383 protein-coding genes, 1 other RNA gene, 2 pseudogenes and 1 riboswitch (1 of these 387 only partly in view) are annotated in these 413,690 nt (G+C 70.9%); of the genes and pseudogenes, 224 read left to right on the top strand and 162 right to left on the bottom strand.

Annotated features, from left to right (window positions below):
* Positions 1-1,423: ATPase (locus tag ABZS69_RS07670; RefSeq protein WP_355368166.1), on the bottom strand; the 1,423-nt coding region annotated here is incomplete at its 3' end.
* A gap of 690 nt (positions 1,424-2,113) precedes the next feature.
* Between ABZS69_RS07670 and ABZS69_RS07665 the strand changes: the two genes are divergently transcribed.
* From ABZS69_RS07665 to ABZS69_RS07615, 11 genes are all read left to right on the top strand, one after another.
* A complete protein-coding gene (locus tag ABZS69_RS07665; RefSeq protein WP_355368163.1) occupies positions 2,114-2,401 on the top strand; it encodes a DUF4190 domain-containing protein in 288 nt (95 codons plus the stop codon).
* Between the two features lie 140 nt (positions 2,402-2,541).
* Complete coding sequence (locus tag ABZS69_RS07660) at positions 2,542-2,793, top strand: hypothetical protein (protein WP_355368159.1); 252 nt, start codon at positions 2,542-2,544, stop codon at positions 2,791-2,793.
* Positions 2,759-3,259, top strand: a complete 501-nt coding sequence (locus ABZS69_RS07655) for a DUF6879 family protein (protein ID WP_355368156.1) — start codon at positions 2,759-2,761, stop codon at positions 3,257-3,259. Before ABZS69_RS07660 ends, ABZS69_RS07655 begins: the two co-directional genes overlap by 35 nt.
* Positions 3,260-3,292: 33 nt before the next feature.
* On the top strand, positions 3,293-4,153 hold the full coding sequence (locus ABZS69_RS07650; RefSeq protein ID WP_355368153.1) for a DUF5753 domain-containing protein: 861 nt from the start codon (positions 3,293-3,295) through the stop codon (positions 4,151-4,153).
* Between the two features lie 60 nt (positions 4,154-4,213).
* A complete protein-coding gene (locus ABZS69_RS07645; RefSeq protein WP_355368150.1) occupies positions 4,214-4,618 on the top strand; it encodes a hypothetical protein in 405 nt (134 codons plus the stop codon).
* The gene (locus tag ABZS69_RS07640) at positions 4,615-4,812 is read left to right on the top strand and encodes a hypothetical protein (RefSeq protein ID WP_355368147.1); all 198 of its coding nucleotides are present in this window, start codon (positions 4,615-4,617) and stop codon (positions 4,810-4,812) included. The genes ABZS69_RS07645 and ABZS69_RS07640 overlap by 4 nt, the downstream gene beginning before the upstream one ends.
* Entirely contained in the window at positions 4,809-5,111 is a 303-nt protein-coding gene (locus ABZS69_RS07635) for a hypothetical protein (protein WP_355368144.1), read from the top strand. Before ABZS69_RS07640 ends, ABZS69_RS07635 begins: the two co-directional genes overlap by 4 nt.
* 456 nt (positions 5,112-5,567) lie before the next feature.
* Positions 5,568-5,840: a putative ATP-grasp-modified RiPP gene (gene tgmA / locus ABZS69_RS07630; protein WP_355368141.1), complete on the top strand. Its 273-nt coding sequence runs from the start codon at positions 5,568-5,570 to the stop codon at positions 5,838-5,840.
* 3 nt (positions 5,841-5,843) lie between these two features.
* A complete protein-coding gene (gene tgmB, locus ABZS69_RS07625) occupies positions 5,844-6,827 on the top strand; it encodes an ATP-grasp ribosomal peptide maturase (protein WP_355368138.1) in 984 nt (327 codons plus the stop codon).
* Positions 6,824-7,954, top strand: a complete 1,131-nt coding sequence (tgmC, locus tag ABZS69_RS07620) for an ATP-grasp peptide maturase system methyltransferase (RefSeq protein WP_355368135.1) — start codon at positions 6,824-6,826, stop codon at positions 7,952-7,954. Before tgmB ends, tgmC begins: the two co-directional genes overlap by 4 nt.
* A 114-nt stretch (positions 7,955-8,068) precedes the next feature.
* Positions 8,069-9,181, top strand: a complete 1,113-nt coding sequence (locus ABZS69_RS07615) for a protein-L-isoaspartate(D-aspartate) O-methyltransferase (protein WP_355368133.1) — start codon at positions 8,069-8,071, stop codon at positions 9,179-9,181.
* Between the two features lie 194 nt (positions 9,182-9,375).
* Here the strand turns inward: ABZS69_RS07615 and ABZS69_RS07610 are convergent, their stop codons facing one another.
* The gene (locus ABZS69_RS07610) at positions 9,376-10,293 is read right to left on the bottom strand and encodes an NADP-dependent oxidoreductase (RefSeq protein ID WP_355368130.1); all 918 of its coding nucleotides are present in this window, start codon (positions 10,291-10,293) and stop codon (positions 9,376-9,378) included.
* Positions 10,294-10,452: 159 nt separating this feature from the next.
* On the opposite strand from ABZS69_RS07610, the gene ABZS69_RS07605 reads away from it, so the two are divergent.
* From ABZS69_RS07605 to glpK, 5 genes are all read left to right on the top strand, one after another.
* A complete protein-coding gene (locus ABZS69_RS07605; RefSeq protein WP_355368127.1) occupies positions 10,453-11,373 on the top strand; it encodes a helix-turn-helix transcriptional regulator in 921 nt (306 codons plus the stop codon).
* Positions 11,374-11,448: 75 nt separating this feature from the next.
* Positions 11,449-11,982 carry a chloramphenicol phosphotransferase CPT gene (gene cpt, locus ABZS69_RS07600; protein ID WP_355368124.1) on the top strand — a complete coding sequence of 178 codons (534 nt, stop codon included), beginning with the start codon at positions 11,449-11,451 and terminating at the stop codon, positions 11,980-11,982.
* Between the two features lie 96 nt (positions 11,983-12,078).
* Complete coding sequence (locus ABZS69_RS07595; RefSeq protein ID WP_355368121.1) at positions 12,079-12,528, top strand: GNAT family N-acetyltransferase; 450 nt, start codon at positions 12,079-12,081, stop codon at positions 12,526-12,528.
* Positions 12,529-12,618: 90 nt separating this feature from the next.
* On the top strand, positions 12,619-13,428 hold the full coding sequence (locus ABZS69_RS07590; RefSeq protein WP_355368118.1) for an MIP/aquaporin family protein: 810 nt from the start codon (positions 12,619-12,621) through the stop codon (positions 13,426-13,428).
* Between the two features lie 25 nt (positions 13,429-13,453).
* Positions 13,454-14,962 carry a glycerol kinase GlpK gene (glpK, locus tag ABZS69_RS07585; RefSeq protein ID WP_355368115.1) on the top strand — a complete coding sequence of 503 codons (1,509 nt, stop codon included), beginning with the start codon at positions 13,454-13,456 and terminating at the stop codon, positions 14,960-14,962.
* Here glpK and ABZS69_RS07580 read toward each other — a convergent pair.
* From ABZS69_RS07580 to ABZS69_RS07570, 3 genes are read right to left on the bottom strand one after another with little or no spacing between them, the layout of a single operon-like run.
* On the bottom strand, positions 14,959-15,810 hold the full coding sequence (locus ABZS69_RS07580) for an ABC transporter permease subunit (protein WP_355368112.1): 852 nt from the start codon (positions 15,808-15,810) through the stop codon (positions 14,959-14,961). The genes glpK and ABZS69_RS07580 overlap by 4 nt on opposite strands.
* On the bottom strand, positions 15,807-18,386 hold the full coding sequence (locus ABZS69_RS07575; RefSeq protein ID WP_355368109.1) for a CocE/NonD family hydrolase: 2,580 nt from the start codon (positions 18,384-18,386) through the stop codon (positions 15,807-15,809). The genes ABZS69_RS07580 and ABZS69_RS07575 overlap by 4 nt, the downstream gene beginning before the upstream one ends.
* A 60-nt stretch (positions 18,387-18,446) precedes the next feature.
* The gene (locus ABZS69_RS07570) at positions 18,447-18,854 is read right to left on the bottom strand and encodes a PaaI family thioesterase (protein ID WP_355368106.1); all 408 of its coding nucleotides are present in this window, start codon (positions 18,852-18,854) and stop codon (positions 18,447-18,449) included.
* A gap of 113 nt (positions 18,855-18,967) precedes the next feature.
* Between ABZS69_RS07570 and ABZS69_RS07565 the strand changes: the two genes are divergently transcribed.
* The 3 genes from ABZS69_RS07565 to ABZS69_RS07555 all read left to right on the top strand — a co-directional run bounded on the left by ABZS69_RS07565 (position 18,968) and on the right by ABZS69_RS07555 (position 22,366).
* Complete coding sequence (locus tag ABZS69_RS07565) at positions 18,968-20,251, top strand: cytochrome P450 (RefSeq protein ID WP_355368103.1); 1,284 nt, start codon at positions 18,968-18,970, stop codon at positions 20,249-20,251.
* A 70-nt stretch (positions 20,252-20,321) separates the two neighbouring features.
* Positions 20,322-21,110, top strand: coding sequence for a class I SAM-dependent methyltransferase (locus tag ABZS69_RS07560; RefSeq protein WP_355368099.1), 789 nt, complete (start codon positions 20,322-20,324; stop codon positions 21,108-21,110).
* A 74-nt stretch (positions 21,111-21,184) separates the two neighbouring features.
* Entirely contained in the window at positions 21,185-22,366 is a 1,182-nt protein-coding gene (locus tag ABZS69_RS07555; protein ID WP_355368096.1) for a hypothetical protein, read from the top strand.
* Here the strand turns inward: ABZS69_RS07555 and ABZS69_RS07550 are convergent.
* Entirely contained in the window at positions 22,324-23,355 is a 1,032-nt protein-coding gene (locus ABZS69_RS07550; RefSeq protein ID WP_355368093.1) for a CopD family protein, read from the bottom strand. The genes ABZS69_RS07555 and ABZS69_RS07550 overlap by 43 nt on opposite strands.
* Positions 23,352-24,023 carry a copper resistance CopC family protein gene (locus ABZS69_RS07545; RefSeq protein ID WP_355368090.1) on the bottom strand — a complete coding sequence of 224 codons (672 nt, stop codon included), beginning with the start codon at positions 24,021-24,023 and terminating at the stop codon, positions 23,352-23,354. Before ABZS69_RS07545 ends, ABZS69_RS07550 begins: the two co-directional genes overlap by 4 nt.
* A gap of 52 nt (positions 24,024-24,075) precedes the next feature.
* Between ABZS69_RS07545 and ABZS69_RS07540 the strand changes: the two genes are divergently transcribed.
* Entirely contained in the window at positions 24,076-24,591 is a 516-nt protein-coding gene (locus ABZS69_RS07540) for a class I SAM-dependent methyltransferase (RefSeq protein ID WP_355368087.1), read from the top strand.
* Here ABZS69_RS07540 and ABZS69_RS07535 read toward each other — a convergent pair.
* The 3 genes from ABZS69_RS07535 to ABZS69_RS07525 all read right to left on the bottom strand — a co-directional run bounded on the left by ABZS69_RS07535 (position 24,588) and on the right by ABZS69_RS07525 (position 27,630).
* Positions 24,588-25,547 carry a diiron oxygenase gene (locus ABZS69_RS07535; RefSeq protein ID WP_355368084.1) on the bottom strand — a complete coding sequence of 320 codons (960 nt, stop codon included), beginning with the start codon at positions 25,545-25,547 and terminating at the stop codon, positions 24,588-24,590. The two genes, ABZS69_RS07540 and ABZS69_RS07535, sit on opposite strands and share 4 nt — an antisense overlap.
* Before the next feature lie 63 nt (positions 25,548-25,610).
* Positions 25,611-26,210, bottom strand: coding sequence for a TetR/AcrR family transcriptional regulator (locus ABZS69_RS07530; RefSeq protein WP_355368081.1), 600 nt, complete (start codon positions 26,208-26,210; stop codon positions 25,611-25,613).
* Between the two features lie 82 nt (positions 26,211-26,292).
* The gene (locus ABZS69_RS07525; RefSeq protein ID WP_355368078.1) at positions 26,293-27,630 is read right to left on the bottom strand and encodes a HAMP domain-containing sensor histidine kinase; all 1,338 of its coding nucleotides are present in this window, start codon (positions 27,628-27,630) and stop codon (positions 26,293-26,295) included.
* Between the two features lie 159 nt (positions 27,631-27,789).
* Here ABZS69_RS07525 and ABZS69_RS07520 point away from each other — a divergent pair, with 159 nt between their 5' ends.
* From ABZS69_RS07520 to ABZS69_RS07510, 3 genes are read left to right on the top strand one after another with little or no spacing between them, the layout of a single operon-like run.
* Positions 27,790-28,956: an acyl-CoA dehydrogenase family protein gene (locus ABZS69_RS07520; protein WP_355368075.1), complete on the top strand. Its 1,167-nt coding sequence runs from the start codon at positions 27,790-27,792 to the stop codon at positions 28,954-28,956.
* The gene (locus tag ABZS69_RS07515) at positions 28,953-29,969 is read left to right on the top strand and encodes an acyl-CoA dehydrogenase family protein (RefSeq protein ID WP_355368072.1); all 1,017 of its coding nucleotides are present in this window, start codon (positions 28,953-28,955) and stop codon (positions 29,967-29,969) included. Before ABZS69_RS07520 ends, ABZS69_RS07515 begins: the two co-directional genes overlap by 4 nt.
* On the top strand, positions 29,970-31,457 hold the full coding sequence (locus tag ABZS69_RS07510; protein WP_355368069.1) for an AMP-binding protein: 1,488 nt from the start codon (positions 29,970-29,972) through the stop codon (positions 31,455-31,457).
* Here the strand turns inward: ABZS69_RS07510 and ABZS69_RS07505 are convergent.
* The 7 genes and pseudogenes from ABZS69_RS07505 to ABZS69_RS07475 form a co-directional block, all read right to left on the bottom strand.
* Positions 31,439-32,560 (bottom strand): C45 family peptidase, encoded by a 1,122-nt coding sequence (locus ABZS69_RS07505; RefSeq protein WP_355368066.1) that lies wholly within the window; start codon positions 32,558-32,560, stop codon positions 31,439-31,441. The genes ABZS69_RS07510 and ABZS69_RS07505 overlap by 19 nt on opposite strands.
* Before the next feature lie 34 nt (positions 32,561-32,594).
* Positions 32,595-33,575: a YafY family protein gene (locus tag ABZS69_RS07500; protein ID WP_355368064.1), complete on the bottom strand. Its 981-nt coding sequence runs from the start codon at positions 33,573-33,575 to the stop codon at positions 32,595-32,597.
* Positions 33,576-33,592: 17 nt separating this feature from the next.
* Positions 33,593-34,492, bottom strand: coding sequence for an NADP-dependent oxidoreductase (locus ABZS69_RS07495; RefSeq protein ID WP_355368328.1), 900 nt, complete (start codon positions 34,490-34,492; stop codon positions 33,593-33,595).
* A gap of 9 nt (positions 34,493-34,501) precedes the next feature.
* Positions 34,502-35,278 (bottom strand): annotated as a pseudogene (locus ABZS69_RS07490) (zinc-binding dehydrogenase); the annotation flags it as partial.
* Between the two features lie 173 nt (positions 35,279-35,451).
* On the bottom strand, positions 35,452-36,882 hold the full coding sequence (locus ABZS69_RS07485) for an Nramp family divalent metal transporter (RefSeq protein ID WP_355368061.1): 1,431 nt from the start codon (positions 36,880-36,882) through the stop codon (positions 35,452-35,454).
* Positions 36,883-36,948: 66 nt separating this feature from the next.
* Positions 36,949-37,695 (bottom strand): GNAT family N-acetyltransferase, encoded by a 747-nt coding sequence (locus ABZS69_RS07480; RefSeq protein WP_355368058.1) that lies wholly within the window; start codon positions 37,693-37,695, stop codon positions 36,949-36,951.
* 46 nt (positions 37,696-37,741) lie between these two features.
* Positions 37,742-39,190: an NAD(P)/FAD-dependent oxidoreductase gene (locus tag ABZS69_RS07475; protein ID WP_355368055.1), complete on the bottom strand. Its 1,449-nt coding sequence runs from the start codon at positions 39,188-39,190 to the stop codon at positions 37,742-37,744.
* Positions 39,191-39,284: 94 nt separating this feature from the next.
* Here ABZS69_RS07475 and ABZS69_RS07470 point away from each other — a divergent pair, with 94 nt between their 5' ends.
* The 4 genes from ABZS69_RS07470 (at position 39,285) to rnpB (ending at position 42,499) form a co-directional block, all read left to right on the top strand.
* On the top strand, positions 39,285-40,085 hold the full coding sequence (locus ABZS69_RS07470; RefSeq protein WP_355368052.1) for a Nif3-like dinuclear metal center hexameric protein: 801 nt from the start codon (positions 39,285-39,287) through the stop codon (positions 40,083-40,085).
* A gap of 2 nt (positions 40,086-40,087) precedes the next feature.
* A complete protein-coding gene (locus ABZS69_RS07465) occupies positions 40,088-40,828 on the top strand; it encodes a C4-type zinc ribbon domain-containing protein (protein ID WP_355368049.1) in 741 nt (246 codons plus the stop codon).
* Complete coding sequence (locus ABZS69_RS07460; protein WP_355368046.1) at positions 40,825-42,075, top strand: bifunctional RNase H/acid phosphatase; 1,251 nt, start codon at positions 40,825-40,827, stop codon at positions 42,073-42,075. Before ABZS69_RS07465 ends, ABZS69_RS07460 begins: the two co-directional genes overlap by 4 nt.
* A gap of 36 nt (positions 42,076-42,111) precedes the next feature.
* Positions 42,112-42,499, top strand: an RNA gene (gene rnpB, locus ABZS69_RS07455) — RNase P RNA component class A.
* 29 nt (positions 42,500-42,528) lie between these two features.
* Here rnpB and ABZS69_RS07450 read toward each other — a convergent pair.
* Positions 42,529-43,071: a site-specific integrase gene (locus ABZS69_RS07450; protein ID WP_355368043.1), complete on the bottom strand. Its 543-nt coding sequence runs from the start codon at positions 43,069-43,071 to the stop codon at positions 42,529-42,531.
* A 229-nt stretch (positions 43,072-43,300) separates the two neighbouring features.
* Between ABZS69_RS07450 and ABZS69_RS07445 the strand changes: the two are divergent.
* From ABZS69_RS07445 to ABZS69_RS07435, 3 genes and pseudogenes are all read left to right on the top strand, one after another.
* Positions 43,301-43,411, top strand: a pseudogene (locus tag ABZS69_RS07445) (proline/glycine betaine ABC transporter permease); the annotation flags it as partial.
* Between the two features lie 372 nt (positions 43,412-43,783).
* Positions 43,784-49,006, top strand: a complete 5,223-nt coding sequence (locus ABZS69_RS07440; protein WP_355368040.1) for an Ig-like domain-containing protein — start codon at positions 43,784-43,786, stop codon at positions 49,004-49,006.
* Positions 49,007-49,115: 109 nt separating this feature from the next.
* A complete protein-coding gene (locus ABZS69_RS07435; protein WP_355368037.1) occupies positions 49,116-50,087 on the top strand; it encodes an ankyrin repeat domain-containing protein in 972 nt (323 codons plus the stop codon).
* A gap of 49 nt (positions 50,088-50,136) precedes the next feature.
* Here the strand turns inward: ABZS69_RS07435 and ABZS69_RS07430 are convergent, their stop codons facing one another.
* Positions 50,137-50,295, bottom strand: coding sequence for a hypothetical protein (locus tag ABZS69_RS07430; protein WP_355368034.1), 159 nt, complete (start codon positions 50,293-50,295; stop codon positions 50,137-50,139).
* Positions 50,296-50,517: 222 nt separating this feature from the next.
* Here ABZS69_RS07430 and ABZS69_RS07425 point away from each other — a divergent pair, with 222 nt between their 5' ends.
* The 5 genes from ABZS69_RS07425 to ABZS69_RS07405 are packed head-to-tail and all read left to right on the top strand — an operon-like array spanning position 50,518 to position 55,098.
* Positions 50,518-51,096: a topology modulation protein gene (locus tag ABZS69_RS07425; RefSeq protein ID WP_355368031.1), complete on the top strand. Its 579-nt coding sequence runs from the start codon at positions 50,518-50,520 to the stop codon at positions 51,094-51,096.
* A 34-nt stretch (positions 51,097-51,130) separates the two neighbouring features.
* Positions 51,131-51,970, top strand: coding sequence for a methyltransferase domain-containing protein (locus tag ABZS69_RS07420; protein WP_355368028.1), 840 nt, complete (start codon positions 51,131-51,133; stop codon positions 51,968-51,970).
* Positions 51,967-52,572, top strand: coding sequence for a phosphotransferase (locus ABZS69_RS07415; RefSeq protein ID WP_355368025.1), 606 nt, complete (start codon positions 51,967-51,969; stop codon positions 52,570-52,572). Before ABZS69_RS07420 ends, ABZS69_RS07415 begins: the two co-directional genes overlap by 4 nt.
* Position 52,573: 1 nt before the next feature.
* Positions 52,574-53,221 carry a histidine phosphatase family protein gene (locus ABZS69_RS07410; protein WP_355368022.1) on the top strand — a complete coding sequence of 216 codons (648 nt, stop codon included), beginning with the start codon at positions 52,574-52,576 and terminating at the stop codon, positions 53,219-53,221.
* Positions 53,218-55,098, top strand: a complete 1,881-nt coding sequence (locus tag ABZS69_RS07405; RefSeq protein WP_355368019.1) for an NAD-dependent epimerase/dehydratase family protein — start codon at positions 53,218-53,220, stop codon at positions 55,096-55,098. The genes ABZS69_RS07410 and ABZS69_RS07405 overlap by 4 nt, the downstream gene beginning before the upstream one ends.
* A 103-nt stretch (positions 55,099-55,201) precedes the next feature.
* On the opposite strand, the gene ABZS69_RS07400 is transcribed toward ABZS69_RS07405, so the two are convergent.
* From ABZS69_RS07400 to ABZS69_RS07385, 4 genes are all read right to left on the bottom strand, one after another.
* A complete protein-coding gene (locus ABZS69_RS07400) occupies positions 55,202-56,008 on the bottom strand; it encodes a hypothetical protein (RefSeq protein ID WP_355368016.1) in 807 nt (268 codons plus the stop codon).
* A gap of 152 nt (positions 56,009-56,160) precedes the next feature.
* Entirely contained in the window at positions 56,161-58,332 is a 2,172-nt protein-coding gene (locus tag ABZS69_RS07395) for an FtsK/SpoIIIE domain-containing protein (RefSeq protein ID WP_355368013.1), read from the bottom strand.
* On the bottom strand, positions 58,329-58,628 hold the full coding sequence (locus ABZS69_RS07390; protein ID WP_355368010.1) for a hypothetical protein: 300 nt from the start codon (positions 58,626-58,628) through the stop codon (positions 58,329-58,331). The genes ABZS69_RS07395 and ABZS69_RS07390 overlap by 4 nt, the downstream gene beginning before the upstream one ends.
* Positions 58,628-59,515, bottom strand: a complete 888-nt coding sequence (locus ABZS69_RS07385) for a DUF2637 domain-containing protein (RefSeq protein ID WP_355368007.1) — start codon at positions 59,513-59,515, stop codon at positions 58,628-58,630. Before ABZS69_RS07385 ends, ABZS69_RS07390 begins: the two co-directional genes overlap by 1 nt.
* 499 nt (positions 59,516-60,014) lie before the next feature.
* On the opposite strand from ABZS69_RS07385, the gene ABZS69_RS07380 reads away from it, so the two are divergent.
* From ABZS69_RS07380 to ABZS69_RS07370, 3 genes are all read left to right on the top strand, one after another.
* Positions 60,015-60,809 carry a hypothetical protein gene (locus ABZS69_RS07380; protein ID WP_355368004.1) on the top strand — a complete coding sequence of 265 codons (795 nt, stop codon included), beginning with the start codon at positions 60,015-60,017 and terminating at the stop codon, positions 60,807-60,809.
* Between the two features lie 110 nt (positions 60,810-60,919).
* Positions 60,920-62,119, top strand: coding sequence for an FAD-dependent oxidoreductase (locus tag ABZS69_RS07375; protein WP_355368001.1), 1,200 nt, complete (start codon positions 60,920-60,922; stop codon positions 62,117-62,119).
* Complete coding sequence (locus ABZS69_RS07370; protein ID WP_355367998.1) at positions 62,116-63,030, top strand: RNA polymerase sigma-70 factor; 915 nt, start codon at positions 62,116-62,118, stop codon at positions 63,028-63,030. The genes ABZS69_RS07375 and ABZS69_RS07370 overlap by 4 nt, the downstream gene beginning before the upstream one ends.
* A gap of 33 nt (positions 63,031-63,063) precedes the next feature.
* Here ABZS69_RS07370 and ABZS69_RS07365 read toward each other — a convergent pair whose 3' ends face one another.
* Together ABZS69_RS07365 and ABZS69_RS07360 are read right to left on the bottom strand one after the other, a co-directional pair.
* Complete coding sequence (locus ABZS69_RS07365; protein ID WP_355367995.1) at positions 63,064-63,513, bottom strand: DUF2871 domain-containing protein; 450 nt, start codon at positions 63,511-63,513, stop codon at positions 63,064-63,066.
* Between the two features lie 95 nt (positions 63,514-63,608).
* Positions 63,609-64,541, bottom strand: a complete 933-nt coding sequence (locus ABZS69_RS07360) for an SDR family NAD(P)-dependent oxidoreductase (RefSeq protein ID WP_355367992.1) — start codon at positions 64,539-64,541, stop codon at positions 63,609-63,611.
* A gap of 93 nt (positions 64,542-64,634) precedes the next feature.
* On the opposite strand from ABZS69_RS07360, the gene ABZS69_RS07355 reads away from it, so the two are divergent.
* From ABZS69_RS07355 to ABZS69_RS07345, 3 genes are all read left to right on the top strand, one after another.
* Positions 64,635-65,252, top strand: coding sequence for a TetR/AcrR family transcriptional regulator (locus ABZS69_RS07355; RefSeq protein ID WP_355367989.1), 618 nt, complete (start codon positions 64,635-64,637; stop codon positions 65,250-65,252).
* Between the two features lie 214 nt (positions 65,253-65,466).
* Entirely contained in the window at positions 65,467-66,495 is a 1,029-nt protein-coding gene (locus tag ABZS69_RS07350) for a dipeptidase (protein ID WP_355367986.1), read from the top strand.
* A gap of 764 nt (positions 66,496-67,259) precedes the next feature.
* On the top strand, positions 67,260-68,324 hold the full coding sequence (locus tag ABZS69_RS07345) for a M20 family metallopeptidase (RefSeq protein WP_355367983.1): 1,065 nt from the start codon (positions 67,260-67,262) through the stop codon (positions 68,322-68,324).
* A gap of 338 nt (positions 68,325-68,662) precedes the next feature.
* On the opposite strand, the gene ABZS69_RS07340 is transcribed toward ABZS69_RS07345, so the two are convergent.
* The 3 genes from ABZS69_RS07340 to ABZS69_RS07330 all read right to left on the bottom strand — a co-directional run bounded on the left by ABZS69_RS07340 (position 68,663) and on the right by ABZS69_RS07330 (position 73,120).
* The gene (locus ABZS69_RS07340) at positions 68,663-70,891 is read right to left on the bottom strand and encodes a bifunctional SulP family inorganic anion transporter/carbonic anhydrase (protein ID WP_355367980.1); all 2,229 of its coding nucleotides are present in this window, start codon (positions 70,889-70,891) and stop codon (positions 68,663-68,665) included.
* Between the two features lie 81 nt (positions 70,892-70,972).
* A complete protein-coding gene (locus tag ABZS69_RS07335) occupies positions 70,973-72,394 on the bottom strand; it encodes a hypothetical protein (RefSeq protein ID WP_355367977.1) in 1,422 nt (473 codons plus the stop codon).
* A 183-nt stretch (positions 72,395-72,577) separates the two neighbouring features.
* On the bottom strand, positions 72,578-73,120 hold the full coding sequence (locus ABZS69_RS07330) for a YbhB/YbcL family Raf kinase inhibitor-like protein (protein WP_355367974.1): 543 nt from the start codon (positions 73,118-73,120) through the stop codon (positions 72,578-72,580).
* A gap of 658 nt (positions 73,121-73,778) precedes the next feature.
* On the opposite strand from ABZS69_RS07330, the gene ABZS69_RS07325 reads away from it, so the two are divergent.
* Positions 73,779-74,300 carry a PH domain-containing protein gene (locus ABZS69_RS07325; RefSeq protein ID WP_355367971.1) on the top strand — a complete coding sequence of 174 codons (522 nt, stop codon included), beginning with the start codon at positions 73,779-73,781 and terminating at the stop codon, positions 74,298-74,300.
* Positions 74,301-74,551: 251 nt separating this feature from the next.
* The gene (locus ABZS69_RS07320; protein ID WP_355367968.1) at positions 74,552-76,018 is read left to right on the top strand and encodes a PH domain-containing protein; all 1,467 of its coding nucleotides are present in this window, start codon (positions 74,552-74,554) and stop codon (positions 76,016-76,018) included.
* Positions 76,019-76,177: 159 nt separating this feature from the next.
* On the opposite strand, the gene sepH is transcribed toward ABZS69_RS07320, so the two are convergent.
* The 5 genes from sepH to ABZS69_RS07295 form a co-directional block, all read right to left on the bottom strand.
* Positions 76,178-79,315: a septation protein SepH gene (gene sepH, locus ABZS69_RS07315; RefSeq protein ID WP_355367965.1), complete on the bottom strand. Its 3,138-nt coding sequence runs from the start codon at positions 79,313-79,315 to the stop codon at positions 76,178-76,180.
* A 160-nt stretch (positions 79,316-79,475) separates the two neighbouring features.
* Positions 79,476-80,417: a S8 family serine peptidase gene (locus tag ABZS69_RS07310; RefSeq protein WP_355367962.1), complete on the bottom strand. Its 942-nt coding sequence runs from the start codon at positions 80,415-80,417 to the stop codon at positions 79,476-79,478.
* Positions 80,418-80,496: 79 nt separating this feature from the next.
* Positions 80,497-81,774, bottom strand: coding sequence for a D-arabinono-1,4-lactone oxidase (locus ABZS69_RS07305; RefSeq protein WP_355367959.1), 1,278 nt, complete (start codon positions 81,772-81,774; stop codon positions 80,497-80,499).
* Between the two features lie 44 nt (positions 81,775-81,818).
* Positions 81,819-82,541 carry a polysaccharide deacetylase family protein gene (locus ABZS69_RS07300; protein WP_355367956.1) on the bottom strand — a complete coding sequence of 241 codons (723 nt, stop codon included), beginning with the start codon at positions 82,539-82,541 and terminating at the stop codon, positions 81,819-81,821.
* 54 nt (positions 82,542-82,595) lie between these two features.
* On the bottom strand, positions 82,596-83,798 hold the full coding sequence (locus ABZS69_RS07295) for an MFS transporter (protein ID WP_355367953.1): 1,203 nt from the start codon (positions 83,796-83,798) through the stop codon (positions 82,596-82,598).
* Between the two features lie 93 nt (positions 83,799-83,891).
* Here ABZS69_RS07295 and ABZS69_RS07290 point away from each other — a divergent pair, with 93 nt between their 5' ends.
* Positions 83,892-85,061 carry a lytic murein transglycosylase gene (locus ABZS69_RS07290; protein WP_355367950.1) on the top strand — a complete coding sequence of 390 codons (1,170 nt, stop codon included), beginning with the start codon at positions 83,892-83,894 and terminating at the stop codon, positions 85,059-85,061.
* On the opposite strand, the gene ABZS69_RS07285 is transcribed toward ABZS69_RS07290, so the two are convergent.
* Positions 85,052-86,002: a ferrochelatase gene (locus ABZS69_RS07285; RefSeq protein WP_355367947.1), complete on the bottom strand. Its 951-nt coding sequence runs from the start codon at positions 86,000-86,002 to the stop codon at positions 85,052-85,054. The two genes, ABZS69_RS07290 and ABZS69_RS07285, sit on opposite strands and share 10 nt — an antisense overlap.
* Positions 86,003-86,058: 56 nt before the next feature.
* Between ABZS69_RS07285 and ABZS69_RS07280 the strand changes: the two genes are divergently transcribed.
* Positions 86,059-88,035: a S9 family peptidase gene (locus ABZS69_RS07280; RefSeq protein ID WP_355367944.1), complete on the top strand. Its 1,977-nt coding sequence runs from the start codon at positions 86,059-86,061 to the stop codon at positions 88,033-88,035.
* Complete coding sequence (locus ABZS69_RS07275; protein ID WP_355367941.1) at positions 88,035-88,823, top strand: inositol monophosphatase family protein; 789 nt, start codon at positions 88,035-88,037, stop codon at positions 88,821-88,823. Before ABZS69_RS07280 ends, ABZS69_RS07275 begins: the two co-directional genes overlap by 1 nt.
* Positions 88,824-88,904: 81 nt before the next feature.
* Here the strand turns inward: ABZS69_RS07275 and ABZS69_RS07270 are convergent, their stop codons facing one another.
* Positions 88,905-89,069 (bottom strand): hypothetical protein, encoded by a 165-nt coding sequence (locus ABZS69_RS07270; RefSeq protein ID WP_165959788.1) that lies wholly within the window; start codon positions 89,067-89,069, stop codon positions 88,905-88,907.
* 236 nt (positions 89,070-89,305) lie between these two features.
* Here ABZS69_RS07270 and ABZS69_RS07265 point away from each other — a divergent pair, with 236 nt between their 5' ends.
* The 4 genes from ABZS69_RS07265 to ABZS69_RS07250 all read left to right on the top strand — a co-directional run bounded on the left by ABZS69_RS07265 (position 89,306) and on the right by ABZS69_RS07250 (position 92,846).
* Positions 89,306-89,959, top strand: a complete 654-nt coding sequence (locus ABZS69_RS07265) for a response regulator transcription factor (RefSeq protein ID WP_125646423.1) — start codon at positions 89,306-89,308, stop codon at positions 89,957-89,959.
* Positions 89,960-90,089: 130 nt separating this feature from the next.
* Complete coding sequence (locus ABZS69_RS07260) at positions 90,090-91,322, top strand: ATP-binding protein (protein ID WP_355367937.1); 1,233 nt, start codon at positions 90,090-90,092, stop codon at positions 91,320-91,322.
* A 320-nt stretch (positions 91,323-91,642) separates the two neighbouring features.
* Positions 91,643-91,942 (top strand): DUF4193 domain-containing protein, encoded by a 300-nt coding sequence (locus ABZS69_RS07255; protein ID WP_020542847.1) that lies wholly within the window; start codon positions 91,643-91,645, stop codon positions 91,940-91,942.
* 79 nt (positions 91,943-92,021) lie between these two features.
* Positions 92,022-92,846, top strand: coding sequence for a hypothetical protein (locus tag ABZS69_RS07250; RefSeq protein WP_355367934.1), 825 nt, complete (start codon positions 92,022-92,024; stop codon positions 92,844-92,846).
* Here ABZS69_RS07250 and ABZS69_RS07245 read toward each other — a convergent pair.
* The 3 genes from ABZS69_RS07245 to paaI are packed head-to-tail and all read right to left on the bottom strand — an operon-like array spanning position 92,835 to position 95,110.
* Positions 92,835-93,431 (bottom strand): TetR/AcrR family transcriptional regulator, encoded by a 597-nt coding sequence (locus tag ABZS69_RS07245; protein WP_355367931.1) that lies wholly within the window; start codon positions 93,429-93,431, stop codon positions 92,835-92,837. The genes ABZS69_RS07250 and ABZS69_RS07245 overlap by 12 nt on opposite strands.
* 3 nt (positions 93,432-93,434) lie before the next feature.
* Positions 93,435-94,730, bottom strand: a complete 1,296-nt coding sequence (paaK, locus tag ABZS69_RS07240) for a phenylacetate--CoA ligase PaaK (RefSeq protein ID WP_355367929.1) — start codon at positions 94,728-94,730, stop codon at positions 93,435-93,437.
* Positions 94,730-95,110, bottom strand: a complete 381-nt coding sequence (paaI, locus tag ABZS69_RS07235) for a hydroxyphenylacetyl-CoA thioesterase PaaI (RefSeq protein WP_355368325.1) — start codon at positions 95,108-95,110, stop codon at positions 94,730-94,732. Before paaI ends, paaK begins: the two co-directional genes overlap by 1 nt.
* 98 nt (positions 95,111-95,208) lie before the next feature.
* On the opposite strand from paaI, the gene paaN reads away from it, so the two are divergent.
* The 4 genes from paaN (at position 95,209) to ABZS69_RS07215 (ending at position 100,884) form a co-directional block, all read left to right on the top strand.
* A complete protein-coding gene (gene paaN, locus ABZS69_RS07230; protein ID WP_355367926.1) occupies positions 95,209-96,855 on the top strand; it encodes a phenylacetic acid degradation protein PaaN in 1,647 nt (548 codons plus the stop codon).
* Positions 96,856-96,959: 104 nt separating this feature from the next.
* Positions 96,960-97,907: an MBL fold metallo-hydrolase gene (locus tag ABZS69_RS07225; RefSeq protein ID WP_355367923.1), complete on the top strand. Its 948-nt coding sequence runs from the start codon at positions 96,960-96,962 to the stop codon at positions 97,905-97,907.
* Positions 97,904-99,454: an FAD-dependent monooxygenase gene (locus ABZS69_RS07220; RefSeq protein ID WP_355367920.1), complete on the top strand. Its 1,551-nt coding sequence runs from the start codon at positions 97,904-97,906 to the stop codon at positions 99,452-99,454. The genes ABZS69_RS07225 and ABZS69_RS07220 overlap by 4 nt, the downstream gene beginning before the upstream one ends.
* Positions 99,451-100,884, top strand: a complete 1,434-nt coding sequence (locus ABZS69_RS07215) for a trehalose-6-phosphate synthase (RefSeq protein WP_355367917.1) — start codon at positions 99,451-99,453, stop codon at positions 100,882-100,884. Before ABZS69_RS07220 ends, ABZS69_RS07215 begins: the two co-directional genes overlap by 4 nt.
* Here the strand turns inward: ABZS69_RS07215 and ABZS69_RS07210 are convergent.
* Positions 100,817-101,101, bottom strand: coding sequence for a DUF4235 domain-containing protein (locus ABZS69_RS07210; protein WP_355367914.1), 285 nt, complete (start codon positions 101,099-101,101; stop codon positions 100,817-100,819). The two genes, ABZS69_RS07215 and ABZS69_RS07210, sit on opposite strands and share 68 nt — an antisense overlap.
* A 78-nt stretch (positions 101,102-101,179) precedes the next feature.
* Here ABZS69_RS07210 and valS point away from each other — a divergent pair, with 78 nt between their 5' ends.
* On the top strand, positions 101,180-103,687 hold the full coding sequence (gene valS / locus ABZS69_RS07205) for a valine--tRNA ligase (RefSeq protein ID WP_355367911.1): 2,508 nt from the start codon (positions 101,180-101,182) through the stop codon (positions 103,685-103,687).
* A gap of 57 nt (positions 103,688-103,744) precedes the next feature.
* Here valS and ABZS69_RS07200 read toward each other — a convergent pair whose 3' ends face one another.
* Positions 103,745-104,263 carry a winged helix-turn-helix domain-containing protein gene (locus ABZS69_RS07200; protein WP_355367908.1) on the bottom strand — a complete coding sequence of 173 codons (519 nt, stop codon included), beginning with the start codon at positions 104,261-104,263 and terminating at the stop codon, positions 103,745-103,747.
* Between the two features lie 57 nt (positions 104,264-104,320).
* Between ABZS69_RS07200 and ABZS69_RS07195 the strand changes: the two genes are divergently transcribed.
* The 7 genes from ABZS69_RS07195 (at position 104,321) to ABZS69_RS07165 (ending at position 109,756) form a co-directional block, all read left to right on the top strand.
* Positions 104,321-105,559 (top strand): MFS transporter, encoded by a 1,239-nt coding sequence (locus ABZS69_RS07195; protein ID WP_355367905.1) that lies wholly within the window; start codon positions 104,321-104,323, stop codon positions 105,557-105,559.
* Between the two features lie 123 nt (positions 105,560-105,682).
* Positions 105,683-106,942, top strand: a complete 1,260-nt coding sequence (locus ABZS69_RS07190; protein WP_355367902.1) for an AI-2E family transporter — start codon at positions 105,683-105,685, stop codon at positions 106,940-106,942.
* Positions 106,943-107,176: 234 nt separating this feature from the next.
* Complete coding sequence (gene dut / locus ABZS69_RS07185; RefSeq protein ID WP_355367899.1) at positions 107,177-107,617, top strand: dUTP diphosphatase; 441 nt, start codon at positions 107,177-107,179, stop codon at positions 107,615-107,617.
* A 46-nt stretch (positions 107,618-107,663) separates the two neighbouring features.
* Positions 107,664-108,302, top strand: coding sequence for a DUF3710 domain-containing protein (locus ABZS69_RS07180; protein ID WP_355367896.1), 639 nt, complete (start codon positions 107,664-107,666; stop codon positions 108,300-108,302).
* Positions 108,303-108,341: 39 nt separating this feature from the next.
* On the top strand, positions 108,342-108,728 hold the full coding sequence (locus ABZS69_RS07175; RefSeq protein WP_090929309.1) for an OB-fold nucleic acid binding domain-containing protein: 387 nt from the start codon (positions 108,342-108,344) through the stop codon (positions 108,726-108,728).
* Between the two features lie 3 nt (positions 108,729-108,731).
* Entirely contained in the window at positions 108,732-109,403 is a 672-nt protein-coding gene (locus ABZS69_RS07170; protein ID WP_355367893.1) for a DUF3159 domain-containing protein, read from the top strand.
* A 131-nt stretch (positions 109,404-109,534) separates the two neighbouring features.
* A complete protein-coding gene (locus ABZS69_RS07165) occupies positions 109,535-109,756 on the top strand; it encodes a hypothetical protein (protein WP_355367890.1) in 222 nt (73 codons plus the stop codon).
* Positions 109,757-109,825: 69 nt separating this feature from the next.
* On the opposite strand, the gene ABZS69_RS07160 is transcribed toward ABZS69_RS07165, so the two are convergent.
* The gene (locus tag ABZS69_RS07160; protein WP_355367887.1) at positions 109,826-110,347 is read right to left on the bottom strand and encodes an ATP-binding protein; all 522 of its coding nucleotides are present in this window, start codon (positions 110,345-110,347) and stop codon (positions 109,826-109,828) included.
* 204 nt (positions 110,348-110,551) lie between these two features.
* Here ABZS69_RS07160 and ABZS69_RS07155 point away from each other — a divergent pair, with 204 nt between their 5' ends.
* Positions 110,552-111,406: a helix-turn-helix transcriptional regulator gene (locus ABZS69_RS07155; RefSeq protein WP_355367884.1), complete on the top strand. Its 855-nt coding sequence runs from the start codon at positions 110,552-110,554 to the stop codon at positions 111,404-111,406.
* 21 nt (positions 111,407-111,427) lie between these two features.
* On the top strand, positions 111,428-111,682 hold the full coding sequence (locus tag ABZS69_RS07150; protein ID WP_355367881.1) for a DUF397 domain-containing protein: 255 nt from the start codon (positions 111,428-111,430) through the stop codon (positions 111,680-111,682).
* Between the two features lie 264 nt (positions 111,683-111,946).
* Here ABZS69_RS07150 and ABZS69_RS07145 read toward each other — a convergent pair whose 3' ends face one another.
* The 3 genes from ABZS69_RS07145 to ABZS69_RS07135 form a co-directional block, all read right to left on the bottom strand.
* Complete coding sequence (locus ABZS69_RS07145; protein WP_355367878.1) at positions 111,947-112,918, bottom strand: hypothetical protein; 972 nt, start codon at positions 112,916-112,918, stop codon at positions 111,947-111,949.
* A gap of 271 nt (positions 112,919-113,189) precedes the next feature.
* On the bottom strand, positions 113,190-113,849 hold the full coding sequence (locus ABZS69_RS07140) for a TrkA family potassium uptake protein (RefSeq protein ID WP_350722859.1): 660 nt from the start codon (positions 113,847-113,849) through the stop codon (positions 113,190-113,192).
* Positions 113,849-114,514: a TrkA family potassium uptake protein gene (locus ABZS69_RS07135; RefSeq protein WP_355367875.1), complete on the bottom strand. Its 666-nt coding sequence runs from the start codon at positions 114,512-114,514 to the stop codon at positions 113,849-113,851. The genes ABZS69_RS07140 and ABZS69_RS07135 overlap by 1 nt, the downstream gene beginning before the upstream one ends.
* Before the next feature lie 102 nt (positions 114,515-114,616).
* Here ABZS69_RS07135 and ABZS69_RS07130 point away from each other — a divergent pair, with 102 nt between their 5' ends.
* The 3 genes from ABZS69_RS07130 to ABZS69_RS07120 all read left to right on the top strand — a co-directional run bounded on the left by ABZS69_RS07130 (position 114,617) and on the right by ABZS69_RS07120 (position 118,683).
* Positions 114,617-116,659, top strand: a complete 2,043-nt coding sequence (locus tag ABZS69_RS07130; RefSeq protein WP_355367872.1) for an APC family permease — start codon at positions 114,617-114,619, stop codon at positions 116,657-116,659.
* Between the two features lie 30 nt (positions 116,660-116,689).
* Entirely contained in the window at positions 116,690-117,919 is a 1,230-nt protein-coding gene (locus ABZS69_RS07125) for a class I SAM-dependent RNA methyltransferase (protein WP_355368322.1), read from the top strand.
* 317 nt (positions 117,920-118,236) lie between these two features.
* Positions 118,237-118,683, top strand: coding sequence for a hypothetical protein (locus ABZS69_RS07120; RefSeq protein WP_355367869.1), 447 nt, complete (start codon positions 118,237-118,239; stop codon positions 118,681-118,683).
* 80 nt (positions 118,684-118,763) lie between these two features.
* Here the strand turns inward: ABZS69_RS07120 and ABZS69_RS07115 are convergent, their stop codons facing one another.
* Complete coding sequence (locus ABZS69_RS07115; protein WP_355367866.1) at positions 118,764-119,531, bottom strand: GntR family transcriptional regulator; 768 nt, start codon at positions 119,529-119,531, stop codon at positions 118,764-118,766.
* A 215-nt stretch (positions 119,532-119,746) separates the two neighbouring features.
* Between ABZS69_RS07115 and ABZS69_RS07110 the strand changes: the two genes are divergently transcribed.
* The 3 genes from ABZS69_RS07110 to ABZS69_RS07100 all read left to right on the top strand — a co-directional run bounded on the left by ABZS69_RS07110 (position 119,747) and on the right by ABZS69_RS07100 (position 122,003).
* On the top strand, positions 119,747-120,763 hold the full coding sequence (locus ABZS69_RS07110) for a radical SAM protein (protein WP_355367863.1): 1,017 nt from the start codon (positions 119,747-119,749) through the stop codon (positions 120,761-120,763).
* Complete coding sequence (locus tag ABZS69_RS07105) at positions 120,760-121,449, top strand: deoxynucleoside kinase (protein WP_355367860.1); 690 nt, start codon at positions 120,760-120,762, stop codon at positions 121,447-121,449. The genes ABZS69_RS07110 and ABZS69_RS07105 overlap by 4 nt, the downstream gene beginning before the upstream one ends.
* Positions 121,450-121,538: 89 nt before the next feature.
* Positions 121,539-122,003 (top strand): NUDIX domain-containing protein, encoded by a 465-nt coding sequence (locus tag ABZS69_RS07100; protein ID WP_355367857.1) that lies wholly within the window; start codon positions 121,539-121,541, stop codon positions 122,001-122,003.
* A gap of 240 nt (positions 122,004-122,243) precedes the next feature.
* Here the strand turns inward: ABZS69_RS07100 and ABZS69_RS07095 are convergent, their stop codons facing one another.
* The gene (locus ABZS69_RS07095; RefSeq protein WP_355367854.1) at positions 122,244-122,426 is read right to left on the bottom strand and encodes a hypothetical protein; all 183 of its coding nucleotides are present in this window, start codon (positions 122,424-122,426) and stop codon (positions 122,244-122,246) included.
* Between the two features lie 412 nt (positions 122,427-122,838).
* On the opposite strand from ABZS69_RS07095, the gene ABZS69_RS07090 reads away from it, so the two are divergent.
* Entirely contained in the window at positions 122,839-123,561 is a 723-nt protein-coding gene (locus ABZS69_RS07090; protein WP_355367851.1) for a CAP domain-containing protein, read from the top strand.
* On the opposite strand, the gene mug is transcribed toward ABZS69_RS07090, so the two are convergent.
* The 5 genes from mug to ABZS69_RS07065 are packed head-to-tail and all read right to left on the bottom strand — an operon-like array spanning position 123,531 to position 130,387.
* Positions 123,531-124,046 carry a G/U mismatch-specific DNA glycosylase gene (mug, locus tag ABZS69_RS07085; protein WP_355367848.1) on the bottom strand — a complete coding sequence of 172 codons (516 nt, stop codon included), beginning with the start codon at positions 124,044-124,046 and terminating at the stop codon, positions 123,531-123,533. The two genes, ABZS69_RS07090 and mug, sit on opposite strands and share 31 nt — an antisense overlap.
* 10 nt (positions 124,047-124,056) lie before the next feature.
* A complete protein-coding gene (locus ABZS69_RS07080) occupies positions 124,057-125,457 on the bottom strand; it encodes a sugar porter family MFS transporter (protein ID WP_355367845.1) in 1,401 nt (466 codons plus the stop codon).
* Positions 125,458-125,506: 49 nt separating this feature from the next.
* On the bottom strand, positions 125,507-127,969 hold the full coding sequence (locus ABZS69_RS07075; RefSeq protein WP_355367842.1) for a polynucleotide kinase-phosphatase: 2,463 nt from the start codon (positions 127,967-127,969) through the stop codon (positions 125,507-125,509).
* Positions 127,953-129,428, bottom strand: coding sequence for a 3' terminal RNA ribose 2'-O-methyltransferase Hen1 (locus tag ABZS69_RS07070; protein WP_355367839.1), 1,476 nt, complete (start codon positions 129,426-129,428; stop codon positions 127,953-127,955). The genes ABZS69_RS07075 and ABZS69_RS07070 overlap by 17 nt, the downstream gene beginning before the upstream one ends.
* 44 nt (positions 129,429-129,472) lie before the next feature.
* Positions 129,473-130,387, bottom strand: a complete 915-nt coding sequence (locus tag ABZS69_RS07065) for an LLM class F420-dependent oxidoreductase (protein ID WP_355367836.1) — start codon at positions 130,385-130,387, stop codon at positions 129,473-129,475.
* A gap of 118 nt (positions 130,388-130,505) precedes the next feature.
* Here ABZS69_RS07065 and ABZS69_RS07060 point away from each other — a divergent pair, with 118 nt between their 5' ends.
* The 4 genes from ABZS69_RS07060 to ABZS69_RS07045 are packed head-to-tail and all read left to right on the top strand — an operon-like array spanning position 130,506 to position 134,370.
* Entirely contained in the window at positions 130,506-131,516 is a 1,011-nt protein-coding gene (locus tag ABZS69_RS07060) for a hypothetical protein (protein ID WP_355367833.1), read from the top strand.
* 51 nt (positions 131,517-131,567) lie between these two features.
* Positions 131,568-132,686, top strand: a complete 1,119-nt coding sequence (locus ABZS69_RS07055; protein ID WP_355367830.1) for a histidine kinase — start codon at positions 131,568-131,570, stop codon at positions 132,684-132,686.
* On the top strand, positions 132,683-133,774 hold the full coding sequence (locus ABZS69_RS07050) for a histidine kinase (protein ID WP_355367827.1): 1,092 nt from the start codon (positions 132,683-132,685) through the stop codon (positions 133,772-133,774). Before ABZS69_RS07055 ends, ABZS69_RS07050 begins: the two co-directional genes overlap by 4 nt.
* Positions 133,771-134,370, top strand: a complete 600-nt coding sequence (locus tag ABZS69_RS07045) for a response regulator transcription factor (RefSeq protein WP_355367824.1) — start codon at positions 133,771-133,773, stop codon at positions 134,368-134,370. Before ABZS69_RS07050 ends, ABZS69_RS07045 begins: the two co-directional genes overlap by 4 nt.
* Positions 134,371-134,395: 25 nt before the next feature.
* Here the strand turns inward: ABZS69_RS07045 and ABZS69_RS07040 are convergent, their stop codons facing one another.
* Positions 134,396-135,301 carry an LLM class flavin-dependent oxidoreductase gene (locus ABZS69_RS07040; protein ID WP_355367822.1) on the bottom strand — a complete coding sequence of 302 codons (906 nt, stop codon included), beginning with the start codon at positions 135,299-135,301 and terminating at the stop codon, positions 134,396-134,398.
* Between the two features lie 355 nt (positions 135,302-135,656).
* On the opposite strand from ABZS69_RS07040, the gene ABZS69_RS07035 reads away from it, so the two are divergent.
* The 5 genes from ABZS69_RS07035 to ABZS69_RS07015 all read left to right on the top strand — a co-directional run bounded on the left by ABZS69_RS07035 (position 135,657) and on the right by ABZS69_RS07015 (position 141,167).
* A complete protein-coding gene (locus ABZS69_RS07035) occupies positions 135,657-137,414 on the top strand; it encodes an ABC transporter substrate-binding protein (protein WP_355367819.1) in 1,758 nt (585 codons plus the stop codon).
* 63 nt (positions 137,415-137,477) lie between these two features.
* A complete protein-coding gene (locus ABZS69_RS07030) occupies positions 137,478-138,473 on the top strand; it encodes an ABC transporter permease (RefSeq protein ID WP_355367816.1) in 996 nt (331 codons plus the stop codon).
* Entirely contained in the window at positions 138,470-139,354 is an 885-nt protein-coding gene (locus ABZS69_RS07025; protein WP_355367813.1) for an ABC transporter permease, read from the top strand. Before ABZS69_RS07030 ends, ABZS69_RS07025 begins: the two co-directional genes overlap by 4 nt.
* Positions 139,351-140,292: an ABC transporter ATP-binding protein gene (locus ABZS69_RS07020; protein ID WP_355367810.1), complete on the top strand. Its 942-nt coding sequence runs from the start codon at positions 139,351-139,353 to the stop codon at positions 140,290-140,292. Before ABZS69_RS07025 ends, ABZS69_RS07020 begins: the two co-directional genes overlap by 4 nt.
* The gene (locus ABZS69_RS07015) at positions 140,292-141,167 is read left to right on the top strand and encodes an ATP-binding cassette domain-containing protein (protein WP_355367807.1); all 876 of its coding nucleotides are present in this window, start codon (positions 140,292-140,294) and stop codon (positions 141,165-141,167) included. Before ABZS69_RS07020 ends, ABZS69_RS07015 begins: the two co-directional genes overlap by 1 nt.
* A gap of 5 nt (positions 141,168-141,172) precedes the next feature.
* Here the strand turns inward: ABZS69_RS07015 and ABZS69_RS07010 are convergent, their stop codons facing one another.
* The 3 genes from ABZS69_RS07010 to ABZS69_RS07000 form a co-directional block, all read right to left on the bottom strand.
* Complete coding sequence (locus ABZS69_RS07010) at positions 141,173-141,853, bottom strand: DUF6879 family protein (protein WP_355367804.1); 681 nt, start codon at positions 141,851-141,853, stop codon at positions 141,173-141,175.
* A gap of 87 nt (positions 141,854-141,940) precedes the next feature.
* Positions 141,941-142,486 carry a DUF1707 domain-containing protein gene (locus ABZS69_RS07005; RefSeq protein ID WP_355367801.1) on the bottom strand — a complete coding sequence of 182 codons (546 nt, stop codon included), beginning with the start codon at positions 142,484-142,486 and terminating at the stop codon, positions 141,941-141,943.
* Between the two features lie 124 nt (positions 142,487-142,610).
* Complete coding sequence (locus ABZS69_RS07000; protein WP_355367798.1) at positions 142,611-143,345, bottom strand: PadR family transcriptional regulator; 735 nt, start codon at positions 143,343-143,345, stop codon at positions 142,611-142,613.
* Positions 143,346-143,776: 431 nt separating this feature from the next.
* On the opposite strand from ABZS69_RS07000, the gene ABZS69_RS06995 reads away from it, so the two are divergent.
* Together ABZS69_RS06995 and acnA are read left to right on the top strand one after the other, a co-directional pair.
* Positions 143,777-144,505, top strand: a complete 729-nt coding sequence (locus tag ABZS69_RS06995) for a metal-dependent hydrolase (RefSeq protein WP_355367795.1) — start codon at positions 143,777-143,779, stop codon at positions 144,503-144,505.
* Between the two features lie 148 nt (positions 144,506-144,653).
* Entirely contained in the window at positions 144,654-147,404 is a 2,751-nt protein-coding gene (gene acnA / locus ABZS69_RS06990; RefSeq protein WP_355367792.1) for an aconitate hydratase AcnA, read from the top strand.
* Positions 147,405-147,562: 158 nt separating this feature from the next.
* Here acnA and ABZS69_RS06985 read toward each other — a convergent pair whose 3' ends face one another.
* Positions 147,563-148,363, bottom strand: coding sequence for an ABC transporter permease (locus ABZS69_RS06985; RefSeq protein ID WP_355367789.1), 801 nt, complete (start codon positions 148,361-148,363; stop codon positions 147,563-147,565).
* Between the two features lie 16 nt (positions 148,364-148,379).
* Positions 148,380-149,297 (bottom strand): ATP-binding cassette domain-containing protein, encoded by a 918-nt coding sequence (locus ABZS69_RS06980; protein WP_355367786.1) that lies wholly within the window; start codon positions 149,295-149,297, stop codon positions 148,380-148,382.
* 69 nt (positions 149,298-149,366) lie between these two features.
* Here ABZS69_RS06980 and ABZS69_RS06975 point away from each other — a divergent pair, with 69 nt between their 5' ends.
* Positions 149,367-150,047, top strand: coding sequence for a TetR/AcrR family transcriptional regulator C-terminal domain-containing protein (locus ABZS69_RS06975; protein ID WP_355367783.1), 681 nt, complete (start codon positions 149,367-149,369; stop codon positions 150,045-150,047).
* Here the strand turns inward: ABZS69_RS06975 and ABZS69_RS06970 are convergent.
* The gene (locus ABZS69_RS06970; RefSeq protein WP_355367780.1) at positions 149,984-150,748 is read right to left on the bottom strand and encodes a neutral zinc metallopeptidase; all 765 of its coding nucleotides are present in this window, start codon (positions 150,746-150,748) and stop codon (positions 149,984-149,986) included. The two genes, ABZS69_RS06975 and ABZS69_RS06970, sit on opposite strands and share 64 nt — an antisense overlap.
* Before the next feature lie 102 nt (positions 150,749-150,850).
* On the opposite strand from ABZS69_RS06970, the gene ABZS69_RS06965 reads away from it, so the two are divergent.
* The 5 genes from ABZS69_RS06965 (at position 150,851) to ABZS69_RS06945 (ending at position 156,174) form a co-directional block, all read left to right on the top strand.
* Complete coding sequence (locus ABZS69_RS06965; RefSeq protein WP_355367777.1) at positions 150,851-151,585, top strand: sulfite exporter TauE/SafE family protein; 735 nt, start codon at positions 150,851-150,853, stop codon at positions 151,583-151,585.
* Positions 151,586-151,738: 153 nt separating this feature from the next.
* On the top strand, positions 151,739-152,860 hold the full coding sequence (locus ABZS69_RS06960; protein WP_355367774.1) for a substrate-binding domain-containing protein: 1,122 nt from the start codon (positions 151,739-151,741) through the stop codon (positions 152,858-152,860).
* Positions 152,861-152,909: 49 nt separating this feature from the next.
* Positions 152,910-153,674, top strand: a complete 765-nt coding sequence (locus ABZS69_RS06955) for an ATP-binding cassette domain-containing protein (RefSeq protein ID WP_355367771.1) — start codon at positions 152,910-152,912, stop codon at positions 153,672-153,674.
* Positions 153,671-154,933, top strand: a complete 1,263-nt coding sequence (locus tag ABZS69_RS06950; RefSeq protein ID WP_355367768.1) for an ABC transporter permease — start codon at positions 153,671-153,673, stop codon at positions 154,931-154,933. The genes ABZS69_RS06955 and ABZS69_RS06950 overlap by 4 nt, the downstream gene beginning before the upstream one ends.
* A 35-nt stretch (positions 154,934-154,968) precedes the next feature.
* Positions 154,969-156,174, top strand: coding sequence for an ROK family transcriptional regulator (locus ABZS69_RS06945; RefSeq protein WP_355367765.1), 1,206 nt, complete (start codon positions 154,969-154,971; stop codon positions 156,172-156,174).
* 5 nt (positions 156,175-156,179) lie between these two features.
* Here ABZS69_RS06945 and ABZS69_RS06940 read toward each other — a convergent pair whose 3' ends face one another.
* From ABZS69_RS06940 to ABZS69_RS06930, 3 genes are read right to left on the bottom strand one after another with little or no spacing between them, the layout of a single operon-like run.
* The gene (locus tag ABZS69_RS06940; protein ID WP_355367762.1) at positions 156,180-156,947 is read right to left on the bottom strand and encodes a neutral zinc metallopeptidase; all 768 of its coding nucleotides are present in this window, start codon (positions 156,945-156,947) and stop codon (positions 156,180-156,182) included.
* 22 nt (positions 156,948-156,969) lie between these two features.
* On the bottom strand, positions 156,970-157,782 hold the full coding sequence (locus tag ABZS69_RS06935) for a neutral zinc metallopeptidase (RefSeq protein ID WP_355367759.1): 813 nt from the start codon (positions 157,780-157,782) through the stop codon (positions 156,970-156,972).
* 43 nt (positions 157,783-157,825) lie between these two features.
* A complete protein-coding gene (locus ABZS69_RS06930) occupies positions 157,826-158,686 on the bottom strand; it encodes a neutral zinc metallopeptidase (RefSeq protein WP_355367756.1) in 861 nt (286 codons plus the stop codon).
* Positions 158,687-158,846: 160 nt separating this feature from the next.
* On the opposite strand from ABZS69_RS06930, the gene dxs reads away from it, so the two are divergent.
* Both dxs and ABZS69_RS06920 read left to right on the top strand, forming a co-directional pair.
* Positions 158,847-160,727 (top strand): 1-deoxy-D-xylulose-5-phosphate synthase, encoded by a 1,881-nt coding sequence (gene dxs, locus ABZS69_RS06925; protein ID WP_355368319.1) that lies wholly within the window; start codon positions 158,847-158,849, stop codon positions 160,725-160,727.
* Between the two features lie 138 nt (positions 160,728-160,865).
* Entirely contained in the window at positions 160,866-162,338 is a 1,473-nt protein-coding gene (locus ABZS69_RS06920) for an amino acid permease (RefSeq protein ID WP_355367753.1), read from the top strand.
* Positions 162,339-162,382: 44 nt separating this feature from the next.
* Here ABZS69_RS06920 and ABZS69_RS06915 read toward each other — a convergent pair whose 3' ends face one another.
* The 4 genes from ABZS69_RS06915 to ABZS69_RS06900 all read right to left on the bottom strand — a co-directional run bounded on the left by ABZS69_RS06915 (position 162,383) and on the right by ABZS69_RS06900 (position 166,894).
* The gene (locus ABZS69_RS06915; RefSeq protein WP_355367750.1) at positions 162,383-162,766 is read right to left on the bottom strand and encodes an SSI family serine proteinase inhibitor; all 384 of its coding nucleotides are present in this window, start codon (positions 162,764-162,766) and stop codon (positions 162,383-162,385) included.
* 91 nt (positions 162,767-162,857) lie between these two features.
* Entirely contained in the window at positions 162,858-164,948 is a 2,091-nt protein-coding gene (locus ABZS69_RS06910; protein ID WP_355367747.1) for a 3-hydroxyacyl-CoA dehydrogenase NAD-binding domain-containing protein, read from the bottom strand.
* Complete coding sequence (locus ABZS69_RS06905) at positions 164,945-166,108, bottom strand: acetyl-CoA C-acyltransferase (RefSeq protein ID WP_355368316.1); 1,164 nt, start codon at positions 166,106-166,108, stop codon at positions 164,945-164,947. The genes ABZS69_RS06910 and ABZS69_RS06905 overlap by 4 nt, the downstream gene beginning before the upstream one ends.
* A gap of 57 nt (positions 166,109-166,165) precedes the next feature.
* Positions 166,166-166,894, bottom strand: coding sequence for a hypothetical protein (locus ABZS69_RS06900; RefSeq protein WP_355367744.1), 729 nt, complete (start codon positions 166,892-166,894; stop codon positions 166,166-166,168).
* Positions 166,895-167,105: 211 nt separating this feature from the next.
* Here ABZS69_RS06900 and ABZS69_RS06895 point away from each other — a divergent pair, with 211 nt between their 5' ends.
* The 7 genes from ABZS69_RS06895 to ABZS69_RS06865 all read left to right on the top strand — a co-directional run bounded on the left by ABZS69_RS06895 (position 167,106) and on the right by ABZS69_RS06865 (position 176,215).
* Positions 167,106-168,587 (top strand): LCP family protein, encoded by a 1,482-nt coding sequence (locus ABZS69_RS06895; RefSeq protein WP_355367741.1) that lies wholly within the window; start codon positions 167,106-167,108, stop codon positions 168,585-168,587.
* Positions 168,588-168,851: 264 nt separating this feature from the next.
* Positions 168,852-170,201 carry a hypothetical protein gene (locus ABZS69_RS06890; protein ID WP_355367738.1) on the top strand — a complete coding sequence of 450 codons (1,350 nt, stop codon included), beginning with the start codon at positions 168,852-168,854 and terminating at the stop codon, positions 170,199-170,201.
* A 66-nt stretch (positions 170,202-170,267) separates the two neighbouring features.
* Entirely contained in the window at positions 170,268-171,260 is a 993-nt protein-coding gene (locus ABZS69_RS06885) for a LacI family DNA-binding transcriptional regulator (RefSeq protein WP_355367735.1), read from the top strand.
* On the top strand, positions 171,257-172,030 hold the full coding sequence (locus ABZS69_RS06880) for a sugar phosphate isomerase/epimerase (RefSeq protein WP_355367732.1): 774 nt from the start codon (positions 171,257-171,259) through the stop codon (positions 172,028-172,030). The genes ABZS69_RS06885 and ABZS69_RS06880 overlap by 4 nt, the downstream gene beginning before the upstream one ends.
* 26 nt (positions 172,031-172,056) lie before the next feature.
* Complete coding sequence (locus ABZS69_RS06875; RefSeq protein WP_355367729.1) at positions 172,057-172,983, top strand: alkaline phosphatase family protein; 927 nt, start codon at positions 172,057-172,059, stop codon at positions 172,981-172,983.
* A gap of 60 nt (positions 172,984-173,043) precedes the next feature.
* Positions 173,044-175,617 carry a PEP/pyruvate-binding domain-containing protein gene (locus tag ABZS69_RS06870; RefSeq protein ID WP_355367726.1) on the top strand — a complete coding sequence of 858 codons (2,574 nt, stop codon included), beginning with the start codon at positions 173,044-173,046 and terminating at the stop codon, positions 175,615-175,617.
* 4 nt (positions 175,618-175,621) lie between these two features.
* Positions 175,622-176,215 (top strand): class I SAM-dependent methyltransferase, encoded by a 594-nt coding sequence (locus tag ABZS69_RS06865; protein WP_355367723.1) that lies wholly within the window; start codon positions 175,622-175,624, stop codon positions 176,213-176,215.
* 9 nt (positions 176,216-176,224) lie between these two features.
* Here the strand turns inward: ABZS69_RS06865 and ABZS69_RS06860 are convergent, their stop codons facing one another.
* The 5 genes from ABZS69_RS06860 to ABZS69_RS06840 all read right to left on the bottom strand — a co-directional run bounded on the left by ABZS69_RS06860 (position 176,225) and on the right by ABZS69_RS06840 (position 181,793).
* Positions 176,225-177,097: a sugar phosphate isomerase/epimerase gene (locus tag ABZS69_RS06860; RefSeq protein WP_355367720.1), complete on the bottom strand. Its 873-nt coding sequence runs from the start codon at positions 177,095-177,097 to the stop codon at positions 176,225-176,227.
* Between the two features lie 65 nt (positions 177,098-177,162).
* A complete protein-coding gene (locus tag ABZS69_RS06855) occupies positions 177,163-178,293 on the bottom strand; it encodes a dihydrodipicolinate synthase family protein (protein ID WP_355368313.1) in 1,131 nt (376 codons plus the stop codon).
* 35 nt (positions 178,294-178,328) lie between these two features.
* Positions 178,329-179,474 (bottom strand): Gfo/Idh/MocA family oxidoreductase, encoded by a 1,146-nt coding sequence (locus ABZS69_RS06850; RefSeq protein WP_355367717.1) that lies wholly within the window; start codon positions 179,472-179,474, stop codon positions 178,329-178,331.
* A 450-nt stretch (positions 179,475-179,924) separates the two neighbouring features.
* Positions 179,925-181,151 carry a ribonuclease D gene (locus tag ABZS69_RS06845; protein WP_355367714.1) on the bottom strand — a complete coding sequence of 409 codons (1,227 nt, stop codon included), beginning with the start codon at positions 181,149-181,151 and terminating at the stop codon, positions 179,925-179,927.
* A 45-nt stretch (positions 181,152-181,196) separates the two neighbouring features.
* Positions 181,197-181,793: a DUF3000 domain-containing protein gene (locus ABZS69_RS06840; RefSeq protein WP_355367711.1), complete on the bottom strand. Its 597-nt coding sequence runs from the start codon at positions 181,791-181,793 to the stop codon at positions 181,197-181,199.
* 589 nt (positions 181,794-182,382) lie between these two features.
* On the opposite strand from ABZS69_RS06840, the gene hemE reads away from it, so the two are divergent.
* From hemE to katG, 3 genes are all read left to right on the top strand, one after another.
* Positions 182,383-183,411: a uroporphyrinogen decarboxylase gene (hemE, locus tag ABZS69_RS06835; protein WP_355367708.1), complete on the top strand. Its 1,029-nt coding sequence runs from the start codon at positions 182,383-182,385 to the stop codon at positions 183,409-183,411.
* 135 nt (positions 183,412-183,546) lie between these two features.
* A complete protein-coding gene (locus ABZS69_RS06830; protein WP_355367705.1) occupies positions 183,547-183,969 on the top strand; it encodes a Fur family transcriptional regulator in 423 nt (140 codons plus the stop codon).
* A 29-nt stretch (positions 183,970-183,998) separates the two neighbouring features.
* Entirely contained in the window at positions 183,999-186,224 is a 2,226-nt protein-coding gene (gene katG, locus ABZS69_RS06825) for a catalase/peroxidase HPI (RefSeq protein ID WP_355367702.1), read from the top strand.
* 55 nt (positions 186,225-186,279) lie between these two features.
* On the opposite strand, the gene ABZS69_RS06820 is transcribed toward katG, so the two are convergent.
* Complete coding sequence (locus ABZS69_RS06820; protein WP_355367699.1) at positions 186,280-187,317, bottom strand: DUF4349 domain-containing protein; 1,038 nt, start codon at positions 187,315-187,317, stop codon at positions 186,280-186,282.
* A 132-nt stretch (positions 187,318-187,449) separates the two neighbouring features.
* On the opposite strand from ABZS69_RS06820, the gene hemG reads away from it, so the two are divergent.
* From hemG to ABZS69_RS06805, 3 genes are all read left to right on the top strand, one after another.
* Positions 187,450-188,853: a protoporphyrinogen oxidase gene (gene hemG, locus ABZS69_RS06815; RefSeq protein ID WP_355367696.1), complete on the top strand. Its 1,404-nt coding sequence runs from the start codon at positions 187,450-187,452 to the stop codon at positions 188,851-188,853.
* Between the two features lie 5 nt (positions 188,854-188,858).
* Positions 188,859-189,560: a hydrogen peroxide-dependent heme synthase gene (gene hemQ / locus ABZS69_RS06810; RefSeq protein WP_355367693.1), complete on the top strand. Its 702-nt coding sequence runs from the start codon at positions 188,859-188,861 to the stop codon at positions 189,558-189,560.
* Between the two features lie 237 nt (positions 189,561-189,797).
* Entirely contained in the window at positions 189,798-190,577 is a 780-nt protein-coding gene (locus ABZS69_RS06805) for a hypothetical protein (RefSeq protein WP_355367690.1), read from the top strand.
* Between the two features lie 154 nt (positions 190,578-190,731).
* Here the strand turns inward: ABZS69_RS06805 and msrB are convergent, their stop codons facing one another.
* Positions 190,732-191,133 carry a peptide-methionine (R)-S-oxide reductase MsrB gene (gene msrB / locus ABZS69_RS06800; protein ID WP_350722740.1) on the bottom strand — a complete coding sequence of 134 codons (402 nt, stop codon included), beginning with the start codon at positions 191,131-191,133 and terminating at the stop codon, positions 190,732-190,734.
* A 364-nt stretch (positions 191,134-191,497) separates the two neighbouring features.
* Between msrB and ligD the strand changes: the two genes are divergently transcribed.
* Positions 191,498-192,499, top strand: a complete 1,002-nt coding sequence (ligD, locus tag ABZS69_RS06795) for a non-homologous end-joining DNA ligase (protein ID WP_355367687.1) — start codon at positions 191,498-191,500, stop codon at positions 192,497-192,499.
* Positions 192,500-192,608: 109 nt separating this feature from the next.
* Here the strand turns inward: ligD and ABZS69_RS06790 are convergent, their stop codons facing one another.
* Together ABZS69_RS06790 and ABZS69_RS06785 are read right to left on the bottom strand one after the other, a co-directional pair.
* Entirely contained in the window at positions 192,609-193,418 is an 810-nt protein-coding gene (locus ABZS69_RS06790; protein WP_355367684.1) for an MBL fold metallo-hydrolase, read from the bottom strand.
* Positions 193,419-193,424: 6 nt separating this feature from the next.
* Complete coding sequence (locus ABZS69_RS06785; RefSeq protein WP_355367681.1) at positions 193,425-193,619, bottom strand: hypothetical protein; 195 nt, start codon at positions 193,617-193,619, stop codon at positions 193,425-193,427.
* A gap of 167 nt (positions 193,620-193,786) precedes the next feature.
* Between ABZS69_RS06785 and ABZS69_RS06780 the strand changes: the two genes are divergently transcribed.
* Positions 193,787-194,233 carry a hypothetical protein gene (locus ABZS69_RS06780; protein ID WP_355367678.1) on the top strand — a complete coding sequence of 149 codons (447 nt, stop codon included), beginning with the start codon at positions 193,787-193,789 and terminating at the stop codon, positions 194,231-194,233.
* A gap of 305 nt (positions 194,234-194,538) precedes the next feature.
* Entirely contained in the window at positions 194,539-195,240 is a 702-nt protein-coding gene (locus tag ABZS69_RS06775; RefSeq protein ID WP_355367675.1) for a class F sortase, read from the top strand.
* On the opposite strand, the gene ABZS69_RS06770 is transcribed toward ABZS69_RS06775, so the two are convergent.
* Positions 195,241-197,682 (bottom strand): acyl-CoA dehydrogenase family protein, encoded by a 2,442-nt coding sequence (locus ABZS69_RS06770; protein ID WP_355367672.1) that lies wholly within the window; start codon positions 197,680-197,682, stop codon positions 195,241-195,243.
* 330 nt (positions 197,683-198,012) lie between these two features.
* On the opposite strand from ABZS69_RS06770, the gene ABZS69_RS06765 reads away from it, so the two are divergent.
* Positions 198,013-198,351 carry an RNHCP domain-containing protein gene (locus ABZS69_RS06765; protein WP_355367669.1) on the top strand — a complete coding sequence of 113 codons (339 nt, stop codon included), beginning with the start codon at positions 198,013-198,015 and terminating at the stop codon, positions 198,349-198,351.
* A 1-nt stretch (position 198,352) separates the two neighbouring features.
* Positions 198,353-198,751, top strand: coding sequence for an RNHCP domain-containing protein (locus tag ABZS69_RS06760; RefSeq protein ID WP_355367666.1), 399 nt, complete (start codon positions 198,353-198,355; stop codon positions 198,749-198,751).
* Between the two features lie 46 nt (positions 198,752-198,797).
* Here the strand turns inward: ABZS69_RS06760 and ABZS69_RS06755 are convergent, their stop codons facing one another.
* Positions 198,798-199,190, bottom strand: coding sequence for an NUDIX domain-containing protein (locus ABZS69_RS06755; RefSeq protein WP_355367663.1), 393 nt, complete (start codon positions 199,188-199,190; stop codon positions 198,798-198,800).
* Between the two features lie 262 nt (positions 199,191-199,452).
* Here ABZS69_RS06755 and ABZS69_RS06750 point away from each other — a divergent pair, with 262 nt between their 5' ends.
* Positions 199,453-199,833 carry a hypothetical protein gene (locus ABZS69_RS06750; RefSeq protein WP_355367660.1) on the top strand — a complete coding sequence of 127 codons (381 nt, stop codon included), beginning with the start codon at positions 199,453-199,455 and terminating at the stop codon, positions 199,831-199,833.
* Positions 199,834-199,896: 63 nt separating this feature from the next.
* Here the strand turns inward: ABZS69_RS06750 and ABZS69_RS06745 are convergent, their stop codons facing one another.
* From ABZS69_RS06745 to ABZS69_RS06720, 6 genes are read right to left on the bottom strand one after another with little or no spacing between them, the layout of a single operon-like run.
* Complete coding sequence (locus tag ABZS69_RS06745; RefSeq protein WP_355367657.1) at positions 199,897-200,772, bottom strand: tetratricopeptide repeat protein; 876 nt, start codon at positions 200,770-200,772, stop codon at positions 199,897-199,899.
* A 19-nt stretch (positions 200,773-200,791) separates the two neighbouring features.
* Positions 200,792-202,231 (bottom strand): aldehyde dehydrogenase family protein, encoded by a 1,440-nt coding sequence (locus ABZS69_RS06740; RefSeq protein WP_355367654.1) that lies wholly within the window; start codon positions 202,229-202,231, stop codon positions 200,792-200,794.
* 40 nt (positions 202,232-202,271) lie between these two features.
* Positions 202,272-203,204, bottom strand: coding sequence for a hypothetical protein (locus tag ABZS69_RS06735; protein WP_355367651.1), 933 nt, complete (start codon positions 203,202-203,204; stop codon positions 202,272-202,274).
* On the bottom strand, positions 203,201-203,590 hold the full coding sequence (locus ABZS69_RS06730; protein ID WP_355367648.1) for a MaoC/PaaZ C-terminal domain-containing protein: 390 nt from the start codon (positions 203,588-203,590) through the stop codon (positions 203,201-203,203). The genes ABZS69_RS06735 and ABZS69_RS06730 overlap by 4 nt, the downstream gene beginning before the upstream one ends.
* Positions 203,587-203,976: a MaoC family dehydratase N-terminal domain-containing protein gene (locus ABZS69_RS06725; protein WP_355367645.1), complete on the bottom strand. Its 390-nt coding sequence runs from the start codon at positions 203,974-203,976 to the stop codon at positions 203,587-203,589. Before ABZS69_RS06725 ends, ABZS69_RS06730 begins: the two co-directional genes overlap by 4 nt.
* Entirely contained in the window at positions 203,973-204,686 is a 714-nt protein-coding gene (locus ABZS69_RS06720) for a GntR family transcriptional regulator (RefSeq protein WP_355367642.1), read from the bottom strand. The genes ABZS69_RS06725 and ABZS69_RS06720 overlap by 4 nt, the downstream gene beginning before the upstream one ends.
* 135 nt (positions 204,687-204,821) lie before the next feature.
* Here ABZS69_RS06720 and ABZS69_RS06715 point away from each other — a divergent pair, with 135 nt between their 5' ends.
* The 7 genes from ABZS69_RS06715 to pgeF are packed head-to-tail and all read left to right on the top strand — an operon-like array spanning position 204,822 to position 210,826.
* Positions 204,822-206,036: a CaiB/BaiF CoA-transferase family protein gene (locus tag ABZS69_RS06715; protein ID WP_355367639.1), complete on the top strand. Its 1,215-nt coding sequence runs from the start codon at positions 204,822-204,824 to the stop codon at positions 206,034-206,036.
* Positions 206,033-206,419 carry a hotdog domain-containing protein gene (locus ABZS69_RS06710; RefSeq protein WP_355367636.1) on the top strand — a complete coding sequence of 129 codons (387 nt, stop codon included), beginning with the start codon at positions 206,033-206,035 and terminating at the stop codon, positions 206,417-206,419. The genes ABZS69_RS06715 and ABZS69_RS06710 overlap by 4 nt, the downstream gene beginning before the upstream one ends.
* A complete protein-coding gene (locus ABZS69_RS06705) occupies positions 206,416-207,372 on the top strand; it encodes a tripartite tricarboxylate transporter substrate binding protein (RefSeq protein WP_355367633.1) in 957 nt (318 codons plus the stop codon). Before ABZS69_RS06710 ends, ABZS69_RS06705 begins: the two co-directional genes overlap by 4 nt.
* Positions 207,369-207,842 (top strand): tripartite tricarboxylate transporter TctB family protein, encoded by a 474-nt coding sequence (locus tag ABZS69_RS06700; protein ID WP_355367630.1) that lies wholly within the window; start codon positions 207,369-207,371, stop codon positions 207,840-207,842. The genes ABZS69_RS06705 and ABZS69_RS06700 overlap by 4 nt, the downstream gene beginning before the upstream one ends.
* Positions 207,842-209,329 carry a tripartite tricarboxylate transporter permease gene (locus ABZS69_RS06695; protein ID WP_355367627.1) on the top strand — a complete coding sequence of 496 codons (1,488 nt, stop codon included), beginning with the start codon at positions 207,842-207,844 and terminating at the stop codon, positions 209,327-209,329. The genes ABZS69_RS06700 and ABZS69_RS06695 overlap by 1 nt, the downstream gene beginning before the upstream one ends.
* On the top strand, positions 209,326-210,096 hold the full coding sequence (locus tag ABZS69_RS06690) for an enoyl-CoA hydratase/isomerase family protein (protein WP_355367624.1): 771 nt from the start codon (positions 209,326-209,328) through the stop codon (positions 210,094-210,096). Before ABZS69_RS06695 ends, ABZS69_RS06690 begins: the two co-directional genes overlap by 4 nt.
* 22 nt (positions 210,097-210,118) lie before the next feature.
* A complete protein-coding gene (gene pgeF, locus ABZS69_RS06685; RefSeq protein WP_355367621.1) occupies positions 210,119-210,826 on the top strand; it encodes a peptidoglycan editing factor PgeF in 708 nt (235 codons plus the stop codon).
* A gap of 244 nt (positions 210,827-211,070) precedes the next feature.
* Here pgeF and ABZS69_RS06680 read toward each other — a convergent pair whose 3' ends face one another.
* From ABZS69_RS06680 to ABZS69_RS06670, 3 genes are read right to left on the bottom strand one after another with little or no spacing between them, the layout of a single operon-like run.
* A complete protein-coding gene (locus ABZS69_RS06680) occupies positions 211,071-211,415 on the bottom strand; it encodes a hypothetical protein (RefSeq protein WP_355367618.1) in 345 nt (114 codons plus the stop codon).
* Positions 211,416-211,441: 26 nt separating this feature from the next.
* On the bottom strand, positions 211,442-212,590 hold the full coding sequence (locus tag ABZS69_RS06675; RefSeq protein ID WP_355367615.1) for an ATP-dependent DNA ligase: 1,149 nt from the start codon (positions 212,588-212,590) through the stop codon (positions 211,442-211,444).
* Complete coding sequence (locus ABZS69_RS06670) at positions 212,565-213,308, bottom strand: pyrimidine reductase family protein (protein ID WP_355367612.1); 744 nt, start codon at positions 213,306-213,308, stop codon at positions 212,565-212,567. Before ABZS69_RS06670 ends, ABZS69_RS06675 begins: the two co-directional genes overlap by 26 nt.
* A gap of 211 nt (positions 213,309-213,519) precedes the next feature.
* On the opposite strand from ABZS69_RS06670, the gene ABZS69_RS06665 reads away from it, so the two are divergent.
* Positions 213,520-213,933, top strand: coding sequence for a hypothetical protein (locus tag ABZS69_RS06665; RefSeq protein WP_355367609.1), 414 nt, complete (start codon positions 213,520-213,522; stop codon positions 213,931-213,933).
* On the opposite strand, the gene glgX is transcribed toward ABZS69_RS06665, so the two are convergent.
* Both glgX and ABZS69_RS06655 read right to left on the bottom strand, forming a co-directional pair.
* Entirely contained in the window at positions 213,887-216,007 is a 2,121-nt protein-coding gene (glgX, locus tag ABZS69_RS06660; protein WP_355367606.1) for a glycogen debranching protein GlgX, read from the bottom strand. The genes ABZS69_RS06665 and glgX overlap by 47 nt on opposite strands.
* 111 nt (positions 216,008-216,118) lie before the next feature.
* Positions 216,119-216,544 (bottom strand): OsmC family protein, encoded by a 426-nt coding sequence (locus ABZS69_RS06655; protein WP_355367603.1) that lies wholly within the window; start codon positions 216,542-216,544, stop codon positions 216,119-216,121.
* A gap of 152 nt (positions 216,545-216,696) precedes the next feature.
* Here ABZS69_RS06655 and ABZS69_RS06650 point away from each other — a divergent pair, with 152 nt between their 5' ends.
* The 4 genes from ABZS69_RS06650 to ABZS69_RS06635 all read left to right on the top strand — a co-directional run bounded on the left by ABZS69_RS06650 (position 216,697) and on the right by ABZS69_RS06635 (position 219,665).
* Positions 216,697-217,254 carry a sigma-70 family RNA polymerase sigma factor gene (locus tag ABZS69_RS06650; protein ID WP_355367600.1) on the top strand — a complete coding sequence of 186 codons (558 nt, stop codon included), beginning with the start codon at positions 216,697-216,699 and terminating at the stop codon, positions 217,252-217,254.
* Positions 217,254-218,144 carry a maleylpyruvate isomerase family mycothiol-dependent enzyme gene (locus ABZS69_RS06645; protein ID WP_355367597.1) on the top strand — a complete coding sequence of 297 codons (891 nt, stop codon included), beginning with the start codon at positions 217,254-217,256 and terminating at the stop codon, positions 218,142-218,144. Before ABZS69_RS06650 ends, ABZS69_RS06645 begins: the two co-directional genes overlap by 1 nt.
* Positions 218,145-218,388: 244 nt before the next feature.
* A complete protein-coding gene (locus ABZS69_RS06640; RefSeq protein WP_355367594.1) occupies positions 218,389-218,985 on the top strand; it encodes a hypothetical protein in 597 nt (198 codons plus the stop codon).
* 104 nt (positions 218,986-219,089) lie between these two features.
* A complete protein-coding gene (locus ABZS69_RS06635; RefSeq protein ID WP_355367591.1) occupies positions 219,090-219,665 on the top strand; it encodes an HD domain-containing protein in 576 nt (191 codons plus the stop codon).
* Positions 219,666-219,691: 26 nt separating this feature from the next.
* On the opposite strand, the gene ABZS69_RS06630 is transcribed toward ABZS69_RS06635, so the two are convergent.
* Positions 219,692-221,029 carry an ankyrin repeat domain-containing protein gene (locus tag ABZS69_RS06630; RefSeq protein ID WP_355367588.1) on the bottom strand — a complete coding sequence of 446 codons (1,338 nt, stop codon included), beginning with the start codon at positions 221,027-221,029 and terminating at the stop codon, positions 219,692-219,694.
* A gap of 168 nt (positions 221,030-221,197) precedes the next feature.
* Between ABZS69_RS06630 and ABZS69_RS06625 the strand changes: the two genes are divergently transcribed.
* Positions 221,198-221,923, top strand: coding sequence for a DUF1707 domain-containing protein (locus ABZS69_RS06625; protein ID WP_355367585.1), 726 nt, complete (start codon positions 221,198-221,200; stop codon positions 221,921-221,923).
* Positions 221,924-221,941: 18 nt separating this feature from the next.
* Here ABZS69_RS06625 and ABZS69_RS06620 read toward each other — a convergent pair whose 3' ends face one another.
* The 5 genes from ABZS69_RS06620 to ABZS69_RS06600 all read right to left on the bottom strand — a co-directional run bounded on the left by ABZS69_RS06620 (position 221,942) and on the right by ABZS69_RS06600 (position 225,466).
* The gene (locus tag ABZS69_RS06620; RefSeq protein WP_355367582.1) at positions 221,942-222,694 is read right to left on the bottom strand and encodes a sirohydrochlorin chelatase; all 753 of its coding nucleotides are present in this window, start codon (positions 222,692-222,694) and stop codon (positions 221,942-221,944) included.
* A 23-nt stretch (positions 222,695-222,717) separates the two neighbouring features.
* Positions 222,718-223,446 (bottom strand): phosphoadenylyl-sulfate reductase, encoded by a 729-nt coding sequence (locus ABZS69_RS06615; protein WP_355367579.1) that lies wholly within the window; start codon positions 223,444-223,446, stop codon positions 222,718-222,720.
* The gene (locus tag ABZS69_RS06610; RefSeq protein ID WP_185077756.1) at positions 223,443-223,586 is read right to left on the bottom strand and encodes an Insertion element protein; all 144 of its coding nucleotides are present in this window, start codon (positions 223,584-223,586) and stop codon (positions 223,443-223,445) included. The genes ABZS69_RS06615 and ABZS69_RS06610 overlap by 4 nt, the downstream gene beginning before the upstream one ends.
* Positions 223,583-225,271, bottom strand: a complete 1,689-nt coding sequence (locus ABZS69_RS06605; protein WP_355367576.1) for a nitrite/sulfite reductase — start codon at positions 225,269-225,271, stop codon at positions 223,583-223,585. Before ABZS69_RS06605 ends, ABZS69_RS06610 begins: the two co-directional genes overlap by 4 nt.
* Positions 225,272-225,379: 108 nt before the next feature.
* On the bottom strand, positions 225,380-225,466 hold the full coding sequence (locus ABZS69_RS06600) for a putative leader peptide (RefSeq protein WP_350723228.1): 87 nt from the start codon (positions 225,464-225,466) through the stop codon (positions 225,380-225,382).
* 251 nt (positions 225,467-225,717) lie between these two features.
* Between ABZS69_RS06600 and ABZS69_RS06595 the strand changes: the two genes are divergently transcribed.
* The 4 genes from ABZS69_RS06595 (at position 225,718) to glyA (ending at position 229,338) form a co-directional block, all read left to right on the top strand.
* Positions 225,718-226,482 carry a TIGR03084 family metal-binding protein gene (locus ABZS69_RS06595; RefSeq protein ID WP_355368310.1) on the top strand — a complete coding sequence of 255 codons (765 nt, stop codon included), beginning with the start codon at positions 225,718-225,720 and terminating at the stop codon, positions 226,480-226,482.
* A 54-nt stretch (positions 226,483-226,536) separates the two neighbouring features.
* Positions 226,537-226,911, top strand: a complete 375-nt coding sequence (locus ABZS69_RS06590; RefSeq protein WP_355367573.1) for a YccF domain-containing protein — start codon at positions 226,537-226,539, stop codon at positions 226,909-226,911.
* Positions 226,912-226,968: 57 nt separating this feature from the next.
* Complete coding sequence (locus ABZS69_RS06585) at positions 226,969-227,901, top strand: YihY/virulence factor BrkB family protein (protein WP_355367570.1); 933 nt, start codon at positions 226,969-226,971, stop codon at positions 227,899-227,901.
* 79 nt (positions 227,902-227,980) lie between these two features.
* Positions 227,981-228,063, top strand: a riboswitch (ZMP/ZTP riboswitch).
* A gap of 24 nt (positions 228,064-228,087) precedes the next feature.
* Positions 228,088-229,338 (top strand): serine hydroxymethyltransferase, encoded by a 1,251-nt coding sequence (glyA, locus tag ABZS69_RS06580; RefSeq protein WP_355367567.1) that lies wholly within the window; start codon positions 228,088-228,090, stop codon positions 229,336-229,338.
* 290 nt (positions 229,339-229,628) lie between these two features.
* Here glyA and ABZS69_RS06575 read toward each other — a convergent pair whose 3' ends face one another.
* From ABZS69_RS06575 to ABZS69_RS06565, 3 genes are all read right to left on the bottom strand, one after another.
* Positions 229,629-230,915 (bottom strand): CHRD domain-containing protein, encoded by a 1,287-nt coding sequence (locus ABZS69_RS06575; protein WP_355367564.1) that lies wholly within the window; start codon positions 230,913-230,915, stop codon positions 229,629-229,631.
* 163 nt (positions 230,916-231,078) lie between these two features.
* The gene (locus tag ABZS69_RS06570; protein ID WP_355367561.1) at positions 231,079-231,786 is read right to left on the bottom strand and encodes a zf-HC2 domain-containing protein; all 708 of its coding nucleotides are present in this window, start codon (positions 231,784-231,786) and stop codon (positions 231,079-231,081) included.
* The gene (locus ABZS69_RS06565; RefSeq protein WP_355367558.1) at positions 231,783-232,346 is read right to left on the bottom strand and encodes a sigma-70 family RNA polymerase sigma factor; all 564 of its coding nucleotides are present in this window, start codon (positions 232,344-232,346) and stop codon (positions 231,783-231,785) included. Before ABZS69_RS06565 ends, ABZS69_RS06570 begins: the two co-directional genes overlap by 4 nt.
* Positions 232,347-232,629: 283 nt before the next feature.
* Here ABZS69_RS06565 and rsgA point away from each other — a divergent pair, with 283 nt between their 5' ends.
* Positions 232,630-233,727: a ribosome small subunit-dependent GTPase A gene (rsgA, locus tag ABZS69_RS06560; RefSeq protein ID WP_355367555.1), complete on the top strand. Its 1,098-nt coding sequence runs from the start codon at positions 232,630-232,632 to the stop codon at positions 233,725-233,727.
* A 57-nt stretch (positions 233,728-233,784) separates the two neighbouring features.
* A complete protein-coding gene (locus ABZS69_RS06555; protein ID WP_355367552.1) occupies positions 233,785-234,417 on the top strand; it encodes a phosphoribosyltransferase in 633 nt (210 codons plus the stop codon).
* 61 nt (positions 234,418-234,478) lie between these two features.
* Here the strand turns inward: ABZS69_RS06555 and ABZS69_RS06550 are convergent, their stop codons facing one another.
* Positions 234,479-234,880 (bottom strand): ATP-binding protein, encoded by a 402-nt coding sequence (locus tag ABZS69_RS06550; protein WP_355367549.1) that lies wholly within the window; start codon positions 234,878-234,880, stop codon positions 234,479-234,481.
* A 201-nt stretch (positions 234,881-235,081) separates the two neighbouring features.
* Between ABZS69_RS06550 and ABZS69_RS06545 the strand changes: the two genes are divergently transcribed.
* Together ABZS69_RS06545 and ABZS69_RS06540 are read left to right on the top strand one after the other, a co-directional pair.
* Positions 235,082-235,963, top strand: a complete 882-nt coding sequence (locus tag ABZS69_RS06545; protein WP_355367546.1) for a helix-turn-helix transcriptional regulator — start codon at positions 235,082-235,084, stop codon at positions 235,961-235,963.
* 135 nt (positions 235,964-236,098) lie between these two features.
* Positions 236,099-236,332, top strand: coding sequence for a DUF397 domain-containing protein (locus ABZS69_RS06540; RefSeq protein WP_127935054.1), 234 nt, complete (start codon positions 236,099-236,101; stop codon positions 236,330-236,332).
* Between the two features lie 27 nt (positions 236,333-236,359).
* On the opposite strand, the gene ABZS69_RS06535 is transcribed toward ABZS69_RS06540, so the two are convergent.
* Complete coding sequence (locus ABZS69_RS06535) at positions 236,360-236,998, bottom strand: hypothetical protein (protein ID WP_355367542.1); 639 nt, start codon at positions 236,996-236,998, stop codon at positions 236,360-236,362.
* A gap of 150 nt (positions 236,999-237,148) precedes the next feature.
* Here ABZS69_RS06535 and ABZS69_RS06530 point away from each other — a divergent pair, with 150 nt between their 5' ends.
* Complete coding sequence (locus tag ABZS69_RS06530; RefSeq protein ID WP_355367539.1) at positions 237,149-237,556, top strand: NUDIX domain-containing protein; 408 nt, start codon at positions 237,149-237,151, stop codon at positions 237,554-237,556.
* Positions 237,557-237,666: 110 nt separating this feature from the next.
* Here the strand turns inward: ABZS69_RS06530 and ABZS69_RS06525 are convergent, their stop codons facing one another.
* The 4 genes from ABZS69_RS06525 to ABZS69_RS06510 form a co-directional block, all read right to left on the bottom strand.
* Entirely contained in the window at positions 237,667-237,978 is a 312-nt protein-coding gene (locus tag ABZS69_RS06525; RefSeq protein ID WP_101784355.1) for a WhiB family transcriptional regulator, read from the bottom strand.
* Positions 237,979-238,078: 100 nt separating this feature from the next.
* Positions 238,079-238,939, bottom strand: a complete 861-nt coding sequence (locus ABZS69_RS06520) for a sucrase ferredoxin (protein WP_355367535.1) — start codon at positions 238,937-238,939, stop codon at positions 238,079-238,081.
* 110 nt (positions 238,940-239,049) lie between these two features.
* Complete coding sequence (locus ABZS69_RS06515) at positions 239,050-240,564, bottom strand: glycerol-3-phosphate dehydrogenase/oxidase (protein ID WP_355368307.1); 1,515 nt, start codon at positions 240,562-240,564, stop codon at positions 239,050-239,052.
* A 13-nt stretch (positions 240,565-240,577) separates the two neighbouring features.
* Positions 240,578-241,087: a helix-turn-helix domain-containing protein gene (locus ABZS69_RS06510; RefSeq protein ID WP_355367532.1), complete on the bottom strand. Its 510-nt coding sequence runs from the start codon at positions 241,085-241,087 to the stop codon at positions 240,578-240,580.
* A 16-nt stretch (positions 241,088-241,103) separates the two neighbouring features.
* Between ABZS69_RS06510 and ABZS69_RS06505 the strand changes: the two genes are divergently transcribed.
* A complete protein-coding gene (locus ABZS69_RS06505) occupies positions 241,104-242,882 on the top strand; it encodes an FAD-binding oxidoreductase (RefSeq protein ID WP_355367529.1) in 1,779 nt (592 codons plus the stop codon).
* A 378-nt stretch (positions 242,883-243,260) separates the two neighbouring features.
* On the opposite strand, the gene ABZS69_RS06500 is transcribed toward ABZS69_RS06505, so the two are convergent.
* Positions 243,261-243,680 (bottom strand): hypothetical protein, encoded by a 420-nt coding sequence (locus ABZS69_RS06500; RefSeq protein WP_355367526.1) that lies wholly within the window; start codon positions 243,678-243,680, stop codon positions 243,261-243,263.
* A gap of 269 nt (positions 243,681-243,949) precedes the next feature.
* Between ABZS69_RS06500 and ABZS69_RS06495 the strand changes: the two genes are divergently transcribed.
* Together ABZS69_RS06495 and ABZS69_RS06490 are read left to right on the top strand one after the other, a co-directional pair.
* Positions 243,950-245,299, top strand: coding sequence for a metallophosphoesterase (locus ABZS69_RS06495; protein WP_355367523.1), 1,350 nt, complete (start codon positions 243,950-243,952; stop codon positions 245,297-245,299).
* Between the two features lie 21 nt (positions 245,300-245,320).
* Positions 245,321-246,889: a bifunctional 3'-5' exonuclease/DNA polymerase gene (locus tag ABZS69_RS06490; RefSeq protein ID WP_355367520.1), complete on the top strand. Its 1,569-nt coding sequence runs from the start codon at positions 245,321-245,323 to the stop codon at positions 246,887-246,889.
* 70 nt (positions 246,890-246,959) lie between these two features.
* On the opposite strand, the gene ABZS69_RS06485 is transcribed toward ABZS69_RS06490, so the two are convergent.
* The 8 genes from ABZS69_RS06485 to ABZS69_RS06450 all read right to left on the bottom strand — a co-directional run bounded on the left by ABZS69_RS06485 (position 246,960) and on the right by ABZS69_RS06450 (position 256,658).
* Positions 246,960-248,231 (bottom strand): MFS transporter, encoded by a 1,272-nt coding sequence (locus ABZS69_RS06485; RefSeq protein ID WP_355367517.1) that lies wholly within the window; start codon positions 248,229-248,231, stop codon positions 246,960-246,962.
* Positions 248,232-248,278: 47 nt separating this feature from the next.
* Complete coding sequence (locus ABZS69_RS06480) at positions 248,279-249,094, bottom strand: MOSC N-terminal beta barrel domain-containing protein (protein WP_355367514.1); 816 nt, start codon at positions 249,092-249,094, stop codon at positions 248,279-248,281.
* On the bottom strand, positions 249,091-250,275 hold the full coding sequence (locus tag ABZS69_RS06475) for a Cmx/CmrA family chloramphenicol efflux MFS transporter (RefSeq protein WP_355367511.1): 1,185 nt from the start codon (positions 250,273-250,275) through the stop codon (positions 249,091-249,093). Before ABZS69_RS06475 ends, ABZS69_RS06480 begins: the two co-directional genes overlap by 4 nt.
* 49 nt (positions 250,276-250,324) lie before the next feature.
* Complete coding sequence (locus tag ABZS69_RS06470) at positions 250,325-250,897, bottom strand: TetR/AcrR family transcriptional regulator (protein WP_355367508.1); 573 nt, start codon at positions 250,895-250,897, stop codon at positions 250,325-250,327.
* 41 nt (positions 250,898-250,938) lie between these two features.
* Positions 250,939-252,972 (bottom strand): serine/threonine-protein kinase, encoded by a 2,034-nt coding sequence (locus tag ABZS69_RS06465; RefSeq protein ID WP_355367505.1) that lies wholly within the window; start codon positions 252,970-252,972, stop codon positions 250,939-250,941.
* Positions 252,973-253,093: 121 nt separating this feature from the next.
* Positions 253,094-254,470, bottom strand: coding sequence for a DUF1116 domain-containing protein (locus tag ABZS69_RS06460; protein ID WP_355367502.1), 1,377 nt, complete (start codon positions 254,468-254,470; stop codon positions 253,094-253,096).
* Positions 254,467-255,807 carry an FdrA family protein gene (locus tag ABZS69_RS06455; RefSeq protein WP_355367499.1) on the bottom strand — a complete coding sequence of 447 codons (1,341 nt, stop codon included), beginning with the start codon at positions 255,805-255,807 and terminating at the stop codon, positions 254,467-254,469. Before ABZS69_RS06455 ends, ABZS69_RS06460 begins: the two co-directional genes overlap by 4 nt.
* The gene (locus ABZS69_RS06450) at positions 255,804-256,658 is read right to left on the bottom strand and encodes a DUF2877 domain-containing protein (protein WP_355367496.1); all 855 of its coding nucleotides are present in this window, start codon (positions 256,656-256,658) and stop codon (positions 255,804-255,806) included. Before ABZS69_RS06450 ends, ABZS69_RS06455 begins: the two co-directional genes overlap by 4 nt.
* 131 nt (positions 256,659-256,789) lie before the next feature.
* Between ABZS69_RS06450 and ABZS69_RS06445 the strand changes: the two genes are divergently transcribed.
* From ABZS69_RS06445 to ABZS69_RS06405, 9 genes are all read left to right on the top strand, one after another.
* Positions 256,790-258,391: a PucR family transcriptional regulator ligand-binding domain-containing protein gene (locus ABZS69_RS06445; RefSeq protein ID WP_355367493.1), complete on the top strand. Its 1,602-nt coding sequence runs from the start codon at positions 256,790-256,792 to the stop codon at positions 258,389-258,391.
* A 10-nt stretch (positions 258,392-258,401) separates the two neighbouring features.
* Positions 258,402-258,605 (top strand): RNA-binding S4 domain-containing protein, encoded by a 204-nt coding sequence (locus ABZS69_RS06440; protein ID WP_355367490.1) that lies wholly within the window; start codon positions 258,402-258,404, stop codon positions 258,603-258,605.
* 195 nt (positions 258,606-258,800) lie between these two features.
* Positions 258,801-260,213, top strand: coding sequence for a solute carrier family 23 protein (locus tag ABZS69_RS06435; RefSeq protein ID WP_355367487.1), 1,413 nt, complete (start codon positions 258,801-258,803; stop codon positions 260,211-260,213).
* Positions 260,210-261,040: an FAD binding domain-containing protein gene (locus ABZS69_RS06430; protein ID WP_355367484.1), complete on the top strand. Its 831-nt coding sequence runs from the start codon at positions 260,210-260,212 to the stop codon at positions 261,038-261,040. The genes ABZS69_RS06435 and ABZS69_RS06430 overlap by 4 nt, the downstream gene beginning before the upstream one ends.
* A complete protein-coding gene (locus ABZS69_RS06425; RefSeq protein ID WP_355367481.1) occupies positions 261,030-261,506 on the top strand; it encodes a (2Fe-2S)-binding protein in 477 nt (158 codons plus the stop codon). The genes ABZS69_RS06430 and ABZS69_RS06425 overlap by 11 nt, the downstream gene beginning before the upstream one ends.
* Complete coding sequence (cutA, locus tag ABZS69_RS06420) at positions 261,503-263,860, top strand: aerobic carbon-monoxide dehydrogenase large subunit (RefSeq protein ID WP_355367478.1); 2,358 nt, start codon at positions 261,503-261,505, stop codon at positions 263,858-263,860. Before ABZS69_RS06425 ends, cutA begins: the two co-directional genes overlap by 4 nt.
* Before the next feature lie 7 nt (positions 263,861-263,867).
* Positions 263,868-264,875 carry a leucine-rich repeat domain-containing protein gene (locus tag ABZS69_RS06415; protein ID WP_355367475.1) on the top strand — a complete coding sequence of 336 codons (1,008 nt, stop codon included), beginning with the start codon at positions 263,868-263,870 and terminating at the stop codon, positions 264,873-264,875.
* 67 nt (positions 264,876-264,942) lie between these two features.
* Positions 264,943-265,365, top strand: a complete 423-nt coding sequence (locus ABZS69_RS06410; RefSeq protein ID WP_355367472.1) for a hypothetical protein — start codon at positions 264,943-264,945, stop codon at positions 265,363-265,365.
* Positions 265,366-265,415: 50 nt separating this feature from the next.
* The gene (locus tag ABZS69_RS06405; RefSeq protein ID WP_355367469.1) at positions 265,416-265,835 is read left to right on the top strand and encodes a hypothetical protein; all 420 of its coding nucleotides are present in this window, start codon (positions 265,416-265,418) and stop codon (positions 265,833-265,835) included.
* Here ABZS69_RS06405 and ABZS69_RS06400 read toward each other — a convergent pair.
* The 3 genes from ABZS69_RS06400 to ABZS69_RS06390 all read right to left on the bottom strand — a co-directional run bounded on the left by ABZS69_RS06400 (position 265,832) and on the right by ABZS69_RS06390 (position 270,061).
* Positions 265,832-268,141 carry a PQQ-dependent sugar dehydrogenase gene (locus ABZS69_RS06400; protein ID WP_355367466.1) on the bottom strand — a complete coding sequence of 770 codons (2,310 nt, stop codon included), beginning with the start codon at positions 268,139-268,141 and terminating at the stop codon, positions 265,832-265,834. The two genes, ABZS69_RS06405 and ABZS69_RS06400, sit on opposite strands and share 4 nt — an antisense overlap.
* A gap of 50 nt (positions 268,142-268,191) precedes the next feature.
* Entirely contained in the window at positions 268,192-268,914 is a 723-nt protein-coding gene (locus tag ABZS69_RS06395) for a hypothetical protein (RefSeq protein ID WP_355367458.1), read from the bottom strand.
* A 115-nt stretch (positions 268,915-269,029) separates the two neighbouring features.
* Positions 269,030-270,061: a LacI family DNA-binding transcriptional regulator gene (locus ABZS69_RS06390; RefSeq protein WP_355367455.1), complete on the bottom strand. Its 1,032-nt coding sequence runs from the start codon at positions 270,059-270,061 to the stop codon at positions 269,030-269,032.
* A gap of 102 nt (positions 270,062-270,163) precedes the next feature.
* On the opposite strand from ABZS69_RS06390, the gene ABZS69_RS06385 reads away from it, so the two are divergent.
* The 5 genes from ABZS69_RS06385 to ABZS69_RS06365 are packed head-to-tail and all read left to right on the top strand — an operon-like array spanning position 270,164 to position 274,702.
* A complete protein-coding gene (locus ABZS69_RS06385; protein ID WP_355367452.1) occupies positions 270,164-271,390 on the top strand; it encodes an amino acid ABC transporter substrate-binding protein in 1,227 nt (408 codons plus the stop codon).
* Positions 271,384-272,265, top strand: a complete 882-nt coding sequence (locus tag ABZS69_RS06380; RefSeq protein ID WP_355367449.1) for a branched-chain amino acid ABC transporter permease — start codon at positions 271,384-271,386, stop codon at positions 272,263-272,265. The genes ABZS69_RS06385 and ABZS69_RS06380 overlap by 7 nt, the downstream gene beginning before the upstream one ends.
* Complete coding sequence (locus ABZS69_RS06375) at positions 272,249-273,238, top strand: branched-chain amino acid ABC transporter permease (protein ID WP_355367446.1); 990 nt, start codon at positions 272,249-272,251, stop codon at positions 273,236-273,238. The genes ABZS69_RS06380 and ABZS69_RS06375 overlap by 17 nt, the downstream gene beginning before the upstream one ends.
* Positions 273,235-273,978 carry an ABC transporter ATP-binding protein gene (locus tag ABZS69_RS06370; RefSeq protein ID WP_355367443.1) on the top strand — a complete coding sequence of 248 codons (744 nt, stop codon included), beginning with the start codon at positions 273,235-273,237 and terminating at the stop codon, positions 273,976-273,978. Before ABZS69_RS06375 ends, ABZS69_RS06370 begins: the two co-directional genes overlap by 4 nt.
* Complete coding sequence (locus ABZS69_RS06365; RefSeq protein WP_355367440.1) at positions 273,971-274,702, top strand: ABC transporter ATP-binding protein; 732 nt, start codon at positions 273,971-273,973, stop codon at positions 274,700-274,702. The genes ABZS69_RS06370 and ABZS69_RS06365 overlap by 8 nt, the downstream gene beginning before the upstream one ends.
* On the opposite strand, the gene cydB is transcribed toward ABZS69_RS06365, so the two are convergent.
* The 3 genes from cydB to ABZS69_RS06350 all read right to left on the bottom strand — a co-directional run bounded on the left by cydB (position 274,699) and on the right by ABZS69_RS06350 (position 277,999).
* Complete coding sequence (cydB, locus tag ABZS69_RS06360; protein ID WP_355367437.1) at positions 274,699-275,595, bottom strand: cytochrome d ubiquinol oxidase subunit II; 897 nt, start codon at positions 275,593-275,595, stop codon at positions 274,699-274,701. The genes ABZS69_RS06365 and cydB overlap by 4 nt on opposite strands.
* Before the next feature lie 11 nt (positions 275,596-275,606).
* Complete coding sequence (locus ABZS69_RS06355) at positions 275,607-276,953, bottom strand: cytochrome ubiquinol oxidase subunit I (protein ID WP_355367434.1); 1,347 nt, start codon at positions 276,951-276,953, stop codon at positions 275,607-275,609.
* Positions 276,954-277,132: 179 nt separating this feature from the next.
* A complete protein-coding gene (locus ABZS69_RS06350; RefSeq protein ID WP_355367431.1) occupies positions 277,133-277,999 on the bottom strand; it encodes a polysaccharide deacetylase family protein in 867 nt (288 codons plus the stop codon).
* Between the two features lie 117 nt (positions 278,000-278,116).
* Between ABZS69_RS06350 and ABZS69_RS06345 the strand changes: the two genes are divergently transcribed.
* The 3 genes from ABZS69_RS06345 to ABZS69_RS06335 are packed head-to-tail and all read left to right on the top strand — an operon-like array spanning position 278,117 to position 280,139.
* On the top strand, positions 278,117-278,746 hold the full coding sequence (locus ABZS69_RS06345) for a carbon monoxide dehydrogenase subunit G (RefSeq protein ID WP_355367428.1): 630 nt from the start codon (positions 278,117-278,119) through the stop codon (positions 278,744-278,746).
* Positions 278,747-278,804: 58 nt separating this feature from the next.
* Entirely contained in the window at positions 278,805-279,701 is an 897-nt protein-coding gene (locus tag ABZS69_RS06340; protein WP_355367425.1) for a hypothetical protein, read from the top strand.
* Positions 279,702-279,734: 33 nt separating this feature from the next.
* Positions 279,735-280,139 (top strand): MarR family transcriptional regulator, encoded by a 405-nt coding sequence (locus ABZS69_RS06335; RefSeq protein WP_355367422.1) that lies wholly within the window; start codon positions 279,735-279,737, stop codon positions 280,137-280,139.
* Here the strand turns inward: ABZS69_RS06335 and ABZS69_RS06330 are convergent.
* Positions 280,111-280,782: a thymidine kinase gene (locus ABZS69_RS06330; protein WP_355367419.1), complete on the bottom strand. Its 672-nt coding sequence runs from the start codon at positions 280,780-280,782 to the stop codon at positions 280,111-280,113. The genes ABZS69_RS06335 and ABZS69_RS06330 overlap by 29 nt on opposite strands.
* Positions 280,783-280,904: 122 nt before the next feature.
* Here ABZS69_RS06330 and ABZS69_RS06325 point away from each other — a divergent pair, with 122 nt between their 5' ends.
* The 5 genes from ABZS69_RS06325 to ABZS69_RS06305 all read left to right on the top strand — a co-directional run bounded on the left by ABZS69_RS06325 (position 280,905) and on the right by ABZS69_RS06305 (position 287,803).
* Positions 280,905-282,905 (top strand): hydantoinase/oxoprolinase family protein, encoded by a 2,001-nt coding sequence (locus ABZS69_RS06325; protein ID WP_355367416.1) that lies wholly within the window; start codon positions 280,905-280,907, stop codon positions 282,903-282,905.
* On the top strand, positions 282,898-284,706 hold the full coding sequence (locus tag ABZS69_RS06320) for a hydantoinase B/oxoprolinase family protein (protein WP_355367413.1): 1,809 nt from the start codon (positions 282,898-282,900) through the stop codon (positions 284,704-284,706). The genes ABZS69_RS06325 and ABZS69_RS06320 overlap by 8 nt, the downstream gene beginning before the upstream one ends.
* A gap of 12 nt (positions 284,707-284,718) precedes the next feature.
* Positions 284,719-285,603, top strand: a complete 885-nt coding sequence (locus ABZS69_RS06315) for a Gfo/Idh/MocA family oxidoreductase (RefSeq protein WP_355367410.1) — start codon at positions 284,719-284,721, stop codon at positions 285,601-285,603.
* Between the two features lie 83 nt (positions 285,604-285,686).
* Positions 285,687-286,694, top strand: a complete 1,008-nt coding sequence (locus tag ABZS69_RS06310) for an NAD-dependent epimerase/dehydratase family protein (protein WP_355367407.1) — start codon at positions 285,687-285,689, stop codon at positions 286,692-286,694.
* Between the two features lie 53 nt (positions 286,695-286,747).
* Positions 286,748-287,803, top strand: a complete 1,056-nt coding sequence (locus ABZS69_RS06305; RefSeq protein ID WP_355367404.1) for a dihydrodipicolinate synthase family protein — start codon at positions 286,748-286,750, stop codon at positions 287,801-287,803.
* A gap of 136 nt (positions 287,804-287,939) precedes the next feature.
* On the opposite strand, the gene ABZS69_RS06300 is transcribed toward ABZS69_RS06305, so the two are convergent.
* Entirely contained in the window at positions 287,940-289,145 is a 1,206-nt protein-coding gene (locus tag ABZS69_RS06300; RefSeq protein ID WP_355367401.1) for a hypothetical protein, read from the bottom strand.
* Positions 289,146-289,204: 59 nt separating this feature from the next.
* Here ABZS69_RS06300 and ABZS69_RS06295 point away from each other — a divergent pair, with 59 nt between their 5' ends.
* The 5 genes from ABZS69_RS06295 (at position 289,205) to ABZS69_RS06275 (ending at position 294,333) form a co-directional block, all read left to right on the top strand.
* Complete coding sequence (locus ABZS69_RS06295) at positions 289,205-290,356, top strand: DegT/DnrJ/EryC1/StrS family aminotransferase (protein WP_355367398.1); 1,152 nt, start codon at positions 289,205-289,207, stop codon at positions 290,354-290,356.
* 87 nt (positions 290,357-290,443) lie between these two features.
* Positions 290,444-291,685 (top strand): sugar ABC transporter substrate-binding protein, encoded by a 1,242-nt coding sequence (locus tag ABZS69_RS06290; protein WP_355367395.1) that lies wholly within the window; start codon positions 290,444-290,446, stop codon positions 291,683-291,685.
* Positions 291,686-291,717: 32 nt separating this feature from the next.
* Positions 291,718-292,584, top strand: coding sequence for a sugar ABC transporter permease (locus tag ABZS69_RS06285; protein WP_355367392.1), 867 nt, complete (start codon positions 291,718-291,720; stop codon positions 292,582-292,584).
* Positions 292,581-293,447, top strand: coding sequence for a carbohydrate ABC transporter permease (locus tag ABZS69_RS06280; RefSeq protein ID WP_355367389.1), 867 nt, complete (start codon positions 292,581-292,583; stop codon positions 293,445-293,447). Before ABZS69_RS06285 ends, ABZS69_RS06280 begins: the two co-directional genes overlap by 4 nt.
* Positions 293,448-293,457: 10 nt before the next feature.
* Positions 293,458-294,333, top strand: a complete 876-nt coding sequence (locus ABZS69_RS06275) for a dihydrodipicolinate synthase family protein (protein ID WP_355367386.1) — start codon at positions 293,458-293,460, stop codon at positions 294,331-294,333.
* A 36-nt stretch (positions 294,334-294,369) separates the two neighbouring features.
* Here ABZS69_RS06275 and ABZS69_RS06270 read toward each other — a convergent pair whose 3' ends face one another.
* Genes ABZS69_RS06270 through ABZS69_RS06260 form a run of 3 tightly spaced genes read right to left on the bottom strand, consistent with a single transcriptional unit; the run spans position 294,370 to position 297,862 of the window.
* Positions 294,370-296,319 (bottom strand): hypothetical protein, encoded by a 1,950-nt coding sequence (locus ABZS69_RS06270; protein ID WP_355367383.1) that lies wholly within the window; start codon positions 296,317-296,319, stop codon positions 294,370-294,372.
* Positions 296,320-296,363: 44 nt separating this feature from the next.
* A complete protein-coding gene (locus tag ABZS69_RS06265) occupies positions 296,364-297,092 on the bottom strand; it encodes an amidohydrolase family protein (RefSeq protein ID WP_355367380.1) in 729 nt (242 codons plus the stop codon).
* Positions 297,089-297,862, bottom strand: a complete 774-nt coding sequence (locus ABZS69_RS06260; RefSeq protein ID WP_355367377.1) for a hypothetical protein — start codon at positions 297,860-297,862, stop codon at positions 297,089-297,091. The genes ABZS69_RS06265 and ABZS69_RS06260 overlap by 4 nt, the downstream gene beginning before the upstream one ends.
* 85 nt (positions 297,863-297,947) lie before the next feature.
* On the opposite strand from ABZS69_RS06260, the gene ABZS69_RS06255 reads away from it, so the two are divergent.
* From ABZS69_RS06255 to ABZS69_RS06235, 5 genes are read left to right on the top strand one after another with little or no spacing between them, the layout of a single operon-like run.
* On the top strand, positions 297,948-299,918 hold the full coding sequence (locus tag ABZS69_RS06255) for a hypothetical protein (protein WP_355367374.1): 1,971 nt from the start codon (positions 297,948-297,950) through the stop codon (positions 299,916-299,918).
* 19 nt (positions 299,919-299,937) lie between these two features.
* Positions 299,938-300,627: an amidohydrolase family protein gene (locus ABZS69_RS06250; RefSeq protein WP_355367371.1), complete on the top strand. Its 690-nt coding sequence runs from the start codon at positions 299,938-299,940 to the stop codon at positions 300,625-300,627.
* Complete coding sequence (locus ABZS69_RS06245) at positions 300,624-301,337, top strand: amidohydrolase family protein (protein WP_355367368.1); 714 nt, start codon at positions 300,624-300,626, stop codon at positions 301,335-301,337. The genes ABZS69_RS06250 and ABZS69_RS06245 overlap by 4 nt, the downstream gene beginning before the upstream one ends.
* A 13-nt stretch (positions 301,338-301,350) precedes the next feature.
* The gene (locus ABZS69_RS06240; RefSeq protein WP_355367365.1) at positions 301,351-302,508 is read left to right on the top strand and encodes a DegT/DnrJ/EryC1/StrS family aminotransferase; all 1,158 of its coding nucleotides are present in this window, start codon (positions 301,351-301,353) and stop codon (positions 302,506-302,508) included.
* 57 nt (positions 302,509-302,565) lie between these two features.
* On the top strand, positions 302,566-304,584 hold the full coding sequence (locus tag ABZS69_RS06235) for a hypothetical protein (protein WP_355367362.1): 2,019 nt from the start codon (positions 302,566-302,568) through the stop codon (positions 304,582-304,584).
* On the opposite strand, the gene ABZS69_RS06230 is transcribed toward ABZS69_RS06235, so the two are convergent.
* Positions 304,569-306,527 carry a hypothetical protein gene (locus ABZS69_RS06230; RefSeq protein ID WP_355367359.1) on the bottom strand — a complete coding sequence of 653 codons (1,959 nt, stop codon included), beginning with the start codon at positions 306,525-306,527 and terminating at the stop codon, positions 304,569-304,571. The genes ABZS69_RS06235 and ABZS69_RS06230 overlap by 16 nt on opposite strands.
* Before the next feature lie 71 nt (positions 306,528-306,598).
* On the opposite strand from ABZS69_RS06230, the gene ABZS69_RS06225 reads away from it, so the two are divergent.
* Complete coding sequence (locus ABZS69_RS06225) at positions 306,599-307,258, top strand: histidine phosphatase family protein (protein WP_355367356.1); 660 nt, start codon at positions 306,599-306,601, stop codon at positions 307,256-307,258.
* 75 nt (positions 307,259-307,333) lie between these two features.
* Here the strand turns inward: ABZS69_RS06225 and ABZS69_RS06220 are convergent, their stop codons facing one another.
* Complete coding sequence (locus tag ABZS69_RS06220) at positions 307,334-307,867, bottom strand: hypothetical protein (RefSeq protein WP_355367353.1); 534 nt, start codon at positions 307,865-307,867, stop codon at positions 307,334-307,336.
* A 77-nt stretch (positions 307,868-307,944) separates the two neighbouring features.
* Here ABZS69_RS06220 and ABZS69_RS06215 point away from each other — a divergent pair, with 77 nt between their 5' ends.
* Together ABZS69_RS06215 and ABZS69_RS06210 are read left to right on the top strand one after the other, a co-directional pair.
* Positions 307,945-309,102, top strand: a complete 1,158-nt coding sequence (locus ABZS69_RS06215) for a CoA transferase (protein WP_355367350.1) — start codon at positions 307,945-307,947, stop codon at positions 309,100-309,102.
* Between the two features lie 74 nt (positions 309,103-309,176).
* On the top strand, positions 309,177-310,661 hold the full coding sequence (locus ABZS69_RS06210; RefSeq protein WP_355367347.1) for a carboxyl transferase domain-containing protein: 1,485 nt from the start codon (positions 309,177-309,179) through the stop codon (positions 310,659-310,661).
* Here ABZS69_RS06210 and ABZS69_RS06205 read toward each other — a convergent pair.
* The 7 genes from ABZS69_RS06205 to ABZS69_RS06175 form a co-directional block, all read right to left on the bottom strand.
* Positions 310,658-312,625 carry a hypothetical protein gene (locus ABZS69_RS06205; protein ID WP_355367344.1) on the bottom strand — a complete coding sequence of 656 codons (1,968 nt, stop codon included), beginning with the start codon at positions 312,623-312,625 and terminating at the stop codon, positions 310,658-310,660. The genes ABZS69_RS06210 and ABZS69_RS06205 overlap by 4 nt on opposite strands.
* A complete protein-coding gene (locus ABZS69_RS06200; RefSeq protein WP_355367341.1) occupies positions 312,622-313,119 on the bottom strand; it encodes a sigma-70 family RNA polymerase sigma factor in 498 nt (165 codons plus the stop codon). The genes ABZS69_RS06205 and ABZS69_RS06200 overlap by 4 nt, the downstream gene beginning before the upstream one ends.
* Before the next feature lie 33 nt (positions 313,120-313,152).
* Entirely contained in the window at positions 313,153-313,548 is a 396-nt protein-coding gene (locus ABZS69_RS06195; RefSeq protein ID WP_355367338.1) for a hypothetical protein, read from the bottom strand.
* 129 nt (positions 313,549-313,677) lie between these two features.
* The gene (locus tag ABZS69_RS06190; RefSeq protein ID WP_355367335.1) at positions 313,678-314,124 is read right to left on the bottom strand and encodes a hypothetical protein; all 447 of its coding nucleotides are present in this window, start codon (positions 314,122-314,124) and stop codon (positions 313,678-313,680) included.
* 26 nt (positions 314,125-314,150) lie between these two features.
* The gene (locus ABZS69_RS06185; protein ID WP_355367332.1) at positions 314,151-314,927 is read right to left on the bottom strand and encodes a carbon-nitrogen hydrolase family protein; all 777 of its coding nucleotides are present in this window, start codon (positions 314,925-314,927) and stop codon (positions 314,151-314,153) included.
* Positions 314,887-315,807 carry a DUF418 domain-containing protein gene (locus ABZS69_RS06180; RefSeq protein WP_355367329.1) on the bottom strand — a complete coding sequence of 307 codons (921 nt, stop codon included), beginning with the start codon at positions 315,805-315,807 and terminating at the stop codon, positions 314,887-314,889. Before ABZS69_RS06180 ends, ABZS69_RS06185 begins: the two co-directional genes overlap by 41 nt.
* Entirely contained in the window at positions 315,804-317,507 is a 1,704-nt protein-coding gene (locus ABZS69_RS06175; RefSeq protein WP_355367326.1) for an alpha/beta hydrolase, read from the bottom strand. The genes ABZS69_RS06180 and ABZS69_RS06175 overlap by 4 nt, the downstream gene beginning before the upstream one ends.
* Before the next feature lie 101 nt (positions 317,508-317,608).
* Between ABZS69_RS06175 and ABZS69_RS06170 the strand changes: the two genes are divergently transcribed.
* Positions 317,609-318,775 (top strand): pyridoxal phosphate-dependent aminotransferase, encoded by a 1,167-nt coding sequence (locus ABZS69_RS06170; protein WP_355367323.1) that lies wholly within the window; start codon positions 317,609-317,611, stop codon positions 318,773-318,775.
* 87 nt (positions 318,776-318,862) lie between these two features.
* On the opposite strand, the gene ABZS69_RS06165 is transcribed toward ABZS69_RS06170, so the two are convergent.
* A complete protein-coding gene (locus ABZS69_RS06165; RefSeq protein ID WP_355367320.1) occupies positions 318,863-319,420 on the bottom strand; it encodes a helix-turn-helix domain-containing protein in 558 nt (185 codons plus the stop codon).
* Between the two features lie 89 nt (positions 319,421-319,509).
* Between ABZS69_RS06165 and ABZS69_RS06160 the strand changes: the two genes are divergently transcribed.
* On the top strand, positions 319,510-320,526 hold the full coding sequence (locus tag ABZS69_RS06160) for an aldo/keto reductase (protein WP_355367317.1): 1,017 nt from the start codon (positions 319,510-319,512) through the stop codon (positions 320,524-320,526).
* 215 nt (positions 320,527-320,741) lie between these two features.
* Here ABZS69_RS06160 and ABZS69_RS06155 read toward each other — a convergent pair whose 3' ends face one another.
* The 3 genes from ABZS69_RS06155 to ABZS69_RS06145 all read right to left on the bottom strand — a co-directional run bounded on the left by ABZS69_RS06155 (position 320,742) and on the right by ABZS69_RS06145 (position 323,870).
* The gene (locus ABZS69_RS06155; protein WP_355367314.1) at positions 320,742-321,917 is read right to left on the bottom strand and encodes an FUSC family protein; all 1,176 of its coding nucleotides are present in this window, start codon (positions 321,915-321,917) and stop codon (positions 320,742-320,744) included.
* The gene (locus tag ABZS69_RS06150; protein ID WP_355367311.1) at positions 321,890-323,074 is read right to left on the bottom strand and encodes an FUSC family protein; all 1,185 of its coding nucleotides are present in this window, start codon (positions 323,072-323,074) and stop codon (positions 321,890-321,892) included. The genes ABZS69_RS06155 and ABZS69_RS06150 overlap by 28 nt, the downstream gene beginning before the upstream one ends.
* A 127-nt stretch (positions 323,075-323,201) precedes the next feature.
* Positions 323,202-323,870: an alpha/beta fold hydrolase gene (locus ABZS69_RS06145; protein WP_355367308.1), complete on the bottom strand. Its 669-nt coding sequence runs from the start codon at positions 323,868-323,870 to the stop codon at positions 323,202-323,204.
* A 187-nt stretch (positions 323,871-324,057) separates the two neighbouring features.
* Here ABZS69_RS06145 and ABZS69_RS06140 point away from each other — a divergent pair, with 187 nt between their 5' ends.
* The 9 genes from ABZS69_RS06140 (at position 324,058) to ABZS69_RS06100 (ending at position 330,788) form a co-directional block, all read left to right on the top strand.
* A complete protein-coding gene (locus ABZS69_RS06140) occupies positions 324,058-325,149 on the top strand; it encodes a ring-opening amidohydrolase (RefSeq protein ID WP_355367305.1) in 1,092 nt (363 codons plus the stop codon).
* A gap of 49 nt (positions 325,150-325,198) precedes the next feature.
* The gene (locus tag ABZS69_RS06135) at positions 325,199-325,513 is read left to right on the top strand and encodes a helix-turn-helix transcriptional regulator (protein ID WP_355367302.1); all 315 of its coding nucleotides are present in this window, start codon (positions 325,199-325,201) and stop codon (positions 325,511-325,513) included.
* 87 nt (positions 325,514-325,600) lie between these two features.
* Positions 325,601-326,134 (top strand): SseB family protein, encoded by a 534-nt coding sequence (locus ABZS69_RS06130; protein ID WP_355367299.1) that lies wholly within the window; start codon positions 325,601-325,603, stop codon positions 326,132-326,134.
* 70 nt (positions 326,135-326,204) lie between these two features.
* Positions 326,205-326,807 carry an A24 family peptidase gene (locus tag ABZS69_RS06125; RefSeq protein WP_355367296.1) on the top strand — a complete coding sequence of 201 codons (603 nt, stop codon included), beginning with the start codon at positions 326,205-326,207 and terminating at the stop codon, positions 326,805-326,807.
* A 43-nt stretch (positions 326,808-326,850) separates the two neighbouring features.
* A complete protein-coding gene (gene aroC, locus ABZS69_RS06120; RefSeq protein WP_355367293.1) occupies positions 326,851-328,032 on the top strand; it encodes a chorismate synthase in 1,182 nt (393 codons plus the stop codon).
* 8 nt (positions 328,033-328,040) lie between these two features.
* On the top strand, positions 328,041-328,541 hold the full coding sequence (locus ABZS69_RS06115) for a shikimate kinase (RefSeq protein WP_350722490.1): 501 nt from the start codon (positions 328,041-328,043) through the stop codon (positions 328,539-328,541).
* The gene (gene aroB, locus ABZS69_RS06110) at positions 328,538-329,608 is read left to right on the top strand and encodes a 3-dehydroquinate synthase (RefSeq protein WP_355367289.1); all 1,071 of its coding nucleotides are present in this window, start codon (positions 328,538-328,540) and stop codon (positions 329,606-329,608) included. Before ABZS69_RS06115 ends, aroB begins: the two co-directional genes overlap by 4 nt.
* Positions 329,605-330,039: a type II 3-dehydroquinate dehydratase gene (gene aroQ / locus ABZS69_RS06105; protein ID WP_355367286.1), complete on the top strand. Its 435-nt coding sequence runs from the start codon at positions 329,605-329,607 to the stop codon at positions 330,037-330,039. Before aroB ends, aroQ begins: the two co-directional genes overlap by 4 nt.
* A complete protein-coding gene (locus tag ABZS69_RS06100; protein WP_355367283.1) occupies positions 330,036-330,788 on the top strand; it encodes an SGNH/GDSL hydrolase family protein in 753 nt (250 codons plus the stop codon). Before aroQ ends, ABZS69_RS06100 begins: the two co-directional genes overlap by 4 nt.
* Before the next feature lie 177 nt (positions 330,789-330,965).
* On the opposite strand, the gene ABZS69_RS06095 is transcribed toward ABZS69_RS06100, so the two are convergent.
* Positions 330,966-332,906: an ATP-dependent DNA helicase gene (locus ABZS69_RS06095; RefSeq protein WP_355367280.1), complete on the bottom strand. Its 1,941-nt coding sequence runs from the start codon at positions 332,904-332,906 to the stop codon at positions 330,966-330,968.
* Between the two features lie 290 nt (positions 332,907-333,196).
* Between ABZS69_RS06095 and ABZS69_RS06090 the strand changes: the two genes are divergently transcribed.
* Together ABZS69_RS06090 and ABZS69_RS06085 are read left to right on the top strand one after the other, a co-directional pair.
* Positions 333,197-334,534 carry a hypothetical protein gene (locus tag ABZS69_RS06090; protein WP_355367277.1) on the top strand — a complete coding sequence of 446 codons (1,338 nt, stop codon included), beginning with the start codon at positions 333,197-333,199 and terminating at the stop codon, positions 334,532-334,534.
* A gap of 66 nt (positions 334,535-334,600) precedes the next feature.
* Positions 334,601-336,175: a Na+/H+ antiporter gene (locus ABZS69_RS06085; RefSeq protein WP_355367274.1), complete on the top strand. Its 1,575-nt coding sequence runs from the start codon at positions 334,601-334,603 to the stop codon at positions 336,173-336,175.
* A 19-nt stretch (positions 336,176-336,194) separates the two neighbouring features.
* On the opposite strand, the gene ABZS69_RS06080 is transcribed toward ABZS69_RS06085, so the two are convergent.
* Positions 336,195-336,452 (bottom strand): UBP-type zinc finger domain-containing protein, encoded by a 258-nt coding sequence (locus ABZS69_RS06080; protein WP_350722476.1) that lies wholly within the window; start codon positions 336,450-336,452, stop codon positions 336,195-336,197.
* Positions 336,453-336,578: 126 nt separating this feature from the next.
* Between ABZS69_RS06080 and ABZS69_RS06075 the strand changes: the two genes are divergently transcribed.
* Genes ABZS69_RS06075 through ABZS69_RS06050 form a run of 6 tightly spaced genes read left to right on the top strand, consistent with a single transcriptional unit; the run spans position 336,579 to position 343,262 of the window.
* On the top strand, positions 336,579-337,340 hold the full coding sequence (locus tag ABZS69_RS06075; protein WP_355367269.1) for an ABC transporter ATP-binding protein: 762 nt from the start codon (positions 336,579-336,581) through the stop codon (positions 337,338-337,340).
* Positions 337,328-338,092: an ABC transporter ATP-binding protein gene (locus ABZS69_RS06070; RefSeq protein ID WP_355367266.1), complete on the top strand. Its 765-nt coding sequence runs from the start codon at positions 337,328-337,330 to the stop codon at positions 338,090-338,092. The genes ABZS69_RS06075 and ABZS69_RS06070 overlap by 13 nt, the downstream gene beginning before the upstream one ends.
* Positions 338,089-339,912: an AMP-binding protein gene (locus ABZS69_RS06065; protein ID WP_355367263.1), complete on the top strand. Its 1,824-nt coding sequence runs from the start codon at positions 338,089-338,091 to the stop codon at positions 339,910-339,912. Before ABZS69_RS06070 ends, ABZS69_RS06065 begins: the two co-directional genes overlap by 4 nt.
* Positions 339,909-340,796 carry a branched-chain amino acid ABC transporter permease gene (locus ABZS69_RS06060; RefSeq protein ID WP_355367260.1) on the top strand — a complete coding sequence of 296 codons (888 nt, stop codon included), beginning with the start codon at positions 339,909-339,911 and terminating at the stop codon, positions 340,794-340,796. Before ABZS69_RS06065 ends, ABZS69_RS06060 begins: the two co-directional genes overlap by 4 nt.
* Positions 340,793-341,959 (top strand): branched-chain amino acid ABC transporter permease, encoded by a 1,167-nt coding sequence (locus tag ABZS69_RS06055; RefSeq protein ID WP_355367257.1) that lies wholly within the window; start codon positions 340,793-340,795, stop codon positions 341,957-341,959. Before ABZS69_RS06060 ends, ABZS69_RS06055 begins: the two co-directional genes overlap by 4 nt.
* A 13-nt stretch (positions 341,960-341,972) precedes the next feature.
* Complete coding sequence (locus ABZS69_RS06050; protein ID WP_355367254.1) at positions 341,973-343,262, top strand: ABC transporter substrate-binding protein; 1,290 nt, start codon at positions 341,973-341,975, stop codon at positions 343,260-343,262.
* An 87-nt stretch (positions 343,263-343,349) separates the two neighbouring features.
* Here ABZS69_RS06050 and ABZS69_RS06045 read toward each other — a convergent pair whose 3' ends face one another.
* The 3 genes from ABZS69_RS06045 to ABZS69_RS06035 all read right to left on the bottom strand — a co-directional run bounded on the left by ABZS69_RS06045 (position 343,350) and on the right by ABZS69_RS06035 (position 345,690).
* Entirely contained in the window at positions 343,350-343,754 is a 405-nt protein-coding gene (locus ABZS69_RS06045; protein WP_355367251.1) for a hypothetical protein, read from the bottom strand.
* Positions 343,755-343,988: 234 nt separating this feature from the next.
* A complete protein-coding gene (gene bla, locus ABZS69_RS06040; protein WP_355367248.1) occupies positions 343,989-344,906 on the bottom strand; it encodes a class A beta-lactamase in 918 nt (305 codons plus the stop codon).
* Between the two features lie 157 nt (positions 344,907-345,063).
* Positions 345,064-345,690: a helix-turn-helix domain-containing protein gene (locus ABZS69_RS06035; protein ID WP_355367245.1), complete on the bottom strand. Its 627-nt coding sequence runs from the start codon at positions 345,688-345,690 to the stop codon at positions 345,064-345,066.
* Positions 345,691-345,762: 72 nt separating this feature from the next.
* Between ABZS69_RS06035 and ABZS69_RS06030 the strand changes: the two genes are divergently transcribed.
* The 4 genes from ABZS69_RS06030 (at position 345,763) to ABZS69_RS06015 (ending at position 347,791) form a co-directional block, all read left to right on the top strand.
* Entirely contained in the window at positions 345,763-346,152 is a 390-nt protein-coding gene (locus ABZS69_RS06030) for a hypothetical protein (RefSeq protein ID WP_355367242.1), read from the top strand.
* A gap of 46 nt (positions 346,153-346,198) precedes the next feature.
* Entirely contained in the window at positions 346,199-346,525 is a 327-nt protein-coding gene (locus ABZS69_RS06025; RefSeq protein WP_355367239.1) for a DUF202 domain-containing protein, read from the top strand.
* A 17-nt stretch (positions 346,526-346,542) separates the two neighbouring features.
* Positions 346,543-346,878 (top strand): DUF202 domain-containing protein, encoded by a 336-nt coding sequence (locus tag ABZS69_RS06020; RefSeq protein WP_355367236.1) that lies wholly within the window; start codon positions 346,543-346,545, stop codon positions 346,876-346,878.
* A 487-nt stretch (positions 346,879-347,365) separates the two neighbouring features.
* Positions 347,366-347,791, top strand: a complete 426-nt coding sequence (locus tag ABZS69_RS06015; RefSeq protein ID WP_355367233.1) for a hypothetical protein — start codon at positions 347,366-347,368, stop codon at positions 347,789-347,791.
* Between the two features lie 4 nt (positions 347,792-347,795).
* Here ABZS69_RS06015 and ABZS69_RS06010 read toward each other — a convergent pair whose 3' ends face one another.
* On the bottom strand, positions 347,796-349,628 hold the full coding sequence (locus ABZS69_RS06010) for an ABC transporter ATP-binding protein (RefSeq protein WP_355367230.1): 1,833 nt from the start codon (positions 349,626-349,628) through the stop codon (positions 347,796-347,798).
* Positions 349,625-351,409, bottom strand: coding sequence for an ABC transporter ATP-binding protein (locus ABZS69_RS06005; RefSeq protein WP_355367227.1), 1,785 nt, complete (start codon positions 351,407-351,409; stop codon positions 349,625-349,627). Before ABZS69_RS06005 ends, ABZS69_RS06010 begins: the two co-directional genes overlap by 4 nt.
* Before the next feature lie 177 nt (positions 351,410-351,586).
* On the opposite strand from ABZS69_RS06005, the gene ABZS69_RS06000 reads away from it, so the two are divergent.
* Together ABZS69_RS06000 and ABZS69_RS05995 are read left to right on the top strand one after the other, a co-directional pair.
* Positions 351,587-352,060, top strand: a complete 474-nt coding sequence (locus ABZS69_RS06000) for a nucleoside deaminase (protein WP_355367224.1) — start codon at positions 351,587-351,589, stop codon at positions 352,058-352,060.
* Positions 352,061-352,112: 52 nt separating this feature from the next.
* Complete coding sequence (locus ABZS69_RS05995) at positions 352,113-353,459, top strand: HAMP domain-containing sensor histidine kinase (protein ID WP_355367221.1); 1,347 nt, start codon at positions 352,113-352,115, stop codon at positions 353,457-353,459.
* On the opposite strand, the gene ABZS69_RS05990 is transcribed toward ABZS69_RS05995, so the two are convergent.
* On the bottom strand, positions 353,456-354,571 hold the full coding sequence (locus tag ABZS69_RS05990) for a ferritin-like domain-containing protein (RefSeq protein WP_355367218.1): 1,116 nt from the start codon (positions 354,569-354,571) through the stop codon (positions 353,456-353,458). The two genes, ABZS69_RS05995 and ABZS69_RS05990, sit on opposite strands and share 4 nt — an antisense overlap.
* A gap of 89 nt (positions 354,572-354,660) precedes the next feature.
* Here ABZS69_RS05990 and ABZS69_RS05985 point away from each other — a divergent pair, with 89 nt between their 5' ends.
* Complete coding sequence (locus tag ABZS69_RS05985) at positions 354,661-355,308, top strand: TetR/AcrR family transcriptional regulator C-terminal domain-containing protein (protein ID WP_355367215.1); 648 nt, start codon at positions 354,661-354,663, stop codon at positions 355,306-355,308.
* Positions 355,309-355,335: 27 nt separating this feature from the next.
* On the opposite strand, the gene ABZS69_RS05980 is transcribed toward ABZS69_RS05985, so the two are convergent.
* Entirely contained in the window at positions 355,336-355,800 is a 465-nt protein-coding gene (locus tag ABZS69_RS05980; protein ID WP_355367212.1) for a transglycosylase SLT domain-containing protein, read from the bottom strand.
* A gap of 422 nt (positions 355,801-356,222) precedes the next feature.
* On the opposite strand from ABZS69_RS05980, the gene ABZS69_RS05975 reads away from it, so the two are divergent.
* The 3 genes from ABZS69_RS05975 (at position 356,223) to ABZS69_RS05965 (ending at position 358,777) form a co-directional block, all read left to right on the top strand.
* Positions 356,223-356,708, top strand: coding sequence for a glutathione peroxidase (locus tag ABZS69_RS05975; RefSeq protein WP_355367209.1), 486 nt, complete (start codon positions 356,223-356,225; stop codon positions 356,706-356,708).
* An 84-nt stretch (positions 356,709-356,792) separates the two neighbouring features.
* Positions 356,793-357,575, top strand: a complete 783-nt coding sequence (locus ABZS69_RS05970) for an SDR family oxidoreductase (RefSeq protein ID WP_355367206.1) — start codon at positions 356,793-356,795, stop codon at positions 357,573-357,575.
* 68 nt (positions 357,576-357,643) lie between these two features.
* Positions 357,644-358,777 (top strand): hypothetical protein, encoded by a 1,134-nt coding sequence (locus tag ABZS69_RS05965; protein WP_355367203.1) that lies wholly within the window; start codon positions 357,644-357,646, stop codon positions 358,775-358,777.
* Positions 358,778-358,827: 50 nt separating this feature from the next.
* On the opposite strand, the gene ABZS69_RS05960 is transcribed toward ABZS69_RS05965, so the two are convergent.
* On the bottom strand, positions 358,828-359,886 hold the full coding sequence (locus ABZS69_RS05960) for a LacI family DNA-binding transcriptional regulator (RefSeq protein ID WP_355367200.1): 1,059 nt from the start codon (positions 359,884-359,886) through the stop codon (positions 358,828-358,830).
* Positions 359,887-360,065: 179 nt separating this feature from the next.
* Between ABZS69_RS05960 and ugpC the strand changes: the two genes are divergently transcribed.
* Entirely contained in the window at positions 360,066-361,280 is a 1,215-nt protein-coding gene (gene ugpC, locus ABZS69_RS05955; protein WP_355367197.1) for a sn-glycerol-3-phosphate ABC transporter ATP-binding protein UgpC, read from the top strand.
* Positions 361,281-361,385: 105 nt separating this feature from the next.
* Here the strand turns inward: ugpC and ABZS69_RS05950 are convergent, their stop codons facing one another.
* Entirely contained in the window at positions 361,386-362,135 is a 750-nt protein-coding gene (locus tag ABZS69_RS05950; protein WP_355367194.1) for an SDR family oxidoreductase, read from the bottom strand.
* Positions 362,136-362,169: 34 nt separating this feature from the next.
* Between ABZS69_RS05950 and ABZS69_RS05945 the strand changes: the two genes are divergently transcribed.
* Complete coding sequence (locus ABZS69_RS05945) at positions 362,170-363,351, top strand: PQQ-dependent sugar dehydrogenase (RefSeq protein ID WP_355367191.1); 1,182 nt, start codon at positions 362,170-362,172, stop codon at positions 363,349-363,351.
* Here ABZS69_RS05945 and ABZS69_RS05940 read toward each other — a convergent pair.
* Positions 363,311-363,646, bottom strand: coding sequence for a carboxymuconolactone decarboxylase family protein (locus tag ABZS69_RS05940; protein ID WP_355367188.1), 336 nt, complete (start codon positions 363,644-363,646; stop codon positions 363,311-363,313). The two genes, ABZS69_RS05945 and ABZS69_RS05940, sit on opposite strands and share 41 nt — an antisense overlap.
* Before the next feature lie 280 nt (positions 363,647-363,926).
* Between ABZS69_RS05940 and ABZS69_RS05935 the strand changes: the two genes are divergently transcribed.
* From ABZS69_RS05935 to glnII, 3 genes are all read left to right on the top strand, one after another.
* Positions 363,927-364,607: a hypothetical protein gene (locus ABZS69_RS05935; RefSeq protein WP_355367185.1), complete on the top strand. Its 681-nt coding sequence runs from the start codon at positions 363,927-363,929 to the stop codon at positions 364,605-364,607.
* 10 nt (positions 364,608-364,617) lie between these two features.
* Entirely contained in the window at positions 364,618-367,569 is a 2,952-nt protein-coding gene (locus tag ABZS69_RS05930) for an AAA family ATPase (RefSeq protein ID WP_355367182.1), read from the top strand.
* A gap of 201 nt (positions 367,570-367,770) precedes the next feature.
* Positions 367,771-368,790: a glutamine synthetase gene (gene glnII / locus ABZS69_RS05925; protein WP_355367179.1), complete on the top strand. Its 1,020-nt coding sequence runs from the start codon at positions 367,771-367,773 to the stop codon at positions 368,788-368,790.
* A 77-nt stretch (positions 368,791-368,867) separates the two neighbouring features.
* Here glnII and ABZS69_RS05920 read toward each other — a convergent pair whose 3' ends face one another.
* The 4 genes from ABZS69_RS05920 to ABZS69_RS05905 all read right to left on the bottom strand — a co-directional run bounded on the left by ABZS69_RS05920 (position 368,868) and on the right by ABZS69_RS05905 (position 375,244).
* Positions 368,868-370,412 carry an aldehyde dehydrogenase family protein gene (locus ABZS69_RS05920; RefSeq protein WP_355367176.1) on the bottom strand — a complete coding sequence of 515 codons (1,545 nt, stop codon included), beginning with the start codon at positions 370,410-370,412 and terminating at the stop codon, positions 368,868-368,870.
* 61 nt (positions 370,413-370,473) lie between these two features.
* Positions 370,474-371,346 (bottom strand): UTP--glucose-1-phosphate uridylyltransferase, encoded by an 873-nt coding sequence (locus tag ABZS69_RS05915; protein WP_355367173.1) that lies wholly within the window; start codon positions 371,344-371,346, stop codon positions 370,474-370,476.
* An 85-nt stretch (positions 371,347-371,431) separates the two neighbouring features.
* A complete protein-coding gene (locus ABZS69_RS05910) occupies positions 371,432-374,677 on the bottom strand; it encodes an NACHT domain-containing protein (protein WP_355367170.1) in 3,246 nt (1,081 codons plus the stop codon).
* Positions 374,678-374,698: 21 nt separating this feature from the next.
* Positions 374,699-375,244, bottom strand: coding sequence for a cupin domain-containing protein (locus tag ABZS69_RS05905; RefSeq protein WP_355367167.1), 546 nt, complete (start codon positions 375,242-375,244; stop codon positions 374,699-374,701).
* A 112-nt stretch (positions 375,245-375,356) separates the two neighbouring features.
* Here ABZS69_RS05905 and ABZS69_RS05900 point away from each other — a divergent pair, with 112 nt between their 5' ends.
* From ABZS69_RS05900 to ABZS69_RS05875, 6 genes are all read left to right on the top strand, one after another.
* Positions 375,357-376,850: an SWIM zinc finger family protein gene (locus ABZS69_RS05900; RefSeq protein WP_355367164.1), complete on the top strand. Its 1,494-nt coding sequence runs from the start codon at positions 375,357-375,359 to the stop codon at positions 376,848-376,850.
* On the top strand, positions 376,847-378,259 hold the full coding sequence (locus tag ABZS69_RS05895) for a DUF5691 domain-containing protein (RefSeq protein ID WP_355367161.1): 1,413 nt from the start codon (positions 376,847-376,849) through the stop codon (positions 378,257-378,259). The genes ABZS69_RS05900 and ABZS69_RS05895 overlap by 4 nt, the downstream gene beginning before the upstream one ends.
* Positions 378,256-379,320, top strand: coding sequence for an AAA family ATPase (locus tag ABZS69_RS05890; RefSeq protein ID WP_355367158.1), 1,065 nt, complete (start codon positions 378,256-378,258; stop codon positions 379,318-379,320). Before ABZS69_RS05895 ends, ABZS69_RS05890 begins: the two co-directional genes overlap by 4 nt.
* Entirely contained in the window at positions 379,317-381,539 is a 2,223-nt protein-coding gene (locus tag ABZS69_RS05885; RefSeq protein WP_355367155.1) for a DUF5682 family protein, read from the top strand. Before ABZS69_RS05890 ends, ABZS69_RS05885 begins: the two co-directional genes overlap by 4 nt.
* The gene (locus ABZS69_RS05880; protein ID WP_355367152.1) at positions 381,536-382,678 is read left to right on the top strand and encodes a VWA domain-containing protein; all 1,143 of its coding nucleotides are present in this window, start codon (positions 381,536-381,538) and stop codon (positions 382,676-382,678) included. Before ABZS69_RS05885 ends, ABZS69_RS05880 begins: the two co-directional genes overlap by 4 nt.
* A 287-nt stretch (positions 382,679-382,965) precedes the next feature.
* Complete coding sequence (locus tag ABZS69_RS05875) at positions 382,966-384,201, top strand: MFS transporter (protein ID WP_355367149.1); 1,236 nt, start codon at positions 382,966-382,968, stop codon at positions 384,199-384,201.
* A gap of 84 nt (positions 384,202-384,285) precedes the next feature.
* On the opposite strand, the gene ABZS69_RS05870 is transcribed toward ABZS69_RS05875, so the two are convergent.
* Positions 384,286-385,731 carry an MFS transporter gene (locus tag ABZS69_RS05870; protein WP_355367146.1) on the bottom strand — a complete coding sequence of 482 codons (1,446 nt, stop codon included), beginning with the start codon at positions 385,729-385,731 and terminating at the stop codon, positions 384,286-384,288.
* 97 nt (positions 385,732-385,828) lie between these two features.
* Here ABZS69_RS05870 and ABZS69_RS05865 point away from each other — a divergent pair, with 97 nt between their 5' ends.
* The 4 genes from ABZS69_RS05865 (at position 385,829) to ABZS69_RS05850 (ending at position 391,039) form a co-directional block, all read left to right on the top strand.
* Positions 385,829-386,560 (top strand): TetR/AcrR family transcriptional regulator C-terminal domain-containing protein, encoded by a 732-nt coding sequence (locus tag ABZS69_RS05865; protein WP_355367143.1) that lies wholly within the window; start codon positions 385,829-385,831, stop codon positions 386,558-386,560.
* 73 nt (positions 386,561-386,633) lie between these two features.
* Positions 386,634-388,007 (top strand): MFS transporter, encoded by a 1,374-nt coding sequence (locus ABZS69_RS05860; protein WP_355367140.1) that lies wholly within the window; start codon positions 386,634-386,636, stop codon positions 388,005-388,007.
* An 11-nt stretch (positions 388,008-388,018) separates the two neighbouring features.
* Positions 388,019-389,023, top strand: a complete 1,005-nt coding sequence (locus ABZS69_RS05855; RefSeq protein ID WP_355367137.1) for an enolase C-terminal domain-like protein — start codon at positions 388,019-388,021, stop codon at positions 389,021-389,023.
* Positions 389,024-389,122: 99 nt separating this feature from the next.
* A complete protein-coding gene (locus ABZS69_RS05850; protein WP_355367134.1) occupies positions 389,123-391,039 on the top strand; it encodes a methyltransferase domain-containing protein in 1,917 nt (638 codons plus the stop codon).
* On the opposite strand, the gene ABZS69_RS05845 is transcribed toward ABZS69_RS05850, so the two are convergent.
* A complete protein-coding gene (locus ABZS69_RS05845; protein ID WP_355367131.1) occupies positions 391,040-391,237 on the bottom strand; it encodes a hypothetical protein in 198 nt (65 codons plus the stop codon). It lies immediately after the preceding gene.
* A gap of 124 nt (positions 391,238-391,361) precedes the next feature.
* Positions 391,362-392,729 (bottom strand): HAMP domain-containing sensor histidine kinase, encoded by a 1,368-nt coding sequence (locus ABZS69_RS05840; protein WP_355367128.1) that lies wholly within the window; start codon positions 392,727-392,729, stop codon positions 391,362-391,364.
* Between the two features lie 296 nt (positions 392,730-393,025).
* Here ABZS69_RS05840 and ABZS69_RS05835 point away from each other — a divergent pair, with 296 nt between their 5' ends.
* Entirely contained in the window at positions 393,026-393,745 is a 720-nt protein-coding gene (locus ABZS69_RS05835) for a helix-turn-helix transcriptional regulator (RefSeq protein ID WP_355367127.1), read from the top strand.
* A gap of 38 nt (positions 393,746-393,783) precedes the next feature.
* Here the strand turns inward: ABZS69_RS05835 and ABZS69_RS05830 are convergent, their stop codons facing one another.
* Complete coding sequence (locus ABZS69_RS05830; RefSeq protein WP_355367124.1) at positions 393,784-394,263, bottom strand: (2Fe-2S)-binding protein; 480 nt, start codon at positions 394,261-394,263, stop codon at positions 393,784-393,786.
* Positions 394,260-395,129, bottom strand: a complete 870-nt coding sequence (locus ABZS69_RS05825) for an FAD binding domain-containing protein (protein WP_355367121.1) — start codon at positions 395,127-395,129, stop codon at positions 394,260-394,262. Before ABZS69_RS05825 ends, ABZS69_RS05830 begins: the two co-directional genes overlap by 4 nt.
* A gap of 47 nt (positions 395,130-395,176) precedes the next feature.
* Between ABZS69_RS05825 and ABZS69_RS05820 the strand changes: the two genes are divergently transcribed.
* Positions 395,177-397,486, top strand: a complete 2,310-nt coding sequence (locus tag ABZS69_RS05820) for a xanthine dehydrogenase family protein molybdopterin-binding subunit (protein WP_355367118.1) — start codon at positions 395,177-395,179, stop codon at positions 397,484-397,486.
* Positions 397,487-397,555: 69 nt separating this feature from the next.
* Here the strand turns inward: ABZS69_RS05820 and ABZS69_RS05815 are convergent, their stop codons facing one another.
* Complete coding sequence (locus ABZS69_RS05815; protein WP_355367115.1) at positions 397,556-398,023, bottom strand: MarR family winged helix-turn-helix transcriptional regulator; 468 nt, start codon at positions 398,021-398,023, stop codon at positions 397,556-397,558.
* Between the two features lie 164 nt (positions 398,024-398,187).
* Here ABZS69_RS05815 and ABZS69_RS05810 point away from each other — a divergent pair, with 164 nt between their 5' ends.
* Positions 398,188-398,835 (top strand): nitroreductase family protein, encoded by a 648-nt coding sequence (locus tag ABZS69_RS05810; RefSeq protein WP_355367112.1) that lies wholly within the window; start codon positions 398,188-398,190, stop codon positions 398,833-398,835.
* A 23-nt stretch (positions 398,836-398,858) separates the two neighbouring features.
* Here the strand turns inward: ABZS69_RS05810 and ABZS69_RS05805 are convergent, their stop codons facing one another.
* The 3 genes from ABZS69_RS05805 to ABZS69_RS05795 form a co-directional block, all read right to left on the bottom strand.
* Positions 398,859-400,490 carry a substrate-binding domain-containing protein gene (locus ABZS69_RS05805; protein ID WP_355367109.1) on the bottom strand — a complete coding sequence of 544 codons (1,632 nt, stop codon included), beginning with the start codon at positions 400,488-400,490 and terminating at the stop codon, positions 398,859-398,861.
* Between the two features lie 138 nt (positions 400,491-400,628).
* Positions 400,629-401,531 carry an aminoglycoside phosphotransferase family protein gene (locus tag ABZS69_RS05800; protein WP_355367106.1) on the bottom strand — a complete coding sequence of 301 codons (903 nt, stop codon included), beginning with the start codon at positions 401,529-401,531 and terminating at the stop codon, positions 400,629-400,631.
* Between the two features lie 44 nt (positions 401,532-401,575).
* Entirely contained in the window at positions 401,576-402,715 is a 1,140-nt protein-coding gene (locus tag ABZS69_RS05795) for an ROK family transcriptional regulator (RefSeq protein ID WP_355367103.1), read from the bottom strand.
* A 106-nt stretch (positions 402,716-402,821) separates the two neighbouring features.
* On the opposite strand from ABZS69_RS05795, the gene ABZS69_RS05790 reads away from it, so the two are divergent.
* Genes ABZS69_RS05790 through ABZS69_RS05775 form a run of 4 tightly spaced genes read left to right on the top strand, consistent with a single transcriptional unit; the run spans position 402,822 to position 406,123 of the window.
* Positions 402,822-403,730: a glutamate ABC transporter substrate-binding protein gene (locus ABZS69_RS05790; protein WP_355367100.1), complete on the top strand. Its 909-nt coding sequence runs from the start codon at positions 402,822-402,824 to the stop codon at positions 403,728-403,730.
* The gene (locus ABZS69_RS05785; protein ID WP_355367097.1) at positions 403,730-404,374 is read left to right on the top strand and encodes an amino acid ABC transporter permease; all 645 of its coding nucleotides are present in this window, start codon (positions 403,730-403,732) and stop codon (positions 404,372-404,374) included. The genes ABZS69_RS05790 and ABZS69_RS05785 overlap by 1 nt, the downstream gene beginning before the upstream one ends.
* Positions 404,371-405,186, top strand: a complete 816-nt coding sequence (locus ABZS69_RS05780) for an amino acid ABC transporter permease (protein ID WP_355367094.1) — start codon at positions 404,371-404,373, stop codon at positions 405,184-405,186. Before ABZS69_RS05785 ends, ABZS69_RS05780 begins: the two co-directional genes overlap by 4 nt.
* Positions 405,179-406,123 (top strand): asparaginase, encoded by a 945-nt coding sequence (locus ABZS69_RS05775; RefSeq protein ID WP_355367091.1) that lies wholly within the window; start codon positions 405,179-405,181, stop codon positions 406,121-406,123. Before ABZS69_RS05780 ends, ABZS69_RS05775 begins: the two co-directional genes overlap by 8 nt.
* A gap of 8 nt (positions 406,124-406,131) precedes the next feature.
* On the opposite strand, the gene ABZS69_RS05770 is transcribed toward ABZS69_RS05775, so the two are convergent.
* A complete protein-coding gene (locus ABZS69_RS05770; protein WP_355367088.1) occupies positions 406,132-407,577 on the bottom strand; it encodes an LCP family protein in 1,446 nt (481 codons plus the stop codon).
* Between the two features lie 88 nt (positions 407,578-407,665).
* On the opposite strand from ABZS69_RS05770, the gene ABZS69_RS05765 reads away from it, so the two are divergent.
* Positions 407,666-408,559 (top strand): crotonase/enoyl-CoA hydratase family protein, encoded by an 894-nt coding sequence (locus ABZS69_RS05765; protein WP_355367085.1) that lies wholly within the window; start codon positions 407,666-407,668, stop codon positions 408,557-408,559.
* 1 nt (position 408,560) lies between these two features.
* On the top strand, positions 408,561-409,496 hold the full coding sequence (locus ABZS69_RS05760; RefSeq protein ID WP_355367082.1) for an alpha/beta hydrolase: 936 nt from the start codon (positions 408,561-408,563) through the stop codon (positions 409,494-409,496).
* Here the strand turns inward: ABZS69_RS05760 and ABZS69_RS05755 are convergent.
* Positions 409,469-410,941, bottom strand: a complete 1,473-nt coding sequence (locus tag ABZS69_RS05755; RefSeq protein ID WP_355367079.1) for a prolyl oligopeptidase family serine peptidase — start codon at positions 410,939-410,941, stop codon at positions 409,469-409,471. The two genes, ABZS69_RS05760 and ABZS69_RS05755, sit on opposite strands and share 28 nt — an antisense overlap.
* 128 nt (positions 410,942-411,069) lie before the next feature.
* Here ABZS69_RS05755 and ABZS69_RS05750 point away from each other — a divergent pair, with 128 nt between their 5' ends.
* Both ABZS69_RS05750 and ABZS69_RS05745 read left to right on the top strand, forming a co-directional pair.
* On the top strand, positions 411,070-412,197 hold the full coding sequence (locus tag ABZS69_RS05750) for an exonuclease SbcCD subunit D (protein WP_355367076.1): 1,128 nt from the start codon (positions 411,070-411,072) through the stop codon (positions 412,195-412,197).
* Positions 412,198-413,690, top strand: the 5' end (the start) of a protein-coding gene (locus ABZS69_RS05745; protein WP_355367073.1) for an SMC family ATPase. 2,077 nt of this gene lie beyond the right edge of the window; only the first 1,493 of its 3,570 coding nucleotides appear in the window; its start codon is at positions 412,198-412,200; its stop codon lies beyond the right edge, outside the window.

Genomic DNA, 413,690 nt, shown 5'->3' with positions numbered 1-413,690 from the left:
ACTGCTCGGCCGCCTTCAACGCGCCCGCGTTGTCGCCCTGGGCGCTGCGCACGTACGAGAGCACCCACAGGGCCTTGCACCGCTCCTTGCTCGCGGTGGGGTTGGCCTGGAGCGCCCGCTCCAGGTAGAGCCGTCCCTCGCGGACGAAACCGCAGCACACCCACATGAACCACAACGACGACAGCAGGGTCAGCGCCAGCACCGACTTGCCCGGCGACTTGAGCGCGTGGTCGAGCGCCACCCGGACGTTGTCGTGCTCCTGCCGCATGCGGACGAACCAGTAGATCTGCCGCGGCCCGGACCAGGCGTCCTCGCTGCGCTGGGCCAGGCTCAGGTAGTACTCCAGGTGCCGCTGCTGCATCTGCTCCTTCTGCCCGAGCTTGTCGAGCCACTCCTCACCGTATTCGGCGAGGGTGTCGATGAGCTTGTAGCGGACACCGGCGTGATTGCTCCTGATCAGCAGGATGGACTTCTCGACCAGCCCCGTGACCAGATCGGTGATGTCCTCGGACGGCAGCCGCCCGTCGGAGCACACGAACCTGGCCGCGTCCAGCTCGAAGTCCTTGGCGAACACCGACAACCGCGCCCACAGCAGCCGCTCCGCGGGCTCGCACAGCTCGTGACTCCACCCGATGGCCGCCCGCAGCGTCTGGTGGCGCGGCAGCGCCGTCCGGCTCGCGCCCGCCAGCAGGCTGAACCGGTCGGCCAGCAGCCCGAGGATCTGCTCCACCGACAACGCCCGCAGCCGCACGGCCGCCAGCTCGATCGCGAGCGGGATCCCGTCGAGCCTGCGGCACAGCTCGGCCACCGCGCCGATGTTGTCCTCGTCGAGCTCGAAGTCGGGCACGCTCGCCCCGGCGCGCGCGACGAACAGCTGCACGGACTCGTTCGTGAACAGGTTTTCGTCCGGGTCCTCGTACGGCACCTGCAACGGCGGCACGGGCACCACGTGCTCGTACGGCAGGTTCAGCGACTGGCGGCTCGTGGCCAGCACCTTCAGATTGGGCGCCGCCTCCAGCAACTCGTGCACGAGCTCGGCACACCCGTGCACCATATGTTCGCAGGTGTCGATGATGAGCAGCATGTCGCGCTCGCCCACCCACTCCGACAGCGACTCGGACTCGGCCCGCGAGGACTGGTCGGCGATGCCGAGCGCGGAGGCGATGGTGTGCTTGACCATGCCCGCGTCCTGCAACCGCCCGAGATCGGCGAACCACACGCCGTCCGGGTACTGCGACCGGACCTGGTGCGCGAGCCTCAGCACCGTGCGCGACTTGCCCACGCCCCCGATGCCTGTCACGGTCACCAGGCGGGACTCGCCGAGGTGCCGTTTGAGGTTGGCGAGGAGCCGGGTCCGGCCGATGAAGCTGGTGAGCTCCGCCGGTAGATTGCCGTCTCGCTGCCAGCCTGTCGGGGTTGCCATGCGCAGCCTCACGGGGGATAGGCGACACCTGCTCTCGCATCGTACCGCCGCCACCCCCGCCTGTCCCTGGACCTGCGGACACACCGGGCACTGGTTTGTCGGCCCGAGTAGCATGTCCGGCGTGAACGATTTTCTACCGGAGCAGACAGCTGACGACCGGGACGAGGGCTGGGGCGACTGGCCGGAGCCCGACCCGGACGCCTTCTACCTGGACAACAAGCCTCCACACTGGGCCTGAAAGCACGGCCTTCCACGACGGGGGCGCTTCGCGCTCGGGGCTCCAGACAGCGCCTCCCAAGGGGGCCCCGCCCCCTTTCGATCCCCCGAAACCCCCGCTCGCTCCGCTCGCGAGTCGCCCACCCGTTGACCGGTTACCCGGTGGGCCCGCTGGAGCCCACCCCGGGCCAAAAGGGCCTCGCTCCGCTCGGACTGCCCTTCCTAGGCGCGCCTGGCGGCGCACCCGCGCCTGGCGGCGCACCCGCGCCTGGCGGCGCACCCGCGCCTCCGGCGCCATCGAGCCCACCCGTTGACCAGCGAAGCGGTGGGCCAACCGATGCCCACCCCGGACCGCGCGCTTTCCGGCCCGCGACGGCCGATCGCGCATGGCGCGGTTGACGGCCGGTTACATGTCAAGAGCCCGTCATCCGATCTCGTATCGAGAAACACACCCGAGAAGGGGACGCCTCAATCTTGTCCTACCCTCTCGAGAGCGCGGGATCCCGCCAGCCAGCTTGGCTCAAGCTTGGCGCCGGATCGGCACACCATGCACCCTCAAGGAGGCGATCCGCGACCTTCGGAGGTGCTATCTCATGCAACGCCCCGGCACTGGCGGCGGCGTACGGCTGCCATATGGCGCGATCTGAGATCCGCGCCACCATCCGCCGCGGTGATGACCTGGCCGTAGCCGGCCTCGTTCTGGGCTATCTGGCTTTCTGCATGGCCGTTCTCTTCCTCATCTACAGCACCTTCAACCGTTAGGGGTGCTGAAGTCCGGCCGATGTCAGCTCCGGCCGTAGCCAACGTGCCATGTCGTCCGGGCTGCCCTTGACACCTTCGTGTGGGGCATTCAGGCTCACATGTGCGCAAGGAGTCGCAAGCCCCAAACGTAGGAGACCATCATGGCACTAGCGTTCTACGGCAAGGACCCCACCAACCCAGGCAACAACTGCCCGGCCGTCTTCAGGGACCCCGTCACGGGTGACTTCTTCTTCCAAGGCGCGACCGTAACGGACCCGGAGATACTCGCGTGGGTCAACGACAAGAGCCCGATCCTGGATAGCGAATCGGTTGTGCGCCTGCCGGCGCGCATGATCGAGATCATCATGGAGGCATGCCGTGGCAGACTTCAGCGAACTCCTGGCGACGTGTGAGCGCACTGCGTTCAAGCTGGAGATGCGCGACCAGTACATGACCGGTGACCCTGGTTATCTGGCCTGGGAGGCTGGCGATGTCGATGAGGCTGTTCGTCAATATTCGGACTGGACAGCCACGGCACGGTCCGCTGTCGCGCGGGGTGTAGCCATGCATCGGGTCCGCATCGTGTCGGAGCCTGTCAGCGCCTACATCGCCTTCGAGCACACGGTTACTCCCGGCGTCAATCTGTCCGCCGGGGAGGTGATCAGGTGGCTCCCGCGGCGGTTGGCGTCTGACCTGGCTCTGCCAGGAAACGATGTATGGATCTTCGATGACAGACTGGTTCAGTTCTGTCATTTTGCGGGGGATGGCGCGTGGATCTCCAACGACGAGACCGACGACGCCACCACGGTGAAGCTCTGTGCTGCCGCCTTTGCGGCGGCATGGGAACGGGCGACCGATCATTCGGAGTATCAGATCTGAGTGCCCTATTGATGACATCAGTCGCATAGATCCATGCACAGTTCGCACTCGCCCAGCTCCAGCGCCCAGGCGGCCAGGCAGGCGCTTGCATTGCGGCTACGCGATATCCGCCTCGATGCCGGCCTGAACGCCAGGGCGCTTGCGGCCCTTGCTGGTTGGCACGAGTCCAAGACCTCCCGGATCGAAAACGCCAAGAAGCAGCCATCTGAAAGCGACCTGGCCGCCTGGGTGCAGGCGTGTGGAGTGCCTGGCCTGCTGCCTGAGTTGGTTGCTGAGCTACGTGCGGTGGACTTGGCTTGGCTGGACTGGCGACGGGCGGAGAAGACCGGCCTCACCCATCTGAACGTCGCGGTGCGCGAGTTGTATGAACGTACCCGGCTATATCGCTCGTACTGCCAGGACGTCATTCCAGGTCTTCTTCAGACAGCCGGGTACACCACGGCAACGTTGGCGGCCATCCGTGACGGCAGGAAGGTGCCAGTGGATGATGTCGCCGATGCTGTCGCAGAGCGCATGGCCCGTCAGCACATCCTTTACGAGGGCAATCATCGCTTCGTCTTCATCTTGGAGGCAGCAGCGCTCACCTATCGGCGGGGCGGGCCTGAGGTGATGATCGGACAGCTCGGGTATCTGTTGGAGGCAATGGCGCTGCCATCGGTGTCCCTGGCTGTGATCCCGCCCGACGCGGAGCGTGCGGGCCGCTGGCCTGTCGAGAACTTCTACATCTTCGATGACGCGCAGGCCAACGTGGAGTTGGTGTCGGGCTTCCTTACGATCACCCAACCACGAGAGATCGAGATGTACGCCGAGACGTTCATGCGGTTCCACGAAATAGCCGTTTTGGGACGAGAAGCCCGAGCCCTTATCAAGCGAGCGATGGACTCCTTCGAATAGCGCCCGCAAGTATCCGCAAGTTTGTGGAGCCCTCGAAACGCCCCCTCCTACCGTCGAGGCATGGCCCGCACACACAGAACATCATCGGCTGACGACCTGCTATGCCAGCCGATACCGGAGGTGGAAGCGGCAGCGCAGAACGTGGCCCTTGATCGGGTCCTTGAGCATCTGACGGCCGCGGGGGTCCACGCCCAACTGATCAAGCGGATTGCCGACCGATGCGCGATCAAGCTTTACGCCACAGGCGAGACCCTTTGGCACCCTCCCAAGCTCATCATCTACGCGAACGCCGGATGGAGAATCGCCACGGTCACCATCGGCCCGCGGTCCGGTAGCTACATGGTCGAGCTGGCGCGCGTCGGACTCAAGAACGAGCCGTTGACCGACAGGGTAGAAGTCGTACCGGCGGCCATGTCGCACCGCGTCGGCCTGCTGATAGCGCAGAATGCGGGGGCACCCGTATGACCACCGTCGAGGAGCTGCGGAACAAGTACGGGACGACTTGGGAGATCTGCACCGAGCTGGCTTACGGTGCCGCTGCATGGCGGCGCACGTACCTCGCCCCGGCCGCGCTTGGACGCCACCGGGTCAACGTCATGTGCGCGGGCGGCCTTGACGGGCTGGCGGAGAGGCTGGCCACACAGGAGGCGACGCAATGAGCGCCAACACCTTTACAGCCCCCGATGCCCGGCATGTCGAGCTGGTTTGGGAGGCATCGCCCTTCGCAGCAGAAGGGCTACCTCTCCCCGGAATCTCATACGGTTATGCCGGGAACCTCAGGGCGTTCGCGCTGTCAGTCGACGGGCGCAAGGTCACCCTTCGCTCGTACTTGCCATTCAGCGATGGCAAGCCGCCCAAAGATCAGCCCTTTTTGAACGTCGGCGATGCGAAGGAGCGCGCCGAACAGCTCCTAGAACTGTTCGTCGGCCGTCTCTTCGCCGAATGCAACCCTCACTAGCGAGGCGCCGTAGACGCCTCCGGTTATGTGAGCGTGGCCGCCGCGTAGTCGGGGGCCACAGCCGCTGACCAGATCAAGGCAGGCGAACCCCAGCAATTGTTTCCTGTCTGAAGATCGCGCACACCCAGTCCCCGGGGGCCCGTACCCATGAGGAGGTCCCTGCATGTCCTCGGTGTCCATACCTGGCCATGTCGTCGGCAAAGAAGGATGAGCCGAAGAAGCCGGCGCAAGAGCCGACGAGGCAGGGCTATCCGCCGTGCAATCCGGTCGTTGTGTCGGTCGTCAACGGCGTCACAACCACGAGGTTGACCAAGTGCGGCAGGGCCGTGCAGGGGGCTAGGCAAAGGAATGCCCCAAAAATCTCCAAGACTTCCTTCAGAGCACAATTATCAATACCCCTCGGAGGCGCCAGAACAAGACGTCGTAGGAGATCAGAACACCGGCGTCACAAGAGACGTGTACCTGCACGTGGAGGCTGAAATGACCTTGGTAAAAGATCAACCCGTACAGCCCTGGGGTTTGGGACGAATGACCCCAACCTCGCCGGCTGTCTCAGAATTCCAAACAGTCGTGTTCGACCCCGAAACGCAACTCACTCACTTCTACGACGCCAATGGCGCGATCGTGGACATGGCGACGAGCACGGTAACTAAATCGAAGGGCGGCGGAGGCGACGGTTCAAGTGGCGCCACGGAAGTGACGGACGACACCAAGCCCGACGACGGCTGACGCATGCGGTCATCGCCACAGACCGTACTGGTCATCACGTCTCTAAGAGACGCCACAGCCAACATGGTCATCGAAGCCCTGATCGTGCGCCGCGTGCAGGTAGCCCGCATCGATCCCGCCGACATCGGTAGCGCGCTAACGTTCAGTGCTCACATCGGCGACGACCGCGCAGAGTGGGGCGGCTGGCTTCGGACTGCAAGCCGTGATGTCGCCCTGGAGGAGATTGGGGCGGCCTACTACCGCCGCCCCAGTTCTTGGCACAGCGACGCCTTCGACGACCAAGCGCAACGATTCGTGGTCACCGAGGCCCGCTACGGGCTCGGAGGACTGCTGAGGAGCTTGCCTAATTGTCGTTACGTCAACCATCCAGCCGCTGACGCAAGGGCAGATTTCAAAGTTACCCAGTTGCAGGCCGCCGCCAAGGTGGGTCTGAGGGCCCCCAAAACACTGATAACGAACGATCTCAACGCGGCCCAGGAATTCGCCCGCAAGCATGACCGAGTCATCTATAAGTCGTTTCGGGGTGCTCCACCCACTTCTGAAGGCCACGTCGGCGCGATATGGACCCAGCGAATCAGCTCAGATGATCTAGATGACTCGCTCTCGTTGACCGCCCACCTTTTTCAGGAGGAGATACAGAAGGCCGCAGATGTCCGGGTGACCGCAGTTGGCCAGAACGTGTTCGCGAGTAAGATCACCGCCCCAGGCGGCGCACTCGACTGGAGGTGCGGGGATTGGGGTGAACTGATCTACGAGGACATTGAGGTTCCCGAAGCAATCAGAAAGGCTATACACGCCTATCTCAACATGTTCGGCCTCGAATTCGGATGCTTTGACTTCGGTCTGGAGGGTGGCATCGATGATCAATCCACAGAAAGTTGGACATTCATTGAGTGCAACCCCAACGGTCAGTGGGGTTGGCTACCAAACTCGGACTCGATAGCGCGAGCTTTCGCTCACGTACTACTGGAAGGATGGTGGTCATGAGCGACATTTCCCGAACGCTCCGCCACGAGCTGGCGGACACAATAGGGTCCCTCGGCTGGCGCACCGCGATAGAAACGGTACCCCGCGAGCGGTTCCTGGGAGAGGCCGTCTTCCTGCGTGACAAGGACCGAGGCGACCTCTGGACGCCGGTTCAGCGCTCCGACATGAGTGCAGACGAGTGGCTGTCTCGGGCCTACGCTAACGAGACATGGGTGACCCAGGTGAACGGCGTCATGGCTGAAGAGGCGACGGGGACCGTGACAGGGCAGCCTAGTTCGTCGTCCACCTTCCCCGGCTTGGTGGTACTGATGCTGGAGGCGGCCCAAATCGGCGAGGGCGACAAGGTCCTGGAGATCGGCACGGGTACGGGCTACTCAACCTCGCTGATGTGTCAGCGACTAGGCAACGCTGCGGTCACATCGGTCGAGTACGACCCCACAGTTGCCATGCGCGCTCGCCAGGCGATCACTTCGGCAGGCTATGCACCCACCCTGATCGAAGGGGACGGGTTGTACGGACACGCAGAGGGCGCCCCATACGATCGGTTGATCGCAACCTGCTCAGTGCGCGTCATCCCCTGGGCATGGCCGCGCCAGGTCCGAGCAGGAGGAACCATCACTGCCCCCATGTGGGGCTGGATGGGTGGGACTGCCTTCGCGCACCTCACCGTGGCCGACGACGGCACCGCGAGCGGCCGTTTCCTGAAAGACGACCTGTACTTCATGACCGCACGATCCCATCTGCCTCCTCCGCGTCCCCCGATGGTCAAAGGCATCGGTGACGCGCGTGAGAGCAGAATCGACCCGTCCATTCTCCACAACGAGACAGCCCTGTGGGTCGCCCAACTCGCCGTTCCACAAGGGCAGTTCTCTTGGGAGACAGACACGATATTCCTCGTCGACGTTGGCACCGGCTCACGAGCTGATACACGGCCAGATCCCGAGCACGGGTGGACGGTTTACCAACATGGGCGGGTCAGCTTGTGGGACGAGGTGGAGAAGGCCATCTTGACGTGGCAGGAGGCTGGCCAACCTCATCAATCCGGCTTCGGCCTCACGGTGACATCAAAGAGCCAGCAGGTGTGGCTCGGCGACCCCGATGGGCCTAGCTGGGACCTACCGGCCTGACGCAGAAGGCCCCTAGCCGACGCCGGGGCCTTCATTAGTTCATTTGGCGAGTCGGAAGCCGACGATCAATCCAACGATGAACATCACCAGCGCCGGCAACGCTGGTGGCAAGAAGTGAGTGATCAGATCGAAGCAGTCTTCGAGCCCCTGGGCATCCGCTGGCTGGACGCCCTGCGGGCCAACCCCCGAGCGGGGTTCATCCCCGAGCAGGCGTGGGCTCACCCGGACGGAGACGACACGGGCCGCCTGATCGACAGGAGCATTGATCCGGCCGACTGGGAGAAAGTCGTCGGATCCGACGTCCCGATCATCACGCAGATCGACGACGGCCGGGCCCCGATCAGCGTCGGCGGCGGCGGATTCTACACCTCCTCGTGCTCGATGCCGTCCATCGTGGCCGCCGAGCTGGAGCTGCTGGGGTTGAAACGCGACGACGACGTGCTGGAGATCGGCACCGGCACCGGCTGGACGGCCGGGCTCATCTCCCACTACGTGAAGCACGGCAGAGTCGTCACCGTCGAGGTGGACCAGGAGATCCACAGCCAGGCGGTACGCAACCTGGCCCGCGCCAGGTCCAGCGTCCTGCCGGTCTTCGGCGATGGGATGCTCGGCTACCCCGACGGAGCACCGTATGACGCGGTGCATGTGACGGTCGGCTCGACCTGCGCGTCACCGGCATGGATCGCCCAGACGAGGCCTGGCGGAACGGTGGTCTTCCCGTGGATGCCCACATGGTCGTCTCACGGCGGGGCGTTCGTCGCGTTGCGCCCCCTCGGCGACGGAATCGCCGTGGGCCGCTTCGGCCCGGGCTGCGCGTTCATGATGATCCGCTCCCAGCGCGACAAGGAGCAGTTCATCCTCGGCGACGATCGGCGCGAGCGGCCCGCCCGCATCGACCCGCAGCGTCTTGCCGGCGAGTGGGCGGCCGTCATCGCGCTCGTGGCCACACTGCCTGGCGTCTCCTGCTCGGCCGGAGTGAACGGCGGCGGGTTCATCCTGCACGCCTACACGGATGCCGCTGCCGCACACGTGGCCTGGGACGAGGACGCGGGCGACTGGATCGTCCGGTATGGAGGCGACCGTGACCTGTACGCCGAAGCCGAAGAGGCGTTCACGCGCTGGCTGTCCCTCGGTAGTCCATCGGCCCACCGCTACGGGTACACGAGCACACCGGACGGCGACACGATCTGGCTGGACACCCCCGCCCACGTGGTCGGCTCGTTCTGACAGAACACAGAACGAGCCCAGGGCGGCAGATTCGGCCGGCGTCCAGCCCTGGGGGGCACAGCACCTGCGATAACGCCATGAAATGACCGTGACCTGGGCCAGGACGCTGGTGTTGAGCTGATGGTCCTGAGAGTTTTCGGGGGAGATCGCTGTGCAGGGATGTGCGGACCGCATCGCGGCGCATCCCTTGGGTCCTACGGACGGAGCACGATCTTGCCGTGGGCGTGCCCCCGCTCCAACTCGCGGAAGGCGTCCCGCACCCCCTCCAGCGGGTAGGTGCGGGCGATCGGCACCTCAAGCTCCCCGCGCCCGGCGAGCCGGGCCAGCTCGCCGAGCACGACCGCGCACGCCGCCGCGCCTTCTCCGTAGGTCCGCGCGCCGACCTTGGCCGCCGCCTGCCAGTCGCGGATCGTGTTGATCCGTTCGGGCCGCACGCCCAGCTCCACCGCCAGCTCCACGTAACCGTCGCCGAACGTGTCGATGAACGCGTCCACGGTCCCGCCGCCGGCCTGCCGGATCCGATCCGCCACGCCCTCCCCGTACTCGACCGGGATGACACCGCGATCCTTCAGCCAGGCGTGGTTCGGCTCGCTCGCCAGCCCGATCAGCGTGGCGCCGCGCCTCCTCGCGAGCTGCACGGCGAGGGAACCGACGCCGCCCGCCGCGCCGGACACCACGACCGTGTCGGCCGGTCCGGGGTCGACCGCGAACACGGTGGCGTACGCGGTCGTGCCGGCCACGTACAACGACCCGGCCACGTCCCAGGACAGGCCCTCCGGACGCGAGGTCAGGTCCACGTCGTCGACCACGACGAACTCCGCCTGGCTGGCCCTGCTATGGGTGTAGCCGAGTACCTCGTCACCCACCGCGAAACCGCGTACCTGCGGACCGGCCTCCACCACGACGCCGGCCAGGTCGCTGCCCTGTCCGGAGGGGAACGTCGCCGGCCAGCGCTCGTGCAGCTCGCCGGCGCGGATATGGGCCTCGCCCGGGTTGATCCCGGCCGCCCTGACCCGTACCAGCACCTGCCCGGGGCCGGGCGCCGGGCGCTCCACCTCCTCGACCCGCAGGACGTCGATGTCGCCGTACTCGTGGAACCGCACTGCCTTCATCGCGTGATCACCGCTCTCGTTCTCTCGTTCGGACGTGCCCTGGAGGGCCACGTCCCCACCATGCCTTCGCCTCCGGCGGCGCGGGAGCGGAGCGGTCTCCCTAGGATCGGCGGTCCCAGGATGCGTTTGGCGAACGGTGATATCACTACCGATATGGGGATGAACCGCGACGAACTCGCCGACTTCCTGCGCCGGTCCCGGGAACGGCTGGCTCCACGGGACGTCGGGCTGGTCGAGGGACCGAGGCGGCGCACGCCGGGACTGCGCCGCGAGGAGGTCGCAGCGCTCGCCGGGATGTCGCCCGACTACTACATGCGGCTCGAACAGGCCAGGAGCCCGCAGCCCTCGGTTCAGCTGCTGGCCGCGCTGACCCGCGCGCTCCGGCTGACCGCCGACGAGCGGGACCACCTGTACCTGCTCGCCGGGCACCGCCCGCCGGAAGGGGCGCGCGCCGGGGAGTACCTGCGGCCGAGCATGCTGTACGTCCTCGACCGGCTGGACAGCGTTCCGGTCCAGGTTCTGAGCGATCTGGGCGACCTGCTGGCGCAGAACGACATGGCGCAGGCGTTGTTCGGGTGCGTGTGCACGGTGGCCCGGGAGGACCGCAACATCGTGCTGCGCTGGTTCACCGAGCCGGACGTACGCGGCCACTTCGCGGTCGAGGAGCATGAGGAGCACGCCCGGCAGTTGGTCGCCGACCTGCGCGCCGCGGTGGCCCGCCGCGGGGACGACGCGGCATCCCGCACGCTCGTCACGCGGCTCCACGCGGTCAGCGCGGAGTTCACGGCGCTCTGGGACCGGCACGAGGTCGCGGTGCGCAGGTCACACCCGTACCGGCTCACGCATCCCGAGCTCGGCAGGATCGAGTTCGACTGCGAGGTGCTGGCGACGCCCGCGGCGGACCAGCGACTGCGGGTCTTCACCCCGCCGCCCGGCGGCACCGAGGCGCTGGACCTGCTGCGCGTGCTCGGCCCGCGGCATCGGCACGACACCGCCGCGACGCGGGCGACGACGAGGGCGGGCGCGGCGACGAGGGCGGGCGCGGCGACGGAAGGGGGCGGCGACCCGCGTACGCCGTGAGCACCGGCCGGGCGACCGGAACGCTGCCCGAAAAGCCTTTCCGGCCTGGTGGGGAGCGCCCCTATTGTGGGGCCGGTGACAACTCAAGTGATCGTGCTCAACGGCGGCTCCAGTTCGGGCAAGTCCGGGATCGTCCGGTGCCTGCAGGCGGTCCTGCCGCAGCCGTGGCTTGCCTTCGGGGTCGACTCCCTGCTTGAGGCGATGCCCGCGTCCATGCAGGGGTCGGAGGCGGGCATCGAGTTCGCTCCGGACGGCGGGGTGAGCGTCGGGCCGGAGTTCCGGATGCTGGACGCGGCGTGGGCCGAAGGGGTCGCCGCGATGGTCCGCGCGGGTGCCCGGGTCATCATCGACGACGTCTTCCTCGGGGGAGCGGCCTCCCAGGAGCGGTGGCAGAAGGCTCTGGCCGGGCTGAACGTGCTGTGGGTCGGCGTCAGGTGCGAGAGCGCGGTGGCCGCGGGCCGTGAGGTCGCCCGTGGGGATCGGGTGCGGGGGATGGCCGAGTTGCAGGCGGAGATCGTCCACCAGGGCGTGACGTACGACCTGGAGGTGGACACCACACACACCGAGTCGCTGGAGTGCGCGCGGGCCATCGCCGCGCGGGCCGGCTGACGGCCACCGACCCGATCGGACCCGACCCGGCCCGACCCGATCCGACCCGACCGGAGCAGGAGGAGCCGTGACCCCGTACGAGACGCAGGAGGAGCCGTGACCCCGTACGAGCTGCGCGCCGCCACCCCCGCCGACTACGACCCTATCGCCGCCGTCGTCGACGACTGGTGGGGGCGGCCGATCCTGCCCTCCCTGCCCAGGCTCTTCCTCGACCACTTCCACCGGACGAGCCTGATCGCGGAGGGCCCGGCGGGCCTGGCGGGATTCCTGATCGGGTTCATGTCCCCGTCCGAGCCCGACGAGGCGTACATCCACTTCGTCGGCGTCTGCCCGGAGGCCAGGACGGGCGGCCTCGCGCGCACCATGTACGAGCGCTTCTTCGACCTGGCGCGCGACCACGACCGCGGCGTCGTGAAGGCCATCACCTCGCCCGTCAACCGGACGTCCATCGCGTTCCACGGCCGCATGGGATTCGAGGTCAGCGAGCCCGTCCCCGGCTACAACGGCCCGGGGACCGCCCTGGTGACCTTCAGCCGCACCCTCTGACGTCACTTTGCGTGACATATAGCGCACGTATCGTATGCATTCCTCGAAATCGGGAATGCCACACGACGATCACGTGCGCAAGGAGGAGCGGTGGCCGGACGTCGCGACCGGATGGGGCTGGCCGGTGAGCTGATCGCCGAGTTCGCCGGGACGATGGTGCTCATTCTGTTCGGGGTCGGCGTGGTCGCCCAGGTGGTCGCGGGCAAGCTCGGCGACCACGACAGCATCGCCTGGGCATGGGGGATCGGCGTCACGCTCGGCGTCTACGTCGCCGGCCGGACCACGGGCGCGCACCTCAACCCGGCGGTCACGCTGGCGTTCGCGGTCTTCCGCGGCTTCCCCTGGGGCAAGGTCGTGCCGTACGCGCTGGCGCAGACGGCCGGGGCCTTCGTCGCGGCGCTCATCGTCCGGTGGAACTACACCGAGGTGCTGTCCATGGTGGACCCCGGGCACACGATCAAGACCCAGGGCGTCTTCTCGACCCTGCCCGGCAACGGGGTGCTGCCGGTGGACATGTGGGGCGGGTTCCGCGACCAGATCATCGGCACCGCCATCCTGCTCTTCGTCATCTTCGCCGTGTCCGACGTCGCCAACATGGCCCCCGGCGCGAACCTCGGCCCCGTGGTCATCGGCCTGCTCATCGTGGCGATCGGCATGTCCTTCGGCACCGACGCCGGCTACGCGATCAACCCGGCCCGCGACTTCGGGCCGCGCCTGGCGAGCTACTTCACCGGCTACTCCACCGCCTGGCGAGATCAGCACGGCGACCTGTACTTCTGGGTGCCGATCGTCGGCCCGCTGATCGGCGCTCTCGTCGGGGCCGGCCTTTACCAGGCGTGCATCGCCCGGTTCCTCCCGCCGAGCGAGGAGCGCGGCATCGTGCAGCCGGTGGAGATCTGACCGGAATCTTGCAGAGGAGAAAGACATGCCCGAGTTCGTGGGAGCCGTCGACCAGGGCACCACCAGCACCCGATTCATGGTCTTCGACCACGACGGCGCCGAGGTGGCCAAGTACCAGCTCGAACACGAGCAGATCCTGCCGAGGGCGGGCTGGGTCGAGCACAACCCGATCGAGATCTGGACGGTGACGGCGGCCGTGATCCAGACGACGATCCAGCGTGCCGGGCTGCAGGCCAAGGACCTGGCGGCCCTGGGCGTCACGAACCAGCGCGAGACCACGGTCGTCTGGAACCGGCGGACCGGCCGCCCGTACTACAACGCGATCGTGTGGCAGGACACCCGTACCGACCGCATCGCCGCCGCTCTGGAGCAGGACGGACGCGGGGAGGTCATCCGCGACAGGACGGGGCTGCGGCCGGAGGCGTACTTCTCCGGCGGCAAGATCCAGTGGATCCTGGAGAACGTGGACGGCGTCCGCCAGGACGCGGAGCGCGGCGAGGCCGTCTTCGGCAACACCGACACCTGGACCCTGTGGAACCTCACCGGCGGCGTCAAGGGCGGCGTGCACATCACCGACGTGACCAACGCCAGCCGCACCATGCTGATGGACCTGGAGACGCTCGACTGGGACGACGAGCTGCTGTCGTTCTTCGGGATCCCGCGCCGGATGCTGCCCGAGATCCGGCCGTCGGCCGACCCCGCCATGTACGGGACCACGCTCCCGTACGGGCCGGTCGGCGGGGAGGTGCCGATCGGTGCGATCCTGGGTGACCAGCAGGCGGCCACCGTCGGCCAGGTCTGCTTCGCGCCCGGCGAGGCCAAGAACACCTACGGCACCGGCAACTTCCTGCTGCTCAACACCGGCACCGACAGCGTGCGCTCACAGAGCGGGCTGCTCACCACGGTGGCCTACAAGTTCGGGGACCAGCCGGCCGTGTTCGCGCTGGAGGGGTCCATCGCGGTGACCGGCTCGGCGGTGCAGTGGCTGCGCGACCAACTGCACGTCATCACCTCCGCGGAGCAGACCGAGGCGCTCGCCCGGCAGGTGGACGACTCCGGGGGGATGTACTTCGTGCCGGCGTTCTCCGGCCTGTTCGCCCCGTACTGGCGGGCCGACGCCCGCGGCGTGATCGTCGGCCTGTCGCGCTACAACACCGACGCCCACCTCGCCAGGGCCACCCTGGAGGCGATCTGCTACCAGAGCCGCGACGTCGTGGAGGCGATGCAGCAGGACTCCGGCGTGGTCCTGGACGTGCTCAAGGTGGACGGCGGCGTCACCTCGAACGACCTGTGCATGCAGTTCCAGTCCGACATCCTCGGCGTCCCGGTCAGCCGCCCGGTGGTGTCGGAGACCACCGCCCTCGGGGCCGCGTACGCCGCCGGGCTCGCCTCCGGCTACTGGAGGGACGTCTCGGAGCTGCGGGCGCACTGGGCGGAGGACCGCCGCTGGGAGCCCAGGTGGAGCGAGGAGCGCCGGGAGGAGGCGTACGCGGGCTGGAAGAAGGCCGTGACCAGGTCGTTCGACTGGGCCTAGCTGACCACGTCTTTCCGCCGGAAGCGCCGGAACGCGAGGGCGATCAGGATGGCCGCGTACGTGACCGACACCGACGCGCCCTTCGCCATGCCGCTCCAGTCCAGCTCCGGCATCAGCGCGTCGAGCCAGGCGTTGTTCCAGAACGTGGGCAGGAACTCGCGCAGCGACCCCAGCGCCTCCACCGCCTGCAGGATGTTGCACACGATCCAGAGCCCGACCGCCCCGCCGACCGCGCCGAGCGGGGAGTCGGTCATGGTGGAGACGAGGAACGCGAGCGCGGCCACCACGAGCTGGCTGACCAGCGCGTACCCGATCACGATGCCGAAGCGCGGCAGCACGTCCAGGGCCGGGATCGTCTCGCCCGTGCCGGGCACCTGGATGTCGTTCCAGCCGAACGCCAGCGTGCCCGCGAGCAGCGCCATCAGCGGCAGGCAGATCACCGCCGCCGCCGAGTAGCCCAGCGCCACGATCAGCTTCTGCCGCAGCAGCCGGTCGCGGGGGACCGGCGCGGCCAGCAGGTAGCGCAGTGACGACCAGTTGGCCTCGCTGGCCACGGTGTCGCCGCAGAACAGCGCGACGGCCACCACCAGCAGGAAGCTGGCCGACACCGACAGGGCGAACGCGGCGAAGTTCAGGCCGCTCGCCGTCGCCAGGTCGGAGATGCGCAGCGACGACTGCCCCTGCCCGCTGGACTGCGGCCCGAACTGGAACGCGATCACCAGGATCCACGGCAGCGCCAGCAGCAGCCCGAACATGACCAGCGTCCGCCGCCGCTTGAACTGCCTGACGATCTCCACGCGCAGCGGCAACGTGCGACGGGGCGCGTAGCCCGGCGCGGCGACGGTCATGACTTGTCTCCGATGAGGTCGAGGAACACGTCTTCCAGGCGCGGCCCGTGCCCGTTGGTGGTGACGGCGGCCGAGGTGAGCAGCTGCGACACCGGCCCGGCCGAGACCAGGCGGCCCCGGTGCATGACCACCACGTGGCTGCAGGTCTGCTCGACCTCGGCCAGCATGTGGCTGGAGACGATCACGGTACGGCCGTCGCGCGCGTAGCGCTTGAGCACCTCGCGCATCTCCCGGATCTGGGGCGGGTCGAGACCGTTCGTGGGCTCGTCGAGCACCAGCAGGTCCGGCAGCCCGAGCATGGCCTGGGCGATGGCCAGCCGCTGGCGCATGCCCTGCGAGTACGTGCGCACGGCCCGATCCAGGGCCTTGCCCAGGCCGGCGATCTCCAGCGCCTCGTCGAAGTGCGCGTCGGCGGCGGGCCGTCCGGTGGCGGCCCAGTACAGCTCGATGTTGTCCCGCCCGGACAGGTGCGGCAGGAACCCCGGCCCCTCGACGAACGACCCGAGCCTGGACAGCACGGGCGCTCCCGGCGTGACGCGGTCGCCGAAGATCCGGATCTCGCCGCCGTCCGGCTGGATGAGGCCCATCATCATGCGCATCGTGGTCGTCTTGCCCGCGCCGTTCGGCCCGAGCAGGCCCAGGACCTGGCCCCGCTCGACGCGGAACGACAGCCCGTCCACGGCCAGCTCGCCGTTCCGGTACGCCTTGGTCAGCCCGCTGATCTCCAGCGGCACGTCCTTGTCGCCGGCCCCGCCGCTCTCCGGGGCGCCGGGCGCGGTCCGGCGGCGGGACGGGACGCGCCCCGTCACCAGCAGCACGGCGGCGACGACCACGGCGGCCAGCGGCATCGCCCACACCCACCACGCCACCCCGGTCGGGGGAGCGGCCAGCGTGCGGACCGTCGGCACCGCGAGCGCGGGGGAGGCCAGGGACACCTGGTACGCGGCGGGCGCGGCGGCGGTCGCGAAACCCATGTCCGTCGTGGTCAGGACCAGGCGGAGCCGGTGCCCCACGGCGAAGCGGTAGTCCACGGCGGGCAGGGTGACGGTGACCTCCGCGCTGCCCGCGCCCTCCGGGATCGTCACCCGGACCGGCGCCACCAGCCCGGCGGGCAGGGCGGGCGGCTGGGCGCCCTCGGCCACGTCGTACAACTTGGCGAACAGCGTCGCCTCGCCCTTGCCCGACACCCTGACCCGGACCGTGGAACTGCCGGTGAGCTGGAGCGGGGCGGTGAGCGGCCGGGACTCGAACGCGGCGCTCTGTCCCGGCATGTCGATGGACACGCTCGTGTTGCTCTGCCCGCCGGCCAGCAGGCCGCCGATGCCGGGCACCGTCGAGATGGAGGCGGGCGCGCCGCCGGGCGGGTTGACGATGTTCTGGGCGGGGCCGTTCAGCTGCACCGTGGTGGTGTCGGTGCCGGCCAGGCCGGGGTAGGAGGCGGCCTCGGGGTGGAGGCGGATGCGCTGGCGGGTGCCGGGGTCGCGGCCGCCGTCGCGCGTCACCGTGAACGCGCTCACCGCCGGGGCGGACTTGTCGCCCTTCAGGTAGCGGGCGAACCAGGCCGTGGACTGCTCGAACACCCAGTCCGCCTCGCCGTTGCCGCCGTCGTGCCCGCCGTCGAACCAGGCCAGGCTCACCGGGGTGCCGGCCGCGGCGATCGCCTTGGCGTTGGCGTCGGCGTGGCCGAGCGGGAAGAGCGAGTCGCGCTGGCCCTGGATGAGCAGGGTCGGCGCCTTGATCTGGCCGGCCACGGTGATCGGGCTCGACTTGCGCAGCAGGGCGACGGCCTCCGGCGTGGCCTTGCCGTCCTTGGCGACCTGCTGGTAGACGTCGCAGATCGCGGGCAGGAACCTGCCGCACCGCGCCTGCTCGGGGGTCAGCGGCCCGGCGGCCTGCCGCTCCCCGCGCGCCGCGAAGCTGTCCAGCGAGACGCCCTGGCCGAAGAAGATGCCCGCCCACATGCGCTTGAAGACCCCGTTGGCGGCGTCCTGGCCGATGGCGGCGGGGCCGGTGCCCTGCGCGGCGGCGTTGGGGAAGAGCGCGTCGGCCAGGTCGGCCCAGGTGATCTGGGGCACGATGGCGTCGACCCGCTGGTCGTAGGCGGCCGTCATCAGGGCGATGGCGCCGCCGTACGAGCCGCCCGCGATGCCCACGCGCGGGTCGTTCGCGGCGTCGAGCTGGACCTCCGGGCGCTTGGCCAGCCAGTCGATCAGCTGCTTGACGTCCTTGACCTCGTAGTCGGGCGAGTTGAGCGCGATCTCGCCGGTCGAGCGCCCGAACCCGCGCGCCGACCAGGTCAGCACGGCGTAGCCCTGCTGGGCGACGCGGATGGCCTGCTCCCGCGTGCTCTGCTTGCTGCCGCCGAAGCCGTGCCCGATCAGCACGGCCGGCGCCTTGCGGCCGTCGGGCGGCGGGAAGAACGTCGTGTCGAGCTCCACCCGTTGGTCGTCGGACGGCCCGTCGACGACGCTGATCATCTGGTCCTGGCCCCGCACCTTGGGAGCCGACGGCCACACGAGCCACGTCGTCACCCCGATGAGGGCGAGCGCCGCTACCAGCGCGGCCACACGCTTCATGACCGTGAGCCTACTTTCCGCACCTGAGAGATCCCTGAGATCAAGTCCTGACCTGCGGGATCAGGCCAGGATGGCGTAGACGGTCGTCGCGTGGGCGGCGGTCTCGGAGCTGCCCGCGGCCGTGAGGGTGACCTCGGAGAAGGCCAGGGTGCGGCCCAGCTTCGTGATGCGGACGTCGATCAGGACGTCCTTGCCCATCACCGGCCGCTGGAACGTCGTCGACTGCTGCACCGTCGTCATCGGCACGAACGTGCCGCGCGCCGAGGAGATGGCGATGACCGTGGCGGTGTCGGCGGCGGCCATCATCGCCTGGCCGCACAGCCCGCCGCCCTCGCGGGCCAGGTCGTCGGACCACGGGAGCCGCACGACGGCGTGGCGCTCGCCCACCTCCTCCACGCGCAGCCCGAGCCGCTGGATCCAGGGGGCGAAGTATTCCTGGAGGATCGCCTCTGCGTCTGCTGGAGTCACGCGCTCATGATGCCCGCAGGACCGCCCCGCCGCTCCTGGCGCGGTCGCTTGCTTCCTGTCCGGGTGCCGGTATAGGGCGGAAGTACGACGTACGAGTGCGGGGGGTGGGCGGCATGCCGGGTGTGACCGGGCGGTCGGCGGTCGAGGTGTTCCTGCCGGCGACCTACGAATCTGCCGTCCCGTACGACCTGTTCGCCGAGCTGCGGGCGGACTCCCCGGTCTGCTGGATCCCCGAGCCCGCCGTCGGCCCCTGGCGGGAGGGCCCCGGCTACTGGGGGGTGTTCAGGCACGCCGACGTCAAACACGTGCTGCGCAGCCCCGAGGACTTCTCCTCGCACCTCGGCGCCACCCAGATCCGCGATCCCGACACGCCGGGCGACCTGGCGTTCGTGCAGGTCCAGATGTTGAACATGGACCCGCCCGGCCACTCCAGGCTGCGCAGGATCGTGGCGGCGGCCTTCACCCCGCGTGCCGTGCGCGCCCTGGAGCGCACGATCGCCGGGCGGGCCGCGGCGCTGTTCGCGGCGGGCGAGTGCGATTTCGTGGAGGTGGCCGCCGACCTGCCCGTGTGGACGCTGGCCCACGTCATGGGCGTTCCGGCGCGGGACAAGCGGTTGCTGTACGACTGGGCGTCGCGGGTGATCGGCTACCAGGACGCCGACTACGCGGGCCTGTCCACGGCCGACGTCGAGTCGCTCACCCCCATGGGCCGCCTGGCCGTCGCGGCCAGGCCGGAGCTCGCGCCGGGGGTGAACCCGCGGTCGAAGGCCGCGCTGACCGACATGTTCGCCTACGCGCACGCCCTGGCCGAGACCCCGGCGGACGGCGAATCCGTCATGTCAGCCATGCTGAAGGGCGGCCTGACGGAGGCGGAGTTCGAGAACATGTTCTTCCTCTTCGCCGTCGCCGGCAACGAGACCCTGCGCAACGGCATCCCCGGAGGGCTGCTCACGCTCCTCCGGCACCCCGCCGAGCTGGCCCGCCTGCGCGCGGACCCGTCGCTGCTCGGCTCCGCGGTTGAGGAGATGCTCCGCTTCTGGCCGCCTGTCATGCACTTCCGGCGCACGGCCACGCGCGATTTCACCCTGGGCGACCGGCTCATCCGCGCCGGGGACAAGGTGGTCGTCTACCACGCCTCCGCCAACCGCGACCCGTCCGTCTTCCCCGACCCCGACCGCTTCGACGTCGCCCGCACCCCGAACGACCACGTCAGCTTCGGCTTCGGCCCTCACTTCTGCCTCGGCGCCCACCTGGCCCGCGCGCAGTTCCGCTCGGTGTTCACGGAGCTGCTGCGCGACTGGGACGTCGAGCCGGCGGGCACCCCGCGCCGGCTGACCTCCAACTTCCAGAACGGGCTCAAGCACCTCCCGGTACGCCTGACGAGAAGGCGCCCCTGACCGGACCCGCCCCGCCGCCGGGGGGAAAACCGGAGGCGGCGGGACAGGGGGCTCGCCTACGCTCCCACCCATGGACTACTTGGGCGTCAACAGGGCCAACTGGAACGGGCGGGTCCCCATCCACGTCGCCAGCGACTTCTACGACGTCGAAGGCTTCAAGGCGGGCCGGATCTCCTTGAAGGGGTTCGAGCGGGACGAGGTCGGCGACGTGACCGGCCGCCGCCTGCTACACCTCCAGTGCCACTTCGGCCTCGACACGCTGTCCTGGGCCAGGCTCGGCGCCGAGGTGACCGGCCTCGACTTCTCCGACGCCGCCATCGAGCAGGCCAGGGCCATCGCCGCCGAGTGCGGCATCCCGGCTCAGTTCGTCACCGCCGACGTCTACGACGCGGTCGAGGCGCTCGGCGGGGCCACGTACGACATCGTCTACACCGGCCTCGGCGCGCTGGTGTGGCTGGCCGACCTCACGAGCTGGGCGCGGACGGTCGCCGCGCTGCTGAAGCCGGGCGGATTCCTTTACCTCGCGGAGTTCCACCCGTTCGCCGACATCCTGGACGACGAGACGGGCACCACCGTCACCCACGACTACTTCGACCGAGGGCCCCACGTCTATGAGTACCCGCACACCTACACCGGCAGCGAAATCCTGGAGCACCAGACCTCCGTGCAGTTCCAGCACGGCCTCGGCGAGGTCGTCAGCGCGGTGACGGCGGCGGGGCTGCGGGTCGAGTTCCTGCGTGAGCGCGACCGCACGTTCTTCCGCCGCTTCGCCACCCTGGTCGGCGACCGGGGGGACTACCGCGTCCCGGAGGGCGCACCGAGGATCCCGCTCCTGTACTCCCTGCGGGCCTCGGCGTAGCTCGGACCTGCGATTACATTGCCTGGCATTACCCCAGCAACACCGCAACGTGCGGAACCGTAAGATTCAGTCCCGTGAAGTCTCCAGCATCTCTCAAGAGGGCCGCAGCGTGGGCCCTGCCGTACTGGACCAGGGGCCAGGCGGGGCGTGAGACGCCGCAGGATCTGTTCAGGGTGCTCTATTTCGGCTGGCTGGCGGCGTTCACGCTCAAGCTGCTCGGCTCGGCGTGGGACGTTTCATGGCACTTCAAGTGGTTGCGGGATGACCTCGCCCCGCCCCACCTGCTCAACTCCGCCGGCACGGCCATCGCCGTCGCGCTGACCGTCATCCACGGCTACACCGGCTACGGCGTGGACAAGGCGGCGCTCCGGCTGATCCAGTGGGGCACCGGGATCTTCCTGGTCGCGGTCCCCCTCGACCTGATCAACCACCGCGTCAACGGGCTCGACATCACCTCGTGGAGCCCGTCGCACATCATGCTCTACCTTGGAACGTTTTTCATGATCGCGGGCGTGATCCGCGGCTGGTTCATGGGGGCGCCGCCGGGGCGGGAGCGGACCGTCGTGCTGGGCGCGTTCCTCGCGTTCTTCCTGGAGAACGTGCACTTCCCCGAGCAGCACCAGGAGTACGGCATCCTGTCGATCGGCGCCTGGGACAACCACGCGACCTACGCCGAGCCGATCCTGCTCCAGTTCGCGGCCGACCAGATGAAGCGGCCGGTCGACCGGGCGATGATGGAGGCGTTCTCGCTGCCCGTCCCCGACTTCCTCTACCCCGTCTACGCGGTGGTCGTCGGGGTGTCGGTGCTGGTCGCGGCCAGGGCGCTGATCGGCAGGTTCGGGGCGGCCACGCTGGTGGCGGCGGCCTACGTGGGGGTCCGCACAGTGCTCTGGCCGCTGCTGACGTTCACCGCGTTCCCGCCGTCGGCGGTGCCGTTCTTCCTGGTCGTTGCGGGGCTGGTGGTGGACCTCGCGTTCCTGGTGCGCCTGCCGTACGTGCGGGCCGTGCTCGGCGCCGCCGGTGCCACGGCCGCCGCCTACGGCGCGCTGGTGGCGCAGAACGCGGTCATGGGCGGCGTCTACAGCGCGATCAAGGACCAGAAGGGGCTGCTCGGAGCGCCCCCGCTCGCCACGTCGTCGGCGCTCTGGGCGGGGCTCGGCCTGCTGGTCGTCTGGCTGGCGGTCGAATGGCTGGCCGGCAGGCGGCGCGCGGCTCAGCCGATCGAGGCCCGGGTGATCGCCACCGCCACGCCGTAGGCCAGCCCCATCACGCCCACCTCGGCCGCCGCCCAGCCCACCAGGGCGGTGGCCCGGCCTTCGCGCACGGCGGGCATCAGGCGGAAGCGGATGTGGGCGGCCAGCGGCACCAGCGCGGCCACCAGGACCGTCTTGGTCACCACCAGCAAGCCGTAGTGGCTGGTCAGCAGCGCGTCGGGCAGCGTCACGCCGGGGGTGAGCGCCATCGTGCCGAGCCCGTTGACCAGCCCAGACAGCCCGACCAGGAGCAGGCACACCGTGGCGATCCTGGAGAACCTGGGCAGCACCACGGCCAGCAGCTCCCGATGCGGCGCCAGGAACACGGCCGTGGCCACCAGCCCGCCCGTCCACGCCGCCGCGCCCATCACGTGGATCTCCATCGAGACCATGATGGGGTCGTGCCAGATCGAGTTCACCGCGTGCCCGGTGACGGGGATGGGCAGCAGCCCGAACAGCGCCACGATCACCCGCAGCTCGGCGGGCACCTTCTCGCCGAAGCGCACCGCCATGAGCCCGATGCCCGCCGCCGCCAGCGCGCACGCCGCGCTGAACAGCAGCCCCTGGCCGGTGCCGACGGTTTCGACGTAGGCGGCGATCATCCCGAACGTCGGCACGCTGCCGGGATTGAGCTCGGCCGTCTGGAACACGATGGTGAGCAGCGCGCAGATCGCCCACGCCCAGGCGGCGAGCACGGCCAGCGGCCGCACCCGGAGCATGACGGGCTCGGTCCGCTCGGGCGCGTCGAACCCGAGCAGCTTGGGCAGCAGGCTCAGCCCGACCACGGCGACGGCGGCCAGGTCGAGCAGCACGCGCACGACCGGCAGCCCGACGGAGACCAGCGGGCCGGGCATGGGGATGCCGGGGACGGACTCCTGCGCGGTGAACGTGCTGGCCGCGACGGCGGCGACGACCGCGCAGACGCCGAACGCCCCGACGACCAGCCTCCCGCCGACGCGCCGGCGGGGGAGGGGCGGCGCGGCGACGCTCATGCCCGTGCCCCTTCGCCGGAGGCGCCGGACCGATCCCCCTCGGCGGGGGCCTCTCCGGCCGCGCTGGGGGCGGGGGCGGCCTCAGCCGGGGCCTCTCCGGCCGCGCCCGGGGCGGGCGTCTCCGCGGCCGGGCGGGGGCGGCGCAGGGCCACCGCCGTGCCGGCGGCGAGCAGGAGCAGGGCGCCCACGATCCACACCACCGCCATGCCCGCGCCGCCGTTGGCCGCGGCCTCGGCGGCCTCCGCGCTCGCGTCGCGCGCCGCCGGCCCGGTGGCCCCGTCAGCCGGGACGCCGGCGCCGGTGGCGCCAGAGGAGAGGGTGAAGGTGATCTTCCCGGTGACCGGGTGACCGTCGGCCGACAGGATCCGGTAGCCCACCGTGTACGCGCCCCCGGCCGGCAGCGGCTTGACCCCTACGGACACCCGCTCGGCGGCCACCTCCGCGGACCCGTCCGCCCACGAGGACCCGTCCGGGCCCGTCACGCCCACCTGCGCGTACCCCTGCCGCACCGCCTGGTCGAACACCAGCGTGACCCGCGCGGGCGCGGCCGTCAGCGTGGCCCCGTCCTTGGGGTCGCTGGAGACCAGCACGTTGTGCGCCTGCGCCGCGGGAACAGCGATCCCAGCGGCGGTGAAGGCGAGCAGCAGGACCGTGAGTAGCCGCCTCAAAGATCCGAACCTTCCAGCAACGACGACATCGAACCCGTATATGGTCCCATCCATGGCAGACCTGTTCGGCGGCGCGGCCCCCTACTACGCCAAGTACCGTCCGGGCCACGGGGATTCGGCCATCGAGCGGCTGGCGAAGACGTTCGGCGCGGACGGCACCGTGCTCGACCTCGGCTGCGGCCCGGGCACGGTGGCGATCCCGCTGGCCCGCGGCGTGCGCGAGGTCCTGGCCGTCGATCCCGACGAGGAGATGCTGGAGACGGGCCGGCGGCTGGCGGCGCGGGCCCGCAACATCCGGTGGTTGCGCGGCGACTCGACGACGCTGCGCGAGCTCCCGGCGTTCGGCGACGTGGACGCCACCACGTACGAGCACCGCCTGACATACGACCTGGACGCCGTGATCGGCCTGCAGCTCTCCTACTCCTACAGCGCCCCGGCCCGCCTCGGCGACCGGCTGGAGCCGTTCAAGGAGGCGGCCAGGAAGGCGCTGCTCGCGCTCAACCCCGCGGGCAGGTGGGAGTACACCGAGGTCACCGAGGTGCTGATCGCCCGCCGGCCGAACGGCTAGATGCCCATCGCCCGCCAGATCCGCCGGGTGAACCGGTTGATCAGGCCGATCTCCTCGCACAGCTCGCGCGTCCTGCCCACCGAGTCGTGGATCTCCCGCTTGGCGGCGGGATTGCGCAGATAGACCTCGGCCACCACGTGGGGCGGGATGCGGAAGCGCCGGATCATCGGCCCCGGGGGCGCCAGCATGATCCGGGCCATCACGCCGAGGATGACGGGCGAGATGACCCCCAGCAGGAGCCGCCGGTAGGCGGGCATCCGGGGCACCCGGTTACGCAGGTAGTGGCGGGCGAAGGAGATGTGCCTGGCCTCCTCCGCGATGTGGATCCGTATGATCGTCTCCTCCAGCGGGTGATGCGCCCGCTCGTCCTTCAGCACCTTGCGCTGCACGTGGTCGATCGGGTCCTCGCCGCCGAGCACGAACACGAAGAACAGCTCCGTCGAGATCAGCGGGATCCACGGCGCCACCTGCGCGATCACCGACAGCGGGCCGGGCATCCCGCGGATCGGTAAGCCGGTACGGTTCACGAACTCCTGGAACATCATCCCGTGATGCCCCTCTTCGATGGTCTCGTGATACACGTACCGGAACTCCGGCGACCCGTTCGGCAGCCGGTAGGCGTAGTTGAGCAGCCCGCGCTTGAGCAGGTTCTCGAACTGCAGCCCGACCTTCATCGCGGTGGCCACCCGCCACAGCCCGATCGCCGCCCGCACCTCGGGCGGGCGGCTGCGGTACCACGGGTGGCCGCCCAGCTTGTCGACCTCCGGCAGCTCCCAGCGCGGATCAGCCGGGTCCACGGCGAACTCGGGGTCGTCCCACGGGATGTCCCGGTACGGCTCCCAGTGCTTGTCGACCGACGCCTTCGAGAGGCGTTCGATGACCGCTCGGTAGGCGCTCCTGCCGGCGACCGGCTCGTCGCGCTCGCGGGCGGTGGCAGAGCTCGGTGCGGATGCCATCACGTGCTCCTCTCCTCGCCGCTAATTGTACGGAGCATCCAATAGCGTCGGAAGAGGGGAGGGTCACAGGTTTTCCGGGGAGAGCCCGAGCTCGGCCGCGGCGGTCGTGCGGATCAGCGTGTTCACCTTGCGCCTGGTCAGCGCCCTGGGATGCACGTGTGTCTGGATCGCGAGCCCGTCCACGAGCGCGAGGATCCGCCACGTGGATCCGTCGGGGTCCTCACACTTGAACTCGCCGCACGCCACGCCCGCCTCGATGATCGCGCGTAGCACCAGCCGGCCCCGGGAGTCGATGCGGCGCGAGATCTCCTCCAGCTCGGAGTTGCGCATCGCCTCGGACCACGCGTCGATCCACAGCCGCCATCCCTCGGTGGGGATCGCCGGGGAGGAGAGCCTGAGCATGGTGCGCAGCCGTTCGAGCGGCGGGCCCTTGGCCTCGTCGATGTCTTCGAGCGAGTGGAGGTGCTGGCGGGCGGCGTAGGTGAAGGCCTGGGCGAACAGCCGATCCTTGGTCTCGAAGTGGTAGAACAGCAGCGCCTGGCTCACTCCGGCGGCCCTGGCGATGTCAATGGTCCGGGTGTGCCCGAACCCACGTTCCGCGATGACCTCGCAGGCCGTCTTCAGTAAATCCTCACGCCGTAATCGGCTGAACCCTGAAGTCACAGCGAGTAACTCACCTCCCATGTCCGGTAATCGTGCGCGCCCATGAGTCCATCAAGGGGCGGAAAATTTCTCATACCCACAATCACTCCTTTCGTATCGGCAATCGCAGCACGAAGCGCGCGCCGGTGTCGGAGTCCTCGATCTTGAGGGTGCCGTGGTGGGCCTGCGCGATCTCGCGGGCGATGGGCAGGCCCAGCCCGGTGCCGCCGGCGTCGCGGCTGCGCGAGGCGTCCAGCCGGGTGAAGCGCCTGAAGACCACCTCGCGCTGGTCAGGCGCGATGCCCGCGCCGTCGTCGAGCACCTCCAGCACGGCCTCCTCGTTCCTGCGCAGGGTCACGATGATCGTGCTCTCGGCGTGCCGCTCGGCGTTGTCCAGCAGGTTCGTCAGGAGGCGGGCCAGCTTGAGCCGGTCGCCCGTGACGACCACGCCGGGCTGCAGCGCGGTGACGATCTTCTTCGACCGCGGCCGGGTGGTCTCGGCGGCGACCAGCTCCGCAAGGTCGACGGATTCGAGCCGCGAGGGGGCGCCCGCTTCGAGCCTGGCGAGTGTCAGCAGGTCGGCGACGATGTTCTGGAGGCGGTCGAGGCTGGCCATCAGCTTGCCGCCGGTCTCGCGCCAGTCGGTCTCGTCGGGGGCGAGCATGGCCGACTCCAGCTCGGCGCGCATGGCGGTGATCGGGCTGCGCAGGTCGTGCGAGGCGTCGGAGGCGAACCGGCGCTGCTGGTCCATCGCGGCCTCCAGCCTCGCGAGCGTGCGGTTGGCGGCCTCCGCGAGCGCCTTGATCTCCTCGGCCTTCTCGGGCACGGCCACCCGCATGATCTCGTCGCGGTAGCTGATGTCGGTCAGCTGCCTGGTGATCTGGTTCACCGGCGCGAGCGTCCTGGCCACCACCTTGGACACGCCGAACCAGGTGATCGCGACCAGCGCCGCGCTCACCAGGGCCAGCACGGCGATCACGTACGGGTGGATGTACCAGGGCACAGTGGCGTCGTAGGCGTAGACGAACCAGTCGCCGCTCTCGTCGAAGACCCGGACGGAGGCCGTGATGTGGCAGTCGTCGTCGAGCTGGGGCAACCGGCACAGCACATCGGTGCGGCTGGGGCTGCTGGGGTCGGGCACCACGGTGGTCAGGCGCGGCACGCCCTCCAGGTTCGGCGTCGAGGCGACCACCCGGCCGGTCGAGTCGACGACCTGGAGGCCATTCAGATCGAAGCCCGTCAGGGGGTGCATATGGTTGCGCTGGATGTCGTGGCCGACGTGCAGCGCGGCGCTGGTCACCTCTTTCGTGCGGATGTCGACGGCCGTCCTGTGTCCCACCCACAGGGAAAGCGCGCCTGCCGCCAGGCACAGCAGTGCCATGGCGACGCTGGCGAACAGCGCCAGGCGCGCGCGAATGGATCGGCCCAGCCGTTCGATCACACCCAATCCCCCCGTGATCAGATGATCACAGTACGTGGCTCCGCATCCAATTAACGGAGATTCACGGACAAATCACGCTAAAAGTGCTGCGGAGAGGTGCTCTATGCGGCATCCGGTCGCCTGACTAGAGTAAGTGGGCACTGATGCCAAGGAGTCGATGTGAACCTTGCTGAGTATCGGCGGTCCGCCAGGGCCTGGCTGCAGGAGAACGTCCCGGCCGACGACCGGCCCGGGGCGGACGCGGTCGCCCGGGCCAAGGAATTCATGGCCAAGCTCCACGACGCCGGCTACTCCGGCATCACGTGGCCGGAGCGGTGGGGCGGCCAGGGGCTGACGCAGGCGGAGGAGCGCGCGTTCGCGGCCGAGGCCCGCGACTTCACGCTCCCCACGTACGTCTTCTCGATCGGTCTCGGCATGACCGGGCCCACGCTGGTCGACCGGGGCACCGACGCCCAGCGCGAGCGGTTCGTCCGGCCGCTGCTGCGCGGCGAGGAGATCTGGTGCCAGCTCTTCTCCGAGCCGGGCGCGGGCAGCGACGTGGCCAGCCTGCAGACGAAGGCCGAGCGCGACGGAGACCACTGGATCGTCAACGGCCAGAAGGTGTGGACCTCGGTCGCCCACCACGCCGACTGGGGCCTGCTGCTGGCCCGCACCGACGTGGAGGTGCCCAAGCACAAGGGGCTGACCATGTTCGTGGTGGACATGCGCCACCCCGGGGTCACGGTCAGGCCGCTGAAGGACATGACCGGCAGGTCCAACTTCAACGAGATTTTCTTCGACGACGTCCCCATCCCCGACGAGCACCGCGTGGGCGAGGTCAACGACGGCTGGAGCGTGGCCGTCACGACCCTGCTGCACGAGCGGCTGTCGATCTCCGCGGGCGTGGGCATGAGCGGCCAGAAGGAGGACCCGGCCTCGCTGGAGGCGCTGCGCCGGGTGGTCGACACCGACGACCCGCTGGTCCGCGACGAGCTGGTCGAGCTGCACATCCGCGGCCGCGCCCTGGCGCTGTTCAACCAGCGTCTGGCCCAGGAGACCGAGGCGGGGATCTTCCCCGGCGCCCGGGGCAGCGCGGCCAAGCTGCTGCTGGCCGAGCTGACCATGTTCCGGGCCGATCTGGCCACCCGGCTCGTGGGCCCGGAGGCCGTCCTGGGCGACTCCCCGCTCGCGCACGCGATCTCGCTGGCCCCGGCCATGGCGCTGGGCGGCGGCACCAACGAGATCATGCGCAACATCGTGGGCGACCGCGTGCTCAACCTGCCGCCGGAGCCCCGGGTGGACAAGACCGTGCCGTTCAAGGACCTGAAGGTGGGGACGCAGGGGTGAAGCTCGTACTCGATGAGGAGCAGCGGCAGCTTCGCGAGGCCGTGCGCGCCTTCCTGCGCGTCGCCTCGCCGCTGCCCAAGGTGCGGCAGGGCTACGACCCGCAGGTGTACGCCAGGCTCAACGGCGAGCTGGGCCTGTCGGGCCTGATCGTTCCTGAGGAGTACGGCGGCGCGGGCGCGGGCCTGGCCGAGCTGGCGGTCGCCCTGGAGGAGACCGGCGCGGCCCTGCTGCCCGGCCCGTTCCTGGCCACCGCGTTCGCCGCGATCGCCTTGACCCGCGCGCCCGACAAGGAGCTGCTGGCCGCCGTCGCGGAGGGCCGCACCACGGCCACGCTCGCCCAGGCCCCGCTCGACCTCGACGGCCCGGTCGCGAGCGGCACTCTGGCGCAGGTGCTCAGCGGCATGGAGGCGGACGTGCTGGTGGCGCCCGCGCGCAGTGGCGACGCCGAGCTCCTGGTCGCCGTCGAGCTGGCCGGGCCAGGCGTCACCAGGACCCCGCTGGAGACGCTCGACCCGACCCGCGGCCAGGCGCGGGTGGTCCTGGCCGGCGCGCCCGCCCGCGTGCTGGGCCCGGCCCCCGAGGTAGGCGACCGGCTCTGCGTGGCGCTGGCGGCCGAGCAACTGGGCGTGATGCGCGCGGCGCTGGACGCCATCGTGGCCTACGCCAAGATCCGCGTCACCTTCGGCCGCTTCATCGGCTCCTACCAGGGCGTCAAGCACAAGCTGGCCGACATGCACTGCAAGCTCGAGCAGGCCGAGTCCATCGTCAGGTACGCCGCCTGGGCCGCCGACGAGTCGCCGGACGAGCTGCCCGGCGCCGCCGCCCTCGCCCAGGCGTACGTCGGCCGCGCCTGCTTCGAGGTGGCCCGCGACCACCTGCTGCTGCACGGCGGCATCGGTTTCACCTGGGAGCACGACGCGCATCTGTTCTACAAGCGGGCCAAGGCGGACGAGGTGCTGCTCGGCCCGCCCCGCATCCATCGCACCCGGCTAGCAGAGTTGCTGGAGCTCTAAATGGACGTCAGCCAGATGCCCGGCTTCTACGCCATCGGCGCCGCCGACCCCGACCGCCTCGCGGTGATCGACGCCGACGGCACGAGGACCTCCTACGGGGAGCTGCTCGCCCGGGCCAACCAGGTGTCCCACGGCCTGCGGGCCCGCGGGCTCCGCACCGGCGACGTGGTGGCGGGCGTGCTGCCCAACGGCATCGACGCGATCGTCATGATCCTGGCGACCGCGCAGATCGGGCTCTACTACGTGCCGATCAACTGGCACCTGACGGCCTCCGAGGTGGCGTACATCCTGGCCGACTGCGACGCCAAGGTCGTGGTCACCGGCCCCGACTTCGCCGTGCCCGGCGGGGAGATCGGCACGGCGGGGCTGGCCGAGGGGCAGCCCGCCGACGCGCCCGGCGAGCGGACGTCCGGGGCGGTCATGTGGTACACCTCCGGCACCACCGGCTTCCCCAAGGGCGTGCAGCGGCCGCTGCCGGGCGTCGAGCCCGAGCAGATGGTGCCCGCCTACCACTGGTTCCTCGGCGAGGTGGTCGACCTCAGGCCGGGCGACGACGTCCACCTGGTGACCTCGCCGATGTACCACTCGGCGCCGTGCGCGCACACCCAGTTCGCGCTGCACTTCGGGCACACCGTGGTCGTCGCGCCCAAGTTCGAGCCGGTGACCATCCTGGAGCTCATCGAGCGTTACCGGGTCAACAACGCGATGATGGTGCCGACCATGTTCCACCGCATGCTGCAGCTGCCGGAGGACATCAGGGGCAAGTACGACGTGTCGAGCCTGCGCCAGGTCATCCACACCGCCGCCGCCTGCCCCGTCGCGGTCAAGCAGCAGATCATGGACTGGTGGGGGCCGGTGCTCTACGAGTACTACGGCTCCACCGAGTCGACGATCGCGTTCGCGGTCAAGCCGCACGACTGGCTGGCCAGGCCGGGCACGGTGGGGCGGCCGGCGCCCTCGTTCGAGGCCAAGATCGTGGACGAGGACGGCGCGGAGCTGCCGGTCGGCGAGCCCGGCCTGATCTACGTTAAGTCGGGCATGGGCACGTTCGAGTACCGCAAGGACCCGGAGAAGACGGCCGCCAGCATGCTGGGGGAGTGGTACTCGCCGGGCGACATCGGATACCTCGACGAGGACGGCTACCTGTACCTGTGCGACCGGCGCACCGACCTGATCGTCTCCGGCGGGGTGAACATCTACCCCGCCGAGATCGAGGCCGCCCTGCTCGAACACCCGGCGGTGGCGGACGTGGCCGTCATCGGAGTGCCGGACGAGGAGTGGGGCCACAACGTGGTCGCCCTCGTCCAGCCCGCCGAAGGGGTCACGCCCGGCCCCGAACTCACCGCCGAGCTGCTGGAGCACTGCGGGCCGCGCATCGCCAGGTTCAAGCATCCGAAGGCGATCGAATACCGCTCCCCGCTGCCGCGCACGCCCACGGGCAAGCTGTCGCGCTCCAGAGTGCGCGAGGACTACCTGTCCGAGGCGTGAAACACCAGCTCGTCGCTGTAGCCGCGGCCGTCGCCCAGGTAGAAGCGGACCGACAGGGTGCGGTCGGCGGTGTCGAAGACGGTCGTCCACAACGTGCGGAACGGCAGGGCCGGGTCCTCGGCCTGCCGGACCGCGCGCAGGGTGTCGCGCAGCTGCGGCGGTGACACGGCGGCGCCCTTGCTGCGCTCGTACAGCGTGCGCAGCCGCTCGTAGGTCCTGAAGCTGCCCGGGGTGTCCTCGGGCAGGTTCATCGGGTCGGGGTGGCGGTGCAGCAGGTGGTTGGTGACGCAGAGCGGGCCGTCGCCGAGCTCGACGATGTGCTCGCCGCCGTCCCTGCCGCGCTCCCACACGAACGCCTGCCCGCTCGCGTCGGCCACCAGGTAGTGCAGGGACGTGCCGTGGTCGTACTGCTTGGCGCCCAGGAGCGCCTGCTTGGCCTGCTCGACGTTCTCGCAGGTGTCGACCAGGAACCTGGGCAGCTGCACGCTCCCCACCCCGACCTGCGGCGAGACGTCCACCGGCGGTGCGGCGGTCTCGAAGTCGGCCACCAGCAGCGTGACCGCCAGGCCGGCCGAGTTGACGCCGTCCATGCAGCCGTCGAGGTCCGACATGGTGATCACGGTGGAGGCGAGCCCGTCGTCGGGCACCGTCGTGATCACGTAGGGGCGCGAGGCCATCGGCAGCTCGTCCGGGCCGGGCGCGGTGCCCATCACCTCGCTGGTGGTCAGGGGGAAGAAATCGTAGTTCCGGCCGATCCGGCCGTGGCCGTCCGTGGCGGCCGACGGCGGGATCCACAGGGCCGAGCAGCCGGAGCCCTCGGGGACGTAGTTCAGCCCGTCGAGGGCCAGCTCGTCCTGGTCGGGGTCGAGGCCCAGGGCCGCCGCCGCGCCGTCCATGCGGGCGTGGTGCTGCGGCCAGTGCCGCTCGAACCACGTCCTGCGGGCCCGGTTCACCGCCGGGTGGGCCGGCGTGGGGGCCCAGCCCAGCCGGCGGGCCTCTTCGGTGAGCGCCCTGCCGATCTCGTACTGGCTGCCCTTGAGGGTGAGGTGGTGCACGAGCTGGAAGTCGTCCTTGCCGCCCGCGACCCGCGTCATGTTCTTCATGTCCCGAGCCTGGGGCCGACCGCTGACCAAGGCCCTACCGTTCGCTGACCGTCCGCCGACAGGCTCGCCGACTGGCCCGCCGGTAGCGCTCGGCGAGTCTCTCCACGGCCTCGGCCAGCTCGGGCGGGTCGAGCACCTCGAAGTCCGCGCCCATGAACCCGATCCACGCGGCCATGCCGTCCAGGTCGTCGCCGCCCAGCCTGACCAGGCTGGTGGTCTCGTCCACCGGCTCCACCTCCAGCCCCAGCGGGTGGCGGGCCAGCTCGCCGGCCGGGGCGTGCACCCGCACCGTGGCCCGGTAGCGCCACATCGCCGTGTTGACGCCCTTCTCCACGTACGCCGCCACGTCGCCGTCCTCCGGCGGCTCGCGCGGGGTGAAGCGCGGCCCGGCCGGCGTGCGCGGGCGCACCCGGTCAACCCGGAACGTGCGCCAGCCCTGCCGTTCGACGTCGTATCCCACCAGGTACCAGCGGCCGCGCCGGTGCGCCAGGCGGTGCGGCTCCACGTTGCGCACGGTCGTCCCGCCGTCGTGGCCGGTGTAGTCGAAGCGCAGCCGCTCGTGGTCGCGGGCCGCGTTCGCGATCGTGGTCAGCACCTCGGGCGGCACGGCGGGGGCGTTGCCCGGGATCTGGACGGTGTAGGAGTTGAGCGCGTTCACCCGGCGGCGCAGCCGGGACGGGAGCACCTGCTCCAGCTTGGCCAGGGCCCGCACGGAGGTCTCCTCGATGCCCTCGACGCCGCCGCCCGCCGCCCGGCCGAGCCCGACCGCCACCGCGACGGCCTCCTCGTCGTCGAGCAGCAGCGGCGGCAGCGCCGCCCCCGCGCCCAGCCGGTAGCCGCCCGCGACCCCGGGCGTGGCGTGCACGGGGTAGCCGAGCGTGCGCAGGCGTTCGATGTCGTTGCGGATGGTCCTCGTGGAGACCCCGAGCCGGGACGACAGCTCGGGGCCCGTCCACTCCCGGTGTGCTTGGAGCAGGGACAGAAGCTTCAGGAGGCGGGCCGAGGTGTCCAGCATGGAGACCAGTGTGCCCGCTATCGCGGCAAGGTTCCTTCCGTGTTCACCACGATCTTGCCCAGGAAGTGGCCGTCCTCGCTGAGCCGGTGCGCGTCGGCGATCCGCTCCAGGGGGAACGACTCGGCGATGGGGATCCGCACGTTCTGGTGCCGTACCGGCCCCTTCGCGCCGCCGCCGGACGAGAACCGCACCCCGAGCCTGGCCGCGCCGGCCCGGTCGGCGATGGTGATCACGTTGGCGGGGTCGCCGGCCAGCTTCACCGACAGCTCCAGCTCGCCCCGGCCCGAGGCGTCCAGCACCCGGTCGACGGGGCCGGGGAGGCGCTCCTCCAGGCCCTCGCCGTAGGTGACCGGGTGGACGCCGAGGCCGCGGAGGAAGTCGTGGTGGCGCTCGCCGGCCGTCCCGACGACCCGGGCGCCCCCGGCGAGGGCGAGCTGCGCGGCGGCCAGCCCGACGCCGCCCGCGACCGCGTGGATCAGCAGCGTGTGGCCCTCCTCCAGGCCCAGCCCGTCCAGCGCGCGCCGGGCCGTCTCGACGGCGACGGGCAGCGCGGCGGCCTCCTCGTACGTCAGATCGTCCGGCTTGGCGGCCAGCGCGCCCGCCTCCGCGATCGCGTGCGTGGCCGCGGCCCCCGCCTGGACCTGCCCGAACACCGGGTCCCCGAGCCGCCACCCGGTCACCCCGGGGCCGAGGGCGTCGATCGTCCCGGCCAGTTCGAGCCCGGTGCCCTGGGGCTCGTCGGGGGGCGCGCCCATGAAGCCGCGGCGGAGCTTCCAGTCGATGGGGTTCACCCCGGCCGCCCTGACCGCGATCCGCACCTGCCCAGGGCCGGGCTGGGGGAGCGGGATCTCCTCCAGACCCAGCACCTCCGGGCCGCCGTGGGCGCGGTAGCGGGCGGCCTGGGCGGTGACGAGCAGGACCGCCTTGCCGACCAGCTCGCGGTTGCGGAGGGCGTCGTGGGTCTCGCGCGCCCGTTCCAGCGGCACCGCCAGCCCCACCACGGTCGCGAGCCGGTCGTCCTCCAGCGCCTGCCGGGCCAGCCGCCGGAACTCGTCCGGGGCGAACTGGACCTGCTCCATGCCCACCACCCGCGCCGCCCCGGGCTCGATCCGGGCGGTCGACCCGCTGGGCACCCCGTAGGCGAAGAACGTGCCGCCGGGCTCCACCAGCCGGTACGCGGCGCCGCCGACCTCCCCGCCCACCCCGTCGAACACCACGTCGAAGGGCCCGCCGAGCTCGTCGTAGCCGACGGCCCGCGCCGCGCCCATGCCGAGGGCCGCCGCCCGCTTCGCCGCGCCCTGGGCGGCGGCCGTCACCTCGGCCCCCGCCGCACCGGCCAGTCCCACGATCGGCAGCCCCAGCGCCCCGCCGGCCCCCGTGACCAGCACCCGCGTCCCGGGCTTCAGCTCCGCCGCCGCCACCAGGCTCAGGGCCGCGGGCCCGACCTGGAGCAGCGCGGCCGCCCGCCACAGGGGCACCTCGCCGGGCACCTCGACCACCGTCTCGACGTCGGCGACGACCCGCTCGGCGTACGCGCCGCCGCCGGGCAGGAACGCGGCCACCCGCCGCCCCGCCCACGCGCCGTCCACCCCGTCGCCCACGGACAGCACCCGCCCGGCCACGCCGGTGCCGGGCACGAACGGCGGCTCGCCGGGGAACCACTCCCGCCCCCACCCGGCCCGCAGCTGCGCGTCGAGCGACATCACGTCCACCACCGACACGCCGATGAGCACCTGCCCCGGGCCGGCCTCCGGCTCCGGCGCCCGCCGGAGCTCCAGCACCTCGGGACCGCCGAACCTCGTCACCTCGATAACGTTCATGCGGCCGAGTCTGTAACCTCAAGTCAGGTTGAGGTCAACTCGGGGCAGGTCGCCGATCAGCCGAACAGCTTCTGCGCCTGCTGGATGACGACCAGCACGGTCAGCGTCCCGAAGAAGGCCACCGACCAGATCAGCGCGCCCAGCCGGTACGAGCGCACCTTGATGGGCTCGGGCAGCGACCGCCGGTTGAGGATGATCAGCAGGATCGAGTAGACGAACATCATCACGGCCGCGAAGCACGCCGAGAACACCAGCAGGATGAGCGGCTGGTCGAAGCCCGCCAGCAAGACCGCGATCCCGATCAGCGCCATCGCCCAGACCGTGTAGAAGTAGACCCGGTTCACCGAGACCGGCCTGTCACGCAGGTAGACCGTCTTGATCGTGTCGGAGGCCAGCCGCGAGGTGTAGTCGACGATGCCCATGGCGGAGGCGAACAGCGCCAGCGCCCCGATCACCCAGAACAGCACCCCGAACCACGGGCCGACGACCTCCTGCAGCACCTTGCCCTCGACCTGCAGGAACTGGATGCCGTTGGCCAGCCCCTGCCGGCCGAACACGGTGGAGTAGGCCAGCATCGACATGAACGCGATCGTCACGAACGACACCACGGCGAACGTCCAGGCCTGCTCGATGTTCGCGAAGCGCCACCACTGCCGCCACCGCGCCAGGTTCTCCTTGGTGGGCGCGAACTGGAAGCCGGTCGAGGCGGCCGCCTCCTCCTGGCCGGTCACCGGGCTGACCAGGCGCGGCACGTACTGGCCCATGCCGAAGCCCTTGTCGCGGATCCAGTTGCTCTGGCAGAGGTTCTGGCCGCCGCCCGCGCCGGCGTAGGCGATGGCGCCCATCAGCACCGAGAACTCCAGCGCCGGCACCGGCAGCCGGGCCCCGACGGTCAGGCCCTTGCCCAGCTCGACCCAGCTCTCGGCGTTGATCGCGAACAGCGCCGCGACCACGATCAGCGTGATCACCAGGATGATCTTCACGAAGATGACCCGTTCGAGCGCGGTGTAGATCACCGGCGCCAGCGTCAGGCCGAGCGCGATCACGACGAGCATGCCGATGGCGATCCACCGCACGCTGTCCGCGCCCGACCCCGTCAGGTACGTCACCATCGTCGCGGACGTGGTGACCCAGCCGGGCCAGAGGTTCGAGCAGAGCGTCATCACCACGAAGACCAGGCCCCAGTGTTTCCACATCCGGCTGAACCCGGTGAGCGCCGTCTCGCCGGTGGCCAGCGTGTAGCGCTCGATCTCCATGTTCAGGAACCACTGCGTGATGATGCCGATCGCGGCTCCCCAGATGAAGACGAGCCCGACTTGGGAGGCGATGTACGGCCAGAGAATGAACTCGCCCGACGCCAGCCCCACACCCGCGCCGACCAGCCCCGGGCCGATGATGCGCCAGGTCGATCGGGGCGGGTCGGGCAGATCGCGGACGGCGACGGACGGTAGGACTCGCGCAGGAACGGTCGGGGTGAACTCCGCCATGCGGATCTCCTTGCTAAGCGTTGCCTGACCGCCACATTACAGAGACCCGAAACTTTTGTGGAATACCTAGTTAACCTGCGACAGCACGTATTCTCCCCGGTCCGTGAAACCCGCGACCCGCCAGCCCGTTCTCATGAGCCTGCCGAGCGAACCGCGCACCGCCAGCCGCCACGCCGCGGCCGCCGCCGGGTCCTCGCCGCGCAGCCGTTCGACGTCCGCGGGCGTCCCCACGAGCACCGTGCCGCCCCGCGCCTCCTTGGCCACGGGCCGGCCGCCCTCGTCCGCCAGGAGCACGTCGGCGGGTGGCGGTTCGTCGTGTTTCGCCGGCTCCGTGATGCGCCACACCGCCAGCAGCCGGTCGGACGCGTCCCCCTCGTTGATCGCGTCGGCCATCTTCCCGTAGAAGTCCTCCAGGTACGCCTCCGGCATGGCGCCCAGCTTGACCAGGTTGAAGCGCGCGTTCCTGCGGACGAGGGGGTCGAACGTCCAGGTGATCCGCTCCAGCCCCTGCTCCAGGCACCAATCGCGCTGGTGCGACTTGAGCGCGTGGCCGATGCCCCTGCCGATGACGGCGCCGGTCACGTGCGAGTGCAGCGTCCGGTCCGCCGCCCTGAACCCGACCGAGGCGCCCACGAGCCTGCCGCCCTCGTACGCCCCCGCCACGTAGTTGCCCGTGTGCGCGAACCCGATCATCAGCTCCACGGTCACGGGCGGGTTGTGCGGCGCCGGGTGCCAGATGTCGTCGAAGAGCCGGTAGACCTCCTCGAACTCGTCGATCTCCCGCAACTCCCTGATCTTCACACCACCGTTCACCCCTCCATTTACGCACGCCGGCGGGGCCGTACCCGGTGGGGACGCCTCATACGGGCGTCCGCAGGCCGACGGGCCGGTAGGCGGGGGCCGGGGGTCTGGCGGCGAGCCGGCGGTAGAGGGTGGTGGGGCCCGGCCAGTTGTTCGTCACGCGGCCCTCGGCCGTCTTGTACCAGCTCTGGCAGCCGCCGCCCCACACCATCCGCGCCATCGCCGCGTCGAGCTGGCCGCGCCAGGCCGCCATCACCTCGGGCCGCACCTCGATCGGCCCGTTGGCGGACAGGTACGGCAGGCAGGACATGATGTGCTCCACCTGGCACTCGATCATGAAGACGATGGAGTTGTGGCCGAGGTTGGTGTTGGGGCCATAGAGAAGGAACAGGTTGGGGAAGCCCGGCACGGAGATGCCCAGGTACGCCTCGGGGCCGCCCTCCCACTGCTCCGCCAGCGTGCGGCCGTCGCGCCCGGTGATCTCCATGGGCGCCAGGAACTCGGTGGTCCTGAAGCCGGTGGCGTAGACGATCGTGTCCACCTCGTGCAGGCCCTCGGTGGTCTCGATGCCCGTGGGCGTGATCCGTACGACCTTGTCCGTCACCACGTCGACGTTGGGCCTGGTCAGCGCGGGATAGAAGGCGCTGTCGATGACGACCCGCTTGCAGCCCGGCGGGTAGTCGGGGGTGAGCTTGGCCCGCAGCGCCGGATCGGGCACCTGGTCGTGCAGGTGCCGCAGGGCGCGCTTCCTGAGCAGGTCCGCGCTCCAGCCCTGGGCGAGCGCGGGGTAGAGGGCGGCCTCGGCGTAGCGGTAGAGCCACTCGCGGTAGGCGCGCTGGAGGCCGGGGACGAAGTGGAAGGCGAGCTTGGCCAGCGGTCCGAAGGCGGCGTCCGGCTTGGGGATGACCCAGTTGGGGGTGCGCTGGAAGACGTGCAGGCGCTCGGCCCGCTCCGCGACGCGCGGGATGAGCTGGGCCGCCGACGAGCCGTTCCCGATCACCGCGACGCGGCGGCCGGTGAGATCGTGGTCGTGGTTCCAGCGGGCGGAGTGGAAGGAGACACCCCCGAAGTCCGACATTCCCGGAATCTCGGGGAGGCGGGGGCGGTTGAGCTGGCCCATTCCCGCGACGACCACGTCGAACGGCTCGGTCCGGTCGCCGGTCGTCACCTGCCACCTGGTGCCGTCGAAGTCAGCACGCCGAACTTCTACCCCGAACCGGATTTTTCGCCTGACGTCGTATTTATTGGCGCAATGCTCAAGATATCCAAGAATTTCGGGCTGTTCTGGGTAGCGGCGGGTCCAGCTCGCGTACTTCTCGAATGAATACGAGTAAAGATGCGAGGGAATGTCGCACCCCGCCCCGGGATAACTGTTGTCGCGCCACGTGCCCCCGAGGTCGTCCGCCTTCTCGAAGACGGTGTAGGAGTGGATCCCGGCCCGTTCGAGCTGGATCGCCATGCACAGTCCGCCGAACCCCGCTCCGATGATCGCGACGCTTGGTGACATGCCGTCCTCCGCAGGTCAGGATTCACTTACAGTACGCCGAACGCCGTTCCAGCGACACCCTCTCCCATGCCGATAGTCTGCGCAGGTGGCTGCTGTGTCGTTGACGAACGTGATCGAGGTGCTCGAGGCGGCCTACCCGCCCGCCCGGGCCGAGTCGTGGGACGCCGTGGGGCTGGTCTGCGGAGATCCGGCCCAGGAGGTGCGCCGGGTGCTGTTCGCGGTCGACCCGGTGGCGGCCGTGGCCGAGGAGGCCCTGGAGTGGGGGGCCGACCTGATCGTCACCCACCATCCCCTCTACCTGCGCGGCACCACCAGCGTGGCCGCGACCACGCCCAAGGGCCGCCTGATCCACACCCTGATAAAGAACGACATCGCCCTCTTCACCGCCCACACCAACGCCGACGTGGCCAACCCCGGCGTGTCCGACGCCCTGGCCGCGGCCGTGGGCCTGACCGGCGACCTGGTGCCGCTCCAGCCGTTCCCGGACGACCCGTGGCGGGGTCTGGGCCGCATCGGCGAGCTGCCCTCGGAGATGACGCTGGGCGAGTTCGCGGCGCAGGCGGCCAAGGGCCTGCCCCACACGTCCGGGGGCATCCGCGTGGCGGGCGATCTCACCCGCCCCGTCACCCGCGTCGCGGTCAGCGGCGGCGCCGGCGACTCCCTACTCGGCGCGGCCAAGACCGCCGGGGTCGACGTGTTCCTGACGGCGGATCTGCGGCATCATCCGGCGAGCGAGTTCGTGGAGTCGGGCGGGCCCGCGCTGATCGACGCCGCGCACTGGGCGACCGAGTGGCCCTGGCTCGACAGCGCGGCGTCCATCCTGCACTCGAGTGGCGTTACCGTTGAAACGCGCGTCTCCGCCACGGTCACCGATGCTTGGACAAAAGGATATTGATCATGAAAGCAGCCCCTGAGGCTCAGAAGAGACTGCTCGACCTGGCAGAGCTCGACTCGGTGATTGATCGGCTGGCCCACCGTCGCCGCACCCTGCCCGAGCTGGCCGAGATCGACGAGCGGTCGAAGTTGTTCGCCAAGGTCGCCACGCAGGTGATCGAGGCCGAGACCGAGGCCGGCGACCTGGCCCGCGAGCAGACCAAGGCGGAGAGCGACGTCGACGCCGTGCGCACGCGTGCCGACCGTGACCAGAAGCGCCTCGACTCCGGCGCCGTGACCTCCCCGCGCGACCTGGCCGGCCTGCAGTCCGAGATCACCTCGCTGCAGCGGCGCCAGGGCGACCTGGAGGAGGTCGTCCTGGAGATCATGGAGCGCAAGGAGGCCGCCGATACCAAGGTCACCGACCTGGTGACGCAACGTGACGAGCTCGCCACCGCCCTTTCCGCCGCCGAGGCCCGCCGCGACGAGGGGCTCAAGGAGATCGACAAGGAGGCGGGGGAGGTCCAGGGCCGCCGTTCCGGCGTCTCCGGCGAGATCCCCGCCGACCTGCTCGCGCTCTACCAGAAGCTCAAGGACCAGTACGGCGTGGGCGCCGCGATGCTGCGCGGCGGCCGGTGCCAGGGGTGCAAGGTGGCCCTGTCCATCGCCGAGATGAACCGCATCAAGGCCGCGCCCCACGACGAGGTGCTCCGTTGTGAGGAGTGCCGGCGCATCCTCGTACGTACGGCAGAGTCAGGCCTGTGACCTCTTACGTCATCGAGGCGGACGGCGGCTCGCGCGGCAACCCGGGCCCCGCCGGCTACGGCGCGGTGGTCATGGACGCCTCCGACGGCCAGGTGCTGGCGGAGGCGGCCGAGGCCATCGGCGTCACGACCAACAACGTCGCCGAATACCGCGGCCTGATCGCCGGCCTGCAGGCCGTGCTCAGGCTGGGCGGCGAGGGCTCGGCGGTGGCCGTGCGGATGGACTCCAAGCTGGTCGTCGAGCAGATGGCGGGCCGCTGGAAGATCAAGAACGAGGGCCTGCGGCCGCTCGCGCTGGAGGCCGGGGCGCTGGTCAGGCGGCTGCGGGTGACGGAGTGGACCTGGATCCCCCGCGAGCGCAACAAGCACGCCGACCGCCTGGCCAACGAGGCCATGGACGCCGCCGCCAAGGGCCTGGCCTGGAAGGCCGGCGGCACCACCCGCCCGGACGCGCGGGAAGCGCCGGCACCCGGAGACCAGGTCGCACCCGCACCCACCGCGCGCCAGACAGACCTCCTCGACATCGGCACGATCACCGAGGTCTCGGCCCCCACCGCCTCCATCGCCACGGCCCAGCAACGTACCGCCACGGGCGGCGCCAAGGGCACCGGCTGGGCCCCGCCCACCCGCGTGGCCACGTCCCTGCTCCTGCTCAGGCACGGCGAGACCGCGCTGTCCGTGGAACGCCGGTTCTCGGGCAGGGGCGACGCCGAGCTCACGCCCAACGGCCTGGCCCAGGCCGCGGCGGCCGCCGAACGGCTGTCGCGCGAGCCGTACCGGCTGGATGTGATCGTCAGCTCGCCGTTCAAGCGCGCCAGGCAGACCGCGGAGGCGGTCGCCCGGCGGACCGGGCTCGACGTCGAGGTGGACGAAGACCTCAGGGAGCTCGACTTCGGCGACTGGGAGGGCCACACGTTCACCGAGGTCCAGCGCCGCTGGCCCGCCGAGCTCTCCGCCTGGCTCGCCGACCCGGAGACCGCGCCGCCGGGCGGCGAGAGCTTCGCCACCGTCGCACGCCGCGTCCAGGCGGCGGGGGAGCGGCTGGTGGAGCGCTACGAGGGCAAGACCGTCCTCGCGATCTCCCACGTGACGCCCATCAAGATGCTGCTGAGGCAGGCCATGCTGGCCCCTCTGGAGTCCCTCTACCGCATGCACCTCGACGTGGCATGCCTGTCGCTGATCGAGTACTACGCGGACGGCCCGGCCGTGGTGAAATCGTTCAACGACACCTCGCATCTGCGCCGTTGACGGGGAATGCCGCGGAGCTTGGTACAGTTCTGCAGACGAGTCGGCCGGGCGACCGCGTCGGGCCATCCGGCCCGCCGAGGAAGGTCCGGGCTCCACAGGGCAGGGTGGTCGGTAACGCCGACCCGGGGTGACCCGCGGGACAGTGCCACAGAAAGCAGACCGCCTCCCGGTTGACGGGGGGTAAGGGTGAAAGGGTGGTGTAAGAGACCACCAGCGCCCACGGTGACGTGGGCGGCTAGGTAAACCCCACCCGGAGCAAGGTCAAGAAGGGACGCTCCCCGGAGCGTTCCGCGCGCGACGTTCGAGGGCTGCCCGCCCGAGCCGCGCGGGTAGACCGCTCGAGGCCGCCGGCAACGGCGGCCCTAGATGGATGGTCGCCCCTTCTCACGAAGGACAGAACCCGGCCTACAGGCCGACTCGTCACTTCCACCCCTCTGACCAGGGGGTTGGGGTTCATGCTTCCTTCTTGTTCCGGCTCTGTTCCGCCAGGTCTTTCTCGATCTTAGCGTCGATCGCGCCGCGCCCGAGGTCCTCGTCGTCGGGGAACAGATGCCCGTAGGTGTCGAACGTCTCGCTGATGGTCGCGTGGCCGAGGCGGCGCTGGATGCTCTTGGGGTTGAGGTTCGCCGCGATCAGGGTCGAGGCGTAGTAGTGACGGAGGTCGTGGAACCGTGTCCCCTTGGGGAGGCCGGCCTTCTCGACGGCTTCGCGCCAGCAGTCCCCGAACGAGGAGCGCCGGGGGATCTTGCGAATGCGGTTGGTGATGAGCACCCCCTCAGGCCCGGGGGAGTAGCGCTGCATGTGCCCCGTGATCTCCGCCAGGACGCCGTCATCGTGACGTCGCGGATGAACCGCACCGGATGCAGCGTCGACCGGATACGCAAGGACCGCATCCTCCACGAAGCTCTCGCCGGAGGGGCGGACCCGCTTCACCTGTCGCTGGTCTTCGGGATCTCCCACAGCACCGCCGCCAGATACTCCGCCGTCGCCGAGCATCTACTCGCCGACGAGCTCGATCAGACACCCCAACCGTGATCCCTTGGGTCATGCCGCCGGCGTCAACGACGAACTCCCCGCCTTTTCAGATATCACCCAGCGAACTCGCGTGTGTTCCCGATGAATGTCCTTCAGTCTGGCTGAACTCACGGCGGACGTGTCGGTAAGAAACGTGTCATGGGCCACAAACGAGCGGCTCGGCTCAGATCACGATCCCCACCCTCATGGCGTCGTCTTCGCGATCCCGCCCGCAGTACGGCTCACCGAGCTCGGCATCCGCCAGGTCGACGGCGAGGTCATCGAGGCCGCGCACGCCGTCGGATCGCGGCCCCGGCAAATCCGTGGACGCAACCCCGTCTTCGACACTGCCCATGGGGGCTATCACGAAAGGCAGCTTGATCAAAGACTGGATTTGCGTTGATCTTGATGATACCTCTGTGCCTAGAACATCCGTTCGAGTGGCCATGGCGACATGGCCACTCTGCTGTGTGCAGAGGAGTGTTACGTGACACTGCTGGTGCGAAACGGGGAGACAGCACCGCACTTACCCGGTCCCAGGCATCGGAGCAGACGCCTGGCGAGGGCCGCCGCCGCTGCCGTGGCTGCGACGATGGCCCTGAGCTTGGCCTCAGCTCCGTCCTGGGCGGAGCAGCACACTGAGCCGGCACCCGCGCCGAGTTCGGCGCCTTCGAAGCCGCAGGGCGGCAGTCCCGTGGTGGACGAGAAGGTGGTGGCGGCCAAGGCGAAAGCCGTCAAGACCGGCAAACGGGTCGCCTTACCCTCGCACTACACCGAGACCATGAAGGTGTGGGCCAACACCGACGGCAAGACGCTGCACGCTGAGCTGAGCACCGAACCGGTGCAGCTCAAAGTGTCCAGCAAGGACGGCAAGAAGTCCTGGCAGCCGGTCGACACCTCGATCGTGACCAAGTCCGACGGCGCGCTGGCGGCCAAGCTGGTCAAGACTCCGCTGACCTTCGGCGGCGAGGGTGACAAGACCCTGGTTACCGCCAAGGACAAGGACGGAACCGTCGCCATCGGCTGGAACAACAAGCTGCCCAAGCCGACCGTGGACGGAAACAAGATCACTTATCGGGATGTGGTGGCAGAGGGCGCCGACCTGGTGCTCACCGCCCTCCCGAAGGGGTTCGCTCAGGACGTCGTGCTGCGTACGCGTCCGAAGAGCCTGATAAAGATCCCCCTGTCCGTCACCCTGCCCGAGGGCAAGACGTACGGCACCCGTGACGGCAAGCCCCAGCTCATGTCGGCGCAGGGCGCGGCGGAGAGCAGGCCACTGGCGGCGCAGGCGGTTGACGCCAGGGCAGCCGAGGCGCCCGACCAGGGCAAGGTCGGCAAGGTGGACACTTCGGTGACCACCGATGCCTCCGGCAAGCCATCGCTGGTGCTGACCCCTGACCCGGCCTTCCTGGCGGATCCCTCAGTGACCTACCCGGTGATCGTGCCAATGAGCGGTGATTGGATCGGCGCGGGAGACTCCTCCGACACCTTCGTCTCCAGCGTGCAGTACCCCAACTCGGCGACCCTGTCCACCTGGCTCCGGGCAGGAAAGTCGGCTGACGGGGAGCTGTGGCGCACCTACCTGCGTTACGTGATCAATGGCACCCACCTGGACTTCGCCACCATCCACGACGCCGACCTGCGGTTGTGGAACTACCACGCCAACGGGTGCGGCACCAGTGTAGGCGTCGGGATCGTCGCGCGCCAGCTCACCGAGGCGTATGACTACTCCACCTTGACGTGGGCCAACCAGCCCCGCAGCACCGGCACCAACGCGGTGGTCAACACCGGCGGCTACAGCGCCACGCTGGCAGGCTGCTCGGGTAGCGGCGAGCTGTACTACTCGATCGAGGATATCGTGCAGCAGTGGGCGGACGGGGCGTCTGACTATGGGCTGATGATCCGCGCCGCCACCGAGGGTGCCGCCGGGGCCAACTGGCGCCAGTACCGCTCCGACCAGTACACCGGCGCGGACGGACGCGGCCCGGTGCTGTTCATCGACTACACGCCCGCGGACCGCGTCAGGGTGGTGTTCAACTCCAGCGGGGATCTGACGTCCTTCCCCACCTACGGCGAGGCTCTGGCGATGGAGGAGGTCCTGCTCGCCACCCCCGACACCAGCGTCCTCAGCACCGAACAGATCAGGGCGATCGAGACCCAGCGTTACGCGGAGACCGACAGCACCATCCCCGAGCTGCAGCCGCTGGAGGGGGAGAGTGACGAGTCTCCCACCAATCCTGACGTCGGTGACTCGGCTCCGCCGTCCGTCATTGAAACGACGCCGGCCGATGGCGCGAGCAACGTACCGACCGACACCGGCGTCAGCGTCACCTTCAGTGAGGACGTGCGCGGCGCCGACCTCGTCCTGAAGGACACCGACGGCGGCCTCGTGGCCACCACGACGGGCGAAACCGGTGAGTACGGCAACGCCACCGTCACCTTCACACCCGGTCAGCCGCTGAAGTCCGGCACCGTTTACACCGCGACCGTCAGCGGCGCGACGGACCTGTGGGACAACGTCATGTCTCCGCATTCCTGGTCCTTCACCACGACGGGACCTGATACGACCGCGCCGACGGTGAGCGGGACCGACCCGGCCAAGGACGCCACCGACGTACCGGTCGCCACACCAGTGCGGGCCACCTTCAGCGAGCCGGTGTCCGAAGCGGAGATCATCCTCAAGGACGCGCAGGGCACCGCCATCACCGGCACCGCGGCGATGGACAGCACCAACAAGATCTTGACCTTCACCCCACAACAACCCCTGGCCCACAGCGCCGCCTACACCGCCGAAGCGAGCAAAGCCAAAGACACCGCGGGCAACATCATGGCCACCCCGCATGTCTGGTCCTTCACCACGGCGGCGCCTGATACGACCGCGCCGACGGTGAGCGGGACCGACCCGGCCAAGGACGCCACCGACGTACCGGTCGCCACACCAGTGCGGGCCACCTTCAGCGAGCCGGTGTCCGAAGCGGAGATCATCCTCAAGGACGCGCAGGGCACCGCCATCACCGGCACCGCGGCGATGGACAGCACCAACAAGATCTTGACCTTCACCCCACAACAACCTCTGGCCCACAGCGCCGCCTACACCGCCGAAGCGAGCAAAGCCAAAGACACCGCGGGCAACATCATGGCCACCCCGCAAGTCTGGTCCTTCACGACGGTACAGGCACCATCGGCTCCGAAGACGATCACGTTGCCGGTGCAGACCGACACCTGGCTCGATAACCAAGGGACGGTCGGCCCTAATGGCCCCACTGTGTGGGCGGGCGCGTACGGCAGTAGCGCTCCGAGGGCCATCGAGCGGACCTACCTGAAGTTCGACACCTCGGCGCTGGCGGGTAAGGCGATCACCGAGGCCAAGCTGGAGCTGTGGAATTCGGCTTCCTTCGGTTGTGGCGCCGCCGACTCGGGTCTCAAGGCGCAGCAGGTCACCGGGGCGTGGAGTGCCGAAACCCTGAGTTGGCGCAATCAGCCGCAGACCACCACCAACGGCGAGGCGCTCGCCAAGGACCCCGGCGGATGCATCGGCGATTCGCCGCCGAGCGATGTCGTGTGGACCTGGCCGGTAACCGACATCGTGCGGCGCTGGGCATCCGGCCAGGACAACCATGGCCTGATGGTGCGCGGGGTTGACGAATCCACCAGCGCCCCCCAGTACGACCGCGGCTTCCACGCGTCGGAAACCGAGGAGGCCGAGGCCCATCCGCCGACGTTGAAGGTGACCTACACCGACAACGCCGGTCCCAGCCCGACTCCCACGACACCTCCCCCCGGTTCGGACACGACACCGCCGACGATCCTCGCGGTGGAACCGGCCGACGGAGCCGAGAACGTGCCGGCCGACGCCACGGTGAAGGTCACCTTCAGCGAGCCGGTGACCAACGTGAACTTCGTCCTGACCGACATCTTCACTGAGGAGGAGGTGCCCGGCAGCGTCACGATGAACGCCCGTAACACGGTGTTGACGTTCACGCCGGACGAACCTCTGGACTTCTACTACTGGGCTGAGATCACCGCGGCCTCGGACACCGCGGGCAACGCCATCGAGGAGCCCTACGGGTGGGCTTTCCTGGCCGGCTCGGCGGAACCGCGGCAACTACGTGCTACGGCCAAGGCCCCGTTGTCCATCGACAGGTTGTGGACCCGCTCCTCGAAGGCTGAGGAGGCCGTCGTACCGACCACGGCTCCGGAGCTCATGGTCAAGGTGTCCGGCCGGTTGACGCGGCACTCCACCGTGGAAGTCGAGGTCGAGCACGACCCCGGCGTCCGGTCGCAGGGCAAGGGCAGAATCTGGTCCGGAAGCGCAGAGATCGCCGCTGGATCTGTGGGAATCGCTCGGGTGCCCGACGGGAAGCTGAAGGACGGGTGGCAGGTGCGATGGCGTGCCCGCGCCACATCGGCCGCCGCGGTGTCCTCGTGGACGGAATGGCAGTCGGTCAAGATCGATCTCGGTGACTCCGGCCAGGCAAGCACTCCGAAGAAAGCGGAGGCCACCGCCGTACAGAACGCCGATTTCGACTATGAGCACATGAGCCTTGAAATGTGCTCGGAGGGCCGCCGGAACGCGCCGCAGCCGAATGCCAGCTTCGGCTGGCAGAAGTCCTCCCGCTACAACGCCTGCTGGAGCAAGCTCATCGGCGTCGGCGACTACATCAAGAAGGGAGAGTACGTCCGGCCGCAAGTGGAGGACGGCTATCTCGTGGAGGCCACGACCGTCTACCACACCTACCTGGGGACCGCCGACGGCGCGGGGGTGATCGGCGGAACGGGCCTGACCCCGCAGACGATCTCGATGTGGACCCGGCTGGGCAACATCGTGGCGTACCTCGACGGCAAGGAAATCCCGGCCGACAAACTCGACGAGTACCGGATCGGCCTGGTGATCAGCTCGAAGGGCGAAAGCGGCTCCACGTGTAACCTCACTCCCGCTGTCCTCAGCCAGATGAAGGCCAAGGGCTGGCAGGAGTACGGGGACGGCATCTACACGTTCCGGGACAGCATCGCCAAGTTCAAGGCCAGCGGTGACACCTTCTTCCGCTTCTACTCCGACCCCGACAGCGACCGTGTCAGCACCTGCACGCTTCGTCCCCGGCTGTACAACACACTGGACGAGTGGGACGACGACGGCGAGGTCGACACAACCTGGGACAAGGCGGCGATCCCGCTGTGGAACACCGGCTGCTTTGACGACAAGGGCTTGGACGTGGGCAAGGTCATCGGAACCACACGCGTCTGCGGTGGCCCCAGCCACGCCTACGCCCCGACCACCCGTTGTGACGAACTCACCCTCGGACAGGAGGACGAGGACTCCCCGAGCACGGCGAGAGCGGCGGCGAACAACACCTATGGCGTGCACACCGGCGCCTGCATCTTCACCATCACTCCCGTCTTCACGATGTCGAAAAGCGCGGCGACAGCGGCCGGGAAACCCATGGACGCGGTCATCGACCATATCGCCGACGCCCTGAAGACACCGGACAACAAGAACACCTGGCCCTACAAACTGGTGAACAACGTGCGCCAGGAAAAGACCATCCCGGGCAACGCCGACGTCACGGGGTCGAAACCACTGACCCGTCTCCTGGGCAAGAAGAACGCGGATGAGAATCGGAAGAAGTTCAACTGGGAAAGGCAGGTGAACGGCCATCTGACGAAGGGCGAATGCGACCTGTACTACTGGGAGCTGAACCCGAGCCTGAAGTGGGTACAGCACTACACCCAGGCCGGTCTGCAGTGCGATGAGTTCCCCTTCGCTAGCACGTACCAGGGAAAAGTGGGGAACGACTACTCCGTCAGACCCATCAACGGCCTGCAGAACAGGAACCATGGATGGACCTGGCTCAGAACCTTCTACTCGAGAAATAGACTCGCCGACAGGGACCCCTTCTTGGTGAGAACCAGAAGCTGAACCCGACCTCGGCCCTCTGTCACTCGGCAGAGGGCCGAGGCGGTTCGGCCGCCCGTTCTGATACGGAATAATCGTCCCCGTCCATGACATGCCAATCCGAGGGAGCGTCATGACCGAGCCTCTACCGGCGGGATGGTCCGGAATCGATGGGCATGGATGGGCTGACCTCGTGGCGATCCGCGCCAGGCTGGAAGCGGGCGCCGACCCCAACTCGGGCGTCTACGCCTTCGGCGGTTACGAGGGAAGGCCCCTGCACTTCGCGGCCGAATGGGGAACTCCTGAGACGGTGGCCGAGCTGGCCCGTCGCGTCGACGACGTCGATGCCGAGTTCGACGACCGGACCGCCCTGTGGACGGCGGTGTTCGCCCATCGCCTCGACAACGCCCGCACCCTGGTCGCCGCTGGTGCGGACCCCTGGCGGCCCATGATGGCCGGATGGTCTCCTGGACGGCTCGCCCTCGCCGGTCCGACCCCGGACCTGTTCCTGGTCCCCGCCGGGCACCCCGGCCTGACCCCCGACGAGGCCGCGATGGCCGCGGAGGCGCACCGGCTGATCGCCAGGCTGGCCGACATCGACGACTACATGGGTGTGGCCTGCGTGGCGGGTCTCACCACGACTGAGGCTGCGCGGCGTCTGGAAGCCCGGCAGGTGGACGACACCACTATGGAGCCGGTCCTGGAAGATCCTTGGGCCGATCCCGACACCCATCTGGGAATCGTCGGAATCACCGACGTCCCCGGTGGATGCGTCGTCACCCAACCCTGGGGGTACATCCCCTCCACTCCCGAAGTGGCCTTGCCGTTGTCCGAGGGAACGGTCTGCTACAGCCTGTTCGCCAACCCCAAGAGCGGCGACCAAGGACTTGTCAGCCGCGATGGAGTGATCGAGGACTCCGACACACTTCCCGGCGGCGGCGACGCGGGCGGACACCTGACGGCCGACGAGATTCTGGCCGAATACCTCTACCAGGGCGAGGCCGTGGCATATGTGTGCGCCAAGGCAGGGCTGCGACTGCCCGACGCCCGGGCCATCATCGGCCCGCCGGATCTGTGGGTGCGCCTGCCGGAGCGAGACCGCTGAAGCCGGCCTGGCGATCACCGGGACTGAGCCGGGAGGCGATCCGCACCGACTAGGCGACCTCCGCGTTGTGCAGAGCCGAGGCCACGATCCGGGAGATCCGCCCAGGCGTCGGCGGCTCGATCCGCTCCTCGCGCAGATGCTTGAGCAGTTCCTCCCGTACCCGGTCAGGGCGCCGCTCGGCGTGCGCGACCTTCTCGGCCAGCCACACCGCCAGCTTCGTCGCGTCCGCCGGCCGTCGTGCACGTGCGAAAGCCCAGGTGCGTGCGGATCTGATGGCGGTGGTACTCGATCGTGGAGCCAGACCACTCATAGAAGCCCGAGCGTGTCTGGCCAAGCTCGACATGTTCCGGCTCAGCCACCAACTCCGGATGGTGGAGGACATCTTGGCCGCCTTCGACGTCCTCCACCCTCACACTGCCTGGAGGTGTCGATGAACGCGGCCCGCCATCTCGCCATTGCCGCTCTGACCAGGCCCGTTTCTACTATCGTGGAGCACCATGCAGATGAACCGGGTGGCCGTCGTCGGTTCCGGCGGAAGCGGCAAATCCCACGTGGCCCGCGAACTCGGCCGTCTGCTCGACGCGCCATCACACACCTCGACGCGGTCTACTACGACGACGAGTGGAACCCGCTGCCGCCAGAGAAGTTCGAGGCGGCCCAGCGAGAGCTGGTCGCGGCGCCGCGCTGGGTGATCGACGGCAACTACAACTCCTCGCTGCACGTCCGGCTGGAAGCCTGCGACACCGTGGTGATGATGGACATGCCCACCTGGGCCGCCCTGCGGGGGATCGTCTCCCGCCAGCTCCGGCACGGTGCCGGCCAGCACACCTCCGGCGTCTACAACCGCATCCACTGGGGCGTGATCACCTACGTGGCCACCTACCGGCGGCGCATGCGACCCAAGGTGCTGGCGAAGATCCGCCACCTCGCCGCGGGCAAGCAGGTGGTGTTCCTGACCAGCCGCGCCAAGACGCGCCGCTGGCTGGAACAGGTGGCCGCCGGCCGCTGACCCGCCGTGGCGGCGGCGTGGACGGGTGGCGCCCATGACGTCGCCCGAAAACGCCTTCACGCATCCGGCTACCGCATCGCGCCTGTACCAGGAGGAGTCACGCCTGGCGGCCCGTACCTCGGCCTTGCACCAGGCGGAGATCCAGGGAAGGGCAGTCGCCGAGGTCATCGCCGACCTGGCCACCGATCACCTGGCCGAGCCCCGGCAGGCGATCGTCGCGGACCTAGGCTGTGGCCGCGGCACCAGTAGCCGAATCCTGGCCGAGCGCCTCCGGCCGCGCCACCTGCTGGCCATCGACACCTCGCAGGCGATGCTCACCGCCGCGCGCGCCCGGGTCGAGGGCGCTCCGACGAGGGTCACCTGCCTCCGCGCTGACTTCCACCGCCTACCCCTCGGGGACATCACCTGCGCGGTGGTGGTGGCCGCGTTCTGCCTCTACCACGCCCCCGACCCGCGCCTCGTCATCGCCGAGATCGCCCGCGTTCTCGTCGCGGGCGGGATTGCCATCATGGTCACCAAGTCGGCCGACAGCTACCGGACCCTCGATCTCCTGGTGGCCGCCGCAGGCATAGACGCCGGGGCGACCCGTAGGCCGAGCCTGTACGGGACCGCCCACAGCGGCAACCTGGAGGCGCTCACAGCGCCGATCCTCTCGATAGTGCACGTGGAACACGAGGAACACCGGTTCGCCTTCACGGGGCTGGACCATGTCGCTGCCTACCTTGCCACCACGCCCAAGTACGAGCTGCCGTCCGCCATGGCCACCGACCCGGACACGATCGCCACGGCACTGCGCTCCCGCGTGATCGACGCCCCGGTCGTGGCCGCCTCCACCGTCACTTACCTGATCGCCAAGCGGGGGGACGCACCATGACCTTCAGCAAGCCGTACGCCACCCGGGAAGCCCTCGAACAGACCATCGCCCACCACGCATGGCTCAACGAACATGCAGGCTCGCTCCGGCTCCCCGCCATCAGGACCGTTCGCGCGGACGGCATCGACTTCGCCTCGATCGAAGGCCGCCATGCCCGCTTCACCGACGCCCCAGCCGTGGCCACCGTCCTCGGCCGTGCCCACGCCGCCGCATGGAAGGGCGATCTGCACCGTGCGCTCCTCGCAGCCAGCCCGGCCACCCCGGTCGCCTTCTACAAGGACACCAACTTGCGCAATGTCCTCATCACCGCTGATGGGCCCGTCATGGTGGATCTCGACGACCTCACCCTGGCGCCGTTCGGCTACGACCTCGCCAAGCTGCTGGTCACCTTGGCCATGACGTACGGGCCTCTCCCACCCGCGACCTTCACGACGTCCCTGGCCTGCTACAACCAGCCGCTCATCGACGCGGGCCTACCCCCAGTCCCCATCGGCCGGTTCCTCGGTCACGCCGAGCTGCACCACCTGCTCACCCTGCCCTATCTCGGCAAGAGCGGTTACCGGCATCCGTGGCCGACCGTCCGCCCCGACCGGAGGACCTGACGTGATCTCCACCGAACTCATCTTCACCCGCCACGGCGAGGCGCAATGCAATGTGGACGGCGTTGTCGGCGGCCCGCGTACCTGCACCGGGCTGACCGACCTCGGCCGACGGCAGATGACCCTGACCGCTGCCCGCCTCCTCATCCAACATGACGCCGAACCATTCACCCAGGTGTACGCCGGACCTCGCCTGCGGCTCCGCGAAAGCGGTCGTATCGTGGCCGACGCTCTCGACCTGCCGCTGCTCATCAGCAACCCCCTGGACGGTCCCGTCCACGGCGAGGCCGACGGCAAGCCTTGGCACGAGGTCAAGACCGCCTTCCGCGGCGGCCCGCACACTCATCCCGATCAGCCCTGGGCACCGGGCTCCGACACCTGGAACGGCTACCTCAAGCTCGCCGGCGCAGTCCTCGCCGACCTCATCCGTCACCACGAAGGCGACCGCGTCCTGTTCGTAGCACACGGCGAAACCGTGCTCGCCGCACACACCCTCCTGCTCGACCTTCGCCCCGACCTGATGACCAGCTTCACCCTCGACCACGCCTCGATCACCCACTGGCAACTCCACCGCAACCGGTTCGGCGACGAGCGGTGGATGCTGCTGCGCCACAACGACACCGCCCACCTGACCACGCTGGCCACCTCGTGAGCGGCACCGACCCCGAGCTGTTGGCCGTAGCCCGCCAGCACCTGGGACCCGTCACACCGCTTCCGCGTCTCGACCTGCCCTCACACCTCCAGGTCCTCACCACGAAGGACGGGCAGCGCTACATCCTCAAGCACCACCAGGCGCCCGACCGGTTCCATGCCGAAGTCCGCGCCTACTCCACCTGGGTCCCAGCCCTGAAGGAACACGCTCCAGCCCTCATCCACGCCGACCCCGACACCCTCTCCCTGCTACTGACCGCCATCCCCGGGCAACGCGCCACGCAGCTCCCCGAGGACTCCCTCGCCGAACGTCAGGCACACCGCGACGCGGGCCACGTCCTGCGTCTCCTCCACCAAGCATCGCCCGGCACGCACACCGCGACCGACGTACCTGCCTACCTCGCTGAGCGCATGCGCTGGTGGGCCGCCCGCGCGCACCTGGCGGCCCTCATCACCTCCTCCGACCTTCGCCTCCTGCACTCCTGGGCGGACGAGATGGCCGCAGAGACACTCGAGACCACGGTGTGCCACCTGGACTACCAGCCACGCAACTGGATCGTCAGAGACACGGGACGGGTCGGCGTCGTCGATTTCGAGCACACCCGCCTCGACGCCCGCATCCGCGATTTCGCCCGCCTCGAACACCGCTACTGGCGTCGGGCGCAGCACCTCCGCACGGCCTTCTTCGACGGCTACGGCCGCCCACCCGATTCCAGCGAACACCAGCTCCTGAAACGCTTCCGCCTCTTGGAGGCGGTGACCGCACTGGTACGAGGCAACGAAGCGAACAACGCGGAACTCCTGACCCACGGCCGCACACTCATCGCCAGCATCCACCAACCACCTCAGAGGACCCCTATGCCCACGCCAGCCGCCGCCCATGGACCCCGCGAGTCACTTCCCCGGCGAGCCGTCGTCACCGGTGCGGCCGGTTTCATCGGCTCCCACCTGTGCCAGGCATTGCTCGCGCGAGGCGTGACCGTGATCGGTGTGGACCGCCGCGATCCCAGCAAGCACCTCAGCGCCGCCCACAACCTGGCCGACATCCGTACTCACCCAGGCTTCGTTTTCGCCACCGGCGACCTGCGCACCTGTGCCATCGAACCCCTGCTGCTCGACGCCGACGTCGTCTTCCACCTGGCCGGCGTCCCAGGCGTCCAGCCCTCATGGGGAGCCGACTTCGACGACTACGTCGCCTCCAACATCTCGGCCACCCAGCGGCTCATGCACGCGGTGACAAGGCTGCGCATCCCGCGCCTCGTCGTTGCGTCCTCCTCCAGCATCTACGGCGCCCCCGACGGCGACCGCCCCAGCGCCGAAACCGATCACCCGCGCCCCGCCTCCCCGTACGCGGTGACCAAGCTCGCGGAGGAACAGCTCTGCCTCGCCCACGCGGCCCGATCGGACTGCGACACCACCGTGGTGGCCTTGCGGTACTTCACCGTCTACGGCCCTCGCCAGCGGGAGGACATGTTCGTCCAGCGCCTCCTCACCGCTGCCTCAACCGGTCTGACCCTCCAGATCTACGGGGACGGCAAGCAGCGCCGCGACTTCACCTACATCGACGACGCCATCAACGCGACCATCGCGGCAGGCACCGTCTACCTGCCCAACAGCGTGATCAACATCGGGGCCGGCCGCACCAGCAGTCTCAACGACGTCGTAGAACGAGCCCACCAGCTCACCGGCCAGCCCATCAACGTCCGATCCACCAGCGCACGGAGCGGGGATGTCTCTGTCACCTGCGCCGACGCGACCTCAGCGCGTCGGCTGCTCGGCTGGGCCCCGACCACCGACTTGGTCACCGGCATGGCCGCTCAGCTCGACTGGATGGCCTCCAGCCGAAGCCCTTCCCCCATCGCGGCGGAGGCCGTCTGACGGCACCAGAAGCCACGGCGCGGGCAGACCGGCCCACGATCACACTCAGGCTGCCCGCGCCGTCCACAGGCAGAGGACCGCCGATATCCAGAGTGATCAGCGGTCAGGACACATCGGGTAGCCAGGGCGGGAGCTGCGGAGCTGGTTCGCTCTGAGACTGGTCCTGGTGGTACTTGCACGGGCCACCGCCAGTGGCCACGGTGCACGCGCTGCCCTTTCTCGTCAGGCGACCGCATTGCATGGCGGGATCATGGACATGGCACAGTCCTGACGGCCGAGCGTCGATGGGGCAGGGCTCGCCCTTCTTGGTGGTGGCCCGGCATCGCAGCCTCGTCGGCGCATGCTGTGGAGGCTGCTCGGTGGCCGGGGCGGGCGGTGCGCTTGGTTGCAGATGCTGGTCAGCGGTGCGTGAGTACAGCCGCCGTCGGGTGGGACCTACAGCGCGGCAGGTGGTCACGAAGACGACTAAGGCCACCGGTTCCGGCACGGTCCCGGACTGCGGTTCTCCCCAGCGCACCCACACAGGGACCACGCCGGAGTCGGCCTCGACCAGAAGCTTGCGGGCGGACCACGGTTTCTCGGTCTGATCGATCTCGATGGCGATCGGCGGGCCGTCGAGCCGTTCGCACACCACGTCCAGATAACCAGACCGATCCGGATGCGCTCCGGGAAGTTCGGCCAGACTGGGCATCTCTCGCCGGACCCGCCAGCCGTGGGCAACGCCCCAGGCGACCACCGCGCGAGTGAGTTCGGTCGTCACCCGAGCTGCCGACCAATCAGTGAACGTCAGCGGCGCCAGCCAGCGGGCCAGAGACTGACCCGCGCGCTGCGCACGAAGCTCCAACTTCACGCTGCTGTGTTTCCCTGCCACCCGCGTTCGGACGCCTGCGGTCAGGTAGTTGTCGCCCACCGGAGGCGACGTTCCTAGCGGGTGCAGCCGCGAGGTCTAGCGGCTTGGCTAGCGGTGCAACCTCGTCCTGAGCTGGGTTCTAGCGTTCTAGCGGCCCCATGCGAACGCCCCTGGAAGCGGCTCCAGGGGCGTTCGGCGAGGTGATCTGAGTGCTAGGGCTGGGTTTTTCGTCTTCCGTACGCCTCGGTGATGTCGGACCGGTTGAAGCCCTTGCGGTTGCGGCCCTTACCGGTGCCGTCGCGGCCCCACGTGTCCTCGGTTCGGACGCCGTACTCCTTCAGGCGGGCGGTCAGTGTGGCGGTCTTGGTGTCGTCCTCCAAGTCTGCCCACTGGCCGTAGGCGTCCGGCCGGAAGTCGGCCAGCCGGTCCACGACGGTGCTGTTCCAGATCTTGTCCTCCTTGGCCGTGGTCACGGTCAGGATGTCGGCCAGCAGGTTGTAGGAGACCCGCTGCGGCCCCTTTTGGCCGATCGCCTGGCCGGACAGCGTCCCGGCCTCCTGGCGGAGGTGGAGGGCGCGCTCGGCGATCAGCTCGGAGGTGGGGCCGTCCAGGTAGGCGGAGCGGACGATGAGCGGGTCCTCGGCGATGCCGACGGCCCAGGAGATGCCCTTGTCGTTGAGGGTGAACATGGTGGCCTTGACGCCGGCCTGGTGCATGCCGGTGCCGAGGATCATGTCGTTCTCCTGCCAGCCCATCACCCGCAGGCAGATTCGGATGCCCGCGTTCCCCGAGATGGCCTTGGGCAGGCTGTCCTTGTCCGGGCGCTGGGTCGCCAGGATGAGGATGATCCCGAGGGCCGGGCCGCGCTTGATGATCGCGGTGGCGTACTTGGCGGCCTCCTCGCCGTACTCGTCGTCAGCGAACAGCTCCTGGCATTCGTCGATCGCGACCACCACCGGGTGGAGACCGAGGTCGCGCCGCGCGGCCAGTTCGGGGGTGACCTTGAACTCGGGCGCCTGGTGGCGCGGCAGGCCGTCGATGACCTCGGCGCGCCGGTCCAGCTCGGCGTACACCTCGGCCAGCGACGCGACGCACGCCGCCTTGGCGGAGTCGGTGGCGCCCTTGGCGTAGTGGTGGGCCACCTTCTCCAGCGCCGACAGGTCCCCGGTGCCCTTCAGCTCGAACAACCGCAGCTCGGCCAGCGGGTCCAGCGCGCAGGCCAACAGCAGCACCCGCAGCGCGAACGTCTTGCCGTAGCGCGGCATCGACCCGATGAGCACGTTGGCGAACATGAGCAGGATCGAGATCGGCCGGCCGCGCTGATCGTTGCCGTACGGGACCGGCTCGAACAGGCTGACCTGCCCCGACTTGGCCAGCGGCCAGGCGGGCTGCCGGGCCTTACGCATCTCCTGATCGCCCACCCACAGCACCAGCCGGCCGGGGTGCTCCTCCGACACCGGCTCGGGCCACACGCACCCGAGGGCGCGGCGCAGACCGGAGGCGAGCTTGTCGCGCTTCTCCAGCACCTCCGCCACCGTCACGCCGAGCGGGAGATCGACCTCGGCCCGCCAGCCCGGCCCATCGCGCATGATCGGGGCCGGGAAGGTGATGCCGCGCCCGTTCTTGCCGAGCGCCTGGTTGATCGCGGAGATGCCGAGCGAGCCGAGCGCGTCCAGCACCTGGTCACTGGTCAGCTTGCGCACCCGGTTGGGGACGACCGCCCGGTCCAGCAGCGGCTGGTCGGCGGGCGTTCCGAGCACTCCCGCCCCGGCGATGAGCACGCCGAGGATCGCCCAGTGAACCGAGGTGGGCGCGGCTACGGCGACGAAGATGCCGACCAGGACCGCCGTGATCGCGCCGATCAGGAGAGTCCACAGCCGCGCCTTGACCCGGTCGTCGCGCTGCCGCGACAGCGCGAGGTACTCCGCGGCCTCCTCCTTCGTGGCCGCTGCCCGCCGTACCGGGCGGCCTTCCAGGTCGAACAGCCACCGCACCAGCGCCACCAGCACCCGCCAGGCGCCCGCCGGGGAACGCCCCGCGAGCCTGGCGGCGTACTTCGGAGCGCGCAGCGCGTGGTAGGCCAGCACGTAGCCGGTGTGCTCGGCCTGCCACTTGAGCACCTGCAAGGCGTCGGCCCGCGACCGCAGCCACAGCGGAACCAGCGGCTGCCGCTCCCGGCGGCGCGCGGCCAGTTCGGCGAGCAGGTCCGTCGGTTCGGGCCGGTGCGGCTGATCGACAAGGACCACGGTGCCCTCTATGACGCCGTCGCCCCCATCCGGAGCCTCCTGAACGGCCTTCTCCAGGCCGGTGTCGGTGGCGAGGTGCATGTCCTCGTCCTGGAGGGCGATCACCATGCCGTCGCGCATCTCTTCGGTGGCCGTCATGCCCGCACCTCCGTCCGCGTGACCAGCGAGCCGAGGATCTCGGCGTGCACGGCGAGCGCCTCGACGACGACCCGCGTCTCGGCGACCGCGTGCCCGGCCAGACGGCACAGATCGGCCAGGATGAGCAGCACGACCACCACGAAGACGCGCACCGCCGTGAAGGCCGTGCGGCCCCATCCGGCGCGCCGCATGGCCGCCCACATCTGCCCGGCACTTCGGGCGTCCGCGCCCGCCTCTCGGGTGGCGCACAGCAGGAACACGAACACGCCCATGGCAGGAATCAGGAAGCTCGTCATCACGCCGCCTCCGCCTGGCTCGTGCCGGTCGGCTGCACGCCGCTCAGCGGTGGCGGAGTGTCCTTGGAGCCGGGTGCCTCGGCCGCCTTGGCTTCGGCGGCCTGCGCCTGCTCCTTGTCCACCTCGGCGATGATGTCCTCGGCCTCGCGCTGCTCCAGTCCCCACCGGTTCATCAGGGGGCGGCGGCCGATGCGCTGCCTGCCCTCGCTGAGGCTGTCGAGGTAGGCCAGTCGCGCAGCCTCGTACCGGTCGGTGGGCAGGACCGGCACCTCGCGCTCCACCTCGACGAGGGTCTCGCTCGGCTGGCACACGTGCTCCTCCGCCGAGTCCTCGACCGACGGCCGGCGGGTGTTGCGGACGATCCACATCAGCAGCTCGTACGCACCCGCGAACGCCAGCGGCGCCAGGGCGCTGACCAGGCGCGACCCGAGTCCGCCGGACCAGCCGTGCGCCACGTTCGCCGCCAGGGTGACCGCCCCTCCCAGGGCGAGCGCGACCCACGCCAGGACCGGCACACCGATCCGGCGGCGCGAGCAGTAGACCATCACCAGCGACGCCATGACGATCACACCGTCGGACATCGCCGGGTACAGGACGGCCATGTCGTGCCGCTCACCGAGGGCGATGGCCAGACCGTAGAAGTGGTGGTACGAGACGTAGGCCGCCGCAGCGGCGACGGCCAGCAGCACGGCCACCGCGAAGCCGAGGATGACCCGGTCTCCAAGGCGGCCCGCACCAGTGTCCACGGGGCGCTCAGTGACCGGCACAGCACGCCAGCGGCGGTGACGGAACGGGTTGGGGAAGAAGCGGCCGACGCGCTTCGGCAGGACCTCGTCGGCGGGATTCACACGCTCGACGATCGTGGGTGTGGAAGGGTGGGGGCTCATGGCCTGGCTCCTGGTGTAGTCAGGTTGCTGGGTCACAGGCCGGGGTTCGGTGTTGGAGTCACCGGGCCCCGGCCGCTTGCTACTTACTTGCGGAAGGGACCGCGGAAACTCGATTGAGGCGCGCGGTTGAGTGTTATCGGACTATCTGGACATGGCCCTGCCTCCAGCGCGGCGACCGGCTGGATGGGGGAGCGGCCTCCAGGAGGGACTCCAGGCTTCCCGCGTTCCTGTTCCGTCTCTGTTCCGCCGGAGCACCAGAAAGGCGGCAGAACGACGCGAAACGACGAAAGGCAAAAAGCCAGCGTAAATGGGGTGCGAGGGAGAAGTGCAAGGTCACAGAGGGGCGACGTCTGAGCCCGGCCTACAGGCCGACTCGTCACCCCCTTTCCGGCGCATCCAGCGCGAGCTTGAATGTCCTGTCGAGCGCGTGCATCGGTACGCCGGTTCGGGCTCGCTAGGGTGAGGCGTTCCGTCCTCCTTCTCCTCCGGGAAGTGTCACGTGCTCCGTCGTCACCGTTTAGGTGTTCCCGCCCTCATAGTCACAGGCGTCTACCTCTCCGCGCTGGCCGTCGCCGTCGTGGTCGCACTGGCCGCCGGCGACCTCGGCGCGTTGTGGTGGATGACGTTGTTCGAGGCGCCGGACGCGAGCATCCAGGCGACGTGGCCGAACGTGCTCCTGCTGACCCTGGCGGGGCTGGTGGTGGCCTGGGTGTTGTGGGAGAGTCTGCGCGGGCCGTTGACCGGGCCGCCGGCGGAGCAGGACCCGAACATACGACGCCTGCGCGTGGCGCTGTACGTCGCGGCGGCGTCAAGCCTGGTCAGTCCGTTCCTGGCGGTCTGGTCCCCGTGGGGAACGGTGGTGACGCTCATACCGATGTTCGGAGTCGCGTTTCTGCTCTCTCCGGTCGTGGGACGCACCCGGAGGCATGGCCTCATCCTGCAGATCTGCGGCATCCTGGGATTCGGGGGCACTGCCGTCGGCTTGGGGCTGATGTTGTCCGGGTACGAAGCCGGAGCTCTCATGTGGTTCATCGCCTCCGCGTCCTTGATCTGGACCGTGCTGATCCTGAGGGCCCAGTGGGACGACGGCCGCTGGCGGCGGGCCACCGTCAAGTACGGCATCCTCGCGCTGGTGCTGCCCGTCGTGCTCACGATGGCGGGCGGGCTGAGCGGAGTCCCATGGGAGGTCTACGACGACGCCGTGGCGGTCGCCGGTGTGCTGGCCGTGGTCTGGCTGGCCCGCTCCGCCCACGACCTCGACGCGCCCCCGGCCGTGCCGGTCCCCTCCGTGTGACGCATGCTCGTGGCCGAGTTGACTGTGTCGTACGTCACATCAGGCTCATGTCACGGACGGGCGGGCTGCTTGCATCACGTGGTCGTCAGCGCGAGGAGAAAGGCGCAAAAGTGAACGACAACCGTGAAGCAAGCGCGACGGCCACACATCGGATTCTGGTTCTGGGGGCCGGGTACGCGGGCATGGCCGCGGCCGTCCAGCTCGCGGCCCGGGTCGGGCGGCGAGCGGACGTGCGGGTGACCCTGGTGAACCCGCAGGAGCGGTTCATCGAGCGGTTGCGGCTGCACATGTCGGCGACCGGGCAGCAGGTCGCCGAGCTGAACATCCCGGAGCTGCTGGAGGGCACCGGGGCGCGGTTCGTGCGCGGCTGGGTGACGGCGGTGGACGTGACCGCGAAGACCGTACGGATCGACGACGACCGGGTGCTGAACTACGACACGCTGGTGTACGGGCTGGGCGGCGTGGCCGACACGGCGGCGGTGCCGGGTGTGGAGGATCACGCGTACACCCTCAACAGCCCCCAGGACGCGGAGGTGCTGGCCGGTCGGCTGGCTCGGCTGGGCCATGGCACGGTCGTGGTCGGCGGCAGCGGGCTGACCGGCATCGAGTCGGCCGCGGAGATCGCCGAGCGCTACCCGGAGCTGAACGTCGTGCTGCTGGGCCGGCAGGAGCCCGGCGCGGCCATGCGCCCCAGGCCGAAGGCGTATCTGCAGGCCGCGCTCGCCCGCCTGGGCGTCCAGGTGCGCAGCGGGGTCGAGGTGACGAAGGTGCTGCCGGACTCGGTGGAGCTGGCGGGCGGGGAGAGCGTCCCCGCCGACGTCGTGCTCTGGACGAGCGGTACGCGGGTGTCGCCGCTGGCGGCCGCCGCCGGTCTGACCGTGGACGAGCGTGGCCGGGTCGTCACCGACGCCACGTTGCGGTCGGTGTCGCACCCGGAGGCGTACGCCGTGGGCGACGCCGCGGCGATCCGCCAGGGATACGGCGTCATGCACGGCACCTGCCAGGGAGGCATGCCGACCGGCGTGCACGCCGCGGTGTCGATCGTACGCACGCTGGACGGCAAGCGGCCCAAGCCGTTCCGCTTCGGTTACTACCACACGCCGGTGAGCCTGGGACGGAACGACGCGGTCGTGCAGTTCACCCACCCCGACGACAGCCCGCGACGGGTGCATCTGACCGGCCGGATGGCGGCCCGGTATAAGGAGACGGTGACCGCTTCGCCCTGGCCGACCTACGGCCGTATGAAGAAGATGCCCGCCTCGGGCGCGTTCTGGCCGCGCGGCGGCCGTTTCACCAGGGGTGTGCGGTGACCCACTCGTCCCCCGACCAGCAGGTTTTCGGCCGGCATCGCAATCTGCTGTTCTCCGTGGCCTACCGCATCCTCGGCACTGTGGCGGACGCCGAGGACGCGGTCCAGGACGCCTGGATCAAGTGGTCGGCCGCCGACCGTTCGCAGGTGGCCGACCCCAAGGCGTACCTGGCGCGGATCGTGTCGAATCTGGCGCTGCAACGGCTGCGCTCCACGCGGTATCAGCGTGAGACCTACGTGGGGCCGTGGCTTCCCGAGCCCATCCTCACCGCCGGCGACACCGCCGACGACGTCGCGAACGCCGAGTCGGTCTCGACGGCGATGCTGGTGGTGCTGGAAACCCTGAGCCCGCTTGAGCGCGCGGTGTTCGTGCTGAAGGAGGTCTTCGACTTCAGCCATGCCGAGATCGCGGAGGCGGTGGAGCGTTCCGAGAGCGCGGTGCGCCAGGCCGCGCACCGCGCTCGCGAGCACGTACGGGCCCGGCGGCCCCGGTTCGCCGCGAACCGGACGCGCCAGCGCGACGTCACGGAACGGTTCCTCGCCGCCGCGACCGGAGGCGACATCAACACCCTCATGGAGCTGCTGTCCCCGGACGTCACCCTGTGGACCGACGGCGGCGGCAAGGTGCGCCAGGCCCTGCGTCCGGTCGTGGGCGCGCAGACGGTGGCCGGCTGGTTCGGCGCCATCGGCAAGGTCGCCTACCAGGGAGTCGAGCCCGCCGACATGAACGCTGCGCTGGCCGAGATCAACGGCGGCCCTGGCGTGGTGTTCAGCGGTCTGGGGCGCGTGATCGCCACCGTCACGTTCGATTTCGACGCTGACGGGCGGATCACCACGATCCATAACATCGCGAACCCGGACAAACTCCAGGCCATCGCCGACGGGGTCACCCGCGACGTCGGCACCCCCTGAGGGCTCCTTGCCACGTGCCCCCGGGTGGCGCGTTCAGAGGGCCGACGGCTGGGCCTCGGCCGGGTCGCTCGCCGGCGCGGACTTGGCGGGGATGCGCTTGCCCAGGGTGACGAACAGCAGGATCAGGCCCACCGTCAGGAGGATGTGCCCCAGTCCGGAGACGATCGCGATGAGTTCGCCGCTGGGCCGGCCGAGGACGGTCAGGGTCCCGTGGAGGGTCATCATGGCGACGGTCACCGCAAGGCCGGCGTTGTAGATCCAGAAGAACCAGCCGAAGAGCCGGACGGACGTCAACTCGAACAGCTTCTCCAGGGCGAGGACGACGAGGAAGAACAGCATCCCGAGCGCGAGCAGGTGCGTGTGGACGACGCCCAGCTGCGTGTCGCCGGTGAAGCCGGTCAGCTTGGTGATCTCGCGGTAGTACAGGCCGCTGACCAGTCCGAGGATCATGTAGACGTGGGCGACGTTGAGGATCTTCCTCATGGTGCTGACCTTCACTCTCGCGGAGGGGGGTTGTGCCGGGAGGACATTATCGGACTGCGGTCCGATTCTGCAACGGGATTCGCGTCCGGCCGGTTTCACCCGAGGTGCGAGCTTGGATCCAGCCCGGTCAGGGCAGAGCTGGCTGCCCATACGCGTGCCGCGAGCTCGGCGTCGGCCAGGTGGCCTCGTACGGGCTCGAGGGCGGGCAGGCCGCGGATCCCGAGGACCCGGGGTCCCCATAGCTGGCCGCCGCGTACGGACGGGTCGAGGACGGCCCGGACGGCGGGCCAGGCGGCGGCCTCCTTGCCCTGGAGGAGGAGGCCGGCGGGCAGGCCGCGCAGCCGTTCGCCGGTGGTCGGAAGGTGGACCGGCGGGCGTGCGGGCGTGAGGGAGTCGAGCGCGCCGCCGGGGTGGGTCACCACGCTCAGCGTCGTGCTCCCGGCGGCGCGCAGGCGGCGGTCGAGCTCGAAGCCGAACAGCATCTGCGCGAGCTTGGACCGCGCGTAGGCGCGCTTGGGCCGGTAGTCGCGCGCGCTCTGGAGATCGTCGAGGTCCAGGCTCTCGGACTTCGCGGTGAAGCTGCCGGTGGTGACGACGCGGCTCGCGGGGGTGGCCGTCAGCAGGGGCGCGAGCCAGTGGATCAGCGCGAAGTGCCCCAGATGGTTGGTCGCGAACATCAGCTCCGCGAGGTCCTCGGTGACGCGCCGTCGCGGCTGGTCGAGCAGCACTCCGGCGTTGCAGACGACCGCGTCCAGTCTTTCCCGGCCCAGGGCGTCCGCCGCGGCCTTGATCGAGGAGGGGTCGGCGAGGTCCAGGCGGATGTGGCGGACGCGCGCGCCGGGGACGCGGGCGCCGATCGCGGCCCGCGCGGCCTCGGCCTTGGCGGCGTCGCGGCTGCCGAGGACGACGGTTGCGCCGGTGCCGGCGAGTTGCTCGGCGACGAAGTATCCGATGCCCGCGTTGCCGCCGGTGACGAGGAAGCGCCTGCCCTCGGCGCGCGGCAGGCGTCGTACGTCCCAGCTGGCCATGTCCGGCTCCTTGTCTCGATAATCCTGAACTGACTCTGAAACTATAGTCATTATAGTTTCAGAGGGATTCGAGGTTTCGAATACGATGGGGACATGGCGATGGGGCGCCGCGAGCGCAAGAAGGCACAGACCCGCCGGGCGCTGTCGGAGGCCGCGTTGCGGCTGTTCTCCGAGCGCGGGTACGACGGCGTCACCGTCGCGCAGATCGCCGACGAGGCGGACGTCTCCATCGCCACGCTGTTCGCGCACGTGCCGGACGGCAAGGAAGCGCTGATCTTCGACGACGGCGTCGAGCGACACGTGTGGCTGGTCGCCGCGGTTCGCGAGCGGCCCTCCGGTCAGTCCGTACTGGAAGCCCTGCGCCGCTGCCTGGCGGGCCGGGGGCCTTTCGCCGACGATCTCCCGCCCGAGCTGCGGGCCAAGCGCGACCTGATCGTCGGCACGCCGGCGCTGCGCGAATACTCGCGCAAGCTCTGGACGGCAGGGGAGGGGGCCCTGGCCGAGGCGATCGCCGCCGAGAGCGGCCGCGACCCCGCCGACATGACCGTACGCGCGCTCGCCCGCTACGTCCTGGAGATCCCCGAGCTCGCGGGCGCGGAACCGGACCCTTCGGGCGCGATGAACGCCATCTTCGACCTGCTCGAATCCGGCTGGCCCGAGCCGCACGCACCGGTCACGTCAACAGCCAGGCCGGTCGCGCCTTCGGGGTGAAGCCGGCCACGCCTTCGGGGTGAAATCGGCCGCGTCAACGGCACGGTCGGCGCCTCCCTGGACCGGGCCCGCAGAGCGGTGACGCCCTCGGTCGCCGGGCCGCCCCACTCCCAGGCGGCCCAGGCGAACCTCAACCCACAGTCGTACAAGTGATCCAAAAAATCGGACCCTGGGCGCATTGGAGCAGGTCCGGCCCTCGCGATAACGTCCACCCATGACGCTTCCGCTCCATCAGCGCGCAGTCGTGGCCGACACCCACAACGATCTGCTCATGGCCGTCTCCGCGCGTCCGCCCAAGCAGTGGGCCTCGTTCTTCCGGGAGAGATGGCTGCCCCAGCTCGTCGAGGGCGGGGTCGATCTGCAGGTCCTGCCGGTCTTCATCGACGACCAGTACCGCCCGGAGGGGGCGCTGAGGCAGACGTTGCGCATGATCGAATGTGCGCACGTGCTCGCCGAGGGCAATCCCGACCACGTTCGGATATGTCTGAACGCGGCCGACATCGACCGCACACTCGACGAGGGCAAGATCGCTCTGGTGATCGCGCTGGAGAGCATGCCGGGCATCGACGCCGACGTCGAGTTGATCTCGACCGTTCACCGCCTCGGCGTGCGGGTGGCGTCCATCGCGCACTTCGGGCGCACACCGCTGGCCGACGGCAGCGGTGAGGACGCCACGGGCAGCGGCCTGACCTCCCACGGCATCGCGGCGCTGGCGGAGATGGAGCGGCTCGGGATCGTCTTCGACGTCTCCCACCTGGGCGCCTCCGGTGTGGCGCACGTCCTGGAGCTGGCCACCAGGCCGGTCCTGGCCACCCACTCCTCCGCCAGGGCGCTGCGCGACCACCACCGCAACCTCACCGACGATCAGCTTCGCGCCGTGGCCGCCACGGGCGGCGTGATCTGCGTCAACTTCTTCGCCCCCTTCCTCGCCGACCGCGAGGAGGACATGACCCTCGACCGCCTGCTCGACCACATCGAGCACATGGTGTCCGTCGCCGGGATCGACCACGTCGGGCTGGGCCCCGACTTCATCCGCGAGGTCATGGACGACCTGACGCCGCCGTGCTGCGAGGGCCTCAACACGAGGGGCGTCGACCCGAAATCGGCGATCCCAGGGCTGGAGGGGCCTTCGGGCCTGCCCATGGTCACGGAGGGCCTGCTCGCCCGCGGCCTCCCGGAGAAGGACGTCATCAAGATCATCGGCGGCAACGTGCACCGCTTCCTGGGCGAACAACTGGCGTGATCGGCGGCACCGGCGCCGTTCCCGGGCAAGGAGCTGGTCCGGCCGATGGAAATATGCGCCGCTTTCCGGGTAAGTAGCAGGTGGAGTTGGCGGCGGCCTGTGCCGCCTCCTGGGTGAGCGACTGATGGCGTTGGCGACAAGGTGGGCTGGTCCCCGGGCGGGGAACTGGTTGTGGCGGCGGCAGCGTGGGCGCTGTCTGGACGAGTAGTCGGTGGAGTTGGCGGCGGTGGCGTGCGCCGTCTCCTGGGTGAACGACTGATGGTGTCGGCGGCAGCGTGTGCTGGTTTCTAGGCGAGTAGTGGGTCGAGGTTGGCGGCGGCGTGCGTTGGCTCCCGGGAGGGGGCCGGTTCCGGTTGGTGGCGGCGTGCGACGGTTCCCGGGAGGGGAGCCGGTTGCGGTTGGCGGCGACCTGCGGTGGTTCCCAGGAGGGGGCCGGTTCGGGTCAGCGGGTTCGTTCGCTGCTTCCCGGAAGGGGGGCCGGTTGCGGCGTGCGCTGGTTTCCGAGAGAGGGGCCGGTTCGGTCAGTGGCGACGTGCGCCGGTTCCTAGGTGGGGGTCGGCTCGGGTCAGCGGTGGTGTGCCCAGGCTCTTGGGCGGTGAGTCGGTTCCGGCGGCGGCAACGTGCATCGCTTGCTGCGGCGAGCAGGTGGTGAGGGTGTCAGCGTGCGCATCGCCTCCTTCCTCTTCGGAGGGGGACCGGGCCGATGTGCGAGGGCGGCGGCGGAGAGGAAACGGAATGAAGCGTGAGCTCTACGGAGGGGCGGCATGATCGAGGATCTCGAAGAGCTGGTGTTGTGCGAGTCGTTCACCCACGATCTGGAAGCCGTGGCCCGCAGCGCGAAGGTCGTGGCGGCGATGGGAGCCCGCTATCTGGGCGCGCAGCCCGAGTTCCTCGTGATCGACGGCGTCACGCATCTGCGCTGGACGTTCGGCACGCCCAAGGTGTTCCTGCTGTGCCACCACGACACCGTGTGGCCGATCGGCACTCTCGCCACCCACCCTTGGTCCGTGGTGGACGGCGTGGCGCGGGGGCCGGGGGTGTTCGACATGAAGGCGGGGCTGGTGCAGACGTTCCACGCGCTGGCCGGGCTCGGCTCACTCGACGGCATCACCCTGCTGATCAACGGTGACGAGGAGTGTGGCTCGCGTACCTCGTCCGGGCTGATCAAGGAGACTGCCCGCGGGCTGGTCGCCGCGTTCGTCATGGAGGCAAGTGCCGACGGCGGTGCGCTGAAGACGTCCCGCAAGGGCACCGCCCTCTACACCGTCAACGTCCGGGGCCGGGCCGCGCACGCCGGGCTCGAGCCGGAGAAGGGGGTGAACGCCGGGATCGAGCTGGCACACCAGATCCTGGCCATCGCGGCCATGGGCTCAGGGGCCACCACTGTCACGCCGACGGTCTTGTCGGGCGGCACGTCACGCAACACCGTCCCCGCCGCGGCCTCGATCGAGGTGGACGTGCGGGTGGCCGAGATGTCGGAGCAGGCTCGGGTGGACGCCGCCTTCCACGGGCTCCGGCCGGTCCTGCCCGGCACCCGCCTGGAGGTCCTCGGCGGTCCCAACCGGCCGCCGCTCGAGAGCGCGATGTCGGCTTCGCTGTACGCGCTGGCGCAGGAGCTGGCGTCGGACCTGGGAGTGGGGCCGCTGACCTCGGCTTCGGTGGGCGGCGCCTCGGACGGCAACTTCACGGCGGGAGTCGGCTGCCCGACCCTCGACGGGCTGGGCGCGGTCGGCGGCGGGGCGCACGCGGACGACGAGCACGTCATCCTCGCCGAGATGCCACGGCGCACCGCCCTCCTACGGGCCCTGATCGAAGCCGTTCGCGCGTAATCGGTAGGCTGCGCGCCCGCTGAGCTGTGCGCCCGGTCAGCCGCGCGTTCGCTGAGCTGCGCGTTCGCTGAGCCGCGCGTTCGGTCGGCTGCGGGAGATGCTCGGGGGAGGTGGTGAGGGGGGAGGCGGTGAGGGGGAGGTGGTGAGGGGCGGAGGCGGTGGTCCGTTGTCTTGCTACCGTCAGCGGCCCCTTTCGGGACGTAGCTTGGCAGCGGGCGCCTCCGCCCCTCCGGCCCCTGGGAGTCAGGACCGGCGTGGCGAGGGACGCCATGGGCACGTGGAGAACCTCGCCGGCCCACGCGACACTAATCCGCCCCCACCGCCCCGTCTGCGCACGATTACTCAGAAGCGGCGCTCACCCGCCCGCTCCCCACCTGCGCACGGCCGCCCGGCAGCGGCGGGACCATGTGCACCCGGGCCGAGCCGATGTCGAAGTAGAGCCCCACCAGCTCCAGCTTCCCGGCGCGCACCTGCTCGTCGACCTTCCGGTACGTGCGCAGGTTCTCCAGCTGCTGCTGCACGTTGACCCGGCACAACACGTCCAGAGCACCGCTGTGCAGCCGGTCGCCCTCGGTCTCGATGAACGTGGCCAGGCTGTGGTTCCCGTGCCGCAGCCACCTCCTCAGCCCCGGCAGGCTGCCCGCCTGCACCCCGCCGCTCAGCACCCCCGCCATGGCGCCGCAGCCCGAGTGCCCGCACACCGTGATCGTGTGTACGCCGAGGACCTGCGTGGCGTACTCGACCGCCGCCACCATCGAGTCGTCGTGCGGTTCGGAGCCCCTGCGCGGCACCAGGTTGCCGATGTTGCGCACGGTGAACAGGTCGCCCGGGCCGCTCGCGGTGATGAGGCTCGGCACGATCCGGGAGTCGGCGCACGTGATGAACAGGTGCGACGGCTGCTGCTTGCGGGCCAGCTCGGTGAAGATGGGCCGGACCAGCGGCGCCGTACGCCGGTGGTACTCGCGCGCCCCCGCCGTCAGCAGGCATTCGGCCTCGGTGGAGTCGGGAGCCGAGGGACGGACGGGACGACGGCGGTGCGACCACGGCAGCCACCAGCGATCCGGCACCTTGGGCGGCGACTTCACGGGGAACATGCGCGCGCCGCTGGCCGCCAGCGTGTACCACTCGTCGTGCAGCTCGTCGATGTCGACCATGCCGCCCATGCGCTCGTGGTCCAGCCGCCAGGAGTGGATGGCCTCGAAGGCGGCGTTGTCCATGAAGTCGATGTTCAGGTCGAGGTCCACGGCGGTGCCCGCGGCGATCGTCCGCAGCTCGTGCGTGAGCCTGGGCACCCCCAGGAACGTCAGCGAGCCGGAGACCGTCACGTGCAGCCGGCCGTCGACGCCCTCGCGCTTCAGGACCGTGACCCAGGTCAGGCGGCGCAGCGCGAGCAGCGCGGCCAGGATCAGCCCCACCACCACGCCCTCGGCCAGCCCGAGCACGATGACGGTGACCATCGTCACGACGTAGACGGGCACCTCGCCATGGCCGTGCACCTTCTTGATGTGACCGAGGTTCACCATCTGCACGCCGATGAACACCAGCAACGCCGCCAGCGCCTCCAGCGGGATCAGCTTGATCGACCAGCCGAACCCGATCGCGAACACCAGCACCCACACCCCGTGCAGGATCGCCGACCAGCGCGAACGCCCGCCCGCCTGCACGTTCGCGGTGCTGCGCACGATCACCCCGGCCACCGGCAGGCCGCCGAGGGCGCCGGTGACCATGTTCGCGACGCCCTGGCCGGTCAGCTCCTGGTCGAGGTCGGCGCGGCGACTGCCGTGCATCCCGTCCACCGCCACGCAGCACAGCAGCGACTCGCACCCGGCCAGCAGCGCCACCAGCAGCACCGCCCCCACGATCAGGTGCCAGTCGCCGTGCGGCAGGACGGGGAAGGCCCACTCGGTGACGCTGTGGGACAGGTCCACGCGCGTGACGTCCCAGCCGAACGCCCACGCCGTCCCCGCCGCCACGAGCAGCGCCACCAGCGGCGCGGGCACGACCTTGACCCGCTTGGGCAGCCGCGTCCACAGCGCCAGCACCGAGATCGTGAGCAGCCCGACGGCGACCTTGTGGCCGTGCAGGTCGGCGATCTGGCCGGGCAGCTCGATCAGGTTGGCCACGGCCGAACGCTGCGAGCTGCCGCCCAGCACCACGTGGAGCTGGGCGAGGGCGATGATCACGCCGACGGCCGCCAGCATGCCGTGGATGACCGCCGGCGACACCGCGAGTGCCGCCCTGGCCGCCTTGAACACGCCCAGCAGGAGCTGCACGGCCCCCGCCAGCAGCGTGATCATGCAGGTGGCGCGCCATCCGTACGTCTGCACGAGATCCACGACCACCAGCGACAGCCCGGCGGCGGGCCCGCTGACCTGTACGGCGGATCCGCCGAGCGCGCCGGCCACGATCCCGCCCACCACGGCGGCGATCAACCCGGCGGCCAGCGGCGCGCCGGAGGCCATCGCGATGCCCAGAGAGAGGGGCACCGCGACGAGGAAAACCACGAGCGAGGCTGGCACGTCATGCCGGAGGGTGCTCAGCCAGCTACTCTTCGTGTCGGGGATCATGGAGCAAACCCTATTGCTCCATCGACCCTGCTTTAAGACCGTCTCACGCTGGTTTTACGCATTAATAATGGGCGCGTGGGCTCACCGGTAGTAGTCGTGCGGGTGCTCCTGCTCGGAGGAGCGGCGGTGGTTGCCGTTGCCGCCGTTGTTGCCGTTCTGGGAGCCGTACGTCGGCCATGAGGTCGCGCTCGACGGCGGCTCCGGCCAGGCGGCGGCCGGGGCGGTGGTGATGTCGCCCGTCTCGTACGCGAACGGGGCCCCCGGCGGCGTCGGGGGGACCGGAGTCGAGGTCGACGACAGCACGTCGTCGTAGGCCGAGACCGTCCTGCCGGGCACGGTCGGGGTGCTGGAGGCGGGGGTGGGGCCGGTGAGCGGCTCGGAGTCGTCGGCCACCGCCCAGCCGGAGCGCACCTCGTACGAGGCGGGATAGGACGAGCGCGCGGCGGGCTGCTCGAACGCCGGCCAGGAGCTGCCGTAGCCGGCGGCGGGGGTGGGGTCGTCGAGGATGTCGGGCTGCGCGGGCCAGGAGCCGGACGAGGAGGGCGTCGCGGGCGGGTTGGTCCAGGTGGTCTCCGCCGCGTTGGTGTAGGCGGGGAACGGGTCGCTGGTGGGCGCGCCGTGGATGGGGGCCGGCTGGGCGGGGAAGGAGCCGCTCGTGGCGGGGGTGGCGGGGTAGGCGCCGCTCCCGTTGGGCTGGCTCACGGGGTTGGCCGGGAAGGCGCCGCCGGCTGCCGGGGCCGCAGGGAAGGAGCCGGTGCCGCTCCTCGGCGAGTTGTTGGACGACAGGGAGTCGGGGCGCGGGGAGGGGACCGGCTGGGCGCCCGGGCCCAGGATGCTCATCACGTCGGCCGTCGGGGCCGCGAACGTCACCGTGCGCTGGTCCACCGGCTCCGGCTTGGACGGGGCGGGACGCTTGGCGGGCTCCACCAGGTCAGCGAGGTTGGCCGCGGCGGGGGCCGGCTGGCGCTGCGGGAGGGGGGCCTGGACGGTGGTCGCGTCGGGGTCGACGGCGGCGGAGGCGGCGACGGGCCGCGGCTTGGCGGCGCGTTCCTGGCGCTTGGGGGCGGCGGGGCGCTCCGCTGCGGGCTTTTCGCGCTCGACCGGACGGGAGGCGCCCTTCCTGGCCGCCACGGTGCCGCCCGCGCCGAAGCCGCCTTCTTCCGCGTCGCTGCGGATGTTGGCCCAGAACTCCTCGTCGTCGTCATCGGTGGACGGGTTGCCCCACTCGTCGACGCCGCGCCTGCCACGCTGACCGGTGCGCACCGGTTTGGGCTCGCGCTCGCCGATGGGGCTGAAATCCGGGCTGAAATTGGCCATGCGAGGCTCGTGCGAGGCGAACTCGTCAGTGGACCGCGTCTGGGTCCTCTCCTCCTTCTCGGCCATCTCCTTCAGCCGTTCCGGAGGGAGGGAACTCTCCCGGCGACTCATCGAACGCATGCCCAGTGCCACGACGACGAGCACGAGGAGCACGACGGCGACCAAGCTCACTACGACCGCGATCATTGCACCACCCTCAAAGCCATGGCCTCCCTTCGGCGCCGGTGAGATCGCGCGGCCATCGACGCGACCTGCCCCCTTTGATCACCAGTGCCTAACGATTGGATCTGATTGTGTCGGACCACTATGAGCGTTGTCACACCCTACGTGAAGAATTGGTACACCCGACTACCTGCTGTGTTCGCTCTCTCACTGGATGTCGACTGCTGTGAGCCGACCCCGGGCGATGGTCTTGTCCGCGATCTCTTTCAGGATGTCGGGGAGCTCGGCACCCTGCTGGACGACGACCTTGCCGTTCAACGTGTAGACGGTGAATCGATAGCTGCCCGGGCTTTTGCAAGGGGGCTCGTAGCCCTCCTTGCCGCCGGTCACCTTCGCCTGGCTGGACCCGTCAGGAGGGCTCGCCGCGGCGTTGGGCCCCAGCTCGGTCGTGGTCGCCGGGATGTTGTAGAGCACCCAGTTCACGGCCGACTCGGATGATGTATGGGAGTCGACCACGATCGCGATCGACTTCGCCTCGGACAGTGGCGGGCTCGACCAGCGCAGCGGGGGACTGCCCTCGCCGCCCCGGCAGGAGTATTCGGCGGGGAGCGGCTTGCCCTCCCCCAACTCCGGGCTGGAGACGTTGATCTCCGCGATGTCCTTGGCCTGAGATCTGCCGATGAAGCCGCCGCAACCGGCCAACGCGAACGCCACGGTCACCGCCGTCACACTGACGGCGATGCGTCGCATACGTGCTGCCGCGTTACACAGCCCCATGCCGGACGATGCTACGCGGCTCTCGGCGGTGCGCAGACCGTTTCTCGATGGTCGGTGCTCGGTAAAGGATCCGAAACAGGGGAGAATCGCGGGATCCGCGTAGTGACGTTGGCCACAGGAGTGGCCCGCGTGTCTCCTGGGAGAGCACAATCGGGCCGGGCCTCGGGACCCATCCTGGCCTGCTGGTTCGACGCGGGGGGAGAGCGGGCCGGGTCTTGCGCGGGATCCGACAAAACAGACACCGATTTCGGTCACGGCGGCGTCGCAAAAACCAGGTGCGCCAGATCCATCCCTGGATGTAGGCATCGGCGGTGATTCGCGGGGTTTCTCACGGTCCGGCCCTCACGCTCGGCGGGCCGCCGGTTTCGAGGGGTGACCGTCAGCGCGGGGTGGACGGCGGCTGCCACGTTGCGTGAGGCGCTCGCGCGGTGGTGCGGTCATGCGCTGGCCGAGCCTGGTTGGCACGTACGTGGCGCCGCCGACGTGGCCAAGCTCGACAGCCTGCGGCCGGCCGCCACCGAGCATGGCACCGGGGCGAAGGCGCGCGGCGGCAGACACGCCGGGGATCCCGGTCGATCTTTACGGGCTCGCGGGCCGATCGCCTTCCCGCCGCGCGCCCTAAGCTGGGCATGTGACGTCAACTGGCCCCCTGCGCGATCCGGCGAACCGAGTCTCGCCGAAGGCCGTCCGGCTGTGGCTGCTCGAATCGCTGGTCGCGTTCGTGTTCTTCCTCGGCGGCTCGCTGCTGGTGGCGCGGTGGGTCGGCGGGAGCGGCTGGTCGTGGGTGCCCGGCTGGTTCGCCGACAACTCCTGGCTGCTGCCCGCCGCGGTCGTGCTGCTGACGGGGCCGTTCCTGGTGGCCGAGCCGTTCGTACGGTACGCCGTGCATCGCTGGGAGCTCTCAGGGGACGTCGTCTACGCGCGGTCGGGGTTCTTGACCAGGGAGTGGGTGTTCGTGCCCGTGAGCCGCATCCAGACGGTGGACAAGGGGCAAGGGTGGCTGGAGCGGCTGCTCGGGCTGGCCACGCTCGAGATCCGTACCGCGTCCCACGCCGGGTCCTCGACGATCAAGGGCCTTGACTACGGGGTGGCGGCCGGGCTGGCCGAGCAGCTCGCGCACCGGGCCGAGGCGCTCAGGGACGACGCGACATGACCGACCCCCGCCATCCGCAGGGCGACCCGCACCCTCATCCTGGCCTTCCCCCTCAGCCCGATCCTCCCTCTCAGCCTCAGTCCGGTCTGTCCGCGCAGGGGGATCCGGCACCTCGGCTCGGCCCTCGCCCTCCGGGCGAACCGCAGCCCTGGCACGGGGCGCCGTTCTCGCCCGGGGGTGTGCCGCCGGGCGGTGACGGGAGCGGGCAGGCGCCCGGGCCGTGGAGCGGTCCTCCGGGTCCTCCGGTCCGGGTGCCGCTGCGGCTGAGCCCCAAGGTGCTGCTCATCGACCCTGTACGCATGCTGCCCTCCCTCCTCCTGCCGCTGGTCGGCGTGCTGTTCGTGGGCGGGTTCTCGGCCCACTCCTACGGCTGGGCGGCCATGGGCGTGGGGGGCACCGTGGTGTTCGCGATCATCAGGTGGGCCACCTTCTCGTACGAGATCTTCGGCGACCGGCTGGAGACCAAGCGGTCGCTGATCAGCCGGTCCATCCGCACCATCCCGCTGGAGCGGATCCGCGGCGTCGACGTGTCCACGCCGCCCCTGCACCGCCTGCTCGGCCTGGCCGTGCTCAAGATCGACACCGGGGCCAGCGGCGACGACGAGGAGGCCGGGCTCGACGGGGTCACGCTGGAGGAGGCCGAACGGCTCAAGTCGGTGCTGCTGCGCCGCGCGCCCCGGCCCGAGGCGCAGGTGTCCGACGTGGCGGCGCCCCGGGAGCGGCTGATCATCGGGGTGCCGCGGAGGTGGCTGCTGTACGGGCCGCTGTCGGGCGCGTACCTGCTGACCCCCTTCGCCCTCGCCGGCGGCGCCGTGGGCCTGGCGTTCCAGTGGGGCGACGAACTCGGCTTCGACCAGGACACCGCCTGGAGCGCGGGGCAGTGGATCTGGGACCACCCCTACCTGCTGGTGGCCGTGGCGCTGCTGCTCGTGGTGGCGATGCCGTTCGTGGGCGGGCTGATGTACGCGGTCTTCAACTGGGACTTCAAGCTCAAGCACCGCGACGGCTACCTGGTGGCGGAGCGGGGGCTGATCAACCGGCGCAGCGTGTCGCTGGAGTCCGCCCGGGTGCGCGGCTACGAGATAGTGGACGGGCTCGCCGAACGCTGGGCCGGAGTCGTACGCGCCTGGGCCATCGTCACGGGGCTGGGCGACTCCGAGACGCGCGGGCAACTGCTGCCCGACGTGCCCCGGGGCGTGGCGTACCAGGTGACCGCGGAGGCCATCGGCCCCTACCGTGCCGAACTCCGCCGGCACCCGCCCGTGGCGCGCAACCGCCGCCTGTTCCGCGCCGTCTTCCCGTGGGCCGTGCTGGCGGTGGCGGGCGCCGTGGGTATCTGGGCGACGGGGATGATCCTTTGGTGGATCCTGCTGGTGCCGGCGCTGCTGCTGGCCGGGGCCGGGATCCCGCTGGGGCTCGACCGGTACGCGTCACTGGGGCACGGCTACGACGGGGTGCGGGTGGCGGTGCGGTCGGGGTCGCTGCGGCGCTCCCAGGCCGTGATCGAACGCCGGGCCGTGGTGGGGTGGCGGCTGCGGCAGACGTGGTTCCAGCGGCGGGCCGGGGTGCTCACGCTGATCGTCGGGGTCGGGGCGGGCAAGGGGGGCTACTCGGCGATCGACGTGTCGGTGGCCCAGGGGGCGGCGTTCCCCGCCGAGGTGACGCCGGAGTGGCTCGCGCCTTTCCTCGACGAGCCCCGCACACCTCCCGCAGCCTGACCACCGGCGCCGGGTTGTCGTGGCCTTCGGTACCGCTCCGGGCCGGACTCTCGGCGGTTGGTTGTCGTGTGCCTTTGGCGCCGCCCCAGGCCGATCTCTCGGCGAGGGGCGGTCGTGGTTCTTCGCGCCGCCCAAGGTCGGTCTCCCGGCCTGGGCGGGTCAATCCTGGCGGCGGGCGCCGAACATGATCTCGTCCCAGGTCGGGACGGAGGCCCGGCGGCCCCGCGAACCCTTGCGCGCCTGGCGGGCCGCCGGAGCGGGCGGCGGAGACGGCACCGGGACGGGCGGCTCCTCCTTGGACGCGTCCTTGCCGGAACGCGCCGCCGGGACCGCAGGAGCGGTCTTGGGATCCGTGGGCTTGGGCTTGGGAGCGGGCGCCGGCGGCTTGGCCTCCTGAGCCGGCTGCTCAGGCTGCTCGGTCGCGGTCGGCTCGGGCTCCGGCGCCGCGGACTGGGCGTCCTTGGGTTCCGGTGCTGCGGGCTGCGCGGCCTTGGGTTCCAGTGTCGCGGGCTTGGCGGTGCCCTTGGACTCGGGAGCCGCGGGCCGGGCGCTGCTCGCCGGGCTGGGCGCCGCGGGCACGGACGCCCTCTGGGGCTTCGACGCCATGACAGCAGGCGTCGGTGCGGTGGCGCTCGCGGCCTTCTCCGGCGCGGCGACCTCAGGAGCGTCTTCGGACTGCGGCTTGGCGTCCGGTACGGCCTGGGCTGCCTTCTCCTCGGGCACGGTCACCGTCGGATCGGGCACGGTCGCTGTCGGCTCGGACGCGGTCGCCGTCGGCTCGGTGGTGGGCGCGTCGGCCGTGGCGTCCGCTGCCTTGGCTGGCGTCTCGGCCTTGGCGGCGTCGGTGGCCTGGGCGTCCGTGGGAGCGGCTGGCGTGGTGTCCGCGTCGGCGGGCGCGTCGCTGGGCGCGTCGGCAGGTGCGGAGGCGGCCTCAGAGACCGGCGCGGTGACCGGCGCAGTCGCGGGTGCGGGCGAGGACGCGGGCTCAGCGTCGGTGACCGGGGTCGCGACCGCCTCGGTGGCTGGCGTCGACTCGGTGACCGTGGCCGGTTCCGAGGCGGACGCCGGCTCGGCGACCGCAGTCGGTTCCGCAGATGCGGTCGGCTGCGTAGACGCCGACTCCGCGACCGCCGTCGGCTCCGCAGATGCCGTCGGCTGCGTGGACGCCACCGGCTGAGTGGATGTCGTCGCCTCCGTGGATGTCGTCGGCTCTGCGGAGGCTACGGGCTCCGCGGGCGCCGTCGACTCGGTGACCGGCGTCGGCTCGGTGACCGTGGTCGGCTTCGAGGTGGGCGCCGGCTCGGCGACCGCAGCCGGCTCCGCAGGGGCCGCTGGCTGGGTGGCCGCCGACTCGGAAGCCGCTGCGGGCTCGGTGACGGCGGCCGACTGCGTGGTCGCCGTCGGCTCGGTGGCTGTGACCGGCTCCGTGACCGGCGTTTGCTCGGGCGCCGCGACCGGCTCCGGGGCCGCCACGGGCTCGGTGGCCGTGGTCGGCGCGGAGGCCGAGATCGGGTCCGCGCCGCTTGGCCGACTGGCCGCTTCGGTGTGGGCAGGGGTGCCCTGAGCGGGCTCCGCGGACGCCTCCGGTGCGGCAGGCGGCTGCGGCGCGACGGGCGTCGCGGGCTCGGGCTGCGCGGGCTCGGGCAGCGCGGGCGACTCCACGGCGGCGGTCGCCGGGGCCTGGTCGACACGCGGGGCCTCGGCGGACAGCTGGTCCTGGGCAGCGGGCCGGTCGTGGGCGGCAGGCTGGTCCTGGACGGGAGGCCGCTCGTGGGCGACGGGCCGGCCTTGGGCAGCCGGCTGGTCGTAGGCGACGGCCTGGTCGTGAGCGACGGGCTGACCCTGAACAGCGGGTCGGTCGTGGGTGACGGGCCCGTCCTGGGTGGCGGGGCGGCCCTGGGCGACCGGCTGGCCCTGGGTAATCGGCTGGGCCTGGGTGACCGGCTGGCCTTGGGAGGCCGGCTGGTGGTCCTGGTAGGCGGGCCGATCCGGGGCCGCGAGCTGCTCCCCGGGAACGGGCTGGCCAGAGGCAGCGGGCTGGCCCTGGGTGAGGGGCTGACCCTGGACAGCGGGCCGGTCCTGGGTGGCGGGCTGGGCCGGGGTGGTGAAGTGGTCTCGGGCGGCCGGCTGGGGCTCCGCGATGGGCCGGGGCTGGGCGGAGGGCGTCGCGGCCGGGGCCGTCTGGAACGGGGCCGGCTGAGAAGGGGCAGGGGTCTGCTCGCGGAAGGCCGCAGGGCGCTCCTGGATGGGCGGTTCCTCGACGGCGGGCGGCGGAGAGGTGCGGGAGTCCACCGGGGCGGCAGGGGCGTAGATGGAGTCCGCGTCGCGCCCGGCGGGACGGCCCGAGCCGAAGTCGGGCAGCCACGGCGAAGACCCGCCGCGGCGGGACGAGGTGTCGCCGGGGCGGGCATAGCCGGTCTCGCGAGCGGGCGGCTCCGAGTGGTAGCGCTCGCCGTGGTCGGGCGTGTCGAAGGACGCCTCTCTGGCGGCGTCAGGCTCACGTGGAGGCGCGCCGCGCTCGAACGGGGGCGCCGCTTCCGGGGCGCGGCCGTACGCCGTCTCCGACGACCTGGGAGGCGGGTTGTAGCCCACGGCGGGCTCCTCGGGCTCGCGCCGCACCACCGAAGGGACGGGGGCCAGCGGCGGCACCGGCTGCAGCTTGGCCACCCGCGGCGTGAACGGGGTCACCGTCGTGTCCTCGACCACGACGGGATCCGGGTCGAAGTCGGCGGACGACAGCCGCATGGCCTCGTCGTCGTGGGGCGTCACGTGCCGCTTGCGCGGGTCGAACAGCCACTCGGCGTGGCGCGTGTGACCGTTCCACACGTAGCCGAGTTTGACGCGCCACAGCCCGTCGTCGCGCTTGGCGGAGTCCCAGTCGATCTCGTCGGTGGGCACGCCGCGCCTGGTCAGCCGCTCGGCGACGAGGTCGCCGAGGGTGGGCCCGGGCGCCGACTCACCGGGCATGCGGACCGCCACCCGTTGCGCCTGCTGCGCGACGTACTCCCGCTCCTGCAGCACCGGACCCTCGAACCAGCGGACACGCTCGACCGGGATCCCGGCGGTCGCCGCGATCTCCTCCGCCGTCTCTCCGGCGCGGATGCGTGCCTGGATCTCCTTGGGGCGCAACGGACTCTCCACTTCGATCTCGTACTGGCCGAGACGGGAGAAGTTGCCGCGGACGGCAGCACGGAGCCGGTCGTCCACGGGAAGTGTGAAGCGCGTACCTCGCCCGGCAGTAGCCAGCACGAGATAGGTGCCGTCCTCACTCACCGCGACGAGTCGGAGCTCCTGCATGCGAGTCCCTTCGTCAGCGTCGCCATTCTTCCCCCGGACCCTTGAGTCTCTCGCGTGTGCCGGTTGCCTGCCAGCACCGTACCCGGCATGTCCGAACATCGCCTTCCTGGGATACTCCCGGGACGGTGTGACGCCGGTCACATTCGTCGAATCCATCCCTCTAGAGCCCGCCGTTGTGCACGTGGAGGTTAGAGGCCCCTGACGGATTCTGGCGAATCGCGCCCCGTGGTGTCGTGCACTTCAGCCAAGAGGCCAGAACAGAAGGCGCGGCGCCAGGATGGCGCTCCAGGTACCGGGCGGCGACCCCGGCCAGATACGGGGCGTGATCGGAGAACGCCTGACCGCCGGGCGTGGTCCGGCACGCGCCGGTGGAGGCCGCCCCGACCACGAAGACGCCCGACCGCACCAATGAGCGCGTCGCGATGTCGAGCGCGGGGGAGTCGGACCCGTCGACGGCCAGGTTCGCGACGGAGGGGCCGTGGGCGTGCCTGCCGACCCAGTCCAGCCCGGCGAGCAGGTCGGTCAGGGTGCCCGAGCCGCAGCCGAGCACCCGTACCGAGGCGATGCTGGCCTTGGGCGCCACGGTGTGGACGCGCCGGGCGACCTCGGTGCCGTGGCCGGCGCAGTCGTGCCCGGTGCCGCCGGTGGCGTCGAAGGCGCGCCAGGCCCGGTCGCCGAACTCGGCCCGGCCCGTGTCCAGGCCGCTGTCCACGACGTACACGGTGGCGCCCGCGCCGGTGGCCCAGCGGGAGAGCGGGCGGGGTTTCCCGAGGACCATGGGGCGGATCTCGCGGTCGGGCTCGATCGCGAGCACCCGCGGGTCGGACCGGAGCTCGGCCAGCTCGGCGGCGGTGAGGAAGGTGGCGAACCCGGGCAGGGCGGCGGTGTAGTAGCGCCGCACCCGCCAGCGCACCTCGCCGACGAGATCGCGCGCGGCGCCGCGGCTGCGTGCGGTGACGATGAAGGGCCGGGTGGGTTCGGTGGGGGCGGGGCGCAGGGCGAACCCGGAGGCGGGCGTCATGGCGAGAGGAACGGCGGTCGTGGCGGCGGTGGCCACGGCCGCGGCGAGGTAAACGGAGGGCAGGCCGAGTCGTCGGGGCACGAGTTACGAGAATGCCCAACACACGGCCCTCACGGATCCCGGGACACGTTTTCGAGCAAGCTCTTTACCTAACGATGCGTTAGCCGAGCACTAGATCCAGGTACTCATTGCCGAATAGGCGGCCTGGGTCGAGCCGGTCGCGCAGGGCCGTGAAGTCCGCGAAGCGGGGATAGACCTTGTTCAGGTAGAAGGCGTCCCTGGTGTGCAGCTTGCCCCAGTGCGGCCGCCCGTCCAGCCGCGTCATGATCTCCTCCACGCCCTCGAAGTACGCGGGGTTGGGCGTCGGCCGGTAGATGTGGCAGGCGATGTACGCCGACGACCGCCCGTACGCGGTGGACAGCCACGCGTCGCTGGGCGGCGTGACCCGCACCTCCACCGGGAACGTGATCTTCCAGTCCATCCGCTCGATCAGGTCCCTGGTCTCGCGCAGCGCCTGGCCGAGGCGTTCGCGCGGCACTGCGTACTCCATCTCGAGGAAGCGCACGTCCCGCCGCGCCGTGAAGATCTTGTACGACGTGTCCACCGACTCCGAGTCGCCGAGCGCCGCCGCGCTGACGGTGTTGATCCGTGGGATCAGCTCGGGGAAGCGGCCCCCGAGCGCGCAGGCCGCGCCGAAGACGGTGTTCTCCAGGAAGACGTTGTCCAGCCAGTGCCGGAACGCGCTCGGCGGCCGGGCCGGGCCCGCGCTGCGGTTGTTGGTCTTGACCAGGCAGGCGTCGGTGTGCGGCAGCCAGAAGAAGTCGAGGTGCTCGTTCGCCGAGGTCAGCTCGTCCAGCGAGTCGAGCATCTCGCTGAGCGGCAGCTTGCGCCGCCGGTTGTGCAGCAGGAACGCGGGCTCCACCCGGAATGTCACGGCCGTCAGCACCCCGAGCGCCCCCAGCCCGACCCTGGCCGCGTCGAACAGGTCCTCGCCGGGCCCGGCGGTCGTCACCGAGCCGTCGGCCAGCACCAGCTCCAGCTCGGCGACCTGGTCGGCGAGGCCGCCGCTGTCGCGGCCGGTGCCGTGCGTGCCGGTCTGGATCGCGCCGGCGACGGTCTGCTCGGTGATGTCGCCCATGTTCGCCAGGGCCAGGCCGCGCTCGTCGAGCAGCTCGTTCAGCACGCGCAGCGGGGTGCCGGCCAGCACGGTCACGCGGTCGTCGCGCCATGACCTGACCCCGGTGAGCGCGCCGGGGCGCAGCATGACGCCGTCGGTGAGGGCCACCCCGGTGAAGGAGTGGCCCGTGCCGACCATGCGGACCCGCCGCCCCGAGGCGGCGGCGTCCAGCACGGCGCGTACGACGTCATCGACCGAGGCCGGCGTGCGGACCTCGGCGGGGGTGCCGGACTGGTTACGCGCCCAGTTCGCGAACGCCATGAGCACCCCCTCCAGAGCATCGTTCGGTTAGACGCGAACGATACTCACTTCTCCCAGCCGGCGGGAACCGGGAAGATGTCGCCGGGCTGCAGGTCCTGCCCCTTGACGATGTCGGACACCGTCACGAGGTGGTAGCCCTTCTTCTGGAGCGACTTGACGAGGGCCGGCATCGCGTCCACGGTCTGCTTCACCCAGTCGTGCATCAGGATGATGCCGTTGGGCTGCGCGACCTCCATGGTCTTCTTCTTGATGGCGTCGACGTTCTTGCTGGACCAGTCCTCGGAGCCGGCGGTCCACAGGATCATCGGCATGCCGAACTCGGTGGCGACGTCCGCGACCTGCAGGTCGGCCAGCCCGTACGGCGGGCGCAGCAGCTTGGGCTCGACGCCCGCCGCCTTCTTGACCGCGTCCTGCGTCTTCTTGATCTCGTTCCTGATGGTGCCGGCCTCGGCCTTGGTGAAGTCGGGGTGGCTGTAGCTGTGGTTGCCGACCTCGTGGCCCTCGGCGACCATGCGCTTGACGAAGGCCGGGCGGCTCTTGACGTACTGGCCCTCGAGGAAGAACGTCGCCTTCGCGTCGTACTTCTTCAGCGTGTCGAGCAGCGTTCCCGCGTACTGGCCCGGCCCGTCGTCGAAGGTCAGCGCGATGCACTTGACCTGCTCGCAGTCGACGGGTGCCTTCTTCGGCGCCTGGGCGAAGGCGGGCGCCGGGGCCAGAGTGACGCAAACAGCCGCGATAGCTAGAAGTGAACTGATTTGTCGGGACATAGGTAATGCTTCCAATGAGAGGGGTGTTGCGAGGGATCTCCCGACCGTAGCGGATCAACTCTTGGCGGGTGAAGGCGCCTCGGGAAGTCTCAGCAAACCCGAACCTCCGATGCCGACGACCGCGGCGAGGATCGCCGAACCCCAGGAGAAGACGTACGCGTTGGACGCGCCGAACATCTCGGTGAGCCGCCCGCCGGCCCACGCGCCGACCGCCACGCCGAACCCGATCGAGGTCGAGATCCACGCCATGCCCTCGGTGAGCAGCGACGGCGGCACCAGCCGCTCGGTGAGCGAGAAGCCCGTGATGAGCGTCGGCGAGATGGCGAACCCGGCCAGGAACAGCGCCGCCGCCATGATCCGCGCGTCACCGATGAACATGATCGGGATGAGCCCCACCACGAACAGCCCGAGTGTCCGCACGAACCGCCCGCGCAGCGTGATCTTCCAGTTCTTCGACCCGAACCAGAGCCCCGACACCATCGACCCGCCCGCGAACGACGCCAGCAGGAACCCGGCGGCGCCCTTCACGCCGTGCTCCTCGGCGAAGGCCACCGTGATCAGGTCGACGGAGCCGAACACGGCGCCCAGCGCCAGGTAGACGCAGGCCAGCAGGGCGATGCCGGGGATCAGGATGGGCGTGCCCGTCGCCGACCTGACCGGCTGCACGGGCGGCTGGGTGCGCCGCTGGGCCGCCAGCGCGAGGGCGCCGAGGAGCATGCAGACCAGGGCCACGATCAGCCCCGCGTACGGGTTCACGGCGGTGGCCAGCACCGTGACCAGCGCGGGCCCGGTGACGAAGATGACCTCGTCCACCACCGACTCGAAGGCGAACGCGGTGTGCAGCTTGGCCGACCCGCCGTGGATGACCGACCAGCGGGCCCGCACCATCGAGCCCAGTGACAGCGAGGTGCCTCCCACGAGCAGGCCCGAGGCGTACAGCGTCCAGTCGGGCAGGCCGAACCCGGCGCACAGCATCAGCGAGACCAGCGCGAGCGCGTTGACGACGGTGAACGGCGGGATCACCCGGCTCTGCCCGAACCTGTCCACGAGGCGGCCCGACATGGGGGCGGCCACGGCGAAGGCCAGGTTGGTCATGGCGGCGACGCCGCCCGCGGTGGCGTACGAGGAGGTGAGCGCGGAGACCAGCAGCACGACCCCGATGCCGAGCATGGACATCGGCATCCGCCCGACGAATCCGGCCAGGACGAACCACTTGACGCCGGGCCCGTCGAACAATCCCCGGTAAGGCCCGACCACGCCGTTTCCCCCTTACTTAAGCCAGCTAACCATGACGCACCGTATGTCCGGATGGCAAGTGATTTAGCGGGCGAGTGGGTTAACGTGTCCCGAGTGTCCGGTCTTCCCTCGTTCCGTGCGGTCATACTCATGGTCGCCGCCGTCCTCGTGGTCACGGCCATGGCCGGCGGCGTCGTCGTGATCCTGGGCGATGACCTGGTCAAAACGGCGAATGAGCCCGTGCGCAGGAAGCCCACGCAGCGGCCGCAGCAGCCCTCGCCGCGGCTCGACCGGCTCGTGCCCACGGCCGAACCGGTCAAGGACTTCGGCCAGGGCGGCCCCGGGGTCACCGCGACGCCGCCGCGCGTGCTGGCCATCGCCGCGGGGTCGGTGCCGAAGAAGGCGAGGTTCGCGCTCAGCGGGCTGAAGCACGTGCAGAAGGTGACCGTGGTGGACGCGGGCGCGGTCAAGGTGGCCGGCACCGCCCTGAACCTGCTGGCCGTCGACCCGGCCGGCTTCCGCTCCTGGACGCCGCAGCCCGTCGCCGACCAGCCCGCCGTGTGGAGCGCGCTGGCCAGGGGCGAGCTGGTGGCCGACGCGGGCTCGATGCGCAAGTTCGGGATGATCCTGGGCGGCATGTACCAGGTGGACGGCGGTCCCAGGCTGCGCGTGGCGGCCTCGGCCACGCTCGGGCTCATGGGCGTGGACGGGCTGGTGAGCGCGGACCTGGGCAGGTCGCTGGGGTTCGCGCCGGGGGTCGCGGTGCTGCTGCACGGCAAGGCCGGCAAGATCAGCGAGGCCGGGGTGCGCAAGGTGCTCGGCAAGGGCTCGCAGGTCGTCATGCTGGACGCGGCGCACCGTACGCCGAAGCAGCAGAAGCCGCAGACGACGGTGAACGTGGGCCGCCCCGGCAGCTACCTGGACCTGTACAAGGCCGCGGCCACCCGCTGCCCGGGGCTGTCATGGACGGTGCTGGCGGCGATCGGGCAGGTGGAGAGCAGCCACGGGCGCAACAACGGCCCGTCCAGCGCGGGCGCGCTCGGGCCGATGCAGTTCATGCCCGCCACCTGGAAGCACTACGGCGTGGACGGCGACGGGGACGGCAAGTCCGACATCTGGAGCCCGTACGACGCGGTGCCCGGCGCCGCCAACTACCTGTGTGCCAACGGCGCGGGCCGGGGCGGCGAGAAGCTGCGCAAGGCGATCTGGTTCTACAACCACTCGTGGGACTACGTGAACAAGGTCATGGGGATCGCCGCGGCCTACGCCCGCACTTACGCCTGAGGACGCCTGCGGGGAGCGGGGCAGCAGGTGAGCGCGCACGGGACGGGCTCGGGCTCGTCCATCAGCTCGCGCACCATCTGGACGAAGCGCGGGTGCGTGCCGGCGGTCGCCGCCCGCTCCAAGGGCAGCCCCAGCTCGGCGGCCACCTGCCTGGCCTCGGTGTCGAGGTCGTAGACGACCTCCATGTGGTCGGAGACGAACCCGATCGGCACCAGCACGACCGAGCGGGCGTCCGTCTTGCGCAGATGGTCGCAGACGTCCGGCTCCAGCCACGGGACCTGCGGCGGGCCGCTGCGCGACTGCCACACCAGGTCCCACGGCCCGGTGCGGCCGAGCGCCTGGTTGACCAGCTCGGCGCTCCTGCGGAGCTGCGCCTCGTACAGGCCGCCCGAGGGGCCCGCGGTCTCGGCCATGGAGACCGGGATGCTGTGGGCGGTGAACACCAGCCTGGCGTCGTCGCGGCCGAGCCGTTCGAGCGCGGCCCGCGTGTGGTCGGCCATCGCGGCCACGAACCCCGGGTGGTCGCCGAAGTGGCGCATCTTGACCAGCTCGGGGCCGTCCTCGACGGAGATCCTGGAGATGTCCTCGTAGTACTGGCGGCAGCTGGAGTAGCCCGCGAACGCCGAGGTCGCGAACACGGCCGCCTTCCTGACCCCGTCGGCCTTCATCTGCCGGACGGTGTCCTCGCCGAACGGGTGCCAGTTGCGGTTGCCCCAGTAGACGGGCGCGCCGGCGATCGGGCGCAGCGCCTCGACCAGGTCGCGGTTCTGCCGGTTGATCGGGCTGACCCCGCCGAAGCCCTGGTAGTGCTCGGCCACCTCCAGCAGCCGCTCGCGCGGCACGCCCCGGCCGCGCACGACGTTCTCCAGGAACGGCAGCACGTCGTCGGGCCCCTCAGGACCGCCGAACGACAGAACCAGCAAAGCGTCGTAAGTTCCCACGTGACCACAGTATTCAGGAGTGCGGGCGGTCTCTGCCGCGAGGTAGGTTCGATTGAGTGAGCGCATTCAATGACATACGCGACTACGTGGCCATCCCCCGGGTTCTCTCGCTGAAGCTCTCGCCAGACGGCTCCAGGTTGATCTCCACGGTCCAGTCACTCAACCCCGACGGCAAGTCCTACGGCACCGCGCTCTGGGCGATCCCGGTCGACGGCGAGCCCTACCGGCTGACCCGCTCCGCCAAGGGCGAGTCGGCCGCGGTCTTCACCGCCGCCGGCGACGTGCTGTTCACCTCCGCCCGCCCCGACCCCACCGTCAAGGACTCCTCCGACGAGGTGCCCGCGCTCTGGTCGCTGCCCCGCGCGGGAGGTGAGGCCCGCCAGGTGGCCACCCGCCCCGGCGGCATCGGCGGGATGCGTACGGCCGCCGACGTCGTGGTGTTCTCCGCCGACGTGCTCGACGGAGAGGAGGCCGCCGAGGAGGGCAAACGCAAGGCCCGCAAGGACGCCGGGATCAGCGCCATCCTGCACGAGGGCTACCCGATCCGCTTCTGGGACCACGACCTGGGCCCCGGCCGCACCAGGCTGTTCGCCGCCAGGCTCGGCGACGACCGCCTGGAGGACGTGCGCGACCTGACCCCCGACGCGGGCGAGGCGCTGCGTGACGCCTCGTTCGAGCTGAGCCCGGACGGCGCCACGGTGATCACGACCTGGCGCACGTACCTGCCGAAGGGCGAGAGCCGCACCGACCTGGTGGCCGTCGACGTGGCCTCGGGCGAGCGGCGCACCGTGCTCACCGAGGACGGCTTCGACTTCACGGGACCCCTCGCGATCTCGCCCGACGGCTCCAAGGTGGCCTGCGCCCGCGAGCGGTTCACGGGGCTGGAGGTCTCGGCGCGCAGCGAGCTGTGGATCGCCGACCTGGCCACCGGCGAGGGCCGCGCGTACGCGCCCGACCTGTTCCCCGCGGACGCCGAGTGGGCGCCGGACTCCTCGGCCGTCTACATCGTGGCCGACCACCAGGGCCGCCGCCCGGTCTTCCGCGTCCCGCTGGACGGGGAGAGCGGCAGGCTCACCCAGGACGACGCCGCGTACGTCGGGCTCAACGCCTCCTCCGACGGCCGCTTCGTCTACGCGCTGCGCAGCGGCATCGGCCTGGCCCCCGGCCCGGCCAGGATCGACGTGGCCACCGGCGAGATCACCGACCTGCCCTCGCCCGGGCCGCGCCCCGAGGCGCCCGGCACGCTGACCGAGATCTCCGCCACCGCCGACGACGGTGCCACGGTCCGCGGCTGGCTCGCGCTGCCCGAAGGCGCCTCCGCCGACCAGCCGGCGCCGTTCGTGCTGTGGATCCACGGCGGCCCGGTCGCCTCGTGGAACGACTGGCAGTGGCGCTGGCAGGTGTGGCTCATGACCCAGCGCGGCTACGCCGTGCTCATGCCGGACCCGTGCCTGTCCACCGGTTACGGGCAGGAGATGATCGACCGCGGCTGGGGCAACTGGGGCCCGCGCACCCAGGCCGACCTCGACGCGATCGTCGACGTGGCCCTGGCCAGGGACGACATCGACGGCGAGCGCGTCGGCGCGATGGGCGGCTCGTACGGCGGCTACATGGCCAACTGGCTCGCCGGCCACAGCGACCGCTACAAGGCCATCGTCACCCACGCGTCACTGTGGAACCTCGACCAGTTCGCCGGCACCACCGACGCCTCCATGTACTGGCAGCGCGAGTTCGGCGAGCCCGGCTCCGAGCGCTACCAGCTCCTGTCGCCGCACAACTCCCTCGACAAGATCACCACGCCGCTGCTCGTCATCCACGGCGACAAGGACTACCGCGTGCCGATCGGCGAGGGCCTGCGGCTCTGGTGGGACCTGCGGCGCAGCGAGGTCGACTCGAAGTTCCTGTACTTCCCCGACGAGAACCACTGGATCCTCAAGCCGGGCAACATCGTCGCCTGGTACGAGACCGTGTTCGCGTTCCTCGCCCAGCACGTGCTCGGCGAGGAGTGGAAGCGTCCGGACTCGGTGGCCTGATGACCGACTTCCTGAGGCTGGCCGAGGACATCGCGCGCGAGGCGGGCGACATGCTGCTCGCCAAGCGGCCCACGATGTCCGAGGAGGTCGAGACCAAGTCCAGCCCCACCGACGTGGTCACCGCGCTGGACAAGGCGTCGGAGGAGCTCATCCGCGAGCGCATCCTCGCCGCCAGGCCCGGCGACAGGATCCTCGGCGAGGAGGGCGGGGAGAAGCCCGGCGAGTCGGACGTGCGCTGGGTCGTCGACCCGATCGACGGCACCGTCAACTTCCTGTACGGCCTGCCGGACTGGGCGGTGTCGATCGCCGTCGAGGTGAACGGGCAGGTCGTGGCCGGGGTCGTCAACCTGCCGGCCCGCGGCGAGCTCTACACCGCCGCGCTCGGCGAGGGCGCCTGGCTCGGCGCGGAGCGGCTGCGCTGCAACACGGGCGTGCCGCTCGCGCAGGCGCTGGTGGCGACCGGGTTCGGCTACGCGGTGGCCAGGCGCGCGGTCCAGGGCCGGGTGGTCGCGGAGGTGCTGCCCCGGGTGCGGGACATCAGGCGCGGCGGCTCGTGCGCGATCGACCTGTGCTCGCTGGCGGCGGGCCGCGTGGACGCCTACTACGAGCGCGGCATCAATCCGTGGGACTACGGCGCGGCCGGCCTGGTCGCGACCGAGGCGGGGGCCCGGCTCGAAGGGCTGCACGGCAAGCCGGTGAGCCCGGAGTTCGCGCTCTGCGCGGCGCCGGGGCTCTTCGAGGAACTGCACGACCTGCTCGCCGCGCTGGACCCCGAGCGGGACGCCTGAGGCGAGCGGGACGCCTGACAAGAACGGGACGCACGACGCGAACGGCCGGAGCCCCCGCGGGCTCCGGCCGTTCGCGCGTGGTCAGCGGGGCAGCGGGATGCCGTGATCGTCGGCCAGCCTGCGCAGGTCTTCGATCTCGGCGGTGAGCGTGTCAGCGAGGTATTCGTCGCCGACGCTACGGGCCTCCCGAAGGCCCTTATAAGCCTGGTCGAGGCGGTGTTCGATCGTGGTCGTGAACTCGCCCATCTCACCTACTCTCTGGGGTCCGATCCATGCTCTTGGGGCGAAGTACGGCCATTGCCGGGTGATGTCCGGGCAATGGGTGTCCCGCAGGCATACCCCGGCTGCTCACACCCCGAAACATGAATTTTGTGCACCTGCCCCTGACCGGGGGGTCACCCACCCCTGAACATGCCTTACCGTGCGCTTATCGAGGCTGTGGCCAGAATGAGTGACCAGAATCGGAGAGAGGTGCATCAGGCGTGCGGGTGCTGGTGGTTGAGGATGAGCGGGTGCTCGCCGACGCGATCGCGACCGGGCTGCGGCGCGAGGCCATGGCGGTCGACGTCGCCTACGACGGGGGCGGTGCCCTCGAGCGGACCTCCTACATCGACTACGACGTGATCGTGCTGGACCGCGACCTGCCGGTCGTCCACGGCGACGAGGTGTGCCGGCGGCTGGTGGAGCAGCGCAGCGCCTCGCGGATCCTGATGCTGACCGCGTCGGGCGACGTGGACGACAAGGTGGAGGGTCTCGGCCTGGGGGCCGACGACTACCTGGCCAAGCCGTTCGTGTTCATCGAGCTGGTGGCCAGGGTGCGCGCGCTCGGCCGCCGCTCCGCGCCGGCCCTGCCGCCCGTCCTGGAGCGCGCCGGCATCCGGCTGGACCCGGGCAAGCGGCTGGTGGAGCGCGACGGCAAGGAGGTCGTGCTGACCAAGAAGGAGTTCGCGGTCCTGGAGGAGCTGATGCGCGCGGAGGGCGCCGTGGTCAGCCAGGAGGACCTGCTGGACAAGGCCTGGGACGAGAACATCGATCCCTTCACGAACGTGGTCCGCGTGACCATGATGACGCTGCGGAAGAAGCTGGGTGAGCCTCAGGTGATCGAGACTGTGCCCGGGGTTGGGTACAAATTGTGACTGAACGGCGAGTCATCGAACGCCGCACGTCCGTCGCGGGGGTGGCCCCGTGACGGAGAGGTCGGAGGAGCTACAGTCGGGGCCGACGCATCCGATGATCAGCCCGCATTCGGCGAGGAAGGCGACGCGTGTGCAGCAGGCGCCACCGCCCAGCGGGCCGCCCGCCTGGGACGGCCCACCGCCGCCCGCGCAGCCGCAGGTCCAGCGCACACCGATGGCGCGGATGAGGGAGCTGCCCGCCAAGGTCAGCATCCGGTGGCGGCTGACGCTCACCTATGGCGCGTTCGTCTTCGCCGCGGGCGCCGTCCTGCTGGCGTCGGTCTACGTGATCGTCGGGACGGCGCTCAGCGCGGCGTGGCCCAACGTCGACCTGGTGGGGCAGCCTCCCACCGTGAACGAGCAGTTCCAGCTCCTCTGGGACAAGCTGCGCAAGCAGGCGATCCAGGACGCGCGGGACGCGCTGTTCAGCAACTCCCTCCTCGCGCTGATGGGCGTCGCCATCCTGGCGCTGATGATCGGCTACTTCGTGGCCGACCGGGCGCTGCGGCCGGTGGCCCAGATGACGGCGACGGCGCGCAAGCTGTCCGAGAGCACCCTGGCCCACCAGCGCATCGACCTGAAGGGCCCCAACGACGAGCTGAGGGAGCTGGCCGACACGTTCGACGCCATGCTCACCCGGCTCAACGTCGCCTTCGACACCCAGCGAAGATTCGTGGCCAACGCCTCCCACGAATTGCGCACCCCGCTCACGATTAACCGGACCGTCCTGGAGATCGCCCTGTCCGATCCCGAGGCGTCCGAGGATCTCAAAGCGCTCGGCCGTACCCTCCTCGAAGTCAACGCGCGTAACGAGAAGCTCATCGAGGGGCTGCTGTTGCTGGCGAGGAGCGAGCGCGAACTCGCCGTACGCAAACCCCTCGATGTCCAGGAAGTCGCCCGGACGGCCGTGGAACAGGTGACGGCCTTCGCCGAGGAGCACGGGGTAACCGTGACGGCCGAACTGGTCAGCGCGCCTACCACAGGCGATCCGGTGCTCCTGGAGCGGTCGATCAGCAACCTCCTGGAGAACGCGGTCAAGTACAACATTCCCGAAAACGGAAAAGTCTGGATCCAGACGGGAATGGCGGGTGGTGGCTTGGTTGTTCAGGTGGCCAACACAGGGCAGCATGTCCCGGCGTACGAGGTGAACAGCCTGTTCGAGCCCTTCAGGAGACTCAACGCGGACCGCGTGGATTCGGCGAAGGGATCGGGGCTCGGGCTGTCCATCGTTCGTGCGGTGGTTCAGGCGCACGGTGGAAATGTGGCAGCGGTGCCACGCGATGGTGGAGGGCTGGTCGTGACCATTCGGCTTCCGGGACGCTGAGATCGTGTCGCTCCGGCACGTTCATCCGCGTGTTGGTGCCCGTGTTGAGGCGTGGGGGGCGTCTCATTCACGCCGCACATGTGGTTGGATGTGCCGTCGAACACGGTGGTGCATGGCGCCAAGGCTGTGGGTTTCGCCATATTTGGCTAACCATTGCCGACGGCAGCAGGCCCTGACGTGTTGGGAGGTTCGTTGTCCGTTCCCGCGGGGTACCGATGGGAAATCTCCCCGGCGGAACGGGCACAAGATGGGCTTCCTGGACGTTAGAAGACGCGCGATGAGCGCGAGGACATATAGATGAGGGGGATGGAGTAAGCACAATGGCTACCGACTACGACAGCCCACGCAAGACAGACGACGACCTGGGGGAGGACAGCCTCCAGGAGCTGCAGGCGCGGCGTACCGACAAGTCGTCTGGCAGCATCGACATCGACGAGACCGACCTGGCCGAGTCGCTGGAGCTGCCCGGTGCGGACCTGTCGAACGAAGAGCTCTCCCTGCGGGTGATCCCCCGCCAGGCCGACGAGTTCACCTGCTCGCGCTGCTTCCTGGTGCACCACCGCAGCCAGCTGGCCTCCGAGAAGAACGGCCAGCAGGTCTGCCGGGAGTGCGCCGCCTAATCGACTGGAGCGACAAGCTCGGGGTAGGGGAGACCAACCCGGCCTTGGGCGATCGCGACCATGAGGACGGAGGCAACGCGTGGCCGTACCTGAGCAGGACAAGCAACCAGACAACGAGGTCGCCGGCCCCGAAAACGAGGTCGGCGAGCTCGTAGGCAAGCTCACCGCGCCCGGCGAGCTGGAGCCGGCCGAGCGGCGCAGGCTGCTCGGCCGACTAGCCCGGGCACTGTCCGACGGAGCGAAGAGGGCACGCGTCAAAGGCGCGGGCCGGGGCCGCTGGCTGGCGGACGTCTTTCTCAACATCGCGCCTCGCATCCCGATCAGGGATCTGCACACCCTTTCCGAGCACCATCACGGCCTGACCGGCGAGCAACTCGCCGACGACCTGGTGCGCACCGCCCAGAAGGCCACGATGACGGTCGGCGCCATCGGCGGAGCGCTCGCCGCGGCGGAGTTCGCCGCGCCACCCCTTCTGCTCTCCGCCCCCGCGCAGCTCGTGGCCGAGACCATCGTCGTCGCCGCCATCGAGGTCAAGCTCCTGGCCGAGCTGCACGAGGTCTACGGCGTACGCGTCGAGGGCTCGGGCACCCAGCGCGCGGTCGCGTTCACGGCCGCGTGGGCCAAGCAACGCGGCATCGACCCGCTCGCGCCCACGTCCGTCTCGCTGGCGCTCGGCGCGGCCACCAAGACCGCCCTGCGCAACCGCCTCCTCCGGACGCTCGGCCGCCATCTGACCACGCTCGGCCCGTTCCTCACGGGGGCCATCGCGGGCGGCGCGCTCAACCGCATCGCCACGAAGAAGCTCGGCGAGGCCGTACGCAACGACCTGCGCGTCAAGCTGCCCCAAGGGTCCGAGGAGACGCCCCAGGTCGAGCCCCAGCGGCGGGAGTCGTTAGACCCGTAGGCCGCTGAAGGTCATCTTGAGCAGCGCGTCGGCCAGGTCGTCCGCCGAGGCCCCGCGCGCCGGTTTGTACCACTCGGTGATCGAGTTCACCGTCCCGAACAGCAGCCGCGTCACCAGCGCCGGATCCACGTCCGGCCGGATGCTGCCCTCCGCCGCCGCCTCCTTGACCAGGTGGCTGATGAACCCGTCGAACTCCCGCCGCCGCTCCAGCGCCGCCTGCTCGGTCCGGCTGTTGCCGCGCACCCGCAGCAGCAGCGTCACGTACGGCAGTCGGTCCACGAGGATGCGCACGCTCTCCCGTACGGCCCACTCCAGCCGCTCGATCGCGGGGCCCGAGGCGGCCCGCTCGTCGGTCACCACCGCGAACAGCCCGTCGAGCGCCCGATCCAGCGCCCGCCCCAGCAGCTGCTCCTTGCCCGGCACGTGATAGTAGATGGCCGACTTGGTCACGCCGAGCGCCCTGGCCAGATCCTCCATGCTCGTCCCGTCGTAGCCGCGCTCGTTGAAGACGCCGACGGCGATGGACAGCACGGACTCCGGGTCGTGTCCGCGCTTGCGCTGGCGGGTGGGAGTTGGAGGGGCCATGTCTCAATTATCCCGCTTGTCGATGACTCGTCGGAGCTTGCCGACCGAACGCTCCAGCGTCTCCGGGTCCACCACCTCGACCTCCACGCTCACGCCGACGGTGTCCTTGACGGCCTGGCACAGCATCTCTCCGGCCTCGGCGCGGCGGGCGAAGCCGGGACGGGCCTCGACCCTGACCGTCATCACGTCGAGCCGCCGGGGCCTGGTCAGGAGGAGCTGGAAGTGGGGCGACAGACCCTCCGTACGCAGCACCAGCTCCTCGATCTGGGTCGGGAACACGTTCACGCCGCGCAGGACGATCATGTCGTCGGTGCGGCCGGTCACCTTCTCCATGCGCCGGAACGCGGGCCTGGCGGTGCCCGGCAGCAGCCTGGTCAGGTCGCCGGTGCGGTAGCGGACGACCGGCATGGCCTCCTTGGTGAGGCTGGTGAAGACCAGCTCGCCGGCCTGCGCGGGCTCACTCGTGAAGGGGTCGACGGTCTCCGGGTAGAAGTGGTCCTCCCAGACGTGCAGGCCGTCCTTGGTCTCGACGCACTCGTTCGCGACGCCGGGGCCGATCACCTCCGACAGGCCGTAGATGTCCACGGCGTGCAGGTCGAAGCGGTCCTCGAGCTCCGTGCGCATCCGCTCGGTCCAGGGCTCGGCGCCGAAGATCCCGATCCGGGGCGAGGACGCGCGGGGGTCCAGGCCCTGCCGCTCGAACTCGTCCAGCAGGGCCAGCATGTACGACGGCGTGACCATGACGATGTCGGGCCGGAAGTCGGTGATCAGCCGGACCTGCCGGGGCGTCATGCCGCCGGAGACCGGCACCACCGTGCAGCCCAGCCGCTCGGCCCCGTAGTGGGCGCCCAGGCCGCCGGTGAACAGGCCGTACCCGTAGGCCACGTGCACGATGTCGCCGGGCCGGCCGCCGGAGGCGCGGATGGAGCGGGCCATGACGTCCGCCCAGACGTCCAGGTCGCGCCTGGTGTAGCCGACCACGGTGGGCCTGCCCGTGGTGCCGCTGGAGGCGTGGATCCTGGCCACCTGCTCGCGCGGGACGGCGAACATGCCGAACGGGTAGTGCTCGCGCAGGTCCTGCTTGGTGGTGAAGGGGAATTTCGCCAGGTCACCGAGCTCCTTGCAGTCGCCCGGATGCACCCCCGCCTCATCAAATTTATGCCGATAAATCGGCACATTTTGGTATGCGTGGGTGAGTGTCCATTGGAGGCGTTCCAGCTGGATCGCCATGAGCTCGTCGCGTGACACCCGCTCGATGGGGTCGAGGTCGTCCGGCGCGGGGGGATCGCCGAGTCTCATCAGCCCTCCACCTGTCTCAGCTCTCTGCTGCGGCCGCGGAACTCCGCGACCACCCGGCCGTCGGCTCCGCGCACCGTGATGTCGTAGATGCCGCTGCGGCCGTAGCGGGTGCGCTCGGCGGCCTCGGCCACCAGCACGTCGCCCGCGCGGGCCGGGGAGACGAACGTGATCTCCGCGCCCGCCGCCACCGTCACCGGGCCGTGGCTGTTGCAGGCGCAGGCGAACGCCGTGTCGGCCAGCAGGAACACGTAGCCGCCGTGGCACAGGTCGTGCCCGTTGATCATCTGGCCGGTCACGGTCATCCGGCACACCGCCCGGCCCGCGCCCAGCTCCGTCAGCTCGATGCCCAGGGCGGCGGAGGCGGTGTCGGCGTCCATCATGCGACGCGCGCTCTCCAACGCAAGTCTCCCTTGTCAACTGACCGAATGTTCGGTAAACACTTCACCGTCCGGACCATCCTGTCAAGAGGGTGAACACCATGTTCGAGCAGCACCGCGAGACTCTGGAGAAGGCGCTTTCCGCCATCGCCGAGCGGGGATACTGGAGTGCCTACCCCGAGTCGCCGAGCCCGCGCGTCTACGGCGAGGGGGCGGCCGAGCGGGGCAAGGAGGCGTTCGAGTCCTACCTCGGCAAGCCGTTCCCCCTCGACCAGCCGGGCACCGGGTCCTGGATCGGCGCCGAGCGGTCCCCGTACGGCATCGACCTCGGCGTCACCTACCCGCAGCCGCTCGTGGACGACCTGATCGCCGCGGCGAAGGCGGCGCTGCCCGCCTGGCGCGACGCCGGGCCCGAGGCCCGCGCGCTGGCCTGCGTCGAGATCGTCGACCGGATCAACCGGCGCAGCTTCGAGCTGGCCAACGCGGTGCAGCACACGACCGGGCAGGCGTTCGTGATGGCCTTCCAGGCGGGCGGGCCGCACGCGCAGGACCGCGCCCTGGAGGCCATCGCGTACGGCTACGCCGCCATGACCTCCTCGGCCGCGAGCGCCCGCTGGGAAAAGCCGGCCAAGGGCGAGCCGCTGGTCATGGACAAGCGCTTCACGGTCGTGCCCCGGGGCGTCGCGCTGGTGATCGGCTGCAACACGTTCCCGACCTGGAACGCCTACCCGGGGCTGTTCGCCTCGCTCGTCACCGGCAACCCGGTGATCGTCAAGCCCCATCCGCGGGCGGTGCTGCCGCTGGCCATCACCGTGCAGATCGCCCGCGAGGTGCTGGCCGAGGCGGGCTTCGACCCCGGGCTGGTCTCGCTCGCGGTGGAGGAGGGGCAGGGGCTGGCCAAGACGCTCGCCACCCACCCCGACATCCGCATCGTCGACTTCACCGGCTCCACGGAGTTCGGCGACTGGCTGGAGCAGAACGCGCGGCAGGCGCTCGTGCACACCGAGAAGGCGGGGGTCAACGCGATCGTCGTCGACTCGACCGACTCCTGGCGCGGCATGCTGGGCAACCTGGCGTTCTCGCTGTCGCTCTACAGCGGGCAGATGTGCACGGCGCCCCAGAACATCCTCGTGCCGGCCGACGGGATCGAGACCGACGAGGGGCACAAGAGCTTCGAGGAGGTCTGCGCCGGGCTGGCGGGCGCCGTCGGCAAGCTGCTCGGCGACGACGCCCGCGCGGTGGAGCTGACCGGGGCCATCGTCAACCCCGACGTGCTGGCCCGGGTGGAGGCCGCGCCGTCGCTGGGCGAGGTCGTGCTGGAGTCGCGGGCCGTCAAGCACCCGGGCTTCCCGGACGCGGTGGTGCGGACGCCGGTGATCGTGAAGGTCTCGCCGGACGACTCCGGCGTCTACGGGCGGGAGCATTTCGGGCCGATCGCGTTCGTCATCCCGACCGGGTCGACGCAGGAGAGCCTCGACGTGCTGCGCCGCACGATCAAGGCGCGCGGGGCGCTCACGGCCGCCGCCTACTCGACCTCCGCCGAGGTGCTCGACCAGGCCGAACGCGCCGCCGTCGACGCGGGGGTCAACCTGTCGTGCAACCTGACGGGCGGCGTCTTCGTCAACCAGTCGGCGGCCTTCAGCGACTACCACGGCACGGGCGCCAACCCGGCCGCCACGGCCTCCCTCACGGACCCGGGCTATGTGGCGGGCCGCTTCCACGTCGTCCAAACCCGCCGCCCCGCCTGACCTGGCCCTCCTGCCCACCGCCCGCGCCCTGGCGGGCGGTGGGCAGGGCCGGGTGAGCGGGAAGGGGTTCTGTTGGTGCTGACCGCGCTGCGGGAGGAGTGGTGATGGCCAAACCGTTCGCCTCGTCGGCCGATCTCGGCGAGAAGAAGCAGTCCATGGAGGTGCTGGCCGAGGGCGTCTACGCGCTCACGGCAGAAGGCGATCCGAATGTCGGCGCCATCGAGGCCGAGGACTTCCTCGTCTGCTTCGAGGCGCTCGCCACGCCCGTGGCCGCCCGCGAGTGGCTGGCCAGGCTGCGGGAGCACACCGACAAACCGATCAGATACCTGGTGCTGTCGCACTACCACGCCGTCCGGGTGCTGGGCGCGTCGGCGTTCGGCGCGGACGTGATCGTGACGCACGACAAGACCCGCGAGCTGATCGCCGAGCGCGGCGAGCAGGACTGGGCCAGCGAGTACGCCAGGATGCCCCGCCTGTTCAAGGAGCCCGGGTCGATCCCGGGGCTGACGTGGCCGACGGCGACATTCAGCGACACGTTCACCATCGACCTGGGCGGCGACCGGGGCGACCTGGTGCTGGCCTACTGCGGGCGCGGCCACACCGAGGGCGACCTGGTGGCCTGGCTGCCGAAGCGGCGGATCATGTTCGCGGGCGACCTCGTCGAGTCCCAGGCCGCCCTCTACACCGGCGACGCCTTCCACCTCGACTGGTCCGCCGCGACGCTCGACAAGGTCGCGTCGTTCGGGGCGGAGACGCTGGTCGGCGGCCGGGGCGCGGTGGCGCGCGGCAGGCAGGGCGTCGAGGCGGCCATCGCGCAGACGCGCGACTTCCTCACCGTGATGCTGCGCGAGGTCGGCGCGGCGGGCTCGGTCAGGGAGGCGTTCGAGCGCACGCACCGGGAGCTGGAGCCACGGTACGGGTCCTGGCCGATCTTCGAGCACTGCCTGCCGTTCAACGTCTCCAGGCTCTGGGACGAACTGCACGGCGTCGAACGCCCGCGCATCTGGACCGCCGAGCGCGACCGCGAAGTCTGGGACCAGCTCCAGCGATGAACGCCCCGGCTGGCGCGCAGGTCATCGTGGTCGGGGCGGGGCCGGTCGGGCAGAGCGCCGCGCTGCTGCTGGCCCGATGGGGCATCCAGGTGCTGGTGCTCGACCGGCGGCGGGGGCGCGACTCCACCGGGTCGAAGTCCATCTGCCAGCAGCGCGACGTGCTCGACATCTGGGCCGCCGCCGGAGCGGGCAAGATCGCCGAGGAGGGCCTGGCCTGGACCACCGCCCGCACGTACTACCGCGACCGCGAGCTGTTCTCCTGGTCGTTCGAGCGCGAGGGCCCGCTGCCGGCCTGCGTGAACATCTCCCAGACGCGCACCGAGCAGCTCCTGGACGAGGCGATCGCGGCGCAGCCGCTGATCGAGGTGCGCTGGGACCACGAGGTCACCGGCCTCGACCAGGACCCCTCGGGCGTGACGGTCCGCTGCGGGCAGCGGTCGCTGCGCGCGCCTTACGCGCTGGTGTGCGCGGGCGCCCGGGCCCAGCACGTACGGCAGACGCTCGGCGTCTCGTTCGACGGGGAGACGTTCGACGACCAGTTCCTCATCTGCGACATCAAGGCGGAGCTGCCCGGCTGGGAGAACGAGCGCCGCTTCTACTTCGACCCGCCCTGGAACCCGGGCCGCCAGGTCCTGATCCACCCCTGCCCGGGTGGCGCGTTCCGGATCGACTGGCAGATCGCGCCCGACTTCATCCCAACAAAAGCCGATATTTCGCGGAAAATTAGGCAAATCATCGGTGACCGGCCCTATGACCTGCTCTGGCAGACCACGTACCGCTTCCACTCCCGCATCGCCTCCCGCATGCGCGTCGGCCGGGTCCTGCTGGCCGGCGACAGCGCCCACCTGGTGGCCCCGTTCGGCGCCAGGGGGCTCAACTCCGGCGTGCCCGACGCCGAGAACGCGGCCTGGAAGCTGGCCTTCGTGCTCAACGGCTGGGCGGGGGAGGGGCTGCTGGAGTCGTACCACGCCGAGCGGCACGCGGCGGCGCGGGAGAACCTCGAGATCACCGCGGCCACGATGCGCTTCCTGGTCCCCAGGACCGTGGAGGAGCGCGTGCGCAGGCGGGCCGTGCTGGAGGGCGGGCTGGTGGCGGAGGTGGACTCGGGCCGGTTCGCGGAGCCGTTCTGGTACGTGGACTCGCCGCTGACCACCCCCGAGCCGACGCGGCCGTTCGGAGGCAGGCCGCCCAAGGGCGCGCTGTGCGCTCCGGCGCCCGGCGTGATCCTCCCGGACGCGCGACTTCCGGGCGGGAGATTGCGGGAGTTTTGTCGTGACGGTTTTCTCGTGTTGTTGGGTGATATGTGCGATTCGCGTTTGTTTGCGCAGGTCTTGGGCAAGGTCATTACGGCGCCACTTGCCGTGCGCGGGTTCGCGGAGATGGACGGGACCGGTTCACTCGCAGAAAGGCTCGGCGCCGGACCGGATGAGGCATGGCTCATCAGGCCCGACTCCCACATCGCAGCGATCATCCCCCATGCGGGCCCGGACGCGGTGGCGGGCGCCGTCCGCCGCGTGCTCGGAAGACAACAGGAGGAAACTGCGTGACTGGCCGTAGCTCGTTTCTGATCGTCGCGAACCGGTTGCCGGTGGATCGGACGATCGAGCCTGACGGAACGGCCGCGTGGCGCAGGAGCCCTGGCGGGCTCGTGACCGCGATCGCACCGGTGATGAAGCGCCGGCACGGAGCCTGGCTCGGCTGGCACGGCGCCCCCGACGAGAAGCTGGAGCCGTTCGAGCAGGACGGCATGAACCTCATCCCGATCCCCCTGTCGGCCGGTGAGGTGGAGCTGTACTACGAGGGCTTCTCCAACGCCACGCTCTGGCCGCTCTACCACGACGTGGTGGCGCCGCCGGTGTTCGACCGGGCGATGTGGGACACCTACCGCGCCGTCAACGAGCGCTTCGCCAACGCCGCCGCCGACGCCGCCGAGAAGGGCGCGGTGGTCTGGGTGCAGGACTACCAGCTCCAGCTCGTCCCCGCCATGCTGCGCAGGCTCAGGCCGGACCTGCGGATCGGGTTCTTCCTGCACATCCCGTTCCCGCCGACCGAGCTGTTCTGGCGGCTGCCGTGGCGCAAGGACCTCGTCGAAGGGCTGCTCGGGGCCGACCTGGTGGGCTTCCAGCTGCCCGGCGGGGCCTCGAACTTCCGCCGGCTGTGCCGGAGGCTGCTCGGGCTGCCGTACAAGGGGAACGAGATCTTCCTCGACGACCGGGTGGTGACGACGCAGGCGTTCCCCATCTCGGTGGATTTCGGGCAGCTCGACTCGCTGGTGCGCGACCCGCAGATCATGGCGCGGGCCAAGGAGGTCAGGGCGGAGCTGGGCGATCCCGAGCACGTGCTGCTCGGCGTCGACCGGCTCGACTACACCAAGGGCATCGGGCAGCGGCTGGAGGCGTTCGGCGAGCTGCTCAAGGACGGGAAGCTGAAGGCCAACGAGGCCGTGTTCGTGCAGATCGCCACGCCCAGCAGGGAACGGGTGGAGGAGTACAAGCGGCTGCGCGACGACATCGAGCTGCAGGTCGGGCGGATCAACGGCGAGCACGCGCAGCTCGGCTACCAGCCGGTCCAGTATTTCCACCAGTCGTACGACCACGCGGAGCTGGCCGCCCTCTACCTCGCCGCCGACGTCATGGTCGTGACCCCGCTGCGCGACGGGATGAACCTGGTCGCCAAGGAGTACATCTCGTGCCACCACGACCTGCACGGCGCGCTGGTGCTCAGCGAGTTCGCCGGGGCGGCCGACGAGCTGCGCCAGGCCTACCTGGTCAACCCGTACGACGTGGAGGACGTCAAGCGGCAGATGCTGGCCGCGATGCGGGCCACGCCGCACGAGCTGGCCCGGCGGATGCGCACGATGCGCCGCCGGGTCGCCACCTACGACGTGGACCGCTGGGCCAACGAGTTTCTCACTGCTCTGGAGTCACCTGCTTCACAGACTTCCACGCGTCGTAGCGCTTCTTGGCGGTCCGGTTGACCACGATCTGCGCCACGGACATGCCGACGCCCATGAGCACGGCGTAGCCGATGGCCTCACCCAGGCTGACCTCGGGCGAGTCCGTGTCGACCGGCGGCTCTTTCCCGGTCGCCTTCACCCAGACGAACCCGAGGATCTTCCTCGCCGCCCAGGCGGTCGCCAGACCCACCAGGCCCCCGATGACGCGCCAGGCGATATCGGGCTTGTCCTCCGCCATGCCGATCTCCCTTCCCCTCTGTAACGAACACTAGTCTGTACCGCTTGCCGCGCCTGCGAAGCCGTACCATATGGAGGCATGACTCAACAGCGACTACGCCATGCCGCCATGCCGGAAAAGCCGACCCTCGACGGCTTGGAGCAGGTATGGGTAGCTCGCTGGGAAGCCGAGGGCACCTACCGGTTCGACCGGTCCGCCTCGCGCGAGCAGGTCTACTCCATCGACACGCCGCCGCCGACCGTGTCCGGGTCGCTGCACGTGGGTCATGTCTTCTCCTTCACCCACACCGACGTCATGGCCCGCTACCAGCGGATGATCGGCAAGTCGGTGTTCTACCCGATCGGCTGGGACGACAACGGCCTGCCCACCGAGCGCCGGGTGCAGAACGTCTACGGCGTGCGCTGCGACCCGTCGCTGCCCTACGACCCCGGCTTCGAGCCGCCGGACAAGCCCGGCAAGCGTGAGATCTCCATCTCGCGGCGCAACTTCGTGGAGCTGTGCCACAAGCTGACCGCCCTCGACGAGCAGGCGTTCGAGGAGGTCTGGCGGCGGGTCGGCCTGTCGGTCGACTGGTCGCTGCTCTACACCACGATCAGCGACGAGGCGCAGGCGGTCTCGCAGCGGGCGTTCCTGCGCAACTTGCTGCGCGGGGAGGCATACCTCAGCGAGGCGCCGACGCTGTGGGACGTCACCTTCCGCACCGCCGTCGCCCAGGCCGAGCTGGAGGACCGCGAGTGGCCGGGCGCGTTCCACAAGATCTCGTTCTACGGCGAGAAGGGCCCGGTCTTCATCGAGACGACCAGGCCCGAGCTGATCCCGGCGTGCGTGGCGCTGGTCGCCCACCCCGACGACGAGCGCTACCAGCCGCTGTTCGGCACGTCGGTGCTGACGCCGCTGTTCGGGGTGGAGGTGCCGGTGCTGGCCCACCGGCTGGCCGAGCCCGACAAGGGCACCGGCATCGCGATGATCTGCACGTTCGGCGACATCACCGACGTCACCTGGTGGCGTGAGCTGCACCTGCCGACCCGGCCGGTCATCGGCTGGGACGGGCGGCTGCTGCCCGAGCCGCCGGAGGGCGTGGAGGCGGAGCCGTACAAGGAGCTGGCCGGCAAGACCGTCCACAGCGCCCGCGAGCGGATCGTGGAGCTGCTGCGCGAGTCCGGCGACCTGGAGGGCGAGCCGAGGCCCGTCTCGCGCACGGTCAAGTTCTACGAGAAGGGCGACCGGCCGCTCGAGATCGTCACCACCCGCCAGTGGTACATCCGCAACGGCGGGCGTGACGAGGAGCTGCGCGCACGGCTCCTGGCGCGCGGCGGCGAGCTGGCCTGGCACCCGCCGCACATGCGCGTGCGCTACGACAACTGGGTCGAGGGGCTCACCAGCGACTGGCTGATCTCCCGCCAGCGGTTCTTCGGCGTGCCGTTCCCGGTGTGGTATCCGATCGACGAGTCGGGGCAGCTCGTCCACGACGCGCCGATCGTGCCCCCGGAGGACATGCTGCCGGTCGACCCGTCCTCCGACGTGCCGCCCGGCTACACCGAGGACCAGCGCGGCGTGCCCGGCGGGTTCGTGGCCGACCCCGACGTGATGGACACCTGGGCCACCTCGTCGCTGACGCCGCAGATCGCGGGCCGCTGGCAGACCGACGACGACCTGTTCGGGCGGGTCTTCCCGGCCGATCTGCGGCCGCAGGCCCACGAGATCATCCGCACCTGGCTGTTCTCGACCGTGGTCAGGTCGCACTACGAGTTCGGCCGGTTGCCGTGGAGCGACGTCGCGATCTCGGGCTGGATCCTCGACCCCGACCGCAAGAAGATGTCCAAGTCCAAGGGCAACGTGGTCACCCCGCTCGACCTGCTGAAGCAGCACGGCTCCGACGCGGTGCGCTACTGGGCGGCCAACGGCCGCTACGGCGTGGACACCGCGTTCGACGCCGGACAGCTCAAGATCGGGCGACGGCTCGCGATCAAGATCCTCAACGCGTCCAAGTTCGTCCTCGGCCTGGCCGGGAACGACGGAGAGATCACCGAGCCGCTCGACCTGTCGATGCTCGCGGCCCTGTCCGACGTCGTGCGCGAGGCCGGTCAGGCGTTCGACGCCTACGACCACACCAGGGCGCTGGAGGTCGTGGAGCGCTTCTTCTGGGCGTTCTGCGACGACTACCTGGAGCTGGTCAAGGCCAGGGCCTACGAGTCCGGCCCGGCCGCCGCCTCGGCCCACGCGGCGCTGCGGCAGGCGCTCGACGTGCTGCTGCGGCTGTTCGCGCCGTTCCTGCCCTTCGTGACAGAAGAGGTGTGGTCGTGGTGGCAGGAGGGGTCGGTGCACCGGGCGCCGTGGCCCGTGCTTTCGCACGGGACCGGCGACCCGGCCGTGCTGGCCGTGGCCTCCGAGGTGCTCGGTCAGGTGCGCAAGGCCAAGTCCGGGGCCAAGCTGTCGATGCGGGCCGAGGTCTCCAGGTTGACCGTTTGGGCGCCCGAAGTCGGGCTTGTCCGCCAGGCTCAGGACGACCTTTGCGCCGCAGGCACTGTGGAGGAGTTCGTCTTGGAGTATGGTGACGAGCTGAAAGTCGAGGTCCACCTGGGCTGACGTCCGGATGGCAGGACGCCGGGCCGCCCCTTCGCGGGGCGCCCGGCGTCCGCGCGTTCAGGGGTCTCGGGTGACGTCGCGGTGCAGGGCCAGGAAGATCGAGTACGCCTCCCCGTCCGGCGGCGGCTGCCGCTCGAGGAACTCCTCGAACAGCTCCTCCAGCCGCCGGCGCAGCTCCGCGTGCCCCTCCGGGGAGAGCCTGAGCCCCAGCCTGACGAGGTCGGCCTCCTCGATGTCGATGAGCCTGCTCTCCGCCAGGAACGCGTCGAGCATCGCGGCGCTGCCCCCCGTCACGCCGCTCTCGCGGACGTCCATCTCCCATGACTTGCCGGTGGCCCGGTAGGGGATCTCCGTGGAGCCGCGCGGCCCCGGACGGCTGGGCCCGGCGGCCAGGAAGCCGGTCTCCACGAGCTTGCGCACGTGGTGGAGCGTGGTGGCCGGGTTCGCGTCGAGGCGGCCGGCGATCTCCTTGTTGGTGAGCGCCTGGTCGAGACAGAGCCGCAGGATGCGCAGCCGTACGGCCGAGGCCAGCGCGCGGGCCTCGGCCTCGGTGGCGGGGCGGCGTTGGGTGCCCATGGACGATGACTCTATAACCGGTTGATTTTTCTCAATCGGTCAGGGATCCTCTGACGGGTGAGCCTGTTACGCGAGCGCGATTTCCGCCGGTTGTTCCTCGCCGACACCGCCAGCCAGGCGGGCAGCCAGCTCCTGGTGCTGGCCCTGCCGCTGGTGGCCGTGTCGGCGCTGCGGGCCTCGGAGTTCGAGGTGGGCCTGCTGGGCGCGTGCCAGACGCTGGCGTTCGTGGCGATCGGGCTCCCCGCCGGCGCCCTCGTCGACCGGCTGCGCAAGCGCGCGGTCATGGTGGTCAGTGATTGGGCGAGGGCGCTGGCGCTCGGCTCCGTGCCGGTGGCGTGGTGGCTGGACGTGCTGACGATCTACCAGTTGTACGCGGTGGCGCTCGTGCTGGGCGTGTTCACCGTGTTCTTCGACGTCGCGTACCAGAGCTACCTGCCCCATCTGGTCCGGCGCGAGCGGCTCGTCGAGGCCAACTCCACGCTGGAGGTCGTGCGTACGGTGGCGCAGGTCGGCGGGCCGAGCGCGGGCGGCTACCTGATCCAGCTCCTGACCGCGCCGTTCGCGCTGGCCGCCACTGTGGCGGGGTTCGCCTGGTCGGCGCTGTGCCTGGCGGCGATCCGCAGGCGCGAGCCCCGCCAGGAAGCCCCGCGGGCCCACCTGGGCAAGGAGATCGCCGAAGGCGTGCGCTTCGTGCTCGGGCAGCGGCTGCTGCGCCGCATCGCGGCCTGCACCGCCACCGCGAACCTCTTCGCCGCTGTGGCCCAGCCGATGGTCCTGCTGCTCCTGGCCAGGGAGCTCGGCCTGGGCGCGGGCGCCATCGGGCTGCTCATGGCCTCCGGCGGCCTCGGCGGGGTCGTCGGCGCGCTGGTCAACGCCCGGGTCGTCAGGTGGCTCGGGCAGGGGCCGGCGATGTGGCTGGGCATCGCCGTGCCCGCGCCGCTGACGTTCGTGCTGCCGTGGATGGAGGCCGACTGGCGGCTGGGGCTGTTCGTGGCCTGCGAGTTCTGCGTCGGGGCGGGGGTGGTGGTCTACAACGTCACGCAGGTCAGCTTCCGCCAGGCCATCACGCCCGAGCCGATGCTCGGGCGGATGAACGCCACCATGCGCTTCCTCGTCTGGGGGACGCTGCCGCTGGGCGGGCTGATCGGCGGCGTGCTGGGCGCGGCGATCGGCGTCAGGAACACGCTCCTGGTGGCCGCGGCCGGGGCCTGCCTGGCGTTCCTGCCGCTGGTCACCTCGCCCCTGCGCTCGATGCGGGAACTGTCCGCGGCCGGTCACCCGGACGCGCGTCCGTGAGGGCTGGACGAGGGCCGACGGCGACCCGCCCGCGTCCCTCGTACCGGCCCGATCCGCGGCTCATACGCCGCACCGGCGGTTATCCGCGCGCATTCACGGCCCGGACATGCCAGTCTTGAACACGTGTTGCCCGACCGCCCAACCAAGCTCGTGCCGCCCGTGCTGGCCAAGATGGCCGCGTGGTGCGCGTGCCTGATCCTCGTCGGCGTGGTCGTCTACTTCTTCGCCCTCGTCATCGCCCGGCTCACGTTCGTGGCGCTGCCCGTCGCGATCGCGCTGCTGCTGACCGCGCTGCTGTTCCCGCTGACCAACAGCCTCCGCCAGACGGGCATGCGGCCCATCTACGCCACGTGGATCACCATGCTGGTGGCCTTGGCGGTGCTGACCGGCACCGGATGGCTGGTGGGGGCGCGGGCCAGCGACGAGTTCCCCAACCTCGTCCAGCAGGTGCAGGCGACGGCGAGATCGGTGCAGGACTGGCTGATCACCGGCCCGCTGCATCTCAAAGAGGCGCAGATCACGAGCTACGTCGACGAGATCGCCACCATGGTCAACCAGCAGCGCACGGCCATCACCGGCACCGTGCTGACGGCCGGGGCGGTCGCCTTCGAGGTGCTTGCGTCCATCGTGCTGCTGCTGTTCGTGACGTTCTTCCTGCTCAAGGACGGCGACCGGATCTGGGCATGGGTCCTGCGGGGGTTCGGCACCGTCGCGCCGCGCGTGGACCGGGCCGGGCGGGCCGCCTGGGCCACGCTCTCCCACTACGTGCAGGGCACCGTGGCCGTGGCCGCCGTGCACGGGCTGATCATGGGCATCGTGCTGGCGGGGATGGGTGTGCCGCTGTGGGCGCCGCTGGCCGTGCTGATCTTCTTCGCCAGTTTCATCCCGATCGTGGGCATCTTCTTCGCCGGCACGGTCGCCACCCTCGTCACGCTGGGCGCCAAGGGGCTCGTCTACGCGCTGATCTTCCTCGGGATCCTCGTCATCGAGCAGCAGCTGGAAAACCACGTGCTCCAGCCGCTGATCGTGGGCCGGGCACTGAACTTCCACCCGCTGGCGATCATCCTGGTGCTGGCCATCGGCGGCATCCTGGCCGGCATCGCGGGGGCGGCCGTCGCCGTGCCGGTGGCCGCGGTGATCTACCGGGCGCTGCCCGAGCTCCGGCTGCAACGGCCGGCCCTGCCACCGCCCAGCCACGGTCCCGGCGAGCGCGAGGGCCCCGGAGGGGACTCCGGGGGAGGGCCCGGCGAGGTTCCCCGTCCCCGCGGCGAGGGCGCCGGTCATCGCGACGACGAGCCCGGACCGCGGGCCGAGGGCTCCGGCGGCGCAGAGCCGGGCCCCGGAGGCAAGGGCGAGAGCGGCCGGCGGGTCGACACCGAGTAACCTCGTCAGCCGTGACTCCTGTCTCCTCCTCGTTCCCACGGGCACGACACTCCACTTGCGTGCCGGGTGCGACCGCATCGCGGGTGAGAAGGCGTACCTTGAGGCTGAGGGGCGAAAACGGCGCCCCGGACGGTCCGGTCGCCGTCCGCGCGGCAGCGCTGTTCGCCGAGGTGGGCATGGGACACTTCGCCAAGCACGCCACCGTACAGAACACCGGGACTACGAGGTGAACCCTTGAGCAACGTAGAGGTCCTCATCCAGCGGCTCGACGCCGGGCTGCCGATGCCGTCCTACGCCCATGCGGGGGACGCGGGCGCCGACCTCTACGCGGCCGAGGACGTCGAGTTGCTGCCCGGCGAGCGGGCCGTCGTCGGGACGGGCGTCGCGATCGCCCTGCCCGACGGCTACGCCGCGTTCGTCCACCCGCGGTCCGGGCTGGCGGCCAAGCACGGCGTCACGCTGGTCAACGCGCCGGGCACGGTCGACGCCGGCTACCGCGGCGAGATCAGGGTGACGCTGATCAACACCGACACCAAGGAGCCGTTCCGCCTCCAGCGGGGCGACCGGGTGGCCCAGCTCGTGGTCCAGCAGGTCGAACGCGCTGCCTTCTACGAGGTGGAGCGCCTGCCCGGCTCGGTGCGCGGCGCCAACGGATTCGGATCGACAGGACGATGATCAATGGGCCGCGCTGACGGCCCCGCGAGCGAGGAGAGTGAGGAACGTGTTCCGACGTCGTCGTCGTGAGCAGCCGGAACAGGTGGCCGAGCAGGAGTCTGCCGCGCCCACGCGAGATTCCGGACCGTGGGACGCCGACGAGCCCCACCCGGAGACCGACAGGATCGACCTGGGCGGCCTGCGGCTGCCGCACAATCCTGACTTCGACGTGCGGCTGGCCTCCGTCGGAGACCAGCACGTCGGTGTCGTGGTGCTCCACGAGGAGAGCTCGCTGCAGCTTCAGGCCCTGGCCGCACCGCGGAGCTCGGGCCTGTGGGACGAGGTCAAGACCAAGATCCTGGCTCAGACGAAGCAGCTGGAGGAGCGGGAGGGCCCGTTCGGCAGCGAGCTGCGGGGCGAGATGAAGGTCGACGACAGCTCCCGCCCCGCCCGATATCTCGGCATCGACGGGCCCCGCTGGTTCCTGCTCGCGGTGATCTCCGGCAAGGCGGCGCTCGACGAGAGCGTCGCGGCGGCGTACATCGACTTCGTCAAGGACGTCGTGGTGGTGCGCGGCAGCGAGCCGATGGCCCGTGAGGAGCCCATCCCGCTGCGCCGTCCCAACGAACAGGCGGGCGAGAAGGTGGAGGAGCGGCCCGGGCTCAACCCGTTCAAACGAGGACCGGAAATAAGCGAGATTCGCTGAGGGCTGACATCGGGCCGACATCACATAGGCTGATTCATCATGAGTACGGCAGAGCCTCCGAAACGCGGGGGATTGCGCGGGTTCTTCAGTCGGCTGGCCTCACCCCAGTCCGAGATCGAGGCCCAGGAACTGCGAGAAGACGCCGATGAGGTTGGCGCGACCCCCATCGTCTCGTGTGGCGGCCGCCGACGCTTCTGCGTGGCGGGTACGCTACGTACGGTGACACTGCGTCCGAGGGGCGGTGCTCCCGCCCTTGAGGCCGAGCTCTACGACGGGTCCGACGTGATCGACCTGGTCTGGCTCGGCCGCCGCAAGATCGCGGGCATCGAGCCCGGCCGCACGGTCAAGGCCGAGGGCCTGGTCAGCATGCAGGACGGGCGCAAGGTGATGTTCAATCCGCGTTACGAGCTGCGCCCAGGGAGTTGACACGTGAGTGCTGAGGCGGACGAGGTTGCCCACGACACCGTTGAAGCGGCAGTGCGAGCCCAGCTCGCCAAGGCCTTCGGCGGGGTCCGCGGCATCATCGAGGCGGCGATCCCGACGATCGCGTTCACGCTGTGCTGGGTCACCACCGAGGAGCTGAAGCTTTCGCTCATCGTCAGCGTCTCCATCGCGGTGGTGCTCCTGCTGGTCAGGATCGTGCAGCGGTCCACGCCGCAGTTCGTGATCAACAGCTTGATCGGCATCGCGATCGGCGCGTTCTTCGCCAGCCGCAGCGGTGACGCGAAGGACTACTTCCTGCCAGGCATCCTGTGGAACGCCGGCTACATGGTGGCGATGCTGCTGTCGATCGTCACCCGGTGGCCGGTGGTGGGCTTCCTGATCGGCTCTGTCACGGGCGACCCGACCGCCTGGCACAAGGACCCGGGCGTCGTGCGGCTGTGCACGCGGCTGACCTGGCTGCTCCTGCTGCCGTGCGCGGTCCGGGTGGCCGTGCAGGCGCCGGTCTACTGGTTCGGGGGCGGCAACGAGGCGGTCGCCGCCCTCGGCTTCGCCAAGATCGTCATGGGCTGGCCGCTGCAGGTGGCCGCGCTCGGCGCCATGCTCTGGGTCCTCGGCCGCGGCCGTACCCCGATCAAGCCTCCGGTGGCGCCGGCCTGACCTCGACAGGCCCGGCCGCCATCCGGCCGGGCCTGGTAAAGAGCTCCGGATCATTTCCTTGAAGAGATGATCCACGAGCGCGGGTACGAAGGCTGGCGAACGATCACTTCGTGCCGTATCGGGGGCCCATCATGTACCCACGCGCCATCACCGCCCTGGCCACGACCGCTGCCGCCTTGTTCCTGGCGTCCGGGCCGGCGGTCGCCGACGACGACTGGAGCGGTCCGGAGGACCCGCTGTGCCAACGGCACATCGAGAGCCTGGAGTTCGGCTTCATCGTGCCGCCCTTCAAGATCACGGCGCGCTGTATCGACATGGACGGCCAGCGTGGCACCCGGGTGACCGTCGACTGAGCGCCCGCTCCTGGAAAGGCCTCTCGCCCGCTGGCGAGGGGTCTTTCGCCGTTCTCCGGCATCGGCCCGTCACTCGATGATCGCCCGTGAGCCCCAGAAACCGGAACCCCACCAGTTCGTACCGGTGAAGCGGTGGCAACAGGCGTCGGCCTCGCACGGCGCGGCGTTCACGACGGCGATCGGGCCGTCCTCCGCGGTGAACACCTCCGCCCACACCGCCCTGCCGCCGAGGGCGTCGTCGTGAACGCCCCAGCGGATCGCCGTCGCTCCGACTATCTGCAGGCCCCGCCCCGAGCAGCTCGTATCGCCTGCCGTACGCAGCTGGGGAGCGGTGGACGCGCCCTGGTCGATCACGTCGATGCGCGCGATGGCGTCGCCCATCTCGCGGACGGCGACGGTGATCAACCCGCCTGCCTGTCCGGAGACGGTGTGCAGGACGGCGTTTCCGACCAGTTCGCTGACGACGAGCAGCGCTCCGTCGACGCACCGGTGGCCCGCTGCCTGCAGAACGTTCCCGACGCAGTGGCGGGCCATGGACACCGACCGTCGCTTTCCGGGAAACACCAGTTCGGCCAGGAACTCTTTGTCCATCGCGTCCCTCCCGCCAGACCTGCGGTGTAGATCAGCGCCGCCACTCCCGAAGCATCACTCTTCGTATCTGAAGAGTGACGCAAGATAGCGACTGCTGCAACTGAAACTGCAAATTTGCATCGGGTCTCTCTCTGGTTACTCCTGGTGCAGATGCGGACGAGTTGCGTAACACTGGAAAGTCATGCACTGAAGGGGGGTTCGACTATGGCCGGTGGGCGCGGTCCCACACTCCGCCGCCGCAGGCTCGCGGGGGAGCTTCGCATTCTGCGCGAGCGCTCCGGACTCACCGGGGAGCAGGCGGGAGAGCGGCTCGGCTGGTCCATCAGCAAGGTCAGCCGCATCGAGACGGCGCAGGTCGGGGTGCGGGCCGGCGACCTCGCGGCGCTCTGTGACCTCTACGGGGTGGCGGGCGCCAGACGTGAGTCCCTTCACGAGCTCGCGCGCACCGCCACGCGGCGTGGCTGGTGGGAGACGTACGACTCGATCTCGACCGACTACGCGAACTACATCAGCCTCGAATCCGAGGCCGCGAGCATCAGGTGCTTCTCGCAGACCCTGATCCACGGCCTGCTGCAAACAGAGGACTACGCGCGTGCGGTCATCCGGGCGGCGCTCATGCCGTTCACGCCCGCTTCCGAGATCGATCGCCGGGTGGAGATCCGCATGACCCGACAGAAGATCCTTTATCGCGATAAATCGCTCAATATCTGGATGATTCTGGATGAAGCGTCGCTCAATCGTCTGATTGGCGGCACTGCGGTGATGAAGGCCCAATATGAGTCCTTGCTTCGGCTGTCGGAGTTGCCCAATGTCACGATCCAGGTCCTCGCCTGTTCCGTCGGAGCCCATCCCGGGGCCAACACCCCGTTCTCGATCCTTTCGTTCCGCGAGGTGTACGACCCTGACGTGGTCTACATCGAGACCATGACGAGTAATCTGTGGATCGAGGACGACAGTGAGGTCCACTCCTATAGCCTCGCCTTTGACCAAGTGCGCGCGATGGCGCACAGCCCAGACGACTCGGCGGCGTTGATCTCGGTATTGGTTGGACGGCTATAGATGGGAGAGGACCAGCAAGCGATGCACACGAGTCTGATCGACCCCTCCACCCTCACCTGGCGGAAGAGCCGGCGCAGCGACGGAGGCAACGGCTGCGTGGAGGTGGCGGTCGCCGACACCGCACCGACCGACAGCCCCCACAAGGCCAACCGAGGACGCCTGGTGCTCTTTCGTGACAGCGAGAGCCCGACGGGGCCTGTTCTGGCTTTCACCCGCCCCGAGCTCGAAGCGTTCTTCGGAGGGATCAAGGACGGGGAGTTCGACGATCTGATCTAGCCGCTGTGATGATCTCTCGGATCGGGCTCGCGAACACGTGGTCTGGGCGCTGCCGCATCGGGATCTGACCAGGCGAAACCCGGGTGACGGGAGCCGTCAGCCGGGGTTGCGGGATGTGGCGATCGCTACCGGCTCGGGAAGCGGAACGGCCGGCCCTGCCCAGGAACACGACCGGCGCTCGCCGGGACGCTGGGCAGGGCCGGCCGCCGTTCGTCGCCGACAGGGCGTTCCGTCAGAGCAACACCATGCAGATGTGGCGTTCCGTCACAGCAACACCATGCAGACGTACTCGCACGCGATGGCGCTCGCCCCGCAGTTCGCCTCGGCCGGGACGTCGAGCTGCCCGTAGAAGTCGTACGCCCACGTGACGATCTTGCCACTTGCGGTCAGCGCCATGCCGGCCAAGATCCCGGCGGAGATCGCGACGACGTCGGCCTGCGCCTCGTACGGGACTTCCAACTGCCCGTACTTGTTGTCGCCCCATGCGAGCACGGCACCGTTTTTGAGGGCGAGGCTGAAACCGGCGCCCGCGGAGACGGCGGTGACACCGGACTGTGCTTCGGCGGGCACCGTCAGGTTCGCGGGAAGGTCGGGCCCCCACGTGATGACGCGGCCGTCCTCCCGCAGCGCAAGAGCATGCCGCCGTGCGGAGACCGCGACGATGCCCTCCTTCGCCTCGTCGGGGACGGCGACATATCCATGCCATTGGATGACGCCGCCGTCCTTGAGAAAGAGGCCGTACGAGTTTCCGCCGTTCGCGCCGGTGATCGCGGTGACACCGGACTTCGCCTCCTCGGGGAGGGCCAGCTGGCTGTCGTGGGTGCCGCCCCAGACGATCACGCCACCGTCTCTGAGCGCGAAGGAATACGCGCCGGCCGTCGCGACCGCCGTGACGTCTCTGGTCGCCGCGACAGGCACTCGGACCAACCTCTGCTGGTTGGTGTCATTGAGGTTGAAGTTTCCCCAGGTGGTGACCCGCCCGTCCTTGAGCATCAGGTTGTACAGGTTCGCGCATGACCCGATGGAGACGGCGCTCACTCCCGACAACCCGGCCGTCGGCACTGCCGGGGCACTGGCCGGACCCCATTGGACGAGCTTGCCGCTGCCCGGGGCGCACTCGCCCTCGGCTGTGATCGATTGCGCTTGCGCAGGGGACATTTGCGAAACCGTCCCGCCCAGCACGGCGGCCGGCAGGCCGACCGCGGCCGTACGCATGAGCTGGCGTCTACTGATCACAAAGCCTCCATGAGGTGGTCCGACCCCTTACCGGGATGCCTGATCCGCACGGCATGTCCAGGCACAACGCGCGGCGCTGCTCCTGCCTGGTCGTGGCCGGCGACTGAGGATGCTAGGAGACCGATCTTCCGTTTTTCTTCCGTCGATATGCGGTGAAAACGGCCCGGAGGTGTGGAGGCAAGCCCTCCGTACGACGCGGAGTGCGTTGCGGGGGTGGAGGCCCTGGGAGGCGGGACGCGAGTGCTGAAGCGCCTCCCAGGAGAGGACCTGCCTAGTGCTGGGAGAGGAGGTGGGCGAGCTCCTGCTCCACCTCCTGGTTCGCGACGAACAGCAGTTCGTCGCCCGCCTCCAGCGGATCGTCGGCCGTCGGCACCAGGACCCGGCCCTCCCTGAGGATCGCCACCAGCGCCGAGTCCACCGGCCACGGCACCGAGCCGGCCCGCTGGCCCACGACCGGGGCGTCCTCGGCCAGCGTGAGCTCCACCAGGTTGGCCTGGCCCTGGCGGAAGGTCATCAGGCGGACGAGGTCGCCGACGCTGACCGCCTCCTCCACCAGCGCGCTCAGCAGGCGCGGGGTCGAGACGGCCACGTCGACGCCCCAGGACTCGTTGAAGAGCCACTCGTTGTTGGGGTGGTTGATGCGGGCCACCACGCGCGGCACGCCGTACTCGGTCTTGGCCAGCAGCGACACCACCAGGTTGACCTTGTCGTCGCCGGAGGAGGCGACCACGACGTGGCAGTTGTTGAGCCCGGCCTCGTCGAGGGAGGCGATCTCGCAGGCGTCGGCGAGGAGCCATTCGGCGCGCGGCACGCTGTCGATCTTGATGGCTCGGGGGTCCACGTCGATCAGCAGGACCTCGTGGCCGTTCTCCAGGAGCTCGGCCGCGATGGAGCGGCCCACGGCGCCCGCTCCGGCGATGGCGACGCGCATCACTCGTCCTCTTCCGGTGCCGCGGCGAGCACCTTGTTGATCCGATCCATGTCGTTCTCCGCGGCGATGACGTGGAGCACGTCGCCTTCCTGCACCACGGTGTCCTCCGTGATGGTCAGGGCCTCGCCCATGCGGTTGATGAAGGCCACGCGCGTCTTGACGCTGTGCTCCAGGTCGACGACGCGGCTGCCGATCCACTCGGGGTTGGCGGTGACCTCGGCCAGGATGACCGTGCCCGTGGGGTCGCGCCAGAGCGGCTCGGCGCCCTCGGGGAGGATGCGGCGCAGGATCTGGTCGGCCGTCCACCGTACGGTCGCCACCGTGGGGATGCCGAGCCGCTGGTAGACCTCGGCGCGGCGGGGGTCGTAGATGCGGGCCACCACGTTGTCCACGCCGAACGTCTCGCGGGCCACCCGGGCGGAGATGATGTTGGAGTTGTCGCCGCTGGAGACCGCGACGTACGCGGCGGCGGACTCGATGCCGGCCTCGGTGAGCACGTCGCGATCGAAGCCCACGCCCGTCACCCGCCGCCCTCGGAACCCGGCGCGAAGCCGCCGGAACGCCTGCGGATCGCGGTCGATGATGGCGACGGAATGGCCGCTGTCTTCGAGGATATGAGCGAGAGTCGAACCGACCCGGCCGCACCCCATGATCACTATATGCATTTCCCCCCGCACTTTCGCGGTCGGCCCATTGCTGGACACCAGTATGGCCCGAAGGGGGAGCGCCTCGTTTAAGCCCTCGGCATGGGGCTAGCATCTCGTTACGTGGCGAAGGTAACGGATCTTGTCAAACGCTTGCTCGTGGGGCGCGCCCTGCGTAGCGGGCAGCTTCACGAGCAACTCCTCCCAAAACGGATAGCACTGCCGGTTTTCGCGAGTGACGCGCTCTCTTCTGTGGCGTATGCGCCCCAGGAGATTCTGGTCATCCTGTCGTTGGCCGGCGTCTCCTTCTACACCTACAGTCCCTGGGTCGCGATCGCCGTCGTGGTCGTGATGCTCACCGTCGTGGCGTCGTACCGGCAGAACGTGCACGCCTATCCAAGCGGCGGCGGGGACTACGAGGTCGCGACCACGAACCTCGGCAAGAACGCCGGGCTCACCGTCGCCAGCGCGCTCATGGTCGACTACGTGCTGACCGTGGCGGTATCCGTCGCCAACGGCGTCGATTACGTAGGCGCCACAATCCCGTTCGTGGGCCAGCACAAGCCCGCCATCGCCATCGCCATCGTGATCCTCCTCACGGTGATCAACCTGCGCGGCATCCGCGAGTCCGGCGCCGCCTTCGCCGTCCCCACGTACGCGTTCATGATCGCCGTCCTGGCCCTGATCGCCTGGGGCGGGTTCCGGCTGCTGATACTGGGTGAGCCGCTCCAGGCGCCGAGCGCCCACTTCACCATCGAGGCCGAGCAGACCAACCTGACCACCTTCGCCGCCGCGTTCCTGATCCTGCGCGCGTTCTCCTCCGGCTGCGCCGCCCTGACGGGCGTCGAGGCCATCAGCAACGGCGTGCCCGCGTTCAGAAAGCCCAAGAGCAAGAACGCCGCCACCACGCTGCTGATGATGGGCCTGGTCGCGATCACCATGTTCGGCGGCATCATCGCGCTCGGCCTGGCATCCGGGGTGAAGATCGCCGAGCCGTCCGTGGTCGCCACCGACCTGCACCTGCCCAACGGCCAGCCCGTCGGCCCCGGCTACTACCAGCAGCCGATCATCTCCCAGGTGGCCGACGCGGTGTTCGGCGGCGGGTCGCTGCCGTTCGTGGTGATCTCGGCGGTGACCGCCCTGATCCTCTTCCTGGCCGCCAACACGGCCTTCAACGGCTTCCCGGTGCTCGGCTCCATCCTGGCGCAGGACCGCTACCTGCCCCGCCAGCTGCACACCCGCGGCGACCGGCTGGCCTTCTCCAACGGCATCATCATCCTCGCGCTCGGCGCGTGCCTGCTGCTGTGGGGGTTCCAGGCCGACGTCAGCCGCCTGCTGAACCTCTACATCGTCGGCGTCTTCGTCTCGTTCACGCTCAGCCAGACCGGCATGGTCATCCACTGGACCCGCCATCTGAAGACCGAGACCGACCCCAAGGTGCGCCACCAGATGCACCGCTCCCGCGTGATCAACTTCTTCGGCGGGATCATGACGGGGCTCGTGCTGGTGGTCGTGCTGCTGACGAAGTTCCTGGTCGGGGCGTGGATCGTGTGCATCGCGATGCCGATCCTGTTCCTCATGATGAAGGGCATCAGGCGCCACTACGACAAGGTGGCCGCCGAGCTGGAGATCAGCGAGGACTACGAGCCGGCCATGCTGCCCGCGCGCAACCACGCGATCGTGCTCGTCTCCAAGCTGCACAAGCCGACCATGCGCGCGCTGGCCTACGCCCGCGCCACCAGGCCGTCCACGCTGGAGGCGATCACGGTGGGCGTCGAGGGCGAGGACGCGCGCAGGCTGCAGGAGGAGTGGGAGCGGCGGGGCATCCCCGTGCCGCTCAAGATGCTGGACTCGCCGTACCGCGAGATCACGCAGCCCATCCTCGACTACGTCAAGACCCTGCGGCGGCGCTCGCCCCGCGACGTGGTGACCGTGTTCATCCCCGAGTACGTGGTCGGCCACTGGTGGGAGCACGCGCTGCACAACCAGAGCGCGCTCAGGCTGAAGGCGCGGCTGCTGTTCAAGCCGGGGGTCATGGTGACGAGCGTGCCCTGGCAGCTGCACTCCTCCGACCGGCTCAAGGGCAGGCCGGAGCCGTTCGCGCCGGGCGCGGTGCGCCGTCCCTGGGACCAGTCCGTCAAGGATGGGGAGCAGACTCGGGCATAGGGTGTCCCTGTGGAACAGGCATCTCTCGAGCTGACGGTAGGTCCGGTCGCCCATGGCGGCTGGTGTGTGGCGCGCCATGAAGGGCGCGTGGTGTTCGTACGGCATGCCTTGCCAGGGGAGCGGGTCATCGCCGACGTCACCGAGGAGACCGCCCGGTTCCTGCGGGCCGACGCCGTGGAGATCCTGGAGCCCTCGCCGGACCGCGTCGTCCCGCCCTGCCCGTACGCGGGCCCCGGGCGGTGCGGCGGGTGCGACTGGCAGCACGCGACCCTGGAGGCGCAGCGGCGGCTCAAGGCGCAGGTCGTGGCCGAGCAGCTGAAGCGGCTCGCGGGCCTGTCGCGCGAGGTCGTGGTGGAGGAGGTGCCCGGGGCCAAGGACGGGCTCGGCTGGCGCACCCGCGTCCAGTTCGCCGCCGGGCCCAGCGGTGAGCTGGGCTTCCGCCGGCACCGTTCGCACGACATCGAGGTCGTGGACGCCTGCCTGATCGCCCACCCGGAGGTGGAGGCGGTCGGGGCCGAGCAGCGCTCCTGGCCGGGCGCGGCCGGTGTCGAGGTCATCGCGTCCTCGTCCGGCGACAGGGCCGTGGTCGTCTCGCCGAGGCCGCGCCGCAGCGTCACCGTGCCCGAGCTCGACGCGCCCGCCTCGGTCCTCCTCGACCAGGGCAAGGGCCGTACGGTGCCGCGCCGCGGCTCCGGGGTGCTGCACGAGCAGGTCGGCGACCGGGGCTTCCGGGTGGCGGGCAGCGGCTTCTGGCAGGTGCACCCGGGCGCCGCGGAGACGCTGCTGGACGCGGTGCTGGCCTACGCGGCGCCGGAGCCGGGGGAGTGGGCGCTCGACCTCTACTGCGGGGTGGGGCTGTTCGCGGCCGGGCTGGCGGAGGCCGTGGGGCCCGAGGGGGCGGTGTTCGGGCTGGAGTCGGAGGCGGCCGCCGTCCGTGACGCCCGCGCCAACCTCCGCGACCTGCCGCAGGCCCGGGTGGAGCGGGGGCGGGTCGAGGAGGCGCTGGACCGCTTCCAGATCGAACGCACGGACCTCGTGGTGGTCGACCCGCCCCGTTCCGGGCTGGGGCGCGAGGTGGTGGAGCGGATCGCCTCCCTGGAGGCTCAGCGGATCGTGTACGTCTCCTGCGACCCGGCCACGCTGGCGCGGGACCTGGCCTGGCTGGCGGAGCTCGGTTACCCGCTCTCCGACCTGCGCGCCTTCGACGCCTTCCCGATGACCCACCACGTGGAGTGCGTGGCACTGCTGGTCAAGCAGTAGCTCGTGGCTCTGACCAGCAGAGGGACAACTAAATGAGTCTCAGGGCGTCTCCCGGATTCTCAAGATCATGACGCACGATCACGGAACGCCCCGTCACCGAAACGGTGATGGGGCGTGGTCGTCGTCGTCCGGCTCCGGGCCCACGAACGAGCCGAGATCGGGCCGGGTGTAGATCTTCCCCTCGTCTCGGAGGCCCTTGACGACCTTCCGGGCGGTGATCTCGGGCTCGGTCAGCGATCTGTACGGTGTGACGTGAACGAGTATTTGGGCTACCGGGCCCGTCAGCTCGTGGCGGCATGGGGAGCGTTGGCGTCGGTATGACGGGGCAGACAGCAAAGATCGAATCGCGTTGTGATGGTTGCGGGGGCACCCTGGTCCGCCAGGTGAATCAGTTCATCGACTGCGGGCAGCTGTGGTGGGATGCCGAGGCCTCCTGCGCGTCCTGCGGTGTTGGCTGGTGCGAGTACCCGGAGTCAGGCAAGCCGCCGGAAGCTGTCCGCAGTGCCCTGCTGACGGCGCATGGCCCAAGCCGACTGCGCGTGGTCGGTCCGGTGCCGAACCTGGTCTCGGTCCTAAAGGTTCTGCGGGAGGTCGGGGAGGTGCCACTTCCCCAGGCTCGTGAACTCGCCGACGAACTCACTCAGGCCGGCTTGGTCGGGACGCTGGCGGAGATGGAGTTTCTGCACGCCCGGCTGCGGAGCCGTGGCGTTGCAGCCGAGGTGAGGCCCGATGTCGGCCCGGAGGGTGGATGGACTCCCTCGTAGCCAGTCTTTGATCAATTCGCCAACAGTGTCTCCGCTTGGGGGAGACGGGGGCCGTTCTGCGTCCAGGACGGGGCCGCGGGTTACGAAGGGTCCACGGGGTAGCGGTAGCGCAGATTCCACTGGTACGTCGGCATGACGTAGGTGGTGACCTTGACGGCCTGGTCGCTCGCGGTCCACCCGATATGGAAGATCTCGTACACCCACTGATCTGGGATCATGCGAAGGAAGCGAGCTTCGTCAGGAGTGGGCGGCCGGATACTGATGTTCTCCTCGAGCTCGACCTGCGTGTACCCGAGTTCAGCCAGGCGGCTGCTGATCCCGCCGACTCCCGGGTCGAGTTCGGCTATCGGTGTCCCATCGGCGATGGAGCGTGGGATGTAGCTGATGGCGATCTGGATGGGGACGTCTTCGGCCTTCATCCGTCGCGCGCGGATGATGACACTGTCGGTGTCGGCGTCGACGCCCAGGACGTCGGCCACATCCGGTGGAGGGTGGCCGGGGCCGACCGTGTTGGCGGAGTTCAACTCGTAGCCGAACTGGGCGAGTTCGCTGGCCAGGGAGCCTCGAACGCCCCCGCGTTCGCGGTGGGCGCGGCTGTGCCGTACGGCGGCGTCGCGCAGCAGGGGCGGCAGCTTGTGGACGTAGGTCCCCACGCCCATGTGCACGTAGACCAGTCCTTCACCTTTCAAGATTCGCAAGGCTTTGTTCACGGTGGCCCTGTTCACGTGGAGCTCTTCGGCAAGCTGATCTTCGTTGGGGAGCAAAGAGCCGCGGGGGTAGACGCCCTCATGGATGGCCTGGCGGATGGTGTCCGCTACATCGCGATAGCCGCTTCCTGATGTGATCACGATCTCACCTTAGCGGAAGTATGTACTACACACTCATTGACCTCGCCTCGCTCGAGATCTATGAAGTACGTAGTACATATTTACCTGACCAGCAAGAACGACCGGCAGTCGGGCCTGCTGGAAGCCGATGGCTCGAAGGTGCGAGCCGCCACCGCCGCCCCAGCCCGGGCGGCCCTCAACCCCTGTCGGAGGACGACGTGCCTACCGATCTACCCATGCCACGATTCGCCGGAGGCGGCGCCGACTTCGCTCGCCGCGGCGGCCAGCTGCGCGTCTCGCTCACCCCGCGCTGCCAGTTGGGCTGCTGGTTTTGCCACAACGAAGGCGAAATCCCACCCAGAATCACCCACCACGACCGCACCATTCGGCCCCGTCGCCGGGCACTGGGCACCGACGATTTCCTGTCCGCGATCAACACGATGACCGCCGCCGGGATCAGCCGCGTCTTCTTCACCGGCGGTGAACCGCTGCTGTCCCCGCTCGCCCGCCCGATCCTTCAGGGCCTGGCCCAGCACCAGATGAGCGACTACACCACCACGCTGATCACCAACGGGCTCACGCTCACCAAGGACCTCGACTGGCTGGCGGCCACCGCACTGGACCGGATCAAGGTCTCGCTGCACTACTTCTCCGACACCTCCATCGCCACCATCGCCGAGGGCGAACCCGGCGACATCGCCAAGATCAAGGCCGGGATCGAGGCCGCCGTCGACGACATCCCGATCGTCGAGTTGAACCTGCTGCTGCAGGAGCAGAATGCCCACGAGGTGATGGACATCATCGCCTACGCCCGCGAACTCGGAACGGGCCTGCAGATCATCGAACTGGTCGACACCGACCACAACGCCGACCTTGGCGGCGTCAAGGTGGCTTCCGGTGACATCAGCGCCTACCTGCGCTCCATCGCCACCGCCGAGAAGGTGGTCACCTCCGGCACCGGGCAGGGCCGCCGCGTCTTCATCATCCCCGGTCGGCGCGGGGAGATGACCATCGAGGTCATCGACGCCTCCCTCGGCCGCCACCACGTCGGCCAGTGTGCCACCTGCCCCAAGACTGCGCAGTGCATCGAGGGGTTCTGGGCGCTGCGCCTGGACTCGGCCGGCGAGCTCAGCCCGTGCCTGCTCCGCCCCGATCTCCGCTTGGACGTCACCCCGTCCGCGCAGGACCCGGCCGGCCTGCTGGCGGCCGTCTCCGCCCACCTGGACGCCTTCACCGAAGGGACGCTGCAATGACCATCGCCGCCCCCCGCCCCAGCATCGGCAACCAGCTGCCCGCCGCCTACCAGCCAGCCGAGACGCCACGATCGGGCGTCTTCGTAGTCCTGGAAGGGATCAGCGGATCGGGCAAGTCCACACTCGCCCGGAACCTCGCCGAGCGCTTGGACTGCCGCTTCTTCCACACGGTGCCCGCCCCGGTGTCGGACCTACAGCCGTACATCAACGCCCGCGCCCAGGCGCTGCCGCAGCTGGCTTTCTACCTCGCCGGGGCGTTGCACGCCTCGGACCTGGCCCGGCAGGCGCTGGAGACAGGGCATGCGGTCGCCGACCGCTACGTCAACTCCGTCATTGCCAACCACTCCGCCGTGCACGGCCTGGACAACGCCACCGTCGAGGCGACCATCGCACCCTTCGTGGGCTACCTGGCCCAGCCGGACCTGACGGTCTACCTGCACACCGACCTGGACGAGCTGACCGCCCGGATGACCGTCAAGCCCGACCAGACTGCTTCCGACCGCGACCTGATCGCCGACCGCGCCCTGCTGCGACGGCTGCAGGAGCACTACGACCAGATCGCCGACAGCGACCCCACCGCGTACCACCTGCACACCGACGGCCGCACCCCGGAGCAGCTCGCCATCCACCTCGCCGACATGGTCCACGTGATGGCCGGCGTCCAGCAGCCTCGCACCGACACCTAGAAAGTCGTCCTGGCAGACAGACCCGTACTCCCTGTGTGGCCGCGTAGCGTGACACCCACGACGCATCGCCCACTGCGGGGAGCACGGCCATGGCCACACCATCCGAACCGTTCCGGCCCCACGTCGGCGTCCATCTGATCCTCATCGCGGCAGGCAAGGTCCTGCTGTTGCTGCGAGCCAACACCGGCTTCGCCGACGGTTCCTGGTCGGTACCCGGCGGCTGCCTCGACGCCGGCGAAACCCTGCCTGAGGGTGCGGCGCGTGAGGCCCGCGAAGAGCTCGGCATCGTCATCGACCCCGCAGATCTCACATTCGCGGGCCTGTGCCATCACGCCGACCCTGACGGCCAGGCCCGCATCGGCGTGTTCTTCGCGGCCACCCGCTGGGCAGGCGAGCCCACCAACGCCGAACCCGCCAAGTGCGACAAGATCGACTGGTTCGCGCTCGACGACCTTCCCGACGACGTCGTCACCTACATCCGTACCGGCATCGACGCGTACCGTCATGACCAGGCATTCAGCCTCGACGGCTGGCAGGCACAGCACATAGCTTGACGCCCCGCGGCGTCCGCGCTGGAGCACCTCAGGAGGCGTGGACACGACGAAACAGCCCCCGCCCTTCCGAGGAGAGCGGGGGCCGTCGTGCGATGCTCGACGTGCCCCTGGATCACCAGCGGACGACCGTAGTCGTCCCGCGGGTCAGCCGGCCGGGGTCACCTGCCGCTGGGACGTGAACCACGCCCGCGCGGACACGCCCGCGTCGAAGATCGGCTCCACGCCGTTCTGGGTCAACTCTCACTCGGGCGGGACCCGCACCACGTGGAGTGCGTGGCGCTGCTGGTCAAGCAGTGATTCGTCACCCCGGCCCGTCTCGCGGATGAGCCGGGGTCCCTCCTCCGCCCGCTGCACCGTCCGCCCGATGAGCCCCGTCCGCCCGATGAGCACCCGATGAGCCCCACCCGCCCCAATGGACGCCATCCGCCCGATGGGCCCCGTCTGCCCTTTGAACCCCCAAGCGATCCCCCGCGTATCTCCAGGTGGCTTCCACGGGAGCCATGGGCGCGCAAAGCCCGGCGAGGCCGGGGTTTCGGGTCCGCGCCGGCGGGGGCACTGACGCCTCAGGTGGCACTCTGGTTTACCCGAGTTGCGAGAATTATGTCGCAATTTAGTGACAAGTCGGTCTCGTTCCCGACAGAATGCCTTGCCATCCAGCGTCTATGGCAACTGGAGGGAATCCCCTATGCGTAGACCCATTGGGGTACTTGCCGGCCTTCTCGGCCTGGCGACGCTTTGCGCGCCGATCAGTGCGGCCGAGGCCGCTGCGCAGAGCTCGGCTGTGGCGGCGGCTTCGTGCCGCGTGAAAGTGGCCAAGCCCAGCCTCACCAACGCATTGAAGATCAAGTCATTCGCCACCCGTCGCAACTGCGACGACACCGCACTCCTGCGTATCCGCATCAAGCGCGCCGTCCCCGGCCCGGACCCCGTCGTCAAGAGCGGGGCCTCCAAGAACGGCCGCATCACCCTGACACTCGCCTGCAAACCGGGCACCTACTACGCGGTCGCCACCGACTACCGCGGCAGCACCTCCAAGTCCCGGGCCGTCCGGCTGACCTGCGACCCCGCCAGCACGCCGACGCCCTCTCCCAGCCCCACCGGCACGTCGACCCCGACCCCGACTCCGACCCTCACCGCGCCGCCTCCGGCGTCCGGCGGCGGGACGGTCGGCACGGCCGAGGAGAACGAGGTCCTCAGGCTGACCAACGCCGAGCGGGCCAAGGGCGGCTGCCAGCCGCTCAAGCACGACCCGCAGCTCCGCGCCGCCGCGTTCGGCCACTCCGACGACATGGCGAAACAGGGCTTCTTCGACCACACCTCCAAGGACGGCCGCAGCTTCATGGACCGCATCCGGGGGGCCGGCTTCAGCGGAGGCAACGCCTTCGCCGAGAACATCGCCTTCGGCCAGCCCTCCCCGGCCTCCGTGGTCGACGGCTGGATGAAGAGCGAGGGCCACCGGGCCAACATCATGAACTGCCGGTACAACCTGATCGGCGTCGGCGTGGCCAAGAACTCCCAGGGCCGGATCTACTGGACCCAGGACTTCGCGGCCAGGTAGGCGCGCAGTCGTCCCATCTCGTCGGCGATGGTGGCCAGGGTCCAGTGGGCGTTCAACCCGCTCGGGTTGGGCAGCACCCAGACCCTGGCCCCACCGACGAGCTCCTCCTGGGGGCCGATGCGGGCCTTGGACCGGGCGAAGGCCGTGCGGTACGCCGAGATCCCCAGCACCGCCAGGACCGCCGGCGCCGCGGCCGCCACCTTCGCGGCCAGGGCCAGGCCGCCCTCGGCCAGCTCCTCCTTGGTCAGCTCCGACGCCTTGGCGCTCGGGCGGGCGACGATGTTCGTGATGCCGAGCCCGTACGAGGGGAGCAGGTGCTGTTCGGCGGGGGCCAGCTGGCGCGGGGTGAAGCCGGACAGGTGCAGCGCGGGCCAGAAGCGGTTGCCGGGGCGGGCGAAGTGGTGGCCGGTGGCCTCGGACATGAGGCCGGGATTGATGCCGCAGAACAGCACGTCGAGCGAGGGGGCCAGGACATCGTCGATCACGTGCCGGAGACTAGCCCATCTCCTCGAGTCTGCGGCCCTTGGTCTCGCGTATCCGCCTGGCGACGAACAGGAACGACAGCACCGCGAAGAACGCGTAGACCGAGTAGGTGGCCGGCAGGTTCCAGGCCGCCATCGCCGGGAACGTCACCGTGACCGCCCAGTTCGCCAGCCACTGCGCCCCGGCGGAGACGCCCAGGGCGGCGGCGCGGATGCGGTTCGGGAACATCTCCCCCAGCAGCACCCAGACCACCACGCCCCAGGACAGGGCGAAGAACAGCACGAACACGTTGGCCGCCACGAGCGCGATCAGCCCCTGCGGGTCGGGCAGCGTGACCGTCTGCCCTGCCGGCCTGGCCGCGCTGAACGCCCACGCCGCCGTGGCCAGCGAGACCGCCATGCCCGCGGAGCCGATCAGGAGCAGCGGCCGGCGCCCGATCCTGTCCACCAGCGAGATCGCGATGAACGTGCCCACGATGTTGATGATCGAGCTGGAGAAGCTGATCAGCAGCGAGGCGCTCTGGTTGATGCCGACCGACTGCCACAGCACGGACGAGTAGTAGAAGATCACGTTGATGCCGACGAACTGCTGGAAGACCGACAGCCCGATCCCGATCCAGACGATCGGCAGCAGCCCGAGCGCGGGCCCGCGCAGGTCCTTCAGGCCCGGCACGCGCTGGGTGCGCAGCACGTGCTGGATCTCCGCGATGTGGGCCTCGATGTCCACGTCCTCGGGCTCGATCTCGGCCAGCACCTGGCGGGCCTTCCTGGTGCGCCCCGACATGATCAGGTAGCGCGGCGACTCGGGGATGATCAGCGCGAACATCAGGTAGAGCACGGCCGGCACGACGCAGGCGCCCAGCATCCACTGCCACGCCTGCAGGCCCCAGAGGGGGTTGTTCACGTTGCCGCCGGCCGCCTCGGCGATCAGGTAGTTGACGAGCTGCGAGACCGCGATGCCGAGCACGATCGCCAGCTGCTGGAACGAGCCCAGCCGGCCCCGGTAGGCGGGCGGGGCCACCTCGGCGATGTACGCGGGCCCGATCACCGACGCCATGCCGATCGCGAACCCCGCGATCACGCGCCAGAACGCGAGGTCCCAGATGGCGAACGGCAGCATCTGCCCGATCGAGCTGACCGCGAACAGCAGCGCCGCCACCTGCATCGTCCGCGTACGCCCCAGCCGGTCGGCCAGCCCGCCGCCCGCCCACGCCCCCACGGCCGACCCGAGCAGCGCGATGGCCACCACGAACCCGATCTCGACCGGCCCCACGTGGAAGTACTTCCGGATGCCGACGACGGCGCCGTTGATGACGGCGCTGTCGTAGCCGAACAGGAACCCGCCGATCGCGGCGGCCGCCGCGATGAAGACGACGTGGCCGAGGTGCTCATGGTGGGCGTGCTTGGTAGCCATGCAGGTCCTTCCCCGTGGTGGGGGACATACCCGCAGGTCATACCGTTAGTCAGAGCCGCGGGTCCACGGGCTCCGACTCCAGGGCGAGCACCGCGAAGACCGGCTCGTGCACGCGCCAGGCCGCCTCGCCGTCCGCCAGCCGCGACAGCGCCTCCAGCCCCAGCGCGTACTCGCGCAGCGCCATCGAACGCTTCTTGCCCAGAAAGCGCCGGCGCAGCACGTCGAGCGACTCGGTGTAGTCGGGGCCGTAGATGATGCGCAGGTATTCGCGCCCGCGCACCTTCACCCCCGGCTGCACCCGGCCGGGCGCGTACGCGGCGGGCTTGACCACCATGCCCTCGCCGCCCGCCGCCGTCAGCGACTCCCACCACTCGGTCGCCGAAGCCCTCGACTCAGGCGAGTCGAGCGTGACGGAGACGTGCCGGGTGCGGGTGATCAGCGGCGAGTCGAGCAGCGCCAGCGTGGACAGGTGCCAGGCGTGCGGCTCCAGCGCCGTGGCCCGCCCCTTGCAGGCCAGGATCTGGAACGGCGCCAGCCGGATGCCGTCGAGACCGTCGACCGGCCAGCAGTAGCGGGCATAGGCGTCGCGGAACAGGGCAGCGTTGCCGGAGCGGCGCCGGGTGCGGGTCAGCAGTCCGCCCACATCCAGTCCCCGCCCGGCCGCCGCTTCCAGGGCCGCGACCGCCTCGGGCAGCGCGGCGCGGGCGGCCGCGCCGACGGAGGCGTACTGCGACCTGATCAGCCCGCCCGCCTTCGCCGACCAGGGCAGCAGCTCGCAGTCGAGCACCACCCAGTCGGAGTCCAGCTCCGCCCAGAGCGGCTCGCACGCCTCGCGCAACCGCGTCACCAGCGGCGCCGTGTCGTCGAAGAACGGCCGCCCGGTGCGCGTGTAGACGGCGCCCGTGCCGCCGTCCGTCACGCCGAACCTCTCCGCCGCCGCCTCGGGCGTCCTGGCCAGCACGGCCACGGCCCGCGAGCCCATGTGCTTCTCCTCGCACACGACCTCGCGCACCCCGGCGGCGGCGAACTCCTCGAATGCCTCGTGCGGGTGCTCAAGGTAGCCGTCGAGCCTGGACGTCTCCGGCGGCGCCATGGTGGGTGGCAGGTAGACCAGCCAGCGCGGGTCCACCGCGAACCGGCTCATGACCTCCAGGGCCGCGGCCGCGTTCTCCTCCAGGACCTTGACCCTGGTGCCGAACCTGGTCTCGACGTGCCGGGTGCCGGTCACGTCGTTGATGTCCAGCATGCCGGGGTCGCGGGCCGAGCCGGTGCCGAGGGGCTTGGCCGGCTCGTACCACACCTTCTCCGCCGGGACCTGGACGATCTGCCGCTCCGGGTAGCGCAGCGCGGTCAGGTGGCCGCCGAAGACGCAGCCGGTGTCGAGGCAGATCGTGTTGTTCACCCACTCGGGGCGGACCGTGGGGGTGTGGCCGTAGACGACCATCGCCCGGCCCCGGTATTCGTCGGCCCACGGGTAGCGGACGGGCAGGCCGTACTCGTCGGTCTCGCCGGTCGTGTCGCCGTACAGGGCGAACGCGCGCACCCGGCCCGAGGCGCGGCCGTGGTAGGCCTCCTTCAGGCCCGCGTGCGCGACCACGAGCCGGCCGCCGTCGAGCCGGTAGTGGCTGAGCAGGCCGTCCATGAACGTCCTGGCCCGCTCCACGAACTCCGGCTCCTGCTCCGCGAGCTGGTCGAGCGACTCCCGCAGGCCGTGCGCGACCGTGACCTTGCGGCCGTTGAGCGCGCGCACCAGCTTCTGCTCGTGGTTGCCGGCCACGCAGACGGCGGTGCCGGCCTCGACCATGTCCATCACCAGGCGCAGCACGCCGGGGGTGTCGGGCCCGCGGTCGACCAGGTCGCCGACGAACACCGCCGTGCGCCCCTCCGGGTGCGTGAGCCCCTCCCAGCCGAGCCGGCGCAGCAGCGTCTCCAGCTCCGAGCGGCAGCCGTGGACGTCGCCGATGATGTCGAACGGTCCGGTCAGCTCGGTCCTGTCGGACCAGGCCTTCTCGTACGTGACCACCGCGCCGTCGACCTCGTCGAGGCCGCGCAGCACGTGGACCCGCCTGAACCCGTCGTTGGAGATCCTGCTCAGCGAGCGCCGCAGCTCCTTGCGCTGGCGGATCACCACGCCGGGGCCGAAGTCGCGGTCGGGCCGGGTGGCGTTGCGCTCGATGGCCACCTCCTCGGGCACGTCGAGCACGATCGCGTCGCACAGCACGTCGTGCTTCCTGGCCAGGTCGATGAGGGCCTTGCGGGCCGCGTACTGGACGTTGGTGGCGTCGACCACGGTGAGCAGGCCCCTGGCCAGCCGCACGCCGACGATGTGGTGCAGCAGGTCGAACGCCGCGGGCGTGGCCGACTGGTCGTTCTCGTCGTCGGAGACCAGGCCCCGGCAGAAGTCGGAGGAGATGACCTGCGTGGGCTTGAAGTGCTTCCCGGCGAACGTCGACTTGCCGCTGCCCGAGACGCCGACGAGCACCACCAGCGAGAGCTCAGGAACGCTGATCACGGGTGAACACTCCCATCTGGGTCGGCGGACCCACCTCGGGGTCGTCGTCGCCGACCGGTTCGAAGGCGACCTGGTAGCCGTACTCGCCGGCGACCCTGGTGGCCCAGGCGGCGAACTCGGCGCGGGTCCACTCGAAGCGGTGGTCGGGGTGGCGCAGGCCGGTCAGGAACTCGTAGCGGACGTTGTGCTCGATGTTGGGGGTGGTGACGAGCACGTGGCCGGGCCTGGCGCGGCCGAACACGACGCGTTCGAGCGCGGTCAGGCGCGGCGGGTCGACGTGCTCGATCACCTCCATGAGCACCGCGGCGTCGTAGCCGGACAGCCGCTTGTCGGTGTAGGTGAGCGCGCCCTGGAACAGGGTGAGCCTGGCGCGCTTGCTGTCGGGCATGCGGTCCAGGCGCAGCTTGCGGGCGGCGATGGTGAGCGCCATCGGCGAGACGTCCATGCCGCCGACCTTGGCGAACCTGGGCGTGGCCAGCAGCGCGCCGACCAGCTCGCCCTGGCCGCAGCCCAGGTCGATCACGCTGACCGCGCCGAGCTCCGCCAGCTTGGCCAGCACCGCCTCGCGCCGCCGGAGGTTGAGCGGCTTGGCCTTGGGCGCCGCCTCCTCCTGGGGAGCGTCGCCCTGGGCCTCGGCCTCGGCGGCGGCCGCCTCGTCGGCCGCGGTCTCCCCGGCGGGCGCGTCCTCCTCGACCGCGGGCTCCAGCTCCTCCTCGGTCTCGTCGCCCAGCTCGGCCAGGCGCGCGAGCGCCGTACGGGCCAGCGCCCAGCGCCGCCCCAGGTAACGCCGGGTGATCAGGCCGCGTTCCGGGTGCCCGTGCAGCCAGCCCTCGCCCGCTCTGATCAGCTTGTCGACCTCGTCGGGCGCGATCCAGTAGTGCTTGCCGTCGTCGAGCACCGGCAGCAGCACGTACAGGTGGTTGAGCGCGTCGGCCAGGCGCGCCGTGCCGCGCAGGGTGAGCCGGACATAGCGCGAATCGCCCCACTCGGGGAAGCCCTCGTCGAGCGGCACCGCCCGCGCGTCCACCTCCCACCCGAGCGGCTCGAACAGCCGGGCGGCCAGCTCGGGGCCGCCCCGGCAGGGCAGCGCGGGCAGCCGCAGCTCCAGCGGCAGCGGCGTGCCCGGCAGCTCGGGCCTGGCCGCGCAGCGGCCCGCCCGCGCGGTGCGGAACACGTCGGCCAGCGCCACGGCCAGCAGCGAGGAGGCCGCGTAGGGGCGGTCGTTGACGTACTGCGAGAGGCTGAAGTCGGGCGAGCTCTTGCCGCGCGACCTGACCAGCGCGATCGGATCCACCTCGAGCAGGAGCGCCGCCGTGCAGCGCTCCTCGTCCGCCTCGGGATAGAACACCGTCGCCGTGCCGAACGACCGGCTGAACTCCTGCACGCGCTCGGGATGCTTGTGCAGGAGGAAGCCCAGGTCAGTGGCGGGTCTCGCGGTGGTCGTGATCGTCAGCAGCACGCCCCAAGTCTGCCGTACCGTCGCGAAGCACCGCCAATGATTACTTATACGTGCGGGAGCACCTCCGCGGCGATCAGCTCCAGGTGCTCGAGGTCGTTCAGGTCCATGATCTGGAGGTAGACCGTCTCGGCGCCCAGCTCGGCGAACTTGCCGATCTTCTCCACGATCTCGGCCGGGGTGCCGCACAGGCCGCCCACGGGCAGGGTGTCGGGGTTCTCGCCGATGGCGGCCACGCGCCGCTCGACCTCCGCCCGATCCGCCCCCACGACCGTGGTCTGCGCCACCGAGTAGGTCAGGCTGCGGCCCGTGGTCTCGCAGGCCGCGCGCACCCGCGCGAACGCCTTCTCCGTGTCGTCCAGGGTGTGGAACGGGAGGTTGTACTCGTCGGCGTACGTGGCCGCCAGCCGCGGCGTGCGCTTGGCGCCGAACCCGCCGATGATGATCGGCGGCCTGGGCTGCTGCACCGGCTTGGGCAGCGCGGGGGAGTCGGCCACCCGGTAGTAGCTGCCCTCGAACGAGAAGCCCTTCTCGGCGGTCCACAGGCCCGTGAGAATCTCGAGCTGCTCCTCGAACCGCCCGAACCGCTCGTTCTGCGGCGGGAACGGGATGCCGTACGCCGCGTGCTCCGTGTCGAACCAGCCGGTGCCGAAGCCCAGCTCGACCCGGCCGCCGCTCATCTGGTCGACCTGCGCGATGCTGATCGCCAGCGGCCCGGGCAGCCGGAACGTGGCCGGCGACACCAGCGTGCCCAGCCGGATCCGCGAGGTCTCCCTGGCCAGGCCGGCCAGCGTGATCCACGCGTCGGTCGAGCCGACGCCCGGATCGCCGGGCCCGATGCGCATGTAGTGATCGGAACGGAAGAAAGCGTCGAAACCCAGCCGTTCGGCGGCCTGGGCGACGGTGAGCAGGTCGTCATATGTCGCGCCCTGCTGGGGCTCGGTGAAGATCCGCAGCTTCATGACGACATTATCCGCACAGAACGGACGCGTGCCGGAAAAGGCCCGCACAGCGGCTGACACGCTTGCTACCGTTCGTTTCAGCGCCGGTACGTAGCCGAATGACCACATGGGGTGGCCTATGCCGCGGCACAAGAGGGAGCCGGGCACGCTTCCGCGCCCGCTCGCGATCCTCGGGGCCCTCGTGCTCGCCGGCGCCACCGGAACGATCGTGCGCCTGCTGCCCGCGGGCGCCACGCTCGCGCCGAAGCCGCCGGTGGCGGGGCATACCCCTGCCGCCTCGCCACCGGCGGCGGTGGAGGCGCAGGCGGCGTTCGTGGAGTTCGTCGACACCGCTCGCGAGCCCGAGTTCGACCTGCCCAAGGAGTCCAAGCGCACCGGAGTCCGCCGGTACGCGCTCGGCCACCTCGTCGCGGGCGACGACGGCTGCGCGCCCAAGTGGAACGGTCCCTCCCACGCCGACCCGCTCGATCCAGGCAAGAACCCCGTGGCCAACCGGATCGGCCGCCTCAGGGCGCTCGGAGGCGACGCCGCGCCGGTGTTCGGCGGCCCGGAGGGGGAGGAACTGGCCGACACCTGCACCAGGCCGGGCGGGCTCGCGGCCGCCTACCGCAGGGTGGTCGGCGCGTTCGACGCCGACGCCATCGACTTCGAGGTCAGCGACAGCAAGGACGGGGCCGCCGTGCTGCGCCGGGCGCGCGCCATCTACGCCATGCAGCGCGAGCGGCGGCTCCAGGTCAGCTTCACGCTGCCGCTGAAGTCGGACGGGCTGGGCTCCGGCGACGTGGAGATGCTGCGGGCCACCCGCCGGGAGGGCGCCGAGATCGGCACCGTCAACCTGCTGGCCGAGATCGAGCCGCGCGACGCCCCGGACGGCCGCCTGCGCCGGGTGGCGGAGGCCGTGCTGGTGGCCAGGGACCAGATCGCGCGGGCCCAGGGCCTGGCCGACCCCGACGAGGCGTGGCCGCACATCGCGCTCACCCCGGTGCTGGCGGGCGAGGGCGACCTGAACGAGGTCGACGCCCGGACACTGGCCGCCTACGCCGCCCGCCACGGCCTGGCCTGGCTGTCGCTGCGCGGAGTCGCCCCGAAGCCGGACGTGTCGCGAATTCTTTGGCAGACCTCTCCCTGACTATAGGATTTTCGCGACCGGCGAGGTTTCCAGGGGCAGGGGGAAGGCGTGATGGCGGCCCGTCCGGAGACGGCGCGGAAGATCCTGCTCTACTGGATGGACGCCGCGATCATGCTCCTGGGCGTCATGTTCGTCGTGCTCACCGTCATGTATCTGTGGGGCGGCCGGATCTCCCCGCTCAACGCCGCGGTCGTCCTCGTCTGCCTGCTGGGGTGCTTCGGCCTCTTCCCCTTCCTGCTCAGGGACGCCTACGACGCCAAGCCGCGGCCCACGCCGAAGCTGGTGGCCGCGGGGCTGATGGCTGCGGTCGCGGTGCTGCTGGTGCCGCGTCAGCAGCTGGAGGGCGTGCCCACCTGGCTGGAGATCGGCGTCCTGTGGTTGTCGATGGCCGCCCTGTACCTTCCGCTGCCCGCGACGCTCTGCCTCGGCGTGGCCGTGGTCGGCCTGGCCAGTGGCTACGTCATGGCCGTGACGGGCGCGCCCTGGTTCGAGGTGTTCGTGCCCGAGACGCTCAGCGCCGTCGCGCTGACGGTGGCCATGCTGCTCTGGCGCTGGATCTGGTGGACGATCAGGGACGCCCACGACGGCAAGGAGGCCAAGGCCAGGCTGGCGGTGTCGGAGGAGCGGCTGCGCTTCGCCCGCGACCTGCACGACCTGCTCGGGCACAGCCTGTCGGTGATCACGCTGAAGAGCGAGCTGGCCGCCAAGCTGGCGACCAAGGACACCGGGCGGGCCGCGTCCGAGATGGCCCAGGTGCACCGGCTCGCCGGCGAGTCGCTGGCCGAGGTGCAGCAGGCGGTGCACGGCTACCAGACGCTCGACCTCGACGACGAGCTGGCCGGCGCGCGCGTGGCGTTGGAGGCGGCCGGCGCGCGCTGCCTGATCGACGCCAGGGCCGACGGGCTGTCGCCGGCCGCCAGGACGCTGCTGGCGTGGGCGGTCCGCGAGGGCACCACCAACGTCCTCAAGCACAGCGCGGCCACCCGCTGCGCGATCACGATCGACGGCGGCGTGCTCGAGATGCTCAACGACGGTGTGGACGGGCGCCCCTCCGCCCCTGGCAGCGGCCTGCGGGGCCTGTCGGAGCGGCTGGTCACGGCGGGCGGCTCCTTCTCCGCCCAGCCGACCCCGACAGGCGAGTTCCTGCTGCGAGCGGCGGTGCCCGCGTGAGACGCCGTGCGACGAAGCTGGACAAGATCCGCTGGGTGATCGCCTACTCGACCGACCTCGTCAATCTGCTCTCCCTGTTCGGCTACTACGACCTCTTTGTCCGCTGGCAGCTCGGAGTGCCGTGGCCCGTGGTCCTCACCGGCGTAATTCTGCTGCTGGTCTTCAACGTGCTGGCGACCCGGCCGCACCGGGTGGCCATGCGGGGCGGCCGGCGGCCCACCGCGATCCTGGCGGTGAGCGGCGTGATCATCCTGATCATGTTCGCCACCACGTTCATGTGGGCCATCCCGGCATGGCTGGGCATGCTGGGGCCCTTCGTCCGCAGGCGCACCATCGTGGTCGTGTCGGTCCTGTCGATCGTGCTCTTCAACCTCTATGTGGCGCTGCTGGGCGCGCCCATCTGGGGCACGCTCCTGGTGCAGTCGGTGTTCACCGGCATGGGCGTGGGCGGCGTGCTGACGAACCTGTGGCTCTGGCGGGTGGCCAAGGAGGCGTACGAGGGGCAGGAGGCGCAGGCCAGGCTGGCGGTCTCGGAGGAGCGGCTGCGCTTCGCCCGCGACCTGAACGCCCTGCTCGGGCAGAGCCTCACCGACATCGCGGCCCGCGCCGAGGGCGCGTCGCGCACGCTGCCCGCCGACCCGGCCGCGGCGGCCGGGGAGATGTTCGCGGTGCGCGACCTGGCCAGGCGGTCGCTGCGCGAGGTGCGCTCCGTCGTGCAGAGCTACCGGGCCGTCGACCTGGACGAGATGCTCGCCAGCGTACGGGCCGTGCTGGAGGCGGCGGACGTACGATGCACCGTGCGCGCCGAGACGGGCTCGCTGTCGCCGGAGACCCGCACGCTGCTGGCCACGGTGGTGCGCGAGGGCGCCACCAACGTGCTCAAGCACAGCACGGCCGAACGCTGCACGATCACGATCGAGGATGGGGTGCTGGAGATGTCCAACGACGGGGTGAGCGGGCCGGCGGGCGAGCACGCGCCGAACGGCCTGGCGGGGCTGGCCCAGCGCGTACGCGCGGTCGGCGGCACCCTGGAGGCCGCGCCGACGCGCGAGGGCCGCTACCTGCTGCGGGCGGCGGTGCCGGCATGACGACCCGGGTGTTGCTGGCCGACGACGAGCACCTGATCCGCGGCGCCATCGCGGCCCTGCTGGACCTCGAGGAGGGCATCGAGGTCGTCGCCCAGGTGGGCAGGGGCGACGAGGTCGTGGCCGCCGTGGCCGAGCACCGGCCCGACGTGGCCGTGCTCGACATCGAGATGCCCGGCATGGACGGCCTCAGCGCGGCCGAGCAGATCAGCTCCCAATGCAAGATCGTCATCCTGACGAGCCTGGGCCGCCCCGGCTACCTGCGCAGGGCCATGGCGGCCGGGGTGAGCGGCTTCCTCGGCAAGGACGCCTCGGCGGAGGAGCTGGCCATGGCGATCAGGAAGGTCCAGGCGGGCGGCCGCTACCTCGACGCCGAGCTGGCCGCCGCCGCGATGGCCGCCGGCGACAGCCCGCTGACCGAGCGCGAGCGCGACGCGCTGCGGCTGGCCGGCGACGGGGCCACGATCTCGCGGATCGCGGCCGAGCTGCACCTGACCGAGGGCACCGTGCGCAACTACCTGTCGAGCGCGATGACCAAGCTCAACGCCCAGAACCGGCTGGAGGCCATCCGCACGGCCCAGCGCATGGGCTGGCTCTGAGCGCAAGGCCGCACCGACGCGGGAGTCACCGCAGCAGGGCGCGTACCTCCGCCAGCAGGTCCACCTGGGTGCGCCAGTCGCCGCCGGCCACGCCGACGACCGCGTGGGCGGCCCCGGCGTCACGGTAGGCGGCGAGCCGCTCGGCGGCCTGCTCGGGCCGGCCGGTGAGCGGGATCGGCAGGACCTCCTCCAGCGGGCGGCCGTAGGCGGCGGCGATCCCCGACGCGGTCTCCTCCCGCGACGGGACGCCGTCGCCGGACCCCAGGGCAGCCGTACCGCCGATCGCGATGACCGGTGCGGGACGGCCCCGTCCCGTGGCCAGCTCCGCGAGCCGGGACCGGCCCTCGGCCACCTCCCGGGGCGGGATCAGGGACGGGAACCACCCGTCGCCGAGCAGCGCCGCCCGCCGGATCGCCGCGTCGGACGCGTTGCCGACCCACACCGGCGGCATCGTGGCGGCGGGCGCCAGCCGCACGGGCGGCTCGCCGGGTTCGTCCCGCAACCGCGTCTCCTCGCCCGCCAGCAGCCGGGGCAGCAGTTCGAGGGCCGTGTCGGTACGCCGGCCGCGCGAGCGGTAGGGCGCCCCGGCGGCGGCCCACTGCTCGGGCCCGCCGCCCGAGCCCACGCCCAGGACGAGGCGGTCGCCGGTGACGTACTGCAGGGTCGCGATCTGCTTGGCGGCCCACGCGAGGGGCCGGATGGCGGGGACGAACACGCTCAGGCCGACCTTGATCCTCCGGGTGCCCGCCGCCGCCGCGGCCAGGGCGATGGGCCCGTCCAGCGTCGGCCCGCCGACGGCCAGGTGGTCGCCGTGCCACACGCCGTCCAGCCCGGCGTCCTCGGCGTGCCGCGCGGCGGCCGGCAGGTCGATGCCGTCGCGTCGCTGTACGGCGATCCCCGGCAGGACGACGCCGATCGTGAAGCTCTCCATGCGCTCCACCGTGCAACCTCAAGTGCGATCGAGGTCAACTTCGGAGGTGTTCCCGGGCTCCGGGTTGAACCGGTTAGTTGAACGTCCACGGCCCGTGAGAGCGTTTGCGGGGCACGTCTCGAAAACGTCACGGCTATTGACGGCGCGGACATCGTGAACTTACGTTCGCGGTACTTATCCGGTTCAGCAGGTCTCGTGGCCTGTGACTACTCCAAAGTGATCGCTCACCGGTCTCCAGGGCGGGAGCGCGTTCCGCATCCTTCCTGGGAGCGCTCCCAGAGAGCAAGCCGGCCCATCGGGGGTCGATGGAAGACGTGCGAACCTTCGCGCCCCGCGCGGAGGAAGGAGAGAAGCGATGCGAAACCGGGCTCGGATCATGATTCCGCTCGTGGCGGCGGGCCTGCTCGCCGCGGCCTGCAGCGGCGGCGGAGCCACGCCGACCCCACCGGCCTCCCAGCCGCAGAGCCAGGGCGCGGTGGCCGACGCCAACCCCGACTCGCTGCCGCGCAACGAGACGCTCTACACGACCGGCACCCAGTGGGGGCCGCCCGCCAACTTCAACCCCATCAGGGAATGGGACCACGCCACGGGCACCAAGGGCCTGGTGTACGAGACGCTGTTCCACTATGACGCGACCGCCGGCAAGCTGACCCCCTGGCTGGCCGAGAGCGGCTCGTGGACCGACGACAAGACGTACCAGGTCAAACTCCGCCAGGGCGTCAAGTGGTCCGACGGACAGCCGCTGACGGCCAAGGACGTGGTGTTCTCCTTCGAGCTCGGCAAGATGGAGACGATCCCGTACCACAACCTGTGGACCTGGCTGAAGAGCGTCGAGGCCGTCGACGACCAGACGGTGAAGTTCGGCTTCACCACGGCCAACTACCAGCAGTGGGACTTCAACCTGTTCAACCGGTCGATCGTCCCCGAGCACATCTGGAAGGGCCGCTCGGAGAAGGAGGTGCTCGACGGGGTCAACGAGAACCCGGTGGGCACGGGCGCCTACAAGTTCACGGCCAAGGACCAGGACCGCGTGGTGCTGCAGCGGCGCGACGACTGGTGGGGCAAGAGCGCGCTGAACATGGAGCCCAAGCCGCGCTACATCGTCGACATCGCCACCCCGAGCAACGAGGTCGCGATGGGCCTGCTGCTGCAGAAGGGCATGGACCTGAGCAACAACTTCCTGCCCGGCGTGGCCAACCTCGTGAAGGGCAACTTCGGCCTGACGACCTACTACAGCGAGCCCCCGTACATGCTGTCGGCCAACACCGCGTGGCTGGTGCCCAACACCACCAAGAAGCCCATGGACGACCCCGCCTTCCGCAAGGCGCTCGCCTCCTCGATCGACGTCAAGAAGATCGTCGAAGGCGTGTACGGCAACCTCGTCAAGGCCGCCAGCCCGACCGGCCTGCTGCCGCAGTGGGAGCAGTACGTCGACCAGAACGTGGTGGCCAAGTCCGGATTCTCCTTCGACGCGGCCAAGGCGAAGAAGATGCTGGCCGACGCCGGCTACAAGGACACCGACGGCGACGGTTACGTCGAGAACAAGGACGGCTCCAAGATCGGCCTGAGCATCATCGTCCCGTCCGGCTGGACGGACTGGATGGAGTCGGCCAGGTCCATCGCCGCCAGCGCCAAGACCGCCGGGATCCAGATCACCCCGGACTTCCCCGACTTCAACGCCCTGGTGGAGAAGCGCGCCAAGGGCGACTTCGACCTGCTGATCAACAACGAGCGGCAGCTGTCGAACTCGCCGTACACCTACTACGAGTACCTCTTCCAGCTCCCGATCCAGAAGCAGCAGAACACCGTCAACTTCGCCCGCTACGAGAACAAGCGGGCCTGGGACCTGACCAAGCAGCTCGACCAGATCAAGACCGACGACATCGAGGGCATGAAGAAGATCACCTCCCAGCTCCAGCAGATCCATCTGGACGACCTGCCGGTGATCCCGCTCTGGTACAACGGCCTCTGGGCGCAGTCGAGCAACCAGGTCTGGAAGAACTGGCCGGCCGCGGCGGGCAGCACGCCCAAGACCCCGGCCGTGATGTGGCACAACTGGCTCGAACTGGGTGGTTTCGAGACCCTCACGCAGCTCCAGCCCTCCGGCTCCTGACCCATCGTCCCCCGCTCCCGTAGGAGCGGGGGACTTTCACGGCTCTCACGGAGAAAGCATCACGTGCGTCGATATTTCGGCAGAAAACTGCTCATTTACGGGCTGACCTTCTTCGTCGCTGTCACCGTCAACTGGATGATCCCGCGTTTCATGCCCGGCGACCCGGTGGCGAGCATGGTGGCCAGGGCCAACGTCACCCAGCCGGCCGCCGCCGAGGCGATGCGGGCCTACTACAGCAACCTCTTCGGCTTCGACCAGCCGCTGGTCACGCAGTACCTCAACTTCTGGGCCGCGCTGTTCAAGGGGGACTTCGGGATCAGCATCTGGCTGTTCCCGACCCCGGTCAGCTCCGTGATCACGGCCGCGGTGCCGTACACGCTGGGGCTGATCATCCCGTCGGTGCTGCTGAGCTGGGTGGTGGGCAACCGGTTCGGCGCGTACGCGGCCCGGCGCAAGCTGCTCGACAACACCGTGCTCCCGGTCGGGTACGTCCTGACCGCGATGCCGTACATGTGGCTGGCCGTGCTCCTGGCCTGGGCGTTCGGCGTGATCGCGGGCCTGTTCCCGGTGGCCGGCGGCTACAGCTTCTCGATGCGGCCCAACTGGTCGTGGGCGTTCCTGCTCGACCTGCTGCACCACTGGACGCTGCCGTTCCTGTCGCTGTTCCTGGTGGCGCTGGGCGGCTGGGCCATCGGCATGCGCAACATGATCATCTATGAGCTGGAGTCCGACTACTCCAACTACCTGGCCGCGCTCGGCGCGCCGGCCCGGCTCATCCGCAGGTACGCCTTCCGCAACGCCGTCCTGCCCCAGATCACCGGCCTGGCCCTGCAGCTCGGTGTGATCGTGGCCGGAGCCCTGGTCACCGAGATCGTCTTCGCCTACCCGGGCCTGGGCAGCCTGATACTCAACGCCATCAAGAACAAGGACTTCTTCCTGCTCCAGGGCACGTTCCTGTTCATCGTGCTCGGCGTGCTGATCGCCAACTTCATCATCGACATCGTCTACGTCGTGGTCGATCCGCGTACCAGGGCGGGAATGGCGGGTGCGCAGGCATGACGGCACTCCAGGAAGTCGCCCCGCGCGGGCGGGCCGGGGTCCGGCGCGAGGCGCTCTACTTCGCGGTGCGCAACGGCAAGCTGATGTTCGGCTTCGGCCTCGTGCTGGTGCTGCTCCTGCTCGGCCTGATCGGGCCGGTGCTGACCGGCGGCACGCCCAACGAGTACGGCCCCCAGGCCATGAGCCCGCCCTCGGCGCGGCACTGGTTCGGCACCACCACGTTCGGCCAGGACATCTTCCTGCAGTTCGTGCACGGCCTGCGCAGCACCTTCGCCGTGGGCGTGGTCGGCGGCGGCATCGCGGCGGCCATCGGCATGCTCGTCGGCTTCGTGGCCGGCTACCGCGGCGGCATCGTCGACGAGGTGCTCAACATGCTGACCAACGTCATCCTCGTGATCCCGACCCTGGCCGTCCTGCTGATCATCAACGCCTATCTGGGGATCAGGAGCGTGGCCGTGCAGGGCCTGTTCATCGGCCTGACGCAGTGGCCGTGGGCGGCGCGGGCGATCAGGGCGCAGACGTTCTCGCTGCGTACGCGCGAGTTCGTGGACCTGGCCAGGATGAGCGGCTCGGGCACCTGGAAGATCATCACCAGGGAGATCGCGCCGAACATGAGCTCCTACCTGTTCATGACGTTCATCCTGCTGTTCGGCGGCTCGATCCTCATCGCCTCCTCGCTCGACTTCATCGGCCTCGGCCCGACCGAGGGCGTCTCGCTCGGCCTGATGCTGCAGAACGCGAACCAGTGGAGCGCGCTCCAGCTCGGCATGTGGTGGTGGTTCGTGCCGCCGGGCGCGGCCATCACCGCCATCGTGGGCGCCCTGTACGTGGCCAACGTCGGCCTCGACGAGGTCTTCAACCCGAAACTGAGGGAGACATGAGCCTGCAGGTCAGCGAGCTGAGGGTGTACTACCGCACGCTGAGGGGCGAGGTCCGCGCCCTCGACGGCATGTCGTTCGGGCTGTCGGACGGCGAGATCCTCGGCCTGGTCGGCGAGTCCGGCTGCGGCAAGAGCACGCTCGGCAAGAGCCTCATCCGCATGGACGGCCGCATGCGCCACGTCGGGGGCCGGGTCGTGCTCGACGGCCGGGAGCTGCCCATCGCCGACGACCGCGGGATGAACGAGTTCCGTTTCAAGGAGGTCTCCCTCATCCCGCAGTACGCCATGAGCGCGCTCAACCCCACCCGCAAGATCCGCAGGATGGTCGGCGAGCTGCTCAGGTCCAGGGGCGCGCAACCGGACGCCGCCGAGCTGGAACGCCGGATGGACCAGGTCGGCCTGCCCCGCGAGGTGCTCGACCGCTACCCGATCGAGCTGTCCGGCGGCATGAAGCAGCGCATGGTGATGGTCATCTCCACGCTGCTCGACCCGTCCCTGCTGATCGCCGACGAGGTCACCTCCGCGCTCGACGTCTCCACCCAGAAGGCCGTGGCCCGCGCCCTGCTCGGCTTCCGCGAGAGCGGCTACGTCAAGAGCATGATCTTCGTCACCCACGATCTCGCGCTCACCCACCACATCGCCGACACGATCATGGTCATGTACGCCGGCCGGCTCGCCGAGAAGGCGCCCGCCGACGTGATCGTCAAGGCGCCCCGCCACCCGTACACGAAGCTGCTCCTCGACTCCCTGCCCGAGGTCGGCGTCCGCTACGCCGACCGCAGGCTGGAAGGCATCGCCGGCAGCCCGCCGTCGCTGCTGGACCCGCCCGCCGGCTGCCGCTTCCGCGACCGCTGCCCGATCGCGGGAGACGAGTGCGCCGAGGACCCGCCCGTGGTCGAGCTCGCCGCCGACCACCACGTCGCCTGCTGGAAGGCCTGATGCTGAAACTCGACGACGTCACCAAGGAGTTCCGGATCGGCGCGTTCGGCGGCAAGAGCGTCGCGGCCGTACGGAACGTGAGCTTCGAGGTCGTGCCCGGCGAGGTCGTCTCCCTCATCGGGGAGAGCGGCAGCGGCAAGAGCACGATCGGTCGCATGATCCTGGGCCTGAACCCGGTCACCACCGGCACGATCACCTTCGACGGGCGGCCCGTCCGGGGCGGCAAGGAGTACTACCGCCACATCCAGGGCATCTTCCAGGACCCGTTCAGCTCGTTCAACCCGGTGTTCAAGGCCGACCGGGTGTTCGAGCTGGTCAAGGAGGCGTACCACCCCTCCGTGCCGGCGGCCGAGTGGGCCGGACGGGTCGCGGCGTGCCTGCGCGACGTGCGGCTCAACCCCGACCAGGTGCTCGGCAAGTACCCGCACCAGCTCAGCGGCGGCCAGCTCCAGCGCCTGCTCATCGCCCGCGCGCTGCTGCTGGACATCAAGCTGCTGGTGGCGGACGAGATCACCAGCATGCTGGACGCCTCCACCCGCATCGACGTGCTCAACCTGCTGGCCGAGCTGAAGACCAGGGGGCTCGGCGTGCTCTACATCACGCACGACCTGTCCCTCGGCAACTACCTCGCCGAGCGGACGGTGGTGCTGCGCCAGGGGAGCGTGGTCGAGATGGGCCTGACGGACAAGGTCTTCGGCGATCCGCTGCACCCGTACACGCGCGAGCTCGTGTCGGCCGTGCCGCGCCTGCACCAGGCCTGGGACGACGCCACGCCCGTGGACGGCTGCCGCTACCACGAGCGCGGGGGCACGGGGACGCTGCTGGAGGCCGAACCCGGACATTTCGTGGCGTGCGCCCGCCTCGCGACCTGCTGAGGCGTTCAGACCCTGAACTCCTCGGTACGGTGCGCGTAGGCGGGCAGCGCGGCCCGCATCTCGTCGGTGACCAGCGGCGGCGGCAGCGGCACGATCTCCCGCTCGTGGAAGTCGAGCACGTCCTCCCCCTCGGCGAACAGCTCCCGCACCGTCCGCAGGCACGGCTCCACGACCGCGGGATCGGTGATCCGCCGGCCGCCCCTGCCCCCGCCGTACCGGTCGTACAGCACTTCGTACATCAGGGACGGAGAGAAGATCACCAGCTCCGGCATCGGGTCGAGGTGCGCCATCCGCTCGCCCCGCACCACCCGGCACGGGGAGCCGGCCCTGGCGCGCAGCGCCAGCACGTGCATCTCCCACTGCAGGTACGGGGTGATCGGGAACTCGACGACCCGCACCCGCCGGACCGGGACGCGATGTCGGAAATAGTCGGCCACGGTCGCCGCCATGCGCTCGGTAAAGGCCAGGGAGCCTTCCCAGTCGCCGTCCATCATGGCCCGCCAGCTCGCCACGTCGGGCTCGTAGAAGCTCTGGGCCCGTTCCAGCTTCCACATCGGCTCGGGGCAGATCGCGTGGTCGCGGTCGAAACCGGTTTGGTACCCCGGCGCGTCGAGGACGAGAGCGTCGGCTCGGGCGACGGTGGCGAACGGGTTCGTGCGGCGGGCCGGTGCGCCCTGCTGGGTCATTCGGCGTCCCTTCGACTCTGAAGATCCGCCCCGATCATGAAATGAGCCCTTGACAGGGTCAAGGCCCAAAACGATCTGGGCGGACCGTCAGCGCCGGTGGTTGAAGCGCCGGTGGATCAGGCCGAACAACATGGCCCCCAGCCACACCACCAGGAGCACCTTGAAGATCCCGAACCCGCCGAACACCAGCCCCAGCACCATGAACACGAACAGCACGCCCAGGAACGGGTGCGGCCCCCGGTGGTGGCGCCGCCACGGGTGGTTGCCGCGCTGATCGCGCCACTGCCGGCGCATCTCGCGGTGCGCCTGGTGCATGTCGCGCTGGGCCTGGTGCATCGACTGCACCTGGTGCCGGTGCGCGGCCATCGCGTCCTTCCAGTCGCCCATGCCGTACTGGGGAAGGGGATCGCGGTAGCCGGGCGCCTGCTGGTGCGCCCCCGGCAGGTCGGCCGTCACCTTGGCCAGGTCGCGGGCCGTCTTCGAGGCCAGTGTCTGGTCGAGGCGCTCGTCGAGCTCCTCATGGGTCAGGCGGCCCTGCGCGAAGTGCTCGCGCAGGACGGCCATCGTCTGCTCACGCTCGGCGTCGCCGATGCGAAGGTCGTGCGAGTCCATTCCCGGATCCACCTCATTCATGGCCTCCACTTCGTGGAGGCGGCTCGGTCGCTACGGAGCCGTCGCCTTCCCTTGTCGCTCTGGTCGCTACGCTCCCGGCGCTCCTCAGTCCAGGCGACGGCGCTCCCTCGCAGCCGCTGCTCGCTCACTCCTCGCCCGGTTCGTCGTCCGCCAGGATCTGGTAGAGCTTGCGCCGGGTCTCTATAAGAGTCTTACGCGCTTCTCGGATTTGTGCGTCGTTCCCGGTCTGCAAAACCTGCATCATGGCGAAGGCCGACTGCCGGGCGATGTGCCAGAGATCGGCGGTGTTGTCGTCGATGTCGGGGCGCATCTCGTCCCACGGGGCACGGATCTCGTCCGCGTGTGACTCGATGTAGTTACGCCCTGCCTCGGTGAGGCGGAAGGTCTTGCGGCCCTCGCTCTCCTCCGAGACCACCAGGCCCTCGTCGGTGAGCTGCTGCAACGCCGGGTAGACGGCGCCCGGGCTGGGCTTCCAGCCGCCCTCGCTGCGCTCGGCGATCTCCTGGATGATCTGGTAGCCGTTGCGCGGCTCCTCCTGGAGCAGGGCCAGGATCGCGGCGCGCACGTCGCCCCGCTTGGCCTTGCGGCCCCGGCCGCCCCAGCCCCGCGGGCCGCCGCCCCACGGCCCGCCGGGGCCGCCCCAGGGGCCGCGCCCCCAGTCGAACGGGAACGGTCCGGGACCGCCCCGCCCTCGGCCGCGCTGGCGGTGCTCGTGATGGTGGCGGTGGCCACCCATCTCGTCGAAGGCCTCGGAAACGGCCCTGAACGCCTCGCGTGCTGCCTGCTTGGCCTCACGCGCGGCCTGCCGGTACTCGTGCGCGCCGGGCCAGTGCCCGCCTGCTGCTTGTGCGGAAGTCATTTTTCCCCCTATATCGTGATCTGTTCTCGATGCGTCAACGATATATCGATAGTATGTCGTTCGCAAGGCGGGGTGAGAGTGAGCCAGATCACGAAAAAGTTGCGGAATCCGGGAACAGGATTGAGGAAGGGCTCGTTATCTAGAGCAGACGAGGTCGTTCCGCGTCGGCAGGGCTGGGGGGTGCTGTCGCCGCGGAGACGGCCTCGTCTGCGTTTTCCCGAAGGTTCCGGGGCTCTTCACCCGGATCTCCCGTGGCGGTCGCGGCGCTGCCCCTCTCCGTCGCGACTCGGTGTCCTGGCGGCGGGGGCGGTGCACCGCGTGTCCAATATTTACGCCAAGTCACCCGCCGCGGATCGGGCTCGGGCCATCGTGAAGCCCCAGCCAGGCGGGTCTCGGCGCGTAAAGGGCTTCTTTGCCGTACAGTCCGGATCATGATGGGGCACACGCATGCGATGACCGGGGCCATCGCCTGGCTGGGGCTGGCGCCGCCCCTCGCCGCACTGCCGTTGCTGACCGAGTCGTCCCGGTTCGTCGAGACGGGAATCATGGCCACCGCGCTCAGCCCGGCGGAGTTGATCGCCGGCGCCATCATCTGCGCGGGCGCCGCGATGCTGCCCGACCTCGACCATCCGAGCGCGACGATCGCTCAGACGTTCGGGCCGGTCACGTGGGTGATCAGCAAGGCCGTGTCCTGGGTCAGCGGTGGCCACCGCGGGGCGACCCACTCGCTGGTGTTCGCGGTGGCGCTCGGGTTCGGGGCCCACTGGCTGGCCAACACCTATCCCATCGGGCGCGACATCATGGTCGTGCTGCTCATCGGCCTGGCCCTGCGGGCGATCGGCGTCGGGATCCCCGGCAACAAAATGGGCTCCGCGATGGTCAACATCGGGATGACCGCCGGGCTGTACGCCGTCTTCCTCTCGCTCGACGTCGGATACGCCTGGCTGGGGCTGGCGGTGGGGATCGGGTGCTTCATCCATGTCTTCGGCGACTGCATGACCGAGCGGGGATGTCCGGTGTTGTGGCCGTTGGGGGCCAAGTTCATGCTGCCGTGGAAGATCGGCATCAAGACCGGCCAGAAGTTCGAGCAGAAGATCCTCGCGCCGATCCTGTCGGTGGCCATCGTGGGGCTGCTGTTCTGGCGGTTGGCACCCGGTTAACTTGATGTCGAGATATCCTAGGAGATATCTTGACGTCGAGACATCCGCCGCCGGGCTCGGCTGGTTAGGGTCACCTAACGTGCTGGTCGTGCGAAGAGTGCGGCAGGATTTGGTCTGAGCAAATGTCTGATGGAGGAGGCGAATCACCGTGTCCGCGAACAGCTTCGGCAGCCGTGACACGCTACGCGTCGGCGACGCGTCATACGAGATTTTCCGGCTGGATGCTGTCGAGGGCGCCGCACGCCTCCCGTACAGCCTGAAGATCCTGCTGGAAAACCTCCTCCGCACCGAGGACGGCGCGAACATCACCGCCGACCACATCCGGGCGCTGGGTGGCTGGGACCCGAAGGCGGCGCCGAGCGTGGAGATCCAGTTCACGCCAGCGCGCGTCATCATGCAGGACTTCACCGGCGTCCCCTGCGTGGTCGACCTGGCCACCATGCGCGAGGCCGTGCGTGACCTCGGTGGCGACGCGGCCCGCATCAACCCGCTCGCGCCGGCCGAGATGGTCATCGACCACTCGGTCATCGTCGACTACTTCGGTCACCCCGACGCCTTCCAGCGCAACGTCGAGCGCGAGTACGAGCGCAACCGCGAGCGCTACCAGTTCCTGCGCTGGGGCCAGACGGCCTTCGACGAGTTCAAGGTCGTCCCGCCCGGCACCGGCATCGTCCACCAGGTCAACATCGAGCACCTGGCGCGCGTGGTGATGATCCGCGACGGGAAGGCGTACCCCGACACCTGCGTCGGCACCGACTCCCACACCACCATGGAGAACGGCATCGGCGTCCTCGGCTGGGGCGTCGGCGGCATCGAGGCCGAGGCCGCGATGCTCGGCCAGCCGATCTCCATGCTCATCCCGCGCGTGGTCGGCTTCAAGCTCAACGGCAAGCTGCCCGCCGGGGCCACCGCCACCGACCTGGTGCTCACGATCACCGAGATCCTGCGCAAGCACGGCGTCGTCGGCAAGTTCGTGGAGTTCTACGGCGAGGGCGTCTCGTCCGTGCCGCTGGCCGACCGGGCCACGATCGGCAACATGAGCCCCGAGTTCGGCTCCACCTGCGCGATCTTCCCGATCGACGGCCAGACCGTCGACTACCTGCGCCTGACCGGCCGCTCCGAGGAGCAGATCGCGCTCGTCGAGGCGTACGCCAAGACCCAGGGCCTCTGGCTCGACCCGTCCGCGCCCGAGCCCGTGTTCTCCGAGTACATCGAGCTCGACCTGGCCACCGTCGTCCCGTCGATCGCCGGCCCCAAGCGCCCGCAGGACCGCATCGCGCTGTCGGCCGCCAAGACCACGTGGCGTCACGACGTGCAGAACTACGTCGAGAACAGCGTCGACGAGGCGGTCGAGGAGAGCTTCCCGGCCTCCGACGCGCCCGCCTCCAACGCCGCCGCCAACGGCGGCCGGCCGCGCAAGCCGGTCCCCGTCACGCTGGCCGACGGCACCTCGTTCGAGATCGACCACGGCATCGTCTCGATCGCCGCGATCACCTCGTGCACCAACACCTCCAACCCGTACGTCATGCTCGGCGCGGCGCTGCTGGCCCGCAACGCCGTGGAGAAGGGCCTGACCCGCAAGCCGTGGGTCAAGACCTCGCTGGCCCCCGGCTCGCAGGTCGTCACCGGCTACTTCGAGCGCTCGGGGCTCCAGCCGTACCTCGACAAGATCGGCTTCAACCTCGTCGGCTACGGCTGCACCACCTGCATCGGCAACTCGGGCCCGCTGCCCCCGGAGATCTCCGAGGCGGTGCAGGCCAACGACCTCGCGGTCACGGCCGTGCTGTCGGGCAACCGGAACTTCGAGGGCCGCATCAACCCCGACGTCAAGATGAACTACCTGGCCTCGCCGCCGCTCGTGGTGGCCTACGCGCTGGCCGGGACCATGGATGTCGACCTCGACACCGAGCCCCTGGGCCTCGGCGCCGACGGGAAGCCGGTCTACCTGAGGGACATCTGGCCGTCGCCGGAGGAGATCTCCGCGGTGGTCAACTCCTCGATCGGCCGTGACATGTTCGAGCGCGACTACGCCGACGTGTTCAAGGGTGACGACCACTGGCGCTCGCTGCCGATCCCGACCGGCGACACGTTCGAGTGGGACCCGTCCTCGACGTACGTGCGCAAGGCCCCTTACTTCGACGGCATGCCGTCGAAGCCGGAGCCCGTCACCGACATCGCCGGCGCCCGCGTGCTGGTCAAGGTCGGCGACTCGGTCACCACCGACCACATCTCGCCGGCCGGCTCCATCAAGACCGGCACCCCGGCCGCCCAATACCTGCAGGCCAACGGGGTCGAGGTCAAGGACTTCAACTCCTACGGCTCGCGGCGCGGCAACCACGAGGTGATGATCCGGGGCACGTTCGCCAACATCCGCCTGCGCAACCAGATCGCGCCGGGCACCGAGGGCGGCTACACCCGCGACTTCACCCAGCCCGACGGGCCGGTGTCGTTCATCTACGACGCCTCGGTCAACTACGCCGCGGCCGAGACGCCGCTGGTGGTGCTGGCGGGCAAGGAATACGGCTCCGGCTCCTCGCGCGACTGGGCGGCCAAGGGCACGGCGCTGCTGGGCGTGCGCGCGGTCATCGCCGAGTCGTACGAGCGCATCCACCGCTCCAACCTGATCGGCATGGGCGTGCTCCCGCTGCAGTTCCCCGAGGGCGCCACGGCGGAGTCGCTCGGGCTGACCGGCGAGGAGACCTTCGACATCACGGGTGTCGAGGAGCTCAACTCCGGCGGCATCCCGAGCACCGTGCACGTCAAGGCCACGTCGTCGTCCGCGCACGGAGCTGGGGTCGAGTTCGACGCGGTGGTGCGCATCGACACGCCGGGCGAGGCCGACTACTACCGGCACGGCGGCATCATGCAGTACGTTCTTCGCTCGTTGCTCGCGAAGTGACTTCCCGGGCTCGCGCGCGGTCATGAGCCGCGCGGAGGCCGGGAACCCTTGGCTTCATGCCGGGGGTGGGGTGCGATCCTCACGCGCCCGTATCGGGGGAACCACCCGACACAAAGAAGAGCCGCCCGGCGGGACAACCCCCGCCGGGCGGCTCTTCGTCATCGGGACATCGTCCGGTAACGGTGGACGGCCAGCGGCAGGAACACCGCGAGGATCGCCGTCGACCAGATCAGGCTGGCGGCCACCGGATGCTGCAGCGGCCAGGCCGTGGAGACCGACGTGGGGTTGCCGAAGAGGCCGCGGGTGGCGGCCACGACGGCGCTCATGGGGTTCCAGTCGGCGACGGGCTTGAGCCAGGCCGGCAGACCCTCGGTGGGGACGAACGTGTTGGCCAGGAACGTCATCGGGAACAGCCACCCGAAGGTGGCCGCGTCCGCCTGCGCCCCGCTCTGGATCCACAGGCCGATGTACGTGCCCACCCAGATCATCGCGAACCCGAAGAGCGCCAGCAGCCCGAACGCCGCCGCCGTCGCGCCCAGGCTCCCGTGCGCCCGCCACCCGGTCAGCAGCACTCCGGCCAGCACCATGGCGGACAGCGACAGCAGGTGCATCGACAGGTCGGCCACGCTGCGCCCGACCAGCACGGCGCTGCGGGCGATCGGCTGGGCGCGGAACCTGTCGATGATCCCGCGGGCCATGTCCTCGCCCACGGTGGTGGCGGCCGAGGTCGCCGTCATGGCCATGACCTGCATGAAAATGCCGGGCATGAGGTAGTCGCGGTAGTCGCCGCCGCCCGGCAGGGTGATCGCGCTGCCGAAGACGTAGCCGAACAGCACGGTCATGATCACGGGGAACACCAGGAACCCGGCGATCTCGGCCGGCTGGGCCTTCAGCCGCGAGTAGGTGCGGCCCGCGATGGTGAGGGAGTCGCTCAGGGTCCAGCGCAGCGTCTCGTACATCTCTCCGGCTCCCTTCTCAGGCCGTCAGGTGGAGGAAGACCTCGTCGAGGGTGGGCCGTCGCAGCGCCAGGTCCTCCACGGGGATGCCGGCCGCGTCCAGCGCGCCGGCGATGCGGACGAGTGACTGCGCGCCGTCGGCGGCGGGGACGGTCACCCGCCGCTCGTCGGCGCTCTCGATCTCCTGGGATCCGGCGCTCCTGAGCAGCCGGAGCCCCGCGGGCACGTCCCCCGGCTCCCGGAAGACGACCTGCACGCGGTCGCCGCCGACCTGCCGCTTCAGCTCGGCCGGCGACCCCGCCGCGGCCACCACGCCCTCCCTCAGGACCACGATCTGGTCCGCGAGCCGGTCGGCCTCCTCCAGGTACTGCGTGGTCAGCAGCAGCGTCGTGCCCTCCTTCACGAGGTCGAGCAGCAGCTCCCAGAGCTGCATCCGGCTGCGCGGGTCGAGCCCGGTGGTCGGCTCGTCCATGAACAGCACCGGCGGCGACACGATCAGGCTCGCCGCCAGGTCGAGCCGGCGCCGCATGCCCCCCGAGTACTCCTTGACCGGCCGCCGTCCCGCCTCGGCCAGCCCGAACCGCTCCAGCAGCTCGACCGCCCTGCGCCGCGCCTCGGCCCTGCTCAGGTGGTAGAGCCGCCCGAACAGCTCCAGGTTGCGCCGCCCGGTCAGCAGCTCGTCCACCGCCGCGTGCTGCCCGGCCAGGCCGATGCGGAAGCGCAGCCGGGCCGCGTCGCGGACGACGTCCAGCCCGGCGACCTCGGCTCGGCCCGCGTCGGGGCGCAGGAGTGTGGCGAGGATGCGTACGGCGGTCGTCTTGCCCGCCCCGTTCGGCCCCAGCAGCCCGCAGACGGTGCCCGCCGGGACGTCGAGGTCGATGCCCTTGAGCGCCTCTGTGGCCGCGTACCGCTTGCGTAACCCCTCCGCGTGGATCATCGCAGGCCCCCTTAACAGTGTTAAATCTAACAGCGTTAAGGATGCATTGAACGTTGTTAAGCTGTCAATGTGGCACTCGAGAAAAGCATCATCGTCGCGACCGCGCTACGGCTCCTGGACGAGGTCGGGCTCGACGGGCTGACGCTGCGCCGGCTCGCGGGCGAGCTGGGCGTGCAGGCCCCCGCCCTCTACTGGCACTTCAAGAACAAGCAGGAGCTGCTGGACGCGATGGCGGCGGCGATGATGTCCGGGCACCAGTCCCGCCCGGCGCTGGAGGAGCCCGGCAAATGGCGTGAGTGGCTCGCCGGCTACGCGCACGCCGACCGCGCGATCCTCAACTCCTGTCGCGACGGGGCCAAGCTGGTGGCGGGCACGCGGCCGTCGACCGAGCTGTTCGCCGCGGTGGAGCGGGCGATGGCGGGGCTGGAGTCGGCGGGGTTCGGCGCCGGGGACGCGGCGCGGGGGCTGTTCACGGTGAGCGGGTACGTGGCCGGCTTCGTGCTGGAGGAGCAGGCCGACCGGACGCGGTCGGACGAGGAGCGCGGCATGCCGGACCTGGAGGAGTTCAGGAGGACCTATCCGCGGCTGATGGCGGGCCTGACCGAGGTCGGCGACCCGCAGGGCGACGCGTCGTTCGAGGGCGGGCTGCAGCTGATCCTCGACGGCATGGAGCTCCGCCTGAAGGCTCAGGCCACCTTGGCGGCGGGCGCGGACCAGGTGTCGCAGGCGGAGGGGGAGACCGCCCGGTAGCCGCGCTGCAGCCAGTAGACGCGGGTGGCGCCCTTGCCGTGGCTGCGGTAGCCGTCCTCGTCGCCGCTGGCCCGGGTGGCGTCGAGCAGCGCCGCCCAGTCGTCCCCGGTGCGCCGCAGCGAGCCCCACACGCTGCCGAGGAACACTCCCGACAGGCAGTCGGCCTGCAGCTCGAAGCGCCGCTTCAGCTCGCCCTGGCGGTCGGTCCGGATCTTCGCCTTGTACGAGCGCCAGACGCCGAGCAGGCTCTGCAGGTGGTGCCCGTACTCGTGGGCGGCCACCTTGAACGGGTACAGATCGGTCCTGTCCTCGATCCACCGGCCGGTGAGCGGGAACACCAGGGTGCCGCGCTCGGTGCAGTAGAAGGCGGCCGCCTGCTCGGGCCACGCCACCCCGCACACGGTGCTCGCGGGCTCCTCGTAGTACCGCACGACGGGCTTGCTGAACGCCCATCCGGCCCGCCCGAAGTACGCACCCCACGACTGATCCAGACATTTCATGACAGCGTCGAGGTACTGCCGTGCCCGTGGGATCCCCCCGTACGTGATCGCCGTCTCGGGACAGGCGGTGGCGCGCAGCTTCCCGGCCTTCTTGGAGAACGGGCTGGCGACGGGGGCGGCGTGGGCGATCTGAGCGGGCACGCAGGCGGTCGCGAGGATCGCGACGAGGGCAATAATGCGCTTGAGGGGGAGGGGCTGCACAGGGGGCAGCTTAACGATCAGCGGCGATGCGGCACGACTGCGGCGTCGATCACTCCCGCAGCGGTGACGGCAACGGAGAGTAAAGGTGATTGACTCTCGCCCATGACAGATGCGGCATTGGTGCTGATTGTTGGCGGTTTGGCGGTTTTTGTTGGGGCGATCGTCCAAGGTGGTGTGGGTTTCGGCCTCGGACTGGTCGCCGCTCCCGTGCTCACCATGCTCGACCCCGACCTCATGCCGGGCGCCATCCAGGTCGTCAACGTGACGCTCCCGCTGTTCACGCTGGCCGCCGAATGGCGCACGGTGGACTGGCGCGGGCTCGGGTTCGCGGTGCTGGGGAGGCTGCCCGGGAGCGTCATCGGCGCATTCATCGTCGTCTACGTTTCCGCATACACCCGAGGCGTCTTCGTCGCCGTCATGGTGCTCATCGCGGTGGCCCTGACGGCCAGGGCGCTGAGCGTGCCGCGCAACGGGCTGACCGTCGCCTCCGCCGGGTTCGTCTCCGGGATCACCGGGACGGCGACCGGCATCGGCGGGCCGCCCATGGGGCTGGTGTACCAGCACGCCAAGGGGCCGCAGATCAGGGCGACGCTGGCGATGTTCTTCTTCCTGAGCGCCGCCCAGTCGCTGGTCATCCTCGCAGTGGTGGACGAGCTCCCGGCCCGGGCGCTGACGACGGGGGCGCTGCTGATCGTGCCGATGGTGCTCGGGTTCCTGGTGTCGGGGCCGCTGCGGCGGTATCTGGACGGCGGCAAGGTGCGGACGGCCGTGCTCGTGGTGGCCGCCGGCTCCGCCGTGGCGCTGCTCGCGCAGAACGTGATCGCACAGTTCGCCTGAGGCCGAAGCGCGGAAGATTGAGCTGACGTTTCTGGATTGTTACCCGAAACAACAAACTCCCGACCTACAGGGTCTTCCAAAGCAGGCCATCCCGGAATACGTTGCCGCAAACAACATTCATCCGGGCCCCTCCGGAAGAAAGGACCCTGCACCATGCGCAAGGGGATCCTCAGCCTGACCGCCGCGGCAGCCACGCTCGCCCTCGGTCTCACCGCCTGCGGGGGCGACAGCGGTCAGACCACGGCGACGTCGTCCTCGTCGGCCTCAGCCTCAGCCCCGGCTGCGAAGGCCGGGAAGGTCGGCGTCATCCTGCCGGACAGCAAGTCCTCGGCCCGGTGGGAGACGGCGGACCGCAAGTACCTGGAAGAGGCGTTCAAGGCCGCCGGCGTCCAGTACGACATCCAGAACGCCCAGAACGACAAGACGGCGTTCCAGACCATCGCCGACCAGATGATCACCAACGGCGCGACCGTCCTGATGATCGTGAACCTGGACAGCGGCAGCGGCAAGGCGGTCATCGACAAGGCCAAGTCCCAGGGCGTGGCCACGATCGACTACGACCGCCTGACGCTCGGCGGCGGCGCGGCCTACTACGTCAGCTTCGACAACACCAAGGTCGGCACGCTGCAGGGCGAGGGCCTGAGCAAGTGCCTGACCGACAAGAAGGCCGGCAAGCCGATCGTGGCCTACCTGAACGGCTCGCCGACCGACAACAACGCCACCCTGTTCAAGCAGGGGTACGACGGGGTGCTCAAGCCCAAGTTCGACTCCGGCGAGTACGTCAAGGGCCCCGACCAGGCCGTACCCGACTGGGACAACACCCAGGCCGGCACGATCTTCGAGCAGATGCTCACCCAGCAGCCGAAGATCGCGGGCGTGCTGGCCGCCAACGACGGCCTCGGCAACGCCGCCATCACCGTGCTGAAGAAGCAGAACCTCAACGGCAAGGTGCCGGTCACCGGTCAGGACGCCACCGTCCAGGGCCTGCAGAACATCCTCTCCGGCGACCAGTGCATGACCGTCTACAAGGCCGTCAAGAAGGAGGCCGACGCCGGGGCCAAGCTCGCGGTGGCGCTGGCCAAGGGCGAGAAGCCCACGGCGAGCGGCAGCGTCAAGGACCCCGAGAGCGGTCAGGACGTCCCCTCCGAGCTCCTTGAGCCGCAGGCCATCTACCTCGACAACGTCAAGGACGTGGTGGCCGACGGTTACGTGACCAAGGAGGAACTGTGCACGGGTGACTTCGCCAAGAAGTGCACCGAGGCAGGCATTCAATAAGACCAAAGGGGGCGCGGCCCGACCGGTCGTGCCCCCCTTAGGGAGCACCATGACCCCCCTCCTTGAAGTGCGCGGGATCGACAAGAGCTTCGGCCCGGTGAAGGTCCTGCACAAGGTCGAGTTCGCGGCGTACGCCGGCGAGGTGACGGCCCTGGTCGGAGACAACGGCGCGGGCAAGTCGACGCTGGTCAAGTGCATCGGCGGCATCTACCCCATCGACGCCGGCGAGATCCTGTTCGACGGCAGGCAGGTGAGCGTCCACAGCCCACGCGACGCCGGCGAGCTCGGGATCGAGATCGTGTACCAGGACCTGGCCCTGTGCGACAACCTCGACATCGTCCAGAACATGTTCCTCGGCAGGGAGCGCAAGAGCGGGCTCCTGCTCGACGAGGACAGCATGGAGGAGCTGGCCGAGAAGACCCTCAGCAGCCTGTCCGTGCGCACGGTGAAGTCCATCAGGCAGCAGGTCTCCAGCCTGTCCGGCGGGCAGCGGCAGACCGTGGCCATCGCCAAGGCCGTGCTGTGGAACAGCAAGGTCGTCATCCTCGACGAGCCGACCGCGGCGCTGGGCGTGGCCCAGACCGCGCAGGTGCTGGAGCTGGTGCGCAGGCTGGCCGACACCGGCCTGGCAGTCGTGCTCATCTCGCACAACATGAACGACGTCTTCGCCGTCTCCGACCGGATCGCGGCGCTCTACCTCGGCAGGATGGCCGCCCAGGTCAAGACCGCCGACTTGACGCACGCCCAGGTCGTCGAACTGATCACCTCAGGCCGCAGCGGGGAACTCGGCCTCAAGAACGGGGTCACCCCATGAGCAAGGTCAAAGAACTCCCCGGCGAGGCCATCGCCACGGCGACGCAGTCCCCGTCGATCGGCAACAGCTTCCTCGCCTACATCGAGCGGGTACGCGGCGGCGACATGGGCGCGCTGCCCGCCGTGCTGGGGCTGATCGTGCTGTGCACGGTCTTCGCCGTCGCGCGCCCCGCCTTCGTCACCTCGATCAACTTCGCCAACCTGTTCACCCAGGGCGCCGCGATCACGCTGATCGCGATGGGCCTGGTGTTCGTGCTGCTCCTCGGCGAGATCGACCTGTCCGCCGGCTTCGCCAGCGGCGTGTGCGCGGCGGTGCTCGCCGTCACGCTGACCAGCCTGGGCCTGCCCTGGTACGTGTGCGTGCTGGCCGCCATCGTCACCGGCGTGATCATCGGCACGGTGCTCGGCACGCTCGTCGCCAAGGTAGGGATCCCGTCGTTCGTGGTCACGCTGGCCGCGTTCCTCGCCTTCCAGGGCCTGGTCCTGGTGCTGGTGCAGGAGGGCACGAACATCTCCATCAGGGACAGCGTGATCGTCGCCATCGCCAACAAGAACCTGCCGCCCGCGCTGGGCTGGGCGCTCTACGCGGTCTGCGTGGCGGTCTTCGCCGCCGTGCAGCTCCTGCGGGCCAGGAAGCGCACCAAGCGCGGGCTGGTGGCCGACCCGATGTCGCTGATCGCCGCCCGCGTGGGCGCGCTGGCGGTGCTGGCCGGGCTCTCGGTCTACGTGCTCAACCTGGAGCGCAGCCGCAACCCGGCGCTGGTCTCGCTGACCGGCGTGCCGATCGTGGTGCCGATCATCCTGGTGCTGCTGGTCGCGTGGACGCTGGTGCTGCGCCGTACCGCGTTCGGACGCCACATCTACGCGGTCGGCGGCAACACCGAGGCCGCCCGCCGGGCCGGCATCCCGGTCGACCGGATCAGGATCAGCGCGTTCGTGATCTGCTCCTCGATGGCCGCGATCGGCGGGATCGTGGCCGCGTCCAGGGCCAGCTCGGTCGACCCGAACACGGGCGGCAGCTCCGTCCTGCTGTACGCGGTCGGCGCGGCGGTCATCGGCGGCACGAGCCTGTTCGGCGGCAAGGGCAGGGTGCTGGACGCCGTGCTCGGCGGCGCCGTGGTGGCGGTCATCGAGAACGGAATGGGTCTGATGGGGTATGGGGCCAGTGTGAAGTACCTGGTCACGGGGTCCGTCCTGCTGCTCGCCGCGGGCGTCGACGCCCTGGCACGCAAACGGGCGTCGGCCGCTGGTCTAAGGTGATCAGCGACTCTCAGCCCCCGAAGGAAAACCAGACGATGCGTGCCGGCCCTTCCCAAGAGGACATCAGGCGCCACAATCTCGGCGCGCTGCTTCGCCATGTCCATCTGGGCGGGCCGATCTCGCGCGCCGAGCTGACCTCGCGGATGGGGCTCAACCGCAGCACGATCATGGCGCTGACCTCGGACCTCACCGCCGCGGGGCTGGTACGCGAGGAGCTGCCGCGCGAGACGGGCCGCGCGGGGCGTCCCTCGCTCGTGGTGCGGCCCGAGTCGGCCCGGGTCTACGTGTTCGCGTTCGACGTGGGCCCCGACCGGCTCGCGGTGGCCCGCGTGGGGCTGGGCGGGGTGATACTCGACCAGCGCGAGACGACCCGCGAGCGAGCCAAGTTCGAGCTCGACGAGCTGACCGGGGTGCTGTCCGGCTTCGCCCGGCAGATGCGGCGCAAGACCAGGGACGACACCGTCTGCGTGGGCGCGGCGGCGGCCGTGTCCGGTGGCGTGCGCAAGGCCGACGGCGTGGTGCGGTTCTCGCCCAACCTGCTGGCCGAGGAGATCCCGTTCGGCGAGGAGCTGGGCCGCCGGCTCGGCCTCGGGCTGCCGGTCAGCGTGGGCAACGACGCCAACCTGGCCGCCCTCGCCGAGCACAGCCGGGGCGTCGGAGCCCTCGTCAGGGACCTCATCTACCTGCACGGCGACGTGGGCATCGGCGGCGGCATCATCGCGGGCGGCCATCTGCTCGGCGGTCACGACGGCTACGGCGGCGAGGTCGGCCACATGGTCGTCAACCCCGGCGGGCGCGCCTGCGGCTGCGGGTCACACGGGTGCCTGGAGGCGGAGGTGGGGGAGCGGGCCCTGCTGGAGGCCGCCGGCCGCATCGGCCCCGGGCAGCACGGGCGCGACGCGGTGCGCGCCGTGGTGGAGGCCGCCGACCGGGGCGACATCGAGGCGCAGGACGCGCTCAAGAAGGTCGGTGCCTGGCTCGGCCTCGGGGTGGCGAACCTGGTCAACATCTTCAACCCCGAAATGGTCGTCTTCGGGGGCATCCTCCGGGAGATCTACCTGGGGTCAGCGGCGCAGGTGCGCACCCAGCTCGCCCTGCACGCGATGGCGCCGCAGCGGGAGAGGCTGCGGCTGCGCACGGCGTCGCTCGGGGACGCCGCCCCGCTGGTGGGCGCGGCCGAGCTGGCCTTCGCCAACGTCCTCGCCGACCCCCTGGAGGTCCTCGCCCGCGCCAACGCCTGACCCGGTCAGCCGACTTTCGACCTGGTGGCCGTCCAGGTGTTGCAGAAGCCCGTGGCCCCGCCGCGGTAGCCGCGTTCCTGCCAGAAGGCGAGGTTGCGGGGCTTGCCGTGGATCTCGCTCTCGTCGGCCCTGCGCACCGCGTCGATCCAGTCCTCCCACTCGATCCCCGGCTTGATCGACTCGAGGGCGGCGCTGTAGAAGACGCCGGCGAAGCACTCGGCCTGCATCTCCAGCCGGTGGCTCAGCAGGGCCTGCGCGCCGTCCGACGCCTGCTGGTACAGCGCGTTCTGCGCGTCCAGCACCCCGATGAGCTGCTGGACGTGGTGCCCCCACTCGTGGGCGACGGAGTGCGCGATGTTCATCCTGAACGGGTCGCGCAGGTCGTGTTTCATGATCCGGATGGCGATCGTGCGCTGCTCGGGGCAGTACTGCGCGCCGTTGCTGGTGATCTCCCCGCAGACAGAGCCGCTGCCCGTCGTGATCGTGACCTCGGGCGGGGTGTACGGCAGCCCGGCCGCCGCGAACCGCCCGGCCCAGAAGCGGTCGGCGCACCCGGCCATCGCCCGGTGGAACGCCTTGAGCGAGGCGGCGCTCCCCACGCGGATCTGCGGGACCTGGCAGGTCTGGGCGACCACGTCCCCGCCCATCGCCGCCAGCAGGCCGGCCTGCCCGATACGCGACGCCGCCTGGGCGGGCCCGGAGAAAAGCCCGGAGAAAGTCCCGGAGAAGAAGAGCAGACCCGCGACCATGCCCGCTAAGAGGGATATGCGCACGATCGCGGATCTTAGAGGACTTCTAGGACACTTGGGACTTCGGAGCCTTCCAGGTGTTGCAGCCGCCGGCCGACTCGGTGTCGAAGCCGCGCTTGAGCCAGGCGCCGGTGTTCTTGGCGTTGCCGTGCGTCTTCTCGCCCCAGTTCTCGGCCTTCACGCCGATGGCGGACAGGTCGAGGCCGGTGCCGCCGTTCTTGACCCAGTAGTCGAACTCGGTTTGCTGGCGGCCGAGCGAGTGCCAGACGCTGCCGGTGAACACGCCGGACAGGCACTCGGCCTGCAACTCCATACGGCGCGACTCGTCGAGCACCCGGGCCTCGTTCTTGCCGGTGTACCGCGTCTGGGCGTTGAACATGCCCGTGAGCTGCTGGATGTGGTGGCCGTACTCGTGGGCCAGGACCAGCATCAGCATGAGGTCGGTCGGCTCTTCGACGAGGTTGGCGCTGGCGAAAAAGGTGATCTTCTTGTTGGTCGAGCAGTACAGGGCCTGCACGCCGCCCTCGGGGAATTTGCCGCACCCGGTCTGTGCGCCGGGCTTGGCGATCACCTGCATGGTGGGCTTGGTGAACTTGAAGCCCGCCTTCTTCACCTTGGGCTCCCAAGCGGCGTTGAGGCAGTCGAGCACGACGTCCAGGTAGCCCTTGACCTCCTCCAGGCTGCCGGACCGCACCTTCGGCTCCTCGCACGTGTCGAAGCCGAGCTTGCCCGTCTTGTAGATCGGGCTTTTCGCCAACACGGGCTTGAACGCCGGCGCCGCGGTGGCCGCGTGGGCCGTACCGGCGAAGAGCAGGCTCGCCAGGGCGCCTGCTATGAGCGCCAATCGGGTGATACGCATGAGAAGGCACCCTATTGAATAGGGAGTTCCAGGTAAAGGAATATTAAAGCGTGTTGCGGGCCGTGGCGGACCAGGTGTTGCACGCGCCCGGAGTGCCGCGGTTGAATCCCCGCGTCATCCAGGCCGCCTGCGTCGGGCCCTTGCCGTGGTCGTTCTGGGGCCAGCCCTTGGCGCCGTTCTTCCTGAACCAGTCGACGGTGTACGCCCAGTCGGCGTCGGTGACGAGTTCCGTGCCCTTCATCGTGCTCATGAACACCGAGGAGAAGCACTCCGCCTGCAGTTCCGAATTGCGCGAGAGTTGCAGCCGTTTCGCCTTGCCCGCGACACTCCTGGCGGTCCAGTAGTAGTTCCAGATGCCGGAGACCTGCTGGACGTGGTGCCCGTACTCGTGGGCGATCAGGCGGGTGATGCCCAGCGGGAACGGGTTCCGCAGCTGGTCCTTGCTGATCATCAGGTACATCGTGCGGTCGGTGGAGCAGTAGACGCCGTCGGCGCCGGTGTTCCACGTGCCGCAGGGCGTCCTGACCTTGGCGGTGATGATGCGCAGCCGCGGCTTGGTGAAGGGCAGCCTGGCCTTGCGGAACTGGGCTCCCCACGCCTTGTTGAGGCAGTTGGTCACGCGGGTCAGGAAGCGCCGGTACGCGGTCATGCTCCCGGCCGGCAGGTCGCCGGGCGCGCAGTTGACGTCGGCCAGGCGCCCGGTCCGGTAGAGCGGGTTCGCTGTGGCCAGCGTCCTGCCGAGCGAGGGCCCCTTCTTCGACTCGCTGGCGCCCTTGGCGGGTGGGGAGCCGGCCTGCTGGGCCCCGTTCTGCGGCTCGGCGGAGGTGGTGGCCACGTCGGCCAGCACCAGCACCAAACCGGCCGCTGCCAGGGCAAGCGCCACCATGGCGGCCGCCAGCGCCACGAGTTTACCTTTGGGGGCAGAGTTCATATGTTCCGAAAAACTATCCCAAGATCAGACATATGTGGGTGGATTTGACTCGATGGAGTCAGTGAGGCGCGAGCGAACTAGACTCGTGGTCGTCGGCGCACAAGAGCAGAGGGGAGTCGGATCCGTGAGCGGGTTGCTGGGCTCGATAGAGGGACCGCACGACGTCAAACGGCTCACTGTCGAGGAGCTGACTCGGCTCGCGGGGGAGATCCGCGACCTGCTGGTCGACTCGTGCGCCAGGTTCGGCGGCCACCTCGGCCCCAACCTGGGCGTGGTCGAGCTCACCATCGCCCTGCACCGGGTCTTCGACTCCCCGAACGACCCCATCGTCTGGGACACCGGCCACCAGTCGTACGTGCACAAGGTCCTCACCGGCCGGGCCTCCGGCTTCGAGGCGCTCAAGCAGGAGGGCGGCCTGTCGGGCTATCCGAGCCAGGCCGAGTCGGAGCACGACTTCGTGGAAAACTCCCACGCCTCGACCGCGCTCTCCTACGCCGACGGCCTGGCCAAGGCGTTCAAGCTGCGCGGCGAGCAGGACCGCACGGTCGTGGCGGTGATCGGCGACGGCGCGCTGACCGGTGGCATGGCCTGGGAGGCGCTCAACAACATCGCCGCCGCCAAGGACCTCCGGCTCGTGATCGTCGTCAACGACAACGGCCGCTCCTACTCGCCCACGATCGGCGGCCTGGCCTCCCACCTGTCCAACCTGCGGGTCAACCGCAGGTATGAGGACTTCCTCGACTACGTCAAGGACAAGTTGGGGAACGTTCCCGTGCTCTACGACGCCCTGCACGGCTTCAAGAAGGGCGTCAAGGACGTCCTGGCCCCGCAGGTCATGTTCGAGGACCTCGGGCTCAAATACGTCGGCCCCATCGACGGCCACGACGAGCAGGCCATGGAGGCGGCGCTGCGCAAGGCGCGCGACTTCCGCGGCCCCGTCATCGTCCACGCCCTCACCCAGAAGGGCCGCGGCTACACGCCGGCGGAAAACCACGACGAGGACCAGTTCCACTCGCCCGGCGCCTTCGACCGCGCCACCGGCGCGGAGAAGCCCAAGCCGCGCATCTGGACCAACGTGTTCAGCGAGGAGCTCGTCCGGCTCGGCAAGGAGCGCGAGGACCTCGTCGCGATCACCGCGGCCATGCTCCACCCGACGGGCCTCAACGCGTTCGCCGATGCCTACCCCGAGCGCATCTACGACGTCGGCATCGCCGAGCAGCACGCGCTGACCAGCGCCGCCGGCCTCGCCCTCGGCGGCATGCACCCGGTCGTGGCCGTCTACGCCACCTTCCTCAATCGCGCCTTCGACCAGCTCCTCATGGACGTCGCGCTGCACCGCCTGCCCGTCACGGTGGTGCTCGACCGGGCGGGCGTCACGGGCGACGACGGCCCCAGCCACAACGGCATGTGGGACCTGTCGATCCTCCAGGTCGTGCCGGGGCTGAGGGTCGCGGTGCCGCGCGACGGCGACCGGCTGACCGAGCTGCTGCGCGAGGCGGTGGAGGTCACCGACGGCCCGACCGTGCTGCGCTTCCCCAAGGGCCCGGTGGCCGAGGCGGTCGAGGCGGTCGGCAAGCTGGGCGAGATGGACCTGCTGCGCGCCCCCACGGGCGAGCCCGACGTGCTGCTGGTCGGCGTGGGCCCGATGGCGCAGCTCTGCATGGAGGCCGCGGTCCTGCTCGACGCCCAGGGCATCGCGGCCACCGTGGTCGACCCCCGGTGGGTCAAGCCGCTCGACGAGGCGCTGGTGCTGGCCGCGAGCGCCCACAAGATGGTGGCCGTCGTCGAGGACAACGGCCGGGTGGGCGCCGTGGGCGACGCCGTGGCCCGCCTGCTGCGCGACGCCGACGTCGACGTGCCGGTGCGCACGTTCGGCATCCCCCAGGAGTTCCTCGACCACGCCAAGCGGGCCGTGATCCTCGGCAGGGCCGGCCTGACCGGGCAGGACCTCGCCCGGCAGATCACCGAGGCGGTCGCCAAGCGCACCTCCCACGAGATGCCCGCCCGCCACTGAGCCCCCGGAGCGCCGCGGCGGTGATCATCGGTACGACGATCACCGCCGCGTCCCGGGCTCCTATCCCCGCGGTGAGACTTCGGCGGGGCGATTCCCGGCCACGCATGATCACTCAGGGCGTGGGAAGGATCACCGGGCGTGGACATCTTTCGCACGAAGAGCGTCGAGCAGTCGATCCGTGACACCGAGGATCCGGAGCACCAGCTGCGCAAACGCCTGACGGCCACCGATCTGACCGTTTTCGGCATCGGGGTGATCGTCGGCACCGGGATCTTCGTGCTCACGGGACAGGTCGCCAGGGAGGTGGCCGGCCCGGCGGTGGCGCTCTCGTTCGTCGTCGCGGGCGTCGTCTGCGGGCTGGCGGCCCTGTGCTACGCCGAGTTCGCCTCCACGATCCCGGTCGCCGGCTCGGCCTACACCTTCGCCTTCGCCACCCTGGGCGAGTTCCCCGCCTGGGTGATCGGCTGGGACCTGACCCTGGAGCTGGCGCTGGCCGCGGCCGTGGTGGCGGTCGGCTGGTCGGGCTACTTCGCCGCGATGCTGGCGTCCGCCGGCGTCCATCTCCCCAGCTCGATCGCGGGCGACAACCCCGTGGTGAACGTGCCGGCCGTCCTCATCGTCCTCATCCTCACCACGATCCTGGTGATCGGGATCAAGGTCTCCTCGCGGGTCAACCTCATCCTGGTGGTCACGAAGATCGCGGTCGTGCTGCTGGTGATCGTGGCCGGGCTGTTCTTCGTCAAGGCCGCCAACTACACGCCGTTCATCCCCGAGGCGGTGTCCTCGGCGCGCGTGGAAGGGCTGAAGGCGCCGCTGATCCAGGTGCTGTTCGGCGTCTCGCCGGTCGCGTTCGGGGTGATGGGCATCTTCTCCGCCGCGGCGATCGTGTTCTTCGCGTTCATCGGCTTCGACATCGTGGCCACCGCCGCCGAGGAGACCATCCACCCGCAGCGCGACGTGCCGCGGGGCATCCTCGGCTCGCTGGCCATCTGCACGGGCCTGTACGTGGCCGTCTCGCTCGTCGTGGTCGGCATGCAGCGCTACGACCGGCTCAGCACCTCCGCGCCGCTGTCCGACGCGTTCACCGCGGTCGGCTACGGCTGGCTGGCCGCGATCATCAGCGTCGGCGCCATCGCCGGTCTGACGACCGTGGTGCTCGTGCTGCTGCTCGGCCAGGCCCGGGTGCTGTTCGCGATGTGCCGCGACGGGCTGCTGCCGCGCCCGCTGGCCAAGGTCCACCCGAGCTTCGGCACGCCGGCCCGGCTCACGGTCATCATCGGCCTGGTGACGATGGCGCTGGCCGGGTTCGTGTCGTTCGGCGAGCTGGCCGAGCTGGTGAACATCGGCACGCTCTTCGCGTTCGTGGTGGTCTCGATCGGCGTGATCATCCTCCGGCGCACCCGGCCCGACCTGCCGAGGGCGTTCCGCGCGCCGCTCGTGCCGGTGCTGCCGATCGTGTCGGTGCTGGCCTGCCTCTACCTCATGCTCAACCTGCCGGTGCAGACGTGGCTGAGGTTCCTGGTCTGGATGATCGTCGGCGTCGTCATCTACTTCGTCTACGGCTACCGCCACAGCAGGGCGGCGCAGCTCAGGGTCAAGGTCGACGGCTGAGGGGCGGCGCGCCCCGAGCGGTACGCGCCCCACCCCCCAGCGGATCAGAGCGAGAGGAGCGATCCCACCGCGGCCTTCATCATGCAGCCGTTGCTGAACACCTTGGCCCAGTTCACCGTCCTGCCGTGCCAGCGGCCGGCCACCACGACGGCGTGCGGCCGCAGCTCCTTCGTGCAGACGGCGTCCGGCGTGACGTTGAGCTGCCCGGGGTGCCCGTTGACCTTCTGCAGCAGTTGGCAGGCCGCGCGCGGCCTCGGGTGGCTGCCTCCCACGGGCCCGCAGTGGAGCCAGGCCGTCTTCGTCTCCCCGCCCTTGATCGCGTCGACGATTTTGAGCTGCACCCTCGGGTGCGGGGTGGCCGAGGCGGGCGACGACGCGCCCAGCAGGAAGGCTCCGCAGAGGGCGAGGCCGCCGAGTGCTCTCATCATGATTACTCTCCGTCCGTTGAACGGTACTCAACGCTACGACGGAGCCCGGTGAGGGTTTGGGAGGCCCGCCGCGCGGGCCTCCCAAAAGGATTCAGGCGGGCACCGAGGCCACGCCGGGCGGCAGGAAGCGCGGCTGGGCGATGCCGGTCCTGTCCAGGTACGGGGTGATCCCGCCCAGGTGGAACGGCCAGCCGGCCCCGAGGATCATGCACAGGTCGATGTCCTGCGGCGCGGCGACCACGCCCTCGTCCAGCATGATGCGGATCTCCCCGGCCAGCGCCTTCAGGACGCGCTCGCGTACCTGCTCGGCGGTGGAGGGTGAGGCGCCGCCGGAGAAGAGGGCCACCGCCTCCGGGTCGAGCGTGAAGTCGGGCGCGTAGACGCCCGGCTTGCCGGTGGCGACCAGCTTGGCCATGTTCTCCGAGACGCCGAAGCGGTCGGGGAAGGCCCCGTGCAGCGTCTCGGCGACGTGCAGGCCGACGGCCGGGCCGACGAGCTGCAGCAGCGCGAACGGCAACATCGGCAGCCCGAGCCCGTCCAGCGCGTGCTCGGCCACCTCCAGGGGCGTGCCCTCGTCCACGGCCGCCACGACCTCGCCCATGAAGCAGGTCAGCAGCCGGTTGACCACGAACGCGGGGGCGTCCTTGACCAGCACCGACGACTTCTTCAGCGACTTGCCCACCGCGAACGCCGTGGCCAGCGTCGCGTCGTCCGTCGCGGCGCCGCGGATGATCTCCAGCAGCGGCATGACGGCGACCGGGTTGAAGAAGTGGAACCCGACCAGCCGCTCGGGGTGCGCCAGCCCGGCGCCCATCTCGGTCAGGGAGAGCGAGGAGGTGTTCGTGGCCAGCACGCACCCGGCCGAGACCACGGCCTCCACCTCGGCGAACACCTGCTTCTTGACCGCCATGTCCTCGAACACGGCCTCGATCACGAAGTCGGCGTCGGCGAAGGCGTCCTTCGTCAGCGACCCGGTCACCAGGCCCTTGAGGCGGTTGGCCTGGTCGGCCGAGACGCGGCCCTTGCGGAGGAGCTTGTCGACCTCGGCGTGCACGTAGCCGACGCCCTTGTCGAGCCGGGCCTGGTCGAGGTCGGTCAGCACGACCGGCACCTCCAGGCGGCGCGCGAACAGCAGCGCCATCTGCGAGGCCATCAGCCCCGCGCCCACCACGCCGACCTTGGTGACCTTGCGGGCCAGCGACCGGTCCGGCGCGCCCGCGGGCCGCTTGGCGCGGTGCTGCACCAGGTCGAACGAGTAGAGCCCGGCCCGCAGCTCGTCGCCCGTCAGCAGGTCGGCCAGCGCCTCGTCCTCGGCGGCGAAGCCCTCGTCGCGGGAGGCCGTGCGGGCCTGGGCGATCAGGTCGAGCGCGCGGTAGGGGGCGGGCGAGGCGCCGCGCAGCTTCATGTCCACCAGGAAGCGCGCGTCGGCGACCGCCTTCTCCCAGTCCTCGTCGTGAGCCGGCCGCTCCACGGCCAGCTCGCCCTTGACCACGCGGGCGGCCCAGCGCAGCGACTCCTCCAGGAAGTCGGCGGGCTCGAACATCGCGTCCGCGACGCCCAGCTCGTACGCCTCCTTGCCCTTGATCATGCGGTTCTGCGAGAGCGGGTTCTCGATGACGAGCTTGATCGCCTTCGCCGGGCCGATCAGGCGGGGCAGGAGCTGCGTGCCGCCCCAGCCCGGCACCAGGCCGAGGAAGCACTCCGGCAGCGCCACCGCGGGCACGCCCGAGGAGATGGTCCGGTACGTGCAGTGCAGCGCCACCTCCAGCCCGCCGCCCATCGCGGCGCCGTTCACGAACGCGAACGACGGGATCGGCAGCTCGCCCAGCCTGCGGAAGACGTGGTGGCCCAGCGCGCCGATGGCCAGCGCCTCCTCGCGCGTGGACAGGGCGGCCGCGCCCTTGAGGTCGGCGCCGACGGCGAAGATGAACGGCTTGCCCGTCACGCCCACCGCGGCCAGGTCGGTGCGCTCGGCGATCTCCGACAGCGCGCCGTTGAGCGCGAACAGGCCGAGCGGGCCGAACGTGTTGGGCTTGGTGTGGTCGAAGCCGTTGTCCAGCGTGATCAGCGCCATCGTGCCCGCGCCGCCGGGGAGCTGGACGTCGCGCACGAGCGCCTTGGTGACGACTTCGTCGGGGTCGCGCTCGCCAAGCAGCGACCGCCAGGTGTCGATGTTGCTCATGCGAGGTTCTCCCAGATCACAGTGCCGCCCATGCCCATGCCGACGCACATGGTGGTGATGCCGTACCGCACGTCGGGACGCTCGCTGAACTGCCGCGCGAGCTGCGTCATCAGCCGCACGCCCGAGGAGGCGAGCGGGTGTCCGTAGGCGATCGCGCCGCCGTACTGGTTCACGCGGGGATCGTCGTCGGCGATCCCGAAGTGGTCGAGGAACGCCAGCACCTGGACGGCGAACGCCTCGTTGATCTCGAACAGCCCGATCTCCGAAATATCCAGACCCGCGAGCCGGAGCGCCCGCTCCGTGGACGGGATCGGCCCCACGCCCATCACCTCGGGGTCCACGCCCGCGAACGCGTAGGAGACCAGCCGCATCTTCGCGCCCAGCCCGAGCTCGTCCGCGACCTCCTTGGCGGCCACGACGCACCCGGTGGCGCCGTCGTTGATGCCGGAGGAGTTGCCCGCCGTGACGTTGCCGTGCGGCCGGAACGGCGTCTTGAGCGTGCTCAGCCCCTCCATCGTGGTGCCGGGCCGCGGCGCCTCGTCCTCGACCGCCAGGCCCCAGCCCTTCTCGGCCGTCCTGATCGCGGTCGGCACCAGGTCGGGCTGGATCCTGCCGTCGGCGTACGCCTTGGCCGCCCGCTCCTGCGACAGCACCGCGTACGCGTCCGCGCGCCGCTTGTCGATGCCCGGGTAGCGGTCGTGCAGGTTCTCCGCCGTCATGCCCATGACCAGCGCGCTCGGGTCGACGAGCTTCTCCGACAGGAAGCGCGGGTTCGGGTCGACGCCCTCGCCCATCGGGTGGCGGCCCATGTGCTCGACGCCGCCGGCGATGGCCACGTCGTACGCGCCGAACGCGATGCCGCCCGCGACCGTGGTGACCGCGGTCATCGCGCCCGCGCACATGCGGTCGATCGCGTAACCGGGCACGCTCTTGGGCAGCCCGGCCAGCACCGCCGCCGCCCGGCCGATGGTCAGGCCCTGGTCGCCGATCTGCGTGGTCGCGGCGATGGCGACCTCGTCCACTCGCTCGGGGGGCAGGTTGGGATTGCGCCGGACGAGCTCGCGGATGACGCGGACGACCAGGTCGTCCGCGCGGGTCTCCGCGTACAGCCCTTTCGGCCCCGACTTGCCGAAAGGCGTGCGCACGCCGTCGACGAACACGACGTCACGAGAGGAAGGCACGGATTCGCTCCTCGTTGATAGGGTTCCGTGCCTATGCTACTCGTCAGTAACTACTCCGCAGACGAGGGCTGCGGTCAGCAAGGCGTAGACGACTGTGGTGGCCGGCTCCCAGAGATGGGCGCGGGCTCCGACCAGGGCCGCGACCGCCACGGCCGCGACCGTCCAGAGCGCCGCGCCCTCTCTCCGGCGCCCGCCGTGGCCGGGGTCCCACGGATCGCCAGGTGACCCACCCGACCGCAGGGCGCGCGCCAGTGTCCCCAGCGCGTCACGTGCCCACCACAGGACGAACAACACCCCGGTCGCCAGACTCATCAGCGCCAGCGCCTCGGTGGCCCAGCCCAGGGAGTCGGCGAAGCCGTACAGGGCGGCCTCGCGGAAGAAGCGCGGCGCCGTCCAGCCGAGCAGCAGCGTCACCGCCCAGCCGCAGGCCACCACCAGCCTGCTGAGGGGGCGCACGCGTCCCGTGCGGGGGGCGGCGTACAGCTCGCGCTCTTTGTGGCGGACGTGCCGGGCGTGGGTGCCCCAGACGTACTGGGTGATCGCCTGCGCGGGCACCGCGGCCGCGAAGACCACCAGCGACAGCACGGCCAGCGGCAGCGTCTGCTCCCTCGTCTGCGCCCGGTCGGCGAGCAACTGGGCGGTGGCCAGCAGCGCGATCGAGGCGGAGAGGGCGACGAAGGCCCGGCGGCGGGCGGTCCTGGCCCTGGCCCGCAGCCCGGCCAGCTCCTGGGCGCCTGGAGGGGGTGCCATCTCGGTCAACAGCATGAACGTCATCATGGCGTCACTCTGCGTGGCGACGCCCTGGGTTTGCGTGCTTTGGATGGAGCCCTCGCCGGCACGCAACAGTGGCAGCCCCGAGCATTGCCACTTTTATCTGCAAGGAGCGACAGTCCTGGAATCATCGATAGCTCGGTGAGCTACGCGTAGCCGGCTGGCGCGACGCGTTTCTCTTTTTGGGGTGGGTGAAGGGGGGCGCGTGAGGCAGAGTTCGGAACACGTGGTGGATGCTCCGCCGCGGCGCAGGAGGCGTGAGCGTGGCCCGCGACGGCGGGTCTCCACGCTGGGGTGGGTCGGCATCGGGCTGACGCTGGTGCTGGTGGCCGGCTCGATCGGGGCGTACGCGTACTACCGGCGCATCGAGGGCGAGATCCCCCGCGAGCCCATCGTCGTCGGCAGCCGTCCGCCGGACACCGGCGCGCTCAACGTGCTGCTCGTCGGCTCCGACTCCCGGGCGGGCGAGAACAAGAAGTACGGCCCCAACCTCAAGGAGATCGGCGAGCGCACCGACACGATCATGTTGCTGCACATCTCCCCGAACCGGGACAAGGCCACCATGATCAGTTTCCCGCGCGACTCCATGGTCATGATCCCGGAGTGCAAGAGCCGGGCCGGCGCCGTGATCCCCGGCGGCCTGCGCCAGATCAACGCCGCCTTCAACGAGGGTGGCATCAACTGCACGATCAAGACCCTGGAGTCGCTCACCAACATCAGGATCGACCACTTCGTGAAGGTCGACTTCACCGGCTTCAAGGGCATCATCGACGCCATCGGCGGCATCGAGATCTGCCTGCCCAAGGCCGTCAACGACCCCAAGGCGAAGCTGGTGCTCGGCGCCGGCCGGCACGTGGTCAACGGCGAGCAGGCGCTGGGTTACGTACGCACCCGGTACGCGCTGGGCGACGGCAGCGACCTGAGCCGGATCCAGCGGCAGCAGGTCTTCCTCACCAAGGTGCTGGAGGCGGTCACCGACGGCGGCCTGCTGACCAACCCGGCCAAGCTGAACGCGTTCCTGCTGGCCGGCGCCAAGGCCGTCACCCTGGACGACCAGCTCACGCTCGACCGCATGCTGGACATCGCCTACAGCGTCAAGGGCCTGACGACCAAGGAGCTCAAGGGCATCACCGTGCCCACCGAGCCCTATCCGGCCGACAAGAACCGGGTGCAGTTCAGCCAGCCGGCCGCGAGCGACTTCTTCGAGAGCGTGCGCAACGACGTCGAGGTCACCGCCGCTCCCACGCTCGGCAAGTCCGCCGCGCCCAAGATCGACAACGGCCAGGTGCGCGTACAGGTGCTCAACGGCACGGGGGAGCAGGGCAAGGCGCTCAGGGTGGCCGACGAGCTGGCCGCGCAGGGGTTCGTGGTCACGGAGGTCGGCAACGTCGCCGCGACCCCGAAGACCGCCCTCAGGTACGCGAAGAAGGACACCGCCGACGGGCCCGCCTACGGGGACGCGGTGGCGGCGCGGCTGTCGAAGGAGAAGCGGACGCCCGTGGCCGGCAAGGTCCGGCCGATCACCACGCAGCCGTACAAGGTCAGGGCCGCCGCCGCGGCGGCCCCCGGCGGGCCGGTCATCCAGCTCGTCATCGGCGCGGACTGGCCCGGCGTGCGCGTCGTGTCGGCGATCCCCGACTCGCTCAAGGACAAGGTCGTCGACTCCAGCACCAACCCCTGTCTCTGACTCCTGACAGGCCGCCCGGACGCGGTCCGGGCGGCCTGTGGTCCGCCGCGCCGCGCGACGCCGGAGCGTGCCCGCGCGGGTGAATTCCGTGGTCAAACCCCCTGCCAGGGGGCTTGTCGGCTCACCAACAGCGCGCTGTTCATCGCCTAGAGTGACGAATGTTACGGAGAGTGGTTTTAGGGAAACATGTGAAATTTCCGGACAAGTGATGGTTGGGTCTGCTAGGAAAGGGCGCGGTCCGAATTCGTACTAGAGAGGTTCATCGTGGCGCGCGACGAGAACGACAGGCCTTATGAGGAAGGGCAGGGGAGGTCGTTAAACCCCGACCTGACGGGCGACGTGCTGTCCCCGCGGTGGAGCACCGATGACACCGACGAGCAGCCCGCCATCCAGGTCGTCGGCAACGAGACCTACATCCTTCCGCTCGACAAGAGCGAGCCGCAGCTCATCGGCGGTCGTGACCTGCTCGACGACGGCCCGCACGACGTCCTCGGCGGACAGAGCGACCCCCTCGACCGCCCGGGTCAGCGCGACCTCTACGGCGACCCGCTCGACTCCGGGCAGCGCGACCTGTACGGCGACCCGCTCGACGTGGGGCCCTCGCGTGACGTCTACGTGGCTGGCGACCCGCTTGACGGGAGCAAGCGCGACGTCTACGCGGCCGGCGACCCGCTCGACGGGAGCCACCGCGACGTGTACGGCGGGCCCAGCGGCGCGCACGACGTGTACGGCGGGCCCAGCGGCGCCCATGACGTGTACGGCGGCGCCAGCGGTCCCCACGACGTCCTGGGCGCCAACGACCTGGGCGGCCCAAGCGGCCCGCATGACACGCTCGGCGGGGCCAGCGGCCCCCACCGCATCGACGACGACAACCCGTACCTGCCGCTGGACCGGAGCTACGACTCCGGGTTCGACGACGACCGCGACGACGACCGGCCCAAGCGCGGCTTCCTCGGCTCGGGCTGGACGGACGACGCGGACGAGAAGCGCCCGCAGGGGCGCTCGGGCAGCCGCTCCGGCGGCGGCGGTGGTCGCGACGGCGAGGACGGCGAGGTGCGCCGCCGGACCAGGAAGCTGCTGGTGGTCGCGGCCGCGGTCGTGCTGGTCGGCGTGGGCGCCGGCTTCATGCTCACGGGCAACTCCTCCGACGACCCCTGCAAGGGCGGTCAGTGCGCCAGCGCGGGAGAGGTGACGCGCCCGTCCGAGTCGGCGGCCCCCGAGGACACGCCCTCGGAAGAGGAGGAGTCTCCCGGGACCGAGGATACGGACACCCCGGAGCCGACCGATACTGAGTCCGATACCCCGGCCACGACCCCGCCCACGCGGGCGGCCCGGCACACGCGCGAGCCCTCGGCCCGCCCGACGAACACGCGTATCGGCGAGCCGACGGCGAAGGCCAGCACCAGGCCCACCCGCAGGCCGCAGAACGAGTCGCCCGCCAGCGGCGACAACGACACGGACACGACGGACAGCACGGTGTCGACCAAGGCGCCGGAGTCGAAGTCCACCCAGGCGCCGGCGCCACAGACCCAGGCGCCGCAGACCCAGGCGCCCGCGCCCACGCCCACCAAGGAGAGCAAGGGAATTCTGGACATCCTGTTCCCCTGGGCCTGAGACGTGCGAGGATGCGGATCCAGGTGCTGATCTGGCAGACTGGAAACCGCTTTCCGGGGAGGTCTCGTGGTCACGCTTGAGGACGTCGCCAAGCAGGCGGGCGTCTCGCTGGCGACCGCCTCGCGGGTGCTCAACGGCAGCACCCGCCAGGTGGGCGCCACCTTGCGGGCGCGCGTCGAGCAGGCCGCGGACGAGCTGGGCTACCGTGCCAACATCGCCGCCCAGACGCTGGCCCGCGGGGCCAGCAACGTCATCGGCATCGTGGTCCACGACCTGACCGATCCCTACTTCGCGGCCCTGGCCGACGGGGCGATGCGCGCGGCCGCGACCGAGGGCCTGCTGGTCATGGTGGGCACCACGCATCGCGACCCCGAGCAGGAGATCGCCTACGTGGCCACGCTGCACGCCCAGCGCGTGCGGGCGGTGCTGCTGGTCGGCTCGCGCGTCGCCGACCCCGCCGTCACCGGCCGCCTGCGCGACGAGCTGGCCCGCTACCAGTCGGGCGGCGGGCGCGCGGCCTGCGTGGGCCAGGACCTCCTCGGCGTCGACACCGTCGCGCCCGCCAACCGCCAGGGCGCCGCCGAGCTGGCCCGCGCGCTGGCCGGGCTCGGGCACACCCGGTTCGCGGTGCTGGCCGGGCCGCCGCACCTGGTGACGGCGGCCGACCGGTGCGCCGGGTTCGCCGGGGCGCTGGAGGAGCTGGGGCTGCCCGCGCCGCACGTGATCCACGGGCCGTTCGACCGCGACGGCGGCTACGCGGCGGCCCAGCAGGTCAAGGACGCGACCTGCGTGTTCGCGGTCAACGACGTGATGGCGGTCGGGGCGCTCGCGGCCTACAGGGAGCGCGGGGTCCGGGTGCCGGAGGACGTCTCGGTGGCCGGGTTCGACGACATCGTCACCTTGCGGGACCACGTGCCCGCGCTGACGACCGTGCGGCTGCCCTTGACGAACATGGGGGCGCGGGCGCTGGAGCTCGCGCTGGGTGAGACGGACACGGTCGTGGTCGAGCAGGTCGCGGGCGAGGTCGTGCTGCGAGAGAGCGTACGGAGGATGGCGTGAAGCTGGCCGTCAGCACGCTGGGCATGCCCGGCGAGGGGCTGGACAGGGCGATCGGGATCGCGGCCGGCGGCGGCTGCCAGGGTCTTGAGCTGCGCCTGCACCCCGACACCGGGGTCCACGGCGGCCTCGACGCCGCGCAACGGCGCTCGGTGCGTGAGCGGGTCGGGCGGGCGGGCCTGGAGATCGCCGCGCTCGCCGGATATGTCAAGGTCTGTGAGCCCGGACCGGACGAGCCGGTCGTCGAAGCGCTCCTCGCCGATCTCCGGCTCGCCGCCGACCTGGGCGCTCCCGCGGTGCGCGTGTTCCCCGGCGGCGACGATCCCGCCGTCGGCTCCCGCCGGCTCAAGGCCGCCTCCGGTACGGCCGCCGCCCTCGGCGTCCGCGTCCTCGTCGAGACGCACGACCACATGGCCACCGGCGCCGCCGTGGCCGGGCTGCTGGCCGAGGCGGGCTGCCCCGAGACCACCGGCGCGATCTGGGACCTGCTGCACCCGTGGCGCCACGGCGAGCCTCCGGTCGAGACGCTGGCCGCGCTGGGCCCGTACCTCTCCTACGTCCAGGTCAAGGACGCGGTCTCGGCCACCGACACCACGCCCGTGCCCATGTGGACGGGCTCGGTGCCGCTGGAGGAGTCGGGCGAGCTGCTGCGTTCGGCCGGTTACGACGGATGGGTGTCGCTGGAGTGGGAGCGCACCTGGTATCCGCAGGTCGCCCCGGTCGAGGAGATCCTCCCGGGGGCGGCTGACTGGGTGCGGCGTTTCGCCCCTTAGGTGCCTTTCGCCGCTTAGATAGGGGGATGTCCCTAACTAAGCGGAACAAGGTGCTCGTCGTCGGGATGGACGGCCTGCGGTTCGACCGGCTCCAGGCCCTGGGCGCGCCCGTGCTGGGCTCGCTCATGTCCTCCGGCGCGTACGGCACCAGCAAGCTCCCCTACGGCGAGGCGGGAACGCCGCGTACGGAGTCGCCCGGCCAGGTCGTCCCCAAGGCCCCCGAGCCGGGCGGGCGCGTCATCGCGTCGCGTACGGACTCGGGCCCCGGCTGGTCGTCGATCGCGACCGGCGTCTGGCCGGACAAACACGGCGTGGTGGACAACGGCTTCGCCAGCCCCCGTTTCACGAAATTTCCGGACTTCTTGACTCGTGCGAAGCATGCCCGGCCGGAGCTGAGCACCGCCGCGTTCTTCTCCTGGGCGGCGCTGGACGAGCACGGCGCGTTCAGCCCGGTCATCGACCACCGGTTCGTCCTGGACGGTTACGGCTTCGGCTCCTGGGCCGAGGCCGACAGGCAGATCGCCGAGGCCGCCGAGCGTCACCTGGCGGCGGCCGACCCCGACGCCGTCTTCGTGTACCTGGGCGACACCGACGAGGTGGCCCACGACCTCGGCCCGCATTGCACCGAGTACTTCGACGCGCTCCAGACCCAGGACGCCTACCTGGGCCGGCTGCTCGACGCGGTCCGGGGGCGGTCCTCGTACCCCGGCGAGCGATGGACGGTGCTGGTCACGACCGACCACGGGCACGTGGACGAGGGCGGGCACGGCGGGACGTCGGACGAGGAGCGCACGGTGTTCGTGATCGCGAACCGGCTGGAGGAGGACCTGGGCGGCCGCCCGCTCGGCGAGCCGCGGCTGGTCGACGTGGGACCGACGGCGCTGGCCGTCCTGGGCGTCGGGGTCGAGCCCGCCTGGGATCTGGATGGCGCGGATCTTTTCATCAACTGTTGAATTCCTGTCGGGGACGCGCCAGACTGAGTGTCAGGACGCTGAACGGCAGGGGAGCAGAAGATGAAGACGGCACTGGACTTCTCGGACATCGACGCCGGGATGCTCGCCGAGGTGGGCGGCAAGGCCGCGAACCTCGGCGAGCTGACCAGGGCCGGTCTTCCCGTCCCGCCGGGATGGGCGCTGACCACGGAGGCGTACCGGCGGGTCGCCGAGGGCCTGGAGATCGAGAGCGGCGACGGGCTCGCCGAGAAGGCCAGGCGGCACCTGCTGGAGGCGCCGGTGCCGGACGACGTGCGCGAGGCGATCGTGACGTCCTACGCCGCCCTCGGCGACGACGTGGCGGTGGCGGTGCGTTCGTCCGCCACCGCCGAGGACCTGCCGTTCGCCAGCTTCGCCGGGCAGCAGGACACGTACCTCAACGTCGTCGGCGCCGAGGCGGTCGTGGACGCCGTGCGCCGCTGCTGGGCCTCGCTCTGGACCGACCGCGCGGTCGCCTACCGCGAGTCCAACGGCATCGACCACGCCGCCGTCCGGCTGGCGGTGGTCGTGCAGGTGATGGTGGACGCGCGGGTGGCCGGCGTGATGTTCACCGCCAACCCGGTGACCGGGCGGCGGCGCGAGACCGTCATCGACGCCAACCCCGGGCTCGGCGAGGCCGTCGTCTCCGGCGCCGTGAACCCCGACCGGTTCATCGTGTACGGCGGCGAGATCCTCGAACGCCACGCCGGCGACAAGCGCCTGACCATCCGCCCGTTGCCCGGCGGCGGCACGGAGCGCGTCGAGACCGCACACGACGGCCTCTGCCTGACCGACGGCCAGGTGCGCGCGCTGGCCGAGCTGGGCGGCCGTGTGGAGGACCACTACGGCGCGCCCCAGGACACCGAGTGGGCCATCGACGAGGACGGCCGGCTCTGGCTCACCCAGGCGAGACCGATCACCACCCTCTACCCGCTGCCCGAGCCGACCAGGCCGGGCCTGCGCGTGTACTTCTCGGTCAACGTCGTCCAGGGCGTCATGGGGCCGCTCACCCCGATGGGGCTGTCGGCGTTCCGCTTCGTCAGCTCCGGCGCGGCGGGCGTGCCCGGCTACGGCCCGGCCGACCCGGCCGACGGCGCCCCGTTCATGGCCGTGTCGGGCCAGCGCATGTGGCTGGACCTGACCACGGCCGTGCGCAGCCGCTTCGGCCGCGCGGTGCTGCCGCGCATGCTCGCGCTGGGCGAGGCGCGCACCGTGCCCGTCTTCGAGCGACTGGCGGAGGACCCGAGGCTCTCGGTGGTGCACACGTCCCCCCGCCCGGTCCTGCGCGGCCTGAGCAGGTTCGCCCGCCGCCTCCACGCCCCCTCCCGGGTCCTGCTCGCCCTGACGAGGCCGAAGAAGGGCCTGGCGTACGCCGCCCGCCTCGGCGAGCAACTGGACCGGCGCCTGCGGCTGCCTGAGCCGGTCACGCCCGCCCAGCGCCTGGACCACGCCGAACGCATCCTCACCGCCACCTTCCCGGCGATCCTCTCGATCATGCCCATGGTGGTCACCGGCTACGGCCTGTTCGCGCTGGCCTCCAAGCTCTCCGGCGTGCCGATCGCCGACATGCAGGACGTCCTGCGCAGCGTCCCGCACAACCCGACCACGGAGATGGACCTGGAGCTGTGGCACCTGGCCACGCGCATCGAGCCGGAGCCGTTCAGGAAGGAGCCGGTGGCCGAGCTGGTCCGCCTCTTCGAGGCCGGGAAGCTCCCGCCGGTCGCCCAGCGCGAGATCACCGCGTTCCTGGCCGAGTACGGTCACCGCGGCGTCGCGGAGATCGACCTGGGCGTGCCCCGCTGGTCGGAGGAGCCCGCGCACATCCTCGGCGTCCTGGCCAACTACCTGCGCATGGACGGCGGCGCCGACCTCGCGCCCGCCGCGCTGTTCGCCAAGGGGGCCGAGGCGGCGCGCTCGGCCATCGCCCACGTGGTGTCCGAGGCCCGCCGCAAGGGCCGCTGGCGGGGCGCGGTGGTCGGCTTCGGGCTCCGGCGGACCCGGGAGTTCGCGGGGCTGCGCGAGCTGCCCAAATTCTACCTGGTCAAGACCCTCGCCGGGGTGCGGCGGAGCATGTTCGTGGTGGGGGAGCACCTGGTGGGCCGCGGTGTCCTGGACTCGGCGCAGGACGTGTTCTTCCTCGGCTTCGACGAGGCCAGGGCCGCCCTGGACGGGGGCGACCTGCGCGCGCTCGTGGCCGAGCGGCGGGAGACGCACGAGCGGGAGTCGCGCCGCAGGCACGTGCCGAGGATCCTGCTGTCCGACGGCACCGAGCCCGAGGCGCTCGCGACAGTCCCCATAGACGGCGCGCTGATGGGCACCGCCGCCTCGGCCGGCACCGTCAAGGGCGTGGCCCGAGTGGTCCTCGACCCCATCGGCGCGCACCTGGAGCCGGGCGAGATCCTGGTCTGCCCCTCGACCGATCCCGGCTGGACGCCGCTGTTCCTGACGGCGGGTGGGCTGGTGATGGAGATGGGCGGCGCGATGTCGCACGGCGCCGTGGTGGCCAGGGAGTACGGCATCCCGGCCGTCGTCGGCGTCCCCGACGCCACCCACCGCATCGAGACGGGGCAGGAGATCGAAGTGAACGGCGCGGCGGGGACCGTGACGATATCGTGATCAAATGCCCGAGACCTACTGGAATCACAACGTTCATTACCAGCGGCTCGTCCTGAAGCTCGTCCCCGGGGACAGCGCGCACGCGCTCGACGTGGGGTGCGGTGACGGACTGCTGGCGGGCAAGCTGGCCGCCCGCGTCCCGTACGTGACCGGCGTGGACCGCTCCGCCGCGGCGATCGCCATGGCCCGGGAGCGCCGCCCGGAGAACGTGTCGTTCGTCGAGGGCGACTACCTCGACGGCGAGCTCCCCGAAGGCAAGTACGACCTCGTCACCGCCGTCGCGGTCGTCCACCACGCGGACTTCCGCGAGGCCATGGACGCGCTGGTGCGGCTGCTGGCACCGGGCGGCCGGCTGGTGATCGTCGGCCACGCCAGGGACCGCACGCTCCTGGACGGGATCGTCCGGCTCTCGGGCCAGGCGGTCTCGCACGTGCTCAGGCTGTTCCACGGCGGCAAGCGCGGCCCCGGCGTGCCGGTCATGGACCCCGTCATGTCGTGGGGCGAGGTGGGGCGGGCGGCCCGCCGGCTGCTGCCCGGCTGCCGGTTCCGCCGCCTCCTCCTGCGGCGCTACCTCCTGGTCTGGGACAAGCCGAGGTAGCGCCGGACGTCACCGTACGGGGAGCACCACGTCCTCGTAGCGGGCCTTCATCGTGGCCACGACCTCGTCGGGGTCGGCCGCCCAGATGTCGGCGTTGAAGATCTCCACCTCGACGTCGCCCGCGTAGCCGGCGTCCAGGACGGCCCGCGTGATCGGCCGGAAGTCGATCACGCCGTCGCCCATCATGCCCCGGCCGAGCAGGATGTCCTGCGGCAGCGGGTGCAGGTAGTCGCACACCTGGTAGGAGGCGATCCTGCGGCCGGCGCGCGCGACGTCCTCGAACACCCTCGGGTCCCACCACACGTGGAACGTGTCGACCACCACGCCGACCTGCTCCTCCGGGTGGGCCAGGCTCAGGTCGAGCGCCTGGCCCAGCGTGGACAGCACGGCGCGGTCGGGGCAGTAGATCGGGTGCAGCGGCTCCAGAGCCAGCTTGACCCCCCGCTCCCCGGCGTACGGCGCCAGCTCGGACAGCGCCTCCGCCACCCGCTCGCGCGCCCCGGCCACGTCCCGGGAGAACCCGCTCGTGGGCAGGGCCTCGCCCGGCTTCACCCCGGGCAGGCCGCCGACCACCATCACCAGGCAGGCCGCCGACAGCTCGGCCGCCTCGTCGATGGCCCGCCGGTTGTCGTCCAGCGCCTGCGCGAAGGCCCGCCGCCCCTCCTCGCCGGGCAGCCCGCCCGCCGTGAGGAAGCCGCCCCGGCACAGCGACGACACCCGCAGGCCGGCCTCGCGCACCAGCTTCACGCTCTCCGCGAGGCCCTGCTCGGCGACCTTCTCACGCCACAGCCCGACCGCCTCCAGGCCGTGCCGCACGCACCCGTCCACGGCCTCGGCCACGGACCAGCGCCTGGTCGTCCACTGATTCAGCGACAGACTCATGGGCCCGACTACGTCGGTCCCATGAGTCTGACTTCCGTATCCATTGGTTCCCTCGCTTCGCTCACTCACAGTCCATTCACCGCCAGCAGCGCCTTCATCCGGCCCACGGCCAGCTCCTGGTCGGACAGGAGCCCGGCCTGGTCGGCCAGGCGGAAGACCTCCGCCAGATGCCGCAGCGACCGGGCCGACTGGGCGCCGTTCACCATGGCGAACGCGTCCTGGTGGCCGTTCAGCCAGGCCAGGAAGACGATGCCGGTCTTGTAGTTGTACGTCGGCGTCTCGAAGATCTTCCTGGACAGGGGCACGGTCGGCGCGAAGATCTCGTCGTAGCGGGCGAGGTTCCTGGCGGCCTCGTCGTCGTCCTCCGCCGACTCGGCCGCGTCCAGGGCCTGGAGCGCCGCCGTCGCCGCCGGGGCGATGGCGTCGAAGATGCCCAGCAGCGCGTGCGAGCCCGACTTGATCAGCGACGGGTAGTTGAAGTCGTCCCCGGTGTACAGCCGGACGCCCTCGGGGAGTGCGGCGCGCAGCCCTACCTCGTGCTCCTCGTCCAGCAGCGACACCTTGACGCCGTCCACCATCGCGGCGTGCGCGTGGATCAGCTCCAGGAACGACTCGGTGGCCGCCGCCACGTCGCCCGAACCCCAGTAGCCGGCCAGCTGCGGGTCGAACATCTCGCCCAGCCAGTGCAGGATCACCGGCCGCTCCGCCAGGCCGAACAGCTTGCCGTACACCTGGTGGTAGTCCTGCGGGCCCGCCGCCACCCTGGCGAGCTGGCGGGAGGCCATGACGATCACCCCGGCGCCGGCCGACTGGACGGTCTCGATCTGCTCGGCGTACGCGGCCGTGATCGTGTTGAGGTCGGCGGCCTGGGGCGCGTGGTCGGTGCCCGCGCCGCAGGCGACCAGCGTCGCCGGGTCGCCGTACGAGCGGGCCTCGGCGGCGCTGCGCCGGATGAGCTCCTTGGTCGCCGCCCAGTCCAGGCCCATGTTGCGCTGGGCGGTGTCCATGGCGTCCGCCACGCGCAGGCCGTGGGACCACAGGTGGCGGCGGAAGCGCAGGGTCGCGTCCCAGTCCACGGCGGCGGGGGAGCCGGGCGTGTTGTCGCCGAGCGGGTCGGCCACCACGTGCGCGGCCGCGTACACGACGCGGCCGGCGGGCGGCTTGCCGGGCGCCTCCCATGTGACGGGCTCGCGCAGGGTGTAGGCGCCGATCCCGGGCAGGTCGATGGTCGTCACTGCTGCGGCACCTCGATCCTGCGGCCCTCGGCGGACGAACGCAGCCCCAGCTCGGCGAGCTGCACGCCGCGGGCGCCGGAGGCGAAGTCGTTCGGGAAGGGCGCGTCCTCCAGCACGTGCCTGATGAACGCCTCCCACTGCACCTTGAACCCGTTGTCGAACTCGGCGTTGTCCGGCACCTCCTGCCAGCCGTCGCGGAAGCGGGCGGTGGCGGGCAGGTCGGGGTTCCAGACGGGCTTGGGGGTGGCGGAGCGGTGCTGCACGCGGCAGTTGCGCAGGCCCGCGACCGCGCTGCCGTGCGTGCCGTCCACCTGGAACTCGACCAGCTCGTCGCGGTTCACGCGAACGGTCCAGGACGAGTTGATCTGGGCGACGATGCCGCCTTCGAGCTCGAAGATCCCGTACGCGGCGTCGTCCGCGGTGGCCTGGTAGGTGTTGCCCTGCTCGTCCACCCGGGCGGGGACGTGCGTCACGGCGCGGGCGTAGACGGACTGGACGCGGCCGAACAGGTTCTCCATCACGTAGTGCCAGTGCGGGAACATGTCGAGCACGATGCCGCCGCCGTCCTCGGCCCGGTAGTTCCAGGACGGGCGCTGCGCCTCCTGCCAGTCGCCCTCGAACACCCAGTAGCCGAACTCCCCGCGCACCGACAGGATCCGGCCGAAGAAGCCGCCGTCGATCAGCCGCTTCAGCTTGAGCAGGCCGGGCAGGAAGAGCTTGTCCTGCACGACGCCGTTCTTGACGCCCTTGGCCGTGGCGGCCTCGGCCAGCGCCACCGCCTCCTGCGTCGACTCGGCGGTGGGCTTCTCGGCGTAGATGTGCTTGCCTGCTTCGATGGCCTTCAAGACGGCCTTGACGCGGGCGCTGGTGACCTGGGCGTCGAAGTAGATCAGGTTGTCGTCGTCGGCGAGGGCGGAGTCGAGTTCCGTAGTGAAATCCGAAATCCCATGCTTCGCCGCGATATCTGCCAATTTATCGGCATTTCTGCCGACAAGTACTGGCTTGATCTTCACCCTGCCGCCGTCCGAGAGCGTGACCCCGCCCTGCTCGTTGATGGCCAGGACGGAACGGACCAGGTGCTGACGGTAGCCCATCCGCCCGGTGACGCCGTTCATCACGACGCCGATGGTGCGCACGCTCATTGAGGATCCCTTCAGGACAAACATGGGGAAAGCGCTTTCCCGAACCGTACGGCCGCCCTACCAACCCCGTCAAGTAGCCCCAACCCCCACACACCTGGAAACCCACCCCCCACCCCACCCCAGCCCCCCCGGTCGAACACTCCCTCCGTAACACTGCGTATCCCCCCATAGCCGCCCCGTAGCCTCCGCGCAGTGAGATCGCCCTTGGCTCCGCGTCGGCGGGATGGCGTGTGGCGGGGCCCGGCGCAACGTGCACGGCGCTTGGCCGCGAGATGGGCACCGGCCGCGAGATGGGTGCCGACCGGGGGAGGGGCGCGGGCCGAGTGAGGGGTGTCAGTCGTGCGTGGGGGAGCGATCGTGCGAGGGGTGGCGGCTGGGTGGGAAACGGACGGCGCCCCGCTCGTCCCGGGGGTCGGGAGGGCGGGGCGCCGGGTGGTCGGGCCGGGGCGGTTAGAGGTCGCCGCGGGTTTCCAGGCGGGCCAGGGCCTTGGTGATGGGGTGGGCCGTCAGGGAGAGCTGCCACTCGCGGGCCCCGAGCTCGCGCAGCCGGGCGGTCACCGTCTCCTCGGTGAGCTCCTCCGGCGGCTCCCAGGTGAGCCGCCGCACCGCGTCCGGCTGCAGCAGGTTCTCGGTCGGCATGTGATGCTGCTCGGCCAGCCCCGCCACCACCGCCCGCGCGGCGGCGAGGCGTTTGGCGGCGGCCGGGTCGCGGTCGGCCCAGCGGTTGGGCGGTGGCGGCCCGTCGCCTGGGGTGCTCGGCTGCGGGAGCTGGTTGTCCGGCAGGCCGCGGGCCCGGGTGACGGCGGCGAGCCAGTCGCCCATGTGGCGGCGCGCGCTACGTCCGGTGAATGCTGATATTTCGGTCAGAGCCTTCTTGGTGCGGGGTCCCTCCAGCGCCGCGGTGACGATGGCCGCGTCGGGCAGCACCCGCCCGGGCGCCAGGTCGGACTCCCTGGCGATCGTGTCGCGCATGGTCCACAACTCCCGCACGATCGCCAGGGCGCGTACGTTCCGGACCTTGTGGATGCCCGACGTACGCCGCCAGGGATCGGACCGCGGCACCGGCGGCGGCGTGTTGAGCACGGCGGCGAACTCCTCGCGCGCCCACTCCAGCTTCCCGCTGTCGGCCAGCTCATGATGGAGCACGTCGCGGAGCTCGACCAGCACCTCCACGTCGAGCGCCGCGTAGCGCAGCCAGTCTTCCGGCAGCGGCCTGGTGGACCAGTCGGCGGCCGAGTGGCCCTTCTCCAGCCGCAGCCCGAGCACGGTCTCGACCATGGTGCCGAGCCCCACCCGTTCGTAGCCGAGCAGCCGGCCCGCCAGCTCGGTGTCGAACATCTCCCGCGGCCTGAACCCCACCTCGAGAAGGCACGGCAGGTCCTGGGAGGCGGCGTGCAGCACGATCTCCGCGTCGGCCACGGCCGCGTCGAGCGCGGACAGGTCGGGACAGCCGATCGGGTCGATCAACGCGGTCCCCGCTCCGGCCCGGCGCAGTTGTACGAGGTAGGCGCGGTTGCCGTAGCGGTAGCCGGAGGCGCGTTCGGCGTCGACCGCGACCGGGCCCTTGCCCGCCGCGAAACGCGAAACGATTTCAGTCAGCGCGTCGGCGTCCGCGATGACCGGTGGAATGCCCTCGCGCGGCTCCAGGAGCGGCACGACGGTGTGTTCTTCTGTCACGAGTTCACCGACCTCATGACGCTGATGCTGTCTTGACTGGTGCCCTCACTTCGTACGGTCACTCTCCGGATCATCACGGCGGCGGGGAAGTGCGGCCACGTCGGGCGGGAGCGGCGGGATCCCCGCCGCCAGGCACATGAGGTCGCACCAGGCGGCGACGTGGCCGGAGAGATCCTCCTGCGCGGGTGACCAGGACGCCCGCAGCTCGAGCTCGGTCGTGACCGGGTCTTCGGCTTTGTTGCCGAACCCCTCTGACACGGCTCTTGTCACGGTACCGCCAGCGGCGGAGTAGTCGGCTTGGTGGGCGTCCAATGCCTCGGTCAGCCAGCTCCAGGCGACCGGCCCGAGCAGCGGGTCGGAGGTGATCTCCGGCTCCATGTCGGCCCTGACATAGGCCACCAGCCGGAACGGGCCCTCCCACCCGCGCTGGCCGTCGGGGTCGTAGAGCAGGATCAGCCTGCCCACCGCCAGCTCGTCGTCGTCGCGGTAGACCGACGCGCCGATGGCCGACGAGTAGGGGGCCAGCCGCTGCGGCGCGGGCAGGTCCTCCAGCTCGATCTCCGGCCTGACCTCGGCCAGCCGCATGCTCTCCGCCGCGCGGGTGAACGCCGCGGGGGGAGGAGGCTGGTCACTGAGTGTCATAGCGGAAGCGTAGGTCGAAGACGGACGGAAGGGGACCACAGGGGTGCTCATCCTTCGTGATCAAGCCGCTGCCATAACCAGCCGGCGAACCTGTCGGACGGACTCGGCGGTGCCGATGATGATCGCGTGACCGCACTCGACACAGGCCCACTCGGGGCAGTGGCCGGGCTCGTGGCCGTCGAGGCACGGCGGCTGCTCGAACAGCCGCTCGTCGGCACAGGAAAGGCAGCGCTCACTGCGGCGCTCTGGGGAAGTCCTCAACGCACGAGTCATCGAACCGTGGCCTTTCTTCGGGTCGTGGCTCCGACGTTGGCACGAGCCGCTGACAATTCCCCGCAACGCGCTCGGCGTGTCCCGAAAGTGGTCTCTGAATCGATGCCGCGCGGTGGGTTGGTGAACATTTGACCCAGTCGAGACCGGCTCTCTGGCCGGGCATGGGGTGTGTTCGACCCTCGTGCGGTGCCGATGCCGAGCAGACCGGTAAAACTTCATCTGGCTATCTGATCATGACTTGGGGTGTTCGATCGATGTTTTTCCGACACCTCGCGTCAGTGTCGGGACCGCCGCCCGGACGTGGCACCCTTGTGGGGTGAACCTCGCCGACTCAGCGTTCCTGCGTGCCTGCCGCCGCCAGCCCGTCCCCCACACTCCGGTCTGGTTCATGCGCCAGGCCGGGCGGGCGCTGCCGGAATACCACAAGGTCCGCGCGGGCGTGCCGATGCTCACCGCGTGCGAGACGCCCGACCTGATCGTCGAGATCACCATGCAGCCCGTGCGCCGGTACGGCGTCGACGCGGCCGTCTTCTTCAGCGACATCGTGGTGCCGCTCCGGGCGATCGGCATCGACCTCGACATCAAGCCGGGCGTCGGCCCCGTCGTGGCCGACCCGATCCGCGACGCCAAGGGCGTCGACACGCTGCGCCCGCTGGAGCCCGACGACGTGCCGTACGTGAGCGAGGCCATCCGGGCGCTGACCGGCGAGCTGGGCGGCACGCCGCTGATCGGCTTCGCCGGGGCGCCGTTCACGCTCGGCTCCTACCTGATCGAGGGCGGCCCGTCCAAGAACCACGACCACACCAAGGCCATGATGTACGGCGAGCCGAAGCTGTGGCACGCGCTCATGGAGCGGCTGTCCACGATCGTCCTGGAGCACCTGCGCATCCAGATCGCGGCCGGGGCCTCGGCCGTGCAGCTCTTCGACTCCTGGGTGGGGGCGGTGGCGCCGGCCGACTACCGCGAGTTCATCCTGCCGTACACCCGGCGGATCTTCGAGGGCGTGGCGGGCGTGCCGCGCATCCACTTCGGCGTCGGCACGGGCGAGCTGCTCGGCGTGCTCGGCGAGGCCGGGGCCGACGTGGTGGGCGTGGACTGGCGGGTGCCGCTCGACGAGGCGGCCCGCCGGGTCGGCCCGGGCAAGGCGCTGCAGGGCAACCTCGACCCGGCCGTGCTCCTGGCGCCGTGGGAGGTCGTCGAGCGCAAGGCGCGCGAGGTGCTGCGCCAGGGCCGGGCGGCCGAGGGGCACGTGTTCAACCTGGGGCACGGCGTGCTGCCCTCGACCGACCCCGACCAGCTCAAGCGCCTCACCGATCTGGTCCACGAGGCGGGCATCCCCGGCTGACCTCTGGCCGCTTCAGATTCGAGGCCTGTCCCGCCGCGCGCGGGGCAGGCTTTTTCGCGTCTTCGCATGTCCACGCAATGTTTTACGGCGAGCCACTAGACTTGGATCGTTCGTTATCTTGTATAGTTCGTGTTTATGAAGACCACCGCCGAGGAGCTGCGCGGTGTAGGCCTGAGAGTGACGGCCGCCCGTGTCGCGCTGCTCGAGACCGTCCGTGAGGGCGACCACCTCGACGTCGAGGCGATCGCCTCCGGGGTGCGCGACCGTGTCGGCCATGTCTCGCTTCAAGCCGTGTACGAGGCCCTCCACGCGCTCACCGCGGCGGGGCTCGTGCGTCGCATCGAGCCGGCCGGCAGCCCGGCCCGGTTCGAGGGGCGCATCGGCGACAACCATCACCACGTCGTGTGCCGCTCGTGCGGTGTCGTCGCCGACGTCGACTGTGCGGTGGGCGAGGTGCCTTGCCTGACCGCATCCGACGCCCGCGGCTTCATGATCGACGAGGCCGAGGTCATCTACTGGGGCCTGTGCCCCGACTGTTCCACCGCCCGCGGTTCCTGAGCACCGTGATCAAGTCCGGAAGGATTCCCATGTCTGAGAACCATGATGCAATCGTCACAGACGCGAAGGCGGAAGGTGGCTGCCCGGTCGCGCACCAGCGCGCCCCGCACCCGACTCAGGGCGGCGGCAACCGCCAGTGGTGGCCGGACCGGCTCAACCTGAAGATCCTCGCCAAGAACCCCGCCGAGACCAACCCTCTCGGCGAGGCGTTCGACTATGCCGAGGCGTTCAAGAGCCTCGACCTCCCGGCCGTCAAGCAGGACATCGCGGAGGTGCTGACGACCTCGCAGGACTGGTGGCCGGCCGACTTCGGCCACTACGGCCCGTTCATCATCCGGATGGCCTGGCACAGCGCGGGCACGTACCGGATCAGCGACGGCCGCGGCGGCGCCGGGGCCGGCCAGCAGCGCTTCGCGCCGCTCAACAGCTGGCCCGACAACGGAAACCTTGACAAGGCCCGCCGCCTGCTCTGGCCGGTCAAGAAGAAGTACGGCCAGAAGCTCTCGTGGGCCGACCTCATGATCCTCGCCGGCAACGTCGCCCTGGAGTCGATGGGCTTCGAGACCTTCGGGTTCGCCGGCGGCCGCGCGGACGTGTGGGAGCCCGACGAGGACGTCTACTGGGGCCCGGAGACCACCTGGCTGGGCGACGAGCGCTACACCGGTGACCGCGAGCTGGAAAACCCGCTGGGCGCCGTCCAGATGGGCCTCATCTACGTCAACCCGGAGGGCCCGAACGGCAACCCGGACCCGCTGGCCGCGGCCCGCGACATCCGTGAGACGTTCCGCCGGATGGCGATGAACGACGAGGAGACGGTCGCCCTGATCGCGGGCGGTCACACCTTCGGCAAGACCCACGGCGCCGGCCCGGCCGACAACGTCGGCGCCGACCCCGAGGCCGCCCCGATCGAGGAGCAGGGCCTGGGCTGGAAGAACAGCTTCGGCACCGGCAAGGGCGGCGACACGATCACCAGCGGTCTCGAGGGCATCTGGACGAACACCCCGATCACCTGGGACAACAGCTTCTTCGAGATCCTGTTCGGCTACGAGTGGGAGCTGTTCCAGAGCCCCGCAGGCGCCAACCAGTGGCGGCCGAAGGACGGCGCGGGCTCGGACTCCGTCCCCGACGCCCACGACTCGTCGAAGAGCCACGCTCCGACGATGCTGACCACGGACCTCTCGCTCCGGTTCGACCCGGTCTACGAGCAGATCTCGCGGCGCTTCCTGGACAACCCCGCCGAGTTCGCGGACGCCTTCGCCCGCGCGTGGTTCAAGCTGACCCACCGCGACATGGGCCCGGTCGTGCGCTACCTCGGCCCGGAGGTCCCGGCCGAGACGCTGCTGTGGCAGGACCCGCTGCCCGCGGTGACGCACGAGCTCGTCGACGCCGCGGACGTCGCCGCACTCAAGGGCCAGGTTCTGGCCTCGGGACTGTCGGTGTCCCAGCTCGTCTCCACGGCGTGGGCGTCGGCCTCGTCCTTCCGCGGCAGCGACAAGCGCGGCGGCGCCAACGGCGCGCGCGTACGCCTGCAGCCGCAGAGCAGGTGGGAGGTCAACGACCCCGACCAGCTCGCGACGGTGCTCGGCACCCTTGAGGGGATCCAGAAGGCCTTCAACGGCGCTCAGACCGGCGGCAAGCAGGTCTCGCTGGCCGACGTGATCGTGCTCGCCGGTGCCGCCGCCGTCGAGAAGGCCGCCAAGGACGCCGGCTTCGACGTCCAGGTGCCCTTCACGCCGGGTCGCGCGGACGCCGCGCAGGACCAGACCGACGTGGAGTCGTTCTCCGCGCTGGAGCCGGCCGCCGACGGGTTCCGCAACTACCTCGGGAAGGGCAACCGGCTGCCGGCCGAGTACCTGCTCATCGACCGGGCCAACCTGCTGACCCTGAGCGCTCCCGAGCTGACCGTCCTCGTCGGCGGCCTGCGCGTCCTGGGCGCGAACCACCAGCAGTCGCAGCTCGGCGTCCTCACCGCGACCCCCGGGGCGCTGACCAACGACTTCTTCGTCAACCTGCTCGACCTGGGCACGACGTGGAAGGCGACATCCGAGGACGCGAACACGTTCGAGGGCCGCGACGGCGCCACGGGCGAGGTCAAATGGACCGGCACCCGGGCCGACCTCGTCTTCGGGTCGAACTCCGAGCTGCGCGCGCTCGCGGAGGTCTACGCGAGCGACGACGCGAAGGAGAAGTTCGTCACGGACTTCGTCGCGGCGTGGGACAAGGTGATGAACCTCGACCGGTTCGACCTGGTCTGATCGCTGACGTCCGGGCCCGGCGCGGGCCGGCCCGGACGTTCACGCCTGGCGCGGGTCAGGCCGTCCCGGGGCCGGGCCCGGCCCCGGGGCCGTCGGGCCGGGGGCCGGGGCCGTCGGGCCGGGGGCCGGGGCCGTCGGGCCGGGGGCCCGACGGGCGCATGGCCGTCTCGGGGCGCCTGACGCGATTGCGCCGCGACAGGTAGATCACCAGCACGATCAGGGGCAGCGACACGGCCAGCCACGGCAGCAGCGCGCCGAGCACCGTGAGCGCCACCTTCGTGAACGACACCAGCGCGTTCCAGCCCGCCTTGAGCCCGCCCAGGAAGCCCGCGGGCTCCTCCTCGGGATCCTTGACCTCGGTGACCGGCCCGACCAGCCGGAGCGTCAGCGTGGCCATGGCGACCTGCGTGGTCAGCTCCTTCTGCTGCGCCTGCAGCGACTCCAGGTCCGCCTCGCGGGAGGAGATCTCCCGCTCCACCTCCAGCACCTGCCCGATCGTGTCGGCCTTCTTCAGCAGCGTGCGCAGCGAGTCGAGCGACTGCTGCGCCGACTTGAGCCGGCTGTTGACGTCGGCCACCTGCAGGGTGACGTCCTGGGTGCCCTGGTTCATGGACAGTTGCTGGCCCAGGTCCTTGCCGAGCCGGGCGAGCACGTCGGCGTACTTGTCCGGCGGGACCTTGAACTCCAGCATGGCCGTGTCCTCGGTGTCGCTGGCCGAGTTCGTCTCCTCCTTGGCCAGGTAGCCGCCCGCCGACGTCACGATCTGCTTGGCCTGCAGCACGGCGGCGGTGACCTGCTTGGCCCGTACGGTCATGCTGCCGGTGTAGATGACCTGGCGGTCCTGCTGCGTGACCTTGACGTTCGAGACCAGCCCGTCCTTGGCCTGCGGCTGCGGTCTGCGCGCCTTGGCGGCGTCCTGGTCCATGGCCTCGGCCTGACCCTGGGCCTGTGCCGTGGAGGCCACGGCCGGTGCGGCCACCCCACCGCCCGTGTCGCTGGTGAGGGTATGCGTATCGCCGCCGCCGCCGCACCCGGCCAGGAGCAGGGCCGAGCAGGTGGCTGCGAGTGCGATTCCATACCGGATTCTCCTCATGCCCATAAGACGGGCGCCGGATAACCCCGGTTTGAGAAAGGGAATCACGTTAAGGTCACTGTGCCACGGCGCTCCCTCGCCGCGCGGCCCCGAGGGGGTGGGCAGGGCGTTCAGGCGGTAGCGTCTGGAGGCGTGGAAGGGAATCTGGCCCACGTGGTCGTCATCGGCGGGGGGATCTCCGGTCTCGCCGCCGCGTGGTATCTCCGCCAGAGCGGGGGCAAGCGGGTCAGGGTGACCGTGCTGGACGGCACCTCGCGCATCGGCGGCAAGCTGTACGCCTCGGAGGTCGCCGGGGTGAGCGTGGACGCGGGCGCGGAGGCCATGCTGGCCAGGCGGCCCGAGGGCAAGGAGCTGGCCAGGGCCGTGGGGCTCGGCGACGACCTGGTCTTCCCCGGCGGCGCCGGCTCGGCCGTCTACAGCCGGGGCGTGCTGCGGCCGATGCCGAAGGGCCAGGTCATGGGCGTGCCCGCCGACCTGACCGAGCTGGCCAAGTCCGGCATCGTCTCGCCCGGCGGCCTGCTGCGCGTGCCGCTCGACCAGATCCTGCCGGCGACGCTCGTGCGCACCGACGTGTCCGTGGCCGCGTACATCCGGGCCAGGATGGGTGCCGAGGTCGTGGAGCGGCTGGTCGAGCCGCTGCTCGGCGGCGTCTACGCGGGCCGTTCCGACATGTTGTCGCTGGAGGCCACGATGCCGCGCGTGGCGGCGGTGGCGCGTTCCGAGCGCTCGCTGCTGACCGGCGCCAGGCAGCTCGTCGAGGAGGCGCCGAAGGACGCGGGCCCGGTGTTCACCACGCTCAGGAACGGCGTCGGCAGCCTGCCGGAGGCGATCGCCAAGGCGTCGGGCGCGGACATCAGGACCGGCGTCACCGTACGCGAGCTGCGCAGGACCGGCGACGGCTGGCAGCTCGTCACCGGCCCGGTGCCGAGGCCCGAGGTCATCGAGGCGGACGCGGTGATCGTGGCCACGCCGGGGCCCGCGGCCGCCAGGCTGCTCAAGGCCGAGGTGCCCAAGGCGGCCGGCGAGCTGTCCAGGATTGAGTACGCCAGCATGGCCATCGTCACGCTCGCGTACCCGATCGACGCCTTCCCCGAGCCGCCCGCCTCCAGCGGCTACCTGGTGCCGCCCGTGGAGGGGCGGCCGGTCAAGGCGGTGACGTTCAGCTCGGTCAAGTGGCCGCACCTGACGAAGGACATGGTGATCCTGCGCTGCTCGATCGGCAGGATCGGCGAGGAGCACCTGCTCCAGCGGGATGACACCGAGCTGGTCTCGCTGGCCAGCGCCGAGATGGCCGACGTGATGGGCACGAGCGGGCTGCCGCTCGACACCAGGGTCACGCGCTGGGGCGGCGCGCTGCCGCAGTACAACGTGGGTCACCTCGACCGGGTGGCCCGGGTGCGCGCGGCGGTGGCCGTGCAGCCAGGGCTGGCCGTCTGCGGCGCCGCCTACGACGGCATCGGCATCCCGGCCTGCGTCGGCACGGCGCGTACGGCCGCCGCCCGGATTCTGGACCACCTGTCCCGGAGAGGACAATAGACGACATGACAGAGGCAGCCGCGCGGCCCAAGGCCCGCGATCTCAACCAGGTGATCCGTTACACGATGTGGTCGGTCTTCCAGGTGACCGAGCCGTGTCCCGTCGAGCGCGACGGCCTGGCGAGCGAGGTCGAGGAGCTGCTGGACCAGGCCGCCGGCAAGGGCGTCGTGACCAGAGGGGTCTACGACGTGGCCGGGCTGCGGGCCGACGCCGACTTCATGTTCTGGTGGCACGCGGCCACCCCCGAGGACCTGCAGGACGTCTACTCCCGGTTCCGGCGCACCGAGCTGGGCCGCCACAGCCGGCCCGTCTGGTCGGCCATGGCGCTGCACCGGCCGGCCGAGTTCAACAAGTCGCACATTCCGGCCTTCCTCGCGGAGGAGGAGCCGCGGGCCTACGTGAGCGTCTACCCGTTCGTGCGGTCGTTGGAGTGGTACCTGCTCGACGACTCCGAGCGCCGGGCCATGCTGGCCGAGCACGGCAGGATGGCGCGCGACTATCCCGACGTGCGGGCCAACACGGTGGCGTGCTTCTCGCTCAACGACTACGAGTGGATGCTGGCCTTCGAGGCCGACGAGCTGCACCGGATCGTCGACCTGATGCGTACGCTGCGGGGCGCCCAGGCCCGCCGCCACACGCGCGTGGAGATCCCGTTCTACACGGGCGCCCGCAAGCCGGTGCGGGACCTGGTGGCGTCCCTGCCCTAGCCGCCCCCGACGGCCAGGAGAACGTAGGCGCAGGCGGCTCGCCCCCGGGGCGGGCCGCCTGCTTTCGCATGCCCAAGTTGGCGATCTGGGCGCATTGATCTATCCGGTTTGTCACAATCAGGGAAATCCTCTGTTCGTACGGGCGGCTTGCGGTGGCACGTTCCAAGGCGGCAGGAGGGCGGGGTGATGGACGGATCGGGAAGACGGGGGAGCCGGCGGCGCGGGGCGGGCCGGCATGTGGCGACACGCTCGCGGCACGCGCGGCGGCGCGGCCTGGGCCGGCGGTGGGCGGCGGGGGCGGTCGGGGCCGTGGCGCTGGCCGGCGGCGTGGTCGCGGTGCTCGGCGCGAACGGGACCTTCGGCGGGGCGATGACCGCCGTCTCGTCCCAGCAGGCGCGCGTGGCGTCCGGGCCGCGGGCGCGGGCCGAGCCGGAGAACGGCTCCGTGGCGCTGCCCGGCAAGGCCGGGGGCACGACTGCCGCGAAGGCGAGCGCCGAGGCCAGCGCGGAGGCCAGGGTACGGGAGCGGCCGAAGTCCGAGCCGCCGCCTCAGGTTGTTCCGAGCACGGCCACGGCGGGGGCGCCCTCTCCCGGTACTGTCGAGCAGGGGTTGGTGCCGGGCATCACCGACGCGGAGGACCTGCTGGCGGGCGGTCCCGACCCCGGCGAGGCGGAGGGGTTCAAGGCGAACGGCCCGTCCCGGCACACCGATCAGCAGGCGGCCGAGTTTTTCCGTACGCACTGGGGTCCGGACGACAAGGCGCTGAAACGCCTCAAGGACATCCGCACGGTCGGCGGCTATCTGCGCATCTATACGGATTTACCGGAATCGGCGGGGAACTCGTCCCAAGCGATCACGTTGTGCGAGCGCGGTCTCGCGTACCTGCGCGCTCGGGGAGTGGTCAACCCGGTGGTGTTCGTACAGGCCGAGTTCGGCGAGAACGGGAATCCCGTCCTCGCCAACATCCTCGGTCCGTCGGACACCAGCTGCCGCGTCACCCACCCAGAACCCGGCTAACGCACCCGAACCCGCGTCTTGGCGCACACGTGACACTGTTGCGTCACGACCCGCCCGATGGTCTCAATCGTCACCCAGCGGTGGCGAAGATGGACAAAGCGCACACAAAACTCCTACCCGAGGCAGGCGATCGGTACGCGCTGTCGCTATACGATCACCCCTTGGGTTCAAGCCTAAGGGAGATGGAGTTGATGCAGTAACGATCGTCGGTCGGAGTGGGATATCCCTCGCCGTGGAACACGTGTCCCAGATGTGAGTCGCACCGCGCGCACCGCACCTCCGTGCGCACCATGCCGTGGCTGTGATCCTCGATCAGCCGGACCGCGTCGGAGTCGCCCGGCGCGAAGAAGCTCGGCCACCCGCAGTGCGACTCGAACTTGGTGTCCGACCTGAACAGCTCCGCCCCGCAGGCGCGGCACGAGTAGACGCCCTCGGCCTTGGTGTCGACGTATTCGCCCGTGAACGGGCGCTCGGTCCCGGCCTCCCTGAGGACGTGGAACTCCTCAGGCGAGAGCTGGACCCGCCACTCGGCCTCGCTCTTGACCACCTTCTCCATGCGTCCAGCGTACGAGATCGGAAGGGATGAGAGATCAGGCAAAAAGAGATCTTCGCAGGCTGAAGCATCCGTTCTGGGGTGAATTCGCGTCTTTGTAGGCAAGGGGGTGTCATCGCCTCCTGCCAGGGGTGAGATCATCCGCAGATCCCGCCAAGCGGCACAGCCCACGCCCGTGCTGGAGCCGTTCGGGATCGTCACGGCCGGCCGGGTGGCGCGCCAGCGCCCGGAACGGCGGCGGGTGATCTAGTGGCCCGTCCTGTCGAGCCCTCGGTCCCGCCACCGAGGAGGCTCCGGGACGGGCCCGCCTCGCCACGGGCTCCAGGCCGACCGGGCCGCCGTCGCAGGGACGGAGTAGGTTCGGTGCATGGCATCGCCGTACATCGAGCTGCAGGTGGGGGAGCGGACCGTCAAGGTCACCAACCCCGACAAGATCTACTTCCCTGAGATCGGCGCCACCAAGCGGGAGCTGGTCGAGTACTACGTGAGCGTCGGCGAGGGCGCGCTGCGCGCGCTCAAGGACCGGCCCACCAACCTCAAGCGCCACCCCGACGGCGTGCAGACCGAGGCGATCTACCAGAAGCGGATGCCGCCCAAGCATCCCGACTGGCTCCAGTCGGTGACGGTGCGGTTCCCGAGCGGCCGCACGGCGCAGTCGTTGCGGGTCACCGAGGTGGCCGCCATCGCCTACGGCGCGAACCTCGGCACCATCGACTTCCACCCCTGGCAGGTGCGCGCCGCCGACGTCGAGCACCCCGACGAGCTGCGCGTCGACCTGGACCCGCAGCCGGGCCTGGAGTTCGACGCGGCCCGCAAGGCCGCCCTGCTCACCAGGGAGGTGCTGGAGGAGCTGGGGATGGCCGGGTTCGTGAAGACGTCGGGCAACCGTGGCGTGCACATCGCCGTGCGCATCGAGCCGCGCTGGGACTTCATCCAGGTACGCCACGCCGGCATCGCCCTGGCCAGGGCCGTCGAGGCGCGGGACCCGGGGCTGGTGACCACGGCGTGGTGGAAGGAGGAGCGCGGGGAGCGGGTGTTCATCGACTTCAACCAGAACGCCCGGGACCGTACGATCGCCAGCGCCTACTCCGTCAGGGCCCAGCCGCACGCCCCCGTCTCGGCCCCGCTGACCTGGGACGAGCTGGTGGACGCCGACCCGCGCGACTTCGACATCCGTACGGTGCCGGCCAGGTTCGCGGAGGTGGGCGACGTGCATGCGGCCATCGACGACGTGGCGTACTCGATCGAGCCGCTGCTGGAGCTCTACGCCAAGGACGACCGGGGCGACCTGCCGTACCCGCCCAACTACCCGAAGATGCCGGGCGAGCCCATGCGCGTCCAGCCCAGCCGGGCGCGCAACACCGACTGACGGGCGTCGGCTGACGGGCGTCGGCTGACGGGCGCCGGCTGACGGGCGCCGGCTGACGGGCGCTGGCCGCTGGGCTTCGGCTGCTGGGCTTCGGCTGCTGGGCTTCGGCTCAGCGGACGAGGTGGTGCGGGGCGAGCTCGCGGGTCTCGCCCCGCTGCAGATAGACCACCCGGTCGGCCAGGCCGTTCTGCTCGATGTGGTGGCGGAAGTCCGCCAGCGGTGAGCTGAAGGCGGCGTAGTCGTCGTAATGCACCGGTACGACCGCGTGCGGGTTGATCAGGTCGCACCACGACGCGCCCTGCTCGCCGTCCATGGTGATGAGCATGAGGCCGAGCAGCCGGGTGCCGCCCAGGTGCATGATGGCCAGGTCGATGTCGGGGAAGCGGCGCGGGATCGCGTCCAGGCGGCGGTCGAGCAGCGTGTCGCCGCTGATGTGCACGGTCAGCTCCACCCGTTCGGCCTGGTTGCAGAACTCCAGCATCGTCCCGATCACGGGCGGCAGCAGCGCTTCGGCGGGGCCGGGCGCGTGTTTGGCGGGCAGCGCGGTGATCCTGACCGTTCCGCGCGGGCCGTGCAGCTCGTGCGTGTGCCATTCCTCCAGCCCCACGCTGCGGCGGAAACCCTGGAGGCGCAGTCTGCGGGCCGCCGTGGTCGTCGTGACGACGACCGTGTCCTTGTCCAGGTGTCTGCGGGCGACCCGGTCCCAGTGGTCACCGTACAGGTGCGACAGCACCACCCCGTCGAGCGGCGGCAGGTCCTCGATCTCCACGGCCGGGTCGGTGAGGCGGCGCGTGGACAGGCCGTAGCCCAGGTACGCCCGCTGGCCCCGGTGCAGGAAGTTGGGATCGGTCAGCAGCGTGAGGCCGTTGTAGCGGATCAGCGTGGTCGCGTTGCCGATGAACTGCAGGCTGCCTTTCACCTCGGCTCACCCCGGGTACGGCGAGCGCTGGTCGGGAGGAACGCCGCCGCCCTTGCCGCCCCCTTTGTTGCCCTTGTCCGTCGCGTGCGGGTGGGCGGCGCGCCTGACGCCGCGCTGCTTCTCGGGAACGAGGTGGGCGGACTTGAACTCGGTGGGTGATTTGCCCGATCTGCGAATCTCGGGCTGCTGTGGATTGCTCATGTCATTTGTCCCCCTTTCTGGGGATATTTCCTGCCACATTGGGACGCGCCTAAACCCTCCGTGTCTGCCTGATTTCACTTCGGTCACATTACTTGACTCGCTATCTAATAATTCGCAAGGCTTTCTTGTGTATCGGGGGGCGACAACCGATTCTGGAGCCTTCTCTCATGGCAAAAGCGCGACATCTCGCGGCGCTGGTGGCTGCCTTCGTGGTCGGAGGAGTGACCCTGGCGGCGGGCCCGTCCTACGCCTCCGCCCGGACCGGTCCCGATCTGCCGGTCGACCTGCCGGTCGATCTGCCCACCTGCCTGCTCCCGCTGCCGTTGCTCTGCGACGAGCAGCCCGAACCCTCGCCCGAGGAGTCCTGGTCGAGTCCGCCGCCCTCCGCCGAGCCCGGCCCCGGCGACTCCTGGCCGGGACCGGAGGAGTCCGCACGGCCGTGGCGGCCCGCGGGCGAGGAGGAGCACCGGGTGCCGAGGGGGCACCCGGAGACCGGCGGCGGCGGGCTCGCCCCGGACTCCCCGACGTGGCCGTTCGCCGTGGGCGGCGTGGCGCTCCTGACCGGCGCGGGACTGGCCGGCGCCGCAGTCCGGCGCCGCAGGGGTGTCGCCTAGCTTGGCCGGCCCACCAACCCTGGCTACGAACCCGGCCAAGCGCCAGGACTCGACCGAGGGCCGGGATTCCTCCGAGGGCCGGGTCTCGGCTGAGCGCCAGGATTCCTCCGAACGCCGGGACTCGGCTGAGCGCCAGGACTCCTCCGAGGGCCGGGTCTCGGTCGCGGGCGGGGTGCCGCTCACGGATGAGGCGCCGGTCGCAGCCCGGGTAACGCTCCGAGGCGGGGAGTCGGTCGTGGACCGGGTGCCGCTCATGGGTGGGGCGCCGGTCGTGGGGCGAGGGGCGGGAGTCGCTTGGGGGTCTGGTGTCTGCTGAGGGGCGCGAATCGAGCGGTGGCCGGGGGTCCGGGCAGCGGGTGATGTTGCTCGTGGCGGGTGCCGTGTCGTTGGGCGGGGCGCTGCTGATCGGGCTCGGGCTGAGCGGCATCGTCGGCGGCGAGCCCGCGCCGCCGCCCGTCGCCGCCGCCCGGAGCGGCCCCGTCGACGGCGCGGCCCCGGTCACCGGGCTGCCGCTCGGCAAGGTGGCCGCGCCCATGAAGGCCGCCAAGCCGACCGCCGTCTACATCCCATCCATCGGCGTGGCAGCCTCGCTCATGGAGCTGGGCCTCGACGCGGAGGGCGCCATCGAGAACCCGCCGTTCGACCCCCCGGACCTGGCCGGCTGGTACCGCTACGGCCCCGTGCCCGGCCAGCGCGGCGCCGCCGTGATCACCGGCCACCTGGACACGAGATCCGGCCCCGCCGTCTTCGCCAACCTCAAGAACGTCAAGCGCGGCGACCAGGTGCAGGTGCTGCGTGCCGACCGATCGGTGGCCGTGTTCGTCGTGGACAAGGTCGAGCACACGCCGAAGCGAAGCTTCCCGGTCAAGAAGGTCTACGCCAAGCTCACCTATCCGGGGCTGCGGCTGGTGACCTGCGGCGGGACGTTCGACCGGCAGGCGCACAGCTACCGGGACAACACGATCGTGTACGCGCACCTGGCGGCGCCGTACTATCCGAAGAGCTGATCACGGGTCGCGCGGCAGGCCCAGGGCGCGCTCGGCGATGATGTTGAGCTGCACCTCCGTGGTGCCGCCGCCGATCGTGAACGCCCGCGTCGCGAGGATCATACGGTTCCAGCGCCGACTGGTGGGGGCCAGCGACCAGCAGAACTCCGCGATCGCCTGGGCATGCCGCATACCGAGCAGCTTCCGCACGCTGGAGGCGGTCGCGGAGTCGCCGCCGGGCCTTCGCGGAGTGCCCGGACCGGGCCGCCCGGAGCCGCCCAAGCCCGAGCCGCCCAAGCCCGAGCCACCCCAGACGGAGCCGCCCGAGCCGGAGGTGCCCGAACCGGAGCTACCGGAGCCGCCCAAGCCCGAGCCGCCTCGGGCGGAGCCGCCGCCGGGCGGTTGGGAGGCGGACAGCTGGGAGAGTGTCACGCGCAGGCCGAGCGCCGAGATGGCCTGGCCCTCGGCCCACAGGCGGCCGGCCTGCTCGCGTTGCGACTGCCGGAGCGGGGGCAGCGTCGCGATCAGCTCGGCCATGTCGGTGTGCTGCGAGCCCGGACCCCAGGAGTCGCCGAGCGCGACACGTTCGTGGGAGAGCGTGTCGCGGGCCACCCGCCAGCCCTCGTCCACCGCGCCGACGACCAGGTCGTCCGGTACGAAGACGTCGTCGAGGAAGACCTCGTTGAACACCTCGTCCCCGTTGATCTCCTTGAGCGGCCTGACGGTGACTCCGGGGGAGGACATGTCCACCAGGAAGTACGTGATCCCGTTGTGTTTCGCTTTTTCGGGAGAAGTACGCGCGAGACAGATGCCCCAGTGGGCGTACTGCGCGAGAGACGTCCAGATCTTCTGACCCGTCAGCGACCAGCCGCCCTCCACCCTCGTGGCCTTCGTCGCCAGCCCGGCCAGGTCGGACCCGGCGCCGGGCTCGCTGAACAGCTGGCACCACACGATCTCCCCGGCGAACGTCTTCGGCAGAAAACGCTCCTGCTGCTCCCGCGTGCCGTACCGGACGATGGAGGGAACCGCCCAGGCCGCGATGCCCAGGTTCGGCCGTTTGAGGCCCCGGAACTCCTGATGGATGATCACCTGCTCCAGCGGCGAGGCGTCCCTGCCCCAGGGCCTGGGCAGGTATGGCATGATCCACCCCTCCCGCGCGAACCTGCCCAGCCTGGCCAGCGGCTCCTCGGCCCGCAGCGACTCGGCCTCCGCCCTGATGGCGTCCCGGACGGCGGTCGCCTCCTCTGGCAGGTCCGGCTCCATCGCTCGCCGTACCCCTGCCACCGCCAGCCCGGCCACCTCCTCGGCCCACGGTCCCGGATCTCCGGCGAGCAGGCGGTCGGACAACGCCCTGCGGTAGTAGCGGTGCGCGTCGTGCTCGAAGGTGTAGCCGATGCCGCCGAGCACCTGGATCGCATCGGCCGCGCACCGTACGGCCGCCTCGGTCCCCAGCACCCCGGCCACCGCCACCGCCAGCCTGACCTCGCCCCCGAGCCCATCCCCGGCGATGCCGCCCACCGCCGCGGCCCTCCCCGTGTCCCCGTCCGCGGCCTCGCCGCGGTCGGCGCTGTCGGCCTGGTGCGTGGTGGGGGTGGTGTCGAGGGCTCTGGCGGCGTCCCATACGGCGGCGCGCGCTTGTTCGAGTGTCACCAGCGCGGCTGCCACCCGGTGCTTGACCCCTTGGAACTGCCCGATCGGCCGCCCGAACTGCTCGCGCACCTTGGCGTACTCGGCCGCCGTCGTCACGGCCCACGCCGCCACGCCGCACGCGTCCGCCCCGAGCAGCACGGCGGCGATCTCCCGTACCGGCACCTCGCCGAGCACCCGGTCGGCGGGCACGGTACGGGCGGTGACTGAGCAGAGCGCCCGGTCGAGATCGACGCTGTCGGCGGGCTCGGCGATGACGTCGGCACGGTCGAGCGCCGCCCACCCGCGGCCGTCCACGGGCAGGAGGAAGAGATCGGCCTCCGGCGAGCCCAGCGCGAGGAGAGGCGCCGCATCGTCACCCGCGCCGTCACCCGCGCCGTCACCCGCGCCCTCACCCGGGCCGCCGCTCGGGCCGGTGGGTAGTGCGACGGCGGCGGTGATGGAGCCGTTGGCGAGACCGGTGATCAGCGGCGCGACGGCCGCGGACGGACGGCGGTCCGGTCCCGTCCGGGGGACGGCGTCCGGGTGGTCCGGCACGGGCCCGGCGTGCGCGGCCGGACGGCGCGTGCCCGGCCAGGTGAGCGCGGCTGCGGCCAGGACGGACGGGAGGTACGGCCCCGGGACCCGCCGCTCGCCCAGCGCCTCCAGCGCGACGCACAGCTCCAGCAGCCCGTACCCCTGCCCACCGCACTCCTCGGGCAGATGCAGCCCCAGAATCCCCTGCCCCGCCAGCGCCGCGTGGTCGGTCGTGCGCGTGGCGAGCCCCCGCACGGAGGCGGCCAGCTCCTGGTGTTCCTCGGTGGTCCCAATGCCCATACGTCCGAACCTAGAAGGTCATTCGGTCGATGGCCAGGAAAACCGTTGGCGGCCTCCGGGCCCGCCCCGCTACCCTCCCTGGTGTCCTGTCGATGGAGCCGATGTTCGGGGAGGGGTGGATTAATGCCTGGCACCGCGCCTTGCGCGCCTCGCCGTGCCGTGGGCGGATCCTGCCTCTGAAACATCACGTCTGACAGGCCGGACCGCCTGCCGTGCCAGCATGCCCGCATACGTCGCGAGGCTCGTTCGGCGCTCCCTTGCTGCCTTTCATCGAAGTCATTCCGGCAAGGAGTACCCAGGTTGTCCACCAATGGCAAGCCACGTTCCATCGTGAACACCGAAACCTTCCAGTGCGTGCGCTGCGGCCTGACCGTGACCGCGACCGCACCGGACGGCACCCGCCGCAACCACTGCCCGAGCTGCCTGCACTCGCAGCACGTGCTTGATCGCGGGGAGGGCGGCCCGTCGGACTGCGGGTCGCGGATGATCCCGATCTCGATCGCGGTCCTGCGTACCGGCGACTGGATGATCATCCATCGCTGCACCCGGTGCGGTGAGCTGACGTCCAACCCCATCTGCGGGGACGACAACCAGCTCATCCTCATGCGCATGGCCGTACGGCCGCTGGCGCAGCCGCCGTTCCCGCTCGAGGCGTTCGGCGGTCTGTGACATGCCGAGGAGGAACCCGGCCCGGGAGCGGCCGCAACAACGCAAGAAGGCGCCGCACCGGGAGCACGGGGAGGCGTTCCGCTGCGTCTCCTGCAGGCTGGACGTCCCGATGATCGCGCCGGGCACCGCCCACCGCAACCACTGCCCGCACTGCCTGACGAGCCTCCACGTCGACCGCCGCGTCCCGGGAGACCGCCGCGCGGTCTGCCGGGGCCGGATGGCGGCGCTGAGCATCACCGTCCGGCCGGACGGTGAGTGGCTGATCATCCACCTCTGCCAGTCCTGCGGCGAGCTCAGCGCCAACCGCATCGCGGGCGACGACAACGCGCTGGCCCTGCTCCGCATCGCCATGCGCCCCCTGTCCGCGCCCCGCCTGCCCCTGCCCGCCTGGGCGGGGTAGGCGACCCCGATGCCCGTCCGGGCGACCCTCGGACGGGCATCGGGGGTCACTGGAGCCGGCCGTCCCGGTGGAGGTCGTCGAAGATGATCTGATCCACCGGCGCCACGCGGTCGCGGTCGGCGTAGGTCAGCCAGACGACCTCCTCGATCTCGCTGCTGGGCGTCGGCGTTCCCCGGTGGTCGGCGGTGTAGCAGGTCAGCTGGACGATGACGCCGTCGGGGTGGCTGTCGGCCTGAGCCTGGTACGTGCCGAGATGGGCGGCGGTGGCGGGGACGATGGCGACGGACAGCTCCTCGTCGATCTCGCGGACGAGGGTGTCGACGTCGCTCTCGCCGGGTTCGCGCTTGCCGCCGGGGAGGTAGTAGACGCTCTTGCCCCGAGATCGGGTGCTGAGGATCTTGCCGTCCACCAGGTGGATCCATGCGATCTTGTCAATCATGTCGCCCATCATGCACGCATCCATCCGCATTTCCTCCCCTTGGAGAATGATCGGATGGTTGGTCATTTCCTGCGCCGGCGCGGCTGACAGACGTCATCCCCACAGAGATCTCTGGCACACCTGAGACAGAGAAAACCATACCCAGAGCGTTCTCGACGATCTTCGCGGTCTCGCGCTACCTGCGACGATGTCCTAGAGGAAGCGGAGATCCGCGTCATCGGGGCACGGACTTCCTTCCGAGTACACGCAAAGGCAGGAGTACGTGGACATAGAGGCGGAGATCCGCGCATTGAAGCTCCGCATCGACGCGTTCGAAGCGATCATGCGTACTGGTGACGCAGATTCTGACGACTACAGACATGCCCGCGTCCGCACGGGGAGACGTACGCGCGTGAAAGGCTCGAAGATCACCTCAGCGGAGATCGCCGTGGCCGAGATGCGCGCCGAGATCGCGGGTGCTCAGCTGGAGATCTCCCAGGACTTCGCGGCCCTGGGCGACGAACTGACCGGCCTTCGACGGCAGACCAACGATCAATTCATCTCCGCCCGCGCGGAGATCCTCGGAGTATTCGACTCCCTGCGGAGCGACATGGTCGACCTCGGCCGCAGGCTCGACCAGTTGCTGGAGACCCGCAACGCATAGGGGGCACCATCCACGGGGGCGCGGCCAGGTCCGGCACCTGGCCGCCACTCCCGTCCGTCGGGGTCAGTCTCCGAACTCCAGGTGGAGGGCCCGGGTGAAGTCGGCGACCGCCTCCTCGTGACGGTCCATCTCCTGCAGGATCTCCCCGCGTACCCGGAACGCCCAGATGTACTCGGGGTCCAGCTCGATCGCCCTGTTCAGGTCGCTCAGGGCGGCCTCGTTGTCGCCCAGCTCGCTCAGCACCGCGCCCCGGCTGCCGTAGGCCCGGTCGTTCTCCGGGTCCAGCTCCAGCGCGCGGGTCAGGTCCGCCAGCGCATCCTCGTACCGGTCGATCATGCGGTACGCCTCGCCCCGCCGGCTCAGCGCGCGCACGTACTCCGGGTTCGCCGCCAGCGCCTTCGTGTAGTCCTCGATGGCCTCGGCGTAGAGGTGCATGCGCTGGTACAGGTCGCCGCGGGCGGCCCAGGAGTAGGGGAGTTCCTCGTTCAGGGCGATGATCTTGGCGTGCTCCTCCAGGGCCTCGTCCAGGCGGTCCAGGTCCACCAGCACGTCGGCCTTCGCCTCCAGGATCCACAGGGAGTCGGGGGAGAGGGTGAGGGCGTGGTCGAAGTCGGTCATGGCGTCGTCGAGCCGGCCCATCGCGGCGTACGTCTGGCCCCGGGAGCCCAGCGCGTACGCGCTGTCCGGCTCCAGCTTGAGCGCCTCGTCGAAGTCCTCCAGCGCGGCCTCGTAGCGTTCGATGACGCGGTGGCTCTCGCCGCGCAGCCGCCAGGCGCGGGCGTTGTCCGGAACTAACGCGATCGACTCCGTCAGATCCGCAATCGCCGCGTCATACCTCGACAGGGCGATGTACGATTCGGCGCGGCTACGCAACACGGACGCACGTGACTGCGCGGCAGCGTCAGGCAGCCCGGATTCGTCCTTGATCCCCTCGCTCATGAGGCGTAAATCTATCCGACTAAATCTGGATTATGGCCGCCTTTTCGCGGGTGTACTCGAGGACCGAATCGTGTCCGTACCCGCTGTCCTTGACGCCCCCGAACGGCAGCCCGGGCGGCATCTGCCGGAACGTGTTCACCCACACCGTCCCGCTCTGCAGATCGCGCACGAAACGGTGGGCCCGCCCCAGGTCACGCGTCCAGACGCCGGCCGCCAGGCCGTAGCGGGAGTCGTTCGCGATCGCCAGGGCCTCCTCGTCCGAGGAGAACGGCATGGCCACCGCCACCGGGCCGAAGATCTCCTCCTGGCAGAGCCGGAGCGAGTTGTCCGTGGCCGTGTAGAGGGTGGGGGAGACCCAGTAACCGCCCGGGAGGCCGGGTACCACCTCCGCCCCCGTCCGCCCGCCGAAGACCAGGCTCGCGCCCTCCTTCTCGGCCAGCTCCAAGTACGACCGCACGTGCTCGTACTGGGCAGAGGAGACGATCGGTCCCATGGTCGTGCGCAGGTCGAGCGGGTCGTCCAGGACCAGGCCGGCGCAGACGCGCTCGATGCGGCCCAGCATCTCCTCCCAGATCGAGCGGTGGATGAGGATGCGGGAGCCGGCCACGCAGACCTGCCCGGCGTTGCCGGTGTAGACGGAGTTCACGGTGATGCCCTGGGCGGCCGCGTCCAGGTCGGCGTCGGGGAAGACGATGTTCGGGGACTTGCCCCCGAGCTCGAACGTCAGCGGCTTCAGCGCGTCCGCCGACGCCCGGGTGATGGCCTGCCCGGTGGCCGTCGAGCCGGTGAGGCTGATCTTGGCGACGTCGCGGTGCCGCACCAGCGCGTCCCCCACCTCCTCGCCCAGGCCGCTGACGATGTTCAGCACCCCGGGCGGGAACACCTCGGCCAGCAGCTCGCCCAGCCGCAGCACCGACGCGCTCGCCTGCTCGGCCGGTTTGACGATCACCGTGTTGCCGGCCGCCAGCGCGTACGCCGCCTTGGCCGAGAACGTCGAGATGGGCGAGTTCCACGGGATGATGCAGACCGCCACCCCGTACGGCTCGCGCCGGGTCAGCCCCAGCGTGTCCGGGCCGAGGATGACGGTGTCGCCCTTGGCCGCGTCGAGGCACTGCCCGGCGGCCAGCTGCCACAGGTACGCCATCCCGGGCAGGTCCTTCTTCAGCGTGTCGCGCAGGATCCTGCCGTTGTCGCGCGTCTCCAGCCTGGCCAGCTCCTCGGCGTTGCGGGCGAACACCTCCGACACCTTGCGCAGGTAGCCCGCCCGGGCCAGGGCGGGCAGCGCCGACCAGGCGGGGAAGGCGCGGCGGGCCGCCGCCACGGCCGCCTCGGCGTCGGGCGCCCCGCCGGCCGGGATCCGCGCCCACACCTCCCCGGTGGCCGGATTGACCGAGTCGAGGGTTCTGCCGTCGCTTGCGGGGACCAGCTCGCCGCCGATGAGATTGCGATAGTCAGGCACGTACCAAGCATATGCTTGCTTGACTCCGTGCACCAAGCCGCTAGACCTCCGGGACGCCCAGGTCCGGCGCGGGTCCGGCGCCCACCTGCTTGGCCAGCGCGGGGTCGAGCTGCTCGATCAGCCGCTGCACCAGCGCCGCCCGCCGCACCCGCTCCCGTCCCAGCTCCCGCGGCACCGCTCCCAGGTGCCCGCCCGACGGGTAGATGTTGGGCGCGTTGCGCAGCCCCATCTTGAGATAGACGGGCGCGGTGGCGCGGACGATCTCCACCGCCTCGTAGAACCGTACGAACCCGCCCTGGTCGTCCGGCACCTCCAGGTAGAGGTCGATCGGCAGCCGGGTCGCGGCCCGGATCTCGGCCAGGTGCGGCACGGTCAGGTCGGTGCCCACGTTCACCGTGGTAGCGCCCAGGCGCTCCAGGATCGCGGCGGTGGGTCCGTTCGTGAGCGGCATCAGCACCGACGTCTTCAGCACCAGGCCGGCGGGCAGCGTGCCGTCCTCCTTGAGGGAGCGCAGCACCTCCAGCGTGCCGAGGTCCCCGACGAGCAGGCTGCGGATGCCCAGCGAGCAGGCCCGCAGCGCGTCCGCCACGCACGCCGCCACCATCGCGTTCCCCCGCGCGGCGGCTCCCACGGCCTGCGTCAGCTTGGCCTGGCCGCCGACGTCCCAGGCGGCCCGGGGCCCGAGGAACAGGTTGACCTCGATCCCCCGCTCGGCCCCGATCCCGGCCATCTCGGAGATCTCGGCGTCCGTCAGCATCATCACGCCGCTGCCCTGCGAGGTCCGCGCGAGCGGCACGCCGAGCCGGTCGGCCTCCTCGACCACCGCCTTCAGCACCTCGGGCCCCTCGACGCTGGGGATCTCGAACCGGTACGGGGCGCCGTCCGCGAAGCCGGACTCTACTGGGGAGGCGGTCCGGAGCACGGGGTGCCCGATCCGGGCCATCAGGGCGTGCAGGTCGGCAAGGCTGGTCATCGGGGAGTCTCCTCGTCGTAGATCACTTCCGCGCGGCCGAGCGTGGTACGGCGGCCCGTGTCGTCCTCGCCCCACAGCTCCAGCTCTGCCCGGTTCCCATCGGTGGACACCACCCTGCCCCGGCAGGTGTGGACGCGGTCACGGAAGTCCATGCCGCGGTAGCCGGCCTCCAGCACGGTCAGCCGTCCCCGCCCACCGAGCCAGCCGGTGACGAGCCGCCCCAGGTAGGCGGCCTTGAGCAGCCCGTGCACGGCCAGCTCGGGGTGGCCGAGCGAGCGGGCGAAGCCGAGGTCGTAGTGCATCTCGTAGAAGTCGCCCGACGCTCCGGCGTACTCGACGAGCCTGCGCAAGGTGGTGGTCTCGGTCAGTGGGGGAATCTCGGTCATTTCCTGATCCTGCTCCCGATGTGCCTGACCACCAGCTCGCCGTCCGGCCGGCGGAACTCCGTCTCGAACGTCAGCAGCGCGAACGGCCCCGCCGACCCGTTCTTCTCGACGACCCCGGTGAACCGCGGCCGCGACACGATCACGTCGCCCACGCGCAGCGGCGCGTGGTACTCGAACCGGTCGCCGCCGTTCAGCCAGCCGGACCCGTACGACGCGGCGGCCGGCAGCGACGGCGGCTCGTCGAGGAAGCACGCCGTGAAGGTCGGCGGCACCTCGTCGCCCGACGCCCCGATGGCGCGCAGGTAGAAGGCCAGGTGCCGCCGCTCGACGACGTCCTCGCGCGGCGGCCCCGTCCAGCCCACCGCCTCCTGGAGAGCCTCGATCATGTGTCTCCTTCCCTGACCCGCTTCAGCCAGGCCAGCGACTCGGGGGAGTGGCCGCCGACCCGGTCCTCGATGCCGTCGAGGAACGCCATGTCCCCGTGCCCGGCCAGCTCCCGGTGCACGGCCTCGGGTGAGCCGGCCTCGATCACCTCCAGCAGCCGCCGATGCCGCTCCCAGTCGTCGACGAGCGACTCGCCCGACGCCCTGACCTGCCGGTTCATGCCCATGCAGAGCAGCATCTGGAGCTGGATCGACCGGTAGGCCTCCTCCAGCCGCCGGTGCCCGGACAGCCCGATGACCGAGCTGTGGAACTCGACGGCCCGCTCCAGCACGCCCAGCCAGTCGCCGGAGCGCGCGGCGGCCTCGTGCCGGTCGAGCGCGGCGTGGCAGCGCCGGAGCCGGGCGGGCTCGCGTACCGGGACGCCCAGGTCCACGGCCATCCGCTCCAGCTCCCGCCGCAACGTGAGGATCTCGTAGATGTCGTGCAGCGTGAGCTGCGTGACGAACGCGCCCCGCCGCGGCTGCTGGGTGATCAGCCCCTGCTGCTCCAGCACGCGCATGGCCTCGCGCAGCGGCGGCCTGCTGACGCCCAGCTCCTGGGTGAGCTGGTTCTCCACGACCCGGTCGCCCGGCTGCAGCCTGCCGCTGAGCAGCATGCGCATCAGTGCCTCGGTGGCGAGCTGAACCATGCTGGGGGGTGCCTCGATGCGCATCGTGGTCTCTCTCGTCGTCGGCGATCATTGTCTGCCGCCATAGTGCCGAAGAAGTTCCGGCAGAACCCTTGTCTAGCTCAGTTGTCTTCTGTAGACAATAGACCAATCCGGCCCGAAGTGAGGTTTTCGTAACACATGACCACTCCACTGTCCGGTATCAGGGTCGTCGAGGTCGGCGCGTTCATGGCGGCCCCCTTCGCGGCCATGCAGCTCGCCGACCTCGGCGCCACCGTCATCAAGGTCGAGAACCCGGACGGAGGCGACGGAGTGCGTGCCGTCGGTCCGTTCACGGCCGGGCACAGCTCCCCCTTCGCCCGGCTCAACAGGAACAAACGATCGGTCGCGCTGGACCTGAAGTCCGAGCTCGGCGCGGCGGCCTTCCGCCGCCTCGTCGAGGACGCCGACGTGCTGGTGGAGAACCTCCGCCCCGGCGCCATGCGCCGGCTCGGGCTCGGCTACGCCGACCTCAACGAGCTCAACCCCGGCCTCGTGTACGTCTCCGCTTCCGGCTGGGGACAGGACGGCCCGCTCGCCGACCGGCCGGGTCTGGACATCATGGCCCAGGCCAGGGGCGGTCTGATGAGCGTCACCGGCATGCCGGGCGGCGACCCGGTCAAGGTCGGCGTGCCCATCGCGGACCTGGTCTGCGGGCTCTACGGCGCCCTCGGGGCGATCTCCGCGCTGCACGCCCGCACGCTGACCGGCCGGGGCCAGCACGTGGACGTGTCACTGCTGGAGTCGGCCGTGTCGTTCGCCATCTGGGAGGCAGGCAAGTATTTCGCCACCGGCGAGGTGGGCGGGCCGCTCGGGTCCGCGCACCAGAGCACGGCGCCGTACCAGGCCGTCCGCACCTCCGACGGCTGGTGCACGGTCGGCGCCGTCACCCCCAAGACCTGGCGCGGCTTCTGCGTCGCGCTCGGCCTGACCGCCCTGCTCGACGACGACCGGTACGCCGACGCGCACGACCGGCACGGCCTGCGCCACGAACTGATCCCGGCCATCGAGGCGGCCACCACCCTGCGCACCACGGCCGAGGTCGTGGCCGCGCTCGACGAGCACGGCGTGCCGTGCGCCCCCATTTCCGACTACGCCCAGGTGTTCAACGACGAGCACCTGAACCGGCGCGGGTTCTTCTGGGATGCCGAGCATCCCGAGATGGGCCCCGTACGCCAGCTCGGCTCGGCCATGCGCTTCTCGGACACGCCGACGAGACGCGGCCCCGCCGGACCGGCGCTCGGCGCGGACACCGTCGAGGTGCTGCGCGAGTTCGGTCTGACCGAGCAGGAGATCGACCGGCTGCTCGCCGAAGGCGCGGCGGCCCAATCCCCCACCCCCTTGGAGAGTTCATGAGCGACCAGCTGACCCCGGGTGTGAGCGCCGGCCTCACCTGGGTCGTGACGGAGCGGCACTGCACCCGCCGCGGCGACCACGACATCTTCTCCACCCCCAACCTGGTCCACCTGATCGAGGACGCCGCCATCGAGGCGCTGGCCCCGTACCTGGCCGACGGCGAGGGCAGCGTCGGCAGCAAGGTCGAGATCGCGCACGTGGCGCCCACGCTCAAAGGCGGCGAGGTGACCGCCACCGCCACCGTGACCGAGGTGGACCGGCGGCGCGTCGTGTTCGCGGTGGTCGCCGCGGACGCCAACGGGAAGATCGGCGAGGGCACTCACGAACGCTTCATCATCAACCTGGACAAGTTCGCCGCCAAGCTCAAGGAGCTGGCGTCATGAGGGCGGCCATCGCGGCGCTCGCCCTGCTCCTGGTGAGCGCCTGCGGCGGCACCGCCGACGCGGGGGGCGGCGCGTGGAAGCCGCGCGGCGATGTACGCATGATCGTGCCGTTCTCCGCGGGCGGCGGCAGCGACCTCGCGGGCCGCGCCATCGCCGGCGCGCTGGAGAAGGCGGAGCCGGGGCTGAAGGTCACCGTGGAGAACCGCGAGGGCGGCTCGGGCGCGGTCGGCTACTCGGCCCTGCTCGGCAAGAAGGGCGACGGCAACTACCTGCTCGCCACCGAGAACGCCCTCCTGTCCCTGCCGCTCAGCGGCCAGGTGTCGTTCACCCGCGCGGACTTCACGCCGATCGCCAAGCTGGCCGAGGACGGCGGCATCCTCGTCGTCAAGAAGGACTCCGCGTTCAGGACCTGCACGGACGTGGTCAACGCGGCCAGGAGCGGCCGGGTCGGCGTGGGCATGTCGGGCGCGTACGGCGTGGACAACGTGATCTTCACGATGATCGAGCAGAAGACCGGCGTGAAGTTCCGGCGCGTGCCGTTCGAGTCGGGCGGCGAGCTGGTGCCGGCGGTGCTCGGCGGCCAGATCCAGGTCGCGCTGCTGAACCCCGGCGAGGTGATCGGCCAGATCAGGTCCGGCGACCTCAGGGGCCTGTGCGTCACCACCGAGAAGCGCTACACCTACCCCGAGTTCGCCGGGCTGCCCACGGCCAGGGAAGAGCGGATCGACGTCGCGTACGTGCAGTTCAGGGGCTTCATCGGGCCGGGCGGGCTGGACGGGCGCGAGAAGGCGTACTGGGAGCGGGCGGCCAAGGGCGTGACCGGGACCGCCGAGTTCCAGAAGTGGCTCAAGGACAACTACCTGCAGCAGTCCGAGCTGTACGGCGCCGACTTCGGCAAGTATCTCGACCAGCTCGACGCGGCGCTCGCGCCCGTGCTGAAGAAGTCGTCATGAGGCAGCTGCTCCGCGGCGAGGCCGTCGTCTGGGCGGTGCTCGTCTGCCTGGCGACGGCCATGGCCGCCGCCGCCTTCGGCTACGGCGTCACCAAGGACGGCGGCGAGGTCGGGCCCGGGTTCCTGCCGCTGGTCAGCGGCGTGGCGCTGGCCGTGCTCTCGGCCGCCTGCCTCCTGCGGTCAGTACGCCGGGCCGCGCCCGAGCCGGAGGCGGACGACCCCCGGCGCGTCAGGACGTTGTGGACCGTGTTCGCCATGCTGCTGGTCGCGCTGCTGCTGGTGCCGCTGACCGGGTTCCTGGTGGCGTTCGGGCTGCTGGTCTTCGCCGTGTCGGCGTTCGTGGAGAAGCAGCGGGTCGTATCGGCGGCGGGCGTGGCCGTGGCCGCCACGCTGGTGATCTACGCGGTGTTCGTGCTGTTCCTGGCCGTGCCGCTGCCCGGCGGGCTGCTGGGCGTCGGAGGTGACGGCTGATGCTGGACAACCTGGTCATGGGCTTCGGCGCGGCCCTCACGCCCGCGAACCTGCTGTGGTGCTTCGTCGGCGTGCTCGCCGGGACCGTCATCGGCCTGCTGCCGGGGCTGGGCTCGACGACCGGCGTGGCCGTGCTGCTGCCGCTGACGCTGTCGTTCGAGCCGCTGACCGCGCTCATCATGCTCGCCGGGATCTACTACGGCGCCCAGTACGGCGGCACGATCACCTCCGTGCTGATCTCCACGCCCGGCGAGGCGGCCAGCGTGGTGACCGCGATCGACGGCTACCAGCTGGCCCGCAAGGGACGGGCCGGCGCGGCGCTGGCGATCGCGGCCATCGGGTCGTTCGCCGCCGCGATCGTCTCGCTGCTGCTCCTGGTGGCGATGGCGCCGCCGTTCGCCAAGCTGGCGCTCGGCTTCGGGCCGCCCGAGAACCTCGCCGTCATGGTCCTCGGCCTGACCACCATCGTGAGCTTCTCCGGCGGGGCGCGGCCGCGCGGCCTGGCCATGGCCGTGCTCGGCGTCCTGCTCGCGACCGTCGGCGTGGACGCGGCCACCGGGCTGCCCCGCTACACCTTCGGCGACGTGGACCTGCTGTCCGGGCTGCCGTTCGTGCAGGTGATGATCGGGCTGTTCGCGGTGGGGGAGGTGCTCTACCAGATCAGGCAGGGCGCGGCCGAGCCCATCCGGGCCCGCTTCAGGGACCTGGTGATCACCCGGGAGGAGCTGTCCCGCTCCAAGGGGGCGATCGCCCGGGGGAGCGTGATCGGCTACCTGCTCGGGTGCCTGCCCGGCGCCGGGTCCACGCTGGCGTCCTTCCTCGCGTACGGGGTGGAGAAGCGGGTCTCGCGGCACCGGGACGAGTTCGGGCAGGGCGCGATCGAGGGCGTCGCCGCGCCGGAGAGCGCCAACAACGCCGCCGCGAACGCCAACTTCGTCCCCACCCTCGCGCTCGGCATCCCGGGCGGCGCGACCACGGCCGTGCTGCTGGGGGCGTTCACGATGTACGGGATCCAGCCGGGGCCGCTGCTCTTCGACGAGCAGCCGGAGCTGGTGTGGGGGCTGCTGGCCTCGTTCTTCATCGGGAACGTGCTGCTGCTGGTGCTGAACCTGCCGCTGGCGCCGCTGTTCGCGCAGCTGCTGCGGATCCCGTACGGGTACCTGTATCCGCTGATCCTGGTCACCAGCTTTGTCGGGGCTTATTCGATCGACAACAACATGTTCAGCGTCTGGATCGTGTTCGCCTCCGGACTGGTCGGATATTTCATGAAAAAGTTTGATCTGCCGATGGCGCCGCTCGTGCTCGGGCTGGTGATCGGGGCGCTGTTCGAGAAGGCGCTCGTGCAGACGTCCGCGATGGGGGACGGCGACCTGAGCATCGTCCTGACCCGGCCGATCGCACTGGCGGTGCTCGTGCTGGCCGTCCTGCTGGCGGCCGGGCCCGCGCTGCTGAAGCTCATCCCGCGCAGAGTCAAGGAGACAGTGTGACCGAGCTTGATGTCGTCGCCGACGGGCCCGTGCTGCGGGTCACCTTCAACCGGCCCGAGCAGCGCAACGCCCTCACCTGGGCCATGTGGGACGGCCTGTACGACGCCTGCGAGCGGGCCGACGCGGATCCCGCGATCAAGCTGCTCGTGCTGTCGGGGGCCGGTGGGCGGGCATTCATCGCAGGTACCGATATTTCGCAGTTTTCCACCTTTGTCGATGGGGACGACGGGATCGCGTACGAGCGCAAGATCCAGCGGATCATTGACCGGCTCGAACGCGTCAAGGTGCCCACCGTGGCCGTCGTCCAGGGCTACTGCGTGGGCGGGGGCCTGGTCGTGGCCGCCGCCTGCGACCTGCGGCTGGCCGTGCCCGGTGCCCGGTTCGGGGCGCCCATCGCCAGGACGCTGGGCAACTGCCTGTCCATGAACACGTACTCGCTGCTCGTCCACCACCTCGGCCCGGCCCGCACCCTGGACATGCTGCTGCGGGCCCGCATGTACACCGCCGAGGAGGCGCACGCCGCCGGGTTCGTGGCCGAGCTGTGCGCGCTCGACGACCTGCCCGCCCGGCAGGCGGAGGTGGAGGAGCGGCTGCTCTCCCACGCGCCCCTGTCGATGTGGGCGGCGAAGGAGGCGGTCAGGCGGCTGCGCGTGGCCAACCTGCCGGACGGGGACGACATCGTGGCCACGGTCTTCGGCAGCGCCGACTTCCACGCCGCCGTCCCCGCCTTCCTCGCCAAGGAGAAGGTCGCCTGGAAGGGACGCTGACTCGCGCTCTAAGATCGGGGGCATGGAGCTGGCCCCTGGAGTGCGTGTCGCCGTCACCGATCGCCACGGAGGGATCAGCGCCCCGCCGTACGGGTCGCGCAACCTCGGCGGGCTGGTCGGCGACGACCCGGAGGCCGTGCGGGCCAACCGGGCGGGCGTCGCGGCCGAGCTGGGCGTGCGGGGCGTCGTGTTCATGCGCCAGGTCCACAGCGCCGACGTCGCCTACGTGAGCGAGCCCTTCGGGGACGACCCGCCGGCGCTCGACGGGGTGTTCACCACCGAGCCGGGGCTGGCGCTGGCCTCGCTCGGGGCCGACTGCCCGGCGGTGCTGGTGGCCGACCCGGTGGCGCGCATGGTGGGCGCCGCCCACTCCGGCCGCCCCGGCACCGAGGCGGGCATCGCGACCGCCCTGGTCGCGGCCATGGTGGCCAAGGGTGCGGCGCCGGGCCGGATGGCCGCGCTGGTCGGGCCCGGCGCGTGCGGCCGCTGCTACGAGGTGCCCGCCGAGCTGCGCGAGCGGGTGGCCGCCCGCGTCCCCGAGACGTGGTCCACGACGTCGTGGCAGACGCCCGCGCTCGACCTGCGGGCCGGGATCGAGGCCCAGCTCCGCGCGGCCGGGGTCCAGGACGTGCGCCACGACGCGCGCTGCACGATCGAGTCGGCGGAGCTGTACTCGCACCGCAGGGAGCAGCCGGGCGGTCGCTTCGCCGGGCTCATCTGGCTCGCGTAGGGCCCGGCAACCGCCATCGAGGTCGTCACGCCGCCGGCCGAGCGCGAGGATCTCCCCGCGCCACAAGCAGCCGACCGGCTTCGAACCCGCCACACCGAACGCCCGCCGCAGCCGGTCGGCAGCCCCCAAGACGGCCACCGACACCCCCTCACCGCGAACGCTGGTCCGGCCTGGCCACAGGCGCTTTCGCACCCTGAGCGGCGAGCCCGGCCCCGGGACGGGTGGCGCGCCGTGTCGGTGAGCTCTACTTGCCCCCCTGCCGTCCCGAGCTGAAGATCGCGTTGATGATGATGATCCCGCCCCAGATCGGCACCAGGTAGATCGACTTGCTGTCCCCGAACAGGACCAGCGCGAGGGTGGAGAGGGTGCCGAGGCAGAGCGAGACGATCGCCAGCGCGAGCCGCTGCCCGTCGGGCGCCCGGTCGTGAGCCGGCGCCTTCGGCGCCCGCTGGGCGATGCGCTCGTCCACCCGCCGATCGACCTCCTGCCCCATCTTGTCGAGGAAGGACTCGACCAAGGCGTCCTCGAACTCCGGCCCGAGGTCGCGACGGGCGGACACCGCCGCCTTTAACTCATCCCCTGTACTCATATGTCGAGATATAACGGGACACCCCGCTACCGGGCAAGGATGTCGTCCAGGTTGTAACTCACCGGACGTTCGAGCTGCTCGTACGTGCACGACTCCGGCGTGCGGTCGGGCCGCCACCGCCGCCACTGCGCCGTGTGCCGGAACCGGTCGCCCTCCATCTGGTCATAGGCCACCTCGATCACCAGCTCCGGCCTGAGCGGGATGAACGACAGGTCCTTCTTGGCGTTCCACCGCGACACCGCGCCCGGCACCCGCTGCCCGCCCGTCGCGGGCCCGGCGGCGGGCTGGCCGAGGTTGGCCGTCGCCTGCTCGGCCCAGTGGCCCCAGGGGTGCTCGCTCAGCTCCGCGATGTACGGCTTGATCTCCTCGACCAGCTCGGCCCGGCGCGCCATCGGGAACGAGGCCGCCACGCCCACGTGGTGCAGCCGCCCGTCGTCGCCATAGAGGCCGAGCAGCAGCGACCCGACGATCGGGCCCGACTTGTGCTCGCGGTAGCCGCAGATCACCACGTCGGCCGTGCGCTCGTGCTTGACCTTGAACATCGTGCGCTTGTCGGGCACGTACGGCTGGTCGCCCGGCTTGACGATGATGCCGTCGAGCCCCGCGCCCTCGAACGTCTCGAACCACTCGGCCGCCCGCTCGTCGCTGGTCGTGACCGGGGTCAGCCGAATAGATCCACCTTTTTCCGGAAATATCCCCTCAAGCCGCGCGCGGCGCTCCGAGAACGGCGCCTCCATCAGCGACTCGTCGCCCAGCGCCAGCAGATCGAACGCGACGAACTGGGCCGGCGTCCGCTCCGACAGCAGCTTCACCCGCGAGGCGGCCGGATGGATGCGCTGCTGCAGCGCGTCGAAGTCGAGCTGCGACCCCATCGGCAGCACGATCTCGCCGTCCACCACGCACCTGTCCGGCAGCTCGGCCCGGACCGCCTCGACCAGCTCCGGGAAGTAGCGCGTGAACGGCCGCTCGTTGCGGCTGCCCAGATAGACCTCGTCGCCGTCGCGGAACACGATGCACCGGAAACCGTCCCACTTCGGCTCGTAGAACAGCGAGCCGTTCTGCTTGGGCATGGCCTTGACCGGCTTGGCCAGCATCGGCGGCACCGGCGGGCGCACCGGCAGATTGGGCACCGGCTGCTCTTCGGCGGGCTCAGTGGGCTGAGACGGCTCGGTCATGGCTCTGCTCCCTCGTGTATTTGCAGAAGAGGACCCCCTCCTCCTCCAGCACCTGGCTGAGGCCCAGTGTGACGTGCGCGGGCTCGCCGTTGAGAACGCGGGCCGCGCCGCCGCCGACCAGCAGCGGGCTGATCGACAGGCACATCTCGTCGACCAGGTCGTGCGCCGCGAGCTGGGCGTTGACCCTGGGGCCGCCCTCGCACAGGATCCTGGTCAGCCCGCGCGCGTGCAGCTCCGTGACGGCCAGCGGCAGGTCGACGCTCTCGCCCCCGGCCACGATGACGTCGCAGTGCCCGGCCGCCGCCTTGCGCCGCTCGTGCGGGGCGGCCTCGCAGGTGATCACGATCGTCCGGCTGGGGGCCTCGGTGAACAGCTCGTCGTCGAGGTCGAAGTCCATGCTGCGGGTGATGACCGCGATGGGCGGCACCTCCGGCCTGCCGACCCGGAGCTCGGCCCACGAGTCACGCGGAGGGACGGGGCCGTACCCCTCCTTGCGCACGGTCGCGGCGCCCGCGAGGACGACGTCGGCCAGGCCGCGCAGGACCTGGAAGATCCGCCTGTCGCCGGCGCTCGACAGCCCGCCCGAGCGGTCGTTCAGCCACGCCGCGCCGTCGGCGCTGGCCACCATGTTGAGCCGCAGCCACGGCCGGCCCTCGGGGTAGGCGTACGCCTGCACGATATCCGGGTTGTCCTGTATGTCGGGATGGATGCGCCGCACCCCTCTACCTTGGCACACCCCACCGACAACCCACCGAACGGGAGAGCCCGCAGCGCCGTCCGGCGGTCCGCCTGACGCCTGTCCTGCGGCCCGGGTGGCCGTCCGGGTAGGTATTTCGGGAAATGGGGCGTATAGCGCTTTTGTGTATCCAAGGACGCGCGGGCGTTCGCGTGCTTACCGTGACGGCAGGGGATCGGGGAGGGGAGGCCCTGTGGGTCTGGTCACCGCTGTCGCGTGGACGATCGCCGCCCTCGTGGGGGTGTACCTGCTCTATTACTGGCTCTCCGGAGACGGGCTGCGCCGGGCCAAGGTCACCCGGTTCCCCGTCGCGCTGGTGTTCGCCCACCCCACGGTGGCCGTGTCGGCGCTGGTGTGCTGGGTGGGCGGGCTGGTCACCGGCAACAGAGCGCTGGCGTGGGCCTCGTTCGGGGGGCTGGCGGTGGCGGCGCTGCTGGGGTTCGTGATGTTCACGCGCTGGCTCGGGGCCGGGCGGCACAAGATGGGCGGGCGCCGGTTCCCGGTGCTGGCGGTGACGCTGCACGGCCTGGCGGGGGTGGCGACGTTCGCGCTGGTGCTGCTCACCGCGAGCGTGGCTGGCGCAGGACCTGGAGGGAGCGGGCCGTGACGGCCACGAGGTCGCCGGCCTGCCAGCCCTCGTCGAGGAACGGCTCCTCCATCGTGTCGTGGCTGGTGTCGAGCATGGGCACCCATCCGGTGCCGCACTCCTCGCCCGGCAGCGTGAACGGCATGTTCTCGTGGTGGGCGTTGATGAGCAGCAGGAACGAGTCGTCCACGATCCGCTCGCCCCGCGGCCCAGGCTCGGTGATGGCCTCGCCGTTGAGATAGACCATGAGCGACTTGGCGTAGCCGATGTGCCAGTCGCCCGAGGTCATCTCCGTGCCGCCCGGGGTGAGCCAGACCAGGTCGCGCTTGCCGTCGTCGGGGTGGCGGCCGTGGAAGAAGCGGCGGCGCTGGAAGACCGGGTGCTCGCGGCGCAGCTTCGACAGCGCCCTGACGAACTCCAGTAGCTCCGGCTCCGTGTGGACCATCGACCAGTCGACCCAGGCCAGCTCGTTGTCCTGGCAGTAGGCGTTGTTGTTGCCGCGCTGGGTGCGGCCGAGCTCGTCGCCGTGGGAGAGCATGGGCACGCCCTGCGACAGGAACAGGGTGGCCAGGAAGTTGCGGCGCTGGCGGCGGCGGAGCTGGACGATGGCGGGGTCCTCGACGGGGCCCTCGGCGCCGCAGTTCCAGGAGCGGTTGTCGTTGGTGCCGTCGCGGTTGTCCTCGCCGTTGGCCTCGTTGTGCTTGTGGTCGTACGAGACCAGGTCGGCGAGGGTGAAGCCGTCGTGGCAGGTCACGAAGTTGATCGAGGCGACCGGGCGGCGGCCGGAGGACTCGTAGAGGTCGGCGGAGCCGGTCAGGCGGGAGGCGAACTCGGGGAGCGCCGAATGCGTGCCCCTCCAGAAATCTCGCACGATATCCCGGTATTTGCCGTTCCACTCCGTCCACAAAGGCGGGAAATTCCCGACCTGGTAGCCGCCAGGCCCCACGTCCCACGGCTCGGCGATCAGCTTGACCTGCGAGATCACCGGGTCCTGCTGGATCAGGTCGAAGAACGCGCTCAGCCGGTCGACGTCGTGCAGCTCCCGGGCCAGCGCCGACGCCAGATCGAAGCGGAACCCGTCGACGTGCATGTCGAGCACCCAGTAACGCAGCGAGTCCATGATCAGCTGCAGGGCGTGCGGCGAGCGTACGTTGAGGGAGTTTCCGCACCCGGTGTAGTCGAGGTAGTAGCGCCGGTCGCCGTCGTGCAGGCGGTAGTAGGCGGCGTTGTCGATCCCCCGGAACCCCAGCGTGGGCCCCATGTGGTCGCCCTCGGCCGTGTGGTTGTAGACGACGTCGAGGATGACCTCGATGCCCGCCTCGTGCAGCGCCCGCACCATCGCCTTGAACTCCAGCACCTGCTGCCCCCGCGTCCCCGCGCTGGAGTAGCCGCCGTGGGGCGCCAGGTAGGCCATGGTGTTGTAGCCCCAGTAGTTGGTCAGCCCGCGGGCGACCAGGAAGTGCTCGGGGATGTAGTGGTGGACCGGCATCAGCTCGACCGCCGTCACGCCCAGCGACAGCAGGTGATCGATGATCGCCGGATGCCCCACCCCCGCGTACGTGCCGCGCAGGTCGGGCGGCACGTCGGGGTGGCGCATGGTGAGCCCGCGCACGTGGGCCTCGTAGATCACGGTCTGGTGGTACGGGATGCGCGGCGGCCGGTCGTTGCCCCACTCGAAGAACGGGTTGATGACCACGTTCTTCGGCATGTAGGGGGCGCTGTCCTCGGTGTTGCGCCGGGTCGGATCGGTGAAGTAGTAGGGGAACAGCGCCTGGTTCCAGGTCAGCTCGCCGTCGATGGCCTTGGCGTAGGGGTCGAGCAGCAGCTTGGCGGGGTTGCACCGGTGGCCCTGGGCCGGGTCGTGCGGCCCGTGGACGCGGAAGCCGTAGCGCTGACCCGGCTGGATGCCCGGCAGGTAGCCGTGCCAGACGAACCCGTCGACCTCGGGCAGGTCGACGCGCTCCTCGGTGCCGTCGTCATGAAAAAGGCACAGCTCGACTCGCTCGGCGACCTCGGAGAACACCGCAAAGCTGGTGCCAACGCCATCCCAGGTGCCGCCGAGTGGATAGGGCTCGCCCGGCCAGACCTCGCGCATGTGGCCCAATTGTCGCACGCGAACACGCTCTTGGTCTCTCAATGCGCCGATCGCCCTCCGTACCGGGGCCTCCGCGTGCCCGGCCGGGTGCCGGGCAGGTCGCGGAGACCGTCAGAGCAGCTCGGCGTGGAGCGTGATCATGGTGCCCGCCAGGGCCTTGCTGACCGGGCAGTTGGCCTTCGCCGTCTCGGCGGCCTCCTCGAACTGCTCGGCCGAGATGCCGGGAACGTGGCCCTTCACCGTGAGCACGATGCCCGTGATGCCCTCACCCGGCTGGAACGTCACGTCGGCGCTGGTCTGCAGGGACTCCGGCGGCGTGCCGGCACCGGCCAGCCCGTGCGAGAGCGCCATCGAGAAGCAGGAGGAGTGGGCGGCCGCGATGAGCTCCTCCGGGGACGTCTTGCCGTTGGCCGCCTCGGCCCTGGACGGCCAGGAGACCTCGAACGTGCCGACGCCCGAGGTGTCGAGCGATACGGTGCCCGAACCGTCGAGCAGGGCGCCCTTCCACTGGGTGGTGGCGGTGCGAGTGGTGGCCATGGCGTGTGCTCCCTCCGTACTGGTCCTCCGACCTTATCGCGAGCCCACAAAGAGCGGTCCCGTCGGTCATCCAGCTCTACTTTTCCGGCGAATAATGACATGCTCGGGTCGCGGCGCACCCGCCGCCTTGGTCCGGATTACACGGGAGTGTGGTGCCAGTGGAGGCACCGTACGACGACCGCCTGCTGCACCAGCGGGTGGTCGGCGGCGATGAGTCCGCGCTGGGCGAGGTCTACGATCGGCTCTCCCCGCTGATCTTCGGGCTCGCGCTGCGGGTCACCAGGGACCGGGTGATCGCCGAGGACATCACTCAGGAGGTGTTCCTGGTCTTCTGGGAGCGCCCCCTGTCCTACGACCCGGAACGCGGCACCTTACGCGCCTGGCTGGCGACGATCGCGCACCGCCGCGCCGTCGACCACGTGCGCGCCGAGGAGCGGCGCCGGGTGTCGGCGCTCGGGCCCAGACTGTTCGAGCGCGAACCTGACAGACTGGAGGACACGGTCCTGGCCTCGGACGAGGCCAAACGGGTACGGCAGGCGGTGACCTCGCTGCCCGACGGCCTGCGGGAGGCGGTCGAGCTCGCCTACTTCGGCGGCCGGACCTACCGGCAGGTGAGCGAGGAGCTGGGCGTGCCCGAGGGCACGGCCAAATCGCGCATCCGGCTGGCGCTGAGACGCCTGGCGGACGCGCTTGCGGAGGAAGAGGTGTAATGGACCCCGTCGAGCGCCTCTATCTGGACGCGATGATGGAGGACCCCGAGGTGCCGGCCCGCTCGCTGCGGCCCCAGCTCCTGGCCGGGGCCAGGGCCCGGCGCAGGCCCGCGGCCCCCACCGCGGTCTGGGCGGAGCCGTACGCGGGGCGGGTGGCGGCGATGGACGCGCTGCTGGCCGCGGCCGTGGACGACGACTGGTCGCGCGTGATCGTCGAGGGCTGGACCCTCCAGGAGCTCGTGGCCCACCTGGCCGCCAAGGACGGCCTCTTGGCCGCCTCCGTCGGCGCCCCCGTGCTGGGGCCGCCCATGGGCGCGACCGACTCGCTGGGACGTACGAACGACGTGCAGGCGTACGAGCGCACCCGCAGCCCCGAGCAGACGAGAAGGGACTGGCGGGCCCAGGCCGACGCCCTCTGCCGTCACCTGGCCGACCTGCCGCCCACGACCCCGGCCACCCTGGACGGCATGGAGGTCCCGGTGCTCGACCATCTCCTGGCGCGCTGCCTGGAGACCTGGATCCACACGGCCGACGCCGCCGAGACCGCCCAGGTGCGCCTCCCCGACCCGGTCGCCGACCACATCCGCCCGACCGCGGACCTGTGCGCCCGCCTGCTGCCCTGGACGATGCTCCTGTCGGGCATGGACGGCTCCGGCCGCACCCTCCACCTCACGCTGACGGGCGCGGGCGGGGGCGAGTGGCAGGTGCCGCTGGGCGTGGAGGACGCCGGGCCCGGCGAGCCGGATGCCCACATCACGGCGGACGTGGTCACGTTCTGCTTCCTGCTGGGCGGCAGGGGGGAGCCCGCCGCGTTCCCGGCCGAACTGGCCGGCGACCTGTCGCTGGCCAGGGACGTCCTGGCCTCGGCCCCGGCGCTCTCCGGCCCGTGACCGCCGGCCGTGCTGTCCATTGTGGGGGAATTAGGCGGGAAATGCGGTGTAATGCGGCTTGAGGGCGCCAGGTGACCGCAAAATCATTGTTTAATTACCCCTCTTGGCTTTGACAGGTTATTTGGGTTTACGGAGTTAGCCGAGAATCTTCCCATGGGTACGTCTGCCCCTGTCTGAGCGCCTGCGGTTAGACAGTGGGCGTTGGATTTCGGGCCGATCTACCCATGAACGGAAACGAATGCACGTGAACACTGAAAGTCGGCAATCGCGGACGCCACGCCATGGGCGGGCCGCGACACTAACTCTGGCCGGCGCGATCGTCGGCTCCCTGCTCCTGCCCACGGGTCTGGCGGCCGCGGCGAGCGCAGTGCCCAGCAGCGTCGCCGTCCAGACGGACGTCGGGGTCTTCTCGGGGGAGAAGCCGCCGCTCTGTGGCAAGCACTGCGGCCGCGGCCGTGGATGGGGAGGATGCTGGCGCCCCTGGTGTGGCCCGTGGGGCTGGGGCGGCCGTCGCCACCACCGCGACGACGACGAGGAGATCATCCGCATCCGCCGTCCGCGTCTCCACCACCACCACCGTCCGGAGCACCGCCCGCCGACGGTCCAGGCGCCTCCCGTCAAGGAGGAGCCGGTCAAGGAGGAGCCGGTCAAGGAGGAGCCGGTCAAGGACGACGACGACTGGGACTGGGGCGACCAGGACTGGGGCCGGGATGACCAGGGCGCCCGGGGCGACCAGGACGACAAGGCCGACAAGGACGAGAAGGACGAGAAGGACGACAAGGGCCGCAGCGACAGCTGGTGGCCCGACGGCAACGACTGGCGGGATTTCTTCCGCGATTAGACGGTGAGCGGAAACAGCTCCCGTTTTCGGAGAAACGGTCGATGACAAATGCCGTGGCCAGGAAACGGCCACGGCATTTGCCGTATGACGAGAGAGGGGTCCTCATGATGGACGACGTGACGGGATTGGCGGGACTTCTGTACGAGTTCGGTCTGCTCAAGCGCTACAAGCGGACCGGGTGGCTGGTGGCGGGCGTACGGGACCCGGAGAGCATCGCCGAGCACTCGTTCCGCGCGGCCGTCATCGCCAGTGTGATCGCCAGGCTCGAAGGCGCGAATCCTGAGCGGGCCGCGTTCATGAGCCTCTTCCACGACACCCAGGAAACCCGCATCACCGACATCCCGTACATCGGCAAGCGCTACCTCAAGGCCGCCTCCAACGAGGACGTCACCGCCGACCAGATGCGCGGCCTGCCCGCGGAGGTGGCCGACATGGTCGGCGACGCGGTGGGGGAGTACGAGGAGAAGGCCAGCCTGGAGGCGGTCTGCGCCCGGGACGCGGACAAGCTCGAATGCCTCATCCAGGCCATCGAATACCGGGAGCAGGGACACCAGAACGTCCAGGGCTGGATCGACAGCTCCCTGGACGCCCTGACGACCCCGACGGGCAAACGGCTGGCCGAGGAGGCCCTGCGCACCGGCACCCTGGAATGGGTGGCGCGCGTGCTCAACGGCGACTGAGGGCTCCCAGGCCCGGCGGGCGCGGGTCAGCCGGCGGCGGGCTGGGTGACGAGGTCGCGTTCGTACTCGTCCTCGCTTTCGGCCAGCACCCGCTCCACGCCCTGCGCGGCCCGCTCGTCGCCCCGCGTCAGCAGCCCGCGCGTGGCCTCGGCCACCGTGCGGAGGTCGGCGTCGGCGAGGCGGGCGGCCAGGGCCTCACGGATGAGGGGCGTGTCCTCGGACAGCCCGGCGAGCCCGGCGGTGGCCCAGTCGCGGACCTCCGCGTCGTCGTCCCGCGTCATCTCGATCAGCAGCGCCAGCCCCTCCTCGTGGTCCGGCGGCAGCACGTCGGCCAGCGCGATCGCGTCCGTCATCGTGCGCTTGTGCCCAGGACGCCCGATGACGTCCAGCACGTGCGGCAGCGCCCGGGCATCCCCCTGGTGTCCGAGCGCGGCCAGAACGGACCGTAGCACCTGCGGGTTGCCCTCCGTGGTGACCATCTTCTGCAGCAGCGGCAGCGTCGTCTCCAGGTACGGCTTCGCCCCCTCCGCGAACCCGAACTGGGCGATCGCGTCGACCCCGAACTCCCGCTCCCTGGCGTCCTCGCTCCCGCACAGCCGGACCAGCGCCTCGTACGTCTCGTCGTCCGCCCGCTTGCCCAGCGAGTCGGCCACGATCCACCAGGTCTCGGCGTCCTCGTCGATGTCGCGGTGCGCGACGGCCCGCGCCACGAGCTGCTCCACCGGCGTGTACGTGCCCGCCGCGTCCTCCAGCAGCGTCGCGACGGCGGCGTGGCCGCGCTGCGCCTGCACCTGCTCGCTCTCCGAGCCGTCGGCCGAGCGCCCGGCCACCGTGACCAGCTCGGTGCCGTCCTTGGCGAACTGGCGGGCCACGACGTACTCCCAGTCCTCCTTCTCGATCTGGTCGAGCAGCGCGCTCTCCAGATGCACGCCCACCCAGGAGGCGGCGATGTCGACCGGCATGTCGCCGTCGCCGTCGTACTTCTCGGGATCGGCGCCCGCCTCGAGCAGCACCTGCACCACGCCCAGCGCGCCGCGCCTGGCGGCCAGCGTGAGCGGGGTGTCGCCGGACTCGTTGGCCGCGTCGACCTCCGCGCCCGCCTCGATCAGCGCCCTTGCGGCGGCGGCGTGGCCGTTGGAGGCCGCCCAGAGCAGCGCCGTCCAGCCGCCCTCCTCCCGGCCGTTCACGTCGGCGCCGGCCGTCAGGAGCGCGCCGATCACCTCCACCCGGTCCCAGGAGGCGGCCGCGCACAGCGGCAGCCCCTCCTCACCTGGGCTGTTGGGATCGGCACCGCCGGCGAGCAGCTTGCCCACCGTCTCGGGCTCGCCGTTCAACGCCGCGCGGTAGAGCTGTTCCTCATGCATGACAGGGACCCTAGCCTGGTCCGGCCGCGCCCCGGGCCAAGCCAGAGCCCCGTGTCATCGCTTGGTACGCGCCAAAGCGGCTTCTAGGTTCAAACACCTACAAGGGATGACATGTTTTCCTTCTCGGGTAGGAGTCACAACCCCGGCAAGACGCGATATGTTGCGAGTATGACTGATCCCGGTGAGCTCCGCGCGTCGGACGCCGAGCGCGAGGCCGTCGTCGAGCAGCTCCGTGTCGCGTCCGTCGAGGGCAGGCTGACGCTCGCCGAGCTGACCGACCGTACGGAGGCCGCCTACACCGCGACCACGCACGCCGAGCTGGCCCTGCTCACCCAGGACCTGCCGGCGGGAGCGACGCCCCCGCGGGCGCCCGCCCCCGTGCCCGAGGGCCGGAAGCGGCGGTGGTTCGTGGGCGTCATGGGCGACTCCAAACGGCGCGGGACCTGGCAGATCGACCAGGAGCTCGGCGCCGTCGCCGTGATGGGCGACGTGCTGCTCGACCTGCGCGAGGCCGAGGTGCGCACGGACGTGGTGGACATCATGGCCGTCTCCGTGATGGGCGACGTGAAGATCATCGTGCCCGACGGCGTGAACGTGGACCTCGACGGCATGGCCGTCATGGGTGACAAGAAGGTGGACGTCCTCCAGGCGGCCCCCGGCATGAACGTCCCGGTGGTGCGCGTGCGCGCGTACGCGGTGATGGGCGACGTCAAGGTGATCGGCGACTCGCAGGCGCAGCCGGTGCAGCGCAGGTTCGCGGCCTGGCGGGAGCACTGGCGGCGGCTGCACGGCGAGGACTGGCGGGCGCTGGGCCGCCAGATGCGGTACGAGGCCCGCGAGCTGGGCAGGCAGATGCGCGAGGACGACCGCCGCGACCGGCGGGGCTACTACTAGGCGGGCTCAGCCGGTTGCTCAGCCCACCAGGGACGCGGCCGGCTGCCGCTGGGCCGCCTCGTAACGTTCCAGGAGCACGTCCACCAGCTCCGGCGCCGGGCCGAGCACGTCCGACACGACCGCGGCCCCCGCCTCCAGGCTCGTCAGCCGTACCTTGTCGGCGAAGTGACCGGGCGCCAGCAGGTACGGCGCGACGGCCACCCGCGGCGCGCCCGCGCGCCTGAGCGCGGCCACCGCCTCGGCGGGCGACGGCTCGGCGGCGGAGGCGTACGCGGGGGACACCGTCCACCAGCCGGAACGCCGCCACTCCCGCGCCTGTTTTGCGATCACCGCGTTGGCACGGGCGTCGCTCGAACCCGCCGACACCAGCACCACCGCCGTCTCCGGGTCGCCCGCGCGCACGCCCGCCTCGGCCAGGCGCCGCTCCAGCGCCGTCAGCAGCAGTGGGTGCGGCCCCAGCGTGGTGCCGTAGTGGACGCGCAGCCGCGGCTCGCGCGCCCGGACCTCGTTCAGCGCCGCCGGCAGGTCCACCCGGCTGTGGTAGGCCTCGGTGAGCAGCAGCGGCAGCACAACGGCCTCCTGGAGGCCGCTCAGCGCCTGCCCCAGGCTCGGGGTGCAGTGGTCGAGGTAGGCCACCCGTACGGGCACCTCAGGGCGCGCCAGGCGCACCTGGTCGAGCAGCGCGGCCACGGTGGCGGCGGCACGCGGATCTCGCGACCCGTGGGCCACCGCCACCAGTGGCACGCGGCCGGGGGCCGCCCCGCCTGCCAACGGGGCGGATCCCCTGCTGGGGATCACAGGTGAATGCCGCATTCGACCTTCCCCAGGCCCGCCCAGCGTCCGCTGCGCGGATCCTCTCCCTCCGCGACCTGCCGCGTGCACGGCGCGCAGCCGATCGAGGGGTAGTTGTCGTAGTGCAACGGGTTGATCAGCACCCCGTTGTCGGCGATGTAGTTGTCGACGTCGTCCTGGGTCCAGGCCGCGATCGGGTTGACCTTGACCATCTGCCGCTTGGCGTCCCACTCGACGACCTTGGTGCCGGTGCGGCTGGAGGACTCGTCGCGGCGGATGCCGGAGATCCACGCGAGGTACGGCTCCAGCGCCCGGTTGAGCGGCTCGACCTTGCGCAGGTAGCAGCACAGGTCGGGGTTGCGGCCGAACAGGCGCGGGCCGAGGTCGCGGTCCTGCTCCTCGACCGTCCGCGACGGCTTGATGTCGATCACGTTGACGTCATAGACCTGCCGCACCGCGTCCCGCGTGCCGACCGTCTCGGCGAAGTGGTAGCCGGTGTCGATGAACAGCACGTCGACGCCGGGCTTGACCCTGCTCACCAGGTCGATCAGGAGGGCGTCGCTCATCGAGGAGGTCAGGCACAGCCGGTCGCCGAACGTCGCCGCCGCCCAGCGGATGATCTCGCGGGCGGGGGCGCCCTCGAGGAACGTCGCGGCGGACTCGACGATGTCCTGCAGGTCAAGGGTCCCGCGCTGCTGTTTCAGGCCGACCTCGATGTCCACCAGCGTCATATCTTCACTCCGATCCCGAGAAACTTCAGCTTGAAGGCACGAGCGCAGGCGCGGCAGTACCAGCCGCCGTCCCCCTCGTAGGGTTCGAGGTCCTCGTCGCCGCAGTAGGGGCAGTGGAACGGGACCGCTCGCTCGCTCATTTGAGATCCGCCTCGTCGGCCCGCTGCACCCAGTCGGCGAACGACTCGCCTTCCTTCTTCTGGGCGTCGTAGTGCTTGACCACGCGCTCCACGTAGTCGGGCAGCGCCTTGGCGGTGGTCTTGAGACCGCGGACCTTGCGCCCGAACCCGGCGTTGACGCCGAGGGAGCCGCCCAGGTGGATCTGGAAGCCCTCGACCTGGTCGCCGTTCTCGTCCACCACGAGCTGGCCCTTGAGGCCGATGTCGGCGACCTGGATGCGGGCGCAGGAGTTGGGGCAGCCGTTGACGTTGATCGTCAGCGGCTCGTCGAACGTCGGCAGCCGCCGCTCCAGCTCGTCGATCAGGTCGGCGGCCGTGGCCTTGGTCTCGACGATGGCCAGCTTGCAGTACTCGATGCCGGTGCAGGCCATCGTCTGGCGGCGGAAGGTGGACGGCCGGACGCGCAGGTCGTTCGCCTCCAGCTCGGCCACGATCGAGTCGACCTGGTCGGGGGTGACGTCGAGGATGACCATCTTCTGCTCGACGGTCGTGCGGACCCGGCCGGAGCCGTGCCGCTCGGCGATGTCGGCGACCAGGTGCAGCCTGTCGCCGTCGAGCCGGCCCACCTTGGGCGCGAAGCCGACGTAGAAGTTGCCGTCCTTCTGCGGGAAGACGCCCACGTGGTCGCGGCGGCTGCCGCGCGGCTGCCCGGGGGCGGGGCCGTCGGGCAGCGCCTCCTTGAGGTATTCGGTCTCGAGGATCTCCCGGAACTTCTCCGTCCCCCAGTCGTTGACGAGGAACTTGATGCGGGCGCGGTGCCGCAGCCGCCGGTAGCCGTAGTCGCGGAAGACCCCGGCCACGCCCTCGTAGACGTCGGCCACCTGGTCCGGCCGGACGAACACGCCGAGCCGCTTGCCCAGCATCGGGTTGGTCGACAGGCCGCCGCCGACCCACAGGTCGTAACCCGTCTCACCCTGCTCGTTGACCACGCCCACGAACGCCACGTCGTTGATCTCGTGCACCGTGCAGTGTGCCGGGCAGCCGCTCACCGCCGACTTGAACTTGCGGGGCAGGTTGGAGTACGCCGGGTTGCCCACGATCCGGTCCTGCACCTCGTGGATCTGCCCGGTCGCGTCGAGCACCTCGTCGGCGTCGATCCCGGCCAGCGGGCAGCCCAGGATCACGCGCGGGGTGTCGCCGCACGCCTCGGTGGTGGACAGGCCCACGGCCTCCAGGCGCTCCCAGATGTCCGGCACCGACTCGATCTCGATCCAGTGGAGCTGGATGTTCTGGCGGTCGGTCAGGTCGGCGGTGCCGCGGCCGTACTCGTTGGAGATGTCCGCGATCGTGCGCAGCTGGGCCAGGTCGAGCTGGCCGCCGTCGATGCGCACCCGCAGCATGAAGTAGCGGTCGTCGAGCTCCTCCGGCTCCAGGATGGCGGTCTTGCCGCCGTCGATGCCGGGCTTGCGCTGGGTGTAGAGGCCGTACCAGCGCATGCGGCCACGCAGGTCGGCCGGGTCGATCGAGTCGAAGCCCCGCTTGGAGTAGATGTCGATGATGCGCTGGCGGACGTTGAGGCCGTCGTCGTTCTTCTTGTTCTCTTCGTTCTTGTTGAGCGGCTCCCGGTAACCGAGAGCCCACTGGCCTTCGCCGCGCGGGCGTTTGTGATGCCGGCTGGCAGGTGTGCGGCTGGCAGGGGTGCTCATTGCGCGTCCTTCGGATCATGGGCGCGCGCAGGGTTCCTCCTGCCTCGTCGTCGAGGGCAGGGGTGGAGAGGAGGATTGCGACGCGCTCAGCGGCAGAACAGGATGGGGTTACAGGCGGGCGTCGCAACAGATGGCACTGCGGACACGCTGAAGATCGACGTGGCGTCGACCGACGAGCATGGGGTCCGCTGGCATATCTAGAAGATACTCTGGCCGTCCCGTATGTCCAAGACATGGTCCAGAGTGTGGGACTGTCCAGCTCGGTCAACCCTGTCGTTTCCAGCTCAGATCGGGCTCGTGCGGCTTGTCCTGGACCTGGTGCTGGCAGTCGCACCAGGAGCCGCCGCGGCAGTCCTCGTGGCGTTTGTCCTTGCAGCTGTCGCAGATCACACTGGCGATTATTCTCCTAGAACGTTGTTCGGGTTAGGCTGGCGGGCGTGGATCTCATGGGCGAGTTGCTCGACGACCTGCGTGCCGAGACCGCGTCCCTCGAAGCCCTGCTCCAGCCGCTGGGGGACGACGACTGGGAGCGGCCCACGCCCGCCGCGGGCTGGGCGGTCCGCGACCAGGTGAGCCATCTGGCCTGGTTCGACGACGCCGCCGTGCGGGCCGCCACCGACCCCGAGGGCTATCGGGCCTCGCTGGCGGGCTTCACCTCCGTGGACGACCTCGCCGTGGAGGCGCGCGGGATGCCGCCGGCCGAGCTGTGCGCGTGGTTCCGCGCGGCCCGCGCCCGCAGCCTGGAGGTGTTCGCGACGCTGGACGCGCGCGAGCGGGTGCCGTGGTTCGGCCCCGCCATGTCGGCCGCCTCTTTCGTGACCGCGCGGCTGATGGAGACGTGGGCGCACGGCCAGGACGTGGCCGACGCGCTCGGCGTCGTCAGGGAGCCGACGGCCCGGCTGCGCCACGTGGCCATGATGGGCTTCCGCGCCCGGCCCTACAGCTTCGCCGTACGCGGCCTGCCGGTGCCCGAGGAGACCGTACGCGCCGAGCTGGCCATGCCGGACGGCACCATGTGGACGGCGGGGCCCGAGGGCGCGGACGGCCTGGTCCGCGGCACCGTCCTCGACTTCTGCCTGGCCGTCACCCAGCGCGTGCACCTGTCGGACACCGCGCTGGAGCTGACCGGCGAGCCCGCGCGGGCCTGGATGGAGATCGCGCAGGCGTTCGCCGGGCCTCCTGGCAAGGGGCGGGCCCCCAGGTCAGGGTGAAGTCAGGGTCTTGCCGGATGACGAGGTCGGCGCGGTCGATGACATCCTGTGAATATGCGCACGATTCTGAACGTCATCTGGCTGATCTTCGCGGGACTCTGGCTGGCCGCCGGCTACGCGCTGGCCGGGATCATCTGCTGCATCCTGATCATCACGATCCCGTTCGGCATCGCGTCCTTCCGGATCGCGGCGTACGCGCTGTGGCCCTTCGGCAGGACCGTGGTCCGCGATCCCGACGCGGGCGCGTTCTCCTTGGTCGGCAACGTCATCTGGTGCGTGGTCGCCGGCATCTGGCTCGCCATCGGCCACGTCGTGACCTCGATCCCGCTCTTCCTGTCGATCATCGGCATCCCGATGGGCATCGCGAACCTCAAACTCGTCCCCGTTTCTTTGCTTCCTCTGGGCGCGCGCATCGTTGACAACGACTAGGGCAGTGCCTGGGACGTAAGCTGTCCCGAAGAGTCACTGCGAATACCGTTGGGTGCCATGACGTCCACCGATGCGCCTCCCCGGCCGAAGAGAGGGCTCGTCTCCCACGCCAGGGCCAGGCTGAGCTGGGTGCTCGACACGAAATCGTGGGCGATCGTCCGCGCGGCCACCAACGCCGGCGTCACCTACCGGGTCACCGGCCTGGCGGGCGAGGCGGCGTTCTTCGCGCTGCTGTCGCTGCCGCCTTTCGTGCTGGGCCTGATCGGCGTGCTGGCCAAACTCGGCACCTGGCTGGGCTCCAGCGTGGTCGCCCAGGTCAAGGCGTGGGTGATCGACCAGGCCGGCGTCCTGTTCACCGAAGAGGCCGTCACCAAGGTGATCAACCCGCTCCTCACCGACGTGCTCAGCGACGACGCGAGCAAGGTGTCGATCATCTCGGTCGGCTTCCTGCTGTCGCTCTGGTCCGGCTCCAGGGCCCTGTACGTGTACGTCGACCTCATCTCCGTCGCCTACGGGCTCGGCGAGGAGCGCGGCATCATCCGCACCAGGCTGATGTCGTTCGGCCTCTACGTCATCGGCCTGATCATCGGCATCATCGTCATGCCGATCCTGGTCATCGGCCCGACCCTGCTCAGGGACGCCCTGCCCGGCCAGTACGGCGTCCTCATCGACATCCTCTACTGGCCGGTCGTGATCATCGGCTCGGTCCTGTTCCTGACCGTGCTCTACCACGTCAGCGTGCCGGTGCGGACCAAGTGGTACCGGGAGCTGCCCGGCGCGATTCTGGCGCTGTTCCTGTGGATCGTGTGCGCGGCGGTGCTGCGGGCCGTGCTGGCCGCCTGGTTCTCGCCCGTGTCGGTCTACGGGTCGCTGGCCGCGCCCATCGCCGTGCTCCTCTGGCTCTACATCACCGCCCTGGCCGTGCTCATCGGGGCCATCCTGAACGCCGAGGTGGACCGGCTCTGGCCGGGCGTCAGCCGTACCAAATAGGGCTCTCCCGGCACGGAGGCGCCGGTCGCCGGGCCGTGGTGACGCGCGGGATGGGGCCCGGTGACATCCGCTATCGTCTACCAGGAGACGCGACTGGCGCATTTGGTGGGATCGACCACCGGGGAGCGAAAGGAGCGGAGGCCGTGCGCCTGGGTCTTCGCAATTGTCAACGATGACAGGAGAATCATGAGTTCTCTCGCGAGCGTCGACCCGCAGATCGCCGAGCTCATCAAGGCGGAAGAGCGGCGCCAGGCCGACACCGTCAAGCTCATCGCGTCCGAAAACTACGTGTCCAAGGCCGTGCTCGAGGCCACCGGCACCGTCCTCACCAACAAATACTCCGAGGGCTACGCGGGCAAGCGCTACTACGAGGGCCAGCAGGTCATCGACCAGATCGAGACCGTGGCCATCGAGCGGGCCAAGTCGGTGTTCGGCGTCAACCACGCCAACGTCCAGCCCTACTCCGGCTCGCCGGCCAACCTCGCCATCTACATGGCGTTCCTGCAGCCGGGCGACACCGTCATGGGCATGGGCCTGCCGTTCGGCGGCCACCTCACCCACGGCTGGTCCGTCTCCGCCACCGGCAAGTGGTTCAACCCGGTCCGCTACGGCGTACGCAAGGACACCGGCCGCATCGACCTCGACGAGGTGCGTCAGCTCGCCCTCGAGCACCGGCCGAAGCTGATCTTCTGCGGCGGCACCGCGATCCCGCGCACGATCGACTTCGAGGGCTTCGCCTCGATCGCCCGCGAGGTCGGGGCCGTGCTGGCCGCCGACATCGCCCACATCGCCGGCCTGGTGGCGGGCGGCGCGCACCCGTCCCCGGTGGGCCACGCGGACGTGATCTCCACGACCACGCACAAGACGCTGCGCGGCCCGCGCGGCGCCATGCTGATGGCCACGAGCGACGAGCACGCCACGGCGCTCAACAAGGCCGTCTTCCCCGGCCTGCAGGGCGGCCCCCACAACCACACCACCGCCGCCATCGCCGTCGCGCTCCACGAGGCCGCCCAGCCGTCGTTCCGCGATTACGCCCACCAGGTCGTCGCCAACGCCAAGACCCTGGCCGACGAGCTCGCCTCCCGCGGGTTCGACCTGGTCTCCGGCGGCACCGACAACCACCTGATCCTGCTCGACCTCACGCCCAAGGGCATCGGCGGCAAGCCCGCCGCCCAGGCGCTCGACCGGGCGGGGCTGGAGACCAACTACAACACGGTCCCGTTCGACACCCGCAAGCCGTTCGACCCGTCCGGCATCCGCATCGGCACCCCGTCCGTCACCTCCCGTGGCATGGGCGAGGCCGAGATGCGCCAGATCGGCGCCTGGATGGACGAGGTCGTCACGGCCCTGGCCAAGGGGGACGCCGAGGACGTCATCGCGCGCGTGCACCACGAGGTCAGCGAGCTCACGGCGCAGTTCCCCGCCCCGGGCCTGTAACCGACTCCCGCCACGGCGGAGCACAACAAAAGGGACAGCCGGCATCCGGCTGTCCCTTTTCCCACTGTGCCGCCGGGCTGTGCTGTGTCGCTGGGTCGCCCGTGCTCCGGCCGTAGAAGAAGCGAACGCCCCGCCGCACGGGCTCCCGGAGTGCGGCGGGGCGTTCGGTGCGAGCGGGGCGGGCCGGAGTGCCCCGCTCGCGGTGGCCGACCGGCGGCCCGGGGGACCTGGGCCGGATCGACCGGGGAAGGCGTTCCGGGGGACGGGACCGAATCGTCCCCTGGAAGGCCTCAGCCGAGGAAGAGGTAGTCGGCCCCGTACGGGACGCGGACCTCGGAGCCCGGCGTGCAGGCGCCGGCCGGGGCGACGCCGCCCGTGGTGTTCAGGCGCAGGATCTGCGTGGCGTGCGCGAGCAGCCCGCTGTCCTTGCCCGCCTGGGTGGCGTCCAGCACCAGCTCGGGGATGTTGCCGTCGCCGTTGGGCGTCTTGGTGACGACCGAGCCGCGCACCGCGCTGCCGTCTGGGGCGATCCACTGCGGCGGGCCGGCGGCGGGCGTGACGAACGAGTGGTCGATCCCGCGCCGCAGCCTGGCCGAGACGCCGAGCTGGGTGAAGGCGTACCCGCCGCTCGGCTGCGCCGTGCAGGAGTAGATCTGCGCGCCGCGCAGCACGTCGGCGGTGAGGGCGCGCGGGTGGGTGAACGGCCGGTCGGAGAGCTGGCCGCGCACGGCGCCGCCGTCGAAGTCGGACGTGTGCAGGTTCGCGTAGTAGCGGCCGGGGTGGGCCGCGACGCGCTTGGCGACGGCGGCGGCGACCGGGGCCTCGCCCGCGACGCCGGTCAGGTTCTCCGGCAGGGCGCCCGCGAACAGGTCCGCGATCACTGGACCGTTCCCACCTGCGGAACCCTTGTGCAGGTGGCCGTCGGTGACCGCGCCGAGCCCCGACCAGAAGGCCGTGTACGCGATGGACGAGCCGCCGGGACGCAGCCACCACGCGGCCTGGCCGTCCTGGTCGCCGCGCTTCTTGCCGTCGTTCTCCCGCACCTCCTGCGCCCCGTCGGCGCGCGCGGAGAGCATGGCCTGGTCGCTGCCCTGCAGCACGCCGTTGAGGTCGATCGGCTTGTTCAGCCGGTGGAACTGGCCGCGGACCGCGCCCTTGGGGTGCTTGGCGTCGTGCAGGTTGGCGTAGAAGCCGCCGGGGTTGTCGATGAGCGCCTTGACCAGCTCGTTGTCGGCCTTGACGGTGCCGGTGACGCCGAGCACGCCGGCGGGGAGCGGCTTGGTGAAGAACTCGAGCCTGACGTCCCCGTCGGCGCCCTTCGCGCCCAGGTGGACATGGCCGGCGGTGGGCGTGTCGATCTTGTTCCAGCGGGCCGCGAACGTGACCTCGTTCCCACTGATCCTGATCACGACCGTCGAACGGCCGTCGGCGTCGCCCTTGGCGCCCACCTCGTTGGCGCCCCGCAGGCCGGCGGCGAGGTAGACGTCGTCACCCGAGGCGTTCGCCGGCGCGGCGGGGAAGGCGAGCAGGGCGGCGGCCAGCAGCGTGCCAGGAATGGTGATCTTTCGGATGAACATGGCTAAACCTCTTAAAGGGTTTGATATTCCGGTTGGTACGGCAGGCAGTACGCGCCCGGCACCGGGGGAGGTTCAACCCGCGAATCCGTAATTTTGCACATTCGCCCGGAGGCACGAAAAAGCCCTCCCACCAGCGGCGGGAGGGCTTCGAGCGCCTGATGGGTCAGGCGTTGATGGTGAGCAGCTTCTTGCCTGCCGAGGTCACCACCTCGAAATGGTCGATGTCCTTCAGCGGCGTCGCGCTGCCGCCGTGCATGTAGAGCGGATCGGGCGAACCCGGCACTCCGTACCCGGCTGGAGGTACGGACCACCCGGTCATCACCCGGCGCTCGCCCGACTTGCCGACCGAGACCAGCTCGCATTCGAGCGGCCCCTTCACCCCGGCCAGCTTGAGCGCGGCGTGCGTGCCCCAGGCCTTCGACTCGATCACCAGCCCGCCGGTGACCCCGTCGACGCCCGTCCCCTCGATGGGCTTGCCGTCGGCGTAGAACTGCTCGGCCGGGCCCAGGTGGGAGTGCTCCTGGGCGATCGGGGGGACGTCGCCGACGGACAGCTGCGTGCCGACCGTCACCCCGCCGGCCACGAGCGTGACCGCCGCCGCCATCCCGATCACGAACGTCCCCCTGCGGGTCTTCCTGTCGGCGGACCTCTTGCGCTGGAGCATGTCGATCACCGGCTCGGGGGAGGGCGCCCCGTAGTCCTCCACCGGGCCGATCTCGCTCAGCACGCTGGCCATGCCGGAAAGATCGGAAAGTTCGGAGCGGCAGGGGGCGCAACCCAGGAGATGCGCCTCGAAGGCCATCCTGTCGTCCTCCTCCAGCAGACCGAGCGCGTACGCGCCCACGTCTGTGTGCTCGACTCTCGAAGTCACGCCGTCACCCCCCTCTCCTCAAGTGCGATCCGCAACGCGCGAACGGCGTAGTAAACCCGGGACTTCACGGTTCCGACCGGGATGCCCAGCGCCTCGGCGGCGTCGTTGACCGACCGGTCTCGCAAGATCGTCTCGTTGAGGATCTCGCGATGTGCCGGCGACAACGCCTTCAGCGCCTCTGACACGACCACCTGGTGCAGCAGGCCCTCCATCTCGTCAGGCACGGGCATCGTCTCCAGCGGCCCGTCACCCGACTCCTGAGGGCGGGCGTCCCGGCGCCGCCGGTCATCGATCACGATACGTCTGGCGACCGTCGCGAGCCAGGGCATCAGTGAGGCCGACTCGGGATCGAGCCGCTCCGCACTGCGCCAGGCCCGGATCATGGTCTCCTGCACCACGTCTTCCGCCCACTGCCGATCGCCCGCCGTCAACCTGATCACGAAAGCCAGCAACGGCCTGTGATACTCCTGGTAGAGCGCGGACACTGCCGCCTCGTCATTTGGCACCCCGTCATCCGGCCGCACGCGGCGGATCCAGTGTCGAAAACGCGGCTTCCCCATGGGGGCGGCTCCCTCGGCCGAGGGCGGGGGATAAGTGCTGGTGTGCATCATTCCCCTTTCTCGGGTCCGTCGGCAGGTGGTACGGCCAGCCGCCCTGACAGGGTTCAACAGATCGCCATACTTAATGCGATTGCGTCCTTACCGGAGGAGTGCGTAGAGTCTGCGTCAACTGATCGAGGAGGTGAGGACTATGCGGGTCGTCTCGTTCCGTGTGCCCTTCGTCCACCTCCCCGGGCTCCGCTGAGCTGCCGGGTTTCCCTTCTCGATCAAAGGTTTCACTGCGTTGTCTCACGATCTTTCCCTGCTCGGCTGGACCGGCTTCCGCGCCGCCGAGCTGCCCGCTGACACCGTCCCCGCCCGCGTGGCCCGCGTCGACCGCGGCGCCGCCGAGGTGATCGCGGCGGAGGGTCAGCTTCATGTCAAGTACGGCGCCCGCGTCCGCAGGGCGTCGGCGGCCGACCCGGTCGCGCTGCCGTGCGTGGGCGACTGGGTCGCGCTCAGGCTGCTCCCGGAGGGCCGCCACGAGCTCGACGAGGTCCTGCCGCGGACGACCGCGTTCATCAGGGGCGGCGTGAGCCGCGACTCGGTGGGCGGCCTGTCCGGCGACGGCCAGGGCCAGGTGCTCGCCGCGAACGTCGACGTCGTCTTCGTGGCCGAGCCGTCCATGCACTCCACGGACTTCGCCGACCTCGGCCGCATCGAGCGCCTCGTCGCGCTGGCCTGGGAGTCCGGCGCCACGCCCGTGGTGCTCATCACCAAGTCCGACCTGTTCGAGGCCGGCCTCGACGAGCTGCTCGCCGACGTCCGGGTGGCCGCGCCCGGCGTGGACGTGCACGCGGTCTCGTCCCTGCGCGGGGACGGGGTCTCGCTGGTCGCGAGCTACCTGGAGGGATCCCGTACGGCCGTGATCCTCGGCCCGTCGGGAGCCGGCAAGTCCACCCTGGTCAACACGCTGGCCGGGGATACCCTCATGGAGACCCAGCAGGTGCGCGCCGCCGACGGGCGGGGCCGGCACACCACCGTGCACCGGGAGCTCATCCCGCTGTCCGGGGGCGGGCTGGTCATCGACACGCCCGGGATCCGGCGGATCGGCCTCTACGACATCGCCGACGGCGTCGACCTGGTCTTCTCCGACATCGAGGCGCTGGCCGAGCGGTGCCGGTTCGGCGACTGCGGGCACTCGGAAGAGCCGGGTTGCGCGGTGCTGGTCGCGCTGGAGAGCGGCGAGTTGCCGGAGCGGCGGCTGGAGAGCTGGCGCAAGCTGCGGCGGGAGGCGGCCTGGATGGCCACCAGGACCGACGCCCGCCTGCGCAAGGAGCAGCAGAACAAGTGGAAGCTCATCACCAAGGAGATGCGCCGCTCGGGCCGGAGCCGGCCCTAGAGGAGGCCCCGCCGCCGGGGAGGCGAGGAGCGCGTTCGAACGGGTAGGGCACTGGTCATGGAGCTCTTCGCAGACCGGGCCCAGGCCGGAGAGCTGCTCGCGGAGCGGTTGGAGGACGTGCGCGACCCCGTCGTGCTCGCCCTGCCCCGCGGCGGCGTGGCGGTGGCCCTGCCGATCGCACGCCGGCTCGGCGCCCCCCTCGACGTCCTCGTGACGCGCAAGATCGGCTATCCGCCCGCCCCCGAGCTGGGGGTGGGCGCGATAGCCGAGGGCGGCGAGCCCGTGTTCGACCACACGCTGCTGCGCCGCCTGGGCATGACGCCCGAGTCGGTGGCGGACGTGGTCGAGAAGGAGCGGCGCGAGCTGGCGCGCAGGGTGCACGCCTACCGCGGCGACCGCCCGCTGCCCGCGCTGGAGGCGCGTGAGGTGATCGTGGTGGACGACGGCCTGGCCACCGGCGGCACCGCGCGTGCCGCGCTCAGGGCCGTCCGCACGGCCAAGCCCGCCGAGGTGACCCTGGCCGTGCCGGTCGGGGCCCGCGAGACCGTCGCCTCGCTGCGGGAGGAGGCCGACGAGGTGGTCGTCCTGCGCATGCCGATCGACTTCAGGGCGGTCGGCCAGTGGTACGAGCACTTCGACCAGCTCACCGACGCCGACGTGCTCGAACTGCTCGACCGGGCGCGGCGATGAGGACAGGCCGAAACGCGCCCCGGCCGGGGGATCGGGCTCAGGGGCTTAGGGGCTTAGGGGGTCAGGCGGCGAGCACGGCCCAGACGAGCTTGCGGGCGCCGCCGGGGGACAGCCAGCCCCAGGCGGTGCAGAGGGCGTCGATCAGCCGCAGCCCCCGCCCGAACTCGGAGAACACGTCGGGTGCGGCCGCCACGGGAACGGTCCGGCTGTGGTCGGTCACCACGCACGCCAGCTCCGGCCCGTGCGACAGCAGCCGCAGCTGCGCGGCTCCGCCACCGTGCCGCATCGCGTTGGTCACCAGCTCCGACACCACCAGCTGGGCGTCGAAGGCCACCCCCAGCACCCCCCAGGTGGTGAGCGTCTGATCGACGAACCGCCGGGCCGTCGCCACGCAGGCGGGCTCGAGCGCGACCCGTTGATGAAAGGGGAACACCGCGTCGCACTCCCAGGTTTGCCCCTCCACGAGAATGGAAGAAAGCCATCCTGGTGGCCGGGAACCGATGGCGGCTTGCGGCCGAGCGTCGAAAGTCGTCATTCTGGCCCCCGAAGCGCGGTCTGGTGATCCAATGCCCATCTTTACGGGGAGTGCTTACCGATGCAAGACTTTTCATCGTTTACGGATGCGAATCGCATCTGCACGTGCAGATGATCTAGGAGCGGCAGGGTGAGCGCAGAGAGCGCGGAAGGGAAGCTTCTCAACCATTCGCCGGGGAGCCCGACGGTGCTGCGGATCCTGCTCGGCACTCAACTGCGCAGGCTCCGCACGGAGAAGGGTATCTCGCGCGAGGACGCCGGGTACTCGATTCGCGCATCTCACGCCAAGATCAGTCGGCTGGAGCTCGGCCAGGTCAGCTTCAAGCAGCGGGACGTGGCCGACCTGCTCACCCTGTACGGCGTCACCGACCCCGCCGAGCGCGAACCGCTCCTCGCCCTGGCCAAGCAGGCCAACGCCCCCGGCTGGTGGCACAAATACGGCGATGTGCTCCCGAACTGGTTCGAGGTCTACATCGGGCTCGAAGGCGCGGCCTCCAGCATCCGTACGTACGAGAACCAGTTCATGCCCGGCCTCCTGCAGACCCCCGACTACGCCAGGGCCGTGATCGAGCTGGCCCACGAGACCGCCCCGAGGGCGGAGCTCGACCGCCGAGTGGCGGTGCGCACCACGCGGCAGGACCGGCTGGGGAGCGGGCTGACGGTCTGGGCGGTGATCGACGAGGCCGTGGTGCGCCGCACGCTCGGCAGCCCCGAGATCATGCGCGCCCAGCTCGCCCACCTGCTCGACCTCACGGCCGAGCGCAACGTGACCGTGCAGCTCATGCCGTTCGACCGCGGCGGCCACGCGGCGGCCGGGGGCCCGTTCAGCATCCTGCGCTTCCCCGAGCCCGAGCTGCCCGACGTCGTCTACATGGAGCAGCTCACCAGCGCCCTCTACCTGGACAAGCCGGCCGACTCCGACAACTACATGGAAGTCATGGACCGGCTCAGCATCCAGGCCGAGGAGCCCAAGGAGTCCAGGCGCTTTCTGGAGCGCCTGCTTTCCCGATGAGCTGCTGATATCCCTGTGACTCACCCCATATTGGGTTTTTTGGTCGTCCGCTATATGGAGACCGACGCGTTACCGTATTGTCTCCTCGCAAACGCGGATGCACGTGCATCCGTAAGATCGCTAGGAGCTGCCCCCATGCATGAGTTCCGGAACGGAACGCCCGCCGGCCGCCTTCCTGTCGTCTGGCGCAAGAGCAAGCGGAGCAACCCCAACGGCAACTGCGTCGAAGTCGCGAACCTGCCCACGGGGGAGATAGCCATGCGTAACTCTCGTTTTCCCGAAGGTCCCGCGCTGGTCTACACCCAGGCGGAGATCACGGCGTTCGTCCTCGGGGCCAAGGACGGCGAGTTCGACGATCTGATCGTCTGAGGTCTGACGTTTAGCGGAGCGCGCCGGTCAGGGCCGCGGCGCGCTGTACCAGCGCCACTTCACCGGGCGCTCGTGGCCGGGGAGGTCGGCGCGCCCGGTGGACCACAGCAGGGTGGTCCACGGATCCGTGTCGCGCGGGGCGTCGGGGAACAGCCGCGCCAGCACCCGGGCGCACATCCCGGCCGGCGGCGCCCACGCCAGCCCGAGCCCTTCGGCCAGGTCGTGGGTGTGGACGAGGGTCTCCACGATGCCCATCGCGGCGGAGCCCTCCGGATCGGCCGCGCCGAAGCCGTGGTGGGCGTGGACCTCCGGCGGCGTGGTCCGCACCATGGAGGACAGCAGCGCGCCGCACGACTCCAGCACCTGCAGCAGCCCGACGGGGCCCGCCTCGCGGTCGGCGTGGATGGTGTTGGCGGGGCCTTCCGGCCTGCGGCGCTCCAGGGCGAACGGGACGTAGGTGTCCAGCGGCGGCATCCTGAGCCCGAGCTGGGCGGCATAGGCGAACAGGTCGTCGGCCAGGTGCTCGACCGTCTCCCAGCACGACCACTCCAGCGAGCCGGCCCTGCCGTCCCACACGCCCTCGGGCGCCTGGCGGAGGGTGGCGACGGCCAGCCGGACGGCCTCGTCGAGGTCGTCGGCGGTCACGGGGGACTCTGCTTCTGCCATGCCGGGCACCTTATCGCCCGGGAGTGACAGTTTTCGGCGGTCCGGATCGACCGCCATGGGGTGACAGTTTCCGGCGGCCCGGATCGATCGCCCAGGGGTGACAGTTTTCGGCGGTCCGGATTGTCGGTGCCGGGTGGCATGCTGTCGGGCATGGATGTGTTGCGCGTGGTCGCCGCGGCGGTCGTGGACCGGGGGCGGCTGCTCGTTGTGAGCAAGCACGCCGCTCCCGACGTCTTCTACCTGCCGGGGGGCAAGCCCGAGGCGGGCGAGGAGCCGGAGGAGACGCTCGCGCGTGAGCTGGCCGAGGAGCTCGGGGTGACCCCGTTCGACCTGGCCCTGCTCGACCACGTGGAGGACGTGGCGGCGCTGGAGGGCGTGCCCATGCGCATGACGGTCTTCACCGCCAGGGTTTCTGGGGATCCGAGGCCGGCCGCGGAGCTGGCCGCGCTGGGCTGGACGGACGGGCGGGACGCTTACGTGCCGCGTCTGGCGCCTGCCGTGCGCAACCACGTGCTGCCGTTGCTCGTGCGGGCCGGTTCGCTCGGAGGTGCTGCCTGATCAGGCAGTTGTCCCGACCGGGTTCGCCGGAGCCTGTGCGTGGAGGGCCAGGCTCCGGTTCATCGGGACAACTGCTTGATCACGCGTTGCTGGTGACGCTGCCGGGTTTGTCAGGCGGCGGAGATGCCGGCGCTGGCCGCGCGGCGCATGCGACGACGACGCTCGGAGGCGCGCTCGTCTTCGTTGAGACCGCCCCACGTGCCGTACTTCTCCGGACGGGACAGCGCGTAGTCAAGGCACTCGGTGCGGACGGGGCACTGGGCGCAGATCGCCTTGGCCTTCCGCTCACGTACGTCACGCTCGGGCTGCCGCTCCCCGTCGGGGCCGAAGAAGAGCACGAGGTCCTCACCCCGGCACGCGGCATCATCCTGCCAACCCCAGCTGGGGCGCGGGCGGGCGAGCTGCCGACGTACCTGAGACATGAGAAAACCACCTTCGTGAGAGGTATTTCGGTAATTGAGCCGCATTGGACGCTTATGGCGTCACTGTTCCAACGCAACGTTGGGCCGCGATGTTCCCTGTTCAGGCGAGAGCGGGCGTGGCGTACCGCACAGGCGTGAGCCTGTCCAGCGAAACCAGCCGGTAGGTGGTGATCGTCTCGGCGCAAGCCGTACCACACGGCGCTGTGAACGCCGATGGCTCAACCACAACCTGGAGCCGGACGTCACCGCAGCGCACGATGGCTTCGGTGACGTCGCCGTCCGACCTGGAGGATTCCACGGCCACCGCGCCGACGGAGCACTCTCCCGTATGGGCTCGGGCGAAGTGCTCCACGGCTTGCAATGGCTCAGGGATGCCTGCGCGTCCCCGGTAGCGGTCGAGAATGATCTCGCCCGACCGGTACGCGTTAGCCGCTGCCAGTGCAGCAGCCTGAGACATGCTGCCGTAGAAAATTCCGTGTGGCAAGCACACCAGGTTGGCGGCGTAGCGATCGCCGCCAACGTGTGACGTTTCCCATACTCTGTCCGGCAAAGAATCCGCCAGCGTACGAGCGAGGGGTAGTCCAATGCGGGCGCAGCACGCATTGCGCTTGGCGTGCGTGCAGACCAGAAATACCGGCTCGACTTCAAGTATGCAGGACTCCGGGACCACTCCCGCCACGAGCGCGTCGAGGTCAAGATCGTCGGGACCTGCGACGACACCGCTCGCGAGCCAGGGCCGGTCTCCTACCGCGTACGCGAGTAGCACACGGATCCCCTGCTCCTTCGGGCGGGTCCGCTTGCCCGGGCGGCGGATCAGCTGGGGCCTAATACCGCGTTCGAGCGCCCGGCGGACGAGTTCGGAGATTTTTTCGGGAAGTTCGAGGTTTTCCAGGCGCGAGGGCCAGGCTCCGGTGTATTCGATGAGCAGCCACAGCCTGGCTCCCACGGTGGCGCTGGCCAACGTCGGAACCTCTCCGGTGTGGCACCCGATCGGATGCTCGCAGCCCCTCGCCAACGCCTGTTCCCTCCCCGATCCGAATTAGGTAAGACTAACCTAACGGATTGGTTGGGCTAATCGCGGGTCGTTCTGCCCAATGCGTCCCGTGTCACGGGCAGCGCGCGGTCCCTGTCCTGCTTGACCAGGCCGATCCTGGTCCTCCTGTCCAGCAGGTCGGCCTCGTCGAGCGCGCCCTCGTGCCTGAGCGACCAGACCAGCTCGCCCTCGGCGATGCCGAGCCCGGCCTCCTCCGGGTACGCCTTGACGAGCTCGTGCACGGCCCCGGCCTCGCTGCCGTACCGCTCGGCCAGCCTGGGCGGCACTCCGGACGGCCGCGGGCCCGCCCCGACGAGCGGGATCTTCCGGGTACGACTCCGGCGCGCGCGGAGTTTCGCGGACGAGACCGCTTCATCCACCGCGTCCTCGGCCATCCGCCGATATGTCGTGAGCTTTCCGCCGACGACCGTGACGATCCCGTCATGCGAGAGGACGGCGTGCTTGCGCGAGATGTCCGCCGTATTGCCGTCGGCCGCCAGAAGGGGCCTGAGGCCCGCGTACGCGCCCGCGACCGCCTCCCGGGTCACCTGAGTCTCAAGAACCCCGTTCAGCACCTCCAGGAGCGTTCTGACGTCTTCCTCGGGCACTTCAGGAACGTCGGGGACCGGACCGTCCACCGGTTCGTCGGTCAGCCCGACGTATACGCGGCCGTCGCGCTGCGGCAGAACCAGCGCGAATCGGTTGGTCTCTCCGGGAATGGGCACGTGCATGCCGGCGATCAACCCGGGGAGCGTTCCCTGGGCCAGCACGAGGTGGGTGCCGCGCGAGGGGCGCAGCTTCACCTCGGGATCCAGCCCGCCCGCCCACACTCCGGCCGCGTTGATCACCACTCTGGCGCGGACGTCGAACTCCTCGCCCGTCAGCTCGTCGCGTACCAGCGCGCCCCGGCCGGTGGGCCCGTCCGTGAGCCGCAGCGCGCGGCAGCGGGTCAGCACGCGGGCGCCGTGCGCGGCGGCGGTCCTGGCGATCGCCACGACCAGGCGGGCGTCGTCCAGCAGCCGGCCGTCCCACGACAGGAGCGCGCCGCGCAGGCCGTCGCCGTCGAGAACCGGCGCCAGCGTGCGCGTGCGGGCCGCGCTCAGCCGCGTCGGGCCGGGCAGCAGCCGGCGCGGCGTGCGCGCGGCGGCCCGCAGGCCGTCGCCGAGCCGGTAGCCGCTCATCACGAGCGCGGCCTGCCGCCGCGAGACCGCCTTCGTCAGCGGCAGCAGGTACGGGTGGGCCGCGACCAGATGCGGGGCCGTCGTGCGGAGCAGGATGCCGCGCTCGACCGCGCTCTCGTAGGCGACGTCCACCTGCCCCTTGGCCAGGTAGCGCAGGCCGCCGTGGATCATCTTGGAGCTCCACCTGGACGTCCCGAAAGCCAGGTCGTGCGCGTCGATCGCCGCTACGCTGAGCCCACGGGACGCGGCGTCCAGCGCGGCGCCGGCGCCGGTCGCGCCGAGCCCGACCACCAGCACGTCGAGCCGTTCCTCCGCGACCCGGCGGAGCTCACGGGATCTTCTGCGGGCGTTCAGCGAGCTGTCGTCCAAGATGCCTCCATGCGAGCTATCCAAGATAGGCCTCCAGCAGGGCGGTGAGCTCGGCGTCGAGCTCGTCCATGGTCACGGGGTCGAGCATCGTGGGCGCCGACAGCAGGAACGACTGCGCCACCAGCAGCACCGCCCGCGCCTTGCCCGGGTGCCCGACGGCGTGCTCCAGGACCTCGAGGATGGCCTCGTGGCTGGCGCCGCGCCGGTCGAGCAGGTACGGCAGCAGCAGCTCCGGATCCGCCTCCACGATCTTCCGCCACAGCGGATGGGCGCGCAGCCCCCTGACCCCCTCGACCACCGCGCGTACGGGGTCCGACAGGTCGAGCGCCTGGACCACCCGCACCCATTCCCTGGTCATCAGGTCCGCGACCAGCGTGCGCACGTCGGGCCAGCGGCGGTAGATCGTCATCCGCGACACCCCCGCCCTGCGTGCCACGTCCGTGAGAGTCGTCCTGCGCACCCCGTACGCCAGCACGCAGTCGTGGGCCGCGTCCAGCACTCCATCGTTGTGACGAATCGACGTCATGTGTCACAGTGTAAGCATGCCTGGAGAACCGATGCTGTGGTCCGGCTGGGGCGACCCGGCTCTCGCCCGCGAGCTGCCCGAGCAGGTCCGCGCGCTCCTGCGCGACTTCCTCGGCGTGCGCGCCCCGGACGTCCCCGCCGTCGGCCTCGAATCGGTGCGGCTGCCGACGGTCGCCCTGCCTGAGCCGCTGCTCGGCGCGCTGGCCGAGACGGTCGGTTCCGCGTACGTGCTGACCTCGCACGAGGTCCGCGTGCGCCACACGCGCGGCAAGTCCACCCCCGACCTGCTGCGCATGCGCGCGGGCGACGGTTCCGCCGCGCCCGACGCCGTGGTGCTGCCCGGCTCGCACGAGGAAGTGGCCGAGCTGCTGCGGCTGTGCTCCGCCGAACGCGTCGCCGTGGTGCCCTTCGGCGGCGGCACCTCCGTGGTGGGCGGCCTCACCGCCTCCGGCTCCGGCTTCGCCGGTGTGATCGCGCTCGACCTGGGGCGGCTCGACCGGCTGCGCTCCGTGGACCTGGAGTCCCACGTGGCCACCTTCGAGCCCGGGGTGCGCGCGCCCGAGGCCGAGCGCCTGCTCGCCCCGTACGGCCTGACACTGGGGCACTTCCCCCAGTCCTTCGAGTACGCCACGCTCGGCGGCTTCGCGGCGGCCCGCTCCAGCGGCCAGGCCTCCGCGGGGTACGGGCGCTTCGACGACATGGTCGTCGGCCTCACGGTGGCCACGCCCACCGGCACCCTGGACCTCGGCCGCGCCCCCAAGTCGGCGGCCGGGCCCGATCTGCGGCAGCTCATGCTGGGCTCCGAGGGCGCCTTCGGGGTCATCACGTCCTTGCGGCTGAGGGTGCGGCGGGCGCCGGGGGAGCGGCGGTTCGAGGGGTGGCGGTTCGGGACGTTCGCGGAGGGGACGGCGGCGGTGCGCGCCCTCGCCCAGGAGGGGCCCCTCCCGGCGGTGCTCCGGCTCTCGGACGAGACCGAGACCATGATCGGCCTGGCCAAGCCGGACACCATCGGATCGGGCTCCTCCGGCTGCCTCCTGATCGCCGGCTACGAGAGCCCGCCGTCCTCGACAACGGAGCCCCCGTCCTCCGCACCGGCCCTCCCGGCCTCCGCCTCCGCTTCCACGGAGGGCGCCTCGCCGCTCACCCCGGACCAGGCGCCGACGGCCACCTCGGCCAGAGCATTGCTCTCAGACGGGACATCCGCTTTGGACGGGGTGTCGTCGGTGGGCGGGCAGGCCGGTTCCGGATGGGGGTCGGTGGCGGCCCGGCGGTCCGGCGCCGCGGCGGTCCTGGCGCGGATGGGGGGCGAGCCGCTGGGGACGGAGCCGGGGGAGGCGTGGGAGCGCGGCCGCTTCTCCGCCCCGTACCTCCGCGACTCGCTGCTCGCGGCCGGGGCCACCGTCGAGACCCTGGAGACGGCCGGGTTCTGGGCGAACCTGCCGCGGCTCTACGACGCGGTCCGGCTGGCCCTCATCGGCGCGCTCGGCTCGCCGCTCGTCATGTGCCACATCTCCCACGTGTACGAGACCGGCGCCTCGCTGTACTTCACGGTCGTCACCGCGCAGGAGGGCGACCCGGTGGGGCAGTGGGAGCGCGCCAAGGAGGCGGTGAACGCGGCCATCGTCGAGGCCGGCGGCACGATCACCCACCATCACGGGGTCGGACGCGACCACCGGGACGCCTACGCGGCCGAGCTTGGGCCGGTGGGGGTGAGCATCCTGCAGGCGGTCAAGGCCCGGCTCGACCCGACCGGAATCCTCAACCCCGGCGCCCTGATCCCACCCCCAACCGCCTAGCTCATCCCAACCGCCCACCCCGGCCTCGAACGCTCAGCCCGACTTCGGATGCCCGGCTCGGCCCACCGCCGGGCTTGGCCCACCGCCGGGCCGGCCTCGGAGGCCCGGCTCGGTTTACCGCCTAGCTCGGTCCACCGCCCGACTTGGGCCACCGCCCGGCTTGGCTTCGGGGTTCTGGCCTCCGCTCCGGACGTCTGGCCGACTCCGGGTGGCTGGCTCCGGACGCTTGGTCGGCACTTGCGCATGGATCGGCCCCTACGTCCGGCCCGGCGTGGGGTGCCGCCGCCTCGGCCGTCGCGGCGGTGGCGCCGCTCGTCGTCCCGTGGTTGTCGGCCGCCGGTCGCGGGCGCCGAGTTCCGCCGTTCCGCCGGCCCGGTGTCAGGGTTCGTCCGGGGGGAGGATCTGGTCGGCTTCGGCGAGGGCGGCGGCGGCTTCGCTGTAGCGGTGGAGGGACTCGAACGTGGTGGCCAGGCAGCTCAGCGCCACCACCAGCGGGGCGCCGCCCGTCGGGCGGGTGAGCGTCACCGCCTCCTGCGCCAGAGGTAATGCCTCCGCCGCCCGTTCCCGCCTGAGCAGGAGTTTCGCCTTGGCGAGCAGGCTGCGGGCCAGCAGGGTCGTGTGCGCGCCGGGAGCGCGTGCGTCGAGGGCGCGGCTGCGCGCGACCGCCTCGCTGACCCTTTTGAGCGCCGCCCCGCTCCAGCGGGACGAGCGGGTCTGCGCATATGCCAGCAGACCCTCGATGACCTCCACGTCGGAAGTGCCGCTTCGGGTCGCGTCGTCCGGGCCGTTACGGGTCATGGCGCACTCCCCTCGACGGTCCCTACCGCTTGCTTGGGGGGTTGAGGGTACACCATTGAGAACCTTCTGTGTTCTTCGCTATACGGAGCGTTCCGGGTGCACGAATGGGAGATCGCGGTAAGTATGTGGTCATGGTGGAAGTCGCGGCCGAGCGGGGAAAGCAGATTTCTTCGAGGGTGTCAGAGGAGGGGGCAGGGTGGGCCTGCACGCAGACAGGGACGTTCGCGCAGCTCAGACCCGACAATCACGGGTTCACGTGGCTGAATTTGGTGACGTTGTGGCGATCGCGTAACGACATCCTCGCGGGGTTGTTCGGGGATCCGTCAGGGGAGGTTCGGGCGCGGTGGGTGGCGGCCCAGGAAGCGCGCGGGATTGATCCGGAATTTCGTATCAAACCCCCTGTCGGGGGGAATTTCAGTTTCCTGTTGCTGGGTGATACGGGAGAGGGAGACGCGTCCCAGTACGCCGTTGTTCCGGGGATGTTGAAAGTGGGGGAAGAGACGTCGTTCGCCGTCATAGCGAGTGATGTGATCTATCCGACGGGATCGGGCAACGAGTACGGGGACAAGTTCTTCCGTCCGTACAAGGACTACGACGCCCCGATCTACGCCATCCCCGGCAACCACGACTGGTACGACGGGCTCGGCGGGTTCATGCGGATCTTCTGCGACGCGCTGCCGCTCAAGCCGCGGCCGGACCGCTGGTTGCGCGGGCTGTTGTGGCGCAAGCCGGAGCCCATCGACGAGGCGCGGCTGGCCGAGGCGCGCGAGCTCCGGGGCAAGCCGTCCCAGCAGGCGGAGCAGCCGGGGCCGTACTGGGTGATCGAGAGCGACAGCCTGCTGATCGTCGGCGTCGACACCGGCATCAAGAACGTCATCGACAAGGGCCAGACCGCGTGGCTGCGGCGCGTCTCGCGCGATCCGCGGCCGAAGATCCTCGTGACGGGCAAGCCCATCTACACCGGGAACGTCTACAAGCCCTCACCGCTGGAGGAGGGCGGCACGATTGACGACATCGTGCGCGACCCGGCGAACCGGTACGTCGCGGCCATCGGCGGAGACGTGCATAACTACCAGCGCTATCCGGTCAAAGTGGGCGACCGGGTGATCCAGTACATCGTGTCCGGCGGCGGCGGCGCGTTCATGCACGCCACGCACATCATCCAGCGGGTCGACGTCAAGGGCGTGCACGAGGACGACTTCAGGTGCTACCCGCTGCGCGGCGACTCCCTGTCCTTCTACAGCCAGCTGTACGCGCGCCGCCTGCGGATGAACTGGATGTACCTGACGCCCTCCGAGGCCCTGTGCGTCATGTCGGACCAGATCAAGAACGAGCCGGTCAGGAGCCCGGAAGGCCCGGTCACGATCACCCGCAGGATGCGGTGGGCGGCGCGGCTGCTCGGGGCGTGGCCGTGGCCGCTCAGGCTGCCGGTCGACAGGGTGTTCCACCGCTACCTGTCGGAGCTGTCCGACTGGGACACGCCGCCGTTCTTCAAGCAGTTCCTGCACCTGTCGGTGACGCGCGAGGAGCTGACCGTACGGTGCTTCGCCGCCACCGGGTGCCGGGCCCAGGAGGTGGATCCGCCGCTCGAGGACGAGGTGCGCATCGCTTTGTCGTAGCCGTTTGGCACCCTTGACCACGTGCATGTAGTGGTCGCAGGAGAGACGCTGCTGCCCGTGGGCGGCTCGGCGCGGCGTCCCGCCGATCTGGCGGGCGCCGTACGCGAGCTGGAGGAGGCCGAGCGCCCGCGGTGGGTGTGGGCCGACACGCGGGAGGTCTATCCCGACCTGCTGAGCGCGGGCGTGCGGGTCTCGCGCTGCCACGACCTCGCGCTCACCGAGGGGCTGCTGCTCGCGTACGAGGGCCGCTACGGCGAGAACCGTTCGGCCAGGGCCGCCCACGCCCGGCTGCACGGGCTGCCGGTGCCGGAGGAGCAGCCGAGCGCGCCCGGCACGCTGTTCGCGCCCGAGCCGCTCGCGGCCGGGGCCGTGGCGGAGGTGCTGGCCGACCAGCTGCGCCGGATCGAGGCGCTGCCCGAGCCGGGGCGGTTCCGGCTGCTGGTGGCGGCCGAGTCGGCGGGGGCGCTCATCGCGGCCGAGATGTCCCACGACGGCATGCCGTGGCGGCGCGACGTGCACGACGCGCTGCTGACGGAGACGCTCGGGCCGCGGCCCGTCCACGGCATGCGCCCGGCCAAGCTGCAGGCGCTGGCCGACGAGGTGACCGCGGCCCTCGGCCAGCCGGTCAACCCCGACTCGGTGCAGCAGCTCGTCAAGGCGTTCAAGGCGGCCGGGGTGACGTTGAAGACCACCCGGTCGGAGGAGCTCAAGAAGATCGACCATCCCGCCGTGGCGCCGCTGCTGTCCTACAAGGAGCTGGCCCGGCTCTACAGCTTCCACGGGTGGGTGTGGGCCGACCAGTGGGTGCGCGGCGGGCGCTTCCGGCCCGAGTACGTGGTGGGCGGCGTGGTGTCCGGACGCTGGGCCACCAGCGGGGGCGGGGCGCTGCAGATCCCCAAGATGATGCGGCGGGTGGTGGTGGCCGACGAGGGGTGGGTGCTGGTCGTCGCCGACGCCGCGCAGCTGGAGCCGCGGGTGCTGGCCGCGATGGCCGGCGACGTGGGGCTGGCCAGGGCCGCCGGGGAGATCGACCTGTACTCGGCGCTGGCGCAGTCGTTCGGCGGCGAGCGTGAGAACGCCAAGATCGCGATGCTGTCCGCGATGTACGGCGGCACCAGCGGTGACGCGCCCAAGCTGCTGGCGGTGATGCGGCAGCGCTTCCCCAAGGCGTACCAGTTCGTGGAGGACGCGGCCAAGGCGGGGGAGGAGGGGCGGCTCGTGCGCTCCTGGCTCGGGCGCACCAGCCCGCCGCCCTCGCCGCGGTGGAAGGAGCTGGTGTCGGGGCCCGAAGGTGCGCGGGCGGCCCGGGACCGCGGGCGGTTCACGCGCAACTTCGTGGTGCAGGGCACGGCGGCCGAGTGGGCGCTGGCGCTGATGGCGGTGCTGCGCGGGCTGCTGCCGGAGCCGGCGCGGCTGGTGTTCTTCCAGCACGACGAGGTGATGGTGCACTGCCCGGCCGGGCAGGCGGAGGAGGTGGTCGCCGCCGTCTCGTCGGCCGCGGCCGAGGCCACCCGGCTGCTGTTCGGGGCGACGCCGGTGCGCTTTCCCATGGAGGCGGTGGCGGTCTCGGCCTACGCCGACGCCAAGTGACGCCAAGTGACGCCAAGTGACGCCACGATGCCCGGTGATGCCGACTACGGTCCCGCCGTATGGCTGTGGGTCAGGGGCGGTCGGTGCGCCAGGTGAAGGTCAGCCAGGCGCCCGCGAGCGCGACCATGACCCCCACCACCAAGCCCAGCACGCCGTACCCCAGCGTCCCCACGATGGCGCCCGCGACGATCGTGCCCGTGGCGCCGCAGACGTTCATCAGCAGGTCCGAGAGCCCCTGGACGGCGGGGCGGCGGTCGAGCGGGACGGACTCCGTGACCAGGGCGGAGCCCGCCACGAGGCCGCACGACCAGCCGAGGCCGAGCAGCACCAGCGCGGCCGTCACCTGCCAGATCCGGTGGTCGCCCGCCGTGCCCGCGAGGGTGGCGGCGCACAGCAGCAGGGCCATGCCGAGCACCAGCACCGGCACCTTGCCCGCCTTGTCGGCCAGCCAGCCCACCACCGGCGACAGCACGTACATGCCCGCGATGTGCAGGCTGATCACGAGGCCGATGACGTCCAGGTTCGAGCCGTCGTGGTGCAGTTTGACCGGGGTCATCGACATGACGGACACCATCGCCGTGTGACTCACCGCGATCATGACGAGGGCGCGGCCGGCCATCGGGGTGGTGCGGAGGGTCTGCCAGGCGGTGCGGATCGTCCCCTTGGGGCCGCGGCCGGTGTCCGGGCCGGCGTTCTGGGAGCGGGCCAGCGTGAGCGGGTCGGGGCGCAGCAGGCAGAAGATGAGCGCCAGCGCCACCGCGAACGCCAGCGCCGCGAACACGAACGGCCCCGCCTTCTCCACCAGCCCCAGCCGCATGCCGATCTGGTCGGTGGGCTTGGCCAGGTTCGGGCCGGCCACGGAGCCGATCGTGGAGGCCCAGACGACCAGTGACAGGTGCCTGGCCGAACGGCCCTTGGGCGACAGGTCCGTGGCCGAGTAGCGCGCGGCCAGGCTGCCCGCGCTCCCGCCGCCCACGAGCACCAGGCCCGCCAGCAGCAGCGGCCACGTACGCAGGCTGATCGCGAGCGCCGAGATCAGGCAGCCGGCCAGCGCCGCCGCGTACGCCAGCGACAGGCCCGCCCGGCGGCCGCCGCTGCCCGACGCCTTGGCCGTCGGCAGCGCCAGCAGCGCCGCGCCGAGCACGGTGGCCGTGCCCGCGAAGCCGCTGATCACCGTGGACCCCGACAGCTCGTCCACGACCACCGAGCTCAGCGCGAGCCCGACGGCGACCCCCACCCCGCTCACGATCTGCGTCGCGGACAGGACCGCCAGGGTGCGGCGCTGTACGGTGCGAATTCGGTCAGAGGACGAGACAGCGGGCGTTGTGGGGGCACTGGTCACTTGTGAAGTCTCGCATAGCCCCTGACATCACCCCAAAGGGCGATATTTCAGAGAATGGTGACTGAATCCCCCTGGGCGATGCGCCCGGGCATGTCCGGGATCAGGTTGACGCCGAACCACACCTTGCCGTCCCGCCTGCGATGCCGAGAAAGCGTCCTGATGGGCTCCTTGCCCTTCGTGTACGTGGCCGGGTCGACCGTCGTCAGCACGCACCGGTCGCAGAGCTTGCTCACCCGGAAGTCGACCGCGCCGATGCGTACCCGCTTCCACTCGTCCTCGGCGAACGGCGTGCCGACGCCGTCGATCACCACGTTCGGCCGGAACCGGCGCATGGGCAGCGGCTCCGGCGCCTCCTCGCCGCGCTCCAGCGCGGTCTCCACGATCCAGTCGTTGAGCTGGGCGAGCGAGGCGCTGGACGTGAGCAGCAGCGGGTAGCCGTCGGCCAGGCTCACCCGGTCGCCGGGCCGCCCGTACTCAGGGTTGACCGGCCGCCGGGTCGGGTCGTCGAGCCACTTGAGTCTGACGGTCCGGCCCACCAGCCCGGACAGCCAGTGCGCCGCGTCGTCGCCGCAGTCGGTGAGCTCCACGGGAGTGCGCCCGACGGTGACCGTGGACCTGGCGGCGCCCGGCGTGACCCGCAGCGGGGCGGCGTGCGGGCCGGTCAGCGTGAGCGAGCCGCCGTCGAGCCGGGCCACGCAGGCCAGCAGTAGGGGGTCCTGGCGGGCCGTCACGACGGCGCCGTGCTCGTCGGTGACGAGGTAGCGGCGGTCGCCCGCCAGCCCCCACGGCTCCACCTCGGCCTCGGGGACCTCGTGCCCGGCGGTGGACTTGACGGGGTAGAAACGGATGCTCGCCAGCCTCATACGGCCGAAGGTACCCCACTGCTCTCCGGAGCTGGCGAGCGGTGCAGCGCGCCCGACAGGACCACGGTGGCCAGGGCGAGCACGCCGATCGCGGCTCCGACCCAGGCGACGGACGGGTAGCCGAGGCCCGCGTCGATGGCCAGCCCGCCGAGCCAGGGGCCGACGGTGATGCCGACGTTGAAGGAGGAGACGTTCACCGCGGCCGCCAGTGTGGGGGCGTCCTTGGCCAGGGAGAAGACGCGGGTGTTCAGGGCGGGGTTCATGCCGAAGCCGAAGGCGCCGAGCAGGAAGATCAGCGCGATGGCCGCCACGGGGACGGACGCGGTCAGGGCCAGCGCGACCGAGCAGACGATCAGGCCCGCGACGCCGATGCGGAGGGACGTGAACGGCCGCGCGTCGGCGGTCCGGCCACCGAGGGTGATCCCGATCAGCGAGCCGACGCCGTACAGCGCCAGGACCGCGGGCACCCAGGCGGGCGCCAGCCCCGTGGTGTCGACCAGCAGCACGCTCAGGTAGCTGAAGGAGGCCAGCAGGGCCCCCGTGGTCAGCGCGGTCGTGCCGTACGCGAGCCAGAGCCTGGGGCCGGCCATGGAGCGCAGCTCGACGGACACGCGCGAGGTCGCGCCGCTCTCCGGGCGGCCGCCCGGGATGGTGGTGAGCACGCCCACGGCGGCCAGCGCCGACAGCGCCGCCACCGCCCAGAACGACGCCCGCCAGCCGAGGTGCTGGCCGATGACCGTGCCCAGGGACAGCCCGACGATGGTGGCGACCGTCAGGCCGCCGGCGAGCACGCTCATGGCCTTGCCGCGGGCGTTCGCGGGCACCAGGCCGACCGCCGTGCTCGCCGCCACGGCCCAGAAGCCCGCGTACACGAACGCCCCCACGACGCGCGTGGCGAACACCGCGGCGTAGCTCGACGTCAGCGCGCCCACGACGTGCGACAGGGCGAAGACCGCGATGAACGTCAGCAGCGCCGTGCGCCGGGGCCAGCGCAGGGTGGCGACGGCCAGCACCGGCGCGCCCACCAGCATCCCCATGGCGAACGCCGAGATCAGCAGCCCCGCCTCGGGCACGGACACGCCCAGGTCGGCGGCCATCTCCGGGAGCAGCCCGGCCAGCATGAGCTCCGAAGTGCCCTGAGCGAAGATCGAAAGCCCCAGGATGTAGATGGCCAAAGGCATGGGGGTCCTCCTTTTGGATCGATCGGTTCAAAATGGGAGCGTGAGAAAGTCAGAAGACGCCCAGCGCGGTTTCCGCGATCGACTCGAGCGCGTCCCGGTCCGTCCCGCCCCGCGCGGCCACGCGCAGGCCGCCGACGGCGGCGAACACGAAGTGCGCCAGGGCGAGCGCGTCTCTGTCCGGGCCGATCTCGCCCCGCGAGCGGCCGGTCTCGATGGCGGCCCGCACCATCTCGCGCCGCCTCTCGTTGTCGCGCCGCAGCAGCTCGGCGATCTCGGGGTCGTGTGGGGCGAGCTCGGTCATCGAGTTGATCACCAGGCAGCCGGGCGGCTCGCCGGGGTCGGGGTCGACGGCCCACCACAGGACGGTCCTGATCTTCTCCTTGAGCGGCAGGTCGGCGTCCAGCGTCTCGGCGAGCGTGGCGTTGCGCTGGTCCATGTAGAGCCGCAGCGCCTTCGCGAACAGATCGTGCTTGCTGGCGAAGGTGTTGTAGATGCTGCTGCGCCCGAGCCCGGTGGCCGCGCACAGGTCCTGCGTCGAGGTCGCCTCGTAGCCCGCGGTCCAGAACGCGCGCATGGCGGCCTCGACGGCGCGTTCCTCCTCGAACTTCCTCGGACGGCCCATGCCGGGCACATTACCCGTTTTGGAATGAATGGTGCAATACGTCAGCCATCCCGCCGGAACGTGTCCAGGAACACCTTGCGGGTGTCAGCCTGCTCGTCCCACTTGAGCTCGGGCAGGTCGAACGTGATCTTGAACGCGGTGATGTCGTCGATCGAGACGTACCGGGTGAGCGCGTGCATGGGGACGCCGCTGCCCGTGGTGTAGGTGTACTCCCAGTCGGCGGCCTGCCAGCCGCGGTAGTCGACGGCCTGGAGCTGCACCTGGATGTAGCCCTCCACGCCGCCCTTGGCCTCCTGGCGGCCCAGCTCGGACAGCCCTCCGTCGGTCTGCGGGCTCACCTTCTGCACCATGATCCGCATGCCGGAGTCCTTCGGCCCGCTGAACGTGGTCACCCCGCCCGACGCCGTCGGCTTCCAGCCCGCGGGCACGGCGGCGGCGAACCCGGCCGTGCCGTGCTCGGTGTAGCCCGAGGGGATCGCCGAGGGCTCGGCGTTCTGGGGGTCGGCGGGCGCGGACGTCGCGGCCTGCGTGGCGGCGGTCACCTGGGACGGCGACCCGCCCGGCATGAGCACCATCACGAGGCCCACGACGGCGGCCACCGCCACGAGCGCGCTGATGATCGTGAGCGGCGTCGGCCGCCCGCGGCGCACCCACGTCCCGTCGTCCTCGTCGGGCCTGCGCCGGCTCTTGCCGGTGCGCGGAGCCGTGCTGGGCAGCGTGGCCAGGCGGTTGTGGCCGAGGTCGCGGGACAGGTCACGCGACTGCTCGCGCAGGTCCTCGGCCGAGGCCAGCGGCCACGGGGTGGCGGCGGACGTACGGCTGTCCGTGGTCAGCGGCAGGATCGGCGCCGGCTGCGGGCCGGAGTCGTCGCCGAGGCCCCCGGCGACCCGGTGCGGGCCCGTGGGCGCGCCGAAGGGGCGCCGGCCCCCCGGAGGACCGCCGAACTCGGGTGGCGGCGGCACGATCTGGTCGGTCCGGTGGTTGCCCGAGGGGCTCGTCAGGCCGTCGTACGGCATCTGGTGGCCGCCGGACGGGCTGGTCAGCGGGTCGTACGGCACGCGGATCGGACCCGAGGGCGTCTCCACGATCCGCGAGGGCATCGGCCCCGACGGGGACTCCAGCAGCCCGGAGGCCGGCGAGTCGTCCGGGGTGGGCCCGGGGGCGGGCAGCGGCGCGACCGGGCGCGGCCGGACGGAGCCGTGCGCGCGCAGCACCGCCTCCATCATCTCGATGACCTGGTCGGAGGTCAGCCGCTGGGCCGGGTCCTTGCGCAGCAGGCCCTCGATCACCGGCGCCAGCGAGCCGGCCCGCTGGGGCGTGATCGGCTCCTGCGTGAGCACCGAGCCGAGCACCGCCACCGGATCGGGCCCCTCGTACGGAGGCCGCCCCTCGACGGCGGCGTACAGCGTCGCGCCGAACGACCACAGGTCCGCCGCCTGCGTGATCGGCTGCCCGGACAGGCGCTCCGGCGGGATGTACGCGGGCGACCCCATGAGCAGGCCGGTCTGCGTGATCGTCACGTCGCCCTCGATGGCCGCGATGCCGAAGTCGGTCAGCACCACCCGGTCCTGGGTCAGCAGCACGTTGCCCGGCTTGATGTCGCGGTGCAGGATGCCGGCGGCGTGCGCGTGCCTGACCGCGTCCAGCACCCGGATGCCGATCTCGGCCGCCTGTAACACCGGCAGCGGCCCGCTCTGGCGTACGGCCTGCTCCAGGGACCACGCGCGGACCAGCTCCATCACGATCCACGGGCGGCCGTCCTCTTCGACGACGTCGTGCACGGTGACGATGCCGGGATGCGTCAGCCGCGCGGCCGACCTGGCCTCGCGCAGCACCCGCCGGTGGGCCCCCTGCCTGCCCGCATTGTCGAGTCCGTAGGGGAGGATCAGCTCCTTGACCGCCACGTCCCGGTCGAGCAGGACGTCGTGGGCGTGCCACACCATCCCCATGCCGCCCCTGCCGACAGGCGACATGAGCCGGTAACGCCGGCCGATCAGACGGCCCTGGCTCTGCGGGGCGCCGCCCGGGGCGCCTCCTTCCGCGCCGGGGCCGCTGAGCAAGCGGTCGGCTGCCATGTTCCCGCCCCCATCCCGCGCTACGAGCAATTTAAAGTGGTTCGTTACGATATCGGCGGGGCATGCGCAAGGGAAGCTGAAGCCTCCTTACAAAGGTTTTGACCTGCGGATATGTCGCTATTCAGATAGCTTGTTCCGCCAATGCGATCAATGCAGTGGTGAATGCCTCTACAGGGGGTTTGACCAGCCCTGCTCCTACTTGACCGGTTCCTGCGACACGGCCCGCGATGCCGGTGTTGACCACGGGCAGCAGGCCCGTTCTCGCCACGAGAGTCACGTCGATGCCGACCGGCGTGCCGCGGAAGCCGAGCCCGGGAATCTGGTAGGCGGGGTGCTCGGCGAGCGTGATCTCGTACATGGAACGGGTGGCCCGCACCGCGTCTGACACCTCGCCGCCCACGAACCGCACGATGGCCGGCGACGCCGCCATCGCGAACCCGCCCAGCCCCGACGTCTCCGTGATCGTGGAGTCGCCGATGTCCGGGTTAGCGTCGTCCGGCCCGTACGTGCCCAGGTAGAGCCCGTCGGGCACCCCGGCCGGTCCCGTGAACCAGCGCCCGCCCAGCCCCGAGACCTGGACGCCGAAGTCGGTGCCGTTCCTGGCCATGGCGACGACCATGGACGAACCGGGCACGTCGCGGGCGGCGTCGGTGCCGACCTTGGCGGCGGCCATGGCAGCGTTCAGGAAGAAGTGGTCGTTGCCGTTGATGAAGCGCAGCACCTCCGCGGCGACGCCCGGGGCGGCCTCGACCACCGCCGGGGCCAGCTCGCGCAGCAGGAGCGAGGTGGCGGCGCGGTTGCGGTTGTGCAGCTCGTCGCCCATCTGCAGGGCCTGCGCCATCAGCGAGCGCAGGTCGAGCGGCCCCGTGCGCTCCAAGGTCGCCGCCAGGGCGGGGCCGAGCACCTCGTCCATCCAGCGCAGCCGCTCCAGCACCTCGGGCCCGTAGGCGCCGTACCGCAGCACCTTGCCCAGGCCCTCGTTCAGCGAGCAGTACGCGGTGCCGCCGTGCTCGTCGTCGCGCACCTCGAACAGCCACATGGACGGGCTCACCACGCCCGCCATCGGGCCCACGGCGGCGTGCTCGTGGCACGGCCGCAGCGCGACCTCGCCCGCCGCCAGCCGGCGCGCGGCCTCGTGCTCGTCGCCCGCCAGGCCCTCCAGCAGCATCGCGCCGATCAGCGCGCCGCGCATCGGGCCTGACGCGCGCTCCCACGTGATGGGCGGGCCCGCGTGCAGGAACGTGCCCGCCGCCAGCACCTCCGAGGCCCGCCGCACCCCCACCAGGTGCGGGCGGGCGGAGGTCAGCCTGCTCACGGCCAGCTCGTTGGCGGCCTTCCTGCGCGGGTCGGCGAGCACCGCGTCCAGGGCCTCGGCGGTGCCGGGCAGCGGCGGGCGCCAGGACACCGGCGTCGTCTCGACGGCCTGCGCCCTGAGCGCCTCGTCGAGCAGGTCGGCGCCCACCGTGATGACGCGGGACGGGACGGAGAGCAGGCTCAAAGGAGGCTCCTGGCGTGCCGGGCGGCCTGGGCGTTGGAGGTGAACACGGCCGCGCCCGCCTCGCGGAAGGCGGCGGCCTGGCGGTGCAGGTCCTGGGGGTCGCCCTCGGTGCCGACGAGCGCGATCACGACGGTGGCGGGCGTGCGGGCGACGGCGTGCGCGAGCGAGGCGGCCGGGTCGGGGTCGGCACCGTGGCCCAGCACGACGTCCATGAGCACCAGGTCCGTCTCGTGGGCGCGGGCCAGCGCCTCGACGCGCAGGGTCGGGTCGATCATGGGATGCGCCCTGCCCCTGGTGTAGGCGTCGTCCCCGTAGTCGACGAAGTCGCCCGTCCCGGCCACCAGCGCGGCCTCGGCGCTGAGCGTCCCGCCGGAGTAGACGCCCTTGATCGTCTTGGCCCGGCTCTGCTTGCCCGACCACGCGGGCCAGGACGGCCACTCGGGCACGGGCCGGCCGAGCGCGCGCAGGACCCGCTCGGTCGCCTCCGTCAGGTCGGGCTCGGGGAGCAGCGCGGGCACCACCGGCGTGCGCAGCCGCTCAACGGCGTCCTGCACGGTCCGCGCCACCTCGGGGGAGGGCGGCTTGGAGACGAGCACGATCAGCTCGGTGGCCGGGTCCTCGTCCAGCATGCGCAGGGCCCGCAACGTGGACAGGCCGCCCACCTCGGCCGACAGGTCCCTGCCGCCCACGCCGAGCACGTGGCTGACGCCGGTGCCGGCCCAGTCGAGCAGGGACGTCACCTGCTGGGCCCCGGTGCCGGACGCGGCCACCACGCCGACGGGGCCGGGGCTGAGGACATTCGCGAAGCCCAGGCCGACGCCGCCGAGCACGGCGGTGCCGCAGTCGGGGCCCATCACGAGGACGTCCGCGGCCTCCGCGAGCTCCTTGAGCCGCCGTTCCTGGGCCACGGGGACGCCGTCACTGAAGATCATGACGGGGAGCCCGGCCTGGACGGCGTCCAGCGCCTCGGCGAAGGCGTGCTCGCCCGGGGTGGAGATCAGCACCAGGTCGGCCGGGGCTCTGGCGGCCGAGCGGGTGGTCAGCGGGGGCTGGTCGGCCGGGGTCCCCTCGGGGCGGCGGAAGCTCGCGAGCTGCCGGTCGGCCTCCTCGACGGCCGCGGCGGCGTCGCGGGCGCGTACGGCGATCAGGAGGTCGCCCGGACCGGCCGGCGGGACGGTGAAGCCCAGGTCGCGCAGGATGCCGAGGTTCAGCTCGGTGGCCATCGCGACCATGGCGGCCTCTATGCCCGACATTTCGGTCAGCGCCCGACTTATGCGCATCAGGGAGATGGAGTCGACGTACGCGCCCTTCCGTACCAGCACCTTGTCGGCGGTCATCGGCACCTGCTCAGGGCGAGGACGGCGGTCAAGCCGATGGCGACGCCCTGGGCCAGGTCGGAGCCCGAGGTGTGGCCGAGTCGGTGGAGGCGGCGCAGGGCCGGTTCGAGGGCCTGCGCGCCCGTGATGCCGCGCAGCACGGCGGTCACCTCGGGGCTGGCCTCGCCCCTGGCCGCGCAGTGCAGGAGCGTGGCCGAAATGGGCGTCGTACGCGTCCTCGCGTCGAACGTCACCGTCGCCGCCAGCCAGTCGGCCAGCCAGATCGCGCGCTCCGCCCCGGCCGCCGCGCCCAGGTGCCGCAGCGTCACCAGCAGGCCCGCGAGAACGTCGTCGCCGCTCGGCGTGAGGCCGGGCCCCAGGCCCACGAGCTGCTCGGCCGCCGTCACGGCGCCCAGCAGCCAGCCCTTCGCGCAGCTGTCCGCCAGCAGCTCGACGGCGCCGTTGCCGATCAGCCCCGGTTGGGGCGGGTCGCCGAATCGGGCGGCCGTTTGCGCGAGCCGGGCCCGATCGATCCGGCCGAGCGGCGGGGCGGGGTCCCACCAGCGGCGCACGCTGAGGCTCAGCGGCCCCAGCTCGATGTTTCGGTCGCCCACCGAGGCGTCATCACCCACCGTGAGGCTCGGCAGCGGGCCGGCCAGCAGCACGGAGTTGGGCAGACGCGTGGCCGGGCCATTGATGACGGCGATCACCGAAGGCTCCAGCTCGGTCCTGACCTCGAGATAGACGCCCGCCGGGAACGCGGCGAGCACCCGGGCGGGGCGGCGCGGCGACTCCAGGACGGGGCGTACCGCCGTGCTGGCCGCGCCCGTGACGTGGATACGGGCACGCCTCGCATGAGTACTGACGGTCACCGAACCTCCCATCCGACCTTGGACCTGACCGTAAAACCATCCGCGAACCCTCCGTACGGAGAAATTTGCCAACAGTCAGCGGGAAGGTTGGCTCTTCCTGACAGACGGCTTCTCGGGTCACAATCGACCACATGGAGCCCCCCGTCCGTCTCGCCAGCACCGGGACGATCATTCACGGTGTTTCCGTCGGAGAGGTGCTCGGCGTCTCCACCCTCGCCGAGGCCCGGCTGATCGCGGGGGAGAGCGGGCTGGGCCGCATCGTGCAGCGGCTGAACGTGATGGAAGTGCCCGACATCCTGGCCTGGGTCAAGCCGCACGAGCTGCTGCTGACCACCGGCTACCCGCTGCGCAACACCCCGCAGTCGCTCGGCCGGCTGGTCGCCGACCTGGACGAGCGCGGCCTGTCGGCGCTGGCGATCAAGCTCGGCCGGTACGTGGACGAGCTGCCCGACGAGATGGTCGAGCAGGCCGACCGGCTCGGCTTCCCGCTCATCCTGCTGCCGAACGACGTCGGGTTCGACGACATCCTCAACCAGGTGCTGACCGACATCCTCAACCGCCAGGCCGCCGTGCTCGCCCGCGCCGAGGAGGCGCACCGGGCGCTGGTGCAGGTGGTGCTGGCCGGCGGCGGGCTCAACGAGGTGGCCGCCGAGGTGGCCCAGCTGCTCGACGTGTCGGTGGCGGCCGTGGACGGCTCGGGCCGCACGCTGGCCACCGCCGGGCCCGCCGAGCACGTGGCCGTCCTGCGCGAGTCGATCTCCCAGGAGGGGCCGCCCCGTACGCCCGCCCCGGGGCGGGCCCGCTCGTTCGCCTCGGTGCCCGTGCTGGCCGGGGGCCACCACCACGGGAGGATCGTCGCCTACAGCCCGTCCGGGGCGATCCGCGACAGCGACGTCGGCATCCTCGAACGCGCCGCCACCGTGGCCGCGCTGGTCGTCACCCGGCAGGAGGCGGTCAACGCCGTCGAGAGCAAGTACCGCGCCGACTTCCTGCGCGATGTCCTCACCGGCCGGGCGGGCACGGCGGAGCGCGTGACGTCCAGGGCGCGGGCGTTCGGGTGGGACCTGGCGCGCCCGGTGACCGTGCTGGTGGCCGAGCTGGACCCGGACGGCGACGAGCGCAGCGCGCAGGACCGGCTGGTGGCGTGCTGGACGGCGGCGATGCGCCGGCACGACCCGCGCGGGGCGGTGGCGGGGTTCTCGCACGAGGTGGTGGCCGTGGTGGACGCCTCGATCGACGCGACCCGGGTCGCCAAGGACGCGGCCTCGGCCTTCGCCGACGTGCCGCCCGCGACGTTCTCGACCGGCACGTCCCGGCCCAGCCCGGGGGCGGAGACGCTGCCGGAGGCGTACTCGCAGGCGCTGAAGGCGGCCCGGGTCGGCCGCCAGCTCCACGGGCCCGGCGCGGTCGCCCACTTCGACCAGCTCGGCGTCTATCGGCTGCTGTCCCTGGTCAACGACACCGACGAGCTGCACGCCTTCGTCCGCGAGACGCTCGGCCCGCTGGCCTCCGACGCCGACGTCGAGAACGCCGACCTCCGCCGCACCCTGCAGGTGCTCCTGGAGACCAACCTGAACGTGGCCGAGACGGCGCGGCGCCTGCACTTCCACTACAACACGCTGCGCTACCGGATCGGGAAGCTGGAGCGCCTGCTGGGCAGCTTCACCGACGACCCGCACCTGCGCCTCAACCTGACCCTGGCCCTGCACGTGCTGCGGATGCGCGGCATCTAGGGTTGGGGTTGTGGACTTCGAACTGCGCTCCGAGTACATCCCGCTTTGCGACCTGCTGAAATACTGCGGGATCACGGAGACGGGCGGCATGGCCAAGCATCTGGTCGCCGAGGGCATGGTGCTGGTGGACGGCGAGGTGGAGCTGCGCAAGCGCGCCAAGATCCGCTCGGGGCAGGTGGTCAGCGGCGAGGGGTTCTCCATCCGGGTGGAGTAACCGCCTGTCGTGCGGGACCTGCCTAACAGCGAGACAGATCTCTTGTGCGCGAGCTTTTCACTGGCCCTCGGCGTAGATTTGGCAGATCATGCCCGTGTAGGAGCGTCCCGGCGGGCCTAATGTGCCCGCAACGGAACGTGTCGCCGGCCCAGGCTCCGAGCGCAGCTCGGCTGCGCCAGCACAAGAGGGGCTCTCATGGTTTTGGGATGGACCAAACACGGTGACGGCAAGCACCTGGCTCCCGGAGAGGTGGTCAGGCCCGACGAGCGGCTGAGCTGGCCCAGGATGGTGGGCTTCGGGGCCCAGCACGTGATCGCGATGTTCGGCGCGACGTTCGTCTTCCCCCTGGTGATGGGGCTGGACCCGAACGTCGCCGTGATGATGTCGGGCGTCGCGACGATCCTGTTCCTGCTGATCGTGAAGGGGCGGGTGCCCAGCTATCTCGGCACCAGCGCGTCCTTCGTCGGCGGGGTGCTGGCCATCAGGGCCGCCTGGGGCGGTGACACGGCGGGCGCGGACGCGATCGTGACCGGCGCGATCCTGGTCGCCGGGTTCGTGCTGGCGCTGGCCGGGCTGGCCATCCACTTCCTCGGGGTGCAGATCATCCACCGCGTCTTCCCGCCGGTGGTCACCGGCGCGGTCGTCATGCTGATCGGGTTCGGGCTGGCGTACGTGGTGGCGGACGTCTACTGGCCGCAGGACCACTGGGTCGCGCTCGTCACGATGCTGGTCACGTTCCTGGTGATCGTGCTCTTCAAGGGGTTCGTCGGCCGGATCGGGGTGCTGGTCGGGCTGATCACGGGGTTCGTGCTGTCGTGGGTGCTGGACAAGGTCGCGGGGCCCGTCACGTCCGCGCTGCCCGGCGCCAACCTGCGGGACGCAGCCGGGGCCAGTTGCCCGGCCGAGGGGACGTACTGCGTGGCCACCGCCTTCCCGCACGACCGGGTGAGCTTCGACTCCGTGGCGTCGGCCCCCTGGTTCGGCGTGCCGGACTTCCACGCCCCCGACTTCAAGACCTCCGCCGTGCTGCTGGTGCTGCCCGCCGTCATCGCGCTCATCGCCGAGAACATCGGCCACGTCAAGGCCGTCGGCGAGATGACCGGGGCGGACGTGGACCCGTACGTGGGCCGGGCGGTGACGGCCGACGGCGTGGGCACCATGGTCGCCAGCGCGGTCGGCGGCTCGCCCACCACCACCTACGCCGAGAACATCGGCGTCATGGCGGCCACCAAGGTCTACTCGACCGCCGCCTACTACATCGCTGCGATCATCGCCATCCTGTTCGGGCTCTGTCCCAAGTTCGGCGCGCTGGTCGCCGCGACCCCGGGCGGCGTGCTGGGCGGAGTCACCGTCATCTTGTACGGGATGATCGGCCTCCTCGGCGCCAAGATCTGGATCGAGAACCGCGTCGACTTCTCCGATCCCGTCAACATGGTTCCGATCGGCGCGGGCATCATCCTGGCCATCGGACCTGTGAGCCACTTCATCGGCGGCGACTTCTCCCTTGAGGGGATCGCGCTCGGCACCATCGTGGTGCTGGGCGGATACCACCTGCTGCGGGCCATCGCCGGACGGCCCGCCCGCCCGGCCGGGAGCGAGTCCGGGTGAAACCGCCGCCGTTCGAGTACCACGTGCCCCGCGACCTCGGCGAGGCGCTCAGGACCCTCGCGGAGGTGCCGGGCAAGGTGCTGGCCGGAGGGCAGAGCCTGATCCCCATGCTCAACATGCGGCTGGCCGCCCCCGAGCACCTCGTCGACATCAATCGCGTCCAGGGGCTGGACGCCATGGAGACGGCGCACGACGGTGTCCGGGTCGGGGCGACGGTCCGGCACGCGCGGGCGGAGCGGGCCGGAGCGCATCCGCTGCTGAGCCGGGCGCTGCGGCTGGTCGCCCATCCGGTGATCAGGAACCGGGGGACGGTGGTGGGCAGCCTCGTGCACGCAGACCCGGCCGCCGAGCTGCCCGCCGTGCTGGCCGTCCTGGGCGGCTCCGTCCAGGTGGCCCGCTGGCAGGGGCTGGTACGCGACGTGCGCGCCGAGGAGTTCTTCGTCGGGCCCATGGAGTCGGCCGTCCAGCCGGGCGAGTTGGCCGTGTCGGCATATTTCCCGGCATTGGGTCCGCGCACCGGGACGGCCTTCGAAGAGGTGGCCCGGCGCCACGGCGACTACGCCCTGGCCGGGGTCTGCGCGGTCGTCACGCTCGACGAGGACGGCCGCGTCGAGGCCGCCAGGGTCGCCTGCATCGGCGTCGGCCCCGTGCCGGTCGTCGTGGACGTGACGGAGAGCCCGGCGGACGCGGCGCGGATCGTGCGGGACCGGGTCGAACCCGAGGGCGACATCCACGCCTCGGCCGCCTACCGCCGCCACCTCGTGGGCGTGCTGGCCGAGCGGGCCGTACGGAACGCGACCAGGGAGGCAGGCGCCCGTGGAACATGAGATCACGCTCGTCGTGAACGGCACCGCCAGGCGGGTCGGCGTGCCCGCCCGCCGCCTGCTGTCCGACTGCCTGCGCCACGACCTCGGCCTGACCGGCACCCACGTCGGCTGCGAGCACGGCGTCTGCGGCTGCTGCACCGTGCTGCTCGACGGGGAGCCGATCCGGTCGTGCCTGACGTTCGCGGTCAGCGTGGACGGCGCCGAGATCACCACCGTCGAGGGGCTGGGCACCCCGGACGAGATGTCGGCCGTGCAGCGGGCGTTCGCCGAGTGCCACGGGCTGCAGTGCGGGTTCTGCACGCCGGGGTTCCTGTGCACGGTGACCGCCCTGCTGCGGGACAACCCGGCCCCCACGGACGACGAGGTGCTGGAGGGCATCTCGGGCAACCTGTGCCGGTGCACCGGCTACCAGAACATCGTCAAGGCCGTCCACCGGGCCGCCGAGCTGCTGGCGGAGGAAGCATGACGACGAGGTTGTTCGGGGAGCCCGTGCAGCGGCGGGAGGACCCCAGGCTGCTCACCGGCCGGGGCCGCTACCTCGACGACCTCGGGCGCGAGGCGCTGGCCGTGGCGTTCGTGCGCTCGCCGCACGCGCACGCCCGCATCCGCGACATCGACGTGGACCCCGCGCTCGACGTCGAAGGGCTCGTCGCCGTCTACACCTGGGAGGACCTGCCCGGACGGGTCGGCCGGCCGCTGCCGCTGCTGATCCCGCACCCGGCGCTGACGCACGGGCGCACCGCGTACCCACTGGCCAGGGAGATCGTCAGGCACGTCGGCGAGCCGGTGGTCATGGTCGTGGCCGAGGACAGGTACGCCGCCGAGGACGCCTGCGCGCTCATCGAGGTCGACTACGAGCTGCTCAAGCCGGTCGTCGGCCTGGAGGAGGCCGTGCAGAGCGCCCAGCTCGTGCACGAGGACGTGCCGGGGAACGTCGGCGCGCACCTCGTCCAGGAGGTCGCGGGCACGGACGGGCGCGGCGCCCGGGAGGCGATCGAGGCCGCGCCGCACACGCTGGCCTTCCGGCTCGACATCGAGCGCAGCGCCAGCATGCCCCTGGAGGGGCGCGGCGTCTACGCCCGGTGGGACGGCCGTGACCTGCGCGTCTACTCCAGCACCCAGACCTCCACCAGCGTCCGCATGGCCGTCGCCGCCGCGCTCGAACTGCCGCTCCCGCAGGTCGAGGTGATCGCGCCCGACGTGGGCGGCGGCTTCGGGGTGAAGATCGTGCACCCGTGGCCCGAGGAGGTGCTGGTGCCGTGGGCGGCCATGACGCTCGGGCGCGAGATCAAGTGGACGGAGGACCGCAGGGAGCACTTCATCTCCTCGGCCCACGAGCGCGGGCAGGTGCAGTACGTACGGGTCGGCTTCGACGACGACGGCCGCGTGCTCGGCCTGGACGTGACGATCCTGCACGACCACGGCGCCTACACGCCCTACGGGATCATCGTGCCGATCGTCACCTCCACGCAGCTCCTGGGGCCGTACAAGATCGGGGCGTACCGGGTCGAGTTCTCCGCCGTCTACACCAACACCGTGCAGGTCACGCCCTACCGGGGGGCCGGCAGGCCGCAGGGCGTGTTCTGCATGGAGCGGACCATGGACAAGATCGCCCGCTACCTGGGCAAGGACCGCACCGACGTGCGCGAGGTCAACTTCATCGGGCCCGACGAGTTCCCGTACGACCAGGGGATGACGTTCCAGGACGGCCGGCCGCTGATCTACGACAGCGGGAACTACCCCGAGATGCTCCGCATGATCAAGGAGCTGATCGGCTGGGACTCCTTCGAGGCGCGGCCCGGCAGGGGCATCGGCGTCGGGTGCTACGTCGAGGGCACCGGCGTGGGGCCGTACGAGGGCGGCCACGTGCAGGTGACCTCCGACGGGCGGGTGCACGTGTCCACCGGGCTCACCTCGCAGGGGCAGGGGCACGAGACGGTGTTCGCGCAGATCGCCGCCACCGAGCTGGGCGTGCCCATCGAGCGAGTGAGCGTGGTCACCGGCGACACCCGCAGGTTCGGCTACGCCGTGGGCACGTTCGCCTCGCGGGCGGCCGTCGTCAGCGGTAACGCCATCGCGCTGGCCTGCAGGAAAGTACGCGAGAAGGCGCTGCGCATCGCCGCCGACGCGCTGGAGGCCGACCCGGCCGACCTGGAGATCACCGACGGGATGGTGCACGTGGCCGGCACGCCGACCGCGTCCGTCCCGCTGTCCACGGTGGCGGTGCTGGCCAACCCGCTGCGCTACGCCTTCGACGACGAGACGGCCAAGGCCACGCAGTTCTCCGGCACCGCGTCCCCGGACCGGCCGCCGGTCGCCGAGGGCGACGAGCCGGGGCTGGAGGGGCGCGACTACTACTCGCCGATCAGGTCCACGTTCGCGTCGGGCATGCACGCGGCGATCGTCGAGACCGACCCGGACACGGCCGAGATCAAGGTGGTGCGCTACGCGGTCGTGCACGACTGCGGCCGGCTGATCAACCCCATGATCGTGGAGGGCCAGATCCACGGGGGAGTGGCGCAGGGCATCGGCGGGGCCCTCTACGAGCGCATGGTGTACGACTCGCACGGCCAGCTCGTCAACGCCTCCTTCATGGACTTCCTCATGCCGTACGCCACCGAGATCCCCCGCGTCGAGACCGCCCACCTGGAGACGCCCTCGCCGCTCAACCCGCTCGGCGTCAAGGGCGCGGGCGAGGCCGGCGTGATCCCCGTCTCCGCGGTCATCGCCGCGGCCGTCGAGGACGCCGAGGGCATCGAGATCGACCGCATGCCCATCTCCCCGTCCGAGCTCTTCGACCTGCGCGCGGCCGTGCGATGATCCTCGGATGCGCGCCCCCGGCTCCGGCCTGACCTCCTTCCCCGCCGTCCCCGGCGACGTCCGGCTGATCGACCTGGCCTGGAACGACCTCACCGAGGTCCCCGCCTGGGTGGCGGGGCTCTCCGCGCTGGAGGAGCTCAGGCTCGACGGCAACCGGCTGCGCTCGCTGCCCGACCTGTCGGGGCTCACCGCGCTGCGCGCGCTGCACCTGGACGGCAACGAGCTGACGTCCTTCCCGGGCTGCCCGCCGCACCTGGAGGTGCTCTTCCTGTACGGCAACCGCGTCGGCGCGATCCCCGACCGGCTGAGCCCCGCCCTGCGGCACCTCGCGGCCGGCGGCAACGGGCTGACCGGCGTGCCCGGCTCGCTCTGGAAGCTGACCGGCCTCGAATCCCTCAACCTCGCCGAGAACGCGCTCACCGAGGTCCCGGCCGCGATCGGCGGGCTGACCCGGCTGCGCATGCTGGACCTGGGGCACAACCGGCTCACCTCCGTCCCGCCCGAGCTGGGCGACCTGGACCTGACCGACTACCTCTACCTGAGCGACAACCTGTTCACCGAGGTGCCGGAGGCGATCGGGCGGCTGGAGCGGCTGGCGTACCTCAACCTCACCGACAACCGGCTCACCCGGCTGCCCGAGTCGCTGGGGCGGCTGGCCGCGCTGGTGGAGCTGCGCCTCTACAACAACCGGCTGGAGTCGCTGCCCGACGCCATCGGCGGCCTGGGCAGGCTGCGGGAGCTGCACGCGCAGGGCAACCGGCTGACCCGGCTGCCCGCGTCCATCGCCGAGCTGGGCGAGCTGCGCGTGCTCGACCTGCGCAACAACCGCATCAGCGAGCTGCCCGACCGGCTGCCAGCCGGGCTCCGGCACCTCGACCTGCGCAACAACCGGCTGCGCGAGCTGCCCGCGAGCCTGCCCCCGCTGGACAAGCTCGACCTGCGGTGGAACAAGCTCGACGGGGAGCCCGAGGTGCTGCGCCGGCTGCGCGATCAGGGCTGCGTCATCCTGCGCTGATGGAATCGCTCCGGTTTTAGCCGGATTCGGGGTGAACCATGGCGATAGAGGGTGCGTACCTCCGCACATGACGACATTTCCACGTCTGGCCGCTTTCGCGCTGCTGGCCGGACTGGTCGCCGGCTGCTCCTCAGGGGGCTGGGGCGACTACGTCGCAGCGAGCGATACGCAGAAGCCAGCGGCAATCCTCACCGTCGAGCAACTCTCCGCCAAGGTCGGCTGCAAGCCGAAGATGCAGGTCGAGGCCTCCGACCTCCGCACCGGCTATTGCAAGACCAAGGCCGGCCAGTTCTTCGTCAACACCTTCGCCAGTGAGAAGCTCAAGGATGAGTGGATGGACCGGGCGCCGGAGTACAACCCGCACCTGGTCGGCCCGCAGTGGACCGTCCTGGGCCCGCTTCCGGTGCTGGAGCAGCTGAAGGAGCCGCTCAGCGGCGATCTGCACCTGATGGACCACAGGGTCTCCCAGACGCCGGCGCCGCCGAAGTAACCAATCGGTATGGGGTGAACCGGGGCGGGCGGGCCCGCGTACCTTCGCACATGACGACACTTCCACGTCTGGCCGCTTTCGCGCTGCTGGCCGGACTGGTCGCCGGCTGCTCCTCAGGGAGCGGCGGCGGCTATGTCGCAGCAGCAGGAAAGCAGGGCAGCGCCGCCCCCCTCACCGTCGAGCAGCTCTCGGCCAAGGTCGGCTGCAAGCCGAAGATGCAGGTCAACGCCGCCGAGATCCGCACCGGCTACTGCAAGACCCCCGATGGCGAGTTCTTCGTCACGACGTTCAAGACGCAGGCGGGCAAGGACGCCTGGATGGACGCCGCCCCCGAGTACAACCCCCATCTGGTCGGCAACCTCTGGACCGTACTGTCCAGCCGCAAGGTGCTCGACCTGCTCAAGGAGCGGCTCGGCGGCGACCTCCACCTCACTGATCACCGTACGAAGCAGATGAAGACCATCGGCTAACGGTTTCTGGCCAGCTCGTACTGGGCCCAGACCTCGGCCGGGGCCGCGACCCTGTCCAGGAACATCAGGCCGTCCATCCGGCAGTCGCAGGGGTTCTGCTCCCTGGTGTTCTGGGGGTAGCTGCCGCCGATCTTGATGCCCCGGGGGTCGGTCGCCGAGGTGACGTCCGGCTCGGGGTCTCCCTGGACGCCCCACGGGTCGCCGGTCACCGAGTAGAACCCGTCGAGCGGGCGGCCGTTCCGGTAGAGCTTCATCGTCGCCGTGTCGAAGTCGTACGTCGCGGTGAGGAACACCCACTGGTCGCGCGGCAGCACCTCCTGCCAGGGCTTGTTCGCGGCGAACGTCTGGGAGGCGCCGCCGTCCACGCGCCGGGCGAGCGCCACGACCCGCAGCTCGCCGTTCACCGTGATGAGCTCCAGCAGGGCCCGGACGTCGTGCCCCTGGGAGTTGCCGCTGAGCACCCCGGCCAGGCCGATCGCGTTGAAGGAGTCGGCCGGGTCCGCGGTGTTGGAGTTGGGCGCCGGGCCGTCGCCCAGCATCTTGAACCAGCCCATGACGGTGACGCCCTTGACGGCGTTGAACGCGCGCAGCGTCGGCACGCCGTCCGCGCCGTAGACGCCGGCCTTCCAGTCGTCGTTGCCGGTCGCGGCCGGGTCGACCTGCCGGGTCTGCAGCGCGTACGTGCTGCCCCGGTAGGCCTTGTCGGCCACGCGCATGGCGGCGCCGCCGTTGACCAGCGTGATGTTCGTGCCGGACAGGCCCTGGTCCTGCTCCTGGGCCGGGTCTCCGGGCACCGGGTGCTCGAAGTCGTAGGCGGCCACGACGTGATCGCGCAGGGTCGGCAGCACGTCCGGCGCGGTCCAGCCGGCCTTGGTGACCTTCCAGATCTTGCCGTTCGCCTTGGACAGCACGTAGAGCTCGCCCGCGCCGTCCTGGCCGAAGCGCAGGTCCACACGGGTGCTCCCGGCCAGGTCCTGCATGGTCAGCTGCTTGCCGGTCGTGTCCACCAGTCGCGGCTTGTGGATCGTGGCCCGCCGGCCGCTGCGCTTGTCCATCTCGGAGGCGACGGTGAAGAAGACCTGGCCGTCCACGATGTCGCCGAACAGGTACTTGCCGTACAGCAGCGGCAGCCGCTGCCCGCGGTAGACGAACCCGCCGGTGATCGCGTGGCCGCTGTCGGCGGTGCAGGAGTGTCCGGGCGGCGGGTCGTGGTCGTAGGCGGCCACCGGGTAGGTGTAGCCGTACTGGGCGTCGTCGTCCGGCAGCGTGTAGAGGTGGCAGCGGTCGGTCTTGCTGTACGTGAACGAGCCCTCGCGCTCGCTCCAGCCCAGGTTGTCGCCGGCGCCGACGTCGTAGACGGCCTCGATGGCGTGCTCGCCGATATGGCCGAGGAACAGCCGGTTGCCGGCCTGCGGGTCCCAGCTGAAGCGGTGCGGGTCGCGCATGCCGTACGCGTAGATCTCGCCGAGCTTGCCGGCCTGGCCGGCGAACGGGTTCGCGGCGGGGATGCCGTACCTGCCGTTGGCGCCGTTCGTGCCGGCCGGGTCGATCCTGAGGATCTTGCCCTGCGGGATCGCCAGGTTCTGCGGGTCGTCGCTGGACGAGCCGCGCCCGCCGTCGCCCGCGGCGACGTACAGCAGGCCGTAGTCCCGGTCGCCCTTGCGGGCCGTCGGGTTGAAGTCGATCTGCTGGATGCCGTGGACCTGGCCGTTGAAGCCGAGCCGCAGCACCTCCCTGCGGGTGCCGGAGAAGACGCTCGCCTTGGGGTCGGTGGCCGTCCACTCGGTGATGACGCCGTGGAACCTGGTGCCGGGCTGCGGCGTCAGGTCGGGGGTCTTCGTGGTCAGCGCGGCGCCCCACTCGGTGTGGACGGTGTAGAACTTGCCGTTCCTGGCGAACTCGGGGTGGAAGGCGGCGAAGCCGAACCCGGCGCCCAGGCCGCGCCCGGAGACGAAGTCGGGGGCGAAGGCGGCGCCGACGTCGAGGTATTCGCGCGGCTGGCGCTGGTCGAGGAAGTAGAGCTTGCCGTTGAGGTCGTTGACGAACAGGCGGCGCGAGCCGTCGGGGACCTCGCCCAGGTAGTTGATCCTGGCCCAGCGGACCAGGCGCGCGTCGGTCGGCTCGGGAACCGGCTCGGTCTTCGGGAACGAGGCGAACTCCTCGAGCGTCAGCGTCAGCCCCGAGGCGGCGGGCTTCTCGGGGATGGGGTCGTCGACGGGGGTCGGATCGGCCTGCGCGGCTGCCGGCGGCGCGCACAACGCGGTCGCCAGCACCACGGCGATCAGGCACCGGAGGGTTTTCGGCATACCTGCTCACCACCAGGGGGTCGAGGGGTGTCGGGGGGTGCGGGGGAGGGTTATCGGTCGGCGGCGTCGCAGGCCGGGGTGCCCTTGACGGTCATGTCGCGCATCCTGCCGATGTTGTCGAACGAGCCGAAGCCGACCCGGCCCGACGCGAACGTCCGGTCGGTGGCAGTGATCAGGGGCGTGGTGGCGCCGTCCATGTAGACCTCGATGCGGCCCGTCTCCACGCAGTGGGTGACGCGGACGCGATGCCACTCCGTGTCGGTGACCGCGGGCGGCGCGCCCACCTGGCCGTTCCACTGGTCGTCGATGCGCAGGCGGTCCGCGTTGTTGACGACGAAGATCCCGTTGTGCGGGTAGATGGTGTTGTCCTGCGAGAGATGGACGTAGTAGAACTCCGTGTCCGACCGGTAGCCGAACACGATGATCACGTCGCGGTTGCTGACGCTGGTCGGGGTGTCCAGGCGCACCTGGGCGTCGATCCGCACCGAGCCGAACTCGGGGCCCGTCTTCAGCACCGCGTACTCGAAGGGCCGCCGCGGGCCCGGCCGGGCGACGCCGGCCTCGGCGAGGATGACCTGGTCACCGGGGAACTGCCACTTGGCAGGCGTCACGGGCGCCCAGTTGCGCCCGTCGTCGACGTGCCGCACCTTGGCGCGGCCGGGGCCGCAGTCCGGCGCCGCCGCGGTGGTGGCGGTGGTGGTGGCGGCCTGCGCGGGGATCGGTACGGCCAGCGCGAGCATGGCCGTCAGGACGAGGGTGCGAAAGGCTGACATCCGGGATCCTCTCGCCGGGTGTGCTTCCGTAAGCGCTTTCGAAAGCGCTTTCGTTGACCTTCGAGCGGATCGTAACCCGGTGGATCAGGCTGTCAAGGGGCCCGGTGAAGCGGTGTCAAGGCGGCGGTGGGGCCGTGGAGGCGCGTACGACCAGCTCGTGCGAGGTGCGGCGGCGGCGCGGACGCGAGGCGGGCGGCTTCAGAACGAGCTCAAGCGCTTGCTTGCCCATGCCGACCATGGGCAGCCGGATCGTCGTGAGCGCCGGATAGACGTCGCGCGCCACCGGCACGTCGTCGAACCCGGCCACCGAGATCTCCCCCGGCACCTTGCGCCCGTTGTTGAGCAGCCACGACAGCGCCCCCACCGCCATCGGGTCGTTCAGCGCGACCACCGCCGTCAGGTCGGGGTGCGCCCGCATCAGCCGGGCCGTGGCCGCTGCCCCGCCCTCCCTGGTGAAGTCGCCGTGCACCACGGGGAACGAGCGCCAGTCGAGCCCGGCCGCGGCCAGCGCCGCCCGCAGCCCGGCCAGCCGGTCCTCCACCGTGGTCAGGTTGGCCGGGCCGCCGAGCACGCCGAGGCGGCGGTGGCCCAGGTCGAGCAGGTGGTGCATGAGAGTGGAGCCGCCGCCCGCGTTGTCCGGCAGCACGGCGTCCACCTGCAGGTGGTGGCGGCCGATGACGGCCACCCGGCCGCCCGCCGCCGTGAACGAGCGCACCTCGGTGGCGATGTCGGCCTCGGTCCCGGCCTCGACGTAGCCGGATCCGGCCAGCACGATCGAGGTCACGCGGTGGGCGCGCAACGCCCGGATCCTGGCCAGCTCGGCGCTCGGGTCGCGCTCGGTCTGGCTGATGAGCGCCAGGTAGCCGCGGCTCTCGGTCTCGCGCAGCACGCCCCTGGCGATCTCGCCGAAGTAGGGGTCGCCCACGTCGTGCACGATCAGCCCGACCATCGACGCCTGCCCGCCGGCCAGGGCGCGCGCGTGGCTGTTGGGCACGTAGCCCACCTGGGACGCGACCGCCTGGACGTGGGCGGCGAGCTCGGCGCTGACCCCGGTGCTGCCCGTCAGGGCCCGGGAGGCGGTCGCCAGTGAGACCCCCGCGGCTTTGGCCACGTCGACGAGGCGGGGCGGATAAGGTCGGTCGGCCATGGTTGCGAACCCCCCTTGTCCGGGGCTGAATCACGTGCAATCGTAACCGAAAGCGCTTCCGGAAGCGCTTTCGTGGCGCCTCTTCTGACGGGGGACACCTCGATGGCAAGAGTTCTCAAGAGCCTGACGATCACTTCTATCTGCGCTTTGGCCCTGACCGCCTGCGCCAAGACCGACGAGCCCGGGGCGGCCCAGCCGACGGGACAGCAGGGTCCGGTCAAGATCGGCATCTCCCTTCCACTCACCGGCGACTTCGCCGAGCCCGGCAACGGCATCAAGGACGGCTACCAGGTCTGGGCCGACCGGGTGAACGCCAAGGGCGGCCTGCTGGGCAGGAAGGTCGAGCTGATCTTCCGCGACGACGCCTCCGACCCCAACCGGGTCAGCTCCGACTACGAGTCACTCATCACCCAGGACAAGGTCAACCTGGTCTTCGGGCCGTTCTCTTCGCGGCTCGTGATCCCCGCGGCGAAGGTCGCGGAGTCGTACAACATGCTGTTCGTCGAGCCGGCCGGGGCCGCCAAGGAGGTCTTCGAGCAGGGCTTCAAGCGGCTGTTCTACGCGGCGCCGGCGATCGCGAGCGACCACTACAACTATCTCGCCGAATACCTGCTCAAGCTGCCGGCCGACAAGCGGCCGAAGACGGCGGCGTACGCGAGCCTGGACGACCCGTTCGCCCAGGGCACCGCGTACGGGCTGAGGGACAAGCTGGCCGCGGCCGGGATCAAGACGGTCGTGGACGAGGTCTACCCGCCCGAGACCACCGAGTTCTCGCCCATCGCCGCCAAGATCGCCGCGGCCAAGCCGGACATCGTGGTGGGCGGCACGCAGTTTGAGGACTCCGTGGGCCTGGTGCGCGCGCTGCAGGAGCTGAAGGTGCAGCCCAAGCTGGCGGCGTTCTCGACCGGGCCGACGGAGCCGGAGTTCGCCGCCGCAGTGAAGGGGGCGGCCGAGAACATCATCTCGCCCGTCGGCTGGTCGGCCACGGCCACCTTCACCGGCAACCAGGAGATGATCAAGCGGCACAAGGAGATGTTCAACGGCGAGGCGAACGAGGACACCGCCAACGGCTTCACCGTCGGCCAGGTCGTCGAGGCCGCCGTGAACGCGGTCAAGTGCGTCGACGCCACCAAGGAGTGCCAGGACAAGCTGGCCGACCACATCAGGCAGGGCACGTTCGACACGGTCGTCGGGAAGCTCTCCTTCGACGACCAGGGCAGGCCCGAGCAGGCGCACATGATCCAGCAGTACGTCGACGGAAAGGTCGAGATCGTGCTCCCCGACCAGGCCAAGACGGCCGACCTCGTCTACCCGAAGAAGGAATGGTGAGCCTGCTCCTGCAGGGGCTGGCCCTGGGCGTGCTGACCGGCGGCCTCTACGCGCTGCTGGCCTCCGGTCTGTCGCTGTACTTCGGGGTGATGCGGGTGGTCATGGTGGCGCACCCGGCGTTCCTGTTCCTGGCCGCCTACCTGACCTACACCGTGCACACGACGCTCGGCGTGGACCCGTTCCTGGCGCTGCCCGTCACCGTGCCGCTCTTCTTCGTGCTGGGCGTGGCTGTGCAGCGGCTGCTCGTCGCGCGGCTGGCCGCCGACAACCTGGCGATGATGTCGGTGCTGCTGACGTTCGGGATCGCGCTGACCATCGAAGGACTGCTCGGGACGATCTACACCGGGTCCTACAAGTCGGTCAGCATGGAGTACGCGACCAAGTCGCTGACGATCGGCGGCGTGCACCTGCCGTACGACCGGATCATCGCCTTCCTGGTCGCGGCGCTCACCCTCGTGGTGCTGTTCGCGGTGCTGGTCAAGAGCCGGTTCGGGCAGGCGCTGCGGGCCACCATCCAGCACCGGGAGGCGGCCCGGCTGGTCGGCATCCGGACCGAGCGGGTCGCCGGCTACGGCTTCGGCGTGGGCCTGGCCACCGCGGCCGTCGGCGGGACCGTGCTGGCGCTGATCACGCCGTTCTTCCCCGCCTCGCACTGGGTGTGGATCGGCAAGCTCATGGCCATCATCGTGGTCGGCGGGCTGGGGAGCGTGATCGGCGCGGCGCTGGCGGCCGTCATGCTCGGCGTGGTCGAGGGCCTCGTGCTGGTGACCGTGGACGCCACCTGGGCCACGATGATGTTCTACGTCTTCCTCTTCCTGACGCTGCTCGCGCGCCCCCAGGGGTTCTTCGGAGGCCGGCTTGCGCATCGCTTCTAGAGGGATCCCGCTGCTGCTCGCCTGCCTGGCGCTGGCCTACCCGTGGCTGGTCCCCAACTACTACCTCGTGTACGCGGGCGCGCTGACCGTCATGTACGCGGCCATGTCCACGTCCTGGAACCTGCTGGGCGGTTTCACCGGATACGTCTCCCTCGGCCATTCGGCGTTCTTCGGCCTCGGCGCGTACGGGACGGGCCTGCTCGTCGTGCGCCTGGGCGTGCCGTGGGTCGTGGCCCTGGTGCTGTCGGCCGTGGCCGTGACGGCGTTCGCCGTGTTCATCGGCGTCGCGGCCGTGCGGGTGCGCGGCGCGTCGTTCGTGATCGTGTCGATCGCGCTCGTGTCGATGATGAACCTCGTCGTGCAGGGCTGGCGCTCGCTCACCGGCGGCTCCACCGGGCTGCAGGTCCCCACGCCCTTCCCCGACCTGCACCGGGGGCAGACGCACATCGTGTTCTTCTACCTGTTCCTGGCGCTGCTCGGGCTCGCGCTGCTGTCCTGGTGGTACGTCTCGCGCTCCCGGTTCGGCGCCGGCCTGCGGGCGATCAGGGAGGACGAGGACAAGGCCGAGTCCCTGGGGGTGCCGACGGGGGCGTACAAGGTGACGGCCTTCGCCCTGTCCGCCCTCTTCGTCTCGCTCGCCGGCGGGCTCTACGCGGTCTGGTTCGGCAGCCTCGACCCGATCTTCGTCTTCTCCATCCTCATCGGGTCGTACATGGTGCTGATGAGCCTGCTCGGCGGGGTCGGGCACCTGTTCGGGCCGCTGCTCGGGGCGCTCATCGTGGCCCCGGCGGGGGAGTACTTCCTGATCGCGCTGGGCGAGACGCAGATCCACCTGACCGCGACGGGCCTGCTGCTCGTGCTGGTCGTGCTGTTCATGCCGGACGGCATCCTCGCCCGGCTCACCAGGAGGCGTGCCGGGCCCTCCATCCCGGACGAGACGGCCGAACAGCGGCTCCAGGGGGTTGCCCGATGAGTGACACAGCGACCTCGTTGCGCACCGAGGGACTGACCAAGTCGTTCGGCGGGGTGCTCGCCGTGGACGGCGCGAGCGTCGAGCTGCGGGAGGGCGGGATCAACGGCCTGATCGGGCCCAACGGCTCCGGCAAGACCACGTTCTTCAACATCGTCACCGGCATGATCAAGCCGGACTCCGGCCGGGTGCTCTACCGCGACCGCGACATCACCCGCCACTCGCCGCACCGCGTCGCGCACGCCGGGATCGGGCGCACCTTCCAGCTCTGCCGCGTCTTCCCGCGCCTGACCGTGCTGGAGAACATGCTGGTCGCCGTCCGCCGCACCCGCCTGCGCGAGCTGCTGGCCGGGCTGCGGGACCGGGGCGAGGTCGAGCGGGCCCGGCACTGGCTGCGGCGCATGGGCATCGAGCACCTGGAGGACGCCGAGGCCCGCGACCTGTCCTACGGCCAGCAGAAGCTGCTGGAGCTGGCCGCCGTCCTCATGGCCGAGCCCGAGCTGGTGCTGCTGGACGAGCCGGCGGGCGGGGTCAACCCGGCGCTGATCGACCGGATCGTCTCGCTCGTACGCGACCTCAACGCCGAGGGCCGCACGTTCCTCGTCGTCGAGCACAACATGGACATGGTGATGGGCATGTGCGACCACGTGATCGTCTTCGACCGGGGGGCGCCCATCGCGTCCGGGCCGCCCGCCGAGGTGCGGGACGACCCGCGCGTGCTGGAGGCGTACCTCGGTGTCTGAGACCGTTCTGTCGCTGGAGGACGTCGAGGCCGGGTACGGCAGGGCGGCGCCGGTGCTGCGCGGCCTGTCCGTCCCGGTGCGCGCCGGTGAGATCGTCTGCCTGGTGGGGCCCAACGGCGCGGGCAAGTCCACCGCGCTCAAGGTCGCCAGCGGGCTGCTCCCGCCCCGGTCGGGGCGGGTCCTGCTGGCCGGCCGGGACGTGACGGGCCTGTCGCCGCAGCGGCTGCTCGGGCTCGGGCTGGCCCACGTGCTGCAGGGGCACAGCGTGTTCCGCGAGATGACCGTGGCCGAGAACGTGCGGCTCGGCGGCTTCACCGTGCGCGACTCCGCCAAGCTCCAGGCCAGGATCGAGGCGGTCAAGGAGCTGTTCCCCGTGGTGGGCGAGCGGTGGGGGAGCATGGCCGGGCTGCTGTCGGGCGGGCAGCAGAAGCAGGTGGAGTTCGCGCGGGCGCTCATGCTGGAGCCGTCCGTCGTGCTGCTGGACGAGCCGTCGATGGGGCTCGACCCGCGCAACACGCAGGTGGTCTTCGACCAGATCGACCTGATGCGGCGTACCGGCGTGGCCGTGCTGCTGGTGGAGCAGAACGCGCGCAGGGCGCTGGAGATGGCCGACGTCGGGTGCGTGCTCGACCTCGGCCGCGTCCACATCTCCGGCCCCGCCCGCGAGCTGGCCGGCGACCCCCGCCTGGGCCGCCTCTACCTCGGCGCCCCGCCGGTTGCCTAGCCGTGCGTGAGCAGGGTGCCCTCCACCCGGACCCGCTTGCGGAACACCCAGTACGTCCAGCCCTGGTAGACCAGCACGAACGGGAGCGCGATCAGGCCGATCCAGCTCAGCACGGTCAGCGTGTACGGGCCGGAGGCCGCCTCCGCCAGCGTCAGGCCAGGGAGCGGGCGCAGCCGCAGCTCCATGAAGACCGCCAGGGTCGACAGCACGATCGCCCCCGCCGTGGCCGCGAAGGCCCAGCCCTCGCGGCGGCGCCAGATGAGCGCCGTGGCCGCCGCCAGCGCCGCCATGGCGGCCAGCGCGGGGAACGTGCCCAGGCCCGACAGGGCGGCCACGGCCACCGGGATGGCCACGCCGCTGGCGGCCATCGCCACGACGCGGGCGCGGCGGCGTACCGGGCCCGTGGTCTTGAGCGCCAGGAAGACGGCACCGTGCAGGACGCAGACCGCCAGCGAGAACGCGCCCCCCAGCAGGGCGGCCGGCACGCTGTCGAACAGCAGGTCGGCGAAGACCGCCCCCCACAGGAACGCCGGGAGCGCGCTGCCCACCACGATGCCCAGGTCGCACCAGCGCGGGTCGGTCACCTTGCCGCGCCACTCCAGGCCGACGCCGCGCACGATCAGGCCGACCAGGACGAGCGTCACCGGCAGGTAGAAGGCGCTGAACACGCCCGCGTACCAGGCGGGGAACGCGGCGAACATGGCGCCGACGGCGGTGATCAGCCACACCTCGTTGCCGTCCCACACCGGGCCGATGGTCTGCAGGCTCTGCCGCTGCTCGCCGGGGTTGCGGCTCACGAGCGGCGCCAGCATGCCGACGCCGAAGTCGAAGCCCTCCAGCACGAAGTAGCCGGTCCAGAGGAAGGCGATGATGGCGAACCACAACTCGATCATTGTCTGCTCCCTCAGTACATCAGCGACGGCTCACGCCGCTCGGTGGCGGCGGGGGTGGGCGCCGGCTCCTCGACGCCCTTGCGGACATGCCTGGCCAGCAGGACGACCTCGGCTATGGCGAGCGCGCCGTACAGGAGCGTGAAGATCGTCAGGGACGTGGCCACCTCGGCCAGGCTCACGCCCGGCGACACGCTGGAGGCGGTGAGCAGCTCGCCCGCGACCGTCCACGGCTGGCGGCCGATCTCGCTCAGCAGCCACCCGGAGATCACCGCGACCAGCGGCAGCGGCAGCGCCAGCAGCAGCGCCCGCGACAGCCATCCCGGGAACTCGCGCCGGCGCCGGGTCAGCCAGAGGCCCAGCACCGACAGGCCCACCGTGGCCATCCCGAACCCCATCATCACCCGGAACGACCAGAACACGACCTGCTGGTTCGGCCGGTAGTCGCCGGGGCCGAACTGCTGCTCGAAGCGGCGCTGCAGGTCCTCGGTGCCCTGGACGACAGCGTCGGGGTCGTGGTCGGACAGGAGGCTGAGGAGCTTGGGGATCTCGATGCCGGGGACCACGGAGAAGGCCGCGCCGGCCGTGTCGCGCTCCAGCCCTTCGGCGGAGGCCAGCTTCATGGGCTGCTGCTCGTACATCAGCCTGGCCGACATGTCGCCGGTGCCCGCCACGACGACGCCGGCCAGGGCGGTCATGACGAGGGCGGCGCGGGCGGCGCCGCGCCACATCGGGGCGCGCGTCCTGAGCAGCCAGTAGCCGCTCACGGCCAGCACGAAACCGCCCGCCACGATGAACGCCGACCCGATCACGTGGGGCACCTGCGCCACCGCCGTGGAGTTGGTCAGCACGGCCCACAGGTCGGTCATCCTGGCCTTGCCGTCGACGACCTCATAGCCCACGGGGTGCTTCATCCAGGCGTTGGCCGCAAGGATGAAATATGCCGACAAGTTGGACCCGATGGCGGCCGCCCAGATGCACGCCAGGTGCACCTTCTTCGGCAGCCGCTCCCAACCGAAGATCCACAGGCCCAGGAACGTGGACTCCATGAAGAAGGCCAGCAGCGCCTCCATGGCCAGCGGCGCGCCGAAGACGTCGCCGACGAACGTGGAGTACTCGCTCCAGTTCATCCCGAACTGGAACTCCTGCACGATGCCGGTGACCACGCCCATGGCGAAGTTGATCAGGAACAGCTTCCCGAAGAACTTCGTGAGCTTCAGGTAGTGCTCTTTGCCCGTGCGGTGCCAGGCCGTCTGCAGGCCCGCCACGAAGATCCCCAGACCGATGGTCAGGGGCACGAACAGAAAGTGGTACACGGTGGTGACCCCGAACTGCCACCGTGCCAGGTCAAGTGCGTCCATCTCCCCGCCGACTCCCTGAGCTCTACAGCTTGTAGTTCATCTACCTGAAGTAGTACTACAACTCGTAGAGCAACGCGATGCGACCTTGCTCACATCGCTCCCCGTTGGTGTTTCCGCATCGAGGATCCCGCGCCGGCGGGGCCCGGCGCGTCCGCCGCCGGGGTGATCCGGGAGTACTCCTACCGGTCGACGGTCATGGCGGCCAGGTACGCCTGGAGGTTGCCCAGCTCGTATCCGCGGCGCTTGATCTTGTCGACCAGGATGCGGAAGTCCCTGGCCAGGTTGGGGCGGAAGTGCAGGAGCAGGATGTCGCCCGGGCGCAGGCGCTTGTCGGGCACCTGGTAGGCGATCTTGCCGCCCGGCTGGACGGTGGCCGTCCACAGGAGGACCGCGTCGATGCCGCAGCTCTTGGCCGCCCTGAGCGTGTCGGTGTTGTAGTTGCCGAACGGCGGCCTGAACAGCGTGGGCCTGGTGCCGACCTGCTTCCTGATGACCTGGGAGGAGCCGCAGATCTCGCGGCGCTGGGCGTCCTGGGAGAGCAGGCGGAGGTTGGGGTGGGTGAGGGTGTGGTTCTCGATGGCGACGTCGGCGTTGCGGAGCTGCCGGAAATATCCCCATTTACCGGCACCTACGTATTTCCCTGGGCCGCCCGCCGGGTCCGGGGTGCCCTTGGCCTCCACGGCGTCGCGCATGGCGAAGGCGGTGATGGGGATGTGCTGGTCGCGTACCTGCCTGACGAAGCCCGGGTCCTGCTCCCAGCCGTCGTCGATGGTCAGGAAGACGACCTTGCGCCTGGTGGGGATCGAGCTGATCACGGGCGGCAGGTCGCCGGTGCGCCCGACCGGGCGCACCTCGCCCCTGCGCGGCTGCTCGCCCGGAGGGCCGTGCCGGGTGGCCTTGGGTCGTGCGGACGTGCTCGGGGAACTCGGGGCGGAGGTGGTGTCGGGCCGGCGGACGCTCGCGGTCCCGGCGGGGGTGCACGCGGCGACGAGGGCCAGCACGCAGGCGACGGCGGCCGGGCGGGGCATGATCTTCAACGCGCGCATGGGCCCCCATCTTGCCAGGCATGATCCGCAAGACGCGTGCTTCCTCTGGCAGGTGTTGCCCTTATCCACGGGGTCCCGGCTGCTTAGAGTGGCGGCATGAAGGTGGCGGGTAGTGCCGTGATCGGCGTTCAGAGGGACCAGGTGTGGGCCGCGCTCCAGGATCCGGCGGTGCTGGTGCGCACCATTCCGGGGTGCGAGCGCCTGGAGGAGACCGGGCCGGACACGTACCGGATGACCGTGAACGCGGGCGTCGCGTCCATCAAGGGCGTCTATCAGGGAGAGGTGGCGCTGGCCGACCCGCTGGCGCCCGAGAGCTTCACGCTCAAGGCGCGGGGGCAGGGGGCGCCGGGGACGGTGGACGCCACCGTCCTGGTACGGCTGAGCGAGGTCGAGGGCGGGACCCGCGTCGACTACGACGCCGACGCGATGATCGGGGGGATGATCGGCGGGGTCGGGCAGCGCATGCTCGGCTCGGTGGCCAGGCGGACGGCGGGGGAGTTCTTCTCGGCGGTCGAGGATCACCTGCGTGGGGCGCCCGCTCCCGCCGCTGCCGGTGCGCAGGTGCCCGCCCAGGTGGGAGCGGTGAGCCCGATGGCCGGTCCTGTCTACGACCGGCCTCCCACGTTCCACCCGCGCACGCAGACGCGGCCCTGGGTGATGCTGGCGTCGTTCGGGATGGGGGCGGGGATCGCGCTCGCGGGCGTCGCGGTGGGCTGGCTGTTCGGACGCGCCTCCCGGGGCCGCTGACCCCGACCTCAGGTCAGGGCTCTCGCGGAAAAGGATCTCCAGGCGTAGCGTGGCTGGTATGCGGCAGGCACACGCGGAAGACGCAAGAACCGAGGCCAGAAGAGTCGTTCGCAACCTGCTGGGCGACGAGCGCCCCACAGCCGAGACCCTGATGGCCGACGTGCGCCCGGTGTTCGGGGACGAGCGGACCGAGCGGACGCTGGAGCTGGCGCTCGGCGCCGCGCTCACCCGGCGCTCGGCCGAGCTGGCCGCCATCGCCGCGCTGCTCGTCGGCACCCGCGAGCTGGGCGAGGAGTGGTGGAGCCGGTCCAGGGGCGGCAAGCTGCCCGCCCCCGACGAGGTGGTGCGCACGGCGGTCGCGATCGAGCCGTGGACCGATCTGACCGCGCTGGAGATGCTGGCCGCCTGGATCTCCGACGACGCCGCCGACCAGCTGTGGGGCAAGCCCGTCGCCGAGGTCGACCTCAACTCCTGGCAGGCCGAGGACCGCTTCCGGCTCCCGCCCGGGGTGAAGCCCGGGCAGCGGCTGGTCGTCCACTTCGACCCGGGCGGGCGGCTCGACGCGGTCGTCACCCGCAGGCCCGACGAAGATCTCGGGTCGAACCTCGACTTCCACTCCCTGCGCTACTCCCGGCCCGCCGAGGCCCAGTGGAGCTGGGGGGTCGCGGCCGGGCTCGGGCCGCACCGGCTGCCCGGCGAGGACCCCGACCCGTACGCCCGCGAGGTCCCGTCGGCCGCCGTGGGCGTCCTGCGTGCCTGGGCGGTGCGGCACGGCGCCACCCGCGACCAGCTCGGCGAGCGGTGGGCGACGGTCGGCGACGTGGTGGCCGCCATCGAGCGCGTGGACTGGATGTGGCGCAGCGGGGAGTGGTTCGGGTGGTGGCGCGGCGCCTCTGCGCTCGTGGACGACTCGGCCTACCTTCCCTACCGCCTGGAGGAGCTGGCCGCCGGATGAGCGGTGGGCGCCGAGTCGTGTGACAATCGAGACGTGTCGCGACGTCGCCTCGGTTACCTGCTCAAGCACGCCAACCTGCGCCTGGGGGAGCTGACGGGGCCGGCGCTGGAGCCGTACGAGATCGACGGGCGTGAGTTCGGGGTGCTGTCGGTGCTCCGCACGCCGGAGCCGCTCTCGCAGCTGGAGGCCGCCCAGCGGCTGGGCATCGACCGCACGACGATGGTCGCGCTGCTGGACGGGCTGGAGCGCAAGAAACTCGTCGGGCGCCGGCCGCATCCCGGCGACCGGCGCAAGAACATGGTGGAGCTGACCGATCACGGGCGCGAGGTCCTGGAGGCGGCCACCCGCGCCGTGGGCGTGGCGGAGGAGGAGTTCCTGGCCGCCCTGCCGGAGGAGGACCGGCGGCTGTTCAGGGACCTGCTGGACCGCCTGCTGTGAGGCCGGCCCGGTTCTCGCCCTCGCCGAGCTGGCCGGAGCGGTGGTGGCGGCGGCAGAGCACCTGGTAGCGCACCGGCGAGGCGTCGGTGTCGCCGATCACGACCTGCTCGCCCGTACGCGCCAGGCTCCCGCCCACCACCCGGGCGTTGAGCTGCCCGGGACGCCCGCACCAGCACAGCACCTCGACCTGCAGCCGGCACACCTCGTCCGCCAGCTCGAACAGCCGCTGCGCCGCCGGGAACATCACCGAGCGGAAGTCCGAGGCCAGCCCGAACGCGTAGACGTCCACGCCATGGTCGTCCACCAGGTCCGCGAGCTGCTCGATCTGCCGGACGGTGTAGAAGCAGGCCTCGTCGCAGATGAGGTAGTCGATGCGGTCGTGGGCGGTGACCAGGCTCACGAGGTCGAGGGAGTCCTCCACCTCGATGGCCTCTAATCCGAGCCCGATCCGGCTGGTGACCTTGGGGCCGCCGGAGCGGTCGTGCTTGGTCAGTACCAGGCCGCGCCTACCCTGACGTCCGTGGTTGTAGTTCATCTGGAGCGCCAACGTGGACTTCCCGCAGTCCATGGGGCCGAAGTAGAACTTGAGTACGGCATCCCGGGCGCCAGACGGCACGGCAGACAAGGCAGACAGTTCAGTCACGGGGGGCCAGCTTAGTGGCTTGGCTTGTTCCATGACCTCGTGGGACATTTCTCCTCTGGAGTTCGCAGGGGGAACAGTGGTCACCGGCGAGCCGAACACGGGAGGGGTCGAGCTGAGGAGCCATGCATAGCGTTCGTATCGGAGTGGACACCGGAGGAACCTTCACCGACGTGGTCGCGGTGGACGAGGAAACCGGTGAGATCCGCACCACCAAGACCCCCTCGACGCCCGCCAACCCGGCGGACGGGTTCGTCGCGGGCATCGAGAAGCTCGGCGCGCTCGACATCGGGTCGATCGTCCACGGCACCACGGTGGCCACCAACCAACTGCTCGAGGACCGGATCTCCAACCTCGGGTTCATCACGACCGAGGGTTTCGAGTTCGTCCTGGAGATCGCCAGGCAGAGCGTGCCCGACGGCTACGGCAACTCCTACTTCTGGGTCAAACCGCCCAGGATCGTTCCCGTGCACCTGGTGAAGACCGTCGGGGGGCGGCTCGACCACCTGGGCCAGGAGGTGTGGCCGTTCTCGGAGGAGCAGGCCGTGGAGGTGGCCCGCTGGTTCCGGGCCAAGGGCGTGACCGCGATCGGGGTCTGCTTCCTGCACTCCTACGCCAACCCCGAGCACGAGCGCCGCATGCGCGAGGTGCTCTGGCGCGAGCACCCGGACGCGGTGATCTCGCTGTCGAGTGACGTGCTGCGCGAGTACCGCGAGTACGAGCGCTCGGTCACCACGCTGGTGGACGCCGCCGTCAAGCCCGCCATGCGCGGCTACATCGCGAGCCTGTCCAACCGTCTCGGCAAGCCGTTCTCGGTCATGAAGTCCAACGGCGGCATCCTGTCGGCCCGCGAGGTCGTCAACCAGCCGATCACCACCGTCCTGTCGGGCCCGGCGGCGGGCGCGCTCGGCGCGGCGCTCATCGCCTCGACGGCGGGGCACCCGTCGGTGATCACGCTGGACGGCGGCGGCACCTCGACCGACGTGGCCGTGGTGATCGACGGCGAGCCCTCGATCACCACCGAGGGCTCCGTGGGCCGCTACCCGTGCAAGATCCCGATGATCGACATCATCACCGTCGGCGCGGGCGGCGGCTCGATCGCGTGGATCTCGCCCGAGGGCACGCTCAAGGTCGGCCCCAGGTCCGCGGGCGCCGACCCCGGCCCCATCTGCTACGGCAAGGGCGGGACGGAGGTGACGGTCACGGACGCGCATGTGTTCCTCGGCCGGATCCCGCCCCACCTGCTCGGCGGCGAGATCCCGCTGGACGCCGACGCCGCGCGCGGCGGCATCGAGGCGCTGGCCGACAAGCTTGGCCTCACCCCCGAGCGCACGGCGACGGGAATCCTGGAGATCAGCGCGTTCAACCAGAGCAACGCGATCAGGCAGCTCACCGTCAAGCGCGGGCTGGACGTGCGGGACTTCCCGCTGGTGACGTTCGGCGGGTCCGGGCCGCTGCTGGCGTGCCGGCTGATCGACATCCTCGGGCTGCCGGCGGTGATCGTCCCGCGCGACCCCGGGAACGTCTCGGCGTTCGGGCTGCTGACGGTGGACGTCAAGAACGACTACGTCCGCACGTACGTCACCCGCGAGCTCTCGCTCGGCAAGGCGGTCGAGATCTTCCACGACCTGGAGCATCAGGCGGGGGAGGCGCTCGACCGCGAGGGCTTCGACGACCCGGTCTACCTGCGCAGCGCCGACCTGCGCTACTACGGCCAGGCGTACGAGGTGCGCGTGCCCGCCCCGGCGGGCGAGATCGACGAGGACTGGCAGGCCGAGGTGGTCGACCGCTTCCACGCGGCCCACGAGAAGCTGTACGGGTACGCGTACCGGGACGATCCTCGCCACGGCGTCGAATGGGTGAACCTGCGCGTCTCCGGCATCGGCCCCATCACCCGCCCGGCCGTCCGCCGCCTGGAGAAGGGCGGCGAGGGCGCCCCCTCGGTGCGTCAGGTGCATTTCGACGAGACCCGCGACACCGCGATCCACCAGCGCTCCGCCCTGGGCCCCGGCGCCACGGTCACCGGGCCGGCCGTGATCGAGGAGTACGGCTCGACGATCCCGATCCACCCGGGCTTCACCGCACGGGTGGACGAGTACGGAAATGTGGAGGTACGGCGTGACTGATCCGATCTTGGTGGAGATCGTCGAGGGCACGCTGGCCTCCGTCGAGAAGGAGGTCGAGACGGCCATCGCGCGCACGGCCCGCTCGCCGATGATCCGCGACGCGCACGACTTCCGCGCGGGCATCCACGACGTACGGCTGCGCAAGCTCACCGGCCGCTCCTACAGCGCGCTCGTCCAGCCGGTGGTGCGCGACTTCCCGGTCGAGACGATGAAGCCCGGCGACGTGTACTTCCACAACGACGTCTACCTCTCCGAGGGCGGCATCGGTCACCTGCCCGACCTGTGCGTGACCGTGCCCGTCTTCCACGAGGGCGCCGTCGTGGCGTTCGTGCAGGCGTTCGGCCACCACGACGACATCGGCGGGTCCGTGCCCGGCTCCATGCCCTCGCACGCCCGGTCGGTGTTCGAAGAGGGCCTGATGGTGCCGCCGATCAAGCTGTGGGACGAGGGTGTGCCCAACGAGGCCGCGCTGCGCATCATGACCCGCAACTCCCGCATGCCCGACTCCCTGGCCGGCGACCTCGACGCCGAGTGCTCGGCGTGCCTGATGGGGGCGCGGCGGCTGGGCGAGCTGTTCGACCGGTACGGCCGGCAGGCCGTCGAGGAGTGCTTCGACGCGATCATCTCCAAGACCACCGAGACGTTCCGCAGGGAGCTGCTGGCCAAGATCCCCGAGGGGACGTACGTGTGGGAGGACTACGCCGAGCACGACGGCGTGGACGAGCCCCGCCTGCACGCCCAGCGGATCACTTTGTCGGTCGACCACGCCTCGGACGCGCCGTTGACGATCGACTTCACCGGCACGTCGCCGCAGGCCAAGGGGCCGATCAACCACGCGGGCGACTACGCCGACGGCGTCTTCCTGAAGAAGTGGCTGGCCCCGATCCTGCGCAACCTGGCCGACACGCCGGAGCGGATGGCCGAGCTGGACGTCAACGAGGGCGTCGTGCCCCTCATCAAGATGATCTTCCCGGAGAAGGGCACCCTGCTCACCCCGGTCTTCCCGGCCCCCACGAACGCCCGCACGTTCGTCATCCTGCGCCTGCTCGGCGTGCTGGCCGGCGTGCTGGCCAAGGCCACGAACGGCCGCATGCCCGCCGACCAGGAGACCATCCGCTACACCGGCGTCTACGGCGCGGACGCCGACGACCAGCCGTACCTGATGCGCGAGGTCCTGGGCGGCGGCTCGGGCGGGCGCTGGTACGCCGACGGCGAGGACACCATCCACGTGGTGCCCGACTCGCGCAACATCCCGGTGGAGTTCGCCGAGGCGCGCTGGCCGTTCCGGGTGGAGCGGCTGGCACTGGCCTGCGACTCCGGCGGGCCCGGCATGTTCAGGGGCGGGCTGGGCTACGACAAGCACATCAGGATGCTCAGGGACGCCTCGTACATGTCGATCGCCGACCGCTCGATCCTGTCCTGCTGGGGCGTGAACGGCGGCCTCGCGGGGCGGCCGTTCCGCGTGGAGATCGCGGGCAAGGAGATGGAGGGGCTGGTCGACGACCATCCGGTGCAGGCCGGCGAGCTGATCCGCATCCGTACGACCGGGGGCGGAGGATGGGGCTCCCCGTACGACCGTGACCCCCGGGCGGTGGCGGCCGACGTCCGGGACGGGAAGGTGTCGATCGCGGGCGCGCTGGGGGACTACGGCGTGGTGCTGGACGGCGACCGCATCGACGAACAGGGCACCGCCGAGCTCCGCGCCCGCCTGCGCCCTCCGGGCGGCCGCTTCTTCGACCGTGGGCCCGGGTACGCGAAGCTGTCGGGCGGACGCGCGTACGCCGAGGTGGACGAACTTTAGGGAGATCCCGTCGTGCGTATTGTCCTGGCCGGGCTGGCCACCAGCCACCCGTACACCGACGCCCGCACCCTGACCCGCCACGCGGAGCTGGTGGTGTGGGAGCAGGACCCCGAGCGGCTGCGGCGCTTCACCGACGAGCACCCGGCGGCGAAGGTGGCCGGCAGCCTCGGCGAGGCGCTGGCCACCGGGCCCGACGGCGTGGTGCTGACCGTGCCCAACCCGCAGGTGCCCGAGGCGCTGGCGCAGGTCCTGGAGACCGGCGCGCCCTGCTTCGTGAACAAACCGGCCGCCGCCAGCCGGGCGCAGCTCGACGCGCTCGACCGGTTGGCGATCGGCGAGCGGGTGCTGTCGAGCTCGGTGCTGCGCTTCGCCCCCGCGTTCGCCGGGGTGCGGGTGGATCCCGGCGAGGTGCTGGCCGTGCGGGCCACCGTACGGCATGACGTGGGGTTGTGGGCCGACGGCTACAACGCCTGGCAGGACACGCCCGGCGAGGGCGGCGGGACCATGGTGACCATGGGCATCCACGGCGTCGAGCTGCTGGTCGCCCTGCTGGGGCCGGACGTGCGCCTGGTGGGCGCCGCCGGGGCCAAGCGGCACTACCAGGGCCTGCGCTCCGAGGACACCGGCGTGATGGCCCTGCGGTGGGGGAGCGGCGTCACGGGGACGGTGGAGATCATCGGCGTCTCCGAGGGCGAGGACTACACCGTCACCGTGCACACGCGCGACGGCTCCGAGTCGATCGCGATCGAGAGCGGCGACGACCCGGTCAAGGGGCTCGGGTACGAGGGGACCATCGACGCGTTCCTCTCCATGGTGCGCGGCGCGCCCAGCCCGGTGCCGTGGGAGCAGACCAGGGCGATCCTCGACGTGCTGGTCACAGCCCGTGAGGTCGCCTGACCCAGTTGTGCCTACCCGTTGACAGCCGAAGTCTGTGCCAGTTACGGTCTGGACCGTAAATAACAGACGGAGGAGATGCCCGCGTGCGCACGACAGCGGAACTCGAGGAGCGGCTGGCGCGGCCCGGCGCCGGGCTGGTGGACGATCTCAGGGGGCTCGACGGCGACATCCTGATCCTGGGCGCCGGCGGCAAGCTGGGGCCGAGCCTGGTACGGCTGGCGCTCAACGCCACGAACGGGGACCGGCGGATCATCGCGGTCTCGCGCTTCTCCGAGCCGGGGCTCGCCGAGTCGCTGGCCGAGGACGGCGCGACGGTAGTGGCCGCCGACGCGGCCGACGAGCGGGCGCTGCGCGACCTGCCCGACGCGCCGAACGTGGTCTTCCTGGTCGGCGCCAAGTTCGGGACGCAGGGGCGCGAGCACGCCACCTGGTTCACCAACGCGTACCTGCCCGGGAGGGTCGCCGACCGCTTCCGGCACAGCCGGATCGCCGCCCTGTCCACCGGGAACGTCTACCCACTCGTCCCCGTCACGAGCGGCGGCAGCACGGAGGACTCCCCGACGGGGCCCGTGGGCGACTACGCCATGAGCTGCCTGGGTCGCGAGCGGGTGCTGACGCACTTCTCCGAGACGTACGGCACGCCGATGTCGCTCGTCCGCCTCAACTACGCGGTCGAGCTGCGCTACGGCGTGCTCATCGACCTGGCGCAGAAGGTCCTGGCCGGCGAGCCCATCGACCTGTCGACGGGTCAGGTGAACGTGGTCTGGCAGGGCTACGCGAACGAGGTCACGCTCAGGTCGCTGGCCCTGGCCTCCGCGCCGCCGTACCTCCTCAACGTGACCGGGCCCGAGCTGCTCTCGGTGCGCCGGATCGCCCAGGACCTCGGCGCGGCGCTGGGCAAGGAGCCCGTGTTCACGGGGGAGGAGGCGCCGACCGCGCTGCTGTCGAACGCGGGCCGCTGCCACCGCCTGTTCGGCTATCCCGAGCTCACGCCCGCCGAGCTCATCGAGCACACGGCGCGGTGGGTGGTCGACGGCGGGCCGCTGCTCGGCAAACCCACCAAGTTCGAACGCCGTGACGGCCGTTTCTGACCGCTTCCGGCATCCTGCTCGCCCACACCGACAAACACCAAGGGGGACCTCACGTGCTCAGCACGGCTCCACAGGCGCAGACGTCCGTTCGTGACCTGTTCAGGCGCGGCCTGGTGATCCCGGCGCACCCGCTCGCGCTCACCGAGGACAGGAAGCTGGATGAGCGCCGCCAGCGGGCGCTGACCCGCTACTACGTCGAGGCGGGCGCGGGCGGGCTGGCGGTGGGCGTGCACACGACGCAGTTCGCCATCCACGGCACCGGCCTGCTGCCGCCCGTGCTCGAACTGGCGGCCCGCACCGCCAAGGAGGTCGAGCGCGAGGTGGTGCTGGTGGCCGGCGCGACCGGGCCCACCGCCCAGGCGGTGGCCGAGGCGGAGCTGGCCCGCTCGCTCGGGTACCACATGGTGCTGCTCAGCCCGCACCGCGAGCTCGACGAGAACGCGCTCATCGACCGGGCCAGGGCGGTGGGCGAGGTGCTGCCGGTGATCGGCTTCTACCTGCAGCCCGCGGTGGGCGGGCGCACCCTGTCCCGCGACTTCTGGACGCGGCTGGCCGCCGTGGAGTCCGTGGTGGGCATCAAGGTCGCCCCCTTCGACCGGTATCGCACGCTGGACGTGCTGCACGGAGTCGTACGGGCGGGGCGGGCCGGGGAGGTGGCGCTCTACACGGGCAACGACGACCACATCCTGGCCGACCTCATCACCTCGCACCGGGTGGTCGTGGACGGGCGCGAGGTGGAGGTCGAGTTCGTCGGCGGGCTGCTCGGACAGTGGGCGGTGTGGGTGCGGCGGGCCGTGGAGCTGCTGGAGGAGGCCAAGCTGGCCAGGGGCGGGGACGACGCGGCGGTACGGCGGCTGCTCACCCTGGACGGGCACCTCACGGACGCCAACGCGGCCATCTTCGACTCCGCGAACGGGTTCCATGGGTGCATTCCGGGCATCCATGAGGTGCTGCGGCGGCAGGGGCTGCTGGCGGGGCGGTGGTGCCTCGACCCGGAGGAGGAGCTTTCGCCGGGGCAGCTCGCGGAGATCGATCGGATCTGGGGCGCTTATCCGTGGCTCCGGGACGACGACTTCGTCTCGGCCGGGCTCGACCGCTGGCTCTCCTGACCCCATGCCCCTCTACCCCGCCACCTCCACACCCGCCACCCCTGCGCCGGCCTGGCCCCTGGACGTCCGTGCGCGTTGCGCCGATCGCCGCCGGTCGGGGCGCATGCCCGCCGCGCAGGCGCCCGAGAGGCAGGGGTCAGAGGGTCAGGCGGTAGAGGGTCAGCGGGCGGCCGCTGGAGCCGCTGGTGAGGTTGCCCGTGCGCTGCGCCAGGCCCGCGAGCTCCAGCCGGTGCAGCATGCGGCGGGCCGTGCGCTGCTGGACGCCCAGGCGGTCGGCGATCTCGCGGGTCGTCAGCGGCTCGTCCCCCGCCGCCGTCCGCGCCTCCAGGAGCTTCTCCAGCGTGGGCACCGACAGGCCGACGCGGCGGGCGATGACCGGCAGGTTCTGCGTCCCCGTGGGCGCAGGGGTGACCGACTCCAGGACGATGTCCGTGTCCGCCCGCAGCGACAGGACCGCGGCGACCTCGCCGATCCGGCGGGCCCTGGCCAGGGCGCGGCGGGCCAGGCTCTCGGCCTCCGCGGCGCTGCGGCCCAGGCCGAAGCCGACGCGTACGACGTCGTTCTGGCCGGCCAGCCGCGCCAGCATGGGCAGCCCGGTGAAGCCGCCCGTGGCGTCGTGGAGCGGGCCGCGGGTGGTGACCAGCAGGTGCGTGCCGCCGCGGAAGGCCGCCAGGGTGCCGCCGAGCGCCGTGGCCTCGCGCAGCAGGCCCTCCTCGTTGGCCACCTCGACGAGCCCGATCGCGATCTGGGCGTCCTCCTGCGCCTGGCCCTCGGCGGTCAGCATGAGCTGGCGCAGCGCCACCCGTACCGAATGGACGGAGGGCACCAGGCGCAGCACGTGGCGCTCGTCGCGCAGGGCCTCGTGCACGGAGCTGAGGCAGGTGATCACCGCGTGCGCGGGCCCCTTCCGGTGGAAGGTGACGGCCTTCTTGGAGGTCATCTCCGGCCGGTACGGGAGCGTGCGCAGGTCGCCGGTGGGCAGCCCGGCCTCGGCGAACGTGATCTGGACGTCGGCGGCCGACAGCGTGTCGATCGACAGCCGGGTGATGTCCTGGCCCTCGTGCTGGAGGCGTACGAGGGCGCTGAGCAGCGTCGCGCCCGAGTAGTCGACGAACGCCGCCGGACGGGTGAGCGCCTCGGCGTCGCGCGAGAGCATGTAGGGCACTATGCCGGTGAACAACCACCCCTCGACGGAGGCGGCGTGCGCCTCGACGATCGCGGGCGCCTGAGACTCGTGGTCGTAGTCGAGGCGCAGCGTGCTGACGCCCGGCTGCTCCTCGCAGACGGCCGCGACGTCGTCGACCAGGTCGTGCGGGCCGACGACCCCGATGACGATTCCCACCCACGCCTCCCTCTCGCTATTTTCGGTCAAGACCGCAATCATATCCTGTGAGGTGCCCGGTGAAGTTCCCGTCCATGGCGGAAGCGGACGGCCGTACGCTCGGCGACGAGGAGGTGGCCGCCGCCGAGCGGGTGATCCGCTCGGGCATGCTCAACTCCGTCTGGGGGACCGAGGCGCGGGCGCTGGAGCACGAGATCGCCCGCGTCTACGGCACCCGCCACGCGATCACCTGCAGCTCCGGCACCGCGGCCCTCCACCTGTCGGTCGTCGCGGCCGCGCCGGACCCCGGAGACGAGGTCATCACGACGCCGATCACGGATTTCGGGACCGTGGCCCCCATCTTGGCGCAGAACGCCGTCCCTGTCTTCGCCGATGTGGATCCCTCCGACGGCAATCTCGATCCGGACGCGGTGGCCGCGCTGATCGGCCCCCGTACGAGGGCGATCATGGCGGTCCACCTGTTCGGCGCGCCGGCCAGGGTCGGCGAGCTGCGCGCGCTCGCCGACGAGCACGGCCTGACGCTGATCGAGGACTGCGCGCAGGCCTGGCTGACCGAGCTGCCCGGCGGCGGGCTCGCGGGCACGGTGGGCGAGGTCGGCTGCCTCAGCCTGCAGCAGTGGAAGCACATCACCTGCGGCGACGGCGGCGTGACGATCACCGACGACGACGAGCTGGCCAGGCGGATGCGGCTCTTCTCGGACAAGGGCTGGGACCGCGCGGCGGGCCGGTCGCACGCCGCCTTCGGGCTCAACTACCGCATGACCGAGCTCCAGGCCGCCGTGGCCCGCGCTCAGTTCGCCAAGCTCCCCGGCGTTCTCGCCGCCCGCCGCCGCACCGCCGGGCGGCTCCTGGACGCCCTGAAGGGCCTCTCAGGGGTACGCCTGCCGCGCCCGGACGGCCACGCCTGGTGGCTGTTCCCGGTCGTGTGCCCGGACGGCGACGCGCCCGAGCTGGCCGCGCACCTGGCCGCGGCCGGGATCCCCGCGCGGGCCGGTTACCTCGCCGAGCCGCTGAACAGGGCACCCGTGTGGGAGGCTGCCATCTACGGCGCCTCCCGCTACCCGCTCGACGACTACCGGCCCAACCCCTGCCCGCGGGCGGAGCGCATGGTGGACCGTACGCTGCTGGTCATCGACTGGAACGAGAACTACACCCCCGAACACGTCGACCTGATCGCCCACGAAATGACGAAATTTCGGGCGCGACCGTAGTTACGTTCATGTATCAGGGATTGACCCGGCCAAGATGCGCTCACTAGGTTTCGGTCAGGACCGGTATTAGTCGAAAGGAAGCCGCCGATGAAGAAGGCAGCGGCAGTCGGCCTCGCGGCCGCCCTGAGCCTCGGGGCCGCCGGGTGCGGATCCAGCAGCGGCTCGGACAAGAGCACCGTGACCCTTTGGATGTACCCCGTCATCGGGGACCAGGCCAAGAACCTGGCGTTCTGGGGCAAGGTGGAGAAGGACTTCGAGGCCGCGAACCCCACGATCGACGTCAAGATCGACCAGCAGCCCTGGGAGGGCCGCCAGGAGAAGGTCACCACCGCACTGGTCTCGAAGAAGGGCTTCGACCTGGTGGTGCTCGGTCCCGACCAGATCCCCCAGTACGCCCAGCAGGGCACGGTCGAGGCGGTGGACGACATCGTCGCCCCGGCCAAGGCCTCCTACCTGCCCAACTCCCTGGCTGCCCTGACCATCAACGGCAAGCTGTACGGCGTCCCGATCTACCAGACGATCACCGCGCCCATCTACAACAAGAAGCTGTTCGCCGACGCGGGTGTCGAGAAGGTGCCCGAGACGCTGGCGGAGCTGAAGGAGGCCGCGCCCAAGCTGGCCGCCAAGAAGGTCGCCGTGCTGGACTACCCGGGCAAGCCCGACGTCAGCCTGAACCAGAGCTTCTACCCGATCCTGTGGGCCAATGGCGGCTCGGTCTTCGCCGCCGACGGCAAGAGCGTCGCCTTCAACGGCCAGGAGGGCGTGGCCAGCCTGCAGCTCCTGCTCGACCTGAAGGCCGCGGGCGGCCTGCCGGAGAACACCGCGAGCAAGACCAACGACGTCGAGGGCGGCCCGCTGGCCGCCGGCAAGACCGCCATGTACCACGCGGCCACCGCCGGCATGGCCGACCAGCTCGGCGCGGCCATCGGCGCCGACAACGTCGGCATCGGCCTGCCGCTCGAAGGGACCAAGCGGGTCGCGTTCGGCATCCCCGGCGCCCTGGTGCTGGCCAAGCACACCGAGAACAAGGACGCCGCCAAGAAGCTCGCCACCTACCTGGCCTCGCCCGAGGTGTCCGCCGGGCTGGCCAAGGAGTCGGGCTTCTTCCCCGCCCGCACGGACGTGACCGTGCCCGACCAGTCGGCGACGGCCAAGGAGTTCGCCAAGTCCCTGCAGTACGCCTTCCCCGGCGACACCCACCCCAAGGCCCGCCAGGTGATGGGCGTGCTGGCGCCGCACATCCAGGCGGCGCTGCTCGGCAAGGAGGACGCCAAGACCGCGCTCGACGCGGCCGCCAAGGAGGCCAACCAGCTGCTCGGCACCGGCTGAGCCTCCGCACACCGCCAGAAAGGAAACACCTGGTGCGCCAACGCCTGCGTGACCCGGTCACCGGCCTGCTGTTCGTGCTGCCCGTCCTCGTGCTCTTCCTGATCTTCCGGATCTTCCCGTCGCTGGGCGCGGCGGGGATGAGCCTGACGAACTGGAACATCGGCGGCGACTGGGAGTTCATCGGCGCGGACAACTACGCCCGGCTGCTCGACGACGTGAACTTCTGGTTGAGCCTGCGGGTCACGCTCGTGTACGTGGCGATCTACGTGCCGCTCACGCTGCTCGTGGCACTCGGCACGGCGCTGCTGCTCAACCAGGTGGTCTTCATGCGCGGGCTGTTCCGCGGCATGCTGTTCCTGCCGTACGTCACCAGCTTCGTGCTGGCGGGCATCATCTGGCGCTGGATCTACGAGTTCGACGGGCTGATCAACGGCCTGCTGGCCAAGGCGGACCTCGGCCCGGTGGCGTTCCTGGAGCAGACGGCCGTGGTCCTGCCCGCGCTGGCCGTGGTGTCGGTGTGGAAGGGCTTCGGCTACTCGATGCTGATCCTGCTGGCCGGGCTGAAGTCGATCCCGTCCTCCTACCTGGAGGCGGCCAGGGTGGACGGGGCGAGCACGTGGCAGCGCTTCCGCAGGATCACGCTGCCGCTGCTCAAGCCCACCATCTTCTTCGTCGTGGTGATCGAGACGATCAGCGCCTTCCAGACCTTCGACACCGTGTACGTGATGACGGGCGGCGGCCCGGCCAGGGCCACCTACACGCTCATCTTCGGCATCTACGACCACGGCTTCCGGTCGTTCGACTTCGGCTACGCCGCCACGTGGGGCATGGTGCTGTTCGCGATCGTGCTGATCGTGTCGCTGGTCCAGCGCCGTTTCCTTGATCGGGGGAACACATGACGATCACCGCGTCCCGGCCCGTCACCGAGGTGCGGGCGGTCCGCGCCGCCCGCCGCCGGTGGTGGCGGGGCAGGTGGCCGCTGGCCGCGCTGCTCGCGGTGCTGTCGGTGCTGACCGTCAGCCCGTTCGTGGCGATGTTCATCGTGGCGCTGTCGCCGGCGGGCCGGCCGACCGTGCCGGTGCGGTGGCCGGACTCGCTCACGCTCGACAACATCACGCGGGTGCTCGAGTCGTCCGGGTTCGTCACGTGGACGATCAACTCGCTGATCTACGCCCTGGTCTCCGTGGTGATCATCCTGCTCACCTCGTCCATGGCCGGGTACGCGTTCGCCAAGAAGCGCTTCCCCGGCCGGGAGGCCATGTTCTGGACGTTCCTCGCCACCATGATGGTGCCGTTCCAGGCGACGCTCATCCCGACGTTCGTGCTGGTCAACAGCCTGGGCGGGGTGGACACGTTCTGGGGCCTGATCGTGCCCACGCTGGCGAACTCGCAGGCCGTCTTCCTGATGCGGCAGTTCATCCTGGGGCTGCCGGACGAGCTGTTCGACGCGGCCAAGGTCGACGGGGCCTCCGAATGGCGGGTCTACTGGACGATCGTGGTGCCGCTGACCAAGCCGATCCTGGCGACGCTGGGCGTGTTCGTGTTCCTGTGGCACTGGAACGACTTCCTGTGGCCGCTGGTCGTCGGCCAGAGCGACGCCACCCGTACGCTGACCGTCGGACTGACCACGCTGCGGACCGAGGAGCTGCAGCTGTCGATGCTCATGGCCTCGGCGGCCGTGTCGGTGCTGCCGTGCCTGCTGGTGTTCTTCCTGCTGCAGCGGTACCTGGTCAACAGCATCGCGATGACCGGCCTGAAATAGGGTCGTGCGGGTGGACATCGCTGCACGAAACCTTCGAGACCGCCTCGGCGGCGCGCTGATCGCCGCCGCGGCCACCCCCATGACCGCGTCCGGCGAGGTGGACCTCGACGTGGTCTCCCGCTATCTCTCCGGCCTGGTGCTCGACGGCGTCACCGGCCTGGCCGTGCTCGCCCACACGGGCCGCGGCCCGTACCTCGCCCCGGACGTCCGCGCCGGCGTCATCGAGCGCGCGGTCGCCCTGGGCGTTCCTGTGCTGGTCGGCGTGGGCGGCGGTGCGGAGGACCCGGCGGCGCAGGCGCGGGTGGCGGCCGAGCTGGGCGCCGACGGCGTGCTCGTCTTCCCGTCGGACGGCGACCGGGTGGCGCTGCACGAGCGGGTGTGGCGGGCGGCCCGGCTGCCGATGATCGCCTTCGACCTCTACACCCGCCCGTGCCCCGCCGGCACGCTGCGCGAGCTGCTGGCGCATCCCGGCGTCGCGGGGCTGAAGACGGCGTTGCTGTCGGACGCGATGGGCTGCCAGCGGGCCATCGCGCTGACCAGGGAGGCGGACCGGCTGGCGATCACGGGGGAGGACCGCATGTTCGGCCCGTCCCTGCTGTGGGGCGCCGAGGCGGCCCTGGTCGGCATCGCCGCGGCGGGCGTCGGGGTGACCGCCGCCGTCCTGGAGGCGTTCGCGGGCAAGGACCTGCGCGCGTTCGAGGAGGCGTCCGGGCGGCTGGACCGGCTGGCGCGGGCGACGTTCACCGAGCCCATGGAGGGTTACGTGCAGCGCATGCTCTGGCTGGCCGCCGCCGAGGGCCGCGTGCCCGGGACGCACGCCCACGACCCGTACGGCCCGCCCCTCCCGGAGGAGGAGCGGGCCGTGGTGGTTTCCGCGGCCGGGTGAATCAGCGGGCCGTGGTGGTTTCGGCGGCCGGGTGAATCAGCGGCCCGCGATGGCCACCCGGACGAGATTGCGGGCGCGCACCGCGTACAGGGCCCGGCGGGAGGGGTCGAGCGCCAGCTTGGGCTCGCCGCCGAACCACTGCCCGGCCAGCCCCTCCACGATGGGCTTCGCGGTGAACGCGGCCAGGTCGATCTTGTAGATCGAGCCGCCGTCCGTGCAGTACGCCACCCGGCCGGTGACGAACAGCTCGCCGCCCTTCGTCCCGACCTTGATCGTCCTGGTGACCTTCCTGTGCCGCAGGTCGAACTCGAACACCTCGCCCCCGCTCGCCATGCCGTACAGGGTGCCGTTCCCGCCGAGGGCGAGCGAGGAGATCATGCGGGTGGCGGGGAGCGGTTCCATCTCCCAGAGCAGCTTGCGCGTGCGCAGGTCGAACGCGGCCAGGCGGGCGGTCGTCGTGACCGGCGGCAGGCCGAGGCCCTCCTGGATCAGGGTGCCCAGGTAGGCGACGCCGTCCCGGGCGACGACCGAGTAGACGGTCTGGCGCTCCACCGCCGGCCGGTACGTCTCGTACTTTCCGGTCCGGGGCGAGTACAGCGAGAGCGCGCCGTTCATGTGGCCGGGCTCCGGCTGGGTGGGCATGACGATCAGGCCCGTCGTGACGTCGTAGGCGAGGTCGCGCGGGCGGTCCTGCTGGTTGCCGGTGCGGGCGATCAGGTCGGCCTCGGTCTTCCCGCGGCGGTGCGTGTACAGGGCCGCCTGGGTGTAGACGCCCAGGTAGGTGGTGTCGCCGACGGTGAGCAGCGTCTTCGGTTCGCCCGAGATGCCCAGCCGGGTCACCTTGCCGGTCGCGAGGTCGTGGACGTCCGCGCCGCCCTTGCCGCCGACGTAGACGCGCCGCCCGTCGGAGTGCACGGACATCGGCTCCTCGGGAGCCGCCTTGAAGCCGCGCTGCACGAGGTTGACGTAGTCGAGCGAGCCGGTCGCCGGGTCGTAGACGAAGACCGCGCTGTCCTGGATGCCGTAGATCCGGCCCTCGTGGGCCAGGATGCGGTGGGTCAGCGCCTCGAAATAGGGGACGCCGAGCACCTCCAGCTTCTCCGTGGCCAGGTGGTAGCGGTAGAACGTGCCGGAGGGGCGGCCGGCGAAGTAGACGTACCCGTCGTGGATCAGGACCGCGACGATGTACTTCTCGCCGGCGGCGGTGGCCTTGACGACCTTGTGGTTCTGCGGCGCGGCCTTCTCCAGCACGACCAGCTCGGCCAGCGAGTTCATGCCGCCGGCCAGGTGGGTCTCCGACATCGACATGCTGGAGACCCAGTCGCGGTCGGCCACGGCGGACGGCAGGAGGTCGCGCTTCTCGCCGGTCCTGCGGTCGATCGCGATCAGGTGGGCGTGGGCGCCGATCCCGGCGTAGACGTAGGCGTCGTCGGCCTGGATGCTGCGGACGTACGCCTCGCCGGGGGCGGGCTGGCCCAGGTCGCGGCTCGTGCCTGTGGCCGGGTCGTACTCCCAGACGCGGCCGGGCTCCGATGTGCCCAGGTAGACCTTGCCGTCGGGGGAGGAGGCCATGGTCCAGATGTAGTGGTCGGGGTATTCGGCGACCTTGGTGACCTGGCCGGCGATGGTGTCGATCTTGTACAGGTCGGATCTCGCGTGGGTGCCGACGTAGACGTCGGTGCCGACCTTGCACATCGCCCAGATGCCCACCCCCGTCGGGATGTCGAAATGGGTCGTGACCGAATCCTGGGCGAGGTCGAACGCGCCGACCACGTTGGGCGACAGGCCGCGCGAGCCGGCGTAGAGCACCCCGCCGACGAACTCGCCGTTGCCCAGCGGGCTGGCGACGCTCGCCGGCCCCATGTCGGTGACCGTGCCCTCGGGCTGGGCTTTCTCGTGGGTGGCTGCACGGGCTGGCGTGGCCGTGAACGTGGCGGCCGCCGTGGTCGCGGCGGCCGCCTGAAGGAAACGACGGCGGGGGATCATGCGCGGGCTCCCTTGGTGAAGTTTGGCCCGCACGCTATAACGGGCTAGGCCGTAATGTCCAGAGAGAAGAGCGCCGCGGCGTTGCGCCAGGCGATCCGCTCGGCCGTCGCGCCGGTGAGGCCAGCCGCCGCGACCGCCCCGAACGCCGACGACGGGTCGATCAGCGTCGCGTCCGTGCCGAACAGGAGCTGCGCCGGGTCCACGGCCGCGACCACCTCCGCGATGCGCCCGGCGGGGAAGTGCGACCAGCAGGGCTCCAGGTAGAGGCGGTCGCAGGCGTTCGCGGCCTCGATGGCGTACCTGAACCCGTCGGCGCCCATGTGCCCGGCGATCACCCGCAGGTCGGGGATGTCCCGGCAGACCTCCGCCAGGGCGAGCACGGACGTGCCCCAGGTGTGCACGAGCGCGGGCCGCCCGGTCGCGGCCACCAGCGTGAGCGCCTCGCGCAGCCGCGCGGAGCCGACCGGCGAGCCCGTGTAGTCGGTATGGATCTTCACGCCGACGAACCGGCCGCCCGGCAGGTACGCCGCCAGGTCCGCCTCCGCCTCGCGCAGCCGGCGCGGGTTGACCGTGACGTAGCCGAGCAGGCGGTCCTGCGTCTCCAGGTAGGCGGCCAGGGCGCGGTTGCCGGCGGCGGCGTCGTAGATGACGGCCTCGGTGGCCGAGACGATCGCCCGGTCGATGCCGTAGCGGTCCATGGTGGCGAGGTTGGCCTCGGCCACGTCCATGGTGAAGAACCACGGGCCCCAGTGGGCGTGCACGTCGATGATCATGACTGCGGCCTCCTCAGGAGCCTCTGCGCGTTGCCGCCCGCCACGGCGGCGATCTCCTCCGGCTTCAGGCCGCTGGTGGCCAGGCGCAGGAGGGGGACGAGCGGTTCGTAGTGGGGGGCGCGGGAGCCGTACAGGAGGCGGCCCACGCCGAGTTCGGCGGCGGCGAGCTCCAGCGCGTCGGGGGAGTTGAGCAGGCGGGTGGAGGTGTGGAAGCCGGGCTCGTCCGCGGCCGCCACCAGGAAGTCGCCCAGGTGGTAGAAGTGCGTGTCGAGGAAGACCACGTCGGCCCCGAGCCCCGCGAAGGGCTGCCAGAACCTGCGCACGTCACCGCCGGTGAGCACCACCAGTCCGAGCCGCGCCGCATGGCGCGCGACGTGCCTGACGGACGGGAAGCCCGCCTCGACGCCCTGCTCGTCGGGGAACAGCCGGACCGCCCCGACGCCCTCGCCCGCCAGCCGGTCCAGCTCGCGCGAGGCGCCGATCGGGTCGCGCAGGTCCACGGCCCCGACGGGGACGACCTCAGGGCCCGCCTGCGCGATCAGCTCGTCGTTGCCCGAGCGCACGTCGAACAGCGCGGCCCGCAGGCCCGCCACCGCCGCCGCCCTGATCCGGTGCTCGCCCAGCAGCCGCAGCACCGGCTCCGGGGCGCCGGGCGGGCCGTCGCGGTCCGGGTAGGCCCCGAACAGCACGTCCACGTCCAGCGCCACCTCCAGCCCGCCCACCAGCCGCCACGCGTCGAACGGAATTGCGGACCCATCCTCAATCGCCATGCCGCACATCATGCCATTGACGAACTGTGCTTATAAAGTTACGGTCTGGCCCATAATTGCTCAGCAATGAACGTGAGGTGCGCCCATGCTCCGATCCCTCCTGGTCATTCTGTCGGCGCTCTTACCTGCGCTCCTCACCGGCCCGGTCGCTCAGGCGGCGGCGTCCTGCGACGCCCCGGCGGTGGAGCGGTTCGGCCCCGCGTCGGTCACCGGCGCCATCGTGGGCGCCACCGTGCTCGACGGGCACGCCTACGTGGTGACCCGCGGCCTGAAGCCGCCCGTGCTCGCCGACATCGACCTGGCCACCAGGAAGGTCGTCAGGAGCGTCACCCTGCCCGACGGCCCGGCCGCCGGCGAGCCGGAGGGCGCCTGGGCCACGGCCGTGTCCGGCGGCAAGATCTACGTCGGCACCTACCCGGTGCCCGACCTCTACAGCTTCGACCCGGCCACGGGCGCGGTGGAGCGCCTGGCGTCGTTCGGGAAGAACGGCGGCTTCGTCTGGAGCCTGGCCGCCGCGCCCGACGGCACCCTCTACGTGGGCACCTACCCGGACGGCCGGGTCCGGGAGTACGTGCCGGCCACGGGTGCGGTGCGCGACTTCGGCGTGCTGGCCCAGGGCGAGCGGTACGTGCGCGCGGTCGCCGCCGACGCCACCTACGTCTACGCGGGCCTGCTCGACAAGGCCAAGCTCGTCCGGATCACCCGGGCGGACGGCACGGTGAAGGAGCTGGCCGCCACTCCGGCCGGCGTCGGCGCCATCGCCCTGCAGGGCGACCGGGTGCTGGCCGCCGCCGGCGACACGCTGGTCGACATCCGCTCGGACGGCACGGACGAGCGCCGGGCGACCCTGGCCGGCGGCACGATCGACATGCTGAGCACGGAGGGCGCGGGCGACACCGTCTACGCGACCTCCAGGCCCGACGGCGCCGTCCACCGCTACCGCGCGGGCGAGACCTCGTTCACCAAGGTCGCCGAACCGCCGTCCCCCGGCGACGAGACCAGGCGGCTGCAGCGGCTCGACGACAACACGATGCTCGGCTTCTCGGGCAGCGGCGGCATGTGGTGGCTGGACCTGCGCACGGGCAGGTCGGAGTTCGTGGACCTGATCGACGCCGGTCTGCCCAGCGGCCCGGAGCGGCCCCAGAGCATGCTCCTGGTGCCGAACCGCGCCGTCTACATCGGCGGCCACTTCTCCATGGAGGTGCGCGACCTGCGCACGGGGGAGAAGCGCAGGTTCCGGATGCCCGGCGAGCCGAAGGACCTCGTGCTGAAGGGCGACAAGATCTACGCCGCCATGTACCCGAGCGGGCAGATCGTCTCCGTCGACCTGCGTACGGACCGGGTGCGTAGCGTCGCCTACCTGGGACACGGCCAGCAGCGCCCCTGGGACATCGAGTACGACCCCGCCACCGGCAAGCTCGTGGTCGCCAGCGCCCCGCTCGGCGCCAAGCTGAACGGCGCCCTGTCCGTGATCGACCCCCACACCGGCCGCATCGACGTCTACGAGGGCGTCATCCCCGACCAGAGCCTCATGAGCCTGTCGGTCGACCCCCGGGGCGGCGTCGTCTACCTGGGCGGCGACGTGCTCGGCGGTGGCGGCACCCCGCCGGTGAAGACGTCCGCGTCCGTGGCCGCCTTCGACCTGCGTGCCCGCAAGGTGCTCTGGCAGGTGGACCCGATGCCGGGACACCGTACGTTCCAGGACGTCAAGGTGCACGACGGGCTGCTGTACGGCGTCTACAAGCGCGACTCGGGCACCTGGATCGCCATGGACCTGGCGACCAAGGCAGTGGTGCGGCAGGGCAAGCTCTCCGGGTACGGCGAGCTGACCGTGCACCGGGGCAAGGTGTTCGCGTCCACGTTCTTCGGCGGCGGGAACGCCTACGAGCTGGGCGTCGAGGCCAAGCTGCTGGCCACCGGGCTCGGCGACGACTGGTACACCAACCCGCAGCTTCACTTCGAGCCCGGCTCCTGGCGGGCGTGGGCGCTCGTGGGCCGGGACCTGGCCAGGATCCGGCTCGACCCGCGCTGCCCGGCCTTGACCGTCACTCTGTAATCTCGCTAGGTTTCGGTCTGTGCCGAAATATGTGATCGACGCCCACCGGCTCATCGGTCCCGTGCCGTTCGACGACCTGCCGACGGACCCCCGGGACGAGATGGACCGGCTGGGCATCGGCCTGGCCTGCGTCACCCACACGCTCAGCCTCTACTCCGACCCGAAGGCGGGCAACGAGGCGCTGCTCGCGCTCGACGACCCCCGGCTCATCCCCGTGCCCGTCGTGGTGCCGGGGGCCGGGGAGCCGGACGGGCCGGAGGAGGTGGCGGCGTGGGGCGTACGGATGATCAGGCTCTGCCCGGAACGCCACCGCTTCGACCTCACGGGACCGTGGGCCCTGCGGTGGCTGGCCGAGATCGGGCTCCCCGTCGCGATCGACCTCGACGAGACCTCGCCCGCCCAGCTCCGCCACCTGACCGAGCGCCTGCCCAAGCTGCCGGTGCTCGTCCTCAACCCCGGCTACCGCCGGCTGCGGGCGCTGGCCGAGCTGATGGCCGAGGCGCCGAACGTGCGGGCCGAGATCGGCACCGTCAACACCCAGGGCGGCGTCGAATGGCTGGCGGGGCTGTTCGGGGCCGAGCGGCTGGTGTTCGGCACGGGCGCGCCGGTGTCCGACGACTGCGGCCCCCGCTTCCTGCTCGACCACCTCGACCTGCCCCCGGAGGACGTCGAGCGGATCGCCGCCGGGACGCTGGAGGCGCTGCTGTGATCCTCGACGCGCACGGCCACGTCGGCACCTGGCCCGACTTCCTCATCCCCCACCCCACCGCCGAACACCTCCTGGCCGCGATGGACCGGATCGGCGTCACCGCGATGGGCATCAGCCACCTGCTCGCCGTCGGCCCGGACGCGGCGCGCGGCAACGAGCTGGCCATGGAGATCGCCGAACGGTTCCCCGGCAGGTTCGGGGTCTGGCAGGTCTACAACCCGCACCACCGCACCCCGCTCGCCCGCGACGGCGTGTGGGGGGTCAAACTCCACCCCGACGTGCACCAGTGCCGCCTGGACGACCCCCTGTACGAGCCGGTCTGGCGGCTCGGCCTGCCGGTCCTCGCGCACGGCCAGACGGACTCGCCCTGGAGCGACCCCGCCCAGTTCGCCGCCGTGGCCGCCCGGCATCCGCACGTGCCGCTGATCATGGGGCACACCGGGCTCTGGTCGTACGGGTTCGGCCGCGCGGCCCGGCTCGTGGCCGACCGCCCGAACGTCTACCTGGAGACGTGCGGATCGAGGATGACCGGCCGGTGGATCGCCCGGCTGGCCGCGCTGGCGGGGGCCGAGCGGGTGCTGTTCGGCTCGGACGCCTGCTTCCTCGATCTGCGCACCGGTTACGGCCGCGTCGCCCTGGCCCCGCTCACCGACACCGACCGCGCCCTCATCCAGGGCGCCAACCTGGCCCGCCTGCTCGGCATCTCGTGAAGGGACGTCTCAAGTGACGCTCGCCATCCACGGCGGCACGCCGGTCCGCTCGGCCCCCTGGCCCGCCTGGCCGCCGCCCCTCGACCCCGCCCAGCGCGAGCTCGTCACCAAGGTGCTCGAGAGCGGCCTGTGGGGAGCCACCCAGGGCGGAGGCGTGGTGGCCGACCTGACCGGCGCGTTCGCCCGCCGCTCCGGCGTCCCGTACGGCGTCGCGGTGGGCAACGCCACGCTCGGCCTGTTCGCCGCGCTCCGCGGCCTGGGCGTGGGCAAGGGGGACGAGGTGATCGTCCCGGCGTACACGTTCGTGGCCTCGGCCACCGCCGTGCTGCTGGCCGGCGCCGTCCCCGTCGTCGCCGACGTGGACCCGGCGGACCTGCACCTGTCCCCGGCGGCCGTGCGGGACGCCGTGACCGGCCGGACCGCGGCGATCATGCCCGTGCACCTGGCGGGCAGCCCCGCCGCCATGGACCCGATCAACGACCTGGCCGCCCGCCACGGCCTCGCGGTCGTCGAGGACGCCGCCCAGGCGCACGGAGCCACGTACCGGGACCGCCCCGTGGGCGGCCTGGGCGACGCCGGCGTCTACAGCTTCCAGGCGAGCAAGGCGATGACCGCCGGCGAGGGCGGCCTGATCGTCTGCCGCGACCAGGCCGTGCACGACCGCGTCTGGTCGGCCTGCAACGTCGGCCGCGCGCCCGGCGGACGCTGGTACGGCCACCCGTCCGTCGGCTGGAACCTGCGCCTGACCGAGATCCAGGCGGCACTCCTGCTGCCCTGGCTCGACCGCCTCGACGAGGAGATCGACCGCAGGAACGCCTTCTGCGCAGCCCTGGAGCGCGAGCTGGCCCACGTCCCCGGGGTGACCGTGGTGCCGCGGCCGGAGGGCACCACGCGGGACTCGCGCCACCTGGTCATGCTGCGCCTCGACGCGGAGGTGGACCGGGAGTTCGTGGTGGCCGCCATGGCCGCGGAGGGGGTGCCGCTCGACGCCGGCTACCCGCCGCTCGGCACGATGGCCGCGCTCACCGCCGAGGGCGCCCGCGCCGAGCCCTGCCCGGTCGCGGAGGAGGCCGCCAGGACCGTGGTGTGGGTACGCCAGGCCATGCTCATGGACGCCCCGGAGGCGGCCGGCGACATCGCCGAGGCCCTCGCGAAGGTGCTCGCCAATTAGTTCCTTGGCCGTAATTGGTCATTGACGGCGAAACCAAGCTCATCTTAGGTTTCGGTCATGACCTTAATTAAGCGCATGCTGGCGTGCGGCATGGCGGCCGCACTCGTCGCGCTCGGCGCCGCCGCCCCCGCGGTCGCGGCGGCGCCCCACGTGGAGGATCTCGGCGTCCCCTTGGAGGACGTGCTGCTGATCGGTGGCACGGTGGCGCCGGGCCCCGGTGGGCGGACCGTGCTGTGGGGCGCGTCCTCGGGCACCCCCGCCCACCTCAACGCCGTCGACCCCGTCACCGGTGCCGAGGTGGCCAGGTACGACCTGCCGGGCGCCGGCGGCTCCTGGGCCGTGGACGCGGCCCAGGACGGCAGCGTGTACGTGGGCACGTACGGCGACGGCCGCCTCTACCGCTGGACGGACCAGGGCGGCGTCCAGGACCTCGGCCGGCCCCTGCCCTCGGAGAACTTCATCTGGTCCGTGGCCGCGGGCGAGGGCGCCACCGTCTACGGCGGCACCTCCCCGGGCGGCCGCCTGTTCGCCTACGACCCCGCGACCGGCGTGCGCGACTACGGCAAGCTCTCGCCCGCCCACGCCTACGTGCGCAGCGTCGCCTACGCCGCGGGGAAGATCTACGCGGGCACCGAGGCCCCGGCCGCGGTCTTCGAGATCGACGCCGCCTCGGGCGCGACCAGGCAGCTCCCCACGCCCGACGGCCTCGACCCGGCGGGCAAGTGGGCCTACGACGTCAACGCCGCGGACGGCTTCCTCTACGTCCGCTACGGCGGCGCCAGCCCGGGCCCGCTGCACGTCTGGGACATCGCCGCCGGCAAGTGGACCGGCGCGCTCGACGCCGTACACGGGCTGGACGTCTCGCCCCCGGCCGCCGACGGCACGGTCTACCTGGTCAAGAGCGGCGAGCTGGTCCGCTACGACCCCCGTACCCAGGCCACGACGCCGACCGGGCTGCCCTTCACCGGGCGGGTGGCCAACACGCGCGGCATCGGCTGGGCCGAGCTGGGCCTGCCGGACTATCCGGGCAAGAGCGTCGTCGGCCTGCTCTGGCGCGGGCTGATGTTCCGCTACAACCCGCAGACCGGCGCGAAGTCGTTCGTGCAGACGGCGGTCAAGGGGGAGCCCATCGACGTGACGGCGCTCGCGGAGGGTCCCGACGGCCGCATGTACGCCGGCGGCTTCCTCAACGGCGGCTTCGCCGCCCTCGACCCGAAGACCGGCAAGCGGGCCGAATTCCACACGTTCTCCCAGAGCGAGGACATGATCGCCCACGACGGCAAGCTCTACGTCGGCGCCTATCCCGAGGCCAGGGTCTACGCCTACGACCCGGCGCTGCCGTGGAACAGCACCGAGTACTCGCCCAGCCCCGAGCCAGGACCGGCGCCGAACCCGGCGCGGCTGTTCGACTTCGCCGCCGACAAGCAGATCAGGCCGCGGGCGCTGGTGTCGGCCGGCCGCTACCTCGCCGCGGGCACCATGCCCGACCTCGGCCAGCTCGGCGGCGTGCTCGCCGTGTGGGACCCGCGGACCGGGACGCTCAAGCACGCCCAGCGCAACGTCGTCCAGGACCAGAGCATCGTCTCGCTCGCCTACCGCGACGGCGTGCTCTACGGCGGGACCTCCATCTACAGCGGCCAGTCGGCCACGCCGCCGACGCAGCCGGAGGCCAAGCTGTTCGCGTGGTCGGTGAAGCAGAACCGGCTGCTGTGGGAGATCGTCCCCGCGCCGGGCAAGCCCGCCGTCCCGGCGCTGACGTTCGACGACCGGGGCAGGCTGTGGGGGATCGCGGGCGGCGAGGTGTTCGCGGTCAGCCCGGCCGCCCGCAAGGTGATCCAGCGCGTCACGCTGTCGGGCAGCGCGAGCGCGAGCGGGCAGCTCGCGTACGACCGGCGCGGCCACGTCCTGTACGGCGCGCACGCCGGCCAGGAGGTCTTCTCCCTCGACCCGCGGACCGGGCGGCACACCGTGCTGCGGCAGGGACCCGTGCACCAGCTCGCGGTGCACGGGTCCGGGGACGTCTACTTCGCCGAGGGGCCGCGACTGTTCCGGCTGACGGGTCAGCAGGCGCGGTAGGTGTAGAAGTTCTCGAAGCGTGACAGGTAGAGGTGGCCGTCGGGGCCGAGGATCAGGTTGGAGATCGGGCGGGCGATGAGCGCGAGCGCCATCGTCCCCGGATCGATCCGGTACGCCTTGCCCTGCACCTTGCCCCACAGGTAGCCCTTGTGGAAGACGAGGTTGGTGTCCAGCCAGACCTGCGTGGCGCTGGACCAGGGGTAGGTCTGGTGCCGCACGCTCCTGACGGTCTGCCCGGTGGCCGGGTCCAGCTCGAACAGGGTGTCCGGGGTCAGCCCCCACAGCCGCCCGGCGCCGTCGAAGGCGATCGAGCCGAGCGCCAGGTCACCGGGGACGGGGGTGGACTGCCACTTGAGCGAGTCCGTGGCGATGTCGTACGCGAACGCCACGGCATCGCCCCGCGGAGTGCTGGTGCCGCCGAAGGCCGAGGTGGCGCCGTACACGACCCCGTCGCGATAGGCCAGGCCGATGATGCTGTGACCGGGGACGATGTCCCTCCTGATCACGGTGCGCCCGGTGGCGGGGTCGAGCAGGCCGAGCGCCCCGCCGTGGGTGCCGGCCTTGGGCACCGTGCCGAACGCCAGCCAGTCGCCCGCCGAGATCATCGCGAAGGGCCGGTCCTGCTCCTGGCCGCCGAGGTCGAGCAGGAGCCTGGGCGCGGTCCCGTCGAACTCGTAGATCCGGGCGCCAGGGTAGACGCCCAGGTAGAGCTTGCCCTTGTGGGTGACGATGCCCTCGCTCTGGCCGACGTCCGGCCAGTTCTGGGCCTCGCCCGTGGCGGGGTCGTAGGCGGCCAGGCCGCCGGTGAAGAAGCCGCCCGCGTAGACGCGGCCGTCGGGGCCCGTGCCGAGGGAGCGGATGGAGACGGGCTGGCCGGTCAGCGTGCCGTCGAGCAGCCGGCCCTGGCCGGTCCTGCGGTCGAACTGCCAGATGCGGCCGGTGGAGCTGGTGCCGACGAGGGTGTGGCCGAGCCAGCCGAGCGGGCGGGCCGCGCCCTCGCCGTACCCGGTGAAGCCCAGCCTGGTGATCTTGCGGGTCCTGAGGTCGTACTTCACGAGCTCGTCGTGCTGGAACAGGTAGAGGTCGTGGCCGCGCCTGCCGCCGCCGACGGTGAGGTTGTCGACGTCCTCCACGACGTCCTTCCACGCGCGCTTGCGCAGGTCGTACACGCCCATGGGGTTGGCGCCCATGGAGGTGACGAAGCGGACCAGCAGGTAGCGGCCGGCCACGTCCACGTCGTAGGCGTAGCCGCTGCCCTCGACGGGCGGGTCGATCACCCGCTCGACCGTGCCGCCGGGGGTGAGCACGGCGACCTTCATGCTGCTCGCGCCGACGCCGGCGTACACGGTGCCGTCCTCGGCGACGGCCAGGTCCCTGACGTACTGGTCGCCAGGGACGGGGCTGCCCAGGTCGGTGTAGGCGCCGGTCGCGGTGTCGTAGCGGAAGAGCTTGCCCGTGGGCGAGGTGCCGCCGTAGACGGCCGAGCCGTCCGGGCTCGCGGCCACGCTCCAGACGAAGGTCTCGGTCGCGATCGGGATGCCGAGCTCGCTCACCTGGTCGGTGGACGGGGTGTAGCGGAAGAGGCGGCCCATCGCCCCGGCGGTGGCGTTGTAGCTGCCGACGTACACCGAGTGGTCGGGGGCGACGGTGACGGCCCAGGAGCCGAGCGCGAGCGGGAGTGGCCGCTCGCCGATGAGGCGGCCGTCGCGGGCGTCCCTGATCCCGAGCAGCGCCGGGCCGGAGGCGCTGGAGGTGACCGAGTAGACGCGCGGGCCCTGCGGGTGGCGGGCGTCCAGCGCGGTGCCCGCGGTGGTGGCGCCGGTCAGCGGGAGCGTGCCGAGGTTCTGGAAGCCGCAGCCGGTGGGTGGGGCTGCGGCGGATTCGGCCTGGGCCGGAGTGGAGAGGGATAAGGCAACGAGGAGCGTTGCGAGGATGGTGCGCACGTACGACCTCCCGGATCTATATAACGGGCTTGACCGTAATTCGCCGAATGGCTCCGTGGCAAGATGGCCGGATGGGACCGACGCGGATCATGGCGGTGCGGCACGGGGAGAGCGAGGCCAACCGGGCCCACCGGGAGGCCGGGTCGGCGCCGCTGGTCTACGAGCGCGGCGACGACGAGGTCACGCTGACGGACCTGGGCCGGGCGCAGGCCGCCGCGTTCGGGCGGTCACTGGCGGGCCTGCCCGCCGCCGAGACCCCAGAGGTGGTGTGGTGCTCGCCCTACCTCCGGGCGCTCGACACGTGGCGGGTGGCCCTGGAGGCGTGGGGCGCCGGGGCGCTCCCGGTCACCGTGGACGCGCGGCTCCGGGACCAGGAATCGGGGGCGTTCGCGCGCTACAACCTGGCGGCGATCAGGCAGCGGTTCCCCGAGGAGATGGCGCGGCGGGAGGCCGAGGGCGCCTACGCCTTCCGGCCGCCGGACGGCGAGTCCCTGGCCGACGTCGTGGTCCGGCTCCGTGACCTCCTCGCCGACCTGCGCGAGCACGCGGCCGGGCGGCGGGTGCTGATCGTCGCGCATGACTCGGTGGTGCTGGGCCTGCGGCACGTCCTCACGGGCGGCCCGGACGCGGACCTGGCCGCCGTCCTGGAGTTCGCGCCGGTGCTGAACGCCTCCGTCTCCGTCTGGGACCACTCCGGGCTCGTCCGCTTCAACGACGTCGGCCACCTCTAGCCGGTCCGGCGACGTCGCCCGTCCGCGGACCTTCGGCACGGTCCCGACGGAGCTTCGGCCGGCCTCGACGGATCCTCAGCCGGTCTCGACGATCAGGTCGGCCCGGTCCCGGGTCCGGTCCTCGGCGAACCACTTGTCCTCGGCCGCGAACCACTCCAGCCACCGCGGCTCCAGCTCGGCCCCGTCGCGCTCCATGACCCGGGCGAAGCGCAGCGCCCTCGGGGCGTCCACCCAGACGGTGAACGCCAGCAGGCGGGCGATCGAGGCGCGGGCCGTGCCGACGCCCTCGACGATCAGGGCCGGCGCGAGCGGGACCGCCACGTGCTCGGCGTACTCGCTGCGCACCCAGTCGTACCTGCGGAAACCCCCGGGCAGGCCGTCGCGGAGCCGGACCAGCACCTGCGACTCCAGCGTGTGGAACCAGCCGCCCGGCCCCTCCTCCCATGGCACGGGGAAGTCGTCGCTGTGGATCACCTGGCACCCGAGCGCCGCCCCCAGCCGCCCCGCGAACGTCGTCTTGCCCGCCCCCGCCGGGCCGTCCACGGCGACCAGCCGGACGGGGCCGCACGAAGGCGGCCGGCTCGTGATGCGATCGGCCAGGTGATTCACCTGACCCAGGGTAGAGGGGGTGGTATGGGCAACTGAGAGAATGTTCTTTCGCCCCGAATGCAAGTAGGAGGTTGATCTTGCTCGGACCCCTCGGTGACATCGTCGTGCTCGACTTGTCCAGGGCCCTGGCCGGGCCGCACGCGGCGCAGATGCTGGGTGACCTGGGCGCACGGGTGATCAAGGTGGAACATCCGGACGGGGGTGACGAGTCGCGCGGATGGGGACCGCCGTTCGTCGGGCCGGATCACGAAATTTCGACTTATTTCCTGGCAGCCAACCGCAACAAGCAGTCCATCGCCGTCGACCTCAAGTCCGCCGACGGCAAGAGGCTCATCGAGCGCCTCGTACGCCAGAGCGACGTCCTCATCGAGAACTTCCGCACCGGCGTGCTCGACCGCCTGGGCTTCTCCGTCGAGCGCCTCCACGAGCTCAACCCCCGCCTGGTCATCCTGTCGATCACCGGCTTCGGCCACGACGGCCCGGAGGGCGGCCGGCCCGGCTACGACCAGATCGCCCAGGGCGAGGCGGGCCTGATGTCGCTGACCGGCCCGTCGCCCGACGAGCCCTACCGCGTCGGCGCGTCCATCGCCGACCTGCTCGCCGGCATCCACGGCGCGTACGGCGTCGCCGGCGCCCTCTACGAGCGCGAGCGCACCGGCAAGGGCCGCGTCGTGCGCACCTCGCTGCTGGCCGCGATCACCGGCGTCCACGCCTACCACGGCACCGCCTGGACGGTCGGCGGCAAGGTGCCGGTCGCCGGCGGCAACCACCACGCCTCCATCGCCCCTTACGGAGCCTTCCGCTGCGCCGACGGCATGCTGCAGATCGCCGCGGCCAACGACGGCCAGTGGAAGAAGGTCGCCACGCTCCTCGGCATCGACCCCGACGCCGCGAAATACGCCACGAACCGGGACAGGTTCGCGCACCGGGACGAGCTGATCGCGGAGATGGAGAAGGCCCTGGCCGCCCACGACCGCGCCCACTGGCTGGCCAGGCTGGGCGAGGAGGGCGTGCCCGCGGGCGCGATCAGGACGCTCGACGAGGTCTACGCCTGGGACCAGACCCGCTCGCAGGGGCTGGTCGTCACGGTGGAGCACCCGGTGCTGGGCACGATCGAGCTGCCCGGGCCGCCGTTGCGCTTCGACGGGCTGGAGGGGTTCGAGCACACCGCGCCGCCCGCTCTCGGCCAGGACGGCGACGCCGTCCTCGCCTGGCTCGAAGACCGTGAACGATGATCCGCATTTCGCGGCACCGGACGGTCGCCTCGTGCGTCAACATTGCAACGCTGGCCGACATCTAGGGAGCGATAGTGAGCCGTCCGGACGCGCGCACACTGATTGACACGATCCTCGATCCGGGGTCGTGGAAGTCGTGGGACGCGCCGCCCGCCGACCCCGCGCAGCCCGGCTCCCCCTACGCAGACGAGCTGGCCGCGGCCCGGGTCAAGTCCGGCTACGACGAGGCGGTCGTCACCGGCGAGGGGCTGCTCGGCGGACGCAGGGTGGCCGTCGTGGTGTGCGAGTTCTCGTTCATGGCGGGCTCGATCGGGGTGGCGTCGGCCGAGCGGTTCACGGCCGCCGTCGAGCGGGCCACCCGCGAGCGGCTGCCGCTGCTGGCCGCGCCCGCGTCGGGCGGCACGCGGATGCAGGAGGGCGCGCTCGCCTTCGTCCAGATGGTGAAGATCACCGCCGCCATCCAACTGCACCGGAGCGAGGGCCTGCCCTACCTGGTCTACCTGCGGCATCCGACGACGGGCGGGGTGTTCGCGTCGTGGGGGTCGCTCGGGCACGTCACGGCGGCCGAGCCGGGGGCGCTGATCGGGTTCATGGGGCCGCGGGTGTTCGAGTCGCTGCACGGCTACCCGTTCCCCGAAGGCGTGCAGGTCTCCGAGAACCTCCACCGCAAGGGCCTGATCGACGCGGTGGTGCCGGCCCAGGAGGCGCGGGAGATCGCGATCAGGGCGCTCGGCGTGCTCGCCGACGACAGGTCCCGGGTGGTGGCGGGCACGCCGCCGGAGGAGGACCTGCGCCCGGTGGAGGCGTGGGAGGCGATCACCCGCTCGCGCCGCGACGACCGGCCCGGCGTGCGTACGCTGCTCAAGCTCGCCGCCACCGACGTGACCCCGCTCAGCGGCAGCGGGGAGGGCGAGAACGAGCCGGGGCTGCTGCTCGCGCTGGCCAGGTTCGGCACGGCGCCGGCGGTGGTGCTCGGCCAGGACCGGCGGGTCCAGCGGGCCAACTCGCCGCTCGGCCCGGCCGGGCTCAGGGTGGCCAGGCGGGGCATGCGGCTGGCGGCCGAGCTGGGCCTGCCGCTGATCACCGTCATCGACACGGCCGGCGCCGACCTGTCGAAGGCGGCGGAGGAGGGCGGGCTGGCCGCCGAGATCGCCCGCTGCCTGGCCGAGCTGGTCATGCTCGACGCGCCGACCGTGTGCCTGCTGCTCGGCGAGGGGGCGGGCGGGGCGGCGCTGGCGCTGCTGCCGGCCGACCGGGTGCTCTGCGCCCAGCACGCCTGGCTGTCGCCGCTGCCGCCCGAGGGCGCCTCGGCCATCCTCTACCGGTCGGTGGACTTCGCGCCGGAGATCGCCCAGGCCCAGCACATCCGCGCCACCGACCTGCGCCGCGACGGCATCGTGGACCGGGTCATCCCGGAGGTGCCCGACGCCGCGTACGAGCCGAGGCAGTTCTGCGAGCGGGTGGGGCGGGCGCTGGAGTACGAGATCGCGAACCTGCTGGAGCTGAGCCCGGCCGACCGTTTCGCGGCCCGCCGGGCCCGCTTCCGCAACCTCGGTTAGGAGCGAGGGGCCGGCGTGACCGTCACCGTGACCTTCGGCGTGGGGTACCGGGGAGGCTCGTACCGCCACAGCACCTTGCCGCCCGCGTCGTAGCCCGTGAGGGAGGCGGTCTCGTCGGCTCCCTTCAGAGCGGGGGCCGCGAACAGCGTCACGTTCTGCTCCCAGGCGTCCGGGACGGCCTCGGCCGTTGCGGTGCCGCCCTTCGCGCGGAGCTCCACCTTGGCGGTGCCCGCGGGCGCGTAGCCGTACCAGGCCTTCTTGCCGATGGCCCACCGGACCGGCTGCTCGGCGTCCAGCAGGTCGCCGAGCCGCGCGCCCGGCAGCGGGCCCGGCAACGCCCCCGCCACCTCGCCGTTCTCCCAGAAGGTCGTGCACGAGGGCGTGACGAGAGCCGTGACGCCCGCCGGCAGGGTCTGGGGGGCGGCCTCGGACGACGCGGCCCGTCGCACGCAGCCCTTGTCGTAATTCGGGAGCTGCTTGTCCGGCTTGCCCTTCATCTTCACGATGAAGCCGCCGACCTCGGCGCCCAGCGGAACGCTGACGTGCCACACCCGGCGCGGAGTGTCCTTCCCGCGCAGGAACGAGGCACGGACCCGCTGACCGTCGGAGAGGACCGCGTCCGCCGACTCCCAGTCCTCGCGGGCCGGGCCGAAGTAGATGTCCGCGCCGGGGTCCGGCAGGTAGGTGGTCGCCTGCCGGACGGGGTCGGAGCTCGGCAGGGCGCCGAAGAGGCAGCTGGTGACACCCCAGTGGTTCGGCCCGGGCCCGCCGGAGAAGCAGAACGGGTCCCCTTCGCCCTGCCTGAACCACATGCGTACCGGCCGGCCGGAGCCTTCGGTGCCCGGGAGGGTCATCACCTCGCCGGCCACCTTGTCGGTCTCGTACAGCTCCTCGGGGGCCGGCTCGTCATGCTGCCAGACCTGCTTGCCCGCCGCGTCATAGGCGGCGACGCGGCGGCCCTCGGCCGGGTCGTCGGACGGGCTCGCGGCGCCGAACAGCGCGATGCCCAGGTTCCAGGGGTCGGGCCTGGTCGCGACGCTCGCCGTGCGCCCGCTGTCGAACGTGACCTCGATCCTGGCGACGTCCCGGCGGGCGAAGCCGACGATCACGTCCTTCTGGGGGCTGATCGTCACCGCCGCGTCCGCCTCGCCGGGCGTCTGCGAGCCGAGTTCGGCGCCGTGGCGCGACCACGTCAGCAGCGTCCCGCCCTTCGCCCGGGGCGTCCGGTACGGCCGGACGGAGATGCCCTGGGACAGCTCCATGGGCGCGCTCATGGGCTGCCCGCTCGGCGCGGCCAGGCCGTCGCGGGACCACCACCCGAGATCCTTGCCCTTGACGTCCGAGATCCGGATCCTGGACATGGGCTCCTGGGACGGATACGTCACGGTCCACAGCCGGTACGGGGCGCCGGCCAAGCTCCGCACCGTGCCGGGGAACTCCTGCCCGCCCTTCGTGACCCCGGCCACCGCGCCCACGTCCTGGCGGGCCAGCCCCCAGTCCATCGCGGTCGCCGCGCCGTCGCGCACCGTGCTGCCGACGTACCAGGCGTCCACGTGCTGCCACGCGACGGCGTCGACGCAGGCCCCGTACGGCTCGCCGGCGGCCCGCTCGACGATGTAGCAGATCTCCGGATAGCCCAGCTTCCCCCTGGCGAACCAGATCCGCAGCGGCTTGCCTTCGGAGGGGTTGTCGACGACCGCCTCCTTGCCGAGGGGCGTGCGCTCCTTCATGAGCTGCTGGTGGATCCCGGTCGGGTCGATCGCGGTGTTCCTGCCCAGGCCCCCGTTGAGCAGGACAGGAACGAACACCGTCAGCAGCGCCACGGGCAGCGCGGCCAGCAGCCACCGGGCCTGCCGGCGCCGCGGCCGGCGCTCCGTGATGCGCGCCCAGGCGTGCGGGTCGGGCTCGTAGGTCTGGGCGCGGGCGGTGAATGCGGCGCGCAGGCGCTCTTCCAGGTCGTTCACGCGTCCTCCTCCGTCAGCGCCCTGCCCAGGGCCGCCAGGGCCCGGCTCGCGTGGGTCTTCACCGATCCGGGCGAGACGCCCATGGCGTCGGCGATCTCGCGCTCCGACAGATCCAGCCAGTAACGCAGGACCAGCGCCTCGCGCTGGCGGCGCGGCAGCCGGTCCACGGCGGCCAGCAGCTCGCGGTGCTCCTCGGAGACGAGCACGGCGTGCTCGCTGCTGCGCGCCGGTTCTGGAGGGTCGGGGCGGCGCAGCCGGACGAGGTTGAGGTGGCGCAGGCGGTTGCGCGTCAGGTTGCAGACGGTCGCACGCAGGTAGGCCAGGGCGGCCCCGTCGTCGCGCAACCGCCTTGTGTGCAGCCGGGCGAACGCCTCCTGGGCGATGTCCTCAGGGTCGTCCGCGCCGAGCAGCCCGGCCAGGCGTACCAGGGAGTGGTACTGGGCCGCGAACAAGTCGGCGAACGACGGCTGCGCCATGGTCGCTGTTTCGGTCACCTCATAGAGACACCCGGAACGGCGGCAGGTTGACTAGGGGACCGGAATCCGTTCGACGCGGATCGAGAAGACCTCCTCGCGGGGCACCACGACCTCGTAGGCGCCGTGGTCGACCAGCCAGTAGCCCAGCGCCTCCGCCTTCATCCCGCTGTGGCCCGTGTAGGCGATGTGCAGCCCGTCCTCGTCCTCGTCGATCACGATGCACGGCTCGCCGCCGAACGCCCCCACCGTGCGGATCAGCACGAGCCACTCCAGCTGGGACCTGGCCACCACCTTGCGCCAGTAGCCCGAGGCGGGGTCGAACCCGTCCAGCTCCACTTCGCTGAACAGCACCACCTGGCCGTTGTCGGGGCCCAGGGCGGCGGGCAGCGTGCGACCGTCCAAGCGCGCCACGAAGCCGGAGGCGACCGGCATGATCTCCTCGCTCATGCGCCCTCCTCCGTCGGGTGCCTGAGCGAGACTCGGCTGTGTCCATTGAATCGCTCGATGCTCTCGCTCATGCACCCTCCTTGATCGATCGCCCGAGCGAGAGTCGGCTGTCGTTGATGGGTCGCTCGCTCATGCCGTGGGCCGCCAGGTCAGGCCGTCGTACTCGGCGAAGGGCCGCTCGCCGTCGGCGGTGACGTGGATGATCTCCGCCCCGGCCGGGATCGGCATCGGAACGGTGTGGAACTGCGGCACCACGTGATCCGACGATGTTGTGAAACCGTTGCCGGCGAACGGCGGCGCGTCGCTCCAGTCGCCACCCATATGGGGCCCGTACGGGACCGCGTAGGTGTCGACGTCGCGGGCGTACCAGCGCATCACGTAGAGCTCGGGCACCTCGCCGAACAGCTCGGATCCGTCATAGGACAGGTCGAGCCCGTGATAAAGCGACTCAGGCGTGGTCAGCCTGACGCAGTCCTGCACGCGGTAAACATAACCCGAGATCACCGTGCGTTTGCCCGACAGGTATGGCACGAGCAGACGCGGCGGGACAACCTTCTGCATCTGCGTTCCGCTCACGGTACTACTTTACGATCGGTTGAACCTCAGAGAACCCGGTGTTGGAGGCACGGCAGGGTCTCCCTGGCCGTCGTCGTCCATTCGTGATCAACCCGCACGATCTGCACGCCGGGCGCGGTGCCCAGGTCGGCGCGGATCACGCCCAGGGGATCGACCAGCATGCTGCGGCCCACGCCGTATCCGTCGGACGACTCGGCCGGATTGGGCGCCTGGCCGACGGCGGCCGTCCACATCGTGTTCTCCAGCGCGCGGGCCCTGACCAGGGTGACCCAGTGGTCCTCCTTGAGCGGCCCGGAGCCCCATGCGGCGATCACCGCGAACAGCTCGGCGCCCTTGTCCACGAGCGCCCTGGCCAGCTCGGGGAAACGCACGTCGTAGCAGGTGATGAGGCCGATCCTGAGCCCCGCGAGCTCCACCACGGTCGGCTCCGCGCCGGGTGCGACCAGGTCGGACTCCTTCGCGCCGAACGAGTCGAACAGGTGGATCTTCCGGTACGCCGCCCGCACCGCGCCCTGGGCGTCGATGGCCACGGCCGTGTTGCGCACGCGGCCGTCGCCCGCCTCGAAGACCCCGGCGATCACCGGCAGCCCGCGCTCCCTGGCCGCCTCCGCCAGGCCCGACACGAACGGCCCGTCCAGCGGCTCGGCCAGGTCCGTGATGCGCCGGCCGTAGCGGGTGAGCGTGGCCTCGGGGAAGATCGCCAGGTCGGCCCCCTCGGCCCTGGCGAGCGCCTCCTGGGCACGTTTGAGGTTCGTGGACGGGTCAGGAGACACCGGGATCTGGCAGAGGGCGATTTCGGTCACGGCCGGACTCTAACCGGTTGGGCACCACTCGAAACCAGGTCAGGCACCGCCAGATCCACTCAAGCGGCCCGTACCTGAATCTGGCCAGCCACCACCTGCTGAACAGCACCTGCGCGGCCACGGTCACCGCCGCCAGCGCCACCACCGACCAGCGCGTCGGGTCGGTGTTCAGCAGCGGGGTGGCCAGGACGATCACGACGGTGCCCATGACGTAGTTCGTCAGCGCCATCCTGCCCAGCGGCTCCAGCACCGCCGCCAGCCACGGCCGCAGCGCGAGCAGCAGCCCCAGCGCGTACGCCGCCGCGCCCGCCAGCGCGGCCGTGCTGTAGAGGATCCACCCGCCGTCGCTCACCCACGCGGCCGTCAGCAGCGCGGCGGCCAGCGCACTGACCACGAACGAGGGCAGCAGCAGCGACCTGGGCGGGCTCAGCCGCCACACCCCCATGCCGACCAGGAACAGGCCGGGGATCAGCCACGACCCGCCGCCCACCTGGAGCCCCCACGCCAGCCCCGCCAGCCCGAGCAGCAGCACCGGCAGGCCGCCGGTCAGGAACGAGGCCGGCAGCAGCACCGCCGCGCCGTAGACGGCGTAGTCGGTCAGCACCTCGCCGTCGTAGAACGTGTGCTGGATCTGCCCGAGGCAGAACAGCCAGAACAGCCTGCTCAGCAGCGCCCAGCGGCTGTTGCCCCGCAGGAACAGCATGAAGCTGATGCCGAACAGCAGCGAGAAGATCGGGTAGAGCCGGCTCTGGAACAGCCCCTCGATGACCAGGTCGACGCCGTTGCGCGTGGTCTTGGCGTTGTGCTGCCAGGTGTTGACCAGCATGATGCCGCCCACCGCGAAACCACGGAGGGCGTCGAGCTCACGGATGCGCGTCACAGGAACCAGGTCAACCACCATACGAGGAATCCGGCGCCGACGACGGCCGCCGAGATCTGCGGCCAGCGCCGGTCGCGCAGGAGCACGGCGGCGGTCAGCACGACCGCGGCGGCGGCGATCCAGGTGTAGGCGACGGCCGTGCCGGGCACGCCGACCGCCAGCGCGGTCTCGTTCCGTTCGGCCAGGGCGTACACGGACTGCCCGACCAGCCCGGCGAAGGCCACGCCCGCCAGCCCGCCGAACGCCGCCAGCGCCCGGCCCTTCAGCGCGGCCATGACCAGCTGGATCAGGGAGACGAGCGCGAACAGTGCGAAGGGCGCGGCCAGCCAGGGCGACTTCGAGACCTGGTACGGGGCGGCGGTCACGTGCAGGTCGCCCGGCTGCCCGGTGTCGTCGTCGGCGCACGGCGCGGCCGGGTTCCCCGTCGGACTGTCGAGGAACTCCACGATCTTGCGGCGGGAGCAGGCGCTCGTCAGGAAGACGGCGTGGGAGGCGCGGGGGAACTCCTCGAAGCGGGCGCCGGGGATGGCCTCGGCCGCGGCCTTGCTGGTCCTGGTGGGGGTGGTGGGGTCGTACTGGCCGCCCACGACGTACACGGGGGCCTTGGTGGTGGCGTTGACGGGCTTGGACTTGGGGAGCTGCCAAGCATCACACACCGCCTTGTCCCCATTTACAGTGAAAAGTCGGGATTTTGTGGTGTGTGTGTTGAACGGGACCTCGTCCTGGCACTGCACCGCGTGATACAGCCCGAACTCGTGCGACACCAGCCCCTCGCCCACCGCGTCGGCCAGCGCCCCCAGCAGCTCGTCGTGGCCCTTCGCGAGCGCGCCGACCATGGCGGGCGCGACCGCCGCGAAGTCCGCCTCGTGCAGCGCCTCCGCCATGATCGTGGCCACGTCGTCGCCGCTGATCCGCGCCGTGAACGCCTTGCCGAGCAGCGGGTCGGTCGTCGTCACCTGCGCGGGCGTGGCGTTCAGCCGGGCCGTCATGGCCTCGAACGCGTCCTTCATGTTCAGCCGCGCCGCCGTGTCGGCCAGGTTCCGGTCGGCGTCGTCGTACCAGTTGACGCTCTCCGGCAGGTACGAGTCCAGCACCACCGACCGCACGCCCTCCGGGTCCGCGGCGGCGACGTCCATCATGACCCTGGTGGAGTAGCTGACGCCGAACAGGTTCCAGGAGTCGTACCCCAGCTGCTCGCGTAACGCGACGACGTCGGCCGCGATCTCCTTCGTGTTGTAGCCCCGCAGGTCGACGCCCTGCTCCTGGAGCCTCTTGCGGCAGCGGACGGCCGCCGCGCCGAGGTCGGCGGGCGGTCGCCGGAGCTGCCCGAGCAGCGCCTCGGCCGTCTCGGGGCACCCCAGGACCGGCTCGGAGTACTTGCTGCCGCGCTGCTCCACCGCGATCACGTCACGGTCGGGGAACATCTGGCTCAGGAAGCCCGTGAGCTGCATGGACGCCGACCCCGGGCCGCCGCTCATGTAGACGACGGGGTCGGGCTTGCGGTCCTTGGCGGTGGAGGCGTGGACGGAGTACCCCACCTTGATCTTCCGCTCCGGCGCGTCCCTGCGCTCGGGGACCTCGAGAAAGGCGCAGGTCGTCCGGGGTGGCATGGCGACGGGGCAGGCACTCGGGCCGGCGTCCGCCGGCGTCACCGTGGGGGGCGCGGTCAAGGCGAGGGCGAGTAAGACCCGAACGATCACGGGACGAGACTACCGACAAGGCGCCGGACCGCCTTATGCCCTTCGCGACATCAGGGGGCGGAATGATGAGCGGATTTCCCGCCGGGCATAGCCTAAGTGCCGTGACCGAACCACTTGTTGCCAGGATGCGCGCCTTCGGCACGACGATTTTCGCGGAGATGAGCGCGCTCGCCGTCGAGACCGGATCCATCAACCTCGGCCAGGGCTTCCCCGACACCGACGGGCCCGCGGCGATGCTCGACCGCGCGGTCCAGGCGATCACGTCGGGCGCCAACCAGTATCCGCCGGGGCCGGGGATCCTGGAGCTGCGCCGGGCGATCTCGGAACACCGCTCCGCCCACTACGACCTCTCCTACGACCCGGCGGGCGAGATCCTGGTCACGGTGGGAGCCACCGAGGCCGTCGCCTCCGCCGTCCTCGCCCTCTGCGAGCCGGGGGACGAGGTGATCGCCTTCGAGCCGTACTACGACTCGTACGCGGCCTCGATCGCGCTCGCCCAGGCCCGCCTGGTCGCCGTCACGATGCGGCCGGTGGAGGGGCGCTTCACGTTCGACCCCGACGAGCTGCGCGCCGCCGTCACCCCACGCACCCGCGTCATCCTCGTCAACTCGCCGCACAACCCCACCGGCACCGTGTTCACCCGCGCCGAGCTCGAGGTCATCGCCGAGCTCTGCCAGGAGCGCGGGCTGATCGCGGTGACCGACGAGGTGTACGAGCACCTGACGTTCGACGGGGTCGAGCACATCCCGCTGGCCACGCTGCCCGGCATGCGCGAGCGCACGGTGATGATCTCGTCCGCGGGCAAGACGTTCTCGGTCACCGGCTGGAAGACCGGCTGGATCTGCGCCCCTCCCGCCCTGGTCACGGCGGTGCAGACGGTCAAGCAGTTCCTCACGTTCACGTCGAGCGCGCCGTGGCAGCTGGCGGTGGCGTACGGGCTGCGGCACGAGCTGGAGTGGGTGTCCGCGCTGCGCGCCGGCCTCCAGGACAAGCGCGACCGCCTCATGGAGGGCCTCTCGGCCGCCGGCTTCTCGGTCCTGCGGCCCTCCGGCACGTACTTCGTCCAGACGGACATCCGCCCCCTGGGCTTCACCGACGGCCTCGAACTCACCCGCCGCCTCCCTCAGCTCGCCGGCGTGGTGGCCATCCCGACCCAGGTCTTCTACGACCACGCCGACCGGGGGCGGCACTTCGTCCGCTTCGCCTTCTGCAAGAAGGACGAGGTCATCGACGAGGCCGTGACCCGCCTCAAACACCTCTCCACCTGACCCCCTCTCACTCGCCCGCCACCCGCCCGTCCGCCGCCACCCGCCCGTCGATCACCGACGGCGCCCAGCCCCGGCCGCGTAAGGCGCTCAGGCCGAGGAGCGGGTCGCGGCCGAGGGGCGAAGGCCGTCGAAGACGATGGCGAGGGTCCTGGTACGCAGGCCCTCGTCCCACCCGTTGTGCTGCGCCGCCAGACACGTGGCGCTCAACAACGCCAGCAACTCCGCCATCCCCACATCCCCGCGAACCGCCCCGGAGCCCTGCGCCCGCACCAGCAGCGTCTCGATGGCCCCCCGGATGTCCGGCGTCCCGGCCTTGGCGTCGATCCCCGCCGCCGCCAGTGCGTCCACGAGCACCTTCTTGACGGTCGAATCCTCCACGATCATCGTGAAGTACTCGAAGAACGCCTCCCCGGCGTCCGGGGCCGTGGCCAGTTCGTCGGCCAGCGAGGCCAGCCGCGCCATCCGATCGACGACGATCGCCTGGTAGAGGTCCTCCTTGGCGGGGAACTGGCGGTAGATCGTACCCACCCCCACCCCCGCCAGCGAGGCGATCTCGCGCATCGACGCGGCCAGCCCGTCCCTGGCCAGCACCACTTCGGCGGCCTCCAGCACCCGGGCGCGGTTGCGTCGCGCGTCCGCACGCATCACAGAGAGCCCTCCCTCATTGACAACCGGAACAGATGTTCCGTATGGTCAACATCCGGAACAATCATTCCGATTCTAGGGGAAATCCATTGGACCACCTGAATCTGGGCCGTTCCGGCCTGCGCGTCTCCAGGGCCTGCCTGGGCACCATGAACTTCGGCACCGAGAACGGCCTGGCCGCCAGTGACGAGGCCGAGGCGGGCCGGATCATCGACGCGTTCCTCGACGCCGGCGGCAACTTCATCGACACCGCCGACCTCTACCACCGTGGCGAGACCGAGGAGATCGTCGGCCGCGCGCTGAAGGGCAGGCGCGAGTGGGTCGTACTGGCCACAAAAGGCGCCATGCCGGTGGGCACGGAGGGGCGCGGCCTGTCGCGGCGCCACCTCACCAGGGCCCTCGACGCCAGCCTGCGCCGGCTCGGCACCGACTACGTGGACCTCTACCAGTGCCACCAGTGGGACCCGGCGACGCCGATCGAGGAGACGATGGCCACGCTGGACGGGTTCGTCAAGGCGGGCAAGGTCCGCTACCTCGGCTGCTCCAACTTCACCGCGACCCAGCTCGTCGAGTCGCAGTGGGCCGCCGCCCGCGTGGGCGGCACCCCGTTCGTGAGCCTGCAGCCGCAGTACTCGCTCATCCAGCGGGTGATCGAGGCGGAGATCCTGCCGGCGTGCGAGCGGCACGGGATCGGCACGGTCGTGTACGGGACGCTCGGCGGCGGCGTGCTGACCGGCCGCTACAGGCGCGACGAGGCCCCCGACCCCGACAGCCGCATGGGTCGGCTGCTCGGCCACTCCCTCCCCGGCGCGAACCAATGGGCCCGATCACTGCTCAACGACCGCAACCTGGACATCGCCGACGGGCTCGTAAAGGTCGCGGCCGAGCTTGGCGCGACACCGGCAGGGGTGGCCCTGGCCTGGGTGGCGCGGCGCCCCGGGGTGACCTCGGTGCTGATCGGCCCGCGATCGGTGGGGCAGCTGCGGGAGAACCTGGCGGCGTTCGACCTGGACCTCCCGCAGGAGGCGGCGTCCCGGCTGGACGAGATCTCCCGCCTCGACCTCGGCCCCATGGACGGCTCGTTCTTCCACCTCACCCCCCGCTGATCCCCACCCGCCCCTCAATGCCCGCCGATCATGCTGCGCTGGGACGGCGTCGCCTGGAAGCGCCATCCGGCTCCCGCGTCGAGTTCGCCCCTGACGGAATGGGCGGCGTCCCGCGGCTGGTCCCGGGCCGCCGTCGCGGAGTTCCGGGCCGACGGAGAGTGAGAGGTGCGCGTCTCACCCTTTGTGCGCGCAGCGGGCCGGGGGCGGCTGCGGGGTCAGCGGCGGCTGGTCTCGTCGCGCGACTCATCCACCGGGGCGAGCGCGGCGGCGGGCTCGCCAGAGGGGCCGGAGTCCGAGGGGCCGGGCTCGCCGGCGGCGTTCTCGTCCAAGGGGGTGAGCGTGCCCGTGGCCGCCTCGTGCTCCATCCCGGTCGCCTGCAGCAGGTCGACGACCACAGAACGCAGCTGCGCGATGATCACGTGCGCCGAGAAGCCGAGCCCTTCCGGCCGCTCCCGGGCCGCCACCGCCAGCAGCGCCTGGCGGGCCAGCGTCGGCTCCCGGCCGGCCCCGAGCTCCAGTTGCAGCAGCAGTGCCGCCTCGGAGACCTCGCGCAGGGCCTCCGCCAAGGCGGTGGGCGGCGGGCTGGCCTCCCCGAGCGAGGCGAGGGTACGCCTGCTCAGCACCCGGGCGTTCCGCATCGCGAGATCCACCGGCACGGCGGCGGTCTCGTAGCGCGCCAGCCTGGCCTTCCTGTGCCAGTGCAGCGGCGAGATCATCGTGATCTCCTTGGCGGTCTCCAGCGCGTGCTCGAACTCCGCCACCGCCTCCTGCGTGTCCCGGGCCTCCTCCAGCGCCTCCGCCGCCAGCTCCACGTCCCGCTTCTCGATCGCCTCCGCCGCCCGTTCCAGCACCGTGGACAGCGCGTCGAGCACCCCGGAAAGGTGCTTGGCCGCGATCGTGAACGGGCTGGCGGGCAGCAACGCGACCGCCGCGATCCCGATGATGCCCCCGGTGAGCGCGTCCGCCATCCGGTCCAGCCCGCCGGCCCCGTCGCCGGGCACCAGGGTGGCGACCAGCACGGCCGACGACCCGGCCTGCGCGACGAACAGCGCCCCGCTGTTCAGCAGCACCGCGACGGTCATCGCCAGCGCCACCACGAGCGCGAGCTGCCAGGCGCCCGAGCCGATCCAGGACACCAGCAGGTCGCCGACGCCCACTCCGAGGCTGACGCCGATCACCAGCTCGGCCACCCTGCGCAGCCGCTGCCCCAGCCCGACGCCCACGCAGATCAGCACCGAGATCGGCGCGAAGAACGGGTGGGGGTGGCCGAGCAGTTCCATGGCGATGATCCAGGCCAGCGCGGAACCCACCGCGCATTGCGCGATGGAGGGCGCCATGAGGCCGAACGTGCCCAGTCGTTCCTTCACATGATCGCTGAGCCTGGTTCGCACCCTTCTACCTTGGCCGATCTATATGACGTTGAGGTCACATTTGCCCCGGCTAAGTCGTTTTCGTTAGGGGTTGTGTTGATTTTTCGGGGGCCGTCGGAGTCCTGTGCGCCAGTGTCGGAGGGCGGGTCCGCCTCGGGGTGGACGTCCAGCATCGGCAGGGTCGCGGCCGCTTCGTTCCGATCCATGCCGGTCGCCAGGAGAAGATCCACGACGATGGACCGGAGCTGGGCGATCATCACGTCCGCCGAGAAGCCCCACCGCTCCGCCCCCTGCCGCGACGCGACCGCCAGGATCGCCCGGGAGGCCCTTTCCGGCGATCGTCCGTGGGCCAGGTCGTCCCGGAGGATGAGCGTCGCGTCGGCCAGTTCGCGCAGCTCGCGTGGCAGCCAGGGCGGGGTGGGGCCGGGGCCGTCGAGCGCCACGATGGCCCGCCTGGCCAGCACTCTGGCGTTTCTGAGCGCGTGATCGAGCGGCGCGGACGCCTTCTCGTACCCCTCCAGGGAGGGACGGCGGTGGCGGTGCAGCGGCGAGATGGTGGCGATCTCCATGCTCGTCTCCAGCGCCTGCCTGAACTCCTCCACGGTCTTGTGGCTGCCGCGCGCCTCCTCCAGCGCGTCGGTGGCCAGGCGTGGGTCGCGCGTCTCGATGGCCTCGGCGATCTGCCGCAACACGTCGGCCAGCGCGCCGAACATCCCCTTCGCGTGCCGCCTCGCCAGCGCCGACGGGCTGGTGGGCAGCAGGGCGACCGCCGCGAGCCCCATGAGCCCGCCGACCAGGGCGTCGACCATCCTGTCGAACCCGCCGCTGCCGCTCGGCGGCAGGAGGGTGGCGACGAGCACGGCCGAGGAGCCCGCCTGGAGGACGATCAGCGAGCCGCTGTCGAGCAGCACCGCCACGGCCATGGCCAGCGCCACCACCAGCGCGATCTGCCAGGCGCCCGAGCCGATCCGCGACACCAGCAGGTCGCCCACGCCGACGCCCAGACTGACCCCCACGACCAGCTCCACCACCCGCCGCAACCGCTGGCCCAGCCCCACACCGATGCAGATCACGACCGCGATGGGCGCGAAGAACGGGCGACTGTGGCCCAGCAGATCCTTGGCTACGAGCCAGGCGATCGCGGCTCCGACCGCACACTGGCCGATCGACGGGGCCATCAGCCTCAGTCTGCCCAGACGCTGAGGTACGTGCATGTCAACCACGCCCCTACCCTGGCGTGTTCACGTGACACCAGGGTTACGGCGCGATGAGATGCGGCACATCCCGCCCGACAGGGCCGGTCTGTCAGCCGTCCAGGAACGCGTCCACCGCCTGCAGGAACCGGCCGCGGGCCGCGGTGTGGATCAGGTGCCCGACGTTGATCGTGACCAGTTTCGCCCCCGGGATCCGCGCAGCCACCTCCTCGGCCCTGACGTGGCTCAGCTCCCCGCCGCTCAGCACCAGCGTCGGCGCGGTGATCCTGCCGAGCCCCGTCAGCCAGGCGGGATCGGGGCTGACCAGCTGCGGCTCCGTCCCGTGCACCATGCGCCAGTCGAACCCGGTCGAATCGTCCTCGACGATCGGCGGGCGGTTCGGGATGGGAAGCGGCGGCGGCGCGTCCTCGAGCACCAGCCGCTCGACCCGGTCCGGATGGTTCATGGCCAGGTGGTAGGCCACGATGCCGCCGAGCGAGTGCCCGACCAGCGTGGCCCGCCCGATGCCCAGGTGGTCGAGCAGCGCGACGACGTCCTCGGCCATCTCCGGCAGCTCGTACGAGCCCGGATAGTCGCTGGCCCCGTGCCCGCGCAGGTCCAGGGCGATGACGTGGTAGCGCGCCGCGAAGTGCTGGGTGATGCCGTTCCAGTCGTTGTGGTTGGCGGTCCGGCCGTGGATCAGCAGGAGCGGGGGAGCGGTGGGGTCGCCTTCCTCCCGGTATACGAGCTTGATCCCGTTGGCGTGTGCTTCGCGAATCACACCGGCGACCATATCGTCCGGTGAACGCCTGGGCCCGGCGCGCGTACGGGCCCGCCGCCCCGTGGCGCTGAGCGGACCTTGACATCGTCGGCGGGGTTCATGGGCAGACATTGACCATGAACCCCGCTGACCGGCTCGGATAGCGTCGCGAGGGCGGGGAGGACCGGTAACGGAGAAGGGGCGTCATATGCCGGACCCGATTGAAGTACGCAAGGTGCCGATCGAGAGCGTCACCGACGCCGCCGGGCTCAGGCGGCTCATCGCCGACGGGGTGATCGAGGCGCGCCGGGTGCTCGCCGTCGTCGGCAAGACCGAGGGCAACGGCGGCGTGAACGACTACACGCGCATCCTCGCCGACCGGGCCTTCCGCGAGGTGCTGGCGGAGCACGGGCACCCGTCGCCGGAGAGCGTGCCCCTGGTGTGGTCGGGCGGCACCGACGGCGTGCTCAGCCCGCACGCCACCATCTTCGCCACCACGGCCGACGCGCCCCCGTCCGACGAGCCGCGGCTGTCGGTGGGCGTGGCGATGAGCGAGGTGATCCTGCCTGAGGACATCGGCAGGCCCGCCATGGTGGAGAAGGTCGCGGCGGGCGTACGCGAGGCCATGAAGATCGCGGGCATCGACGACCCGCGCGACGTCCACTACGTACAGACCAAGACGCCGCTGCTCACCCTGGCCACCATCACCGACGCCAAGAGCCGCGGCCAGGAGACCGCCATCGAGGAGACCGGACCCTCCATGGACCTGTCCAACTCGACCACCGCCCTCGGCATCGCCGTCGCCCTCGGCGAGATCGACATGCCGCGCGCCGACCAGATCCACAAGGACCTGTCGCTGTACTCGTCCGTGGCCTCGTGCTCGTCCGGGGTGGAGCTGGACCGGGCCCAGATCGTGCTGGTGGGGAACGTACGGGGGATCGGCGGCCGCTACCGCATCGGCCACAGCGTCATGAAGGACGCCCTGGACGCCGACGGCATCTGGGAGGCCATCAGGGACTCGGGGCTGCCGCTGCCGGAGCGCCCGCACCCCTCGGACCTCGGGGGGCGGCTGGTGAACGTGTTCATGAAGTGCGAGGCCGACCCGTCGGGACGGGTACGCGGACGGCGCAACATCATGCTGGACGACTCGGACGTGCACTGGCACCGGCAGATCAAGGCGACGGTGGGCGGGGTGGCGGCCTCGGTCACGGGCGACCCGGCGGTGTTCGTCTCGGTGGCGGCCGTCCATCAGGGGCCCTCGGGCGGAGGCCCGGTGGCGGCCATCTCCGACCTCGGCTGACGCTGGTTCTCCCTATGTAAAGTAACGAGATATGGGGAGCAACCCGCGGATGACCACGCCGACCCTGGCCGTCATCCGAGCCCTCCTGAGCGAGCCCGGCGGCGAGCGCTACGGGCTCGAACTGTGCGAGCTGGCCTCGCTGCCGAGCGGCACGGTCTACCCGATCCTGGCCAGGCTGGAGCAGATCGGCTGGGTGGCGAGCCGATGGGAGGATCCTGACCCGCACGTGACGCAGGGGCGCCCGCGTCGCCGTTACTACCGGATCACCCCGGACGGTGCGGAGCCGGCCCGTGAGGCCGTCAGGCGGGCGTTCCGGTCGCGCGGACAGCGGGCGCCCGGCCGGCTGGACCGCGACGGGGTGTGAACGGTTCGCCCGACCCCTCGCCGCCTGCGCGTGACGCGCTCCAGGGCAGGCTGCGGGGGCAGGGACGGGCGCGGGTAGTGTCGGGGGGTGCCGAGCATCCCGCGACCTCTCGACCCTGACGACGACGGCGGCGCCGCGCCCGCGGTGGCCGCCGCCCTGGCCTCCTACCAGGAGGGCACGGCCGACGCCGCCGACGTGCTGAACGCCCTCAGCGGCGCCCGGCTGCTGGTGCCCGTCGTGGCGCTGCTGACCGAGAGCGAGGTCGGCGCGCACGGGCTGCGGCAGGAGAAGGAGAGCGAGATGGCGCTGCCCAAGCTCGTCGGGGCGGACGGCAGGCAGGCGGTGCTCGCGTTCACCGGCAGCGAGACGCTGGCCCGGTGGCGGCCCGACGCCCGGCCGATCCAGGCCACGGCGCTGCAGGTGTGCCAGGCGGCGGTGCAGGAGAAGGCGGCGGCGGTCGTGGTGGACGTGGCCGGGCCGGTCCAGTTCGTGATCGAGGGGGCGGTGCTGGAGGCGCTGGCGGCCGTCGAATCGGGGACCGTCGATCGGCTCGGCGGCGTGACGGTGGCCCGGGTGGAGCCCGTCCGGCGCCGCCGATGGTTCTCCAGAAAGGGCCGATAGCCCTGGCGGGGCCGATATCAGGTGGAGTGATCCGGCCCACATGGGCGGGGCGGCGCATTAGGGTCGGCTCGTGGTCGCACTCATGGCGCTCGCCGGGCTGATCTGCGGGCGCCCCATCCGAGCGCTGGCCGACTCCTACGACGAGGGCCCGGTCCACTACGACCAGGGCGCGCTGATCCACCGGCCCGGTCCGGGCGTCGAACTGATGACCGCCGCCGTGGCCGCGCTCGTCGCCTGGCGGTTCGGGCTGCCGTACGTGCCTTTCGCCCTCATCGGCACCGCCCTGGCGGTCGTCGACTGGCGTACCAGCCTGCTGCCCGACGCGATCACGCTCCCGGCGTACCCGATCATGGCCCTGGCCCTGGCGCCGACGGGAGAGCTGCCCAGGGCGCTGGCTGGCGGGGTGGCGCTGACGGCCCTGTACGGGCTGCTCTGGTTCGTCAGACCGGAGGCGATGGGCCTGGGGGACGTCAAGCTGGCCGGGCTCATCGGGATGGCCGCCGCGGCCCTGGGCTGGCAGGCGTGGGTCGTCGCGGCCTTCTGCGGCCAGCTGCTCGGCGCCCTCTACGGCCTGGCGCTCCTGCTGTCCGGGCGCGGGACGAGGGACACCCAGTTCCCGTTCGGGCCGTTCATGCTGCTGGGCGCGTTCACGACACTCTGTCTCGGCTGGTGAACGCGGGACATCTCACTAGGCAGCACATGGAAGACTTGTACGCATGTTGCGCTGGTTGACCGCCGGAGAGTCCCACGGCCCCGAACTCGTCGCCATCCTCGAAGGCCTGCCGGCCGGGGTGGAGGTGACCACGGCCGCCATCGACGAGGCCCTGCGCCGCCGCAGGCTCGGTTATGGCCGGGGTGCCCGGATGAAGTTCGAGCAGGACCAGGTGACGATCGTGGGCGGCGTCCGCCACGGCCGCACGATGGGCAGCCCGGTCGCGATCCGCATCGGAAACACCGAGTGGCCCAAGTGGGAGAAGGTGATGGCGGCCGACCCGGTCGACCCTGCCGAGCTGGAGGGCCTCGCGCGCAACGCGCCCCGGTCCCGCCCGCGTCCCGGCCACGCCGACCTGGCGGGCATGCAGAAGTACGGGTTCGACGACGCCAGGCAGGTGCTCGACCGGGCCAGCGCCCGCGAGACCGCCGCCCGCGTCGCGCTCGGCGAGGTCGCCAGGCGCTTCCTCAAGCAGGCGCTGGGCGTCGACATCGTCAGCCACGTCACCGAGATCGGCGGCGCGAAGAGCCCGGCGGAGGTCCTGCCCGGGCCAGGCGACCTGGCCAGGGTCGATGAGGACCCGGTGCGCTGCTCCGACGCCGAGGGCAGCGCCGCCATGATCGCCGTGATCGACAAGGCCCACAAGGACGGCGACACCCTCGGCGGCGTCGTCGAGGTCCTCGCCTATGGCCTGCCGCCCGGCCTGGGCAGCTACACCCACTGGGACCGCAGGCTCGACTCCAGGCTCGCCGGCGCGCTCATGGGCATCCAGGCGATCAAGGGCGTGGCGGTCGGCGACGGCTTCGAGACCGCGCGCAGGCCCGGCTCCCAGGCCCACGACGAGATCGAGTACACCACCGAAGACGGCGTGCGCCGCATCACCAACCGCGCGGGCGGCGTCGAGGGCGGCATGACGAACGGCGAGATCCTGCGCGTCAGCGCCGCCATGAAGCCGATCTCCACCGTGCCCAGGGCGCTGGCCACGATCGACGTCAAGACCGGCGAGGCGGCCAAGGCCCACCACGAGCGCTCCGACGTGTGCGCCGTCCCGGCCGCCGGCATCGTGGCGGAGGCCATGGTCGCGCTGGTGCTGGCCGACGCGGCGCTCGAGAAGTTCGGCGGCGACTCCGTGGAGGAGGTCGCCCGCAACCTGTCCGGCTACCTGTCTTCGATGGTGATCAAATGAGCGACCAAATGAGCAGGGTTGTATTGATCGGTCCTCCCGGGTCCGGTAAGACGACGCTCGGGCAGTTGCTCGCCGAGCGGCTCGGCGTCGGGTTCCGTGACACCGACGCAGACGTGGAGGCCGTGGCGGGCAAGCCCGTCTCCGACATCTTCGTCGAGGACGGCGAGGCCCGCTTCCGCGAGCTGGAGCACGAGGCCGTACGCCGCGCCCTGGCCGAGCACGACGGGATCCTGTCGCTCGGCGGCGGCGCCGTGCTCAACGAGGAGACGCAGGCCCTGCTGGCGGGCCACCACGTCGTCTACCTGCAGGTGGGGCTGGCGGACGCGGTCCAGCGGGTGGGGCTGGCCTCGGCCCGGCCGCTGCTCGTGCTCAACCCGCGCAGCCAGCTGAAGAAGCTGATGGAGGAGCGGCGGCCGGTCTACGAGCGCCTGGCGGTGGCGACCGTGGTCACCGACAAGCGGGAGCCGGAGGAGCTCGCCGACGAGATCATCAAGGGGTTGCCCGCATGAGCGCCACGAGGATCCCCGTCCGCGGGGACAGCCCGTACGACGTGGTGGTCGGCACCGGGGTGCTGGCCGAGCTGACCACGCTGCTCAAGCCCGGCGTGCGCACGGTCGCCGTGATTCACCCGGAGACGCTGCCGGAGATCTCCGGCCCGGTCGGCGAGGTGCTGCGCGAGGCCGGCTACGAGGTGGTCGAGCTGCCCGTGCCCGACGGCGAGCAGGCCAAGACCGTCGAGGTGGCCGCCGGGCTCTGGTCGGCGCTCGGCCGGCACGGCGTGACCCGCTCCGACGCCGTGGTGGGCGTGGGCGGGGGCGCGACGACGGACCTGGCGGGGTTCGTGGCCGGCACGTGGCTGCGCGGCGTACAGGTCGTGCTCGTGCCCACGACGCTGCTCGCCATGGTCGACGCGGCCGTCGGCGGCAAGAACGGCATCGACACGCCCGAGGGCAAGAACCTCGTGGGCACCTTCCTGCCGCCGGCCGGGGTGCTGTGCGAGCTGTCCACGCTGTCCAGCATGCCGAAGCGGGACTATGTGGCCGGCCTGGCCGAGGTCATCAAGGGCGGGTTCATCGCCGACCCGGAGATCCTCAGGCTCGTCGAGGCGGACCCGGAGGCCGCCACGAGGCCCGACGGCCCCCACACCCGCGAGCTGATCGAGCGCAAGATCCGGGTCAAGGCCGACGTCGTGGGCGCTGACCTGCGCGAGGCGGGCCTGCGCGAGATCCTCAACTACGGCCACACCCTCGCCCACGCCATCGAACGCGAGGAGCACTACGCCATCCGCCACGGCGAGGCCGTCGCCATCGGCATGGTCTACGCCGCCGAGCTGTCGAAGCTCGCCGGCCGCGCCGACCTGGTCGGACGCACCAGGTCCATCCTCACGAGCGTCGGCCTGCCCACCGCCTACCGCGCCGACGCCTGGAAGTCCCTGCGCGACCACATGCGGCTGGACAAGAAGAACCGCGGCGCCAAGCAGCGGTTCGTCGTGCTCGACGGCCTGGCCGAGCCGGGCCGGCTCGAAGGCCCCTCGGAAGAGCTGCTCGAAGCCGCCTACAAGGAGATCTCCGCATGATCCTCGTGCTCAACGGGCCCAACCTGGGCCGGCTCGGCACCCGCGAGCCCGACGTCTACGGCGCCGAGACGTTCGAGGACCTCAGCGCGCTCTGCCGCGACACCGGCAGGAAGCTCGGCGAGCACGTCGAGGTGCGCCAGACCAACGACGAGGCCGAGCTGATCGGCTGGATCCACGAGGCCGCCGACGGCCGCATCCCGGTCGTGCTCAACCCGGCCGCCTTCACCCACTACTCCTACGCCCTGCGCGACGCGATCGCCATGCGCACGGCACCGCTGGTAGAAGTGCACATCTCCAATCCGGCCGCCAGGGAAGAGTTTCGCCACAACTCCGTGGTCGCCGGGGTGGCGACGGGCACCATCGCGGGCTTCGGACTACAGTCGTACGTCCTTGCGCTGCACGCTATCGCGGAGATGAACACCACCTCATGAGGCACTACAAGTCCTTCGTCGCCCTCGGCGACAGCTTCACGGAAGGACTGAACGACCCCGGTCATAACGGTCACTACCGTGGTTGGGCCGACCGGGTGGCCGAACGGCTCGCCGCCGACGAACCCGGCTTCCGCTACGCCAACCTGGCCGTGCGCGGCAAGCTGCTCGACCAGATCGTGGCCGAGCAGGTGCCGGCGGCCGTCGACATGGCACCCGACCTGGTCAGCCTCTGCGCCGGGGGCAACGACCTGCTCAGGCCGGGCAGCGACCCCGACGTGATGGCCAAGAAGCTCGCCCGCGCCGTGCGCGACCTGCGGGCCGTGGGCTCGGACGTGCTGCTGTTCACGGGGGTGGACCCGCGCGACACGCCGCTGATGCGGCACCTGCGTGGCCGCTTCGCGGTCTTCTACCTGCACGTTCGCTCCATCGCGGACCTCTACGGGTGCCGGCTGGTGGATCAGTGGTCGATGCAGGGGCTGCGCGACTGGCGGGCGTGGAGCGCGGACCGGCTGCACATGAACGAGGACGGGCACCGGCTGGTGGCGGCGCGGGCGCTGGACGTGCTGGGGGTGCCGTTCGAGGACTGGCGCAAGGACTGGCCGCCGCGCACGGTGGACCCGCGGGCCCGGCGGCGCGAGGACGCCCAGTGGATCCGCGAGCACCTCGTCCCCTGGATGTCCCGCCGCCTCCGCGGCATCTCCTCCGGCGACGGGCTCCCACCCAAGCGTCCCGACCTGACCCCCTTTTAAGGATTTTTACGGCGGCGCACGGGCCGGCCACCCGCCGCACTTCGGCTGACGGAGCGGCGAGCCTGGGGCGGAGAGCGGCAGCTTGCGTGACCAGCGGAGCCCGCGTTGCGTCGAGCCCCGTCGCATGCCTGCCGCGCGGATGACCGTGTTCGCGGCAGGCGTTCCCGTCGAGGGGAGTCAGGCCGAGGACTCCGCGGTGAGGCGTTTGAGGGCCGCGCGGGGGACGGCCGGGTCGGTGGTGCGCCAGAACGGGGGAAGGGAGCCCAGGAGGAAGCCGCTGTAGCGAGCCGTGGCGAGCCGGGGGTCGAGGACGGCGATGACGCCCTTGTCGTCCTGGGCGCGCAGGAGCCGGCCGGCGCCCTGGGCGAGGAGGAGGGCGGCGTGGTTGGCCGCGACCGCCATGAAGCCGTTGCCGCCCCTGGCCGCCACGTGGCGCTGGCGGGCCGAGGTCAGCGGGTCGTCCGGGCGCGGGAACGGCACCCGGTCGATGATGACCAGCCGCAGCGACGGCCCCGGCACGTCCACGCCCTGCCACAGCGACAGCGTGCCGAACAGGCACGTGGGCTCGTCCTCGGCGAACTGCTTGACCAGCAGCATCGTCGAGTCGTCCCCCTGGCACAGCAGCGGCACGTCCAGCCGCTCGCGCAGCGCCTCCGTGGCCGCCTTGGCGGCGCGCATCGAGGAGAACAGGCCCAGGGTGCGCCCCCCGGCCGCCTCGATCAGCTCGGTGATCTCGTCGAGGTACTGCTGCGGCAGCCCGTCGCGGCCGGGCTGGGGGAGGTGCTTGGCGACGTACAGGATGCCCGCGCGGGGGTGGTCGAACGGCGAGCCGACGTCGATGCCCTGCCAGCCCTTGCCGTCGCCGAGCCCCCACTGCGCGGCCAGCGCGTCGAACGTGCCCCCCAGCGCCAGGGTCGCGGAGGTGAGGATCACCGTGCGCTCGCCGAACAGCTTGTCGCGCAGCATGCCGCTCACGGTCAGCGGCGCGACCCGCAGCGAGGGCGGGCGCCGGTCGGTGCCCGCGTCGAGCCAGACCACCTCGGCGCGGTCGGACTCCGAGGCGTGGCCGTACGCCTCCAGCATGCGCACCGCCGTGTCGTGCACCTCGTCCAGCGTCGAGAAGGCCGCCTTGCGCTGCCCCGCCTTGTCCGGGTCGTCCTTGTCCGCGCCGCGCGGCCCCATGGCCGTCACGCAGCGCGCGGCCGAGTCGCGTACGAGCGCCAGCGTCAGGCCCAGCACCTGGGGCAGCTCGTCGATGCGCCCGGGCGGCGCGGCGGCCAGCAGCGCCTTGAGGTCCTCGCCCGCCTCCAGGAGCTGGTCGGCGACCGACTGCTCGATCAGCCTGCCCACCCGGCGCACCGCCAGCGACACGGTCAGCTCCGACAGCTCGCCGGTCACCACCGACGTCACCCGGTCGACCAGCTCGTGGGCCTCGTCCACGACCACGACCTCGTGCTCGGGCAGCACCGGCAGGTCGCCCATGGCGTCGATGGCCAGCAGCGCGTGGTTGGTCACCACGACGTCGACCTCGCCCGCCCGCGCCCTGGCCAGCTCCGCGAAGCACTCGGCCCCGCTCGGGCAGCGGCTGGCCCCGAGGCACTCCTGCGCGCTCACGGAGTATTGCCGCCACGCCTGCTCGCTCACGCCGGGCACGAGCTCGTCGCGGTCGCCGGTCTCGGTCTCCTCGGCCCACTCCTGGATGCGCTGCACCATGCGGCCGGTCGCGCTCACCTCGCGGGGGTCGAAGAGCTGGTCCTGCTCGTCTTCTTCGGGCCAGCCCGCCGTCGCCTTGTAGCGGCACAGATAGTTGCGGCGGCCCTTCAGGATCGCGAACGTCGGCTCGTGCGGCAGCTCCTTGGCCAGCGTCTCGGCCAGCCGGGGCAGGTCGCGGTCGACGAGCTGGCGCTGCAGCGCGATCGTGGCCGTGGAGACGACGACGGGCGAGTCGCTGTCCATCGCGTGGCGGATCGACGGCACGAGGTACGCCAGCGACTTCCCGGTGCCCGTGCCGGCCTGGACCGCCAGGTGCTCCTCGTCGTCGATGGCCTGCTGAACGGCCTGGACCATGGTCAGCTGGCCCTGCCGTTCGCTCCCTCCGAGAGCGTTTACCGCGACCATGAGGAGTTCGTCCGCAGACGGGAGATGGGAGTCCGGCACGGCAGTAAACGCTACCCGCATTCCGGGGTCGCCGTGCCGAACGCGGTGTGATCGGCCAGATGCATCCCGGCGTTCCCGGACCCCTGCGGCGGCGCCCGTGGCACACTGGGCGACCGGGACTCCGACAGGTTAGGGAAGGTCTTCACACAGAGTGACCAGAGGGGTTCCCGGTGTAGGTGGGAAGGCCGGTTACAGAGGGTTTTCCGGGGTTGAGTGGACGGATAAAGGCTGGTTAAAGCAGTATGTCTGCCATGTCGGAAGTTGTCCCGTTGCCGTCGTTCGGCGAAGTGTTCTTCGATGCGCGAGGTCAGGAGCGGTGTCTCCGCGTCACGTGGCATGAGGGCACGCTGGTCCTCAGCCTCTGGCGGGGGGAGATGTGCACAGCGAGCTTCCGCATGCCGATGGAGGACGTCGGCCGCCTGCTCGACACTCTCGACGAGGGCTTCGCGGAGGCCACGGGCGAGCAGCCCGCCGTGCCCGCGCAAGAGCCGGGCACGGAGGTCATGCCCGGCACCGGCCAGTACCAGCGGCCGGCCCAGCCCATCCAGCAGCCGCCGCAGCACCAGCCCGACGAACGGCCCACGGCCGCCCTGTCGCCCAACGACGTCCTCGTGGCCAGGGGCACCCCTCCGGCCCGCCAGGACAAGCTGGTGGCCTCGTACGGCGAGACCACGGCCCCCAGGGACTCCATGCCCCCGGCGCCCCCGGCGTACGGCGAGCCTCCCAGGGAGAGCCCGGCCTACGGCGAGCGCGCGCCCTTCACCGGCCCCCAGTACGTGGAGACGACGGCCCCGCAGCAGCGCTACACCGGCGACCCGCTCAGCGGCCCGCAGCAGTACGCCGGTGACCCCTTCAGTGGTCCGCAGCAGTACGGCGGCGATCCCCTCAGCGGCCCGCAGCAGTACGCCGGTGACCCCTTCAGCGGCCCGCAGCAGTACGGCGGCGAGCCGGCGCAGTACGGAAACCCGGCAGGCCAGCCCGACCCGTACGCCGGCCCGCAGTACGACAACGAGCCCGTCTACCAGATGCCCGGCGACCAGCGTCGCCCGGCGCCGCTGAGCACCGACCCGCTCGGCTTCCCCTCCCAGGCCGCCGCCCCCCACCAGCAGCCCCAGCACCAGCAGGCGCCGCACCAGCAGCATCAGCAGCCCCAGCACCAGCAGGTCCAGCACCAGCACCAGCAGGCGCCGCACCAGCAGCAGGCCCAGTATCCGGCCGACCCCTACGCGGCCGATCCCTATCCGGCCGACCCTTACCCGGCCGACCCTTACGCCAGGCGCCCCGACGCCTACCAGCAGCCGCCGCAGGCCCAGGCCACCCCGGGCCTGGGCACCCCCATGCACGGCATCCCGGGCGCGGGCCGGCCCCGTCCCGCCCCCCAGCCCGTCCACGACGACTACGCCGCCTACCAGCAGAATCCCGGGCCGAGCCCGGTGGATCCGCTGATGTCCATGGGCCGGCCGGAGCACCAGCAGCCCGACGCGCTGTCCCGCCCCTACGTCGGGGACCCCATGTTCTCCACGGGCGAGCGCCTGCGCCCCGACCAGCAGCCGGACTACTACGAGCGGAGCGACCGCAGGGAGTGGTGACACGCCGGGTCCGGACGCCAGGTACGCTCCTCCCGAAACCATCGGGCCGAGGCGGAAGGAGCACCGGTGGATCCGACCATTGGCCTGCAGTTGTTGCTGGTGGCAGGCGGCGCGATCGGCGTGGCGGCCGTGGCCCGGCGCAAGGGCTGGCCGGCCCCGCTGCTGCTGGTGGCCGCGGGCCTGCTGGTGTCACCGCTGGTGCCGGCGGTGCCGCTGCAGCCGGAGCTGGTGCTGTACGTGTTCCTGCCGCCGCTGCTCTACTCCGCCGCGTTCGACAGCTCCTACCTGCGCCTGCGTGACGTCAAGCGGGCGGTGGCCCTGCTGTCGGTCGGGCTGGTGCTGTTCACCACGGCCGTCGTCGGGCTGGTCGTCCACCTGCTGCTGCCGCACCTCCCGCTGGCGCTGGCGTTCGCGCTGGGCGCGATCATCGCGCCGCCCGACGCCGTGGCCGCCGTCGCGGTCGGCCGCCGGCTGGGTCTGCCACGGCGGGCGCTGACGATCCTCGTCGGCGAGAGCCTGTTCAACGACGCCACGGCGCTGACGTTGTACCGGGTCGCCATCGCGGCCGCGCTGGGCGGCGCCATGGACCTGTGGCACGGCCTCGGCCACTTCCTGCTCGCCGCGGCGGGCGGCGTGGCGGTCGGCGTGGCGGTGGCGTTCGCGATGGCCTGGCTGTTCAGGCACACGCGCGACTCCCTGGTCGAGAACACGCTGATGCTGCTGATCCCGTTCGCCACCTACCTCGCGGCGGAGAGCGTGGAGGCGTCGGGCGTGATCGCGGTCGTGATCGTCGGCCTCTACCTGGGCAACCGCATGCACCTGCAGGGGTTCGGCACCCGGCTGGTGTCCGACTCCGTGTGGAAGGTCACCGACTTCCTCCTGGAAGCGATCGTGTTCGCCCTGATCGGGCTGCAGCTCACGACCGTCGTGCAGGGCATCTCCGGCTACAACCCGTGGGCGGTCGCGGGCTACGCCGCCGCCGTGCTGGCGGTGACGATCGTCAGCAGGTTCGTGTGGGTGTTCGTGGTGACGTACCTGACGAGGCTTTTCCGCAGGAACGACGCGCCCACCGCGCCGCAGGCGGTGATCCTCGGCTGGGCGGGCATGCGCGGCGTGGTGTCGCTGGCGGCCGCCTTCGCCATCCCGCCGGACATCCCGGCGCAGGACCGCGCGATGCTGCTGTTCCTGACGTTCACCACCGTGATCGGCACGCTGCTCATCCAGGGCACCACGTTCCCCGCGCTGATCAGGCGGCTGCGCGTGTCGAGCGACCGGGAGCAGTACGAAGACCGCCTGGCCGAGGCGGCGGCCCAGCAGGCCGCGCTGGAGGCCGGGCTGGAGGAGCTCACGCGGCTCGTCGACGAGCAGGGCGAGCCCGACGAGATCCAGAAGCAGGTCATCGACCAGCTCAGGGAGAAGTCCTGGCGCCGCTCGCTGAGCGCGTGGGAGCGCCTGGGCGGCGGCACGGGGCAGGGTGGTGCGGAGACCCCCAGCGCCCTCTACCGCCGCCTGCGCCGTGACATGCTCCAGGCCGAGCGCCAGGTCTTCGTGCGCCTGCGCGACGAACGCCGCCTCGACGACGAGGTGATGCGCGACGTGATGGCGCAGCTCGACTTCGAGGAGGCGATCCTGGAGCGCTAGCCGGGAAAGGCCGCGCGGGTCAGCCCATCGCGCTGTCGACGAAGCACCAGCGCCAGTCCTCGCCGCGTTCGTAGGACTGGATCACCGGGTGAGCCGTCTCGTGGTAGTGCTGGGTGGCGTGCTTGGCCGGTGAGGAGTCGCAGCACCCGATGTGACCGCACTCCAGGCAGCGGCGGAGGTGCACCCAGCGGCCCCCGACGGCCAGGCACTCCTCGCAGCCCTCCGGCGTCTTCGCCGCCGGATCGTCAGCCTGGGAAAGATGCTCGCAAATTGCCATAGGAGAAATCCTAGAACCAGCGGCACGATCAAATTTCCGCCGCCCCTCTTGTCGGCTGCCGGGCAAGCGTGGACATTGTGCTCATCGGGGGAGTGACATAGGCCACACCATCCCGGGGAGCTGGGCGTGCTTGAGGTCCGCAACCTCGAAGTCGTCTACGACGACGTGATGCTCGTGCTGCGCGGCGTGAGCCTCAGGGTCCCGCCTGGGGCGATCGTGGCGCTGCTCGGCGCGAACGGCGCGGGCAAGACGACCCTGCTCCGCGCCGTGTCCGGGCTGCTCGACGTGCACGACGGCAAGATCACCAAGGGTGCGGTGACGCTGGAGGGCGAGCCCGTCCACCACCTCAAGCCCGCCCAGATCGTGCGGCGCGGGGTGAGCCAGGTGATGGAGGGCCGCCGCATCCTCGCCGAGCTGACCGTCGAGGAGAACCTCAAGGTCGGCGGCCACACGGCGGCCGAGTCCCACCTGGAGCGCGTCTACGGCCTGTTCCCGCTGCTGCGGGAGCGGCGCAAGAGCGTGTCCGGCTACCTGTCGGGCGGCGAGCAGCAGTTGCTGGCCGTCGGCCGCGCGCTCATGGCGGGGCCGAAGTACCTGCTGCTCGACGAGCCCAGCCTGGGCCTGGCGCCGTCGCTGGTCGCCCAGGTACGCGACCTCATCGTCGAGATCAACCGCCAGGGCACCACGGTCCTGCTGGTCGAGCAGAACGCCACGATGGCCCTGTCCATCGCCTCCCACGGCTACGTCATGGAGACCGGGAAGATCGTCATGGACAAGCCGTCCGGCGAACTGCTCGCCGACGAGGACATCAAGGAGTTCTACCTGGGGGCCGTCCGGTCCTTCCGCGAGGTCAAGCACTACAAGCGGAGGAAACGATGGCTCTCCTGACGTTCGAGGACGTGCACCTGAGCTTCGCCGGCGTCAAGGCCGTGGACGGCGTCTCGTTCGAGGTCCGGCAGGCCGAGCTGCTGGCGGTCATCGGGCCGAACGGCGCGGGCAAGACCTCGATCTTCAACGTGCTCTCGGGGGTCTACCGGCCCCAGCGCGGCCGGGTCACGTTCCTGGGCGAGGACCTGCTGCTCAGGCGGCCCCACGAGATCGCCGCCATGGGCCTGGCCAGGACGTTCCAGAACGTCGAGCTGTTCCACAACCTGACCGTCCTGGACAACCTCATGCTCGGCCGCCACCACCACTTCCGCTACGGCGCCCTGGCCGCGCTGCTCTGGTACGGGCGGGCCAGGCGCGCTGAGCTGGCCGCCCGCGCCGAGGTCGAGGACATCATCGACTTCCTCGAACTCGAGGCCTGGCGGCGCCACCCCGTGCGGCTGCTGCCGTACGGGATCCAGAAGCGGGTCGAGCTGGGCCGGGCGCTGGCCATGGAGCCCCGGCTGCTCCTGCTGGACGAGCCGGTGGCCGGCATGAACCTGGAGGAGACCGAGGACATGGCCAGATTCGTGCTGGACATCCGGGACGAGCTGGGCATCCCGGTCGTCCTCGTGGACCACGACATGGCGCTGGTCATGGACCTGGCCGACCGGGTGCTCGTGCTCGACTTCGGCCGCCCGGTCGCGCTCGGCACCCCGGCCGAGGTCCAGCGGGACCCGCGGGTCATCGAGGCGTACTTGGGAGGGGCCCGGTGAGCAGCATCGTCACCAGGGTGCGGGACCGCGCCCGCAGCGCCCCCGGCGCGGTCGCCATGCGGCACAAGGACCGGGGCATCTGGCAGGAGGTCACCTGGGCCGCGTACTGGACGCACGTCGAGCTCGTCGCCCACGCCCTGCTCGCGCTCGGCGTCGAGCCCGGAGACCGCGTCGCCGTGCACTCCGAGAACCGCCCGGAATGGCTCTACGGCGACCTCGGGACGGTCGCCGTCAGGGGCGTCACCGTCGGCCTCTACCCCACGAACCCGCCCGCCGAGGTCGCCTACCTCCTGTCCGACTCCGGCGCGAAGATCCTCATCGCCGAGGACCAGGAGCAGGTGGACAAGGCGCTCAAGGTCCTCGGCGAGTGCCCCGAGCTGCGGCGCATCGTCTACCTGGAGCCGCGCGGCATCCGCGGCCGCTACGACGACGACGTCCTGATGTCCTGGCCCGAGCTGCTGGCCCTCGGGGCCGAGCACCGCGCCGCGCACCCCGGCGCCGTGGAGCGCCGCATGGCCGAGTCCGAGCCCGGCGACGTGATGACGCTCATCTACACCTCGGGCACCACGGGCCCGCCCAAGGGCGTCATGCTCACGATCGGGAACGTGGAGTTCGCCGTCGGCACGCTCGTCCTGGGCGGCGGCTTCACCTCCCCGCCGCCCTCCGAACGCGACCTGGCGCTGTCGTACCTGCCGCTGTGCCACGTGGCCGAGCGGGCGTTCACCGTGTGGTTCAACTCGGCCGCCGGCGTGCAGGTCAACTTCGCCGAGTCCATCGACACCGTGCAGGCCAACCTGCGCGAGGTGCAGCCGACGATCCTGTTCGGGGTGCCGCGGATCTGGGAGAAGGTCCTGGCCCAGGTCGACATCCGGCTGGAGTCGGCGTCGCCGGTCAAGCGGGCGGTGACGCGGTTCTGGCTGCGGGTGGCCGACCGGATGGGCGACGTGCTGGTGCGCTCGGGAGGCCGGCACACGTTCGGGACGCGGCTGGCGTACGGGGTGGGGTGGGTGTTCTGCTACCGCTCGCTGCGCGAGCGGCTCGGGATGCGGCGGGTCAGGTACGCGGCCTCGGGGGCCGCGCCGATCGCGCCCGGCGTGCTCAAGTTCTACATGGGGATCGGCATCCCCATGCACGAGGTGTACGGGATGAGCGAGAACACCGCGATCGCCACCGCCAACCGGCCCGGCAGGGTGCGCCTGGGCACGGTCGGCGAGCCGCACCCCGGCATCGAGCTGAAGATCGACGAGGCCACCGGCGAGATCATGACCCGGCATCCGGGGACCTTCGCCGGGTACTGGCGCAACCCGCGGGCCACGGCCGACGTGCTCGACGAGGACGGCTGGCTGCACACCGGGGACGTGGGGGAGTTCGTCGAGGGCACGCACGTGCGGATCACCGACAGGATGAAGGACATCATCATCACGGCCGGCGGCAAGAACGTCGCGCCGAGCGAGATCGAGAACGCGCTGAAGGCGTCGCCGTACGTGAAGGAAGCCGTCGTGATCGGGGACGGGCGGCCGTACCTGGTGGCGCTCATCGGGATCGAGCCGGACACGGTGGGGGAGTGGGCGCGGCGGCGCGGCCTGCCGTACACGACCTATCGGGATCTGTCGGAGAAGCCGGAGACGCGGGAGCTGGTCCGCGGGATCGTGGACGAGGTGAACACCCGCTTCGCCCGGGTCGAGCAGGTGCGGCGGTTCGCGTTCCTGCCCAAGGAGCTCGACCACGAGGACGGCGAGCTGACCGCTACCCAGAAGGTCAAGCGGGCCGCCGTCGCCAAGCTCTACGAGGACCTGGTGGAAGGGATGTACGCCCGGTGAAGGGGCTGCTCGAGACCGTGATCAGGGGCCTGGGGAACGGCTCGGTGTACGCGCTGCTCGCGCTCGGGTTCGTGATCATCTACAAGGCCACGCGGGTGATCAGCTTCGCGCAGCCCGCGCTGATGCTGGCCGGGGCCGTTGCGGTGAGCTACCTGGCCGAGGTGACCGGCTTCTACGCCGCCGTCCTGCTGGCCGCGCTGCTCATCGCCCTGGTCGCGCTCGGGATCGAGCGGGCCGCGATCAGGCCCATGGTGGGGCGGCCCGTGTTCGTCGTGGCGATCATCACGCTCGGCGTCGACGTGGTGGTGCGGGTGGTGGTGAACGGCTTCATCGGCCGGGACGTGCGGCAGGTCGGCGACCCGTGGGGGTTCACGCAGGTGTCGCTCGGGCCGTTGGTCGTGCAGCGGCGCTGGCTGGCCATGCTGCTGGTCACGGCGGTGCTGGTGGCGCTGCTGTTCGCGTTCTTCCGCTACACGAGGTACGGGCTGGCGATGCGGGCGGCGGCGTTCGACCAGGAGATCGCCCTGGCGCAGGGGGTCTCGGTGGGGGCCGTGTTCGCGCTGTCGTGGGCGCTGGCCGGGTTCCTGGCGGCCGTGGCCGGGATGTTCGTCGGGACCGGGCAGGGGATCGAGCAGCTCACCTGGGTGGTCGCGCTGAAGGCGCTGCCGGCGATCATCGTGGGCGGGCTCGACTCGCTCGGCGGGGCCGTCGTGGGCGGGCTGGTGGTCGGGGTCGTGGAGTCGCTGTTCCAGTCGTACCAGGGGGAGTTCGCGCCCTGGCTGGGGCAGAACGTGGCGGTCGTCTCGCCGTACATCGTGATGTTGATCGTCCTGCTGGTCAGGCCGTACGGCCTGTTCGGGACCCGGGAGGTCGAGCGCGTATGACCGGGACGCGATCCGCGGCGGGCTCCGCCGCCGCCGACATACCGACCGGACGGTCTCGGCGGGTGCGCGGGCGGCCGCTGCTCTACACCTCCTACGCCCAGGACATGGCCTTGCTCGACACCCGGGCGAAGCGGGTGTGGACCGGGCTGCTGGTGCTGCTCGCGTTCGGGCTGGCGGTGCTGTTGCAGGACCGGTCGCTGGAGGTGCTGGCGGGCGCGTACGCGCTGGCCATCGGCGCCATCGGCCTCAACATCGTCACCGGCTACGCCGGGCAGGTCTCGCTCGGCCACGCGTTCTTCGTCGCCATCGGCGCCTACACCGCCGCCGCCCTGTCCGGGCCCGTGGACGGCGAGCGCCTCGGCCTGGGCCTCGCGGAGATCTGGATCTGGCTGCCCGCGGCCGGGCTGGTCGCCGCCGCGGCCGGGGTGCTGGTCGCGCCCCTGGCCACCCGCCTGCGCGGCCTCTACCTGGCCGTCGTCACGCTCGGGCTGGTCTTCCTCGGCGAGCACGTCTTCAAGGAGTGGAAGGACCTCACCGGCGGGCCGGGGGTCGGGCGCGAGGCGGCGGTCCCGCAGCTCTTCGGCGTGCGTCTCGACCAGGACGGGCCGCTCGGCACCAAGGAGCAGTCCCTGTACGTGCTCATGCTGGCGCTGCTCGTCGTCTTCGCCCTGGCGGCCCGGAACCTGGCCCGCTCGCGCGTCGGCCGCGCCTTCGCCGCCATCCGCGACCGGGACATCGCGGCCGAGGTCATCGGGGTGCCGCTGACCCGCTACAAGGTGCTGGCCTTCGGCGTGTCGTCGTTCTACGCGGGGTGCGCCGGGGGCCTGCTCTACACGATCTCCGGGTACGTCGAGCCGGGGTCGTTCAGCCTGCTGCTGTCCGTGCAGTTCATCGCGATGGTGCTGATCGGCGGCGTGGCCACGGTGTCAGGGTCGATCGCGGGGGCGCTGTTCATCTCGCTGCTGCAGCCGCTGACCAGGGCGCTGCCGGCGCTGGTGCCGTTCGTGAGCGCGGACACCACGCGGACGCCGAACGTGTTCCAGGTCGAGACCGTGCTGTACGGGCTGCTCATCGTGGTGTTCCTGATCTTCGAACCGCGGGGGCTGTTCGGGCTGTGGATTCGGGTCCGCAACTACTGGAAGTCCTGGCCTTTCTCCTACTAGAAGGTGATTTTTCATGAAGAGTCGCTATGCAGCGGGATTTATCGCGATAGTGGCCCTTCTGTCCGCGTGTGGCGTCTTCCGGGGGGACGACGAGGGCAGCAAGGGCGGCGCCCAGGCTCCAGGAGTCACCACCGCACCCTGCCCCACCGCGGTGGACGCCAAGAAGGGCTGCATCTATCTCGGCACGATCTCCGACCTCACCTCCGGCCCCTTCGCCGCGCTGGCCGTGCCGATCACCGACGCCCAGAAGGCGTTCTGGGCCCGCGTCAACAAGGCCGGCGGCATCGGCGGCAAGTACGAGGTCGACGTCACCAAGTACGTACGGGACAACAAGTACAACCCGGAGGTGCACCGCCAGGTCTACAACGAGATCAAGGACCACGTGCTCGCGCTGGCCCAGACGCTCGGCTCGCCCACGACCGCCGCCATCATCGGCGACCTCAAGGCCAACAGCGTCGTCGCCGCCCCCGCGTCCTGGACCTCGGCCTGGGAGTTCGAGGACGTCATGATCGAGAGCGGCTCCAACTACTGCGTCGAGGCCATGAACTCCGTCGACTACGCGATGGACACGTACAAACCGAAGTCGGTCATGGCCGTCCACCTGGCCGGCGACTACGGCGCGGACGCCGCCGCCGGCGCCAAGATCGCCGCCGAGCGCAACGGCCTGAAGTTCACCAACGTCGAGACCCCGTCCGGCGCCACCGAACAGGGCCGGGCCATCACCGAGATCACCAAGAACCGGCCTGACCTGGTCATCCTCACCACCGGCCCGGCCGACGCCGCCACGATCATCGGCCAGGCCGCCGCGGCCGGCTACAAGGGCCGCTTCATCGGCACCGGCCCCACCTGGAACCCGGCCCTGCTGAAGTCCCCCGCCGCCCCCGCACTCAAGGCCCTGTACGAGCAGTCGGCCCCGGGCAAGCCGTGGGGCGCCGACACGCCGGGCCACCAGGCGATGCGCGACGCGCTGCCGGGCGTGACGCCCAACGACGGCTACACCTCGGGCTGGGCCTGGGCGTACCCGATGAAGGCCGCCCTGGACGCGATGGTGGCCGGCGGGGACGTGAGCCGCAAGGGGCTGCTGGCGGCCGTCAAGACGCTGAGGACGGTGGACTACGAGGGCATGCTCCCGCCGGAGGCGGGCAACTACGCGGACGCGTCGGGGGCCGCGGTGTTCAGGCAGACCTTGATCAACAAGGTCGACGAGACGGCGCCGACGGGCGTGACCATCGTCAAGGACTTCTTCACCGGCCCGACCGCCCAGGCGTACACCTTCGACGGCCCCTGCTTCAACAAGCTCTAGCGGGCCCGATTCGCCCGGCGGGGCGGACGCGCGAAGGGCGGGCTCGTGAAGCACACACGAGCCCGCCCTTTCACGACGCGTCAGGCGCTAGTTGGCGCTGACCTTGCGCTGGATGTCGATGAGGATGCTCATCATGTCGTTCTGGTTGCCCTGCAGATTGTTGATCTTGACGTCCATGGAATCGAACCGGTTGTCGATCTGCTCGAACCTCGTGTCGATCTCCTGGAACTTCGTGTCGATCTTGACGTCGAGGGCGGTGACCCTCTCGTCGAGAACGGTGACCTTGGTGTCGAGGGCGGTGACCCTCTCGTCCAGGACGGTGACCTTGGCGTCCAGTGCGGTCACTTTCGCGTCGAGGACCTTGACGTGGTTGGCCACTCCGTTGATCCGCTCGGTGAGCTGCTGGCCGAGCTCCGCCTGGTCGGCCCGGAGCTGGATGAACTCGTTGTCCAACTCGGTGCCGAGTTTGGTGCAGAGGTCCTTGAAGCTCATGTTGATCTCCCTTACCTTTGGGGTAAGGGACCGGGGATGTTAGCGATCTCCGGTCCCGCTTCTTTGCCAAGAGGATACCCCGGCAATCGGCGGTAGCAAGCGGAATCGAATGAAGATTCCCCTGGTCAGAGGGCAAGTAGGACCTTTAGTCCGGAATTATCCGCCCAAATCGAAGAGAATTATTTTCAGGTTCGGCGCGGTTGCGAATGGGGTATCGAATTCGGCGCCCGACGGTCAGAGTTTGCCGAGGCCGCGGGCGAGGATGGTGGCGGTGCGGGCGACGGCCGTGTCGTCGCCGGCGTCCCCCGCGGCGCGGTTGGTGTAAACGGCCATGATGATGGGAGCCGCGCCCTTCTTGGGCCAGATGACCGCGATGTCGTTCCCCCCACCGAAAGCCGAATTCGTCCCGGTCTTGTCGCCGATGGTCCAGGTCTTCGGCAGGCCCCCGCGGATGCGGGCGTCACCGGTCTTGGTCGCGATCAGCCAGGCGTTGAGCTGCTCCCGATCCTTGGCGTTGAGCGCGTTCCCGGTCGTGACCGCGCGCAGGTCGCGGGCGATGGACGCGGGCGTCGTGATGTCGCGCTTCTCCTTGGGCGTCCAGTCGTTCAGCTCGGTCTCCCAGCGGTCCAGCCGGGAGATCGGGTCCTTCAGCGTGCGGAAGTAGCGCGTCAGGCCGGCCGGTCCGCCGATCTGCTTGAGCACCATGTTGCCCGCGGTGTTGTCGCTGAGGGTGATGGTCGCCTCGCACAGCTGGTTGACGGTCAGGCCGTCCTCCACGTGCTTCTCGGTGGTGGGGGAGTTCGGCTTGAGGTCGTCGGCGGTCCAGCGGACGACCTTCTCCATCAGCCCGGGGTCGGTGGTGCGCGCCTTGTGCAACGCGGCCGCGCAGGCCATCGCCTTGAACGTGGACAGCAGCGGGAAACGCTCGTTCGCCCGGTACCCGATCGTCCTGCCCGTGGCGGTGTCGATGGCGTACGCGCCGATGCGCCCCTTGAACGACACCTCCAGCGCGCGCAGCTCCTTGCGCGCCTGGGCCTCGCCCGAGACGACCCGCACGGAGGCCGCGGCCGGGGCGGCGCTCGCCGGGAGGGCGCCGCCCGCCAGGAGGGAGATCGTCAACGTGGTGGTCGCCGTGAAGCGGCGGTTTCGCATGTCTCGTCCTTGCGGTCGTCCGTCAGTGGGCAAGGAGCCAAGCAGAAGCGATCACCGCATGTCTAATAGCGATATCGCGAAGGGATCGATATCGGTTCACACATGAGTACTGCTCAGGGCCAGGATTCCGGCGACGATCAGTGCGCCCGCCGAGCCATCAGTCACCGGAGCCCGTGGGGGGCAGGGGGACGATCAGTTGGGTCAGCTGCACCGGGCGGGCGTCGGTGGGGCGGGAGGCAGGGGCGTCGACGCGGGACATCAGGGGTCGGAGCAGCTCCGTCATGGCCGCGCCCAGCGCCGCCAGCTCCTCCGGCGTGGCGTAGAGGTACATGTTGCCCACGCCGCCCACCCCCCGCCACGGCTCCGGCTCGTCCCCGCGGTGTTGCTGCCACTCGGCCAGGCGCGTCAGCGCGCGCTCGGCGATCACCTGCTCCAGCAGGCTCCGGGCGGCCGCGTGTTCCGGCTCGGCGGCGGTGTCGTCCCACTCCTGGACGGTCTCGGTGACCTTCCAGGGGCGCTCGCGCTCGTCGCGCGCCTCCGCCTGCTCCACGAAGCCGTACTTGGCCAGCTGGCGCAGGTGGTAGGAGGCCAGCGCCTGGCTGATGCCCGCCTCCCGCGCGGCGTCGGCGGCGGTCGTCGCGCCCGCCCTCAGCAGCAGCTCGTGCAGCGCCAGCCGCACCGGATGCGCGAACGCCCGCATCGCGGCCGGGTCGCTGAGCCGTCGCCGGTCGCCGGGCTGCGGCTCGTCGCCGGGCCCCCGCCGCCCCGAAGATTCCAAAGACATGCTTGGAATCTTGGGCGGCGGTCGTCGAAGATGTCAAGGGATCCTTTGGAATGCGTTGGGTAGGGTCGATGTATGCGACTCCTCAAGAGCCGACTCGTGCCCCTGGCCGCCTTCGCCGTCTGTGTCTTCGCCGCCGGGTGCGGTGAGGTCAACAGCACCATCGACAAGGCCCAAGCGTGCCTTGAAGCCCCGAAGATCGTCGCCGACCTGGGCGCGCAGCTCAAGACGCTCGCCGACGATCCCAAGGCCATGGACAAGGCCCTCGACGACGCCGCGACCAAGCTCAACGACGTGGCCGACAAGGCCGCCAACACCACGATCAAGGAAGCCTCCGACGACCTGGCCAAGACCCTGAGCGGCATCAACGTCAACGACGTCAACGGCGCCGTGGACGCGACCCAGAAGGTCCTCACCGAGTCCGCGGCCTACGCCGAGAAAGTGGCCAAGGCCTGTACTGGCTGAATCCCGGCTTCTCTAGGGGAAATGGGGACGAATTACCGTTTCTTCTATGGAACCCGACCCGCGTTTCACCTTGGCCAATGAACGAACCTTCCTCACCTGGCTGAGCACGGCGCTGGCGCTCAGTGCGGGCGGGGTGGCGATGGCGGCGGTGCCGGAGCACGTGTTCGTCTCCTGGATCCGTACCGCGCTGGCGGTCGTGCTGGTGACGCTCTCGGCGCTCGCGGCGGGCATGGCGTACCCGCGCTGGCGCAACATCCAGCGCGCCCTGCGTCAGCAGGCGCCGCTGCCGCCGCCCGCGCTCGCGGCGGTCTTCGGGTACGGCGTGGCGGCCGTGGCGGTGATCGCCCTCATCCTGATCATCCTGGCCGCCTGAGCCCGAGGCCGGAACAGATGACACCGGAGAAGGAGATCTGGGACCGGGGGCTGCAGAGCGAGCGCACCCGGCTGGCCTGGGTGCGCACGGCCGTGGCGCTGGCCACCGGCGGGCTCGGCGCGGCCGGCCTGTCCCTCAGGCACGGCCTGCCCGTGCCCGCGACGGTGGCGTTCGCGCTGGCCGCGCTCTGCGGCGCCGTGCTGCTGATCAGGACCGGGGTACGGTTCCGCCGCGTGCAGGTGGCCCTGCACGGAGGCAGGCCCCTGGACCCGGGGCTCGACGTGCTGTTCGCCTGGCTCGGCACCCTGTGCGTGGTGGCCGGCGCCGTCACCTTTGTGCTCGCAATCCGGTAAGCGCGGTTGCCAGATCCGGAGAAGGAGGCACACACTCGGAGTGAGGGGGTGACCTCGTTGGAGGAAGAACACAGGATCGTGCCTTTCGAGTGCCGCGGTTGCTGGCACGTTTGGGAAGAGGACTACCTCGTCAGGCGCATCGACGACCGTCACGGAAACGAGCGGGAGATCTGGCTGCGCGCCGGGCTCCCCGTGCTGCCGCCGTCCCCGGGGGGCGTCATGTGCCCGAGGTGCGGGAGCCAGCAGGCCACGACGTTCCCGGACGGTTACCTGTCCCGGCATCCGGAGCTGATCCCACCGGCCGAGCCCCCCGTCCCAGACGCGACTCCGCTGCTCAGCCCGGTCCGGAAGTCGCTTTACGAACGACTAACCTGACACTTGGTGAGCATTTCGTAGCGCCAAGTGTCATAAAGCCGGTCTTGCGGGCGCGCGGAGTCGAGCGGACACTCAGGATCGAACGGCGATCAGAAGCCGGGGGGTGGTCCGAGTGACCGACGGGTTCGACACCCGCGAGACGTGGCCTTTCGAATGCCTTCGCTGCTTATACGTCTGGGAAGAGGATTACGTCGTCCGACGCCTCGCCGACGTGCACGGCAACGAGGTCGACATCTGGCTCAGCGCGGGAGTGACCGTGCCGCCGCCCTGGTCGGGCACGTGTTGCCCGCACTGCGGCGCGTACCACGTGACCTCTTTCCCGAAGGGCTACTTAGCCCGCCATCCCGAGCTCGTGCCCGCCCCCGACCCGGAACCCGAGCCGGTCCTCGCCGCCGTGGCGGCGGCGGAGCCGGGCAGGGTGTCCGCGCCGCGGACGCACCTGCCCGGCAGGTTGCTGATCGCGCTCGGGGTGCCGCTGGCACTGTTCGTCGGGTACGAGCTGTACGCCAACGCCGTCGCCATGGCACACCACCACTAGGCGGCTAGCTGAGGCTCTCCAGCCACGCCTGGTGCAGCCCGGCGTACCGGCCCGAGGCCGCGATGAGCCGGTCCGGCGGACCGTCCTCGACGATCTCGCCCCGTTCCATCACGAGCACCCGGTCGGCGATCTCCACCGTCGAGAGCCGGTGCGCGATGATCAGCGCCGTCCGGTCGGCCAGGATCGTCCGCAGCGCGCGCTGCACCAGCCGCTCGCTCGGCACGTCGAGGCTGGAGGTGGCCTCGTCGAGGATCAGCACGGCGGGGTCGGCGAGGAACGCCCTGGCGAACGCGACGAGCTGGCGCTGCCCGGCGGACATCCGGCCGCCGCGCTTGCCGACCTCGGTGTCGTAGCCGTCGGGCAGGCTCGAGACGAACTCGTGCGCCCCGATGGCCTTGGCCGCCTCACGCACCTCCCGGTCGGTGGCGTCGGGCCGGCCGAACCTGATGTTGTCGGCGACCGTGCCGCTGAACAGGAAGTTCTCCTGCGTCACCATGACCACGGCCTGGCGCAGCGCCGGCTCGTCCAGCGTGCGCAGGTCGACGCCGTCGAGCAGCACGCGGCCCTCGGTGGGGTCGTAGAAGCGGGAGATCAGCTTGGCCAGCGTCGTCTTGCCCGCGCCCGTCGCCCCGACCAGCGCCACGCTCTGCCCGGCCGGGACCGTCAGGTCGAGCCGGGGCAGGATCGGCATCTCCTCGACGTAGGCGAACCGGACGCCCTCGAAGCGCACCTTGCCGCGCGCCCTGCCGTCCGGCAGCCTGGCCGGCTCGCGCGGCTCGGGCACGGAGGGCTCCTCCTCCAGCACGCCCGACAGCTTCTCCAGCGCCGCGCCGGCCGACTGCAGGGTGTTGTAGAACTGGCTGACCTCCTGCATCGGCTCGTAGAACTGACGCAGGTAGAGCAGGAAGGCGGCCAGCACGCCGACCTTGACCTCGCCCTCCACCGCCAGCCAGCCGCCGTACAGCAGCACGCCGCCGATCGTCAGGTTGCCGATCAGCTTGATGCCGGTCATGAACGTCGCGCCGAGCTGCATGCTGCGCGCGTTCGCACCCCGGTAGTCGTCGTTGAGCTGCTCGAAGATCTCCTGGTTGCGCGGCTCCCTGCGGAAGGCCTGCACCGCGCGGATGCCGGTCATCGACTCCACGAAGTGCACGATCACCAGGGCCACCGTCTCCCGCGTACGCCGGTAGACGATCGCCGACTGCTGCCGGAACCACCGGGTGAACAGCAGCAGGAACGGCAGCGGGACGAGCGCCAGCAGGCCCAGGTGCAGGTCCAGCACCAGCAGCAGGACGGCCGTGCCCGCCATGGTCAGCACGGCCTTGACCAGCGCGTCGAACCCCGACTGGAGCAGCTCGGCGATGGCCTCGACGTCCGAGGTCAGCCGCGAGATGACCCGCCCGGAGGTGTACTGCTCGTGGAAGCTCAGCGACAGGCGCTGGAAGTGGTCGAACACCCTCCTGCGCAGCTCGAGCAGGGCGCCCTGGCCGATCTGGCCGGACAGGGTCAGGAACGCCCGGCGCGTGAGCGCCTGCGTGATCGCCGCGGCCAGGATCACCCCGACCACGGTCAGCAGGACGGAGGGGCCGGCCCCGCTCGTGATCGGCGGGATGCCCTCGTCGATCCCGACGGAGACCAGGAAGGGGATCGAGAGCCCGGCCGCGTTGGAGACGACGACGATCGCGACGAGCAGTCCGATCTTCTTCCGGTACGGCCTGAGCAGGGCGCCGAGCAGCCTCCGGGAGCGCTCCCGGAGTAGGACGGACACCTTCTCCGGCAGCTCGTCCTGGTCCTCGGAGGACACGCCCCGCCAGGACGCCGTGGTGGTGGTGGTCATCGCAGCGCTCCTTCCGCGGCGTCGTCGAAGTCGGCGTCCTGGGCCAGCAGCTCGCGGTATTCGGGCACCTCGGCCAGCAGCTCGTGGTGCAGCCCGACGTGCGTGATCGTGCCGCCGCGCAGCAGCGCCACCTTGTCGGCCAGCAGCACGGTGGAGGCGCGGTGGGCGACCACGATGCCGGTCGCGTCGCGCAGCACGTGCCGCAGCGCCTCCTCGACGAGCGCCTCGGTCTCCACGTCGAGCGCGGAGAGCGTGTCGTCGAGCACGAGGATCCGCGGCCTGCTCAGCACGGCCCGCGCCAGGGCCAGGCGCTGCCGCTGGCCGCCGGACAGGGACAGGCCCTGCTCGCCGATGCGGGTGTCGAGGCCCCACGGCAGGTCGTAGACGAACATGGCCTGCGCGGTCTGGATGGCCTCGGCCAGCTCCTCTTCTGTGGCGTCGAGCCGGCCGAGCGTGAGGTTCTCGCGCACGCTCATCGAGAACAGCGTCGGCTCCTCGAACGCCGTGGCCACCACCGAGCGGAGGCTGGTCAGCTCCAGGTCGCGGACGTCGTGCCCGTCGATCGTGACGCGGCCCTCGGTGGGGTCGATCAGCCGCGGCACCAGGGCGGTCAGCGTGGTCTTGCCTGAACCCGTCGCGCCGACGACGGCCACCGTCTCGCCGGGGCGCACGTCCAGCCAGACGTCCTGCAGCACCGACTCCTCGGAGTCGTGGAAGCGGAACCCGACGCCCTCGAAACGCAGGTGGCCACGCGGCCGTTCGATGGACTGCGTGCCGCCCTCGATGGCGGGCACGGTGTCCATGACCTCCATGAGGCGGTCGGCGGAGGTCATGGCCTCCTGGGCCATGGCCAGGATGTAGCCCAGGCTCGCGATCGGCCAGACGAGCTGGAGCATCAGCGTGGTGAAGGCGACCAGCGCGCCCAGCGTCAGCGAGCCCGTGCCGACGGCCAGCGCGCCCAGCAGCAGCACCAGGGCCAGCGTGATGTTGGGGATGATCTCGAGGAAGGCGAAGAACTTGGCCAGCAGCCTGGCCTTGTCCATGGAGGTGCCGTAGACCTTGAGCGCGCCCTCGTCGTAGCGGTCGAAGACGTAGTGGCGGCGGCCGAAGGCCTTGATCGTACGGATGCCGAGGGCGGACTCCTCGACGAGCGTGGCCAGGTCGCCCTGCTCGTCCTGCACCTGGCGGGAGGTCTTGATGTAGCGCTTCTCGAACCGCAGCGACAGCCACACGATCGGCACGGCCGAGGCGAGCACCAGCAGCCCGAGCGGCCAGTACTTGTTCAGCAGCAGCACGGTCACCGTGATCAGCTGCAGAATGTTCATGACCAGGAAGAGCATGCCGAAGCCGAGGAAGCGGCGGATGGTCGACAGGTCGGTCGTGGCCCGGGATAACAGCTGGCCGGACTGCCAGTCGCCGTGGAATCCCATGGGCAGCCGCTGCAGGTGCTCGTAGAGGTCGTCGCGGATCGCGGTCTCCAGGCCGAGCACCGGTTTCACCTGGGCCCACCGCCGCAGGAGGATCAGCAGGGCCTCGACGACGCCGACGCCGATCGCGAGCAGCCCGAGGGGCAGCAGCGCGCCGGAGTCCCCGTGGGCCACGGGACCGTCGATCACCTTCTCGCTGATGAGCGGGAGCGCGATGCCGGCCGCGATGCCGACGATCGCCGCCAGCCAGATGAACACCAATCTGACGACGTAGGGGCGGAGGTAGGACTTCATCCGCCACAGGGAGTTGGAGGAGAGCAGGGGACGTTGAGGTATGTGCGTATCGGGAGGCATCCCTTCTAGGCTAATACGAGGGTTCAACCGATTTTCAGTAGCCCCAAGAGTGCGGTTCTTGTACGTGACGTGCGGAAACAGTGAAAGATCTTGCACATTCGGCGGACCGTTACTTTTGTTGTGATCTGTTGGGGTATGTTCTTCGCCCTGCTCCGGGGCCTTCCAGGATGGGGAGTCATGATCGTCGAATCGGAGATGCCGTACCTGCGCCGGTGTGTCGAGCTGGCCGCCAGGGCGCTGGAGGTGGGCGACGAGCCGTTCGGCTCGGTGCTGGTCTCCGCCGACGGGGCGGTGCTGGCCGAGGACCACAACCGGGTGGCCTCCGGCGACAACACGCAGCACCCGGAGTTCGCCCTGGCCCGCTGGTCGGCGGCGCACCTGACGCCCGAGGAGCGGGCGGGCGCCACCGTCTACACCTCCGGCGAGCACTGCCCGATGTGCGCCGCCGCCCACGCCTGGGTCGGGCTGGGCCGCATCGTGTACGTGTCCTCGTCGGAGCAGCTCGCCGCGTGGCTGTCGGAGCTAGGCGTCCCGCAGCCGCCCGTGCGCACGTTGCCGATCAACGAGGTCGCGCCCGGCATCGTGGTCGAGGGCCCGGTGCCGGAGCTGGCCGAGGAGGTCCACGAACTGCACCGGCGCGCCCACGGCTGACGACATATACCGCTTTACCTGGGATTTGTACGGTCCGTGACAGAGTGTGGCCATGCTGTTCGGCCGCTCCATCAGGGCCCGGATGACCATGGCGGCGGAGGTGGTCTTCGGGACCGTCGTCCTTCTGGGGGTGCTGGCGATCTCGCTGACCTACCCCGTACGGGCGCGGGAGGACCTCGCCGAGCAGGCCGCCGACGCCAGCCGGCACCTGGCCATCGCCATCGGTGAGCATCGGTTCAGCGGCCCCATCCCCCCGCGGCAGGGCGTCTACATCTTCCAGATCGTGAACTCCGGCGGCAAGGTGCTGGCCGCCACCAACGGGCTCGTGGGCCGGCCGCCCATCACCCGGGACTGGCCCACCGGAGGCGACTCGCAGGTCCAGACCCGCGTGTGCCAACGTGGCCCGTGCATGATCGTGGTGGGGACGAGCAACCCCACCAGCGCGTACGGCTCCGTCGTCGCCTACGCGGCCGTGCGCGAGCCGTTCCTGCTGAGCTCGCCGTTCCTGCCCCTGGTGCTGTCCGCCTTCGGGGCGGCGCTGGTGGCGCTGATGGGATGGGGCGCCTGGTACGGGGTCGGCCGGGTGCTCGCCCCCGTGGAGCAGATCCGGACGGGGCTGGAACGCATCAGCGCCCACGACCTGGGCCGGCGCGTCGACGTGCCCGACACCGAGGACGAGGTCGCCGAGCTGGCCGCCACCGTCAACGCGACTTTGGAGCGGCTGGAGGACGCCGTGGACCGGCACCGGCGCTTCGTCTCCGACGCCTCCCACGAGCTGCGCACGCCGCTCACCGGGCTCATGGTGCGGCTGGAGGCGGGCCTCACGGACCTGGACGAGAAAGAGTGGCGGGCGGCGATCAGGGACGCCCAGCGGCTGTCGGACATCGTCCACGACCTGCTCCTGATGGCCCGGCTGGACGCGGGGGTGCAGCCCCAGCAGGAGCGGATCGAGCTGGGGCGGCTGGTCGAGGAGGAGATCGCGCGGCGGTCGTGCCGGCTGCCGCTGACGACCGACGTGGAGCCCGGGCTCTTCGTCCGCGGCAACCGGCTCCGGCTCGCCCGGCTGCTGATGAACCTGCTGTCCAACGCCGATCGGTACGGGCAGTCCCGGGTCTGGGTCTCCGTGCGGGCGTGGAAGGACCAGGCCGTGGTGGAGGTGCTGGACGACGGGCCGGGGATCCCCGCGGAGATGCGGGAGCGGGTGTTCGAGCGGTTCACCCGCCTCGATCACACCCGGTCGCGGGACACCGGGGGCACGGGGCTGGGGCTGCCGATCGCCCGTGACATCGCCAAGGCCCACGGCGGGACGCTGGAGATCGGGGACGGCCCCGGGTGCCGGATGATCCTGAGCCTGCCGCAGGCCCTCCCGTACTCCGCGCCCGGCGCGAAGCAGCTCTAGGACGACTCGCCGAGCTCGATGGTCTCGGCCACCTCGGCGTGCCGCTCGGCCTCCTCCTGAGCGAACCGGTCCGCGTCCAGCTTGTCGGCGATGTCCTCGTCCTGGCGCATCAGGGCGTCCAGCGACTGGCCCGCCATCTCCAGCACGCCCATCTCCGCGTACGCCTCCTGCAGGCGCGGGCTCCACAGCCCGATGTCCTTGACGCACGGCACGATCCGGCTGAACAGCAGCGACCTGAACAGCCTCAGGTACTCGGAGTGGTCCGTGGCCTCCATGGCCTCCTCGACCTCGGCCTTCGACAGGCCCAGGTTCTCCCAGGTCTCCCGGCCGCGCAGCCGGTCGCGCATGAGGTAGCAGCCCTCGATGACGAAGTCCTCGCGCTCGCGCAGCTCGCTCTCCGACAGGCTCCGGTAGTAGTCGCGCAGCGCCATCCGGCCGAAGGCCACGTGCCTGGCCTCGTCCTGCATCACGTACGCCAGGATCTGCTTGGGCAGGGGCTTGGTCGTGATGTCGCGCATCACCCCGAACGCCGCCAGCGCTAACCCCTCGATGAGCACCTGCATGCCGAGGTAGGGCATGTCCCAGCGGGAGTCGCTCAGCGTGCTGTCGAGCAGGGCCTTGAGGTGCTCGTTGATCGGGTACGCCAGGCCCACCTTCTCCTGGAGGAAGCGCGCGTATGTCTCGGCGTGGCGCGCCTCGTCCATCGTCTGGGTGGCCGCGTAGAACTTCGAGTCGAGGTCGGGGACCGACTCCACGATCTTGGCCGAGCAGATCATCGCGCCCTGCTCGCCGTGCAGGAACTGGGAGAACTGCCACGCTGCGCCGTGCCGCCGCACCTCGTTGCGGGTCTGCTCGCTCATCCGCTCCCAGAGCGGGGTGCCGTGGATCGCGATGGTCTGGTCGGGGATGCCCAGGACGTTGTACGGATCGACCTCAAGGTCCCAGTCGATGCGCTTGGCCGAGTCCCACTGCTTGTCCTTGCCCTTCTGGTACAGGGCCAGCATGCGATCCCGGCCGTCGTCGTACTCCCAGGTGAATCGGCTCGCGCCGGCCATCTCGACGTTCCACGTGGAGAGCTCGGCGGGGATGGTGTAGAGATCGTGCGTCGACATGGAACCTCCCAAGGGGGTTACGTACACCGTACGTACGTCCGCATCCCGAGACTTGCACGTACACCGTACGTACGTCAATAGAATGAGGTATGCCCACGGAGCCCCTCTCGCGAGGCCGCATCGTCGCCACGGCCATCGACCTCATCGAGCGCGAGGGGGCCGACGCGGTCTCCATGCGGCGCATCGCGGCCGAGCTCGGCGTCGGAGTGATGTCCCTCTACAACCACGTGCCCAACAAGGACGCCCTGCTCAACGGGGTGGCCGAGGCCGTGCTGAGCGGGATCGAGTTCACCGACGACCCCGGCGCGCACTGGACCGACCGGGTGCGCGCGCAGGCGCGGGCGTTCCGCCAGATCGCCCACGACCACCCGCGCTCGACCATGGTGGTCGTCAGCCGCCAGCTCCACTCCACGGCGGGGCTGCTGCCGGTCGAGCGGGCGCTCGCGACGCTGCGCGGCGCCGGGTTCGACGGGGCGGAGGCGGTCAGGATGTTGCGGATGTTCATCGCGTACATCGTGGGCTCGCTGCTGCGGGAGGTGGGGGTGACGCCCACGTTCGCGCCCGTCCACGACCGGCTGGTCAAGGCCGAGAGCGTCGATCCCGCGCTGTTCCCCGAGGTCCATTCACTGGCGCCGCTGCTGGACCAGTGCGATCACGAGGCGGAGTTCGAGTTCGGGCTGGAGCTGCTCATCCAGGCGATCGAGGTGCACGTGGCGCGTAGGGAGGGCACCCGGTGAGCCGCGGGTGCCCTCGCCTGTCTCCGGCTAGTACCAGTTGTGCGATCTCCAATGTCCCCAGGCGCCGCACGGCCTGCCGTACCTCCCCTTGATGTAGGACAGTCCCCACCGGATCTGCGTCTCGGGGTTGGACTTCCAGTCGCGTCCGGCGCCGCGCATCTTGCCCGCGGGCAGTGCCTGCGGGATGCCGTACGCGCCGGACGAGCGGTTGGTCGCGTGATGGTTCCAGTTGCTCTCCCTGGTCCATAGGTTGTCCAGGCAGCGGAACTCCTGCAGGTTCCACGATCGCTGGACCACCTGGTCCAGCGCGATTCTCTTATTCCTGTTCGGCGTGGCCACCGCGACCTTCGGGTGCGCCTTCGTCGTCCAGGTCCCGATCCGCACCACGGGCGGCCGGCTTTCTGTCCAGGCCGTGGGCGTTCCGGGCACGGTGAACGTGGTGAACGCCGCGGCGGTGACGAGTGTGCCGCTGAGCGCGCGTTTGCTGTCCAAGTCGATCCTTGCTGTCGGGTCGCGTGCGGACGGGGCGCACCGCATCCGGCGCCCCTGCCGATCCGCGTCCGTGGCTCGGACGCGGAGGGTCCGCGCGGCCCTCCGGGAATCTGGCACCGCCCGATCCCGCTGGGCGGCCCGAAGAGCGCCGCGACGTGTCCTCTAGCACGATTCCTATTACGTTCGGTCACTGTGGGTCACCAATCTCGACACGCGGTGGAGAGGTGTTTGCGCGAGCGTTGCGGATAAAAGCCCCTCTCGCAGGACCGCCCTTGCCTGCTCCGCCGTTCGCCTGAACGGGCCTTGCCGCAAACCGCGACCAACTATGGGGTTTGGCCGAGCGCCGCCCGCGGGTAAGCACGGTCTTCGGTCCCGGGAGGGCGAGAAACCGAATCACATTCCGCAGGCGTAGGGTGCGACTCATGAGCCTCTCTGACATCCAGCTCCGCACTCTCGACGACGCCCCCACCACCCTGGGGGAGCTGGCGGCCGGCAAGGCCGTCCTGGTCGTCAACGTGGCCTCCCGATGCGGCCTCACCCCGCAGTACGGCGCCCTGGTCAAGCTCCAGGAGCAGTACGGCCCGCGCGGCTTCACCGTGGTCGGCATGCCCTGCAACCAGTTCGCCGGCCAGGAGCCGGGCACGGCCGAGGAGATCCAGGCGTTCTGCTCGGCGACGTACGGGGTGGACTTCCCGCTCCTGGAGAAGGCCGACGTCAACGGCCCCGACCGGCACCCCCTGTACGAGGAGCTGACGCGGACCCCCGACGAGCAGGGCGAGGCGGGCGACGTGCAGTGGAACTTCGAGAAGTTCCTGGTGGACAGGGAGGGCAACACCGTGGCCCGCTTCCGCCCCCGCACCACCCCCGACGACCCCGCGGTCACCTCGGCCATCGAGAAGCTCCTCTGAGGGCTCCGGCGGCGCGGCCCCGAGCCGCGCCGCCGGGCCGGAAAACCTTTCGACGCCCCGCGCGCGCTCGGCCAAGATGATCGGATGACGTCCGAGACGAGGGTCGCCGTGGTGACCGGGGTGAGCAGGCGGATCGGGATCGGCTACGCCATCGCGCGGGAGCTGCTGGCGACGGGCGCGAAGGTGTTCGTGCAGTCGTGGACCCCGCACGACGCCGAGCAGTCGTGGGGCAGCGACCCCGCGGGCATGGACGGCGTGCTGGAGACGCTGGGCGGCGTCGGCGACCGGCTGCACCACGTGGAGGCGGACTTCGCGGACCCGGCGGCGCCGGCGTGGGTGATGGAGCAGGCGCTCGCCAGGTTCGGGCACGTGGACGTGCTCGTGGCCAACCACGCCCGCAGCAACCGGCAGTCGCTGGAGGAGGTGACGGCCGCCGGGCTGGACCTGTCGTGGGCGGTGAACGCGCGGGCCAGCGTGCTGCTGACGCAGGCGTTCGCGGCCCAGCACGACGACCGGCGGCCCGGCGGCAGGGTGATCCTGTTCACCTCCGGCCAGCATCTGGCTCCGATGACGGGCGAGCTGCCGTACGCGATCAGCAAGGGCGCGATCCAGCAGATGACGCTCAGCCTGGCCGACGCGCTCGCGGACCGGGGCATCACCGTCAACACCGTCAATCCGGGCCCGGTCGACACGGGCTGGGCCGATCCCGAGCTCACCCGGCGGGTCGGCCGTGCGCTCCCGGCCGGGCGCTGGGTGCGGCCGGAGGAGGTGGCCCGGGTGGTGCGCTGGCTGACCTCGGACGAGGCCGCCTGGATCACCGGGCAGGTGATCAACGCCGAGGGCGGGTTCCGCCGCTGGGTTCCGTAATCGTGTGATTTCGCTCCGTGATGGGTACTGGTCCAGGCATTGGCCTGACGTCCCGCAGGGAGCACGCGATGACGATCAATCCGTACTCTGGTTCGCCTTTCAGCTACGCCACCGAGCCCGCCGTGGGGCCGTACTCGATCGTGGAGCTGATGCCCGGCGTCCGGAACATGCTGGAGTACACCGGGCTAGAGGCGGGCGAGCGCGTGCTGCTGCTCATGGAGCACACCGTCGACCCGGTCGTCGTGCAGGCCATCGCGGCGGCCGCGGCCTACCGGGGCGCCGACGTGCGCATCCTGTCCGTGCCGCCGTTCAGCCCCGGGGGGTGGGACCGGGAGGCGTCGCTGCACATCGAGACGGCCGCCTTCCGCGAGGCCGACCTGGTGATCAGCGGCACCTGGTGGGGCGAGGTGCACACCGCGCCGCTGTTCTTCGACCAGATCAAGTCGCGCTCCTCCCGGTTCCTGTCCCTGCACATGACGGCCACCGCGGGGGCGCTGCTCACCGGGGGGCGGCTGCCCGCCGAGGTCTTCTACGCGCTGCTGCGCCGGACGCTGCGGCAGGTGTCGGGCGCCCGGTCGATCCAGGTGACCTCCGCGCGGGGGACGGACGTGACGTTCTCGGGGCTGACGTTCGACCCGGACCCCGGCGCGATGCGGCCCGGCGACTGGCGGCCCTTCCCGTACGGGGGCGCCAACTTCTGGCCCACCGACACCGAGGGCGTCATCATGATCGAGGACAGCACGGTGACCGGCGTGCCCGAGGAGTCCCTGCGCATCACGCTGGAGGGCAACCTCGTACGCAAGATCGAGGGCGGGGCCGCGGCCGAGCAGCTGCGCCGCTACGCGCCCGGCGGCTTCTACATGCGCCACGGCCTGCTCGGGCTGAACCCGAAGGTGCGGGTGGCCGGGGGGAACCAGTTCGAGCGGGAGAAGCACGCCGGGGCCTTCTACTGCGGCCTCGACGGCCTGACCGACGGGCTGCCGGTCACGACGGGCCCGGGGTTCGCGCACTGCGACTGCCAGGTCGACCGGCCCACCGTGCTGGTGGACGGCGAGCTGTTCGTCGAGGAGGGGCGCCTGCTGATGCTCGACGAGCCGGAGATCAGGGAGGTCGCGGCGCGGTTCGGCCCGCCGGACGTGGTCCTCGACGACAACCCGATCATGATCCTGCCGCGCCGCTACACCGGCACCGGCGCCGTCTGACGGCGGGGGCCGTCTGAGGGCGCGGGAGCCTTCTGACGGCGGGGAGCCTTCTAGCGGCGCGGGCCGCAGCTGCCGCGGATGATGAGCTCGGTTGGCAGGACCACGCTGCGCGGCTTCCTGCTGCCGGCCCGGAGCACGAGCTCCGCCGCCCGGTAGCCCATGTCCCGGCCCGGCTGGGCGATCACCGTCAGGGGCGGTGAGCACAGCTCGGCCCAGGGCACGTCGTCGTACATCACCAGGGAGACGTCCTTGGGCACCCGCAGGTCCAGCTCCCTGGCCGCCAGCACCGCCGCCTCGCCCAGCACGTTGCCCCCGGCGACCACCGCCGACAGGTCGGGGCGGCTCTGGAAGAGGCCGGAGGCGGCGGCGTAGGCGGAGTCGCGGCTGCCGGTGCCGAACACGACCAGCTCCTCGTCCACGGGCGCTCCCACGGCCTCCCTGAAGGCGTTGACCCGGCTGCCCTGGCCGGGGCCGCCGAGGAAGGCGATGCGCTTGTGGCCCAGCCCGCGCAGGTAGCGCACGGCCGTGCGGATGCCGGCCCGGTCGTCGGCCACCACGGCGGGGACGTCCAGCGGGCGGGCCGGGGCGGCGGCGGCCAGGCCGTCCAGGGCCATGAGGTCGGCGACGCCCGCCGTCCGCACGTCCTCGGGGGAGGAGCGGAGCGGCAGGCGGTCGGCGAAGACCACCGTCATGCCCGCGCGCAGCGCGGGGGACCAGGTGTCCGCGTCTCCCGACGGCACGGCGATCACGCGGTCCACGCTCTGCTCCAGGAGCATGCCGATGAGGTCGGCCTCCTGCTCGGGGTCGCCGCCGGTGGAGCCGATCACGACGGGCTCGCCGGCCGAGCGGGCGCAGGCGAGCACGCCCTCGGAAAGCTGGCCGTAGAAGGTGTCGGTCAGGTCGGGGACGAGCAGGCCCATGCCGCCCGTGCGGCGTTGGCGCAGGTTGCGGCCCAGGGCGCTGGGGCGGTAGTCGAGCTGGGCGGCGACGGCCAGGACGCGCTCCCGGGTCGCCGGGCTGGCCGAGCCGCCGGACAGCACCCTGGACACGGTCGCGACGCCCACGCCGGCCGCCTGGGCCACATCCTTGATCGTCGCCCGCTTCTCCATGGAAACGATTCCATCATGGTTTCCGGAAAACGGGAAGAGTCACGTGCCGGCAAAGGCTGGTCACACGGCAACCCTTGACAGCGATGTCCGTTTCGGGTGAGATGCTTGAAAACGTATCCACGTGAGTGGGTCACGGTAACAACGTCCGGGCCACCCGCCCTGGAGCGCGAAGGAATGTCATGGCATCCATCATTCTGACGAACGTCGACAAGGTCTACGCCGGTGGCGTGAAGGCCGTGAACGGGCTCAACCTTGAGATCAAGGACGGCGAGTTCATGGTGCTGGTCGGCCCATCCGGTTGCGGTAAGTCGACCGCCCTCCGGATGATCGCGGGCCTCGAGGACATCAGCGGCGGTGAGATCTCCATCGGCGACAAGGTGGTCAACCACCTGCCGCCCAAGGACCGCGACATCGCGATGGTCTTCCAGAACTACGCGCTCTACCCCCACATGACGGTCGAGGAGAACCTCGCCTTCGGCCTCAAGCTCCGCAAGATGCCCAAGCCGGAGATCCAGAAGCGGGTCAACGAGGCCGCCAAGATGCTCGGCCTCGAGACCTACCTCAAGCGCAAGCCGGCCGCCCTCTCCGGTGGTCAGCGCCAGCGTGTCGCCATGGGCCGCGCCATCGTGCGTGAGCCGCAGGCCTTCCTCATGGACGAGCCGCTGTCCAACCTGGACGCCAAGCTCCGCGTCTCCATGCGCGCCTCGCTCAACCAGATGCACGAGCGCCTCGGCGTCACCACCGTGTACGTCACCCACGACCAGGTCGAGGCCATGACCCTCGGCGACCGCGTCTGCGTGCTGCGCGACGGCCTGCTCCAGCAGGTCGACACCCCGCAGAACCTGTTCGACAAGCCGGTCAACCTGTTCGTCGCCGGCTTCATGGGCTCGCCCTCGATGAACTTCGCCACCGCCGAGCTCGTCCGCGACGGCGGCGACGCCGCCGTCACCTTCGCCGACATCAAGCTGCCGATCCCCGACTCGACCTTCACCGACAAGCCGGGCCTCGACCAGTACGTCGGCAAGAAGATCATCCTCGGCATCCGCCCCTCCGACTTCGAGGACGCGGCCTCGGCCGGCAACCACGCCAACGGCTGGGCCACGCTGCCGGTCAAGGCGGAGGTCACCGAGGAGCTGGGCTCCGAGATCAACGTGCTGTTCCTGATCGACGCCCCGCCCGTCGAGCACAAGGACACCGTCGCCGCCGCCGACGCGGGTGACGACGAGGAGGCCGCGCTGCCGCTGTCGGGCGACAAGTCCCTGTGGACCGCCCGCGTCAACGCCCGCAGCCACGCCCGTCCCGGCCAGAACATCGACCTGGTCCTCGACACGCACAACCTGCACTTCTTCGACCCCGAGAGCGGCCTGTCGATCGGCCACGAGGCCAACCGCTAGCCGACTCCTGCATTCCCGGCCGTGAGCCTCGCTCACGACCGCTCGGGCCCCCACCGCGACCCCCTCCCGCGGCGGGGGCCCGTTCCATTGCGCTCCGGTACGGGCTCAGCGGCCGATGCTCGCCGACACGCGGGCCTGCAGGCCGCGCGGCACCAGCTTGCCGACCGCGACGATGGCCTTGTAACGCAGGTCGGGCACGGACACCCGCTTGCCCAGCGCCAGGTCGCGCATGGCCTCCCGCACCACGTCGTCGGCCTTCAGCCAGAGGAACCCGGGGATCCCCGAGGTGTCCATCGCGGCCCGCTGGTGGAACTCGGTCCGCACGAAACCGGGGCAGAGTGCCATGATCTTGATGCGCGGGTGGCCGACCTCGCTCGCGGCGGACTCGCTGAAGTTCACCACCCACGCCTTGGACGCGCTGTACGTGCCCCGCGGGAAGAACGCCGCCACCGAGGCCACGTTGACGATCGCGCCCCGGTCGCGCTCCCGCATGCCGGGCAGCGCGGCCAGCGTCAGCCTCAGCACGGCCTCGCAGTGCACCTTGAGCATGCGCACCTCGTCCTCGACCGGCACCTCGGGGAAGCTGCCCTGATGGCCGAACCCGGCGTTGTTGACCAGCAGGTCGACCCCGCCGGCCAGCCTGGACTCCACCCTGGCCAGCCCCTCCTCGGTGCCGAGGTCGGCGGGCAGCACCTCGACGCTCACGCCGTACCTGAGCTTGAGCTGGTCGGCGCTCTCGGAGAGCCGTTGCGCGGCGCGGGACACCAGGACGAGCGAGAAGCCGTCGGCGGCCAGGCGCCGGGCGAAGGCGGCGCCGATGCCGGAGGTCGCGCCGGTGATCAATGCGGTAGGCATGCCTGAACCTTAATGCCGTGCGAGGATGGGCGTCGTGCGACTCGTGGCGGTCTCAACGGCCCTCCTCGTGACCCTCGCCGCGTGCGCGCAGGAGCCGGCGCCACCCGCGCCGGTCCCGCTCGCCCCTGCGGAGAGCGACTCCGCCGAGGGCGCTTCGACGGAGAGCGCCGCCCCGGCGCCGGAGCCCGCGGAGACGGAGCCCCCGCGGCGCGGGAAGCTGCGCTTCAAGGAGATCGCCAAGCTGGAGAAGCCGGTGGCGTTCGCCGTGCGCGAGGGCGACGACCGCCTCTACGTGGCCGAGCAGACCGGCAGGTTACGCACCTCCGACGGCGACGTGGTGATCGATCTGTCCGGCGAGGTGAGCGGCGGCAACGAGCAGGGCCTGCTCGGCGTCGCCTTCCATCCCTCCGGCCGCTGGGTCTACCTCGACTGGACCGACGCGCGGGGCGACACCCACGTCACCGAATGGGCCTTCGACGGGTCCAGGGCCACGGCCAGGCGCGACGTGCTCACCCAGGACCAGCCCTACGCCAACCACAACGGCGGCCAGCTCGCCTTCGGCCCCGATGGCTACCTCTACATCGCGCTCGGCGACGGCGGCAGCGCCGGCGACCCCCAGGGCAACGGCCAGAAGCTGACGACCCTGCTCGGCAAGATCCTGCGCATCGACCCGCGCGGCGGCCGGCCGTACCAGGTCCCGGAAGACAACCCGTTCGTCGGCAAGCAGGGCGCAAAACCCGAAATATGGGCTTACGGGCTGCGCAACCCCTGGCGGTTCGGCTTCGACCGCGACACGGGAGACCTGTGGATCGGCGACGTCGGGCAGAACGCCTGGGAGGAGGTCGACCACCAGCCGGCCGGATCGCGGGGCGGCGAGAACTACGGCTGGAACGCCCGCGAGGGCAAGAGCCGCTACCGGGGCGCGAAGGGCCGTGACATGGTCGACCCGGTGATCACGTACTCCCTGGACGAGGGCGGAAACTGCTCCGTCATCGCCGGATACGTCTACCGCGGCGCGAAGATCCCCTGGCTGCGGGGCCGGTTCCTGTACGGCGACTTCTGCGCCGGCTGGATCAAGGCCGCGCGGGCCGACGAGCCGGCGGACGCCGCCGAGGTGGGGAAGGTCGAGCAGCTCTCGTCCTTCGGCCAGGGGCACGACGGCGAGCTGTACGCGCTCAGCCTGCAGGGTCCTCTCTACCGGATCGAGCCTGCCTGACCCGCTCGATCAGCCTTTCGACCTGGTCGTTGAGCTTGCTCCCCCGGGCCCAGCCCGCGTAGAGCGTGAGGAAGACGACCACCTCGCGCAGCTCGGTCTCGGTGAGCTCGCCCGAGTGCAGCGCGGCGTCGAGGTGGACGTCCGCCTGCTCGTGGAGCCCCTGGCCGACGAGCAGCCCGAGAAGGAGCAGGCGGCGCTCCCGCACCGACAGGACCGTCCTCGCCCAGACGTCGGCGAACTGCCGCTCCGCCGTCATGCCGAAGGAGTCGACGGTCTCCATTGCGGGTTCTGACATTGTGCGCTCCCGTGGCGGTCGGAAGGGATCCTCATATCTTTCGCTACTTCCCCAGTTGAACCAATGGGGGTTGCATGAACGTTGTAGGCGCGCGAACCGCCCGCCGGAGGCGACCGCCACGGAGCGTTACGGACCATGCGCGTAGCCTTAATTGATCTGTAACAAGTAAAGCCAAGGCACGGCCAAGATTTGGTCAAGATTTTTCTCTGCGCGTCGGGCTCATTAGGCCTGAAAGCGGGCACAACAACTCCGTTGGTCCGTAAAGCGGAGGTAAGCCCTGGTGAAAAAGGCACGGGGTTTGATCGCGGTCACGGTCGCGATCCTGATGCTGTCCGCGTGCGCCGGACAGCCCGAATTCCATTACGTACGCGACAAGGCGGGCACGACCTACTTCAAGGTGCCGTCCTCGTTCACGCAGCTCAATGCCGACCCCATTGAGCTGTACCTGTCCGGCGACCATCCGAACTCGGCGGCGGCCCTCATGCGGGCCCAGCGGGTGTGGTCGACCGCCTTCGACCAGTCCGCGGAGCCGTCGGTCAACCACCTGCTCGGCTCGACGGAGCCATTCGTCTACGCGACGGTGCACCAGCTCACGGAGGACCAGCGGGACGGGATCTCGCTGAACCGGCTGCGCGACTTCGTGCTGCCGGTGACCTCGCAGATGCGCGAACTCTACGAGCAGCAGGTCCTGGCGTCGGGGCAGCCGCCGATGTTCAAGAATTTCGCGCTCATCAACGACGAGGTCCTGACGATGGACAACGGCGCCAGGGGAGTGCGGGTCCGCTTCGAATATCAGATCGGCGAGGACGTCCAGATGTTCGACCAGACCGCCATCCTCGACGAGAAGGGCGCCACGGTCTCCGTCATGCTCATCGGCTGCCAATCCATCTGCTTCCAGAAACGCGGCGCCGAGTTCGACAAGATCGAGAGTACGTTCAAGCTGCTCCGGCTGCCCGGATGAGGGAGCACCATTGACCACGACCAATCACCATGAAGGGCTGCGTGCCCCCGGCAGCGGGCCCTCCGACCCCGAATCCGTGACCAGAAAGAAGATGCAGTTCTGGGACCGGAGCAAATTCCTCATCGTCCTGGTGGTCGCCTACCTCATCCTCACGTGGAAGGTGATGGCCGACTTCCAGGGCATCGTCGTGTTCCCGGAGGCCGCGCAGCGGATCGCGTACGAGTACCAGTGGATCTTCTGGCTGCTCGGCGTGGAGGTCGCGCGGCAACTGCACTTCCTCGTCAGCGAGCACTGGTCCGGCTACCACCGCTTCTGGAGCCACCGGGTGTTCGGCGGCTTCGAGCGCTGGACGCACCGGCGGTTCGACGACTGGACGAGATACCGCCTGTCGCGGGCGCTCAAGGTCACCTTCTTCATCGTGCTGACGGCCCTGGTGCTGGGGGCGGTGCTGGACGTCAGCCCGTTCGTCGCGGTGATGCAGGCGCCGGCGCTGCTGTGGAACGCGATGCCGTTCCTGATCCAGATCGTCTTCCTGTTCTTCGTGGTCATCATCCAGTTCGTGGGCCTGTTCTGGTTCCTGTCCAGGGGCGGCGTGGAGACGTACTTCCCCGACGACATCAAGACCCGCTTCCACGACGTGTGGGGGCAGGACCACGTGGTCGAGCGCGTCCGGGAGAACATCGTCTTCCTGGAGCGGCCCGACGAGATCGAGCGGCGCGGCGGGTACGTCCCCAGCGGCCTGCTGCTGTGGGGGCCGCCGGGCACCGGCAAGACCCTCATGGCCGAGGCCGTCGCGGGTGAGACCGGCAAGCCGTACGTGTTCGTGGATCCGGGCGCGTTCACGAACATGTTCATGGGCGTCGGCATCCTGAAGGTCAAGGGGCTGTTCAGGAAGCTGCGCAAGCTGGCGCTCCGGTACGGCGGCGTCATCGTCTTCTTCGACGAGGCCGACTCGCTCGGCAAGCGCGGCCGGCTCGCCCAGCAGGGCCCGCCCGGGCAGGGCGGCTTCTCCGGCCTGTCCGGCGTCAACGGCTGCCACGGGCTCAACTACCTGTCCGAGGAGACCCGCCAGGTGCTGGCCTTCCGCGCCAGGCGCGAGTCGCCCGACGAGCCGGAGCGGCGCAACCGCTTCTTCATGGGCGGCGGCATGAACGGCTCCGGCGACCCCGGCACGCTGCAGGCGCTGCTCACCGAGCTGTCCGGGCTCAAGAAGCCGCGCGGGTTCTTCAACCGGCTCGTCCGCAGGCTGCTCGGCATGCGGCCCAAGCCGCCGCCCAAGTACCGCATCCTCGTCATGATGGCCACCAACCGGCCCGACGCGCTCGACGAGGCGCTGCTGCGGCCCGGCCGCATCGACCGCATCTACAAGGTCGGCTACCCGTCCAAGGCCGGCCGGGTGCGCACGTACCAGGGCTATTTCGACAAGGTGTGGCACGAGCTCACCCCGGAGCAGGTCGACAAGCTGGCGACGATCACCCCGTACGCCACCGGCGCCACGATCAAGGACCTGGTGAACGAGTCGCTGATCACCGCCATCAGGGACGGGCGCGAGATCATCACCTGGTCGGACGTGCTGCGGGCCAAGCGACTCAAGCAGCTCGGCCCGCCCGAGGACGTCGAGTACATCGAGCGCGAGCGCCACGCCGTGGCCGTGCACGAGGCCTGCCACGCCGTCGTGGCGTACGTGACCCGCTTCCACCTCGAGATCGACATCGCCACCATCGAGAAGGGCGCCGACTACCTGGGCATGGTCGCCTCGATCAAGCCCGAGGACCAGTTCACCCGGTGGAAGTCCGAGCACGAGGCGGACATCATGGTCTCCCTGGCCTCGCTGGCCGGCGAGCGGATGTTCTTCGGCGAGGACAACTCCTCCGGCGTCTCCGGCGACCTGTACTCGGCCACGTACCTGACCGCCATGATGGAGTCGTACTGGGGCATGGGCTCCGGCGTCACCTCGCTGCCGGCGCTCCAGGAGCTGGAGATCATGGGCGGCAAGGCCGTGCGCAAGTCCGGCCCCGGCGGCGGCTCGATCGGCATCACCGAAAGGGAGCCCGCCAGGAACCAGCCCGACCTGACCCCCGACGTGCTGGGGGAGCGGATCGAGTTCAACCTGGTGCGGCTGCTGGAGAAGACCGAGGAGCTGCTGCAGGAGCACCGCAGGGAGGTGCTCAGCGTGGCGCACGCGCTGGAGACGCACAAGACGCTCAACGGCGACGACGTGGTGGCCATCATCCGCCGGGAGCCCGGGCCGCTCATGGACGGCACGATCTACGCCTCCGACGAGCTCTACCAGGAGCTGGAGGAATACCACCGCGACGCGGCCAGGGCCCACAAGGAGCACAGCCACATCGAGCGGGACCTGCCCGGGCCGGCGGAGGAGCCGGTGGAGCCGCGGCCGCTCGCCTTCGGCGGCGCCGGCGTGCAGGCCGTCCAGCTGGCGCAGCCCCTGGTCCTGCAGGCGCCGCCGCCCGCCGTGCACGACGTGAACGGGGAGGCGGCCGACCGGCCGGAGTTCGTGCCGTGGGCGGCGGCCTCGCCGCCTCCCACGCCCGTGCCGATCATGGTGGGGACACCCACCGCGGCCGCGGCCCCGCCCCGGGCGCGGCGCGGCGCGGGCCGGGTCTGGCTGGTCGTCGCCAGCCTGCTCGGGCTCGTGGCACTGTGCATCATCGCGGCGCTCGCGGTGACGGGCACGGTGGCGGGCGGCGGCACGAACGCGGCCACCTCGACCGTGGCCTCGCCGGGGCTGCTGCTCCTGCTGTTCGTCGTGGTGGTCGCGGTGATCGTGGGCGCCGGGCTCGCGCTCGTCGCGATCAAGGGGGTACGCGCCGCGCAGGCCAGGGCCGAGCGCGAACGCGACCAGGCCCACGCCCGCGCCCAGCTCCTGGCCGCGGCGATGGATCCCGACACGGCCATGCGGCTGCTCGGCTACGACGGGAACGGGAAGGACGGCCGTACCTGACGCGGCGGCAGTGACGCGACGGCCCTGATGCGGCGGTCCTGACGCGGCGGTCCCGATCGGATGGCGTGGTGCCCAGGCGCCACGCCATCCTTTACCTTTGGGTTGCCCGATTAACACGGCGTTCACATTCGGGCAAAAACCGGGAAACGGCCGTCCGTAAGACTCGGCGTGGCTGTGAAACACCCCGAGAAAAGGACCGCCGTGAGCTACAAGGCTGAGTACATCTGGATCGACGGCACCGAGCCCACGGCTCTGCTGCGCTCGAAGACGAAGATCCTCGCCGACGGGGCCGAGCCGCCGGTCTGGGGCTTCGACGGCTCCAGCACCAACCAGGCCGAGGGCCACTCGTCGGACCGCGTGCTCCGCCCGGTGTTCGTCTGCCCTGACCCGATTCGCGGCGGTGACAACGTCCTCGTCCTGTCCGAGGTCGAGGAGATCAACGGCGACGCGCACGTCAGCAACACCCGCGCCCTGCTCCGCCCGATCGCCGAGCGGTACGCCGCGCAGGACTCCTGGTTCGGCATCGAGCAGGAGTACACCTTCTTCAAGGGCAGCCGCCCGCTCGGCTTCCCCGAGGGCGGCTTCCCCGCCCCGCAGGGCCCGTACTACTGCGGTGTCGGCGCCGACGCCATCTTCGGCCGCGAGATCGTCGAGCTGCACCTCGACCGCTGCCTCGCCGCCGGTCTGGCGATCTCCGGCATCAACGCCGAGGTCATGCCCGGCCAGTGGGAGTTCCAGGTGGGCCCGGCGGGCCCGCTCGAGGTCGCCGACCACCTGTGGGTGGCCCGCTGGCTGCTCTACCGCACGGCCGAGGAGTTCGGCGTGGAGGCCACCCTCGACGCCAAGCCCGCCCGCGGCGACTGGAACGGCGCCGGCGCGCACACCAACTTCTCGACCAAGGCCATGCGCGAGGGCTATGACCCCATCATCACCGCCTGCGAGGCGCTCGGTGAGGGCGACAAGCCGATGGAGCACATCACCCAGTACGGCGCGGGCGTCGAGAGCCGCCTGACCGGCGCCCACGAGACCGCCCCGTGGAACAAGTACAGCTACGGCGTGTCCGACCGCGGCGCGTCCGTGCGCATCCCGTGGCAGGTCGAGGTGGAGAAGAAGGGCTACATCGAGGACCGTCGCCCGAACGCCAACGTCGACCCGTACGTGGTCACCCGCCTGCTGGTGAACACCTGCTGCTCGTCCCTGGAGAAGGCCGGCCAGGTCTGACCTGCTGAAAAGAACTGCCGAAAAAGAACGGGCCCCTCGTCGCCGAGGGGCCCGTTCTCGCATCGAGACGAGATCGATTATGGCAGGCGGAAGGCCAGATCGGGCTCGATTTCCGCGACGTCCATCTGGGCCTTCTGCAGGCGGCCCGAATGGTCCCAGTTCATCGCCTGCCAGCGGGTGAACTGGTCGAGCACCCACATGCCGGACTGGCGGCTGCCGTTGCCGGACTTGCCGTTGCCGCCGAACGGGAGGTGGGCCTCGGCGCCCGAGGTCGAGTTGTTGACGCTGACCATGCCCGCCGAGATGCCCTCGCGGAAGCGGAAGGCGTGCTGCGGGTCGGTGGTGTAGATGGAGCTCGACAGGCCGTAGCCGGGCAGGTTGGCCAGTTCGACGGCCTCGTCGAGGGTGCTGAACGTGGTCACGCCGACGATCGGGCCGAACGTCTCCTCCAGGAAGAGGCGGTCGGTGGGCCGGACGCCGTCCACGATCACCGGGTGGTAGAAGAGGCCCCCGCTGTTGTCGCCGTCGAAGTCGCGGTGCGGGCTGTCCTTCGTGATTTTCCCGATATTTCCGGACACGACCTTGTGGTGGGGCTGGATCCAGGTCAGGTACTCCTCGTACCGATCCGCGAACTTCTGGTCGAGCAGCGGGCCCGCCAGCACGTCCTCCTCCGGGTTGCCGATCCTGGCCTCACCCACGGCCCGCGCGAACCGCTCCACGAACTCGTCGTGCACGCTCTCGTGCACGATCACCGTGCCCAGGCTGGTGCAGCGCTGACCGGCCGTGCCGAAGCCGGAGAACAGCGCGCCCTCCACGGCCAGGTCGAGATCGGCGTCCGGCATGATCACCATCGGGTTCTTGCCGCCCAGCTCCAGGCAGGCCGACTGCAGGTGCCGGCCGGTCAGCTCGCCGATCTTCCTGCCCACCTCGCTGGAGCCGGTGAACCCGACCTTCTGCACGCTCCCCTCGCCGAGGGCCTGCTCCAGGCCCTCGAAGGTCGCGGCGCCGTCGGCGAACACGATGTTCAGCACGCCGTCGGGCAGCCCGGCCGCCGCGAAGAGCTGGTACAGGGCATGCGCGGAGGCGGCGGCGTACTCGGCGGGCTTCCAGACGACGGCGTTGCCGCACAGCAGCGCCGGGACCAGATACCACGAGGGGACGGCGACCGGGAAGTTGCCCGCGGTGACGACCGCCGCCACGCCGATCGGGTTCCGGAACGTGAACAGGTTCTTGTCCGGCATCTCCGACGGGACCGTCTGCCCGTACAGCCTGCGGCCCTCACCCAGGAAGAAGTCGCACGTGTCGACGATCTCCCGCACCTCGCCGAGGGCCTCGGCGTACGGCTTGCCGATCTCCTCCGTCACCAGGCGGGCCAGCCGCTCGGTGTTGGCCTCGACCAGCCGGCCGATGGAGGCGATCACCCGGCCGCGCACGGGCGCGGGCACCTTGGCCCACTCGCGCTGGGCCTCCTTGGCGGTGCGGCAGGCGGCGGCGAACGTGCCGGCGTCGGCCAGCCCGACGTGGGCCACGACCTCGCCGGGGCGCGAGGGGTTGGTCGACGGGTACGTGGTGGCGCTTCCCGTCTCCTTGCCACCCACGATGGAAACGATCTGACGGCTCACCGGTGTCCTCCTCGTAGTTCCTTCGGTCAGACAATCATCTCGCCGGAAGAAACCCAAGGCGTCAGCCGCTCTCCTGGGCGAGTTTGCGCAACTCCGGCCCGAACCTCGGATGTGCGAGCGCGGCGGCGAACTGGGCCTTGAGGTAGTTGAGCGGCGAGCCCGTGTCCCACCAGGTGCCGTCGATCACCTGCCCGTACACCGGGTGGTCCGCGGCGTGCCGGTGCAGGGCGTCGGTGAGGTAGATCTCGCCCTGCGGGTTCTCGTGCCACCTGCGCGTCTGCTCCTGGAGCTCCTCGATGACGCCCGGCGTGACGACGTACCCGCCGATGGCGGCGTACCGCGAGGGGGCCTCCTCGGGGGACGGCTTCTCCACCAGCCCGGAGATCAGCAGGCGGCCGCCGCCGAGGTCCTCCTTGACGATCGGCACGCCGTAGCGCGACGCGTCCTCGACGGCCATCGGCATCAGGGCCAGCACGGGGGCATGGGTGGCGTCGTACGCGGCCTTGAGCTGCTTGGCCCTGGGCACCTCGGCCACGAACACGTCGTCGGCCCACAGCACCATGAACGGCTCGTCGCCGATGACGCGGGCGGCGTTGAGCACGGGCGTGCCGTTGCCGTAGGGGCCGTTCTGGTACAGGTACGTGATGTGGGCCAGCGACGACAGCTCTGCCACCGCGTCGGCCAGGTCGTCCTTGCCGGCGGCGCGGAGCTGGAGCTCGAGGTCGGCGTCGGGGGCGAAGTGCCGCTGGATGAGGTCCTTGCGGGACGAGGTGACGATGGTGATCTCGTCGATGCCGGAGTCCACGAGCTCGCGGATGGTGTGCTCGATGACGGGCTTGTCGCCGATCGGCAGCATCTCCTTGGGCAGCGCCCTGGTCAGCGGCAGCAGCCGGGAGCCGAGGCCGGCGACGGGGATGACGGCTTTGTGGACCATGCGTCTCTCCTTGATCGTGCGGCTTGATCGTGCGGGGAGAGAGCCGACGTTACCTCAGCTGTTTTCGGCGGTGGCGAGTGGCCTGTCAAAGGCGCTTGATCTTGATCGTGCGGGGGAGCAGCCGCTCGTTCTCGACCCGCTGACCTGTCCTGAGGATCACGTCGAGGCCGGGGTGGCCGCTGAACGGGCTGAGGTCGATCTCGTCTGCCGTGTCCAGGAGACGCAGCGTCCGGAGTCGGGGCAACCGCGTGATCGGGGTGAGGTCGGGCAGCCGGTCGCAGCGATCCAGGCCCAGCGTGACCAGGTGCTCCTGGTTGCGGAGCGGGGTGAGGTCCCCGATGTCGAGATACCTCAGCCAGAGGCTGTCCAGGCGGAAGCGGTCGAGCTCCGCCAGGTCCAGACGGGTGGGGCCGGTGAGCTGGAGCCTCGTCAGAGCGGGGGAGGACTGTGCCAGAGCGTCCAGGCAATCGCTGATGCCCGTGACGGCGGCCAACGACACCCAATCCAGGTCCCGCATTCCGGCGAACACCGTTGGCGGGATGGGCCGGCGATTGCAGTGGAGCACCAGCTCACGCAGCTCGGTCTGCCGGGACAGCGGGCCCGCCCAGTCGGCTTGCTCGCGTGCCGGAAGTTCCAGGTCGAGCGACTTCAGACGCGGGATCCGGTCGAGGAAGGTCAGATCATCGAACTCGATGTTCCAGAGCGTGAGATCGGTCAGTCGTGGAAGCTTGCTGAGAGCCTCCAAGCCGATGGGGCGTGACGTGTCGAGTGTGATCCAGAGGCGTTCCAGGGCGGGCAACGCCTCGATGTTCTTCAGGGAGTCCGTGGCGACGTCGCTCAGTTCCAGGCCCGTCAACTGCGGCACACCTCGCAGGAAGCCGAGATCGGTGAGCTCGGGGGTGACGATCAAGGTTTCGGCCGTCCGCAAGTGCGTCACACCGCGGAGGAGGCGGCTGCTCATGACCGTGACGCGGTCCGATTCGGCGAGCACACGTCGTGCGTAGACCTCGGCGTCGTAGTAGTTCCAGCCCTCGTTGAGCTGATTGCGGACCTCCCATCGCGGATCCGCCGCGTACCCCGCGAGCTTGTCCAGCGCCTCCAAGCCGTTGATCAACCAGGCGGTCCGTACCGTCATGGCCGCTTTCCGCTCGGTCAGCCCGGACAGGTCGGCGGGCAGGCGCCGCAGGATCTCCTCGCCCGCCGCCGCGAGCACGCCCGCCTCCACCTCCGAGCGCGGCGGGATCACCTCGGCCAGGCACGCCTCGATGCGGTCGCGCAGCTCCACCGGGAGCTCCTGGATCGTCTCCAGGCACCCCGCCACCAGCAGCCGCAGCCGCCGCGCGGGCGGGCCGCCCTGGTCGGCGCGGTCCAGGAGGCCCGCCAGCAGCTCCCTGCGCACGCGACCGGTCGCGTGGCCGGCGGCCATCACCACGACCTCGCGCCACTGGTCCAGGTGCGCCCGCTCGACCGCCGCCTCCACGTCCTCGTCCTCGACGAGTTGCCCCGCCGCGAGGTACTCCTGCACCGTACGGTGCGCGAAGTCGATGCGGCCGGGCACCGGCTCGCGCAGCACGCCGGACCGGCGGAGCAGGTGTTCGAGCACGTCGGCGGCCGGATAGGGCATGCGGGTCATCAGGGCCAGCTTCCGCTCGACGGTCTTGAGCGCCGTCGCCTTCGACAGCTCCGACCGGCCCATGGACACCAGCCGCCAGGCGAGGTCGCGCAGGATCCAGACCTTCTGGTCCGGGTCCATGGAGACCTCGTCGCTGATCAGGCGTTCGGCGTCCCGCCGTTCCAGCAGCAGGCTGAGCACCGCGTCGTAGAAGCCCATCCGGTTGCGCGGCAGCTGCATGCGGCGATCGAGGTTGAGCGCGCACAACATCGCGGCCAGCAGCGGTGTCGACGCCACCACCCCCAGGTGCGGGTTCGACTCCATCCGGGCCAGCAGCGCGACCTCGTAGCCCTCCAGCTCCTCGGGCGCGCACGGGAGGCTGGGACAGTCACGCATCGCCACGTGCCACTGCCGGATGAGCTCCCGCAGGTCCCCGGGCGTCATCGGCTCCAGCGTCGCCGCCGCGAACCCCTCGTCCCCCAGCCACCGCGCGTCCGCCGCGGTCGGCCGCGAGGTCACCACCACGCGCATCCCCGGGTACGCGGCCAACAGCCGCGACAGCCACTCCCGGACGGCCGGGCGATGCCGTACCAGCAGCTCGTCCACGCCGTCCACCAGCAGCAGCGCACGGCCGGACTCCAGCACCCGCTCCACCCAGCCGCGCGGCATGCGCCCGGACACCTCCTGGGCGACGTCGTCCAGGAACGCGGACGGCGCGGGGAACCTGCCGCCGGCGTGGCTGCGGAGCTTGATCATCAGGGGGACGCAGCCGTTCCAGCCGGACAGGGCGCCGGAGAAGTGGCCGCGGGCGGCGGTGACGGCCAGCCAGCGCAGCAGCGTGCTCTTCCCCGAGCCCGCGTCGCCGCGCAGCAGCATGAGGCGTTCGCGGCCGAGCGCCGACTCGATGCGCTCGGTGCCGAGCTCCCCGGTGGGGCGGCCGGTGAGCTCGGCGACCGAGAGGCGTGCGGGGGCGCGGCGCCCGCGCTCGCCCGACGAGACGTTGAGACTGATGTAGGCGACGCTCAACGACGTACGGGGCCGGTAGTTCTCCACCCGCACCCCGAACAGCTCCACCTCGTCCATCGTGCGGCTGACGAAGCCCAGGTAGTGGCGCTGGAAGGCGTCGTCGTCCTGGCGGCCCTCGGGAGCCTCCAGCGTTCGTACGGGCATGCGGGCCAGCAGGCGTTCCATGGCCTCGGCCAGGCCGCTCAGCCGGGCCAGGCTCTCCGTGGCCGCCCGCGGCACGTACTGGGGGAGCTGGCACATCATGCCCGTCAGGCACTCGACGCATTCGGCGAGCAGCACCCCGTACAGCTGGTCCTCGGCCTCCCCGAGCCGGGGCTCCGGCAGCCGCGAGATGACGCGTTCGGCGAGCTTGGCGGGGTCGGCGTCGGCCTCGAAGAGGGCGGCGTCGGACAGGTCCGCCCGCCGCAGGGCGTGGACCACCTCCAGCAGCACGGCGGCCCGCGCCTGCTCGTCCAGCCCGCGGAACTCCTGCTCCAGCAGACGGGTCAGCCGCCCCTCCACCGCCAGCGCGATGCCCTGGAGCTGGTTCTCGAACTTCCTGGGCGCCAGCCGGTCACGGAAACCGCCCTGGATGAGGTCCTTCAGCTCCGAACCGCGCTCCTTGCCCGCGGCGCGGGTGGCGAGCCATTCCCGCATGGCACGTTCGGCGATCGACTTGCCCGCGGCCGTCAGCGCCGCCTCAATGCCTGGCATGCCTCCTATATACCGGCTTTGCTAAGCGGTGAAGTCGGCGAAATCGAAGCCCGGGGACACGATGCAGCTCACCAGCACCGCCTCGGCGGAGGCCGGGCGGGCCGACTGCCACACGCCGCCGGGCACGATCGCCTGCGGCACCTGGCCCTGTTCCACGTCGGGCCCCAGCGTGAGCACGGAGTCGCCGATCGTCAGGCTCAGCGGGCCGCCGCGGTGCCACAGCCAGACCTCGTCCGACCTGACCAGGTGCGGCACCGACTCCTCGCCCGGGTGCAGCAGGAAGTAGATGCCCGTGGCGCTGGCCCGCGGCCCGGGGTATCCGTCCGGGCGGAAGGTCACGGACGATCTCCACGTCTCCCTGAACCAGCCGCCCTCAGGATGGGGGAGCAGGTCGAGGGCCGCCGCGACGGGTGGGCGCTCGACGAACGCCACCGGGGCGCCCGTCACGTCCCTGCGCAGGAAGCGGTTCCCGTCCAGGACGAGTTGGCCGTCGAGCGGGCTGGCCAGGGCGGCCGTCTCGTCGGGGACCTGGATGGGCGGGCCGTCGGGGTAGGTTCGCAACTCCACCCGGGAGAGTTTATGCCGATAAATCGGGACAAGATGGGTGGTTCATTTCCGGTCGATGGGCATCTCGCGGACGGGGCGCGAAATGTCGGTGGAGGTGGCTAGTCTGCGGCAGGTGATCGAACGGTGGAGCCGTGATCAGGTGCTCGCCCTGGCCCCCGACGCGGCGTCGCGCTCTGCCGCGCAGAAGGTGGCGGCGCCCGGTAAGTGGTCGGTGTGCGGCACGACGGGCACGGTCGTGTACGGCGAGTGCGAGGGCAGCGGCGCCAAGCCCTACCTCGCCTGCGTCGACCTGACCGAGCCCGCCTACCGGTGCAGTTGCCCGAGCCGGAAGTTCCCGTGCAAGCACGCGCTCGGGCTGCTGCTCCTGTGGTCGGCCGACGGGGTGCCCGCCGAGGAGGGCGCGCCGCAGTGGGTGACCGAGTGGGTGGAGGCGCGGGCCGAGCGGGCAGCCAAGGAGGCGGCCAAGATCGAGGCGGCCCGGGCGAAGAGGGCCGCCGAGCTGGCCTCTGCCGACGACGGGGCTCCCGGCGCCGGGGGTGCCGAGGCGTCCTCGGATGAGGACGGCGGCGGCGCCTCTGGCGCAGGGCGGGCCGGCGGATCGTCGCGGCCGGGGGCGGAGTCCGTCCGCCACGGGCGGGTCGCCGCCGGGCTGAGCGAGCTGGAGCGCTGGCTCGACGACCAGGTGCGGCAGGGGCTGGCCAGGGCAGCGGAGCACGAATGGGAGGGGCTGGCCAAGCGGCTCATCGACGCTCAGGCGCCCGGCGTCGCGGGGGTCGTGTCCAGGCTCGTCCGGGTCCGGGCGGGGGACGACTGGCCGGGGCGGCTGCTGGAGGAATACGCGCTGCTCCACCTGCTCGCCGTCGCCTACCGGCGGCGGGCGGAGCTGCCCGGGGCGCTGGCCGAGACCGTGCTGAGCCGGGTCGGGTTTCCCGTCGCCAAGGAGGAGGTGCTGGCCGGGCCCGTGGTGCGTGACCGGTGGGACGTGCTGGGCAGGCGGGACGAGGAGCAGGACCGGCTGACCTCACGCAAGGTCTGGCTGCGGGGGCGCGGCAGCGGGCGGGCGGCTCTCGTGCTGTCGTTCGCGCCGCAGGGGCAGCCGCTGGACGCCTCCCTGGTCACGGGGACGACGATCGAGGCCGATCTCACGTACTACCCGGGCGCCGCCCCCTTGCGAGCCCTGGTCGCCACCCGGCACGGCCCCCACCCGCACGCCGCCGCCCGGCACGGCTCCGACGCGGATGGCGGCGCACGGGACGGCTCCGGCGGGGGTGTCGCCGCTCGGCGGGGCTCCGGGGCGGGCGACGGCGTCGGGGGGTTGTTGCCTGGGGGGACGCCGCCCGGGGTGTCGCCGGAGGAGGCGCTTGACGAGGTGGCGAGGGTGCTGGGCGAGGATCCCTGGACCGAGTCGTGGCCGCTCGTGCTGGCCGGGGTGGTCCCGGGGCGCGAGTCGATCGGCGGTCTGCCGCTGCACCGCGCGGCACGCGACCCGTGGCGGCTGATCGCCGTCTCCGGCGGGCGTCCGGTCACCGTGGCGGCCGAGTGGACGCCGCGCGGGCTGCGACCCCTGACCACCTGGGACGACGAAGGAACGGCGGTGATCCTGTGACCGGTTGGGAGGAGCTCGCCTCGACGGCGCTCGTGGGGACGGATCGCAGGCCGTACCAGGGCGATCTGCTCGATGACGCGGCCGTGGAGGTGGCCCGCAGGAGAGCCGGGCGGCAGACCGGCGCCGCCGCCCCACAGGAGGCTCAGGACGCATCCCCCGAGGAGCGGGGCGCGGCTCCCGACGCTCGGGTCGATCCTGCCGGAGCTCAGGTTGCTCCTGGTGAGGAGCGGGTGGCCGTGGGGAGGCGGGCGGCGGAGCGGTTGGTGCGGATCATGGGGGGCGAGCACGAGCGGCTGCTGCCCGAATGGCTGGCCGCGGCCGCCGCCACCGGCCGGAGGGTGCCGCCGTACGTGCTGCCCGAGCTCCTGGACAGGGGACGGCGGGATCGCTCGATCCGGGTGCATCTGGGCGTCCTGGCCGGGCAGCGGGGGCGCTGGCTGGCCGGGCTGAATCCCGCCTGGGACTACCTCCTGGAGGAGCCGACCGGGGAGACCTGGGAGCTGGGCGGCGCCGCGGACCGGCGGGCGCACCTGCGTACGCTCAGGACGGCCGATCCCGAGCGGGCCCGGCAGTTGCTGGAGAGCACGTGGGAGCGTGAGACGCCCGACGACCGGGCCGAGTTCGTGGAGGTGCTGGCCGACGGGCTGAGCATGGACGACGAGCCGTTCCTGGAGAGCGCGCTCGACGACCGCCGCCGCGAGGTGCGCCAGGCCGCCGCCAACCTCCTGACCCGCCTCCCCGGGTCGCGCATGTCCCAGCGCATGGCCGAACGGGCGCGGGCCTGCGTGACCGTCTCCCGGAAGGTCATCGCCGTCGAGGCCCCCCGAGCCTGCGACAAGGACATGGAGCGTGACGGCATCCGCCCCAAGCCGCCCAGGGGCATCGGCGAGCGGGCCTGGTGGCTGCAGCAGATCCTCGCCCGCGCCCCGCTGTCGATCTGGGGTCACCCGCCCGCGACGCTGCTCACGATGAGGATCCCCGACTGGGACGCCGAGGTGAAGGCCGCCTGGGTGCGCGCCGCCGTGCTGCAGAAGGACCCGGAGTGGGCGCGGGCGATGTTCGGGTGGGACCCGATCGCCGACCTCCTGGAGTCGCTGCCGCCCGGCGAGCAGCAGGAACTCGCCGCCGATTTCGTGAAAAAGCATGACCTGGACAGCCAGTTGATCATGGTGTTGGGCGGAGTGTCGTCCCACTGGCGCGAGGGCCTGGCCACCGCCGTCCTCCGCAAGATCGTGAAGGTGGCCACCACGCAGCCGTGGAACCTCGGCGAGCTGGTCAAGCTGGCCGGCGAGCGCATCGACCCGGCCCTGTTCCCGCTGGCGCTGAGCTACTCGCCGGTGGAGTCCGTCCAGCAGGTGGCCGCCCTGCTGCGTTTCCGTGCCGACATGTACAAGGAGCTTCACCCATGACTGTTCTGCGTCCGCACGCGGAAGACCAGTACGCCGAGGAGCTGGCCTTCCTGGCCAAGGACGACGACCGGCCCAGACCGCCCGGCTGGAAGCTCTCCCCGTGGGCCGTGACCACGTACATCCTGGGCGACGGAGACCGCGTCACCCCCAAATACGTGGGCGCGCGCCGCATCGTCGAGGTCGCCGTCGCCACGCTGGCCACCGACCGGGCGCTGCTGCTGCTCGGCGTGCCCGGTACGGCGAAGACCTGGCTGTCCGAACACCTGGCCGCCGCCATCAGCGGCGACTCCACGCTGCTCGTGCAGGGCACCGCGGGCACCGCCGAGGAGGCCATCCGGTACGGCTGGAACTACGCCAGGCTGCTGGCCGAGGGCCCCTCGATCGAGGCGCTGACCCCGTCGCCCGTGATGCGCGCGATGGCCGAGGGCCGGGTCGCCCGCGTCGAGGAGCTCACCCGCATGCCGTCCGACGTGCAGGACGCGCTGATCACCGTGCTGTCGGAGAAGACGCTGCCGATCCCCGAGCTCAACCGCGAGGTCCAGGCCGAGCGCGGCTTCAACGTGATCGCCACGGCCAACGACCGCGACCGGGGCGTCAACGAGCTGTCCAGCGCCCTGCGCCGCCGCTTCAACACGGTCGTGCTGCCGGTCCCGGCCACCGCCGAGGAGGAGGTGGACATCGTCGCCCGCCGCGTCGGCCAGCTCGGCCGGGCCCTGGAGCTGCCGGAGACGACGACCGGGCCGGCCGAGATCCGGCGGGTGGTGACGGTGTTCCGCGAGCTGCGCGCCGGCGTCACCGAGGACGGGCGCACCAAGGTCAAGTCGCCCAGCGGCACCCTGTCCACGGCCGAGGCCATCTCGGTGCTGACCAGCGGCATCGCCCTCGCGGCCCACTTCGGCGACGGCGTGCTGCGGCCTGCCGACGTGGCGGCCGGGATCGTGGGGGCCGTGGTGCAGGAGCCGGTCTCGGACCGGGTGGTGTGGCGCGAATACCTGGAGACGGTGGTGCGCGAGCGCTCCGACTGGCGCGACTTCTACCGCGCCTGCCGCGAGGTGTCATGAGCATCCTCCCGGGCGGGACGGGCGTCTCGGTGCTCGGCGTGCGGCACCACGGGCCGGGCTCCGCGCGCGCCGTGCGGCAGGAACTCGAACGCCTGCGCCCCGACGCCATCCTCATCGAGGGCCCGCCCGAGGCCGACCCGCTCGTCGCGCTCGCGCCCGAGCTGGAGCCGCCCGTCGCGCTGCTGGCCCACGTGCCGGGCGCGCCCGCGCGGGCCGCGTTCTGGCCGTTCGCCGCGTTCTCGCCCGAATGGCAGGCCATCCTGTACGGCACGGCCGCCGGCGTCCCGGTGCGCTTCTGCGACCTCCCGGCGGCCCATTCGCTGGCCGAAGACGAGGAGAGCGACGAGGAAGAGGACGCGGAGCGGGGCGCGACGCCCGGCCTGCGCGCCGACCCCATCGGCTCGCTCGCCGCGGCGGCCGGCTACGACGACCCCGAACGCTGGTGGGAGGACGTCGTCGAGCACCGCGGCGACACGCCCTTCGAGGTGATCGCCGAGGCCATGGCCGCCGTGCGCGAGGGCTACGAGCCGGAGGGCCGGGAGGCCAGGCGCGAGGCGTACATGCGCAAGACCCTCCGCGCGGCCGTCAAGCAGGGCTACGGGCGGATCGCGGTGATCTGCGGGGCCTGGCACGTCCCGGCGCTGACGGGGCCGCTCCCGCCCGCCGCGAAGGACAACGCGATCCTTCGCGGGCTGCCCAAGGTGAAGGCGGAGCTCACCTGGGTGCCGTGGACGTACGGGCGGCTGGCCTCGTGGAGCGGCTACGGCGCGGGGATCACCTCGCCCGGCTGGTACCACCACCTGTTCGGCGCGCCCGACCGGCCCGTGGAGCGGTGGCTGACCGCGGCCGCCGCGGTGCTGCGCGACGAGGGGCTGCCCGTGTCGTCCGCGCACGTCATCGAGTCCGTACGCCTCGCGCACACCCTGGCCGCCCTGCGCGGCAGGCCCCTGGCCGGGCTCGGCGAGGTCACCGAAGCGGCCAGGGCCGTGCTGTGCGAGGGCGACGACCTGGCCGTCGAGCTGATCCAGCGGCGCATGGTCGTCGGCGACCGGCTCGGCCAGGTCACCGACGGCACCCCGATGGTGCCGCTCCAGCGGGACCTGCGCGACCAGCAGCGGCGGCTGCGGCTCAAGCCGGAGGCGCTCGATCGCGAGATCGACCTCGACCTGCGCAAGCCGCTCGACCTCGACCGCAGCCACCTGCTCCACCGGCTGGGGCTGCTCGGCGTCGGATGGGGCACGCTGGGGGAGTCGCGCGGGAAGGGCACGTTCAGGGAGACGTGGACGCTGCGGTGGCGGCCCGAGCACGACCTGGCGCTCATCGAGCAGGCCGCCCTGGGCACCACCGTGGCCGGGGCGGCGGCGCAGCGGGCCGCGGACCTGGCCGCGACCGACCGCACGGCCCTGGCGGACCTGACGTCGCTGGTCGAGCAGTGCCTGCTGGCCGACCTGCCGCAGGCGCTGCCCGAGGTGCTGGCGGCGCTGTCGGCCAGGGCGGCCCTGGACACCGACGTGACGCACCTGATGGCGGCGCTGCCCGCGATGGTGCGCGCCCACCGCTACGGCGACGTGCGCGGCACCTCGGCCGAGGGGCTGACGGCGATCGTCCGCTCGATGCTGGAGCGGATCTGCGTCGGGCTGCCGGTCGCGGTGACGGGGCTGGACGACGACGCGGCGGCGGGCCTGCTCAAACACGTGGACGCCGTGCAGGCCGCCGTCGCCCTCCTTGAGACGGACGGCACGGGCGAGGCGTCGCCGCGCAGTCGGTGGCTGGTCACCCTGCGGGGCGTCAGCGACCGGCCGGACCTGCACGGGCTCATCGAGGGGCGGCTGACCAGGATCCTGCTGGACGCGGGGGAGCTCGACGACGCGGGCGACCGCATGGCCAGGGCCATGTCCAGGGGGCAGGTTCCGGCCAGGGCGGCGGCGTGGGTCGAGGGGTTCCTGGCGGGCGGCGGGCTGCTGCTGGTGCACGATCCGCGGCTGCTGAGCCTGGTGGACGGGTGGCTCACGGGGCTGTCCGGCGAGCAGTTCACCGACGTGCTGCCGCTGCTGCGCCGCACGTTCGGCGGGTTCGCCGCGCCCGAGCGCAGGGCGATCGGCGAACGCGTCCGCTCGGCCGGGAGCGGCGGGCGGCAAGGGGAGCACGACGTGGACGAGCGGCGCGCGGCGGCGGCCGTCGCGACCGTGCTCGCGATCCTCGGAAAGGAAGCCGGATGACCGACGACGAGCGGCTGCGCAGGTGGCGGCTGGTGCTGGGCGGCGGCGACGCCGACGGGACCGGGCTCGGGCTGGAGGGCCTGGACGCGCGGATGGACTCCGCGCTGTCGGCCGTCTACGACCAGGGCGGCGGCAGGGAGGGCGGGCTCGGCGCGTCCGCGCCCCGCGTGGCCCGCTGGCTCGGCGACATCCGCACCTACTTCCCCTCTACGGTCGTCCAGGTCATGCAGAAGGACGCCATCGAGAAGCTCAACCTCACCAGGCTCCTCCTGGAGCCTGAGATGCTGGAGGCGGTCGAACCGGACGTGCACCTCGTCGGCACGCTGCTCGCGCTCAACCGCGTCATGCCCGACCGGGCCCGCGAGTCGGCCAGGGCCGTGGTGCGCAAGGTGGTCGACGAGCTCGAACGCAGGCTGACCCAGAAGACCAGGGCCGCCGTGACCGGAGCGCTCGACCGTTCGGCCAGGACGCACCGCCCCAAGCGGGTGGCCGACATCGACTGGGACCGGACGATCAGGGCCAATCTCAAGAACTACCTGCCGGAGAAGAACACGGTCGTCCCCTCGCGGCTCGTCGGCTACGCCCGCAGGCAGCGGTCGGTGCAGCGCGAGGTGCTGCTCTGCATCGACCAGAGCGGGTCGATGGCGGCCTCGGTGGTCTATTCGAGCGTGTTCGGCGCGGTGCTGGCGTCGATGCGGTCGCTCAAGACGTCGCTGGTGGTGTTCGACACGGCGGTGGTGGACCTCACCGACCAGTTGCACGACCCGGTGGAGCTGCTGTTCGGCACCCAGTTGGGGGGCGGCACCGACATCAACCGGGCCATCGCCTACTGCCAGGGCCTCATCACGCGGCCCACCGACTCGATCTTCATCCTGATCAGCGATCTCTACGAGGGCGGCGTGCGGGAGGAGATGCTGCGCCGGGTGGCCGCGATGACGCAGGCCGGCGTCCAGGTGATCGTGCTGCTGGCGCTCTCGGACGAGGGCGCGCCGTTCTACGACCACGAGAACGCCGCCGCGCTGGCCGCGATGGGCGTGCCCGCCTTCGCGTGCACGCCCGACGCCTTCCCCGACCTGATGGCGGCCGCGATCGAGCGGCGCGACATCGCCCAGTGGGCCGAGCGGCACATGGCGGTGTGAGAGGGCGGTCTGAGAGTCGATGCGGGCCGCCGCCGGGCTTCGGGTGCGGTTGAGCGAACGATCCCGGCTCGGTCTCGACGAAAATGCCTTGCCGGCTGTCGCGGCCTCTCGGTACGGTCTCCGCCATGTCCTCCCCGCGTAAGTCCTAGCTGTCGAACCCCGACACGCGGGTGGAGTCTGCCCTTTTCCGGGCGGCTGCCGGTGATTGCTTCCCCTTTCGCCGCGGTGCCCGCGTGTCCTTCGAGCCCATGACGGCGCACTCATCGACAGGACTTCCGGACTTCACCATGGACAACCTTCCAACGACACCGCCGCGCGGCTTGTGGCGGCAGCACGACTTCCCATTGCTGCTCGGCGGGCGGCTGGTCTCCCAGCTGGGCGACCAGCTTCAGTTCCTCGCCCTGCCCCTCCTCGTCGTGGCCCTGACCGGGTCGCCGGCGCAGGCCGGCATCGTGCTCGGCCTCCAGACCGTCGTCTACCTCGTCTTCGGACTCCTGTCCGGCGCGCTGGCCGACCGCTGGGACCGCAAGGCCACGATGGTCTGGTGCGAGATCGGCCGCGGGGCCTTGACTGCCACCGTTCCCATCGCCGCCGCCTGCGGAATCTTGGGCATGCCGCAGTTGTACGCCGTCGCGGTCCTGAACGGGGTGCTCGGCACCCTGTTCGGGGCGGCCAGTAGCTCGGCGCTGCCGAACATCGTGACCAGGGCCGACCTGCCCGGCGCACTCGGCACGATCGGGGCGATGTCCAACACGGTCCGGATCGCCGGCGCGTCCGTGGCGGGCCTCGCCTACGCCCTGGGCCGGATGGTGCCGTTCGCGTTCAACGCCGTCTCGTTCCTGGCCTCGGCCGTGGCGCTGCGCGCCATCCGCGCCGACTTCCAGCAGGAACGCGCCGCGGACGCGGCCTCGCCGCGAGAGCTCCTGGCCGACATCGCGCACGGCCTGTCCTGGCTGTGGCGCAAACCTGTGATTCGAACGCTGGCCCTGCTCGACGCCGGAGACAGCCTGCGGTACGGCGCCGGCTACCTCCTGATCATCATGCTGGCCCAGCACCTGCACGCCGATCCCGCACAGGTCGGCATCGTCTTCGCGGGCGCTGCGATCGGGGCGCTTCTCGGAAGCCTCATGGCTCCCGCGCTCATCCGCCGATTTCCACTCGGGAGGCTGTCCATCACCATGCTGTGGGTCGAGGCCCTGGCCTTCCCCTTCTACGCACTGGCGCCGACGTGGTGGCTGCTGCTGGTCGTGGCGTTCGCCGAGTCGGTGGTCTCGCCGATCTACAACGTGGCCCTCGACTCGTACCGTCTAGGGGTCACTCCCGACGAGCTCCGCGGCCGGGTCACCAGCGCGATCGACACCCTCACCACCGGGGCCGGCGCCGTCGGGACCATGGCGGGCGGCGCCCTGATCTCCCTGATCGGAGCGCCGGCGCTGACCGGCGTCCTGACCGGATGGCTCACGCTCCTGGCCCTCGCGGCGACCCTGAGCAGAACGGTTCGCACGGCCAGGGCGACGGACTGACGCGAGGTTCGCCCGCGATCCTCGGGCCCGGTGGCGCTCCAAGCGCCACCGGGTCGTCCCGCCGCCGGTTCACGGCGCGGGGCGTCAGTGGCCGGCCTCGCCCGGCCTGGCCTTGCGCGGCAGCAGGTACGACAGGGTGAACGTCAGGGCCAGCAGCCCGACCTCGACCCACACCGTGACCTGCATCGACGAGCCGAAGCTCCACTCGCGCGCGAGCAGGTTGAAGAAGAGCGTCCCGAGCACGGCGGTGCCGAGCGCGCCGCCGAGCTGCTGGATCGCGGTCAGGGTGCCGGAGGCGGACCCGGACTCGTGCGGCTCGACGCCGGCGAGCACGATGTCGAAGAACGGCGCCATGGTCAGGCCCATCCCGATGCCGACGAACGCGAGCGCGGGGGCGAGCTGCCAGCCGCTGACGTCGACCCCGGCCAGGTGGATGGTCAGGGCGAGCCCGGCCGCGCCCACGGCCATGACGGCGGTGCCGATCTGCAGCAGGGTGCGGCCCAGCCTCTCCTGCAGGCCGGACATCGCCAGCCCGAAGCCGATGACGCCGCCGAGCGCCTGCGGCAGCCCGGTGAGACCGGCCTCCAGCGGGGTGAAGCCGAGGCCGAGCTGGGTGTAGAGGTTGAAGACGAGGCCGAGGCCCATCATGCCGGAGAAGAAGGCCAGACCGGCCACCAGACCGCCGGTGAAGGCGCGCTTGCGGAAGAGACCGGGCGTGACCAGCGGGTCCTTGCCGGACCTGGCGCGGCGCGACTCGTACTGGGCGAAGATCGCGAACATGGCGATCGAGGCCGCCATCGACACGAACGTCCACACGGGCCAGCCCAGCTCGCGGCCCTGGATGAGGGGGTAGATCAGCAGGAACGAGGCCAGGGAGACCAGCGCGACGCCGACGAGGTCGAGCCTGGTGGCGTTCGAGAGGCGGTATTCAGGCAGGAAACGCACTCCGGCCAGCGCGGCGGCCAGGCCGAGCGGCAGGTTGATCAGGAAGATCATGCGCCAGCCCGTACCGAAGAAGTCGGCGTCGACCAGCCACCCGGCCAGCACGGGACCGCCCACGGACGAGATGGTCATGACCGGGCCGAACATGCCGAAGGCCTTGCCCAGGTCCTGCGGCGGGAACATCTCCTTGATCAACCCCAGGCCCTGCGGCAGCATGACGGCCCCGAACAGGCCCTGCAGCACCCGGCTCGCGATCAGCATCTCCGGGCTGACCGCGACGCCGCACAGCAGCGAGGCGGCGGTGAAGCCCAGCGCGCCGATCACGAACATGCGCTTCCTGCCGAACAGGTCGCCAAGCCGCCCGCCGGTGATCAGGCCGACGGCCATGGCCAGGGTGTATCCGGCGCCGAGCCACTGCACGACGCTGTCGCTCCCGCCCAGCTCCTTCTGGATAGTGGGGGCGGCGATCGTGGTGACGAGCGCGTCGAGCAGATCCATGACCTCGGCGGCCAGGATCACGAACAGTGCGACCCAGCGCCAGCGGTAGGGCTGGGTCTCGGTCGTCGCCGTCGAGGCGGTGACTGTCACGGGGGGCTCCTTAAAAACGGTGTTCTATTGACGAACGCTGTTCGCTACGAACACCGTTTTAGTGGCGAACACTGTTCGTGTCAAGTACAGTGTTCGTATGGCATCTCAGGACCTCCCGCTCCCTCCTTGGCGTAAGTCCCGCAAGCCGGCCCAGCTGAGACGGCAGCTCAGCCAGGACCTGATCGTCGAGGCCGGGCTGCGGATCCTCGACGCCGAAGGGCTCGACGCGCTGAGCATGAGACGCGTCGCCCAGGAGTTCGACACGGGGCCCGCCTCCCTCTACGCGCACGTGGCCAACAAGGACGAGCTGCTGGAGCTGATGTACGACCGGGTGCTCGGCGAGATCGAGCTGCCCGAGCGCGACCCGAGCCGCTGGAAGGCCCAGCTGCGGGCGTACGCGGTGGAGATGCACCAGGTGCTGGCCCGGCACGCCGACCTGGCCCGGGTGGCGCTGGCCAACATCCCCACGGGGGAGAACTCGGTCCGCATGGGCGAGTTCGTCTTCGGGCTGCTGCTCGAGGCCGGCATGTCGCCGAGGGGAGCGTCCCTGTCGATGGACCGGATCTCCCTGTACATCGTCGGCGACGCGTACGAGGGCTCCGTCCACTTCGCCAGGATGCGCGCGGCCGGCCTGAGCGACCCGCGGGAATACTTCGAGTCCTTCGTCGGGCAGATCGCCGGCTACTACCGGGCACTGCCGGCGGCGCGGTTCCCGCACATCACCAAGTTCGTGGACGACCTGATCGCCGACGACGGCGAGGTGCGCTTCCACTATGGTCTCGACCTGCTCCTCGACGGCATCGAGGCCCGCATGCCGCCCACGCCCTAGGCCCAATGGTCGAGGGCCGCCTAGGACCCCCGCCCGAGGTGTCGACGTGGGTGTTTGCCATAGCTTGCCCGGTATGACGATGACAGTTGAGAGATCAGCGGAAGGCGTGGTTTCGCCGCAGTACCGGGCCCTCAGCATCGGGCTGGTCGCGCTGGTCATGCTGGTGGCTTTCGAGGCGATGGCCGTGGCCACGGCGATGCCCGTGGTGGCCCGCGAGCTGGGCGGGATGCACCTGTACAACCTGGCCTTCAGCGCCACCCTGGCGGCCAGCGTGATCGCGACGGTCCTGGGCGGGCGGTGGAGCGACGTGCGCGGCCCGCTCCAGCCGATCGCGGTCGGCGTGGCGGGCTTCGTGGCCGGGCTGCTGCTGGCCGGGTTCGCGCCGAACATGGAGGTGTTCGTCGCGGGCCGGTTCGTGCAGGGACTCGGGGCGGGATTGATCCAGGTGTCGCTGTACGTGGTGGTCGCCCGGGTCTATCCGGGAAGCATGCATCCCAAGGTGTTCGCCCTGTTCTCGGCGGCCTGGGTGGTGCCGTCCATGGTCGGCCCGGCCATCGCCGGATTCGTGGCGCAGAACATCGACTGGCGGTGGATCTTCATCGGCGTCTCCCTGATCGTCGTCCCGGCCGCGCTGCTGCTCTGGCGCGGCACCGCGGGGCGCCAGGTGGCCGACGGCATCGCCGCGCCCGCCCCCGGCCTCGGCCGCAAGCTCGTCTGGGCCGCCTTGACCGCCGTGGCCGCCGCCCTGATCCAGTACGGCAGCGCGCTCGGGCTCGCGGGCCTGCCCCTGCTCCTCGCGGGGGTCGTCCTGGTGGCCGTGGCCCTGCCCAGGCTGCTGCTGCCCGGCTCGCTCAGGGCCGCCCCCGGCCTGCCGACCGCGCCCGTGCTGCGCGGCCTGGCCTTCGGCTCGCTGACGGCCGCCCAGGTGCTCATCCCGCTCATGCTGATCAACGAGCGCGGCCTGACCGCCACCGAAGCGGGCCTCGTGCTCACCGTCGGCGCCCTCGGCTGGTCCACCGGCTCCTGGATCAAGGGCCGCGGCACGATCAGCCACCTGACCGCCATCCGCGGCGGAGCCGCCATGCTCACCGTCGGCATCGCGCTGGTGACGCTCGTGCTCATCGACTCCCTGCCGCTCGCGCTGGCCTTCGTGGCCATGGCGATCGCCGGGCTCGGCATCGGCGCGCTGCACCCGACGGTGTCGGTGCTGGTGCTGGAGATGTCCAAGGAGGGCGAGGAGGGCCAGAACACCGCCGCCGTCGGCGTGGGCGAGTCGGTCTTCACCGTGGTGGCCGTCGCGCTCAGCGGCGCCCTGTTCACCGCCACCGGCGAGAACTACGCGATCGGCCTGTCCTTCACCGCCGCGCTCGCGGCCCTGGCCGTACTGCTGGCCCCGCGTTTTGCCCAGTCCCGCGCAACAGGCACTATGGAGGGAGCCGCGTCATAAAAGGGGGATACATGCCGCGAGTGCGGGAGCTCGAGGTCTTCCGGCTGGTCCTGCCGTTCGGCAGGAGGTCGGAGACCCTGCTCGTGAAGCTCACGGACCACGGTGGCATGACCGGCTGGGGCGAGGCCATCTCCCCCCAGCCGAAGACGTGGTCCAGGCTGGAGGAGTCGCTGGCCGCCCTGCTGATCGGCGTCGACTGGGAGCACCCCGACACGCTGCGGAGCGGAGACCCGGCCGTCGACATGGCCTGCTGGGACCTGTGGACCAGGATGCGCGGGGTGCCGCTCGCCGAGGCGATCGGCGGCACCCGCACCTCGCTCATGGCCACTGTCCGGCTGGCCCCCGACCCGTCCGTGGAGAGCCTCGTGGCCCGGGTCAACCAGCAGGTCTGCGCCGGCTACGGGCACGTCACGCTGGACATCCGGCCCGGCTGGGACGTCGAGCCGGTGCGGGCGGTGCGCCAGGCGTACCCCGCGCTGACCCTGGCAGTCGACTGCGGCAACGCCTACACCGCCTCCGGCCAGCTCGTCGCCCTCGACTCCTACGGGCTGGAGGTGATCGAGCGGCCCTTCGCCGTCGGCGACGTCTACGCGCACGCCGCGCTCCAGGAACAGGTGTCCGCCTCGGTCGCGGTCGAGCTCGCCTCCACCGCTGAGCTCGACGACTACCTGACCGTACGGGCCACCAGGGTGCTGCTGCTGCGGCCGAGCGCGTTCCCGTCGTTGACGGAGGCCCGCAGGGCGCACGACCGGGCCGTGGCGGCCGGTCTGGACATCCAGTGCGCGGGCGGCCAGGGCGCGGGGCTGTCCAGGGCGGCGACGGTGGCGGTGGCGAGCCTGCCCGGGTGCACGCTGCCGTGCGACGTGACTCAACCGCCGCGCCAGAACCAGATCGTCACGCCCATCGTGGGCGCCAACGCCGGCGTCATCGCCGTCCCCCTCACCCAGTCGGGGCTGGGGCACGACATCGACGAGGCGCGGGTCCGAAGGCTGGCGAAGGACACCTTCCACGCGTAAGGTTCCTACCCGGTCATCGGGACGGGTGGGTAGGCGGGCGTGCGGCTGACGCGATGGCGGGTGTTATGGATCCTGCTGACGAGGAATTTCCTTTCGTGCTTGCTTCCTGAATGGGCGAAGCTGCTCATCGGCCTGGCGGCGATCATCGGCGTCGGCGTCGCGGGCACGCTCCTCACCTTGCCTTATGTCGAGGTGGTGCTCATCGTGATCGCCGCCGTCGGGGCCTGCGCGGTCGCCTTCGTGGCGGATCGGTGGCCGCGGCGGTTCGGCTGGCGCTGTCCCGTGCTGTCGCTGGATGACCAGCCGCGGCTCAGGGAGCTGGTCGTGGACGCGGCACGGATCGCGGGCTTCGACGCCGTGCCCAAGGTGCACGTGTCCGCCTGGGCCGAGGTGCAAGGGCACCGGACCAGGCGGGGCCGGCCGATCCTGCTGGTGGGGCTGCCGTTGCTGGTGGCGGCGGATGAGGCGGAGCTGCACACGCTCATGGTCAGGGAGCTGCTCGCCGCCAGGCGGTGGCGCTGGCACGAGCGCTGGGCCGTTCACCTGTTCATGGCGCACCATCCGGACTGGTCCTGGCTGGGCGAGGCGAGCGCGCTGCTGCGCAAGGCGCTCTGGGCCGAGACCCGCTCCACCGTCGGGAGCGAGCGCTTCGCCGCCGGCATGCGGGCCGAGCTGCTGGTGGGAGGTGCCTTCGGCTGGCACGTGGCCCGCTATGTCGCGCCGTTCTCGAGCAAGGGCGGTGCCGCGGACGTCTACGAGAGCTTCCTGTGGAAGATCCAGCTGGACGGGCTGCTGACGCGACTCCGGCCCGAGCCCCCTCTGCCCGACGCGGCTGAGGAGATCGGCAAGGGCGCCGTGGCCGGCGATGGGGTGCTGCTCCTGCCGGTGCCTTCGGGCGTGATGTCGAAGGTGCCGGCCGAACTGGCCATCCGCCTCGGGAAGGTCATCTCGCACAAGATGCTCGGCCGGGGCGGGTTCGCGCTGGGCGCGCGGCCGTACCGGATGGCGGACCTCCCCGCGGAGGTCTGGGCGCGGGTCGGTGAGTTCCAGCGCGAGAACGTGCTGGACGCGGCGACCAAGCTGCTCGGCCGGCAGGCCACCGATCTGGACGTCGTCGAGCTCGCGGTCGCCGGTCGGGCGGGTGAGCTCGAATGGTGGCACAAGGAGCAGTCCTGCCCGCACCCCACGCCCGGCGTCTGCGTGCTCCTCCCGCTGTTCGACGTGGCGCTGCGGCGCAGGGGATATGCGCACGAGCACACCTTCGCCCAGCGCGAGCTGGTCGGCCCCGTGGGGGACCGGATTAATCTGGTGGAAATAGCCACAAAAGCGGAACGTGGCGAGCCGTACGGGATCCTGCTGGGAGGACTGATGACAGGCCGGGACCCGGATGCCGACGCGATCAGGCTGGCCGCCGAGTCCCTCGCCGGGGGCGACCCGACCGGCTGGTTCGAGCGGCTCTACGCCGAGTCGGCGAGCGGCGACGCGATCGTGCCGTGGGACTCGCGGTCCCCGCACTTCCTGCTGACGGAGTGGGCCCGTCCCGGCCGCGGGCGGGCGCTGGTCGTGGGCGCGGGGCTGGGGGACGACGCCGAGCACGTGGCGGGCCTCGGCTACGAGACGGTGGCGTTCGACGTGAGCGAGTCGGCCGTCCGGCTCGCCGGGGAGCGCTTCCCCGGGAGCGAGGTGCGCTACCAGGTCGCCGACCTGCTGGCGCCGCCCGCCGAATGGCGGCACGCGTTCGACCTGGTGGTCGAGGTCATGACCGTGCAGGCGCTGCCGGAGCCCCTGCACGGCAGGGCCATCGCCGCGATCGCGGAGTTCGTACGACCCGGCGGCACGCTGCTGGTGATCGCGTCGGGCCGGGAGGAGGGCGGGCCGGCGTTCGCGCCCCCGTGGCCGCTGACCCCGTCCGAGATCGGGGCCTTCGCGACGGGCGGGCTGGAGACCGGGAAGGTCGAGGATCTGCGCGACGGCGAGCGCCACCGCTGGCGGGCCACCTTCCACCGGCCCGTGTGATCAGCTCGGCATGTGCAGCCTGAGGCTGCCCAGGGAGGCGTTCAGGACGCCGCGGAGGGTGGTGCCCGCCATGAGGAGAGACTCGCGGACGGTGTGGAACTCCTGCACCGGGATGACGTTCGTGGGAGCCAGGGCGACGGCCGGGACGAGGGTGGTGAGCAGGGCGGCGGTGGCGAGCAGCTGAGCGCGTCGGCGCATGCGGACCTCCTGAGCGATCGATCAGAACACCGCACAGGAGATCACGGACGGTCACGGGAGGGCCGCGCCGCCACAGCGGCAAGAACGGATCTTTACGCTTCAGCCCGCCGCGGAGGGGTCCGCCTCAGAACTGCTGGCGCGCCGCGCACACACGTTCCGCGTGCTGCTCCGGCCGGTCGTCGATCAGCGGGAGCCGGAGGACGAACTGGGCACCGTGCGGCGAGTCCTCGGCCTGGAGCGTTCCGCCGTGGCTCCGGGCGATGTCGAGGGAGATCGGCAGGCCGAGGCCGCTGCCGCCGGCGTCGCGTCGGCGGCCGTCGTCGAGGCGGGTGAACCGCTCGAAGATCCGCTCGCGGTCGGCGGGCGCGATACCGGCTCCGTCGTCTGCCACCCTCACCACGGCCTCACCGGTAGAGGTGGTGACGAAGACGTCCACGGCGCTCTCGGCGTGCCGGATGGCATTGCTCAGCAGGTTGCCCAGTACACGGGCGAGCTGGATGCGGGATCCGCGCACCCATACCTGGCCGTCCGCCCGGACACGTACGGGCACGCGGCCCGCGCGGGGCGCCTCCCGCCCGGCCAGCTCGCCGAGGTCGATCAGCTCGGGAGGCGCCGGCTCGCCGGCGCCCAGCCGCGCGAGCGCCAGCAGGTCGCCCACGATGGCGTCGAGGCGGTCGGCGACCGACAGGGCCGAGCGGATGGTGTCGTACAGGTCCACTTCACCGGGATGGAGCAGCGCCTCCTCCAACTGCAGGTGCAGTCCCGCGATCGGGTTCCTGAGCTCGTGCGAGGCGGTGAAGGCGAACGTGCGCTGCTGCGCCACCGCCCCGTCGAGCCTGTCCAGGGTCTGGTTGGCGGTGCGGACCAACCGGGCGATCTCGTCGTCACCCGGCGGAACGGCCATCCTCAGGCTGAGGTCGCTCACGGTGATCTCGGCCAGGCGCGCGCGGATCGCCTCGACCGGCCGCAGCGTGCGGCCCGCCGCGATCCACGAGGTGCACGCCACGATGGCGGCGAGGGTGAGCGCTGCTCCCGCCAGTCCGTACTCCAGAAGGTGGCCGCTCAGCAGGGCCGGCACCGGGCGCTGCGCGAGCACGACCGGCGCGTCGGGCGCCGCGGTGATGCGGATCGCCACCAGTAGGACACGCCCGTCGGTCACCCGCTGGACGCGGTCGTCGGCGGGCGGGCGCATCGTGCTGAGCGGCGGGCGTCCCCGTGCGGTCCGGCTGGCGGCGACGACCTGGCCGCGGGCGTCGACGAGTTGGATGAGGCGGATGTCGCCGGAGACCGGGATCATGCGCGGGATCGTGCCGGCGCGGGCCGCCGCACTCCACTGGCTGGCGATCTGCTCGACGTGGTAGAAAGCGTCGTCCTGGACGCGGTAGCGGACGGCCAGCGACGAGGTGGCGCCCACCACGGCCAGCGCGACCAGAGCGAGCGCGGATGCGGCGAGGCTGGAGCGGGCCCGGATGGACCGGGGATAGCGGATCATGGTCGCCGTCTCCTTTACGGGTTTTCGTCATGGTAAATCGGGATATTTCGGACAAGGTGGTCGTCCGGCACCCACCAAATCAGCCAATATCGGCGGATCCGGCGGTCCGGCCTCATCCTGGTAGTGACACACCCACCCTGGGCATCGAATTCCGACATATTGTTCAAAAATGGACGGCAGTAAGTTGCTGGGAGAGTTCCTCCGCGCACGTAGGGAGGCCACGACACCCGCGCAGGCCGGGCTTGTGGACGGGGGCCCGCGCCGGACCGCCCGGGCTGCGGCGTGAGGAGGTGGCGATGATGGCCCACGTCAGCACGGATTACTACATCCGGCTCGAACAGGGCAGGGAACGCCACCCTTCGGAACGCGTCCTGGGTGCCCTCGCCCGTGTCCTCGACCTCAGCCCCGAGGCCACGGCGCACATGCACCTGCTGGTTCATCCCGTGCCTCAGCCGCCACACCGGACCGAGCGGGTCCGCCCTGACCTGCGGCGGCTCATCGAGAGCTGGGTGGACACGCCCGCGCTCATCTGCGACCGCCTCATGAACGTGCTGGCCGTCAACTCCCTGGCCGACGCCTTGTACGACGGGCTCGCGCACCGAGACAACCTGTTGCGCATGTTCTTCCTGGACCCGGCGGCCCGCGACTTCTACGCCGAATGGGAGCGCTCGAGCCGGACCAAGGTCGCCTATCTCCGCCACATCGCCGGCTCGTACCTCGACGATCCCGGGCTGACCGAGCTCGTGGGCGAGCTCTCGGTCAGAAGCCCCGACTTCCGCCGGTTGTGGGCCAGGCACGACGTGCTGAACCGGGTGAGCGAGGTCAAGCGGATGCGGCACCGGGAGGTTGGGGAGCTGGAGCTGACCTGCGAGGTGTTCTCGGTGAGCGGGTCCGACGGGGTGCAGCTGTTCACGCTGCTGGCCCAGCCGGGGAGCACGTCCGAGGCGGGGCTGAGACTGCTGGGCAGCCTCGCCGCCTCCGCCAGGGAGTCCCGGGCGCCGCAGCGCCAAGGCTGACCCGCGCGGGAGCGCTTCGGCCGCGTCGCACGCCTTCTTCAGCCGCCGTTCGCGCGCAGGCGTTCGGCCGCGCGGGCCGCGGCGCGGCGGATGCCCGCGTACCCCGTGCAGCGGCACAGGTTGGAGGCCAGCAGGGCGTCGAGCCGCCGCTCGTCCCGGTCCAGCTCCGGCTCCTCTTCCAGGGCGCCGGCGAGCAGCATGAGGAAGCCGGGGGTGCAGAAGCCGCACTGCAGCGCGTGCTCGGCGGCGAACGCCTCCTGCAGCGGGTGCAGTTCGTCGCCGTCGGCCAGCCCCTCGACGGTGCGGATGTCAGCGCCCTCCGCCTGGACGGCCAGGGCCAGGCAGGCGCGGATGGCGGTGCCGTCGACCAGGACGGTGCACGAGCCGCACACCCCGTGCTCGCACCCCAAGGTGGTCCCCGTGAGGCCCAGCCGGTCGCGCAGCGCGTCGGCCAGGCTCGTCCGCGGCTCCACGTCGATCCGGTGGGTCCGGCCGTTGACCGTGAGCTGGACGTTCATGGGGTCACCGCGTCGTGGACGGCTCGGGCCAGGCAGCGCCGTACCAGCGTGGACAGCGCGTGCCTGACGTAGGCGGCCGGCGCGTGCGGCTCGCCCGGCGGGTCCGCCTCGGCGGCGGCCCGTACGGCGGCCTCCGCGAACAGCTCCGGCTCCGCCCGCTCACCCGTCATCAGGCGTTCGGCCTCGACGGCGCGGAGAGGGACGTCGGCCGCGTTCGCCAGCCCGATGCGGGCCCACTCGACGCGGCCCGCGGCCAGCCGCAGCATCACGAGGACGGCGGCCAGGGCGAAGCCGCTGTGCGTGCGGCGGTGCTCGGCGAAGGCCGCGACCGCCCCGGGCGGCGGGCGCGGCAGCCGGACGCCGGTGACCAGCTCCTCCGGCAGGCAGGCCGTCGCGAACGCGCCGCGGAACCATGAGTCGGCGGATACCGTACGCGGCCCGGCGGGGCCGTCCACCTCGATCCCGGCGCCCAGGGCCATGGCCAGCGCGCACCACTCCGACGCCGGATGCGCCCAGGCCAGGCTGCCCGCGAAGGTGCCGCGGGCGCGGATGGGCGGGTGGCCGACGTACGGCGCCACCTGGCGGAACAGCTCGGCCAGCGGGTCGTCGAACCGGGCGTGCTCCAGCTGGGCGTGCCGGACCAGCGCGCCGACGTGGACGGAGCCGTTCTCGACGGTGATCTCCGACAGCCCGGGGATGCGGTTGACGTCCACGACCAGGGCCGGGCGCGTGGTCCGGTAGCGCAGCTCGATGAGCAGGCTCTGGCCGCCGGCCAGCACGCGGCTCTCCGGCCCGCGTTCGGCCAGCACGGCCACCGCCTCCGGTACGGAGGCAGGCGCGACGTAGTCGAATTGTGCCGGTTTCATGTCCCCCATCCCGGGCATCCGATATCGACGTTGGTACCGAAAGCGGGGTGTCTCAAACATTGCGGTACATCGGGATGCCGCTCGCGCGGCGCGAGGATCGCGACCTGGTCACCGGCCGGGCGCGCCGCGTCGCCGACCTGGAGCTCCCGGGGACGCTGGAGCTCGCGTTCACCCGCAGCCCGGTGCCGCACGCGGTGGTGCGCGCGGTCGACGTCGCCGCCGCGCTCAAGGAGGAGGGGGTGGCGGGCGCGTGGTCGGCCGCCGACCTGCCGTACCTCGCCGCCCGCGCGGTGCCCGGCGAGGAGGGCCTGCCGCCGTGGCCGCTGCTCGCCACCGGCCGCGTCCGCTACCCGGGCGAGGCGCTCGCCGTGGTCGCGGCCGGTACGCGCGCCCACGCCGAGGACGGGGCCGAGGCCGTCCGGCTGTCCCTCGAACCCCTGCCTTTCACCCGCACCGACGCGCCCGGCGATCTCTTGGGGGCGCGGGCGCCTCGCCTGTTCGACGACCGGGACAACCTGGCCGCCGAACGCACCTTCGGCCACCCCGCCGACGACGTGTTCGCGACCGCGCCGGTGGTCGTCGAGGCCGCCTACCGAGAGCAACTCCTGCTCCCCACGTCCCTGGAGCCACGGGCGATCCTGGTCGATCCGGGGCGCGATCACCGCCTCACCGTGTGGGTCTCCCACCAGGCCCAGCACCGGCTGCGCAACGCGCTCGCCGGGGCGCTCGGCCTCGACCCGGCGCGGATCCGGGTGATCGTCCCGGCCACCGGCGGGGCGTTCGGCGCCAAGAGCCAGACCTATCCGGAGTATCTGGTCGCCGCCCTGCTCGCCGTCCATCTCGGCCGCCCGGTGCGCTGGTGCGAGGACCGCGCCGAGGCCATGCTGGCGGGCCCGCGCGGCCGTGGCCAGCACCAGCGGGTACGGCTGGCGGCCGACGAGGACGGCACCTTCCTCGCGTACGAACTGCTCGTCGACGCCGACATCGGCGCTTACCCGCACATCGGCGCCTTCGTCCCGATGATGACCGGGGCGATGAGCACCGGCGCCTACCGCACGCCCAGAGTGCACACGCGGGTCCGATGCGTGCTCACCAACACCGCCCCCACCACCTCCTACCGCGGCGCCGGCCGCCCCGAGGCCGCCTACGCCCTCGAACGCACCGTGGACCGGCTCGCCCGCCGCCTCGGCCTGGACCCGGCCGAGCTGCGCCGCCGCAACCTGATCCGCCCCGACCAGTACCCCTACCTGACGCCGACCGGCCGCACCTACGACTCGGGCGACTACGCGGCCGCGCTCGACCGGGCCCTGGCCGCCGTCGGCTACGACGAGATCCGCGCCGAGCAGGCCCGCCGCCGCGAGGACGGTGGCCCGCCGCTCGGGGTGGGAATCGCCACGTACGTCGAACGCTCGGGCGGCCCGCCGGACAGCGACGAGTTCGGGAGCGTGGAGGCGTGCCCGGACGGGACGTTCATCGCCCGCGTCGGCTCGACGTCCACCGGCCAGGGCCACTTCACCGCGTTCGCCCAGGTGGTGGCCTCGGTCCTGGACGTGGACATGGACCGGGTGCGCGTCGTCGAGGGCGACACCGGCGAGGTGCCCTACGGCTTCGCCACCTTCGGCAGCCGCTCCATGCAGGTGGGCGGCGCGGCCCTGTGGCGCGCGGCCGAAGCCCTCGTCGCCGCCGCCCGCCGCCGCTGCGCCGGACTCCTGGGGGTGGGGGAGGAGGACGTCTCGTACGCCGAGGGCCGGCTGGTGGTGGGCGGCGACCCACGAGCCGCCCTCCAGGCGGACGCCGAGGAGACCCTGGCGCCGAACGTCGAGACCGGCCCCCTGCCGGGACTGCCTATCGGCGAACTGGTCGCCCGCACCGGCCCCCTGCGCGCCGACGAGATCGTCGCCCCGCCCCAGGCCTTCCCGTACGGCGCCCACGTCGCCGTGGTGGAGGTGGACCCGGACCTGGGCACCGTCCACGTGCGCCACCTGGTGGCCGTGGACGACTACGGGGTGGTCGTCAACCCGATGATCGTCACCGGCCAGAGCCACGGCTCCATCGCCCAGGGCCTCGGCCAGGCCCTCTACGAACAGGCGGTCATCGGCCCCGACGGCATGCCGTACGCCTCGACCCTCCTGGACTACCTCCTGCCCACCGCCGCCGACATGCCCCCGGTCACCCTCCTGGAAACCGCCACCCCCAACCCCAACACCCCCTTGGGCGCCAAGGGCGCGGGGGAGGCGGGCTGCATCGGCATCCCCCCGGCCCTCGTCAACGCGGTCTGCGACGCCCTCGACCTCGACCACATCGACATGCCCCTGACCCCGGCCGCAGTATGGGCGGCCACCACCGGACACCGGTAGGTGCGCCGGTGCCCTCCTGGGTGGAGCCCGCCACCAGAAGGCGCTTCGCGCCCGGAGGAGCAGGTAGGGCTATGGGCGCTGTCGCAGCAGCTTGGCGAGGATCGCGCTCAGCTGGCCGCGTTCGTCGTCGGTGAGGGCGTGGAAGGTGTCGTCGAGGAACGCCGGGATCGAGGACTGAGCCGCGGCGAGCCGCCGTCGGCCCGAGTCGGTGATGGTGACCGCGTAGGAACGCCGGTCGCGGGGGTTGCGCTCCCTGCGGACGTGGCCCTCCCGCTCCAGGTCGTCGCAGATGCCGACCATCACGCTGCGGTCGATGCGCAGCTCCTCGCTGAGCGTCTGCTGGGAGCTGGGGCCGACGGCGTCGAGCATCTGGAGCACGAGGTGCTGGCCGACCCCGAGACCTTCCTCGGTGGCGTGCGCGTCCGCGGCTCGGGCCACCGCTGCCGAGGCCCGGCACAGCGCGATGTCCAGCCGCTCGGCGGCGAGCCGTGGGAAGTACGCCGTCCCGCGGTCCGTCGCCCTGGTCGTCGTCGCCATCGCTCTCCTTCCGCGTGGGTCGCCAGTCTATCTCTGCTCAGAAAGTTTGACGACAGATGATTGGCGGGCATACGGTCTGAATCATCTGTCCGCCAATTGTTTGTGCTCAGATGGAGATGGGCTTCGGCCCGCGCCACCTCCGCCTTTCCTGAAAGAGATGCCTCATGACGCTGGACCTCACCCCCGACGAGTTGCTGAGCACGACCCGCGCCGTGCGCAAGCGTCTGGACTTCGCCCGCCCGGTGCCCCGCGAGCTGATCGAGGAGTGCGTGGACCTGGCCGTACAGGCGCCCACCGGGCGCAACCGGCAGCGCTGGCACTTCCTCGTCGTCACCGAGCCGGAGCGGCGGCGGGCCGTCGCCGACATCTTCCTGCGGGCTCAATCGCTGGCCACCGGCCAGCCGCTGACCGAGCGCGACCTGTGGCGCATGAACTACCACTCCGGCTCCACCCGGCGGGTCTTCGACGGCCTGCGCTACCTGGCCGCCAACATCCACCGGGTGCCCGCCTTCGTCATCCCCGGCGTGGAAGGGCGGACGGACGACGCCCCGGTGGCCGTGCAGGCGGGGACCTGGGGGTCGATCCTGCCCGCGGTCTGGAGCTTCATGCTGGCCGCGCGGGCACGCGGCCTGGGCACGGTGTGGACCACCGCGCAGGGGCCGCTCGAACGCGAGCTGGCCCGGGTGCTCGGCGTGCCGTACGACGAGATCATGCTGGCCGCGTTCATCCCGCTGGCCTTCACCATCGGCACCGACTTCAAGCCCGCTCCCCGCGTCCCGCGCAAGGAGATCCTGCACTGGGACCGGTGGTGAGCGACGTCCTCAAGAGCGAGCGGTCAGCGCAGGACGCAGGGCTCCAGCATGCCCTGTTTCGTCGTGCAGGGCCGGAAGCCCGCCTCGGTCAGCCGTAGCTGGGCGCGCTCGTGCGTGCGCGCGAACTGGAGGAAGTCGGCCGCGAGCGAGCCCGGCGCCGGCCGGGTCCTGGTGTAGAGGTACTCCACTGTCCAGAACGGGTAGCCCGACGTCGCCGCGGTCGAGACGTCGAACGCCTTGCCGTCCAGCGTCAGCGCCGTGATGCCGCCCGACCTGCGCTCCTCGACGATCGACAGCGCGTCCGCGTACCCGATCGCCCCGGGCACGGTCGCCACCTGCCGGATGACCTCGGCGTTGTCGTCGCGTTCGCAGCGGATGACCGGGGCGGTGGGGTTACGGTCCTTCTCACGGCATTCGTCGGAGGAGAGCATGTTCTCGCCGGTGCCCAGGACCTGGTGCTCGAAGAGCTGGCGGGTGCCGGAGTTCTGGTTCCGGCTGATGATGCGGATCGGCAGGGACGCCCCGCCCCGGACCTGCTTCCAGTCCACCCACGTGCCGTCGTTGATCTTGCGGAGGTCGTCGATGCCGATGGTGGTCAGCCCGACCTCCTTGTTGACCACGACGAAGTAGACGACGACGGCCAGCTTCTCGCCGTACAACTGGTCGTGGTAGTTGCTCTTGCCGTCCGACAGCGCGATCACGTCAGGCGAGCCCGATTCGAGCACGGTACGCACGCCGCCCAGCGAGCCGTTCGGCGTGGTCTCGATCCGGGCGTCGCCGCAGACCTTGACGTACTCGTCGGCGATCGTCCGCATCGTCGACATGAACACGCTGGAGCCCTCGATCCGCAACTGGCCCGACCCGCACGCGATGGACCGGTCCTCCGGCTGGGCGAGCCGGCTGAGCACGAGCAGGGCGCTCAGCGCGATCACCAGCGCGCCGCTGACGCGCGGGAGCGTGACCCTGCGGACCTTGCCCTCGTCCCTGATCACGCCGGCGTCCTTGAGCTTGCCGGTGTGCTCGACGAGCTTGGTGATCTCGCGCTGGCCCGGCTCGCGCAGGACCACCACGAGCTTGGCCTTCTCGCCGCGCCTGAGTTTGAGCTTGGTCAGCTGTACGCCGTGCCAGGACGGCTCGGCGGCCTCCGTGCCGTTGGCGGCGGATCCGCCGATCCAGCGGGCCAGCCGGTCGGTCAGCCGCCGGCGTACCGTGACCAGGTTGTCGCGGGCGGGCTTGTCCTCCTCGGGGAAGAACCGCAGCCCTTCGCGCAGCAGCTCGCGCAGGTCGCCGGTGCTGGCGTCCGACACGCGGGCGTTCCACACCACCCGGTCGCCGAACGTGAACGACAGCGGCCGGTCGAAGTCGTCCGGGTCGATGTCGTAGCTGCCGCTGTTGCGCAGGCGGATGACGACGATGCTCATCCGCTCCAGCAGCCGGGCCACCTGGTGCAGCTGGGGCGGGCCCTCGCCGTCGCTCAGCGTCTCGGGCCCGACGCCGATCTTGGAGTTGTACAGGACGCGGAAGCTGATCCGCTTGCGGCGTACGACGAGCCGGTCGACATAGGGGGTCACCACCAGCAGCGCGATCCCGAACAGGACGGGCCCCACGCCTCCGAGGAAGTCGACCAGCTGCTCCAGCAGCCGCAGCAGCGCCACTGATGCCCCCTTCGAGAACTGGTTCAATTCTCGCTTTGTTGGGACATGCGAGCCGGATGGTGCGAACCGTTCACCAGGAATTCGACCGCCGGACACGGGGGCGGCCGGGCGGGGGAGCCGCCGGTCAAGCGAACGGGCTCAAGCCTCCCGGTCGTCGGCGAGGACCTGCGCCAGCGCGTTGGAGGCCTGGCGGATCATCCCCGGGTTGGTGTCCCAGTAGTACGGCAGCGCGTTCACGGCCTGGGAGAGCGCCCAGCCGCGCCCCCGCAGCCACGACGCGTCGTCGACGCCGAGCTCGGCCCGGAACCGCCGGCGGCTGTCGCCCGCGAACACGTTCCACGCGGGCTGGAGGTCGCAGGCGGGGTCGCCCACGTTGAGGCCGCCGAAGTCGATGACCGCCGACAGGCGGCCGTCGACGACCAGCAGGTTTCCCGGCAGCAGGTCGCCGTGCACCCAGACCTCAGGGCCGTCCCACGCGGGCGCGTCGAGCGACTCCTGCCACGAGCGCAGGGCCGCGGCGCCGTCGATGCGGTCGCCGAGCTGAGCGATCGAGCGGCGGACCGACTCGTCGCCCTCGGCGAGCGGCCCCCCACGGGCGCCGCGGGCGCGCGGGTGGGCGCCGGTCCGGTCGATCCGGCGCAGGGCCGTCACGAACGCGGCGAGGTCGGCGGCGGCCTGGTCGAGGTCGCGGATCGTGCCGTTGGCGTTCGCGCCGGGCAGCCACTCGTACACGGACCAGGCGAAGGGATAGCCTTCGGCCGGATCGCCCATCGCCACCTGCACCGGAACGGCGAGCGGCAGGTGGGGCGCCAGCTTCGGCAGCCACCGCGCCTCTTTGGCCGCCTGCCCGGTGGCCCATCCGATGCGCGGCATCCGCACGGACAGCTCGTCGCCAAGTCGGTAAATGTCGTGGTCTGTGCCGTAGGAGTCGACCGGTTCGATCCGCAGCTCCGCCCACTGCGGGAACTGCCCCGCGAGCAACCGGCGCACGAGCGCCACATCGGTCAGGACCTCGTCGGCATGCATCTTCGTCGTGCCCATCGGCGCCCATCCTCGATCACCCCGCCGACCCGCGGCAAACGGTTTTATCCGGCCAGGGCGGCCTCCAGCAGGAGGGTGCCCGCGCCCAGCAGGGCCGCGTCCCGGCCGCCCCGCGCCGGGGCGATCTCCAGATCGCGCGTCGCCAGCGGCAGGCAGCGTTCCCACACCGCCGCCCTGATCGAGGTGATCAGCGGCTCCGCGGCCGACAGGCTGCCGCCCACCGCGACCACGTCCGGGTTGAAGAAGTTCACCAGCACCGTCAGGACCTCGCCGATGCGCCGGCCCGCGGTGCGCGCCAGGCTCGTGGCCTCCGGGATGGCGTCGTTGACCAGGGTGACGATGTCCGCCGTGCGGCGCACCTCGACGCCGGCGTCCCGCAGGGCGGCCATCAGGGCGGCGCCGCTCGCGTACGCCTCCAGGCAGTCCGGATGCCCGCAGGCGCACACGACCGAGGAGTCCGAGCGCACCCGCACGTGGCTGATGTCGCCGGCCGCGCCCCTGCCCCGATGCAGGTGGCCGTTGACGATGACGCCGCAGCCGATGCCCGTGCCGGCCTTGACGACCATGAGGTTCTGGCTGCCCGGCCACCACCGCGCCTCGCCCGCGGCCATCAGGTTGGCGTCGTTCTCGACGAGGACGGGCAGGTCGTAGCGGGTGGCCAGGTGGTCGGCGACCGGGAACTCGTTCCAGCCGGGCATCCGCGACGGCGTCACCACGCGCTGGGTCGACGGGTCCACCGGGCCCGGGATGCCGGTGCCCACCCCCCGCAGCGGGATCGACGGGGGGACGTGGGCGGCCAGCAGCTCGTCGAACGCGTCCGCGATGCGGTCCAGGGTGACCTGCGGGCCTTCGGCGATCTCGCAGCCGCGTTCCTCGATGACGAGTGGCGCGCCGCTGAGGTCCAGGAGGCCGAGGCGTACGTGGTGGGCGCCCAGGTCGGCGACGGCCAGCACGCCGGCGCCGGGGGAGAGCCGCAGCCGGCGGGGGCGGCGGCCGCCGCGGGAGGTGCCCGAGCCCTCCTCGGCCAGCAGGCCCGCGTCGATGAGCTCCTCCACGCGCAGCGACACGCTGGAGGCCGCCAGACCCGATAAGCGCGCGAGGTCGGCGCGGGACTCGGCCTTGCCGGTGGCGACGAGTCTCAGCAGGTCGCCCTGTGCCCCCTGCACGGGCAGCCGCTGCTTCATGTGAGATACCTACCATGCCCCGACTTACGCCGACAACGTATTGACTTGCTACGAAATCTCCCACTACGGTCCGGCCTATCTTCGAAATCGAAGGAAGTGACCGTTCATGAAGAGGTTTGTCGCCGTCGTCGCCGTCTCTCTGTTAGGACTGGCGGCCTGTGGTGAGTCGAGTAGTCCCGCCGTGCCCGGCGCGCCGTCCGAGAAGGGCGGCGACGTCCTGGCCAAGGCGCCCGTCGCGGCGGCGGCCGACATCCTGCCCGGCTCCACCATGGAGAAGATCAAACAGCGCGGCGAGCTCCTCGTGGGCGGCTCGCTGGACGCGCCCCTGCTCTCCCAGCAGAACCCCGCCACCGGCGAGGTCGAGGGCTTCGACGCGGACATGGGCAAGGCGCTGGCCAAGTACATCCTGGGCGAGCCCAAGGTGAAGATCGTCAACTCGGCGTCGGAGACCCGGGAGGCGCTGCTCGCCAACGGGACCGTGGACGTCGTCTTCCAGACGTACACGATCACCGAGGAGCGGGCGAAGCAGGTGGCGTTCGCGGGCCCGTACTACACCTCGGGGCTGACGATCGCGGTGAAGAAGGGCACGGCGGGCATCGCCAAGCCGGAGGACCTGAACGGCAAGAAGGTCCTGGCGGGCGCGAACACCCCGGCCATCCCCGCGATCAAGAAGCTGGCGCCGCAGGCGGAGATCATCACGTTCGGCAGCGACCCGGAGTGCGTCCAGGCGCTCAAGCAGGACCGGGGCGTCGCCTACGTGCAGGATGAGACGATCCTCATCGCGGACGCCAAGAAGGATCCGTCGATCGAGATCGTGACCAAGCCGTTCACCGTCGACCCGTACGGGATCGGGCTCAAGCACGGCGACGACCAGTTCAAGAAGTTCGTCAACGACTGGCTGAAGAAGACCCAGGACACCGGGGTCTGGCAGGAGATCTGGAAGAAGTCCATCGGCACCGTGGTGACCGGCGACGCTCCCCAGCCGCCGCAGATCGGCTCCGTGCCGGGGTCCTGATGTCCGTTCTCCTCGATCACCTGCCCGAGCTGTGGCAGGGGCTGATCGTGACGTTCCAGCTCACCGCCGCGTCCTTCGCGGGCGCGGCGGTGCTGGGCGCGCTGGTGTGCGCCCTGCGCGTGAGCCCCGTACGGGTGCTGCGCGCCATCGGCACCGCGTACGTGGAGTCGTTCCAGAACCTGCCGCTCCTCGTCCTGCTCGTCCTGGCCTTCTTCGGCCTGCCGGAGATCGGCGTCAAGGCCGAGCCGCTGGTCACCGCCATCGTGGTCATCGCCGTGTACGAGGCCGCGTACGTCGGCGAGGCCCTGCGCTCCGGCGTGAACTCGGTGAGCAGGGGACAGGGCGAGGCGGCGCGGGCGATCGGGCTGACGTTCGGCCAGTCGCTCAGGCACGTGGTCCTGCCGCAGGCGCTGGGCACGGTCGTCCAGCCGCTCGGCAACATCTTCATCGCCACCACGATGAACACCGCCCTGGCCGCCGCCGTCGGCGTCGTGGACCTGACGGCCGCCGCCAACCGGGTGAACCTCGTCGAGGCGCAGCCCATCCCGATCTTCGTCGGCGCGGGCCTGGCGTACGCGCTGATCGCCGCGGTGGTGGGATTCGCCACCGGCCGGCTCGAACGCAAGCTGGTGATCCTGCGGTGACCGTCCTCTTCGACGAGCCCGGCCCCAGGGCGCGCAGGCGCATCCGCGTCGCGACCGTGCTCGGCGTGCTGGCCGCCGTCGCGCTCGCCGTCCTGGCCGTGCGGCAGTTCGCGGCGAACGGGCAGCTCGACGCCGCCCGCTGGCAGCCGTACGCGACCTGGCCGATGTGGCGCTACCTCCTGACGGGCCTGTGGTCCACGTTCCTGGCGGCCGTCGTGTCGGCGGCGCTGTCCATGGCGTTCGGCCTGGTCCTGGCCCTGGGACGGCTCTCGCACCGGCGGTGGGTCCGACTCCCGGCCGCCGCCTACGTCGAGGTGGTCAGGGTCGTGCCGGCCCTGCTGCTGGTGTACGTGGTGCTGTTCGCGCTGCCGCGCTACGGCCTGGACCTGCCGCTGTTCTGGAAGCTGGCCGTGCCCCTGACGGTGTCGAACGCGGCCGCCTTCGCCGAGATCTTCCGCGCCGGCATCAACTCCGTCGAACGCGGCCAGACCGAGGCGGGCCTGGCCGTCGGCCTCACGCCGCTCCAGACGATGCGCCTCGTCGTGCTGCCCCAGGCGGCCCGCCGGGTGCTGCCGTCGATCGTCAGCCAGTCCGTCGGCCTGCTCAAGGACACCTCGCTGGGCTTCGTCGTCAGCTACGGCGAGCTGCTCTACAGCGGCAAGGTCCTGGCCGCCTACAACGGCCTGCTCATCCAGACGTACCTGGTCGTCGCGCTGGTCTATCTGGCGGTCAACCTGTCCCTGTCCAAGCTGGCCCGCATGCTGGAGGCCAGACAGCCCGCAACGCCCAGAAGGAGGGCCGTACGTGCCTGACTACGCCGTGCTCGCCGAGGTGATCCGCTCCGGATTCGTGGAGAGCGTCCACTACGGCAGCGCCGTCGGCCTGGATCCGTCCGGCCGGGCCGAGGTGGCCCTCGGGAAGGCGGACGAGCCGGTGCTGCCGCGCTCGTCCGCCAAGCCGTTCCAGGCGCTGGCCTGCCTCACCGCCGGCGCGGCGCTGGCGGGGCCGCGGCTGGCTATCGCGGCGGGCAGCCACACGGGCGAGGACTTCCACGTGGAGCTGGTCCGCGAGATCCTCGACGACTACGGCCTGGACTTCGGCGCGCTGGCCTGCCCGCCGTCGTGGCCGGAGGACACCTCCACCATGTACGGGCTCATCAGGCAGGGCGCCGACCCCTCCCGCGAGCGCATGAACTGCTCCGGCAAGCACGCCGCCATGCTCGCCGCCGCCGTCGCCAACGGCTGGGACGTGCCCGGCTACCTGTCGGCCGGCCATCCCCTGCAGCTCCAGGTCCGCTCGGTCACCGAGGAGCTGGCCGGGGAGAAGGCCGCCCACGTTGCGGTGGACGGCTGCGGCGCGCCGCTGTTCGGCCTGTCGCTGACCGGGCTGGCGCGGGCCGTGCAGGGCCTGGTGCTGGCCGCGCCGGGCAGCGCGCCCCGCCAGGTCGCCGACGCCATGCGCGCGCACCCCGAGTACGTGGGCGGGTCCGGGCACCAGAACACCGAGCTGATGCGGGCGCTGCCGGGCGCCGTGGCGAAGGGCGGCGCGGAGGGCGTGCTGGTGGTGGCCCTGCAGTCGGGCCACTCGGTGGCGGTCAAGGTCATCGACGGCAGCCCGCGCGCCACCACGGCCATCGCCCTGGCGGTGCTGCGGCGCATGGGCTGCGACGTCACGCCGGCGGCGGCGTTCGAGCAGGTGGACGTGCTGGGCGGCGGCGTCCCGGTGGGCCGGATCGCCGCCCGCGGGTAGCGGCGCGCTCAAAGCGAGCCGTCGCACCCCTCCGTGATGCCCTTCGCCGGGCTCTTGGCCGGGTTCTGCGTGGCTCGCTTGGCGCCCGCCGTCTTCTTGGGGGAGGGGTCGGCGGAGGCGGTGGCGGCGACGGGCGGGTTCGCGCCGCCCGAGTCCCGCAGCGCCTTCGCCGCGACGGTGCGGATCTTCTCCCAGTCGGGATAGCCGGTGTTGATCAGCGGCGGCACGAACTGCACGCTCGTCACCTTCGCGCTCTTGACCCTCAGCGCCAGCGGCACCAGGTTCTTGAGCATGTCCCGCGGGATGTCGGTCCTGATCAGCTCCTTGGTGGCCAGCGCGATGCGGTTGAACCGGAGCAGCACCGTCGCCGGGTCCGCCTGGCTGAGCAGCGCGCCGAGCACGCAGCGCTGGCGGCGCATCCGGGTGAAGTCATCGCTGAACGTGCGCGAGCGGGCGTACCACATGGCGTCGGCGCCCTTGAGCTTGCGCGTGCCGGCCTTGACCAGGCCCTCGTTGTACTTGCCGAACACCACGTCCTTCTCGACGGTGATCGTGATGCCGCCGATGGCGTCGATGAGCCGGGCGAAGCCCCACATGTTGACCAGGGCGTACCAGTCGACCTTGACCCCGAGGGTGTAGCCGATCGTGTCCATCAGCACCCTGGGGCCCTGGCGCTGCTTGCCGCCGAAGATCTCCGGGTGCGCGTCGGCGTACTCCCAGACGCTGTTGAGCAGGTCGCTGCGCCCGCCGCCGGGGTCGGGCGGCAGGCGGAAGCCGTTGGGGAAGTGCTGCGCCATCGGCGTGCCGGGGCGGAAGCGCACGTTCTCCAGGTTGCGCGGCAGGCTGAACAGCACGGTGTTGCCGGTCTTCACGTCGACGCTGGCCAGGTTCATGCTGTCGGTGCGGACGCCGATCCGGTTGTCGTCGGCGTCGCCGCCCAGCAGCAGGATGTTGACCCGCTGGCGGCCCGTCCACGGGTCCTCCGGCCGCTCCGCGGCCCCGTTGGACGACGGGGCCTCGGTCGGGGTCTCCTGGAAGATGTCGTTGACCGTGCTCTGGGCGGTCCACACGTACTGCGCGACCACGCCGAACGGCAGCACCACCGCGACGGCGAGCAGCCCCGCCAGCGTGCCGGTGACGATCTGCCCGCCTTGTGGCAGCCGCCCCGGCCGCAGCACGATGAACGAGTGCACGATCACGGCGAACCAGGCCACCCCGAGCACGGCGGCGGCCACGACGATGGTCGTCATCCGCTCGACGAGCAGGCCCACGACGCTGTCGGTTGTCAGCGCCAACGCGAGCAGCGCCAGGATGCCCACGATATAGCAGGAGATCAGGACGAGGCCGGTCTTGCGCCAACCGGCGCGCAGATGGGCGGCCCCGGGCGCCAGCGCCGCCAGCACCAGCCATCCGAGGACCGCTCCGGCGCTCGAGGATTCCTTTGCCTGGCGCACGCTTCCCCGTTTCCCCGATTTTCAACCCTAGGCCTCTTACAGAGGCGGCAGCCTACGCACTCAATCCGAAATATGTCTTTATCGGAGGATGAACATCAGTAGCCGAACAGACTTCACCGAGATCGAGTACCAGGTCACCGACCAGATCGCCATCGTCACATTGAACCGCCCGGAGCGGCTGAACGCCTTCACCTTTGCGATGCGGAGGGAGTTGATCGAGGCGTTCGACCGCGCGGACGCCGACGACGGGGTGCGCGCGGTGGTGGTCACCGGCGCGGGCCGCGCCTTCTGCGCCGGGGCGGACCTGAGCGGCGGCGCGGACACCTTCGCGCACGGCGAGCACCCCGAGTCGGCGGGCGGGGAGCTGGTGGACGGCGTGCCGCGCGACGGCGGCGGCACGGTCGCGCTCAGGATCGCCCGCTCGCTCAAGCCGGTCATCGCCGCGATCAACGGCCCCGCCGTGGGCGTCGGGCTGACGATGACGCTGCCCATGGACATCCGGCTGGCCTCGTCGCAGGCCAGGTTCGGGTTCGTGTTCGCGCGGCGCGGCATCGTCACCGAGGCCGCGTCGAGCTGGTTCCTGCCCAGGATCGCCGGCATCGCCCAGGCCATGGAATGGGCCGCGACCGGCCGGGTCTTCCCCGCCTCCGAGGCGCTCGAAGGGCGGCTGGTCTCGCGGGTGTATCCGCCGGACGAACTGCTGCCGGCGGCGTACGCGCTGGCCCGCGAGATCGCCGACAACACCTCGGCCGTCTCCGTGGCCGCCATCCGCAGGCTGATGTGGTCGGGCCTGTCGGCGTCATCCCCGTGGGAGGCGCACGCGGCCGACTCGCGCATCATGGCCGAGCTGGGCGGCGCGCCCGACACGGTCGAGGGGGTGACGGCGTTCCTGGAGAAGCGCCCGGCGGACTTTCCGATGCGGGTGAGCGAGGACCTGCCGGCCGGTGTCCCGTCATGGCCGGACAATCCATATGGTGTCTAGCATGTACGAGATCACCGTGCTGCAGCTGCCGGACGACTTCGAGGGCGAGGTCGTCGCGACGCTGGTCTCCAGGAAGACGGGATCCCGCAGGGCGGTGCTCTACCTGCACGGGTTCACCGACTACTTCTTCCAGGACCACCTCGCCGACCACTACGTCGAGCGCGGCATCGACTTCTACGCCCTCGACCTGCGCAAATACGGGCGTTCGCTGCTGCCGCACCAGACCAGGGGCCTGATCAGGAGCGTCACCGACTACTTCCCCGAGATCGACGAGGCCGTCCGCGTCATCAGGCGGGACCACGACGAGCTGACGATCAACGCCCACTCCACCGGCGGCCTCGTCGCCTCCCTCTGGGCCGACCGGGTCCGCGGGCGCGGGCTGGTGCAGGGGATGGCGCTCAACAGCCCGTTCTTCGACCTGAACGTGCCCACCCCGCTCCGGCTGGCCGCCGACCTGTTCAAGACGCCCCTCTCGTACACGCGGTGGGCGCTGCCGCTGGGGATGAGCACCGTCTACGGGCAGACGCTGCACCGCAGCGAGGGCGGCGAGTGGGACTACGACCTGGAGCTCAAGCCGCTGGGCGGCTTCTCGGTGCACGCCATGTGGCTGGCCGCCATCCGCCGGGCGCAGCGGCGGCTGCACGCGGGGCTCGCGGTGGACGTGCCGGTCCTCGTGCTGGCCTCCAGCAACGGGCTCCGGGTACGCGACCTCGTCCCGGAGGCCCGCTCGGCGGACATCGTGCTCGATCCCCAGCACATCGCCCGCTGGTCCACCTCGGTCGGCCCGCACGTCACCTGCGTGCGCATCCAGGACGGCCTGCACGACCTCGTGCTGTCGGCCGAGCCGGCGCGCAAGCAGGTCTTCGCCGAGCTGGACCGCTGGATGAACGCCTTCGTCCACCGGCAGGACTACCAGGGGAAGGAGAACAACCCGTAGTAGGCCGCGGCCACCAGGAGCAGCCCCGTGCCGCCCAGCACGCCCGCGACCGCGACGTGCTGCCAGCGGCCGGGCCGCATGCCCTCGCGCAGGGCCGACACGAACGCCGCCACGGCCGTCACCTCCTGGAGCAGCATGAGCACCGCGAGGAGCCGCACGATCAGCCAGCCGGCCAGCACGGCCGGCCAGGCGCCCGCCTGGTTGACCGAGAACAGCACCAGCAACATGATGAACGCGACCACCCAGGCCAGCAGGCCCAGGCCCGTCCAGACCATCCGGCTGAGCCGGCGCCTGATCGGGGGCCACAGCCTGGCGTTCGTCTCGACGGGCACGTGGGTGCGGCCGCGCAGGCGTACGACCATGGCGGCGACCGGGCCCGCCACGTAGCCGACGGCGGCCAGGCAGATCGTCAGCCCCAGCATCGTGCCGCCCGCGTACCAGGGGGCGGCCGGCACGTCGCTGGCCTCGAACCGCTGCACCGGCGTGGCGCCCGCCATGTGCACGGCGGGCCGCGCGGTGCCGGGCAGGCCGGTGATCCAGTTGGCCAGGGTCTCGAGGTAGCCCTTGGTGAAGGGGCCGCCGTTCACCCGCATGGCGTGGTCGCCCTTGGCCATGAAGCGGATGGTGTAGTCGTCGTTGTGCGCTTTGTTCATGCCCTTGATGAGCGCCTGGGTGGACTCGACGAACGGGATCGAGGGGTCGGTGGTGCCGTAGAAGGCCAGGACCGGCTGCTTGATCCCGCTTAATGCCGGCAGCGCGTCATATCGGAGGAAGTTGAAGCCGACCCCGCCCATGGCCCTGGTCAGCAGGTCGCGGGCGCCGATCGGGGCCCGCAGCCGGAGCAGCTGCTCGTTCAGCGCCCAGGCGACCTGGCGGAGCGGGGAGACGTTCGGGGACGACACCAGGATCACGAACCCCACCGCCGTGCTCTTCGCCGCGGCGATCGGCACCACCCAGCCGCCCTCGCTGACCCCCCACAGGCCGATGCGCGCCGGATCGACCTCGGGGCGCGTACGCAGCAGCTCCACCATGCGCAGGGCGTCGTCGGCGAGCAGCGAGAAGTCGCGGTGGCGGAAGTTGTAGCCGATCGTGCGCTTGTCGAACGCGATCGTCACCACGCCCGCCTTGGCCAGGAACTCCGCCTGCGGCGTGAACTCCGTCCGCGACCCGTTGCCCGACCCCGACACGAACACCATCGCCGGATGCCGCCCAGGCGTCAGCGGCGCCCGGAGCGTCCCGTCCAGGCGCTGGCCCTCCCCCGCGACGGAGATCTCCTCCCTGCGGACGGGATCGACCGCCACCACCGGGCGCAGCTCGCTCGACGGCTGCGCCGGGATCGTCTGGAAGGCTGGATCCACCTTGAGCGGCGGCGGATCGAACGCGGGCGGCAGCACGTATCCGACCGTTGCGAGAGCCACCAGCACCAGACCGGCGGCGACGCTCAAGGCGCCACGGCCACTGCGCATCGGCCTCCCCATGTGCGTTGGTTTGCCCGCCGATCTTCTAGCCTACTCCCGGCCCGCGGGACAGATGAGGCCGCATTTGTCGGTGAGAACTGTTAGCTTCCTGCGACATGCGGATCCTGCACACCTCAGACTGGCATCTGGGGCGCTCGTTCCATCGCGAGAGCCTGCTCTCGGCGCAGGCGGCGTACGTCGACCACCTGGTGGAGACGGTGCGGGCGGAGCAGGTCGACGTGGTGGCGATCGCGGGCGACGTCTACGACCGGGCGCTGCCGCCGGTCGACGCGGTCGCGCTGCTGGACGACGCGCTCGGGCGGCTGCGCGCGGCGGGGGCCCGGGTGGTGCTGATCAGCGGCAACCACGACTCGGCGCTGCGGCTGCGCTTCGGCTCGGCCCTCTTCGAGGCCGCGGGGGTGCACGTGCGCACCTCGCCCGACCTCGCCTGGGAGCCGGTGCTGGTCGACGGCGTGGCCTTCTACGGCATCCCCTACCTCGAGCCCGAGCTGGTCCGCCACGCCTGGGAGCTGCCCGACCGCAGCCACACGGCCGCCATCACGTACGCGATGGACCGCGTCAGGGCCGACGCCGCCCGCCACCGCGCCTCGGTGGTGCTGTCGCACTGCTTCGTCGTCGGGGGCCAGGCCAGCGAGAGCGAGCGCGACATCAGCGTGGGCGGGGTGGCCCACGTTCCGCTGTCGGCCTTCGACGGGGTGTCCTACGTGGCGCTGGGTCATCTGCACGGGCGGCAGCGCATGTCGGAGACGGTGCGTTACTCGGGGTCGCCGCTGGCGTACTCGTTCTCGGAGGTCGGCCACGTCAAGGGGTCGTGGCTGGTCACGCTCGGCCCGGGGCCGGTGGATTCGGGGGTGGTGGACTTCGTGCCGGCGCCCGTGCCCCGGCCCGTGGGGCGGCTGCGGGGCGAGCTGGAGGAGCTGCTGACCGCTTCCCGGCACACCCCGTACGAGGACCACTGGCTGCACGTCACCCTCACCGACGCCGTCCGCCCCAAGTCCGCCATGGACCGGCTGCGCGCCCGCTTCCCGCACACCCTCGCCCTCGCCTTCGACCCGGTCGGCGCGGTGCCCAGCGCCGCGCCCGTACGGCTGAGCGGGCGGCCGGAGGCGGAGGTGGCCCTCGATTTCGTCAGGGAGGTGCGCGGCGAGCCTGCCGCACGTGACGAGGAAGACCTGCTAAGACAGGCCATCGAGGCGTCGAGGGTGAAGGAGACGATGGCATAGATGCGGCCGCACCGGCTCACGCTGACGGCGTTCGGGTCGTTCCCGGGCACCGAGACGGTCGACTTCGACGCGCTGGCCGAGGCGGGCCTGTTCCTGATCCAGGGGCCTACGGGGGCGGGCAAGACCACGATCCTCGACGCGCTCTGCTTCGGCCTCTTCGGTCAGGTGCCCGACCAGCAGCGCAACGACGCCCGCAGCCTCCGCTGCGACCACGCCCCGCCTTCGGCCGGGCCCTCGGTCACGCTGGAGGTGTCCATCCGGGGGCGGTTACTCCGCATCCAGCGTTCGCCGTCCTGGCAGCGGCCCAAGCTGCGCGGGACGGGGTTCACCGAGGAGAAGCCCAAGGTCGTCGTCTCGGAGCGGCACGGATCCGACTGGCAGGGGCTGACCACCCGGCTCGACGAGGCGGGCGACCTCATCGGCGGGCTCCTGGGCATGAACGCCGCCCAGTTCTGCCAGGTCGCGATGTTGCCCCAGGGCAGCTTCGCCAGGTTCCTGCGGGCCGAGGGGGAGGATCGGCGCAAGCTGCTGGAGCGGCTGTTCTCGGTGAAGGTCTTCACCCAGGCGGAGTCGTGGCTGGCCGAGCACCGCAAGCTGGCCTTCCGGGAGGCGCAGGAGCTCCGGCAGGAGGTCGACTTCGCCGTCCAGCGGGTGGAGGAGGCAGCGGGCGACGACCTCGACGGGGCCTTCGAGCCCGAGGACGATCCCCTGCGGTGGGCGGGGGCGCTGCTCGACGCCGCGCGGGCCGTCGTGGGCCGGGCGAGCCAGGAGCACGAGGCGGCCGGGGAGGCCGCGCGTTCGGCGCGGCTGCGGTTCGAGCGGGCCGCCGCGCTGGCCGACCGGCAGCGCCGGCACGCCGAGGCGCTCACCATGCGCCGCACCCTCGACGAGCGGGCTGACGAACGGGCCGACCTGCAGGCCATCCTCGACGACGCCGCCAGGGCCGATCGCGTGCTGCCGCTCGTCACGGCGGTCAGGCAGCGCTCGGAGGCCGCCGCCAAGGCCCGCGCCCTGGCCGCCGACGCCCTCGCCCGAGCCCGCCCCCTCCTCGCCAGGCAGTCAGCGGGCACCACCACGGCCGTCTCGTCTCCGGGCGGTTCCACTTCGGGCGGTTCGTCCGGCGACGGCCCCGTGCCCGGGGCCCGCTCGGCGGGTGGTCCGTCGGCGGCCGAGCTGGCCGGGCTGGAGCGGGAGCGGCAGGCCGAGATCGCGCGGCTGTCGGAGCTGCTCACCGAGGAGGCCCGGCTGTCGGTGGTCCGGCGTGACCTGTTGCGCGTGGAGAAGGAGCTGGCCGGGCTGGTCGGCGCCGACGAGGCCGTCGGAGCGCGGCTCGCCGCCCTGCCCGCCCTCATCGAACAGGCCGAGGGCAGGCTGGCCGAGGCGCGCATGGACGCCGCCAGGATCCCGGCCGCGCAGGCCGTACGCGACGCCGCCGCCCACCTGATCGAGATCGACGACGAGCTGGCCAGGCTGGCGGCGGAGCTCGACGCGCT

Origin of the sequence: Nonomuraea sp. NPDC005650 (genome assembly GCF_040605375.1) — a bacterium.
Classification (GTDB): domain Bacteria; phylum Actinomycetota; class Actinomycetes; order Streptosporangiales; family Streptosporangiaceae; genus Nonomuraea.
The sequence above is the reverse complement of the archived record's forward strand: the minus strand, read 5'-3'. Positions and strand labels throughout refer to the sequence as shown.

What these genes read in the sequence shown, in the direction of transcription:
- ABZS69_RS06010 (WP_355367230.1), bottom strand. Translation starts at nt 349,628, where the DNA reads ATGACCACCACCACCACGGCGTCCTGGCGGGGCGTGTCCTCCGAGGAC.
- ABZS69_RS07565 (WP_355368103.1), top strand. Translation starts at nt 18,968, where the DNA reads ATGCCGGGTGTGACCGGGCGGTCGGCGGTCGAGGTGTTCCTGCCGGCG.
- ABZS69_RS06725 (WP_355367645.1), bottom strand. Translation starts at nt 203,976, where the DNA reads ATGATCGAGGCTCTCCAGGAGGCGGTGGGCTGGACGGGGCCGCCGCGC.
- ABZS69_RS07420 (WP_355368028.1), top strand. Translation starts at nt 51,131, where the DNA reads ATGACGTCGCCCGAAAACGCCTTCACGCATCCGGCTACCGCATCGCGC.
- ABZS69_RS07660 (WP_355368159.1), top strand. Translation starts at nt 2,542, where the DNA reads ATGGCACTAGCGTTCTACGGCAAGGACCCCACCAACCCAGGCAACAAC.
- tgmC (WP_355368135.1), top strand. Translation starts at nt 6,824, where the DNA reads ATGAGCGACATTTCCCGAACGCTCCGCCACGAGCTGGCGGACACAATA.
- ABZS69_RS05875 (WP_355367149.1), top strand. Translation starts at nt 382,966, where the DNA reads ATGGACAACCTTCCAACGACACCGCCGCGCGGCTTGTGGCGGCAGCAC.
- ABZS69_RS06950 (WP_355367768.1), top strand. Translation starts at nt 153,671, where the DNA reads ATGAGCAAGGTCAAAGAACTCCCCGGCGAGGCCATCGCCACGGCGACG.
- ABZS69_RS07305 (WP_355367959.1), bottom strand. Translation starts at nt 81,774, where the DNA reads ATGGCGTTCGCGAACTGGGCGCGTAACCAGTCCGGCACCCCCGCCGAG.
- ABZS69_RS06555 (WP_355367552.1), top strand. Translation starts at nt 233,785, where the DNA reads ATGGAGCTCTTCGCAGACCGGGCCCAGGCCGGAGAGCTGCTCGCGGAG.
- ABZS69_RS06840 (WP_355367711.1), bottom strand. Translation starts at nt 181,793, where the DNA reads ATGACACTCAGTGACCAGCCTCCTCCCCCCGCGGCGTTCACCCGCGCG.
- aroB (WP_355367289.1), top strand. Translation starts at nt 328,538, where the DNA reads ATGAGCGCCACGAGGATCCCCGTCCGCGGGGACAGCCCGTACGACGTG.
- ABZS69_RS06910 (WP_355367747.1), bottom strand. Translation starts at nt 164,948, where the DNA reads ATGAGCAACATCGACACCTGGCGGTCGCTGCTTGGCGAGCGCGACCCC.
- ugpC (WP_355367197.1), top strand. Translation starts at nt 360,066, where the DNA reads ATGGCATCCATCATTCTGACGAACGTCGACAAGGTCTACGCCGGTGGC.
- ABZS69_RS07485 (WP_355368061.1), bottom strand. Translation starts at nt 36,882, where the DNA reads ATGGCGGAGTTCACCCCGACCGTTCCTGCGCGAGTCCTACCGTCCGTC.
- ABZS69_RS07355 (WP_355367989.1), top strand. Translation starts at nt 64,635, where the DNA reads ATGGCGATGGGGCGCCGCGAGCGCAAGAAGGCACAGACCCGCCGGGCG.
- ABZS69_RS07080 (WP_355367845.1), bottom strand. Translation starts at nt 125,457, where the DNA reads ATGGCTACCAAGCACGCCCACCATGAGCACCTCGGCCACGTCGTCTTC.
- ABZS69_RS05960 (WP_355367200.1), bottom strand. Translation starts at nt 359,886, where the DNA reads ATGGAGAAGCGGGCGACGATCAAGGATGTGGCCCAGGCGGCCGGCGTG.
- ABZS69_RS07065 (WP_355367836.1), bottom strand. Translation starts at nt 130,387, where the DNA reads ATGAAGCTGCGGATCTTCACCGAGCCCCAGCAGGGCGCGACATATGAC.
- ABZS69_RS07045 (WP_355367824.1), top strand. Translation starts at nt 133,771, where the DNA reads ATGACGACCCGGGTGTTGCTGGCCGACGACGAGCACCTGATCCGCGGC.
- ABZS69_RS05890 (WP_355367158.1), top strand. Translation starts at nt 378,256, where the DNA reads ATGACTGTTCTGCGTCCGCACGCGGAAGACCAGTACGCCGAGGAGCTG.
- ABZS69_RS06100 (WP_355367283.1), top strand. Translation starts at nt 330,036, where the DNA reads ATGAGGCACTACAAGTCCTTCGTCGCCCTCGGCGACAGCTTCACGGAA.
- ABZS69_RS06870 (WP_355367726.1), top strand. Translation starts at nt 173,044, where the DNA reads ATGAAGACGGCACTGGACTTCTCGGACATCGACGCCGGGATGCTCGCC.
- ABZS69_RS06445 (WP_355367493.1), top strand. Translation starts at nt 256,790, where the DNA reads ATGGAGCCCCCCGTCCGTCTCGCCAGCACCGGGACGATCATTCACGGT.
- ABZS69_RS06500 (WP_355367526.1), bottom strand. Translation starts at nt 243,680, where the DNA reads ATGACCCGTAACGGCCCGGACGACGCGACCCGAAGCGGCACTTCCGAC.
- ABZS69_RS06020 (WP_355367236.1), top strand. Translation starts at nt 346,543, where the DNA reads ATGACACCGGAGAAGGAGATCTGGGACCGGGGGCTGCAGAGCGAGCGC.
- ABZS69_RS07040 (WP_355367822.1), bottom strand. Translation starts at nt 135,301, where the DNA reads ATGGAGAGCTTCACGATCGGCGTCGTCCTGCCGGGGATCGCCGTACAG.
- ABZS69_RS06030 (WP_355367242.1), top strand. Translation starts at nt 345,763, where the DNA reads ATGCGACTCCTCAAGAGCCGACTCGTGCCCCTGGCCGCCTTCGCCGTC.
- ABZS69_RS06995 (WP_355367795.1), top strand. Translation starts at nt 143,777, where the DNA reads ATGATGGGGCACACGCATGCGATGACCGGGGCCATCGCCTGGCTGGGG.
- ABZS69_RS05975 (WP_355367209.1), top strand. Translation starts at nt 356,223, where the DNA reads ATGAGCCTCTCTGACATCCAGCTCCGCACTCTCGACGACGCCCCCACC.
- ABZS69_RS06435 (WP_355367487.1), top strand. Translation starts at nt 258,801, where the DNA reads ATGGTTTTGGGATGGACCAAACACGGTGACGGCAAGCACCTGGCTCCC.
- ABZS69_RS06280 (WP_355367389.1), top strand. Translation starts at nt 292,581, where the DNA reads ATGACGATCACCGCGTCCCGGCCCGTCACCGAGGTGCGGGCGGTCCGC.
- ABZS69_RS07035 (WP_355367819.1), top strand. Translation starts at nt 135,657, where the DNA reads ATGCGAAACCGGGCTCGGATCATGATTCCGCTCGTGGCGGCGGGCCTG.
- ABZS69_RS06380 (WP_355367449.1), top strand. Translation starts at nt 271,384, where the DNA reads ATGGTGAGCCTGCTCCTGCAGGGGCTGGCCCTGGGCGTGCTGACCGGC.
- ABZS69_RS07110 (WP_355367863.1), top strand. Translation starts at nt 119,747, where the DNA reads ATGCCACGATTCGCCGGAGGCGGCGCCGACTTCGCTCGCCGCGGCGGC.
- ABZS69_RS07365 (WP_355367995.1), bottom strand. Translation starts at nt 63,513, where the DNA reads ATGAGGAAGATCCTCAACGTCGCCCACGTCTACATGATCCTCGGACTG.
- cutA (WP_355367478.1), top strand. Translation starts at nt 261,503, where the DNA reads ATGACGACGAGGTTGTTCGGGGAGCCCGTGCAGCGGCGGGAGGACCCC.
- ABZS69_RS06605 (WP_355367576.1), bottom strand. Translation starts at nt 225,271, where the DNA reads ATGAGCACCCCTGCCAGCCGCACACCTGCCAGCCGGCATCACAAACGC.
- ABZS69_RS05940 (WP_355367188.1), bottom strand. Translation starts at nt 363,646, where the DNA reads ATGTCAGAACCCGCAATGGAGACCGTCGACTCCTTCGGCATGACGGCG.
- ABZS69_RS05795 (WP_355367103.1), bottom strand. Translation starts at nt 402,715, where the DNA reads ATGAAGCAGCGGCTGCCCGTGCAGGGGGCACAGGGCGACCTGCTGAGA.
- ABZS69_RS06255 (WP_355367374.1), top strand. Translation starts at nt 297,948, where the DNA reads ATGCTCCGATCCCTCCTGGTCATTCTGTCGGCGCTCTTACCTGCGCTC.
- ABZS69_RS06535 (WP_355367542.1), bottom strand. Translation starts at nt 236,998, where the DNA reads ATGGCAGAAGCAGAGTCCCCCGTGACCGCCGACGACCTCGACGAGGCC.
- ABZS69_RS06470 (WP_355367508.1), bottom strand. Translation starts at nt 250,897, where the DNA reads ATGGGCCGTCCGAGGAAGTTCGAGGAGGAACGCGCCGTCGAGGCCGCC.
- tgmB (WP_355368138.1), top strand. Translation starts at nt 5,844, where the DNA reads ATGCGGTCATCGCCACAGACCGTACTGGTCATCACGTCTCTAAGAGAC.
- ABZS69_RS06165 (WP_355367320.1), bottom strand. Translation starts at nt 319,420, where the DNA reads ATGCGTGCGGACGCGCGACGCAACCGCGCCCGGGTGCTGGAGGCCGCC.
- ABZS69_RS07200 (WP_355367908.1), bottom strand. Translation starts at nt 104,263, where the DNA reads ATGGGCACCCAACGCCGCCCCGCCACCGAGGCCGAGGCCCGCGCGCTG.
- ABZS69_RS05915 (WP_355367173.1), bottom strand. Translation starts at nt 371,346, where the DNA reads ATGGTCCACAAAGCCGTCATCCCCGTCGCCGGCCTCGGCTCCCGGCTG.
- ABZS69_RS05865 (WP_355367143.1), top strand. Translation starts at nt 385,829, where the DNA reads ATGGCATCTCAGGACCTCCCGCTCCCTCCTTGGCGTAAGTCCCGCAAG.
- ABZS69_RS07650 (WP_355368153.1), top strand. Translation starts at nt 3,293, where the DNA reads ATGCACAGTTCGCACTCGCCCAGCTCCAGCGCCCAGGCGGCCAGGCAG.
- ABZS69_RS06625 (WP_355367585.1), top strand. Translation starts at nt 221,198, where the DNA reads ATGACTGATCCCGGTGAGCTCCGCGCGTCGGACGCCGAGCGCGAGGCC.
- ABZS69_RS06455 (WP_355367499.1), bottom strand. Translation starts at nt 255,807, where the DNA reads ATGACCGCCGACAAGGTGCTGGTACGGAAGGGCGCGTACGTCGACTCC.
- ABZS69_RS06985 (WP_355367789.1), bottom strand. Translation starts at nt 148,363, where the DNA reads ATGTACGAGACGCTGCGCTGGACCCTGAGCGACTCCCTCACCATCGCG.
- ABZS69_RS06755 (WP_355367663.1), bottom strand. Translation starts at nt 199,190, where the DNA reads ATGATTGACAAGATCGCATGGATCCACCTGGTGGACGGCAAGATCCTC.
- ABZS69_RS07510 (WP_355368069.1), top strand. Translation starts at nt 29,970, where the DNA reads ATGGACGTCAGCCAGATGCCCGGCTTCTACGCCATCGGCGCCGCCGAC.
- ABZS69_RS07225 (WP_355367923.1), top strand. Translation starts at nt 96,960, where the DNA reads ATGGCCAAACCGTTCGCCTCGTCGGCCGATCTCGGCGAGAAGAAGCAG.
- ABZS69_RS07450 (WP_355368043.1), bottom strand. Translation starts at nt 43,071, where the DNA reads ATGCTCGGCGACGGCGGAGTATCTGGCGGCGGTGCTGTGGGAGATCCC.
- ABZS69_RS06475 (WP_355367511.1), bottom strand. Translation starts at nt 250,275, where the DNA reads ATGCCTTTGGCCATCTACATCCTGGGGCTTTCGATCTTCGCTCAGGGC.
- ABZS69_RS07175 (WP_090929309.1), top strand. Translation starts at nt 108,342, where the DNA reads ATGAGTACGGCAGAGCCTCCGAAACGCGGGGGATTGCGCGGGTTCTTC.
- paaI (WP_355368325.1), bottom strand. Translation starts at nt 95,110, where the DNA reads ATGATGGACGCCGACACCGCCTCCGCCGCCCTGGGCATCGAGCTGACG.
- ABZS69_RS07385 (WP_355368007.1), bottom strand. Translation starts at nt 59,515, where the DNA reads ATGAGCCCCCACCCTTCCACACCCACGATCGTCGAGCGTGTGAATCCC.
- ABZS69_RS07535 (WP_355368084.1), bottom strand. Translation starts at nt 25,547, where the DNA reads ATGGCATCCGCACCGAGCTCTGCCACCGCCCGCGAGCGCGACGAGCCG.
- ABZS69_RS06850 (WP_355367717.1), bottom strand. Translation starts at nt 179,474, where the DNA reads ATGAGCGTGCGCACCATCGGCGTCGTGATGAACGGCGTCACCGGGCGG.
- ABZS69_RS06900 (WP_355367744.1), bottom strand. Translation starts at nt 166,894, where the DNA reads ATGCTGTTGACCGAGATGGCACCCCCTCCAGGCGCCCAGGAGCTGGCC.
- ABZS69_RS06000 (WP_355367224.1), top strand. Translation starts at nt 351,587, where the DNA reads ATGATCGTCGAATCGGAGATGCCGTACCTGCGCCGGTGTGTCGAGCTG.
- ABZS69_RS05825 (WP_355367121.1), bottom strand. Translation starts at nt 395,129, where the DNA reads ATGAAACCGGCACAATTCGACTACGTCGCGCCTGCCTCCGTACCGGAG.
- ABZS69_RS07025 (WP_355367813.1), top strand. Translation starts at nt 138,470, where the DNA reads ATGACGGCACTCCAGGAAGTCGCCCCGCGCGGGCGGGCCGGGGTCCGG.
- ABZS69_RS05840 (WP_355367128.1), bottom strand. Translation starts at nt 392,729, where the DNA reads ATGATCCGCTATCCCCGGTCCATCCGGGCCCGCTCCAGCCTCGCCGCA.
- ABZS69_RS05970 (WP_355367206.1), top strand. Translation starts at nt 356,793, where the DNA reads ATGACGTCCGAGACGAGGGTCGCCGTGGTGACCGGGGTGAGCAGGCGG.
- ABZS69_RS07390 (WP_355368010.1), bottom strand. Translation starts at nt 58,628, where the DNA reads ATGACGAGCTTCCTGATTCCTGCCATGGGCGTGTTCGTGTTCCTGCTG.
- ABZS69_RS07245 (WP_355367931.1), bottom strand. Translation starts at nt 93,431, where the DNA reads ATGGCCCCTCCAACTCCCACCCGCCAGCGCAAGCGCGGACACGACCCG.
- katG (WP_355367702.1), top strand. Translation starts at nt 183,999, where the DNA reads ATGTCTGAGAACCATGATGCAATCGTCACAGACGCGAAGGCGGAAGGT.
- ABZS69_RS07015 (WP_355367807.1), top strand. Translation starts at nt 140,292, where the DNA reads ATGCTGAAACTCGACGACGTCACCAAGGAGTTCCGGATCGGCGCGTTC.
- ABZS69_RS05815 (WP_355367115.1), bottom strand. Translation starts at nt 398,023, where the DNA reads ATGGCGACGACGACCAGGGCGACGGACCGCGGGACGGCGTACTTCCCA.
- ABZS69_RS06565 (WP_355367558.1), bottom strand. Translation starts at nt 232,346, where the DNA reads ATGGGGAAGCCGCGTTTTCGACACTGGATCCGCCGCGTGCGGCCGGAT.
- ABZS69_RS06325 (WP_355367416.1), top strand. Translation starts at nt 280,905, where the DNA reads ATGCATAGCGTTCGTATCGGAGTGGACACCGGAGGAACCTTCACCGAC.
- cydB (WP_355367437.1), bottom strand. Translation starts at nt 275,595, where the DNA reads ATGATCGAGTTGTGGTTCGCCATCATCGCCTTCCTCTGGACCGGCTAC.
- paaN (WP_355367926.1), top strand. Translation starts at nt 95,209, where the DNA reads ATGTTCGAGCAGCACCGCGAGACTCTGGAGAAGGCGCTTTCCGCCATC.
- ABZS69_RS06585 (WP_355367570.1), top strand. Translation starts at nt 226,969, where the DNA reads ATGACGTCCACCGATGCGCCTCCCCGGCCGAAGAGAGGGCTCGTCTCC.
- ABZS69_RS06875 (WP_355367729.1), top strand. Translation starts at nt 172,057, where the DNA reads ATGTCCCTAACTAAGCGGAACAAGGTGCTCGTCGTCGGGATGGACGGC.
- sepH (WP_355367965.1), bottom strand. Translation starts at nt 79,315, where the DNA reads ATGCAGGAGCTCCGACTCGTCGCGGTGAGTGAGGACGGCACCTATCTC.
- ABZS69_RS06505 (WP_355367529.1), top strand. Translation starts at nt 241,104, where the DNA reads ATGCCTGGAGAACCGATGCTGTGGTCCGGCTGGGGCGACCCGGCTCTC.
- ABZS69_RS06700 (WP_355367630.1), top strand. Translation starts at nt 207,369, where the DNA reads ATGAGGCAGCTGCTCCGCGGCGAGGCCGTCGTCTGGGCGGTGCTCGTC.
- ABZS69_RS05985 (WP_355367215.1), top strand. Translation starts at nt 354,661, where the DNA reads ATGCCCACGGAGCCCCTCTCGCGAGGCCGCATCGTCGCCACGGCCATC.
- ABZS69_RS07340 (WP_355367980.1), bottom strand. Translation starts at nt 70,891, where the DNA reads ATGATCCCCGACACGAAGAGTAGCTGGCTGAGCACCCTCCGGCATGAC.
- ABZS69_RS07335 (WP_355367977.1), bottom strand. Translation starts at nt 72,394, where the DNA reads ATGATCGCGGTCGTAGTGAGCTTGGTCGCCGTCGTGCTCCTCGTGCTC.
- ABZS69_RS07610 (WP_355368130.1), bottom strand. Translation starts at nt 10,293, where the DNA reads ATGAAGGCAGTGCGGTTCCACGAGTACGGCGACATCGACGTCCTGCGG.
- ABZS69_RS07005 (WP_355367801.1), bottom strand. Translation starts at nt 142,486, where the DNA reads ATGAATGAGGTGGATCCGGGAATGGACTCGCACGACCTTCGCATCGGC.
- ABZS69_RS07100 (WP_355367857.1), top strand. Translation starts at nt 121,539, where the DNA reads ATGGCCACACCATCCGAACCGTTCCGGCCCCACGTCGGCGTCCATCTG.
- ABZS69_RS06045 (WP_355367251.1), bottom strand. Translation starts at nt 343,754, where the DNA reads ATGAGCTTCAAGGACCTCTGCACCAAACTCGGCACCGAGTTGGACAAC.
- ABZS69_RS06965 (WP_355367777.1), top strand. Translation starts at nt 150,851, where the DNA reads ATGACAGATGCGGCATTGGTGCTGATTGTTGGCGGTTTGGCGGTTTTT.
- ABZS69_RS07415 (WP_355368025.1), top strand. Translation starts at nt 51,967, where the DNA reads ATGACCTTCAGCAAGCCGTACGCCACCCGGGAAGCCCTCGAACAGACC.
- ABZS69_RS06820 (WP_355367699.1), bottom strand. Translation starts at nt 187,317, where the DNA reads ATGAGGAGAATCCGGTATGGAATCGCACTCGCAGCCACCTGCTCGGCC.
- ABZS69_RS05790 (WP_355367100.1), top strand. Translation starts at nt 402,822, where the DNA reads ATGAAGAGGTTTGTCGCCGTCGTCGCCGTCTCTCTGTTAGGACTGGCG.
- ABZS69_RS06035 (WP_355367245.1), bottom strand. Translation starts at nt 345,690, where the DNA reads ATGTCTTTGGAATCTTCGGGGCGGCGGGGGCCCGGCGACGAGCCGCAG.
- ABZS69_RS07210 (WP_355367914.1), bottom strand. Translation starts at nt 101,101, where the DNA reads ATGGCGGAGGACAAGCCCGATATCGCCTGGCGCGTCATCGGGGGCCTG.
- ABZS69_RS06655 (WP_355367603.1), bottom strand. Translation starts at nt 216,544, where the DNA reads ATGGCCACCACTCGCACCGCCACCACCCAGTGGAAGGGCGCCCTGCTC.
- ABZS69_RS06055 (WP_355367257.1), top strand. Translation starts at nt 340,793, where the DNA reads ATGACCGGGACGCGATCCGCGGCGGGCTCCGCCGCCGCCGACATACCG.
- ABZS69_RS06935 (WP_355367759.1), bottom strand. Translation starts at nt 157,782, where the DNA reads ATGCGTATCACCCGATTGGCGCTCATAGCAGGCGCCCTGGCGAGCCTG.
- ABZS69_RS06945 (WP_355367765.1), top strand. Translation starts at nt 154,969, where the DNA reads ATGCGTGCCGGCCCTTCCCAAGAGGACATCAGGCGCCACAATCTCGGC.
- ABZS69_RS06005 (WP_355367227.1), bottom strand. Translation starts at nt 351,409, where the DNA reads ATGCCTCCCGATACGCACATACCTCAACGTCCCCTGCTCTCCTCCAAC.
- ABZS69_RS06290 (WP_355367395.1), top strand. Translation starts at nt 290,444, where the DNA reads ATGAAGAAGGCAGCGGCAGTCGGCCTCGCGGCCGCCCTGAGCCTCGGG.
- bla (WP_355367248.1), bottom strand. Translation starts at nt 344,906, where the DNA reads ATGCGAAACCGCCGCTTCACGGCGACCACCACGTTGACGATCTCCCTC.
- ABZS69_RS06780 (WP_355367678.1), top strand. Translation starts at nt 193,787, where the DNA reads ATGGCAAAAGCGCGACATCTCGCGGCGCTGGTGGCTGCCTTCGTGGTC.
- ABZS69_RS06150 (WP_355367311.1), bottom strand. Translation starts at nt 323,074, where the DNA reads ATGGCCCCGTCGATCGGCCAGTGTGCGGTCGGAGCCGCGATCGCCTGG.
- ABZS69_RS06080 (WP_350722476.1), bottom strand. Translation starts at nt 336,452, where the DNA reads ATGGCAATTTGCGAGCATCTTTCCCAGGCTGACGATCCGGCGGCGAAG.
- ABZS69_RS06095 (WP_355367280.1), bottom strand. Translation starts at nt 332,906, where the DNA reads ATGGTCGCGGTAAACGCTCTCGGAGGGAGCGAACGGCAGGGCCAGCTG.
- ABZS69_RS07255 (WP_020542847.1), top strand. Translation starts at nt 91,643, where the DNA reads ATGGCTACCGACTACGACAGCCCACGCAAGACAGACGACGACCTGGGG.
- ABZS69_RS06645 (WP_355367597.1), top strand. Translation starts at nt 217,254, where the DNA reads ATGGACCCCGTCGAGCGCCTCTATCTGGACGCGATGATGGAGGACCCC.
- ABZS69_RS07575 (WP_355368109.1), bottom strand. Translation starts at nt 18,386, where the DNA reads ATGAAGCGTGTGGCCGCGCTGGTAGCGGCGCTCGCCCTCATCGGGGTG.
- ABZS69_RS07500 (WP_355368064.1), bottom strand. Translation starts at nt 33,575, where the DNA reads ATGCTGGACACCTCGGCCCGCCTCCTGAAGCTTCTGTCCCTGCTCCAA.
- ABZS69_RS06355 (WP_355367434.1), bottom strand. Translation starts at nt 276,953, where the DNA reads ATGGACGCACTTGACCTGGCACGGTGGCAGTTCGGGGTCACCACCGTG.
- ABZS69_RS06530 (WP_355367539.1), top strand. Translation starts at nt 237,149, where the DNA reads ATGGATGTGTTGCGCGTGGTCGCCGCGGCGGTCGTGGACCGGGGGCGG.
- ABZS69_RS05750 (WP_355367076.1), top strand. Translation starts at nt 411,070, where the DNA reads ATGCGGATCCTGCACACCTCAGACTGGCATCTGGGGCGCTCGTTCCAT.
- ABZS69_RS06405 (WP_355367469.1), top strand. Translation starts at nt 265,416, where the DNA reads ATGACGACACTTCCACGTCTGGCCGCTTTCGCGCTGCTGGCCGGACTG.
- valS (WP_355367911.1), top strand. Translation starts at nt 101,180, where the DNA reads ATGACTCAACAGCGACTACGCCATGCCGCCATGCCGGAAAAGCCGACC.
- ABZS69_RS06540 (WP_127935054.1), top strand. Translation starts at nt 236,099, where the DNA reads ATGCATGAGTTCCGGAACGGAACGCCCGCCGGCCGCCTTCCTGTCGTC.
- ABZS69_RS06140 (WP_355367305.1), top strand. Translation starts at nt 324,058, where the DNA reads ATGCCGGACCCGATTGAAGTACGCAAGGTGCCGATCGAGAGCGTCACC.
- ABZS69_RS05880 (WP_355367152.1), top strand. Translation starts at nt 381,536, where the DNA reads ATGACCGACGACGAGCGGCTGCGCAGGTGGCGGCTGGTGCTGGGCGGC.
- ABZS69_RS07155 (WP_355367884.1), top strand. Translation starts at nt 110,552, where the DNA reads ATGGCCGGTGGGCGCGGTCCCACACTCCGCCGCCGCAGGCTCGCGGGG.
- ABZS69_RS05785 (WP_355367097.1), top strand. Translation starts at nt 403,730, where the DNA reads ATGTCCGTTCTCCTCGATCACCTGCCCGAGCTGTGGCAGGGGCTGATC.
- ABZS69_RS06415 (WP_355367475.1), top strand. Translation starts at nt 263,868, where the DNA reads ATGCGCGCCCCCGGCTCCGGCCTGACCTCCTTCCCCGCCGTCCCCGGC.
- ABZS69_RS06090 (WP_355367277.1), top strand. Translation starts at nt 333,197, where the DNA reads ATGTCGGAAGTTGTCCCGTTGCCGTCGTTCGGCGAAGTGTTCTTCGAT.
- ABZS69_RS07550 (WP_355368093.1), bottom strand. Translation starts at nt 23,355, where the DNA reads ATGAGCGTCGCCGCGCCGCCCCTCCCCCGCCGGCGCGTCGGCGGGAGG.
- ABZS69_RS06115 (WP_350722490.1), top strand. Translation starts at nt 328,041, where the DNA reads ATGAGCAGGGTTGTATTGATCGGTCCTCCCGGGTCCGGTAAGACGACG.
- msrB (WP_350722740.1), bottom strand. Translation starts at nt 191,133, where the DNA reads ATGGAGAAGGTGGTCAAGAGCGAGGCCGAGTGGCGGGTCCAGCTCTCG.
- ABZS69_RS06370 (WP_355367443.1), top strand. Translation starts at nt 273,235, where the DNA reads ATGAGTGACACAGCGACCTCGTTGCGCACCGAGGGACTGACCAAGTCG.
- ABZS69_RS07120 (WP_355367869.1), top strand. Translation starts at nt 118,237, where the DNA reads ATGACGGGGCAGACAGCAAAGATCGAATCGCGTTGTGATGGTTGCGGG.
- ABZS69_RS06050 (WP_355367254.1), top strand. Translation starts at nt 341,973, where the DNA reads ATGAAGAGTCGCTATGCAGCGGGATTTATCGCGATAGTGGCCCTTCTG.
- ABZS69_RS06135 (WP_355367302.1), top strand. Translation starts at nt 325,199, where the DNA reads ATGACCACGCCGACCCTGGCCGTCATCCGAGCCCTCCTGAGCGAGCCC.
- ABZS69_RS07345 (WP_355367983.1), top strand. Translation starts at nt 67,260, where the DNA reads ATGATCGAGGATCTCGAAGAGCTGGTGTTGTGCGAGTCGTTCACCCAC.
- ABZS69_RS07425 (WP_355368031.1), top strand. Translation starts at nt 50,518, where the DNA reads ATGAACGCGGCCCGCCATCTCGCCATTGCCGCTCTGACCAGGCCCGTT.
- ABZS69_RS07330 (WP_355367974.1), bottom strand. Translation starts at nt 73,120, where the DNA reads ATGCGACGCATCGCCGTCAGTGTGACGGCGGTGACCGTGGCGTTCGCG.
- ABZS69_RS06675 (WP_355367615.1), bottom strand. Translation starts at nt 212,590, where the DNA reads ATGACCGAGCCGTCTCAGCCCACTGAGCCCGCCGAAGAGCAGCCGGTG.
- ABZS69_RS06955 (WP_355367771.1), top strand. Translation starts at nt 152,910, where the DNA reads ATGACCCCCCTCCTTGAAGTGCGCGGGATCGACAAGAGCTTCGGCCCG.
- ABZS69_RS06465 (WP_355367505.1), bottom strand. Translation starts at nt 252,972, where the DNA reads ATGGCAGCCGACCGCTTGCTCAGCGGCCCCGGCGCGGAAGGAGGCGCC.
- ABZS69_RS05885 (WP_355367155.1), top strand. Translation starts at nt 379,317, where the DNA reads ATGAGCATCCTCCCGGGCGGGACGGGCGTCTCGGTGCTCGGCGTGCGG.
- ABZS69_RS07220 (WP_355367920.1), top strand. Translation starts at nt 97,904, where the DNA reads ATGAACGCCCCGGCTGGCGCGCAGGTCATCGTGGTCGGGGCGGGGCCG.
- ABZS69_RS07020 (WP_355367810.1), top strand. Translation starts at nt 139,351, where the DNA reads ATGAGCCTGCAGGTCAGCGAGCTGAGGGTGTACTACCGCACGCTGAGG.
- ABZS69_RS06195 (WP_355367338.1), bottom strand. Translation starts at nt 313,548, where the DNA reads ATGAGCGAGGAGATCATGCCGGTCGCCTCCGGCTTCGTGGCGCGCTTG.
- ABZS69_RS06590 (WP_355367573.1), top strand. Translation starts at nt 226,537, where the DNA reads ATGCGCACGATTCTGAACGTCATCTGGCTGATCTTCGCGGGACTCTGG.
- ABZS69_RS07540 (WP_355368087.1), top strand. Translation starts at nt 24,076, where the DNA reads ATGGCAGACCTGTTCGGCGGCGCGGCCCCCTACTACGCCAAGTACCGT.
- ABZS69_RS07140 (WP_350722859.1), bottom strand. Translation starts at nt 113,849, where the DNA reads ATGCGCGTCGCCATCGCCGGAGCGGGCGCCGTGGGCCGCTCCATCGCG.
- ABZS69_RS05845 (WP_355367131.1), bottom strand. Translation starts at nt 391,237, where the DNA reads ATGCGCCGACGCGCTCAGCTGCTCGCCACCGCCGCCCTGCTCACCACC.
- ABZS69_RS07010 (WP_355367804.1), bottom strand. Translation starts at nt 141,853, where the DNA reads ATGACCCAGCAGGGCGCACCGGCCCGCCGCACGAACCCGTTCGCCACC.
- ABZS69_RS06980 (WP_355367786.1), bottom strand. Translation starts at nt 149,297, where the DNA reads ATGATCCACGCGGAGGGGTTACGCAAGCGGTACGCGGCCACAGAGGCG.
- pgeF (WP_355367621.1), top strand. Translation starts at nt 210,119, where the DNA reads ATGGAGCTGGCCCCTGGAGTGCGTGTCGCCGTCACCGATCGCCACGGA.
- ABZS69_RS06865 (WP_355367723.1), top strand. Translation starts at nt 175,622, where the DNA reads ATGCCCGAGACCTACTGGAATCACAACGTTCATTACCAGCGGCTCGTC.
- ABZS69_RS07160 (WP_355367887.1), bottom strand. Translation starts at nt 110,347, where the DNA reads ATGGACAAAGAGTTCCTGGCCGAACTGGTGTTTCCCGGAAAGCGACGG.
- hemQ (WP_355367693.1), top strand. Translation starts at nt 188,859, where the DNA reads ATGACAGAGGCAGCCGCGCGGCCCAAGGCCCGCGATCTCAACCAGGTG.
- ABZS69_RS07105 (WP_355367860.1), top strand. Translation starts at nt 120,760, where the DNA reads ATGACCATCGCCGCCCCCCGCCCCAGCATCGGCAACCAGCTGCCCGCC.
- ABZS69_RS06385 (WP_355367452.1), top strand. Translation starts at nt 270,164, where the DNA reads ATGGCAAGAGTTCTCAAGAGCCTGACGATCACTTCTATCTGCGCTTTG.
- ABZS69_RS06070 (WP_355367266.1), top strand. Translation starts at nt 337,328, where the DNA reads ATGGCTCTCCTGACGTTCGAGGACGTGCACCTGAGCTTCGCCGGCGTC.
- ABZS69_RS07640 (WP_355368147.1), top strand. Translation starts at nt 4,615, where the DNA reads ATGACCACCGTCGAGGAGCTGCGGAACAAGTACGGGACGACTTGGGAG.
- ABZS69_RS05950 (WP_355367194.1), bottom strand. Translation starts at nt 362,135, where the DNA reads ATGCCTACCGCATTGATCACCGGCGCGACCTCCGGCATCGGCGCCGCC.
- aroQ (WP_355367286.1), top strand. Translation starts at nt 329,605, where the DNA reads ATGATCCTCGTGCTCAACGGGCCCAACCTGGGCCGGCTCGGCACCCGC.
- ABZS69_RS06025 (WP_355367239.1), top strand. Translation starts at nt 346,199, where the DNA reads ATGGAACCCGACCCGCGTTTCACCTTGGCCAATGAACGAACCTTCCTC.
- ABZS69_RS07095 (WP_355367854.1), bottom strand. Translation starts at nt 122,426, where the DNA reads ATGGCGTCCATTGGGGCGGGTGGGGCTCATCGGGTGCTCATCGGGCGG.
- ABZS69_RS07645 (WP_355368150.1), top strand. Translation starts at nt 4,214, where the DNA reads ATGGCCCGCACACACAGAACATCATCGGCTGACGACCTGCTATGCCAG.
- ABZS69_RS06705 (WP_355367633.1), top strand. Translation starts at nt 206,416, where the DNA reads ATGAGGGCGGCCATCGCGGCGCTCGCCCTGCTCCTGGTGAGCGCCTGC.
- ABZS69_RS05765 (WP_355367085.1), top strand. Translation starts at nt 407,666, where the DNA reads ATGAACATCAGTAGCCGAACAGACTTCACCGAGATCGAGTACCAGGTC.
- ABZS69_RS05800 (WP_355367106.1), bottom strand. Translation starts at nt 401,531, where the DNA reads ATGGGCACGACGAAGATGCATGCCGACGAGGTCCTGACCGATGTGGCG.
- ABZS69_RS05830 (WP_355367124.1), bottom strand. Translation starts at nt 394,263, where the DNA reads ATGAACGTCCAGCTCACGGTCAACGGCCGGACCCACCGGATCGACGTG.
- ABZS69_RS06400 (WP_355367466.1), bottom strand. Translation starts at nt 268,141, where the DNA reads ATGCCGAAAACCCTCCGGTGCCTGATCGCCGTGGTGCTGGCGACCGCG.
- ABZS69_RS05965 (WP_355367203.1), top strand. Translation starts at nt 357,644, where the DNA reads ATGACGATCAATCCGTACTCTGGTTCGCCTTTCAGCTACGCCACCGAG.
- ABZS69_RS05760 (WP_355367082.1), top strand. Translation starts at nt 408,561, where the DNA reads ATGTACGAGATCACCGTGCTGCAGCTGCCGGACGACTTCGAGGGCGAG.
- ABZS69_RS06680 (WP_355367618.1), bottom strand. Translation starts at nt 211,415, where the DNA reads ATGAGTACAGGGGATGAGTTAAAGGCGGCGGTGTCCGCCCGTCGCGAC.
- ABZS69_RS07360 (WP_355367992.1), bottom strand. Translation starts at nt 64,541, where the DNA reads ATGGCCAGCTGGGACGTACGACGCCTGCCGCGCGCCGAGGGCAGGCGC.
- ABZS69_RS06265 (WP_355367380.1), bottom strand. Translation starts at nt 297,092, where the DNA reads ATGATCATCGACGTGCACGCCCACTGGGGCCCGTGGTTCTTCACCATG.
- aroC (WP_355367293.1), top strand. Translation starts at nt 326,851, where the DNA reads ATGTTGCGCTGGTTGACCGCCGGAGAGTCCCACGGCCCCGAACTCGTC.
- ABZS69_RS06630 (WP_355367588.1), bottom strand. Translation starts at nt 221,029, where the DNA reads ATGCATGAGGAACAGCTCTACCGCGCGGCGTTGAACGGCGAGCCCGAG.
- ABZS69_RS07350 (WP_355367986.1), top strand. Translation starts at nt 65,467, where the DNA reads ATGACGCTTCCGCTCCATCAGCGCGCAGTCGTGGCCGACACCCACAAC.
- ABZS69_RS07270 (WP_165959788.1), bottom strand. Translation starts at nt 89,069, where the DNA reads ATGGGCGAGTTCACGACCACGATCGAACACCGCCTCGACCAGGCTTAT.
- ABZS69_RS06610 (WP_185077756.1), bottom strand. Translation starts at nt 223,586, where the DNA reads ATGAGCGAGCGAGCGGTCCCGTTCCACTGCCCCTACTGCGGCGACGAG.
- ABZS69_RS07635 (WP_355368144.1), top strand. Translation starts at nt 4,809, where the DNA reads ATGAGCGCCAACACCTTTACAGCCCCCGATGCCCGGCATGTCGAGCTG.
- ABZS69_RS06270 (WP_355367383.1), bottom strand. Translation starts at nt 296,319, where the DNA reads ATGATCCCCCGCCGTCGTTTCCTTCAGGCGGCCGCCGCGACCACGGCG.
- ABZS69_RS07150 (WP_355367881.1), top strand. Translation starts at nt 111,428, where the DNA reads ATGCACACGAGTCTGATCGACCCCTCCACCCTCACCTGGCGGAAGAGC.
- ligD (WP_355367687.1), top strand. Translation starts at nt 191,498, where the DNA reads ATGGCATCGCCGTACATCGAGCTGCAGGTGGGGGAGCGGACCGTCAAG.
- ABZS69_RS06715 (WP_355367639.1), top strand. Translation starts at nt 204,822, where the DNA reads ATGACCACTCCACTGTCCGGTATCAGGGTCGTCGAGGTCGGCGCGTTC.
- ABZS69_RS06615 (WP_355367579.1), bottom strand. Translation starts at nt 223,446, where the DNA reads ATGACGCTGGTGGACATCGAGGTCGGCCTGAAACAGCAGCGCGGGACC.
- ABZS69_RS05810 (WP_355367112.1), top strand. Translation starts at nt 398,188, where the DNA reads ATGACGCTGGACCTCACCCCCGACGAGTTGCTGAGCACGACCCGCGCC.
- ABZS69_RS07505 (WP_355368066.1), bottom strand. Translation starts at nt 32,560, where the DNA reads ATGAAGAACATGACGCGGGTCGCGGGCGGCAAGGACGACTTCCAGCTC.
- ABZS69_RS05855 (WP_355367137.1), top strand. Translation starts at nt 388,019, where the DNA reads ATGCCGCGAGTGCGGGAGCTCGAGGTCTTCCGGCTGGTCCTGCCGTTC.
- glgX (WP_355367606.1), bottom strand. Translation starts at nt 216,007, where the DNA reads ATGCGCGAGGTCTGGCCGGGCGAGCCCTATCCACTCGGCGGCACCTGG.
- ABZS69_RS06915 (WP_355367750.1), bottom strand. Translation starts at nt 162,766, where the DNA reads ATGATGAGAGCACTCGGCGGCCTCGCCCTCTGCGGAGCCTTCCTGCTG.
- ABZS69_RS05995 (WP_355367221.1), top strand. Translation starts at nt 352,113, where the DNA reads ATGCTGTTCGGCCGCTCCATCAGGGCCCGGATGACCATGGCGGCGGAG.
- ABZS69_RS06410 (WP_355367472.1), top strand. Translation starts at nt 264,943, where the DNA reads ATGACGACATTTCCACGTCTGGCCGCTTTCGCGCTGCTGGCCGGACTG.
- ABZS69_RS06785 (WP_355367681.1), bottom strand. Translation starts at nt 193,619, where the DNA reads ATGAGCAATCCACAGCAGCCCGAGATTCGCAGATCGGGCAAATCACCC.
- ABZS69_RS06760 (WP_355367666.1), top strand. Translation starts at nt 198,353, where the DNA reads ATGCCGAGGAGGAACCCGGCCCGGGAGCGGCCGCAACAACGCAAGAAG.
- ABZS69_RS06510 (WP_355367532.1), bottom strand. Translation starts at nt 241,087, where the DNA reads ATGACGTCGATTCGTCACAACGATGGAGTGCTGGACGCGGCCCACGAC.
- ABZS69_RS06225 (WP_355367356.1), top strand. Translation starts at nt 306,599, where the DNA reads ATGGGACCGACGCGGATCATGGCGGTGCGGCACGGGGAGAGCGAGGCC.
- ABZS69_RS07560 (WP_355368099.1), top strand. Translation starts at nt 20,322, where the DNA reads ATGGACTACTTGGGCGTCAACAGGGCCAACTGGAACGGGCGGGTCCCC.
- ABZS69_RS07580 (WP_355368112.1), bottom strand. Translation starts at nt 15,810, where the DNA reads ATGACCGTCGCCGCGCCGGGCTACGCGCCCCGTCGCACGTTGCCGCTG.
- ABZS69_RS06260 (WP_355367377.1), bottom strand. Translation starts at nt 297,862, where the DNA reads ATGGCGATTGAGGATGGGTCCGCAATTCCGTTCGACGCGTGGCGGCTG.
- ABZS69_RS06745 (WP_355367657.1), bottom strand. Translation starts at nt 200,772, where the DNA reads ATGAGCGAGGGGATCAAGGACGAATCCGGGCTGCCTGACGCTGCCGCG.
- ABZS69_RS07300 (WP_355367956.1), bottom strand. Translation starts at nt 82,541, where the DNA reads ATGTCCCGACAAATCAGTTCACTTCTAGCTATCGCGGCTGTTTGCGTC.
- ABZS69_RS07000 (WP_355367798.1), bottom strand. Translation starts at nt 143,345, where the DNA reads ATGACTTCCGCACAAGCAGCAGGCGGGCACTGGCCCGGCGCGCACGAG.
- ABZS69_RS07395 (WP_355368013.1), bottom strand. Translation starts at nt 58,332, where the DNA reads ATGACGGCCACCGAAGAGATGCGCGACGGCATGGTGATCGCCCTCCAG.
- ABZS69_RS06860 (WP_355367720.1), bottom strand. Translation starts at nt 177,097, where the DNA reads ATGAGTCTGTCGCTGAATCAGTGGACGACCAGGCGCTGGTCCGTGGCC.
- ABZS69_RS06480 (WP_355367514.1), bottom strand. Translation starts at nt 249,094, where the DNA reads ATGAGGCTGGCGAGCATCCGTTTCTACCCCGTCAAGTCCACCGCCGGG.
- ABZS69_RS06770 (WP_355367672.1), bottom strand. Translation starts at nt 197,682, where the DNA reads ATGGGCATTGGGACCACCGAGGAACACCAGGAGCTGGCCGCCTCCGTG.
- ABZS69_RS06340 (WP_355367425.1), top strand. Translation starts at nt 278,805, where the DNA reads ATGCGGCAGGCACACGCGGAAGACGCAAGAACCGAGGCCAGAAGAGTC.
- ABZS69_RS07055 (WP_355367830.1), top strand. Translation starts at nt 131,568, where the DNA reads ATGGCGGCCCGTCCGGAGACGGCGCGGAAGATCCTGCTCTACTGGATG.
- ABZS69_RS06595 (WP_355368310.1), top strand. Translation starts at nt 225,718, where the DNA reads ATGGGCGAGTTGCTCGACGACCTGCGTGCCGAGACCGCGTCCCTCGAA.
- ABZS69_RS06235 (WP_355367362.1), top strand. Translation starts at nt 302,566, where the DNA reads ATGACCTTAATTAAGCGCATGCTGGCGTGCGGCATGGCGGCCGCACTC.
- ABZS69_RS06735 (WP_355367651.1), bottom strand. Translation starts at nt 203,204, where the DNA reads ATGACCAGCCTTGCCGACCTGCACGCCCTGATGGCCCGGATCGGGCAC.
- ABZS69_RS07435 (WP_355368037.1), top strand. Translation starts at nt 49,116, where the DNA reads ATGACCGAGCCTCTACCGGCGGGATGGTCCGGAATCGATGGGCATGGA.
- glyA (WP_355367567.1), top strand. Translation starts at nt 228,088, where the DNA reads ATGAGTTCTCTCGCGAGCGTCGACCCGCAGATCGCCGAGCTCATCAAG.
- ABZS69_RS06395 (WP_355367458.1), bottom strand. Translation starts at nt 268,914, where the DNA reads ATGTCAGCCTTTCGCACCCTCGTCCTGACGGCCATGCTCGCGCTGGCC.
- ABZS69_RS07465 (WP_355368049.1), top strand. Translation starts at nt 40,088, where the DNA reads ATGAAAGCAGCCCCTGAGGCTCAGAAGAGACTGCTCGACCTGGCAGAG.
- paaK (WP_355367929.1), bottom strand. Translation starts at nt 94,730, where the DNA reads ATGAGACTCGGCGATCCCCCCGCGCCGGACGACCTCGACCCCATCGAG.
- ABZS69_RS07165 (WP_355367890.1), top strand. Translation starts at nt 109,535, where the DNA reads ATGTACCCACGCGCCATCACCGCCCTGGCCACGACCGCTGCCGCCTTG.
- ABZS69_RS05860 (WP_355367140.1), top strand. Translation starts at nt 386,634, where the DNA reads ATGACGATGACAGTTGAGAGATCAGCGGAAGGCGTGGTTTCGCCGCAG.
- ABZS69_RS06710 (WP_355367636.1), top strand. Translation starts at nt 206,033, where the DNA reads ATGAGCGACCAGCTGACCCCGGGTGTGAGCGCCGGCCTCACCTGGGTC.
- ABZS69_RS05990 (WP_355367218.1), bottom strand. Translation starts at nt 354,571, where the DNA reads ATGTCGACGCACGATCTCTACACCATCCCCGCCGAGCTCTCCACGTGG.
- ABZS69_RS06960 (WP_355367774.1), top strand. Translation starts at nt 151,739, where the DNA reads ATGCGCAAGGGGATCCTCAGCCTGACCGCCGCGGCAGCCACGCTCGCC.
- ABZS69_RS06525 (WP_101784355.1), bottom strand. Translation starts at nt 237,978, where the DNA reads ATGTCTCAGGTACGTCGGCAGCTCGCCCGCCCGCGCCCCAGCTGGGGT.
- ABZS69_RS07135 (WP_355367875.1), bottom strand. Translation starts at nt 114,514, where the DNA reads ATGCATATAGTGATCATGGGGTGCGGCCGGGTCGGTTCGACTCTCGCT.
- ABZS69_RS06730 (WP_355367648.1), bottom strand. Translation starts at nt 203,590, where the DNA reads ATGACCGAGATTCCCCCACTGACCGAGACCACCACCTTGCGCAGGCTC.
- ABZS69_RS06390 (WP_355367455.1), bottom strand. Translation starts at nt 270,061, where the DNA reads ATGGCCGACCGACCTTATCCGCCCCGCCTCGTCGACGTGGCCAAAGCC.
- ABZS69_RS06350 (WP_355367431.1), bottom strand. Translation starts at nt 277,999, where the DNA reads ATGCGCGCGTTGAAGATCATGCCCCGCCCGGCCGCCGTCGCCTGCGTG.
- ABZS69_RS06720 (WP_355367642.1), bottom strand. Translation starts at nt 204,686, where the DNA reads ATGCGCATCGAGGCACCCCCCAGCATGGTTCAGCTCGCCACCGAGGCA.
- ABZS69_RS07475 (WP_355368055.1), bottom strand. Translation starts at nt 39,190, where the DNA reads ATGTCACCAAGCGTCGCGATCATCGGAGCGGGGTTCGGCGGACTGTGC.
- ABZS69_RS06830 (WP_355367705.1), top strand. Translation starts at nt 183,547, where the DNA reads ATGAAGACCACCGCCGAGGAGCTGCGCGGTGTAGGCCTGAGAGTGACG.
- glpK (WP_355368115.1), top strand. Translation starts at nt 13,454, where the DNA reads ATGCCCGAGTTCGTGGGAGCCGTCGACCAGGGCACCACCAGCACCCGA.
- ABZS69_RS05835 (WP_355367127.1), top strand. Translation starts at nt 393,026, where the DNA reads ATGATGGCCCACGTCAGCACGGATTACTACATCCGGCTCGAACAGGGC.
- ABZS69_RS07060 (WP_355367833.1), top strand. Translation starts at nt 130,506, where the DNA reads ATGCCGCGGCACAAGAGGGAGCCGGGCACGCTTCCGCGCCCGCTCGCG.
- ABZS69_RS06695 (WP_355367627.1), top strand. Translation starts at nt 207,842, where the DNA reads ATGCTGGACAACCTGGTCATGGGCTTCGGCGCGGCCCTCACGCCCGCG.
- ABZS69_RS06635 (WP_355367591.1), top strand. Translation starts at nt 219,090, where the DNA reads ATGATGGACGACGTGACGGGATTGGCGGGACTTCTGTACGAGTTCGGT.
- ABZS69_RS06600 (WP_350723228.1), bottom strand. Translation starts at nt 225,466, where the DNA reads ATGCCAGCGGACCCCATGCTCGTCGGTCGACGCCACGTCGATCTTCAG.
- ABZS69_RS05910 (WP_355367170.1), bottom strand. Translation starts at nt 374,677, where the DNA reads ATGCCAGGCATTGAGGCGGCGCTGACGGCCGCGGGCAAGTCGATCGCC.
- ABZS69_RS07275 (WP_355367941.1), top strand. Translation starts at nt 88,035, where the DNA reads ATGACCGACTTCCTGAGGCTGGCCGAGGACATCGCGCGCGAGGCGGGC.
- ABZS69_RS07605 (WP_355368127.1), top strand. Translation starts at nt 10,453, where the DNA reads ATGAACCGCGACGAACTCGCCGACTTCCTGCGCCGGTCCCGGGAACGG.
- ABZS69_RS06575 (WP_355367564.1), bottom strand. Translation starts at nt 230,915, where the DNA reads ATGTTCATCCGAAAGATCACCATTCCTGGCACGCTGCTGGCCGCCGCC.